This is a genomic window from Sphingobium sp. TomTYG75, assembly GCF_054771635.1.
In genome coordinates, this window is record NZ_BSRE01000001.1 from 960,237 (window position 1) to 1,402,516 (window position 442,280).

General features: G+C 62.5%; 454 protein-coding genes, 7 tRNA genes, 4 pseudogenes and 1 other annotated feature (2 of these 466 cut by a window edge). Of the genes and pseudogenes, 212 read left to right on the top strand and 253 right to left on the bottom strand.

The window, feature by feature from the left end:
- From ACYU81_RS04815 to ACYU81_RS04840, 6 genes are all read left to right on the top strand, one after another.
- On the top strand, positions 1-50 hold the 3' end of the coding sequence (locus tag ACYU81_RS04815) for a PAS domain-containing protein (protein ID WP_460986596.1). It extends 1,225 nt beyond the left edge of the window; only the last 50 of its 1,275 coding nucleotides appear in the window; the start codon falls outside the window, past its left edge; it ends in the stop codon at positions 48-50.
- 175 nt (positions 51-225) lie between these two features.
- Positions 226-4,896, top strand: coding sequence for an NAD-glutamate dehydrogenase (locus ACYU81_RS04820; RefSeq protein WP_460986597.1), 4,671 nt, complete (start codon positions 226-228; stop codon positions 4,894-4,896).
- A 387-nt stretch (positions 4,897-5,283) separates the two neighbouring features.
- Positions 5,284-5,922: a PepSY-associated TM helix domain-containing protein gene (locus ACYU81_RS04825; protein WP_460986598.1), complete on the top strand. Its 639-nt coding sequence runs from the start codon at positions 5,284-5,286 to the stop codon at positions 5,920-5,922.
- A gap of 19 nt (positions 5,923-5,941) precedes the next feature.
- A complete protein-coding gene (locus ACYU81_RS04830) occupies positions 5,942-6,466 on the top strand; it encodes a DUF2271 domain-containing protein (protein WP_460986599.1) in 525 nt (174 codons plus the stop codon).
- A gap of 10 nt (positions 6,467-6,476) precedes the next feature.
- Positions 6,477-7,316 (top strand): DUF4198 domain-containing protein, encoded by an 840-nt coding sequence (locus tag ACYU81_RS04835; protein WP_460986600.1) that lies wholly within the window; start codon positions 6,477-6,479, stop codon positions 7,314-7,316.
- Between the two features lie 98 nt (positions 7,317-7,414).
- Entirely contained in the window at positions 7,415-8,287 is an 873-nt protein-coding gene (locus tag ACYU81_RS04840) for an FAD:protein FMN transferase (protein ID WP_460988110.1), read from the top strand.
- Positions 8,288-8,301: 14 nt separating this feature from the next.
- Here the strand turns inward: ACYU81_RS04840 and ACYU81_RS04845 are convergent, their stop codons facing one another.
- The 9 genes from ACYU81_RS04845 to ACYU81_RS04885 all read right to left on the bottom strand — a co-directional run bounded on the left by ACYU81_RS04845 (position 8,302) and on the right by ACYU81_RS04885 (position 18,249).
- Positions 8,302-8,985, bottom strand: a complete 684-nt coding sequence (locus tag ACYU81_RS04845) for a Fe2+-dependent dioxygenase (RefSeq protein WP_460986601.1) — start codon at positions 8,983-8,985, stop codon at positions 8,302-8,304.
- Positions 8,986-9,012: 27 nt separating this feature from the next.
- A complete protein-coding gene (locus ACYU81_RS04850) occupies positions 9,013-9,774 on the bottom strand; it encodes an energy transducer TonB (protein ID WP_460986602.1) in 762 nt (253 codons plus the stop codon).
- A 173-nt stretch (positions 9,775-9,947) separates the two neighbouring features.
- Positions 9,948-12,380 (bottom strand): TonB-dependent receptor, encoded by a 2,433-nt coding sequence (locus ACYU81_RS04855; RefSeq protein WP_460986603.1) that lies wholly within the window; start codon positions 12,378-12,380, stop codon positions 9,948-9,950.
- Positions 12,381-12,448: 68 nt separating this feature from the next.
- On the bottom strand, positions 12,449-12,742 hold the full coding sequence (locus tag ACYU81_RS04860; RefSeq protein WP_460986604.1) for a ribbon-helix-helix domain-containing protein: 294 nt from the start codon (positions 12,740-12,742) through the stop codon (positions 12,449-12,451).
- Complete coding sequence (gene phbB, locus ACYU81_RS04865) at positions 12,742-13,464, bottom strand: acetoacetyl-CoA reductase (RefSeq protein ID WP_449474026.1); 723 nt, start codon at positions 13,462-13,464, stop codon at positions 12,742-12,744. The genes ACYU81_RS04860 and phbB overlap by 1 nt, the downstream gene beginning before the upstream one ends.
- Positions 13,409-14,464 carry a ferrochelatase gene (gene hemH / locus ACYU81_RS04870; protein WP_460988111.1) on the bottom strand — a complete coding sequence of 352 codons (1,056 nt, stop codon included), beginning with the start codon at positions 14,462-14,464 and terminating at the stop codon, positions 13,409-13,411. Before hemH ends, phbB begins: the two co-directional genes overlap by 56 nt.
- Positions 14,465-14,472: 8 nt before the next feature.
- A complete protein-coding gene (locus ACYU81_RS04875; RefSeq protein ID WP_460986605.1) occupies positions 14,473-16,749 on the bottom strand; it encodes a molybdopterin cofactor-binding domain-containing protein in 2,277 nt (758 codons plus the stop codon).
- Between the two features lie 39 nt (positions 16,750-16,788).
- Complete coding sequence (locus ACYU81_RS04880; protein ID WP_449474029.1) at positions 16,789-17,223, bottom strand: CoA-binding protein; 435 nt, start codon at positions 17,221-17,223, stop codon at positions 16,789-16,791.
- A gap of 66 nt (positions 17,224-17,289) precedes the next feature.
- Positions 17,290-18,249, bottom strand: a complete 960-nt coding sequence (locus tag ACYU81_RS04885; RefSeq protein WP_460986606.1) for an Mrp/NBP35 family ATP-binding protein — start codon at positions 18,247-18,249, stop codon at positions 17,290-17,292.
- A 72-nt stretch (positions 18,250-18,321) separates the two neighbouring features.
- Here ACYU81_RS04885 and hflK point away from each other — a divergent pair, with 72 nt between their 5' ends.
- The 8 genes from hflK to ACYU81_RS04925 all read left to right on the top strand — a co-directional run bounded on the left by hflK (position 18,322) and on the right by ACYU81_RS04925 (position 27,806).
- Positions 18,322-19,449 (top strand): FtsH protease activity modulator HflK, encoded by a 1,128-nt coding sequence (gene hflK / locus ACYU81_RS04890; protein WP_460986607.1) that lies wholly within the window; start codon positions 18,322-18,324, stop codon positions 19,447-19,449.
- Positions 19,449-20,300, top strand: a complete 852-nt coding sequence (gene hflC, locus ACYU81_RS04895) for a protease modulator HflC (protein ID WP_196224459.1) — start codon at positions 19,449-19,451, stop codon at positions 20,298-20,300. The genes hflK and hflC overlap by 1 nt, the downstream gene beginning before the upstream one ends.
- Before the next feature lie 136 nt (positions 20,301-20,436).
- Entirely contained in the window at positions 20,437-21,948 is a 1,512-nt protein-coding gene (locus ACYU81_RS04900) for a Do family serine endopeptidase (protein WP_460986608.1), read from the top strand.
- 123 nt (positions 21,949-22,071) lie between these two features.
- Positions 22,072-23,703: a helicase HerA-like domain-containing protein gene (locus ACYU81_RS04905; RefSeq protein ID WP_460986609.1), complete on the top strand. Its 1,632-nt coding sequence runs from the start codon at positions 22,072-22,074 to the stop codon at positions 23,701-23,703.
- A 185-nt stretch (positions 23,704-23,888) separates the two neighbouring features.
- The gene (locus tag ACYU81_RS04910) at positions 23,889-24,134 is read left to right on the top strand and encodes a hypothetical protein (RefSeq protein WP_460986610.1); all 246 of its coding nucleotides are present in this window, start codon (positions 23,889-23,891) and stop codon (positions 24,132-24,134) included.
- Between the two features lie 106 nt (positions 24,135-24,240).
- Positions 24,241-25,545 (top strand): MFS transporter, encoded by a 1,305-nt coding sequence (locus tag ACYU81_RS04915; protein ID WP_460986611.1) that lies wholly within the window; start codon positions 24,241-24,243, stop codon positions 25,543-25,545.
- Entirely contained in the window at positions 25,542-26,471 is a 930-nt protein-coding gene (gene cysK, locus ACYU81_RS04920) for a cysteine synthase A (protein ID WP_460986612.1), read from the top strand. Before ACYU81_RS04915 ends, cysK begins: the two co-directional genes overlap by 4 nt.
- An 18-nt stretch (positions 26,472-26,489) precedes the next feature.
- Positions 26,490-27,806 carry a cell wall hydrolase gene (locus tag ACYU81_RS04925; RefSeq protein ID WP_460986613.1) on the top strand — a complete coding sequence of 439 codons (1,317 nt, stop codon included), beginning with the start codon at positions 26,490-26,492 and terminating at the stop codon, positions 27,804-27,806.
- Positions 27,807-28,245: 439 nt separating this feature from the next.
- On the opposite strand, the gene ACYU81_RS04930 is transcribed toward ACYU81_RS04925, so the two are convergent.
- Both ACYU81_RS04930 and ACYU81_RS04935 read right to left on the bottom strand, forming a co-directional pair.
- Positions 28,246-29,943 (bottom strand): DUF4435 domain-containing protein, encoded by a 1,698-nt coding sequence (locus ACYU81_RS04930; protein ID WP_449474045.1) that lies wholly within the window; start codon positions 29,941-29,943, stop codon positions 28,246-28,248.
- A gap of 356 nt (positions 29,944-30,299) precedes the next feature.
- A complete protein-coding gene (locus ACYU81_RS04935) occupies positions 30,300-31,145 on the bottom strand; it encodes a cold-shock protein (RefSeq protein ID WP_460986614.1) in 846 nt (281 codons plus the stop codon).
- Between the two features lie 242 nt (positions 31,146-31,387).
- Between ACYU81_RS04935 and ACYU81_RS04940 the strand changes: the two genes are divergently transcribed.
- From ACYU81_RS04940 to ACYU81_RS04955, 4 genes are all read left to right on the top strand, one after another.
- Complete coding sequence (locus tag ACYU81_RS04940; RefSeq protein ID WP_460986615.1) at positions 31,388-32,005, top strand: ribonuclease D; 618 nt, start codon at positions 31,388-31,390, stop codon at positions 32,003-32,005.
- A 21-nt stretch (positions 32,006-32,026) separates the two neighbouring features.
- Positions 32,027-32,674, top strand: a complete 648-nt coding sequence (locus ACYU81_RS04945; protein WP_460986616.1) for an LPS export ABC transporter periplasmic protein LptC — start codon at positions 32,027-32,029, stop codon at positions 32,672-32,674.
- Positions 32,674-33,222 carry an LptA/OstA family protein gene (locus ACYU81_RS04950; protein WP_460986617.1) on the top strand — a complete coding sequence of 183 codons (549 nt, stop codon included), beginning with the start codon at positions 32,674-32,676 and terminating at the stop codon, positions 33,220-33,222. Before ACYU81_RS04945 ends, ACYU81_RS04950 begins: the two co-directional genes overlap by 1 nt.
- A 148-nt stretch (positions 33,223-33,370) precedes the next feature.
- A complete protein-coding gene (locus ACYU81_RS04955) occupies positions 33,371-34,225 on the top strand; it encodes a hypothetical protein (protein ID WP_460986618.1) in 855 nt (284 codons plus the stop codon).
- 119 nt (positions 34,226-34,344) lie between these two features.
- Here ACYU81_RS04955 and ACYU81_RS04960 read toward each other — a convergent pair whose 3' ends face one another.
- The 4 genes from ACYU81_RS04960 to ACYU81_RS04975 form a co-directional block, all read right to left on the bottom strand.
- Positions 34,345-34,935 (bottom strand): histidine phosphatase family protein, encoded by a 591-nt coding sequence (locus tag ACYU81_RS04960; RefSeq protein ID WP_460988112.1) that lies wholly within the window; start codon positions 34,933-34,935, stop codon positions 34,345-34,347.
- A gap of 4 nt (positions 34,936-34,939) precedes the next feature.
- Positions 34,940-35,734: a 3-deoxy-manno-octulosonate cytidylyltransferase gene (locus tag ACYU81_RS04965; protein WP_460988113.1), complete on the bottom strand. Its 795-nt coding sequence runs from the start codon at positions 35,732-35,734 to the stop codon at positions 34,940-34,942.
- A gap of 8 nt (positions 35,735-35,742) precedes the next feature.
- A complete protein-coding gene (locus ACYU81_RS04970) occupies positions 35,743-36,750 on the bottom strand; it encodes a KpsF/GutQ family sugar-phosphate isomerase (RefSeq protein WP_460988114.1) in 1,008 nt (335 codons plus the stop codon).
- A 287-nt stretch (positions 36,751-37,037) separates the two neighbouring features.
- The gene (locus tag ACYU81_RS04975) at positions 37,038-38,036 is read right to left on the bottom strand and encodes an NAD-dependent epimerase/dehydratase family protein (protein WP_460986619.1); all 999 of its coding nucleotides are present in this window, start codon (positions 38,034-38,036) and stop codon (positions 37,038-37,040) included.
- 191 nt (positions 38,037-38,227) lie between these two features.
- Between ACYU81_RS04975 and ACYU81_RS04980 the strand changes: the two genes are divergently transcribed.
- Together ACYU81_RS04980 and ACYU81_RS04985 are read left to right on the top strand one after the other, a co-directional pair.
- Positions 38,228-39,358, top strand: coding sequence for a GNAT family N-acetyltransferase (locus ACYU81_RS04980; RefSeq protein ID WP_460986620.1), 1,131 nt, complete (start codon positions 38,228-38,230; stop codon positions 39,356-39,358).
- Positions 39,355-40,215, top strand: a complete 861-nt coding sequence (locus ACYU81_RS04985; protein WP_449474057.1) for a cupin-like domain-containing protein — start codon at positions 39,355-39,357, stop codon at positions 40,213-40,215. The genes ACYU81_RS04980 and ACYU81_RS04985 overlap by 4 nt, the downstream gene beginning before the upstream one ends.
- On the opposite strand, the gene ACYU81_RS04990 is transcribed toward ACYU81_RS04985, so the two are convergent.
- The 3 genes from ACYU81_RS04990 to ACYU81_RS05000 form a co-directional block, all read right to left on the bottom strand.
- A complete protein-coding gene (locus tag ACYU81_RS04990; RefSeq protein WP_460986621.1) occupies positions 40,193-41,260 on the bottom strand; it encodes a GNAT family N-acetyltransferase in 1,068 nt (355 codons plus the stop codon). The genes ACYU81_RS04985 and ACYU81_RS04990 overlap by 23 nt on opposite strands.
- Before the next feature lie 58 nt (positions 41,261-41,318).
- On the bottom strand, positions 41,319-41,684 hold the full coding sequence (locus tag ACYU81_RS04995) for an Mpo1-like protein (protein WP_460986623.1): 366 nt from the start codon (positions 41,682-41,684) through the stop codon (positions 41,319-41,321).
- 63 nt (positions 41,685-41,747) lie between these two features.
- On the bottom strand, positions 41,748-42,719 hold the full coding sequence (locus ACYU81_RS05000) for a serine hydrolase (RefSeq protein WP_460986624.1): 972 nt from the start codon (positions 42,717-42,719) through the stop codon (positions 41,748-41,750).
- A gap of 84 nt (positions 42,720-42,803) precedes the next feature.
- On the opposite strand from ACYU81_RS05000, the gene ung reads away from it, so the two are divergent.
- Entirely contained in the window at positions 42,804-43,496 is a 693-nt protein-coding gene (gene ung, locus ACYU81_RS05005) for a uracil-DNA glycosylase (protein WP_460986625.1), read from the top strand.
- 259 nt (positions 43,497-43,755) lie between these two features.
- Here the strand turns inward: ung and ACYU81_RS05010 are convergent, their stop codons facing one another.
- Positions 43,756-44,427 carry a spermidine synthase gene (locus tag ACYU81_RS05010; protein ID WP_460986626.1) on the bottom strand — a complete coding sequence of 224 codons (672 nt, stop codon included), beginning with the start codon at positions 44,425-44,427 and terminating at the stop codon, positions 43,756-43,758.
- Positions 44,428-44,566: 139 nt separating this feature from the next.
- On the opposite strand from ACYU81_RS05010, the gene ACYU81_RS05015 reads away from it, so the two are divergent.
- A complete protein-coding gene (locus ACYU81_RS05015; protein ID WP_449474674.1) occupies positions 44,567-45,013 on the top strand; it encodes a hypothetical protein in 447 nt (148 codons plus the stop codon).
- 360 nt (positions 45,014-45,373) lie between these two features.
- On the opposite strand, the gene rpoZ is transcribed toward ACYU81_RS05015, so the two are convergent.
- Positions 45,374-45,718, bottom strand: a complete 345-nt coding sequence (gene rpoZ / locus ACYU81_RS05020) for a DNA-directed RNA polymerase subunit omega (RefSeq protein WP_196224478.1) — start codon at positions 45,716-45,718, stop codon at positions 45,374-45,376.
- Between the two features lie 123 nt (positions 45,719-45,841).
- On the opposite strand from rpoZ, the gene ACYU81_RS05025 reads away from it, so the two are divergent.
- The gene (locus ACYU81_RS05025; protein ID WP_460986627.1) at positions 45,842-47,044 is read left to right on the top strand and encodes a phospholipase D-like domain-containing protein; all 1,203 of its coding nucleotides are present in this window, start codon (positions 45,842-45,844) and stop codon (positions 47,042-47,044) included.
- A gap of 23 nt (positions 47,045-47,067) precedes the next feature.
- Here ACYU81_RS05025 and ald read toward each other — a convergent pair whose 3' ends face one another.
- Positions 47,068-48,183, bottom strand: coding sequence for an alanine dehydrogenase (gene ald / locus ACYU81_RS05030; RefSeq protein ID WP_460986628.1), 1,116 nt, complete (start codon positions 48,181-48,183; stop codon positions 47,068-47,070).
- 225 nt (positions 48,184-48,408) lie between these two features.
- Between ald and ACYU81_RS05035 the strand changes: the two genes are divergently transcribed.
- Both ACYU81_RS05035 and ACYU81_RS05040 read left to right on the top strand, forming a co-directional pair.
- Positions 48,409-48,499 (top strand) — tRNA-Ser (locus ACYU81_RS05035).
- A 132-nt stretch (positions 48,500-48,631) separates the two neighbouring features.
- Positions 48,632-49,993 carry a tyrosine-type recombinase/integrase gene (locus tag ACYU81_RS05040; RefSeq protein ID WP_460986629.1) on the top strand — a complete coding sequence of 454 codons (1,362 nt, stop codon included), beginning with the start codon at positions 48,632-48,634 and terminating at the stop codon, positions 49,991-49,993.
- Between the two features lie 3 nt (positions 49,994-49,996).
- On the opposite strand, the gene ACYU81_RS05045 is transcribed toward ACYU81_RS05040, so the two are convergent.
- The 14 genes from ACYU81_RS05045 to ACYU81_RS05110 all read right to left on the bottom strand — a co-directional run bounded on the left by ACYU81_RS05045 (position 49,997) and on the right by ACYU81_RS05110 (position 57,503).
- Positions 49,997-50,185, bottom strand: a complete 189-nt coding sequence (locus ACYU81_RS05045) for a helix-turn-helix transcriptional regulator (RefSeq protein ID WP_460986631.1) — start codon at positions 50,183-50,185, stop codon at positions 49,997-49,999.
- Positions 50,182-50,877 carry a hypothetical protein gene (locus tag ACYU81_RS05050; RefSeq protein ID WP_460986633.1) on the bottom strand — a complete coding sequence of 232 codons (696 nt, stop codon included), beginning with the start codon at positions 50,875-50,877 and terminating at the stop codon, positions 50,182-50,184. Before ACYU81_RS05050 ends, ACYU81_RS05045 begins: the two co-directional genes overlap by 4 nt.
- A complete protein-coding gene (locus ACYU81_RS05055) occupies positions 50,874-51,152 on the bottom strand; it encodes a hypothetical protein (protein ID WP_460986635.1) in 279 nt (92 codons plus the stop codon). The genes ACYU81_RS05050 and ACYU81_RS05055 overlap by 4 nt, the downstream gene beginning before the upstream one ends.
- Complete coding sequence (locus tag ACYU81_RS05060; RefSeq protein ID WP_460986636.1) at positions 51,149-51,592, bottom strand: hypothetical protein; 444 nt, start codon at positions 51,590-51,592, stop codon at positions 51,149-51,151. The genes ACYU81_RS05055 and ACYU81_RS05060 overlap by 4 nt, the downstream gene beginning before the upstream one ends.
- Positions 51,589-52,059: a hypothetical protein gene (locus tag ACYU81_RS05065; protein WP_460986638.1), complete on the bottom strand. Its 471-nt coding sequence runs from the start codon at positions 52,057-52,059 to the stop codon at positions 51,589-51,591. The genes ACYU81_RS05060 and ACYU81_RS05065 overlap by 4 nt, the downstream gene beginning before the upstream one ends.
- Positions 52,056-52,250, bottom strand: a complete 195-nt coding sequence (locus tag ACYU81_RS05070) for a hypothetical protein (protein ID WP_460986640.1) — start codon at positions 52,248-52,250, stop codon at positions 52,056-52,058. The genes ACYU81_RS05065 and ACYU81_RS05070 overlap by 4 nt, the downstream gene beginning before the upstream one ends.
- Positions 52,250-52,642 (bottom strand): DUF2312 domain-containing protein, encoded by a 393-nt coding sequence (locus tag ACYU81_RS05075; RefSeq protein ID WP_460986642.1) that lies wholly within the window; start codon positions 52,640-52,642, stop codon positions 52,250-52,252. The genes ACYU81_RS05070 and ACYU81_RS05075 overlap by 1 nt, the downstream gene beginning before the upstream one ends.
- Positions 52,643-52,656: 14 nt before the next feature.
- Positions 52,657-55,368 (bottom strand): toprim domain-containing protein, encoded by a 2,712-nt coding sequence (locus ACYU81_RS05080; RefSeq protein WP_460986644.1) that lies wholly within the window; start codon positions 55,366-55,368, stop codon positions 52,657-52,659.
- Positions 55,369-55,464: 96 nt separating this feature from the next.
- Positions 55,465-55,761 (bottom strand): ogr/Delta-like zinc finger family protein, encoded by a 297-nt coding sequence (locus ACYU81_RS05085; protein ID WP_460986646.1) that lies wholly within the window; start codon positions 55,759-55,761, stop codon positions 55,465-55,467.
- Entirely contained in the window at positions 55,762-56,250 is a 489-nt protein-coding gene (locus ACYU81_RS05090; RefSeq protein WP_460986648.1) for a hypothetical protein, read from the bottom strand.
- The gene (locus ACYU81_RS05095) at positions 56,247-56,531 is read right to left on the bottom strand and encodes a hypothetical protein (protein WP_460986650.1); all 285 of its coding nucleotides are present in this window, start codon (positions 56,529-56,531) and stop codon (positions 56,247-56,249) included. The genes ACYU81_RS05090 and ACYU81_RS05095 overlap by 4 nt, the downstream gene beginning before the upstream one ends.
- Before the next feature lie 2 nt (positions 56,532-56,533).
- The gene (locus ACYU81_RS05100; protein ID WP_460986651.1) at positions 56,534-56,866 is read right to left on the bottom strand and encodes a hypothetical protein; all 333 of its coding nucleotides are present in this window, start codon (positions 56,864-56,866) and stop codon (positions 56,534-56,536) included.
- Between the two features lie 65 nt (positions 56,867-56,931).
- Positions 56,932-57,174: a hypothetical protein gene (locus tag ACYU81_RS05105; protein WP_460986652.1), complete on the bottom strand. Its 243-nt coding sequence runs from the start codon at positions 57,172-57,174 to the stop codon at positions 56,932-56,934.
- Positions 57,174-57,503 (bottom strand): YdaS family helix-turn-helix protein, encoded by a 330-nt coding sequence (locus tag ACYU81_RS05110; protein ID WP_460986654.1) that lies wholly within the window; start codon positions 57,501-57,503, stop codon positions 57,174-57,176. Before ACYU81_RS05110 ends, ACYU81_RS05105 begins: the two co-directional genes overlap by 1 nt.
- 85 nt (positions 57,504-57,588) lie before the next feature.
- On the opposite strand from ACYU81_RS05110, the gene ACYU81_RS05115 reads away from it, so the two are divergent.
- The 5 genes from ACYU81_RS05115 (at position 57,589) to ACYU81_RS05135 (ending at position 60,138) form a co-directional block, all read left to right on the top strand.
- On the top strand, positions 57,589-58,263 hold the full coding sequence (locus tag ACYU81_RS05115; protein WP_460986656.1) for an XRE family transcriptional regulator: 675 nt from the start codon (positions 57,589-57,591) through the stop codon (positions 58,261-58,263).
- Complete coding sequence (locus ACYU81_RS05120; protein ID WP_460986658.1) at positions 58,263-58,685, top strand: HIRAN domain-containing protein; 423 nt, start codon at positions 58,263-58,265, stop codon at positions 58,683-58,685. The genes ACYU81_RS05115 and ACYU81_RS05120 overlap by 1 nt, the downstream gene beginning before the upstream one ends.
- A gap of 18 nt (positions 58,686-58,703) precedes the next feature.
- Positions 58,704-59,369 (top strand): hypothetical protein, encoded by a 666-nt coding sequence (locus ACYU81_RS05125; RefSeq protein WP_460986660.1) that lies wholly within the window; start codon positions 58,704-58,706, stop codon positions 59,367-59,369.
- A 62-nt stretch (positions 59,370-59,431) separates the two neighbouring features.
- Positions 59,432-59,656 carry a hypothetical protein gene (locus ACYU81_RS05130; protein ID WP_460986662.1) on the top strand — a complete coding sequence of 75 codons (225 nt, stop codon included), beginning with the start codon at positions 59,432-59,434 and terminating at the stop codon, positions 59,654-59,656.
- A gap of 2 nt (positions 59,657-59,658) precedes the next feature.
- Positions 59,659-60,138, top strand: a complete 480-nt coding sequence (locus tag ACYU81_RS05135) for a hypothetical protein (protein WP_460986664.1) — start codon at positions 59,659-59,661, stop codon at positions 60,136-60,138.
- 2 nt (positions 60,139-60,140) lie between these two features.
- On the opposite strand, the gene ACYU81_RS05140 is transcribed toward ACYU81_RS05135, so the two are convergent.
- The 26 genes from ACYU81_RS05140 to ACYU81_RS05265 form a co-directional block, all read right to left on the bottom strand.
- A complete protein-coding gene (locus ACYU81_RS05140; RefSeq protein WP_460986666.1) occupies positions 60,141-61,151 on the bottom strand; it encodes a contractile injection system protein, VgrG/Pvc8 family in 1,011 nt (336 codons plus the stop codon).
- Positions 61,148-61,561 carry a phage tail protein gene (locus tag ACYU81_RS05145; RefSeq protein ID WP_460986668.1) on the bottom strand — a complete coding sequence of 138 codons (414 nt, stop codon included), beginning with the start codon at positions 61,559-61,561 and terminating at the stop codon, positions 61,148-61,150. The genes ACYU81_RS05140 and ACYU81_RS05145 overlap by 4 nt, the downstream gene beginning before the upstream one ends.
- A 12-nt stretch (positions 61,562-61,573) precedes the next feature.
- Positions 61,574-64,051 carry a phage tail tape measure protein gene (locus tag ACYU81_RS05150; protein ID WP_460986670.1) on the bottom strand — a complete coding sequence of 826 codons (2,478 nt, stop codon included), beginning with the start codon at positions 64,049-64,051 and terminating at the stop codon, positions 61,574-61,576.
- Positions 64,051-64,182 (bottom strand): GpE family phage tail protein, encoded by a 132-nt coding sequence (locus ACYU81_RS05155; RefSeq protein ID WP_460986672.1) that lies wholly within the window; start codon positions 64,180-64,182, stop codon positions 64,051-64,053. Before ACYU81_RS05155 ends, ACYU81_RS05150 begins: the two co-directional genes overlap by 1 nt.
- Positions 64,183-64,190: 8 nt before the next feature.
- Entirely contained in the window at positions 64,191-64,499 is a 309-nt protein-coding gene (locus ACYU81_RS05160) for a phage tail assembly protein (protein WP_460986674.1), read from the bottom strand.
- Positions 64,500-64,556: 57 nt separating this feature from the next.
- On the bottom strand, positions 64,557-65,069 hold the full coding sequence (locus tag ACYU81_RS05165; protein ID WP_460986676.1) for a phage major tail tube protein: 513 nt from the start codon (positions 65,067-65,069) through the stop codon (positions 64,557-64,559).
- Positions 65,070-65,107: 38 nt separating this feature from the next.
- The gene (locus tag ACYU81_RS05170; RefSeq protein WP_460986678.1) at positions 65,108-66,283 is read right to left on the bottom strand and encodes a phage tail sheath subtilisin-like domain-containing protein; all 1,176 of its coding nucleotides are present in this window, start codon (positions 66,281-66,283) and stop codon (positions 65,108-65,110) included.
- Positions 66,284-66,298: 15 nt separating this feature from the next.
- Complete coding sequence (locus tag ACYU81_RS05175; protein ID WP_460986680.1) at positions 66,299-66,649, bottom strand: GPW/gp25 family protein; 351 nt, start codon at positions 66,647-66,649, stop codon at positions 66,299-66,301.
- Positions 66,649-67,200, bottom strand: a complete 552-nt coding sequence (locus tag ACYU81_RS05180; protein WP_460986682.1) for a phage baseplate assembly protein V — start codon at positions 67,198-67,200, stop codon at positions 66,649-66,651. The genes ACYU81_RS05175 and ACYU81_RS05180 overlap by 1 nt, the downstream gene beginning before the upstream one ends.
- A 679-nt stretch (positions 67,201-67,879) precedes the next feature.
- The gene (locus tag ACYU81_RS05185; protein WP_460986683.1) at positions 67,880-68,698 is read right to left on the bottom strand and encodes a DNA adenine methylase; all 819 of its coding nucleotides are present in this window, start codon (positions 68,696-68,698) and stop codon (positions 67,880-67,882) included.
- A gap of 172 nt (positions 68,699-68,870) precedes the next feature.
- Positions 68,871-69,131 carry a hypothetical protein gene (locus ACYU81_RS05190; protein ID WP_460986685.1) on the bottom strand — a complete coding sequence of 87 codons (261 nt, stop codon included), beginning with the start codon at positions 69,129-69,131 and terminating at the stop codon, positions 68,871-68,873.
- A gap of 18 nt (positions 69,132-69,149) precedes the next feature.
- Positions 69,150-71,039, bottom strand: coding sequence for a gp53-like domain-containing protein (locus ACYU81_RS05195; RefSeq protein WP_460986687.1), 1,890 nt, complete (start codon positions 71,037-71,039; stop codon positions 69,150-69,152).
- A gap of 11 nt (positions 71,040-71,050) precedes the next feature.
- Positions 71,051-71,602 (bottom strand): phage tail protein I, encoded by a 552-nt coding sequence (locus ACYU81_RS05200; RefSeq protein WP_460986689.1) that lies wholly within the window; start codon positions 71,600-71,602, stop codon positions 71,051-71,053.
- Positions 71,599-72,492, bottom strand: a complete 894-nt coding sequence (locus tag ACYU81_RS05205) for a baseplate assembly protein (RefSeq protein WP_460986690.1) — start codon at positions 72,490-72,492, stop codon at positions 71,599-71,601. The genes ACYU81_RS05200 and ACYU81_RS05205 overlap by 4 nt, the downstream gene beginning before the upstream one ends.
- Before the next feature lie 82 nt (positions 72,493-72,574).
- Positions 72,575-73,246, bottom strand: coding sequence for a phage virion morphogenesis protein (locus tag ACYU81_RS05210; RefSeq protein ID WP_460986692.1), 672 nt, complete (start codon positions 73,244-73,246; stop codon positions 72,575-72,577).
- Complete coding sequence (locus ACYU81_RS05215) at positions 73,243-73,761, bottom strand: phage tail protein (RefSeq protein WP_460986694.1); 519 nt, start codon at positions 73,759-73,761, stop codon at positions 73,243-73,245. The genes ACYU81_RS05210 and ACYU81_RS05215 overlap by 4 nt, the downstream gene beginning before the upstream one ends.
- 2 nt (positions 73,762-73,763) lie before the next feature.
- Positions 73,764-73,907, bottom strand: coding sequence for a hypothetical protein (locus ACYU81_RS05220; protein ID WP_460986696.1), 144 nt, complete (start codon positions 73,905-73,907; stop codon positions 73,764-73,766).
- Positions 73,894-74,289: a hypothetical protein gene (locus tag ACYU81_RS05225; RefSeq protein WP_460986698.1), complete on the bottom strand. Its 396-nt coding sequence runs from the start codon at positions 74,287-74,289 to the stop codon at positions 73,894-73,896. Before ACYU81_RS05225 ends, ACYU81_RS05220 begins: the two co-directional genes overlap by 14 nt.
- Positions 74,286-74,738 (bottom strand): D-Ala-D-Ala carboxypeptidase family metallohydrolase, encoded by a 453-nt coding sequence (locus ACYU81_RS05230; RefSeq protein WP_460986700.1) that lies wholly within the window; start codon positions 74,736-74,738, stop codon positions 74,286-74,288. The genes ACYU81_RS05225 and ACYU81_RS05230 overlap by 4 nt, the downstream gene beginning before the upstream one ends.
- A 3-nt stretch (positions 74,739-74,741) precedes the next feature.
- Complete coding sequence (locus ACYU81_RS05235) at positions 74,742-75,074, bottom strand: hypothetical protein (protein WP_460986702.1); 333 nt, start codon at positions 75,072-75,074, stop codon at positions 74,742-74,744.
- Between the two features lie 3 nt (positions 75,075-75,077).
- On the bottom strand, positions 75,078-75,302 hold the full coding sequence (locus tag ACYU81_RS05240; protein WP_460986706.1) for a tail protein X: 225 nt from the start codon (positions 75,300-75,302) through the stop codon (positions 75,078-75,080).
- A complete protein-coding gene (locus ACYU81_RS05245; protein WP_460986708.1) occupies positions 75,302-75,784 on the bottom strand; it encodes a head completion/stabilization protein in 483 nt (160 codons plus the stop codon). The genes ACYU81_RS05240 and ACYU81_RS05245 overlap by 1 nt, the downstream gene beginning before the upstream one ends.
- The gene (locus ACYU81_RS05250) at positions 75,781-76,041 is read right to left on the bottom strand and encodes a hypothetical protein (RefSeq protein ID WP_460986710.1); all 261 of its coding nucleotides are present in this window, start codon (positions 76,039-76,041) and stop codon (positions 75,781-75,783) included. The genes ACYU81_RS05245 and ACYU81_RS05250 overlap by 4 nt, the downstream gene beginning before the upstream one ends.
- A gap of 120 nt (positions 76,042-76,161) precedes the next feature.
- Entirely contained in the window at positions 76,162-76,959 is a 798-nt protein-coding gene (gpM, locus tag ACYU81_RS05255) for a phage terminase small subunit (RefSeq protein WP_460986712.1), read from the bottom strand.
- 46 nt (positions 76,960-77,005) lie between these two features.
- Positions 77,006-78,058: a phage major capsid protein, P2 family gene (locus ACYU81_RS05260; protein ID WP_460986714.1), complete on the bottom strand. Its 1,053-nt coding sequence runs from the start codon at positions 78,056-78,058 to the stop codon at positions 77,006-77,008.
- Positions 78,059-78,100: 42 nt separating this feature from the next.
- Positions 78,101-78,946 (bottom strand): GPO family capsid scaffolding protein, encoded by an 846-nt coding sequence (locus ACYU81_RS05265; RefSeq protein ID WP_460986716.1) that lies wholly within the window; start codon positions 78,944-78,946, stop codon positions 78,101-78,103.
- Between the two features lie 163 nt (positions 78,947-79,109).
- On the opposite strand from ACYU81_RS05265, the gene ACYU81_RS05270 reads away from it, so the two are divergent.
- Positions 79,110-80,963, top strand: a complete 1,854-nt coding sequence (locus ACYU81_RS05270) for a terminase large subunit domain-containing protein (protein ID WP_460986718.1) — start codon at positions 79,110-79,112, stop codon at positions 80,961-80,963.
- On the top strand, positions 80,960-82,009 hold the full coding sequence (locus tag ACYU81_RS05275; protein ID WP_460986720.1) for a phage portal protein: 1,050 nt from the start codon (positions 80,960-80,962) through the stop codon (positions 82,007-82,009). The genes ACYU81_RS05270 and ACYU81_RS05275 overlap by 4 nt, the downstream gene beginning before the upstream one ends.
- Before the next feature lie 271 nt (positions 82,010-82,280).
- Here the strand turns inward: ACYU81_RS05275 and ACYU81_RS05280 are convergent, their stop codons facing one another.
- The 4 genes from ACYU81_RS05280 to ACYU81_RS05295 all read right to left on the bottom strand — a co-directional run bounded on the left by ACYU81_RS05280 (position 82,281) and on the right by ACYU81_RS05295 (position 85,763).
- Positions 82,281-82,769 carry a hypothetical protein gene (locus ACYU81_RS05280; RefSeq protein WP_140042726.1) on the bottom strand — a complete coding sequence of 163 codons (489 nt, stop codon included), beginning with the start codon at positions 82,767-82,769 and terminating at the stop codon, positions 82,281-82,283.
- A 9-nt stretch (positions 82,770-82,778) separates the two neighbouring features.
- Positions 82,779-83,924, bottom strand: coding sequence for a helix-turn-helix domain-containing protein (locus tag ACYU81_RS05285; RefSeq protein ID WP_460986722.1), 1,146 nt, complete (start codon positions 83,922-83,924; stop codon positions 82,779-82,781).
- A gap of 1,366 nt (positions 83,925-85,290) precedes the next feature.
- Entirely contained in the window at positions 85,291-85,581 is a 291-nt protein-coding gene (locus ACYU81_RS05290) for a hypothetical protein (protein WP_460986724.1), read from the bottom strand.
- Positions 85,578-85,763 carry a hypothetical protein gene (locus ACYU81_RS05295; protein ID WP_460986726.1) on the bottom strand — a complete coding sequence of 62 codons (186 nt, stop codon included), beginning with the start codon at positions 85,761-85,763 and terminating at the stop codon, positions 85,578-85,580. The genes ACYU81_RS05290 and ACYU81_RS05295 overlap by 4 nt, the downstream gene beginning before the upstream one ends.
- 208 nt (positions 85,764-85,971) lie before the next feature.
- On the opposite strand from ACYU81_RS05295, the pseudogene ACYU81_RS05300 reads away from it, so the two are divergent.
- Positions 85,972-86,100, top strand: a pseudogene (locus ACYU81_RS05300) (IS3 family transposase); the annotation flags it as partial.
- A 122-nt stretch (positions 86,101-86,222) separates the two neighbouring features.
- Here the strand turns inward: ACYU81_RS05300 and ACYU81_RS05305 are convergent.
- Entirely contained in the window at positions 86,223-87,377 is a 1,155-nt protein-coding gene (locus ACYU81_RS05305) for an alpha/beta hydrolase (protein WP_460986728.1), read from the bottom strand.
- A gap of 931 nt (positions 87,378-88,308) precedes the next feature.
- On the opposite strand from ACYU81_RS05305, the gene ACYU81_RS05310 reads away from it, so the two are divergent.
- Positions 88,309-88,941: a VOC family protein gene (locus ACYU81_RS05310; protein ID WP_460986730.1), complete on the top strand. Its 633-nt coding sequence runs from the start codon at positions 88,309-88,311 to the stop codon at positions 88,939-88,941.
- Positions 88,942-89,082: 141 nt separating this feature from the next.
- Positions 89,083-89,265, top strand: coding sequence for a transposase (locus ACYU81_RS05315; RefSeq protein ID WP_460986732.1), 183 nt, complete (start codon positions 89,083-89,085; stop codon positions 89,263-89,265).
- 111 nt (positions 89,266-89,376) lie between these two features.
- On the opposite strand, the gene ACYU81_RS05320 is transcribed toward ACYU81_RS05315, so the two are convergent.
- The 12 genes and pseudogenes from ACYU81_RS05320 to ACYU81_RS05375 form a co-directional block, all read right to left on the bottom strand.
- Positions 89,377-89,886, bottom strand: a complete 510-nt coding sequence (locus ACYU81_RS05320; RefSeq protein ID WP_449474091.1) for a MarR family winged helix-turn-helix transcriptional regulator — start codon at positions 89,884-89,886, stop codon at positions 89,377-89,379.
- A 388-nt stretch (positions 89,887-90,274) separates the two neighbouring features.
- The gene (locus ACYU81_RS05325) at positions 90,275-92,734 is read right to left on the bottom strand and encodes a TonB-dependent receptor (RefSeq protein ID WP_460986734.1); all 2,460 of its coding nucleotides are present in this window, start codon (positions 92,732-92,734) and stop codon (positions 90,275-90,277) included.
- A 318-nt stretch (positions 92,735-93,052) separates the two neighbouring features.
- A complete protein-coding gene (locus tag ACYU81_RS05330) occupies positions 93,053-94,453 on the bottom strand; it encodes an aromatic ring-hydroxylating oxygenase subunit alpha (RefSeq protein WP_460986736.1) in 1,401 nt (466 codons plus the stop codon).
- A gap of 68 nt (positions 94,454-94,521) precedes the next feature.
- Complete coding sequence (locus ACYU81_RS05335; RefSeq protein WP_449474096.1) at positions 94,522-95,313, bottom strand: glucose 1-dehydrogenase; 792 nt, start codon at positions 95,311-95,313, stop codon at positions 94,522-94,524.
- A gap of 51 nt (positions 95,314-95,364) precedes the next feature.
- The gene (locus tag ACYU81_RS05340) at positions 95,365-95,904 is read right to left on the bottom strand and encodes a VOC family protein (protein ID WP_460986738.1); all 540 of its coding nucleotides are present in this window, start codon (positions 95,902-95,904) and stop codon (positions 95,365-95,367) included.
- Positions 95,905-96,143: 239 nt separating this feature from the next.
- Positions 96,144-96,302: pseudogene (locus ACYU81_RS05345) on the bottom strand (transposase); the annotation flags it as partial.
- A 134-nt stretch (positions 96,303-96,436) separates the two neighbouring features.
- On the bottom strand, positions 96,437-98,554 hold the full coding sequence (locus ACYU81_RS05350) for a glycosyltransferase (RefSeq protein WP_460986740.1): 2,118 nt from the start codon (positions 98,552-98,554) through the stop codon (positions 96,437-96,439).
- 6 nt (positions 98,555-98,560) lie between these two features.
- On the bottom strand, positions 98,561-99,709 hold the full coding sequence (locus tag ACYU81_RS05355; RefSeq protein WP_460986742.1) for an HlyD family efflux transporter periplasmic adaptor subunit: 1,149 nt from the start codon (positions 99,707-99,709) through the stop codon (positions 98,561-98,563).
- A 162-nt stretch (positions 99,710-99,871) separates the two neighbouring features.
- On the bottom strand, positions 99,872-101,704 hold the full coding sequence (locus ACYU81_RS05360; protein WP_460986744.1) for a pilus assembly protein TadG-related protein: 1,833 nt from the start codon (positions 101,702-101,704) through the stop codon (positions 99,872-99,874).
- 47 nt (positions 101,705-101,751) lie between these two features.
- Positions 101,752-102,447, bottom strand: a complete 696-nt coding sequence (locus ACYU81_RS05365; protein WP_460986746.1) for a TadE/TadG family type IV pilus assembly protein — start codon at positions 102,445-102,447, stop codon at positions 101,752-101,754.
- The gene (locus tag ACYU81_RS05370) at positions 102,420-103,091 is read right to left on the bottom strand and encodes a TadE/TadG family type IV pilus assembly protein (RefSeq protein ID WP_460986748.1); all 672 of its coding nucleotides are present in this window, start codon (positions 103,089-103,091) and stop codon (positions 102,420-102,422) included. The genes ACYU81_RS05365 and ACYU81_RS05370 overlap by 28 nt, the downstream gene beginning before the upstream one ends.
- A gap of 343 nt (positions 103,092-103,434) precedes the next feature.
- A complete protein-coding gene (locus ACYU81_RS05375; RefSeq protein ID WP_460986750.1) occupies positions 103,435-104,280 on the bottom strand; it encodes an SDR family NAD(P)-dependent oxidoreductase in 846 nt (281 codons plus the stop codon).
- Positions 104,281-104,586: 306 nt separating this feature from the next.
- On the opposite strand from ACYU81_RS05375, the gene ACYU81_RS05380 reads away from it, so the two are divergent.
- Entirely contained in the window at positions 104,587-105,891 is a 1,305-nt protein-coding gene (locus tag ACYU81_RS05380; protein ID WP_449474109.1) for an NtaA/DmoA family FMN-dependent monooxygenase, read from the top strand.
- 242 nt (positions 105,892-106,133) lie between these two features.
- Positions 106,134-106,580 carry a nuclear transport factor 2 family protein gene (locus ACYU81_RS05385; RefSeq protein ID WP_460986752.1) on the top strand — a complete coding sequence of 149 codons (447 nt, stop codon included), beginning with the start codon at positions 106,134-106,136 and terminating at the stop codon, positions 106,578-106,580.
- Between the two features lie 6 nt (positions 106,581-106,586).
- Here ACYU81_RS05385 and ACYU81_RS05390 read toward each other — a convergent pair whose 3' ends face one another.
- The 4 genes from ACYU81_RS05390 to ACYU81_RS05405 all read right to left on the bottom strand — a co-directional run bounded on the left by ACYU81_RS05390 (position 106,587) and on the right by ACYU81_RS05405 (position 111,616).
- Complete coding sequence (locus ACYU81_RS05390) at positions 106,587-108,452, bottom strand: ABC-F family ATP-binding cassette domain-containing protein (RefSeq protein ID WP_460986754.1); 1,866 nt, start codon at positions 108,450-108,452, stop codon at positions 106,587-106,589.
- Positions 108,453-108,744: 292 nt separating this feature from the next.
- Entirely contained in the window at positions 108,745-111,024 is a 2,280-nt protein-coding gene (locus ACYU81_RS05395; RefSeq protein ID WP_460986756.1) for a glycoside hydrolase family 3 N-terminal domain-containing protein, read from the bottom strand.
- Between the two features lie 70 nt (positions 111,025-111,094).
- Positions 111,095-111,415: a DMT family transporter gene (locus ACYU81_RS05400; protein ID WP_460986758.1), complete on the bottom strand. Its 321-nt coding sequence runs from the start codon at positions 111,413-111,415 to the stop codon at positions 111,095-111,097.
- A gap of 114 nt (positions 111,416-111,529) precedes the next feature.
- A tRNA-Tyr gene (locus tag ACYU81_RS05405) sits at positions 111,530-111,616 on the bottom strand.
- Between the two features lie 107 nt (positions 111,617-111,723).
- On the opposite strand from ACYU81_RS05405, the gene ACYU81_RS05410 reads away from it, so the two are divergent.
- The gene (locus ACYU81_RS05410) at positions 111,724-112,464 is read left to right on the top strand and encodes a TrmH family RNA methyltransferase (protein WP_449474118.1); all 741 of its coding nucleotides are present in this window, start codon (positions 111,724-111,726) and stop codon (positions 112,462-112,464) included.
- A 48-nt stretch (positions 112,465-112,512) separates the two neighbouring features.
- A complete protein-coding gene (locus ACYU81_RS05415; protein WP_460986761.1) occupies positions 112,513-113,247 on the top strand; it encodes a hypothetical protein in 735 nt (244 codons plus the stop codon).
- Between the two features lie 21 nt (positions 113,248-113,268).
- Here the strand turns inward: ACYU81_RS05415 and ACYU81_RS05420 are convergent, their stop codons facing one another.
- Entirely contained in the window at positions 113,269-113,586 is a 318-nt protein-coding gene (locus tag ACYU81_RS05420; protein WP_449474120.1) for a 2Fe-2S iron-sulfur cluster-binding protein, read from the bottom strand.
- 76 nt (positions 113,587-113,662) lie between these two features.
- Between ACYU81_RS05420 and ACYU81_RS05425 the strand changes: the two genes are divergently transcribed.
- The 3 genes from ACYU81_RS05425 (at position 113,663) to ACYU81_RS05435 (ending at position 115,022) form a co-directional block, all read left to right on the top strand.
- Positions 113,663-114,280 (top strand): DNA-3-methyladenine glycosylase family protein, encoded by a 618-nt coding sequence (locus tag ACYU81_RS05425; RefSeq protein ID WP_460986763.1) that lies wholly within the window; start codon positions 113,663-113,665, stop codon positions 114,278-114,280.
- 4 nt (positions 114,281-114,284) lie between these two features.
- On the top strand, positions 114,285-114,515 hold the full coding sequence (locus ACYU81_RS05430) for a DUF2188 domain-containing protein (protein WP_460986765.1): 231 nt from the start codon (positions 114,285-114,287) through the stop codon (positions 114,513-114,515).
- A 69-nt stretch (positions 114,516-114,584) separates the two neighbouring features.
- The gene (locus tag ACYU81_RS05435; RefSeq protein ID WP_460986767.1) at positions 114,585-115,022 is read left to right on the top strand and encodes a response regulator; all 438 of its coding nucleotides are present in this window, start codon (positions 114,585-114,587) and stop codon (positions 115,020-115,022) included.
- Here ACYU81_RS05435 and ACYU81_RS05440 read toward each other — a convergent pair.
- Together ACYU81_RS05440 and murA are read right to left on the bottom strand one after the other, a co-directional pair.
- Positions 114,967-116,490, bottom strand: a complete 1,524-nt coding sequence (locus ACYU81_RS05440; RefSeq protein WP_460986769.1) for a PAS domain-containing protein — start codon at positions 116,488-116,490, stop codon at positions 114,967-114,969. The genes ACYU81_RS05435 and ACYU81_RS05440 overlap by 56 nt on opposite strands.
- Entirely contained in the window at positions 116,483-117,766 is a 1,284-nt protein-coding gene (murA, locus tag ACYU81_RS05445) for a UDP-N-acetylglucosamine 1-carboxyvinyltransferase (RefSeq protein ID WP_449474129.1), read from the bottom strand. The genes ACYU81_RS05440 and murA overlap by 8 nt, the downstream gene beginning before the upstream one ends.
- Positions 117,767-117,978: 212 nt before the next feature.
- Between murA and ACYU81_RS05450 the strand changes: the two genes are divergently transcribed.
- Positions 117,979-118,713 (top strand): Crp/Fnr family transcriptional regulator, encoded by a 735-nt coding sequence (locus tag ACYU81_RS05450; protein WP_449474130.1) that lies wholly within the window; start codon positions 117,979-117,981, stop codon positions 118,711-118,713.
- Positions 118,714-118,728: 15 nt separating this feature from the next.
- On the opposite strand, the gene ACYU81_RS05455 is transcribed toward ACYU81_RS05450, so the two are convergent.
- Positions 118,729-119,295, bottom strand: coding sequence for an HNH endonuclease (locus ACYU81_RS05455; RefSeq protein ID WP_460986772.1), 567 nt, complete (start codon positions 119,293-119,295; stop codon positions 118,729-118,731).
- A 96-nt stretch (positions 119,296-119,391) separates the two neighbouring features.
- Between ACYU81_RS05455 and gluQRS the strand changes: the two genes are divergently transcribed.
- From gluQRS to ACYU81_RS05470, 3 genes are read left to right on the top strand one after another with little or no spacing between them, the layout of a single operon-like run.
- Positions 119,392-120,300 (top strand): tRNA glutamyl-Q(34) synthetase GluQRS, encoded by a 909-nt coding sequence (gene gluQRS / locus ACYU81_RS05460; protein ID WP_460986774.1) that lies wholly within the window; start codon positions 119,392-119,394, stop codon positions 120,298-120,300.
- Positions 120,301-120,309: 9 nt separating this feature from the next.
- Positions 120,310-120,543 carry a twin transmembrane helix small protein gene (locus ACYU81_RS05465; RefSeq protein WP_449474136.1) on the top strand — a complete coding sequence of 78 codons (234 nt, stop codon included), beginning with the start codon at positions 120,310-120,312 and terminating at the stop codon, positions 120,541-120,543.
- Positions 120,544-120,550: 7 nt separating this feature from the next.
- Positions 120,551-121,120, top strand: coding sequence for a cob(I)yrinic acid a,c-diamide adenosyltransferase (locus tag ACYU81_RS05470; RefSeq protein WP_460986776.1), 570 nt, complete (start codon positions 120,551-120,553; stop codon positions 121,118-121,120).
- A gap of 26 nt (positions 121,121-121,146) precedes the next feature.
- On the opposite strand, the gene ACYU81_RS05475 is transcribed toward ACYU81_RS05470, so the two are convergent.
- Together ACYU81_RS05475 and typA are read right to left on the bottom strand one after the other, a co-directional pair.
- Positions 121,147-122,199 carry a DUF1176 domain-containing protein gene (locus ACYU81_RS05475; RefSeq protein WP_460986777.1) on the bottom strand — a complete coding sequence of 351 codons (1,053 nt, stop codon included), beginning with the start codon at positions 122,197-122,199 and terminating at the stop codon, positions 121,147-121,149.
- 138 nt (positions 122,200-122,337) lie between these two features.
- A complete protein-coding gene (gene typA, locus ACYU81_RS05480; RefSeq protein WP_460986778.1) occupies positions 122,338-124,155 on the bottom strand; it encodes a translational GTPase TypA in 1,818 nt (605 codons plus the stop codon).
- Positions 124,156-124,346: 191 nt separating this feature from the next.
- Between typA and ACYU81_RS05485 the strand changes: the two genes are divergently transcribed.
- From ACYU81_RS05485 to ACYU81_RS05495, 3 genes are read left to right on the top strand one after another with little or no spacing between them, the layout of a single operon-like run.
- On the top strand, positions 124,347-125,561 hold the full coding sequence (locus ACYU81_RS05485; protein ID WP_460986779.1) for a toxic anion resistance protein: 1,215 nt from the start codon (positions 124,347-124,349) through the stop codon (positions 125,559-125,561).
- Positions 125,562-125,565: 4 nt separating this feature from the next.
- On the top strand, positions 125,566-126,276 hold the full coding sequence (locus tag ACYU81_RS05490; protein ID WP_460986780.1) for a hypothetical protein: 711 nt from the start codon (positions 125,566-125,568) through the stop codon (positions 126,274-126,276).
- Positions 126,277-126,294: 18 nt separating this feature from the next.
- Positions 126,295-126,450 (top strand): hypothetical protein, encoded by a 156-nt coding sequence (locus ACYU81_RS05495; RefSeq protein ID WP_449474146.1) that lies wholly within the window; start codon positions 126,295-126,297, stop codon positions 126,448-126,450.
- A 3-nt stretch (positions 126,451-126,453) separates the two neighbouring features.
- Here ACYU81_RS05495 and ACYU81_RS05500 read toward each other — a convergent pair whose 3' ends face one another.
- From ACYU81_RS05500 to prfB, 3 genes are all read right to left on the bottom strand, one after another.
- A complete protein-coding gene (locus tag ACYU81_RS05500) occupies positions 126,454-126,765 on the bottom strand; it encodes a PilZ domain-containing protein (RefSeq protein ID WP_449474147.1) in 312 nt (103 codons plus the stop codon).
- A gap of 100 nt (positions 126,766-126,865) precedes the next feature.
- Positions 126,866-127,600, bottom strand: coding sequence for a class I SAM-dependent methyltransferase (locus tag ACYU81_RS05505; protein ID WP_460986781.1), 735 nt, complete (start codon positions 127,598-127,600; stop codon positions 126,866-126,868).
- The gene (prfB, locus tag ACYU81_RS05510) at positions 127,600-128,727 is read right to left on the bottom strand and encodes a peptide chain release factor 2 (RefSeq protein WP_196224571.1); all 1,128 of its coding nucleotides are present in this window, start codon (positions 128,725-128,727) and stop codon (positions 127,600-127,602) included. Before prfB ends, ACYU81_RS05505 begins: the two co-directional genes overlap by 1 nt.
- A gap of 215 nt (positions 128,728-128,942) precedes the next feature.
- On the opposite strand from prfB, the gene ACYU81_RS05515 reads away from it, so the two are divergent.
- Complete coding sequence (locus ACYU81_RS05515) at positions 128,943-129,452, top strand: hypothetical protein (RefSeq protein WP_460986782.1); 510 nt, start codon at positions 128,943-128,945, stop codon at positions 129,450-129,452.
- A 168-nt stretch (positions 129,453-129,620) separates the two neighbouring features.
- On the opposite strand, the gene ACYU81_RS05520 is transcribed toward ACYU81_RS05515, so the two are convergent.
- Together ACYU81_RS05520 and ACYU81_RS05525 are read right to left on the bottom strand one after the other, a co-directional pair.
- Complete coding sequence (locus ACYU81_RS05520; RefSeq protein WP_460986783.1) at positions 129,621-132,158, bottom strand: penicillin-binding protein 1A; 2,538 nt, start codon at positions 132,156-132,158, stop codon at positions 129,621-129,623.
- A 66-nt stretch (positions 132,159-132,224) separates the two neighbouring features.
- Positions 132,225-133,061, bottom strand: a pseudogene (locus ACYU81_RS05525) (N-acetylmuramoyl-L-alanine amidase family protein); the annotation flags it as partial.
- Between the two features lie 575 nt (positions 133,062-133,636).
- Between ACYU81_RS05525 and ACYU81_RS05530 the strand changes: the two are divergent.
- The 8 genes from ACYU81_RS05530 (at position 133,637) to yihA (ending at position 141,952) form a co-directional block, all read left to right on the top strand.
- A complete protein-coding gene (locus tag ACYU81_RS05530; RefSeq protein WP_460986784.1) occupies positions 133,637-136,264 on the top strand; it encodes an Rne/Rng family ribonuclease in 2,628 nt (875 codons plus the stop codon).
- 144 nt (positions 136,265-136,408) lie between these two features.
- Positions 136,409-137,758: a M48 family metalloprotease gene (locus ACYU81_RS05535; protein ID WP_460988115.1), complete on the top strand. Its 1,350-nt coding sequence runs from the start codon at positions 136,409-136,411 to the stop codon at positions 137,756-137,758.
- Positions 137,755-138,525: a DsbA family protein gene (locus ACYU81_RS05540; protein WP_460986785.1), complete on the top strand. Its 771-nt coding sequence runs from the start codon at positions 137,755-137,757 to the stop codon at positions 138,523-138,525. The genes ACYU81_RS05535 and ACYU81_RS05540 overlap by 4 nt, the downstream gene beginning before the upstream one ends.
- A 266-nt stretch (positions 138,526-138,791) precedes the next feature.
- Positions 138,792-138,926: a 50S ribosomal protein L34 gene (gene rpmH, locus ACYU81_RS05545; protein ID WP_013848777.1), complete on the top strand. Its 135-nt coding sequence runs from the start codon at positions 138,792-138,794 to the stop codon at positions 138,924-138,926.
- Positions 138,927-138,958: 32 nt separating this feature from the next.
- A complete protein-coding gene (rnpA, locus tag ACYU81_RS05550; RefSeq protein ID WP_460986786.1) occupies positions 138,959-139,339 on the top strand; it encodes a ribonuclease P protein component in 381 nt (126 codons plus the stop codon).
- Positions 139,340-139,341: 2 nt separating this feature from the next.
- Positions 139,342-139,554: a membrane protein insertion efficiency factor YidD gene (gene yidD, locus ACYU81_RS05555; protein ID WP_460986787.1), complete on the top strand. Its 213-nt coding sequence runs from the start codon at positions 139,342-139,344 to the stop codon at positions 139,552-139,554.
- A 36-nt stretch (positions 139,555-139,590) separates the two neighbouring features.
- Positions 139,591-141,291 carry a membrane protein insertase YidC gene (gene yidC, locus ACYU81_RS05560; RefSeq protein ID WP_460986788.1) on the top strand — a complete coding sequence of 567 codons (1,701 nt, stop codon included), beginning with the start codon at positions 139,591-139,593 and terminating at the stop codon, positions 141,289-141,291.
- A gap of 13 nt (positions 141,292-141,304) precedes the next feature.
- Positions 141,305-141,952: a ribosome biogenesis GTP-binding protein YihA/YsxC gene (yihA, locus tag ACYU81_RS05565; RefSeq protein ID WP_460986789.1), complete on the top strand. Its 648-nt coding sequence runs from the start codon at positions 141,305-141,307 to the stop codon at positions 141,950-141,952.
- Between the two features lie 89 nt (positions 141,953-142,041).
- Here yihA and ACYU81_RS05570 read toward each other — a convergent pair whose 3' ends face one another.
- The gene (locus ACYU81_RS05570) at positions 142,042-142,599 is read right to left on the bottom strand and encodes a 2'-5' RNA ligase family protein (protein ID WP_460986790.1); all 558 of its coding nucleotides are present in this window, start codon (positions 142,597-142,599) and stop codon (positions 142,042-142,044) included.
- 115 nt (positions 142,600-142,714) lie between these two features.
- Between ACYU81_RS05570 and ACYU81_RS05575 the strand changes: the two genes are divergently transcribed.
- From ACYU81_RS05575 to ACYU81_RS05590, 4 genes are all read left to right on the top strand, one after another.
- The gene (locus tag ACYU81_RS05575) at positions 142,715-143,149 is read left to right on the top strand and encodes a pyridoxamine 5'-phosphate oxidase family protein (protein ID WP_460986791.1); all 435 of its coding nucleotides are present in this window, start codon (positions 142,715-142,717) and stop codon (positions 143,147-143,149) included.
- A complete protein-coding gene (locus tag ACYU81_RS05580) occupies positions 143,127-143,585 on the top strand; it encodes a DoxX family protein (protein ID WP_460986792.1) in 459 nt (152 codons plus the stop codon). The genes ACYU81_RS05575 and ACYU81_RS05580 overlap by 23 nt, the downstream gene beginning before the upstream one ends.
- A gap of 64 nt (positions 143,586-143,649) precedes the next feature.
- A complete protein-coding gene (locus ACYU81_RS05585) occupies positions 143,650-145,698 on the top strand; it encodes a carbon starvation CstA family protein (protein WP_460986793.1) in 2,049 nt (682 codons plus the stop codon).
- Entirely contained in the window at positions 145,695-145,880 is a 186-nt protein-coding gene (locus ACYU81_RS05590; protein WP_460986794.1) for a YbdD/YjiX family protein, read from the top strand. Before ACYU81_RS05585 ends, ACYU81_RS05590 begins: the two co-directional genes overlap by 4 nt.
- Before the next feature lie 9 nt (positions 145,881-145,889).
- Here ACYU81_RS05590 and ACYU81_RS05595 read toward each other — a convergent pair whose 3' ends face one another.
- Positions 145,890-146,807 (bottom strand): XdhC family protein, encoded by a 918-nt coding sequence (locus ACYU81_RS05595; protein WP_449474171.1) that lies wholly within the window; start codon positions 146,805-146,807, stop codon positions 145,890-145,892.
- Positions 146,808-146,858: 51 nt separating this feature from the next.
- Complete coding sequence (locus ACYU81_RS05600) at positions 146,859-147,530, bottom strand: S24 family peptidase (RefSeq protein WP_460986795.1); 672 nt, start codon at positions 147,528-147,530, stop codon at positions 146,859-146,861.
- A gap of 116 nt (positions 147,531-147,646) precedes the next feature.
- Here ACYU81_RS05600 and ACYU81_RS05605 point away from each other — a divergent pair, with 116 nt between their 5' ends.
- Both ACYU81_RS05605 and ACYU81_RS05610 read left to right on the top strand, forming a co-directional pair.
- Positions 147,647-147,832: a hypothetical protein gene (locus ACYU81_RS05605; protein WP_097092364.1), complete on the top strand. Its 186-nt coding sequence runs from the start codon at positions 147,647-147,649 to the stop codon at positions 147,830-147,832.
- Positions 147,829-148,200, top strand: a complete 372-nt coding sequence (locus tag ACYU81_RS05610) for a hypothetical protein (RefSeq protein ID WP_449474173.1) — start codon at positions 147,829-147,831, stop codon at positions 148,198-148,200. The genes ACYU81_RS05605 and ACYU81_RS05610 overlap by 4 nt, the downstream gene beginning before the upstream one ends.
- Positions 148,201-148,210: 10 nt before the next feature.
- Here ACYU81_RS05610 and ACYU81_RS05615 read toward each other — a convergent pair whose 3' ends face one another.
- Positions 148,211-149,041, bottom strand: coding sequence for a hypothetical protein (locus ACYU81_RS05615; protein ID WP_449474175.1), 831 nt, complete (start codon positions 149,039-149,041; stop codon positions 148,211-148,213).
- Between the two features lie 35 nt (positions 149,042-149,076).
- A complete protein-coding gene (locus ACYU81_RS05620) occupies positions 149,077-150,306 on the bottom strand; it encodes a TIGR04063 family PEP-CTERM/XrtA system glycosyltransferase (RefSeq protein WP_460986796.1) in 1,230 nt (409 codons plus the stop codon).
- Between the two features lie 200 nt (positions 150,307-150,506).
- Here ACYU81_RS05620 and ACYU81_RS05625 point away from each other — a divergent pair, with 200 nt between their 5' ends.
- From ACYU81_RS05625 to ACYU81_RS05645, 5 genes are all read left to right on the top strand, one after another.
- Positions 150,507-151,874 (top strand): putative O-glycosylation ligase, exosortase A system-associated, encoded by a 1,368-nt coding sequence (locus tag ACYU81_RS05625; protein WP_460986797.1) that lies wholly within the window; start codon positions 150,507-150,509, stop codon positions 151,872-151,874.
- Positions 151,874-152,593 (top strand): hypothetical protein, encoded by a 720-nt coding sequence (locus ACYU81_RS05630; RefSeq protein ID WP_460986798.1) that lies wholly within the window; start codon positions 151,874-151,876, stop codon positions 152,591-152,593. The genes ACYU81_RS05625 and ACYU81_RS05630 overlap by 1 nt, the downstream gene beginning before the upstream one ends.
- A gap of 68 nt (positions 152,594-152,661) precedes the next feature.
- Positions 152,662-153,666, top strand: coding sequence for a DNA topoisomerase IB (locus ACYU81_RS05635; protein ID WP_460986799.1), 1,005 nt, complete (start codon positions 152,662-152,664; stop codon positions 153,664-153,666).
- Between the two features lie 25 nt (positions 153,667-153,691).
- Positions 153,692-154,855, top strand: coding sequence for a mechanosensitive ion channel family protein (locus ACYU81_RS05640; protein ID WP_460986800.1), 1,164 nt, complete (start codon positions 153,692-153,694; stop codon positions 154,853-154,855).
- A gap of 88 nt (positions 154,856-154,943) precedes the next feature.
- A complete protein-coding gene (locus ACYU81_RS05645) occupies positions 154,944-155,342 on the top strand; it encodes a hypothetical protein (RefSeq protein ID WP_460986801.1) in 399 nt (132 codons plus the stop codon).
- Here ACYU81_RS05645 and dgcA read toward each other — a convergent pair.
- On the bottom strand, positions 155,336-156,313 hold the full coding sequence (gene dgcA / locus ACYU81_RS05650) for an N-acetyl-D-Glu racemase DgcA (protein WP_460986802.1): 978 nt from the start codon (positions 156,311-156,313) through the stop codon (positions 155,336-155,338). The genes ACYU81_RS05645 and dgcA overlap by 7 nt on opposite strands.
- A gap of 172 nt (positions 156,314-156,485) precedes the next feature.
- Between dgcA and ACYU81_RS05655 the strand changes: the two genes are divergently transcribed.
- The gene (locus tag ACYU81_RS05655; RefSeq protein WP_460986803.1) at positions 156,486-157,703 is read left to right on the top strand and encodes a class I SAM-dependent methyltransferase; all 1,218 of its coding nucleotides are present in this window, start codon (positions 156,486-156,488) and stop codon (positions 157,701-157,703) included.
- 56 nt (positions 157,704-157,759) lie between these two features.
- On the top strand, positions 157,760-159,547 hold the full coding sequence (locus ACYU81_RS05660; protein ID WP_460986804.1) for an ABC transporter transmembrane domain-containing protein: 1,788 nt from the start codon (positions 157,760-157,762) through the stop codon (positions 159,545-159,547).
- A gap of 24 nt (positions 159,548-159,571) precedes the next feature.
- On the opposite strand, the gene ACYU81_RS05665 is transcribed toward ACYU81_RS05660, so the two are convergent.
- The 5 genes from ACYU81_RS05665 to ACYU81_RS05685 form a co-directional block, all read right to left on the bottom strand.
- The gene (locus tag ACYU81_RS05665) at positions 159,572-159,889 is read right to left on the bottom strand and encodes a PilZ domain-containing protein (RefSeq protein ID WP_460986805.1); all 318 of its coding nucleotides are present in this window, start codon (positions 159,887-159,889) and stop codon (positions 159,572-159,574) included.
- A 186-nt stretch (positions 159,890-160,075) separates the two neighbouring features.
- Positions 160,076-160,498 (bottom strand): ExbD/TolR family protein, encoded by a 423-nt coding sequence (locus ACYU81_RS05670; protein WP_196224597.1) that lies wholly within the window; start codon positions 160,496-160,498, stop codon positions 160,076-160,078.
- Positions 160,499-160,518: 20 nt separating this feature from the next.
- Positions 160,519-161,007, bottom strand: a complete 489-nt coding sequence (locus tag ACYU81_RS05675; RefSeq protein ID WP_449474193.1) for an ExbD/TolR family protein — start codon at positions 161,005-161,007, stop codon at positions 160,519-160,521.
- Positions 161,008-161,120: 113 nt separating this feature from the next.
- A complete protein-coding gene (locus ACYU81_RS05680; RefSeq protein ID WP_449474194.1) occupies positions 161,121-161,879 on the bottom strand; it encodes a MotA/TolQ/ExbB proton channel family protein in 759 nt (252 codons plus the stop codon).
- 71 nt (positions 161,880-161,950) lie between these two features.
- A complete protein-coding gene (locus ACYU81_RS05685) occupies positions 161,951-162,607 on the bottom strand; it encodes an energy transducer TonB (RefSeq protein ID WP_460986806.1) in 657 nt (218 codons plus the stop codon).
- 267 nt (positions 162,608-162,874) lie between these two features.
- Between ACYU81_RS05685 and ACYU81_RS05690 the strand changes: the two genes are divergently transcribed.
- Together ACYU81_RS05690 and ACYU81_RS05695 are read left to right on the top strand one after the other, a co-directional pair.
- Positions 162,875-163,714: a hypothetical protein gene (locus ACYU81_RS05690; protein WP_460986807.1), complete on the top strand. Its 840-nt coding sequence runs from the start codon at positions 162,875-162,877 to the stop codon at positions 163,712-163,714.
- 96 nt (positions 163,715-163,810) lie between these two features.
- Positions 163,811-165,115, top strand: a complete 1,305-nt coding sequence (locus ACYU81_RS05695) for a homoserine dehydrogenase (protein ID WP_460986808.1) — start codon at positions 163,811-163,813, stop codon at positions 165,113-165,115.
- 13 nt (positions 165,116-165,128) lie between these two features.
- Here the strand turns inward: ACYU81_RS05695 and ACYU81_RS05700 are convergent, their stop codons facing one another.
- Positions 165,129-165,440 carry a hypothetical protein gene (locus ACYU81_RS05700; RefSeq protein WP_460986809.1) on the bottom strand — a complete coding sequence of 104 codons (312 nt, stop codon included), beginning with the start codon at positions 165,438-165,440 and terminating at the stop codon, positions 165,129-165,131.
- 154 nt (positions 165,441-165,594) lie between these two features.
- Here ACYU81_RS05700 and glpX point away from each other — a divergent pair, with 154 nt between their 5' ends.
- Positions 165,595-166,578, top strand: a complete 984-nt coding sequence (glpX, locus tag ACYU81_RS05705; protein ID WP_460986810.1) for a class II fructose-bisphosphatase — start codon at positions 165,595-165,597, stop codon at positions 166,576-166,578.
- Between the two features lie 68 nt (positions 166,579-166,646).
- On the opposite strand, the gene ACYU81_RS05710 is transcribed toward glpX, so the two are convergent.
- The 5 genes from ACYU81_RS05710 to ACYU81_RS05730 all read right to left on the bottom strand — a co-directional run bounded on the left by ACYU81_RS05710 (position 166,647) and on the right by ACYU81_RS05730 (position 172,262).
- On the bottom strand, positions 166,647-167,024 hold the full coding sequence (locus tag ACYU81_RS05710) for a MerC domain-containing protein (protein ID WP_460986811.1): 378 nt from the start codon (positions 167,022-167,024) through the stop codon (positions 166,647-166,649).
- 99 nt (positions 167,025-167,123) lie between these two features.
- On the bottom strand, positions 167,124-168,905 hold the full coding sequence (locus ACYU81_RS05715) for a sensor domain-containing diguanylate cyclase (protein WP_460986812.1): 1,782 nt from the start codon (positions 168,903-168,905) through the stop codon (positions 167,124-167,126).
- A 117-nt stretch (positions 168,906-169,022) separates the two neighbouring features.
- The gene (gene clpS, locus ACYU81_RS05720; RefSeq protein ID WP_176502233.1) at positions 169,023-169,391 is read right to left on the bottom strand and encodes an ATP-dependent Clp protease adapter ClpS; all 369 of its coding nucleotides are present in this window, start codon (positions 169,389-169,391) and stop codon (positions 169,023-169,025) included.
- Between the two features lie 145 nt (positions 169,392-169,536).
- Positions 169,537-170,379, bottom strand: a complete 843-nt coding sequence (locus tag ACYU81_RS05725) for a phasin family protein (protein WP_460986813.1) — start codon at positions 170,377-170,379, stop codon at positions 169,537-169,539.
- A 140-nt stretch (positions 170,380-170,519) separates the two neighbouring features.
- Positions 170,520-172,262, bottom strand: coding sequence for a PHA/PHB synthase family protein (locus tag ACYU81_RS05730; RefSeq protein WP_460988116.1), 1,743 nt, complete (start codon positions 172,260-172,262; stop codon positions 170,520-170,522).
- Positions 172,263-172,403: 141 nt separating this feature from the next.
- On the opposite strand from ACYU81_RS05730, the gene ACYU81_RS05735 reads away from it, so the two are divergent.
- Genes ACYU81_RS05735 through ACYU81_RS05745 form a run of 3 tightly spaced genes read left to right on the top strand, consistent with a single transcriptional unit; the run spans position 172,404 to position 174,662 of the window.
- Positions 172,404-173,612: an LL-diaminopimelate aminotransferase gene (locus ACYU81_RS05735; RefSeq protein ID WP_449474211.1), complete on the top strand. Its 1,209-nt coding sequence runs from the start codon at positions 172,404-172,406 to the stop codon at positions 173,610-173,612.
- A 25-nt stretch (positions 173,613-173,637) separates the two neighbouring features.
- Positions 173,638-174,129 carry a DUF2721 domain-containing protein gene (locus ACYU81_RS05740; protein ID WP_449474213.1) on the top strand — a complete coding sequence of 164 codons (492 nt, stop codon included), beginning with the start codon at positions 173,638-173,640 and terminating at the stop codon, positions 174,127-174,129.
- Positions 174,126-174,662: a (2Fe-2S)-binding protein gene (locus ACYU81_RS05745; protein WP_460986814.1), complete on the top strand. Its 537-nt coding sequence runs from the start codon at positions 174,126-174,128 to the stop codon at positions 174,660-174,662. Before ACYU81_RS05740 ends, ACYU81_RS05745 begins: the two co-directional genes overlap by 4 nt.
- Positions 174,663-174,671: 9 nt before the next feature.
- Here the strand turns inward: ACYU81_RS05745 and ACYU81_RS05750 are convergent, their stop codons facing one another.
- The 3 genes from ACYU81_RS05750 to ACYU81_RS05760 form a co-directional block, all read right to left on the bottom strand.
- Positions 174,672-175,481, bottom strand: a complete 810-nt coding sequence (locus ACYU81_RS05750; protein ID WP_460986815.1) for a DODA-type extradiol aromatic ring-opening family dioxygenase — start codon at positions 175,479-175,481, stop codon at positions 174,672-174,674.
- Positions 175,482-175,549: 68 nt separating this feature from the next.
- Entirely contained in the window at positions 175,550-178,120 is a 2,571-nt protein-coding gene (locus tag ACYU81_RS05755) for an HWE histidine kinase domain-containing protein (RefSeq protein ID WP_460986816.1), read from the bottom strand.
- A complete protein-coding gene (locus tag ACYU81_RS05760) occupies positions 178,113-178,598 on the bottom strand; it encodes a biliverdin-producing heme oxygenase (RefSeq protein ID WP_460986817.1) in 486 nt (161 codons plus the stop codon). The genes ACYU81_RS05755 and ACYU81_RS05760 overlap by 8 nt, the downstream gene beginning before the upstream one ends.
- 325 nt (positions 178,599-178,923) lie before the next feature.
- On the opposite strand from ACYU81_RS05760, the gene ACYU81_RS05765 reads away from it, so the two are divergent.
- The 3 genes from ACYU81_RS05765 (at position 178,924) to ACYU81_RS05775 (ending at position 181,192) form a co-directional block, all read left to right on the top strand.
- Positions 178,924-179,757 (top strand): RcnB family protein, encoded by an 834-nt coding sequence (locus ACYU81_RS05765; protein ID WP_460986818.1) that lies wholly within the window; start codon positions 178,924-178,926, stop codon positions 179,755-179,757.
- Between the two features lie 98 nt (positions 179,758-179,855).
- Complete coding sequence (locus ACYU81_RS05770; RefSeq protein WP_460986819.1) at positions 179,856-180,533, top strand: 2OG-Fe(II) oxygenase; 678 nt, start codon at positions 179,856-179,858, stop codon at positions 180,531-180,533.
- A gap of 185 nt (positions 180,534-180,718) precedes the next feature.
- A complete protein-coding gene (locus ACYU81_RS05775; protein ID WP_449474225.1) occupies positions 180,719-181,192 on the top strand; it encodes an RcnB family protein in 474 nt (157 codons plus the stop codon).
- Positions 181,193-181,432: 240 nt separating this feature from the next.
- Here ACYU81_RS05775 and ACYU81_RS05780 read toward each other — a convergent pair whose 3' ends face one another.
- On the bottom strand, positions 181,433-183,010 hold the full coding sequence (locus ACYU81_RS05780; protein WP_460986820.1) for a lysine--tRNA ligase: 1,578 nt from the start codon (positions 183,008-183,010) through the stop codon (positions 181,433-181,435).
- 176 nt (positions 183,011-183,186) lie between these two features.
- On the opposite strand from ACYU81_RS05780, the gene ACYU81_RS05785 reads away from it, so the two are divergent.
- Positions 183,187-185,937, top strand: a complete 2,751-nt coding sequence (locus tag ACYU81_RS05785) for an ATP-dependent DNA helicase (protein ID WP_460986821.1) — start codon at positions 183,187-183,189, stop codon at positions 185,935-185,937.
- Complete coding sequence (locus tag ACYU81_RS05790) at positions 185,934-186,476, top strand: SixA phosphatase family protein (protein WP_460986822.1); 543 nt, start codon at positions 185,934-185,936, stop codon at positions 186,474-186,476. Before ACYU81_RS05785 ends, ACYU81_RS05790 begins: the two co-directional genes overlap by 4 nt.
- Positions 186,477-186,678: 202 nt before the next feature.
- On the opposite strand, the gene ACYU81_RS05795 is transcribed toward ACYU81_RS05790, so the two are convergent.
- The 5 genes from ACYU81_RS05795 to rpmF form a co-directional block, all read right to left on the bottom strand.
- Positions 186,679-187,041 carry a MerR family transcriptional regulator gene (locus tag ACYU81_RS05795; protein WP_460986823.1) on the bottom strand — a complete coding sequence of 121 codons (363 nt, stop codon included), beginning with the start codon at positions 187,039-187,041 and terminating at the stop codon, positions 186,679-186,681.
- Positions 187,042-187,122: 81 nt separating this feature from the next.
- The gene (gene ihfA, locus ACYU81_RS05800) at positions 187,123-187,419 is read right to left on the bottom strand and encodes an integration host factor subunit alpha (protein WP_449474233.1); all 297 of its coding nucleotides are present in this window, start codon (positions 187,417-187,419) and stop codon (positions 187,123-187,125) included.
- 125 nt (positions 187,420-187,544) lie between these two features.
- Positions 187,545-188,513 (bottom strand): beta-ketoacyl-ACP synthase III, encoded by a 969-nt coding sequence (locus ACYU81_RS05805; RefSeq protein ID WP_460986824.1) that lies wholly within the window; start codon positions 188,511-188,513, stop codon positions 187,545-187,547.
- Positions 188,510-189,535 carry a phosphate acyltransferase PlsX gene (gene plsX, locus ACYU81_RS05810; RefSeq protein WP_449474679.1) on the bottom strand — a complete coding sequence of 342 codons (1,026 nt, stop codon included), beginning with the start codon at positions 189,533-189,535 and terminating at the stop codon, positions 188,510-188,512. The genes ACYU81_RS05805 and plsX overlap by 4 nt, the downstream gene beginning before the upstream one ends.
- 65 nt (positions 189,536-189,600) lie before the next feature.
- Positions 189,601-189,780, bottom strand: a complete 180-nt coding sequence (rpmF, locus tag ACYU81_RS05815; protein WP_081570365.1) for a 50S ribosomal protein L32 — start codon at positions 189,778-189,780, stop codon at positions 189,601-189,603.
- 210 nt (positions 189,781-189,990) lie between these two features.
- Here rpmF and ACYU81_RS05820 point away from each other — a divergent pair, with 210 nt between their 5' ends.
- Positions 189,991-190,419 carry an MAPEG family protein gene (locus tag ACYU81_RS05820; protein ID WP_460986825.1) on the top strand — a complete coding sequence of 143 codons (429 nt, stop codon included), beginning with the start codon at positions 189,991-189,993 and terminating at the stop codon, positions 190,417-190,419.
- 3 nt (positions 190,420-190,422) lie between these two features.
- Here the strand turns inward: ACYU81_RS05820 and ACYU81_RS05825 are convergent, their stop codons facing one another.
- The 4 genes from ACYU81_RS05825 to ACYU81_RS05840 are packed head-to-tail and all read right to left on the bottom strand — an operon-like array spanning position 190,423 to position 192,337.
- Positions 190,423-191,079, bottom strand: coding sequence for an MBL fold metallo-hydrolase (locus ACYU81_RS05825; protein WP_460986826.1), 657 nt, complete (start codon positions 191,077-191,079; stop codon positions 190,423-190,425).
- 38 nt (positions 191,080-191,117) lie between these two features.
- Positions 191,118-191,543: an RrF2 family transcriptional regulator gene (locus tag ACYU81_RS05830; protein ID WP_460986827.1), complete on the bottom strand. Its 426-nt coding sequence runs from the start codon at positions 191,541-191,543 to the stop codon at positions 191,118-191,120.
- Positions 191,544-191,594: 51 nt separating this feature from the next.
- Entirely contained in the window at positions 191,595-191,951 is a 357-nt protein-coding gene (locus ACYU81_RS05835; protein ID WP_196224626.1) for an ArsC family reductase, read from the bottom strand.
- Positions 191,952-191,956: 5 nt separating this feature from the next.
- Entirely contained in the window at positions 191,957-192,337 is a 381-nt protein-coding gene (locus tag ACYU81_RS05840) for a RidA family protein (RefSeq protein WP_460988117.1), read from the bottom strand.
- Positions 192,338-192,474: 137 nt separating this feature from the next.
- On the opposite strand from ACYU81_RS05840, the gene ACYU81_RS05845 reads away from it, so the two are divergent.
- On the top strand, positions 192,475-192,792 hold the full coding sequence (locus tag ACYU81_RS05845; protein ID WP_449474241.1) for a hypothetical protein: 318 nt from the start codon (positions 192,475-192,477) through the stop codon (positions 192,790-192,792).
- 306 nt (positions 192,793-193,098) lie between these two features.
- Positions 193,099-193,539 carry a thermonuclease family protein gene (locus ACYU81_RS05850; protein ID WP_449474243.1) on the top strand — a complete coding sequence of 147 codons (441 nt, stop codon included), beginning with the start codon at positions 193,099-193,101 and terminating at the stop codon, positions 193,537-193,539.
- Here ACYU81_RS05850 and ACYU81_RS05855 read toward each other — a convergent pair.
- The 4 genes from ACYU81_RS05855 to ACYU81_RS05870 form a co-directional block, all read right to left on the bottom strand.
- The gene (locus tag ACYU81_RS05855) at positions 193,536-194,090 is read right to left on the bottom strand and encodes a glycine zipper 2TM domain-containing protein (protein WP_460986828.1); all 555 of its coding nucleotides are present in this window, start codon (positions 194,088-194,090) and stop codon (positions 193,536-193,538) included. The genes ACYU81_RS05850 and ACYU81_RS05855 overlap by 4 nt on opposite strands.
- A gap of 258 nt (positions 194,091-194,348) precedes the next feature.
- Positions 194,349-194,540: a hypothetical protein gene (locus ACYU81_RS05860; protein WP_460988118.1), complete on the bottom strand. Its 192-nt coding sequence runs from the start codon at positions 194,538-194,540 to the stop codon at positions 194,349-194,351.
- Positions 194,541-194,599: 59 nt separating this feature from the next.
- Positions 194,600-194,899, bottom strand: coding sequence for a DUF6173 family protein (locus ACYU81_RS05865; RefSeq protein ID WP_460986829.1), 300 nt, complete (start codon positions 194,897-194,899; stop codon positions 194,600-194,602).
- 110 nt (positions 194,900-195,009) lie between these two features.
- Positions 195,010-196,065, bottom strand: coding sequence for a ribonucleotide-diphosphate reductase subunit beta (locus ACYU81_RS05870; protein WP_460986830.1), 1,056 nt, complete (start codon positions 196,063-196,065; stop codon positions 195,010-195,012).
- An 89-nt stretch (positions 196,066-196,154) separates the two neighbouring features.
- Here ACYU81_RS05870 and ACYU81_RS05875 point away from each other — a divergent pair, with 89 nt between their 5' ends.
- Positions 196,155-196,421: a DUF2171 domain-containing protein gene (locus ACYU81_RS05875; protein WP_460988119.1), complete on the top strand. Its 267-nt coding sequence runs from the start codon at positions 196,155-196,157 to the stop codon at positions 196,419-196,421.
- 67 nt (positions 196,422-196,488) lie between these two features.
- Here the strand turns inward: ACYU81_RS05875 and ACYU81_RS05880 are convergent, their stop codons facing one another.
- A complete protein-coding gene (locus ACYU81_RS05880; RefSeq protein ID WP_449474250.1) occupies positions 196,489-198,420 on the bottom strand; it encodes a ribonucleoside-diphosphate reductase subunit alpha in 1,932 nt (643 codons plus the stop codon).
- 552 nt (positions 198,421-198,972) lie between these two features.
- On the opposite strand from ACYU81_RS05880, the gene ACYU81_RS05885 reads away from it, so the two are divergent.
- The 4 genes from ACYU81_RS05885 (at position 198,973) to ACYU81_RS05900 (ending at position 202,633) form a co-directional block, all read left to right on the top strand.
- The gene (locus ACYU81_RS05885) at positions 198,973-199,617 is read left to right on the top strand and encodes a glutathione S-transferase family protein (protein ID WP_460986831.1); all 645 of its coding nucleotides are present in this window, start codon (positions 198,973-198,975) and stop codon (positions 199,615-199,617) included.
- A gap of 100 nt (positions 199,618-199,717) precedes the next feature.
- Positions 199,718-201,238 carry a fumarate hydratase gene (locus tag ACYU81_RS05890; RefSeq protein ID WP_460986832.1) on the top strand — a complete coding sequence of 507 codons (1,521 nt, stop codon included), beginning with the start codon at positions 199,718-199,720 and terminating at the stop codon, positions 201,236-201,238.
- A 124-nt stretch (positions 201,239-201,362) separates the two neighbouring features.
- Positions 201,363-201,719 carry an endonuclease domain-containing protein gene (locus ACYU81_RS05895; protein ID WP_449474255.1) on the top strand — a complete coding sequence of 119 codons (357 nt, stop codon included), beginning with the start codon at positions 201,363-201,365 and terminating at the stop codon, positions 201,717-201,719.
- Positions 201,716-202,633: a DMT family transporter gene (locus ACYU81_RS05900; protein WP_460986833.1), complete on the top strand. Its 918-nt coding sequence runs from the start codon at positions 201,716-201,718 to the stop codon at positions 202,631-202,633. The genes ACYU81_RS05895 and ACYU81_RS05900 overlap by 4 nt, the downstream gene beginning before the upstream one ends.
- A 204-nt stretch (positions 202,634-202,837) precedes the next feature.
- Here ACYU81_RS05900 and ACYU81_RS05905 read toward each other — a convergent pair whose 3' ends face one another.
- On the bottom strand, positions 202,838-203,350 hold the full coding sequence (locus ACYU81_RS05905; protein ID WP_460986834.1) for an outer membrane protein: 513 nt from the start codon (positions 203,348-203,350) through the stop codon (positions 202,838-202,840).
- A gap of 413 nt (positions 203,351-203,763) precedes the next feature.
- Here ACYU81_RS05905 and ACYU81_RS05910 point away from each other — a divergent pair, with 413 nt between their 5' ends.
- The 7 genes from ACYU81_RS05910 (at position 203,764) to ACYU81_RS05940 (ending at position 208,758) form a co-directional block, all read left to right on the top strand.
- The gene (locus ACYU81_RS05910; RefSeq protein WP_460986835.1) at positions 203,764-204,492 is read left to right on the top strand and encodes a cytochrome b/b6 domain-containing protein; all 729 of its coding nucleotides are present in this window, start codon (positions 203,764-203,766) and stop codon (positions 204,490-204,492) included.
- Positions 204,489-205,241: a molybdopterin-binding protein gene (locus tag ACYU81_RS05915; RefSeq protein ID WP_460986836.1), complete on the top strand. Its 753-nt coding sequence runs from the start codon at positions 204,489-204,491 to the stop codon at positions 205,239-205,241. The genes ACYU81_RS05910 and ACYU81_RS05915 overlap by 4 nt, the downstream gene beginning before the upstream one ends.
- A gap of 32 nt (positions 205,242-205,273) precedes the next feature.
- Positions 205,274-206,515: a class I SAM-dependent methyltransferase gene (locus ACYU81_RS05920; protein ID WP_460986837.1), complete on the top strand. Its 1,242-nt coding sequence runs from the start codon at positions 205,274-205,276 to the stop codon at positions 206,513-206,515.
- 121 nt (positions 206,516-206,636) lie between these two features.
- The gene (locus ACYU81_RS05925; protein ID WP_460986838.1) at positions 206,637-206,936 is read left to right on the top strand and encodes a hypothetical protein; all 300 of its coding nucleotides are present in this window, start codon (positions 206,637-206,639) and stop codon (positions 206,934-206,936) included.
- Between the two features lie 235 nt (positions 206,937-207,171).
- Positions 207,172-207,594, top strand: a complete 423-nt coding sequence (locus ACYU81_RS05930) for a DUF350 domain-containing protein (RefSeq protein ID WP_449474264.1) — start codon at positions 207,172-207,174, stop codon at positions 207,592-207,594.
- A 3-nt stretch (positions 207,595-207,597) separates the two neighbouring features.
- The gene (locus ACYU81_RS05935; RefSeq protein WP_460986839.1) at positions 207,598-208,452 is read left to right on the top strand and encodes a S1 family peptidase; all 855 of its coding nucleotides are present in this window, start codon (positions 207,598-207,600) and stop codon (positions 208,450-208,452) included.
- A gap of 30 nt (positions 208,453-208,482) precedes the next feature.
- Complete coding sequence (locus tag ACYU81_RS05940) at positions 208,483-208,758, top strand: DUF3297 family protein (protein WP_460986840.1); 276 nt, start codon at positions 208,483-208,485, stop codon at positions 208,756-208,758.
- Positions 208,759-208,884: 126 nt separating this feature from the next.
- Here the strand turns inward: ACYU81_RS05940 and ACYU81_RS05945 are convergent, their stop codons facing one another.
- The 4 genes from ACYU81_RS05945 to ACYU81_RS05960 all read right to left on the bottom strand — a co-directional run bounded on the left by ACYU81_RS05945 (position 208,885) and on the right by ACYU81_RS05960 (position 211,967).
- Complete coding sequence (locus ACYU81_RS05945) at positions 208,885-209,610, bottom strand: CHAP domain-containing protein (RefSeq protein ID WP_460986841.1); 726 nt, start codon at positions 209,608-209,610, stop codon at positions 208,885-208,887.
- A gap of 79 nt (positions 209,611-209,689) precedes the next feature.
- The gene (locus ACYU81_RS05950; RefSeq protein WP_460986842.1) at positions 209,690-210,223 is read right to left on the bottom strand and encodes a CHAP domain-containing protein; all 534 of its coding nucleotides are present in this window, start codon (positions 210,221-210,223) and stop codon (positions 209,690-209,692) included.
- A gap of 108 nt (positions 210,224-210,331) precedes the next feature.
- The gene (gene recF / locus ACYU81_RS05955) at positions 210,332-211,402 is read right to left on the bottom strand and encodes a DNA replication/repair protein RecF (protein ID WP_460986843.1); all 1,071 of its coding nucleotides are present in this window, start codon (positions 211,400-211,402) and stop codon (positions 210,332-210,334) included.
- 40 nt (positions 211,403-211,442) lie between these two features.
- Positions 211,443-211,967, bottom strand: a complete 525-nt coding sequence (locus tag ACYU81_RS05960) for a hypothetical protein (protein WP_460986844.1) — start codon at positions 211,965-211,967, stop codon at positions 211,443-211,445.
- 107 nt (positions 211,968-212,074) lie between these two features.
- On the opposite strand from ACYU81_RS05960, the gene ACYU81_RS05965 reads away from it, so the two are divergent.
- On the top strand, positions 212,075-212,608 hold the full coding sequence (locus ACYU81_RS05965) for a peroxiredoxin (RefSeq protein ID WP_460988120.1): 534 nt from the start codon (positions 212,075-212,077) through the stop codon (positions 212,606-212,608).
- A 106-nt stretch (positions 212,609-212,714) separates the two neighbouring features.
- On the opposite strand, the gene ACYU81_RS05970 is transcribed toward ACYU81_RS05965, so the two are convergent.
- From ACYU81_RS05970 to ACYU81_RS05985, 4 genes are all read right to left on the bottom strand, one after another.
- Positions 212,715-213,629: a dienelactone hydrolase family protein gene (locus tag ACYU81_RS05970; protein WP_460986845.1), complete on the bottom strand. Its 915-nt coding sequence runs from the start codon at positions 213,627-213,629 to the stop codon at positions 212,715-212,717.
- Positions 213,630-213,694: 65 nt separating this feature from the next.
- The gene (locus ACYU81_RS05975) at positions 213,695-214,081 is read right to left on the bottom strand and encodes a gamma-glutamylcyclotransferase family protein (protein WP_460986846.1); all 387 of its coding nucleotides are present in this window, start codon (positions 214,079-214,081) and stop codon (positions 213,695-213,697) included.
- A gap of 305 nt (positions 214,082-214,386) precedes the next feature.
- A complete protein-coding gene (locus ACYU81_RS05980; RefSeq protein WP_460986847.1) occupies positions 214,387-215,130 on the bottom strand; it encodes a DUF72 domain-containing protein in 744 nt (247 codons plus the stop codon).
- A 59-nt stretch (positions 215,131-215,189) separates the two neighbouring features.
- A complete protein-coding gene (locus ACYU81_RS05985) occupies positions 215,190-215,822 on the bottom strand; it encodes a peptidylprolyl isomerase (protein WP_460988121.1) in 633 nt (210 codons plus the stop codon).
- Between the two features lie 231 nt (positions 215,823-216,053).
- Between ACYU81_RS05985 and ACYU81_RS05990 the strand changes: the two genes are divergently transcribed.
- From ACYU81_RS05990 to ACYU81_RS06000, 3 genes are read left to right on the top strand one after another with little or no spacing between them, the layout of a single operon-like run.
- Complete coding sequence (locus tag ACYU81_RS05990) at positions 216,054-217,295, top strand: glycosyltransferase family 4 protein (RefSeq protein WP_460986848.1); 1,242 nt, start codon at positions 216,054-216,056, stop codon at positions 217,293-217,295.
- On the top strand, positions 217,283-217,816 hold the full coding sequence (locus ACYU81_RS05995) for a sigma-70 family RNA polymerase sigma factor (protein ID WP_460986849.1): 534 nt from the start codon (positions 217,283-217,285) through the stop codon (positions 217,814-217,816). The genes ACYU81_RS05990 and ACYU81_RS05995 overlap by 13 nt, the downstream gene beginning before the upstream one ends.
- Positions 217,809-218,531 carry an anti-sigma factor family protein gene (locus tag ACYU81_RS06000; protein ID WP_460986850.1) on the top strand — a complete coding sequence of 241 codons (723 nt, stop codon included), beginning with the start codon at positions 217,809-217,811 and terminating at the stop codon, positions 218,529-218,531. The genes ACYU81_RS05995 and ACYU81_RS06000 overlap by 8 nt, the downstream gene beginning before the upstream one ends.
- Positions 218,532-219,211: 680 nt before the next feature.
- Here the strand turns inward: ACYU81_RS06000 and ACYU81_RS06005 are convergent.
- The 11 genes and pseudogenes from ACYU81_RS06005 to rlxS all read right to left on the bottom strand — a co-directional run bounded on the left by ACYU81_RS06005 (position 219,212) and on the right by rlxS (position 230,835).
- Entirely contained in the window at positions 219,212-220,516 is a 1,305-nt protein-coding gene (locus tag ACYU81_RS06005) for an NtaA/DmoA family FMN-dependent monooxygenase (protein ID WP_196224665.1), read from the bottom strand.
- A 53-nt stretch (positions 220,517-220,569) separates the two neighbouring features.
- Positions 220,570-221,298: a hypothetical protein gene (locus ACYU81_RS06010; RefSeq protein WP_460986851.1), complete on the bottom strand. Its 729-nt coding sequence runs from the start codon at positions 221,296-221,298 to the stop codon at positions 220,570-220,572.
- Positions 221,299-221,483: 185 nt separating this feature from the next.
- A complete protein-coding gene (locus tag ACYU81_RS06015; RefSeq protein WP_196224667.1) occupies positions 221,484-222,413 on the bottom strand; it encodes a phytanoyl-CoA dioxygenase family protein in 930 nt (309 codons plus the stop codon).
- A gap of 95 nt (positions 222,414-222,508) precedes the next feature.
- Complete coding sequence (locus ACYU81_RS06020) at positions 222,509-223,309, bottom strand: phytanoyl-CoA dioxygenase family protein (RefSeq protein WP_196224668.1); 801 nt, start codon at positions 223,307-223,309, stop codon at positions 222,509-222,511.
- Positions 223,310-223,643: 334 nt separating this feature from the next.
- On the bottom strand, positions 223,644-224,375 hold the full coding sequence (locus ACYU81_RS06025) for a TetR/AcrR family transcriptional regulator (RefSeq protein ID WP_230463184.1): 732 nt from the start codon (positions 224,373-224,375) through the stop codon (positions 223,644-223,646).
- Positions 224,376-224,648: 273 nt separating this feature from the next.
- Positions 224,649-224,910 (bottom strand): annotated as a pseudogene (locus ACYU81_RS06030) (hypothetical protein); the annotation flags it as partial.
- Positions 224,911-225,241: 331 nt separating this feature from the next.
- Positions 225,242-227,701, bottom strand: a complete 2,460-nt coding sequence (locus tag ACYU81_RS06035; protein ID WP_460986852.1) for a TonB-dependent receptor — start codon at positions 227,699-227,701, stop codon at positions 225,242-225,244.
- A gap of 151 nt (positions 227,702-227,852) precedes the next feature.
- Positions 227,853-228,158, bottom strand: coding sequence for a hypothetical protein (locus ACYU81_RS06040; protein WP_196224670.1), 306 nt, complete (start codon positions 228,156-228,158; stop codon positions 227,853-227,855).
- A gap of 53 nt (positions 228,159-228,211) precedes the next feature.
- The gene (locus ACYU81_RS06045) at positions 228,212-228,406 is read right to left on the bottom strand and encodes a helix-turn-helix domain-containing protein (protein WP_196224671.1); all 195 of its coding nucleotides are present in this window, start codon (positions 228,404-228,406) and stop codon (positions 228,212-228,214) included.
- The gene (locus ACYU81_RS06050) at positions 228,403-228,819 is read right to left on the bottom strand and encodes a CopG family transcriptional regulator (protein ID WP_196226620.1); all 417 of its coding nucleotides are present in this window, start codon (positions 228,817-228,819) and stop codon (positions 228,403-228,405) included. Before ACYU81_RS06050 ends, ACYU81_RS06045 begins: the two co-directional genes overlap by 4 nt.
- 78 nt (positions 228,820-228,897) lie before the next feature.
- Positions 228,898-230,835 (bottom strand): relaxase/mobilization nuclease RlxS, encoded by a 1,938-nt coding sequence (gene rlxS / locus ACYU81_RS06055; RefSeq protein ID WP_196224672.1) that lies wholly within the window; start codon positions 230,833-230,835, stop codon positions 228,898-228,900.
- Positions 230,836-231,693: 858 nt separating this feature from the next.
- On the opposite strand from rlxS, the gene ACYU81_RS06060 reads away from it, so the two are divergent.
- Complete coding sequence (locus tag ACYU81_RS06060; RefSeq protein WP_460986853.1) at positions 231,694-231,825, top strand: hypothetical protein; 132 nt, start codon at positions 231,694-231,696, stop codon at positions 231,823-231,825.
- A 358-nt stretch (positions 231,826-232,183) separates the two neighbouring features.
- Here ACYU81_RS06060 and ACYU81_RS06065 read toward each other — a convergent pair whose 3' ends face one another.
- The 3 genes from ACYU81_RS06065 to ACYU81_RS06075 form a co-directional block, all read right to left on the bottom strand.
- Positions 232,184-233,053 (bottom strand): EAL domain-containing protein, encoded by an 870-nt coding sequence (locus tag ACYU81_RS06065; protein WP_196224674.1) that lies wholly within the window; start codon positions 233,051-233,053, stop codon positions 232,184-232,186.
- Positions 233,054-233,231: 178 nt separating this feature from the next.
- On the bottom strand, positions 233,232-234,374 hold the full coding sequence (locus tag ACYU81_RS06070; RefSeq protein WP_196224675.1) for a tyrosine-type recombinase/integrase: 1,143 nt from the start codon (positions 234,372-234,374) through the stop codon (positions 233,232-233,234).
- A gap of 144 nt (positions 234,375-234,518) precedes the next feature.
- Positions 234,519-234,608, bottom strand: a tRNA-Ser gene (locus tag ACYU81_RS06075).
- A 124-nt stretch (positions 234,609-234,732) separates the two neighbouring features.
- Between ACYU81_RS06075 and hspQ the strand changes: the two genes are divergently transcribed.
- From hspQ to ACYU81_RS06095, 4 genes are all read left to right on the top strand, one after another.
- Positions 234,733-235,104 carry a heat shock protein HspQ gene (gene hspQ, locus ACYU81_RS06080; protein ID WP_196224676.1) on the top strand — a complete coding sequence of 124 codons (372 nt, stop codon included), beginning with the start codon at positions 234,733-234,735 and terminating at the stop codon, positions 235,102-235,104.
- A complete protein-coding gene (locus ACYU81_RS06085; RefSeq protein WP_460986854.1) occupies positions 235,061-235,870 on the top strand; it encodes a GDSL-type esterase/lipase family protein in 810 nt (269 codons plus the stop codon). The genes hspQ and ACYU81_RS06085 overlap by 44 nt, the downstream gene beginning before the upstream one ends.
- Before the next feature lie 105 nt (positions 235,871-235,975).
- Positions 235,976-237,913 carry an OPT family oligopeptide transporter gene (locus ACYU81_RS06090; RefSeq protein WP_460988122.1) on the top strand — a complete coding sequence of 646 codons (1,938 nt, stop codon included), beginning with the start codon at positions 235,976-235,978 and terminating at the stop codon, positions 237,911-237,913.
- A gap of 121 nt (positions 237,914-238,034) precedes the next feature.
- Positions 238,035-238,090 (top strand) — a sequence feature (sul1 is cis-regulatory element that is thought to sense ions involved in sulfur or methionine metabolism; They are found in Alphaproteobacteria).
- A 55-nt stretch (positions 238,091-238,145) separates the two neighbouring features.
- A complete protein-coding gene (locus ACYU81_RS06095) occupies positions 238,146-239,642 on the top strand; it encodes a SulP family inorganic anion transporter (RefSeq protein WP_460986855.1) in 1,497 nt (498 codons plus the stop codon).
- A gap of 123 nt (positions 239,643-239,765) precedes the next feature.
- On the opposite strand, the gene ACYU81_RS06100 is transcribed toward ACYU81_RS06095, so the two are convergent.
- The 3 genes from ACYU81_RS06100 to queF all read right to left on the bottom strand — a co-directional run bounded on the left by ACYU81_RS06100 (position 239,766) and on the right by queF (position 243,510).
- The gene (locus ACYU81_RS06100) at positions 239,766-242,396 is read right to left on the bottom strand and encodes a M1 family metallopeptidase (protein WP_460986856.1); all 2,631 of its coding nucleotides are present in this window, start codon (positions 242,394-242,396) and stop codon (positions 239,766-239,768) included.
- Positions 242,397-242,633: 237 nt separating this feature from the next.
- Entirely contained in the window at positions 242,634-242,921 is a 288-nt protein-coding gene (locus ACYU81_RS06105) for a GIY-YIG nuclease family protein (protein WP_460986857.1), read from the bottom strand.
- Positions 242,922-243,063: 142 nt separating this feature from the next.
- Positions 243,064-243,510, bottom strand: coding sequence for a preQ(1) synthase (gene queF / locus ACYU81_RS06110; protein WP_460988123.1), 447 nt, complete (start codon positions 243,508-243,510; stop codon positions 243,064-243,066).
- A 122-nt stretch (positions 243,511-243,632) separates the two neighbouring features.
- Between queF and ACYU81_RS06115 the strand changes: the two genes are divergently transcribed.
- From ACYU81_RS06115 to ACYU81_RS06160, 10 genes are all read left to right on the top strand, one after another.
- Positions 243,633-244,835 carry a hypothetical protein gene (locus ACYU81_RS06115; RefSeq protein ID WP_460986858.1) on the top strand — a complete coding sequence of 401 codons (1,203 nt, stop codon included), beginning with the start codon at positions 243,633-243,635 and terminating at the stop codon, positions 244,833-244,835.
- 298 nt (positions 244,836-245,133) lie between these two features.
- Positions 245,134-245,982, top strand: a complete 849-nt coding sequence (locus ACYU81_RS06120) for a sulfurtransferase (protein WP_460986859.1) — start codon at positions 245,134-245,136, stop codon at positions 245,980-245,982.
- The gene (metC, locus tag ACYU81_RS06125) at positions 245,979-247,187 is read left to right on the top strand and encodes a cystathionine beta-lyase (protein ID WP_460986860.1); all 1,209 of its coding nucleotides are present in this window, start codon (positions 245,979-245,981) and stop codon (positions 247,185-247,187) included. The genes ACYU81_RS06120 and metC overlap by 4 nt, the downstream gene beginning before the upstream one ends.
- Positions 247,184-248,449 (top strand): mechanosensitive ion channel family protein, encoded by a 1,266-nt coding sequence (locus ACYU81_RS06130; RefSeq protein WP_460986861.1) that lies wholly within the window; start codon positions 247,184-247,186, stop codon positions 248,447-248,449. The genes metC and ACYU81_RS06130 overlap by 4 nt, the downstream gene beginning before the upstream one ends.
- A 170-nt stretch (positions 248,450-248,619) precedes the next feature.
- Entirely contained in the window at positions 248,620-249,366 is a 747-nt protein-coding gene (locus ACYU81_RS06135) for a TorF family putative porin (RefSeq protein WP_460986862.1), read from the top strand.
- A 110-nt stretch (positions 249,367-249,476) separates the two neighbouring features.
- Positions 249,477-249,992 carry a sterol desaturase family protein gene (locus ACYU81_RS06140; RefSeq protein ID WP_460986863.1) on the top strand — a complete coding sequence of 172 codons (516 nt, stop codon included), beginning with the start codon at positions 249,477-249,479 and terminating at the stop codon, positions 249,990-249,992.
- A gap of 47 nt (positions 249,993-250,039) precedes the next feature.
- Positions 250,040-250,669, top strand: coding sequence for a nicotinate-nucleotide adenylyltransferase (locus tag ACYU81_RS06145; protein ID WP_460986864.1), 630 nt, complete (start codon positions 250,040-250,042; stop codon positions 250,667-250,669).
- A gap of 12 nt (positions 250,670-250,681) precedes the next feature.
- Complete coding sequence (gene rsfS / locus ACYU81_RS06150; protein ID WP_449474303.1) at positions 250,682-251,068, top strand: ribosome silencing factor; 387 nt, start codon at positions 250,682-250,684, stop codon at positions 251,066-251,068.
- Positions 251,069-251,149: 81 nt separating this feature from the next.
- Entirely contained in the window at positions 251,150-251,572 is a 423-nt protein-coding gene (locus ACYU81_RS06155) for a 23S rRNA (pseudouridine(1915)-N(3))-methyltransferase RlmH (protein ID WP_460986865.1), read from the top strand.
- An 82-nt stretch (positions 251,573-251,654) separates the two neighbouring features.
- Positions 251,655-252,890, top strand: coding sequence for a murein hydrolase activator EnvC family protein (locus tag ACYU81_RS06160; RefSeq protein ID WP_460986866.1), 1,236 nt, complete (start codon positions 251,655-251,657; stop codon positions 252,888-252,890).
- Between the two features lie 108 nt (positions 252,891-252,998).
- On the opposite strand, the gene ACYU81_RS06165 is transcribed toward ACYU81_RS06160, so the two are convergent.
- From ACYU81_RS06165 to coxB, 9 genes are all read right to left on the bottom strand, one after another.
- Positions 252,999-253,868 (bottom strand): class I SAM-dependent methyltransferase, encoded by an 870-nt coding sequence (locus ACYU81_RS06165; protein WP_460986867.1) that lies wholly within the window; start codon positions 253,866-253,868, stop codon positions 252,999-253,001.
- Positions 253,865-255,265 (bottom strand): threonine synthase, encoded by a 1,401-nt coding sequence (gene thrC / locus ACYU81_RS06170; RefSeq protein ID WP_460986868.1) that lies wholly within the window; start codon positions 255,263-255,265, stop codon positions 253,865-253,867. The genes ACYU81_RS06165 and thrC overlap by 4 nt, the downstream gene beginning before the upstream one ends.
- A 44-nt stretch (positions 255,266-255,309) precedes the next feature.
- Entirely contained in the window at positions 255,310-255,951 is a 642-nt protein-coding gene (locus ACYU81_RS06175) for an SURF1 family protein (RefSeq protein ID WP_460986869.1), read from the bottom strand.
- Between the two features lie 228 nt (positions 255,952-256,179).
- Positions 256,180-257,010, bottom strand: a complete 831-nt coding sequence (locus ACYU81_RS06180) for a cytochrome c oxidase subunit 3 (protein ID WP_449474314.1) — start codon at positions 257,008-257,010, stop codon at positions 256,180-256,182.
- Positions 257,011-257,053: 43 nt separating this feature from the next.
- The gene (locus tag ACYU81_RS06185) at positions 257,054-257,629 is read right to left on the bottom strand and encodes a cytochrome c oxidase assembly protein (protein ID WP_449474315.1); all 576 of its coding nucleotides are present in this window, start codon (positions 257,627-257,629) and stop codon (positions 257,054-257,056) included.
- Positions 257,629-257,760 (bottom strand): hypothetical protein, encoded by a 132-nt coding sequence (locus tag ACYU81_RS06190; RefSeq protein WP_268934763.1) that lies wholly within the window; start codon positions 257,758-257,760, stop codon positions 257,629-257,631. Before ACYU81_RS06190 ends, ACYU81_RS06185 begins: the two co-directional genes overlap by 1 nt.
- The gene (locus ACYU81_RS06195; RefSeq protein WP_460988124.1) at positions 257,757-258,677 is read right to left on the bottom strand and encodes a heme o synthase; all 921 of its coding nucleotides are present in this window, start codon (positions 258,675-258,677) and stop codon (positions 257,757-257,759) included. The genes ACYU81_RS06190 and ACYU81_RS06195 overlap by 4 nt, the downstream gene beginning before the upstream one ends.
- 113 nt (positions 258,678-258,790) lie before the next feature.
- Positions 258,791-260,458, bottom strand: coding sequence for a cytochrome c oxidase subunit I (gene ctaD, locus ACYU81_RS06200; protein ID WP_196224696.1), 1,668 nt, complete (start codon positions 260,456-260,458; stop codon positions 258,791-258,793).
- 17 nt (positions 260,459-260,475) lie between these two features.
- Positions 260,476-261,486 carry a cytochrome c oxidase subunit II gene (coxB, locus tag ACYU81_RS06205; protein ID WP_449474317.1) on the bottom strand — a complete coding sequence of 337 codons (1,011 nt, stop codon included), beginning with the start codon at positions 261,484-261,486 and terminating at the stop codon, positions 260,476-260,478.
- A 282-nt stretch (positions 261,487-261,768) separates the two neighbouring features.
- On the opposite strand from coxB, the gene pyrE reads away from it, so the two are divergent.
- From pyrE to ACYU81_RS06230, 5 genes are read left to right on the top strand one after another with little or no spacing between them, the layout of a single operon-like run.
- A complete protein-coding gene (gene pyrE / locus ACYU81_RS06210; RefSeq protein WP_449474318.1) occupies positions 261,769-262,350 on the top strand; it encodes an orotate phosphoribosyltransferase in 582 nt (193 codons plus the stop codon).
- Positions 262,351-262,355: 5 nt separating this feature from the next.
- Positions 262,356-263,093 (top strand): pyridoxine 5'-phosphate synthase, encoded by a 738-nt coding sequence (locus ACYU81_RS06215; RefSeq protein WP_460986870.1) that lies wholly within the window; start codon positions 262,356-262,358, stop codon positions 263,091-263,093.
- Positions 263,090-263,491 (top strand): holo-ACP synthase, encoded by a 402-nt coding sequence (gene acpS, locus ACYU81_RS06220; protein ID WP_196224700.1) that lies wholly within the window; start codon positions 263,090-263,092, stop codon positions 263,489-263,491. Before ACYU81_RS06215 ends, acpS begins: the two co-directional genes overlap by 4 nt.
- A 32-nt stretch (positions 263,492-263,523) precedes the next feature.
- Positions 263,524-264,420: a signal peptidase I gene (lepB, locus tag ACYU81_RS06225; protein WP_460986871.1), complete on the top strand. Its 897-nt coding sequence runs from the start codon at positions 263,524-263,526 to the stop codon at positions 264,418-264,420.
- Between the two features lie 23 nt (positions 264,421-264,443).
- Complete coding sequence (locus ACYU81_RS06230) at positions 264,444-265,523, top strand: AI-2E family transporter (RefSeq protein ID WP_460986872.1); 1,080 nt, start codon at positions 264,444-264,446, stop codon at positions 265,521-265,523.
- Positions 265,524-265,575: 52 nt separating this feature from the next.
- Here the strand turns inward: ACYU81_RS06230 and ACYU81_RS06235 are convergent, their stop codons facing one another.
- Together ACYU81_RS06235 and rpsU are read right to left on the bottom strand one after the other, a co-directional pair.
- On the bottom strand, positions 265,576-266,136 hold the full coding sequence (locus tag ACYU81_RS06235) for an FKBP-type peptidyl-prolyl cis-trans isomerase (RefSeq protein WP_449474321.1): 561 nt from the start codon (positions 266,134-266,136) through the stop codon (positions 265,576-265,578).
- Between the two features lie 72 nt (positions 266,137-266,208).
- Positions 266,209-266,415, bottom strand: a complete 207-nt coding sequence (gene rpsU, locus ACYU81_RS06240; protein WP_004208618.1) for a 30S ribosomal protein S21 — start codon at positions 266,413-266,415, stop codon at positions 266,209-266,211.
- A 222-nt stretch (positions 266,416-266,637) separates the two neighbouring features.
- On the opposite strand from rpsU, the gene ACYU81_RS06245 reads away from it, so the two are divergent.
- The 13 genes from ACYU81_RS06245 to ACYU81_RS06305 all read left to right on the top strand — a co-directional run bounded on the left by ACYU81_RS06245 (position 266,638) and on the right by ACYU81_RS06305 (position 277,770).
- Positions 266,638-267,396: a class II aldolase/adducin family protein gene (locus tag ACYU81_RS06245; RefSeq protein WP_460986873.1), complete on the top strand. Its 759-nt coding sequence runs from the start codon at positions 266,638-266,640 to the stop codon at positions 267,394-267,396.
- Positions 267,397-267,464: 68 nt separating this feature from the next.
- Positions 267,465-268,715, top strand: coding sequence for a putative DNA modification/repair radical SAM protein (locus ACYU81_RS06250; RefSeq protein ID WP_460986874.1), 1,251 nt, complete (start codon positions 267,465-267,467; stop codon positions 268,713-268,715).
- A gap of 77 nt (positions 268,716-268,792) precedes the next feature.
- A complete protein-coding gene (locus ACYU81_RS06255) occupies positions 268,793-269,149 on the top strand; it encodes a hypothetical protein (protein ID WP_460986875.1) in 357 nt (118 codons plus the stop codon).
- A 60-nt stretch (positions 269,150-269,209) separates the two neighbouring features.
- The gene (locus ACYU81_RS06260; protein WP_460986876.1) at positions 269,210-269,674 is read left to right on the top strand and encodes a hemerythrin domain-containing protein; all 465 of its coding nucleotides are present in this window, start codon (positions 269,210-269,212) and stop codon (positions 269,672-269,674) included.
- Positions 269,675-269,680: 6 nt separating this feature from the next.
- Positions 269,681-271,081: a UdgX family uracil-DNA binding protein gene (locus ACYU81_RS06265; RefSeq protein ID WP_460986877.1), complete on the top strand. Its 1,401-nt coding sequence runs from the start codon at positions 269,681-269,683 to the stop codon at positions 271,079-271,081.
- A gap of 69 nt (positions 271,082-271,150) precedes the next feature.
- Positions 271,151-272,002, top strand: coding sequence for a D-amino-acid transaminase (locus ACYU81_RS06270; protein ID WP_460986878.1), 852 nt, complete (start codon positions 271,151-271,153; stop codon positions 272,000-272,002).
- A 301-nt stretch (positions 272,003-272,303) separates the two neighbouring features.
- Positions 272,304-273,251, top strand: coding sequence for a MarR family transcriptional regulator (locus ACYU81_RS06275; RefSeq protein WP_460986879.1), 948 nt, complete (start codon positions 272,304-272,306; stop codon positions 273,249-273,251).
- Between the two features lie 82 nt (positions 273,252-273,333).
- A tRNA-Val gene (locus ACYU81_RS06280) sits at positions 273,334-273,409 on the top strand.
- A gap of 69 nt (positions 273,410-273,478) precedes the next feature.
- Positions 273,479-273,706 (top strand): zinc-finger domain-containing protein, encoded by a 228-nt coding sequence (locus tag ACYU81_RS06285; RefSeq protein ID WP_460988125.1) that lies wholly within the window; start codon positions 273,479-273,481, stop codon positions 273,704-273,706.
- A 57-nt stretch (positions 273,707-273,763) separates the two neighbouring features.
- The gene (tldD, locus tag ACYU81_RS06290) at positions 273,764-275,206 is read left to right on the top strand and encodes a metalloprotease TldD (protein WP_460986880.1); all 1,443 of its coding nucleotides are present in this window, start codon (positions 273,764-273,766) and stop codon (positions 275,204-275,206) included.
- A gap of 54 nt (positions 275,207-275,260) precedes the next feature.
- Positions 275,261-275,836: a DUF924 family protein gene (locus ACYU81_RS06295; protein WP_460986881.1), complete on the top strand. Its 576-nt coding sequence runs from the start codon at positions 275,261-275,263 to the stop codon at positions 275,834-275,836.
- Positions 275,837-275,993: 157 nt separating this feature from the next.
- Positions 275,994-276,332 carry a P-II family nitrogen regulator gene (locus ACYU81_RS06300; protein WP_196224712.1) on the top strand — a complete coding sequence of 113 codons (339 nt, stop codon included), beginning with the start codon at positions 275,994-275,996 and terminating at the stop codon, positions 276,330-276,332.
- A gap of 13 nt (positions 276,333-276,345) precedes the next feature.
- Positions 276,346-277,770: an ammonium transporter gene (locus tag ACYU81_RS06305; RefSeq protein WP_460986882.1), complete on the top strand. Its 1,425-nt coding sequence runs from the start codon at positions 276,346-276,348 to the stop codon at positions 277,768-277,770.
- Between the two features lie 105 nt (positions 277,771-277,875).
- On the opposite strand, the gene ACYU81_RS06310 is transcribed toward ACYU81_RS06305, so the two are convergent.
- From ACYU81_RS06310 to crtY, 4 genes are all read right to left on the bottom strand, one after another.
- On the bottom strand, positions 277,876-278,775 hold the full coding sequence (locus ACYU81_RS06310) for a phytoene/squalene synthase family protein (protein WP_460988126.1): 900 nt from the start codon (positions 278,773-278,775) through the stop codon (positions 277,876-277,878).
- Positions 278,776-278,870: 95 nt separating this feature from the next.
- Complete coding sequence (locus ACYU81_RS06315) at positions 278,871-279,452, bottom strand: LOG family protein (protein ID WP_460986883.1); 582 nt, start codon at positions 279,450-279,452, stop codon at positions 278,871-278,873.
- A complete protein-coding gene (locus ACYU81_RS06320; protein WP_460986884.1) occupies positions 279,449-280,930 on the bottom strand; it encodes a phytoene desaturase in 1,482 nt (493 codons plus the stop codon). Before ACYU81_RS06320 ends, ACYU81_RS06315 begins: the two co-directional genes overlap by 4 nt.
- Entirely contained in the window at positions 280,930-282,081 is a 1,152-nt protein-coding gene (gene crtY / locus ACYU81_RS06325) for a lycopene beta-cyclase CrtY (protein ID WP_460986885.1), read from the bottom strand. Before crtY ends, ACYU81_RS06320 begins: the two co-directional genes overlap by 1 nt.
- Positions 282,082-282,172: 91 nt before the next feature.
- Between crtY and ACYU81_RS06330 the strand changes: the two genes are divergently transcribed.
- From ACYU81_RS06330 to ACYU81_RS06340, 3 genes are all read left to right on the top strand, one after another.
- The gene (locus tag ACYU81_RS06330; protein WP_460986886.1) at positions 282,173-282,445 is read left to right on the top strand and encodes a metal/formaldehyde-sensitive transcriptional repressor; all 273 of its coding nucleotides are present in this window, start codon (positions 282,173-282,175) and stop codon (positions 282,443-282,445) included.
- On the top strand, positions 282,442-283,443 hold the full coding sequence (gene dmeF / locus ACYU81_RS06335; protein ID WP_460986887.1) for a CDF family Co(II)/Ni(II) efflux transporter DmeF: 1,002 nt from the start codon (positions 282,442-282,444) through the stop codon (positions 283,441-283,443). The genes ACYU81_RS06330 and dmeF overlap by 4 nt, the downstream gene beginning before the upstream one ends.
- Before the next feature lie 252 nt (positions 283,444-283,695).
- The gene (locus ACYU81_RS06340; RefSeq protein ID WP_460988127.1) at positions 283,696-285,135 is read left to right on the top strand and encodes a porin; all 1,440 of its coding nucleotides are present in this window, start codon (positions 283,696-283,698) and stop codon (positions 285,133-285,135) included.
- A gap of 19 nt (positions 285,136-285,154) precedes the next feature.
- On the opposite strand, the gene ACYU81_RS06345 is transcribed toward ACYU81_RS06340, so the two are convergent.
- The 4 genes from ACYU81_RS06345 to ACYU81_RS06360 form a co-directional block, all read right to left on the bottom strand.
- Complete coding sequence (locus ACYU81_RS06345) at positions 285,155-286,348, bottom strand: BaiN/RdsA family NAD(P)/FAD-dependent oxidoreductase (RefSeq protein ID WP_460986888.1); 1,194 nt, start codon at positions 286,346-286,348, stop codon at positions 285,155-285,157.
- Positions 286,349-286,350: 2 nt separating this feature from the next.
- Complete coding sequence (locus tag ACYU81_RS06350) at positions 286,351-286,779, bottom strand: protein tyrosine phosphatase family protein (protein ID WP_460986889.1); 429 nt, start codon at positions 286,777-286,779, stop codon at positions 286,351-286,353.
- Between the two features lie 164 nt (positions 286,780-286,943).
- The gene (gene recQ, locus ACYU81_RS06355) at positions 286,944-288,716 is read right to left on the bottom strand and encodes a DNA helicase RecQ (protein WP_460986890.1); all 1,773 of its coding nucleotides are present in this window, start codon (positions 288,714-288,716) and stop codon (positions 286,944-286,946) included.
- A 321-nt stretch (positions 288,717-289,037) separates the two neighbouring features.
- Positions 289,038-289,358 carry a hypothetical protein gene (locus ACYU81_RS06360; protein WP_460986891.1) on the bottom strand — a complete coding sequence of 107 codons (321 nt, stop codon included), beginning with the start codon at positions 289,356-289,358 and terminating at the stop codon, positions 289,038-289,040.
- A 38-nt stretch (positions 289,359-289,396) separates the two neighbouring features.
- Between ACYU81_RS06360 and ACYU81_RS06365 the strand changes: the two genes are divergently transcribed.
- Positions 289,397-290,524: a serine hydrolase domain-containing protein gene (locus tag ACYU81_RS06365; RefSeq protein ID WP_460986892.1), complete on the top strand. Its 1,128-nt coding sequence runs from the start codon at positions 289,397-289,399 to the stop codon at positions 290,522-290,524.
- 414 nt (positions 290,525-290,938) lie between these two features.
- On the opposite strand, the gene ACYU81_RS06370 is transcribed toward ACYU81_RS06365, so the two are convergent.
- The 3 genes from ACYU81_RS06370 to ACYU81_RS06380 all read right to left on the bottom strand — a co-directional run bounded on the left by ACYU81_RS06370 (position 290,939) and on the right by ACYU81_RS06380 (position 296,442).
- The gene (locus tag ACYU81_RS06370) at positions 290,939-291,202 is read right to left on the bottom strand and encodes a DUF5818 domain-containing protein (protein ID WP_460986893.1); all 264 of its coding nucleotides are present in this window, start codon (positions 291,200-291,202) and stop codon (positions 290,939-290,941) included.
- Between the two features lie 6 nt (positions 291,203-291,208).
- Positions 291,209-291,496, bottom strand: coding sequence for a hypothetical protein (locus ACYU81_RS06375; RefSeq protein ID WP_460986894.1), 288 nt, complete (start codon positions 291,494-291,496; stop codon positions 291,209-291,211).
- Between the two features lie 110 nt (positions 291,497-291,606).
- Complete coding sequence (locus ACYU81_RS06380; RefSeq protein ID WP_460986895.1) at positions 291,607-296,442, bottom strand: autotransporter domain-containing protein; 4,836 nt, start codon at positions 296,440-296,442, stop codon at positions 291,607-291,609.
- 509 nt (positions 296,443-296,951) lie between these two features.
- Between ACYU81_RS06380 and ACYU81_RS06385 the strand changes: the two genes are divergently transcribed.
- Positions 296,952-297,686, top strand: coding sequence for a hypothetical protein (locus tag ACYU81_RS06385; RefSeq protein WP_449474344.1), 735 nt, complete (start codon positions 296,952-296,954; stop codon positions 297,684-297,686).
- A gap of 43 nt (positions 297,687-297,729) precedes the next feature.
- Here the strand turns inward: ACYU81_RS06385 and ACYU81_RS06390 are convergent, their stop codons facing one another.
- The 5 genes from ACYU81_RS06390 to ACYU81_RS06410 form a co-directional block, all read right to left on the bottom strand.
- A complete protein-coding gene (locus tag ACYU81_RS06390; protein WP_460986896.1) occupies positions 297,730-298,518 on the bottom strand; it encodes a PhzF family phenazine biosynthesis protein in 789 nt (262 codons plus the stop codon).
- Between the two features lie 402 nt (positions 298,519-298,920).
- Positions 298,921-299,994, bottom strand: a complete 1,074-nt coding sequence (gene aroC, locus ACYU81_RS06395; RefSeq protein WP_460986897.1) for a chorismate synthase — start codon at positions 299,992-299,994, stop codon at positions 298,921-298,923.
- Between the two features lie 19 nt (positions 299,995-300,013).
- Positions 300,014-300,823, bottom strand: coding sequence for an enoyl-ACP reductase FabI (gene fabI, locus ACYU81_RS06400; protein ID WP_460986898.1), 810 nt, complete (start codon positions 300,821-300,823; stop codon positions 300,014-300,016).
- Entirely contained in the window at positions 300,820-301,791 is a 972-nt protein-coding gene (locus ACYU81_RS06405) for a YihY/virulence factor BrkB family protein (RefSeq protein ID WP_449474348.1), read from the bottom strand. Before ACYU81_RS06405 ends, fabI begins: the two co-directional genes overlap by 4 nt.
- A 14-nt stretch (positions 301,792-301,805) precedes the next feature.
- Positions 301,806-302,735, bottom strand: coding sequence for a DnaJ C-terminal domain-containing protein (locus ACYU81_RS06410; RefSeq protein WP_460986899.1), 930 nt, complete (start codon positions 302,733-302,735; stop codon positions 301,806-301,808).
- Positions 302,736-302,853: 118 nt separating this feature from the next.
- On the opposite strand from ACYU81_RS06410, the gene pdxH reads away from it, so the two are divergent.
- Both pdxH and ACYU81_RS06420 read left to right on the top strand, forming a co-directional pair.
- On the top strand, positions 302,854-303,429 hold the full coding sequence (gene pdxH, locus ACYU81_RS06415) for a pyridoxamine 5'-phosphate oxidase (protein WP_460986900.1): 576 nt from the start codon (positions 302,854-302,856) through the stop codon (positions 303,427-303,429).
- A 194-nt stretch (positions 303,430-303,623) separates the two neighbouring features.
- On the top strand, positions 303,624-304,955 hold the full coding sequence (locus tag ACYU81_RS06420; protein ID WP_460986901.1) for a dicarboxylate/amino acid:cation symporter: 1,332 nt from the start codon (positions 303,624-303,626) through the stop codon (positions 304,953-304,955).
- Positions 304,956-304,958: 3 nt separating this feature from the next.
- On the opposite strand, the gene ACYU81_RS06425 is transcribed toward ACYU81_RS06420, so the two are convergent.
- The 8 genes from ACYU81_RS06425 to ACYU81_RS06460 form a co-directional block, all read right to left on the bottom strand.
- A complete protein-coding gene (locus ACYU81_RS06425) occupies positions 304,959-305,843 on the bottom strand; it encodes a bestrophin family protein (protein WP_460986902.1) in 885 nt (294 codons plus the stop codon).
- Positions 305,844-305,956: 113 nt separating this feature from the next.
- Positions 305,957-306,526 (bottom strand): NADPH-dependent FMN reductase, encoded by a 570-nt coding sequence (locus ACYU81_RS06430; protein WP_460986903.1) that lies wholly within the window; start codon positions 306,524-306,526, stop codon positions 305,957-305,959.
- A 170-nt stretch (positions 306,527-306,696) separates the two neighbouring features.
- On the bottom strand, positions 306,697-306,879 hold the full coding sequence (locus ACYU81_RS06435; protein ID WP_460986904.1) for a hypothetical protein: 183 nt from the start codon (positions 306,877-306,879) through the stop codon (positions 306,697-306,699).
- 3 nt (positions 306,880-306,882) lie between these two features.
- A complete protein-coding gene (locus ACYU81_RS06440; RefSeq protein WP_460986905.1) occupies positions 306,883-308,172 on the bottom strand; it encodes an adenylosuccinate synthase in 1,290 nt (429 codons plus the stop codon).
- A gap of 131 nt (positions 308,173-308,303) precedes the next feature.
- On the bottom strand, positions 308,304-309,431 hold the full coding sequence (locus ACYU81_RS06445) for an ATP phosphoribosyltransferase regulatory subunit (protein WP_460986906.1): 1,128 nt from the start codon (positions 309,429-309,431) through the stop codon (positions 308,304-308,306).
- 1 nt (position 309,432) lies between these two features.
- Entirely contained in the window at positions 309,433-309,777 is a 345-nt protein-coding gene (locus tag ACYU81_RS06450) for an endonuclease domain-containing protein (protein WP_460986907.1), read from the bottom strand.
- Positions 309,778-309,869: 92 nt separating this feature from the next.
- Entirely contained in the window at positions 309,870-311,450 is a 1,581-nt protein-coding gene (gene serA / locus ACYU81_RS06455; protein ID WP_460986908.1) for a phosphoglycerate dehydrogenase, read from the bottom strand.
- 124 nt (positions 311,451-311,574) lie between these two features.
- Positions 311,575-312,738 (bottom strand): phosphoserine transaminase, encoded by a 1,164-nt coding sequence (locus tag ACYU81_RS06460; protein ID WP_460986909.1) that lies wholly within the window; start codon positions 312,736-312,738, stop codon positions 311,575-311,577.
- 175 nt (positions 312,739-312,913) lie between these two features.
- On the opposite strand from ACYU81_RS06460, the gene ACYU81_RS06465 reads away from it, so the two are divergent.
- The 6 genes from ACYU81_RS06465 (at position 312,914) to ACYU81_RS06490 (ending at position 318,545) form a co-directional block, all read left to right on the top strand.
- Positions 312,914-313,609 (top strand): extensin family protein, encoded by a 696-nt coding sequence (locus ACYU81_RS06465; RefSeq protein ID WP_460986910.1) that lies wholly within the window; start codon positions 312,914-312,916, stop codon positions 313,607-313,609.
- A gap of 19 nt (positions 313,610-313,628) precedes the next feature.
- Complete coding sequence (locus ACYU81_RS06470; protein ID WP_460986911.1) at positions 313,629-314,504, top strand: LOG family protein; 876 nt, start codon at positions 313,629-313,631, stop codon at positions 314,502-314,504.
- 212 nt (positions 314,505-314,716) lie between these two features.
- Positions 314,717-315,388: a pyrimidine 5'-nucleotidase gene (locus tag ACYU81_RS06475; RefSeq protein WP_460986912.1), complete on the top strand. Its 672-nt coding sequence runs from the start codon at positions 314,717-314,719 to the stop codon at positions 315,386-315,388.
- The gene (gene dapD / locus ACYU81_RS06480) at positions 315,385-316,224 is read left to right on the top strand and encodes a 2,3,4,5-tetrahydropyridine-2,6-dicarboxylate N-succinyltransferase (protein WP_460986913.1); all 840 of its coding nucleotides are present in this window, start codon (positions 315,385-315,387) and stop codon (positions 316,222-316,224) included. The genes ACYU81_RS06475 and dapD overlap by 4 nt, the downstream gene beginning before the upstream one ends.
- A gap of 174 nt (positions 316,225-316,398) precedes the next feature.
- Positions 316,399-318,258, top strand: coding sequence for an ABCB family ABC transporter ATP-binding protein/permease (locus ACYU81_RS06485; protein WP_460986914.1), 1,860 nt, complete (start codon positions 316,399-316,401; stop codon positions 318,256-318,258).
- Positions 318,259-318,260: 2 nt separating this feature from the next.
- Positions 318,261-318,545 (top strand): hypothetical protein, encoded by a 285-nt coding sequence (locus tag ACYU81_RS06490; RefSeq protein WP_460986915.1) that lies wholly within the window; start codon positions 318,261-318,263, stop codon positions 318,543-318,545.
- Positions 318,546-318,597: 52 nt separating this feature from the next.
- Here ACYU81_RS06490 and ACYU81_RS06495 read toward each other — a convergent pair whose 3' ends face one another.
- From ACYU81_RS06495 to ACYU81_RS06505, 3 genes are all read right to left on the bottom strand, one after another.
- Positions 318,598-319,215: a hypothetical protein gene (locus tag ACYU81_RS06495; RefSeq protein ID WP_460986916.1), complete on the bottom strand. Its 618-nt coding sequence runs from the start codon at positions 319,213-319,215 to the stop codon at positions 318,598-318,600.
- 89 nt (positions 319,216-319,304) lie between these two features.
- Positions 319,305-319,703, bottom strand: a complete 399-nt coding sequence (locus ACYU81_RS06500; protein ID WP_460986917.1) for an acyl-CoA thioesterase — start codon at positions 319,701-319,703, stop codon at positions 319,305-319,307.
- Positions 319,704-319,785: 82 nt separating this feature from the next.
- Positions 319,786-321,846: a S9 family peptidase gene (locus tag ACYU81_RS06505; protein ID WP_460986918.1), complete on the bottom strand. Its 2,061-nt coding sequence runs from the start codon at positions 321,844-321,846 to the stop codon at positions 319,786-319,788.
- 106 nt (positions 321,847-321,952) lie between these two features.
- Here ACYU81_RS06505 and ACYU81_RS06510 point away from each other — a divergent pair, with 106 nt between their 5' ends.
- Positions 321,953-323,734 (top strand): aminopeptidase P family protein, encoded by a 1,782-nt coding sequence (locus ACYU81_RS06510; RefSeq protein ID WP_460986919.1) that lies wholly within the window; start codon positions 321,953-321,955, stop codon positions 323,732-323,734.
- Between the two features lie 13 nt (positions 323,735-323,747).
- Here the strand turns inward: ACYU81_RS06510 and ACYU81_RS06515 are convergent, their stop codons facing one another.
- Entirely contained in the window at positions 323,748-323,918 is a 171-nt protein-coding gene (locus ACYU81_RS06515) for a hypothetical protein (protein WP_449474368.1), read from the bottom strand.
- Between the two features lie 86 nt (positions 323,919-324,004).
- Here ACYU81_RS06515 and ACYU81_RS06520 point away from each other — a divergent pair.
- Together ACYU81_RS06520 and ACYU81_RS06525 are read left to right on the top strand one after the other, a co-directional pair.
- Positions 324,005-324,079, top strand: a tRNA-Thr gene (locus ACYU81_RS06520).
- Positions 324,080-324,230: 151 nt separating this feature from the next.
- Positions 324,231-325,172, top strand: coding sequence for a GGDEF domain-containing protein (locus ACYU81_RS06525; protein WP_460986920.1), 942 nt, complete (start codon positions 324,231-324,233; stop codon positions 325,170-325,172).
- 51 nt (positions 325,173-325,223) lie between these two features.
- Here the strand turns inward: ACYU81_RS06525 and ACYU81_RS06530 are convergent, their stop codons facing one another.
- The 5 genes from ACYU81_RS06530 to paoA form a co-directional block, all read right to left on the bottom strand.
- Positions 325,224-325,985 carry a Crp/Fnr family transcriptional regulator gene (locus ACYU81_RS06530; RefSeq protein ID WP_460986921.1) on the bottom strand — a complete coding sequence of 254 codons (762 nt, stop codon included), beginning with the start codon at positions 325,983-325,985 and terminating at the stop codon, positions 325,224-325,226.
- 81 nt (positions 325,986-326,066) lie between these two features.
- Positions 326,067-328,079 carry a TonB-dependent receptor plug domain-containing protein gene (locus ACYU81_RS06535; RefSeq protein WP_460986922.1) on the bottom strand — a complete coding sequence of 671 codons (2,013 nt, stop codon included), beginning with the start codon at positions 328,077-328,079 and terminating at the stop codon, positions 326,067-326,069.
- 58 nt (positions 328,080-328,137) lie between these two features.
- The gene (gene paoC, locus ACYU81_RS06540; RefSeq protein WP_460986923.1) at positions 328,138-330,354 is read right to left on the bottom strand and encodes an aldehyde oxidoreductase molybdenum-binding subunit PaoC; all 2,217 of its coding nucleotides are present in this window, start codon (positions 330,352-330,354) and stop codon (positions 328,138-328,140) included.
- Positions 330,351-331,307, bottom strand: a complete 957-nt coding sequence (locus ACYU81_RS06545) for an FAD binding domain-containing protein (protein WP_460986924.1) — start codon at positions 331,305-331,307, stop codon at positions 330,351-330,353. The genes paoC and ACYU81_RS06545 overlap by 4 nt, the downstream gene beginning before the upstream one ends.
- The gene (gene paoA / locus ACYU81_RS06550; RefSeq protein WP_460986925.1) at positions 331,304-331,939 is read right to left on the bottom strand and encodes an aldehyde dehydrogenase iron-sulfur subunit PaoA; all 636 of its coding nucleotides are present in this window, start codon (positions 331,937-331,939) and stop codon (positions 331,304-331,306) included. The genes ACYU81_RS06545 and paoA overlap by 4 nt, the downstream gene beginning before the upstream one ends.
- A gap of 248 nt (positions 331,940-332,187) precedes the next feature.
- Between paoA and ACYU81_RS06555 the strand changes: the two genes are divergently transcribed.
- The 8 genes from ACYU81_RS06555 to ACYU81_RS06590 all read left to right on the top strand — a co-directional run bounded on the left by ACYU81_RS06555 (position 332,188) and on the right by ACYU81_RS06590 (position 341,242).
- Positions 332,188-332,262: transfer RNA gene (locus ACYU81_RS06555), tRNA-Gly, on the top strand.
- Positions 332,263-332,830: 568 nt separating this feature from the next.
- A complete protein-coding gene (kdpF, locus tag ACYU81_RS06560; protein ID WP_449474375.1) occupies positions 332,831-332,920 on the top strand; it encodes a K(+)-transporting ATPase subunit F in 90 nt (29 codons plus the stop codon).
- Positions 332,921-332,935: 15 nt separating this feature from the next.
- A complete protein-coding gene (gene kdpA, locus ACYU81_RS06565) occupies positions 332,936-334,639 on the top strand; it encodes a potassium-transporting ATPase subunit KdpA (RefSeq protein ID WP_460986926.1) in 1,704 nt (567 codons plus the stop codon).
- A 14-nt stretch (positions 334,640-334,653) separates the two neighbouring features.
- On the top strand, positions 334,654-336,684 hold the full coding sequence (gene kdpB / locus ACYU81_RS06570) for a potassium-transporting ATPase subunit KdpB (RefSeq protein WP_460986927.1): 2,031 nt from the start codon (positions 334,654-334,656) through the stop codon (positions 336,682-336,684).
- Between the two features lie 11 nt (positions 336,685-336,695).
- A complete protein-coding gene (gene kdpC, locus ACYU81_RS06575) occupies positions 336,696-337,286 on the top strand; it encodes a potassium-transporting ATPase subunit KdpC (protein WP_460986928.1) in 591 nt (196 codons plus the stop codon).
- Entirely contained in the window at positions 337,283-339,949 is a 2,667-nt protein-coding gene (locus ACYU81_RS06580) for a DUF4118 domain-containing protein (RefSeq protein WP_460986929.1), read from the top strand. Before kdpC ends, ACYU81_RS06580 begins: the two co-directional genes overlap by 4 nt.
- Entirely contained in the window at positions 339,946-340,632 is a 687-nt protein-coding gene (locus ACYU81_RS06585; protein ID WP_460986930.1) for a response regulator, read from the top strand. Before ACYU81_RS06580 ends, ACYU81_RS06585 begins: the two co-directional genes overlap by 4 nt.
- 220 nt (positions 340,633-340,852) lie before the next feature.
- On the top strand, positions 340,853-341,242 hold the full coding sequence (locus tag ACYU81_RS06590; protein WP_460986931.1) for a hypothetical protein: 390 nt from the start codon (positions 340,853-340,855) through the stop codon (positions 341,240-341,242).
- Between the two features lie 45 nt (positions 341,243-341,287).
- Here the strand turns inward: ACYU81_RS06590 and ACYU81_RS06595 are convergent.
- The 17 genes from ACYU81_RS06595 to mnmA form a co-directional block, all read right to left on the bottom strand.
- Positions 341,288-341,363: transfer RNA gene (locus tag ACYU81_RS06595), tRNA-Phe, on the bottom strand.
- Between the two features lie 51 nt (positions 341,364-341,414).
- A complete protein-coding gene (locus ACYU81_RS06600) occupies positions 341,415-341,609 on the bottom strand; it encodes a DNA gyrase inhibitor YacG (protein ID WP_449474381.1) in 195 nt (64 codons plus the stop codon).
- Positions 341,599-342,588 carry a ribonuclease gene (locus ACYU81_RS06605; protein ID WP_460986932.1) on the bottom strand — a complete coding sequence of 330 codons (990 nt, stop codon included), beginning with the start codon at positions 342,586-342,588 and terminating at the stop codon, positions 341,599-341,601. The genes ACYU81_RS06600 and ACYU81_RS06605 overlap by 11 nt, the downstream gene beginning before the upstream one ends.
- A 62-nt stretch (positions 342,589-342,650) precedes the next feature.
- The gene (locus ACYU81_RS06610) at positions 342,651-343,223 is read right to left on the bottom strand and encodes a Maf family protein (RefSeq protein WP_460986933.1); all 573 of its coding nucleotides are present in this window, start codon (positions 343,221-343,223) and stop codon (positions 342,651-342,653) included.
- Positions 343,224-343,235: 12 nt separating this feature from the next.
- Positions 343,236-343,454: a translation initiation factor IF-1 gene (infA, locus tag ACYU81_RS06615; protein WP_003049127.1), complete on the bottom strand. Its 219-nt coding sequence runs from the start codon at positions 343,452-343,454 to the stop codon at positions 343,236-343,238.
- A gap of 59 nt (positions 343,455-343,513) precedes the next feature.
- A complete protein-coding gene (locus tag ACYU81_RS06620) occupies positions 343,514-344,803 on the bottom strand; it encodes an adenosylmethionine--8-amino-7-oxononanoate transaminase (RefSeq protein ID WP_460986934.1) in 1,290 nt (429 codons plus the stop codon).
- Positions 344,804-344,869: 66 nt separating this feature from the next.
- Entirely contained in the window at positions 344,870-345,298 is a 429-nt protein-coding gene (locus ACYU81_RS06625) for a DUF4168 domain-containing protein (RefSeq protein ID WP_460986935.1), read from the bottom strand.
- A 168-nt stretch (positions 345,299-345,466) separates the two neighbouring features.
- Positions 345,467-347,488 (bottom strand): M13 family metallopeptidase, encoded by a 2,022-nt coding sequence (locus ACYU81_RS06630; protein WP_460986936.1) that lies wholly within the window; start codon positions 347,486-347,488, stop codon positions 345,467-345,469.
- 102 nt (positions 347,489-347,590) lie between these two features.
- Entirely contained in the window at positions 347,591-348,205 is a 615-nt protein-coding gene (gene bioD / locus ACYU81_RS06635) for a dethiobiotin synthase (protein ID WP_460986937.1), read from the bottom strand.
- The gene (locus tag ACYU81_RS06640) at positions 348,202-349,326 is read right to left on the bottom strand and encodes an 8-amino-7-oxononanoate synthase (protein ID WP_460986938.1); all 1,125 of its coding nucleotides are present in this window, start codon (positions 349,324-349,326) and stop codon (positions 348,202-348,204) included. The genes bioD and ACYU81_RS06640 overlap by 4 nt, the downstream gene beginning before the upstream one ends.
- A 106-nt stretch (positions 349,327-349,432) precedes the next feature.
- Positions 349,433-350,113: a DUF2490 domain-containing protein gene (locus ACYU81_RS06645; protein ID WP_460986939.1), complete on the bottom strand. Its 681-nt coding sequence runs from the start codon at positions 350,111-350,113 to the stop codon at positions 349,433-349,435.
- 200 nt (positions 350,114-350,313) lie between these two features.
- Positions 350,314-352,437, bottom strand: coding sequence for a sodium-translocating pyrophosphatase (locus tag ACYU81_RS06650; protein ID WP_460986940.1), 2,124 nt, complete (start codon positions 352,435-352,437; stop codon positions 350,314-350,316).
- Between the two features lie 252 nt (positions 352,438-352,689).
- Complete coding sequence (gene thiL / locus ACYU81_RS06655; protein WP_460986941.1) at positions 352,690-353,604, bottom strand: thiamine-phosphate kinase; 915 nt, start codon at positions 353,602-353,604, stop codon at positions 352,690-352,692.
- A 119-nt stretch (positions 353,605-353,723) separates the two neighbouring features.
- Positions 353,724-354,170, bottom strand: a complete 447-nt coding sequence (gene nusB / locus ACYU81_RS06660) for a transcription antitermination factor NusB (RefSeq protein WP_460986942.1) — start codon at positions 354,168-354,170, stop codon at positions 353,724-353,726.
- Between the two features lie 93 nt (positions 354,171-354,263).
- A complete protein-coding gene (hisD, locus tag ACYU81_RS06665; RefSeq protein WP_449474391.1) occupies positions 354,264-355,553 on the bottom strand; it encodes a histidinol dehydrogenase in 1,290 nt (429 codons plus the stop codon).
- A complete protein-coding gene (gene hisG / locus ACYU81_RS06670; protein WP_449474392.1) occupies positions 355,543-356,205 on the bottom strand; it encodes an ATP phosphoribosyltransferase in 663 nt (220 codons plus the stop codon). The genes hisD and hisG overlap by 11 nt, the downstream gene beginning before the upstream one ends.
- A gap of 41 nt (positions 356,206-356,246) precedes the next feature.
- Entirely contained in the window at positions 356,247-357,353 is a 1,107-nt protein-coding gene (gene mnmA, locus ACYU81_RS06675; protein WP_460986943.1) for a tRNA 2-thiouridine(34) synthase MnmA, read from the bottom strand.
- A gap of 123 nt (positions 357,354-357,476) precedes the next feature.
- Between mnmA and ACYU81_RS06680 the strand changes: the two genes are divergently transcribed.
- The 3 genes from ACYU81_RS06680 (at position 357,477) to ACYU81_RS06690 (ending at position 358,645) form a co-directional block, all read left to right on the top strand.
- The gene (locus ACYU81_RS06680; RefSeq protein WP_196224785.1) at positions 357,477-357,773 is read left to right on the top strand and encodes a hypothetical protein; all 297 of its coding nucleotides are present in this window, start codon (positions 357,477-357,479) and stop codon (positions 357,771-357,773) included.
- Positions 357,774-357,880: 107 nt separating this feature from the next.
- Positions 357,881-358,180 (top strand): CtrA inhibitor SciP, encoded by a 300-nt coding sequence (gene sciP, locus ACYU81_RS06685; RefSeq protein ID WP_097092542.1) that lies wholly within the window; start codon positions 357,881-357,883, stop codon positions 358,178-358,180.
- Between the two features lie 210 nt (positions 358,181-358,390).
- The gene (locus ACYU81_RS06690) at positions 358,391-358,645 is read left to right on the top strand and encodes a GlsB/YeaQ/YmgE family stress response membrane protein (protein ID WP_449474394.1); all 255 of its coding nucleotides are present in this window, start codon (positions 358,391-358,393) and stop codon (positions 358,643-358,645) included.
- Between the two features lie 67 nt (positions 358,646-358,712).
- Here ACYU81_RS06690 and ACYU81_RS06695 read toward each other — a convergent pair whose 3' ends face one another.
- Positions 358,713-358,961: a GlsB/YeaQ/YmgE family stress response membrane protein gene (locus ACYU81_RS06695; protein WP_460986944.1), complete on the bottom strand. Its 249-nt coding sequence runs from the start codon at positions 358,959-358,961 to the stop codon at positions 358,713-358,715.
- Positions 358,962-359,136: 175 nt separating this feature from the next.
- On the opposite strand from ACYU81_RS06695, the gene ACYU81_RS06700 reads away from it, so the two are divergent.
- From ACYU81_RS06700 to ACYU81_RS06715, 4 genes are all read left to right on the top strand, one after another.
- The gene (locus ACYU81_RS06700; RefSeq protein WP_460986945.1) at positions 359,137-360,306 is read left to right on the top strand and encodes an efflux RND transporter periplasmic adaptor subunit; all 1,170 of its coding nucleotides are present in this window, start codon (positions 359,137-359,139) and stop codon (positions 360,304-360,306) included.
- 24 nt (positions 360,307-360,330) lie between these two features.
- Positions 360,331-363,492, top strand: a complete 3,162-nt coding sequence (locus ACYU81_RS06705; protein WP_460986946.1) for an efflux RND transporter permease subunit — start codon at positions 360,331-360,333, stop codon at positions 363,490-363,492.
- A 67-nt stretch (positions 363,493-363,559) separates the two neighbouring features.
- A complete protein-coding gene (locus ACYU81_RS06710) occupies positions 363,560-364,825 on the top strand; it encodes a DUF445 domain-containing protein (RefSeq protein WP_460988128.1) in 1,266 nt (421 codons plus the stop codon).
- A gap of 99 nt (positions 364,826-364,924) precedes the next feature.
- On the top strand, positions 364,925-366,007 hold the full coding sequence (locus ACYU81_RS06715; RefSeq protein WP_460986947.1) for an alkene reductase: 1,083 nt from the start codon (positions 364,925-364,927) through the stop codon (positions 366,005-366,007).
- A 125-nt stretch (positions 366,008-366,132) separates the two neighbouring features.
- Here ACYU81_RS06715 and ribH read toward each other — a convergent pair whose 3' ends face one another.
- From ribH to ACYU81_RS06745, 6 genes are all read right to left on the bottom strand, one after another.
- Entirely contained in the window at positions 366,133-366,555 is a 423-nt protein-coding gene (gene ribH, locus ACYU81_RS06720; protein WP_460986948.1) for a 6,7-dimethyl-8-ribityllumazine synthase, read from the bottom strand.
- 15 nt (positions 366,556-366,570) lie between these two features.
- Positions 366,571-367,854, bottom strand: coding sequence for a 3,4-dihydroxy-2-butanone-4-phosphate synthase (gene ribB, locus ACYU81_RS06725; RefSeq protein ID WP_460986949.1), 1,284 nt, complete (start codon positions 367,852-367,854; stop codon positions 366,571-366,573).
- A gap of 73 nt (positions 367,855-367,927) precedes the next feature.
- Positions 367,928-368,539: a riboflavin synthase gene (locus ACYU81_RS06730; protein WP_460986950.1), complete on the bottom strand. Its 612-nt coding sequence runs from the start codon at positions 368,537-368,539 to the stop codon at positions 367,928-367,930.
- A gap of 32 nt (positions 368,540-368,571) precedes the next feature.
- On the bottom strand, positions 368,572-369,555 hold the full coding sequence (ribD, locus tag ACYU81_RS06735; RefSeq protein WP_460986951.1) for a bifunctional diaminohydroxyphosphoribosylaminopyrimidine deaminase/5-amino-6-(5-phosphoribosylamino)uracil reductase RibD: 984 nt from the start codon (positions 369,553-369,555) through the stop codon (positions 368,572-368,574).
- A gap of 8 nt (positions 369,556-369,563) precedes the next feature.
- Entirely contained in the window at positions 369,564-370,019 is a 456-nt protein-coding gene (locus ACYU81_RS06740; protein ID WP_460986952.1) for a hypothetical protein, read from the bottom strand.
- Positions 370,020-370,084: 65 nt separating this feature from the next.
- Positions 370,085-370,765, bottom strand: a complete 681-nt coding sequence (locus ACYU81_RS06745) for an energy transducer TonB (RefSeq protein ID WP_460986953.1) — start codon at positions 370,763-370,765, stop codon at positions 370,085-370,087.
- A 153-nt stretch (positions 370,766-370,918) separates the two neighbouring features.
- Here ACYU81_RS06745 and ACYU81_RS06750 point away from each other — a divergent pair, with 153 nt between their 5' ends.
- The 4 genes from ACYU81_RS06750 (at position 370,919) to ssb (ending at position 374,371) form a co-directional block, all read left to right on the top strand.
- Complete coding sequence (locus ACYU81_RS06750; protein ID WP_449474404.1) at positions 370,919-371,584, top strand: COQ9 family protein; 666 nt, start codon at positions 370,919-370,921, stop codon at positions 371,582-371,584.
- 87 nt (positions 371,585-371,671) lie between these two features.
- Positions 371,672-371,926, top strand: coding sequence for a FeoA family protein (locus tag ACYU81_RS06755; protein ID WP_460988129.1), 255 nt, complete (start codon positions 371,672-371,674; stop codon positions 371,924-371,926).
- Positions 371,923-373,779 (top strand): ferrous iron transporter B, encoded by a 1,857-nt coding sequence (gene feoB / locus ACYU81_RS06760; protein WP_460986954.1) that lies wholly within the window; start codon positions 371,923-371,925, stop codon positions 373,777-373,779. The genes ACYU81_RS06755 and feoB overlap by 4 nt, the downstream gene beginning before the upstream one ends.
- A gap of 25 nt (positions 373,780-373,804) precedes the next feature.
- Positions 373,805-374,371 (top strand): single-stranded DNA-binding protein, encoded by a 567-nt coding sequence (gene ssb, locus ACYU81_RS06765; protein WP_460986955.1) that lies wholly within the window; start codon positions 373,805-373,807, stop codon positions 374,369-374,371.
- Between the two features lie 74 nt (positions 374,372-374,445).
- Here ssb and ACYU81_RS06770 read toward each other — a convergent pair whose 3' ends face one another.
- The 3 genes from ACYU81_RS06770 to ACYU81_RS06780 all read right to left on the bottom strand — a co-directional run bounded on the left by ACYU81_RS06770 (position 374,446) and on the right by ACYU81_RS06780 (position 376,229).
- Positions 374,446-375,345 carry a UTP--glucose-1-phosphate uridylyltransferase gene (locus ACYU81_RS06770; RefSeq protein WP_460986956.1) on the bottom strand — a complete coding sequence of 300 codons (900 nt, stop codon included), beginning with the start codon at positions 375,343-375,345 and terminating at the stop codon, positions 374,446-374,448.
- 86 nt (positions 375,346-375,431) lie between these two features.
- Positions 375,432-375,860, bottom strand: a complete 429-nt coding sequence (locus ACYU81_RS06775) for a hypothetical protein (RefSeq protein ID WP_196224798.1) — start codon at positions 375,858-375,860, stop codon at positions 375,432-375,434.
- 195 nt (positions 375,861-376,055) lie between these two features.
- Complete coding sequence (locus ACYU81_RS06780) at positions 376,056-376,229, bottom strand: DUF1674 domain-containing protein (protein ID WP_196224799.1); 174 nt, start codon at positions 376,227-376,229, stop codon at positions 376,056-376,058.
- A gap of 47 nt (positions 376,230-376,276) precedes the next feature.
- Between ACYU81_RS06780 and htpX the strand changes: the two genes are divergently transcribed.
- The 10 genes from htpX to ACYU81_RS06830 all read left to right on the top strand — a co-directional run bounded on the left by htpX (position 376,277) and on the right by ACYU81_RS06830 (position 387,510).
- Positions 376,277-377,236, top strand: coding sequence for a zinc metalloprotease HtpX (htpX, locus tag ACYU81_RS06785; RefSeq protein WP_460988130.1), 960 nt, complete (start codon positions 376,277-376,279; stop codon positions 377,234-377,236).
- Positions 377,236-377,550, top strand: a complete 315-nt coding sequence (locus ACYU81_RS06790) for a hypothetical protein (protein WP_460986957.1) — start codon at positions 377,236-377,238, stop codon at positions 377,548-377,550. Before htpX ends, ACYU81_RS06790 begins: the two co-directional genes overlap by 1 nt.
- A 37-nt stretch (positions 377,551-377,587) precedes the next feature.
- The gene (locus ACYU81_RS06795; RefSeq protein WP_460986958.1) at positions 377,588-378,895 is read left to right on the top strand and encodes an RsmB/NOP family class I SAM-dependent RNA methyltransferase; all 1,308 of its coding nucleotides are present in this window, start codon (positions 377,588-377,590) and stop codon (positions 378,893-378,895) included.
- Between the two features lie 53 nt (positions 378,896-378,948).
- The gene (locus tag ACYU81_RS06800) at positions 378,949-379,434 is read left to right on the top strand and encodes a diguanylate cyclase (protein ID WP_449474413.1); all 486 of its coding nucleotides are present in this window, start codon (positions 378,949-378,951) and stop codon (positions 379,432-379,434) included.
- 91 nt (positions 379,435-379,525) lie between these two features.
- The gene (rpe, locus tag ACYU81_RS06805) at positions 379,526-380,188 is read left to right on the top strand and encodes a ribulose-phosphate 3-epimerase (RefSeq protein ID WP_460986959.1); all 663 of its coding nucleotides are present in this window, start codon (positions 379,526-379,528) and stop codon (positions 380,186-380,188) included.
- Positions 380,185-381,954 carry a heparinase II/III family protein gene (locus ACYU81_RS06810; RefSeq protein WP_460986960.1) on the top strand — a complete coding sequence of 590 codons (1,770 nt, stop codon included), beginning with the start codon at positions 380,185-380,187 and terminating at the stop codon, positions 381,952-381,954. Before rpe ends, ACYU81_RS06810 begins: the two co-directional genes overlap by 4 nt.
- 96 nt (positions 381,955-382,050) lie before the next feature.
- The gene (gene purH / locus ACYU81_RS06815; RefSeq protein ID WP_460986961.1) at positions 382,051-383,640 is read left to right on the top strand and encodes a bifunctional phosphoribosylaminoimidazolecarboxamide formyltransferase/IMP cyclohydrolase; all 1,590 of its coding nucleotides are present in this window, start codon (positions 382,051-382,053) and stop codon (positions 383,638-383,640) included.
- A 113-nt stretch (positions 383,641-383,753) separates the two neighbouring features.
- Positions 383,754-385,280 carry an NAD(P)/FAD-dependent oxidoreductase gene (locus tag ACYU81_RS06820; RefSeq protein WP_460986962.1) on the top strand — a complete coding sequence of 509 codons (1,527 nt, stop codon included), beginning with the start codon at positions 383,754-383,756 and terminating at the stop codon, positions 385,278-385,280.
- 9 nt (positions 385,281-385,289) lie between these two features.
- Positions 385,290-385,703, top strand: coding sequence for a GtrA family protein (locus ACYU81_RS06825; RefSeq protein WP_460986963.1), 414 nt, complete (start codon positions 385,290-385,292; stop codon positions 385,701-385,703).
- Complete coding sequence (locus ACYU81_RS06830) at positions 385,666-387,510, top strand: hypothetical protein (protein ID WP_460986964.1); 1,845 nt, start codon at positions 385,666-385,668, stop codon at positions 387,508-387,510. The genes ACYU81_RS06825 and ACYU81_RS06830 overlap by 38 nt, the downstream gene beginning before the upstream one ends.
- Here ACYU81_RS06830 and msrB read toward each other — a convergent pair.
- From msrB to ACYU81_RS06845, 3 genes are read right to left on the bottom strand one after another with little or no spacing between them, the layout of a single operon-like run.
- Entirely contained in the window at positions 387,491-387,967 is a 477-nt protein-coding gene (gene msrB, locus ACYU81_RS06835) for a peptide-methionine (R)-S-oxide reductase MsrB (protein WP_460986965.1), read from the bottom strand. The genes ACYU81_RS06830 and msrB overlap by 20 nt on opposite strands.
- A gap of 9 nt (positions 387,968-387,976) precedes the next feature.
- Entirely contained in the window at positions 387,977-389,173 is a 1,197-nt protein-coding gene (locus ACYU81_RS06840) for an ABC transporter permease (protein ID WP_460986966.1), read from the bottom strand.
- Positions 389,173-390,132, bottom strand: coding sequence for an ABC transporter ATP-binding protein (locus ACYU81_RS06845; RefSeq protein WP_460988131.1), 960 nt, complete (start codon positions 390,130-390,132; stop codon positions 389,173-389,175). The genes ACYU81_RS06840 and ACYU81_RS06845 overlap by 1 nt, the downstream gene beginning before the upstream one ends.
- Before the next feature lie 22 nt (positions 390,133-390,154).
- Between ACYU81_RS06845 and queG the strand changes: the two genes are divergently transcribed.
- The gene (gene queG, locus ACYU81_RS06850) at positions 390,155-391,204 is read left to right on the top strand and encodes a tRNA epoxyqueuosine(34) reductase QueG (protein WP_460986967.1); all 1,050 of its coding nucleotides are present in this window, start codon (positions 390,155-390,157) and stop codon (positions 391,202-391,204) included.
- A gap of 1 nt (position 391,205) precedes the next feature.
- On the opposite strand, the gene ACYU81_RS06855 is transcribed toward queG, so the two are convergent.
- Positions 391,206-391,574 (bottom strand): hypothetical protein, encoded by a 369-nt coding sequence (locus tag ACYU81_RS06855; RefSeq protein ID WP_460986968.1) that lies wholly within the window; start codon positions 391,572-391,574, stop codon positions 391,206-391,208.
- The gene (locus ACYU81_RS06860; RefSeq protein WP_460986969.1) at positions 391,571-392,239 is read right to left on the bottom strand and encodes an EI24 domain-containing protein; all 669 of its coding nucleotides are present in this window, start codon (positions 392,237-392,239) and stop codon (positions 391,571-391,573) included. Before ACYU81_RS06860 ends, ACYU81_RS06855 begins: the two co-directional genes overlap by 4 nt.
- A 109-nt stretch (positions 392,240-392,348) precedes the next feature.
- Between ACYU81_RS06860 and ACYU81_RS06865 the strand changes: the two genes are divergently transcribed.
- Positions 392,349-393,353 carry an adenosine kinase gene (locus ACYU81_RS06865; protein WP_460986970.1) on the top strand — a complete coding sequence of 335 codons (1,005 nt, stop codon included), beginning with the start codon at positions 392,349-392,351 and terminating at the stop codon, positions 393,351-393,353.
- A 61-nt stretch (positions 393,354-393,414) separates the two neighbouring features.
- Here the strand turns inward: ACYU81_RS06865 and ACYU81_RS06870 are convergent, their stop codons facing one another.
- Genes ACYU81_RS06870 through tsaD form a run of 3 tightly spaced genes read right to left on the bottom strand, consistent with a single transcriptional unit; the run spans position 393,415 to position 396,989 of the window.
- Positions 393,415-394,938 (bottom strand): lipopolysaccharide biosynthesis protein, encoded by a 1,524-nt coding sequence (locus ACYU81_RS06870; RefSeq protein ID WP_460986971.1) that lies wholly within the window; start codon positions 394,936-394,938, stop codon positions 393,415-393,417.
- Between the two features lie 48 nt (positions 394,939-394,986).
- Positions 394,987-395,958, bottom strand: a complete 972-nt coding sequence (locus tag ACYU81_RS06875) for an NAD(P)H-dependent glycerol-3-phosphate dehydrogenase (RefSeq protein WP_460986972.1) — start codon at positions 395,956-395,958, stop codon at positions 394,987-394,989.
- The gene (tsaD, locus tag ACYU81_RS06880) at positions 395,955-396,989 is read right to left on the bottom strand and encodes a tRNA (adenosine(37)-N6)-threonylcarbamoyltransferase complex transferase subunit TsaD (RefSeq protein ID WP_460986973.1); all 1,035 of its coding nucleotides are present in this window, start codon (positions 396,987-396,989) and stop codon (positions 395,955-395,957) included. Before tsaD ends, ACYU81_RS06875 begins: the two co-directional genes overlap by 4 nt.
- Before the next feature lie 44 nt (positions 396,990-397,033).
- On the opposite strand from tsaD, the gene hemC reads away from it, so the two are divergent.
- The 4 genes from hemC to ACYU81_RS06900 all read left to right on the top strand — a co-directional run bounded on the left by hemC (position 397,034) and on the right by ACYU81_RS06900 (position 400,400).
- Complete coding sequence (hemC, locus tag ACYU81_RS06885) at positions 397,034-397,972, top strand: hydroxymethylbilane synthase (RefSeq protein WP_460986974.1); 939 nt, start codon at positions 397,034-397,036, stop codon at positions 397,970-397,972.
- Positions 397,969-398,637 (top strand): uroporphyrinogen-III synthase, encoded by a 669-nt coding sequence (locus ACYU81_RS06890; RefSeq protein ID WP_460986975.1) that lies wholly within the window; start codon positions 397,969-397,971, stop codon positions 398,635-398,637. Before hemC ends, ACYU81_RS06890 begins: the two co-directional genes overlap by 4 nt.
- A gap of 10 nt (positions 398,638-398,647) precedes the next feature.
- Complete coding sequence (locus tag ACYU81_RS06895; RefSeq protein WP_460986976.1) at positions 398,648-399,535, top strand: hypothetical protein; 888 nt, start codon at positions 398,648-398,650, stop codon at positions 399,533-399,535.
- A 115-nt stretch (positions 399,536-399,650) separates the two neighbouring features.
- Positions 399,651-400,400 carry an esterase/lipase family protein gene (locus ACYU81_RS06900; protein WP_460986977.1) on the top strand — a complete coding sequence of 250 codons (750 nt, stop codon included), beginning with the start codon at positions 399,651-399,653 and terminating at the stop codon, positions 400,398-400,400.
- A gap of 22 nt (positions 400,401-400,422) precedes the next feature.
- Here ACYU81_RS06900 and gltX read toward each other — a convergent pair whose 3' ends face one another.
- Together gltX and ACYU81_RS06910 are read right to left on the bottom strand one after the other, a co-directional pair.
- Positions 400,423-401,748 carry a glutamate--tRNA ligase gene (gene gltX / locus ACYU81_RS06905; RefSeq protein ID WP_460986978.1) on the bottom strand — a complete coding sequence of 442 codons (1,326 nt, stop codon included), beginning with the start codon at positions 401,746-401,748 and terminating at the stop codon, positions 400,423-400,425.
- Between the two features lie 4 nt (positions 401,749-401,752).
- Positions 401,753-403,408, bottom strand: coding sequence for an NAD+ synthase (locus ACYU81_RS06910; protein ID WP_460986979.1), 1,656 nt, complete (start codon positions 403,406-403,408; stop codon positions 401,753-401,755).
- A gap of 117 nt (positions 403,409-403,525) precedes the next feature.
- On the opposite strand from ACYU81_RS06910, the gene ACYU81_RS06915 reads away from it, so the two are divergent.
- Positions 403,526-404,461: a ribose-phosphate pyrophosphokinase gene (locus ACYU81_RS06915; protein ID WP_460986980.1), complete on the top strand. Its 936-nt coding sequence runs from the start codon at positions 403,526-403,528 to the stop codon at positions 404,459-404,461.
- A gap of 28 nt (positions 404,462-404,489) precedes the next feature.
- On the opposite strand, the gene ACYU81_RS06920 is transcribed toward ACYU81_RS06915, so the two are convergent.
- Together ACYU81_RS06920 and ACYU81_RS06925 are read right to left on the bottom strand one after the other, a co-directional pair.
- On the bottom strand, positions 404,490-404,726 hold the full coding sequence (locus ACYU81_RS06920) for a hypothetical protein (RefSeq protein WP_460986981.1): 237 nt from the start codon (positions 404,724-404,726) through the stop codon (positions 404,490-404,492).
- Positions 404,727-404,775: 49 nt separating this feature from the next.
- A complete protein-coding gene (locus tag ACYU81_RS06925) occupies positions 404,776-405,204 on the bottom strand; it encodes a VOC family protein (RefSeq protein ID WP_460986982.1) in 429 nt (142 codons plus the stop codon).
- Between the two features lie 80 nt (positions 405,205-405,284).
- Between ACYU81_RS06925 and hisN the strand changes: the two genes are divergently transcribed.
- The gene (hisN, locus tag ACYU81_RS06930) at positions 405,285-406,070 is read left to right on the top strand and encodes a histidinol-phosphatase (protein WP_460986983.1); all 786 of its coding nucleotides are present in this window, start codon (positions 405,285-405,287) and stop codon (positions 406,068-406,070) included.
- 34 nt (positions 406,071-406,104) lie between these two features.
- Here hisN and ACYU81_RS06935 read toward each other — a convergent pair whose 3' ends face one another.
- Positions 406,105-406,635, bottom strand: coding sequence for an O-acetyl-ADP-ribose deacetylase (locus tag ACYU81_RS06935; RefSeq protein ID WP_460986984.1), 531 nt, complete (start codon positions 406,633-406,635; stop codon positions 406,105-406,107).
- A 39-nt stretch (positions 406,636-406,674) separates the two neighbouring features.
- A complete protein-coding gene (locus ACYU81_RS06940) occupies positions 406,675-408,855 on the bottom strand; it encodes an AsmA family protein (protein ID WP_460986985.1) in 2,181 nt (726 codons plus the stop codon).
- 158 nt (positions 408,856-409,013) lie between these two features.
- Here ACYU81_RS06940 and rpmI point away from each other — a divergent pair, with 158 nt between their 5' ends.
- From rpmI to ACYU81_RS06980, 8 genes are all read left to right on the top strand, one after another.
- Entirely contained in the window at positions 409,014-409,217 is a 204-nt protein-coding gene (gene rpmI / locus ACYU81_RS06945; protein ID WP_183955972.1) for a 50S ribosomal protein L35, read from the top strand.
- 13 nt (positions 409,218-409,230) lie between these two features.
- Positions 409,231-409,593 (top strand): 50S ribosomal protein L20, encoded by a 363-nt coding sequence (rplT, locus tag ACYU81_RS06950; protein WP_022682430.1) that lies wholly within the window; start codon positions 409,231-409,233, stop codon positions 409,591-409,593.
- 270 nt (positions 409,594-409,863) lie between these two features.
- Positions 409,864-410,190 (top strand): GIY-YIG nuclease family protein, encoded by a 327-nt coding sequence (locus tag ACYU81_RS06955; protein WP_460986986.1) that lies wholly within the window; start codon positions 409,864-409,866, stop codon positions 410,188-410,190.
- Between the two features lie 59 nt (positions 410,191-410,249).
- Positions 410,250-411,341 carry a phenylalanine--tRNA ligase subunit alpha gene (gene pheS, locus ACYU81_RS06960; RefSeq protein WP_460986987.1) on the top strand — a complete coding sequence of 364 codons (1,092 nt, stop codon included), beginning with the start codon at positions 410,250-410,252 and terminating at the stop codon, positions 411,339-411,341.
- Positions 411,338-413,752, top strand: coding sequence for a phenylalanine--tRNA ligase subunit beta (gene pheT, locus ACYU81_RS06965; RefSeq protein WP_460986988.1), 2,415 nt, complete (start codon positions 411,338-411,340; stop codon positions 413,750-413,752). The genes pheS and pheT overlap by 4 nt, the downstream gene beginning before the upstream one ends.
- Before the next feature lie 157 nt (positions 413,753-413,909).
- On the top strand, positions 413,910-414,791 hold the full coding sequence (locus ACYU81_RS06970) for an aldose 1-epimerase family protein (protein ID WP_460986989.1): 882 nt from the start codon (positions 413,910-413,912) through the stop codon (positions 414,789-414,791).
- Positions 414,792-414,912: 121 nt separating this feature from the next.
- A complete protein-coding gene (locus tag ACYU81_RS06975; protein ID WP_449474445.1) occupies positions 414,913-416,478 on the top strand; it encodes a peptide chain release factor 3 in 1,566 nt (521 codons plus the stop codon).
- An 18-nt stretch (positions 416,479-416,496) separates the two neighbouring features.
- The gene (locus ACYU81_RS06980) at positions 416,497-417,114 is read left to right on the top strand and encodes a glutathione S-transferase (protein WP_460986990.1); all 618 of its coding nucleotides are present in this window, start codon (positions 416,497-416,499) and stop codon (positions 417,112-417,114) included.
- Here the strand turns inward: ACYU81_RS06980 and metW are convergent.
- Positions 417,111-417,704, bottom strand: a complete 594-nt coding sequence (metW, locus tag ACYU81_RS06985; RefSeq protein WP_196224833.1) for a methionine biosynthesis protein MetW — start codon at positions 417,702-417,704, stop codon at positions 417,111-417,113. The genes ACYU81_RS06980 and metW overlap by 4 nt on opposite strands.
- Complete coding sequence (gene metX, locus ACYU81_RS06990; RefSeq protein ID WP_460986991.1) at positions 417,701-418,837, bottom strand: homoserine O-acetyltransferase MetX; 1,137 nt, start codon at positions 418,835-418,837, stop codon at positions 417,701-417,703. The genes metW and metX overlap by 4 nt, the downstream gene beginning before the upstream one ends.
- 66 nt (positions 418,838-418,903) lie before the next feature.
- Here metX and ACYU81_RS06995 point away from each other — a divergent pair, with 66 nt between their 5' ends.
- Genes ACYU81_RS06995 through ACYU81_RS07005 form a run of 3 tightly spaced genes read left to right on the top strand, consistent with a single transcriptional unit; the run spans position 418,904 to position 421,899 of the window.
- Positions 418,904-419,851, top strand: coding sequence for a 2-hydroxyacid dehydrogenase (locus tag ACYU81_RS06995; protein WP_460986992.1), 948 nt, complete (start codon positions 418,904-418,906; stop codon positions 419,849-419,851).
- A gap of 41 nt (positions 419,852-419,892) precedes the next feature.
- Positions 419,893-420,990, top strand: coding sequence for a histidinol-phosphate transaminase (hisC, locus tag ACYU81_RS07000; RefSeq protein WP_460986993.1), 1,098 nt, complete (start codon positions 419,893-419,895; stop codon positions 420,988-420,990).
- Between the two features lie 3 nt (positions 420,991-420,993).
- Positions 420,994-421,899 (top strand): prephenate/arogenate dehydrogenase family protein, encoded by a 906-nt coding sequence (locus tag ACYU81_RS07005; protein ID WP_460986994.1) that lies wholly within the window; start codon positions 420,994-420,996, stop codon positions 421,897-421,899.
- A gap of 178 nt (positions 421,900-422,077) precedes the next feature.
- On the opposite strand, the gene ACYU81_RS07010 is transcribed toward ACYU81_RS07005, so the two are convergent.
- From ACYU81_RS07010 to ftsE, 4 genes are read right to left on the bottom strand one after another with little or no spacing between them, the layout of a single operon-like run.
- Positions 422,078-422,806 carry a lysophospholipid acyltransferase family protein gene (locus ACYU81_RS07010; protein WP_460986995.1) on the bottom strand — a complete coding sequence of 243 codons (729 nt, stop codon included), beginning with the start codon at positions 422,804-422,806 and terminating at the stop codon, positions 422,078-422,080.
- 11 nt (positions 422,807-422,817) lie between these two features.
- Positions 422,818-423,348 (bottom strand): YdcF family protein, encoded by a 531-nt coding sequence (locus ACYU81_RS07015; RefSeq protein ID WP_460986996.1) that lies wholly within the window; start codon positions 423,346-423,348, stop codon positions 422,818-422,820.
- A complete protein-coding gene (locus tag ACYU81_RS07020; RefSeq protein ID WP_460986997.1) occupies positions 423,345-424,247 on the bottom strand; it encodes a cell division protein FtsX in 903 nt (300 codons plus the stop codon). Before ACYU81_RS07020 ends, ACYU81_RS07015 begins: the two co-directional genes overlap by 4 nt.
- Positions 424,244-424,960 carry a cell division ATP-binding protein FtsE gene (gene ftsE, locus ACYU81_RS07025; protein ID WP_196224841.1) on the bottom strand — a complete coding sequence of 239 codons (717 nt, stop codon included), beginning with the start codon at positions 424,958-424,960 and terminating at the stop codon, positions 424,244-424,246. The genes ACYU81_RS07020 and ftsE overlap by 4 nt, the downstream gene beginning before the upstream one ends.
- 170 nt (positions 424,961-425,130) lie before the next feature.
- Between ftsE and ACYU81_RS07030 the strand changes: the two genes are divergently transcribed.
- Complete coding sequence (locus ACYU81_RS07030; RefSeq protein ID WP_460986998.1) at positions 425,131-425,961, top strand: MJ0042-type zinc finger domain-containing protein; 831 nt, start codon at positions 425,131-425,133, stop codon at positions 425,959-425,961.
- A 119-nt stretch (positions 425,962-426,080) separates the two neighbouring features.
- Here the strand turns inward: ACYU81_RS07030 and ACYU81_RS07035 are convergent, their stop codons facing one another.
- Positions 426,081-426,986, bottom strand: coding sequence for a pirin family protein (locus ACYU81_RS07035; protein ID WP_460986999.1), 906 nt, complete (start codon positions 426,984-426,986; stop codon positions 426,081-426,083).
- A gap of 14 nt (positions 426,987-427,000) precedes the next feature.
- The gene (locus ACYU81_RS07040) at positions 427,001-427,288 is read right to left on the bottom strand and encodes a BolA family protein (RefSeq protein WP_449474457.1); all 288 of its coding nucleotides are present in this window, start codon (positions 427,286-427,288) and stop codon (positions 427,001-427,003) included.
- Between the two features lie 44 nt (positions 427,289-427,332).
- Between ACYU81_RS07040 and ACYU81_RS07045 the strand changes: the two genes are divergently transcribed.
- From ACYU81_RS07045 to ACYU81_RS07070, 6 genes are all read left to right on the top strand, one after another.
- Positions 427,333-427,950 (top strand): DnaJ domain-containing protein, encoded by a 618-nt coding sequence (locus ACYU81_RS07045; RefSeq protein ID WP_460987000.1) that lies wholly within the window; start codon positions 427,333-427,335, stop codon positions 427,948-427,950.
- A gap of 88 nt (positions 427,951-428,038) precedes the next feature.
- Complete coding sequence (gene cobS, locus ACYU81_RS07050) at positions 428,039-429,046, top strand: cobaltochelatase subunit CobS (RefSeq protein WP_449474459.1); 1,008 nt, start codon at positions 428,039-428,041, stop codon at positions 429,044-429,046.
- 4 nt (positions 429,047-429,050) lie between these two features.
- Positions 429,051-429,470: an OsmC family protein gene (locus ACYU81_RS07055; protein ID WP_460987001.1), complete on the top strand. Its 420-nt coding sequence runs from the start codon at positions 429,051-429,053 to the stop codon at positions 429,468-429,470.
- Complete coding sequence (locus ACYU81_RS07060; RefSeq protein WP_460987002.1) at positions 429,467-430,252, top strand: tyrosine-protein phosphatase; 786 nt, start codon at positions 429,467-429,469, stop codon at positions 430,250-430,252. Before ACYU81_RS07055 ends, ACYU81_RS07060 begins: the two co-directional genes overlap by 4 nt.
- Positions 430,252-432,078 (top strand): cobaltochelatase subunit CobT, encoded by a 1,827-nt coding sequence (gene cobT / locus ACYU81_RS07065; protein WP_460987003.1) that lies wholly within the window; start codon positions 430,252-430,254, stop codon positions 432,076-432,078. The genes ACYU81_RS07060 and cobT overlap by 1 nt, the downstream gene beginning before the upstream one ends.
- Before the next feature lie 109 nt (positions 432,079-432,187).
- Positions 432,188-432,658, top strand: a complete 471-nt coding sequence (locus ACYU81_RS07070) for a GreA/GreB family elongation factor (RefSeq protein ID WP_460987004.1) — start codon at positions 432,188-432,190, stop codon at positions 432,656-432,658.
- Positions 432,659-432,725: 67 nt separating this feature from the next.
- On the opposite strand, the gene ACYU81_RS07075 is transcribed toward ACYU81_RS07070, so the two are convergent.
- The 3 genes from ACYU81_RS07075 to ACYU81_RS07085 form a co-directional block, all read right to left on the bottom strand.
- Positions 432,726-433,217 (bottom strand): Dps family protein, encoded by a 492-nt coding sequence (locus ACYU81_RS07075; RefSeq protein ID WP_460987005.1) that lies wholly within the window; start codon positions 433,215-433,217, stop codon positions 432,726-432,728.
- Positions 433,218-433,351: 134 nt separating this feature from the next.
- On the bottom strand, positions 433,352-433,918 hold the full coding sequence (locus tag ACYU81_RS07080) for a TMEM165/GDT1 family protein (protein WP_460987006.1): 567 nt from the start codon (positions 433,916-433,918) through the stop codon (positions 433,352-433,354).
- A gap of 15 nt (positions 433,919-433,933) precedes the next feature.
- Positions 433,934-434,266 carry a hypothetical protein gene (locus ACYU81_RS07085; RefSeq protein WP_460987007.1) on the bottom strand — a complete coding sequence of 111 codons (333 nt, stop codon included), beginning with the start codon at positions 434,264-434,266 and terminating at the stop codon, positions 433,934-433,936.
- A gap of 207 nt (positions 434,267-434,473) precedes the next feature.
- Here ACYU81_RS07085 and rpmG point away from each other — a divergent pair, with 207 nt between their 5' ends.
- Complete coding sequence (rpmG, locus tag ACYU81_RS07090; protein ID WP_007687342.1) at positions 434,474-434,641, top strand: 50S ribosomal protein L33; 168 nt, start codon at positions 434,474-434,476, stop codon at positions 434,639-434,641.
- A 196-nt stretch (positions 434,642-434,837) separates the two neighbouring features.
- Here rpmG and ACYU81_RS07095 read toward each other — a convergent pair whose 3' ends face one another.
- Positions 434,838-436,706, bottom strand: a complete 1,869-nt coding sequence (locus tag ACYU81_RS07095) for a PhoX family protein (protein WP_460987008.1) — start codon at positions 436,704-436,706, stop codon at positions 434,838-434,840.
- 247 nt (positions 436,707-436,953) lie between these two features.
- Positions 436,954-437,316 carry a response regulator gene (locus tag ACYU81_RS07100; protein WP_196224854.1) on the bottom strand — a complete coding sequence of 121 codons (363 nt, stop codon included), beginning with the start codon at positions 437,314-437,316 and terminating at the stop codon, positions 436,954-436,956.
- A 71-nt stretch (positions 437,317-437,387) separates the two neighbouring features.
- Between ACYU81_RS07100 and ACYU81_RS07105 the strand changes: the two genes are divergently transcribed.
- Genes ACYU81_RS07105 through ACYU81_RS07125 form a run of 5 tightly spaced genes read left to right on the top strand, consistent with a single transcriptional unit; the run spans position 437,388 to position 440,629 of the window.
- Positions 437,388-437,684, top strand: coding sequence for a DUF3572 family protein (locus ACYU81_RS07105; RefSeq protein ID WP_196224855.1), 297 nt, complete (start codon positions 437,388-437,390; stop codon positions 437,682-437,684).
- Positions 437,681-438,343 carry an HAD family hydrolase gene (locus tag ACYU81_RS07110; RefSeq protein WP_460987009.1) on the top strand — a complete coding sequence of 221 codons (663 nt, stop codon included), beginning with the start codon at positions 437,681-437,683 and terminating at the stop codon, positions 438,341-438,343. Before ACYU81_RS07105 ends, ACYU81_RS07110 begins: the two co-directional genes overlap by 4 nt.
- Positions 438,333-438,797, top strand: coding sequence for a RidA family protein (locus ACYU81_RS07115; protein ID WP_460987010.1), 465 nt, complete (start codon positions 438,333-438,335; stop codon positions 438,795-438,797). The genes ACYU81_RS07110 and ACYU81_RS07115 overlap by 11 nt, the downstream gene beginning before the upstream one ends.
- A complete protein-coding gene (locus ACYU81_RS07120) occupies positions 438,778-439,503 on the top strand; it encodes a glycerophosphodiester phosphodiesterase family protein (RefSeq protein WP_460987011.1) in 726 nt (241 codons plus the stop codon). Before ACYU81_RS07115 ends, ACYU81_RS07120 begins: the two co-directional genes overlap by 20 nt.
- Positions 439,466-440,629 (top strand): GNAT family N-acetyltransferase, encoded by a 1,164-nt coding sequence (locus tag ACYU81_RS07125; RefSeq protein WP_460987012.1) that lies wholly within the window; start codon positions 439,466-439,468, stop codon positions 440,627-440,629. Before ACYU81_RS07120 ends, ACYU81_RS07125 begins: the two co-directional genes overlap by 38 nt.
- Positions 440,630-440,632: 3 nt before the next feature.
- Here the strand turns inward: ACYU81_RS07125 and ACYU81_RS07130 are convergent, their stop codons facing one another.
- Positions 440,633-440,929, bottom strand: coding sequence for an SEL1-like repeat protein (locus ACYU81_RS07130; protein WP_460987013.1), 297 nt, complete (start codon positions 440,927-440,929; stop codon positions 440,633-440,635).
- Positions 440,930-441,127: 198 nt separating this feature from the next.
- On the opposite strand from ACYU81_RS07130, the gene ACYU81_RS07135 reads away from it, so the two are divergent.
- Positions 441,128-442,280, top strand: the 5' portion of a protein-coding gene (locus tag ACYU81_RS07135; RefSeq protein ID WP_460987014.1) for a multidrug effflux MFS transporter. 125 nt of this gene lie beyond the right edge of the window; 1,153 of the gene's 1,278 nt are visible here — the first part of the coding sequence; it begins with the start codon at positions 441,128-441,130; the stop codon falls past the right edge of the window.

Below are 442,280 nucleotides of genomic sequence, written 5' to 3' on the forward strand. Positions count from 1 at the left end.
CCGATGGATCGGACCTTGGTCAGCGGGTGATCGTCGCGGCGGCCGCCTAACCGAACGACAACGCTCATTATATTTCGACGGCCAGTAACTTTATTTCATTTCTCCAATTGAGCCTCACCGGGCGCTAGCGCATAACAAGCCGAGCCGGGGAGTCGCGTGACAACATGCCAGCGTCGTCCCCGTTCAGGGAAAGCGGCATACAGCCGCAGCGGGAAGAGGTTACGCATGACGGCATTGTCCGAGCCGAAGACCGGCCGAGTAAACGTATCGATCCGCAAGGCGCTTGAGGCAGCGCTGGAAAGGGGCGCACTCCCGGGCGAAAGCGAGGATTTCGATCATGAGGCAGCGGTAACCGCAGCCGCCTTCCTCGGCCGCGCCGCCGACGTCCGCAAATCGGGCCAGCTTGCCATTTCCATCGAAACGCTCGGCGAAGGCGCGACCGGCCGCTACATGCGGATCGCCATCATCAATGACGACATGCCCTTCCTGGTGGACTCGATCGCCAATGCGCTGGCATCGCATGACGTCACCATCTACCGCCTGCTCCACCCCGTCCTCTCGATCGACCGCAGCGAAGCGGGCAAGCTGACCGCCATTCTGGACGACGAAGCCCCCGGCGCCCGGCGCGAATCCATGATCTATATCGAGGCGGATCGCGCCGACGCGAAGGGCCGCCGCGCGCTGGAAAAATCGCTGCGCCAGACGCTGACCGATGTCCGCGCCGCGGTTGCCGACTGGCCGAAGATGCGCGACGCTATGAGCCGGGATGCGGACGCCATCCCCGACGGTGAAGGGGCCGCACTCCTTCGCTGGTTCCTCGCGCGCCACTTCACGCAAACGGGCCATGAACGTCGCCTGCGCAATGGCAAGGCGGAAGATCAGCTGGGCATCTGCACGCTGGATGACACGCCGCTGCTCGCGCCCGCCTCGCTCGAAGCGGCCTTCACCTGGTTTGAAGAGGGCAAGCGCAACCCGCTCATCATCAAATCGAACAAGCTCTCCCGCGTCCATCGCGCCGTCCTGCTCGACCTCATCATCGTGCCAGTGCGGGAAGGGAAAAAGCTGGTCGCTCTCTCGATCCACGCGGGCATGTGGACCAGCGCGGCGCTGTCGGCCAGTCCCGACAAGGTGCCGCTGCTGCGTTCCGCTCTTTCCGCGCTGATGGACAAGTTCGGTTTCGATCCCGGCGGCCATGCGGGCAAAGTGCTCGTTCACGCGCTCACCGCCCTGCCGCATGACATATTGATCGGCTTCGATCATGAAACGCTGGAACGGCTCGCGCTCACCTTCATGTCGCTGACCGACCGGCCGCGTCCAAAGCTGGCGCTCGGCACCAGCGCCCTCCCCCGCCATCTCTATGCCTTCGCCTGGCTGCCGCGCGACGAACTGACCACCGCCCGCCGCCTTGCCGTGCAGGATATGCTCTCGCAGGCCGCCCATGCGCCCGTGCTCAGCTGGTCGATCGCGCTTGAGGAAAGCGGCCTTGCGCTGCTGCGCATCACGCTCGACCTGCGCGATGGTGGCGTGGTGCCTGACGAAGTTTCGCTCGACCGGCAGTTGAAGCAGATGGTGCGCGGCTGGCTGCCCGCCGTCGAGGAAGCGCTGGCCGAAACCGAAGAACCCGGCCGCGCCGCCGCGCTTGCCCAACGCTATGCGCCCGGCTTTCCCATGGCCTATCGCAACGGCGCCGGCCCGGCCGAGGCAGCGATCGACATCCGCTTGCTCCACGGTCTTGGCGGCCCCGGCGACAAATCGATCCGCATCTACCGCAACGGCGAGGACACGCCCGAGCAGCTGCGTCTGAAGCTCTACAGCCACGATGTGATCGCCCTGTCGGAAGTCGTTCCGGCGTTCGAGAATTTCGGTTTTCGCGTCATCGATGAAATGACGACGGCGGTCGATGGCGGCGCGCAGGGCCATGTGCAGCGCTTCGTCCTTGAACTCCCCACGGGCGGCAGCGGTGATGCAGTCGTCGCTCGCGCCGACATAGTAACCGAAGCGATTGCGCAGGTGCTGGAAGGCCGCGCCGAAAATGACCGGTTCAACGAACTGATCGTTACCGCAGGGCTCGCGCCCCGCGCCGTCGTGCTGTTCCGCGCGCTCTTCCGCTATTTGCGTCAGACCGGCATGGCCTATGGCATGGCGACCTTCGCCGAAACCCTGCGTCGGGAGCAGGAGATCGCCCGCCAGCTCATCACCCTGTTCGAGGCACTGCACGACCCCGCCGCAAAGGACGGCCCGACCCGCGCCGAACAGGCACAGGCCGCCATCAATGCGGGCCTCGAAAAGGTCAGCGCGATCGACGAGGACCGCGTTCTGCGCCTGCTGCGCGCCGTCATCACGGCTACCCTGCGCACCAATTTCTTCAGCAACGCCGCCGCCGAAGCGCTCGCTTTCAAACTCGATAGCGCGCAGGTGCCCGGCCTGCCCGCACCGCTGCCTTGGCGCGAAATCTGGGTCTACTCCCCCCGCGTGGAGGGCATTCACCTGCGCGCGGGGCCGATCGCGCGCGGCGGCCTGCGCTGGTCCGACCGGCGCGACGATTTCCGCACGGAAATCCTCGGCCTCATGAAGGCGCAGCGGGTCAAGAATGCCGTCATCGTGCCAACAGGCGCAAAGGGCGGCTTCTATCCCAAGCAGCTTCCCAGCCCGCAGGTCGATCGCGACGCATGGATGGCGGAGGGCACCGAGAGCTACCGCATCTTCATCCGCGCGCTGCTGTCGGTCACCGACAATATCGTGAAGGGCAAGGTCCGCCATCCCGCGCAAACCGTCATTCACGATGGCGACGATCCCTATTTCGTGGTCGCGGCGGACAAGGGCACGGCCACCTTCAGCGACGTCGCCAATGCCATCGCGCTGGATCATGATTTCTGGCTGGGCGACGCCTTCGCCAGCGGCGGCTCGCACGGCTATGATCATAAAGCGATGGGCATCACCGCGCGCGGTGCGTGGATCAGCGTGCGGCGGCACTTCGCCGAAATGGGCATCGATGTGCAGAGCGAGCCGGTCAGTGTCGTCGGCTGCGGTGACATGTCGGGCGACGTATTCGGCAACGGCATGCTGCTGTCCAAATCGATCCGGCTGCTCGCCGCCTTCGACCACCGCCACATCTTCCTCGATCCGGACCCCGATCCGGCGAAGAGCTGGAAGGAACGCGACCGCCTGTTCCAATTGCCCCGGTCCAGCTGGGATGATTATGACAAATCGCTGATCTCAAAAGGCGGCGGCGTCTATCCGCGCACCTTGAAGAGTATCCCGCTAAGCGCTCAGGTTCAGGCAATGCTGGGCGTCACGGAAACCGAAATGGAACCGGCGGCTCTCGTCAGCGCCATCCTCAAAAGCCCTGCCGACCTGTTGTGGTTCGGCGGCATCGGCACCTATGTGAAGTCCGCTGCGCAAAGCCATGGCGATGTGGGCGATCCCGCCAATGACCGCCTGCGCGTCAATGCGGAGGATCTGCGCGTCAAGGTCGTCGGTGAAGGCGCCAATCTCGGCGTCACCCAGGCCGCGCGCATCGCCTTTTCGCTGCGCGGTGGCCGCATCAACACCGACTTCATCGACAATTCGGCGGGCGTCGATTGTTCGGACAATGAAGTGAACATCAAGATCGCGCTCAACCAGGAAATGGCGGAAGGCCGTCTGGCCTTCGACGCGCGCAACAAACTGCTCGAAAGCATGACCGATGCCGTGGCCGACATCGTGCTGGAGGATAACCGCCTTCAGGTACTGGGCTTGTCCATCGCCGAATCCGGTGGAACGGCGGACCTCGCCAGCTATGTCCGGCTGATCGAAACCTTCGAGGAAAGCGGGCGGCTCGACCGGCAGGTGGAGGGTCTTGCCGCCAATGACATGCTGCTTCGGCGTGGACAGGATGGTCTTGGCCTTACCCGGCCCGAACTGGCCGTCCTGCTTTCCACGGCCAAGCTCGCGCTACAGGATGCCATCGAACAGGGGCAACTTGCCCTCGACCCCAGCATGGGTCCGGAACTCGCCGCGGCCTTCCCGCCCGCCATGCAAAAGAAGGAGGCGGACGCCATTGCCGCCCACGCTCTTGCAAAGGAAATCGTCGCGACCAAAGTCGCCAACCGCATCGTCAATCGCCTCGGCCTCATCCACCCCTTCGAACTCGCCGAAGAGGAAGGCTGCTCGCTCGCCGATCTGGCCAGCGCCTTCCTGATTGCGGAGCGTCTCTATGACATCGGCACGCTCTGGGCCGACATCGACGCCGCCGTTATGTCGGAAGCGGCGCGCCTCGCCCTGTTCGCCGACGTCGCCAATGGCGTACGGATACAGATTGCCGACATTTTGCGCAGCCTCCCCACCGGAACGCTGCCCGGCGCCGGTCACGCCCTGCTCGCCAGCGGCGTCGAAAAGCTGGCCCGCGATGTCGATGACCTCCTCACCAGCGAAGCCCTGCGCCGCACCAATGCCGTCATCGACCGCCTCCTCGCACTGGGCGCGCCAGAGGATCTGGTGCGCCGCACCGCCGGTCTGTTCAAACTCGACGGCGCCGTCGGCATCGCCGCGCTTGCGGTGCGGCTAAAGGTCGATGAAGTCGCCCTTACCCGCGCCTTCACCCATCTGGGCGAAACGGTCGGCATCGACTGGGTGCAGTCAACCGCCGCCCGCATGGCCCCCAGCGATCCATGGGAAAGGCTGCTCATCTCCGGCGTCGCCCGCGACATGCAGCAGGTCCGCCTCGACTTCCTGGAACAGGGCGGCAAATCCAACGGCAAGGACATCCTCGCCCATGTCGACGCATGGCTCGCCGAAAAGCAGCCCCGCATCACCCAATTCCGCGCCCTCGTCCACCGCGCCAAGGCGGCTGCGGCACCCAATGTAGCGATGCTCGCCGAAATAGCGGGGCAAGCAAGGGGGCTATTGGGGCGCTAATAGCGCCCCCTCTCAACAGCATTTCATCCCAGCCTCTACCGTCATCCCAGCGACCCGAAGGGCGGCGTAGCCAACGCTGGGATCTCGTGCCCCGCCACGCGCCCTAGAGCTTCGTGCTTTATATCGGCTCCACCCCTATTAATGCCGTTCGCCCTGAGCCTGTCGAAGGGTTCTACTTCTTTTTAGGAAGATGGGGGCTTCGACATTTGAACGAGGCAAGTGACTCGTTCAAACAGCCCGAACGGGGCTGGGCGATTCAGATTAAAGGCCCGATGCCCTATCCCACCCCAACCCCTACACTTTAATACAATTTCCTCCCTCTCCGCGTTTGCAATTGCGAGTCGTTCGCGTTATCCGGTCCACCTCATCATCAGGACCGACCTCCCAATGCACGCCCCTGCCCGCCTCCAGCCCAAGAAAAAGAAGAAGACCTTCTGGCTGAAGCAACTGCACAGCTGGCACTGGATCAGTTCCGCGATCAGCCTCATCGGCCTCCTGCTTTTCGCCTTCACCGGCATCACCCTCAACCACGCCGCCGATGTCGAAGCCTCACCGCAGACCATCGAAAAGTCCGCGACCCTTCCCGCGCCGCTCCTGAAACAAGTCGCCCCCGACAATCGCCCCGACAGCAAAAAGCCGCTCCCCGCGCCCATCGCCACCTGGGTCGAAAAGGAAATCGGCGCCCCCGCAGCAGGCGAGGCGGAATGGTCCGCCGACGAAATCTACCTCGCCCTCCCCCGCCCCGGCGGCGACGGCTGGGTCTCCATCGACCGGCAGAGCGGCGCAGTGACCAGCGAAAGCACCAGCCGCGGCTGGATCAGCTATTTGAACGACCTCCACAAGGGCCGCAACACCGGCACCGTCTGGAAATGGTTCATCGACATCTTCGCCGTCGCTTGTTTCGTTTTCGCAACGACCGGCCTCCTCCTCCTACAGCTCCACGCCGCCAAGCGCCCCAGCACCTGGCCCATCGTCGGGGCAGGCCTCATCATCCCAACCGTTTTAATTCTCCTTTTCCTTCATTAATTCAGGGGACCAGCAGCACATGCAAAGCCGCTACAAACTCATCCTCGGCAGCAGCGCCGCCTTCGGCGCGGCAGCAATCCCCGCCACCGCCCAGACGCTCAACGTCAACGTCACCATCCCGCGCCTCTCCGTCGCGGAATATCACCGCCCCTACGTCGCCATCTGGCTGGAAAAGGAAGGCGCCACCCCCCGCACCCTGTCCGTCTGGTATGATGTCGACAAGGCAAAGGGCGAAGGCACCAAATGGCTCCGCGACCTGCGCCAATGGTGGCGCGTCTCCGGCCGGTCCCTGAAAGTCCCCGCCGACGGCATCACCGGAGCAACCCGCGCTCCGGGTGACCAGAAGGTCGCCTTCACGCCAGGCAAAGGCCCGCTCGGGCAACTCGCACCCGGCAACTACACGCTGGTCGTAGAGGCGGCGCGCGAAGTCGGCGGCCGCGAACTGCTACGCTTGCCTTTCAGCTGGCCAGCAAAGCCAGGCACCGTGGTCCGCGCAAAGGGCAACAATGAATTGGGGCAGGTCAGCCTCAGCGTCAGCAAATAAGGGGACTGTCATGAAAGCCAAATATCTGATCGCAGCAACCCTCGCCGCGCTGATGACCACCAGCGCTGCCCAGGCCCACCGCCAGTGGATGCTTCCGTCCTCGACCACCCTGTCCGGAACAGACAGCTGGGTCACCGTTGACGCGGCGGTCTCAAACGACCTCTTCTACTTCGAACATATGTCCATGCGCACCGACGCGATCGCAGTGACGCAGCCCGACGGCTCGGCTGGCAAAATCGAAAACGCCGCGACCGGCAAGTATCGCTACACCTTCGATGTTCACCTGACGCAGCCCGGCACATATCGCGTCGCCAGCGTCTCGACTGGCGTTATGGGCAGCTACACCCTCAATGGCGAAGTAAAGCGCCTGCCCCGGGGGACGACCAAGGAGAAGCTGGCCGAAGCGATCCCGGCCGGAGCCACCAACATCCAGACGGTCGAGGCCACCAACCGAAACGAGATTTTCCTGACACTGGGCGCGCCCACCACCACCATATTCAAGCCGACCGGCGTTGGCATCGAATTGGTGCCCGTCACCCATCCGAATGATTTGGTGGCAGGCGAAGCGGCGACCTTCCAGTTCCTCCTCGACGGGAAGCCCGCTGCGGACCTCAAGGTAACGGTGATCCCCGGCGGTATCCGCTATCGCGACACGTTGGGCCAGCAGGATCTGGTCACCGGCAAGGACGGAAAAGTTTCGATCAGCTGGCCGCAGCCTGGCATGTACTGGCTGAACGCCACAGTCGGCGGAAATCGCGAAGGTAGCGAAGGCGCTCAGGCGACGCCACCCGCCGCTCCGACGCCACGCCGCGCATCCTATGTCACCACCTTGGAAGTGCTGGCCCCCTGACCGGCGTTCGCATCGCCATTCCTGACATGCCGCCCCCGCAGCTCCCGTCGGCTCAGCGGGGCGGAGCGGGATATATTTCAGAGCTATCCGGACCGACCATGGGCACAAGCTGGTCGGCCCGGATCGTCGATGCTCCACCCGGCTGCGCGAACGCAATCGATGACGCACTTTCTCGCGTCATCGCCCAGATGAGCAACTGGGAGGCGGATTCCGACATCAGCCGCTTCAATGCACTGCCGACCGGGACTTGGACAACGCTGCCGTCAGACATGATGACAGTCCTGAAGGCTGGGTTGACCATGGCGCGCCTGTCTGGTGGCGCATTTGATCCGGCAATCGGACAGATGGTCGAACGCTGGGGTTTCGGCCCGTCAGGCATAACAGGCCCGGAAATAATGCCTGCGCATTTTGCACCCTGGACCATGATCGAGATCGCGGATCAGAGCGCCCGTCGCCTTGCTGACGTGAAGCTGGACTTTTCTGGCATAGCAAAGGGTTTCGCAGTCGATGCGGTTTCAGAAGCTCTCCGCGATCTGGGAGCTCGCCATTTTCTGGTCGAGATCGGCGGGGAATTGCGCGGCGATGGCCTCAAGCCCGATCATCAGCCCTGGTGGGTTGATGTCGAGGCGCCGCCGGGTCTCGCAGTGCCTACCCTCCGCATCGCCTTGTGCGGCCTGTCTGTAGCTACGTCCGGCGACTATGTGCGCTTCCAGACCAAGAACGGTGCGAACCTGTCTCACAGCATCGATCCGACAACCGGCAGACCCATCACCAATGATGTCGCGTCGGTTACAGTCCTGCACGAAAGCACGATGCTGGCAGATGCCTGGGCGACTGCAATCACGATCTTGGGGCATGAACGCGGCATGGCGTTGGCGACACGTCACGATATTGCCGCACGCCTCATTCTCCGCATCGAAGACTGCGCCAAGGAATATATGACGCCTGCTCTAGCCTCGATGCTCGATTAGGCCAGCCAGCCGTTTCAGGCGTCTGCCCACCGCCGTAGCAGATTGTGATAGACGCCCGTCAAGCGGATCACCTGGGCATTGTCATGGCCAAGATCGACCGCCAGAGCCTGTATGCTGCTGTCCAGGTCGAACATCATCTGACGCGCAGCATCGTCCCGAACCATCGACTGCAACCAGAAAAAGCTGGCGATCCGTCGCCCGCGCGTCACCGGCTCAACGCGATGAAGCGACGAGGAAGGGTATAAAACCGCATGGCCCGCTGGTAGCTTCACCCGCTGCACACCGAAATTTGTCTCGACGGTCAATTCGCCGCCATCATAGCTTTGCGGGTCTTCCAGGAAGACTGTCATCGAGAGGTCGGATCGTACCCTGAACCCCGTGCCTGCCTGCACCCGGACGGCATTATCCACATGTACGCCGAACGCCTGTCCGCCTTCATAACTGTTGAACAGCGGCGGGAATATCTTGAGCGGGAGTGCAGCAGCGATAAACAGCGGCGAGCGCCCCAATGCTTCCAAAATGATTTGCCCCGCCTGCCGCGCCTCGGGCGAGTCCTCGGGAAGCTGCATGTTGCGCTTGGCAAGTGCCGACTGATGACCTGAGGTCACATTGCCATCGATCCATTGCGCAGCGTCGATGAGCGTCCGGACGCGCTGCACAGTGGCAGGATCGAGCAAGTCGGGGATAACTGTCAGCATGTCGGAAACTCTATCAGCGCCTCTTGTTCAAGTCTCTGCGCTACGTAGGACGAAGGGGATTTCAACGACGCCCTTAACTCGCACCGGCTGGCCGTCCCGGACCATCGGCTTCCACCGCCAGCTTCGCACCGCTTCGCGCGCCGCAGCGTCCAGACGAGAAAAGCCGCTGCTCTGCGCAATAGTCAAGCTTTCCACAGCCCCATCGACGCCCAGCGTGAGAGATAGAATGACGGTTCCCTGCTCACGCTTGCGACGGCTTTCGATCGGATAGCGCGGCGGCTTACCCGCCACCATCTGTGTAGCAAGATCGCCCCCCTGGACGGTGCTCGGCGAAGCAGGAGCGGTCGGAGTGGCAAGCACAGGCGCCCGGCTCACAACAGGCGTTGGGGGAACCGGAGAGGGATCAGGCGTGGTAGCGATCGGCACCGGCGGAACCGGCACCTGAACCAACGCCGGGGGAGCGACCACCGGAGGAGCAGATGGCGGAGGCGGAGGCGTTTCCGCAGCGGGCGGCGGCGGGGGCGGCATCAAGTTTACGACCGACAAACGCGCTTCGCGGACGTGCCGAACTTGTTGTCGGGCGTGAATGAGCGCGGAGATCAAAACGCCGTGAATGAGGATGATCAGCAGGATCGTGGGTAAATTGATCTGGCGTCGTTCACCATAGCGCGAGGCATTGGCTGCCGGAACCTCCGGCAGCTTGATGCTCGGAGATGGTGTTGGGCTATGTAGCGGAGAAACGGAGGATGCAGCATCATCTGCAATATACCGTTCCGCTGCATCGAACATGCCACTTTCCCTTTCACGGCGATTCCCCGCAGAACAGGCACATAACGCCGGTCCTAATGCGAATCAATCGCACCCCTCTTATTTCTTCAGAACGGGCGGATGGCGATCCGAGGAGGAGTGCATCGCCATCCGCCTTTCCCCCGGCAAGGGACGATGCCGGGGGAGGGTGGTCATTAGAAAGTGTAGTTCAGGCTCAGCACTGCGGATCGGGTCGCTGCGGGCTGCGCCCAGCTGCCGTTCACATTGTTGCGCACAGTCGTCACATACTTCTCGTTGGTGAAGTTCTGGACGTTGAGCTGCGCCTTAAGATTTTCGGTGATCGGGTAGTTCGCCATGAACCGATGGATGGTGTAGCTCGGCACATGATAGCCGACATAGTTGCCTGCCACGAGCTGCGCCAGCGTCGGCTGGTTCAGCAGGAACTTACCCTGGTAGGTTATGCCGTAACCCAGTTCCAGACCGAAGCCGAAGCGATAGGTGGTGAACAGGCTGCCTGAATGCTTGGGAGTATTCGTAAGCGAATGGCCACGAGTGGGATCAAGGAAATCGGCGTTGTTGGCGCAATTGCCTGCCGTCGTGCTGGTCGATCCCGGATTGTCGAGGCAGAAGTCGGACACGCCCTGCCGGATCTTGCTCTTCAGATACATGTAGTTAGCGGAAATCGTCCAGTTGCTGGTGATATTGCCCGATGCGCCCAACGAAATGCCCTCGACCCGCTGGTGACCATCGGTCGCCTGATCGGGAAGGAGGACATTGCCCGACACCACCTTGATCTGGTTACGATCGTTGCGGAAGGCCGCAGCGGTCAGCAGCAGTTTGGCGTCGAACAGGTCAGCCTTGACGCCGATCTCGTAGTTCTTGGTCGTTTCCGGCTTCACGTTGCAGGTCCCGCCCCCGGTGCCCGTGTCGATGGCGCAGGAGCCGTCAACCGACGCCTTCGAAGGCAGCTTCGAATTGCCATAGGCGACATAGAGGCTGGTGTTGGACGTGGGCTTCACGACCAGACCAACCCGATAGGATAAGAGGTTATCGTCAAATTTCGCCGGGGCCGATACGCCGGTCGGGTTACCCAGGGTGGCAGAACCAGCAACCGTATCGAAGCTAACGTTCTTGCTGCTTCCCTTCACCTTCTCATAACGGATACCGCCGTTGAGTTCGAGCCAATCCGTGAACTTCATCGCATCGAACAGATAGGCGGCGTAACTTGTCTGCTCACCCAACGCCCTCGTCGCCCGGATGAAGTTGATGGGGCCGACATAGTTGTTGCTGCCATAGACGAAGCCTGCCGGACCCTGCACCACTTCACCGGGGTTGGAGATGCTGACGAGCGGATAGGAGGTCGCGAACGGGTTTGTGCCATCGGCCGCACGCAGGCTGTTTCCGGCAAGCTGGTTATATTTTTCCCACAATGCAGACGCGCCGAGGACCAGCGTGTGTTCAATCCCGCCCGTCGCGAAATCTGCGCTGAGATCAATCTGGTTATAGGCAGTTTCGTTGTTGATGAAGCGTGTATTGCCTCGCCCGTTGCCGCGGTTTGGCATGAAATAGCCGGGGGCGACCGTTGCCGCACAAGCGGATCCATCAGGTTGTACGCTCGAAGACAGGCAGAAGTCACCTGTCGGCTGGCTGGTGATGGTATTCTGGCTGATCTTTTCATATCGCGTCAGATTACGCACCTTCAAGCTGTCGCTGAACGCATGGCTGAAGATCGCCTGCAACGACTTGGTCTTGCTGTCCTGCTTGTCGATATTGGCAAAGCCATAATAGCCCGAGCGGTCAAACTCATCCAAGATGCCACCCTGCGCCGGATAATAGCGCAGCCCATATTGCGGCATCGCATCGTCATCCAGATACTCGCCCTGCAAGGTCAGGCTGGTCGGACTGTCGATGCCGATCGTGATCGCAGGCGCGATGCCCCAGCGCTTATAATTTTCGACGTCGCGGCCAGGCACGTCATTTTCATGATACACCGCGTTGATGCGCACCGCGATCAGGTCGTTGATGCGCTTGTTCGCATCCACCGTCGCACGGTAATAATTGTCGGTGCCGATCCCCGCGTTCAGGATCGTCTGGTCATCCGCCAGCGGCCGCTTGGTCACGAGGTTAATCGTACCCGCAACCGAACCGCCGCCGTTCATCACGGAGTTCGCTCCGTTGGTGACTTCGACCTGCTCGATATTATAGACTTCGTTGCGGTTCAGGAATGCGCCCGATCGGACGCCGTCGACGGTAACGTCGTTCTTCGCGTCCTGACCGCGCATGATGATGCGGTCGCCATAACCGAAACCGCCCTCGCCAGCACCGAAGGTGATGCCTGGCACGGTCGACAGCACGTCACGCAGGGTGAGCAGATTCTGCTGTTGAATCGTTTCCTTGTTGATCACTGTGATCGTCTGCGGCGTGTCCAGCAATGGGCGCACATATTTGGGGGACTCCGCGCGTTCGACCTTGATCTCCGAAGGATCGATTGCAGTGTCCGTCACAGTCATCCGGCCAAGCTTGGGTGCGGGTGTACCGTCTTGCGCGTGGGCGGCCGAAGCAAAGGCAATTGCGCTCACGCAGCCAAGCGCCAGGAAGGACGGGATCGATTTGGAACTGCTGGACATCAAACGAAAACCCCTTATCTCACTAATCGTCAGGGGTCAGCTATTGCGAATTGTTCGCAGAGTCAACGCTATTGCGAATAATTATTATCGCCGGTCAGCGCATTAGCGAAGAGCCAGCATCGTATGGCGCTGGCCAAATTAGGCGGGCTGGGAGCCGCCAGCCGCGCAAGATCGATCTGCGCGATCAAGGCATTGAGAGGCAAGCTCTCTCGCACAGCGACCGTGCGGAGAGCCTGCCAGAATATGGGTTCAAGACTGATTGCGGTCTGATGCCCCGCGATCGTCACGCTCCGCTTGACGGGAGGCGAGAAGGGCGACCCGGTTGGCGGCGCCGCGCCTTCACTGTGGTCGCCCTGCGCCATCAATACATATGCTGCCCGCCGTTGATGGACATCGTGCTCCCCGTGACGAAGCCCGCCTCTTCGCTGCACAAAAAGGCTACGCCGCGTGCGATCTCTTCGGCCTGGCCAAGGCGGCCGACCGGGATCTTGGCAACTATCTTCTCCAGAACCGGAGCAGGCACTGCCGCCACCATGTCGGTGTCGATATAGCCCGGCGCGATCGCGTTGACGGTAACGCCGAACTTCGCCCCTTCCTGCGCCAGCGCCTTGGTAAAGCCATGGATGCCGGACTTGGCGGCGGCATAGTTTACCTGCCCATATTGGCCAGCCTGACCGTTGATGGAACCGATATTGACGATCCGCCCCCATGCTCTTTCCCGCATGCCCCCGAAGGTCGCCTTGGCCATGTTGAAACAACCGCCAAGGTTGATGCGCATCACCTCATTCCAGTCGTCGAAGCTCATCTTGGCAAGCACGCCGTCGCGGGTGATGCCCGCGTTATTGACGACGATATCGACGGGCCCCAGCCTTTCGGCGACCGCTGCACAACCGTCCAGACAAGCCTGATGATCTCCCACATCCCAGCGGAAGGCTTCAATGCCTGTCCTCTCCGTGAAGTCCCGCGCCTTTTCATCGTTTCCGGCATAATTGGCCGCGACTTTGCAACCCAGTTGCTTGAGCGCGAGGCTAATCGCTTCCCCGATGCCGCGTGTTCCGCCCGTTACGATGGCAACTCTGTCCATAATCCCCTCCATATTGAACTGGACGAAACGCTTCCTGAACCCAACCAGCCAGTTCGCGGCCGATCAGTTCGCGGTAAAGAATGATAGCTTCTGGCGACGCGTTCAAACAGCGCAAATGGGTGAATGCCTGGCCTCCAGCCGCCAAAAATTCTTCCTGCCCACGGATAGCGATTTCCTCCAACGTCTCCAGACAATCGGCCGAAAAACCGGGGGTAAGCACAGCAACGGATCGAACGCCCTGCCCGGGAAGCTCCTGCAACGTCTCATCCGTTGCTGGACCGAGCCATTTCGCTCGCCCGAATCGTGATTGGAACGATAGCCTCACTTCTCTGCCAAGCGCTTCCTGCAGCAGACTAGCGGTGGCACGGCACTGATCATAATAGGGATCACCCAAATCGCGCGTTCGTTCAGGCATTCCATGGAAGCTGGCCACGAGCAGGTCCGGTTTGAAGTCCAGTTTAGCCAGCTGGCTTTCGGTCGAACTGCGCAGCGCCTCGATATAGGCTGCTTCCGCAAAATATGGAGGCAATGTGCGGATGGCTGGCTGGGCTCGCAGGTCAGCCAAAGTGGCATAGCAGGCGTCCAGAGCGGTGGCCGTCGTCGCCGCGCAATATTGCGGGTAAAGCGGAGCCAGCAGGACGCGGTCGCATCCGGCGGCGATCATCGCATTCAGCCGTTCGGCGATGGACGGTGATCCATAGCGCATGGCCCAATTCACCCTAACCTCCGACCCGGTAATTTTCTGGAGTGCGGCAGCAGTTTCACAAGTATAAACGGCGAGCGGCGACCCCTTGTCCGTCCACACTTCCTGGTAAGCCTTCGCGGACTTGGCTGGGCGAGTAAGCAGTATCGGGCCGCGTAATATCGGCTGCCACAGAAGCTGAGGGATTTCCACCACCCGCGGGTCGGACAGAAACTCACCCAGATAACGCCGCACGGACGCCGCGTCTGGTGCGTCGGGCGTACCGAGATTGATGATAAGGACGCCGATATTTTCCATATTCAATGTCATGTCCGCGTCAAGATCGGCAGCTGGCGGAATCGCTGCCCTGTAACAGTAAAAAGAGCGTTCGCTATGGCCGGAGCAATCGCCGGCGCCCCAATCTCGCTGAGCCCGGCCGGGGGTGCAGTGCTTCGGATCAGTTCCGCCGTGACCTCACCTATATCCTGCAACTGAGGAAGGCCCATCCGGGAGATGATCGAGCGCGTGGGCATTCCCTTCGCATAAGGCACTGAAGTACCCATTGCGGAAGCCAGGCCATAAATTATGCCACTTTCCACTTGTTGACGTGCGATGTCCGGATTGACCTGCTCCCCGCCATCTACCGCAGCGATGATCCGCCCAACCTTGAGCCTGCCACCCTCGATCGCTGCCTCGACCATGACGGCGATATAAGCGCCGTCTATGACATGCGCCGCCAGACCTTGACCGCTCCCCTCGATACCTCCCTGCCATCCCCCCATCGATCCGACGGTCGTCAGGCAGTGAGCCAGTCGCGGGTTGCCGCCCAGCATCTGAATGCGGAAAGAGAGCGCCTCCATCCCGGCAAGATGAGCCAGTTCATCAATGAAGCTTTCCGTAAAGAAGGCGCCATGAAGATGAGCATTGCCGCGTGCAAAGCCTAGCGGCAGTCCAACATCGGCGGGGAAATGATCGACCGCCCAATTCGGCAACGCATATGGCAGTTCCATCCCCGCCACAGCGAGGCGGCTGGATGCGTTGGCAGTGTCATGGCTTGCTTCATGCGGCAATTTTCGATCGGCAATCCGTTTCCATGTCTGGGTCATGGCACAGGGAGCCGCCACTTTCGCAAGCCATCCTTCAATCGCGCCGTTGCGGCCGAGCTTTGCCGCCATACGGGCATGGGCAGGAGCACTGGGACGATCCTGGATCACATCTTCCAGCCTTGACCAGAGCAGTTGGACGGGCCGCCCAACGTCTTTCGCTATCGACGCAGCCTGGACGCCAACCTCAAAATCCATCTTCCGGCCGAAAGAGCCCCCGGCATGCAGGGGGTATAGCACCACCTGTTGCTCAGGCAGATCGAGAGCATCCGCTATCGCGCTACGCGCGAGTGCAGGTGCTTGCGCGGGCATCCATATCTCGGCGAGGCCGTCGGTCACGCGCGCGGTCGCGCAGGGAGGCTCCAGCGCCAGATGCAGCCCCGGGGCAACGGTAAACTCGCTGGCCAGGATGGTGGCGTTGTCGAAAAGCGGCTTGAGATCGCCGCGCGAATACAGCCGTCGGCCATCCGAACCCGAAAAGCCCTCTTCAAGCGAAGCATCTATGCTGGCGCTGCTGACTGGCGTGCTCGATAATTCAAAAACCGGATCGCTAAGATCAAGCGCCTTATTGGCGGCCCACCAGTTGGTTGCGACAGCGGCCACCCACCGTTCGGCGCGCACCAGCTTGATAAAGCCGGTAACGGACTTTGCAGCCTGCTCGTTCACCCTTGTGAGCACAGCATCGCCGATTGGCCCCTGCCGGATGGAAGCGAAAACCATGTCCGGCAGCCGGACATCAGCAGCGAAGTTATGGCTGCCATCAATCTTCGAAGGCGTGTCGAGGCGCGGCAAATCCTGTCCGAAGAGTCGGTCAACCTGATTTTGGCGGAACGGCAATATCTCGGGCAGCTCGAATTCCGCTGCTTCAGCCGCTACCTCGCCGATCTTTAACGTGCGCTGGCCGCCATCAGAAATGATGCCGTTCTGAATGTCGCAACTTTCCCATGACACATCCCAGCGCGCCGCAGCAGCCTGACACAAGAGCACGCGCGCGGCGGCACCCGCTTCCTTATAGGCTCTGTGGAACATCGGCACGGACGTCCCCGCGCCGGTCAACATCAAAGCACGCCGCGTCGCATATTGCTCGATCGCCCAATTGCCGGCGCCACCCGCCAGCCTCGACCAGTCGCTCGCAAGCCACTCGCTGGCTAGCAACGTGTTTGCATAGAGCGGACTGATGGGCGCGCTTTGCACACCCACGGTGCGCCAGTCCGCACCCAGCTCATCCGCCAGTATCTGTGGCAGCAGTGTCGTCACGCCCTGCCCCGTCTCGGCTTGCGGCACGACCACGAGTACCCTGCCTGCCTTATCGATCTTCAGAAAGGCATTGAAGACGGTTTCGCCGGGCGCGGTATTCAGATTTGGGCGGTAGCTGCGCGGCCATGCGCCCCAGGCCAGCAGCAGGCCAGCCGACGCTCCAGCGCCTACTAAAAGCGTACGCCGATCAAGCCCCCTTGCCGTGCCGTTATGATTTGCCTGCCTCCGCAGTGCGCGCGTCATGAGGACGTTGATAAAGAGGCTTGCGGCAGCTGGAAAGCGCTAAAACGCGTGGACCTGCGGGATATTGAAACGGGGAATGTCGATGGCGGGGCAGCGATCCATGACGACCTTCAATCCGGCAGCCTCCGCGCGCCGAGCGGCCGCCTCATCAATTACCCCCAACTGCATCCACACCGCCTTGGCCCCTGCGGCGATCGCATCGTCCACAGCCTGCCCCGCTACTTCACTGCGACGGAAGATATCCACCATGTCGATTGGAACGCCGATGTCGGCAAGCCGCGCCCAGACAAACTCCCCATGCACATGCTCTCCCGCAATCTGCGGATTGACCGGCAACACGCGATAACCATGGTCCTGCAGGAATTTCATGACGCCATAGCTTGGACGGCCGGGTCGATCAGAGATGCCAACCAAAGCGATGGTCCGCGTTTCCCTTAAAAGGTCGGCAATTTCTTGCGGCAACGTCAGCGGCATGTCCTTGTTTCCTTCTCGGCCATCCTAAAGACGCGGGATGCGATGAACCGTTCCCAAACGCCGCCTTTAGCCCCGCAACCAGGCCGCCACTTTACTCGCGATTGCAAGGAAAGCCTCGCCAGAGGCATCTTCCGTCGCTGCTGGAGGGTCGCCCGCATCCGACCGGCGCCGAATGTCTATCGCCAAAGGAATACGCCCGAGGAAGGGCATGCCCATGGCTGAGCCAGCCGCTTCCGCCCCACCCGCGCCGAAAGGATCGGATATCTCACCGCAATGCGGACAGCTATACCCGGCCATATTCTCCACCAGCCCGATCAACGGCACCTGCGTCTGCTCGAAAAGGCTGACCGCGCGCGTGGCATCGATCAAAGCCAGGTCTTGAGGCGTCGATACGATCACCGCTCCCGCAGGCTTATGCTTTTGCACCATCGAAAGTTGCACATCCCCGGTCCCCGGCGGCATGTCCACGACCAGCACCTCGGTCTCGCCCCAATCGGCATCGATCAGCTGCGAAAGGGCATTGCCCGCCATAGGCCCGCGCCAGGCCAGCGCCTTGCCGGGTTCGACCAGGTGCGCCATCGACAGCATCGGAATGCCTAATGGGCTTTCGACGGGGATCAGATGCTTGTCGCGCGCCTGGGGCTTTTTATCTTCGCTGGCCATCAGTCTGGCCTGCGACGGTCCGTAAATATCGGCGTCCACCAGACCTACCGCAAAACCCATTCGTTTGAGACCAACGGCAAGATTTGCCGAGAGGGTGGATTTGCCCACTCCGCCCTTGCCGGATGCAACGGCAATGATGCGGAGAGCCTTTCTTTCGGCTGTCATGGCGATCCGGACATCCTGCACACCTGCCACCGACAACCCTCCTTCCCTGATCGCCGCAGCGACGGCATCCCGCCGGTCGGGGGAAAGACCACCTACATCGAGCGCCAGGCTCATAATTCCATCCTTGATCCGGGGCGTGCTGGCGCGGCCATCGGTCAAGGTCTTCAGGCGGGCGGCGAAACTCTCAAGATCGGTCATGACAGCGCCTCCTAGGCATAATCGTTGCGAAGGGCACTGTTTTTCGCGACCCAGCCTTCCTATAGAGACGGAATGAACAGATTTTTCGGGTGGATGCCTGGCATCGCTAGCGCAATGGTCCAAGGTCCTTGGGGCGGCAAAAGCGACGGCCCGGGTGGCGATGAAGGTCCAGGCAAGGGAAGCGATGGCGGCCCCCGGAATCCCTGGATGCAACCGGGGAAGACCCCAGGCGGCAAGGGGCCTTCCGCGATTGAAGAACTGCTGCGCCGCAGCCGGGAAAGCTTCGGCCAGGGCGGTGGCGGCGGGTTTGGCAACCTCCCACCTCGACCAACCGGAAAGACGCTTTGGCCCGCTGCCGTCGGCATCCTCATCTTGTTGTGGCTCGTGCTCACTTGCTTTCACCGCGTCGGCCCGCAGGAGCGCGGTGTCGTGACGCTGCTCGGCAAATATAGCCGGACCTTGTCGCCGGGGATCAGCTTGACCCTGCCTGCGCCTTTCGAAAATGTGACCACGGTCGATGTGGAGGAAATCCGGGCCATTGATATCGGTTCACCCAGCGCGCAGAGCGAAAATCTGGTACTGACCGGCGACCAGAATATCATCGACCTTGCTTACTCGGTTCGCTGGAATATCCGCAGTCCTGAGCTTTATCTGTTCCAGCTGTCCGACCCTGATGCAACGGTTAGGGAAGTCGCCGAAAGCGCCATGCGATCGGTTGTCGCCAGCGCCAGCCTGGACGACGCGTTGGGCGCGGGCCGTACTGAAATCGAGCAGCAGGTCGAACAGCGGATGCAGGCGATATTGGACGGATACAGGTCCGGTATCCGTGTGCAGGGCGTCGCGATCAAGCAAGCCGATCCGCCGACGGCGGTCAATGACGCGTTCAAGGCTGTCTCTGCGGCGCAGCAGACGGCCCAAACATATCTGAACGAAGCGCGTGCCGCCGCGCAGCAGGTTACCGCCAAGGCCCAAGGCGAGGCTGCGGCATTCGACAAGGTGTATGAGCAATATAGGCTGTCGCCCGACGTGACGCGCCGCCGCATGTATTACGAAACCATGGAGGGCGTCCTGTCCAACGTCGATAAGACGATCGTCGAAAGCGGCAATGTCACCCCGTTCCTGCCGCTACCGGAATTGAAGCGGCGCGCGCAGGGGGCGTCCGCTTCTTCCGGCTCCGCCGCTGCGGAAGGGGGCCAATAATGCCGACGCTTATTCGCCATCCCGTCGCTTTGGCGCTATCGGTCATAGCTCTGCTGCTGCTCATCGGCAGCACCGTTGCCATCGTGCCCGAAACCAAGCAGGGCGTGATCGTGCGCTTTGGCGATCCGAAGAAGATCGTGAACCGCTATCGTGCCAACGAAGAGTTCGGCAAGACCGGTGCGGGCGTCATATTGCGCTGGCCGTTCATCGATCAGATTGTCTGGATCGACAAGCGCGTCCTGTCGGTCGAAATGGAAAGACAGCAAGTGCTGTCGACGGATCAGCTTCGGTTGCAGGTCGACGCCTTCGCGCGTTATCGGATCGTCGATCCATTGCGCATGTATATTGCGGCAGGGAACGAGGAGCGCGTTTCCGATGCCCTGCGGCCGATCCTGGGTTCGGCGCTCCGGAACGAGCTTGGCAAACGTCCCTTCGCTGCGTTGCTGTCGCCCGAGCGCGGCCAGGTCATGGACAATATTGAGGCCGGTCTCAATCGCGTAGCCCGTCAATATGGGGCGCAAATCGTCGATGTACGGATCAAGCGGGCAGACCTGCCCGACGGCGCTCCGCTGGAAAGCGCTTTCACCCGGATGCGAACCGCCCGTGAGCAGGAAGCGCTGACGATCAGGGCTCAGGGCGCGAAGCAGGCGCAGATCATCCGCGCAGAAGCCGATGCGAATGCGGCGCGCATTTATTCGGAAAGCTTTGGCAAGGACCCGCAATTCTACGATTTCTATCGCGCTATGCAGGCCTATAGGCTGACCTTTGCGCCCGATCGGCCGGGCTCGACGACGATGGTGCTGTCGCGCGACAATGAGTTCCTGAAACAGTTTCAAGGCAAGGATCGATAACCGTGGAATGCGGAAGAGGGTTGTAGATCATTTCGGAACCAGCTTCATTCAATGAGGGTTAAGGCTGGGCGGCGCATCCGACTCTACCCAGAGTCCCGCCTTTCCTTCGCCAAAGTTCACGAGAGGACCGTCACGAGTGCGTTACGCTTATGCCCTTACCGGCGCCCTGCTGCTTGGTGGCACCGCCATCGCCGTAACCTCCAGCCCGAATGTCGGCGCGCAAGTCGCGCAAAATGAGGGCATGCAGGCCGCCGCGCCAGCAGGTGCCCCTGCCAGCCTGGCCGACATGGTCGAAAAGTTGCAGCCCGCCGTCGTCAATATTTCCACCCGACAGCGCGTCCAGGTTCAAAACCCATTCGCTGGCACGCCCTTTGGCGATCTGTTCGGCCAGGGCCAAAGCGGCAAGCCGCAGACCCGCCAGGCCCAATCTCTCGGTTCGGGTTTCATCATCTCGGCTGATGGCTATATCGTCACCAACAATCACGTAGTGTCCGCGGGCGCCGAAGGTGCGTCGGTAGATGCGATCACGGTTACCCTCACCAATCGCGAGGAATATTCGGCGAAGCTGATCGGCCGTGACCCGGCGACCGACATCGCGGTGCTGAAGATAGAGCCGAAAAAGGCTTTGCCGTTCGTCAAGTTCGGCGACAGCACGAAAGCGCGCGTCGGTGACTGGGTCATCGCCATCGGCAACCCGTTCGCCTTGTCGGGCACCGTGACCGCAGGGATCATTTCTGCAGTCCATCGCGGCACCGGCGGCACCTATGACAAGTTCATCCAGACCGACGCGTCGATCAATCAGGGCAATAGCGGCGGCCCGATGTTCGATATGCGCGGCAATGTGATCGGTATCAACAGCCAGATTCTTTCGCCCTCTGGTGGTAACGTGGGTATCGGCTTTGCCATTCCGTCCGAACAGGCGGCGCCGATTGTTGACACGCTGCGGAGAGGGCAGAGCGTCAAGCGCGGTTATCTGGGGATCCAGATCAGTCCGCTGGGCGAAGACCTCGCCGATTCCCTGGGCCTTGCGAAAAATCGCGGTGAATTCGTTCAGGGCGTCGAACCGGGCAAGGGCGCCGATCGCGCCGGTATCAAGGCGGGCGATGTGATCGTAAGCGTGGCCGGTCAGGAAGTGACGCCGGATCAGAACCTGTCGTCCATCGTCGCCTCGCAACCGATCGGCTCCCGCGTACCGATCGTTCTGCTCCGCAATGGTCAACGTCAGACCGTAACCGCCATCGTCGGCCAGCGTCCGTCAGAGGATGAACTCAACAGCTTCGCCCAGCAGCAGGATGATGACTTCAATCAACAGCAGGATGACCAATCCAGCGGCGGGCAAGCCACGCAGCAGTCGTTGGGCATTTCGGCCATTCCGCTCACGCCCAACATCGTTCGCCAGTTGGGCATTGCGGCAGATACGCGTGGAATCGTGATCACCGCAGTGGATTCTTCGACTGACGCCGGAGCAAAGGGCCTGCGCCGGGGCGATGTGATCATCACCGCCAACAACCGGCCCGTGGCTAGCCAGGCAGAACTGGACGCAGCCGTGCGTCAGGTGTCGTCGCAAGGACGCAACGCCATCCTGTTGCAGGTTCTACGTCGCGGCCAACCTGCCGTATTCTTGCCTGTGCGCCTGCGGGACAAATAGCCCGGCAACAGCGCATCGGACGACCATAGCGGGTCGCGCTTGCCGGAAGTGCTGTCTCGCCCTTAAGGTGGCAAGACAGCACTTCCGACGGGCGCGGCCCGCCGCTTTTGGGGAGCATGACGCATGAGCGACGGCATTTTCATCGGTCTTGGCGCGGCGGACAAAGATGGCGGCATTCCACAGACGCTCAACCTGCGCCGCGCCAATCGTCATGGACTGATCGCAGGCGCTACCGGAACTGGCAAAACGGTAACGCTGCAAGGTATTGCCGAAAGCTTTTCCGCGCTGGGTGTCCCGGTGTTTCTTGCCGACGTGAAGGGTGATCTGTCGGGCATCGCGATGGCCGGTTCGCCGACCGCTAAAAACGCCGACAAGCTGGTGGCTCGCGCCAAGGAGATCGGCCTGGAAAATTACAGCTATGCCGACAATCCAGCGATCTTCTGGGACCTTTATGGCGAGCAGGGGCATCCAATCCGCACCACGGTCAGCGAAATGGGTCCGCTGTTGCTGGCCCGGCTCATGGGCCTGAACGAAACCCAGGAGGGTGTACTCTCCATCGCGTTCAGATATGCCGATGACGAAGGACTGCTGCTGCTTGATCTCGGCGATCTCCAGGCCATGCTGGCCTATTGTGCGGAAAATGCCGACGAACTGTCCAGCCGCTATGGCAATGTGACCAAGGCGAGCGTCGGCACCATCCAACGCCAGTTGCTGCAACTGGACAGCCAGGGCGGCGGCCATTTCTTTGGGGAACCGGCGCTCGACATTCACGACTTCCTGAAAGTGGATGATCAAGGGCGCGGCTATGTCAACATTCTGGCCGCCGACAAACTGATGCAGAGCCCCAAGCTCTACGCGACCTTCCTGCTCTGGCTCCTGAGCGAGCTTTTCGAGACGCTTCCCGAGGTCGGAGACCCGGAAAAGCCTGTTCTGGTTTTCTTCTTTGACGAAGCGCATTTGCTTTTTGACGACGCCCCCAAGGCCCTGACGGACAAGATCGAGCAGGTCGTCCGGCTGATCCGTTCCAAGGGCGTGGGCGTCTATTTCGTGACCCAGAACCCGATCGACATTCCCGAAGACGTGGCAGGACAGCTAGGCAACCGCGTTCAGCATGCACTGCGCGCGTTCACCCCGCGTGATCAAAAGGCCATAAAGGCCGCAGCCGAGACATTCCGCGTCAATCCGGACTTGGACGTTGAAACGGCGATTACGGAATTGAAAGTCGGCGAAGCGCTAGTCTCGCTGCTTCAGGAGGATGGCTCGCCCGGCATCGTCCAGCGCACCCTGATCGCCCCGCCCCGTTCACGTTTGGGGCCGGTAGACGCAAAGGAACGGGCGATCATTCAATCCATCTCCCCTTGCGCGGGCAAATATGATGACGCGATCGATCGCGAGTCCGCTGAGGAGATATTGGCCGCCCGCGGTAAAGCCGCCGCTGCTGCCTCGCAGGCCGCCAAGGCGAATGCTGAAGCAGACAAGGCCGCCGCCGTGCAAGCAAAATTGGAGGCCAAACAGCGGGAAGCAGAACTCAAGGAGCAGGCAAGGCGCGACGCGGCCTCCGCGCGTGAGGCGGCCAAGCCCTCTGCCCTCGACCGAGCTGTTCAATCAGCCACCCGTTCGGCTGCCTCTTCGGTCGGGCGGCAGGTTGCCAATGAGCTCGGCCGGGCGGTATTTGGAGGAACCAGCCGCCGCTCCTCGTCAGGCGGCTTGGCGGGACAACTTGTGCGCGGCATATTGGGTAGCCTTTTCAAATAAAGGCCAACCGCAGAGGAGGCATGATATGCATATCGGTAACATGGCTATTTGCGCCATCAGCCTGACAATTACCTTGCCTGCCCACGCGCAGGATTATCGCGATCTGCACCGTGCGGCCGATGCAGCAATTGTCAGCGATATCGTTCGTGACGGGCAGGAGGAACGTGACGCGAGGCGGCAACCTTATGCCTCTCCTCGATATGGCTCCATCCATAAGCGCAGCCGCAGCGCGCAATGCCTGCGCGGCCAAGGCCCGTCAGGAAGCAGGTCCGGGTGCACGCATATTGGGTCGCGTCGAAGCGAGATCCATGTCGACTGGATGGGAGGTCGAAGGAGCGGTCGGCACGGCTGATGACCGCCGGTCTGTTCCCTTTATCTGCTCGGTTCGCAATGGGTCGGTGAGTGGGATCCTGCTGGACCCCGACCGCTAAAACAACGAGGGGGGACGAAAGCGAGAGTTTCACGGCTGCAAAAACTGCTTTTGCCATTCTCTACCGCTGTAATTGCGTAATGCGGTGCAGGCGGTAAGGAAATCATATGAAGGCCCCCGCCGACTCCCGTCACCCGCTGCGCTTCGGCGATTTCCGCGCCTATCTGATGGGGCGGCTGGCGGGCGTACTGGCCCAATATGGCATGATGACCGTGCTTGGGTGGCAGGCGTACAATATCGCACGCGAAAGCATGAGCACGTCGGGCGCCGCCGCTCAGCTCGGCCTGATCGGGTTGGCGCAGTTCGTGCCTCTTTTCTTTCTGACCCCGCTTACCGGTTGGGTCGCGGATCATTTCGACCGCCGCGCCATTGCGCGCCTGACCTTGGCACTGCTCATGGCAGCGTCGGGATTGCTGGCTTTTGCAACCTATGAAGGCTGGGTGAGCCTGCCCCTGATTTTTGGCATCGCCGGCGTGGTGGGAATTACGCGCGCGTTCAATGGGCCTGCCTACAGCGCCTTGGCGCCCAACCTAGTGCCGCGCGACGTGCTGCCCAATGCGATCGCGCTGTCCAGCGTTGCATGGCAGGCAGGGATGATCATCGGTCCCGCCTTGGGTGGCTATGTCTACGCCATGACGCCCTGGGGCGCTTATGCTCTTACATCGCTTCTGTTCACGATCGCCCTTTGGGGCATGTTGCTGATCGGCCCAGTCAAACAGCCGCCCCGCGACACAAGCCGTCACCCGGTCCGGCAGATGCTTGACGGCTGGACTTATGTGCGATCGAACCGGCTCGTGCTGGCCACCATCACTCTGGACCTGTTCGCGGTGCTGCTGGCAGGAGCGACGGCGCTCTTGCCCGTTTACGCACGCGACATATTGAAGGTTGGATCGGCGGGACTGGGACATCTGGCCGCCTCTCCCGCCATCGGAGCAGCCATCGTCGCGCTTTTCTTCTCCTTTCGACCCATGCGATCAGAGGTGGGATTGAAGATGCTGGGCGCCGTCATGATCTTCGGGCTGTCGACGATCCTGTTCGGCGCCACAGCCTTCATGCCCCGCAATATTGCGATGGAGATCGGCATCGGCGCGCTGGTGCTGCTGGGCGCTGCGGACATGGTGTCTGTTTACGTGCGCCAGTCGCTGATCCAGCTTCACACGCCCGATGCGATGCGGGGCCGGGTATCCAGCCTGTCACAACTCACCATTTCGGCGTCGAACGAACTGGGGGAAGCTGAGTCAGGCTTCCTCGCCGCGTTGGTTGGCCCCGTTGCGGCCGTGATTGGCGGCGGGATAGGCGCTATAGTCATCACAATTTTATGGGCGCGGCTCTTTCCCGAATTGCGCCTTGCACGTACCTTTGACCCACCCGACTTAAGGGAGGCCGAGATTAGCCAGGAGAAGGCCAAATGAAAGCTGCCAATATTCTCGAAACCATCGGCAACACGCCGCATATTCAGGTGAGCCGCCTGTTTGCAGACGCGCCTGAGGGCACCGAAGTCTGGATCAAATCGGAACGCTCCAACCCGGGCGGATCGATCAAGGACCGTATCGCGCTTGCGATGATCGAGGCCGCCGAGGAGTCGGGCGATCTGAAACCCGGCGGAACCATCATCGAGCCGACGTCTGGCAATACGGGCGTTGGCCTGGCCATGGTCGCGGCGGTGAAGGGGTACAAGCTCATCCTCGTCATGCCGGAAAGCATGTCGGTGGAGCGGCGCCGGTTGATGCTGGCTTATGGCGCATCCTTTGACCTGACCCCTCGCGAGAAGGGCATGAAGGGCGCGATTGAACGCGCGCTGGAGCTGATCGAGCAAACGCCCAATTCCTGGATGCCGCAACAGTTTGAAAATGCCGCGAATATCGATGTGCATGTTCGCACGACAGCGCAGGAGATCGCGACTGATTTCGCGGATAGCCCGCTTGATGCTCTGATTACCGGGGTCGGCACGGGCGGTCACATCACGGGTGTTGCCGAGGTACTTAAGAAGCTGTGGCCCAATCTGAAGGTCTATGCGGTCGAGCCTACCCTTTCGCCAGTCATCAGCGGTGGACAGCCGGGTCCCCACCCCATTCAAGGTATCGGCGCTGGCTTCATCCCCGCAAACCTGCACACGCAGTTGCTGGACGGCGTGATCCAGGTCGACCCGGCCGATGCCAAGGAATATGCCCGCCGCGCGGCGCGAGAGGAAGGCATGCTTGTCGGCATCTCGTCCGGCGCAACACTGGCCGCGATTGCGCAGAAGCTGAAGGAGCTTCCGTCCGGCAGCCGCGTTCTGGGCTTCAACTATGATACTGGTGAACGCTATCTGTCGGTGCCTGACTTCCTGCCCGAATAGGACGGCGCAGGGTCAGAAATGATCGACGCTTCTATCAGCAGCCAGCCACATCGCGCGATGTGGCTGATCTGGCTCCTGCTGTTCGCCGGTTTGCCTGCGCTGGTCGCGCGGTGGGATGCACGGGCGCCTGCTGCCGGTGCGGCACGGGCGGCACTGGTTCAGCGCGCGCTGATGAAGCGGCCGACCACAGCGGCACCCGTTGTGCAGCCGGTGGAGCTTTATACGCTGGATCAGGATCAGGCGCGGGCGTTCAACGGGGCTGTGCCTTTCTCGCGGCTCCCCAATCCGGCAGCGCGGCCGTTTGTGTTCACTGGCTCGGAAGGCGACCTGGCGCGGGCCACGGACTGCCTGGCGGCCGCGCAGCTTTACGAAGCGGGCGATGACGCGGTGGGCGAGCGCGCGGTGGCGCAGGTGGTGCTGAACCGGGTTCGGCATCCCGCTTTCCCCAAAACGGTGTGCGGGGTCGTGTTTCAGGGGCAGGAACGATCGACCGGCTGTCAGTTCACTTTCACCTGCGATGGCGCGATGGCGCGGACGCCGGGGGAAGAGGCATGGAACAGAGCGCGGGAGATTGCGAAGGCCGCGCTGGCGGGCAAGGTGTTCAAGCCGGTCGGCTATGCCACCCACTATCATACGGATTGGGTCGTGCCCTACTGGAGCGGCAGCCTGGACAAGATCACGGCGGTGGGGACGCACCTTTTCTTCCGCTGGCGGGGATGGTGGGGAACGCCGCCCGCTTTCCGGTTGGCGCGGGATAGTGTGGAGCCGGTGATTGCGCGCATCGCCCGACTGTCGATGGCGCATCAGGACGGGGACAGCGAGGGGTCGGGCGTTCTGGCGCCGGGTGGGAGCAGTCTGGCGGCTTTGACGGCCAAGCCGCAAGAGGCGATCGGCGCGGACTCGCTGGGCCGGATAATGGGCGGCGTAAGGTTGATCGCGATCGCGCCGGGCGCGCGGAGCTTTCTGGTGGAACTTGGCAAGGGGACGGCGCCCGACAACTGGCCGGTGATGGCGCAGACTTTCTGCGCGGGGCGGCCGGAGTGTCGGATCATGGCTTGGCGGGCGGGGAGCGCTCCGAGTGGGTTTCCGCTGTCGGGCGATCAGATGGAAAGCATGAGCTTTGCCTATATTCACAATAGCGCGACGGGATTGCAGCGGGCCTTGTGGAATTGTGGGCAGACGGCGCGGGAGAACAAGGGAGAATGCATGCGGCAGCGGGTGCCGGTGGAGCAGGTGAATGTTCCGCCGCCGCTGAACGGAGTGCGGCGGAAGGAGCGGTTTGAGACGGTGACGATCGTGCCGCCGGTCAAAGTCATGAATGAAATGGCGAATTGAACGCGTTTTCGGGGGTTTCCTATTTTTCCTATTTTTGGGAGGGGGTCCTCCCTCGCCTACCCGCCGACGGTGGCGTGGGGATTGGGGCGCCTTTCCTCCTACGCACCTTACAACCGGGACGCATGACCGGCTGCTATCCGATACCGTAAGGATACATGCCCCACGCGGGTTTTGGCCAGCAAACGCCGGAAGATCAGACGGTGCTGAACGACAGCCAATGGCCGCTTGCCGAACGACCGCTTCTGGCCGTCGCACTTTGAAATCAGACATCTCTGATCGACGATCCCCAACTGGCAATGGATCGTGAAGTTAGGTCGGAGGTAGTTCGGGCTGCTATGCAGGCGAACACGCGTTCTGACGATCCCTAAATCTGGTTTAGGAAACTACATACGACGCGCTACGATGCGTGCCCACGAACAACCCCTACGCGCACAGGCCTTTATAGGGCACCAATTTCGTTTACCTCTGCTGCCTCGACGACTGGCGGGATCAAGGCCGCTGCCAATGTACCTAGCTTGCTTCTCACCGCGCTGGCGATACTTGGGTCGGCTGCGATCTGGGTGAGCGCTGCGTTCTCATATTCGCCCCTATTCTTGAAGCGCAGGCCAGTTGCCAGCCTTTTCAATATCTGCGTGCGCCTAACGGGGTAGCGTTGGACGATACCAGCCAAATCTTTCGCTTCGATGAGCGCACGCAAGCGAGCCGCTTCCGCTGGATAGGGAGTGTCTAAGGTTATGTTCAGCGGAGCATCGCCGTTGACGACCAGTGCATGGCGATCTGGCGCGCGCGAGATGATTGCTTGGCGCACATGCTGCGCGCTCACCATCCCCGCCAACAACTCGATGTGGGCTTCCGTGAGGCTTTCCACCGCCTTGGCTTTCGCGACGTCAAGCAAGGCCATTGGATTTTCTTCAGTCTCCAAAACCTGCCTCACCGCGATCGCGGCCATCACCTCTTCGCTGTAGTAGAGGCTTTCCACGGAATAGGCGGGTAGTGCGTAGATATTATTCTTAGCTAGCGAGGCAATTTTTTCAGGCGTCTGGCTGTCGTTATCGACCAGCCCATAGGCATCGATATGATGCAGCGCTTCCACCACCCTGAGACCCGTGACAGCTTTTTGAACCTCGACGCAATTATTGCGTGGGCGGACCGACACGTCGGGGAAAAGGATTTCGTAGAGCGGTTGATCCATACTACTCTGAACGCCCTCGACGAACAAAATTCTGCGGCGTGATCCGAGGATATCAATACGAATATCTTCGGGCACTTCATCGATAGATGGCAAGAGATTGGCTTCCCAGCCGACGACGGTGCTCGCTGCCGTCCATGTGCAGCCGCGCACGAGCAGTGCTTGCGCGTTTTCAATCTCAGCGGGCAACGAGAGCTCATGCGTGCTGATAATAAACGCACAGTCCTGCCGCTCACTCATAACCGTTACCAGCAGCGGCACTACGATCGAACGGTGTAGATGGAGTTCAGGTTCGTCGATGAGGAGGACGGAGCCCGGCTTAGCGGAGATCACTTCTGCCGCAAGGATCATCGCCGACCTCTCACCGTCCGACATTTTCACGATACCGTAGGGGTTTGAGGCACTCCGCGTCGCCATCATTTCACCATTGACCATTTTGAGGCGGACCGGCAGATTACCCTGCTCAAAAAGCTGATTAGCCTTCTCCAGCGGAGAATCTCGCAGCATCAGGCGATCGATGGCAGACGATTCTCGACCATGCAATTTGATATCGGCGGTAGCGTCGAGACTATATTGTGCTTCCTTCGACTGAAGGTCGAACACTGCCTTTTCGTTTCGATTGGTTCCAGAAACAGGTCGGTAACGCGTCTCTAGCTGTCGGTCCCAATCGTGGCGATGCTGATCATACTGGCGGCGGGTCGCGGCGGTCATCGTCAGACCTTCTTGATCGAAGTAGGCTGGCCGCGAACCAGGCAAATAAACGACATCGGGCGCCAGTTCGGACACCAAACGATGGACGAGCGCCGACTTGCCTGTGCCGTTGCGCCCGAGAATGAAGGTCGGCTTGCCGATGGCAACAGACAATGTTCCGTCAACGCCGGGGATTGCGATCTCTTTTAGAATAGCAGTCCCTTCTGTGTTCTCGCCAGCGTCCTCGTTATCCGTCATTATTATGCCCCACCGAAAGCCGTGAATTTGTTGCCTTAACCCCGACCTGATGGCCCAGTGTGATACTGGCAAGAGGAATTTACACCGGTCCAGGCGTTCGATCGGAGCGGGCTTTAGCTGTAGTGCCTCATCGGCTGTTCTGATCAAGGACGAAGCCCACGAGATGCACGATTTTTACAATCTGCGCCGTTCCTCTCGCCTAGGGCCCAAGAGAAACGAACGACGGCTTCAGGATCGCTGACTGACGGGTCGAACGACCGCGATTGGCGTTAAGCCGCAGCAACCCACAACAAAAAAGGGGCCGCCGGGCAGGCGACCCCTTCTATCCTCTCCGCTTATGCGGGCAGAGTTATGTGTCAGTCGGCCTTCGACTGAAGGTTGACGGCTGCGTGCTTGCCGCGGCGGTCTACTTCGAGTTCGAAGTCCAGGCGGTCGCCTTCGTTGAGGGCGGACATGCCTGCGCGTTCGACTGCGCTGATGTGCACGAATGCGTCGGGCTGGCCGTCGTCGCGCTGGATGAAGCCGAAGCCCTTCATGGCGTTGAAGAACTTGACCGTGCCGCTCGCGCGTTCGCCGGTCAGCTGACGCTGCGGGCCGCCACGATCGCCGCCGCCGAAGCCGCCACGGTCACCGCCGAAGCCACCCGGACGGGGTTCACGGGGTTCGCGCGGACGATCGACGACCGGAAGGGGCTCACCCTCGATCTTGAGGTCAGTTGCCGAAATCTTGCCGCCACGGTCCACCAGGGTGAAGCCGAGCTGCTGACCTTCGGCGAGGCCGGTCAGGCCTGCCTGCTCAACGGCGCTGATGTGGACGAACACGTCTTCCGCGCCGTCGTCACGAACGATGAAGCCGAAGCCCTTTTGTCCGTTGAAGAACTTTACAACGCCGGTGCCTTCGCCAACGACCTGGGCCGGCATGCCGCCGCCGCCGCCACGGCCGCCGCCGAAGCCGCCACCACCGCCGCCGCCGCCGAAGCCGCCGCCACCGCCGCTGCGGAAGCCACCGCCGCCGCCGCCACCGCCGAAGCGATCACCGCCGCCGCCGAAGCCGCCGCGATCACCACCGCCGAAACCACCACGATCTCCAAAACCACCGCCGAAGCCGCCACGATCGTTACCGCCGCCGTAAAAATTGTCGTCGCCAAAACCGTCGCGCTTGTCCTTGCCGCGCCCGCCGCGGCGACCTCTATCAAAACTCATGCCCTGTTGGTCACTTTCGCTTCGCCCCCGACTAAATCGGACAAACATGCCGGGCGAAATGACATGCAGAATCCACCGCACGTATGCGGGTTTGAGAATCACTATATCAACTTTTCAGCCATGCGCGAATGATTTTAGCCCGATTGCCGCCACATTCGCCCGAATGAACCAGCGTGGGGCATTTTGGCAGGGCCGAAAAAGCGTCGATTGAGTTACCGCCGCTTTCGCCATAGAGGGGTTGGATGACAGTATATTTCCACGAAGAGGACCTGCCCGCAGACGTCCTTGCCCCCGGCCCCGTCGCCGTCGATACCGAAACCATGGGCCTTATCACGCCGCGTGATCGCCTGTGCGTCGTGCAGATCAGCGATGGCCAGGGCGACGAGCATCTGGTGCGATTCATGCCGGGCAGCGATTATGCCGCGCCGAACCTGCGCGCGGTGCTGGCCGATCCGGCACGGTTGAAGCTGTATCATTTCGGGCGTTTCGACATCGCGGCGATCAAACATTATCTGGGCCTGGTGGCAGCGCCCGTCTATTGCACGAAGATCGCTTCGCGCCTGATCCGCACCTATACCGACCGCCATGGGTTGAAGGAACTGGTGCGCGAAGTGCTGGGGCAGGAAATCAGCAAGCAACAGCAGTCGAGCGACTGGGGCTCCCCCACCCTGTCGGACGCGCAGAAGGATTATGCGGCGTCGGACGTGCGGTATCTGCATGCGTTGAAGGCTGAACTCGACAAGCGATTGATCCGCGAAGGGCGGATGGAACTGGCGCAGGCCTGTTTCGATTTCCTTCCTCACCGGGCCGAGCTGGACCTGGCGGGATGGCCGGAGATCGACATCTTCGCGCATATGTAAGGGGCTTATAAGCGCTTTCCCATGTCCATACAGGCCGATCAGCAACGTCATGTCAGGCGCCATTGGGCGCGTCCGGGCGGCAGCCATGACAGGCTGGTCGCGCGGCTGAAAAACTGGTTGCCGGTGCTGGTGGGCGTGCTGGCGGCGTTGCTGGTGATGGCGCCTTTTACCGGCGGGGACAAGGTGAGCTTCGTGCTCGACAAGAACAAGGTCGAGGTGGCGAAGGAACGGATGCGGGTGAGCGAGGCGCTGTATCGGGGCGAGGACAGCAAGGGGCAGCCCTTTTCGTTGCGCGCGGGAAGTGCGGTGCAGAAAAGCTCGCGCGAGCCGATCGTTGACCTGAACGACATGTCGGCGCGCATCCTGCTGTCCGAAGGCCCGGCCGTGCTGAACGCGCGCAAGGGGCGCTATGACATGGACAAGGAGCGCGTCGCGGTGGACGGGCCGGTGCAGTTCGAGGCGGCGGGCGGATACAGGCTGACGACGCGGGACGTGGGCATCGACCTCAAGACCCGGCGCATGCGCAGCGCGGGGCGCGTCGATGGCCGGATACCCATCGGCACGTTCAGCGGCGACCATCTGGACGCCGACCTGAACGCGCGGACGGTTACGCTCAGTGGCAGGGCGAGCTTGCGCATCGAACAAAATGGCATCAAAGGGCAAAAGTGATGAAAAGATCGCTGATCCTGCTGTCGAGTGCTGGCGCCATGGGCGCGGCTATGGTTTTCGGGGGCGCCGGGGCGCAGGTGCTGAAGAATCATGACAGCAACGCGCCGGTGAACTTCACCGCCGACCGGATCGAGGTGCAGGACCGCGCCGACCGGGTGGTCGTTTCCGGCAATGTCCAGGTGACGCAGGCGGGCATGACTCTGAACGCCGCGCGGATGACCGTCGCTTACCGCAATGGTACGGGCGGAAATGGCGTGGAGGTCGACCGGATCGACGCTTCGGGCAATGTCGTCGTGACCAAGGGGAACGAGACGGCGCGCGGCAATGTCGCCATCTATGATCTTAACAGCCGCCTGATCACGATGCTGGGCAATGTGACGTTGACGCAGGGGAGCAACCGGCTGACCGGCGGGCGGTTGGTGATTGACCTTACCAGCGGGCGGTCGACTGTGGACGGACGGTCTTCCGGCGGCGGCGTGCCGGGGGTTTCGGGCGGATCGGGGGGCCGGGTTTCGGGCACCTTCACCGTGCCGCAGCGGAAGAACTGACGCTTTTAGCAGCGCTGAATGCGGGCGTGGCGGGGTGCTTTTTCGGACGCTGGGCTGGCTTATGTCCATTAATAAATATGGCATTTTTGGGGCAAAATGCTATCATCGGGATCAGCGGGTCGCCTCTTTCGATTCTGCGAGGTCCATCATGTCACGGTTGCAGATGGCGGCGGTTGCCGCCTGTGGTTTCGTTGCGCTTTCTTCCGGCCAAATAGCCGCCTCCGGTCCAAATCAATGCTGGCAACCCTATGAGATTGAAGCGGCGAAGGTCCGGGATCTGCACGTGATGCTGATGCTGGGCGCTCTGCGGTGCAAGGGGGTGAATAAGGAGATAGAGGCGAAATATTCCGCCTTTGTCGATAAGAAGATCGGGCTGCTGAGCAGTTATAATAATGTGCTGAAGACGCGCTTCATGCGGGTGAACGGCATCGCCGAAGGGCAGCGCGCCTATGAGCAGTTCAACACGAAACTGGGCAACAGCCATTCCGGACTGGTGCAGGCCGGAAGCTATTGCCCGATGACCGAGACGCTGCTGACTTTGGCGACCGAGGCGCAGGATCGGGAACTGCCGCAGCTGGCGACGAACTTTTCTGAAAGCGCGCTGGGGATTGATGCGGTGTGTGAGGCGCAGCCGGTGGTGACGGCGGCGGCGGTAACCCCGGCAGCGGTAGCGGCTCCGGCGGTCGGTGCGGCGGAAGCTGGAGGGACGGGGCAGGTCGATGCTCCGCATGAGGCGATCACAGCTGCGGGAATGACCGTCGCGAAGACTGGGGAAGCGGCGGGGCAATCAAATTCCGCGGCGGCAGCGCTGGAAGCGGCAGCGGTCGCTTTGCAAAATGCGGCGGCGAGCCTGAAGGCGCAGGCTGCGGCTCCGGAAGCGGCGGCGAGCCTGAAGGCGCAGGCTGCGGCTCCGGAAGCGGCGGCGGACAAATCTGTTGCAGCGCCCGAGGCGAATCCTGCCGTGCTGCAACCTGTGACGGCCAGCTCAACGCCCGTGGGGTGAGCGGCCTGGTTTGACAGGAGCAATCGGAATCCGGGGAGAGCGCCCGCCCCAACCCTTCAAACGAGTCACGTGCCTCGTTTGAACCTGAAGGGGAGAGGCTTTTTGGGTTGTGATGACGTTTAGGGCCGCTGATCCCAGTGGCACAGCGTGACGGTGCCGTCAGGCGCGACGGTCAACTCGCCATAGGCTCCGGTGCGCAGCTTGAGCGAGGCGGGTGAGAGGCCGAGCGCTAGCAGGGCGAAGCGGGCGGCGCCGTTGCTGGTGACGAGCAGGTCCGTGCCCTCCCCGCTTTGCGCGAAATAGCTTTGCCAGGCGGCGATGCGGGAGGGCGCGTTGACGATCCAGCCGGGAGGCGGGATGGCTTGTTCGTCCCACGCCGCGAGCGCCTGTTGGCCTATGCGGGCGAGGACTTGCGCTTCGGGGCGGCCTTCGTCGGGGCCGTGGTCGATTTCGTCTAGCCAGGGGAGCGTGCCGGTGACGGGCTGGTTGAGCGCGGCGGCGATGCGGCTTGCGGTTTCGCGGGCGCGGCTGAGAGGGCCGCTGTGGATGTGGCAGGGGGCGAGACCTTGCGCGGCGAACCATTGGCCGAGACGGTCGGCCTGCGCTCGGCCGCTTTCGACGAGGGGTAGGTCAGTGCCCGCGCCTATGCGGCAGGCGGTGGCGCTGCTTTCGAAGGTGTTGCCGTGGCGGATGATGAAGATGCGGCGCATGAGGTCAGGCGGGCGTGGGGTCGCCATGGGTGGCGATGAGGGCCTCTACGCGCTGGATGTCGGCCTCTGTGTCTATGCCGGAACTGTCGAAGATGGGCGGATCGACCGCGACGGTGGTGACCGGGATGCCAAGTTCGAGGAGGCGGAGCTGTTCCAGGCCCTCCAGCTGTTCAAGCGTGGTCGGGGGTGTTTGCTCGAAACGGGTCAGGGCTTCGAGCGTGTAGCCGTAGAGGCCGACATGGCGCCAGACGGGCGAGAGCGGCTGGCTGTCGCGCAGGGCCTGTTCGTCGCGGATCGCGGGGATGATGGTTTTTGAGAACCAGAGGGCGCGGCCATCTGGCGCGCGGGCGCAGGTGGTGCCGCTGAAGGGCGAGCGGAGCTTATGATCGCGCAGCGCGTCGAGCGCCTGCCAGTCGAGCGCGATGACGGGGGTCGCGACCTCAGCGCCTGCGTGCAGCGCGGCGATGACGGCGCGCAGGGCGCCCTGTGGCTGGAAGGGTGAGTCGCCTTGCAGGTTGACGATGAAGCGCGGGGGAGCTGGGCGCTGGAGCGCGGCGGCTAGCGCGCGGCCGGAGCCGGTCGCGATGGCGCTGTCCGTCATGACCGCCGCGCAGCCTGCGGCATTGGCGTGATCGGCGATTTCGCGGTCGTCGGTCGCCACCACCAGTTCCGCATCGGCGAGGCCGGAGATGGCGGCGCGCGCCATGGCGATGGTCCGGTGCAGCAGCGTGCGTCCGGCGATCAGGCGCAAGGGCTTGCGCGGCAAACGGGACGAGCCCGCCCGCGCCGGAATGACGATCAGACTGTTCAGGCGACCCCGGCGTGCAGCAGATCGTGCATATGGACGGCGCCCGCGAGCCGCCCGCCTTCGCAGACGAAAAGCAGCGTGATGTTATGCATGTGCATCAGGCGCAGCGCTTCGGAGGCGAGATCGTCAGGCCCCACGGACAGAGGGGGCACGGTCATGAACTGGCCGACGGTTTCGGTCAGTTGCCGCGTATCGGTGAGGGTCCGCCGCAAGTCCCCGTCGGTGAAGGCGCCGATCAGTTCACCAGCGCCGTTGACGACCGCCGTGCCGCCAAGGCGGGCACGCGTCATTTCGATGGTGGCGTCAAGCAACGACGCGTCTTCGGCCACGCGCGGGACATTGTCACCGGCCGCCATCAGATCGCGAACCTTCAGCAACTGCGCGCCAAGGCGGCCATTGGGATGAAATTTATGGAAGTCATCGGCCGAAAAGCCGCGCATTTCCATGAGCGCGATGGCCAGCGCATCGCCAAAGGCCATCTGGACCGTAGTGGAGGTGGTGGGCGCCAGTTCGTTGGGGCAGGCTTCCCGAACGGGAGGCAATAGCACGCAGACGTCGGAAGCGCTGGCGACGGTACTGTCCGCGCGCGCCGTGAGGCCGAGCAACGGAATGCCGAACCGCTTGCAATATTGGATGATGGGGCCAAGTTCGTTGGATTCACCCGAATGGGACAGCATCAGCACGATGTCGTCAGGCGTCACCATGCCAAGGTCGCCATGACCCGCATCGGCTGGATGCATGAAGAGTGCGGGCGTGCCGGTCGAGGTCAGGGTCGCCGTCATCTTGCGCGCGACGATGCCACTTTTCCCCATGCCGGTGACGATCAGGCGTCCGCGCGCGCTCATGATCATGCCAGCAACGCGGAGGAATATCGCGGCAAAGTCGCGATCGGAGAATTTGGCCTCCAGCGCGTTCAATCCCTGGGAAGCGACGGACAAGGTTCTACAGGCGGTTTCCACGATCCGGCTGCCGGAACCAAAAGGCACAATTTTCGATAGTGTCGACACAAGTTCGCCCTTTTTTCCATGGCGCACGGCAGGTTTTCCTGATCGATGCGACATGGCGGCGGCCACCGTCCGGCGCTCCGCCCTAAACCTCGTTATAAGCGACCCATTTCGGCTCGAAGCCGTCCCGGTGACGGGAATAGAACCGTTAACGGCAGAATGGCAATTTAATTTGCCGCCATGAGCGAAGATTTGCGCGCCTTTATTGCCACATATCCCGCAAATTATTGCTTATATGTTGAGGGCCGGAACTTTCCACCGAAGCGTGCGTAGTGCCGTGGTTTTGCCGGTTATCCTGCGTGATAGTCGCGATACCAGGACACGAAGCGAGGCACGCCGACCTCTATGCCGGTGGTCGGCGCGAAGCCAATATCCTGGGCAATCGCGCTGATGTCCGCGAAGGTGGCGGGCACGTCACCCGGCTGCATGGGCTGAAAATCAATCTCCGCCTTGCGCCCGATCGCCTGTTCCAGCACCGATATGAGATGCATCAGCTCTTCGGGCCGATTGTTGCCGATATTATAAAGCCGGTGCGGCGAACGGCTGCCGCCCGCCTTTAGCGATCCATCATCCGCAGGCGCGTGATCGAGGCAGCCGATCACCCCATTCACGATGTCGTCGATATAGGTGAAGTCGCGCTGCATCCGGCCATGGTTGAAAACCGGGATCGGCTCCCCCGCCAAGATCTTTTTCGTGAAGATCCACATCGCCATGTCCGGGCGACCCCAGGGGCCATAAACGGTGAAGAAGCGCAGGCCCGTCATGGGAATGCGGAAGAGATGGGCGTAAGTCTCGCTCATCAATTCATCGGCGCGTTTGGTCGCGGCGTAGAGCGAGACGGGATGGTCGGCGCGGTCCTCAACGCGGAAAGGCAGGCTGTCATTGCCGCCATAGACCGAGGAGGACGAGGCATAGACCAGGTGCCGCACCCGCCGTTCGCGCGCCAGTTCGAGCATGTTGACATGCCCGGCGAGATTGGAGCGGACATAGGCATGCGGATTGATAAGCGAATACCGCACGCCCGCCTGCGCGCCCAGATGCACGATCGCCTCCACCGTCTGCCCCGCGAGCGCGGCGTGAAGCGCGTCCATGTCGGCAAAATCCAGTTCGGCGAAGGTGAACAGCTTTCCATGCCGCTGTTGCAGCGCGGCGATCCGGTCGCGCTTCAACGAGACCTGATAATAGTCGTTCATATTGTCGATGCCGATCACCGCCCGCCCGGCGGCGAGCAGCTGGTCGGCGACGGCCATGCCAATGAAGCCGGCAGCGCCAGTGACGAGAATGGTCATGCGGCCACCACGCTATGTGACAGGATCGGGTGGGTCGCCATGGGAATCTCTTTCAGCCGTCGCGGGTTAGCCCCATCGTTAACAGACAATCCGGCGCGCGATGTAAAGGGCTTTCCCCCAAAGAGGCGGCCTGCTGCCCCAAATGAGGCAATTTAGTCTTTCCCTAATCATTGAAGTTTATGCGCTTTGCCATGGACATGGCATCGCATCCCCTGCCCAACGGCACCCGTGCCCATGGCCCCGCGCAGCGCGCCCGCTGGACCGCTTTGGCGGCGGAGGCGGCGGAGGCGAACGCCTTTTACGCGCCGGACATGCTGTGCGCGGCGCTGGATCATCTGGCCGGGACACCGGGCGTGCGGATGGTCGAGGCGCATGCGGGAGGGGATCTGATCGGGTTGTTGCCGGTGACGGTGGCGGCGCGGCACGGACGCCTGCCGATTTCCTGCGTCACCAACTGGATGCACCAGCATTGCTTCTTTGGTGCTCCGCTGATCCGGCGGGGTGATGAGGTGGCGGCGTGGCGGGGATTGCTGGCGCAGTTGGATGACGCGCATTGGGCGGCGGGATTTTTGTATCTGCGGGGACTGGATGCGGCGGGGGCCAATGCGGCTGCGCTGGAGGCGCTGTGCGTCGAGCAGCGGCGGGGGCGGCGCGAGGTGCATCGTTATGATCGCGCGATGCTGCGATCCGATCTGGATGCCGACGCCTATTGGGAAACCCATGTGCGCGCGAAGAAGCGCAAGGAGATCAGGCGGCTGCAAAAACGGCTGGCGGACCTTGGCACGGTGAGCCAGCATCTGCTGGTGGACCGGGCGGAGCTGCCGCATTGGTGCGCCGATTTTCTGGCGCTGGAGGCGTCGGGGTGGAAGGGGCGTGAGGGGTCGGCGCTTGGCTGTTCTCCGCAGGACGCGGCCTTTTTCCGGGCGGCCTGCGCGGCGGCTTTCGATGCCGGGTTGCTGCATTTCCTGCGCATTGACCTTGATGGGCGGGCGATCGCGATGCTGGCGAATTTCCGTCATGGCGAGGGCGCCTTTTCCTTCAAGATCGCCTTTGACGAGGAGATGGGGCGCTTTTCGCCGGGCGTACTGATCGAGCTGGCCAACCTGCATGCGGTGCAGGGTGATCCGGCGATCGGATGGATGGACAGTTGCGCCGCGCCTGATCATCCGATGATCGACAGCCTGTGGGCCGAGCGGCGCACGATCGTGCAATATCGCGTGGCGCTGCATGGGAGCGGGATCGACCGGATCGGGCGGACGGCAGCCTTCGCGCTGGCCAATGGCGTCGAGGCGATCGCCAGCCATATGAAGGGACAGGGATGACTGCTCACTTGCCGATCAGCGCGCAGGTTTTCGATGAGGAGGCGCGGCGGATATTCGCGGACGCCTATCCGGATGCGTCGGTGAAGTTGCATCATGGGCTTGTTGGGCATCCTCTGCTTGCGATCGACGCGCTGGCCGGGCTGGCGGAGCGGATGCCAGCGGCTTCGGTCGAGTATAATCTCGGCAAGCTGCCTTTGGGCGTGCGGCCGGAAGATACGCCGTCCAATGGGCTGACATTGGGCGAGACGATCCGGACGATCGAGAGCAACGGCAGCTGGGCGGTGCTGAAGAATGTCGAGCGGGATGCGGCCTATGGCGCGCTGCTGGACGCGGCGCTGGCGGAACTGGAGCCGATCGTGGATGCGCGGACGGGGCCGATGCTGAACCGGGAGGCGTTTATCTTTCTGTCCTCGCCGGGCAGCGTGACGCCGTTTCACATGGACCCGGAGCATAATATCCTGCTCCAGATCATGGGCGAAAAGGTGATGACCGTCTTTCCGGCTGGTGATCAGGAGTTGGTGCCTGCGGTGCAGAGCGAGGCATTTCATGCGGGCGGGCATCGTAACCTGAATTGGCGGGAGCATTTTCGCGGGCGCGGGACGGCGGTGAAGCTGCTGCCTGGGGATGCGATCCATGTGCCGGTGAAGGCGCCGCATTTCGTGGAGAATGGCGCGGGGGTGTCGGTCAGCCTGTCGGTGACATGGCGATCGGAGCGTAGCGTTGCGGAAAGCGAGCTGCATGGGCTGAACGCGCTGCTGCGGCGGCGGGGATTGCCGGTGGGGCGGATCGGCGCTGCGCCGGAGCGGCAGGGCGCGCGGCGGCTCGCCTATCGGATCATGCGGAAGCTGGGCGTTTAAGCAACCGGCGGAGCAGTGCTTCGGCTTCCAGGCGGGGCGAGAAGCGTTCGAGGAGCCACCATTCGAGCGCCTCTTCGCGGGTGGCGAGGCTTTGCTTGTAGCGATCCTTCCCTGCGAGGAGGGAGTAGAGGGTTAGGCCCTTATTCGCATAATGAGCGACGGCGGCTGTGTGGCAGAGCAGGCCGGGCTTGTCCTTGGCCGTGCGCGGGGCGGCGAAGGCGGACTGGTAGTTCAGCGCCTGGCCCCTGTGGATGAAATTGACCAGCAGGCCGACGGGGCCGCCTTCATCGGTGAAGCGGAGGAGTTCGACTTCGGCGCTGGGGATGCCTTTGCCCGCGAGGGTCAGGAGGAAGCGGCGGAAGGCTGGATCTTCCCAAGCATTGTCTGCGTGGCGGCCTTCGTTGAGGGCGCGCATTTCTTCCAGCCATGTGGCGGCTTCGTCTGTGGTGGCGGCGGTGACGGTGGGGAGGCCGTTATGGTCCTTGATGGCGCGGCGAATCTGGCTGCGGGTGTTGGCGCTTAGCAGGGAGAGATAGTCGCCATGGGCGGCGCGGACGGCTTCGAGATCGGCTTGGTAGATTGGTGAGCGGTCGAGGCGGGTCGCGCGGTGGGTGCGCAGGCCGAGCAAAGCAGAGCCGGGCGTGATGCCGCTGAGGCGGAGGGCGCGCCAGTCGGTGCGGCGTTGGAGGGCCGTATGGAAGGCTTGGGCGGATTCTGCCTCACGGCCGCGCTGGGCGAGCAGGCCGTTATATTCGACATAGGGGCGGTCGGCGGCGGGATCGCCCGACTGGTTGAGCGAGAGGGTGGCGCAGCGACCGAGCAGGCGCGGCTGGTGCGCGCGGCCGGTGAGTGCGAGGGCGACGTCCCTGCCCTCTCCGTCCGTGACGCTCAGCAGGTCGGGGCGGACGGCGTAGCTTTCGAGCCAGCTGCTGGTCCAGGTCCAGCCGAGGAAGAAGGAGGCGTCCGATGCAGCCTCAAGCGCCTGCCAGCGGGGGGCCAGCGCGGCGAGATCGGGCAAGGGGGAGAAGTGGGCGGTCAGGGCCATCGCCGCCCCTTGTGGCAGAGCGGCGGGGGCGGTCAAGTCACTGGCGTGGGTGGATGCCTTAGAGGTTGAGGCGCTTGGCGGGATCGACCGATCCGTCGGGGCGGACGCCTGCACAGGCGAGATCGCGGCGCATGCGCCCGGTGAGGAAGCGGAACCACATGCGGAAATCGGCGCGCAGGGACCAGAGGGGATGGCGGAGAGTGGCGGGCTGGTTGCGTTCGATCAGGGCGTGGGCCGCCCAGGCAAAGCCGTAACCGGCGACAGGCAGGGCCGGAAGCAGCCACCAGCGGCCGGTCAAGGGCATCACGCCGAGCAGCAGGACGACGGTGCTCGTCCCCGCATAGTGCATCGCCCTTGTCGCGGGGCGTGCATGTTCCTGAAGATAATAGGGCCAGAAATCGCTGAACGCCGCGACATCGCGCATGCCATCCTCCCGCTGCGGACAACCGGGCTAGAGCCAAGTTCAATCCATGTTAAGAGCGATGCGTCAGGCCGTGTGGGATTCAGGGGCGAAAAGGAAATAGTCATAGGCCGCTCGCGCCACTTCGGCCATGATGCGGTCGCGCGCGGCGTGGCCGCGATGATCCTTCATGACAAAGACGGAAATGGCGATCGGGCGGCCATCAGGCAGGGTGATGATGCCGGTGTCGTTGCCGAGGCCATTGAGCGTGCCTGTCTTGTGCGCGATCGGCGTGCCGGGTGGGAGCATGGCGACGAGGCGCGCCTTGCCCGTCTTGCAGCGCGCCATGATGCCGAGCAGCATGGCCGTGCTGCCCTTCTTCAATGCCTTGCCATGTTGGATGGTGGAGAGGAGATCGTTCATCGCGCGGGGCGTGGAGGTGTCGCGGGGATCGGCGGCGAAGGCGATGTTGGGCATGTCTCGCGCATCCCGCGCGCGCGATGACAGGGAGGTTTCGACCTCGTCCCCTGCCCCGCCTGCCCCCACCTTTGCGCGGGCGAGCAGTTGGGCGGTGTTGCTGTCCACCCGCTGGCCGCGAATGCCGAGCGACTGGAGCCAGCCATTGACTGCCTGCGGGCCGCCAGCGCGGGCGACGAGCGCGTCGGTCGCTTCATTGTCGCTGCGGGTGAGCATGAGGTCGAGCAAGGTCGTGACCGGCATCAGGGTGCCAAGGCGCGGGAGCTTTTCATCGAAACGCAGCGTGCCCGCATCGGCGAGCGACAATATCTTGCCCGCCACCGCGACCTTGTAGGTGCTGGCCATGGGGAAAAGCGTGTCGCCATTCAGCTCCAGCGTCTCGCCATTGCGCAGGTCGCGCACCGCTATGCCGACCGTGCCGTCGCTGAGCGCTGCGAAACGGGTGAACTCGCCGAGCAGACGCGATTGCGCGCTTTGATGCACGACATTGGGCTGGGGGCCGAAGGCGTCGGCCGTGGGCAACGGTGCGAGAAACAGGCCGAGGCCCGCCAAAAGGGCGGTGGTGAAGGAAAGGCGCGGCATGATTTTCCTTTCCCTCATTTCTGGGCGCGGAGCAAGGCCGCCGTGCGGTTGACAGGCCGTTGCCGGGCAGGTCATCAGGCGATCATGACCGCAACGATCAAGCTCGACGAAAGCTGGCGCGCGCCGCTGCGCGAGGAGTTCGACCGCCCCTATATGCAGGCGCTCAAAACATTTCTGGAAGAGGAGAAGCGGCAGGGCAAACGCATATTCCCCAAGGGGAGCGAATATTTCCGCGCGCTGGACCTGACGCCGCTGGGCCATGTGAAGGCGGTGATATTGGGGCAGGACCCCTATCATGGCGAGGGGCAGGCGCATGGACTGTGCTTCAGCGTGCAGCCGGGGGTGCGGACGCCGCCGTCGCTCAAGAATATCTACAAGGAGCTGAAGAGCGACCTGGGCATCGACGCGCCGCGTCATGGGTTTCTGGAGCATTGGGCGCGGCAGGGCGTGCTGTTGTTGAACAGTGTGCTGTCCGTCGAGATGGGGCGCGCCGCTTCACACCAGAAACGCGGCTGGGAAGAGTTTACCGATGCGATCATTCGGCTGGTGAACCGACAGGAGGAGCCGGTCGTGTTCCTGCTGTGGGGCGCTTATGCGCAGAGGAAGGCGGCGTTTGTGGATCAGACGCGGCATCTGGTTTTGAAGGCGGCGCATCCTTCACCGCTGTCGGCGCATAACGGGTTTTTGGGGTGTCGGCATTTTTCGCAGGCTAATGCGTTTTTGGAGGCCAAGGGGCGTGGGAGGATTGATTGGGCTTTGCCGGAATGTGGGGTTTGATCAGCGTTGGAAGCCATTAATCGTCATGTCGGCGGAGGCTGGCATCTGGGGAGGTAGCGTTCGGCCTGGTGGCCTGAGATCCCAGCGTTCGCTGGGATGACGGAGTTTTTGGGAAGGGGCTGCCCCCCATCGGGAGATGAGGAGGGGGACCAACCACAGGCTGGTGGAGGGGGAATGCGCAGGTTGTGCCATTTCCCCTCCACCACTCGCTTCGCGAGCGGTCCCCCTCCCCACGCTCCGCGCAGGGAGGATTTTGGTCTTATCGTTTCTGGGCGAACCAGATGACGTGGCGGGGGCCTTTGCCGTTGTCGCGGGCTTTGACCGCTACCTCATCGACCAGAAAGCCCGCGTCGCGGAGGCGGCGGGTGAAGGCGGCGTCGGGGGCGGCGGACCAGATGGCGAGGATACCGCCGGGCTTCAGCGCGGCCTTGGCGGTGGAGAGGCCAGCGGAGGAATAGAGCCGGTCGTTGGCGGGCGCGGTAAGGCCGTCGGGGCCGTTGTCTACGTCGAGCAAGATGGCGTCATAGCGCTGTTGGCTTGCGGCGATCTCTGCCGCGACATCGCCTTCGATCAGGGTGACTCGCGGGTCGTCCAGACAGCCTGCCGCCAGTTCGACCATCGGACCGCGTGCCCATTCGATAATCTTGGGCACCAGTTCGACGACCGTGGCGCGGCCGTCCTGCCCCATTCCCGCCAGCGCTGCGCGCAGGGTGAAGCCCATGCCGTAACCGCCGATCAGGAGATGCGGCGCCTTCCGCCCCTTCAGGCGCTCAAGCGACATGATAGCGAGCGCCTTTTCCGAACCGCTCATGCGGCTGCTCATCAGCTCGTTGCGGTCGAGCACGATCATGTGATCGCTGCCCCGGCTATAGAGTTTCAGTTCCTGTCCGCCCGGCACGGCGGCGGTGTCGATGAGTATGCGAGGGGTCACTGGCAGGTCCTTGTGTCGATGGCCCCGCATGGCAGCTTGCTTGAACCGAGGCAAATCATCAAAGGCTGGCGCAAGTGGCGCCCTACCCCTATCTCGCGGACAGCCCCTTCCCCCCTTTTCAGCAGGCAGTTCTTTTTTCATGCGCTATTTCCTCGACACTGAATTCAACGGATTTGCAGGCGCGCTGATCAGCGTCGCGCTGGTGCCGGAATTTGGCGACGATGAATTTTATGTGTCGCTGCCCTTGGCGGAGGAGCCGCATGGATGGGTGCAGCGCAACGTTATCCCCTATCTGCGCCATGTGCCGCCGGGGATAGACATGGAGCTGGGCCGGGTGGAAGCGGCGCATCATCTGGCCGATTATCTGGCGGGCGATCCGGAGCCGGTGATCGTCGCCGACTGGCCGGAGGATCTGGCGCATTTCTGTGCGCTGCTGGTGACCGGGCCGGGGCAGATGGTGGATATGAACGGGTTGCAGTTGCAGCTGGTGAATGCAGCGGGATTTAGTGCGGCGGCGAATAGCAGGATACCGCATAATGCGCTGCATGATGCGCGGGCTTTGCGGGATTTTTGTTTGGGGAATTGAGGAGTGAGATGTTCCCTCTCCCCTTCAGGGGTCGATGAGAGGCGCGTGACTCTCATCGAGGTTAGGGAGAGGGGAGCGAGGGTTGACTTTACAGTCCCCTCTCCCGCCTTCGCTTCGCTCGGCACCTCGGCCAGAGTCACGTGCCTCTGGCCGACCCCTGAAGGGGAGAGGGGAATTTAGACAGCACTTGTCATCCCGGCGAAGGATTGGATGGCGCGTTATCGCCTGAGACCCCAGCTTCCGCTTGGTGACGGATTTAAGCACAGTGCCCGCTTGCTACTCCACAGCCCCAAAACGGATCGAGGCCCGGTCCTGCTTGCGCAGGCCGAGCCTCATTCCCTCTCCGAACCGATGAACGGATCAGCCGTCGTAGTCGCCGCCGACATTCTGGTTGCGCGGCGGGGCTGCGGCGGTGAGGCGCAGGGCCTCTGCCGATTGGGCGATCGATCCGATTTCGTCCGGCGTGTCGTCGTCGTCGATCTGCACCTTTTGCAGCGACCCAACGAGCGAATCATGCAATTCGGCCGGGAGAACGGTTTCTTCAGCGATCTCGCGCAGGGCGACGACCGGGTTTTTATCGCGGTCGCGGTCCAACGTCAGTTCAGCGCCGCCGGAAATCTCACGGGCGCGCTGCGCCGCAAGCAGGACGAGGTCAAAACGGTTGGTAACCTTGTCGACGCAATCTTCGACGGTAACGCGGGCCAAACGGGCGCTCCTGGCAAAATGATGGAAATCGTGAGGGCAGCGCCTATCAGCGGGCGGGCGGGGAGTCAATGAAAAGCCCATAAAGCCGTGGCGCATAGCGGCAATTAGGCGCATGAACGGGATATGGCGACCAACCGGCAGTCCCCAGCGAAGAGCGACGAGGCCGGGATCGGCCTGTCCATCCGGGGGCACCGGCTGGACGTGATCGAACATGGTCCCGCCCTGCGAGAGACGCTGATCGGCCTGATCGATGGCGCGCGAGACAGCCTGAAGCTCTATTATTACATCTTCGCCGCCGATGAGAGCGGGCGGATGGTGCTGGATCGGCTGATCGCGGCCCGGGGGCGCGGCGTTGCCGTGACGTTGATGATCGATGCGTTCGGATCGACCGACACGCCGGTTAATTTCTTCGACCCGTTAATCAAGGCGGGGGGACGGTTTGGCCGATTCGGCGCGCGGCGGTCCACCCGCTACCTGATCCGCAATCATCAGAAGATGACGATCGCGGACGACCGGCGGCTACTGCTGGGCGGGTTCAATGTGGAGGATGCCTATTTCGGATTGCCCGAAGAGGATGCCTGGGTGGACCTTGGCCTTTTGATCGACGGGCCGCAGGTCGCGGCGATGACCAACTGGTATGGGCAGCTGTGGCGGTGGGTATCGACCAGCAAGCAGAGTTTCCGCACAATGCGGCGGATGGTGCGGCATTGGCACCCGTCGCTGCACCATGACCCCGATGATCCGATGCGATGGCTGATCGGTGGGCCGACCCGGCGCTTAAGCCCCTGGGCACAGGTGGTGAAGCATGACCTGGAGCATGCGCGGCGGGTGGACATGGTGGCCGCTTATTTCTCGCCAGGACGCGGCATGCTGAAACGCATTGCGCGCGCGGCGCGGCGAGAGGGCGCGCGGCTGATCCTGCCGTCCCGGTCGGACAATGGCGCGACGGTGGCGGCGGCGCGGCTGCTCTACGGACCGCTGCTGCGGCGCGGGGTGGAGATATGGGAATATCAGAAGCGCAAGCTGCACATGAAGCTGATCGTCATCGATGACGCGGTCTTCATCGGATCAGCCAATTTCGACATGCGCAGCCTGTTCCTGAACCTGGAGATCATGCTGCGGATTGAGGACAAGGCGCTGGCGGACGAAGCGAGGGACTTCATCAGCCGTCGCGCAGAGGAAAGCCGACAGATCACGCTGGAACGCTACAAGGCCCAGCGCGGTGTGCTGACTTTGGTGAAGCAGTGGATCAGCTATTTCCTGGTGGGGGTGGTGGATTACACCGTCACCCGGCGGTTGAACTTCCGCAATCCGGACGCGGATTAAGAGGGGTCGCTCCGGGGCGGCCGTCAGGCCAGCGCTTCCTCCGCCGGGGTAAAGGGCAGGTCCAGCGCCTGAGCCACCGCCTGATAGGTCACTTTGCCGTCCCAGACGTTGAGCCCCGCGAGCAGATGCGGGTCGGTTTGCAGCGCCTTCTTCCACCCCAGATCGGCGATGCGCAGCGCATGCGGCAGGGTGACGTTGTTGAGCGCGTAAGTGCTGGTACGTGCGACCGCGCCGGGCATGTTGGCGACGCAATAATGGACAATGCCATCGACGATATAGGTCGGATCGGCATGGGTCGTGGGATGGCTGGTTTCGAAACAGCCGCCCTGATCGATCGCGACGTCGACCAGCACGGAGCCTTTCTTCATGGTCTTGAGCATATCCGCGCTGACCAGCTTGGGCGCGGCCGCTCCGGGGATCAGCACGGCGCCGATGACGAGGTCCGCGTCCGCCACGCATTCGGCCAGATTGGCGCGATTGGAAAAGCGCGTCTTGGCCCGCGCCTCGAAATAGATGCCGAGCCGTTCGAGTACTTCGGGGCTGCGGTCGAGGATGGTGACGTCCGCGCCCAGGCCCGCCGCCATCTGCGCCGCGTTGAAACCGACGACCCCGCCGCCGATGACGCAGACCTTGGCCGGAAGGACGCCGGGCACGCCGCCGAGCAGCACGCCTCGGCCGCCATTCGCCTTTTCCAGCGCCGTCGCGCCCGCCTGAATCGACATGCGCCCGGCTACCTGACTCATGGGCTTTAGTAGCGGGAGGCCGCCGCCAGCGTCGGTGACCGTTTCATAGGCGATGCAGACAGCGCCCGACGCCATGAGGTCACGGGTCTGATCCGGGTCGGGCGCGAGATGAAGGTAGGTGTAGAGTATCTGGCCCGGGCGCAGCATGGCGCGTTCCTCGGGCTGCGGCTCCTTCACCTTCACGATCATTTCGGCCGCTTCGAACACGTCGCGCGCACTCGGGACTATCTCGCCCCCGGCACGGGCGTACAGCGCGTCATGCGCGCCAATCCCCTCCCCCGCACCGCTTTCCACCAGCACCCGATGGCCATGGGCCGCCAGCTCATGCACGCTCTCAGGCGTCAGGCCGACGCGATATTCGTGATTCTTGATCTCCCTGACCGTGCCTACAATCATGTTCAGCCTTTCCGTTCTGGAGAGATGGCGCATCTGGATAGGTTATCGCCGGAAATGTAGCTATTGTTCCTGAATGTAGGTTGCGGCCGGACATTTGCCTATCCGTCACGGTCTACGTAGCGCGACGGCGGGTGACGTAGCGCCGCGAAATTGAAGCAGGAAAGTCGCGGCATCCCCTTGCCACCCGCCGCGCCGCACGATAGGGAGCCGCCTTCCAGTGCATGCGGAGCGGTGGCCGAGTGGTCGAAGGCGCTCGCCTGGAAAGTGAGTATACGTCAAAAGCGTATCGAGGGTTCGAATCCCTCCCGCTCCGCCACCCATTCAATCTCATTCATTCGCATTTGGCCGGAAACCCTCGGTTTTCCGGCATTTTCGTGCATTTCATTCGTCCGTAATTGTCCCGGTTTGTTCTCATTCAGCCGGTCTGCCATATGGCAAGATCTATGGTATGCGATTCGGGGAATATGGTATGGGCGTGCTGACCGACGCGAAGCTACGGGCCGCCAAGGCGGGCGAGAAGGCTTACAAGCTGTCCGATGGCGAGCAGCTATATCTGCATGTCTCGAAAGCCGGTGGCCGCGTTTGGCGGATGAACTACCAGTTCGGGCGCAATGACAAAGGCAAGCCGGTCCAGAAAACGCTGACGATCGGCACGTATCCGGCGATCTCCTTGAAAGATGCGCGCGACGCGCGCGACGCGGCGAAGGCCCTCCTGGCTAAAGGTGTCGAGCCCAAGCCGGTGGATCTGTTCGAGCGTGCCCCCGTTCCCGTTGACACTCGGCCCACCTTCAAGGCGGTCGGACTAGCTTGGCACGCGCTGCAGCAGCGGCGCTGGTCGAAGATCCACGCCAAGGACGTCATGGAAAATCTGGAAAGCGACGTTTTCCCGGCGCTGGGGCATCTGCCGATCGATGACATTCAGGCCCCGGCGGTGTTCACGCTGTTGCAGAGCATCGTGGATCGCGGGGCCGTCGAGACCGCGCACCGGACGCGCCAGCGCATCAGCGCCATATTCGTCTATGGCATCGCCACGGAACAGGCGACGCGCGATCCTGCGGCCAGCCTCGCCATTGCGCTGCCGAAGAAGCCGAAGGCCAAGCCGCAGGCGGCGGTGACGACGATCGGCGAACTCAGGCAGCTGATTATCGATTGCGAGGCCGAGCGATGCCGCGCGCCGACGAAGCTGGCGCTGCGGCTGCTCGCGCTGACGGCGGTGCGTCCGAACGAATTGCATGGCGCGCGCTGGGCTGAGTTCGAGGATCTGGAGGGGCCGGATCCGCTGTGGCGTATCCCGGCGCACCGGATGAAGGGCGACGCGGACCGCAAGAGCGAGATCGAGGGTTGTCATCTTGTGCCGCTGGCACCGCAAGCGGTGGCGATCTTGAAGGTGATGCGGTCATTGACGGGGGATCTGGCGATCATCTTCCCCAGCGATCGGCATGCGCATCGGCAGATGAGCGAAAACACGCTGCGTGCGCTGTTGATCAGAGCCGGATATTATCAGCGGCATGTGCCGCATGGGTTCCGATCGGCTTTTTCGACTATCATGAATGAGCGGTGCGAGAGAGCGTGGCGAGCAGCTGGGCACACCGGCGCTTCACCGGACCGGGCAATCATAGATTTGATGTTGGCCCATGTTCCCAAGGACAAGGTCGAGGGCGCATATAACAGAGCGGCTTATATGGAACGCCGCCGGGAACTCGCCGTCGAATGGGCAGATCTGCTGGTCGGTGATATGTGGCCGCCGGAAGTTCACATCGGCGCGCCGATCAGGTGGGCCGCGACCGGGCCGGGTAAGCCCGGTCGCTGACCGTCAGGCGGCAAGGTTGCCAACCCATGCGTCAATTTCACTCTCGACCCATCGGGAACATTTATATCCCATCTTCCGCTGTGCCGGAAATTTGCCGCGCTTGATGAGGGCGTATAGGTGCGTCCGCGATAGGGACGTGCGGCGCATGACCTCATCGATCTTCAATAGCCGTTCGGGTTGATGCGCGATCATGCCGCCAGTTTCCTTTCCGCCGTGCCCGCGATCTTCTCGCGGGGTGGTATCCAGAAGGTCGGGGCGAAGGGCCGACCTTGAAAGTCCATCATGGGGGCGCGGCGCTTGTCCCACACCACCCACATATAGTCGATCTTGCCATGATCGTATGCGTTGTCGCCCAGCTGCTCGATGATGTTGCCGGGGGGCATGGATGGCCGTTCGCACAGGATCCACACTCCGATCGGCGTCTCGTCCGTGAAAAGCCGGTAGCGGCCTTCGCTCGCGAGCCATTTCAGGGGCAGCAGGGCGCAGACCTTGTGCGTGGCGATCGACAGGGCGCGGCGGATGCACTTTTCCGCCAGCCCCCGCACAAGGCGGCCATTCTGGAAAGAGAATGGCGGATTGAAGATGATCGACAGGCCACCGCCCGCCTCCAGCAGATGGCGTTGGTCGCCCAGCAGGTCATGTTCGCCCATGAACAGCCGGTGCCCGGCGGCGCGGTCGAATAGGTCCGTGCCATAGGCGTTGAAGCCGCGTTCGGCCAGCGCCTCCGGGATATGAAGCTGGCCGCAGCAGGGATCCAGATAGGTGACGTCCGATTCCAGGGCGATCATGTCGAGCAGGCGGTGCGTCACCCACTTTTCCTCGACATACCAATCCCATGGGTGGCGGGTGCTGCCCTTCGGGCGCGCAGTGAGTTCGCCGCTCACGCGATTTCCGCCTCGAATTCGATATCCGTGGATCGGACGGTGCCCCTTATTCCCATGTTGTGCGAAGGGCCGTAGCCTTCCACGAATTCACTGACGAAAGGGCTCAGATCGTGGATACCGCGCGCCTGCAGCTGGGCTAGATGCTCGGCATGTTCCTCGATCGTGTCGAATGCAAAGAAATGCTGGCGGAATTCGGTCATGAAGCGGCTGTCAAATTTGGCGTCATCGAGCGTTATATCGATTGTCTGCGTGACGCTGATGCGGAACGTCTTCATGCGGCATGTCTTTCCTGAAAAGTGGCGGCACGGAATTCGAGCAGGGGGATTGCCCAGACCTGCACATAAAGGTGCGCCCAGCGCCAAATGGCGTAGAGGTTGCGATAATGCGGGGTGTCGGCGACGGCCTTGTCAAGCGCGCGGCGCGCGGTGGCGACGATGCCCATCCAGCCTTCCTGATCGGTCGGATTGGGTGGCCGGCCTACGCCGGTCAGTTCCTCGCGGATCAGCGTCGGGATGCCCAGCTTGCGGGCGATCAGCACGGCGAGGATATGCCACTGCGCCATGTCGGCGTTGCGGGCCTCGATCAGACGCCAGCGTTTGTCGCCGTTGCCTGCCTTGCGGATCTCTTCGGCCCATGAGGCGTCGCGGCTTTCGCAAACCGCGACGATCGCCGCCCAATGCTCATCCGTGGTCATGGCCCACGGCGCGGCTGTCATGGCTGCACCGCCTTCCTGCCCGCCTCGGTGATGGACCAGCTGGCATAATAGCCAGCAGGAGTGCTGCCGTGGGCGATGTAGCCCCAGCGTTCGAGGCGGCGCAGCATGTTGCGGGCCTGCGGCAAGCAGCGCCGACCAGCGATCAGGTTGCAGGCGCGCGCGACCTGCCATGTCATGGCCCGCGCGCCTTCTGCCAGAAAGGTCAGGGCGGTGTGCTCCTGCAGCGTCAGCCTGCGAGCATCAGCAGCCTGCGGCGGGTGCATGTTGGTCATGAAATCCGTCATGCGATCATGCTGGGCCTGTTCGACGCTGGCGGCGCAGTCAGGGCAGCGCACGAATGGCGCGCCGGAGCAGTCCATGGAGACCAAGGCCCAGCCCTTGGGAATGTCCTGCGTCGGGCTGTTATGCTGGCTCCCGCAGTCGGCGCAGATGAAGGTGAAACGGGCGAAGGTGGGGATCATGTTCAACGGTTTTCTCCCTTGGCGCTGGCCAATGCGTGGGCGATGATGAAGGGGATGGCGAACAGGGCCGCGATCAGGAAAAGCGCGCGGATCGCGCCCTTGATCGCCAGTCCGGTGCGGCGGTTGCTGGATCCACCGGGGGCGCAGGAATCACAGGCGCAGCCGATGGGATGGATGGGGGAAGACCGGCGGCCCATCAGTCGAGCCCCAGCGCGGTCAGGTAGGTGTCGAGGATCGCCTCTTCTTCCATCAGCGCGTCGCGGTTCTTCTTCCGCCGCGCGATGATGTCCCGCATGACCTTGTTGTTGTAGCCGGTGGCTTTGGCTTCGGCGAAGACGTCGGCGCGATCATCCTGCATCCCGGCAATCTCGCCGTCGATGCTTTCGATCCGCTCGATGAACTGGCGCAGCTGCTGCGCGGCGGCGTCGGGATTAGCCTTGATGGGATCGGGCACGATCCGCTTTTTCTTGCCTTTGGGCACCGGCCCGGTGGTCGCGGGCACCAACTGGTGGACGAAGCCGCCCTTGCCATCGGGAACGGACGCCATGCGCATCGGGCGCGCGGGATCTGCTACAGTTTGAGACTGCATGATTGCCTTCCTGTTCATGGGGTGGGGGTGTTGTCGGGCCGGTTGAAGACCCAGCAGTTGACGGTCTTTCCGGTGCGGGAATTGACCGGCTTGTGAGCGATGAACTTCCGCGCCTTGCTGGATTTCAGCAGCCGCTTGAGCTCGTTCATCGGGGGGAGGGAAAGCCGCAGATCGCCGCATTTCTGCTCGAACTGGACAAGGTTGATCGCAAAGACGTCGTTGGTGCGGCTGTGATCAATGGGCCGGTCCGTCGTGTCGGATTCCTGCGCCGCGATCCAATCGAAGCGCTCCCAGAATAGCTCGACATGGGGATGATCATGTTCGACCAGGCGCTGCCGATCGGTCAGCATTTCCCGGATAAAATCGTGCGTGGCATCAGCCGCGGCTTTCGGGATTTTGTTCACCACGATCTGCATGGCGTCGAACATCGCGGCCAGCTGGGCATGGTTCAGCGCCAAGCGGTTGTTGCGGATCCCGCGCTGTTTCAGCATCGCGTCGCGGTGCTGGGCGAAGCGCTCCCGGTAGCATTTCAGGATTTCCGCCTCTTTGCGGACGATGTGGACGATGAAACCCGACACGTCGTCGCGGTCGATCCGCGCCACCTTCTCAGCCGCTTCGCGGGTATGCTCGCCCCAGCCCGCCTTATCGATCGTCAGGCCCATGATGCGCTCGCGCATAGCCGGGGACGCCTCGACCGGATCGTTTTGCACGATGGCGATCGCGCCCCGGAATGGCGGCTCGAATGTCTCCATGCCGCCGTTGGCGATGGCGCGGGTGCGGACCGCGCGCCCGTTATAGGCCGTTTTCAGTTCGTCCCATTCAAAGCGGCGGCTGTGCGGCGTTTCCTGATTGCGGTCGCCCTCGATCAGCACCACCGGCAGATTGCCGACCTGTCCCAGCGTGCGGGAAATACCGGCATTGGTAGCCTTGGTCGGGTCGAAGCCCTCATAGTTGCCGACGCGGCCCATCAGCTTCCACAGGAAGGCGATCAGCGTGGATTTGCCGGTGCCGGGAGGGCCGGTCACTTCGAGAAAGCCAAGGGAATCCTGCGCGGCGCGGACCTGCTCGGCAAAGAGCGACAGCACCCAGAATGTCAGGACGACATAGCCCTTTGGCCCCCAAGCCTCGTAGACCGGCTGCAGCCATTCGAGATTGAGGCGGTCCGCGTCATAGTTGATCTTCAACAGGCGGTCCGCCGTGCGCAGCTTCACCGCCTTGCGGGAAAAGACGAAATAGTCGTCCTTGTTGACCTTCTCGACCTTGCCATTGCTGACGCCGATATCGCCGAGCAGATAGGCTTCATGGTCGATCGAATAGCCGGTGAACTGGATCGCCTCGACCATGCGGATGCTGGCCCACTGGCGCTGCATCAGCTTGTCCAGATGCCCGGTCGCGCCGGTCCACTGCGCGCCGGGGGCGACCGATGACAGGCGCTTCTTGAACTCGGCACCGGCCGACAGGTTGGCACCGGAAAAGGTGGCCTTCACTGGCTCGCGGCGCGGCTGTCCTTTCATGCGGGGGAAGTCGATGCGGAGGAAATATGCGCCTTCTTCGATATGGGCGTCCTTCTGGAAATACAGAGTGCGGAAGGTGCAATTCGCCAACTCAGTGATGTCGGCGGCCTGTCGCGCGGCCTGCTCCCACTGATCCTGATAAGGCAGGGATGCGATGGTCGGATCGGTTTCGCGCAGCCCTTCGAGGATGCTTTCGATCCGCTCCAGCGAGAATGACGCCCACAGCTGGCGCTGGTTGAAGATCAGGGGGAAAGAGGCGGTCTTGAACCGCTTGTAGATCAGGAACGCCTTTTCATCGGCGCTGCCCGCGATCGTGACGTCGCCCGCCCAGAGATATTCCTCGATATGGTTGGCCTTGAGCCGATCGGCTTGGTGCAGGTCATTCCAGTCCCGCTTCTCGCCCTCGCCATCCATCTTGACCTGCGCCGCGCCCGCTATCCAGCCAGCCTTGCGGGCCTCGGCGACATGGCTGATCGTATATTCGACACCGGCAGCACCCTGATCATAGGCGAAGATCAGGCGCGGCCCGGCCCCTGCTTCGGGATTGTCGCCAATGGCCTTGCGCAGATCAGCCAGGAAACGCTTGGGAAAGTTGTTGCAGGACATGGCCGACACCGCGACGATGTCATTATGCCGCAGGGCGATGGCGTCGAAGATGCCTTCCGCGATCCAGATTTCCTTGGCGCGGGCCAGCGTTTCGATGGTGTCGCCGGGATAGGTCCAGACATGGCCGCGATAGCCGCCGCCGTAGGAAAAGGTGGCCTTCTTGTCGCCGAAGCGGTGAGCCTGATCTATCAGCCGCTGCCAGTAGCCGCCGCCGGGCATCGGGAATCGGACGGTGGCCGACCCGATATTCAGTTCGGGATCCTGATACCATTCCTGAGTGTAAGCGCCCTTGAGCGGCGCGATGTCGAGGCCGCGCGCGGCGATCAGATAGGCGTCGGCGGCGGCGTTGGGGTTCTTCGGCGTCGCCTTGTAACGCTTCGACCAGTCATCGAAAATTTCAGGGTAGAGCGACTTGGTTTCGCCTTCCCATCCGCATTTTTCGACGCGGCCACAGCGAAGCACCCAAGGATGGCCTGCGGGCGTCCACAGGGCCTTTTTGTCGTTGCATTGGGGGCACTTCCCCTCGCGCAGGAAGCCGCCACGCTCGCGGAGATTATAGTCTTTGATCAGGCGGGCTGTGACTTCGCGCAGTATGTCTTCACGCATGGGGACAGGTTCTCAGGCAATAAGGGACCGTTCCCGGCGATGGGGTGCGCCGGGCTGGGTTCTGTTCGTCGGGATCGTGTCGGCTAGGCCGAGCGGCTAGGTCTGGGTGGCTACGGCATCGGCAGGCTCGCTGGGCGGACCGTTGTCGTTGTCGGCGCGGTCATTCGCGGCGGCGTGCCATGTGGTGAGCGGCAGCACGGCCAGCGGCGTCGGGAAGCGGCTCGCTTTGGTGCTGCGCACCGCGACCATCTCGACAACAAATTCATGCCCGCAGGCGTCAGGATTGCGGCAGCGATAGTAAAGCTCCCGAAAGAGCGTATCATTCTTGCCCACAGCCCGAGAATGGGCACGGCCCCCGCAGGCCGGACAAGTGACATGTGGCAGACCCGACATTCAGCTTTCCCCCAGTTTACCCTGCGCGGCACTATTGCCGGACAGGAATGACCTGAGACGGGTCAGCAGCCGGTTCATCGACCCGCTCGCTTCCTCGGTCTCCTTGATTGCGTGATGGATCTCTGTGGGAGACGCGCCGGGCTGCATCGCGTGGATGCTGCTGCTGATCGCGTCCGCCGTCTCCAGCGATGCCTGGGCGATGTCGTCGGCCAGCGCCGCGCGACATGCCATTGTGTTCGACAGCGCGACGTCCAGCTGGCGCGCATAGCTTTCGAGGATTGGGGCAAAGCCGCCGCCCGCTTCCATGAAGGCCCGATCGAGGGCGATGGCCTGATCGAGCGTCGGCATGCTGGCCTTGTCGCTCTCGCTCCAATAGCGCACCGCGCGCTTCGATCGCCGCGTGATCTTGGCCGCCTGCTCCCAGCCAATAAGGCCGACTGCCGTTGTGATGGCGAGGGAGAAGGTGAGAGGGGCGCGGACCTTCGTCATTTCAGCACACCCGCCTTGCGCAATGCGCCGATGGCAGCGCCGACCTGCAAGCATTTCACATGTCCGAAGCGGGCGACCATTTCCGCGAGGGCGGTCAGCAATTCCGGTGCCGCTGCCGCGATGCGTGCGGGCTCTTCCTCTTCCATCCAAGCTACAGCCTTGCCGTAGTTGCCCGGCTCGCAGATGAAGAAGCCCGCAGGTTCGCCGATGCCGCGCGTAAGACGCCCGTCCTCGACATGCCAAGACACCTTGTTTTCGGGCAGTTGCATGTCTAGATCCATGCTCATGCTCCGGGCCGCCCAACGGCGCACATGGCGAAGAGGGTCGCGCTGCTGATAAGCAGGAAGATGACGGCGCTAAACCAGCGCGGCAGCTGCGGCGCTGGTGCCGGTTGGTCGCGGATGGTCAGCCCTTCTGGCACCACAAAGGTATGGCGCGCGGCGAAGCGGCCCCGGAGCGAATAGGTTCGCGCGGCGTTTTCGGCGCAAAGGGATGATGAACCTTTGCCCGAATGTTCGGAGCGCAGCGTGTCGACTATCCCGTTTTCGGCGCGGTCTGCGCGATCAGACTGCGATGGCGCATTGCGCCCGGTCGCCTGTGTCTCGAAGGAAAGCATTCCGTTTGGTCCTTTCAAGCGGATCGGTTGGGCGGGGGTGCGAGCCTCGCCCAACCAATTTCAGGTCAGGCGGCGACTGCCGCCGGGTACGCTGCCCGGCCTGCTGCTATGGCGGCGCGGGCTGCTGCGGTGAGCTCGAGAGGTTGCCCCTTCCGCACATTGCCAAGCGTTGCCTGGGCGCGGACTGCGGACCAAAGATCGCGGCGCGTGACGCGCAGCTGGGTTTCCAGTTCCGTGACGCTCATCGGGTGCGTGGCGTCGAAGAGAGCGTTCAGCAGGCGAGCCTGCGCATCTTTGGCGAAGGACATCAGGCGACATCCCTCCGTTGCGTTTTCGGCTTCCGATCGCAAGCGACGGGACGGCTGCGGTCCGATAGGATTGGCCCACATTCCTCGCCGGGATCTTCCGGCGCGACGGTCAGGGAGGCCGGGTAAATGTCGGGGCGCAGATGATGACGTGACACGCCGTAGAGATCCTCAGCGGTCAGCACATATTCGGCGGGCAGCAGCTTCGATTGGTTGATCCAGCGCCAGACCTTCGGCTGCGAAACCTGAAGGTCACGCGCCATCTGGCTGTCGCTGCCCGCGCGGTCGCGGCACAAAACGAGCGCTTCGTAAGGGGTTAGGTCTTCATCCATGAATAGACCTATACGTAACTGAATAGCTCCTTGTCAACGTATTCGTTGGGTGTCTGGCTATTCATTTTCGTATAGGCAGCAGCACATGGCTGATATCATCGGTTCCCGGCTCGAATGGCTCATTCAGGATCGTCGCACCAGCCAATCGGCATTGGCTCGTGAGATCGGTATTTCCCAGCCTTCCGTGGGCCGCTTAATCTCCGGAGAGACGCGCGAAACCGGGAAAATCCTTGAACTGGCGCGCGCGCTTAAGACATCGCCGGAATATTTGGTCGGGGAGACGGACGATGATGCTCCATCTGCGCGCGTGGTCGTGGTGGCTCCCGGCGATGTTGCAGATGATGATGGCGACACTGTCGAGATCGACAACATCAATCTGTCCTATGGCATGGGCGGCACCTTTCTCGACACGACGCACATCGACGTCGAAAAGGTCAAATTTTCCCGCAGCTGGCTGAACCAATTCACTACGACACCGCCGCATCTGCTCTGCAGCGCGACAGGCATTGGTGATTCGATGATGCCGACCATCCATGACAGGGACGTGGTCATTATTGACCGATCGCAAACCACGCCGGAGATGGGCGACAAGATCTGGGCTGGCATCTTCGCCGGGCTGGGAATCATCAAGCGGCTTCGCGCGCTGCCAGATGGCAGCATGCGGATCAGTTCAGACAATCAGCTGGTGCGGGACGAGATTGCCGCTGACGGCGAACTGTTCATCGTCGGTCGCGTCATAGCGGTGGTGAAGAGGCTCTAATGGTCACGCCAGTGGGTCGCCTGCCCGCTATGTCGCTGGCGGTTGTCGGCGCGCGATTCCCGAACAACGACGGATCTGACCGCCGCCGCGAGATCCTGCTATGCGTGCCCGGGGAGCCTGTCGAGTTGCGCCCAGAGCCGCATAACAAGGCGGACGCGCGGGCCGTGGCGGTGCTTTCGTGTCGAGGGGTGCAGATAGGCTATCTCACGGCGGAGCGATGTGGCCGGATTTCCCAGCTGTTGGAACAATGCCGCGAAGTGCAGGCGATCTTTCAGCAGACCTCGCCGTCCGGCGCGTGGATCCGTGCCGCATTCGATGGAGAAATCCCGCAGCTTCCCGCGACCATGGTGCAGGACAATGGATCTTTGGATGACGGGGGCGACACGGGTTTCTATTCAGATGAAATCTGGCCTGACGATTAGGCGCTCAACGGGGGAAAAATGAGAAATTTCGCAGCCTTCTGCACGCTGATGGCGTGCCTGATTGTATTTGTCGCGTCCATCATTGCCTTGGTGCGACCCTTGCCCAAGGTCGGATTGGGGACGCGGAAGCGCGCGCTGTCTGGCGTCGGGGTTGCGTTCGCGCTGTTCATCGTGACCGCCGCTGTGATGCCCCCGCCGACATCCAGCGCCGACGCCGCAGATGCAGGGCAAGCGCCTGCGAAGGGCACGGTGGCTGCCTCTGACGAACAGATCGCCGAGGTTAAGGCGTTCGCCGACACGAAATTCGCAAGCGTGAAGGTAGACCTGAAACAGGGCTGGAGCGAAGAGGATCTGCCTGTGCAGGCCGCGATGGTGGTCGAGGCCGCCGGTAAAGCGATCAAGGCCGGTGCCGCCGACCTGCCCCCACCCATTGAGACGATCGACTTTTGGTTCACCGCGCCGCTTTTCGATCTCTACGGGAAGGAATCGCGGAGCAAGGTGCTGCAGTTCCGCGTCAAGACTGCGGATCTGCGGCAGGTCCAATATGGAAAGATCGCACCGCAGGGCATGCTGGAATTCGCCGAGGACGTGTATGTCAGGCCAGCAGCGCGCCAAGGGGTTGCCGAATATTGCGCGGACAACATGCGGTCCAATGGGCTGTTCTGCACAAAGGTAGCCGGTTAGCCCAAGGTAGAAAGGCGGCAGAACCGCGCCGTCGCAGGTCTTGAAGGGGTATGAGGGGCGAGATGACGCCAGAGGAAAAGGGCAGAGCCAAACGCTTCAACGAGGTTCATAAGAATCTCGGCGCGCTCTGGGGGAATGCCAGTATCGGCTTTTTTGCAGGCGGCCTGGGTCTAGTGTATAGTGAAAAGGCGCAATCGACCTATCTTGAGTTGTGGGCGTTCTTGCTAGGGATCATGTGTGCTGCAATGTGCTTGGCCGCGCCGCAATTTATGAGGGACGAGGACTGATCATGTCGAACACGTTCCAGATTATCTTTCCCGTCTTTGGGTTGGCGTTCGTCGTGTCGACGTTTGCTTTCATGGTAATCCGTACTCACCGATATGATGCTCAGCTTGCCGCTGCTCGCAAGCGTAACGAAGGCGCACAGGCTCATGTCGCTGATGTTTCAGATGGACTATCGATGGGGACGCTGCTGAACCCGGCAAATTACGCCGACATGAAGCGGCAGCATGAGGAAATTTCGGCGATGGCTCACGAAGCCGTCAAGGCGGCCAACAAGGTTGGAAAATTCGCCGGTGGCGGTGTTTTCGTCGATCTAAGCGGCATTTCGGGCGATGCGCCATCTTATCTTGGGAGTGCCACCCTATTTGAGCGTGCCTCTGGTTTGACGCGGTTCATCCTGACCGGGCGTGATCCGCGGACGGGCCAGTTCATGTCTGCAGAGGATGTGGAAAACGCTATCACGAAGCGCGCAGAAAATCACGACTAGCGTTAAGGCGCTGTTTCCATCTTCACATCGGTTGTGAAGCCACCCGCCTTGTCGAGCCGGTGCGTCACTTCCGAAATCAGCCATGTGGCCGCGTCGATCTCATCCTTATAGCCGCTGACCTTCACGCGCGCTTCGGGGATGGCATCGGCGCGGCCCAGCGCCAGCTTCATGTCAAAGGTGGCCGGTGCCCGCTTTAGCCGGTCCCGCTCCGCTATCGCGGCGCGCTTCGCCGACGCCTCATCAGGATAGACCTTGCGCAGCTTCTTGGCCCCATCGGCCTTGCCCACGGTGAAGGTCTGCCGCTTCGCCCCCTTCTTGTCGTGCCAGCTGGCCGTCACGCCTTCCTGACCGTCCCGCTTCTGCCGCTGCCAGTTGTGACGATCGCCATCGGTGCGGCGAATCGTGAGGGTCGGCAGCGCCTTGCCGCTGGTCGTGGTGCCCGCGCCCTTTCGCGCGAAGATCAGATGCTTGTCCTTGATCGTCGCCACCGCGTCATTCTCGCGGCCAAGGCGGCGCAGGAAGGCGATGTCGCTTTCCCGGCTCTGACTGATCGAAGGCAGCGCGATCGAGGAAAGGTCCGATGCGACTTTCAGCGTCAGGCCGTTCCTGCCCGCGACGTCTTTCAGCACCGCGCCCAGCGTCGTGTTCTTCCAGCTCTGCTCGCGCCGGTTGCGGATCTTGCTGGTGAAGTCGGCGGCGCGGGCCTTGATCGTGATCTGATCGGGCGGGCCGCTGTGCGACACGTCGTCCACCTTGAAACTGCCCTTATCGATCAGGCCGGTGGTAACGTCCGCACCCTGTTTCCAGCCCAGCTGCACCTTCAGCACCGCGCCTTCCTTCGGGATCCCCAGCATGCCGTCCGTGTCGTTGAGCACAATATCCAGCTGGTCGGCTTCATCGCCGCGCTTTTCCGACAGGGAAAGGGATACGAGGCGCGGGCGCAGCCGGTCCGACAGATCCTTACCGTCGAGCGTAACGCGCCAGTCCGCGATATTGTTGATCTTTTCGCTCATGTCGACGCCTGGGCATTATTTGCCGCCGCCGGATCATCCACGCGCAGCAGATCTATGCCGAAATCGATCCGGCGCGCGCGGCCATCGGACATGAGGAAGGCATGGCGCTCATCCAGCGCGGTGATGACGAAATTGCCATAGACCGTGCCGCTGCCATCAACCAAGGGCAGCGCCTCGCCGTCGTCCGCCATACTGCGCAGGTCATCGAGCGAGACGCGCCCGTCCGCGATCTCGGCATAGACTGCCCCCGAAAGGCTGATCGTCTCATCGCCGACGCCGGTGAACTGCGTCGCGTCCCGCGCGCCGACGCGCTGGGACCGGGCATGTTGCCAGTCCGTTTTTCGCTGCATTTCATCATAGGCCAGCGTTCCGATCTCGAACAGGAACATGCCCAGCGCCATCAAATGCATGTCGTGCCCTCCTTAATCATCACCGAAGCCGCGTCCGCGCCGCTCGCGCTCAATCCTCTCGATCGCTTCGCGGACCTGATCAGCGATGTCCTGCCCCTCCGCGCCGCCCGTCACGGTGACTTGAATGGTGTAGTGGTTCTGCACGGCAGCGGCGGCGGGGCTGCTGCCGGGCTGCTGAGCCGCAGCAGGAGACGCGACGGCCATCGCCGCCCCAGCGGTGCCCACGCCTATCGCACTCGCCATCTGCCCCGACAGGTCCATGATGCGCGGAATCACAGGGCTTGCGGAAAAGCCCTTCGTCATGCGGTCCGACAGTTCGGCAATTCGATCGAGTGGACCGCCAGTGTTGCTGGCGATGCCCTGATCCAGCCCGGCCATGACGAAGCCGCCCAGCCCGGCGAAGACGCGGGAGGGCGAATGGATGCCCAGCTTCGACTTGAACCAGTTGGCGACGGAACTGGCCGCACCGACGATAGTGGATTTCAGCGCGCCTAGCATCCCCACGACGCCGTTAATCAGCCCTTGGATCAAATTGCGGCCGATCTCGGTAAAATTCAGCGACCGGAGATAGGCGAGTGCGGGCATGAAGGCGCGGATGAGCAATCCGAGCGGGTGAAAGGTCAGGAAGGCATTGATCAGGAAGTCGATCGCCCCGCTGACCATGGTTTTGATGCCTTCCCACAGGCCGCCGAACCACGCCGAGATCGCGCCCCAATTATCGTAGATCAGAAAGGCTGCAGCGGCGACCGCCGCGATGGCCGCGACGATCAGCAGCAATGGCCCGAGCGCGATGCCCAGCGGCGCGGCGGCGGCGGTCAAGGCGGCGAAAGCCAGCGCGAGGCCACCGAGCAGGATCAGCAGCGCAGCCCCCGCGCCCATGAAGATCATGATGCCCTTCGCCAGCAGCGGATGCTCCTTTGCCCATCCACGCACCGCGACAGCCGCTTTCGAAACGTAGCCCGACACCTTGACGATGGTGGGCAGCAGGAACTGGCCCATGGTGATGTTGAGCGCCGACAGGGCGTTGCCCGCCAAGCCGGTCGCGCCTTCTGTTGTGGCGATGGCCGACAGGAATTCCTTGTTCATGGAGCCTGCATATTTGCTCCTGTCGCCTACCAGCGCGAAATTCGTTTTCAGCTGGTCGAGGCTGGTCAGCATCGGCGCGATGGCGGCGACGCTTTCCGAACCGAATAGTTCGGTCAGCATCCCGGCCTGCGCCTCTTTCGGCAGCTTCTGGATACGCTCAAGGACGTTGGTGATCGCGCCCCCGGCATCCTTCTGCATGTCTTTCGACATTTGCACCGCATCCAGTCCCAGCGCCTTGAACGCGCCCTGCTGCGATTTCGTGGCCGATGTGCCCTTGGTCAGCGCCAGCATCATGTTCTTGATGCCGGTCGCGCCGATTTCCGATTCCACGCCGACGCTGGACAGGACTTGGCTCATGGACGCGATCTGGGCGGCAGCGAGGCCGCCGACCTTGCCCAACGGGCCGATGCGCGTCACCATGTCGGTCACAGCCCCGACATTGCCGCCGAAGCTGTTGGTCAGGGCGTTGATCTGGTCAGCCAGCGCCACGACGCCATCCTGCGGCAAGCCGAACGCGGTGCGCCATTTCGCCATGGTATTGCCCGCATCTTCGGCGGTGCTGTCGAACGCCACGCCCATTTTCGCCGCATCTTCGGCGAAGCGCATCAGTTCCTCGCGCGGGACATTGGCGCGGCCAGCTGCGGCGACGATCTGGGCGATGCCTTCGGCGGCCATCGGGATCCGCGTGCTCATCTCCAATATGTCGTTGGACATCTTGTTGAACGCTTCGGGCGTGGGGAAATCGACCACCTTGCGGACGTCGGCCATGGCGCTCTCCAGCGTCATCGCCTGTTTGGTCGCCATGACGATCGGCGCACCGGCGGCGGTGCCAGCGGCGACCATGCCGAGGCCCATGCCCGTCGCCTTTTGGCTGACCTCATTCAGTTTTTCGGAGTTGCGACTGGCCTGGGCGACCTTCTCCAGCTGCGCCGTCTGTTGCTTGAGGGCGCGGTTCGCCTCGGCGGTCCGATTGGCGAGACGATCCTCATGCCCGGCCAGATCCATGACATCGACACCGGCGGCGGACAGCTTGGCCGACAGCTGCTGCAGTTCCGCGCCGCCCTGATCGAGCCGCGCTGCCAGCTGCGCGGACTGCTTTTCCGCCCGCTCGAATTCCATGCGCAGCTTCTTCGTCGGCTTTTCCGTCGCCTCCAGCTGGGCGCGCAGGTGCGCCAGCTTCGCCTGCTGTTCCTGATATTGGCGCGTGTCGTTGGCGAAGCGCGATTCCGCGGACTTGTAGCTGCCGACCTGCTTTTGCAGGGCACCAAGGGCCTTCAGTTCATCCTGCGTCTTCGCGAGATCGCGGCGCGCGGCGGACGATGCGCCAGTGATAGATTTCAGGGGCGATGTGACCTTGTCCAGCGCCTCAAGGATGATCTGCAGCCGAAGGTTCTTGTCCGCCATTATCGCTTTCCGGGCTTTTCAGGGGGTTTCGATCGACGGGCGGCCTGTTCGCGCCAGCCCATCAGTTCGGACAGGTCCATGCTGTCCATGACGGCGGGCGACCAATGGAAGATGATCGCCACGTCCGCCATCGCGTCATCTACTGATCGAGGACAGCCGCACGCTGCGACTTCTGCAGCAAAAAACCGCCGATCTCCGCGCCGCAGGCGAGCAGGTCCGCCGGTTCCATATTGCCGACTTCCGCTTCGGTCAGCGGGGGCACAGTGATGCGCGGCAGTATCTTGGTGAGGCTGTCCACCTTCAGCTGCCCCAGATCGACCAGCGAAAGGCCGCGCAGTTCGCCGGAACGGGGCTTGCGCAGCTGCACTTCCTCAATGGTGGTTTCGCCGCGCATGATCGGCGTGTCGAGCGTGACGGTGCGGAAAACGGGGGCGTTGGGTTCGCTCATGATACTCTCCAGATTTCAGGGAAGGACGGCCCGACGGCGCGCGCCGGGCCGCAGGAATCAGAACATGCCAGCAGAGGCGCGCAGTTCGGCGGTGCGGTCCACGCCGCCCACGATCTCGACCATGTTGATGGGGTCGATCTCGATTTCCGTCCGCCCGTTCCAGACCAGCTTGTAATAGGCCAGCGCCATGGTGGCGGCGAACTCGCCCACTTCGCCCATTTCCTGATCGCCCATCTCGATCTCGGAATAGCGACCGCGCACGATGACCTCGATCGTGTCGATCGCGCTGCTGTCGTCCTGCTGATAGGATCCGGCGAAGCGCAGATAGACGCCGTCCACGGTGGACGTGCCCCACTGGCGCAGGACGTCACGAACCGGGCCGCCGAATGTCGCCGACAGTTCCATGGCCTCCATGCCCATGTCGATCTGCACTTCGCCGCTCATTCCGCCGCCGCGATAACTTTCCAGCTTGCGGGCGAGCTTCGGGAGGGTGACGGTCTTGACCTCGCCGCCATAGGCGAAGCCTTCGTTATAGAAATTCATGTTCTTGAGGATGCGGGGCAATCCCATCGCTGGCTCCTATGATTGAAGGGATGAAGGGGGCGGGATCAGACCGTCTCGGCCAGCTGGCTCGCGAAGTCGGCGAAGTAGCTGTCCGTGATGCGCTGGTTGAAGCCCAGATCTTCCAGCGGCGGCGGCACGGTGTAATCATAGTCGATGCGCAGCTTGCCCGCCTTCAGGCTGGCGGTGCTGTTGTTCGCCTCATTGAACCAGCAGTTGAATCCGAGGACGATGCCCTGCGCTTTCAGCTGACGGCCAAGGCCGTTGATCGTTTCGATGATATCCTTCGCCAGCCCCGGGGTCAGGGGCTTGTCGATGGCCCAGAGCATGCCGCTGATAATCGTATCGATCAGCAGCTGCGCGACGCGCGTCGTGCTTTCGAAGACGAACTGGCTTTCCGCCTCCGCCGTCGTGCGGTTGCCCCAGAAGCGATAACCGGTGTCCGTGCGAACCAACGCCGTGATTTCCTTGGCGTTGAGCAGCCCGGCTTCGCTCGCCATGTCCTCAATGTCCCAATGGATATCCTTGGTCAGCCCAACGACGCCCTGCACCGGGACGTTCGACAGGGTCTTGTGCGGTCCCGTCTGGGTGTCGATCAGGGCGCGCAGCCCCATGGCGCGGGCGGCGGCATAGCTGGTGACGTTAGCGCTGGTGGCCGTGTCCCAGGCGAGGAAGTCGGGCATCAGCAGCATGAGTTCGCGTGCGCTGAAATTGGCGCGGTAGAGGATCGCGCTGGCGACCGTTTCCCCGATTGCGCGGGCATAGGCGAAGCCGCGCAGCTTCTGCGCCACCACCGCCAGCGCCGTGGTAACCGCCTGCGTTTCGAGGCCGGGAGTACCGAGGATCTTCGGTTTGACGCCCAGCTGCGCCTGCGCGGCCAGCAGCGCCTGCATGCCGGTCTTCTGGCCGTTGGCATCCGTGGTGCCGATGACGTTGCTGGCGGTCTCGGCAGCATCTGCGCCTTCCTCGACGCGAACGACAACCACGACGGGGCGGGTCTGATCGGCAATGGCGCGCAGGGCGTTCGCCAGCGTGCCGTCCACGCCCGCATCGCCGATTGCAGCCTCAATGTCCGTGATCAGCGCGGGACGGTCGAGCGGGAAGACAGCAGCGTCTGCGTCGGATGCGGTTGCAACCAAGCCGATGATGGCGGTGGAGACGGTGGTCAGCGTGCGAGCGCCGGTGTCGATCTCGGTAACGGTGATACCATGTTTGAAGGGCATGACAGGCTCCTTGGGCTAAAGAGAGAGGGGCAGGACGAGGCGAGTGCGGGCGTTCGCGGTGGCGGTGTCGGTTCGTTCCGCGTCGATGATGATGGTGGCTGCTCCGGGGCGCTGCCCGGCGGCGAGGCTGACCCGGCGCAGGCGTAGCCGGTCTTCGTTGCGCGAGATCGCCACCGCCGACGCCGCATAGACCCGCAGGATGTTCGCCGGGGTCATGGGCTGGTCGATCAGTTCCGGCAGCAGCGAGCCATATTCCCGGCGGCCCGCGCGCGTGCCGACAGGCGTCGATAGGATGTCCGTCACCGACTGCTTGATGTGGTCGAGGCCATCCAGCGCCGCGCCGGTGGTGCGTGCCATGCCCGCCATCAGACCGGCGCTCCGGTCTGGGCACCGCCCGCCTGCACGCCGCCATGCTTATGGCTCTTGAGGCTCTTACCGCCGCCCACGACGTCTTCCGTCGCGGTCGCGGTGCCGCTGATCGTCACATCGCCATTGATTGCGACATTACCGTTGATGGTGACATCCGTGGCGTCGATGGCGGCGGTGCTGCCCGCAGGCAGGCTGATGGCGAGGGCATGGGTGGCGTGGTTGTAATTGATCGACGCGCCATCGGGAAAATCCATCTGGACGACGTCGGGGTCATTGGAAGGCGGCGGATTGGCATCGGAATAAAGGCCCAGAATGACCAGACCATTTTCCAGATCGCCTTCCGGGGCCAGCACGACGCACTGTTCGTTAACGGAGGGCGGCGACCAGTAACGCATTCCGCCCGCGCGCATGGCGACCCACGGCAGTTCGCCGGTGGTCAGGTCGCCCAGCGTAACTGTGCAGGTGGCGTTGGCATAATCGACCGACGCGATGACGCCATATTGGATCGCCTCGCCGACCTGCTGTTCGGAATCTTGGGTGTTCGCCATGCGCGGACCATGGCGCGCGCGCTCCATCCTTTCGCGCCCCTGCATTTGGACAGAAAGCTATCCAAATGCAGGGCGTTGCCGATCAGCCTCCTTTAGCTGGGGCGTGGCGGGGATGGGTGGGAAGCGGACTGACGGCTGTTGAACTGCAGGTGATGGATTCGAGACTGGCGGCTTACGAAAGTGTGGAAGGGCGACCGAGACTGCTACAACGGAGGAAGCGACGATTCCTCAACGCACTGCTCACCTTTATGGCTGGTCCTAATGACCGAGTAGGCTCGTTTGGATTCGAGCGGATGTAATTGCTGTTTATCGTCTGGGTCGAATGTTCGAAAATCGAAGCTACAATGCACTTGGGGATGGAACCAACCCTGCTTGGTGCAAGACTCATTGCTGACGACCTTGAGTTCCGGTGTCGGTTCGATCAGGATGCACAGACCACCATTAACGCATTCGCAGGTCGGACCGAGAACCGCATACGGACCTTGTGGTGCCTCTGAGCAAGACGCCAGAAATAGGCCCGCACTGAAAATTGCCACCCTCATTCGATGCGCCTTAGCACGGATGCATTGTCGATCAATGACCGGTGTAGGAACGTTATTATCGGCGTCCAAACGGCAACGAATGGTCGTTAGCGGAAAGACCGTGATGCCCCTGCATCGCAAGATGCAGGGGCAAAAGCTCAGGCATCGTTCGCGGGCAGCGGGAAGTTGCTGATCAGCACCTCGCCCGCCTTGGTCGGTTTGCCGCCGACGCTGTAGGTCGTGTCGATGGCGGCGATGGTGAAGCGGGCAAAGGTCTCGCGCACGCCTTCGTTGTCGTTCAGCGACATCAGGAACCGCCCCTTGATCCCGGCCAGCTGGTCAGCAAGGGCGGCGAAGTCGGCACGGCTGAAAACATCGGCTCCATAATCGCGCTCGCACGCCCAATAGGGCGGATCGAGATAGAACAGCGCGCCGTCCCGGTCATAGCGGCGGATGAAATCGGCATAAGGCAGACGCTCGATCACGACGGATTGCAGCCGCTCATGAACTTCGGCCAGCATCGGCTCGATCTTGCCGACGTCAAAGCGCGCCGGGGAGGCTGCATCGACGCCGAAGCCCCGGCCCCGCACCTTGCCACCGAAGGCGAGACGCTGGACGTAGAGGAAGCGCACCGCACGCTGCAGGTCGGTCAGCCGGTCAGGATCCTGCCCCAGCAGCCGCTCGAACTCGGCGCGGCTCGCCACGCGGAATCGCAGCATGTCGATCACATAGGGATAATGCTCGGCGAGGCAGCGGAACAGCGTCACGACGTCGCCGGAAATGTCGTTGATAGCCTCTGCGCGCGGGCGGCGCGAACGGCGCAGGAAGATGCCGCCCATGCCGACGAACGGTTCGGCATAGCTGCTGTGCGGCGTGGCGTCGATAATGGCGCATATCCGCCGGGAAAGATTTCGCTTTCCACCGATGTAACCGGCGACAGGCGAAACGGGACGAACGAGAACAAAAGGGGTAGACATGTTGGAGATCCTGCACGATGTCCCTCCATGGCTCGGCCACGGAGGGAACTCGAAAGGGGCAGGCGCGCTGCCCTGAGAGTGCGAGTGCAGGCTCGCGGCTTTGAGGATGTGGGGACATCCAAAGCCCCCTCCGTAAAGGGGGAACGGCGGCGTTCATAGCCACCGCCGGGCATTATTCGGCTGCTGGTTCAGCGTCGCCGGGCAAAGCCGGTTCGGGCTGCGGCATGGTGATGACGCCAAGCCCGATCTTGTGCGCGACGCCAAGCGCCACTTCCGCAACGCGAGCTTTGGTAGCGGCGCGGTCGTAACTGCCGTCCTCCTTGAGCACGGCGTTGACGGCGCGCTTATGGACGATATCCCCGCTGGTGAAGGCGACAGGGACAGTGCGGGTGGCAGCGTCGAACGCTCCGATTTTCGTGGTCAGTTCGGTCATGATCAAATCCTTCCAAAGTCAGCGGCCGATGGCCCGCCATGTGAAGCCCGCACCCGAATTGCCGGACGATCCCGCCTGATAATATGCTGCGAACTGTGAGAGGGATGCGGGTGTGGGGGCAAGCTGAACCCACATGTCGTTAGCGCTGTTGCCCTGACCGACCAATGTCACCTGAACGCTGATCGATGCGAGATCGGTGAAGGGAATTGGGAAATTGCGGGTGATCGGGCCTTCACCCTGCGATTGCGTCACTTTCCCCCATTGCTCGATGACGCCGTTGGGGCGCTTTTCCCAATAGCCATTCGCATTGCTGCCGAAATCGAAGGGTCTGTTTAGCAGATTGTTCCAGTCCCGGATGCTGTCCATGTGCCAGCCATCGACTGTGTCCGCGTCGAGTCCAGAACCGGAGCCGTCATTGCCGGAATGCCATAATGTGTAGGCGACCGCACCCGCGCTCCATCCGCCGACCTTCCAGATATTGTCGGTGTCCAGGCCGAAATAGGAGGCAAATGCGCCGGGGCGATGGAACGTCATAATTGCGGCGCCGACGCCGTTGCCGCGCACCTCAATCTCGCCTACACCGCCGGGGGCGGCAGCCACGCCGCTATTTCCACTCACACCGCTCGCAAAGACGATCCGGCCCGTCGCAGTGTCACCGCCACGATTGAGCGGCGTATAGCCAAGCCGTGCGACGATATTCGTGTAATAGCTGCCATCCAGTCCATCGAGCAGGTCTGCGTCAAAGCCCGATCCAGAACCATCCACGGTGAGCAGCTTCGCCTTGACGTCGGCAGCGGTATAGGCGGTGGAATTGAGCGGCGAGTAGCCAAGGCGCGCCGCAATATCGGTGTAATAGCTACCCTGCTGGCCGTCCAGAAGGTCGGCATCCAAGCCTGATCCTGCGCCGTCATTGGATGCGCGCCAGACATCGGCAATATGGCCGTCAAAGACGACATTGCCCATATCCGTCGCGTCGATCTGTACCTTTACGCGCGCGCCCGACCAGCCAATATAAACGACGTTACCCAGCTGCCCCGAGCCGCCACCCTGGCGCACCGGCGTAAAGCCGAGCCGGGCCGGAATGTTGGTGAAATAGGCGCTGTCCTGGCCGTCGAGAAGATCAGCATCGAGCCCGGACCCAGCGCCGTCGTTCGACGGTCCCCACGGGACATAGCCCAAGCGCGCGGGGATGTTCCCATAATAGGCGCCATGCTGACCATCAAGCAAATCGGCGTCGAGGCCATTGCCAGCGCCTTCGTCTTTCAGGGCCGCGCTTTTCAGTTCCAGCGACAATCGCATCGCCCCGGCGCTAACCGCAGTGAGCAGCCCTTTGACGAAAGCGGAAGGCGCGCCATCGCCAAAGCGGTTGTTGAGCCAGCTGGTGACTGCGGTCTTAAGGCCCTTGGGCGTAACGGCGCGCTGGGTATCCACGCCGGTTGTGGCCTCGTCTTCGGTCGAGAGTTCGACCACGCCCTGCGTCTCTATAGTGGCGGGCGGATTGAGGAAATTGGCGTCGCCGAAGGTGATGTCCGTCGCGTCGATATCCTCGAACCGGACGTCGATGCCGAGCAGCATCATAGCCTGCGCCGATTTCTCGATCAGGACAGCAGCCTGCCCATAGATGCCGAACAGCGTTCCATCGTTTAGATAGAGGGCGATACTGCGAACGGTGAAGACTTCGGTGCTTTCGTCGCGCACAATGACATGGATGGTGTCATCGTCCACCACATCGCCCGACAGGGTCGCGAGCCGCTTAAATTCTCCGGGAAGAGCGACGTCAGTGGCAAGGGGCGTGAGCGCGGTGGCCGATAGTCCGACCTGCGCGATAGTGACGGGCGCTGTACCGGTATTCGCGGCATTCACTATCGCGGCGCGGCCCGCATTCGTGACGATCAGTGTAAGGGCCATGTTTCCTCCGGTCAGGCCGCCGGTGCCGTGCAGGACAGGCGGGCGTAGATGGTCGGGCGAACCGCTGCGATCAGGCCGACATCGGCCTTGGCGGTGATGCCTTGGGTGAAGGTGAAGTGGCTGCGCACCGGCTTTGCGCGGCTGACCTCGGCGATGACCTGATCGACAAAGGCCGCCGACGCGGGCGCGCCGTTCTGGTCAAGGTTGAGGACGAGACTGAAGGTGTGCGGGTCCGCCTTCGGCTCCTGCTGCCACCATTCCCGGATGGCGACCGATCCCCCGAAACTCTCCACGACAGCGCGCACGGACGCGGCGGTGCCCTTCTGACGTGCGATAGGGATGGCCTTGCGGACACGGGCGCGCTTGATCGCCTCGGTCCAATCGGAAGACCAGTTGTCGAGGGACAAGCCCCATGCGAGCCACGGCAGCAGTTCGATCGGGCAATCGTTGGGCGACCAGACGGCGCGCACGGGCGTCGGGAAATCGAGCAGACCGGCGGCAACCTGCTCCAGCGCCTTTTCAAGCGCGGTTGAGGCGGGTGGCAGAATGGACGGGTAGATCATTCGCCCGTGCCCGCGTAATTGACCGTGATCCCGGTGCAGTGCGGTGCCTGGACGCGCGAAACGACGATGTCGGCAGCAGGCGAGGTCAGGGCGACATTCTGCACGCCCTCGACATGGAGGGCGGCGAACAAGCCTGATCGGGTAATATCGCGGCCAAGCCGGTGGCTCGCTGCGACATAGGCGGCAAGACTTGCCTGTGCGGTCGCAAGCACAACGCTGCCATCAGGGCCGCTGAAGGTGGTAAGCGTCGCAACGACCGAATATTCGATGATCTCGGCGGACTGCACCGTGACGAAATCGGTCAGCGGGCGGCGCGTCTCATCCGACACGAAGGCATCGACGGCCGCGAGCAGTTCGGGTGAGGCTTCGCCCGATCCGGTGCGCGAAAGCACCGATACCAGCACTTCTCCCGGCGCAGGGCTGATCGCGCTTGCGTCCAGCACGTCTTCGTCGGCGGACAGAGCGTGAAAGACATAGGCCCCCTCTGGCCCGGCTACGGAATAGCCTTCGGGCGCAAGCACCATGCGGCGGCGGAAATCCGCATCGCTCTCCATGACCGCCGGGATCCCCAGCACTTCGTCCGCCGGAACGAGGGTGAAGCGGGTGATACCGAACAGGGCAGCGATGTTGTCGAGGTCAGCGCCAACGGCATAGGCGGGCATGACCGCGCGCACCGCGTCATTCACGCGCTGGCGGTGCAGCTGGACGAGATAGGCGAAGGTTTGCAGCAGCTTGGTAACAGGGTCGCTGTCACGGTTTTCAAAGTCCGGCATGAGTACCTGCATCCGCGCGACCGCAGCGGCGAGGATTGTCTCGAAATCCAGCGGTTCAATAATGTCCGGCGCTTTCAGGCGCGACAAATCGACGGCGGTGAAGGTTGCATCGGCCATGGCCGCCATGTCGGGGCAGGCGATGGGGGTGCGCTATGCCCCTGTATTTGGACAGTCCGCTATCCAAATACAGCGCGGGCCGTCAGGCTTCGGCGATATGGGTATAGAGTAGATCAAGCAGCTGCTCGCGATCGGCGGCGGTCGCGCCGAGCAGTTCGCGCTTCGGATAGGGCACGGCCTGCGCCCGAAGGGAAGGCTTGTCCCGCAGGCCATATTGGTGGACGCCCGCGATCTGCGACACCTTGCCGGAAAAGCCGACCCAGAAGCCATTGTCGTCCGCGCCGGTGCGCAGGAATCGGCCGCTCGCAAGCCGCCGGAACATAGCGCGGCGACGCAGGCCGCCCCGGCGGCGCAGGCTGCTACCGCCCGCGTTGCGATGTTCCTCCGGGACCGGGAGCCATTTGACGACCTTGTCGAACTCGAATGAGCGGATCCCGCCTGCCTCAATATCGAAGCCGGTCATCATGCGGCCCGTCGTCCAGGCGAAAGATTTCATGATGACCTTGCGCGGCTCGCCGCCGCCGCCGGAAGGATAGAGGAAGCATGTCGCGCCCCGGCCTGACACTGGCGGGGCCTTTTCCTTGCGCGCCTCGAATTTCGAACCGTCAGGCTGACGCTGGGCGGCGATGCGCTCGCGCTGGCTCTGGGCCAAGGTGCGGGCCATGCGGCGCATGAGGGTGCGCCGCTGGCCGGACGACAGGCTGCGGATCAGCGACCCGGCAATGCGCTCGATCTCGGCAAGATCCTGGCTCATGCGTCGGGCGGAATCGCCGGGGTCAAATCAGCGTCGGGATCGGTGGTCTCAACCAGCAGTTCGGTATTGCCGAAGCCCTGCAGGAAGGAAGCTGCTACGCCATCGAAAGCGTCGGCGAAGTTCGGTTCCGCCGGATGCTGGACGTCATAGCCGCTTCCATCGCCGCGCGGGATGACAAGAACGCTCTCGGTCAGGTCGATCGAGATCAGGATGTCAGACGCTTCGCTGTCGAGCAGTTCGGCTTCGAAGGTGAAGGGCTGGGCATCCGACCGGCGCATCAGCTGGGGCTGCTCCTTTTCGATCCATGCCAGCATCGGCACCATGATCTTGTCCGCGTCCCCCGCGAAATCCCAGATCCCGACCTTAAGCGTATAGCCATAGGCGAAGGACAGCGTGGCGGACTGCCGCGTGCTGATCTGCCCGCCCTCGACATAGATCTGCAGGCGATCGGGATGGGTTTTCAGATCCGGCAGGAAGGCGGTGAGCCATTGCCGCAGGCTGTCGGCCTTGCGCATCGTCAGTCGGCCTGCTGCAGCGCCATGCGGGCCTGCCTCTGGAGTTCGATATAGCTGGCGCGGATCTGGCCCGCGACGTCATAGAGGCTGGTCAGGCTTCCATGACATTGCGCGCCGTTCATCTCGCCGGTTTCAGTCCGCTGCACCTTGGGCAATGGGGCGGGTGTCGCCAGCAATGCCCCAGATATCCTCGCTGTTGGCCGTGGCGGCTGCGCGGTCGAGCAGGCCGACACCATCAGCATCAACGCAGAGGTTGCGATAAACCGGGCGCTCAATGACCTTCTGGCTTTCATGGTAGATTTCCCTGACACTGCCCTGCCGGGCAAATTCATTCGCCTGTGCGGCTTCGGATGAAGCGTCCAGCTGCCCCTGCAGCTTTTTGGTTTTGGCGTCCGCCGCGTCGTCGGCGCGCTTCTGCGCCGCCTGCTCCTGCGCCACGCCGACGCTTGTGCCGTAGAAGAAGCCGCCGATGCCTGCGGTGCAGGCGGCGAGCGCGGCGGCCATGGCGAGGTGCGATTTCCCGATCATGCCAGCAGCCCCTTGAAATAGGACCGGCGGGAATAGGTCAGCACATCCTTGCGCAGTCGCCCTTCGCGATAGCTGACGTGGATCCAGCCACTGTTGGGCTGGCCGCGCGTGTAGTTTTCAAGGATCAGCTGGTCGAAGGTCATGTGATCGCGGATGAAGGTGGCAACCGTCACATTATCGACGCCGCTGATCTCGAAATCGGCGGCCTCGCCCTGCGCGTGCTGGCTGCTGGACGATGATCCCACCGCCAAGCACAGCTTGATCGAGCGGAAGCCCGACGTGACGCGGACAGGCTTGCCGAAGTGCGCGCGCAGCGGCTCCAGCACCTTGGCGCAGAGCAGCTGCATCGCCGCGATCTGGCGCGCGCCGGGGACGTTGGCGATGCCCTGAGCCGTCGCGGTCGCGGACGCGGTGAATTCGGCCAGGCTAAAGTTGGGGGACAGCTGCATGGGTCAGTCCTTGTTGGGCAGAAAGCGGTCAGCGAGGCGGCCTGGCACGCTGGTCAGCGTGTCGATCGCGGCCTTGGCGATGCGCGGGGTGGCGTCAAAGGCGAGCAGGGCGATGGCGAAGGCGATCGACTGCGCGGCGAAGTGATTCCAGCCAGTGACGGCGATGATGGCGATGGTCGCGTAATAGCTGACCGTCGATCCAACCACCCACTGGAGGAAGCGCTGGCGGAACGGCAGAGCAGGCTTCCAAGCCTGCGCCACGGCGGAACCGATCAGCGAAGGCGTGAGGGAGCCGATCAATTCGATGACGGATTCCAGAAAGTGGCGCAGGTCCATGGATCAATCCCAAAGCTGAATGAGGGGAAGCGCGCGCGTTGCGCTGGCGTCGGCGGTTGCGGGCACGATGACGATGGTGCCGAGCGGAAGGATGGGGCCAAGATCGGCCAGCCCCGGATTGGCGTCGCAGACGCGGGAAATCTCGGCAGGACCAAGCCCGGCATCGCGCCACAGCAGCAGGTCCAGCTTGTCCCCTGACCGGGCAACAAGGCGCTGCTCCGACGCCATCAGATGAGGTCCACCACGGTGCGGGTCTGGCCCAGCATGTCGCGCACCGCGTGCATCGCATCACGGCGCAAGCTGCCGATCGCCGAGGCCGCGTCATTGCCTTCCGCGCCGCCTGCTGCCGTGGTGTCGAAATCGGGATGCCGCTCGATCAATTCGGCCTTGGCATAGAGCGCCACCGCGCGTTGATAGCGGAACAGCTGCACGCTCGCGCCGTCCAGCTGGGGCGCGGGCACGGCGGCAAGCGTGGCGTGCCCGGCGGCGATGGAATCCGCGGCGAATTGCTGCAGGTCGATTCCTGCCGTCAGGATCGCGCCGATGATCGCCGCGCGCAGGCGCGCGGGCGTGATGCTGGTCGGGATCCTCGCAGCATCGCGGACTGCCGCCGGATCGATGTCGGGGAAGAAGCCGTCGTTGATGACGGCAGTTTCCTCTTGGGGCGGCTGCTCGATCTCGGACGCGGGGGGGCGGGCGACGAACGTCATGCCATTCCCAACCGGGCGATGAACGCCATGCTGGCGAAGACGACGAAGGCCCAGCCCGCAGCCGCGCCCACGTCGAGGATCAGGAAGAGCGGCAGCACGATCCGGTAGGCCGGGGACATGCGGATGCGATCAGGCAGATAGGGCGCGATCAGCTGGGGCTTGCGGACGACGCACCAGATCCGCTCGAAACAGAAAATCGCCGACAGCACGGCGCAGACGGCGAAAACGGCAATCAGCGCCAGATTGAAAAAGGGCATGATGTCCTCCGATTTCGGCCCACCGGCTTACAGGGGTGAGGATCGGGGCAGAGTGCGGCCCTACGGCTCGAAAGCCTCCCGCATCGCGCGATCCGCCCCTGAGCGCCGGGGGCGAGCCTGTCAGGCGGCAGCGCCGCCCTGTTCGTTGTTCGGTGTCTGCGCGGCGGTGATGGCCGCCAGCAGCTTGTTCGCCCGCTTGATCTTGTCCTTGACGCCGATGCGATCATGCAGGCGCTGGGCTTCATTAAGGCTCGCCAGAGCGGCATCCAGCGCGGGCCTGCCTTCATCCGCTGGCAAATCTTCGGCGGCGGTCAGCTGGGCGGTGCCGGTGGCCTTGAACAGCTTGGCGCGGACCTGATCGTGAATGTCGCAGGAGGCGGTCAGTTCGGCCACGCGATCCAGTATTTCCAGCGGGAAATCAGCGCCTGCGCCCTGCGCCTTGTTCGCGGCGTCTGCAATTTCCTCAATGGCGATCGTCGCCGCATCGCGCTGATAGCGGTTCGGCATGGCGACCTTGTGCTTGAGCATGAACGGCAAGAGATCGAGCGCCTCGCCATACGCGCCGACGTCGATCAGCCAGACCATGACGGTCGGAACGACTTCGGCAGCAAGGCCGGTGCCGACGCCCGCATCAGCGCCCACGGTGCCCGCGACCCAATCACGATATTCCGGCAGCATTTCGCGCTTCGCCGCGATCTTGAGGTCGATGCCCCGAATTTTCTTGAGGCGGCGCAGGTCATGGGTGAGCCGCAGCACGATCTGCGCGGCGGCGCGTTCAGCCAGAGAGGCATTGCCCGCCCCTGCCGCCGGGAGAGTTGCGGCGGCAGGGGCGATGCCCCCTCCATCAGCAGGTGCAGCCGCTGCGCTTACGATCTGGGCAGCGAGGATGCGATCACGGTTGCGACGAGCAAGGCTCATTTGCGTGTCCTGTCAGATGGAGGGGATAGCGTTAGGACCGCGCCGATCAGGCGGGCTTCGGTCCCATGACGATGTTTTCGACTAGGGCGCACTTGCCGTAATCTTCGACCACGAAAGCCTCATTGACGCTCTCGTAATTGGCGATCTGAGTCAGTTCCGGTTCGTCCTTGACGTAGCGGCGGCGCGATTCTTCCTGCTCGTAGATCGCAAGATTTTTGTAGCTGGTGATGAGCAGGGTCGCGGTCGGGAAGTCGGGCACGCGCTCGGCATAATAGCCGCCGACCTGATTGGCACCGCGCAGGATGATGTCGCGCGCCAGCTGCTCGGTCGGGGTGTTGCCCGCCTTGTTGACGATCGGCATCTGTTTGTCGTGGACCAGATCGCGACCGATCATGACGACAAGGTCATCCGCTTCCTGATGCCACTCATCGAGCAGGCCAGCGGCGGCGTCCTTCACCAGCGCGTCGAGATTGACATAGTCACGCTTCGTGGCGTCATCGGTGTCGGCCACATAGATCGCCTTGCCAGCGGCGGTCAGTGCGCCGTCATCCAGCACGCGCTCCGGTGCATACTGGCGGATCTTGTGCAGCCAGCCCTTGTTGACGTCCTGCAGGCGCGGATTGGCGACCAGATCGGTGGTGGCGGCGACCGATGTGCCGTGGAACCCGATCGTGATGCGGTCCAATGCCTGACGCTGCACGATGACGTCACGAACCAGCGTCTGGAATTCGGGCTTATGGCGCCATGCGTCGAGGCGTTCCCAGCTGATCGCGTGATCGTAGAAGGTCTGCTCGCAACGATAGTTGCCGCCGTCGCTGGTGTCGGTCGGATCGGTGGGTGCCCGTCGCGTGCCGCCGCGCGTGTTGACACGGCCAGCGAGCGGGCGCGTTACGCCCACGCCGACCTTCTGGCCTTCCTGATTGGGCACCGTTTCAAACGAAATCTTCTGGAGGAAGGCGCTGGACTGCTGGATGAGCTGGCTCAGCGTCTGCTGGACGGTCGGGGCGACCGAAAAGCTTTCGGTGGCGAGTTCGACGCCATTGAGGCGAGCGATCTGGCCCAGATAGGCGTTGAACGCGAGACGAGTTTCACGACGCATGTGGGGTTTACTCCAAGGTGTTGAGGCGGGCGGCGGCGAGGATCAGCAGTTGGTCTGGATCGCGTTGGAACCGCCGGTCGCGGGGGCGCGCGAAAAGCCGGTCTGCTCGGTCGATTCCAGCTTGGTGACGAGGGCGGCGAAATCGCCCTGGAGTTTGGCGACGGCGTCGTTCGCGGGCTTGACCGCAGCAACCATCTGTTCGCCCAGCCCAGCGCAGAACGCCGCCACGTCAAAGCTGTTGTCATTGGCAGGCTTGGGCGTTTCCGGTTCCTGCCCCTTCGCTTTTTCGCTGCCGGACGTGAATTTGGCGGCGAGGCTGGCGAAGCCTGCGGCGATGGCGGACGCGATGCCGGTCCCGTCCACCGGCGCTTCCTCCAAGTCGATTTCCACCGCTTCAAAGGCTTCGGAAAACAGATTGTTGGGCGAGGATTTCCGGGCATCGAACATCGGCTTGAGCGCCGAAAAATTGAACGCTTCGGTGCCGAGGGAGGCGGGATTGTCGGTCAGGGCGAGGCCGACCAGCCCGACCTTGCCGGTGCCCGCGAAATCCGGCGAGATTTCAACCGACGGGAAGGGCTTCTGCCCCTTGGCGCGCATGGCGATCAGCTGCTCGTTGGGTTCGACCTGCGCATACAGAGCGCGGCGGCGAACGGTCTGGCCGTCAATGACCAGTTCGTCGGTCTGGGCCTTCACGGCGACGACATCGCCATAACCATTGAACGGCGGCTCCGGGCTGTAGCCCTTGATATGCTCGATGTTGATGCGCGGCGTGTAGGTTTCCGCGTTGAAGGTGGAGACGATGTCGTCAATCCACGACGCCTCGATCTTACGACCGTCGCTGGCGGTGAAGCCCTCTACGAAGACGCGGAAAAATTTGCTCTTTGCCATGGTCGGTTCCGGTTCCCTTGGTTGCTGGCGGCGCGGCTAGGCGTTGACGCGACCAGAAAAGGGGCTGTCGGGCGAGCAGGCTCAAGGCCCAGCATTTGGATAGGCCGCTGTCCAAATAGACGCCCATGATCAGGTGCTTGAGCGCGGGGCATGGTCCGCCCCGATGACCATGCAACCTCCCCAGCCCGGCGCGCCCTCTGCCATGTGGCAGTTCGATCCACGCCGTCATGCGCGCAGCCTCTACTGGCGCGGGTGGGGCGTCACGCAGATCGCGGAGGAATTCGCGCTGCACATCATCGTCAACGAGAAGGGCGGGCCGATCCCTCGCGCGACGATCGAGGCGTGGAAGCAACGCGACCGCTGGGATGATGCTCCCTCGATCCGCAAGATTGAGGACGGGCTGGAGATCCGGCTGCTGACCCTGATCGCCAAGGAAAAGAAAACCAGCGCGGATCTAGTCGAAATGGACGCGCTGGCCCGGCAGATCGAAACGCTGGCGAAGGTGCGCCGCTATGAGGCCCCCGGCGGCCACTCTGGTGATCTCAACGACAAGGTGGCGAACCGCAACGCGGGCGAGCGCAAGAAGGCGAAGAAGAACCATTTCACCGCCGAGCAGGCGGAAGAACTCAAGCGCGTCTTCCTCGACGGGCTCTACGATTATCAGCATCGCTGGTGGCAGGCGAAGGATCAGCGCACGCGCATGATCCTGAAATCGCGCCAGATCGGCGCGACCTACTATTTCGCGTTCGAGGCGCTGATCGACGCGATCGAGACGGGCCGCAACCAGATCTTCCTGTCGGCATCAAAAGCCCAGGCACACCAGTTCCGCTCCTACATCGTCAGCTTCGCCAAGCTGGTCGGCGTCGCCCTGACCGGCGATCCGATGCTGATCACGTCGGATCTTCGGCCAGCGGAGGAAGCAGCTGCGGAACTGCATTTCCTTGGCACGAACTTCCGTACCGCGCAGGGCCGCCACGGCAATTTCTACTTTGACGAATTCTTCTGGGTCCATTCGTTCGAGGAACTGAACAAGGTCGCCTCTGGCATGGCGACGCACAAGAAGTGGCGGAAAACCTACTTCTCCACGCCTTCCAGCGTCGCGCATCCGGCCTATCCCTATTGGACCGGCGACCGCCGCAACCGGCGGCGCAAGAAGGAAGATCAGATCAAGATCGACGTCAGCCATGATGCGCTGGCGATCGGCATGGCCGGGCCGGATCGGATCTGGCGGAACATCGTCAACATCCGCGACGCCGAGATGGGCGGGTGCGATCTGTTCGATATCGAAGAGCTTGAGGACGAATACGCGCCCGACGAATTCGCCAACCTCTTCATGTGCGATTTCGTGGACGACAGCCAGTCGGCCTTCCGCTTCAATGACATGATCGCCTGCGGGTGCGACAGCCTGATCGAATGGCAGGATTTCAACCCGGAGGCGGCGCGGCCCTACGGCAAGCGTTCGGTATGGGCGGGCTATGATCCGCAGGAAAGCGAGAATGGCGACAATGCCGCGCTGGTCATCGCCGCGCCGCCGCTGGTCGAAGGCGGGCAATTCAGGATCCTTGAGCGCCACCAGCTGCGCGGCCTCGATTTCGAACAGCAGGCGGAATTCATCAAGGCTGTCCTGAGCCGTTATACCTGCACCTATCTGGGCATCGACGCCAAGGGCGTGGGCGCGGGCGTCTATCAGCTGCTCGCCAAGCCGGGAGCGCTGCCGGGCTGCGCCGTCGCCAAGATCGAATATTCGCTCGAACTCAAGGCGCAGATGATCATGAAGGCGCAGAACGTCGTCCGCCGGGGCCGCCTCGCGTTCGACAGCGGCCTGCTCGATATCGTGTCCGCCTTCGTGTCGATCAAGAAAACGCTGACCACCAGCGGGCGGAACATCACCTTCAAGGCGGGGCGTGGCGGCAATGACGGCCACGCGGATCTGGCTTGGGCCACCATGCACATCCTCATGAACGAACCGCTCGACGGCAAGGAAGCGCCCAAGGGCACAATGGAGATCATCGAATGAGCAAGCGCGCACGCCGTATGAACCGCCGGGAATCGGTCGCAGCGTCTGAGGGCGCGATCGTCGCGGCCAGTGACAATCGGCGCGGCGCGGTCGAGGCGTTCACCTTCGGCGATCCTGAGCCGGTGCTGAGCCGGGCCACCATGCTCGACATGCTGGAATGCTGGCACAATCATCGCTGGTATGAGCCGCCCCTGTCGCTGGACGGGCTTGCCCGCGCCTTCCGCGCGTCGCCACACCATAGCAGCGCCATCATACTCAAGCGGAACCTGCTGGCGGCCAGCCTTGACCCGACGCGGTGGCTGTCCCGCAAAACCTTCGCCGGGATGGTGCAGGACTATCTGGTGATGGGGAACGCCTATGCGCAGGAGATCCGCAACCGCCTCGGCGGTGTCCTGCGCCTCGATCACTGTCTCGCAAAATATACGCGGCGCGGCGTAGAACCGGGCCGCTTCTGGTGGGTGCCGGGGCAGCGGACCGAAAGCGAGTTCGAGCCGGGCACGGTGCATCAGCTGCTCGCGCCCGACATCAATCAGGAAATCTATGGCCTGCCCGAGTATCTCTCTGCCCTGCAGTCCGCGCTGCTCAATGAAAACGCCACGCTATTCCGCCGCCGCTATTTCGAGAACGGGAGCCACGCGGGGTATATCCTATATGCGACAGGCGAGTTCGCGAACAACGATGTCGACGCCATGCGCGAGGCGCTGAAGCGGGCGAAGGGGCCGGGCAATTTCCGTAATATGTTCGTCCACTCGCCCAGCGGCAAAGAGAACGGCATCAAGATCATCCCCATCGCCGAAGTTGGGGCGAAGGACGAATTTCTGGGGATCAAGAACACGACGCGGGACGACGTGCTGGCCGCGCACCGCGTGCCGCCGCAGCTGCTCGGCATCATCCCGGCCAACGCGGGCGGCTTCGGCGATCCAGCGAAGGCGCTGGACAGCTTCTTCGAACTGGAGATCCAGCCCCTGCAGTCGGTCTTCCTCGAACTGAACGACCAGCTGGGCTTTGAAGCGGTGCGGTTTAGCGAGCGCCGTAAGAGCGACTAACTGATAGCTTTGGACGTCCGCGTATAACGATACCGACTCTTCATCGGGTCTGCGTCTACGTACGTCCGCTCGCAGGTGAGGAACCCGGCGTCACACAAGAATTGATAAAGATTTGCCTCCTGTATCGAGGTGGCAGGCGTCCTTGTGATAGGTCCAGCTGCAGCGGATTGGAGTATCGCGATATGGTCCGGCGAGAGTGGGCCATGTTCCAACATTGCAAATCTTTCGTCTAAGTGCGGTTTTAAAGCATTCTACCTCGAGCGGGCCGATATCATGCGGCTTCGTCTGTGTCGTCGCGAGCCGCCCGACGCCATTCGATGTCCGGCTGCAAGTCCATCGGCAGATCAACGTGCTGTTCCGCTGGGCGAAGGCTGTTCCAGTGGTCCATGTCAAATGTCAGCTGAACGCCATCGTCGACCATCTGCTCACGCCGCAACACACATGCTTTCTGAAAATGCTCCGGCTTAGTTTTCGGATCGTCGATGTCCACATAAGAAAATGTCATCTGACCGTCAGCTGCCGCCTTGGGGAATGCATGATAGCCCCGGTACGGTCGGCCAGTCTTGCGGTCCTTCCGAATGTCTTGACGCGCCGCATCCTTGAAGGTCTTCGCCAAGGCATCCACCGGGTCCACCGGCGGCGGGGGCTTCCACCCCATTTTGATGGCGAACTCTGCGACCGCACGCATGTCGATCTCCGCCTCGCCAGTCTGCTCCATCCAATAGCGGATGAATTTTTGCCGCTCGATAATCCTGGTCATGTTAATGCCTCAGTCGTCTACAGGATAAATATTGCCCCACCCGTCCACCGCCGCGCCGGAAATGACGTGCGTCCGAATGGGAGCTAAGTGTTGGCGAAATCGATCATAGCGCTGTGTTCGATGCTGTAGCTGGCCCGCTACCAATCCGGGATGAACTTTTAATGTGCGGGCAAAACCAATCATGTCGCGTTCGGAGAAAAATGGAGCTTTGCGTGCAATAAAGCCGTCCATTTGAGCAGATGGGATGCAGAAATTCGATGCCGCCTCATTAGCTACTCGTTCTTCCTCCGAAATAGTCTCTCCAGTTCCTGCGCGCGCGCCTTCTAATTCTGTGTCTAGGATCATTGCCAATTTACCATGACCTTGACGAACGTGTTCAAGCTCATGCCGGAGGACAAACCAAAAGTTGTCGATGCGGTCGTGCCGAAGCGAAAGACCGACAACTGGTGAGTTGTCATCTAACCAGAAACAAACGCCATCGATTTTGGCGCTAGGTAGAGATTCAACGATCACGAATCTGATGCCGCAATCGGCCAAGATGCGCGAAACTTTGCGAGCTTCTTCCGGTGCTTCGGTCAGCAGCTTGAGTGCCTTTATCGCTCGATCAAGTGCTTCGGGAGAATATTTGGGAACCAACATCTCGCTCGCTATCGTTTTTACACGGTAGAGCCATGCAAGCTGTGTCGGGGTTGGCTCCGATGCGACCATCGTCTTCTTTGCCGCATGTGGCAGTATTTCTATCTCATCGGGCTTAGCGACGCCGAAAAATTTGGTAAGGCCACGTTCCACAGCCGGGACATCGCGAATGTCATCAGCAGCGATCCATCCCCGCTTGATCATTTCTGAAATGGGCAGGCCTCCGAACAAATGGAGCCTGTTCTTTCGACCCGGATCCGGACGGTGCGCAAAGCGAGCTTTGGCGAGATCAAACTCACGCTGCAGCTCCAAGAACCGCTCCGCCGGGGCGTCCAGCACGTCTTCTAGAGACAACGCAATAGAAGCATTGATCGCCTGCTTGTCAGCGGTCCATCTGTTGACCGTTGACTCGTCAACTCCCAGCACGACGGCCAAGGTTCGCTTCGTCCAACCCCGAGCGGCCAGTAGCCCCTCTATGAGCTGCCCTGGCGTTTTATACTCTGGCGGGTTGGTTTCCATAGACATTCCCCTCTTAGTCGGGCGCTTGCGTAGCTGCAACACCTAACTTGCGCAAATCCGCAAGTTGACCATTCCGCTCGCTGGCAGGGATCGAAGCATGCGGGAACATTCTTGCCTGCGCCTTCACCCTTCCGCGCGCCTTGGGCATATTTCGGCCGCGATCGATCGCGGCGCGGCCAGCATCTGCGGGCGGAGGTCGGGGGAGGCATGCGGGTAACCCTGAAAACGCGCTTTTCCCCCCGCCTCGCCCGCGCGCTTTTCATGTCCCTTTTGATGCACCATCGACACCCCCCGGAAAGCGGCCTAGATCCTTGGTCGGTTGCCGATCCTGAGGCGGCCTGCGCTGATGCGTTTTGATGCACTCAGAGCGCCCTTATTCGGGCCGGTGCGACATTCCCGAAAAATGATGCTCGCTGCCGTTGAAAGCGGGAGGGGGTCGGGAAAAACGTAATCTAGCCAATCTGTCCCGATCATCCGCTAAGAAATGGCGGATTTCTGCGGTTCCCGGGGTTGGCCTTCCCCTATAATCTTCTGCAACCTCTCAGGGGGCGAAACTATAATCCCTTTGAAAATTAAGGACTTTTTTGGGCCAGAAAATCACTTCTAGAAGGTATAATCTGGTTATAGAAAGATTATAGGTAATGTTACTCGTAACCTGTTGAATTTGCACGGTGGTTATAGACATTACCTTTTTCCCGACCCCTCCCGGCTTACTAAAGGGCCCTGCCCCCCCTATATAGGGATAAGCCGTAGATCGTCGTAGCAACGCTGCTGCATCGACAGAAAAAGTATCTGTCCGCCTTTATGGTCTGATGTATGGTATGCAGCGCCGGTGCGGGGCGAGCGGTGAAGTGATTTCAGCTACTTAGATGGAAAGTTCGGTTTCCTCCCGCTCCGCCACCCAGTCTCAACATATTGGAAACGTTAGAGAATTTGCCGAAAAGCGGCGCAAATTCGCGCGCGTTCAGTTCGGTACTGCAGAGAGTCAGATGCGAGCCAAAGATACGCAATTCTGCGCCGCTTTCTCTGCTGCTACGCTGCTGGAACATCCCCGTCACTACCGAATGCATGCGTCCCCCTTCATCTCAGACATCTGTCGCCCAAGCGACGCTCCTAAAAAAATGGCACGTCCAAGGGGGGCCTTTTCTGCGATTTTCCTGATCATGTTATTGGATTTACATCATAATCCATAGAGCTCGTCGGCAAACGTGCCGTGACAATAACAGGTGAAAACAGGTGCTAATTTCTGGATCAAAGCATAAAAATGGCGGTGAAACAGGCAGATACCACCTGTTTCACCGCCATCCGAAATTCTGCCTTATCCCCTGGGTGAAACCCCATAAATCCGGGGGTTTTCAGACCCTCGTCACGAAATTGTTCTCTCAGCCAGCAAACCTGCTGCCCACCGCACCTGCCTGATGAAATCTTCGCACATCAGACGCCTGCGGCAGCGTGGAGAAGCCAGTTCGATCAGACGGGCTTCGAACAGACTGACGGTTCGGCGCCTGCCGTCAGGGCAGATCATCCTGACCCGCCTGTTCGCAAGATCGAGCACCTCACGATAGCGATCTTCGAGGCCGTCGGCAAACGCGGGCCGGACCACCGATCCCTCCCGAAAAGGTTCGCGCCCATCAGCTTCCCCAGCCCACGATTTCAAGGCAGCTTCTCCTGCGCGATGCGCTGGCTGCGCGACACGGTGGCCTCGGGCAGCTTCTCCAGCTTCTCTTCTTCCGGGGTGATCACCACGGCATTCTGCGCGATTCGGTTGTCCGCAAGGGCGTAGGTGCGCAGCTCGGCAGGATCGAGGTCATGGATCGGGATGACCGGCATGGCGGCCATGACCGGCGACGATCATCCCCTCGTCATTGACTATGATCGGATTGGTGAAGCCGAACTGGCGGATCGAGGAGGCGATCTGCTCGATCTGCTTCTCACTGTGTGTACGGGCATTGCGTTTCGCGGGCCGGACCGCCGCGAGCGGACGCAGTTCCACCTTGAGGAAACGGATCATTCCGTCCTCCCGGATATCAGCATTGTCATTCATGGGTATGCCACGCTCGAGTGGGTCGATTGGTTCAACCATCGCCGACTGCTGGAGCCCATCGGCAACATCCCGCCTGCCGAAGCCGAAGATCAATATTATGCTGCCGCAGACAACATCGGTAGGGCAGCGTGACTCACAACCCTATGCCTCCGGCAAACCCGGCGCGGTTCAAACCGTTTTCGTGACAGGGATAACTTTGGAGATCATCTAATTTAGGCTTCCGCGAGGGAAGCCTGGATGTCCGCAAATGACCACTAAGGCTTAAGGTGAAGGTATTTGGTGAAGAAGCGCGCCATCGTATCAAACGCCTCCCGCGATTCGGGTAGCGCGATATCGTAGAAGAAGGCATGTCCCATACCATCCCAGATGTTGAGTTGGCTAACGGCTCCGCTCTTCTGCAACGCGTTGTTGGTTGCGACGGCGCTGCTCATTTCCAGAGCACGGCTTCCCGTTACAATTAGAGTTGGCGGAAAGTGCCTCAGTACATCAGGCGACCGGAGAGGCGAGACAGCGGGATCGTCGAGTTTGATCCCCTCAAAATACGATAGGCGTATCTCTTTATTTGGTATTGCCTGAAAGGGTGAGGTGAAGGCAGCACTGTCACCCAAGAGGCGCATGTCAGCAGATGCACACAAAAGGCCAATGGCGGCTGGAAGAGGCAGCTTATCGCGGATCAGCGCGGCGGTGGTCTGGGCGGTGAGTTGGCCGCCCGCCGAGCAGCCATATATCACCACATCTTGCGACTTATGCGTCTTGAGCAGTTCACGATAGACCTTTACCACGTCCTCGGTTGCGTCGGGATAATGCGCTTCTGGGCCTTGCCGATAAGTGATGCTTACGCCCTCCACGCCCATGAGGCCCGACAGGGGGATCGTCTCAAACATGCCATTGGCCCCCGCGTTGGCAATCATGAAGCCCCCGCCCGGAAGGTTCAGCAGTATCTTGCCAGACTTTGCGGGCGTGATGCCTGCCACCGGCCGCGTCCAGACGGCCGGGACACCGGCGATCGCACGCTCCTCCGTCTCTACCTTGTACATCTGCTTCAGTTGGGCAACGCGGCCCGCGACGAGCCTTGGCAAATTCGTGCGCAAGGCGGTGACATCCTTTGGCGACTGACGGAGCACCTCGAACATGTCGGAGGGCACACGTGGTAAGGCCGCTTTCGCCTCGGGACTCATATACTCGGAAGGAGGCAGGCGAAATGAGGGCACGTTCACCGACCCATCTGCTTCGATTGGTCGCGAAGAAGGATTAGCAGCAGCTTGCCACGATCCGCGAGATGGTGCGGAGCCTTTTTCTGCCTTTGTTGCGACTTGGGCGGTCACTGCGGCAAAGGGCATGATCAGTGGAACTACAAGAACCGCGCATTTGAGAAGCAGCTTAGGCATCATTCTTCCTTTTTCGTCCATATTGTCAAGGTCGCCAAGGTGATCCGGCTTTCCTATTCAACGATCCCAATCGGGACAACTAATCGGGAGTCCAAAACTTTTGCATCAGGGGCGATGGAGGCAGAAACAGTGATTTCGGCGGCCAGAAGCGCGCCAAATGTGCATCAGATTTTTGTATCACGGGGAGGCGCAGATTTCTGCGATTTTTGGCTTGATGCAAAACTTGTGATTTTCGGATCATGGATGGGCAACGTAAGTTTGCGTGAGGCGAAGGCGGTGAGCCCTGCGCGAAAATAGGCCCCCGCTGGGCCTTGGAGAACGCGATAGCGCGTGGCGATACGTCCGCTGTTCTCGGGCACGCGTGCGATCCTGTCGTCCTGCGCCGCGCCATCGTCGGCCGTGTCGGTATAAGCATAATTGGCGAGGAGCGAGAAGGCAGATCTCGGCTACCACAGCAGATCGGCCTCCATCCCGCATGCGCGCTCTGGATATGGAAGCCCAAATCGGCGAGGACGGCAAAGATGACGTTTCGTGCGTGTGCCGAAATGCTGCGATCGTGCCCGAAAGACCTCTCTTCGGTATGGCGAGATTGATTCCGGCCTCGATATTAAAGGAGATTCCGGCTTTGGCTCCTGCACACGACAAGCCAAAGGACGCGCGGAAGGCCGTCCCATAGCCAGCGAACAGCGCGATGCCGGGCGCGCATCTCTGCCGATGCCTGCACCGCCGCGGAACAAGCGCCCGCCGCCGTTGCAATTCGGGCCTGAGACACTCCTTCTAGCTGGTATTTTCAGCCGCCGATAAGCCGTGGGCGGCAGCGAGTCATTACGGCGGATGTCGCTGTCATTGTCTTCCCATTTGGTCTGTCACAGCTCGCCACCACCAAGCTAAATCTGTGGCCAGATGCACCAAAACAGTCCGGCCGGGCGGCCCGGGGCTTTTCGTCCTACGCATGCTCATCGCCATATTTTATAAGTTGGTTCATCCCGAGCTTCCTGATAGGGTGCTTGCATATGATTACCTGACTTATCAAGATAGATGGAAGGTCAATACTATTATGGTGCTCAAGCCTTGGGGGCGGCTCAACCAAATCGCCTATATGGTGCCCAACTTAAACAAGGCGATCGATTGGTGGACCGAGGTGATGGGCGTGGGGCCCTTTTTCATCTTTCCCGCTTTCGAGATGGTTCGAGGCGATTATCGCGGTAAAGAGCATTTCGCACAGTACGGCGCGGCGATCGCATTTTCCGGGGACCTGATGGTCGAACTTATCGAACCGCGAGGCCCGTCGATCTTCCAAGAGTTTCTGGATGCGGGCCGTAAAGGCGTCCATCATCTATGCGCTTTCTCCGACAGCATGGAAGATGCGGAAGCCTGGGTCGCTGAACACGGCGGCACGCGACTGCAAGGAGCTGAGTTCGCAGACGGGTCCCAGATCGCCTATTTCGCGATGGATGCTGAGGAAAACAATATCCTGGAGATCGGCGTGTTGAAGCCCGAGGTCCAGAGCCTTTTCGACATGATTCAGCAGGCTGCCGCCAACTGGGATGGCAAGGCAAAGATCTTCAACCCGACGGCGGGCTGAGGATTATTGGGCGGGTGGCACTGACAAGCGAGTCAGCCATCCGACAGATCAGTCGCCGGTGAAGTTCAGCTCCACACGGACGCCATTGGGATCGGTGCCGAAGATTTGGCGTAGCCTGATCGATTCAACGATGTTGACATCATGGGGCATGCTCATCTCCGCCAATACCTTCGTAATGGCGTCATAGCCAAGCACCGCAACCGGATCGAGCGATGCTTTGGTCGCCTCAAGCATTTCAGACGCTTCGCTACCCGCTACGATCGGCGCACCGCCCACTTTGCCGACTTCGTACATCTCGCCGGTGCCATGATCTGGCTACGCTGAATGTCGATGCGGCCTAAGTGATGGGAGTGCTTCGCTACGACTTTGTTGAGCCCGCGAATGCGATGATGGGGTAAGCAAAGCACCTTGAGCGAAAGACGGGTCGGACCCGGCCTACCGCTGGCCAAAACGGAAGTGTTCGGCAAGGTCCGCTAAACTCTTTCGCAATGCCTCTTCCCTCTCAGCACCCAAAACTGACCGGATTTCGTCATTGAGGACATCGCCTTCCGCACGTAGCGGCGCGCACACTTCGCGGCCTTTACCAGTAAGCCTCACGCGCACCTGCCGCGCGTCAACCTCAAAAATGCTTCGCTCAACGAGACCTCGCTGCTCCAACCGCTTGAGTGTTTGTGATACTGTCGCATGCGCTATCGAGAGCCGCTTGGTCAGTTCGGAATGCGAAAGAGGCTCTTCTTGATACAGTTCAAGGAGAAGAAAGGCCGCAGCCTGACTCACATCTGCTTCGGCGGTCCTGACGGCATAAAGATGAGACTGGAGGCGCGCCACCATCGTGATGAGATAAGGTGTTGTGAGCTTGGCGTCGAATTCCGAGGGCGCAACCCACTTCTCGTCGAATCCTGTCCGAACCGGGGGCCGCGCGCGATGTCTGGGTGCTTGCTTCATCCGCTGTCCTTATGGGAGAGTCGTCATAAAGCCACATAAAAACAGCATTTGTCGTTCCGCAACAACAACGAGGAGCCGCCAGGCGCTTACGGCGCCCGCTTGCGGCTCTCCTGTCTAAAACCGTGAGGCACAAAGCTTGAGGCCTGTTTTTCCCAGTCTTTGGTGTCATCCACATCCATACGTAGATCACCTTCCCCGTGCGCCGCTAAGGTCGTCGAGCGACCGACTCCCTATAGATGAGAAGGGGCAGCGTCGGACTCGCATCCGGGGGTAACGGTAAGTCGAAACAGTGCCATGATTCGACCGGCTTGTTCCGTTCGCTTGCAGGATATTTCAAGATATGGACGGCCGACACTGTCGACCGCCACCGTCATCATATATCTGAAGTTCAGAACTTGAATATCAGTTCACCACCATAGGTGCGCGGTGTGCCCGGAGCGCTCGAAAAGGCCGAGCCGGAGTCTTGAGCATAATAATTGATGTTGAACTTTTCACCCGTGATGTTCTTCATCCAGAAGCGAAAGGTCAGATGCTCCGCAGCGGCTGGCGTGAAGGAAACAGAGCCGTCCAAAAGGAGGTGCGAGGGTTCCTTGATGACGTTGTCGGCATCCCAGTTAAATTTATCCGACCAGTTAGCATTCACGTCCAGAGTAATCTTGCTGTCGTCGGCGAAGTTATGATCGTAGCTGAAGCCGCCACTAAATTTCCATTTTGATGCGTAGGGCATATAATTGTCAGAAGCATCCACCACAATGCTGTTTAAATTACCCGGAGCAAGCGGCATGTTAGGAGTGAGCGCCTGACATGTGACTGCATCCACCTGAGGATTAGGGCAGTAGGAAGGGGCATCCGGGAAGTCACGGAACTTTGCTATCAAATACGTCCCAGCCAATCGAAGCGTCAGGCCTTCGGCCGCGACGGCGGTCAGGTCCAACTCGGCGCCCCTGGTCCGCGCAGAACCGGCATTTTTAAGGAAAACCAAACCATTGCTCTGTGCCTGCACCTGCGGATTGTTAATGTCGTTCCAGAACAGGGCACCGTTCAGGCGAATACGACGGTCAGCCAGTTCCGTCTTGAACCCGATTTCATAGGCATCAACCACTTCAGGCGATAGCGGCTCCGCCTGGTCTAGCGGCAGCGTGTTGAACGTCCCTGCTTTGTAGCCACGGCTGTAATTGGCATAAACCATTATGTCGTCGGAGAACTTATGATCGATCGAGGCCTTCCACGTCCACTTCTTGAACGTCTTGCGCGCAACACCACCCCCCGGCACATTGTCAACGGGCGTCTGGGCGCCGGCCACAACGGCATTGGCTGTCGTTGTGTCGAAGACGGTTCCGACCGGCGCACCGAATGCACCCGCGACCGCAGGGACATTCTGAAGCAGGAACGGCAGCTCTGGAATGAACAATGTCGTGGTAGTCCCGCGGCCAGCAACCCTGTCGGTCGTGTAACGCAGGCCGCCCGTCACATTGGTGTTATCGGTGATGGGATAGGTCAGCTGGCCGAAGGCAGCATAGGATTTAACGTTCTGCTCACCCCGGATGTTGATTGAGTCGACCAGCAGCGCCTGTATACCCGGCCCATAGATCGTGGTCGGGTCGAAACCGCCATCGGCGTTCAGATAATAAAGGCCGGCGATCCAGCTGACGGGCGAACCTGCCTTGGACTTCAGTTGAAACTCTTGGGAGAACTGATTGTCTACAATATTGAGATCGTAACGTGCCCAGTCGTAAGGTGAGTAATTTCCTGCAGAGGCGTACAGCTCGATATTTTTACGATAGGCAGTGATACTGACGATATCGGCGAATCCTAGTTCATAATCGATACGGCCGGAGAAGCCATAGCCTTCCGACTTGTCATACATCTTCTGTGTGCTGCCCAAAGCGACGTCATAGAAGCCGAGCGACGGCAACTCCTGCGATGGCACCGGAAAGTTGCCCGAATTGCCAAAGCCAGCATGCATCGGGTCAGGCGACCCGCCCACCGTCCCAGGGAAAGGACGTGCGTAGATTCCTATCTGGTTCCAGCTATTCTGATAATAACCAATCAACTTGACCGAAAGACCATCGACAGGATCCCACAAGATCTTTCCGCGCGTGCTGAAGCTACGGCCCTTCCAATAATCATCATTGCTCGGTAAATATCCAAGCGACGTATTGAAATGATCTACAAGCGTTCTATTTTTACCCCAACCTTTGTCCTGATTGTGATAACTGGCGGAAATATTCGCTGCTAAATTTTCCGTGATCGGCATGTTCAAATAAAATTTGGCGTCCATGGTCTGATAATTGGCATAACCCAGACGCGCTTCAAGCTCAGCGTTTTGACTCGGATCCTTCGTGTAGATAGAGATCACGCCGCCTGATGCGTTGCGGCCAAACAGCGTTCCCTGAGGCCCTTTGAGAACCTCGACGCGTTCCACGCTGGTGAGGTCGAAGAAGGGCACTGCGGCGCGGATAAAGTAGACGTCGTCGATATAGACTGGCACGCTTGCTTCGTTACCGGCGGTAGCGACAGGGTTGCCAATTCCGCGAATGAAGGTGGTGGCGGTGCCCGCCGCCTGGCCAATTTGCAACGCGGGGTCGACGCGATTAAGTTCCTGGACGGTGGTGATGCCAACTGAGGTGAGTTGATCACCTGACACCGCAGTCACAGAGAGCGGCGTATCCTGAACATTCTGAGCCCGCTTCTGCGCAGTGACGACGATGTCCTGAAGCTGATTTTCCTGGGCTTGAGCCATAGTGAAAATCATAGTCGTACCACTGATGGCAGCACAGGAAAGAAGCCGAACCAAGCGCGACTTGCGAGTTGAATAGACTAAAAATTTGGACGTTTTAAACATCATCATCCCCATTTCAATAACATCTATTACATCAATACGGACCCGGATATTTCCTTGGGGTCATTCACATTTGAGATGAGCTATGTGACCAACTCAATATGGCGCAAGATGTCTGTTCGTTCTCATCGTCAACAACCGCCGACGACATCGTTTACCATTGTTGCTTCGCCTCGCATGAACTCGTCCACCTGCCATTGCGCCGTCTCACCAGGCGCGGCATTGGGCGCACGGGTTTTAGTCAATGTGTGTTGGTGTTAACGATGGAGAGATGTGCATCGCGCTTCCACAATCTATTGGTTGCGTATCGCGCTGAGGCTCCAGCTATTTAAGGCAAGAGTCCCGGTCCAGATATTCCATCAAAGTTTTATGAAGGAAACGAATGCGGACTTCCTGATAACGGCTTAACATGACGTCCTTCACCCCACCTGCCTTAAGGCCTTGCTGCTGCAACGCCAGATTTTGGCAGTCCTGATCATAGATTAGCCCGTGCCACGGCTGAAAAGCGCCGCTGGCCGCATAGGTATCGTCAGGGCCGAGGTCGATTTGATTGACCTCTGGAAAATCGGATCCGTCTTGCGGCTTTGGCCGGAAGATCATGAAATCGAAGCGTGTACGATCTGGACTATTGTCGATCGGAACGAACCGATAGGCGAATGGATAAGGCAATCCCTTGAATAGGAGGAAGTTGGGGAACAGCGAATATTGAATGGGATCACATGCTTCTGCGTCCGTCAGATGGCTGAAGTCCTGTCCGTAGACCTTGCCCAGTTCAGTACGGTTCATATCTGCCAGATAGCCCCGCGCAGTCTTGCCCTCCGGCAGTGGCGGAGCGTTATCAGTATTGCCAGTGACGGCGCCGAACGTTGCTTTCCATATCTCGGCTTCGGTAATCGGCTGGGGGTATTGGTCGCTGGGAATTCCGGTGGGAGCACAAAAACGACTAACATGACCATTGTCGGCCCAGACGTCATATTGCGTGCTGGCGTCGCCCCCAAAAGGAAGAGCTTGCGAGTGAAGTTCCGCGACATGGAATGCTTCGATAAACCCTTCCATGCAACACTTCCAGTTCGCCTCCATGACCTTGGTTACGCGGGTGTCCAGATAGACGTCGTCCCGGGACCAGTCGGCAAATTCCGCGATCAGCGGACCCAAATATGTTTCCAGCGATGGTGATGCGGGATCGCGGTTGACGAATACGAAACCTCCCCAGAGGCCAACGCGCGCTTCTGGTAAAGCGAGTTCGGAATCTTCGACCGGATCGAAATCCCAGCGCGCAGGTAAATTCTGAAGGGAGCCGTCGAGGTTCCAAGTCATGCCATGATAGGGACAGCGTATCTTGTTTACGCTCGTGTCCGACGCGCATAATTTCATGCCGCGATGCAAACATCCATTATAGAAAGCTTTGATCACGTCCGGAGCACTGCGCATGATGATCAGCGACGCACCGGGCGAGTCATACAATACGCAATCACCAACTTCCCTTACTTCTTCGACACGGCAGGCGACTTGCCACGTGCGCGACCACATCCGTTCCTTTTCCAAGTCAAAGAAAGTCTGGCTGGTATAACGCTCGCGAGGGACGCGCGGCATTTCGATATGCGTGGGATGGATTTGGCGTAAACTCGCGGGTGCCTCAATGGGGTCGCGCGCAATCACTTGCTGATATGTCGGAGCAGGGCTGTCCCGGTAATCGGGTGCGCCGTTGGTATCGAAATGAGTCATGGTTCAATCTCCCATCTTGGGCTGGGTCAATCCAAGCTGGCTATCCAGCGTAGCTCTCGCGGGCCACATCACCCCGCTGGGATCGCACCCGTCAGCAAATAGCCGCCTTCAACAGGAAGCGCGTGACCGGTGACCAATGAAGCTGCGTCCGAACTCAACCAAAGAATGGCAGCAGCCAACTCGTCGGGGCGTCCGAGACGTTTTTCCAGATTGGCGACCTGTTCGATCATGGACCGCTTCGCCCCCACAAGATCCATTTTAAACGCCAACATCGGTGTGTCAGTCACGCCAGGGCATACCGCGTTGATGCGGATCTTGCGCGACGTGTAAGCCAAAGCCGCGCTTCGCGTCATGGCAAGAACAGCGGCTTTCGTGCCATCGTAAACAGCACTGTCCGGCCGCGACCTGAGTGCATTCATTGAGGCGACATTCACGATCGAGCCGCCACCCTGATCGAGCATTTTGGCGATCTGGCGTTTCATGCACAAAAATACGCCCATGAAGTTGATATCGACAACGCGGCGGGCCTGCTCATCCTGCACATCGGCAAGCGCAGTATCCTCCAGTTCCACTGCCGCGTTATTGCAGGCGAAATCGAGACGTCCGTAGGTGGCAATGCAAGTGTCGATCAGTGAATCGACGTCTTCGGATGACGTCACATTGGAGCGGACGAAAATGGCCGTGCCACCAGCCGCCGTGATGGCGTGTGTCGTTTCCTCACCACCTTCCGCTTGGATATCAGTGACAACCACATTCGCACCAGAAGAAGCATAAGCGATTGCCGTCGCCCGACCGATACCGCCGGCTGCTCCTGTGACCAACGCTGTTTTGCCCGCGAAATTATAGGTCAAATCGGCCATATACTCGGAATCCTCGTATTTTTTTGGTCGGGAACTTGTTTTCGATCGCTTTTACATGAGGGAAAAATCGCGGACCGGATCGGCGCCGTCGAAATTCACGGACGCGCTCTTGACCCGGTGATAAACCGACAGGAGCGGTATCGACGGTTCGTACAATTCGACGAAGTGGCCGAATTGTTTGGTCGCATCCATCATCGCAAATCCGGACCCCGGTTGGACTTCGCCGTAAAAGCCCTCCGGAAATCCCGCAGCTTCGAATTCCTTCATGGCCGCGGGTAAGTCGTCGATGATCAGCGCGATGTGATGGAAACCGGTCCCACCATTCGGAAACAGGTCTGAAAAGACCGAGGGTTCGGAACTATGGACTTGAACCATTTCGATCATGACGTCACCCCATTGTCCGTAGGCGGAGGAATGATCGAAAACGCCAGGCTTGCCGCGGTAACGCGCCAAACTCATGGGAATATGCTCCATGACGAAGTAAGGGCCTGAACCGAAAGCCTCCGCATGCTGACGGGCAGCTTCGCGCACATCGGGCACATAAAATGCGACCTGCCGGATCGGATAGCGCATGAACATCTTAGTGAACATTAGGGATACTCCTGCAAGCACGATCAGGCAGGGAGGGGGCGATCACCTGGCCGATATTGCGACAGGTGGCGGCGCCAAGCACGATGGCCACTTTTCCATCAAGCCGCATCTAGATCCCCTCCTTATTGTTAGCATGCATCCTAACTCGACAACGGCTCGCCCGTCAATATATTTAGGCGACATAATATTAACCTGACCGATCGCCCTGTGGTGCTGATCAATCTGTGGCCGTTAAAATGAAGGTGCGTAGCGGATCGGTAGGCGGCATCTGCAATGACATGGCCGACGCCCTGCAAGCCGGACAGGAGGGCTTGGGCCTGTGGGCAATCGCCTTATTGTCCTGGCGTTGGATGAATGCGCAGCGGCAAGCCGATCGCATCGACGGCGGCGGAAATCCGCCATAAGCGATTAAAATGGTGCTGTTAGAAATGCACCGCTCTTCGCGGGCGACGTTCGGCGCGGGAGTCAGGCTTAGCGTAGGTTGTACCGCCGAATGTGATCCTGTTGGACAACCCGTTCTCGCGTGGATCTATCAGGCTGCCCGAGTTACCCTGTCGTTGCCGGACATATCGCGCTCAGGCGCTTTTTTAGGGGCTTGGACCGCAGATGGGACGACACGCGTCGTTGCGCTTAATTTCTCGGGTGCCAGATCGCTGTTGGCGATACGGGAATCCACTTCAGTGGTCCGAAGATCCGCCAGCCAGAGGCGTTTGGCGACAGCCAGAGCAGCGGCGGCCGCAGAGGGGCGAACGGCATTGATCTGGATTTCGTTCGTGAACAGCGCGACGATCAGCCGGTCACGGATTTCCTCTGAATGAAAGTCGAATTCAATGCCGAGGCGCCTGCCCGAACGGCGGACAAATCCGCGCAACAGGCCGACGTCCGGCAATACGACCTCGACGCGCTCGCCGACACTCAGATCCGCCGGTTCACCAAGCTCCAGCCCAAGACCGGAGATGGAAATGTCGCCCTTATCTGACCGGATCATCTGCCCCTGCGCGCTCAGGATCGTCACGGCCTGTCGCAGCGCGAAGCGCTCCTCACCCCGGACACGCGGCTTTTCCAGACACATCATGGCAACCAGCAGCAGGATGAACATGTTCACGATCGTCCAGAAGGTCACCATGGGCAGCAAGCCGACCTGCGACACGACCCGATATTCCGGCGTAACATTGATCATCAGGCCAGCGAAACTGAGCGCGAGTAGGCCGAGCGCTACGAACAATATCGTCCTCTCCCATGGATTTCCGCCCGCGTCGGACCCTTTGGGCGTGACCTTGAAGACAAGGCCTTTTGGACGAAACAATGTTTGCAGGGCAACCGGCAGAATGCGGAAGGTCTGGAACAACGACAAAATTTGCGCGGCAAGCGGGTAATAGCGCCCCGGCGCCAGGAGCGTGATGCCGCTCAACATTGCGACGATCAGTGGCAGGACATAGTGAATGACCGCTTCGAGATCGATGCCGACCATCGGAGCCAGATTGAACAGCATGAAGCAAATGGGCGTCAGCACGGTGAACATGGATTGGAAGCCCTGCGTGATCCATGCGCTGGGCAGGAACAGCAGGCGATAGCGCAGTTTCAATCCTGGTCCCAACGGACCTTCTTTCAGATACAGGATCTGGATCGCGCCCTGCGCCCAGCGTTGCCGCTGAACAAAGAAGGCAGTCGTGCTTTCCGGAGCAAGACCGAAGGCCAGAGGCTCATTCAGATAGCGGGTAACATAACCCTTCCGCAAACTGGCCAGCGTCAACAACATGTCTTCGGTGATCGATCCTTCCGGCAGCCCTCCGCCGATCGATTCAAACAAGGTCCTGCGCGTCACGGAGTTCGATCCGCAGCAAAAGGCGGCGTCCCAACCGTCTCGCCCCGGCATGATCGCTTCGAAGAAAAATCGCTGATCGTCCGGCATGGCCTGTTGCAGGCCCAGATTGGTCTGCATGGGATCATGATTGTAGAAGCTGTGCGGAACCTGGACGATGCCGATCCGCTCAGACTCGAAAAAGCCCATGGTCCGCAGCAGGAAGTCTCGGCGTGGCACGAAGTCCGCATCAAACACCGCCACGAACGGCGCGTCCGTGACCGTCAGCCCGTGATTGATATTGCCAGCCTTCGCGCCTTTGTTGTCCGGCCGGTTAATATAGCCAGCCCCCTTTGCCAGGCACAGATCGCGCACCCAGGGTCGTCGGCCATCGTCCAGCACCCATATGCGCGCGTCCGGCCAGTCGAGGGCGAGACAGCCGAGGATGGTTTTTTCCAGCACTTCGCGCGGTTCATTATAGGTGGCTATGAAAACGTCCACCGGGGGTAAATTCAGCGGCCCCTCTTCCCATGCAGCGCGCAGCCGTGCCTCGCCCGCATCAGCCTCCGCCGACCGGTCGCGCGGCCGGGAGAGGATCGCCAGCAAGATCGCGCCATCGAACAGCGCGGCACTTTCCACCAGCAAACAGGTCAGCGGCCACCATAGCTTGCCCGGACCCTCGCCCCAGGGAATCGTCTGTGAGATCCGCCACTGGAGATAATAAACAATGGTGCACCCAATCGTCGCGACCAGCCCGGCACGCCACGGCCATATCTTGCCGAAAAGCAGCAAGAAGCCCACCAGCAAGGCCAGCGGCGCGAAGGGCGCGGTGGTGGCGATGCCGGACATGGGCCGTTAGAGCCTGCGGCTGAACCGGACCTCGGCCAAACGCCCAACATCGCATTTGCGCGCGGCATCGACCCCACGGGGTTCGGGCGCCGGCAATGCGACATCGATCAGAATTTCTCGATCCTCCGGCAAGGAATAGGTGGATGCGGCCAGCAGTTCCTCCCGGCGCCGCCCCGCCGCGCCGGTGATGTTCACGACCTGCCCCTTCAGCCACTGATCGGAACCGATCATGCGAACGTCTGCGGGCGTGCCGGGACCAATCACTTCAGCCTTCCGTTCTGGAAGAGCGACCTGGACGAAGCGTCGACGGCAATCGATCAGGTCGAGCACCGGCTCACCTGCGCGAATGGCGGCGCCGGGACTGGCGGCCGCCGCCCATACCAAAGTTCCCGCCGGAGCACGATAACTCGCCCGGGCCAACGCGTCCTTCAATCTCAGACTGGCCTGACGGTAACGGGCAGTCGCGTCGCTCAACGTCTTTTCGACCGCCTGCTTCTGCAAGAGCAGGCGATCGCCCTGCTGCACCGCATAGGGCGCGTCATTATAGCTGTCGCCGATAAACACCCCGGCTTCCGCCGCGCTACGCGTAACCTGAATGGCCCGCAGCCTGGCGGCAGCGCTGCTGCAATTGCTGCTCTTGAGCGATGCGGCGGCTTCCGCCTTCTGCACCCCGGCGGGCGATATAAAGCCCCGCGCCGCCAGAACGCGCGTACGGGCAAGATTAGCGGCTTGCTCTGCGCGTTCGGCCTGGCATCCCGCGAGATCTGCCTGCGCGGAGTCGCGATCAGCGGTAAGGCGCGTTGCCATCGCGCCGGAAAAAAGCGTCGCGCGCTGCTCCAATCGCTGGCTTTGGCCGTCCAGTTCCGCCAATTGCCGTTCGCTGAGCGCCATTTCCGTCTGCGCCATCTCGGCTTGAGCCTTCAATTCGGCGACCTCGCCCGTATCCTGCGACAGGTCCAACAAATGTATTCCGGTGGCTTTGTCGAAATAGTGGCCGTTCGCCGGGAGATCGGCGACTGTTCCATCGGCGGCGGCCGTCAGCCTGATCAGCGGAGCATTGATCGCCGCCTGGGTGGAAACGTCGTTCAACACATAGGGGGCGAAACCCATGGCCCCGCCACCGATCAGGGCGGTCGCCAATATGATACGCGTCATTCGCGCGCGCAAAAGATTTTGAATATCAATCATTTTCGCCGCTGACCCGCTGCCTTCTAACAATCTTCCGAAGCGTAACATCGGATAGTTAGCAGCGCGTTAATGACGTCTCGCGAGTGCCCTCTTGTGCCGTTTCTACTCGGCACCGTCGATTTGCGATCGCTATTGAACCAGTCGAGCCGTCTGGAGGGCTGTGGAGAATAGTTGCAGCAGGGCCGTGGTGATACTGTCATCGGCTGTCACGGTCTGCACCAACGGAGAACCATTGACGCCGGATGACGCGCAACTTTGCAGCGCGGTCAGAACCTGATCGGAGCTCCCGGCCTTTCCTGCCGGATAGGGCGACGGAGGAGGCGGCAAAAACGGCGCAATATTCGTCTGCGACCAGCTGTCGCCGGAAAGAGATTCCGGCAGATATTGCGTATAGAGGATCGCGATCTTGATACCCTTGGCCTTGATGGCCGTGCATTCAGTCAGGTCGCTGCTCCGCATTGGTCCGAAATAACGGCCACCGCCATTTGGCTGATCCAGCATACCGTCCGTGATGATGAACAATATCTTTTGTGGCGTCGCTCCGGGGGCACCCGTCCCCGCATTGGGGATGAGGTTCTTCATCGTAGTGAGCATGTTCGTTACTTCGGTGGCTTTATCGTCTATATTGCTCCCACTCGTCGGCATAGAGTTCTTCCACCAATAATCATCCGCCGGAAACAGGGATGTTGCCGAAAATCCGCTGCCGTAGGACGCGACATTGTTCAAACTATTGAGCGTCCTGACAGGTGTAGTATTGCCGGATCGCGTCCAGTCGAACGAAAACATCTGTGCCCGATAGGTGACCTGATATTGCGATGCCTGGTTGGCCGCGAAAGGGATCAACTGCGATGCGGCCAAAACCATGTCGTCCTTGCGCAGAGTAATGCTGGAAGGGCTACCATAGATTCTACCGTAATTATGTGTAAGCCAATAGCCGTCAGCCCAATATCCGGTGTCGTAGACGGTACTCGTTGCAGTGCCCGTAGTTGTGGTTGTAGTTGTGGTCGAGGAACCCCCGTTAGTCGGCGTGGAAACCTTTGTTGTAGTCGTGGTCGGCGTAACCACCTTGTAGACGGTAGAAGCACCGCTGGAACTGGAGGCAACTGTATAAGTGGTCACGTTATAAGTACTGACAGTGGTGTCGATGTTCCGCGTATTGCCGTTCGATCCGGATGTCGTCCGCGTAGGCCCCGTCACCGTCGGTGTCGTGGATGACGTCATGAGATTACCCGCGCTGTCATAGACCAGGTTGGCAGATGAATCCCACCTGTAGAAGACATTCTGGGTGGTGGAACCAGACGTATAATATCCTGCCGATAGCAATATGTGGCGGGCTTGCTGATCCTTGACGTAAATATTGTCGGTTTTCGGAAGCATCGCATGGCATGCAAAGGCGCAGCCGTTCGCATTTTCGCTCGTCTTGGTGGCCGCGATTATCTTGCTCACTCCATCCGAAGTCGCAGGCAGGAGCATTGATGGCGAATTGTCCATCGCAAGGTAAAAATCGACATTGGGCGGTTGCGCAGCGCTTGCCGAGGACGTTCCGCTCACCGTCAGGGTGCCTGCCCCCAAAATGCCACCGAATACATTGACCGACTTGGCCGTGTAGCTGACGGTAGCCTTGCGAAGATAGCCCAGTGCGCCGCTGCCGCCGGAGGTCCCGTCCGTAATCGTGGGGGTCACCTGAAGGTTCTGGTAACCGCTCAGGAGACTTGCCTGTGCACTGAACATAGTACGCGCGGCAGCAGTCGCCTCGCTGTTCGACTGAAGGATCATCGAGGGTCCGACAGCCGCAAGCGCCGCTGCGTCGGCAGCGGCGTTCAGGTGCGTCTGGAGGCTCATGGCGCGAGAATAATCGATGCCAAACCCGGTGACGAAGGTCAACGGAATGAGCGAAAATGCCATGATCATCATGGCCCCGCCTTGCTGATCGGCCTTTAGACGAGCAGCGAGGCTGGCCATCGCTGCCGAAGAACGGAGACAAGAGAGTTTTGTCATCGGTCAAGCACCTAGTAAAGACGAGGAGTCATGTAGATGGTATGGGTGAGCGCCGTGGTCCGGATAGGTATATAACTGACCGATGGCGTGAAATTGTAAGTGATCTTGCCCATGTACAGCCAGCCGCCGGAAGTACCGACCTGGGTCTTGTTGGCGATGCCGGGAACAAGATTTTGACAAACATTCGATCCGTCCGGTGAGGTCGGCACCATAGTGGAATTGATCATATCGGCCGGGATCGAGATGACGGCGTTAGCCGACTGCGTCTCGACAGTTGGAAGCGTACCGGCAGTGTGTTCTGAAGTTGTGGGCGTGACGACGCTGCCATCGACATTCTGCGTCTGTGCCTGGGTCCATACGACATAGGCATGCGTGGCGTCGCAAATCCGAAGCAGCGAAATCTGCTCGGTCGCATTGTTGAGCTTATAAGGCGACAGGACAACCGCACTGGCGCTGAGATAGGTTTTCGCATTGGCGCTCTGCGGCGCGTTATAGATGACGGTGGGGGACATGGTTCGGCTGGTAAGATCGACCAGCGAACGGGTCGCTATCGTAACCTTGCGGTTGCAGGCGATCATGTCCGACAGGCAAACGCCGCCCGTGTACATGAGCACGAGCACCGGCAGACAGATCGCGAATTCCACGATGACTGCGCCGCGCGCATCCTGCCTGAAGCGCTTCAGCATGAGCTTTGCGATGCGTTGCATGAATAATCTTCCGTCGTGAACACCGACGTTGCCACAAGCTTCCGATTGGCATTGGGCTGATTTATCAGGTTCAAGCCGAGCGGCCCTTTTCCTGTCGGCCACAAATACACCAGCTGAAGAACGACGACGCGGTTTTTTCCGCTACCGCCCGACTGGTAGATATAGCCCGTCCCCGTCGAGGTCAGCACGCCATTGCTGTCATACGTGAATGTGGGCGCAGACGTGCTGCCCACATTATAGCCACTTGCGGTGGCAACGTTGACCGTTAGCCGAGAGCAGGTGAGCATCGCTGGCAGGAGCGACGGAACGCTGACGGCCTGCCCGCTCGAATTGGTGCCGGAATACCCATTGCAGATGGCGTCTTTGAAGTCATCGGATGTCATGCCCATGTGGCCATTGGCCATCTGGGTCGTTTGGGCTGAGCCAGTCAACAGCAGGCGCCCTGCGCTTTGAGCCGCCGTCTCCAGCATCTGTTGCGCCAAATATATCATCATCGTGTATAGGATCGCGAATAGCAGCGCGAGCAAAGCCGGTGCGACGATGGCGAATTCCAGGGCAGCCGTACCCTTCCTGTCTTTCGACAGGTTCGTACCGAAGCGGCGAACCGCTTTCAGTGGGTAATAGATACTGCGTAAAATCGCCACGCGAGGGCATCCCTAAAGCTATATCAAAGGCTATATCACCGATCGGCGTTCAGATTTCGTAAACGGCCTAGACGGGCACTCTGGGCGGTCATCAACGCCAGTTCCGGATATTGCTTTTGTAACGCTTCGCCTCACGAGCATTGTGTGGGCGGGCAGCAGCCCTGCATGGCCCGCCTTCACGGAGGGACGATTCTTTCGTGCCACCCATGTGCAGGTGCTGATGCGCTTCGACGATCGAGTACCCGAAATCGGGCGATGATTTCCTACCTGACAAAGCCTTAGAGATCAGTTCGCGCGGGCATTCCGGGACGAGTGAAGGGTGCGCCAGATGGGCAGGCCAGGCTCAGTCGCCGGGCAAGCGCGGAGCGATGCCATTATCCTCGAAGAAGGTGGGCGCCTGGTACAACGTGGGTCCGGCATAGGCTGGCGCGTCCGGAGAAGCCATCATCCAGGCGACCGTACGTCCGGTATCGGCGGGCGTATAGGACGGCAGTCCGCCGCCAAACCCCTTGGCGGCTTCGCCATACTGCGCCGTCATGGCTTCGGTGATGGTCAGGCCGGGCTGTATGTGGAAGCTCGCAATCCCCTGATCCCGATATTCCAGATCGACAAATTCCGCGAGTTTGCTGAAAGCGGCTTTTCCCGCCGCGTATAGCAGGCCCCAGCCGCCCTCGGTCAGCTTTCGTTCGCAGAGCATGCTGCCCGCGCCACTGGTGATGAAGACGATACGTCCGCCGCCCTGTTTCAGCATGGGTTCAAGCGCGCGCTGCGTGATGTGCAGTTGATTGACCATCATCCCGCGCATGGCCGCTTCCGCAGCATGCGCATCGATTGCGGAGATGGGCGACATGATGGCGGGTGACTGATAGATGGCGTTGTTGAACAGGCCGTCGATCCTGCCCCATTTGGCAAGCACCGCATCCACTGCGGCATCAATGGATGCGCGGTCCAATATGTCCATCGGGATACCCAAAGCCTCGCCGCCAGCCGCTTCGACCTCATCTACGGTTGCTTCGATGCTGCCGGGTACGGCAATAGCCTCCGACGCGACGGAACTCGCCAGTCGTCCTTCGCCTTCCCGCCGGGTACGACCGGTAACCGCGACGGCGAATCCACACTTTGCGAGTTCCAGTGCGGCTGCCTTGCCGATCCCGCGCGTTGCGCCCGTTACTATTGCCACCTTGCGCATACCCAAAGCTCCTGATGATCGTAGAACGTCGGGTTTTTGCCGATCGCCAGCCGCCCTTGTTCCGGGAAATCGGGTCCGCCGCAAGCCAGATCATGATGTCTTTCAGCATCGAGGGATGCTCGAAACGCTGCTTTTTTGAAATGCCTCTAACCGGAATTGCTTCTACCACTTGACAAAGGTTGATATTCGTCAACTATTAGGAGCAGATGGCCGTGTAGTTGCGCCTCAGCAGATGATCTGCCGTGGGCGCCGCTGGCCACCGTTTGAAAATGCTAATGAGATAAACCTTAGAGAGAGTATCAGGCTATGGCCCACACGAAGTTCCACCTTGGCTATTTCACGAAGTTCGGCGCGACTTCCTGGCCGGGCGATGGCAAGGAGTTTGGCTCGCAGTGGGCGGATGGTTCCTATCACAAGGAACTGGCCAAGATGTTGGAGGCGGCGAAGTTCGACTTCGTCTTCTTCGAAGACAGCCTGATCGTTGGCGATCGCTATGGTGGCTCGATGGAGCTGGACCTCAAGAATGCGACGCTGTCGCCCAAGCTCGACCCCATGCCGCTGCTGCCGGTGATGGCGCAGGAAACATCGCACATCGGCCTGATCGCGACGGCTTCGACCACCTTCTATCCGCCCTATATCCTCGCGCGCCTGCTCTCGACCATCGACTCCCTGACCAAGGGGCGTGCAGGCTGGAACATGGTGACGTCGAGCGAGAAGAACGCCGCGCTGAACTTCGGCATGGAAAAGCTGCTGCCGCCGAACGAGCGGTACGACATTGCCGATGAGTTCGTCGAGCTGGTCAAGAAGCTGTGGGATAGCTGGGAAGAGGGCGCGCTGGTCGCGAACACGGAAACCGGCGTCTATGTCGATCACACCAAGGTCCACACCGTCAATTTCGAGGGCAAGCATTTCCGTTCGCGCGGGCCGCTGAACACGCTGCGTTCGCCGCAGGGCTATCCAGTTCTGGCGCAAGCGGGCGCGTCCGAGCGTGGACGGCAGTTTTCGTCCAAGAATGCCGAAGTCGTGCTGGGCATGATGACCGGCGGCGTTCCGGGGATGAAAGCCTATCGCCAGGACATTCGGGACCGCGCCGAAGCGCAGGGCCGCAATCCTGACGATATCAAGGTCTTCTTCCTGACGCCGGTGGAAATCTTCCCCGAAGGCGGCGAGCGGCCCGAAATGAGCGAGGCCGAAAAGCAGGCTTCGTTCGAGCATAATATCGTCATGGCTTCGTCGTCGCTGGACGTCGACTTCTCGCTTTATGACGTGGACGCGCCCGTTCCCCAGGACATCGTGGCAGGCGGCCACACCAGCGCCCTTGAGTATATGAAGAAGGCGGGCCGGGAAGAGGGTAAATCCCTCCGCGACCTGTTCTCCGTCGGGAAGGGCGCGAGCGGCATGGACTTCAGCGGCACCGTGGAACAGGTTGCCGAAAAGATGATGGCGGTGATGGACGAAGTGGGCGGCGACGGGTTCCTGATCGAAGGATCGGGTTATAACCATCAGCTTGCAGATCTGGTCAACGGCGTCATCCCTACCCTTCAGAAGGCGGGCGCCGTGCGCACCGAATATGAAGGCACGACGCTGCGCGAAATCCTGCGCGAATTCTGACGCGATTGGCGTGGAGCGGTAACGCTGCTCCGCGCCCGCCTCAATCTTGAAGCTGGAGCGCGCCCGCACATAGCGGCGCGCTCCAGTTGTTTTGGCATCCCCGACCGCGTTGGTTCACGCGGAGCCACAGCCGCGAGCCGCTGTTAGCGCGGCCGCAAAAAGGCTCGCTTGGAACGTGGCACCCCCTGCGTTAGGGTCCTTGCAGACGGCCAGGAAGTCGTGGGCAAATGGGAGAGGAAAGCTTGACTGAAACCGACAAGATCGCTGCGATTTTGGCGATATATGCCCTGAAAGCGCGCTACTTCCGGTCCATGGACAATAAGGATTGGGCCGCACTGGAGGCGGTCTTTGCGCCCGACCTGGTCGCAGATTTCCGCGATGCCGCCGGGGAACGGGACGAGAGCATGCTGATCCACGGCGCCGCGCCTTATATGGCACGCCTGACGCCGATGCTGGAGCAGGTCACAACCGTTCATCACGGCCATATGCCCGAGATTCACATCGCAACGAACAGCCAAGCCAGCGGCATCTGGGCGATGGAGGACAAGCTGTGGGTGCAGGAAGGCTCGCCCCTGCCCTTCCGCTGGATGCATGGCTATGGCCATTATCATGAACGCTATGTGCGGCTGGCCGACGGTTGGCGCATCAGCGAAATCCGCCTGACCCGCCTGCGCATCGACGCGGGCTGAGCGCCCTTACAGTTCGTCCAGCGCGGCGCTCGCTTCGATCCAGCTTTCTTCGATCGTACCCAGCTTCTTTTCGACCGAGGCGCGGCGGACCATGAGGTCGGTCGTGGTCATTTTCGCTTCGGCGCCCGTCGCTGCCTTCGGGTCGAACAGCGCCTGGTCGATGCGGCTACGTTCGGCCGAGAGCGTGGCCATCTCCTTTTCCGCCTTGCTGATTGCCGATTTCAGGCTCTTCTGCTTTTCGCGCCATTCGGCTGCATTGCGCTTCTCCGCCTTGCGGTCCTTGGGCGCGTCGCCCCCGCTGCCGCCGCTGTCAGCCTTACGCAAAATGATGTCGGTATAGTCTTCCAGGCTGCCGTCGAACGGCTGGGCCGTGCCGCCATCCACCAGGACGAGGCGATCGGCCACCAGTTCGATCATGTGGCGATCGTGGCTGACGATCACGACAGCGCCCGAATATTCATTGAGGGCCTGCACCAGCGCTTCGCGGCTATCGACGTCCAAGTGGTTGGTCGGTTCGTCGAGGATCAGGAGATGCGGGGCATCGCGGGTGATGAGCGCCAGCGCCAGTCGGGCACGCTCGCCACCGGACATGGAACCGACCTGCTGCGTGGCGCGCTCACCCGAAAAGCCGAAGCGGCCGAGTTGCGCGCGGACGGCGCCCGGCGTCGCGCCCTTCATGACGCGCGTCATATGCTGGAGCGGCGTGTCGGCGATGTCGAGCTCCTCCACCTGATATTGGGTGAAGTAGCCGACATTCATCTTGGCCGAGCTGTTCATCGACCCTTCCATCGGCGCCAGCTGCGCCGCGATCAGGCGCGCGAGGGTCGTCTTGCCGTTGCCGTTGCGGCCGAGCAGCGCCAGCCGGTCATCGGGATCGATGCGCAGGTTCACCCGGCGCAGCACTGGCGTGTCGCCATAGCCGACCGCCGCCATGTCCATGGTGATGAGCGGCGGGCGCAGTTCGGGCGGGCTGGGGAAGGCGAAGGACAGCGACGGGTCCTCGATCGCGGCGGCGATGGGCTGCATCTTCGCCAGCGCCTTGGCGCGCGACTGGGCCTGCTTGGCGGTTGAGGCGCGGGCAGAATTGCGGGCGACATAGTCCTGCAACTTCTCGCGCTCGGCCTGCTGCTTTACGCGTGCGGCCTCCTGCTGGGCGAGGCGTTCGGCGCGCTGCCGTTCGAACGCGTCGTAGCCGCCGGGATAAAGGGTGATCTTACCCCCTTCCAGATGCAGGATATAATCGACCACATTGTTGAGCAGGTCGCGCTCATGGCTGATGACGACCACGGTGCCGCGATAGGCCTTGAGGAAATTTTCCAGCCACAGCGTCGCTTCCAGATCAAGGTGGTTGCTGGGTTCGTCGAGCAGCAGCAGGTCAGGTTCGGAAAAGAGCAGCGCGGCGAGCGCGACGCGCATTTTCCAGCCGCCCGAATAGCTGTCGAGCGGCCGCCCCTGCATTTCATCGTCAAAGCCAAGGCCGACCAGAATGCGGGCGGCTCGGGCGGGCGCGGTATAGGCGTCGATCGCCATCAGCCGCTCGTAAATATGGCCGAGGCGATCGGGGTCATGGGTCGTTTCGCTCTCCGCCATCAGGGCGGCGCGTTCCTTGTCGGCGGCCAGCACGGTTTCGAAGGGCGTCGCCGTGCCGGTGGGCGCTTCCTGCGCGATATAGCCCAGGCGCGTGTCGCGCGGCATGTCGCAACCGCCATCGTCGGGGTCGAGTTGCCCGATCATGACCTTCATCAGCGTGGACTTGCCCGCGCCGTTGCGACCGATCAAACCCACACGGCTGCGCGGCGGCAGTGCGGCACTGGCGCGGTCGATGATGGTACGGCCACCCAGCCGCACGGTGATATCCCTGATATTCAGCATGGGACGCCCTCTAGCAGAGCCGCGCGGGGTGGTGAAGGTGCGGGCTGGGAGTTTTACAGTCAGGCAAGGCGTTGCGAAGTTCACACCATATTGGCCGACGCATTTGCGCGGCTACGGACGGGTGGCGTCGATTTCGCAATAGGAGAATTTTTGCGAAATAAGGCCCCGGACCCATAAGGCGGGGAAGTTCACGGTCGGAAAGAGCCGATAGCGCCATGCCATGGACCGGCCCCTGTAGGAAAGCGCGTTGGAGCGGCGCGGTGCCTGTCCGGCCTTCGGCGAGCTGACGGCCTTATCGGGCGGACGCTGGCGTGGCTTCCTGCGCATAGAGGGTGAACTGGCTGTGCAGGCCACCCTCCGACGATTGCCCGAGCCACAAGTCGAACAGGCCGGGTTCCGCAATGATGCGGTTGCCCGATCCGACAAATTGCAGGTCGGTGCGGGACAGGGAGAAGCGCACGGTCCTGCTCTCTCCCGGCCCGAGCGTGACGCGTTCGATTCGCTTTAGCTCGCGCACGGGGCGGGTGCGGCTGGCCACGCGATCGCGAATGTAGAGTTGTACGACTTCGCTGCCGCGCCGATCCCCCTTGTTGGTGAGTCGGGCCGTCACCTCGATCGCGCGGTCCCAGCGCAAGGCGGTGTCGGACAGCTTCAGATTGTCGAGCGCGAATGTCGTGTAGCTGAGGCCATGACCGAAGGGATAGCGGGCACTGTTGTCCGTGGTCATGTAGCGCGCGCGATATTCGGTGCGGTTGTCGATCACCGGGCGGCCGGTGGACTTGCGGTCGTAGAAGAAGGGCTCCTGCCCCGATTCCCACGGAAAGCTGACCGGCAGCTTGGCGGAAGGATCGACCCGGCCGAACAGGATGTCGGCGATGGCATGGCCCGCTTCCGATCCCAGGAACCAGGTAGCGAGGATAGCTTGCGCGCTCGCGACGGACCCATGCAGCGCAAGAGCGCGGCCGTGACGCAGCAGCATGATGACAGGCTTGCCGGTGGCCGCCACCGCGTCGGCCAGCATCTGCTGGGGCGGCGGCAGTTCGATGACGGTGCGCGACTGCGCCTCCCCCGACATGTCCTGCGATTCGCCAAGCACGAGCAGCACGATGTCCGCCGCCTTCGCCGCCTCGACCGCCTGCGCGATGCCGCCGTCGATCGGCGTCATGATGTCGCAGCCCTTGGCGATACTCAGCAGGGCGGGGTCCGGCATGGCGGCGCGCAGACCGGCGGCGATGTCCACGCCCTTTCCCTTCTCACCGTAAAACGCCCAGGGGCCGTAGATATTGGCGCGATCCTCGCCGAACGGGCCGATCAGCGCGATCTTCTGGCGCTTGGCAGGATCGATCGGCAGGACGCCGCTATTCTGGAGCAGCACGATCGAACGCCCAGCCGCTTCCCGCGCCAGTACCCGATGCGCGGGCGTGGCGATGCGGGTGCGTTCGGCCTCTTCGCTTATGGAACGGTAAGGATTGTCGAACAGGCCGATCGCCGTTTTGACATAGAGGATGCGGCGCACGGCGACATCGATCGTCTCCATGGGCACCGCGCCGCTCTTCACCAGATCGGGTAGGTGGCGGATATAGAGGCCGCTCTGCATCGACATGTCGACGCCCGCCAGCACGGCAAGGCGGGCGGCATCCCGCTCATCCTCCGCGAAGCCATGAGCGATCAGTTCCTCGTCCGCCGTATAGTCGGAGAAGACGAAGCCGCGGAACTTCATCTCGCCGCGCAGCAGGTCGGTCAGCAGTTCGCGGTCGGCGGTAGCGGGGACGCCGTTGATCTCGCTGAACGCCGCCATGGTGGTGAGCGCGCCTGCCGCAAAGGCAGAGCCGAAGGGCGGCAGGTGCGTTTCTCGCAATGTTTCGTCGGAGATATCGACGCTGCCATATTCAAGGCCCGCCGCGACCGCACCATAGGCGGCGAAATGCTTGGGGCAAGCGAGGAGCGAATCGTCTCGCCGCAAGTCGCGCCCCTGAAATCCCCGGACGCGAGCGGCGGCGAACAGACTGCCGAGATAGACATCCTCCCCCGCTCCTTCGACCACCCGGCCCCAGCGCTGGTCGCGCGCGACATCGACCATGGGCGCGAAGGTCAGATGCAACCCGGCCGCGCTTGCCTCCTGCGCCATGGCGCGGGCGGTGCGTTCGGCGAGCGCGGGATCGAAACTCGCGGCCTCCGCCAGCGGGACGGGAAAGATGGTCTTGAGCCCATGGATGACGTCGCCCGCCAGCAGCAGCGGAATGCCAAGGCGGCTTTCCTTGACGGCAATCTCCTGCGCGCGGCGGGCGCCTGCCACGCCGATGCCGTTGAACAGGCAGCCTACCCGCCCCTTGCCCACCTCTTCCGCCAACCGCTTTTCATCCTGGATGCCGACTTGCGGATTGGGCGGATTATAGGGACGGAAGCTGTCGGTGAGGCAGGTCATCTGCCCCGCCTTTTCCTCCACGGTCATGCGAGCGATCAACGCATCAACGCGTTCCACTTCGGTCGCGGCGAACGCCCGGCGCGCAAAAGGGAAGGCGAAGGAGCCGGACATGGCGGCAGCCAGGAAGGCGCGACGGTCGATGGTCATTGGACGACAGCGTAACGGATGATTGTTGCCGGGCCAACGCCCTGCTCCGCCATATGTTGCCGCCACGCGGTCAGCCGGGTGCGAACAACTTCGTCCCCATGACGCCGATGACGATCAGCGCCATGAAACCGGCCTGCACGGGGGCAATGCGGTCGCCGAACAGGATCATGCCGCCAATGATGACGCCGACCGCGCCAAGGCCGGTCCAGATCGCATAGGCGGTCCCGGCAGGAATACCCTTCATCGCGAGCGCCAGCAGGCCCATATTGAGGAAGCTCAAGGCGATGGGCACGGACGAAGCCTGCCAACTGCCAACGGTCGCCGCCCATTTAAGGCTGAGCGCCCAGCAAATTTCAGTGAATATAGCAATGCCAAGCACAAGCCACGCCATGACGAGCGGTCCTTCTTCAGGCGGGCTCGGATGGAAAGCGCGCAGGCCGGAAACCCGAAAGAGGCGGCGCGCCCGCGATGGGGCAAAAGCCCGAAGGCCAATAGGCCCGAAGGGTGGTGGACAGGGCTGGATTCGAACCAGCGTACGGGAAACCCGGGCAGATTTACAGTCTGCTGCCTTTAACCACTCGGCCACCTGTCCAGTGCCCTTACGCGGCAAGCAAAAACTGCCTTTTACCGCGCTGGAGGCGCGCTCAATGGCGAATGGAGGCTTGCCTGTCAATGGTGGTATGTGAAAAGAGCGCTTCCATGAAAAAAGGACATCGCAGCGCAAAGCCCAAGGGCAACTTCCCCCGCTTCTACGGGCGGCATGCCGTCATCGCGGCTCTCGCCAATCCGAACCGGGTGGTCCGGAAGATCTGGGGCACGCGCGACGCACTCAATGCGCTGGACCTGCCGCCAGTGCTGCCCATCGTCTATGCCGATGTGGCGGACCTTGGCCGCATGGTGCCGTCCGATGCTCCCCATCAGGGGATCGTCGCGGAGGTTGAGCCGCTGGATGACGTATGGCTTGGCGAGGCGCTGGAAGCGGGCCAGGACGACAGGCGGCCCGTACTGGTGCTCGACCAGGTGACCGATCCGCATAATGTGGGCGCGATCCTTCGGTCGGCGGCGGCGTTCGACGCGCTGTGCATCGTCACGCAGGACAGGCACGCGCCGCCTGAATCGGGCGTGCTCGCCCGATCCGCATCCGGCGCGCTGGAAATCGTGCCATGGGTGCGCGTCGTGAACCTCGCCCGCGCGCTCGATGAGATTGCGGAGGCCGGATATTGGCGCATCGGCCTGGATGGCGAGGCGGACACGATATTGGGCGAGGCGATCGGCGAATCGCGTGTCGCGCTGGTGCTGGGCGCGGAGGGTGAAGGCCTTCGCCACAACAGCATGGCCCATTGCGATATTTTGGCTAAACTGCCGATCAGCCCGCGCATGGAGAGCCTGAACGTCTCCAACGCGGCTGCGATCGCCCTGTACGCCGCCGCTAGCCGGTAACGGGGCAAGACTGCGCTGATGATGCAGCGCATGTGAAGGGGGGACGACATGGCTGTTATTCTTCGCGCCGCCAGCGCATTGGCCTGCTGCCTGATGCTGGGCGCTTGCCTGGTGACTCCGGGCAAGTTCGAATCTACCCTAGACATCCGCGCGGATCGGCAGTTCAACTTCACCTATAAGGGCGAGATAATCTCGTCCGACATGAAGGGGCTCGGCGCTCCCGGCAATGACCCTGTCGGCGATGGTTCGCCAGAGAAGAAGGACAGCGCCCTTCACAAGACCGCGATGCAGAAGGGCCATGAAGAAGGATTTGGCGGTGGCAGCGCTGCCGGTGACGAAGCGCAAATGCAGGCAATGGCTGCCGCGCTTTCCAAGGAAAAGGGATTTCGCTCGGCCCGTTATATGGGCAACCATCGGTTCGAAATCGACTATGCGATCAGCGGACGGCTGACCCACAGCTTCCTCTTCCCCTTCAACAGCGACGCGGAAATCGTCCTGCCCTTCGTCGCGATTGAGCTGCGTGGTGACGATCGGGTGCGGGTGAAGGCGCCCGGCTATTCCAACGGGTTCGACAAGAGCCGTGAACCCATGGGACAAAGCGGGCCGGGAGAGGACGCGTCAAAGGCGCTCGACGGCCACTTCACGCTGACTACCAACGCGGAAATCGTCAGTCAGAATCAGGAGGAGGGCGCGCAAAGCACCGCCGACGGCAAGCGGATCGTCTGGCGGATCACCCCGCTGACGAACGAAGCGCCCATGGCGACGCTGCGCGTCAGCCGGTAACGGGCGCCCCGATCGGGAAGATCAGTCTTCCGGCGCGATGGTGACGCGCAGGCCGTCCAGATCGTCGTTCATCACCAGCTGGCACGACAGGCGGCTGCTCTCATTGCGATGATCGGAGCTGTCAAGCAGGTCGTTTTCGTCTTCGCTCAGCGCAGGCAGCTTTTCGGCGAAGGCGGGATCGACATAGACATGGCAGGTAGCGCAGGAGCAGCAACCGCCGCACAGCGCCAAAAGCTCGTCAAAGCCGTTGTCACGGATGACTTCCATCACGGACAGGCCGCTGTCGCCCTCGACAGCCTGCTCTTCACCCGCACGGTTGACCACTATCAGTTTAGGCATGTACCTCGATCCCAAAATTTTCCACCGCCGCTCATAGGCGGGGGAGCCGATAAATCAAGCCGGAAGCAAGCAGAGCATGGTCACCACCTCCGAGCAGCTGCGAAACAGCCTGGATGCGATCGCCGTCCTTGAACCCGGTTTTGCCGCCGCATTGGCGCGGGTCGGCTATCCCCTGCCGCGCGTGCGGGAGCCTGGATACGAGACACTGCTGCGCACCATCGTCGGTCAGCAAGTGAGCGTCGCCTCGGCCGCCGCCGTCTGGCGCAAGCTGGAGGCGGAGCTGGGCGAAGGATGCGCGCCCGGCCAGTTGCTCTCCCGCGATTTCGATGCGTTGCGCGCGTGCGGCCTGTCCCGTCAGAAGCAGGGCTATGCCCGGAGCCTCGCCGAACTGGTCACCAGCGGGCAGGTCGACCTTCACGCCCTGCCCCAGGATGATGAAGAAGCGATCGCCCTCCTCACCCAGATCAAGGGCATCGGCCGCTGGTCAGCCGAAATCTACCTGCTATTCGCCGAAGGGCGGCCCGACGTCTGGCCTGCGGGCGACCTCGCCGTACAGATCGAGGTGGGCCGCATCCTTGGGCTTCCCGAACGGCCCAGCGAGCGCGAGACACGAGCGCTTGCCGAACGGTGGCGGCCCCATAGGGGTGCTGCCGCGATCATGGCCTGGCACCATTATAATACGGAGGTACTCTAAACCCATGTCCCTGCCCCATGCCCGCTACATCGTCCTGGAACATGAGGGCGTCTGGAAGATCAATCTCGACAACCGCTATTATGGCCCCTTCGCCACCCGCGAAGCCGCTGTCGAGAACGCGACCGAGACGGCGCGCAAGGCCGGGGATGGTGGCTACCCGGCGAGCGTCCTGCTGATGCAGGGAACCAAGTTCGATACGCTCTGGACGAACCAGGAAGACGCTGCGTCTTCCTGACTTTTTTCGATTTTTGCGGAACCAGATGGCGAACTGGACATTATCGGCTCCAGTTTCGCGGGCTGAGGCATGAATAAGAAGGTTCTAATCGTCGAGGACGAAATTTTCGTCGCACTGGAGATCGAGCAGATCGTGGAGGACGCGGGTTTCGCGGTCAGCGCCATTGCCGCCGACCGTGAAAGCGCCCTTATGGCCGCTAATGACTGCGATATCGCTTTGGTGGATCTGAACCTGCGCGACGGGCCTACCGGGCCGGGCATCGGCATGGAGCTTGCCGCCCGATATGGCGTCCGGGTAATCTATGTGACCGCCAATCCCGCGCAGATCGGTGTCGCGGCCGAAGCCGCGCTAGGCGTCATAACCAAGCCCTTCCGCCCGCACAGCATCGCCCAGACGCTTCGCCTCGCAGCGTGTGAACAAAGGGACTTGGAGACAGCCGATATTTACGGCTTCACGCCATTTCAGTCAAAGCCCGGCTCATGGAACGGGATGGAATCCACAGGCTGATCACCAGTCCTTCAGGCCGCCAGTCACGTTGCATTCGTCCACCCAATTGCCGCTCGGCACTGAGCGCCATGAGGCGGCTGCCAAAGCCTTCATGGCTCGACGGCTTTACTGGTGGCCCGCCTTCTTCCCGCCATTCGATGCAGATGTCCGCGTCCTCGTACCGGACATCGATATGGACACGCCCCGAAGGCACGGAAAGTGCACCATATTTGGCTGCATTGGTCGCCAGCTCATGGAAAAGCAGCGCGAGCGGCGTGGCCGAGCGGTCATCGATCGCGGGATCTTCGCCGGAAAACACGATGCGGCTTTCCCCTGCATCGGTATAGGGCGCGAAGATTTGCTCCAATATGCCGCGCAGGCGACCTTGCCGCAGATATTCGTCACCCTCAGCGCTGTGCGGACGAATGAAGTCATGCGCGCGGCCCAGCGCCATGATCCGGTCGCGCAGATCATCTGCCACCGGGCGGATCGCCGGGTCTTCACGCGCCGATAGCCCAATCAGACCCGTGATCACCGAAAAGATATTCTTGATCCGGTGCGACAGTTCGTGCGCGATGATCTCGCGCTCTTCCATCATGAGCTTCTGCTCGTGAATTTCCGTGCAGGTGCCGATCCACCGGGTGATGCGGCCTTCATCGTCGCGGATGGGCAGAGCGCGGCCCAGCGTCCAGCGATATTCGCCGCTGTGATGGAGCAACCGATATTCTATCTCATAAGGGTCACCGGTTTTCAGCGAATGGCGCCAGCACTGCCACGCGCGTTCGCGGTCGTCCGGGTGAAAGTTGCCGTTCCAGCCATCGCCATCCGTCGAATGTTCGGCCGCGCCGGTATATTCGTACCAGCGCGCGTTATAATAATCATGATAGCCGTCGGGCAGCGTGGACCAGACCATTTGCGGCATGGTGTCGGCCAATGTGCGGAACAGCCGGTCGCTTTCCGCCACCGCCTCGGCATCCTTGACCTGCTGGGCAATGATATCCTGGTCGCGACGGCGGCCCTCCAATTCCATCATCACCTGGCGCGCGAGCAGGGAAAGGCCCTGACGTTGAAGCGATGTAAGGTCGTCGCGCGGCTTGTCATCGATGATGCAAAGCGCGCCCAGCGGCACACCTTCGCCATTGAGCAACGGCGCCCCGGCATAGAAACGGATATGCGGCGGGCCGGTCACCAGGGCATTTGTGGCAAAACGTGGATCGGCGCTGGCGTCCCGCACGACGAAGATCGCCCCATCCTGCATGGCATGCGCGCAGAAGGAGAGGTCGCGCGGCGTTTCTTCCGCATCCAGCCCGGTGCGCGCCAAAAAGCGCTGGCGTTCGTCCTCGACAATGCTGACCAGAGCGATCGGCGCTTCGCAAAGCGCGGAGGCGAATTCGGTTATCTGGTCCAGCGTGCGAAAACCGCCGGCATCCAGATCATAGCGCGCCAGTACGGCCGCGCGATCCGTCTCCAGCCCCCTGCCGTCAGCCATCGCTGACCCGTTCGATATCCGCGCCCACGGCCGACAGTTTTTCCTCCAGCCGCTCATAGCCCCGGTCGAGATGGTAGACGCGGTTGACCTGCGTCTCCCCTTCGGCCGCAAGCCCGGCGAGGATAAGGCTCATCGACGCGCGCAGGTCGGTCGCCATCACGGGTGCACCCACCAGACGGTCGACGCCCCGCACGACTGCGGTGCGGCCATTGACCCCGATGTCCGCCCCCATGCGCGCCAATTCGGGCACGTGCATGTAGCGGTTTTCGAAGATGGTTTCGGTCAGCACGGATGCGCCGTCGGCCTTCGTCAGCATGGCCATGAACTGCGCCTGCATGTCCGTGGGGAATGCCGGGAAAGGCGCGGTGGACAATGTCAGCGGCTTCAGCTTGCCATCCGCCGTTACCCTGATCCCGTCCTTCAGCTCATCCACCTGCACACCCGCTTCGCGAAGGGCCGCAAGGATTGCATGCATGTCATCGGCGCAGGCACCCGCCAGTTCGAGCGAGCCGCCGGTGATCGCCGCCGCGCATGCGTAGCTGCCTGCCTCGATCCGGTCGGGCATGACGCTGTAGGTTGCGCCATGCAGACGGTCCCGGCCGTGGATGATCAGCTTGTCGGTGCCAACGCCTTCGATATCCGCGCCCATCGCGATGAGCAATTTGCACAGATCGACAATCTCCGGCTCACGCGCGGCATTTTCCAGAATGCAGGTGCCCTTTGCGAGAACGGCAGCCATCAGGGCATTTTCCGTCGCGCCCACGGACACTACGGGGAATGTGTAGATGCCGCCCGGCAGCCCGCCATCGGGAGCAGAGGCGCGCACATAGCCCGCGTTGATCTCAATCACCGCGCCAAACGCCTCCAGCGCCTTCAGGTGCAGGTCGATCGGCCGGTTGCCGATGGCGCAGCCGCCCGGCAGCGAAACCCGCGCCTCACCTGCGCGCGCGAGCAAGGGGCCAAGCACCAGGATCGACGCCCGCATCTTGCGCACGATGTCGTAAGGCGCTTCGGTCGATGTGACCCGGCCCGCGCGCAGCGTCATGACACGGCCGAAATCCTCCGGCCGCGCGCCTTCGATCATGGTCGATACGCCTAGCTGGTTCAGCAGGTGACCAAAGCTGTCGACGTCGGCCAGGCGCGGCAGGTTGCGCAACGTGACCGGCTCATCCGTGAGCAGCGCGCAAGGCAGCAGGGTCAGCGCGGCGTTCTTGGCGCCGGAGATGGGAAGGCGGCCGCTGAGCTTTTTGCCGCCGCGTATTTGAATGCGGTCCATCGACTGGGTTCTTAACGCTAAATGCGTCAGGCGCAAGGCACGAGCGATCATTGCGGTTAACGCTACCGTGCTTCCCGGGATACGCTCGCGAAACATTTACACTTTCGGGTCGCTGAAATTGATCGAGTTTAGTGCGCGGCCCGCAAATGCAGCCAAAAGGCGAAAGGGGCGTTTTGCCACCGTAACGACAAACTTGATTAAAGGTGCTGTGGGTGGCGACAGGTTGTTTCGCGGACAGGCTCGCAAAGCACGTGCCCTTGTCCGACGAGGAGAGGAACGCGCTGACCAGACTGGAGGAAAATCCGCGCAAGGTAAAGCGCGGGGCCATGATCCAGCGCGTCAATGATACCGTGACGGAATTGTTCGTGCTGCGCGAGGGGCGGGTGATGAGCTTCGTCATCCTGCCCGATGGCAGCCGCCAGATTCTGCGCGTCTATTTCCCTGGCGATTTCATCGGTTCCGCCAGCACGATCTACAACAAGGCGCCCGAATCGCTCGTCGCGCTGTCCGACGCCATTGTCTGCCCGTTCGACAAGCACGCCTTGCGCCGGTTGCTGGAGGAATATCCCAGGGTCGCGGCGCTGCTATTCCTGCTGTCCAGTTCGGAAAAGGTCGCCCTCACCGATCGGCTCGCATCGCTGGGCCGCACATCGGCCAAGGCGCGCGTGGCGTCGTTCCTGCTCGACATTTTCGACCGGCTGCGCGTCACGGATGACGGCGTTACCGACAGTTTCGACCTGAAGCTGACGCAGGAGGAGATCGGCGACGCGATCGGGCTGACGTCCGTCCATGTGAACCGCATGGTGCGGCAGATGGAACAGGAAGGGCTGATCAGCCGGGCGAACGGCCGCATCACCCTGCTGAACATGGCGAGGCTGGAAGAAATTGGCCATTACACCAATCGGCACAAGGATATGGATCTGGACTGGATTCCCGCCCTTAGCTGACGGGCTGGGCGAGCGTCAGGCCAGCAGTTCGACATCCCAGTACAGCCAGTCGCGCCAGCTTTCATGCAGATAGTTGGGCGGAAAGGCGCGGCCATGTTCCTGTAACTGCCAGCTTGTCGGCCGGATCGGCGTGACGTGCAGTCGCATGCCCGCTTCCTTCGGCGTGCGCCCGCCCTTCCGCAGATTGCAGGGGGAGCATGCCGTGGCCACATTCTCCCAGGTCGTCCGGCCACCGGCGCGGCGGGGGACGACATGATCGAAGGTCAGGTCACTGGGCGATCCGCAATATTGGCAGGTGAAACGGTCGCGCAGGAACAGGTTGAACCGGGTGAAGGCGGGATGTTCGGACGGCTTCACATATTGTTTGAGCGCGATGACCGAGGGAATCTTCATATGCAAGCTGGGGCTGTGCACCTCCCGCTCATAGCTGGCGACGATGTCCACACGTTCCAAAAAAACCGCCTTGATAGCGGTTTGCCAGGGCCAAAGGCTGAGCGGATAATAGCTTAACGGCGTATAGTCCGCGTTCAGAACCAGCGCCGGACAGTTTTCCGGATGTCGTATCAGGTCGGGATGGTACATAAGAACCCTCGAAACCCCATTTGCCAGGTTTCTGATTGATCAGGAACGTGACGGCAACATGACAGCATTAACCACCCCGACCCGTCAAGGGCCTGTATGATCCAATCCCTGCCGCCACAGCATGTGGTAACCCGCTTCGCCCCCAGCCCTACCGGCAGGCTGCATATCGGCCATGGCTGGTCCGCCCTGATGGCGATGGATTTTGCCCGCGCGAATGGCGGCTCGTTTCACCTCCGTATCGAGGATATCGACGGCACCCGCAGCCGTCCCGAGCATGTCGCGGGCATAGTGGAGGACCTCAACTGGTTGGGGGTGGCGTGGGATGGCGAGATCATGTTCCAGTCCGACCGGCTCGATGATTATGAAGCCGCACTGAAAAGATTGCGGCAGATGGACCTTCTCTACCCCTGTTTTTGCACCCGCGCCGACATCGCGGCCAGCACCAGTGCGCCGCACGGGCCGGAGGGGCCTGTTTATCCGGGCACCTGTCGCGCATTGCCTCCGTCCGAGCGCGAACGGCGGATCGCGGCGGGCGAACCCCATGCATGGCGATTGGATATGGCGAAGGCGGTTGCGGCCGCAGGGGAACTACACTGGAAGTCTGCCCCCCTCCCCACCTCCGCGCTGCCCCTCCGGGAACAGATGATAGAAGCGAAGCCCCAGACCGCAGGCGATGTAGTCCTCGCGCGCAAGGATGCACCAGCAAGCTATCACCTTTCCTGCACCGTCGATGATGCCGCGATGGGCGCGACCCATGTTCTGCGCGGGGAAGACCTGTTTGCCGCCACGCATGTGCATCGGCTGCTTCAGGCGTTGCTCGACCTGCCATCGCCCATCTATTGTCACCATCCCCTGCTCGTCGGCGCGGATGGCAAGCGCCTTGCCAAGCGCGATGGCTCGATCGCCCTTGCGGACCTGCGCGCGCAAGGCGTCGATCCCGCCACCCTCGCCGCCGATCTGCGCGAGGCGCGCTTTCCGGTTGGCATTTCATTGGCAAAGTCATAGATTCAGCCCATGAACACCGTTCTTGTCATCGCCCTCATCCTTGCCATGGCCGCGACGCTCTTTGCGTTGATCCGGGGCATCATCGCCTTTCTTCAGACGACGAAGGAGCAACTGAACGCGCCGGACGGCACGCCCAGCCCTTCCAGCCTCAAGCAGAACAAGATGATGATGAACCGTATCCTGTTTCAGGCGGCGGCCGTCATCATCGTTGCGATCCTGCTGCTGATGAAGGGCAACGGCTGATCCGCCGATGGTGAAGCTGAACAAGATCTACACCCGCACCGGCGATGCGGGCACGACCGGCCTTGTGGACGGATCGCGCCTGCCCAAACATGCCCCGCGCATGCAGGCAGTAGGCGATGTCGATGAAGCGAACAGCGCGATCGGCCTTGCCATCCTTGCCATTGGCGAACGGCCTGAAGCGGGCTGGCTGACGACGATCCAGAATGATCTGTTCGATCTGGGCGCTGACCTGGCGACGCCCGTGCCGGATGGACAGGACGAACCCTGGGCGCTGCGGATCATCGCCACGCAGGTCAAACGGCTGGAAGACCAGATCGACGCCATGAACGCCGATTTGCAACCGCTGGACAGCTTCATTCTGCCCGGCGGGTCTCCCGCCGCCGCCGCCGTCCATCTCGCCCGCGCCATAACGCGCCGGGCCGAACGCAGCGCTACGGCAGCGGCCACGGAAGTTGCGCTCAACGCTCAGGCGCTCGCCTATCTCAATCGGCTGTCCGACCTGCTCTTCGTCCTTGCCCGACGCCTTAATGGTAATGGGGCGGACGACATCAAATGGGTTCCCGGCGCCTCGCGTTAAGGCGGCGGGTCAAAGTCGCCGCAGTCCTATTGCACGACCTTAGCCGACCAGGTGGTGATCCAATGCCAGGCGCCACGGCATTCGCCCATGGCGCTGGCGGAGGCCAGCCGGAACCTGACGCCGTCCCAGATATAGCTTTCGCTGCCGCCGCAATCGCCCAGGCCCCGGCCCTTGGCATAGCTTTCCAGCGAAGCATTTTCGGGCGTCCAGGATGCGTTGACCAGCATGGGCTTGGCCGCATTCTCGCTCCATCCCGGTTGATAGTCGAAGGACGCGTAGCGGAAGCTGCGCCGTCCCGGAATGCCGGTCGCGATCACCGGAACAGCGGAAAAATTATAAGCACCCGCACCGCAAGGAACCAGCACCAGCGTCTCGGTTCGGGAAAGGCGGTAAAGCTCCGGCGGGGACGCATCGCGCATCTCGTCGGCACAAGCGGTGAACTTGCCGAGCGCCGCCAGTTCCTCACGCCACAGCGTCACCGGCGTAGCACCCGCCGGGATAAGCGCCCGGCGTATCGTAACCATCGGCGGCGCGGCACGCACGGCGCTGGCGGCCAGCGGACCTGTGGCGACCAGCGCCGCCATCGTGCCCGCGCGCCCCTGCCTTGCATCCATATAGCGCATGGCGGCGGCAGCACCGGCCAGTGAGGGACGCGCGATCAACTTGCCAGCCGACCGCAGTTCCAGCTTCGACCCCCCCGCCATGGCGATGGCGAGCGCCGACGCCTGCGGTCCTTGCAGCCGGGCTTCCCCATCCTTGCTGATCGTCGTCGCGATTTTCCGGCCATCGACCAGGAAACTGACCTCTTCCTGTCCCTTTGCGTCGCGGCTTATCGAGATTTCCGGCCCGGACGCGCCACCGGCATCCCGCTGAATGCTCAGCATGACCGGCTTGTCCGGCCAGTCGGCGCCTTCCGGCAACAGGGACACGGCTTCGCACCGGCTGCGATTGTCGCAACCGATGGTCCAGTCCTTGTAGGTTTCCAAAGTGCCGGGCCGAGGCGTCTGAGCAGAAAGCGGCGCCGATGCGATGAACGCGGACAGCATAGCTGCCAGCGCGATTAAGCGTGTGTCCCCCATGGGTTAAGTATAACTTAATTCACAGGCGGACGGTAGTAGCTTCCTTCGCGCCGCCCGATCCGCCTCTGGCCAACCGCCAGTGTCAGACCGAACCCCATAATGAAAAAGGCCGGTGTCCTTCGACACCGGCCTCTTCGATCAAGCCGCCTTGGCGCGCGACATGCGCTTGCGCTCGTTCGGATCGAGGTAGCGCTTGCGCAGACGGATATTCTTGGGCGTCACTTCGACCATTTCATCATCGTCGATATAGGCGATCGCCTGTTCCAGCGTCATCTTCTTGGGCGGGGTCAGGCGGACGGCGTCATCCTTGCCGCTGGCGCGGAAGTTGGTGAGCGCCTTCGACTTCATCGGATTGACTTCAAGGTCTTCCGGCTTGGCATTCTCACCGATCACCATGCCTTCGTAGAGCGCTTCGCCCACGCCCACGAACAGGATGCCGCGTTCTTCCAGCGGACCCAGCGCATAGGCATTGGCTTCGCCCGCACCGTTCGAGATGAGGACGCCGTTCTTGCGGCCTTCGATCTTGCCCTTGTGGGGGCCATATTTCTCGAACAGGCGATTCATGATGCCGGTGCCGCGCGTGTCGGACAGGAATTCGCCATGATAGCCGATCAGGCCGCGCGAGGGAGCGGAGAAGGTGATGCGGGTCTTGCCGCCGCCCGAGGGGCGCATGTCGGTCATCTCGGCCTTGCGGATGTTCATCTTGTCCACGACCGTGCCGGAAAATTCATCGTCCACGTCGATGACGACGGTTTCGTATGGCTCGGTCTTGCCGCCATTTTCGTCTTCGCCGAACAGCACGCGCGGACGCGAGATGCCGAGTTCAAAGCCTTCGCGGCGCATGGTCTCGATGAGGACGCCCAGCTGCAATTCGCCACGGCCAGCGACTTCGAAGCTGTCCTTGTCGTCCGATTCCGTCACCTTGATCGCGACGTTCGATTCCGCTTCGCGGGCCAGACGGTCGCGGATCATGCGGCTCGTCACCTTGCTGCCTTCACGGCCCGCCATCGGCGAATCGTTGACGGCAAAGCGCATCGACAGGGTCGGCGGATCGATCGGCTGCGCCTGGATCGGCTCGCTGACCGAGGTATCGCAGATGGTGTTGGCGACGGTCGCGACAGTGAGGCCCGCGAGGCTGATGATGTCACCCGCCTTGGCTTCGTCGACCGGTACGCGGTCGAGGCCCTGGAACGACATGATCTTCGACGCGCGACCGGTTTCGATGACCTTACCGTCCATGTCGAGCGCGTGGATCGCCTGGTTCACCTTGACCGTGCCGGACTGGACGCGACCCGTAAGGATACGGCCGAGGAAGTTGTCGCGGTCGAGCAGCGTCACGAGGAAGCTGAACGGCGCGTCCTGCTCCAGCGACGGCGGCGGCACATGATCTACGATCTTCTGGAACAGCGGCTCCAGAGTGCCTTCGCGGCGCTGCGGGTCTTCGCTGGCATAACCGTTGCGGCCCGAAGCGTAGAGGACGGGGAAGTCGAGCTGTTCGTCATTGGCTTCAAGCGTCACGAACAGGTCGAACACTTCGTCCAGCACTTCCTGGATGCGCTCATCGGGACGATCAACCTTGTTGACGACGACGATGGGACGAAGGCCCAGCGCCAGCGCCTTGCCGGTCACGAACTTGGTCTGCGGCATCGCGCCTTCGGAAGAGTCGACCAGCAGGATGACGCCGTCGACCATCGAGAGGATGCGCTCCACCTCGCCGCCGAAGTCGGCGTGGCCGGGGGTGTCGACGATGTTGATGCGGGTGCCGTTCCATTCGACCGAGGTCGGCTTCGCGAGGATGGTGATGCCGCGTTCTTTTTCGAGGTCGTTCGAATCCATCGCGCGCTCTTCGACGCGCTGATTGTCGCGGAAGGTGCCGGACTGGCGGAATAGCTGGTCGACGAGTGTCGTCTTGCCATGGTCAACGTGCGCGATGATCGCGATATTACGCAGGGACATGCATGTGCCTTTGGGATTTTGGTTTTCCCGGCCGGCACCACGCCTGACCAGATGTATCGCGCGCGCCCCTACAGGAAATGACGCGTTGCGGCAAGGGCGAGGGCCGCATTTGCATCGGCCGGAACGCAGGACCATATTCCACATTGAAGCACCACTGTTATAGTTACATATAACAGCTTGAAGGAGACGTTATGGCCAGTACCGCGCCCACGACGGCGACCGCCGACACGCTCAACCTGACGCCGCCCGATCCGGTGCCGCCCGTCGCGCCGGAGAAAGCTGCGGGCCTCGTTCCGATCGATGAGGACAAGCGGTCCAAGCTGGACGAGAAGGTCGATGCCTTTGTGGACGACCTCGTCGCGCAGGACGCCAATTCCCCTGAATTCGGACAGCGGGTGGACCAGCTGACCAATATGGGCCGCAAGGAAATCGCGGAAGCGGCGGGCCATTCCAACCGCTTCCTCGACCGCCCCGTGCGCGCGATGGACAGCGATAATAAGGTGGGCGCAGACCTTGCCGAGTTGCGCCGCACGGTCGAGGATCTCGACCCCGGCAAGCGCGGCAGCCTGCTCGCGCCCAAGAAGCTGTTCGGCATCATCCCCTTCGGCAACAAGCTGCGCGACTATTTCGACGGCTACAAAAGCGCGCAGGGCCACATCAATTCGATCCTTGGCTCGCTGGCGAGTGGCAAGGATGTGCTGATCAAGGACAATGCCGCCATCGATGTCGAGCGGCAGAATATGTGGGCGACCATGGGCCGTCTGGAGCAGATGATCCACATCTCCAACACGCTCGACGCGCGGCTGGAGGCGAAAGCGCTGGAACTGGACTCTGCCGATCCAGCCAAGGCCAAGGCGATCCGGGAAAGCGCGCTCTTCTACATCCGCCAGCGCACGCAGGATTTGCTGACGCAGATGGCGGTCACGGTGCAGGGCTATCTCGCGCTCGACCTCGTCAAGAAGAACAATGTCGAACTGGTGAAGGGCGTCGATCGCGCCAGCACCACGACCGTCGCCGCGTTGCGCACCGCCGTCACCGTGGCGCAGGCGCTCGCGGGCCAGAAGCTGGTGCTGGAACAGATCACCGCGCTCAACACGACCACCGCGAACATGATCGATTCGACCGGCGAGATGCTGAAGAACCAGACTGCGCAGATCCATGAGCAGGCCGCGTCCAGCACGATCCCCATAGAGACGCTGCAACGCGCTTTCCAGAACATCTACGACACGATGGACAATATCGACACGTTCAAGGCCAAGGCGCTGGAGAATATGAAGACGACGGTGAACACGCTGACGAACGAGGTCGAAAAGTCGAAAGGCTACATCGCCCGCGCCGAAGGTCAGGCGCAGGCCGCGCAACAGGCGCGCGCCGACAATCCGCTGCTGAGCGCGATCGAGGCATGAGGAAGTGAGCAGGTCCGACCGTGTCCTTGCCAATGCGGAAGCAGTGCTTCGCCGTCATGGCTTGAGAGCGCGGAGCCTGTCGGCACGCGCCCGGCGCAGGCGCATCGCGGCCCTGATGCGGAAGGTCAAATGGGCCTTCTGGTCGGTGCTCGCGGTGCTCATCGGCTGCATGGTTGCCGGCTTCTTCATTCCGCTTGGCACAAACGGCCTGATGATTGCGCTTGGTATCTTGATCGCCGCGCTTCTGCTGATCGTGGCCCTCCCCTCGGAGCCGCGCATTCGGACGCAGTCGCTTGCTTCCGCCCCGCTAACCACGCTCCCGCTTCAGACCGAAATATGGCTGAACAACCAGCGCAAAGCCCTTCCCGCTCCGGCCGTTCCGGTGGCGGACAGCATCGGCGTCAAACTGGAGACGCTTGCCTCACAGCTCGAACGCCTCAATGACAAGGAACCAGCCGCGCAGGAAATCCGCAAGCTGCTGTCCGACCACCTGCCCGAACTGGTCACAGGTTATGAATCCATCCCCGATCCGCTTCGCCGCGAGGAACGCAACGGGCGCGTTCCCGAGCAACAGCTGATCGAAGGACTGAAGGTGATCGACGGAGAACTCGCGCGGATCAGCGAGACGCTTGCCAGCGGCGACATCGACAAGCTGGCGGTGCAGAACCGCTTCCTGGAGCTCAAATATCAGGAAGCAAAGGAACTCGGCCACTAGGCCAGCGGTCCTTCTGTCATGATCCACCTGACGCTGATCATCGTCGATTTTCTGACTGGCCTGCTCGCCGCCGGTGCGTGGGCGCTCGCCTCCGCGGGGGGCGTCATCGCCGCGCTGCTGGGCGGCGGATTGGTCAGCGCATCCCTGTTCCGAAGATGGCGCAAGCGGGGCTAAGCGTCAGCTGCCCCGAATAAGGGTGTCGATCGCCTCATCGGCCAGGAGCTGGCTGAACTGAATGCCGAAGCGCTTGCCCCGCGCCCACATGACCCGGCCGCTTGTTTCCACGCCGATCGCCTTTATCGCCACATAACTTCCCGTAGCAGGCGGCGTTTCGCAGTGCGCCAACGCTCCCGATGTGGACAGGTCGAGGAAATGACCGCGCATCTCCGCATTGCCGACGCATAGAGTGACAGGGCCGAACATCTTGTGTCGTGCAGTGTGCCGCCGCTGTTCGGCATTACCCGTCAGGAATTTGCTTTGGTCAATCATACCGAGCTTCCCCCCCGGCCACTCAATCACAAAAAGGTCAAGGCCATCCACAGAATCATGGTTAACTCGCCATTATCTACCTTTTCCCCTAGGGAAACCGCTAATTTGTATCAGCTGTGCTTTTGATCGCACAGGGCACGATGCTTTGGGGCGACGGCCGGGCCACGATTCTGCGAAAGCGGGCAAAATAGCCTCCCGCCGTTGGCTTGGGCACCAGTTCCTCCAGCCGGAAACCAACCGATGCGAGTTCACAGATCAGTAGGCGCGGCGGCGTTCCATGCTGCCCGGTCGGGCGATCCGCGTCGACGACGATCAACTCGCCATCCTTCTTGAGCGCCGGACTGAGGTTCCACAGAAAAGCATAGGGTTCCGCAATCTCATGATACATATGGACCATGAGGATGCGGTCGAAGCTGTTCTCCGGCAGCTTCGGGTCTTCCGGCGCGCCCAGCCGCACGCTGACGTTGCGCCAATCCTCGCGCGTGATGCGGCGGGACAGGGCCTCGATCACTTCGGGCATGATGTCTTCGGCCAGCACGCGACCCTTGGCACCCACCCGGTTTGCAAGGCGGACAGTATAATAGCCTTCGCCAGCGCCGATATCCGCGACCGTCATGCCCGGCCGAATGCCCGCGCGGTCCATGATATCGTCGGCTTCGTTAACGCGATCGCGCGCTTCTTCGCTGGACCAGCGGGTCGAGACGATGGGCGCGACCGGCCGGTCGGCTCGCGGAAAATCACGCGCGGCGGCGGGCCGGTCATCCTGCTTGGCGGATGACAACAGGCCGCAGCCTGCCAGCAGGAACAATGATCCCGCCAGCGCCGCCCGCATCATCAGTCGACATCCTCCACATCGACCTTCTCGCCCGTCACCTTCTGCGACAGGGCAGCCGCCATGAACGGGTCGAGCGCGCCGTCCAGCACGTCGTCGGGAGAGGTTGAGGTAACGCCGGTGCGCAGGTCCTTCACCAGCTGATAGGGCTGAAGCACATAGGAGCGGATCTGGTGGCCCCAGCCGATCTCGGTCTTCGCCTGATATTCGCCCGAAGCCGCCGCCTCGCGCTTCTGCAATTCGGCCTCGTACAACCGGGCCTTCAGCATGTTCATGGCCGTCGCGCGGTTCTTGTGCTGCGACCGGTCATTCTGCGATGCGACGATGATGCCCGAGGGAATGTGGGTGATGCGGACGGCGGAGTCGGTGGTGTTGACGTGCTGCCCGCCCGCGCCAGACGCGCGATAGGTATCGATCTTGAGGTCGCCTTCATTGACCTCAATCTCGATATTGTCGTCGATCACCGGATAGACCCACACAGACGAGAAACTGGTGTGCCGCCGCGCCGAGCTATCATAGGGGCTTATGCGCACCAGCCGGTGCACGCCGCTTTCGGTCTTGGCATAGCCATAGGCGTTCTCGCCCTTGAACAGGAACGTCGCGGACTTGATGCCCGCCTGATCACCCGCCTGATAGTCGACCAGTTCCACCTTATAGCCACGCCGTTCTGCCCAGCGGCGGTACATGCGGGACAGCATTTCCGCCCAGTCCTGGCTTTCCGTGCCACCCGCGCCCGCATGGATTTCAAGGTAAGTGTCGCTGGCATCGGCCTCACCGGCGAGCAGCGCCTTGATCTTGTCCTCGTCCGCGCGGTCGGCCAGCGCCTTCAGGGACGCGACGCCCTCATTGACCATGTCCTCATCGCCCTCGGCCTCGGCCATTTCGATGAGTTCGGCGGTGTCGGTCTTTTCGCTGTCGATCGCCCGGGTCGCGCCGATCGCGGCTTCCAGCCGCGTGCGTTCGCGCATGACTTCCTGCGCCATCTTCTGATTGTCCCACAACGTCGGGTCCTCGACGCGAGCGTTCAACTCGTCGAGACGGCGCAGCGCGCGATCCCAGTCGAGGAAGCGGCGCAGCAGGTCCAGCGCGGCGTCGATACGGTCGATATATTGCTGCGCTTCGGCGCGCATGGGAACTCTCCAGACAATTCGGGGCGCTCCCCGGCATCGGGCAGGAAACGCACTAAACGCCTGCCCCTATCCGAGGGCAGCGGATTTGGGAAGGTTCAATCCTCCAAGCCATGTCCGCGCAGTCTCCCAACAGGCCAGGCAAACCTTGTCCCTCCAGAGGCTATGCCATACACCTCGACCACGCCCAAAAGAGGCGCAAGGAGAGGAACGACATCTTGGCTGAACGACAATCTACCCATCCCGCACCGGCGCAGGCGGTGCTCGTGATACTCGCGCTCGTACCGATCATCGGGATTTTCTACGCCATCGGATCCGCCTTGGGCGTGGCGAGCTTCCTTTTCTTCGGTTTCATATTCGTGCTTTATTGGGCTGGCATCAAAGGCATGAATCCTGCGGAGTTCGCACCCGCGCTGTGCGGTTCTCTTGGCGGATTGGGCCTGGCATTTCTGCTGCACAGCCTGCCAACTGTTCTGGGCATGGCCGGAATGGCCATCGGATTGGTTGGCGTGGTCGTCGCGATCTACCTACTCATTCGCGGCCAGGCCAGCCTGATCGTCAACAATGCCTTCATGCTGCTGCTGACGCTCGGCAACCCCATGATATTTGAAAAGGACGCGGATTTCTCCGCTGCGGCAGTCGCCATCGTGACAGCGGCAGCCTATGTCGGGGGGCTCGCATTTCTGATGAAACGCTTCTCCGGCGGGTTGCGCGCAAAGGCGCAATAACGGGTCAGCGAAGGCGGGAGGTTAGGGCTTCGAGCTTTAAATCGGCACCACCTCCTGTTGCCGTTCGCCCTGAGCCTGTCGAAGGGCTCCACTTCTTTTTAGAAAGAAAGGGGCTTCGACAAGCTCAGCCCGAACGGGTTAAGGGATTCAGATAAAAACCACGACGCCCTAGTAAATCCCGCCTTGATCCTGCAGGAAGTCGCTGTCGGTTCGCTGCCGCGTCTGCGACCCCGCCTCGCGCCGGGCGGCGGCCTGTTCCTGAGCGGCCACCTCTTCCTTGCGGATCGATCGGCGCGGTTCCGTCTCGGGCTTGAACGCTTCCCAGATCACGGCGGGCTTGGGCTCGTCGGTGGGCCAGACGCCATAGACGCGCTTGCCCGACCGGCGATCGATCGTGACCATGCGGATACCGGCGGGGGCGACGAAGGGCGTCTTGGGCATCGTTTCCAGCACGGGCGCCATCGCCGCCTTCCAGATCGGCGCGGCGATGCGGCCACCCTGCGCCCAGCCGCCCAGGCTGCGCGGCTGGTCATAGCCCATATAGACGCCCGCGACGATGTCGGGCGACCCGCCGACGAACCACACATTGGTCGGCCCGTTGGTCGTACCCGTCTTGCCGAACAGTGGCCGTTTCAGGTCGGCAAGGACCGTCGCGGTGCCGCGCTGGATCACGCCTTCGGCGATATGCACCACCTGATAGGCGGTCATCGGGTTCATCACCTGCCGCCCTTCAAAGCCGAAGCGTGGCATGGGTTTTCCATCCCAGTTCGCCATGTTGCAGCCGTCGCAGGCGCGCCAGCGCAGCGGCCAGATCACCTTGCCGCGCCGGTCCTGCACATAGTCCATCACCTTGGGCGAAAGCTGGCGGCCCTGATTGGCGAGCATCGCATAGGCGTTCACCATCCGCTCGACCGTGGTTTCGCCCGCGCCCAGAGCGAAGGAGAGATAGGGCTGATAATCGCCGATCCCCATCGCCTTGATCGTGCGGACGACACGATCCATGCCGGTCTGGCTGGCGGCGCGCACCGTCATCAGGTTGCGCGACTGCTCCACGCCCCAGCGCATCGTCTGCGGCCCGGCGCTGCCGCCGGAAAAGTTGCGGAAGCATTTCTGGCCAAGGCCCGCGCCCTGATAAACGCATAGTGGCCCATCGACGATGATGGAGGCTGGCGTCATCCCACCGTCGAGCGCGGCGGCATAGACGAACGGCTTGATGGTCGAACCCGGCTGACGCATCGCCTGCGTCGCGCGATTATAGGAGGACAAGCGACTGTCGAAGCCGCCCTGCATCGCCAGGACGCGCCCGGAATGGACCTGTTCGGCCATCATCCCGCCGGACACTTCGGGCACGTTGCGTAGCGCCCAGGTCGATCCGTTGCGGGCTACCGCGATCAGGTCTCCCGCCTTCATGCCGTTGAATGCGGGGCCGCCCACGCGCCGATAGGGCATCTGCGCGGCGCTGGCGGGCAGCGTTCCGGTCGATCCGTCGGAAAAGCCGATTTCGGCGCCCGAAGAATTGCGGTCGATAACCGCCGCTATGCGCCAGTCCGCATAATCGATCCCGATATAGCTTGCCGCCAGTTCGCGCTTCCATCCACGGGCCATGTCGATCTTGCCCAACGGGCCGGACCAGCCCTTACCCGCGTCGAAACGGATCAGGCCGTTGCGCAATGCCGTCGCGACGCCTTCCTGCAACTTGGGATCATAGGGGCTGCGCACCCACAGGCCGCCTGCATAGACGCTGTTAGGGCCGTCCTCCGCCTTTTCACCAAACCGTTCGATAAGCCGCCGGCGGACCTCTTCCATATAATAGCCGCCCGCGCGCGCGTCGAAGCTGGAGCCATGCGGTGGGACCGTGCCGAGCGGTTGTGCCTGCGCTTCGTTCAATTGCGCCTGACTGATCCAGCCATTCTTGTACATTTCGCCCAGCGCCCAGTTGCGCCGGTCGAGCGCGCGTTCGTGGCCGGTCGGGCTTTCGGGGCGGTAATTTGCCGGCCCCTTGGGCAGGATGGCGAGATACGCCATCTCGTGCAGCTTCAGGTCGCCCACATCCTTATCGAAATAGGCGCGCGCCGCCGCCTGCACGCCATAGGCGTTCCGGCCGAGGAATATCTGATTGAAATAGAGTTCGAGGATCTGCTGCTTGGTCAGCACGCCTTCCATGCGATAGGCGAGGATCATTTCCTTCACCTTGCGCGTGGGGGAATATTCATCGCCAATCAGCAGGTTCTTGGCGACCTGCTGGGTGATGGTCGACCCACCCTTGGCGCGCTGGCCGGATCCGATCTTCGTCACATAGTCGAACACGGCGCCGAAGAAGCCGGGAATATCAACGCCATGATGTTCGAAGAAAGTCTTGTCCTCCGCCGCCAGATAAGCGCGGATCAGCAGAGGGGGATAGTCGCTATATTGCAGCTGGACGCGGCGCTCGCGCGCATAGCTGTGCACCGGCTGGCCATCGATGTCGCGCACGATCGTGGGCAGCGGCGGCTCATATTCCAGCAGCGTTCCGGCGTCGGGCAGGCCGCGCGCGAAGATGATCCAGAACAGCAGATAGGCGAGGAAAAGTCCGCCCAGCGCGATCGCCGCCCAGCGGAACCAGCGCCGCTGCCAAAGCGGGGAAAGCCTTTCCCGGAACGCGCGTCCACCCCCGCGCAAACGGTCGGCAAAGGACAAGTGGGCGGTGTGGGGACGGGCCTCTTCCATGACGAGAGGAGGCTCTAAGGTCAAAATGCGGCCAGCGCCAGTGCGGATCGTCGGGCCGCGCCGCGGTCAGCCGCCGCCGAGGGGCAGCTTGCGGGCGAAATATATCTCGACCGCCTTCGCAACGCCCTTCGCTATGCGGCTGCGGCCCCCCGGTGAGGCCAGGAAGGCGGCATCCTCGGCATTGCTGAGATAGCCGGTTTCGAACAGGACCGATGGTGTGTCCGGCGCCTTCAAAACCATGAGTGAGGCATAGCGGTGGAACGTAGTACGGAAGGCCAGGAACGGCGCACCCTCCCGCTGAAGAAGGCGGGCGAAATTCGCTGATTCCTTCATTGTTTCGCGCTGAGTAAGATCGATGAGGATAGACGACACCTGGTCAGTCTGCCCGCCCAGATTGACGCCGTTCAGGACGTCCGCCCTGTTCTCCCGCGCCGCCAGCCGCGCCGCTTCCCGATCCGATGCCACCTCCGACAGGGTATAGACCGTCGCACCCCGCGCCTCATGATTGTCCGCCGAATCGGCATGGACGGAAATGAAGAGGTCGGCATTCATCTTCCGCGCGATGCCATAACGTTCCTGCAGGACGAGAAAGCGGTCGTCATCCCTTGTCAGCGCGACGCGAAGTCGGCCCGACTTCACCAGTTGATCCCGGATCGCCTGCGCGATCGCGAGCGTCAGATCTTTTTCGCGCTCGCCCGTTTCCGCGTTGATCGCGCCGGGATCATGCCCGCCATGCCCCGCATCGATGACGATCAGCGGGCGGGACGCGTCGGCTGATCCTTCCACCCGTGGCAGCGAGAGGCCCCGCGCAACCGGCGGGATCGGCACGGTGATGCTGTGCAGCCGCTTGGCTGGACGCGGCGCCATGGAAGCTGGCATGTCGAAGCTGATGCGCTCCGCCCCCTGAGGACCGGCCAAAAAAGCAGTTGCCAGGGCAAGGGCGTGCAGCATGGCGCGCTTGTGCCCCGCACCGCCCCATGCCGTCCAGCCCCATTTCTGCGGTAGCTATCCGCCACCGCGTTTACCTTTGCTTCACCATGTTGGGCGACTAAACGCAGGAATGGCAGCATTCGTCCTGGAACAAACAATTTTGCGGGGGACGTTGCTAGGCTGGCCTTAGGCTGCTACCCATTCACATTCCTGAAAGAAACGCCCACATTAGGCCCGTTTCTTCATCAGGAACTTTCACGGCAGCATCGGCGAGCGCCAAGGCGCTTGAGACCCGATGCGACGAACAGGTTGACGCTGCATGAGGCATGATTTCCATTCCACGCTGAGCCCGATAGCGGGCGATGCGGCGTGGATGGAGCGGACCGGCGATTTGCCCGGCCCTGCCGATGCAGCAGAAGCGCAGTTTTTCCTGTCAAACCGGACGATAGCAACACCCGCGCCGCTGGCGGCGCGACTGCATTCGTCCCTTCACTATCGCGTGGCAGCCCGGCCCAGTGCCGCAGGCCGCCTTCGCCGGAGAATAATAAATGACAATGCGTATGCTGATCGATGCGCGCCACCGGGAAGAGACCCGGGTCGCGGTCGTCAAAGGTAACCGGATCGAGGAGTTTGATTTCGAATCGGCCGAGCACAAGCAGCTCAAAGGCAATATCTACCTCGCCAAGGTTACCCGTGTAGAACCCTCGCTTCAGGCGGCGTTCGTCGATTATGGCGGCAACCGCCACGGCTTCCTTGCGTTCAGCGAAATCCATCCCGATTATTACCAGATTCCGCGCGAAGACCGCGAGGCATTGCTGCGCGAAGAGCGCGAGCATGCCGAGGAAGAGGCCGCGCTGCGTGCCGATTTCGAGGATGACGATGATCATCATGGCGACGATGGTCTGGAGCTGGTCGAAGCCACCCATCATGAAGATGATGAGGGCGAGGCCGCCGAAAGCGGTGAAGGCGCCGCAAAGGGTGGCCGTCGGAAACGCGGTGGCGATGAAGCCGCCGACGAACTGCGCCGCAAGCGCATGGCTCTGCGCCGCCGCTACAAGATTCAGGACGTCATCAAGCGCCGTCAGGTGCTGCTGGTGCAGGTCGTCAAGGAAGAGCGCGGCAACAAGGGCGCGGCGCTTACCACCTATCTGTCGCTGGCCGGTCGCTATTGCGTGCTGATGCCGAACACGTCGCACGGCGGCGGGATTTCGCGCAAGATCAGCAACGCCGCCGACCGCAAGCGGCTGAAGACGATCGTCGCGGAGATGAACCTGCCCTCGACCATGGGCTGCATCGTCCGCACCGCTGGCCTTCAGCGCACCAAGCCGGAGATCAAGCGCGACTTCGACTATCTCGCCCGCCTGTGGGACGAGATTCGCGAAAAGACGCTGAAGTCCGAAGCGCCCGCGCTGATCCACAATGACAGCGACCTCATCAAGCGCGCGATCCGCGATATCTACAACAAGGATATCGAAGAGGTCATCGTCGAGGGCGAATATGGCTATAAGGCCGCCAAGGACTTCATGAAGCTGCTGATGCCCAGCCATGCGCGCCGGGTGCAGCAATATGCCGACGCGGTTTCGCTGTTCCAGCGGGCAGGCGTCGAGGATCAGCTGGCCGCGATGTATAATCCGGTCGTGCAGCTGAAATCGGGCGGCTATCTGGTCATCAACCCGACCGAAGCCTTGGTATCGATCGACATCAACTCCGGCCGGTCGACGCGTGAGCATGGCATCGAGCAGACCGCCGTCGCCACCAACCTGGAAGCTGCCCGCGAAATCGCTCGCCAGTTGCGCCTGCGCGACATGGCTGGCCTGGTCGTCATCGACTTTATCGACATGGAGATGAACTCCAACATCCGTAAGGTCGAGAAGGCGATGAAGGAGGCGCTGAAGGACGATCGCGCCCGTATTCAGGTCGGCCGCATCTCCGGCTTCGGCCTAATGGAAATGAGCCGCCAGCGCCTGCGCACCGGCGTGCTGGAAGCATCGACCCGCCAGTGCCCGCATTGCGAAGGCACCGGCCTTGTCCGCACCGCTTCGTCGGCGGGCCTTAGCGCGCTGCGCATGCTGGAAGAGGAAGCGGCGCGTGGTCGCGGCAACCTCGTCACCCTGCGCGCGAGCCAGGAAGCGGCCTTCTATGTCCTCAACAACAAGCGTCGCGAGCTGGACGAGATCGAGCAGCGCTATGGCGTGACGATCGCCATCCTGCCCGATGGCGAGGTCGAAGGCGCGCGCATGTCCGTGGAAGCCAGCGGCCCACGTCCGGAACGGGTGGTGAGCTATGCTCCGATCGTCGAGGAAGAGGATGACCTCGATATCGTCGAGGAGCTGGAAGAAGAGGAAATCGAGGAAGTCGAGGCCGCTGAGCGCGAAGAGCGCGGCGACCGGGGCGAGGATCGGGAAGGTGGCCGCCGCCGCCGTCGTCGCCGCCGTCGCCGTGGCGGCCAGCGTGATGAGCATCACGCCGAAGGTGAAGCGGAAGCTGCCGCTGGTGCCGACGACGAAACTGGCGAAGAAGCCGAATCGGCTGGCGAAGAGAGCGAAGAACACGCTGTCGACACCCATGGCGAAGGCGAAGAGGCCGGTCGCCGTCGTGGCCGTCGCGGTCGCCGTGGCGGACGCCGTCGTCGCGAGGGCGAAGCGGTTGCCGACGAGGCTGCGAGCGAAGCCGTCGAGGCTTCCGAGCCCGCCGCTGTCGAGCCTGTCGCCGAGACGGTAGCAGAAGCAGCGCCCGAAGCGCCTGCGGAGGAAGAGGCGCCAAAGACGCGTCGTCGCCCCCGTGCTCGCAAGGCAAAGGAAGCCGTAGAAGCGCCCGTGGAGACCCCCGAGGCTCCGGTCGAAGCGGCAGCCGAGGAAGCACCCGTCAAGCCCAAGCGCACTCGGCGCAAAAAGGCGGAAGCTGCTCCCGAAGCCCCTGCCGAACCGGTCGTAAGCGTGGAACCGGAAGCCGAGGCACCCGCCAAGCCCAAGCGCACTCGGCGCAAGAAGGTTGAGGCCATTGCCCAGGACGCGGCGGAGGCTCCCGCGATCGCAGGAGCCGTCGCGCCGGAAGCTGGCGCACCAGCGGCAGCTGCTGCTGGTGAGAGCGTGGTCTCGACGGCTGATGGCGAAGAGACGAGCGACGACGATAGCGCACCGCGCCGTGGATGGTGGCAGCGCACCTTCGGTCAGTAAGGACGTCCGCCCGATGAACAACGCCGCCGCCTTGCCGGTTTTCCGGACAGGTGGCGGCGTTCTCGCTTCAGGCGGAGTTCATGGCGATGCTGGCAGGCGCGCGGACATGCTGCGTTCGTCCCTGCTCCATGGTGATCGGCCATGATGCGCCGCTGGCTGCGTGCCGCCGCGATTGCCGCTGCATCGCTGGCATTCATGGTCCAGCCCGCGATGGCGCAGCAGATATTGCGCGACGCGGAAACCGAAGCCTTCATGGCCGACATGTCGGGACCGCTGGTCAGCGCGGCGGGGATGGAACCGCGCAATGTCCAGGTGCTGGTTCTCAACGATCCGGAAATCAACGCCTTCGTTGCAGGCGGCCAATATGTCTGGGTTCATAGCGGTCTGATCGCCGCAGCCGACAATGTGAGCCAGCTGCAAGGGGTCGTCGCGCACGAGCTCGGCCATATCGAGGGCGGCCATATCATCCGGTCATCGGAAGGCATGAAGGCCGCGACCGGCATCACCCTGCTCAGCCTGGTTCTGGGCGCCGCTGCGATTGCGGCAGGCGGCGCGGAAGCGGGCATGGGCATTTTGGGCATGGGACAGCAGGCGGCGATGGGCAAATATCTCGCCTTTTCGCGCGCGCAGGAAAGCTCGGCCGACCTTGCCGGTGCGCGCTATTTGAGCAAGGCGGGCTTATCGGGCAAGGGCAGCCTGGAATTCTTCAAGAAGCTGCAGAACCAGGAATATCGTCTCGCGATCCCGCAGGAGGATAGCTACGGCCGCACGCATCCGCTGTCCGGCGAACGCATCAATGTTCTGCGGGAAGTGTATACGGTCGATCCCGCTTGGGACAAACCGATCGATCCGAAGCTGGAAGCCCGGTTCGAACGCATCAAGGCCAAGCTGGTCGGCTTCGTTTCCGAACCCACGCAAACGCTGATCAAATATCCCGAGAGCGATCAGTCTCTCCCCGCGCATTATGCGCGCGCCTACGCCTGGCATAAAAGCGCCTATCCCGACAAGGCAATCGCCGAGGTCAACGCCCTTCTGACAGCGCAGCCGCATGACCCTTATTTCCTGGAACTCAAGGGTCAGGTGCTGCTGGAAAGCGGCAAGCCCGCCGACGCCATCCCGCCGCTGCGCGAGGCCGTGCAACTGACGCAACAGCCTTTGATCGCCACCATGCTGGGCCATGCGCTGATCGCGACGGAGGATGACAAGAACTTCGCCGAAGCCGAACAGGTGCTGCGTAATGCTGTGGCGCGCGACCGGGAAAATCCGTTCGCCTGGTATCAGCTTGGGGTCGTCTATGAACGGCGGGGCGACACGCCTCGCGCGGCGCTGGCAACGGCAGAACGCTATGCCCTGATGGGCGACGACCAGATGGCGCTGCGCAGCGCGGACGCGGCCATGCAGGGATTGAAGCCCGGCACGGTTGACTATCTGCGAGCGCAAGATATCGCCATGGTCTCCCGCGCAGCCGTCGAGCAGAAGCGAAAGAAGAAATGACCGAAACCTCTCGACCCGGCATTCGCGCCGCCCTTTCCAACAGGACCATCCAAATGACGATTGGCGCCCTCGCCTTCATCGCGGCCACTGCCGCTGGCGCGGCTCTAGGCATGCAGAGTAGCGGCAGCGTCGCAGCCGGAGACAAGGCCGCGATCGAGAAGATCGTGCGCGACTATATTCTGGAGCATCCGGAAATCATTCCCGAAGCGGTCGAGCGGCTGCAGGCGAAACGCGTGTCGGACAGCATCGGCGAAAGCCGCAAGGCGATCGAAACACCCTATGCGGGCGCGTGGGAAGGCGCGGCCAACGGGGATGTCACGGTGGTCGAATTCTTCGATTACGCATGCGGCTATTGCCGCGCGTCCCTGCCCGACCTCGCCAAGCTGGTGGGCGAGGACAAGGGGGTGAAGGTCGTCTATCGCGAGTTGCCGATCCTGTCCGACGAGAGCGCCGATGCGGCCAAGGTGTCGCTGCTGGCGGCGGAAAAGGGCCAATATATGCCTTTCCATCGGGCGCTGTATGCGAGCGGGAAGGTCACGCGAGACACCATATTGGGCGCCGCCGCCAAGGTCGGCATAGACGGAAAGGCTGCGGAGGCGGCCATGGCCAACAGCAAATATGATGGTGAAATCCAGGCGAACATCGCGCTGGCGCAAAAGCTGCGCGCCACGGGCACGCCGACCTTTGTGGTGGGTGATCAGGTTCTGAACGGCGCGGTGGGGTATGACGCGCTGAAGCAGGCTGTCGCGGCGACGCGGGCGAAGTAGTGGGTGACCTTCTCCCTCTCCCCTTCAGGAGAGAGGGTGTCGAGCGTAGCGAAGGCGGGAGAGGGGAACGCACAGCACATCCGTTGCTCCCCTCTCCCTAGCCTTCTCCCCTGAAGGGGAGAGGGAACATGTTGAGCATATCCCTCCTCCTCCGCCATTGACTCGTCCCCCGCTTTTGCCTATCGGACGCCGCCTGACATGCGGTCGCCCATCGGCGGCCCTTTTTTGTCACGCCCGATTTTGACGTTTTGCTTGAGGAATGAACGATGAAGCGCACCTATCAGCCGAGCAATCTGGTTCGGAAGCGCCGTCACGGTTTCCGCGCTCGCATGGCGACCCCCGGCGGCCGCAATGTGATCCGCGCCCGCCGTTCGCGGGGCCGCAAGAGCCTGAGCGCCTGAACGACGCGCCGCCGGATCGCGCGCCAGCCATGATGAGGCGGCGCGCTGATTTCCTGGCGGCGAATCGTGGGCGGCGCGCGCCGATGCCGGGCTTTGTCCTGCTGGTGCGCGAACGTGGCGATGGCGATCCGGCGATGCGTATCGGCATCACGGTTACGAAAAAGATTGGCGGCGCTGTCATCCGCAACCGGATGAAGCGCCGTTTTCGCGTCTTGGCGCGGGATTTGTTGCCTATCCACGGAGTCGCGGGCGCGGACCATGTGCTGATCGGCCGTTCCGAAGGTATCGAGCGCGACTTTGCGTTGCTCCGGTCGGAACTGGAAAAGGCTCTGGGCAAGGTGATGAGCCGCCCTGCTGGCACCCATCGAGGGCCTCCGCGAAAGAAACCTTGCCGCGAACAGGGCGCTCAGTAGCAATGATCGCTCGTCTGCTTATCCTGATTGCGCGCTTCTGGCAGCTTGGCCCTTCGCGCATATTGCCCCCCAGCTGCCGTTATGCGCCGTCCTGTTCGCAATATGCGATTGAGGCCGTCGGCAAATATGGTGCGGTGAAGGGTAGCTGGCTCGCCACGAAGCGGCTAATGCGATGCCATCCTTGGGGCGGTTCGGGCTACGACCCGGTCCCCTGATACGAATTTTCACAAGACACGGCGGAGCCGACAAGCGTGGACGACAAGAAGAATATTGTTCTGGCGGTGCTACTGACCGCAGCGATCCTGTTCGGCTGGCCCTATATTGCCAAGCATTTCTTCCCTGCCGCGAACCCGCCCGCGACGAAGATCGAAGGCGGCAAGACCACGCCGGTGGCGCAGGGATCAAGCCCGGTAGCCAGCAGCCCGTCGGCGACTCGCGATCGCGCCCTGGTCTTGAAGGAAAGCCCGCGCGTCGCGATCCGTACGCCCAAGCTGACCGGCTCCATCAACCTGAAGGGCGCGCGCATCGACGATATCGTGCTGCCCACCTATGGCGAAACGATCGCGAAAAATTCGCCCGCGATCCGGCTCTACAGCCCTTCGGGCACGAGCGACGCCTTTTTTGCTGGCTTCGGCTGGCAAGGCGAAGGGTTGAAGGCCCCTGACGCGAACACCGTATGGACGGCCGACGCGAAGGAACTGACCCCGACCAACCCCGTGACCCTGCGGTGGGACAATGGTGCGGGCCAGGCCTTCGAAATCCGCCTGTCGGTGGATGATAATTACATGATCACCGCGCAGCAGAAGGTCGTGAACAGCGGCACTGGCGTGGTCGGGGTGAAACCTTATGGTTACATCAACCGCACTGGCATCCCCAAGGACCCGGACACCTGGACCATCCATGTCGGCCCGATGGGCGTGTTCAACGGCGCTGCCAACTATGATGTGAACTACAAAGACCTGAACAAGGGTCCTTCCAGCCAGAGCTTCCAGTCCACAGGCGGCTGGCTGGGCTTCACCGACAAATATTGGCTGTCGGCACTGGTCCCCGAACAGAAGGCAGCATTTGAGGGTCAATTCCGTAAGGGTGCCGGCACGCAATATCAGGCCGACTACAGCCTGGCTCCGACCATGCTGGCGCCGGGCAAGGCCGTCACCCAGACGGTGCGCCTGTTCGTGGGCGCGAAGGAAGTGAAGACGCTCGAAGCCTATCAGGATGCGGGCATTCCGCTGTTCGACCGGGCTATCGACTGGGGCTGGTTCTACTGGTTCGAAAAGCCGATCTTCGCGCTGCTGCACTGGCTGTTCGAACATATCGGCAATTTCGGCGTGGCCATCATCTGCCTGACCTTCGTGGTCCGCGCGCTGATGTTCCCCGTCGCCCAGCGCCAGTTCGCCAGCATGGCGGCGATGCGCGCGGTGCAGCCCAAGATGAAGGCGTTGCAGGAGAAGTATAAGGACGACAAGCCCAAGCTCCAGCAGGAGATGATGGAGCTGTACAAGCGCGAGAAGGTGAACCCGCTCGCCGGCTGCCTGCCCATCTTCATCCAGATCCCGATCTTCTTCGCACTGTACAAGGTGTTGCAACTGACGATCGAAATGCGCCATCAGCCGTTCGTGCTGTGGATCAAGGATCTGTCCGCGCCCGATCCGCTGCATATCCTCAACCTGTTCGGCATGCTCCCCTTCACACCCCCGGCCTTCCTGGGCATCGGTGTGCTGGCGCTGCTGCTCGGCATCAGCATGTTCTTCCAGTTCAAGCTGAATCCGGCTCAGATGGACCCGATGCAGCAGCAGATCTTTTCGATCATGCCGTGGATGATGATGTTCATCATGGCGCCGTTTGCTGCGGGCCTGCTGGTTTACTGGATCACCAACAACTGCCTGTCGATGCTGCAGCAGTGGTGGCTCTACAAGCGCCACCCCGTGCTGAACGCGGCTCCGGCGAAATAAGGCGGATATCCAAGTGGACGAGCAGGAACAGGCAGAGCTGATCGAAGAAGCGCGCAAGGTGTTCGCCGGGCCGATCACCTTTCTCAAGTCAGCGCCGGATTTGAAGTTCCTGCCCGACATGTCGGTCAATGAAGTGGCGTTTGCGGGCCGATCGAACGTCGGCAAATCGTCCCTGCTGAACGCGCTGACGGGCCGCAACGGGCTTGCCCGCACGTCGAACACGCCGGGACGGACGCAGGAACTGAACTTTTTCGATGTCGGCGACCCGCTGCGCTTTCGCCTCGTCGATATGCCTGGTTATGGCTATGCGCGCGCGCCCAAGGACATGGTGCGCCAGTGGCGCTTCCTTGTGAACGACTATCTGCGCGGGCGGGCGAAGCTGAAGCGCGCACTCGTCCTGATCGACAGCCGGCATGGCATCAAGGATGTCGATAATGAGATTTTCGACATGCTTGACGCGGCGGCCGTCAGTTATCGCATCGTCCTGACCAAAGCGGACAAGGTAAAGGCCAGCCATCTCGCCGAAGTGATCCAGGCGACTGGCGATGCCGTCCGGAAACGGCCCGCTGCCCATCCCGAGATTATCCCGACCTCAAGCGAAAAGGGCATGGGCATAGCGGAACTTCGGGCGGCCGTTCTGGCGAGCGTGACTGAAGGGTGACAAGTCGTTGTTAAAACGGGGCAGTTGACCCTGCCCTCCCTCCGCTGACGCTTTAAGCTATCCCATTCGCCAAACAGCCAAGGCCGGGATCAGAACAGTTCATATTGCCCATCTCCCTTGAGCGTCCAGGTGCCAAGAATATCGTGCCGTGTGCGGCCCACATGGCTGCAAACCAGGACAAACTGATCGAGCGACCACAGGAAGCCGTCGATACTTTGCTGCGCCGGAGGGCCATCCCTGTAGAATAGCGTCTGGTGTGGGCTAAAGGTCCAGCCGGGGCGCAAGGCCACGCCTGCCCCCCGCATCGCGTCGATGATCGACTTCTGTAATTGATTGAGCAACGGCAGGGATCGCGAAGGACGCAGGGCGGCGGAGCGATTGCTGAAGCTTAGTCGGTCGAGCCTCATGTCAAAAGGTTCAGCTTCGACCGTAGTCCCGGCCCGCAACAATGCCTTGATCACCGCATAGGGATATTCGACATAATCGGCGGTCACCGCCAGCGTGACATGCTGATGCTCCGGCCGGATGCGACGCTCCCCGCCGCCCAGCGTCTCTGCCAAATGATCGGTCTGGCGCGCGATGATGGGCGAGGGCTTCAGCGCGAAAAAGAGACGATATTTGGTGTCGGCGCGCATGTCATGGCGCATGGCTGATCCTTTCGAGTCGGTATGTTCACTATATGTTCCTATAGCGCTGATAGCGAGTCCCGGGAGCCGATGCGTCATTCGGACGTTGGGCATGGTCTTAACCAAGGAGTGTCCGATGGCCCACCTCACCCTGCCGCAGCTGGCGAAGAAGATGAAGGATATCGACTTCGCCATGCTTTCCACCCGCGCTGAAGGTGGCCAGATCGCCGCACGGCCGATGAGCAATAATCGTGACGTCGATTATGATGGCGGCAGCTATTATTTCACCACCGACGACACCGTCATGGTCCACGATATCGAGCGGGACCCGAAGGTTGGCTTGGCCTTTCAGGGTTCGGCCGGGTTGTTGAAGCAGCGACCGCTATTCGTGGCGATAGAAGGACGCGCCGATCTTATCCGTGACAAGGCGGCGTTCAAGGCGCATTGGAACAGCGATCTTGACCGCTGGTTCAATGAAGGCATCGACACGCCGGGGCTCGTGATGATTAGGGTGAGCGCGGAACGGGCGCATTATTGGGATGGAGAAGATGAAGGGGAGGTCCAGCTCTGATCTTCACGAAAGGGCGGGCAAGCGCGATCGCGTCAGGACGGCGTCACGCTGGATATTGTCCCTATTTTATCTTATCGCGGGCATCGCCCATCTGACCCGGCCAGGCGGCTTCATAGCCATCACGCCATATTGGGTGCCCCACCCCGCTGACATCATCACGCTGACGGGTGTGGCGGAAATTGCGGGTGCTGCGGGATTGCATATCCCTAGACTGCGTAGGGCCGCCGGGATCGGCCTTGCCCTTTACGCCCTTTGCGTGTGGCCAGCCAATCTGAACCATGCGCTCAACGATATTCCATTGGGCGGCGTGCATTTGAGCTGGTGGTATCACGGCCCGCGCCTGCTGTTGCAGCCGTTGATCATATGGTGGGCCTTGTGGTCCAGCACGGCAATCGAATGGCCGTTCGGGCGGACACGTGACGTCCCATATCAATGATTGTCTTTGAAATGGGCGGCCCTACTGTGGCGGCCGCCTTCCACGAACAAAGATAGAGAGAGTGATGACCCGGCACATCCCCTGGATCCTGACGGCCATAGTCGGGGCGATCGCCTTGTCAGTGGTTGCGATATCCCGGGGCGAGGCGGTCAATGCGCTCTGGATCGTCGTGGCAGCGGTCAGCAGCTTTCTGGTCGCCTATCGCTATTACGCGCTCTACATTTCGCGGCATGTGATGCGGCTCGATCCTGCACGGCCCACGCCCGCGCTACGAAGAGCGGACGGGCTTGATTATGTCGCGACCGACCGCGTGGTCCTGTTCGGCCATCATTTCGCGGCGATCGCGGGTGCTGGGCCTCTGGTGGGGCCAGTCCTTGCCGCGCAGATGGGGTATCTGCCCGGCACTATCTGGATCATCGCGGGCGTGGTGCTGGCGGGCGCGGTGCAGGATTTCATGGTCCTGTTCATTTCCATGCGCCGCGATGGCAAGTCGCTCGGCGAGCTTATCCGCATGGAAATGGGGCAGGCCGCTGGGACGATCGCCCTGTTCGGCGCCTTCATGATCATGGTGATCATCCTGGCCGTGCTGGCGCTGATCGTGGTGAAGGCGCTGGCGGAAAGCCCATGGGGCATGTTCACCGTTGCCGCCACGGTGCCGCTCGCCCTGCTGATGGGCGCCTATACGCGCTGGATAAGGCCGGGGCGGATTGGCGAGGTGTCGCTGATCGGCCTCATCGGCCTGCTGGCGGCGATCATATATGGGCAGTCCATCGCGCAATCGCCGCTATGGGGGCCGGTCTTCACCTTCACGCCGATGCAATTGTGCTGGATCCTGATCGGCTATGGCGCGGTCGCATCGGTGCTGCCGGTCTGGCTGCTGCTGGCGCCGCGCGACTATCTGTCGACCTTTCTCAAGATCGGCGCCATCGCCGCGCTTGCCATCGGCATCGTCATCATGGCGCCGCCGCTCAAAATGCATGCCGTCACACAATTCGTAAACGGCAATGGCCCGGTCTGGTCGGGCGGGCTCTTCCCCTTCCTGTTCATCACCATCGCCTGTGGCGCGGTATCGGGATTTCACGCCCTGATCGCCAGCGGCACTACACCCAAGCTGATCGCGAGCGAGAACGACGCGCCGCTGATCGGCTATGGTGCGATGTTGATGGAGGCGTTCGTCGCGATCATGGCGCTGGTGGGCGCGTCGATCCTCGATCCCGGCATTTATTTCACGATGAACAGCCCGGCGGCGGTGATTGGCACCGACGCGAGCAGCGCGGCCGCCGCCGTCACGGCGATGGGCTTCCCTATTAGCCCTGACCTTATCGCGCAGACCGCCAGAGATGTGGGCGAACATACCATAATCTCTCGCACAGGCGGCGCACCAACGCTTGCCGTAGCTATGGCGGAAATCTTCTCCCATGTAATCGGCGGGCCGGCGATGAAAGCCTTCTGGTATCATTTTGCCATATTGTTCGAGGCGCTGTTTATACTGACGGCGGTTGACGCAGGCACGCGCGCGGGCCGTTTCATGTTGCAGGACCTGATCGGGCTGGCCGTGCCGCGCTTCAAGGATACAGCGGGTATCGTGCCGGGGCTGGTGGCCACCGCGCTGACGGTTTCGGCCTGGGGCTTCTTCCTTTATCAGGGCGTCACGGACCCGCTGGGCGGCGTGAACACGCTATGGCCAGTGTTTGGCATCTCCAACCAGATGCTGGCGGCGATCGCGTTGATGCTGGCGACGGCGGTATTGTTCCGAATGAAGCGGAACCGCTATGCTTGGGTGACGATGATCCCGACCGCCTGGCTGCTGGTCTGCACATTGTCGGCCGGACTGCTGAAGCTATTTTCAGCCGATGCGAAGGTCGGCTTCCTTGCCCATGCGGCGAAATTCTCAGCAGCAGCGAATGAGGGCAAGTTGCTCAACCCCGCCAAGTCCATGGCGGAAATGCAGCAGATTATCTTCAACGACCGGGTGGACGCCGGGCTGGTCGCCATTTTCCTGATGGTGGTGCTTTCGCTGCTGTTCTTCACCGTCCGCACCTGCCTCGCCGCACGTCGGGCCGATGCGCCGACGGCGCGCGAAATCCCCGCCTCTCTGGTGCCAGCGGAATGATCGGCTTGTTCGACAGGGTGCGCCGGATGGCGATGATGATGGTCGGTGTCCCCGATTATGAGGGCTATGCCCGCCACATGCACATGCATCATCCCGGCGAGCCGGTCATGACGCCTACCGAGTTTTTCCGCGATCGGCAGGAGGCGCGCTATGGCGGGAAGAATGGCGGCAAATGCTGTTAAGGACGCCGGTCAGCTACGCGCGTTGAAGCCTGCGATCATGCCCGCTGCGATGGACAGGGCGATCTCAGCCGCGCCCACCGCGCCGATGTCGAGCCCCGCCGGGCCATCGATTCGCTTAAGTTGCTCCGCAGAAAAGCCCATTGCCGATAGGCGCTCCAACCGAGCGGCATGGCTCTTTCGCGACCCCAGCGCAGCGACATAGCCGGTCGGCGCGCGCAGGGCAGTGGCGAGAGCGGGATCGTCGATCTTGATATCATGGCTGAGCGTCACGACCGCCGTCGCTTCACCGGGGCGGCGCGCCGCGATCGCCTCGTCGGGCCAGCGATCGTCCAACTCGACGCCGGGGAAACGCTCCTCCGTCAAGAAGCGGCCGCGCGGATCGATCACCACGGGTCTGACGCCCATGGCCTGGGCAAGCGCGCATAAGGACTGGGCGATCTGCACCGCGCCCACGATCAGCAACTGGCGCGGCGGATCGTAGCGGTTCTGGAATTGACCCTCGATCACTGCTTCACGGGTGATACCTGTACCAAGGTCGGTGGAAAGGACGAGGGACCGCCCCTCATCGCGAGCCTCAGCAATCCGGTCGAACAATGCGGGCGCGAAGCTCCCCTCCTCCACCGGCTGGACCAGCACGCTGATCTCGCCTCCGCAGGGAAGGCCCACGGACCAGGCGTCATCATCGGCAACGCCATAGCGTTCGAGATGCGCCGGGCGGCCCGCAATGACCTCCTCCGCCCGTTGCAGGACGTCGGCCTCAACACAACCGCCTGAAATGCTGCCTTCGAAACGGCCGTCGCGATGGACGATCATATGACTGCCACGCGGCCGGGGGGCCGATCCCCATGTCGATACGACCGTCGCCAGCGCCATGGGCGCGCCACGCCACTCGATCGCCTTGCGTATCACCGCGTCATTGTCGTTCAATCCCGGCCTCCTTGCCCATCGCACATAAGAGACCGCCAACGTCTCGCCAAGCTAGACGAGCCGCCGCCCGGTCCATACGACCCGGCCAACGATCGCCACCAGCGATGGGTCGATGTCCACCCAGTCGGGATAATGAACATTGTCGCTGCGCACACTGAACAGCCCTCTGCGTGGCCCCATCGCGATACGCTTCACCATCAGCACGCCGTCCAGTCGCAGCACATATACCCCATCGCGAAGCCGCATCGCGTCATCATCATGGTCGACCATGATCTCGTCACCATCATTGAGCGTCGGCGCCATCGATTCGCCATCCACCCGGATGATGGATACTCTTTGAGGCTTCACGCCCAGATGGCGCAACCAGTTCGCGTCGAAAGCCATGACACCCGCCGCCCGCTCATCCTCGTCAAGCGAACCGGGTCCGGCCGACGCGCCAAGCGACAGGCGCGGCACAGGCACCACTGCGGGCAGAGGCCGCGATTTCCTTTCCACCGGGGCTTGGCGCCCCGGCCCACCCAGCAGGTCTTCGGCAACGCCAAAATAGCGTGCAAGCACCCGCCGGTCCTCCTCATCCAGTTTGCGGGGCGTGCCGCGCTTAATGAACTGCTGAACATAGGCCGGGTTACGCTTCAGCAGGCGGGACAGGTCGGCATAATTCTCCCCCCTCTCGGCAATCAGCCGTTCCAGCACAACGCGCGGATCTTCTCCATTACCGATCATGATTCATCCATAATGATAGGAATTTTCCTAGACAAGTAGGAAATAGGGGGAGAAATAGGAAAACACTTAGGGATTCGCAGGGGGCGAATCGCATCGAAGAGAGGAGATTGAACCGCATGCTGATTCGCGCCGTAGAGAAGTTCCTGCGGGACAACGGCATTCCGGCGACACGCTTTGGCCGTGAAAGCGTTCGCGATCCCCGTCTGGTGTTCGACCTGCGTCAAGGTCGCGAACCGGGGGAACGGATCAAGAGACGTATAGAACATTTCATGAACACATATCGCAGGAGCGCGGGTCAATGACAAGTCTGGATCATCTCCGCCAAGGCCGGAAACTGGTCGAAAATGAAGGAAGGCGCCTGAGTGGACAGGACCCCCTGCCCCGACTGCTCGCCCAATTGATCGAGCGTGCGGGCGAACCCGTCAGCATCGAACGCGCTATCAGCCGTCCCTGGGCCAGCGCATTGTTCCAGGGGAGGCGGCACGTCATCACGCTGCGGATTAAGGGGCCGGACGCTAAAGATCGGCGAGCCCGGTTCGCCGAAGGGCTGGAGGAAGCCGAATGGACGCTACCCAGGCATTTTGTCGCCGACATCATAATTGATGGCGGCAGGTCGGCTTTGGAAGAGGAGTGGATCGAACTGTCGGCGCTCACCATCGAAGATTGGTGAGCGGCAGTCCTCAGCGCGCCCGATCCGCCATGGCCCGCAATGTGCCAAGCGCCGCGCGCAGCGCCTGATCGACATCATCCTCGACCCGATCCCGCACCGGGACCCGCTGTTCGGTCGGCATGTCAGCGATGACACCGTCGGCGGCGGCAGTCCTGGCGCCACGCACACGATCGGTTAGGCCTTTCTCGAACCGCGCGGTGAGTTCAGCCAGCGAAGGCAGGCTGGGAACTGGCGGGATGTCGTTGGACAGATCGGCGGGGGCGGAATCGGTGGCAATGACGCTCACCGCTTCAAATTCGGCATCGACCGCTGAATGAATGTCCGGGGCCTCTGCTGGCGTCGGCTCACCGGGCAGGATTATGGCCTCCGCTTCCGGTTGAGCCGATTCGAACTGTTCACCCCGCGCAGGGCCAATCCGGGGGAAAATCTCCAGGCCGCCAAAGTCGCGGCTCGCGAAGATGGGCGCACGCGCCGGGGCGTCGGGATGCGCGTCGGCGCGGCGCATCAGCGGGCGCGATATTCTGGAGGCTCCAGAGGTCCGGCCGCGAGACAGCCAGTTCAGCTTCGGCAATGCAAAACCCATATCACTCACTCCTGTAACGCTGCGAGAGCGTCGATCCTTTTTCATCGGCATGGGCGCCGCGTTGAAACTTACGAAGCCCATCGCCATCAGCGCGCCGAAGCCTGCAACAAGCAGGCGCGCTTTCAACCCCAACGGCGGCGCGGCGGCGGGCAAGGCTTCGCTTAGTCCGCTCGACGCGACGATTGTCTCGACCAGTCCCACGGGCATCGCCAACAGGATCAGCGCGACCGCCAGCCCTGCCAGCACGGCCGGGGTCATGGCCCTATGAAGTCGAACCACCGCCATGTTTCCGTTCAGGCGGCAGCGCGAACGCGCGCGATCCGCTGCGCCAGTAACCGCTCATAGACAGGCCCATAACGCAGAATATTTGACGACCAGTTACGCTCGCGTTCGACAAAGGCGCGAGCCGTCGCCCGCCGATCGTCCCAAAACCCACGATCAGCGAACATCTTTGCCAAAGCGGTCGCAATGGCCGCGGGATCGCCGGGCGCGAACAGCGTGCCGGTCACCCCATGTTCGATCAACTCGCGATGACCGCCCACATTGGAGGCAGCTACCAGCCGTCCCTGCGCCATTGCCTCCAGCGGCTTGAGCGGGGTCACAAGATCGGTGAGCCGCATCGCCTTGCGCGGATAGGCGAGGACATCGACCTGCGCATAATAATCCTCGACCTCATCATGAGGGACGCGCCCTACGAAAACGATATGGTCGGCGAAGGGCGAGGCCGTCGCCTGGTCGCGCAGTGCCTGTTCGCGCGGACCGCCGCCTACCAGCAGCAGCTTGACCTTGGGCCGCGCGCGCACCAGCCGGGGCATCGCGGCGATGAGGTCATCCAGACCTTCATAATCGTAGAAGCTGCCGATGAAGCCGACCACATCGGCGCCCTCAAGCCCCAGCCTTGCGGTAAGCGCCGGATCGCGCGGCACCGGTGTTCCGAATTGCTCCATATCCACGCCGTTGGGCGAAACGATGATCTTGGCCGGATCGATCCCGCGCGCAACCAGATCGTCACGCAGCCCTTCGCAGATGACCGCGACGGCATCGGCCGCGCGCACCGCATGGGTTTCCAGTTGCCGGGTCAGCCAATAGCGCGGGCTGCCTTCGGTGCCGGTGCCGTTTCCGACCGCTGCATCCTCCCAGAAGGCGCGGATTTCGTAGATCATCGGAATGTCGTGCCGCTTGGCCGCGCGTTGTGCCGCCATGGCGTTCAACACGGGCGAATGGGCGTGGATGACGTCCGGCCGCCACCGAGCGATCAGCGAATCGATGGCATCCGCATGCGCCGCGATGTCTCGCCATTCGCGCAGCAACGGATTGCCGGTTGTCGGCGTGCCCGGCGTGCGATGAAAATGAAGGCCGTCCACGACCTCTTCTGCTGGGCCTTTGGCGCCGTGACGCAATCCGGTAATTCCCCGCACGTCCCAGCCCTGCGCCATTTGCGCTCGCAGGATGGCACGCGTGCGAAAGGTGTAGCCGCTATGCATCGGCAGGCTGTGATCGAGCACATGGAGTATCCGAGTCATGACGCTTGTTGTGGCGGAAAAGGTTTAACGGCCCGTCAACTCTGCCGCGCTAGGGAAAGGGTGTGGCCATGGAAGAACCCTTCGCGCGATGATTGACGCCCTTTCCCTGCTGATCAGCCATGGCGTGATCATGCTGGCGGCCTGGCGCCTGCTGCCGCGCGCCGATCTGGATGACGAATCGCAGGCGGAGAGATCGCGCGATGCGTGATCTCTTCTTCCTCGCTTTTCTCGGCGCCTTCTTCCTGCTGGGGCTGCGGCGCCCATTCCTGCTGGTCGCTGTCTACGCCTATATCGACATCGTCTCGCCACAGCGGCTGTCCTACTTCCTGCTGAACCGCATCCCGATTTCCGCCATCGCCTTTGCTCTGGCGGTGGGCGCATGGCTGCTGGTGGACAAGAAGACGGACTGCCGCTTTTCCATGCGGCAATTGCTGCTGCTGATCTTGCTGGCCTGGTGCGGCTATACGACCGGGACGGCCGACTTCCCGCTCAACGCCCATACCAAGTGGGAATGGGTGTGGAAGGCGATGATCTTCGCGATCTTCCTGCCGCTGACCCTGCGCACGCGGCTGCGGCTGGAGGCACTGGCGCTGTTCATGGTGCTGTGTGCGAGCACCATCATCATCAATGGCGGTATGAAGACGGCGCTGTCGGGCGGCGGCTATGGCGTCCTCAACCTGATGGTCGATAATAATAGCGGCCTGTACGAAGGCAGCATCATCAGCTGCGTCGCCATCTCGCTGATCCCGCTCATCCTTTGGCTGGCGAAACACGGCACCATCTTTCCGCCGGACTGGCGGGTGCGAACCTTCGCCTATGCGCTGTGCTTCGCCTGCCTGTTGATGCCGATCGGCACCGAAGCGCGCACGGGACTCGTCTGCATCGTCATCCTCGCTGGCATGATGCTGATGCGGTCGAAGCGGCGCTTTGTTTATGGCCCGTTGCTAGCTGTGGCCGCGCTTGCCGCCATCCCTTTCCTGCCCGCCAGCTTCACCCAGCGCATGTCCACCATCGAGAATCACCAGGGCGACGAAAGCGCTTCCACCCGCCTTGCCGTTTGGAAGTGGACACTGGACTATGTGAAGGATCATCCCGGCGGCGGCGGCTTCGACAATTACCTCCAGAACAGCTTCACCTATTTCATGCAGGAACGGGTGACCGACAGCGGCGGGTCGCGCATGGAGCGGCGGCTCGTTACTGACAAGGGCCGCGCCTATCACAGCGCCTATTTCGAAATGCTCGGCGAGCAGGGCTATTTCGGCTTCGCTCTCTGGCTGCTGATCCACTTCATCTGCTTCATCCGCACTGAAGCAATCCGCCGACGTTATCGGGGCCGCGATGGTCCGGGCGAGGCATGGGTCGCGCCCTTCGCGCTGGCGCTTCAGCAGGGCCATGTCATCTACATGATCGGTTCGCTGTTCGTCGGCATCGCTTACCAACCCTTCATCTTCATGATGCTATCGCTGCAAATCGGCCTCGACACCTATCTCACGCGCAAGCAGCGGGAAGGTACGCGAGCCCCGGCCATTCCGTTCCGGCCCTCAAAGCCGATCACAGGGGGAGTATGATGAGCGGAGAACTCCGCATTCTGGGCATCGCCCATGGCTTGTTGCTCGGACTGGTGCTGGCGTCACCCATGATCGGCAGGGAGTTCCTGCCATGGGGCGTGGAAGCGCTGTTCATTATCGCGGCTTTCCAACTGCGCCTTGCCGACCGGCGATGGGAAACCCGCGCGGGCCTGCGCGGCTGGATCAGCCATATTCGCATGGCGCCCGGACGCCTCGTCCCCTGGGCTGCCACGGCGGTGGTGGCGGTCATCGCGGGGCCAGAGCAGGCGGCGCTCGCCGGGTCGATATTGGCAGCGGTGCTGATGGCGGAGCTGCTTCTTTATCCTGCCGGAGCCTATCTGCTTGGCCGCCTGCCCCGTGCCGGGATCGCGCTCCTCATCCTTCTTCTGCTCATCGGCTGCGGCCTTGCGGGCCAGGGTCAGCCCGCCCGGCTCGCCATGGCTTTCGCGCTGGGGGTGAGCGGCTGCATATTCTGGATGCGCGGGCCGGACGGTGAAGCACGGTCCACCATGATCGCCGCAGCCACAGCCTTGGGCTTCTTCGCGATCGCGCTGCTGCTGCCCAATATGGCGATGATCGCCATGCCCGCCGCGATATTGGCGGCGACCCTGACCCTCGCACATCTATCGGTCATCCGCCGCCATCCTGAGCATTGGCGCTTGCGCAGCAGCGGAGCGCTTCGTTGGCGCTTGACCGGCTCACAGCCCGGCCGATCCTGACCCCACGCGTCGAGGCCGGGGAACGCAAGCGCGGTAAGGCGGGTTAATGGCTCTTGAGAAGGAGCCAAATGCCGCAACGCCTCGTCCACGCCAATGACAGCCTGCCGGGAATAGCGCGCCGCCCATTGAAACGGGGATGGGCCTATTTCCTTGCCGATGGCACGCGGATCACCGACCGGGACGAGATCGACAGGCTTAACGCCATCGGCATGCCGCCCGCCTATCGGGATTGCTGGTTCTGCCCGCTACCGCATGGCCATATACAGGCGACCGGCTATGACGACAGGGGCCGCAAGCAATATCGCTATCATCCGGAGTTCCGCGCCGCGCGAGAGGCGGAGAAATACGGCGGCTGCGCCTTGTTCGGCCGCGCGCTGCCCCGCCTGCGCGCGCGCATAGAGGCTGACCTGTCAATCCGCGGCCTGCGCAAGGAAAGGACCCTGGCCGCAGTCGTGCGCCTGCTCGACCTTGCCAAGGTGCGCGTGGGCAACGAACAATATGCCACAGCGAACAAGAGCTTCGGCGCCACGACGCTGCGCCGCCGCCATGTCGACCTTAGCGGGCAGAAGCTGCGGTTGCGCTATCGTGCCAAGTCGGGGCGCGAACATGACCTGACGATCAGCGACCGGCGGCTGCTCCGCTTTGTGCGCGCCATGCAGGACCTGCCGGGGCAGCATCTGTTCCAATATCTGGACGAGGAAGGGATCGCCCGGCCGATCACTTCCGGAGACGTGAACGCCTATATAGCGGAAGCCATGCGGCATGACTTCACCGCCAAGCATTTCCGCACATGGGGCGCATCGGCTGTCGCGTTCGAAACATTAGCATCCGGCCCCGTATCGCTCGCGCAGATGGTCGCGCCGGTGGCTGAAGCGCTGGGCAACACGCCCGCCATCAGCCGTAAAAGCTATATCCACCCAGCGCTGATCGAATTGTGCAAGTCGGGACAGGATGAATGGCGGGCAGGGCTTCGCTTGCCGCGCAGTACGCGCTATCTCACCCGCTACGAACGCGGACTGATCGCCTTTCTGGAAGAATGCGGGGCAAGCTCCTCTCTTCCTCTGGCGGCCTGACCGCTTAGATTTTTCAGGGATCACCATGGCTGCAAAGAATGACCCGGCCTTCACGGTTCGCGCTCCCAACCTTTCGGAAATGTGGCACGCCACGACGAACTGGTTTGCCATTCACTCTTTGCAGATAGTGATCGCCGTCGGGATCGGCGTTGCCATCTATCTCGCCCTCGCCGCGCTGCGGCAATTTGGCAAGCGGTTCAGGGGCAAGCCGGGCAGCACGCTTGGCGTTTCCAACGTCGTTGGCCGTGCCATCGCCCGGACCACCCACTTCTTCATGGCCCTGGTCGCCGCGCGGCTGGTGGTCAGCTACGCCAATCCTCCGCAGATGGTGATGAAGACGGTGGCCTTCCTCTTCACCATCGCCGCCGTTTTCCAGGCGGCCATCTGGGCGCGCGAGATCATCCTGGGCCTCGTTGAACGCAAGACCGTTGGCGAAGACGCTCATGGCGAAACCTTGGCCAACGCCATGGGGTTGATCCGCGTCCTCGTGACCTTCGGCCTGTTCGCCATCGCCTTGGTGGTCGTACTCGACAATCTGGGCGTCAACGTGACGGGTCTGGTCGCGGGCCTTGGCATCGGCGGCATCGCCATCGGCCTCGCGGCGCAGGGCATCTTCTCCGACCTGTTCGCTGCCCTGTCGATCATCTTCGACAAGCCCTTCCGCCGGGGCGAAGTCATCACCTATGACCAGACGACCGCACGGGTCGAACGCATCGGCCTCAAGAGCACACGCCTGCGCGCGATGACGGGCGAGAAGAAGGTCATCTCCAACGCCAACCTCCTGCAAAAGGAGATTACCAGCCTTCAAACGCTGGAGCAGCGTCGGGTGACCTTTGCCATCGGGATCATCTACCAGACGCCAGATGAAAAGGCCGATGCCATCCCTGCCCTGCTTGAGAAGATCGTAACGGACGAAGGCATGCATTTCGTCAATGCCGGGTTGGTGCTCTTTGGCGCGAGCTCGCTGGATTACGAACTCAACTTCGATGTGCCCTACCCCGACACGCATGATTATTTTCAATCGCGCCATCGCATCGGCCTTGCGATTTGGAAGCGGTTCAAGGCGGAAGGCATTGAATTTGCCTATCCCACCCAGACGAGTTTTACCGCAGCGCCGGACGGGCGGACGATCATGCCCTATCCCGATCCCATCCACATCGATCATGGGGGAGCTGCGCGGCTCACCTGAGCGGGTTTTCGATTCGCTTCACCTACCCCTTGCTTGCCTCGGCCCTGTCAGCCGGTCAGGCAGCAGCATCGCTGATTGGGGAATGAAGATGTTGTCACGCACCAAACTCGCTGCCGCCGCACTGATGGGCTCTCTCGCCATCGCTCCTGCGGCGCATGCCGAAGGGCTTGGAGCAGAAGTCAATTACGGCCGGGCGAATGGTCATTGGGGCACCGAAATCGGCGCTGGCTACGCGCTGGACGTGGCGGGTTTCAGCCTGACCCCCGGGGCGGGCGTTTACCTGCGCGATGGTGAGGCCAAGCTGTATGGCCGGGTCGAGGCAACCTACCACCTGCCAGCCTTTGCGACGATCGGCGCTGGCATTCGGTTCAGCGGTGACAACAGCCGACCCTATGCCACTGTCGCGATGCCGATCGTTCCGAAGCTGCGCGTGAAAGGCAATGTCGGCCCCAAATATTATGCCGTGGGCCTAACGCTCGGTTACTGACCCGTGCCCCAAAGCGTGCCCGGCTGCAGCATGCCGTCCCGCAAGGCGAGGGCGCCATCCCTGTCCTTGGCCAGCAGCAGGGCACCGTCCAGGTCTATCCAGTCGGCGCCCTGCGCGACCAACGCCGCAGGGGCAATCCCGAGCGACGTGCCGAGCATGCAACCCACCATGATGCGGAAGCCCCGCTCCCTTGCGGCACGGGCAAGAGCCAGCGCCTCGGTCAATCCGCCCGCCTTGTCCAGCTTGATATTGACCGCGTCAAAGTCCCCCAGTCGATCAAGGTCCGCGCGAGTGTGGCAACTTTCGTCCGCGCAGAGCGGGAGCGGCGCCTTAACGCCCGCCAGCCTGTCCTCACGCCCGTGAAAAACCGGCTGCTCCACCATTTCCACGCCGAGTTCAGCGAGAGCGCCCGCTTCGGCCGCAATGTCGAGATCATGCCAGCTTTCATTGGCATCGACGATCAGCCGCGCACTGGGCGCCCCGACGCGAACCGCCGCGATCCGTTCCCTGTCCCCCTCACCCGTCAGCTTGCATTTCAACAGGGCAAAGCCCCTGCCCGCCGCGGCACGGGCGTCGGCTTCCATCTGGTCGGGGTCATTCAGGCTGATGGTGAAGGCAGTAGGCAGCGGTGCGGGGGGGTGAACGTCGGCCAGTTGCCAAACGGGAATGCCCGCCTGCCTGGCCTCCAAGTCCCACAATGCGCAGTCAAGCGCGTTGCGCGCCGCGCCTCGCGGCATCGCTTCCAGCAGTGCCTCGCGATCCAGCGGCCCCCGATAAGCGTTGAGGGCGGCGGCACAGCCTTCGGCTGTTTCACCTTCGTAATAGATGGGCGTGCCTTCGCCCCTGCCCACATGTACGCCATCGCTCACGGTACAGACCACGACGTCCACAGAGGTTTTGGCGCCCCGGCTGATGATGAAGGCGCCTGCTACCGGCCAGCGTTCGATGGTGGCGGAAATTATACGGGTCATCGACGTTTCCTGAGCGGCAAGTTAGGGACCGGACACAGGCTCTATGCGAGAATCGCGGGCCGCCGCATAGTCCCGCCAGATCTTATATAAGGATGGGTGCATCGTGACTTCCCGCGAATTGACTGGCTTTCTTTCCCTGGCCGAACAGGAGGACGGTGCGACACAACGCCGGATGTCCGATCTGGCATGGCGCATCGGTTTTGGGGCGATCAGTTGGCCGTGGCTGCTCGCCAGCCTTTCGGGTGGGCGCAAAGCCGACAAACGCGCTCTGATGGATGAGTTGAACCTGCCCCATGATGCGCTTCCGCATCTTGGCAGCTGGAAGGCGGATGTCGGTTTCCTGCGCCATATCGTGCGGGAGATTGCGCGCTTGCGGCCTGCGCAGGTCGTGGAACTGGGCGCGGGCGCTTCCACATTGGTTGCGGCCAAGGCCTTGGCGATGCATGGCGGAGGCCGCCTGACCAGCTTTGACCAGCATGGCGGCTTTGTCGATGCTACCCGCAACTGGCTCTGCGATCATGGTCTGCAAGCCGACCTGCGCCATGCGCCGCTGGCATCGGAGAGCGGCGATTGGCCGGGGCGCTGGTATGCGCTGGACGATCTGCCTGAGCGCATCGACCTCCTGATCATCGACGGGCCGCCATGGTCGGTCCATCCACTGGTACGGGGCGCAGCGGACAGCCTGTTTGCACGGCTGTCGCCCAACGCCGTTGTCTTGCTGGATGACGCGGCGCGGCCGGGCGAGCGGATCGTGGCGCGGCGCTGGCGTCAACGCTGGCCGCACATCGACTTTCGCCTGATGCATGACGGCACCAAGGGCACGCTGGTCGGGCGCAGGCGTGACATGTCGATCCCGGTCGCCAACGATAATGAAAGCGGGCGCGGCTGGCAGCATTTGCGCCGGACAGCCGCGATCGCAGCCCTGCTGGCGACTGGCTGGATCGCGAGAGGTGCGTTGGGCGAGTTTCCGCAGGCGGCGCAGGCCAGTCCCTTCCTCGACGAAGCAGCAGCGTCCCACCGTGCTGGCCTGTTGCGGCAAAATATGGCGTCTCAGGTGGAAAGCGCGACCCTCAACAGCGAGGAAATACGCCGTTCAACCGGGATCATCCTGCCATCTTTTCCCCGCAGCTGGCGCGTTACCGACGTTCAGCTCTTTCCGACGCCGGACAGTCCGGCCATAGCCATCTCGATCGTGACACCCGCAGGCGAACAACTCTCCTTCTTTGCGGATAAAGCCGAAACGCCTGCAGAGGGACATCCCCTGATCGCCCGGCGCGCAGCCGATATCATCGCCTATTGGGAAGCTGGCGACATGGCCTACGCGCTGACCGGGCGCACGGCCGCTCGCCGCATCATGACGCTGGCGGCGGAGATTACACCTTCCAGCTGACGCCGCGCCGCTGATCCTCGTTGAGGCTTGCGCCGGGGGCTGCTAAGCGCGCGACCATGCAAGATGCGGAAAAGCCCATGTCGCGCGGCGGCGCGCGTTCGTCCCTTGGCAGCCTCGCCATGTTGTGGCGCTTCGCCACGCGCTATCCCGGACGGATCGCCGCCGCGCTCGCCGCACTCATCGTCTCGTCCGCCGCGACTCTCGCTATTCCCAGTGGCTTCCGCCTTGTCATCGACCGCGGATTCATGGGCGGCGGCGATATCAGTCGTTGGTTTCAGTATCTGGCTTTGATCGTGCTGATCCTTTCCCTGGCGACAGCGGCACGCTTCTACTTTGTGTCCTGGCTTGGGGAACGGGTGGTGGCCGATATCCGATCGGCGACGCAGGCCAATCTGCTGCGCCTGGAACCCCGCTTTTTCGAAGAGAACCGGCCATCTGAAATCGCGTCGCGGATGACGGCGGACACCGCTATCATTGACCAGATCGTCGGCTCGACTGTGTCTGTCGCCCTGCGCAATCTGGTCACCGGGGTTGGTGGCCTCATCTACCTCTTCGCGCTCGCGCCCAAGCTCGCGGGCCTTCTGGTACTTGGCATCCCCATCATTCTGGTCGTGATGATCAGCCTCGGCCGCCGCGTACGGCTTCTCTCCCGCGCCAGTCAGGACAGGCTGGCCGCCGTCGGCAGCGTAACGTCCGAAGTGCTGGGCGCCATGAAGATCGTTCAGGCATTCGGGCAGGAAGCTCGGGAATCCGCGCGGTTCGACACGACAGTGGAAGCAGGATTTGCGACAGCCCGGCGCCGTATCCTCCTCCGCGCGGCGATGACGGCGGTTGTCATCGCTTTGGTCTTTGGATCGATCACTGCGGTGATGTGGCAGGGCGCCCTGGATGTCGCGGCGGGCAGGCTTTCGGGCGGCAGTATCGCGGCGTTTGTTCTCACCGGCGGCCTGGTTGCGGGCGCATTTGGCGCGCTGTCGGAAACCTGGGGCGACCTGCTCCGGGGTGCTGGCGCGGCGAGCCGCTTGCATGAGCTTATGACGGCAAAGCCCGAAATCGTCGCTCCTGCTTTGCCCAAACCGATTCCCCAACTTCCACAAGGCGCGAACCTCCAGTTCGATGGGGTGCATTTCAGCTATCCCACGCGACCGGGCGATGCCGCGCTGCACGGCATCTCGATCGATATTGCGGCGGGTGAAACAGTGGCAGTCGTCGGGCCGTCAGGTGCAGGCAAATCCACGCTGATACAGCTCGCGCTACGCTTCTATGATCCTGAGACCGGGGTTATCCGGCTGAATGGCGTCGATCTGAAGGATGCCGACCCGGCAAGGGTTCGGAATATGATGGCGATGGTTCCGCAAGACAGCGTTATCTTTGCTGCATCGGCGCGGGATAATCTGCGCTTTGGCCGCTGGGACGCGTCGGACGAGGAGATTTGGGGAGCAGCGCGTGCGGCCAATGCAGAGACGTTTCTGCGCGCCCTTCCCGAGGGGCTGGATACATTTTTGGGCGAAGGTGGAGCCCGACTGTCTGGAGGACAAAGGCAGCGCCTTTCGATCGCGCGCGCCCTGCTTCGCGATGCGCCGATCCTGTTGCTGGACGAAGCGACCTCTGCGCTGGACGCGGAATCGGAGCGGCTGGTCCAGGACGCACTGGCGCGCCTGATGCAAGGGCGAACGACAATCGTCATCGCACACCGGCTGGCAACGGTTCGCGCCGCTGACCGGATCATCGTACTCGATAATGGTCGCGTGGTGGAACAGGGCAATCATGCCGCACTGATGACCGAAAAGGGGCTGTACGCGAGGCTGGCAAACCTTCAGTTTCAGGATGCGCCAGCGGCCTGAGGCAGATCGGCCTTCAAAGCTATTTTATCCGCTGATCCTGACGATATGATCAAGGATGGCGGGATGCAGGGGCCGTTCGAACCGGCAACCTGCTTCATGGCCCCGTGTCCAAAGAACTTGAGCGCGTCGTCCTTCGAATCCGGGCAGCATGACCCAGAGGGAATCACCTGCGGCCAGCTTCATGAAGCTCTGCAGGAGGAAGCCATTAACTGACAAGTCGGCAACGCTGCTTTTGAACCAGTTCTCGCTTGGCCGCCTCACTTTGACGGGCACCTGAACATAGCGCCGGCCAGTCTGGCGACCGCGCTTTTGGTTCAGGTCCATGTGCAATTCAGCGCCCATGATCAGATGCATTCCTTTGGGTGGAACTTCTCACATTAGGGTTAAGGAACCGTTGAGGCAGGGACCAAAAAAAGGGCCGCCGAAGCGGCCCTTTAGATAACCAAAAGCTGATTGCGTCACCCCAGCCCGCGCCCGGAAACGGGAAGTCGAACATTCCCGGCCAGACGGCGGCGGCGTAGCCAGCTCTTAGAAGTTTCCATATTGTTCATTGCCCACGAAGCCAAGCTTCGTGACGCCAGCGCGCTTGATCTCGGCCAGAACCTGATCAACGACGACATAGCGGGTCGCAGCATCGGGCTGGAACTGCAATTCGGGTTCAACCGGCAACCGCAGCGACTGCTGCAGATACTGACGCAGGGTCAGAAGGTCGATGGCCGAACCGTTCCAGGTGATGATTCCGCCAGCATCAATCGCAACCTTGTTCTTGACAGGGTCGATGACGCTGTCGGTCGGTGGCGCGTTCTGCGGTAGGTCGATCTTGACCGCGTGGGTCTGGATCGGGATCGTGATGATGAACATGATGAGGAGAACGAGCATGACGTCGATCAACGGCGTCGTGTTCATGTCCATCATCGGCTCGCCATCATCTTTTCCGGCGCTCATTGCCATGGGGCGATACTCCTAAAAACTTAGAGCCGCTGCACCGTCGAACCCGGTTCGGGTTCGGAGATGAAGCCGACCTTCGGGAAACCGGCGCGCTGCATCGTGTAGATGGTGCCACCGATGCACCGATAGGGGGTATTGATGTCCCCACGAATGTGTACTTCGGGCAGATCCTCAGGCGTCATGTTTTCAACGCCACCCGCCTTCTTGATGTCCGCTTCAAGCTTCGCGACCGCGCGGTCGAGCAGTTCGTTTGAAGACACCCTGGTCAGGTTCCAATAGACCGCACAGCTGCCGTCTTTGGCCTGCGTGATCGATAGCGACACATTTTCCGGCTTCGTGGTCGTGGGCTCGAAAGCGACCTTGGGGAGCTGCAGCTGAACCGTCTGGACGACGACCGGAATCGCGATGAGGAAGATGATGAGCAACACCAGCATGACGTCGACGAGCGGCGTCGTGTTGATGTCGGACATCGGCTTGTCTTCACCGCCGTCGGAGCCAACACTCATTGCCATTGATAATTTCCTAACATGCGTGTCGATGGCGCCCCGTTATTCGGGACCCATGGCCGGTGGGGAAGCAGCGGTCGCAGCCGTCCACTAACCCCCACACCGGCTCCTTGACCCAATCAGGCCTTGGTCGGAGCAGCAGCCGTCTTGGCGGCAGGCGCAGCCGGGGCAGTCGCGAACGAAGGCTTAACAGCGCCGTTCGACACCAGGTGAGCCAGCAGATCGACGGTGAAGCCATTCAGCTGTTCGGCGATCGACTTGTTGCGACGCTGCAGGAAGTTGTAGGCAAGCACGGCGGGAACGGCCACGGCCAGACCCAGCGCGGTCATGATCAGAGCTTCACCGACCGGACCGGCAACGGCGTCGATCGAGGCCTGACCGGCAGCGCCGATCTTGATGAGCGCGCGATAGATGCCGATAACCGTACCGAACAGACCGATGAACGGCGAAGTTGCACCGACGGTCGCGAGGAACGCCAGACCACCGCCCAGCTTCGAGTTGATCGAGGCTTCCGAACGGGCAAGCGAACCGTGCAGCCAGTCATGGGCTTCTACAGGATCGGTCAGCTTGGTGTGTTCTTCCTGAGCCTTGATGCCGTCATCGACGATCTGCTTGTAGGCCGAGTTCTTTTCGAGCTTGGCCGAACCTTCCTTGAGGGTCGGGGCGCGCCAGAAGGTTGCACGAACCTTCTTGCCCTGATTGAGGACCTTCTGCTGTTCGATCAGCTTGGTGAAGAGGATGTAGAATGTGCCCACCGACATGGCGCAAAGGATGAGGAACACGGTCCAGGCGATGGTGCCGCCCTGCTGCAGGGCCTCCATCAAGCCGTAAGGGTTCTCCGATTTCGGCGCGGCCGCGGCTGCGAGATACATCAACATTTTCAAGACTTCCCTCTCAAAAGGATCAATAGAAGGGGAAGGCGGCAGCGGCGCCAGCCTTCCCGTTACAATTATTCAGGCAGTCGCCAGGTGATGCGACCATTATAGGTATCCGACATCGGGCCACCCCCGGCTGCCGTGGCCGGTTTGAACTTCGCGCGGCGCGGCAGGAGACGGCAGGTCGCCTCATCGAGATCGGAATGACCGGTCGAAGAGGTGATGGTGCAGCTCGTGACGCGACCGTCAGGGCCGATCTCGAGCCGGAAACCCGCTGTACCCGAACGCTCCTCACGCTGCGCGCGGCTCGGATAGTCCGCATCGCTAAGCCAGCTGCCGGGCGAACTGCGCGGCGTTGCACGCGAAGCAGGCACTGCAGGTGGCGGCGGCGGCGGTGGCGGTGGAGCAGCAACCGGAACCGGGTTGAAAACCGGCGGCGGCGTACGCACCGTGGCAATGGCCGGCGCGGGGGCTGGCGTCTGGACGATCGGCGGAGGCGCGACCACTGGCGGCGGCTCGACCGGCTGGTCTGGCGGCGGCGGCGGCGGCTCCTCATCCGGTGGCGGCGGTTCCTCCTTCACGTCGATCACGTTCAGCTGTTCCGCCGCCTTTTTGACATATTTCATGCCAAGGCCGGTAACAAAGGCATAACCCAGAACAGCGTGAATCAGGGCGACGATGACGATCGAGATCGTACGACTCGATCCTTGCGAGTGGTCAGCATAGGCCATTCGGCAACGACACTCCTTAACTCAACTTACCATTGTTATAAGCAAACAAGCCAAAAATGGCCCTAGTTGACCAGGTCGTCCCTGGCCACCTTTGGCCCCCTTCCGCGCATTTGCTACCGCGCAAACTCCTATCGCGGCGCATCGTGGCACGCAAACGCTTTATCGACAGGATAATTTCCGATTAGCATTTTAATACAGAATGACTTGCCTGTGACAACATTGTCACGGATGACTTTAGGCAGGACGAACATGCAAAGAAAATCCTCCATGACCTTCAAAACCGCCGCCGCAACATGCCTCATTTTCGCCGCATCTCCGCTGGTTTCAGCGGCCCAGACGAGTGATGGCACAAAGTCCGCCACCCTTTCCTATGCCGATTTCGCGGATTTGGCAGACGCGGCTCCGCTGGTAGCCGTAGCACGCATCAGCAGCATAATTGCACTACCCGAAAAAACGGTCCAAAATGTCCCGCCCGGTCAAAAACGGGTCTTTGTGGAGGCCGAAGTCACATCACTGATTCGCGGCGAAGGGGGAATCAGTCCACGCGTCCGCTATCTTTATGATGCGCCGTTGAATGGCCGAGGAAAGCTTCCCAAGCTGAAGAAAACGCAGGTCATCCTGTTTGCTCGTCCAGGAGGACGGCCGGGAGAAATCCAGTTGGTGGCGGGCGACGCTCAAATTCCTGCCACGACTGCGGCGATCGAGCAGGTGAAGGCCATTCTGTCTGAACTGGTAGCTCCCAACGCACCGCCTCGCATCATCGGCCCTGGCGACGCCTTCCACGTGGCAGGCACGGTCGCGGGTGAAGGCGAGACACAGATTTTCCTGCGAACGGCCACGGGGGATCCGGTATCCCTTTCCATCCTGCGCCGCCCAGGGCAGCAACCGAAATGGGCCGTTGCCCTGGGCGAAATCGTCGATGAAGCGGCGCGGCCGCCTGCACCCGGAAGCCTTCTCTGGTATCGCCTGGCTTGCAGCCTGCCGTCCGCCCTGCCGGGCTCTTCGGTTCGCGCGCTGGCTCCTGTCGATGCGGAGGCGGCTCGGATCGATTATGCCTTTGTCATCCAGTCACTCGGCAATTGCGGCCGCAGCCGTTCCGCGCGTTGACGCCCCCTCACGCGCCGCCCTTGTCCTTTTTCTTGGACAGCGGCGCGTTGGCGGCTATCAGCGCGGCATTATATCAGCCTCAGGACAGCCACTATCATGACCAATCTTCACCGCCATGCCCCGCTGCGCGTCGCGCTTGTCGGCCTTGGCACGGTGGGCGGTGGCGTGATCCGGCTGTTGCAGACAAATGCAGACCTGATCGCGCGTCGCGCGGGCTGCCCGATCCAGATCGTCGCCATTTCCGCGCGTGACCGCAACAAGGACCGGGGCGTGGACCTGTCGCCCTATGAATGGGTGGACGACATGACCACCCTGCCCGGCCGCGACGATATAGATGTCGTGGTGGAGTTGATCGGGGGCGCCGACGGCCCGGCGCTCACCCTCGCCAGGCAGTGTCTTTCGGCGGGCAAGCCGTTCGTCACGGCCAACAAGGCCATGCTGGCCCATCACGGCCTTGACCTCGCCACGCTGGCGGAGAAAGCCGGCATCGCCCTCAAATATGAAGCTGCCGTTGCCGGGGGCATCCCGGTCATCAAGGGCCTGCGCGAAGGCGCCGCCGCCAATGAGATCAGCCGCGTCTATGGCATCCTCAATGGCACCTGCAACTACATCCTGACCACGATGGAGAAGGAAGGGCGCGGTTTCGACGATGTGCTGAAGGAAGCGCAGGAACTGGGCTATGCCGAAGCGGACCCGAGCATCGACATCGACGGTGTCGATGCCGCGCACAAGCTGACCATTCTTGCCAGCCTCTCTTTCGGCACGGAACTGGACTTTGGCAGCGTCGCGGTAACGGGCATCCGCCACGTCATCGCCGCCGACATCGCCGAAGCAGCGGCCATGGGTTATCGCATTCGCCTGGTCGGGATGGCCGAAAATGGACCGGGCGGGTTATTCCAGCGCGTTCACCCCATGCTCGTCCCCCTCGATCATCCGCTTGCCCATGTCGACGGTTCACTCAACGCCGTCGTGGCCGAAGGCAATTTCGTCGGCCGCCTCTTCTTCCAGGGCCGGGGCGCAGGCGATGGTCCTACAGCATCGGCCGTGGTCGCAGATCTGATCGACGTCGCGCGCGATGAATATGGCGATGCCCTGGCGATGCCGGTCTCGGCATTGGCGCGGCAACCGGCAGCGGACGCAGGCGCGCGGATTGGCCGCAGCTATCTACGCTTCAAGGTACAGGACCGCCCCGGCGTCCTTGCCGAGATCGCCGCGGCGACGCGCGACGCCGGTGTGTCGATCGAAAGCATGATCCAGCGCGGCGCAAGCCACGATGACAGCGTGCTGATGGCGATCGTCACCCATGCGGGGGAAGAGCGGTGCGTCCTCGATACGCTTCGGCGGCTCGCGGGATCGGACAGCCTGCTCCAGACCCCGATGGTCATGCATATTCTCGACTGAAAAGGGCCGCCGTTTAACGGGACGCGAAGCTGCGCATCAAAGTTTCGCGCAAAGGTTCGCCAAGTTTGAATACGCGCAGACGGGCTTGCTTGGGGCAACCCATGTTTCCGATAATCCGGCACGGCCGCGCGTCGAAGCGATAGGCGCTCATCTTGTTGTCCGCGCGTCCCGTGCTGCCTTCCAACGGCAGGCGGCCCGAAGCAGGCCAACCGGACATGCATAGCGTCGGCACCGCCTGACACGGCGCTGCCTTAGCCGAGACAGGTTGAGGAGGATGAGCCGCTGACTGAAGGAGGCTGGCAGCAAGCAGCGCGGCGATCATCATTTCGACCCCTTGTCATTGTTGGCATTTTAACGCCACAGACGACCTTCCGTTGCATTGGCGCCGCGAAAAGCAGCCTGAGGCGGGGTGGATGGCTCGACAAGGCCGGGATGACCTCCTATCGCGCTGATCACGAAGAGACAGCAGAGGGATTATCATGGTGCAGGCTAGCTCAGTTCTCGATCGCGTCCTGGTGCTTGAGATGGTGCGTGTCACCGAAGCGGCCGCCATCGCCGCCTCGAAGCTGATTGGACGCGGCGACGAAAAGGCGGCTGACGCTGCCGCTGTCGAAGCGATGCGCATGGCATTCAACGACCTCTACATGGACGGCACCGTCGTCATCGGCGAAGGCGAACGCGACGAAGCCCCGATGCTCTACATCGGTGAGAAGGTCGGCAACGCGATCGGATCAGGCCCGAAGATCGACATCGCTCTCGATCCGCTGGAAGGGACGACGATCACGGCTAAGGCCGGTCCCAACGCCCTGGCGGTTCTCGCCATTTCGGAAGAAGGCGGCTTGCTGAACGCGCCCGACGTTTACATGGAAAAGCTGGCGGTGGGTCCGGGCTATCCGGACGGCATCATCGACCTCAACAGGCCGGTGAAAGAGAATGTCGAAGCGGTCGCGAAGGCAAAGGGCGTTCATCCTCATGAGCTCATCGTCTGCGTTCTTGACCGGCCCCGGCATGAAAAGCTGATCGCGGAACTGCGCGCAATCGGATGCGGCATCATGCTGATCCCCGACGGCGACGTCGCCGGTGTGATCGCGACCACCAATCCGGAAACGAATATCGATATCTATATGGGTTCGGGCGGTGCGCCTGAAGGCGTGCTGGCGTGCGCGGCACTGCGCTGCGTCGGCGGTCAGTTCAAGGGTAAGCTGCTGTTCCGCAATGACGACGAGCGGGCGCGGGCGTTCAAGTGGGGCATAACCGACCTCGACAAGGTTTATGACCTCAAGGAGTTGGCCAAGGGCGACTGCATCTTCGCGGCGACCGGCGTCACCGACGGCTCCCTGCTCGCAGGCGTCAAGCGGCTGCCCGGCGGCAAGCTGACCACGGACAGCGTCGTGATGCGCGCCAGCACCGGGACGGTTCGCTGGGTCAAGGGCGATCATCATCTGGACCGGAAGCATTCCTGACCGGAATATAAGCCGATAACGAAAAAAGGGGGCGACAAGCCCCCTTTTCTATGCGTTCCGGTCAGGCCTTATCGTCCAGCCCGGTGATTGAGATCATGCCCCAGGGCCAGCGTCACCACGCCAAACAAGGTGTAAGCACTTTCCTGCCATCCATGATCAAGGGTCATGGCACCCGCCATGATGCCCAGACCCAGCGAGCCGACGGCCGCTGGCATCATGAAGCCATGTTCCATGGCCCCATGCCCAAGCGCCACCGCCCCCAGCAGGATAGCGAGCACAAGCCCAACCTCATGGAAGAGAGGATTCTCAAAAACCCCGCCAGCCGACGCAAGAACGCCGAGCAGGACCGCCGTGCCGATGCAATGCGCGACGCACATGCCCGACACCGCAATCGCGATGCGATCGATGCGGCCGTTTGACAGGCGGGAGCGGATGCTGGTGGGCATGGTGGCCAGTACATAGGCCAGACCAGATGAAGTTACAACATATCATCTGACATATTCGTCAGGATCGGAGATGCGTTTTCCGGAAGCCCGGTGGCCGGTTCAGGCGGCAAGTCGCAAACAGTTTCGCCCGCTGTTCTTGGCGCGGTAAAGGGCCTTGTCCGCAACATCGAGCAGATCCGCCCTGCTCGCTCGCCCGTCAAGTTCAACGAGTCCTGCGCTGAAGGTAATGGCGATCGATTCGCTGCCGACGGCGCTGATGCGCTGCGCGGACACCATGTTCCGTAAGCGCTCGCACACCATGCTCGCGCGCTGGATATCGGTGCCCGTCAGAAGGATCGCAAACTCCTCTCCGCCAAGCCTTCCGATACTGTCCCCGCCGCGCAAGCCAGGACGCAGGCGCTCGACGAAGCTGGAGAGCACCTTGTCCCCTACCCCGTGGCCGTAGCGATCATTGACCGATTTGAAATGATCTATGTCGATCATCAGCAGACAGGCATTGGCGCCTCGCGCCACCCGCTTGATTTCCTGGTCGAGTTTTTCGATGAAGGCCCAGCGGCTGTCGGCGCCGGTCAGCGTATCCACGGCCGCGACGCGCTGCAGCGCCCTCTGCCGCGCCTTGTGCCGCGACATGTCCCTGATCGTGCTGATCACCCCGGTAGGAAGGCCCTGTTCGTCCAGCACGGCACGCGTGACCATCTCGCACCAATCGACCCCATCGGTGAAAGCTGCCGGGCGGAACTCTACTGTCTGCACGTCGCCCGGCCGTGCCAGAGCGCGCTGATGAGCCCCGTGAACCTCCGCGCGATCCTTGGGATCGACCATGATGTCCGCCGAACGGCCCACGAGCACCGCGGGCGCGCAGCCGATCTGCTCGGCCGCTGAAGGCGAAGCATATTGGATGATGCCATCAACGCTGACGTTCAACACCAGGTCGCCGCTATGTTCGGCTATGGCCCGATATCGGGCCTCGCTCGACTGCAACATCTGGAACAGGCGTCGGCGACCGTTTAGTTCGGCTGCAAGCGGCATGGACAATAGAAAACTGAAAGCCAGGAAGAACTGGAACAGCTGTGTCCGTTCACCGACGCTACTCGCCACTAAGTTCAGCGGCCCGTAGCCCGTCATCGTCGCCGCCCCGCCGATCAGAGCGAGTAGCACGACGGCGGCAGCTGTTCCTAATGAGCCGATCCGGAACGCGATGGCGACCAACGGCAAGAATAGCAGGAACAGCATCGGATAATGTGCAAGGTAGAATATATGGACGACCATGGCCGCGAAGAGGGCCAGAAGAGCCAAAGCCTCCAGCTTCTGCCTGCCGGATGTCTCCCGAGCCCAGGTGCGAACCTGTCCCTGCAACAGCATCGTCAGGATCGGCGTGCAGACCAGGCCGCCCAGCACATGGCCGCTATACCATTGCAGCCATGAAGCGCCGAAGGACACAGGCGTAAGGGTCGAGGCGACAAGCGCCGCAGCCGTGCCAGCGATGATATTTGCAGGGATGCAAAGTGCCAGGATGAAGACGAGAAGGGAGCGCTTCGACCCGTCACTCAGGTGGACGGGAATGAACCGACGGCACAGGATCGCGACGATCAGCGATTCGGCGATGTTGATGAACGCCATGGGCAGCGCTGCCCAAGGCCCCATGCCAAACAGCGACGTCGATATGATGCTGGCAATACCGCAAGCCACGATTACACGCGGCCAATAGCTGGTTTCCGATGTCTGCAATTCCGCCATCAGCAACGCGTTGGCGGCCCATACAAAAGCGAGTCCCCCTTCGAACCGCGAGCACAGCATCGCCAGCGTCGCCATCAGGAAATAGGCAATGCCAGCAACCAGCGGCGTCAGTCTGGAAGAAGGAGAACGGAGAATGGCAGGCATGACGCCCTCTGCCTAAGCAACCATCCTTAATATATAATAACCATGAGGGGGCGCCCGACGACGACAAAAGCATGACTTTCATCATCTTACAATTTGGGCAGACGTGCTTTCGGAAATTCAGGCCTTTTCCAGCGTACATTGAAGCGGATGCTGGTTCTGCCGGGCGAAGTCCATCACCTGGTTCACCTTTGTCTCCGCCACTTCATAGCTGAAAATGCCGCAAACCCCGACGCCGCGTTGGTGCACGTGAAGCATCACGCGCGTGGCTTCTTCCATATCCATGCGGAAAAACTGCTGAAGGACATGCACGACGAATTCCATCGGCGTGTAGTCGTCGTTCAGCATCAATACCTTGTAGAGAGACGGCTTCTTGGTGCGGGCGCGGGTGCGCGTCGCGATGCCGACGTTAGGACCGCCAGGGCCTTCGCCCTGATCATCCTGGTCCCGGCCCGCCATCTTCTCCCGATATGTGCTGATGCTGCTCATGACGGGTGAGGATATGGCGATTCCAGCCCTTAAGGCAAGGGGCGCAGATTGCAGGTCATCGCGCAAGGGACGGTGGTAACCAAGAATAGCGGCTCTCACCCCGGGGATGAGAGCCGCTTCATTCTTTCAAGTCTTTTACCGCCGATCAGGCGGCGAGCGACTTTACCTTGTCCGTGACAACGGTAACCCGCGCGGTCAGCGGCTGGGCGACTTCGCCAGCCAGCTTGATCAGCGCTTCGCTGCTCTTCGCGGCTTCCTTGGTCAGCTCGTCAAAGCTGCTCGAGAAAAGCTGGCTTTGCAGCTGGAAGAATTCGGTCGGCGTCTTGACCGTCGAGAAGCTCTTGAGCGAGGCAGTCGCCTTCTCGAAGTTCTTGCGGCTGTAATCGACAGCTTCCTGGCCCAGGGTCTCAATGCCCTTGGCAGCGATCTTGCCCGATTCGACCAGCGCTTCGACATTGCCCTTGGCGATGTCGCTCAGCTCTTCGATGGCCTTGGTCGACTTTTCGACGCCAGCCTTGGCCTTCTCGTTCAGACCGGCATAGGCCGTCTCGAACTTGGCCTTGGTCTCTTCAGCGAACTTCTTTCCGGTTTCGATCACGTCGTTCATCATCTTGGTTCCTTCTGTGGCAGGCAGCATGGTGGGCTCAACCGGCCCGGCCTCGGACGAAAGGCTCTTGGTTTCTTCGACTTCGATGGCGACCTCTTCGACCAGCGGCGCTGGTGCATGAGGGGCCGGTTCAATTGCTGGCGGAGCAGCCGGTTCGGGCGCTGCATCGACCGCCGTGGTGGCGGCGACGATCGCGACCGGGTCAGGCTTTGCGGCTTTAACCGCCGCCTTCTTGACCGCCACGGCCTTCCGCGCTGGCGCAACCTTTGGGCTGACGCTCACCGCTTCTTCCGCGGCCTTCAATGCTTCAGCCGCCGACAATGTGGAGCCGGGCGTCTTGGCCGCTGCCTTGCGGCGAGCAGGCTTTGGAGTGACTGGCATAAAAGGTTCTCCGTTGCTGCAGTGCACAATATATAATTCAAAGCGCAAACGCAAGAATTTTTGTGCAGTGCAGCAAAACGAGATTGGCGGAGAAATCGGTCCTTGTTTTACCAGTCTGAAATCAGCGTGTTTTGTGAGGCTTAGCGCTCCCTCACATAACGGCCTGGCGCATCCTCTATGGCCTTCAGGGAACCGGCGCCCGGCACCCGACCACCGTCTTTGGCAGAGACCATCGAATCACCATGAGAGCGAATCCATTCGATCCAGTCGGGCCACCAGCTTCCCTTCGTCTCCTTCGCGTTCGCCACGAAGTCGGGCAGGCTGGCAGGCAGTTCATCGCAGGACCAATATTGATACTTCCCCGCCGCCGGAGGATTGACCACGCCCGCGATATGGCCAGATCCAGCCAGCAAGAACCGGATCGGCCCAGCGAAGTGGGATGTGATCTTCCACACGCTTTCGGGAGGAGCGATATGATCTTCCCGTCCCGCCTGAACATAGGCGGGCGTTTTGACCTTGCTCAGATCAAGCGGCGTTCCGTCGATGGTCAGCGCCCCCGGCACCACCAACTGGTTGTCGCGATAAAGCTGCGTCAGGTAATTTTTGTGCCAGCACGCGGGAAGATTGGTGGTGTCGCCATTCCAATATAGCAGGTCGAACGGCGGATAATCCTGCCCCAGCAGGTAATTATTGACCACATAGTTCCAGATCAGGTCGCGGCCGCGCAGCAGGTTGAACGTCGCGGCCATATAGCGCCCATCCAGGAAGCCCCCGGTCGAAAGCTGGTCAACCAGTTTCATCTGCTCATCATCGACGAACAGGCCAAGGTCCCCCGCCTCGCTGAAGTCCACCTGCGCCGTGAAGAAGGTCGCGCTCGCCACCTTGTCCGCTTCGCCACGTTCGGCAAGATAGGCCAGGGTCGCGGCGAGGGTGGTGCCGGCCACGCAATAGCCGATCGTATGGACGCTCGGCACGCCGAGCAGTTCGCGCACGGTGTCGATCGCGTCGACCTGGCCCCGGACGATATAATCATCCCAGAGCAGGTCCTTCATCGACGCATCGGCCGATTTCCACGACAGCAGGAAGACGCTGATCCCCTGGTCGGTCGCCCATTTCACGAAACTTTTTTCCGGCGACAGGTCGAGTATGTAGAAGCGGTTGATCCACGCCGGGAAGATGACGAGCGGCGTTTCCAGCACCTTGTCCGTGGTCGGTGCGTAGTGGATCAGCTGGTAAAGCGGCGTTTCCTTGATCACCTTGCCGGGAGTGGTCGCGATGTTCCGGCCAAGTTCAAAGACGGTGCCGTCCGTCTGGGTCAGCTGACCTTTTTCCATGTCCGCCAGCATGTGCTGGAGGCCCTTGACCAGATTTTCGCCCCCGCTCTGCAGGGTCTTTTCCATGACGAGGGGGTTGGTCAGCGGAAAGTTGCTGGGCGCCACCGCGTCCAGCATGCCGCTGGTGGCGAAGCGCAGCTTTGCCTTTTGCTTGGGATCGACCCCATCCACCGCATCCGTCAATTTCAGCAGATAGTCCGACATCAGCAGATAGCTTTGCCGGATCAGGTCGTAGAACGGATGCTTGATCCAGGCGGGGTCAGCAAAGCGGCGATCCTTGCGCGCGGCAGGGCTTTCGGGAGGCGGCGCATCCGGCTGGTCGCGAAGCATCCCACCTGAGTCAAGAAAACGCTGCCACAGGGCCAGACCTTCATTGGCGAAGCCTGTCTGAATGCGCGCTACCGCATCTGGATCGAACGGCATCGTCCTCCCCGTGGCCCCGGCTGCTTGCTCCAGAATGAGCTGCTGCGCCCTGCCGACGACCTCGGTCCATTGCTGCATCTGTTCCAGCGTCGGCAGATGAGGTTCGTTGAGGTTCTGTGCTTCCATGGCCACCTTCCTCCCCTTGGCATCCTTCATGTCCGCCGCTTTCGCTGGCGTGAGCCAATCTGGCGGGCTATAGCCAGAACGCATCGCGCGAAAGTGCGTGCAGCACTATTCCCCATGGAGACCTTTCAGGAAAGCCCTATAATGTCCGAAGAATTTTACCGCATGAAGCGTCTGCCGCCCTATGTCATCGCTGAAGTCAACGCGATGCGGGCCGCCGCGCGAGCCGCGGGTGAGGACATTATTGACCTCGGCATGGGCAATCCTGATTTGCCGCCACCCGACCACGTCATCGCCAAACTGTGCGAAGTCGCGCAAAAGCCGAGCGCCCACGGCTATTCCCAGTCGATGGGCATCCCCGGACTGCGTAAGGCGCAGGCCAATTATTATGGCCGCCGCTTCGGCGTAGACCTTGATCCCGAGACCGAAGTCGTCGTGACCATGGGGTCGAAGGAAGGGCTTGCCAGCCTCGCGACCGCGATCACCGCGCCGGGCGACGTCGTTCTGGCGCCCAACCCCAGCTATCCGATTCACATGTTCGGCTTCATCATCGCGGGCGCGACCATTCGCTCAGTCCCGACGACGCCGGATGAAAATTATTGGAAGTCGCTGGAACGCGCGATGGCTTTCACCGTGCCGCGCCCCTCCATTCTGGTCGTCGGCTACCCCAGCAATCCTACGGCCGAAACGGTCGATCTTGCCTTTTATGAGCGGCTGGTCGCCTGGGCGAAGGAGAATAACGTCTGGGTCCTGTCCGACCTTGCCTATTCCGAACTATATTATGACGGCAACCCGACGCCTTCCATCCTGCAGGTTCCGGGAGCCAAGGATGTCGCGGTCGAATTCACCTCGCTCAGCAAGACCTATTCGATGGCTGGCTGGCGCATCGGCTTCGCGGTCGGCAACCGCCAACTGATCGCGGCGCTCAAGCGGGTGAAGTCCTATCTCGACTATGGCGCTTTCACGCCGATCCAGGCAGCGGCTTGCGCGGCACTGAACGGGCCGCAGGACATTGTTCAGAAGAATCGCGAACTCTATCACAAGCGCCGTGATGTAATGGTCGAGGCATTCGGCCGCGCTGGCTGGGAAATTCCGGCGCCCAAGGCGTCGATGTTCGCCTGGGCTCCACTGCCCCCCGCGCTCAAGGACATGGGCAGCCTGGAATTTTCCAAGCAGCTCCTGACCCATGCCAAGGTCGCGGTAGCTCCCGGCGTCGGTTATGGTGAGGATGGCGAAGGTTTCGTCCGCATCGCCATGGTCGAAAATGAGCAGCGGCTGCGGCAGGCGGCGCGCAACATCAAGCAGTATCTGAAATCCATGGGTATCAACACGCCCGCCAAGGGCGCGGCCTGACGGAAGCGGCGCCGGGTTAAAGGGCGTGGCACTTCACTCGACAATCCCCCTGCCCCAGGTTTCGCAGGTCGCGCAGACGATCCAGCTTGCTTTGGCGCCGGTGTTCCTGCTCGCGGGCATCGGCGCCTTCCTAAACGTCTGTGCGGGGCGCCTTGCCCGGATTATCGACCGCGCCAGGCTGGTCGAAGGCAAAATACTCACGTCGCGCGGTAAGGAACATGACCGCATGGTGGGCGAGATCCGCGTGCTGGACCGGCGCATGAACGTGGTCAACGTCGCGATCTTCCTTTCGGTGGCATCCGCATGCGCGGTCTGCCTGGTCGTCATCCTGCTGTTTGCGGGCAACCTGTTCGGTGCGCATCTTGGCACGCTCATTGCCATCCTGTTCAGTCTGGCGATGCTGCTTCAGGCGGGCGGTTTTGCAACCTTCATTCAGGAAATCCGCCTGGCATCGCGCACCATCCGCATCCGCAACGAAGTCCTCTATCACCAGGCGGAGGGGGAAGAGGAGGCATGACCAAATTCACGGTCAACGACCGCCCGGTCCAATATCGCATGGACCCCGACACGCCACTCCTCTGGGCGCTGCGCGACGCATCCAACCTGACCGGCACCAAATATGGTTGTGGAACGGGCGATTGCGGGGCCTGCACGGTCGATATCGACGGGCAGGCGGTGCGCTCATGCCAGGTCAGCATTAGGGAGACCGAAGGACGCTTCGTCACCACGATAGAAGCGCTTTCCCCCGATCGCGGCCACCCGCTGCAACAGGTCTTCGCGGCCGACAACGTGTCGCAGTGCGGCTATTGCATCCCCGGTATCCTTATGGCGGCGTCGGTTCTGCTGAAGCGTAACAACGATCCGAGTGACGAGGATATAGACGCCGCCATCACCAACATATGCCGGTGTGGCATCTACCCCCGCCTGCGTGGCGCCATCAAGCGCGCCGGAAAGGTCATGCGCGGCGAGGAACAGGTAGAGGCAGCCCCGCCCCCCGGCGTGTCACCCGAAGAGGCCGCCCGCGCGGTCCCGGCGCTCCGCCGCCCCTAGCCTCGCCGCCTAGCCGAATCGATAGGCCGATACAGGCCACCCGCGCACGGCATCGTCATAATCAACCTGCGCGACATCGTCGCCACCCGCGCCCAGCGCCACCATCAGCGGCAGCAGATGCTCTTCACGAGGATGGGCGAAGCGCGCCTCCGGCAGCGTCTCCCACGCGGCAATACGTGCCGATCGCCGTTGCGGGTCCGTATCCGTCACCGCGTCAGTCAACGCCTCGTGCCACAATAGCGATGGTGTTCGCGCCTGCGAATCGTGGACCCGCATATTGTGGAAACTCATCCCCGACCCGATGATCACGACCCCTTCATCCCGCAACGGCTCCAGCGCGCGGCCTGCCGCGATATGCGCCTGTGGGTCGAGGTCTTTTCTCAGCGACAGTTGCACGACGGGAATGTCGGCCTGCGGCCGCGCGACCTTCATCGGGATGAAGACGCCGTGGTCCCAGCCGCGTTCATGCTCTTCCGCGACGGGGAAGCCGGCGTCGCGCAGCAGTTGGGCGGCGCGGTCGGCAACGGCGGGCGCTCCCGGCGCATCCCATTTCAGGGAATAGGTGTGCGGTGGAAAATTATAATAGTCGAACAGAAGGTCCGGACGATCCCCCTTATGCACGGTAAGGACCGACTCCTCCCAGTGCGCCGACACGATCAACATCGCGCGCGGCCGTTCGGGCAGGCTCTCGACCAGTTGCGTCAGATAATCCTGCATCGTCTGCCACATGGGGTCGCTGTAGGGGCGGTCGGGATCTGCGAGGTTCATGAAGAAGCAAGGACCACCACCGTGCGGGATATAAAGGCTGGGCTGTTTCATGACCGTTAGATCGCGCGCTGCCCCTGGCCATGCAAGTGCGCGGCGTGAAACAGTGCGTTTCGTAGCCCCTAAGCTTCACCAGCCTCGATAATGGGGGCGATGGCCTGCGCCAGCGTGGCGCCGGAATAGGGCTTCTTCAACAGGGTGATCCCGCTGAACCGCTCGGGCAGGTCAAGACCATCGCCATAGCCGGTCGCGAATAAAAAGCTGACGCCATTTTCCGCGAGCATGTCGGCGATCGGCAAGCTGGTTTCATTGCCCAAATTGAAATCCAGGACGGCAAAATCGATCGCATGCAGATCGATGGCTTCACGCGCTCGCCCGACGCTGGCGGCGGTGATGACTTCCGCGCCCAGATCGCGCAACGCATCCTCGCCATCCATCGCGATGATCATATTGTCCTCGACCAGAAGGACATTGCGCCCTTTTAGCAACCCGGGAGCAGGAGCGGGCGCGGGCTTCGATCTTTCCCCAACGGTAACGTCCGGCAGAACCGACACGATATGCTGGGACGGGATGCAGAAATGCGCCTCCAGCCCGGAAAGGCGGTAGGTAATCTCCGCCTTGCCATCCAGATCATAAGGGATCGACCGTTCGATGACGGTGGAACCGAAACCCCGGCGAGTCGGGGCGACGACGGCCGGGCCACCGCTTTCATTCCAGTCGACCAGCAAGCTGCCCTCCGGATCGACACGCCAGTCGATCGCAACCGTGCCACCATCCGACAGCGCGCCATATTTGGCGGCGTTGGTCAGCAACTCATGAATGACCAGCGCCAGCACGGTAAAGGCCGACGGCGTCAGCAGTACATTGGGGCCGGTCTGTTTGACCCGGTCGCGCCGCTCGCCCAGATAAGCCCCTGCCTCCACCTCGATCAGGTCCTGCAACCGTGCCGGTGCCCAGCGGTCAGCCGTGATCTGGTCATGGGCGCGGGCCAGCGCATGCACACGGCTTTCCAACGTATCGATGAATTCGTCCACCGAACGGGCATTGTCGCGCGTCTGGGACAAAAGCCCACGGATCAGCGATAATATATTGCGGACCCGATGGTTCAGCTCGGCAATCAGCAGTTCCTGCTTTTCATGCGCCTTCTGCCGTTCCTCGTTGGCGGAGTCGGAAAGGCGCAGCACCACTTCCAGCAGAGCCGTCCGCAATGCCTCCGCGACGCGCAATTCTGCCGGGGTGAAAGGCACCGACGTGCCCTTCACCAGTTGCGACCATTCTTCGAAACTCTTGCGCGGGGTCAGGCGCGGCCCATTCGGCCCATATTCGATATGCTTTTCCTGATTGCCCGCCCAGCGCACCGAACGCATCTGCTCCGCGCGGAACAGCACGACATAGTCGCGCGGTCGCCGTGACAGCGGAATGGCGAGCAGGCCCGCCGCGCGATCGGCATAGGCTTCCGCTTCGGGCATCACCCGGCCGAGGCAGTCAGTCGCGAATACCTGGCTAGCCGCCGCGCGATTGAGCATCGAGACGATCGCCGCAAAGGCGGACCTGTCCGGCGTCAAACCGGCCAGCGTCACGTCCCCGTCAATATACACGCCGACGCCATCCGCGGGCACGGTGTCGAAGATGACGTCACCCAGCCAACGGGCATTGGACAGCAGATCATGATCCTGGGCAACAGCGGACATAAGGCGATCGGCGACTTGCCGCGCCTTCCCCTCATAATCCGCCGTCTCCGCCCGCTCGCGGCTTTCCAGCATCATGGAGAAAATCTGTCCGAACAGCTCAGCAGCGCTCCGCTGCGCGAAGGTCGGCAGGCGCGGGCCATAATGGTGGCAGGCGAACAAGCCCCACAAGCGCCCCTCGACAATGATCGAGATGGAGAGCGAAGCCCCCACGCCCATATTGCCGAGATATTCGATGTGGATCGGGGAAACCGCGCGCAGCAGGCACAACGACATGTCGAGCGCCGCGCCGGTGGGATCAAGCACCGGGATCACCGGAACCGGCTCTGCCCCAACCTCCGCGATGACGCGGAAGATATTGCGCAAGTAAAGCGCCCGGGCCTGGGTCGGGATGTCCGAAGCCGGGTAATGCAGCCCGAAAAAGCTGTCGATGCCGGGCCGCAGCGCTTCGGCCACGACTTCGCCGTCGCCACCATCGGCAAAGCGGTAAACCATGACGCGGTCGAAGCCGGTCAAGGCCCTCACCTGCCTCGCCCCATCGCGCAGGAAGGCGGCCATGCTGTCCGTTTGAGCAAGCCGCGCGACCATGGAGCGCACCATGCTGGTCGCCTCGATCTCATCCGCGAAAGCCGGTTCGGCCTCGATCACCACCAGCGAGCCCGAAAAATGAACGGCTATGTCAAAGGGCTGAATGCCGTCGATCAGCACCAGCGAAAACATCCGCTCGACCGCATCGGGGCCACGCAGCAGCGTGATGCGGTTCCGCAGCGAATGAATGGCATCGTCCCGGAACAGCCCGCTGATCGGCTTGCCCAGCATCTGCTCAGGCGTCAGCCCAATAAACTTTTCACAATTTGCCGAGACGCGGGAAACCAGCCAGTCGGCGGTCAGCGCAACCAGAAAGCCGAACGGCTGTATGGTGCCCGGCACATGGATCGGTTCGCGATCGCAATTGCTGATGTCGACGGCGAAGTCGGCCATCTCCTGTCCATCGCGTTCAGCCATGACTGCTCACCCGTTCCGCCGCGGCACCTGCCGCGAACAGAGCGAAGGCGGCTTGCGCTCCCTGTATCGCGTTGTCGATCCAATCCTGGCCACCGCCATCCGCCGCCTCGTCCAGCGCTTGCTGAAAGGCGATCCAGCTTCCCTGGCCATGGACAGACTTGAGATAGGCCCTGGGTAACCCGGCAGGCACGCGCCGCTCCAGCATGGCGCCCCCCAGCCGCGAACCTTCCAGGGCGTAGAGCGCACCCCACCGAAACCCTTCGCCCGCATGCGCCGTTGTTTCCAATGGCTCCGGCAGCGTTTCGCCCAATGATGCAAGGTCTTCCATCAACTGGGGCAAGCGCGGAGAATCGGGCATCGCCAACTGTTCCAGCGGCATCAGCGCGCGTGCATGCGCTTTCAGAAAGGCTCCATATTCCGCAGGGGAATCCAGCAAAAAGCCGGAAAAAAGATCATCCACCCGCTGATGGTTTTCCATCGTCGCTCTTCTTAAGGCCTGTCGAATTCGGCCGACGTTGGACGTTCTCTTCACTCGTCGTTCCTAAAGGCTGACACCGAGGCGCGCACTGATCTGGATCAGTTTTTGAGCCTGACGGCGGTGGTTGGTCGATTTTCTACCGAATAATCGATTTGTGTACGCCAGGTCCCAATGACCATCTATACTTGTGAGATTCTTTCAAATCGCTGACGAACGAGTTCAGCGTCGCGACATGGCGACATACATAAAAGGGAAATCATGCGGGGCATGGCGCCCCTTTTGGAAAGAAAAGACCATGTTGAGGAAAATGATGTTGGCGGGGCTGATGACCGCCACCGTTCTGGGTGGCGTCGCCCCTGCCTATGCGCAACGCGGGCAGGATGGAGGGCGCGATCGCGGCGGTGAGCAGTCTGGCCGGAACGAAGGCCGGGCACCCCGTGGCGGCGGGCAGGATGGCGATCGCGGAAACGTCCGCGTGCGTGACCAGGCTTCCACGCAGCGTTGGCAAGAACGCGTAAATGATCGCGCGCGGGTACAGACTGTTCCGGCACAGCCCAATCGACAGTGGCGTGCTGCGGAATCACGCCCTGATGCTCCTCGCGATGCGCGGCGCAACGATACGCGCGTCCGGGAACGGGCCGTTGGCGATCGTCCGCAGTGGCGGGATGACCGCCGGGACAACAACCAGGCGGACTGGCGCGGCAGTCGCGACGACAGGCGACAGGACCGGCGTGATGATCGTCGGGATGGACGCCCAGAAGGGCGCCTCGACAGCGGCAACAACTGGCGCGGCAGCCTGGCGGGCAATCGCCGGTTCGATGATCGCACCCGCTGGAACGGCCAGCGTCGTTGGGACAATGACTGGCGGCAGGACCGCCGCTATGACTGGCGCAGCTATCGCTCACGCTACAGCGACCGCTACCGGATGGGCCGCTATTATGCGCCGCGCGGATGGAGCTATGGCTACAGAAGCTTTTCGACAGGCATCTTCCTGAACAGCTTGCTGTTCGCGAACAACTATTGGATCAACGATCCATGGTCCTATCGCCTGCCGCCTGCCTACGGCACGCTGCGTTGGGTGCGCTATTATGACGATGCCCTGCTGGTCGATATCCGGGACGGCTATGTGGTAGATGTGATCCACGATTTCTTCTGGTAAGCGAAGGATCATATCCGCTGATTTCATCTGGGCCTGGCGCCATGTGCGTCAGGCCCTTTTCATTTGCACCGACGGGACGACGGCGGCAGGAAGCGGGCATGACGGACGTGATTGATGATGGCGGCATCGCTTCGGCCACTCGGGCAAAGATCGGCGATGCGGTGCGCGCAAAGCTGGACCGCAACCCCTTAGTCAGCCGGATCGACGCCGCGAACCTTGAAATCTACGGCCGCCATGACTTCCTCAGCGCCGAGGAATGCGAAGGCTTGCGCGCGCTGATCGACGCCGACGCCCAGCCCTCCACGCTGTTTTCCGGCAGCGCGAATGCCGATTACCGCACCAGCCACAGCTGCAACCTTAGCCCCTGGCACCCGCTGGTGGATGGCATCAGCCGCCGGATTTGCGCGCTCACCGGGTTACCGCCCGAAAATGGCGAAACCTTGCAGGGTCAGCGCTATGCGGTCGGTCAGGAATATAAGGCGCATTGCGATTATTTCCCTGTCACCGCCAATTATTGGCCCGCGATGATGAAAAAGGGCGGGCAGCGCAGCTGGACGGCGATGATCTATCTGTCGCCCGTCGCGGCGGGCGGGGAGACGCATTTTCCCCATTGCGAGTTCATGGTGCCTCCCGTTGAGGGGATGATCCTCATCTGGAACAACCTGAGGACCGACGGTTCACCCAATCCGATGAGCCTGCATGCCGCCCGGCCCGTGGAAAATGGCGTCAAATATGTCGTGACCAAATGGTTTCGGGAGCGGCGCTGGGTACACTGATCGCAAGCGCACCTCTTCATAGCCGTGATACAAGTTGCGACATAAATGACTGATTCCTGACAACACTGTTCCCCACAGGTTCAGCGGCCGGAGTGCATAACCCCATTGTTGGTGACGGAACCGGCCCAGGGGATGAAAGTTTGATCCCAGCCGGTTCAGGCCGCCAAGCTGATGGGAGAAAATATATGCGTAAGTTGATCATCCTCGGCCTTATCGCAGCGACCGCGATGCCTAGCGCGGTCATGGCCCAGTCGCGCGGCGAAGTGCGCGACAGTGCGCGGGACCTACGTCAGGAGCAGCGCGAACTGCGCGACGCGCAACGCCATGGCTCACGTCACGATGTACGGGAAGAGCGCCGCGATGTCCGCGACGCCAGGCAGGAAATGCGCGAAGATTGGCGCGACTATCGCCGTTCGCACCGCGACGTCTATCGCGGCGGCAACTGGCGCGCGCCCTTCCGCTACAATCGCTGGGAAGTCGGGTCTCAATTGCGCCCGGGCTTCTATAATTCCCGCTACTATATCAGCGATCCCTATCGCTATCGCCTGCCCCGGCCCGCGAACCGCAACCTGCGCTGGGTAAGGCATTATAATGACGTGCTGCTGGTAAACGTCCGCAGCGGTCGCGTGATGGAGGTCCATCGGGGCTTCTTCTGGTAACGCCGAACTAACGACTAAGCGCGGCTCCGGACTTCGGTTCGGAGCCGTTCTCTATTTCTCTCGACATCGAAGAGCCGTCGCGGTGCGATCGCAGCCAGTATCTCAATTTTTGGAAATCCCCTTGGCCGCGCCGCCCGTCTCCGAGCAGGCGCGGCCGATGGCACGCACGGGGCGCACCATCAGTCCGAAAGGGGGTGGACCGGAATAGGAACGCTTAGGGGCGGCTAATGTTCCCCTGCGTCAACCCAGCGCTTCCGCGATCAGGCGGCGGCTATTTGCCACGCCATAAAGGGCGATGAAGCTGCCCATGCGCGGCCCCTGATCGGCGCCCAGCAACGTCTGATACAGCGCCTTGAACCAGTCCCGCAGTTCCGCAAAGCCAAAGGCCTCGTCCTTGCCGATCGCATAAACGATATTCTGGATATCTTCGGCGGTGGCGTCATCGCCCAGCGCCGCCAGTTCCGCGTCCAGCCTGCGCAGCGCCTCGGCTTCATTGGCCTCCGGCGCGCGACGCTTCAGCGTGGGCGCCACGAAGTCGCGATGATAGGCCAGCGCATGCCCGATTAGTGCGTCCAGTTCAGGGTAGGTCTGCGCGCTCGCTTCAGGGACATAATTTTGCAGATATCCCCACACCTGTTCCCGGCTGGCGTCGCCCATGACGCCGACCAGATTGAGCAACAGGCCGAAGGTCACCGGCAGCTTGCCGTCGGGCAGCTTTCCATCATGGATATGATGCACCGGATTGCCGAGTTGCTGCTCGACCTGCTGGTTGGGATAGTTGACCCGGAACTGCCAATATTCGTCCACCGCGCGCGGGATCACGCCCATGTGCAGCTGCTTGGCCTTCTTCGGCTCACGATAGGCGTAGAAGGCCAGGCTTTCCTGCGGCCCGTAGGTCAGCCACTGTTCAAGGCTGAGGCCATTGCCCTTGGACTTGGAGATCTTCTCCCCCTTCTCGTCCAGGAACATCTCATAGTTGAAGCCTTCGGGCGGGCGGGCGCCCAGCGCGCGGCAGATCTTGGACGACTGGGTCACCGAATCGATCAGATCCTTGCCCGCCATCTCATAATCGACGCCCAGCGCGACCCAGCGCATCGCCCAGTCGACCTTCCATTGCAGCTTCGCGCCGCCGGACAGGATCGACTGTTCGATCATCTCGCCCTCATCCTCGAACCGGACGAGCCCGGCGTCGGCGTCCAGCACCTCGATCGGCACCTGAAGGACGATGCCGCTCTTCGGGCTGATCGGCAGGACCGGCGAATAGGTCGCCTGCCGTTCCTTGCGCAGCGTCGGCAGCATAATGTCCATGATGTCCTGATAGTGACGCAGGACATTCTTGAGCGCGTCGTCGAACGCGCCGGACTTGTACCGATCGGTCGCGGACACGAATTCATAATCGAAACCGAAGCGGTCCAGAAATTCGCGCAGCATGGCGTTATTGTGGTGTGCGAAGCTTTCGAACTTCTCGAACGGATCAGGCACCTGGGTCAGCGGCTTGCCAAGATGTTCGGCCAGCATCGCCTGGTTCGGCACATTGTCGGGCACCTTGCGCAGCCCGTCCATATCGTCGCTAAACGCAATCAGGCGCGTGGGTATATCGGACAGCGCATGATAGGCGTTGCGCACCATCGTCGTGCGCAACACTTCGTTGAAGGTGCCGATATGCGGCAGGCCGGACGGGCCATAGCCGGTTTCGAACAGGATATGGCCTTTGTCAGGAGCGCCGCTCTGATAGCGCTTCAGCAGCTTGCGCGCTTCTTCATAGGGCCAGGCCTTGGACGCCAGAGCGGCGGTGCGGAGGATATCGGACACGGTCATGATGCACATGCCCCTAGCCTTGGAAGGCCGGAAATGGAACGTCTTTCCGTACAGCGGCGGACGCGGCTTTGCCCCGCGCGCCTTTTCCTTGCGGCCAACCGGATTTGGCCGCCGCGCAAGCTGAGTTGAGCCTTTTTCCGGTTTCCCTTTTGTTCCCGGTCGCCTAAGCGATTGGAGTGATCGACCCCACTGCCCTGCCCGCCCTTCATGCCAGCCATGGTGGGATCTGGTTGCGCGAGGGTGAAGACACCCGGGCGGTTGCAAAGGGAGCGGCCATCGCCTGCGCCGCAGAGACACCCACTTTGCTGCTCAATGCGCCGCTGACGGGGCAACGGCTCGGCTATCCTGAACTTAACGGCCTAGACCTGCTGGAGCTTTGGGCTTTCGTCCACCCGGCCCGCTTCCTTGTTCCCACGCCCAAGGGCCTTGCCGAAGCGCTCGGCCTGGAACGGCCGAGCAGTGAAGCGGACATTCCGCAGCTGCTGCAAGCCGCCACCGCCGCGCTGCTGGACATGCTCGGATCGCCTTCATGGACCGAGCGGGAAGGCGGCTGGACTTCCGCCCAAACGCTGCACCGCCTCCGCTGGCCATGGGCGCCGCTGATCGCCCCCCGGATAAGCCGACCGTCCGAAGCGGAACGCTGGCTTTTCTCCCGCCTGCCCGAATGGGAGGAAACACCGCCGCGTCCAGCGCCGCGCACCATCTCCCTCGATGAAGAGGCGGTATTGGCGCGGCTCGCGCACCTGACCGGCAGCGCGGCGGAAGCGCGGCCGGGGCAGCGGGCCTATGCGGCAGCGGCCGTGGAAAGCTTCCGCCCGCGGCAGCACCGGGATCAACCCAACATGCTGCTGGCAGAGGCTGGCACCGGGATCGGCAAGACGTTGGGCTATCTCGCCCCGGCGTCGCTTTGGGCATCACAGGCGCAAGGCACGGTATGGATATCGACCTATACCAAAGCGCTCCAACGGCAGCTTGACCGCGAAAGCCTTCGCCTCTTCCCCGATCCCGCAACGGCAGCGCGGCGGATCGTCGTACGCAAGGGGCGCGAAAATTACCTCTGCCTGCTGAACCTGGAGGATGCGCTACAGGGCGGCTTTTCCGGCCGCGCGGCTATCCTGGCCCAACTGGTCGCGCGCTGGGCGGCGTTTAGCAAGGATGGCGACATGGTCGGCGGCGACCTGCCCGGCTGGCTGCCGACATTGTTCCGCCGCAATGGATCGACAGCGCTGACCGACCGGCGGGGCGAATGCATCTACGCGGGCTGTCCGCATTACCGCAAATGCTTCATCGAACGGTCGGCGCGCGCCTCGGCCGACGCGGACATCGTCATCGCCAATCACGCCCTCGTCATGATCAACGCCGCGCGCGGTCGTGAGACAGGCCAGCGGCCCCAGCGCATCATCTTCGATGAGGGCCATCACCTTTTCGACGCGGCCGACTCCACCTTTTCCGTCGCCTTGTCAGGGCAGGAAGCCATCGAGCTGCGCCGCTGGGTCATGGGACCTGAAGGCAATTCGCGCGGTCGGCGGCGCGGTCTTGCCGCCCGCCTTTCGGATTTGGCCAGCTATGACGAGGAAGGCGGCCAGGCGATCCGCGCGGCGGCGGACGCCGCGCGCGCGCTGCCAGCCGATGAATGGCTGAAGCGGATCGTCGCGGGGGAACCCTTCGGACCACTTGAACAGCTGCTCGCCGCGGTGCGTGGCACCGTCTATGCCCGCGCCGCCGACGTTGGGGAAGCGGACGCAGGCTATGGACTGGAAACGGAAGTTGCCGAGCCAGATGGCCCGCTGGTCGAAGCCGCGCAGGAGGCGGCGCTGGCGCTCGACGCTTTGCTGCGGCCGCTCAACCGGCTTAGCAAACGGCTGGAGGCAGTCATCGAGGATGCGCCCGATTGGCTCGACGGCGCAGCCCGCGCACGGATCGAAGGCGCGATTGCTTCGCTCGGCTGGCGGTGCGACCTCATCGCCGCTTGGCTCGCGCTGCTGGCCCGGATCGGCGGCCCGGCTGATGCGGATTTCGTCGACTGGATGACGGTCGATCGCATCGAAGGGCGGGAATTCGACATCGGCATCCACCGCCACTGGCTGGACCCCACCCGACCCCTGGCTGAAACCGTGCTGAAACCTGCACAGGGCGTGCTTATAACCTCCGCGACACTCAAGGGCGGCGGCGATTGGGACAATGCGGAAAGCCGCAGCGGGGCGAGCCATCTCCCGCACGGTGCCCAACGGTTCGAAGCGGCAAGCCCGTTCGACTATCCCGGCCGCGCCGAGGTGCTGGTCGTCACGGACATCAAGCGCGGGGACATTGCCGCACTGTCAGGCGCCTATGGGCGCCTGATCGAAGCGGCGGGCGGCGGGACGCTCGGCCTGTTTACGGCGATACGGCGGTTGCGTGCGGTCCATGCGCGCATCGCCGATCGCCTCGCGCGAGCGGGCCTGCCGCTCTACGCCCAGCATGTCGATCCAATGGACACCGGAACGCTGATCGACATCTTCCGAGACGATCCGCGCGCGTCACTGCTCGGCACCGACGCCTTGCGCGATGGGGTCGATGTGCCCGGTCATTCGCTGCGGCTCGTCGTGATGGAGGGCGTTCCCTGGTCGAAACCCACGGTGCTGCACGCCGCCCGCCGTCTCGCCGGAGGGGGCGCCGCCTATGACGATCGGCTGATCCGCGCCCGGTTGGCCCAAGCCTTTGGCCGCCTGATCCGCCGCGCCGAGGATCGCGGCAGCTTCGTCATATTGTCGGCCGCGATGCCCAGTCGTCTGCTCAGCGCCTTCCCGCCGGGCACCCCCATTCGCCGCGTGACCCTTGACGAAGCGATCATTGCGGTCAGCGCCCATTGCCACGCTGGCCTTGGCGACGGCATGCCGCTAGGGCAACGAGGACACGAATCCGGCATTCCCGACCTGGAGCAAAGATGAAGCGGTTAACCCTGTTGCGCCACGCCAAGTCCGACTGGGACGATCCGGTAGAGCGGGATTTCGACCGGCCACTGAACCGACGCGGGGAAAAGGCGGCGCTGCTGATCGGTCAATATGCCCGCAACCGGAAAATGCAATTCGACTTTCTCGTCGCCTCTCCCGCGGTGCGGGTTGTGCAGACTCTCGACACCTTCCTTGAAGGCTATGGCCAGCCGCTCGATCCTCATTGGGATCGCCGCATATATCTGGCGTCCGTGGCAACGTTACTGGATGTCCTGCGCGATTTGCCGGACACTGCAAGCAACGTGATCCTGGCAGGACATAATCCCGGCCTCGAAGAACTTATCCTGGAACTGGTGCCGGACAATGACGCCAGCCCGCTACGCGGCGATGTGGAAGTCAAGTTTCCGACGGCCAGCATCGCGGTTCTGGATCTGGATATCGATGCCTGGGCGGACGTCGCACCGAACGCGGGAACGCTGATGAGCTTCACCCGCCCGCGTGATCTGGATCCGGCGCTAGGCCCGGAATCGCGTTAAATCAACTGTTCTAAGTCACCAAGGTCGCTGCTGGCGCAGAGTGAGTTCAACCCGGACCACCCACCTCCGTTCGGGCTGAGCTTGTCGAAGCCCTCTTCTTTTTGAGGGGCAGTAAAGCCCTTCGACAAGCTTGGGGCAAACCGGTTTAAAGGGCGGCACTGAGTTAGAGCTGGAAGCACTAAGTAAACTCGAGGCGCTGAACTTACTCCCCCATAGCCTGCGCCAAAGCCGCCCGGATCGCCTGAAGCCGATCCAGCAAATCCGCACCCCGCTCAGGCTTGGCCGAAACGGCAGGAGCTGGAACAGCGGCAGGCTTCGCCACGGCGATCCCATCGGCAAGCGCCTTTTGCGCGCCCCGCACCGTGAAGCCCTCTTCGTTCAACAACTGATTGATGCGCCTGACCAGCGCCACATCCGCTGGCCTGTAATAGCGGCGATTACCCGACCGCTGGAGAGGACGCAGTTGGGGAAAACGCGTTTCCCAGTAACGCAGAATATGCTGCGGAAGCCCCAGTTCCCCGGACAGCTCGCTAATCGTCAGGAACGCACCCTCTGCCTTTTCCATGGGTCCGATGTTGCACCTATCAGGGCGCAAAGGTCAACCATGCGCGGGATTAACTGGCAGCTGTCCTTAGGGCCTAACCTATCAGGATGCGGCAACGCGGTCCCGCATGGTCTGGCTGGCGCGGAAGGTCAACACGCGGCGCGGTTCGATGGGCACCTCAACCCCTGTCTTGGGATTACGGCCCATGCGCTGGGTCTTGTCGCGCAGAACGAAGGTGCCAAAGCTCGATATCTTCACATTTTCCCCGCGTTCCAGTGCGGAGGTCATATGTTCCAATATGGACTCGATAAGCGCGGCGGCCTCGGATCGTGAAAGGCCAATATGACGATTGACGCTTTCCGCCAGATCTGCGCGTGTCAGGGTGCCATTGCCAGTCATCGAACGTCCCCACCTTCATTCGCCGGGTCAATGCCGACGACAATGGTAAATTGTGCGATAAGCTGAGTGATTCGGCAAGATGACTCGCCGAAGAAAGTCAAAGAATTCCGGGTAGATGCCTTGGCTTAGACCCGAAGGACGCAAGCGCCCCAAGTAAAGCCGCCGCCCATCGCCTCCAGCACGAGCAGGTCGCCGGACTTAATCCGGCCGTCACGCATGGCCAGATCAAGCGCCAATGGCACCGAAGCGGCGGAAGTATTGGCGTGGCGATCCACCGTCATGACGACCCGATCGGGCGACAGCTTCAGCTTCCGCGCGGTGGCGTCCAGAATGCGCGCATTCGCCTGATGAGGGATCAGCCAGTCGATCTTATCGGTGCCGAGGCCCGCTATTTCCATGACCTCGGTCAGTACCGAGGCGAGGTTGACGACCGCATGGCGGAAGACTTCCTGCCCCTTCATGCGCAGCTTGCCGACCGTCTTCGTCGTCGAAGGCCCGCCATCGACATAGAGAAGCTGGTTGTGCCGACCGTCAGCATGCAGCTTTGAGGCCAATATGCCGCGCGCGCCGTCTGCGCTTTCCTCCGCGCCCAGTACGATCGCCCCCGCGCCGTCCCCGAACAGGACGCAGGTCGTCCGATCTTCCCAGTCGAGAATGCGGCTGAACGTCTCCGATCCGATCACCAGCGCCTTTTGCGCGGCGCCAGACTGGATCATGCTGTCCGCCACCGTCACCGCGTAGAGGAAGCCCGAGCACACAGCCGCGACGTCGAACGCCACGCAATCATTGATCCCGAGCGCTGCCTGCACAATGGTCGCGCTGGCGGGAAAGGTCTGGTCCGGCGTGGCCGTCGCCAGAATGATGAGGTCGATATCCTGCGCCGCCAAGCGCGCCGCATCCAATGCCGCGCGAGCGGCATCGGTCGCGAGGCTTGCGGTCGTTTCGCCGTCGCCCGCGATGTGGCGATTGCGGATGCCGGTGCGTTCGACGATCCATTCGTCGCTCGTGTCCACGGTCTCCGCCAGTTCAGCGTTGCTGACAGCGCGAACCGGGAGAGCCGACCCCGTACCCAGAAGAACGGACCTGCGAATCACTTTGCGGCGAGCTCCTGTTTGGACGCCACGGCCGAAAGCGCGCTGACGCCCGCCATGTCGGCGGCGATACGCCGCGTAATATCTTCTTCCAACAGCCGCGCAGCGACATGGACGGCATTGGCAACGCCCTTGTCATTGGCGTTGCCATGACTTTTCACCACGACACCGTTCAGGCCCAGAAACACCGCACCATTATGGTTGTTGGGGTCCAGATGATGTTTGAGCAGGTGCATGGCGGGCTTGGAAATCAGGAATCCGATCTTGGACCGGATAGAACTGGTAAAGGCCGTCCGCAGCAGGTCGGTGACGAAACGCGCCGTGCCCTCCGCCGTCTTCAGCGCCACATTGCCGGAAAAACCGTCGCTGACGATCACATCGGCCTCGCCGCGCCCGATCTTGTCGCCTTCGGTAAAGCCATCGAACGACAGAGGCAGGCTCGTCGCCGCGCGCAGAATCGCGGCAGCGTCACGGATTTCTTCCGTGCCCTTCATGTCTTCCGTGCCGATGTTCATGATGCGAACGCGCGGGCGTTCAAGGTCGAAAGCGATGCGCGCATAGGCCGCGCCCATCACCGCAAACTGCACCAGGTTGCGGGCGTCGCACTCTGTATTGGCGCCCAGGTCCAGCATGACCACGTCATTGTCGCCGAGCGTAGGCAGCAAAGCCGCCAGAGCGGGCCGATCAATGCCCGGCATGGTACGCAGCGCCAGCTTGGCCATCGCCATCAACGCGCCGGTATTACCCGACGAGACCGCAGCGCCCGCCTCGCCAGCCTTCACCGCAGCGATCGCCATGCTCATGGAGCTGGCCTTCTTGCGGATGGCGGCGCTGGGCTTATCCCCCGCAGACACGACATCGCTGGCGTGCACCACTTCGGAAGCGGCACGCAGATTCGGATGATTGTCGAGCGCGGCCTTGATCCGCGCCTCGTCTCCGAAAAGGGTGAAGCGTAGCCCTTCGTGGCGGTGACGGGCGAGCGCTACACCCGCCATCATCACGCGCACGCCTTCATCCCCGCCCATCGCGTCGATTGCGATTCGCGGTTGGCTGGACACTTCAGGACACCTTTGCAGGAGGGAGTGTGTCGTCAGGCCCCGACGGCAACGACTTCGCGGCCGTTATAGTGGCCGCAGGCGTCGCACAGATTATGCGGGCGCTTGAGTTCACCGCAGTTCGAGCATTCCTGGAACGCTTCAACGCGCAGCGCGTCGTGGCTGCGACGCATGCCGCGACGGGACGGGGAAGTTTTCCTCTTGGGGACAGCCATGTCGGCACCTTATTCCATAATTAGATCTGGTTAAGCGACTGGCCGAAATCCGATGAATATCGACGCCACAGGCGCCGCAGACCCATGCGGCCCGGGTGATCGCGAAGCCCTGCGCCTATAGCGTTTTTTGGCAGGGGTGCAAGTCCTTCCTTGCCCCGAAACGATGGCCGCCTATTGTACCGCCAACGTAAGGATAGGGAGAAACATGCGATGCTGTTGCCGATCACGCTGACCTTGGCCGCTGCCTGCGCGCTTCTCAACCTGTGGCTCGCATTTCGCTGCGTCCGGATTCGCGTCGGCGGCAAAGTGCTGCATGGCGATGGTGGCGATCAACTGCTTGCGCGCCGGATACGGGCGCATGCGAACTTCGCCGAATATACGCCGATCATCCTCATCCTCTTCGCCCTGATCGAGCTGGCCATAGGCTCGCCGCTGTGGTTGTGGATAGGCGCGCTGACCTATGTCATCGCGCGCGCTTCGCACGGGATAGGCATGGACGCGGATCGCCCTAACGCCTGGCGGGCAGGCGGCGCGATGCTCACCTGGGTGGTGACGGCGGCGCTGGCAATGGCGGCGCTATATGTCGCCTATCACGCGACCCGCGCGGTGCCTGCACCACCAGCCATGGCCGCGCGCTAGCCGTTAGCCGAGGACCGCGTCACTAACGAACGGATTGGTGCGGCGCTCATGGGCGAAATCGCTCATCGGGCCGTGGCCGGGGACAAAAGCGGTGTCGCCACCCAGCGGCCAAAGCTTGCCCGTGATGGCGTCGATCAGCTGCTGGTGATTGCCCATCGGGAAATCCGTGCGGCCGATCGATCCCTGGAACAGCACGTCGCCGACGATCGCGAGCTTGCTGGGCGCGTGATGGAACACGACATGGCCGGGCGTGTGGCCGGGGCAATGATAGACGTCCAGCACCAGATCGCCGACCGTCACCTGATCGCCATCGGCCAGCCAGCGATCCGGCTCAAAGATCTTTCCGTTCACGCCATAATTGCGGCCGTCCTCTTCCAGTCGGCTGATCCAGAAGCGATCGGCCTCATGCGGCCCTTCGATCGGAACGCCGAGTTCCTTGGCCAACGTGCCCGCCTCGCCGCAATGGTCGATATGGCCGTGCGTCACCAATATCTTTTCGATCGTCACGCCCTGCTGCTCCGCAGCGGCCTTCAGCCGCGGGAGGTCCCCACCCGGATCGACGAACGCACCCCTATTGGTGGCCGTGCACCAGAAGAGCGTGCAATTCTGCTGCAAGGGAGTGACGGGAATCAGGGCGGCTTTGAGCGGAGGCGTGGTCATGGCGGAGATGTGGCGAAGGCGGGCGTGGGGCGCAAGAGCTAGCCCGCGTCTTCCATCGCCAGCGGTTCGGCCAGGCTTATCCCGTCCAGCACCTTCGCTGTCTCGTCCCGCACGCGCAGCATCACGCGGTGCAGCCTGCATTCCGATTCGGGGAGGCAGTTGGTGCAGGTCTCATGCGCGAATCGGCTGGCACAGGGTGTCAGCGCCAGCGATCCGCGCGTCAGCCGCACAATGTCTCCATAGCTCACATCAACCGGCGCCAGCGCCAGCCAATAGCCCCCGTCCCGCCCCCGCTGCGTCGCCACCAGCCCTTCGCGCGACAGTTCCGACAGGATCACCGTCAGGAACTTCGCCGGAATATTCTGCCGCGTCGCAATCTCGTTCAGCGGCACGGGGCCTTGGCGGTAGCGGTCGGCAAGATGCTGGAGAGCGCGGATGGCGTAACGGGTCTTCTGCGAAAGCATATTCCGGTTATTCGCCCCCGCGCCTCATTTGACAAGTCGCCGCGGGGCCGATCAGGCCTTCACCTTGCTCAGCGCTTCTTCATAGGTGGTAGCCTTGAAGCCAACGACGGTCCGCCCGCCAACGTCCAGGATCGGCCGCTTGATCATGGAGGGGTTGGTGCTCATCAGCAGGATCGCTTTTTCCGCATCGATATGCGCCTTGTCGCCCGCGTCCAGCGCCTTGAAGGTCGTTCCAGAACGGTTGAGGATGGTTTCCCACCCATGTTCCATCACCCACTCTTCCAGCTTGCCCTTGTCCACGCCGGAAACCTTATAGTCGTGGAAGCTGTAGGAGACGCGCTCATTGTCCAGGAAATTGCGCGCCTTCTTGATGGTGTCGCAATTTTTGATGCCATACATGGTAATCATGGGGGTCAGCCTTTGAACGCGGTGACTTCGATCTCGATCTTCATCTCCGGCTTGATAAGGCCGACGACGACGCAGCTTGCGGCCGGACGAATCTCACCGAACACGGGCGCGGTCGCTTTGCCAAGGTCATCCCAATAGGCCGGGTCAGTGATATAATAGGTCACGCGCACGACATCGGCGAAGGAAAATCCTGCATCCTCCAGCGCCTTGCCGATGACCTTCAGCGCGTTGACGCCCTGATCGACGACGCTTTCGGGCATCGTCTTGGTTTCCGGGTCGGTGCCGGTCGTACCGGCGACGAAGCACCAGTCGCCCTGAACCACGGCGCGCGAATAGCCGACCTGCGCCTCGAAAGGCGAACCCGAGGAGATGAGTTTGCGGGACATGGGATTTCCTTCGAAGGGGTAGCGATGAAAGGGATCGGGCGGCTCTTGCCCCCTGCCGTCTCCCCTGTCCAGCGCCTTTTGGACAGCCATGGAACGGGCGCCCCGGTTGATCGGTTGGGCAGGCAAGGAGACATGCCATGGACCAGCCAAAGGATCAGTCAGACAAGGACCGATTTCCCGACGATATCGAGGAAAATGACGAGCAGAGAGACCGGGGATCGCAGGCGCAGGATGTCGCCGACGACGCCCGCGCGCGCAGCACCGACTTGTCGGAGGACAGCGAACGAGGCGGAACCCCAAACCCCGCGCAGATCATCCCCGAAGACACGCCCGACCTGGTCGAGCGGATGGAGGAAATGAACCGTTCCGGACGGATCGACAACGACGCCTTCGCGGGAGAACCGCAGATGGATGATGAGGAAGACTATCTCGGCAACACCGAGGACGAGGAATAGCGCCGAGGCGGGATAAGGCGCGCGCTCCCCTTCACGGGCCTTCCGGCCCCAGCCGCTGGAGCGTCGTGCCCTAAATTGGCACTGCCCCTGTTACCGTTCGCCCTGAGCCTGTCGAAGGGTCCTTCTTCTTTTTTATAAAGAGGGCTTCGACATCCGAATGAGGCAAGTGACTCGTTCGGACAGCCCGAACGGAATTGAGTGATCCAGATAAGATCACGAAGCTCTGAAGGCCCAAAGCCGCCATAACGGAGGGTAAACGGATCAGCTTAGCCGCGCGCCGCCAGCAACGCAGCCTAGGTTAGCGGGATGATCCGCCTGTGCAAACTGCTTCCTCCCCTCCTCGCCCTTCATATCCTGCTGATCGGATCGGCGGGGCCTGTCCGGGCGGAAAATCCTTCTTCGCGCTTCGGCCTGTGCCACGGCATAGGCGGGCCGGATTGCGTGGTCGATGGAGACACATTCTGGATGGCGGGGACCAAAATCCGCATCGCCGACATCGACACGCCGGAAACCCACGGGCCGCGTTGCAGTGCCGAGGGCGCGCTGGGCACGCGGGCAACGCAGCGGTTGCTGGCGCTGCTCAATGCGGGCGCCTTTTCACTTATGCCGGTGGAGCGAGAGCGGGATCGCTATGGACGGACCCTGCGCATCGTGACGCGACAGGGCCGGTCGATCGGTGCATTGCTGGTCGCCGAAGGTCTGGCGCGCCCCTGGACCGGAGCGCGCCAGCCATGGTGCCGTAGTTAGCGGCAGCTGATACCGCCGCGGTCAATCTCGCGGCCGAGCAGAGCGCCCGCACCCGCTCCGATCAGCACGCCAGCAGTGTTCGAATAACCGCGATCCAGCTGCCCGCCGAGCAACCCGCCCAGCGCCGCGCCGACGATCAGGCCGGTCGTGCCGTCCGAACGGCGGCAATAATAGCGGTCGTCGTAGCCGCGATAGATGCGAGTGCCCCGCGTCACGCGGATCGGCTCATAGCCGCTGCGATAATAGCGATCGGGCCGATAGCGGCTGCCATAGCGGCGATCCGGGCGGTTCCAGTCATAGCTGTAGACGACCCCACCGGGACGGCGCCAGCCATTGTGGCGGCCATTGTCGTGGCGGCCTTCGCGCTTCCAATCGCGGTCCCCACGATCACCCCGCCAATCGCGGTCATGCTTGTCGAAATGCTTGCCGCCATGGCGCTCGTCATGTCGGCCATGGCCGGGCTGCGCAAAAGCAGAGGTCGCAGCAACGCCAGTCAGCGTCATCGCCCCTAGCGAAAAAGCGGCGATGGTGCGCTTGATCGAGAAGTTCATGTGATGCTCCTTGCCATAATTTATCAGGCTGTGAAGCTAAACACATGGCTTCGGCGAACGTTGCATGAACGGAACAAAACGGCGCGTTCAGCGGGCGGACAGGTTGACGGATTGCGCACACGGAAGAGTGGCGGAGTGTCGAAGTTCACACCGTTCTTGGTCGCAGAATTCTGCCATTTCCTACAGGGTCAAAGAGCCGCAGCCGGCTTAACATTTGTGGGAGGCTGTAGGACAGGGAAATAGGATTTTCAGGCACTTTTAGAAAGCGCGTTCAATGGCCTTCTGCTGGTCCGCCGTGAACGTGTCGGAAGCGGCGGCGGGTGCAGCCGCCTCATCATGATCCTGATCGCCTGAACCGACGAACTGAATCGCCGTGAGGATCACCAGCACAGACCATAGCAGCGCCATCCAGCGGCTGGTAAAGAGTGAGGAGAGGCGGACGCCGAACATGGGCACCAAGATACGAGCTCACCAGTTAAAACATGGTGTCACTCAATCAAGGACGCACATCACGCACTTTGATAAGGCTCATGAAATCCGATCCGAACCGCTTCATCTCCGAGCTTCGGCACGGAAACCATCAAGAAATTGAGCTGGCTTAAGTGCTGGATCAATCTCACAGGATGGTTATCGCCATTCACTCCTACAAATACGAGCTTGTCGGTTCCAAATCGATAAATTTCGCGGACGTGCACACACAGGCCAGCGGGCCCGCCTACGACAGGCATTCCGATCTCATGGTCATTATCTAGCCCCTTCTCGAAATCCGCGATCTCCGCGTGAATAGCGTTCACAGCATACTCAGCCATGTTAGGCGGCTCGAGGAAGTCCAAGTTTGGCAGCGGCCGTGGAACGACCGGCTTTATCGGCTGGAGATTGAGGCTACCTAGTCCCATAAGATCCGCCAAGTCACCTACCTTCACTCCGCCGCGATCCCCGCAGCCTTGAACATGTCCGGATCGCTCACCTCATCAGCATTGGCCGCGTCGCCAGCCTTGAGCTGCTTCCGCCGATCAAACGCATCCCACACTTCATTCCACTGGCCGCGCGTCGCGCCCTTCGAATATTCCGTCGCGCGGGTTTCGAAGAAGTTGGCGTGCTCGACACCGTTCAGCAGCGGCGTCAGCCAGGGGAGCGGGTGCTCGTCGATCATGTAGATGGGCTTCAGGCCCAGCTGGCCTAAGCGCCAGTCGGCGATGTAGCGGACATATTTCTTGATGTCCTTGGGCGTCATGCCAGGCACCGGACCCATTTCGAAGACGAGGTCGATGAACGCGTCTTCGATCCGCACCGTCTTCTGGCACATGTCCATGATGTCGTCCTTGACCGACGGCGTCAGGCAGTCGCGTTCCTTGGTGAAGGCGTGGAACAGCTTGATGATGCCTTCGCAGTGCAGCGTCTCGTCGCGCACCGACCAGGTGACGATCTGGCCCATGCCCTTCATCTTGTTGAAGCGCGGGAAGTTCATCAGCATGGCGAAGGAGGCGAAGAGCTGGAGCCCCTCGGTAAAGCCGCCGAACATCGCCAGCGTCTTGGCGATATCCTCGTCCGTATCGACGCCGAACTGGCTCAGATAGTCATGCTTATCCTTCATCTCCTTATACTGCATGAAGGCCGAATATTCGGTTTCGGGCATGCCGATCGTGTCGAGCAGATGGCTGTAGGCGGCGATGTGAACCGTTTCCATGTTGCTGAACGCGGTCAGCATCATCTTCACTTCGGTCGGCTTGAACACGCGGCCATATTTTTCGTGGTAGCAGTCCTGCACTTCCACGTCGGCCTGGGTGAAGAAGCGGAAGATCTGGGTCAGCAGGTTGCGTTCGTGATCGGACAGCTTTTGCGCCCAATCGCGGCAATCCTCGCCCAGCGGCACTTCCTCGGGCAGCCAGTGCAACTGCTGCTGGCGCTTCCAATATTCATAGGCCCAGGGATATTCGAAAGGCTTGTAGACCTTGCTGGCTTGAAGAAGGGGCATTGGGTCGGCTCCGCGAATTAATGGACAAGCGCAACCTGCACGGGCGCGGGACGTTCAGTCCCCGTCATTCCCGGCACAGGAGCAATATGATGGTTGATCTTACCAGCATCAAGGAACATGCTGAGGTTATCGGCGCTGATGGCGTCCATGTCGGCACTGTCGATCACGTCGAGGGTGCCGAAGGACATCAGCGTATCAAGCTGATCAAGGCGGATAGCGGCCAGGGAAGTCACTCCGGGCATCATCATTATATCAGCCAGGGACTGATCGCCGGGATTGATGAGGATGGCACTGTGCGGCTGTCTGCGACCGGTGCCAACGCTGTCCTCTTTGAAGAAGAAGAGGACGAGGGGTAAGGCCTCCGGGGCTGATTGCGTGGGCGCGGTCAGTGTTGCCACCGCCGCGCCCATCCCCCCCATTAACTCATTGGCACGCAAGACATTCGTCATAGTCTGTGCTTCCCCCAGCCAGCTCGAATTTCGGTGCGTCGATCGTGTTGTCGGCTTCCACCCCGCCAGCGAAGCCTGCGCGCTGCACCGACTTTGAGCGCAGATAGTAAAGCGACTTAATGCCCAGTTCCCACGCGCGGAAGTGGAGCATCATCAGGTCCCACTTTTCCACGTCCGCCGGGATGAAGAGGTTCAGCGACTGCGCCTGGTCGATAAAGGGCGTGCGGTCAGCGGCGAGCTCGAGCAGCCAGCGCTGGTCGATTTCGAAGCTGGTCTTGAACGTGTCCTTTTCTTCCTGGCTCAGGAAATCGAGATGCTGCACCGACCCGCCACGTTCCAGGATCGTATTCCAGACGTTGGTCGAATCCTTCGACTTGTCGCGCAGGATCTTTTCCAGATAGGGGTTCTTCACCACGAAGCTGCCGGACAGCGTCTTGTGCGTGTAGATGTTCGCCGGGATCGGTTCGATACAGGCCGATGTGCCGCCGCAGATGATGCTGATCGACGCGGTGGGCGCGATCGCCATTTTGCAGCTGAACCGTTCCATCACGCCCATGTCGGCGGCGTCCGGGCACGGCCCACGCTCGACCGCGAGCTGCATCGAAGCGTCGTTCACCTTCTCGCTGATATGCTTGAAGATGCGCAGGTTCCAGCTCTTGGCCATCGCCCCTTCGAAGGGAAGGCCACGGGCCTGGAGGAAGGAGTGGAACCCCATCACCCCCAGGCCCACTGACCGTTCACGTCCCGCGGAATATTTCGCCCGCGCCATTTCGTCCGGCGCACGGTCGATATAGTCCTGCAGCACATTGTCGAGGAAGCGCATGACGTCCTCGACAAAGACGGGGTCCTTATTCCATTCGTCCCAGGTTTCCAGATTCAGGGACGAAAGGCAGCAAACCGCCGTCCGGTCATTGCCGAGATGGTCGCGACCCGTCGGCAGTGTGATTTCTGAACAAAGATTGGAAGTCGAAACTTTCAGGCCGAGATCGCGATGATGCTTGGGCATCATGCTGTTCACGGTGTCGGAGAAGACGATATAGGGCTCGCCAGTCGCCAGGCGGGTTTCCACCAGCTTCTGGAACAGGCTGCGCGCATCGACCGTGCCACGGACGGAGCCGTCCTTGGGCGACTTGAGCGAGAACTCAGCGCCGGTGCGGACCGCCTCCATGAACTCGTCGGTCAGCAGGACGCCGTGGTGGAGGTTCAATGCCTTGCGGTTGAAGTCGCCGCTGGGCTTGCGGATTTCCAGAAACTCCTCGATCTCCGGATGAGAGACGTCGAGATAGCAGGCGGCAGACCCGCGGCGCAGACTGCCCTGGCTGATTGCGAGGGTGAGCGAGTCCATCACGCGGACGAAGGGGATGATGCCGCTGGTCTTGCCATTGAGACCGACCGGCTCGCCAATGCCGCGCACGCTGCCCCAATAGGTGCCGATGCCGCCGCCGCGCGAGGCCAGCCACACATTCTCGTTCCAGGTGTTGACGATGCCTTCCAGGCTGTCGTCCACGCTGTTCAGATAGCAGCTGATCGGCAGGCCGCGCCCGGTGCCGCCATTGGACAGCACGGGCGTCGCGGGCATGAACCACAGGCGCGAAATATAGTCGTAGACGCGCTGGGCATGGCCCTGATCATCGGCATAGGCGGCGGCGACGCGGGCGAACAGGTCCTGGTAATTTTCGCCGGGCAGCAGATAGCGGTCCTTCAGCGTGTCCTTGCCGAACTCGGTGAGCAGCGCATCGCGGCTTTCGTCCGTGACCACGTCGAACCGGCGCGCCTGGATGGACGATGAAGAACGCACGGCTTCCTTGGCTGGCGCAGCCTTCTTTTCCGCCACTGCTTCCACCACTTCGTCGATTACCGTCGCCACGTCACTTGCACCTGTCTGTTCGCTGTCACGAAAATCCATTCCGAGCCCCCGAATGTTCCTGTTTCGTTCGATTCGGTCAAGCCTCATCTTGTAAGGCCGCCCGGAACGGCAGCGGGGTGCGCCAGCAGCGGATCGCATGAGACAAAACGCCTCTCGCCCGGAAAATGGTCCGGCCGGTGCAATCACAATCTGTTGGGTAACCCCCGTTAACCCGATACAAGGGATAGTGCCACAGCTTGATCTGCTTGCAAGAGGGTAAATGACGGTATGAAGACTCCGGGCGGCGGAGGAGATGCTATCTGTATGGCATGGCGGTCATCCTGCATTGCAGCGACGCGCCGACTTCCCACGGTCCTGCAAAAGGCAAGGGAAACAATTTGAGAACGAAAATAATTTTCGCTTAGGCCCGAAATTGCCGGGATCAGGTCAGCACCCCTGCCCTGTTCCGCTAAGGATGGTGGTTCATCCACAACTTATCCACAAGCTGATGTGGATCAACTGAGGATGAGGAGCAGCCAAGAAACCGCCCGGAAACCATGGTAAGAGGCACGATCTTACCCCCCCCCCGGACCATGCAAAGAGGCAGAGCCGATGATTCTCTATTATCACCCCCTTTCCTCCTGTTGCTGGAAAGTACTGATCGCCCTTTATGAGAATGAAACGCCGTTCGAACGGGCGATGATGGAGGAACCCGGCGTGGCGGAGGCGTGGCTCGCGCTGTGGCCGCTGGGCAAGTTCCCGGTGCTGCGCGATGAGGCGCGGGACCAGACGATCGCCGAGGCGAGCATCATCATCGAATATCTGGGGCAGCAGTGCCCCGGCGCCTGCCGCCCGATCCCCGCCGATCCCGCCCAGGCGCTGGAGATGCGGCTGATGGATCGGCTGTTCGACAATTATGTCATGACGCCGATGCAGAAGATCGTGGCCGACCGGCTGCGGCCCGACGATGCGTGCGATGCCCATGGTGTGGGCGAAGCGCGCATCCTGCTGGGCAAGGCCTATGCGATGCTGGAGGAGCGGATCGGAGCGCGGCAATGGGCGGCGGGGGACGACTTCACGCTGGCGGATTGCGCCGCTGCCCCCGCTCTCTTCTATGCCGACAAGGTGGAACCGATGCGCGGCGGCTTTCCGGCACTGGCCGCTTATCTCGACCGGCTAGAGGCAAGGCCAAGCTTTGCCCGCGTGTTGGAGGAGAAGGAGCCCTGGTGGCACATGTTCCCCTATGCCAACGGATAGCTGACGCGGCATATCTGGACTCTCGACCCAATCCCTATTAGCCGCGCCTGCGAAGACCCGCCGTGCAGGGCCGGGCGCTAATTAGGGACATGCAGGCAAGATGACCGTCATCAAGACCGCCGATCTGATCGAGAGCGTCGCCGACGCGCTCCAGTTCATCAGCTATTACCACCCGATGGATTATATCCGCGCGCTGGGCAAAGCCTATGACGCCGAAGCCAATCCGGCGGCGAAGGACGCCATTGCCCAGATTCTGACCAACAGCCGCATGTGCGCCGAAGGGCATCGCCCGATTTGCCAGGACACCGGCATCGTCAACGTCTTCATCAAATGGGGCATGGACTGCCGGTTCGACGACAACAGCCGTTCGATGCAGGACGTCGTGGATGAGGGCGTGCGCAAGGCTTATCTCAACCCCGAAAATCGCCTGCGCGCCTCGATCCTGCGCGATCCAGCTTTCTCGCGCGTCAATACGAAGGATAACACGCCCTGCGTGCTGAATGTCGAAATGGTGCCGGGCAACAAAGTAACGGTGGACGTCGCGGCCAAGGGTGGCGGGTCGGAGAACAAGACCAAGTTCAAGATGATGAACCCCAGCGATTCGATCGTCGATTGGGTGCTGGAGATGATCCCGCAAATGGGCGCTGGCTGGTGCCCGCCGGGAATGCTCGGCATCGGCATCGGCGGCACGGCGGAAAAGGCTGTGGCGCTGGCCAAGGAATCGCTGATGGAGCCCATCGACATGGGCGAGCTCAAGGCGCGCGGGCCGCAGAATGATATCGAAAAGCTGCGGATCGAAATTTTCGACAAGGTCAATGCGCTCGGCATCGGCGCGCAGGGCTTGGGCGGGCTTTCGACGATCCTCGACGTCAAGATCTACGACTATCCCTGCCATGCGGCGGGCAAACCGGTGGCGATGATCCCCAACTGCGCCGCGACCCGCCATGCGCATTTCACGCTCGATGGCTCCGGCCCCGCCTATCTGGAAGCGCCCAAGCTTTCCGAATGGCCGCAGGTCGACTGGAAACCCAGCAAGGAAGCGATCCGCGTCGATCTCGACAATCTGACGCCGGAAGTCGTGCAGAGCTGGAAGCATGGCGACCGCCTGCTGCTGAACGGCAAGATGCTGACCGGCCGCGATGCCGCGCACAAGCGGATCGCCGACATGCTGGCCGCAGGCGAACAGCTGCCGGTCGATTTCAAGGGCCGGGTCATCTATTATGTCGGCCCGGTCGATCCGGTGCGCGATGAGGTAGTCGGCCCGGCCGGTCCCACGACCGCGACGCGCATGGACAAGTTCATGGACATGATGCTGGAACAGGGCCTCGCCGCCTGCGTCGGCAAGGCGGAGCGCGGCCCGGCGGCGACCGATTCCATCGCCAAGCATAAGAGCGCCTATCTGATGGCGGTCGGCGGCGCGGCCTATCTCGTCGCCCGCGCGATCAAGGGCGCGAAGGTCGTGGGCTTTGAAGACCTGGGCATGGAAGCGATCTACGAATTCGACGTGCAGGACATGCCCGTCACCGTCGCCGTCGATAGCGAAGGCCAAAACGTCCACCGCCTCGCCCCGCTGGTGTGGCAGGAGAAGATCAAGAAGGAAGGCCTTCTCGAAGGGGCATGACCTTTACATCCTCCCCATCGAAAGATGGGGAGGGGGACCACTCGCATAGCGAGTGGTGGAGGGGAAATGCGCGATGCCGCCGCGAAGGAAAACGGTCGACAATGCGCGCGGGCTCCGGCGAGAGATGTCGCCACCAGAAGTCGCGCTGTGGCAATGGCTGCGGCAACGGCCAAGCGGATTGAAGTTCCGCCGCCAACATCCGGTGGGGCCTTATGTGCTGGATTTCTACTGTGCTTCAGCCCGCTTGGCGGTTGAGATTGATGGAAGCGGGCATGATCACATCGAGCGGGTCACGCATGATGAGCGGCGCGACATTTGGCTGCGGGCGCAGGGGTTCAGGGTTCTGAGGATCAAAGCTATCGATGTTCTTACCGATCTGGATAGCGTGATGCGGCATATCCTGAAAAACTGTCGCGCCTTTCCCCTCCACCAGCCGGAGGCTGGTCCCCCTCCCCATCTCGCGATGGGGAGGATTAAGTGATCACCTCGCCCATCTGGCTCCCAGCCACCCTGTTCGCTGGCGCTATGCAGGCTTGGCGCACGGCGGTGCAGAGGCGGGTCAGCCATAGCCTGTCGATCAACGCGGCGGGGCTGGTCCGCTATCTTTACGGCCTGCCCTTCGCGCTGTTGCTGCTGACCGGCTACGTGCTGACAGGCAACGCGCCCCTGCCTCACCCCGACCCGTCCTTCCTATTGTTCTGCATCGGTGGCGGCCTTGCGCAGATCATCGCCACCAACCTGCTGATCATGGCCTTCGCCCACCGCAATTTCGTGGTTGGCACCGCTTATTCCAAGACGGAAGCGGTGCAGGGCGCGGCGCTGTCCTTCCTGTTGATGGGTGAGCGGCTCAGCCCACTCGCCTGGGCGGGCATCGGCTGCGGCGTTGTCGGAGTCATGCTGCTGTCGACCGGCGGCAAGCGCATGGGGCCAGCCGATTTCCTCAAGGCGCTCGGTCAGCCCGCCGCGCTGACCGGCATCGCGTCGGGCTTCTTCTTCGCGCTCACCGCCATCGGCATCAGGCGCGCGACGCAGGAAGTCGGCGGCAGCGACCCGATCCTGGCCGCCCTCGTCGTACTGGTGGCCACCGTGTCACTCCAGACGCTGATGCAGGGCGGTTATCTGCTGCTGCGCGAACCGGCGGAGATGCGGAAAGTCTTCGCGAGCTGGCGTATTTCAGGGCAGGTCGGCTTGCTCTCGGCCCTGGGATCGGCCTGCTGGTTCACCGGATTTGCGACCGCCCCCGTCGCGCTGGTCCGCATCGTGGGTCAGATAGAGGTCGCCTTCACCCTGGGCTTTGGTCACTTCTACCTTGGAGAGCGGATGACCCGCGGCGAGGTGATGGGCCTGTTGCTGGTCGGAAGCGGCGTGGTGCTGGCTCTGGCCGGTTCGCTATAGCTTCGTGGGGATGGAGGGCAGCAGCCCGGCACCCACGCAAGACTTCGCTCGATCACCATAGCATCGCTTACCGCTTCGCCCCCATACGAGGCTGCTCGCAATTCACGGCGTCAGCTTCGCGAAGCTACCTGCGAAGCCAAAGCCGACAAACAAAAAGGGCGGCCCCAATGGGACCGCCCTCCTGTGTTTCAGATCCCGAAAGGATTAGAAACGGAAGCCGATGCCGACAACGCCAGCGTCACGGCCGCCAATGCCAGCTTCATACTCGGTGCGCTGATATTCAGCCGAGATGTAGGTGTTGCCGGTGATGGCATATTCCAGGCCGCCACCGAAGCGGACGCCTTCGAATGCCGCGCCGCCGACACCAGTGGTTTCAATGCGAGTGCTGGCATAGCCAACCTTGCCGAACGCCAGGACCTGCGGGGTCAGGACGTAGCCCAGACGCACCGAAGCGGCGAGATCGCGGCTCAGGTCCGTACCCGGAACGTCGGTGGTGGTGTCGCCCAAGGTCACTTCCGGACCAAAGGTGATCGACGGGGTCAGGGCGATGTCGTAGCCAGCGCTCACGCCATAGCTCACGCCTTCTTCGTCGCCGAAGCTGTCATAGCCAACGGTCACGCCAGCGCGGGGGCCGGTGAAGGGAGCAGCGTCCTGCGCGAAAGCGGGAGCCGAGAAAGCGGCAGCAGCAGCAACAGCTGCGAAAATCACAGTCTTCATAATGTCCTCATGCGGTAAGATGTGCATCATCCAGGAAGCGGATCGCACTCTTGATATATAACAGGCATGGTATCGAAGCATTCAGCTTCGAGCGTCGCTATGAAGTGACCCCTTTACTCCATCCCTGCTTGCCCCGATCTTGCGTCGTAAGCGAGGGCGCATATGGCTGTCTTTGATCAATGTTGCAATATCGATATGAAGATTGTCGATGGATGATGCTATTTCGCAACAGTCATCTTTTCTTCACCATCTTATTCCCCCATTTTCCGCCACAGCGTGATCTTGAGGCAAGGCCGAGCGCTCCTATCCACAGAGAATGTGGCCAGAAGATGAACCGGGACCTCATTTCGGATACGTTCTGATCGCTACGGCAGCTTTTGACGCGACTGATGCAAAAGGGTAACAGCAGGACGATGGACAGCGGTCCTACCCCCTCAGACGACAAGCCGCCGCCGGTACTGCGCCACCGCTGGCCGGTTCGGCTGTGGCACTGGATCAATGCCGGACTGCTCTACATCCTCTTCACCAGCGGCCTTGGCATCTTCAATGCCCATCCGCGCCTTTATTGGGGGCAGTTCGGCGCGAATTTCGATCATCCATGGCTGAAGCTGGAGCGCTTTGGCAGGTGGGTGACCCTACCCGCCCATTATGATCTGGCGATGTCGCGGCACTGGCACCTTACCGCAGCGCCGATCTTCGCCTTTGCCTTGCTAACCTACATGCTTTGGGCGCTGCTGGGCCGCCATATCGGCCGCGACCTCGCCTTCCGGAGGGGCGAACTGGCCCCGCGCCATGTCTGGCAGGACATTATCGATCATGCGCGCCTGCGCTTCCCGACGGGTCAGGCGGCACTGCGCTATAATGTCCTGCAAAAGGCGAGCTATATCGCGATCATCTTCGTCGCCCTGCCGCTCATCATTCTCACCGGCCTCACCATGTCGCCGGGCATGAACGCCGCCTGGCCTTGGCTGGTCGATCTGTTCGGCGGGCGGCAATCGGCGCGATCGATCCACTTCATCACCGCCTTCACGCTGGTCGCCTTCTTCCTCGTCCACCTGACCATGGTGCTGTTGGCAGGCCCGGCGAACGAATTGCGATCGATCATCACCGGCCGCTACCGCTTACCGGAAGAGCGGCCATGAGCCTGATCCTCAATCGCCGCACGCTGATGCTCGGCGCGGCGGCCACGCTGTCGGGATGCGACCGGCTGGGGCGCAACGAACATGTGCGGGACGCGCTATTCTCTGCCGAGAATTTCCACAAATGGGCGCAGCGCAACCTGATGGCGCGCGACGCGCTGGCGCGGGAGTTCAGGCCTGACCAGATTTCTCCCTTCTTCCGGCCCAACGGAACCGCCAATCCCGACACGCCCGAATATCGCGCCCTGTGGCGGACGGGCTTTGCCGATTGGCGGCTAAAGGTCACGGGATTGGTCGGCCGCCCTCTTTCGCTATCCCTTGCCCAGTTGCACAACCTTCCGCATCGCGAGCAGATCACGCGCCATGACTGTGTCGAAGGATGGAGCGCGATCGGCAAATGGCGCGGCGTGCCCCTCGGCCTTGTCCTGGACGCCGCCCGAATGAGCGACCGCGCGCGCTATCTCGTCTTCAAATGCGCTGACTTCATGGGCGACGGGCGGCCCTATTATGAAAGCATCGACATATTCGACGCGTTTCACCCGCAAACCATCCTCGCCTTCGCGCTCAACGACCAGCCGCTGAGGGTAGCCAATGGCGCGCCGCTGCGACTGCGCGTCGAGCGGCAGCTGGGCTATAAGCAGGCCAAATATTTGATGGAGATTAAGGCGGTCAGCACCCTCTCCGGCATCGGCGACGGCAAAGGGGGCTATTGGGAAGATCGCGCCAATTATGATTGGTATGCAGGCATTTGACGGGCGCTGCATGACCTGACAATTTGCCGCCCATGAAATTATTCGATCGCGTCATCAAGCGGCTTGTCACACGGGGACAGCTGACCATCATCTATCACGACGGCAGGAAGGTGACGGCGGGTACGCCCGATCCGGCCTTCCCCTCGCTCGCGCTGAAGTTCCGCGACGCGCGCGTGCCCTTCGACATCATCAAGGACCCGCGCCTTGGCATGGCGGAGGCCTATATTGACGGGCGCGTCACAATCGAAGGCGGCGGGATCATGGAACTGATCTCGCTGATCCGCGCCAACAACAGTTGGGAAAGCGGGAAGTCGATCAGCGACAAGGGGCGGCTGAAACGCGGGTTCAAATCGATCCGCCAGACGCTCTGGCGCGCCAATCACCGCGCCCGGTCAAAAGCGAACGTCGCCCATCATTATGATCTGTCCGGCGCCCTCTACGCCCTCTTCCTCGATCGCGACCGCCAATATAGCTGCGCCTATTTTCCCGACGCGGACAATGATGCGGGGATCAGCCTGGAACAGGCGCAAGAGGACAAGAAAGCGCATATCGCGGCCAAGCTGCATCTGAAGCCCGGCATGAAGGTGCTGGACATCGGCTGCGGATGGGGTGGCATGGCTCTATATCTGCACCGCACCTGCGGCGTCGATGTGACCGGCATCACCCTGTCGGAGGAGCAATTGAAGGTCGCGCGGCAGCGGGCGGAGGAGGCCGGCGTCGCTGACCATGTCCGTTTCGAGCTTATCGATTATCGCGATATAGAGGGGCCGTTCGACCGGATCGTGTCGGTCGGCATGTTCGAACATGTCGGCACGGCCCATTACCGCACCTTCTTCGACAAGTGCCGCGATCTTCTGACGCCCGATGGGGTGATGCTGATCCACACGATCGGACGCGTCGATGGGCCGGGCATCACCGACGCCTTCACCCAGAAATATATCTTCCCCGGCGGCTATATCCCCGCCCTGTCCGAAATGATCCAGGGCAGCGAGGGCACGCGCCTCATGGTGACGGATGTCGAAGTGCTGCGGCTGCATTATGGCCTGACCATCCGCCAATGGTATGCCCGCGCGATGGCGCGCCGGGCGGATATCATCGCGCTTTATGACAAACGCTTCTTCCGCCTGTGGACCTTCTATCTGGCGGGCGCGGCCACGGTGTTCGAACATGGCAGCATGGTGAACTACCAGGTTCAATATACGCGCAATCGCCGATCCCTGCCGATCACGCGCGACTATATGGTGTCTGCCGAGGACGAACTGCGCGGCAAATAGTCCCCCTGAACGCTGGCTGACAGCGCCGTTCCCGGACGGTTCAGTCAACCAAGTGCATCTTCTCATCCGTAGCCCCACTGAACGCCATGCGTCCGGGGGTGCTAGTGAGGAGAGAGAGGAAATGAACATCTTCGTGAAGGGCGCGACCGCGCTCGGATTGGCGATTACCGCGCTGGGCGCGACTGCCGCGCCCGCCCAGGCGCAATATCGCGGCGGCTATTATGGCTATGGCGACCGCGACTGGCGTGATGGGCGCCATGACCGCGATTGGGACCGGCGCAACGACCGCCGTTGGGACAACGACCGCCGCTACTGGCGCGATGGACGGCGGAGCCATTATCGCTATCGCCAGCGCTGCTGGACCGAATGGCGCTATGATTATTATCGCGACCGGGACGTCCGCGTGCGCATCTGCCGCTGAGGCATAGCTGTCTGACTTGGAGCATCGTGCCTCTAATCTGAATCACCCAACCCCGTTCGGGCTGAGCTTGTCGAAGCCCTTTACTTCCTAAAAAGAAGTAGAACCCTTCGACAGGCTCAGGGCGAACGGAAATAGGAGGCAGTGCCGATAAACGCACGAAGCTCCGGGCACAGAAACACTTCCGCAACCCGATCCCTGATTGAAGCGGGGATCAGGTTGCGGCATCCTTGGTCGCATGAGCGATCCCATGCCCGTCATCCAGAGCCTGCTGTCTGGGCTCCCCATCTTCCTGCTGCACCTCGCCTCCGCAACGCTGGCCTGGCTCGCGGCGTTGGCGCTTTATATGTGGATTACGCCGCACGACGAATTCGCCCTGATCCGCGCGGGGAACGAGGCCGCGGCGATATCGCTTGGCGGCGCCGCGATCGGGCTGACCATTCCGCTGGCGCTGTGCCTTGCCGGGTCGGTCAATGTCTGGGACGTGATCATCTGGGGCAGCGTCACACTGATCCTGCAACTCATCGCCTTCCGCTTCGTGGATTTTCTGCTCGGCTCCCTGTCGGCGCGGATCGAAGCGAATGAGCGGTCGGCCGCCGTCTTCCTTGCCATGATGAAAGTCGCGATCGCCTGCCTGACGGCGGCGGCCGTGGCGGGCTGAGCCATGGCGCGGCGGAGCGTCGGCTGCCTGCCGCTGATGCTGGGCGTCATATTGACGATCGCCTGGATCGGCGAGGTGACGCAACCGACGCCGCTGCGGGTCGAAAGCTTCGATCCCCGATCGCCCCGGCGCCCGATGCCGCAATGGAGCGATGAAGCCTTCGTGATCGAGGATCGGGCGGCCGCGCCATCCGACAGCATGGGCACTGCCTTTGCCGTCGATCGCGACGGGGCCTGGCTGACCGCCGAGCATGTCACCCATGACTGCTCCCGCATCGGGCTGGAGGACGGTGGCGTCGCGCGCGCCGTGTCCCGCATCGTGGAGAGCCGGGAAGCCGACGCCGCGCTGGTCCGCGACGGCCTGCCCAGTGATCACGCGCTGCCATTGTCGGATCGCGTGCCCGCACCCGGATCGCTCGGTTTCCACATGGGCTTCCCTGCCGGGCACGCGGCGCTTGTCGTATCGGAACTGATCGGCGCGGCCAGCGCCCGGCGCGGACGGACGGAGGAAACCCAGCCGGTGCTCGCTTGGGCAGAGGTCGCGCGCCTGCCCGAAAGCGACGACACATTGTCCGGGATCAGCGGCGGCCCCGTCTTTGCCGAAGATGGCCATGTCATCGGCGTCAACAGCGCGGCGACCGACCGGCGCGGCCGCATTCTGACCACCGCGCCCGACGCCATGATCCGGCTGGTTCACGCCAGCCGCGCCGTCAATGACCAGCCGGTCGCCTACCCCTTCGCCGGGCTGGCCGATGCCGAGACGCGCTTTGCCTCCTGGCTGGAACAGGGGGTGATCCGGCGCATCTTCTGCGACGTCGACGAAGCGCCCCGGTTGACGGCGGCGCGGCCAAAAGGCTAGGCGGCGCGAAACGAAGGATCTGAAACAGCCATGAGCGACACGCCTCCCGACCGCCTCTCCACCAACCCGCGCAGCCCCCATTTCGACATGGACGTGCTGCAACGGGGCATCGGCATCCGCTTCAAGGACCGCGTCCGCAACGATGTCGAGGAATATTGCATTTCCGAAGGCTGGATCCGTGTCGCCGCCGGCAAGACCAAGGACCGCCACGGCCAGCCGCTGACGATCAAGCTCTCCGGCCCGGTGGAAGCCTGGTTCGAGCGCGGGGCCGACGGCGAAGAGGAAAAGGCCGCCGACGCGGAATAAGCTGGCCTATCCTCATAGGACCGGCACTTCCCAATAACTTCCGTTCGCTTCGAGCGAAGTCGAGAAGCGGTCGCACATAACGTGCCCCCAACTTCGCTCGACACGAACGGAGGTCGCTCAAACCCGTCAGCGCAGCCGCGCATCCCGTTTCACATCGGCGATGATGTCGCGTAGCGATCGTCCCGAAGGTGTGGCATCCGCGAACTGGATCGCCCGCATATCCATTTCCAGCTTCGGCTCATGCGCAGCCTTGCGCAGTGAACGGCCAAGGCTCACAAGGCGCAGAGAGGGCTCCTCTCCGTCAGCCTTGATCACCGCCTTTGTCGGCTTCCAAGCCTCCGCATCCGCCTTCGCGAGCCGCACGCTCGTACCAAGCGCCGGATCAGGCTCGAACGCATGCAACTGCGGCTTGTCCGGATAGATAAAGCCAAAGGTCGGATTGGTCCGCGCGCCCATCTGCCCCGTCGGGCTGTGCCACACGCGCACCTGGCTCCAGTCGCCCGCCTCGGACACGTCGAGCGCCAACACATCTTCCTCGATCGCACCGGGCACCGACCAGTTGGCATGACGGATCAGCACGTGCCGGTCGTCCAGCACCTTGCTGACCACCGCGACATGGCCAAGGGTCATCGGCCCATAGGGACGGAAGGTCATGACGGCGCCGCGCCGGGGCACATGCCCACGCGCATAGCGGTCCTCCGCCTGATCCCACCAGGTCAGCGCATCGCCCCGGATATTCACGCCGGACACGATCCGCGCATAGGGCACGCATTGCAAAGCGGTTGCGCCGAATACCGGCGTGGCGACCAGCGCCGCCAGCAGCCAAGCCGCCCCGCGAACATATCGAAACATTATTTGCGACCTCAAACCACTGAGAATCGCCCCACCGCCGCTAAGATTATCCGGCGGCTCTTATGAACTGGTTAAACTGTCAGAAAGCAGCGCCAGCGGCGGCAGCGGCCGGGTTCACGCGATCGGCCATGGCGATCTGAACCGGCGCGGCCTCACCGGCATGGCCGGGATAGATGAAGCCCTTGGCGGCGTTCGAACGCAGGCCAAGGCCGCCGATCGGGCCGTACCACACGCGCACGTCCGTCCAGTCATTATTGGGCGACACGTCGATGGCGCGGACATTGCGCTCGATGCCGCCGCGATAGGACCAGTTGGCGTGGGTCAGCAGCACTTCGCGATCGCTGACCACCTTGCTGACCATGGCGACATGGCCGACGGGCATGGAACGGCTGGCGGCGAAGGCCAGGACGGCACCTTCACGCGGCTCATGCCCACGGTCATAGCGACCCTCGGCCTGACCCCACCAGGTGTTGGCGTTGCCATAAAGTGCGATGCCGGAAACCTGACGCGCATAGGGTGCGCACTGCAGAACGCCAGCGGCGGCAGGGGTCACGATCAGGGCGCCGAGCGCAAGCACGACAGTCGCGATAAATGCGCGAAAAGCACCGACCATGTGTGAAACGACCCCCGACTTGTTGTGCGTTATCAACCCCGTGGCGTCTTTAGCGCAGAGCCAGGATGAGTTGAGAAGCGCCAAGCGGTGAATTGTTGCGGAGGCGGGTTAACCTGCGGAACGAAAAAGCTGGCCCGCCGTTACCGTTAACCGTGTTGCTAGACCCAACTCGTTGAAAAGACTATCTTCGGTCCCCGTCATCCACACTTGCCCGCCCGTTTTTCTTAACCGGCCGAACAACGCAGCTCGCCGCGACGGGTCGAGGTGAGCCGCCACTTCATCGAGCAGCAAGACCGGCGGCTGGCCGCGATGAGCGGCGACCAGTGCGGCATGGGCAAGCAGGATGGAGAGCAATAGCGCCTTTTGTTCCCCGGTCGAACAGAGGGCCGCCGCTTGCCGCTTGGCCGCATGGATGACCGACAGGTCCTGCCGGTGCGGCCCAGACAAGGTCCGCCCCGCCGCAGCATCCCGCCGCCGCTCCCGCGCCAGCCGCTGCGCAAGCGCAACCTCGCCCTCCTCCTCCCCGTCGATCGCCAGCAGCGGGCGGGCAAAAGGCTCATCGGGCTGGCCAACAAGTTCCACGCCCAGCCGGGTAACGAGATCAGCACGCGCGGCGGACAATAGCGCGCCATGCTCCTCCATCTGCGCCTCCAGCGCCGTCAGCCATGACGGGTCGGCGCGCGGCAGGTCCGACAACAGCCGATTGCGCGCCCGCATCGCCGCCTCATAACGGGCGCTGTGCACAGCATGTCCCGGATGCAGCGCCAGCGTCAGCCGGTCCAGAAACCGCCGCCGTCCGCCGGGGCTATCCATGAACAGCCGGTCCATCGCCGGGGTCAGCCACACGATCGCCAAATGGTCGGGCAGCGCATTGGCCGAGGACGCGACGCCCCCGATCCGCACCTGACGCCGATCGGGCGCCTGAGCCGAAGTGCCGGTCCCCAGCACCACCCCGTCCACTTCCGCCGCGATGCCGAAGCTACCCGGCCCACCCTGACGCGCCATGTCGCGCAACGCCGCGCCGCGCAGGCCGCGTCCAGGCGCCAGCATCGACACCGCTTCCAATATGTTGGTCTTCCCCGCGCCATTTTCGCCGGTCAGCACGATGAAAGCATGATCGGGAAGGATCAGCGCATCCGCATGATTGCGGAAATCGCTCAAGGTCAGGCGGCCGATCATCGCCCCGCTCTAGCGACGCTCGCGACAAACGGAAAGCGCTTCAGCAGCGCTTGCGCGTCACAGCCGCCCCGTCATTGATGATCGTGAGTTCGCGGCCACTGGCGGACGGGCGCAGTTCCAGCTTCTTGGTCCAGCTGTCCCCCTCTCCGGTAAAGGCGGCATCGACCTTCACCTTGCCGCCGACTCCGGTCGCAACTCCCGTCACCGTCCCGACGCTTTCATGGAAGATCAGGCTGTCCGATGTCACCTTGAGTTCCAGTTCAGCCGACCGATCGCCGCAACGGTCGTTAAGGCCGGTCCAGCTCCCCTGTAACGCCGCAGGAATTGCGCCAGCATGCGACGCGGTTCCCGTCCTGTCAGCAGCGGCGGAAACAGATGCGTTGTCGCCCGGTTGGGGCGGCGTCTCATTGCCCGCCGCCAGCGTTTCATCCTGCGCAGGCGTTTCATTGCTGACATCATAGGTCGCCTGCTCATCGACGATGTTGGTCGACATGCGGGGCTTTTCCCCGCCCTTGTCGTCACATGCGGCGAGCAACAGCAAGGGCATGGCAAAAAGCAGGCGCATCCGTAATGAACCGGCGGGGCGGTGAAGGGTTCCAGCTACAGGCTTGCCAGCGGCACGGCTTGGGGCCATCACCCTTGCTCTGCCGCAAAGGATGGAGACGGGTGATGATGAAGCGCGCGATGATCGCAATGGCCCTTGCCGCCACCATGTTGGGATCGACCGGCGCCGTGGCGGCGCTGTCTGCCGGTGCCAAGGCGCCCGATTTCACCACGCGCGGCGCGCGGGCGGGCAAGACATTCACCCTTACCCTGTCCCACCAGTTGAAGCAGGGCCCGGTCGTCCTCTACTTCTTCCCCAAGGCTTTCACGCCCGGCTGTTCGGCCGAAGCGCGCGAGTTTGCGACGCATATCGATGATTTCAGGAAAGCGGGCGCGACCGTGATCGGCATGTCGGCAGATCCGGTGGACGACCTTGTCGCCTTCTCCACCAAGGAGTGCGCGGGCAAGTTCGCGGTCGCCTCGGCCGGGCCAGACATCATCGCGGGCTATGACGTCGCGCTCAAGATGGCGCCGGGCATAACCGACCGCACCTCTTACGTCATCGCGCCCAACGGTCGGATCGTCTTCGTCCACAGCGAAATGAATTATACCGGCCATGTAAAGAGCACCCTTGCTGCCGTACAATCGATGAAGGCGAAATAGGAAACGCCTACCCCGTCTCCCCCCACCTCCGTTCGCTTCGAGCGAAGTCGAGAAGCGCTGACGCATCCTATGTCTCGACTTCGCTCGACACGAACGGGCATCACCCTTATCCGACGCCCTTCACATAGCGCCCAAACCACTCCAGCGTAGCTGCCCAGGCTTCCTTAGCCGCCGCCTCATTATAGCTGGGTCGATAGTCGGCCATGAAGCCATGATCAGCGTCCGGATAGACCGTAATCGCATCCGGCGGCGACTTGCCTGCCTTCATCAGCGCCGCCCGCATCGTCTCGACGTCAGCGACGGGGATGCCCTTGTCCAACCCGCCATATTGTCCCAGCACCGGCGCCTTCAGCGCAGCCGCCTGCTCCACCACGCTCAACGGCTGCAACGCTGTCTTCTCACTGACCAGCCGCCCATAGAATGCAACGCCTGCATCCAGTTGCGCGCTATGCGCGGCGTAGAGCCAAACGATCCGCCCGCCCCAGCAGAAGCCGGTAATGCCCCGCCGTGCCGCGTCCCCGCCATGCTTGCCCACCCAGTCATAGGTCGTGTCAATGTCGGACAACACCTGCGCATCGGGCGCCTTCGACACGATGCTGCTGATCAACTGCTGGATATCCGCGATCTTGGTGGCATCGCCATGCCGCGCGAACAGATCGGGCGCGATCGCATAATAGCCTGCTCGCGCAAAGCGGCGGCACATGTCGCGGACCCATTCATGGACGCCGAAAACTTCGTGCACCACGACGATGACCGGCGCGTTCTTCGCCTTTTCCGGCCGCGCCACATAGGCGGGCATGGCAAAGCCATCACTCGCCGCGATCGAAACCGTCTCCTGCGTTAGTCCTTCGCCCGATGTCTGCACGGCGCTGCTCGACACCGGACGGCATACGGCGGCGAAACCAGCCGCGAAGGCGCCGGTCATCAGCAGCTTGCGCCGGTCGAGCCCTGTGCTGTCGATCCAGCTGCGGTCTTCGGGCAGGCGATCCATGGGGCCGGGTTCTGCATTCTCACTGCTCATCGCGCTTCCTCTCCGCAGCCCCCCGGCCGCCGCAGATTATCGGCCCGTCCGCCCAGCGCAAGCGGTCAGGCCAGGAAATCGCCGCCCGCGATTCGCTCCAGCCCCGCGACGTCGCGCGCATAGACATAAGTCCATGCACGAACCGCCCCCGCGGCGCTGCGCACCTCGATCCGCTCCCGCGCAAATTCATGAGGCGCGGGAAAATGCGCCGCGCACTCCTCATGCTCGTCAAGGATGGCAAGGATGCCGTCAGGATCAGGCAACCGGTACAGCTCACCCGTGACAATTCCGTCAGCATCGGGAACGAAGCCGGGATAATAATCGATCCGGTAAAGCGCACCGCTCGCAATGGCAGCACCCGCAAATTCCGCCACTGATGCCAGCCAGCGAGCCATATCCCCTGAAAATCCGGGCCGGAGAGACCCGTAGACGAATAGCAAAGGCTGGCTCATTGCGCGTAATCGCTAGCAATAAAAAAGCCGCCCTGACAATAGCCGGGCGGCCTTTTTGAAATTCCCCCAAGACGAGGAATAAAGGGGAGCGATTAATCGCTCAGGCGAAAAGCACCGAGTAGAAGGTCAGCATCTGCGCACCGACCGCAACCATCAACGCAACGCCCTGCATAGTGTGCCGCATGTTTCGTTTCCTGCAATTTTTGTTTTGCGCCCTGTTTGGACAAGAACGCATATGATGGAACACGCCCTTTGCCTCAATCGCAAAGGACGCGTTCGCAGTTGCAGCAAATGCAACAGCCCTGTCACCCCAATGCAACGATCATCGCTTGGGCCGCGGCGGGCGCACGCACTTTGGCCCCGCTGATGTAGAAAACGAAGACGTCACCATTATCCGCCATCGCTCGCGCCTTTTTTGCCCAGCCGCCAATTTCCCTGGGCGAATAGCCGGTCGCTTCCTCCTCCCGCGTGCGCATCAGGCGGCAATAGGAAAAGCCCACATCATGGCCGACAATGGCAGGATATTCGTCATGGTCGGCCAGCACCACCGCCGCACCCGCATCGCGCGCCAGTTGCAAAAAGGCGGGATCATCGAAACTTTCGTGCCGCACCTCCAGCGCATGGCGCAGCGGGACGCCATCGACGCTATCAGGCAGCAGCTTCAGGAAAGCACCGAAATCTTGCGGCTCGAATTTCTTGGTCGGCATGAACTGCCACAGGATCGGACCCAGCCGATCGCCGAGTTCCGCGATCCCCTGCCCCACAAACTTGCCGATCGATTCCCCAGCCTCCGCCAGCACGCGGCGATTGGTGCAGTATCGCGACGCCTTCACCGCGAACTGGAAGCCGTCGGGCACCGCCTTGGCCCATTTCGCGAAGGTCACGGGCTTTTGCGTGCTGTAATAGGTGGCGTTGATCTCCGTCGCGGTCAGATGCTGGCCGACATAGGCCAGTTCATCCTTCTGCCGCAGCCCTTCGGGATAAAAGGTGCCGCGCCATGGCTCGAACGTCCATCCGCCAATGCCTACCCTGATGCGTCCCGCCGCCATGGCACTCTCCTTTCAGCACTTATCCTGACGGCTGAACGCTGCCCGGAACAGAGGAAATGTCAGGAAGCCGCCTTGCGCCGCAGGCCGATCAGCCAAGGCTTCACCCCGCGCGTCGGCCGCGCCGTTCCATCCAGCCGCTTTGCGCGAATGATCGTCACCGGCTTAACGATCATCTGCCCCCGCATCGGCCCCGATCCGCAACAGGTCGGCATGGCCAGGATGCGGCGCACGACATCCATGCCAGCAACCACATGGCCGAAAGCGGCATAGCCGATATAGTCCCCCCGCGCGTCCATATTGGGGGTGGCACCCGCCGTGATGAAGAAATTGCCCATCGCCGAATTCGGCCGGTTGGGCCGCGCCATCGACAGGGTCGCGTCGAGATGCCGGATGCCGGTCTTGCTGGTCGGCTCATGCGGGATCGGCGGCAGGGACCGGCGCGCGTCGGTATCGATCCCGCCTTGGATCAGCCCCAGCCTCGCATCACTCTTGCGCCGCGCCGCCCGGTAAAAGGTGACGCCATCGAACCGGCCATCATCGACATAGGTAAGGAAATTAGCCGAAGTGCTCGGCGCCCGCTTATTATCCGTCGCAACAATGATCGTGCCCACCGATGTCTCGATCGCCACGCGCGTATAGCCGGGCGTCGCCCGATTGCCCGGCATTCCCCACGCCGCCGCCGGAAACACCATCAACAACAGGGCAAGTGCGCGCAACAGGGCAGCAGAAATCGGCGGTCTAACCAAGGATCTATCGTCTTCATTCCAAAGCGCACGGGCGATGATCGCGCTACAGGACGAACCGTGCGCTCGCCAGTGGCCAACGGGACGCCTCCCGTCCCCGATCAGTTCGCCTTACGCTGCCTGTTGAAAAAAGGAGGTGAGCCGGAATAAAAGCGCGACGGCATGCGTAAGCGTCGCATCATGGCAACGCTTCTCCACCTCGACCGCTCGCCCCGCCCGCCGATCGCCGCCCGAGATGCAAAGCGGCCAATGCGGGTCGCCCTATTTTCCGGCAATTATGACTGCGTACGGGACGGCGCGAATCAGGCGCTCAACCGGCTGGTGGATTATCTTCAGGCGCGCCATGGCGTAACAGTGCGCATCTACACGCCGCGCGCGCCAAAGCCCGCCTTCGCCGCCGTTGGAGATATCCAGGCCGTTCGTTCGCTCGGCTTGCCGGGACGGCCCGAATATCGGCTGGCCCTGGGCCTTACGTCCGCCGCGTGCGCCGATCTCGACAGCTTCGCCCCCGACATCATCCACCTATCAGCGCCCGACTGGCTTGGATGGCAGGCGCTCGGCTACGCCCGGCAAAATGATCTGCCCGTGATCGCCAGCGTGCACACGCGCTTTGAAACCTATGCGGACTATTATCGCCTGTCCTTCCTGCGCAAGCCGATCGAGCGCTATCTCGACCGCTTTTATGGCCGGTGCGACCGCATATTGGCGCCGACGCTGCCAATCGCCGATGAGTTCGCCAGCGCTTATGGAGAGGCAAAGGTTTCGATATGGGGCCGGGGCGTCGATCGCGCGCGCTTCCATCCGTCACTCCGATCCGACGCTGTGCGCGCGGCCTATGGCTATGATCGCGACGATGTTGTGCCGCTGTTCTTTGGCCGCCTCGTCCTGGAAAAGGGCCTGGACGTCTTTGCCGAGACGATCGCGCTTCTGCGTCAGCGTCACCCTGGGTTGCGTCCGCTGATCGTGGGAGAGGGACCGGCCCGCAGCTGGCTGGCCCAACGCCTGCCCAATGCGACCTTTGCCGGGCATCTGGAGGGGGTAGCGCTCGGCACCGCCATCGCCAGCGCCGACATATTGATCAATCCCAGCGTCACCGAAGCCTTTGGCAACGTCAATCTCGAAGCTATGGCGAGCGGACTGCCCGTCGTGTCGGCAGACGTGCCGAGCGCCGCCGCTCTTGTCACCCATGATGTCACGGGCCTGCTGGTCGAACCGAAAGACGCGGCCGCCTATGCCGCGGCGGTCGAACATTTGATCGGCGACCCCCGCCGCCGCCGCCGCATGAGCGCGATGGCCAGCGCGGCTGCCGACCGCTATGACTGGGACGATGTCCTTGCGCCTGTTTATCAAGCCTATGCCGATTGCCTGGCGGGTGCCCCACCGTCCGCCACGGTACGGGAACTGATATCATGCGCTGGCTGAAAAGCGGGACCGGCGGCCCGATCGGCGACGACCTCACCGCCATGCGCCGCTATGCCCGCTCCCTCGCGCGCGACGATCAGGACGCGGACGACGTGGTCCAGGACGCGCTGGTGCGCGCGATCGAGCGGCAGGACAGCTTTCAACCCAGCCGTAGCAGGCGCCAATGGCTGCTCACCATCGTCCACAATGTCTTCATATCGGGCAAACGGCGCGAAGCCGCCGAGGCGCGGCGCGACGCGCGCTTTGCCGAAACGGTGATGGCGCATGTCGATGCCGGGCAGGAACATAGGGTGCAGCTTGCCCAATTGGGGCAATCCTTCGCCGCGCTGCCGGACCATCATCGATCGGTCCTGCACCTGATCGCTGTCGAAGGCATGACCTATCAGGAAGCGGCCGAGGTGCTGGACGTGCCGGTGGGCACCATCATGTCACGGCTGGCGCGGGCGCGGGCGGGCTTGCGCAACTCCGGCAGCGTCGATGGGCGGGCGACGTTGCGTCTGGTTGGAGGACAGGATGACTGAAGAACCCGCCGATCACGAATTGCACGCCTATATCGATGATGAACTGGACGATGCCGGACGTTTTGCCGTGGAAACGCATCTTGCCGCCCGCCCTGATCTCGCGGCGCGAGTAATGGCCGACCTCAGCGCGCGGACCGGGCTCCGTCTGCTGGCGCACAGGAAGGAACAACTCTCCGGCCATTTGCTCGACGACAGCGCAGCGCTTGCGCCTTCGAAAGCCCGGCTTTTCTGGCGCAGGGCAGCGACGGTCGGCGGGACCGGGACAGCGGCCGCGCTGGCATTGCTGCTGGCGACCGGGCCTAGCCCGCCCGATTATGTCGATATGGCCGTCGCCTCTCACCGGGTCGCGCTGATCCGGGCGCACATGGCTTCGCAAATCGAAGGGCAGGCGCTCGACCATCATGAGCTTCTGGCGCGAACCCACATCTTCCTGCCCACACTGCCCGCCGACTGGAACGTGACCGACGTTCAGCTTTTCCCGACGGGGAAAAGTCCCGCCCTTCTCGTCGCGATCAGAACCGGCGCGGGCGAGCGCCTGTCCATCTTCGCGACACGACAGAAAAGCGACGCCCCCGCCATCCCCGACACGGTACGCGAAGGCAACCAGTCCGTCGCCTACTGGCGACGCGGCGACATGTCCTATGCCCTGACCGGCGAAGGCGATCCCGGCACGATCGACCAGGAGGCGGAACGGCTGAACCAATATTGGTCCTGACCCCGGCTGGATACGGAAGCTTTTGATATCAAGTGGCGGAGAGGGAGGGATCAGTATTCCCGCGCTAAAAGCGGCAAATTTCCTATGTTCCTGCCAGACCAGCTGAAGCTTTCCCACACCCCTTACCACGGGTATCCCTGCTGGCCATGAAATCACCAGCTTGATGAAAGGATGACGGACAAACCTTGATCTGTCCAGACGCTAGCCGAAATGAGTGGACGCAGGTGTTCGAGCGCGACCGGCCGTTTGCGGAATTTGGCGTTTAGAGAGGCGAAGACAGGAAAGCCGCCATTCACCGAACCTGATCCCAGAGGCAGTTTCCGACCAAAGGACCCCGCGGGTTCCTGCACTGGAGGCTTTCGTACGCAAGCGCCCGAAACCCTTCGCAGCATCGGCGTTCCCCCTGCTCTGGTGTAAATGTCAGATCAGGACGCATCCTGCCATTCGCCCGATAACAGATGGGTGCAGCGCGCCGACCCGTGCCGCTCGGTTACCGGACTGCAGCCATAAGGAGACATCAGCGGCACCATCCAAGCGTATGACTTATCTCGTGTATCGCGAATGGCCTACCTCGGCGCAAGCTGTTACCTTCGATACCCCGCTACAATCACCACCCAGAGTACATGGGTAGCGGCAGGCTTGAAACCGGGCGGCTAACTGCGAACCGCCCGATTGCAGAGTCAAAACTCCCGCAGAATTTCGCGCAATGTGGTGCCGCGATATTCGGTGCGAACCGCACCGGCCTTTTGCAGAGCGGGAATAACGCCGTTGAGCAGATCGGGGAGCTGGCGGTTATAGCCCGATCCTTCGATAAGGAAGCCGTCGCCGCCGACTTCATCCATGACCGCCATCATCTTTTCGGCGACCTGCTCCGGCGTGCCACTGAAGTCCATTCCACTGGCGCCCTGGCCCATGGAGAACAGGTCACGGATGGATTTGCCTTCTTCCCGCCCGGCTTTCTTCATATGGTCGAGCGCGCTGGTATGGCCGCCCGCAACGATGTCCTGCGGCACGGGCACGTCCAGGTCATAGAGCGAAAAGTCCACGTCTAGCGAGGAGGAGGCCATGACGATATTATGCTCGAACGACGCCTGCTTTTCAGCTTCGGTCATTTCCTGCTTCTCAACCCCTTCGGGAAGGATGTTGACGGGCGTCAGAAAGATGACCTTGATATCATCCGGGTTGCGGCCCTGCGCTTCGGCGCGCCGCCGAATATCCTCGCGATAGGCTTTCATCCCGGGAACGCCGCCGGTCATCATGCCCAGAACAACTTCCGCATTCTTCGACGAAAATTCGCGGCCGCGTTCCGATGCACCGGCCTGACACAGGACAGGATAGCCCTGCGGCGACCGCACCGTGTTCAGTGGGCCGCGCGAGTGGAAATGCTTACCTTCAAAATTGATGGTGTGAACCTTGTTATGGTCGACATACACACCTGTTTCAGGGTCAGCGACCAGCGCGCCTTCTTCCCACGAATCCCACAGCTTCTTGGCCAGTTCGACATATTCATCCGCTATGTCATAGCGGACCGTAGGCGGCAGCAGCTTGTCCATGCCGAAATTCAGGGCCGCGTTCTTCTCACTGGACGTGACCATGTTCCAGCCAGCGCGCCCGCCCGTAAGGGAATCGACGGTCGAAAGTAGTCGGGCCAGCAGATAGGGCGGGTAGAATGTGGTGGACGCGGTAGCGACCAGTCCGATGTGCGACGTTTCCTGCGCCATGACTGGCAGCAGCGGGATGGGATCGAGTTTGGGGGCCAGCGTAGCGTTCTTCAGATCGAGCTCCATGGAGCCGGCATATCTGTCGCCAACGATCAACGTGTCTTCGAAAAAGATGAAATCGAACTTCGCTGCTTCCAGCATCTTGGCGAGTTGCTTGTGATAGGAACCGTCAATCCAGTCCGACCCGAACTCCTTGCCGTCACCGGGCCATGACGTGGCCCCGAACTTGGTGAAATAGCCGAGGTGGAATTTTGTGTGTGCCATAGCGTCAGTCTCCTTGATTTTAATTTGATGATCTGATGACCGGTAGACGTGTGTCAGAGCAGCGAGAGCGCGGCGTCGACACTGATCTTTCGAAAAGTCTGCCGCATGACGCCGTCATCCCAAATGGCGTCGTGATATTTTCTTGCGGTTATTTTCTCGTCTGCACTAATTTCAATCAATCGACTGCGCACACGCTGCGCCAGCTCTCTTGAATAAAGCTGAACATCCGCATCGCCTGCGTCGATGTAGCGCTCGATACTCTCCGCAAGCGCGATTGGTTCGAGCGCCAGTTCGACATCCTGGTGCAGATCAGGGTTCCGCGACATGATCGCAATATCGGCATTACTGGTGCGTCCCTGGGCAGTATAGGCAAAGCAATGCCGGATGCGATCGCGCGCCACCTCTGGCTCTTTCCAAGGGAACGTCAAATGCCGTGGAGTTCCGTCGGGAATAGCCAGGTGGGTAATCGCGCGATCGTTGATCGCCTCGATCAGCGCGTCGGGATCGGCTGGAAGAAAGACCTCCCGACGGGGCACCACGTCAAAGCTTGAGAAGTCGCCATAGCGCCCGCCAGAATGAAGCAGGTAGATTTCCGCATAATGCGGCGCCTTTCGGCGGCTGGGGCGCACATCATAATAGGCCGTGGTCACCAGCTGTAACAGCATGCTGGCACCCAGTGCGCTCAGGGGCGAGGTGAGAATGACGGCCAGCCGATCATCGGGCCGCCAGTCCAGCAGCTCCTCCCGATCCGCCGCATGACCGTTCATCTCGATCTCGAACATCGAACCCTTCAATGAGAAAGCGGTGTGCATAGGCTGCTCTCGCAAAATGTACGCCGACCGGGGTACGCCGGTGTCTTTCCAGCCTTCCCGACCCCTTCCCCGTCGAGTCCGCACCAGGCACCGACTTGCGTTCAGTGGCGATGCCGCCACCGCCGCGTACCGACTGCCTTGCGCCGCTCCTACGGTCAGTATTCGATGGTGGCCGGGACCGTCATGGAACGCAGCTCTTCCGAAGCCGAGTTCCAGGGTGAATCGAAGCCATTCACGACAGAGCTGTAGCCCAGCAACTGACGGAGCGTACGTGACGCGCCGTCCATCGTGCGCGGATCAAGAACGAGCGGAAAGTTGATCAACGGCCGACACCAGGGCGGGCAGTAACCAAAGTTGATGGATGCCCGCTGCCGGTCAGTCGATACATTTGCCCCTGTGCCGTGGAGCAGCATATCCGAGTAAATGAGCAGCGAGCCAGCAGGGGCGATGGCTGGCACCGACTCGTAGAATGTTGCACCAGACATATCGATCCGGTCGTTCCAGCGATGACTGCCAGGGACGACACGCGTCGCACCATTCTCCTCGTCAAACGCATCCAGGCACCAGATGAAGCGAGCCTGGTATGGAACGGCCTGATCATGGGTGTCGCGGGCAGCGTCCAGGTGGATGAATTGCGCGCCGCTTCCTGGACGTGTGACATTGGCATCCAGGCTTTGAACAAGGTAGCTTTCGTTAAGCACCGTGGGTCCGAGGATGTGTTTGACGAGGTCCAACAAAACAGGCTGTTCGAGGAGTTCGAGAAACACCGGATGCCGATCGGGCAAGCGGTCCAGACGCCGATTCTTGGCATCGGGATCGACAAAGAACTGGCTTACCCGAGTGATGTCCGCCGCCTCTTCGTGGGCAATTTCGGAAGCCAGCACCTGCCGGGCGAGTTCGACCTTGTCTGGCAAGATCGCGGCGGTCAGGATCGCATAGCCTGCTCGTTCAAAGTCGGCCTTTGCCGTTTCCAGATCCGGCGTAGGTTGCGGCAGAGCGTCCTGAAAATCCAGTGGCACCACTACTGTCGCTTTCATTTGCTCGGTCTGATAGTCATCTATCGAAATTGTGTTTCCAACTGACATTTCACGATCCTTCAGTCTTTGATCTGGAATGATATCGCTAGTGAGACCGTGATCTCACCCTGATCGCTATCTCGCGTCCTTCATCCCGGCACGTATCAGGGGTGTGCCTGCCTGAGTGCAGTCAAGGGGTCCGCTTGCGCCCCGGCGTGGCCGTAGCCAAAGCCGATCTGATACCCCATCAATTTCAGAAGATCGTCAGGCAGGGTTCGGGCGATATCTTGCGGGCAGGCCAGAAACTGGTTTTCCTCCTGCCGGACCCAGCCAACACAATAGTTGATCGCCTGCGCGCGTCGGATGTCTTTCGATCGATTGCTGCCCCCGGCATGCCACAGCTTGCTCGTGAAAATCATCACGGAACCACGTTTCATCTCGGCTGGCAGCGTGTCTTCCAACCTATATTCCGCACGCGGTAAGGCATGGCTTCCTGGAACAACCCGGGTCGCGCCATTTTCTTCGGTGAAGTCCGTTAATGCCCACAAGGTATTGCAAGAAACGATATAGTCATCAGGAAATGGAAAGCTGTCGAAAGTCATTTCGTCTTGATGAATAAATTGCGCGGGACAACCTGGCTTCAATGAGATCATCTCGGTTGCGCCGAGCTGAACGATCGGTGAATGGCTAAGTACGTCCTTCACGACGCCAAGTACCAAAGGGTTCATCACGAGGTCGCGACCGGTTTCCGAGCGTGCGATCAAATTGCCGACGCGTTGACTTCCATTACCGAACCACTCATTTTCGCTGAACGGCGCAGCATCGGTATATGGCCGCATATCCGTCAGGATTTGATGGATAACGGAACCTGGAACCAGCTCATCTATGATCACATGGCCATGCTCACGGATCACCTTTATCGCTTCCTCGACGGTGGCGTCGTTAGGAAGATGCTGAAGCTTCATCGTGATACTCCTTGAAGCAGGTCGTCTCGTCGCGCGCTAAGCTCAAAGAAATTACCAGTGCCACCTTGTCGGTTAAACCAAATCGCATAGGGCAGCGGACCGTCGCTGAGCCAAGCACCGCGCCTTCCTTCTTACGTTAATATTTATCAACATTTCTTATGTTGAATATTTTCAACTTCCTGTCAACAGGTTTATGTGGGGTTACCGCGCCATCGCGAGCGCCAGCGATGGGCCGAGCGCAAGACTCGTCGTCCAAGTTCGTTATCGAAGCATGATTTAGCGATGGGGCCACCCGGCGTGGGCCGCGCGCTTGGCCGCACGCTCTGAGTTTAACCTATTTCGGCGCCCGCTTTTGCGTCGCACCCCGTTTTTCCGCAGCCATTTCGTCTGGCCGGGCCTTCAGTATGCGTATTTCGGCCGGAGTGATGGTTTTCGCCATTTTGACGAGCGAATTCGCTCCGATCATTTGCATAAGCGGCATTTTTTTCGACCATGGCTTACCATGACCTGCGATGACTGTCATGCCTTCCATTGCGGCATTGATGAAGATCGAGACTGCTTCAACTTCCTCGTCGTTAAGCGAGGGATTCAGCTGCTTTACGAACGAACCAATCAATGTGTGACTATATTGGTATAAGGCCTCCACGCGCTCCGCCACAAATTCATTGTGATTACTCATGGCCCAAAGTTCTGTCATTAAATGCGTTGTTCCTTTCGCCTTGGCGCCTTCCAACGTGCCGGTTATCACAAGAGTCAGCGCGTCTTCGGCAGGCATATTAGTTTCATACACGCGATGTCTTAGGAGTTCTTCACTGGAATCGAGGATTTCATGAAGAAGTAACTGGACAAGCATTTCCTTTCGAGGGAAATGGCGCGTGACGTTGCCTATCTGCAAACCGCATTTTTCTGCGATCCGTTTCAATGTGAACGCCGCCGATCCCTCTTCAATCAACACTTGAACGGCAGATCGAAGTATCATGTCGACCGTTTTAGAGCCTCGGGAAGATTTCCCGGGGCGCACCATGCCAAGGTCCATCGATTGTTCATTGCTATCGGCTTCCATCATGGCACTGTCCTAAGCATTGAAGGATCAGTCGATCAAGGGTGCCAGTGTAGGTTGGCCTTCTCTACACCGCGAGGCTCGAACCCCGCGACACGAGCGGTGACCCCACATTTGGGCGCCGTCACCTGCCCCAAATTTAGGCGGGAACGACTCCCTTTACTGCCGTGCCCCGCCGAAATTGGCGCTGGATACCTGAGGCTACCGGGTGATGTCGATCTCGCGAACGACTTGACGGCCGAACGGGAGCGGGCCAACCGGAGATTCGAGGTAGTGCTGTCAGACAAACCGAATCGCTCTTCGCTGCATGCACCAAGGGATGAAGAGGCAGGGACTCAGGCCGCGGAACCGCCACTCCGCCAGTGCGGCTGAGCGTCTCTCCTTAAAGGTCTGCCGTCGATGAGGTGGCGCTCCAGGGAAAGATGGTTGTGGATGCTGGCGTGAACAGAGGCGAATTTCTGTAGTGCCTTCATCTGCCTGAAGCGGAGCGTCGCTCTTTCCCGTCGCCGAAAGGCAAACGGCGGCTGTTCTCCATCCTGTTTGTATACCCAGCCGGTCCACCGCAGCGACATATCAGCGAAGGCCATCTATTCAACGTTCCGCAGGCTCAGGGGAAATCGCACATGCATCATCACCACCAGGCGGATGATTTCTCGCGAAGAGTTGACGTAGCGGATTGGGCTGGCAGGTGCGGGCCACGGCATGGAATCTGCTTACCAGCGCCTAACGAGCAGTGCATTTGATCTGACAGTGCCGATCGAAGTGATCGGCAGAAGTTCAACCCCGTTTCCCAGCGTCCGCTAAAAGAGATCTGGCCGTTGCGAACCCGCGACGGCCAGTCCCTTCAATTTACTTCGTTGCTGCCGCGCAGCTTACCACCGGAAGGCAAGCGATGCGCCAAACTCGCGTGGCGCGGTCGCGTTGATCGTCCGGTAACCCGAGTCGAACACGCTGCCATCCGCTGCCGCGGTCTGGCCGATGGCGGCCGAAATGTCCGTGATCCGCTTTTGATTAATGAGGTTTTTGATGAATCCGGTCAGTTCCCACTTGCTGTCATCGCTGCGGACACCCGCATAGACATTGAGAATGGTACGGCTTTGATAGTTGAAGTTCCTTAGCTGCGAAAATACCGCGGGACGATAGTTGATCAGCCCGCGCACGAAGGGTGTGAACGATCCACCCATCGGGAAACGCAACTCACTGTTGGCCGAAAGACTGAAATTCGGTGTATCCGACAACCTGCCAAGCTTGCAGAAACTAACATTGCCCGGTCCGGTAATTGCTGGAGTTCCCTCCGAATCCGGCGCCCCATCGCCGTTATAATCGTTGCACGGCAGCCGGGCACCCTTGGAATACCGCGCCTTGACATAAGCGGTGCTGACCGAAAAATCCCAGAAAGTCGTCGGATGTGCATCAAGGGTCAATTCTACGCCTTTGACCGTTGCGTCGCCATTATAGTTGAAATCGAACCCACCGTCGTTGACGCGATCGCCAGGCGTGCCCACCGGCGATGCCGGCGGAACGTTGTCGCAGCCCCCGCCAAATGCCGCTGGCAGGTTGGGGCAGTCATAGGTGACACCTGTAAAGCGCGACACGAAGCCGTCGATCTTCTGATAGAAGGCGGCGAAAGCAAAGTTCAGTTTCCGGTCGAACGCCGAACCCTTCACGCCGACTTCAAAAGCATCGGTCTTTTCGTCATCTGTGACGATCAGGTCGTTCGACAAGCCCACAGGCACTGACGCGCCTGCCGTGGGGGCGCGGAATGACCGATTATAGGAGGCATAGATGTTCAGGGCGTCGTTGACCTCATAGGTCAGGTTCACGCCGCCAGTGAACGCATGCGTACCCTGGTCGCGCAGGGCTGCTGGAATACCGTCCTGATTGACAGTGAACGGATCAATCGGATCAATGCCAAAGGGGGCAAAGCCCGGATAGCCAGGCGAACTGACAAACGTGTCGCTGACGAGTATGTTATGATATTTGGTGTAGCGCAAACCGCCTTCAATCTTGAGATTACCCAGACGCGCATGTCCGAACGCGTTGAAAGACAATGTTTCAACGTCTGCGGGAATAATGACATTGACCCCAATCGGCAGGAACAGGCCCAGCGACGCAGGTGCAAAAGCCGTGAAGAAGTTGTCTGCCGGCTGATCTACCCGCGTAGTACCAGTCTGCTTGGTGTAGAACGCACCGATACCACCGCCGAGCGAGCCGTCATCATTCGTCGAAAGCCGAAGCTCAAAGGTAGGAATCTTGAACGGTGTCTCGATACGTTGGACGGCCACATAGCCCGGAATGGCGTTGGTGGTGTCCTGATCGCGCGCCTGACCCAGCTTGGAATACTGATACGCAGCCAGTCCATCCAGTGAGACTGGCCCCATATCCCAGTGGCCATTGAACGTAATCTGGTGTGATCGATTCTTGAAACGTGCCGGACCTTCCATGACCGATGCATAGTCATCAACGCCCAAGGCTGGACCTGATGTACCTGCCAGACCAGTCGATCCTGTGCCAACAACCTGGGTATATTGCCGGGTATCGGCTTCAAGATATTGATAGGTCAGATAAGCGGTGAACGCGTCGCTCGGTTTGAAACCAAGCGTTATACGACCGCTCATCGTAGTCGCGCGGGAACGGTCGCCATTGCTGATATTTCTCACCTGGTTAACCTGGTTGTGATCAACCAGACCAGCAACGCGGATCGCGAACTTGTCGGAAAACGGCAGGTTCACACCGCCCTGGAAGTTATAACCTTTGTCGTCTGTCGCGCTTGCTTGCGCATAGCCGGTTATTTCATCGAAGACAGGACGACGCGTCGTGATGGTGATGGCACCAGCCGGCGACGGGAGACCACGTTCAAGACCCTGAGGCCCGCGAAGAATTTCGATCTGCCCGATATCGTACAAGGCAGTGAATACAGTTTGAGCGTCAGCGGGAACTTCGTTGACGTAAGTCTGAACAGTGGGGGTGACGCCTGAATCGGGATCAAACGAAAGGCCGCGAAGGGTGGTTGTGTTGTTACGGCCCGAAGTGTTGGTCAACTCTAAGCCCGGAGCCAGTTGTTGGACGTCCTTAGTGTCGAACAGCTGAAGTTTTTCAAGCTGTTCGCCAGTAGCGACGTTAACCGACATCGGAACGTCGGACAGGTTACGCGCGACACGGGTCGCGGTCACAACGATGTCCGTAGTTGTCACTGCGCCCAGGCCTTCTGTCCGCGTCTGGCTTGGCGTCGTTGGAGAGGCGCCCTGATCCTGGGCATGCGCCACGGTTGGCAACGCCAATGCGCTAGCAGCGCAACACAGCATCAGGTTGCGCTTCAAATATTTTTTCAATGTATTCCCTCCCTTTTGTATCATCAGCTTCAGTCATGCGCAGCGGCGTTATTGCGCCGCCTGACATCAGTGCAACGAGCAGTGCCGGATACGATGGCCGGGTGCTGCCAGCATATCGGAGCTTCTGAGCTCAATAGTTGAAATTTTTCAACTAAGCAACAAGGGCCGACTCATACTCACCACGCCACGGCGGCGGCAGCGGCGGCGAGGTAGATGGCACCAAGGAAGTTGGTTGCGAACTTGTTGAATGAATGGCGATGCTGGCTGAGATGCCGCAAACGCGCTTTAGTACATTGGCTTCACGTTCCAGGAAGAAGCTCGTATTACCCAATTCGATGGGCCAGCCCTCCATCACTTCAACGTGATTCTTTACATCGAACGCTACTGTGACGATCATCCTTTGATCTTGCTCGGCAAGGCCGCTTTCAGCAAGCTTTCCATTGCCGACCAGCCGCAACTATGTCCGCTTTCAGGCGATCGGCAGCGGAGCGTTATGACCGAGACTGGCGCTTAGCTGCCCTTTCGCCGACTGCGGAGGAAGGCCTCGATCGAGGCGACCGGTATGAGCGTCATGCTACCGACCTTGAGGGTCTCGATCTCTCCATCGGCAATGAGCAGATAGAGCTTGGATCGGCCGATACCGGTCATGCGACAGGCATCCTTGATGCGGACCGTGATCGGCGCGGGTGATGGCTCGAGGCTCATGGCTGTTCCTCCGATTTCGCAAGGGCGGTTATTTCGCCGCTGTCGGCCCTCACCAGGCGCTGCTCGACCAGCTTCATGAAGCTGACATAGCGCGTCCTTCCGAGGCGGGCGGTGTCACTGTCGAATGGCGGCTGGTCGGCAACCAGCGTCAGCTGGTGCCGGATGAACAGGCCCAGCATCTCGGTCAGCGCATCGACCTTGCGCTCCAGCCGATCGGCCGTCCGGTTCTGCCGGTCAAGCCGCGGCCCGAACCGCTGGTCCAATTCCTGCGCGCCCTTGCGGTCGAGCCATGCGTTGAGCGCGTCGGTCAATATCTGCGTCTTCGACGTGCCGGGATCGGCGGTCAGCGCATTCAGCTTCGCCGACAGGCTATCGGGGAGGTAGAATTGATGGCGGGTCTTGAACGTCTTCATGCCCGCAACATCCGCCAAGCCGCTATGGGGCGACAGTGCCTCCATGGTGCCGTCAGGTGTCTATCGGAGGGCGGCCGGTCAGCCGATGCCCAATCCCCTATTCCTGCCGCCAATGGTCCAGCTGATTGGACCGTCACGCATGACGCCCGACACAGGCTTGCCAACGGCCCGATCGAGGACCGGGCGCCAGGGCACGAGGCTGAACTCATGCGCCCTCTCGATCACGGCATAGCGCTGGTCCCCGACGTTTATGGCGCGGCGATAGATGCCCTCAATCGGCTCCCTGGGCCGCAACGTGATGTGCCGCAGCCCCGTTTCCCGTTCGATCTGCTGGCTGGTCCGGCTGAGCTCGCGCTGTTGGAGGAGGAGAAGCAGATTGCGGCGTAGGCGAACACCTTGTCCTTGCTGCTCTGCAAGTCCCTGCTCCACAAGCCATGCCTGCCGCTGGGCAAGGCTCTTCCTGACATCCGCCCCGAACCCGCCGGAAAGCGGCTGCGGCTGATCGCTCGCCATCTCGCGGTCCAGCCATGTCACGCCATCATGGGCGGCGAGATGTTCGAGCGGCCTGACGGACAGCGTTTCGATGCGGACCGGCAGGCGCCGACTTTTCTCCCGTTCATAGCGTTCGGTGTCAATCAGATGATCCTCACCGATGACCCAGCTGCCGTCAGATTGCCGTTCAGGCACGCCGATCAGCCGCCGCATGGCCTCGAGTCGGCGGACATGCATCTCCGCTGTGCTCTCCGTTATCGTCCTGTCTTGCGCGAGATGGAGATCGACACTGTAGCGCCCCTGATGTTGGGCAGCGATGTTAGCCACCGTGCGATCGACATCGCGTACCTCGATCGGTGCGGGCGAGAGGCGGACGATACTTGCAGTCGGGAAGGCCTGCTGGTCCTCGCCGATGTCGGCATAATGGCTGTGGCCATTGAGGGCATCGATGATGAGGTAGCGCCGGTCGCGATGCTCGTCGGACAGGCCCGTGGCGACGACCCTGCCTATGATCGCCTCTCCGTGGGCGGGATCGTACAGGCTATGGTTGTGGGGCGGGCGATGGATCCCTGCTTCCCGCAGTTCGCGGTTCAACGTCCGGATGATGTCGCCACGCTCGCCCATGCGGCGCAGCGTCGGTTCCAGTTCACGATCGAGCGTCCAGCGTCCGTTCCTGCCTTCCTCGGCAAGGCCGAGACGGGACAGCGTGCGTAGCCGCCCAATGAGCGAAGCATGTTGGCCCGGATGGGTCTTGGTGACGGTGATGACACCCTCTTCATCGGCTTGCCGCATCAAGGTTCGGTCGATGCCGGTGAAGCGCTCCTGCTCGATCTCTCTTGCCATGCTGGCAGCGATCTCCTGTTGCGTGCGGGGACCAAGGTCCAGGGACACGATCCCGGCAGCGCGGGCGCGAAGGCCCTGGGTCATATAATCCCGGGCGATGACGAGATCCTTGCCGGTCTCGTCCTTACCCCGCACGATGACATGGCTGTGGGGATGGCCGGTGTTGAAATGATCGACCGCCACCCAGTCGAGCTTCGTGCCCAAATCCTTCTCGGCCTGCTCCATCAGCTGACGGATCACGGACTTAAGGTCATCATATTGTGCGCCATCCTCCGGCGCGACGATGAAGCGGAACTGGTGGCGGTCACCAGCCGAGCGTTCGAGGAAGGGCTTGTCGTCGAACCGATCGGTGTCGCGGCCATAGAGCGATCCGCGTTCCCCTTCTCGGGTCGTGCCGTCGCGCTGGAGATAGCGGAGATGGGCAGCGGCTGCCATGCCCTTGCCCAGCTTCACGATGCGGCTCTTCACCACCACGCGACGGGCGCTGGCGACGGATCGGGGTGAGCCCCGGCCGAGCACCCGCCCGACGCCATTGCCGCGCCCCAGACGGGCGCCGGTGAAGCGGCGGCCAGCACTGCCGCCACCGCCGACACGGCGAGCCCGGGCGAGGCTCTTGCCGACGGTCGGCGTGTCGCGGCCGATGCGTCCGAGCCAGAGATCGAAATCGTCGCCGTCGGCCATGTCGTGGTCCTTTCCCTAGGAATGCGGGAAAGGATGGGAAGCGGTCGGCCCGCCGTGCAAGGGCCTCCATCGCCAAGACCGAAGGTGCTGCATTCTCCGGCCCTGTGGAGGCATGGCCGTCGGCATGCCTCCATCAAAAACCCTGTGCAGGCGCCATTCCCGGCCGCATCAGGAGGCAGGGCTTTAATCTTGCCGTACCTTAAATCCCCTCACATCTGCCTTTTCAGCGTCTCAGATTTCAACAACGACGCTCACAAATTCCGGCCTTTGATCCCGCGGCGAGGATGGGCAAACCGCCCTCCTGCTCGGCGGCTTTTCACCATCCTCATTGCCTGAATGATGGTTGCGGACGTGGCCTTGGTTGTAGCTATCCTCGCTGGTTTTCACTTCAAAACGAAGTCATCGAGCACCTGATTTCAGGCGTCCTGCGGTCGGCGGCGGTCCTGATGCCGACTTGAGGAAGCATGTGAATTTCTGATGCAGGCTGCATCTCCTCCACGTCATTAAGCGCGAAATTTGGCTTGATAACTTCGCCAAACCCAGCAATCTGGCCCGGCTCCCAAGATACGTGGGAGCGGGGCGTCGAAACCCCGAACCAAAGGATGCTCGGTCACAGTTTACTGGGGCCGGGTGGCATGCGCGCATGTCCAGCCGGCAACGGTAAAGGCGCATGCGCCTGTTCCTTTGGTCAGGTTTCGAACATCCGGCTTTGGCCGTCGCCCCGAGTGGACATAGGCGCGACGATGAAGGCCAAGGCTCAGGGCGTCGCTCACCCGAGGGACGCGTATGACGTTGCCGAGCAGTTCAGGCTGGAACCCTATTTCTGATCTGCCATCTGACCGAAAAGATGGTCGACGGATGCTGCTGTGGGAGGAGGATCAGCCCGTCGTGGGCCGATGGGATCCCAACCGGCGAGACTGGGAGGACCCGGAAGGCATGCAGCTTTATGAGGAAATCACCTTCTGGGCCGACATTCTTGCCCCTCAATAATTGCAAGCCTGACGAATGTTTCGACCTCATATCGATCCAGCCTTCGGTCAAGATGGAGTCGGTAGACGGGATCCTCGCGGCCCTTGTTCGGCAGATTGGCGGTCGCCTTCGACCGGAAGTAGGATCTTCGCGACGGATGGCACGAACCGTGGGAGGCCACACTTCCCAAATACTGCTGGAATGTGATGCGGCCTAGCGGTTGTTGTCGGCGATCTTTAGTCTCCCGGCGACGGCATTGCCCTCGCGGGACCGTCTCCGGGAGTGAAGGCCGGTACTCAGAAAGTAGCGGCCATACTGGAAGCCTATAAAGCTCTTGATCGCATTCCGCCATCAGGCGGTGGATTCAAATACCGCTCTTTCAAGGCGTGCGATCGCATTCAATCGCTCTTTTTGAGATGCTGCTCGAGGGCCGATGCATGCGCCGTTCTCTGGCACTACGCCTCTCGCGTCGGCTCCGTCTTGCAGTTTGATCGGCAAGAAGCGCAGGGATCTGATCTGCTGCTACGGCTGGACTGAAGAGATAACCCTGCGCCTGATCGCACCCGCTCCTGTGCAGGCGATCTGCCTGGCCTCCTGTTTCGATCCCTTCGGCGACCGTCGTGACTCCCAGATCCCTTCCGAGGTTGACGATCGCGCGGACGATCGCCGCGTTGATCGGATCGTCGAGGGATTGAACAAAAGAACAATCAATCTTGAGTACATCAACCGGAAACTGCTTTAGGTGGATGAGAGAGGCATAGCCTGTGCCGAAGTCGTCAAGTGCGATTGTCATCCCGGCGCGCCGAAGCTGTTCAAATGTCTTCGTTACGTTGTGAGAAGCCCCCTCAAGCAGCACCGTTTCAGTGACTTCCAGTTCCAGACAAGATGCGGAGATGCCTGCGCGATCGATGCGTTCCATCAAGCCCGCGACATAATGCTCCTGTCGAAAGGATGCGGCTGACACGTTAAAGGCGATACGACCGATCGGGAGTCCCCGCCTTCTCCACCGAAGGATGTCGGCCGCGATCAGCTTGAATATGCGCTGGTCAAGAGCGATGGCGAGTTCGGCATCCTCGAAAGCGGCGGAGATTGTTCCGGGTCCGTGATATGCGCCAGGCATTCCGTCGCGCCAATGCAATAGTGCCTCAAATCCTGCGATGGCACCCGATTCCAAATCGACTTTGGGTTGATAGAAGGGGAGGATCTGATCAAGGTCGAGCGCCTGGCGGGCCAGCGACAGTTCCGACATGCGGGCTTGCAGAGCCTCCTGGTCAGCTGTCGCCGTTCCGCTGCAAAGTTAATTTCCTCCAGCGTTCGACCAACAGAGACGAACGAAGCGAACATGAAGGCCATTCCGGCTGAAGTCGTGAGACGGCCGCTATCAGACGGCAAGATGCTCCGTAGGCATTGAAGAAGGTGTCCAGTCACTACTTCAAACAATATGCTCCCCATTCGTCCATCAGCTTTCGCCTCTTCTCGAGGAGGTTCCCGCGCCGGTATGCAGCTTCCGTCTTGTCCTTGACCCGGTGAGCCAGAGCGGCTTCTGCGATTTCACCGGGATGATTGGTCTCCTCGCTGACCCAGTCCCGGAAAGCCGAGCGAAATCCGTGGGCGGTCGCGTCCTCCTTCATCTCGCGGAGCAATTTCGTGAGCGTCATGTCACTCATCGACGCGTCACCTCTGGCCCCAGGAAATACAAGCGAGCGCGATCCGATCCGCAATTCCCGGCACCGTTCCAGAATCGCCAGCGCCGGTATCGACAGGGGAATGACATGCTCGCGCGACGCCTTCATGCGCGCGGCCGGTATGGTCCACAGCTTCTCGTCCAGATCGAATTCTTCCCATGCCGCACCTCGAACCTCGCCTGATCGGACGGCAGTCAGGATAGCAAAGCGCAGCGCTAACCTACTGAAGGATTCCCGCTCCGCGAGCCTCACCATGAAAGCGGGCACCTTTGCATAGGCCATGGCCGCGAAGTGCCCGTCCTTCTTGGGCTGTCGTGGAAGCCCCTTGGTAATTGCGCGCATCGGCGCTTCCGTCTCGCGATAGCCCGAAGCGTAAGCCCAATCGAGAACGGTGCCGATCCGCTGCCGGACTCGTCGCGCTGTCTCTGGCTTGGCGAGCCAGATATCCGACAGCACGTTCCGGATCATGGGTCCTGTAATCTCATGAACCTGCACATGACCGATCTGGGGAAACACATAGGCCTCCAGCGTCTGGAGCCATTGCTTCTCGTGCTTCTCATTCCGCCATGTCTTGCTGTGGGCGGCAATCACTCTGGCTGCCGCCTGCCGGAATGTGGGAATGCCCTGCGCCTTGCGCCGCTCGAATTTCGGATCCAGCCCGAGTTCGACCCAGGTGCGGATTTCTCGCGCCCGCTCTCGGGCTGTCGCCAGCGAGACTTTGGATGCGCTGCCCAAGCCGAAGTCGCGCCGGTTGCCATTCTTCTGCACCCGGCACACCCAGCTCTTGGCACCGCCGGGCTGAATCACAAGAAACAGGCCGTCGCCATCCCCGAGCCGCCCGGGACGTGTTGCTGCCTTCACAGCGGTAGCGGAGAGCCTTCCCATGCCACCAAATCTCCCACATTCTTTCCCACATTTCCAATCGGTCACCGGTGGACTGGCAGGGATGGACGTGGATGCGAATCCCGCTGAAAGCCGCAGAAAAGCTGGGCTTTAGTGATTCGGAACGGATGTGAAAGGACAGGATGGTGGCGGAGAGGGAGGGATTCGAACCCTCGGTACCGTTTCCGGCACGCCGCATTTCGAGTGCGGTGCATTCGACCACTCTGCCACCTCTCCGCAGAAGGTCCAGCATGTGCCGTCCCGGTCGAGCGGCGGCCATTAGCGAATGATGACCGGCTTGCCAAGCGGCCCGCACCGTATTTTTCTTGTAACACTCAGCAAGCACCCTAAATTGCTTTTCATGACCGACACCACTGCAATCTTCGGCGCCGATGTCAGCGCGCCACCTGTTGTCCACGCGCATTTCAGCATCGGCGATGTCGTAAAGCATCGCCTCTTCGCCTTCCGTGGCGTGGTGTTCGACATCGATCCCGTCTTCGCCAACAGCGAGGAATGGTATCAGGCGATTCCCGAACAATCCCGGCCGGACAAGCATCAGCCCTTCTATCATCTGCTCGCCGAAAATGGCGAAACCAGCTATGTCGCTTATGTAAGCCAGCAGAATCTGATGGCCGACGACAGCGGGGAGCCGGTGGATCATCCGGCGATCGCGGGGATGTTCGGGACCTATGCCAACGGCAAATATCAGCTGCGCCCGCTCCATCGCCATTAAGGCGCCGTCCCGCGCACGGGCATGGTGGCGGGTCGCCGCCGCCCTCGCGCTGCTGCCCGGCCTCGCCGGAATCGCCGCTGCGCAGGCACCGACCGAGCGCCCCGCGCAGGAACCCCGGATCAATGCCGATCCGACCTTCCCCTTCGCCAATGAAGTCGCCGCCTTCGCCAAGGCGAATGAAAGGGACAGCGGCGCGCCCGGCGCCATCCTCTTCCTCGGCAGTTCCAGCATCAGGCTGTGGAACACAAACGCGGGCTTCCCTGACCGAAGCACGGTCAATCGCGGTTTCGGCGGGGCGACTACGCCCGATGTCCTGCGCCACTATACCCGGCTCTTCCCCAAAGCAGCGCCCCGATCGGTGCTCGTCTATATCGGCGAGAACGATCTCGCAGCCGGAGCCACCCCCGACACCGTCGCGCGCAACATACTCACGCTGCTGAAAAGGCTGCGCGCCGACTATCCCAAGGCCCGCATCGCCTATCTGTCGCTGAAACCCTCGCCCATCCGATGGACACTCTGGCCGAAAATGGCGGCGGTCAACATGACCGTCGCAGCGCGCAGCCGGGTCAGCGGTTTTGAATATCTTGACGTCGGCAGCAGCCTGCTCGCCCATGACGGCCTACCCGACGCATCGCTGTTTGGCCCTGATGGGCTGCACATGAACCCGCGCGGATACAGCCGCTGGAACAGGCTGGTCGGCGGCTGGCTTGACCGGACGGAGATGGCGGCGGCACCGGCATCGCGTTCGGCATCACTTTCCAATTGATCCACGGCCAAGCAACATTATTACCATACATCTGTAAAACATACCCAAAGGGGGACGATGCTGGTGACCACTGATTCGGCCAAGGCCCTGCCCATGCCCGCTCCCATGGCGGAACTGACGCTTCGCGGCGTCATTCTGGGTGCGCTCATCACGCTGCTCTTCACGGCGGCCAACGTCTATCTGGGGCTGAAGATCGGCCTCACCTTCGCGACCTCCATCCCCGCCGCCGTCATCTCCATGGCGGTGCTGCGCCTGTTCGCGACCGGCACGATCCTTGAAAACAACATCGTCCAGACGATCGCGTCGGCGGCGGGCACGCTCTCGGCGATCATCTTCGTTCTGCCCGGCCTCGTGATCATCGGCTGGTGGCACGGCTTTCCCTATTGGCTGTCCGCCTTCACCATCGCGCTCGGCGGCATATTGGGGGTCATGTATTCTGTGCCGCTCCGCCGCGCGCTCGTTACCGGCTCCGACCTCCCCTATCCCGAAGGCGTCGCCGCCGCCGAAGTGCTGAAGGTCGGCGCAGGCTCCCGCGAAGGATTGGAAGAGAATAAGCGCGGCCTCTCTGCCATCCTCATAAGCGCCCTCGCCGCCGCCGCCTTCTCCATCACCGCCAAGACGAAGCTGATCGCCGAAGAAGCCGCCACCTTCTTCAAGTTCGGTGCAGGCGCGACATCTGTCTCGACCAGCTTTTCCATGGCACTGATCGGCGTCGGCCACCTCGTCGGCCTGTCGGTCGGCGTCGCGATGTTCGTCGGCCTGCTGATCAGCTGGGTAGGTCTCGTCCCCTGGCTCACCGCGCCCCTGCCAGCCGGAGCCGACATCGCCGAAGTCGTCGGCACCACCTTCCGCATGAAGGCGCGCTTCATCGGCGCGGGCACGATCGGCGTCGCGGCGATCTGGACCCTGCTCAAGATATTGGGGCCGATCATCAGCGGCATCCGATCCGCCATCGCGGCAGCGCAGCGACGCAAGGCTGGCGACGGCGCCCTGCTCGAACTCACCGAGCGCGACCTGCCGATCGGCATCGTCGGCGGCACCATCCTCGCCTCCCTCGCGCCGATCGCGGTGCTGCTCTGGTATTTCGCGCAAGGAGGACCGATCGCGGCCAATCCGGTGCCGATCCTCATCCTGACGCTCGCCTATATCCTCGTCGCGGGCATCGTCATCGCGTCGGTCTGCGGCTATATGGCGGGCCTGATCGGCGCGTCGAACAGCCCGATCTCCGGCGTCGGCATCCTCGCCGTACTGGGCGCTTCCCTGATCCTCGCCGCGATCTACGGGTCCGGCGGAGACCCCAAGCAATCGCAGGCGCTCATTGCCTATGCCCTGTTCGTCACCGCCATCGTGTTCGGCATCGCCACTATCTCCAACGACAATCTTCAGGACCTGAAAACCGGCCAGCTGGTCGGCGCAACCCCCTGGAAACAGCAGGTAGCGCTCGTCCTCGGCGTAATCTTCGGCGCGCTGGTGATCCCGCCAGTGCTCGATCTCCTCAACAGCGCCTTCGGCTTCGCAGGCGCTCCCGGAGCCAAGGCGACCGCCCTGCCCGCGCCCCAGGCCGCGCTCATCTCGGCACTGGCCAAGGGCGTGCTGGGCGGCGATCTCGACTGGGGCCTGATCGGCACCGGCGCGGCGATCGGAGCGGTGGTCGTCGCCATCGACGAACTGCTCGGCAAGGCAGGCAAGCTCCGCCTGCCCCCGCTCGCGGTCGGCATGGGCATCTACCTGCCGATGGCGCTCACCCTGCTGATCCCGGTAGGCGCGGTGATCGGCCACCTCTACAATCGCTGGGCGCGCCGCCAATCCAACCCCGATTTCGCCGAGCGCATGGGCGTGCTGATGGCGACCGGCTTCATCGTGGGCGAAAGCCTGTTTGGCGTCGCCTTCGCCGGCATAGTAGCCGCCACCAACAGCGACGCCCCACTCGCGCTGGTGGCAGAAAATGAGTGGGCCGTGCCCGCCGCGCTGCTGATCTTCGCGGCGGTGATCGCGGCACTCTATGCGCGACTGCGACGCTGGGCGAGCGCACCGCTTGGTTAGGGGGGAAGCGACCCGTTTCGAACACATTCGGTCGCTAGAGCTTCACGCATACTTTCGGATAGCCGACACACTGCAGGCTTGTTGATTCACCCAGGTGCACCCTCTATAGGGCTCGCATTCGCAAGGACCCGGTGAAAGTCCGGGTGGCTATTCCGGCCGCTGATCCGCCGGATAACAACATGCACTGCTCCTTATGCGCTGTTCAGCGCTCGTGCCCTGTTGTGGATTTTCAATGACATTAGATCTTACTACTTACCGTCGCCATTGGTTCACTGACGGTATCGCCGCCCGCCGTGACATCCTGGCAGGCATCGTCGTCGCGCTCGCGCTTATCCCTGAGGCGATCGGCTTCTCCATCATCGCGGGCGTCGATCCGCGTGTCGGTCTGTATGCTTCTGTCGCCATTGCGATGACCATCGCTCTCATAGGCGGTCGACCGGGGATGATTTCGGCAGCTACAGCAGCCGTCGCAGTCCTTGTCGTGCCACTCGTGCGGGATCACGGTGTCGAGTATCTGTTCGCCGCCACCATCCTGATGGGCGTCATTCAGATCATCGCTGGTCTACTGCGGCTGGATCTTGTCATGCAGTTCGTGTCGCGCTCGGTCATTACCGGATTCGTTAACGCGCTCGCCATCCTGATCTTCATGGCTCAGCTTCCGCAACTTACCAATGTCGGATGGGAGACCTACGCGATGGTGGCTGGCGGCCTTGCGATCATCTACGGGTTCCCCCGCATCACAAAGGCGATTCCTTCGCCGCTGGTCGCAATTCTGGTGCTGAGCGCGATTAGCATTGGTCTGGGTCTCCCGGTCAATACTGTGGGCGACATGGGTAAGCTGCCAGAGGGTCTGCCCAGCCTGGTCCTGCCCAACGTCCCTCTGACAATGGACACGCTGCGGATCATCCTACCATATTCGCTTACGATGGCAGCGGTCGGACTGCTGGAGTCGCTTCTCACTGCGCAGATCGTCGACGATATGACGGACACTGACAGCGACAAGCGGCAGGAATGCGCCGGGCAGGGCGGTGCTAACATTGTTGCGGCTCTGTTCGGCGGCATGGGCGGCTGCGCGATGATCGGCCAGTCGGTGATCAACGTAACCTCGGGCGGCCGCAGTAGGCTGTCGACCTTCGTCGCTGGCGCGTTTCTCCTCTTCTTGCTGGCGGTGCTAGGACCTTATGTCGGTCGCGTGCCGATGCCTGCTCTGGTCGCCGTAATGGTCATGGTGTCGATTGGGACGTTCAGCTGGAACTCGATTCCAAACCTGCGCCGACATCCGCCCACCTCGTCGGTCGTTATGCTGACCACCGTAATAGTGGTCGTCGCCACACATGATCTGTCGCTCGGAGTGCTTGCCGGTGTGCTGCTCTCCGGCATCTTCTTCGCCAGCAAGGTGCAGCGCATGTTCTCTGTCCAGCGCGAAGTATCGGTCGACGGCGCACAGGCGACCTATCGTGTCAGGGGTGAGATCTTCTTCGCATCCGTGGAGCGGTTCAGGCGCGCGTTCAACGCAGAGGACACCGCAGAGAAGGTGCGTATCGATGTCGCCGATGCGCACTTCTGGGATATTTCCGGTGTCGGCGCACTCGACAAGATCGTAGCACGGTTGCGCCGAGACGGTCGTTCAGTCGAGGTGGTCGGCTACAACCGCGCCAGTGCAGACATTGTAGATCGCTTCGCACTGCATGACAAAACCGGTGTTGAGCTGGGCGTGGTCCCCCACTAAGCCGATGGGCAGCTTTTGACGATAAACAGCTAAAGACTGCCCTTCCGCTCTCCACCCAAAACCGTCGCCCCCTCTAGGCCGCAGCAATGAAGAGGGCGGCAAATCATTTCGCCGCCCCTCCAATCACCTCTTAGCAAACCACGCCGTCAGCGCAGGCTTCAACCGCACCCGCGTTTCGATCCGGGTCTTGATGGCGGAGATCGACCGATCCACCACCTTGCGCGATTCCGGGGTCAGATACTGGGTCGCATAAGCATCCAGCTTCGCCGCCATCGCCGGATCAGCCGACCCGCCGCCCAGCCGCGCAATCGCCTGGGACCGCGCCGACACATCGATCAGCGCCTCATATTGCTGCCGGTGCGCCAGCACATAGTCCACCGCCAGCATCGGATGCTCCCCACCCACGGAGGAGATGATCGCCGCGCTGGTCGTCTTGCCCGGCTCATCCGTCATGGCGAGGTCGAGCGCCTTGCCCCCCAGCGCCTCATCCTTCGCCGCGCCCAGCAACGCGAACAGCGTGCTCCGGTCCAGCGCGCTCGTCGCGCCATTGGCCATCGCCCGCAGCTTGTCCCAGGTCGCCGCATCCGCATTGTGCGCGATGATGCGCAGCCACACATTGCGCAACGGCCCTTCCATCAACGCAGGCTCGGCAAAACGCCGCCGCGCCTCGGCAACGACCGCCTTGTCGCCCATGCTCCCCAGCGTCGCCACCAGCGCCGACCGCAGCACCGGCACCTGCGCGCCTTCGCCGGGCTTGGCATCATAGCCGACGCCCTTCAGCACCGGCCCCAGCTTGCGCGAGGCATAGGCAGCCACTCGCGCCTGCGCCACCTTGTCGCCCTCCAGCATTGTATAGACGCTGTCCAAATAGTCCGGCACCTCGGCCAGCACGGCAGGGCTCGCATTGGCGGGCACCGCGTCCACCATGTCCAGCGCCAACCCGATCGGCTGATAACCGCCCAGCCCCAGCTGGAAATTATCCGCCATCAGCCCGATCTGGTCCATCGACGACAGCCGGGTAAAGCCCGCCGCCAGCGCCTTCACATTCGCCTCCGGATAGAGCGAGCGATAATAGCCCGTCTGCCCCCCATTGATCACATAGGCCCCGCAACCGGGCAGCGTCACAGAAGCCGTCCCATTCAGGATCAGCCGCTGCGGCGCCCCGCCGATCGTCTGCGCCATCACAGGCACGTTCCAGCGGAGCGGCGCCTTGTCCTTCCGATCGCGGCTGAACTCACCCTGCGACAGCGCCAGCAAAGTCGACCCGCCCCGGCACTGCGCGCTGTCCACCTTGACCAGCGGAATACCCGGCTGGCTGGTGAAGTCATGCGCGATCCCGACCAGCCCCTTGGCCCCCGCGCCCTCGACCGCCTTCCACAGATCGTCCGTCACCGTATTCCCATAGGCATGCGCCTTCATGTAGCCGCGAATACCCTCGCGCCACACATCCTCGCCCGCATAGCCTTCCAGCATGGTGATGACCGCCTCACCCTTTTCATAGGTGATGTCGTCAAACGCCTGGTTCACCTCATCGACGGTATGGATTTTCTGCACCACGGGATGCGTGGTCACCAGCGCGTCCAATGCCATCGCCCGCTCACGCCCGCCCACGCGGGTCAGCAGCATTTCCCAATCGGGCTGCAACTTGTCGCTGACCTTGGTCGCCATCCAGCTCGCAAAGCCCTCGTTGAGCCACAAATCGTCCCACCAGGCCATGGTGACCAGATCGCCGAACCACTGATGCGCCATTTCATGCGCGACGATCGAGTAAATGGTCCGCTTCGTCCCTTCGGACGTGAATTTCGGATCGACCAGCAGCGCCCGCTCAAAGGTGAAGATCGCCCCCCAATTCTCCATGGCGGAGAAGAATTGGCTCTGCCCCGGCCCCGCGACATTATCGAGCTTGGGCAGCGGGAAAGGCACGCCGAAATAGTCGTTATACCAAGGCAGTATCGCCGCCGACGCATCCAGCGCCAGTTGCGCCTTGCCCGTATTCCCCTTGCCGGTGATCACACCCACCTCGGTCGCGCCTGCCATTTTGGTGGCGCGCTCCAGCTCGCCGAGGCCAAAGAACAGCAGATAGGATGACATTTTCGGCGAAGTGCCAAACGTCACCCGCGTCCTGCCCCCGCCCAGATCCTGCGACGCCTTGACCGGCATGTTGCTGACCGCCAGCTGTCCCGTCGGCACGATCGCGGAAAGATCGAACGTCGCCTTATAGCTCGGCTCGTCAAAGCTCGGCACAAACCGCCGCGCGTCCGGCGCCTCGAACTGGGTGAACAGCGCCCGCTTCTGCGCCCCCGCATTGTCCTTGTAATCCAGCGCGAACATCCCGTTCGCCTGCGTGTTGATGACGCCGCCATAGGCAATATCCAGCTTGTAGCTGCCCGGCTGCACCGGCTTGCCAAAATCCAGCGTCACCGTCTGCGCATTCGCGTCGATCTTCGCCGTCCCCGTCACCGCCTTCCCCTTCGCCGGGGTCAGCGTAACACTGCCAATGCTAAGGTCAGCCGCATTCAACACCAGCACCGGCATCGCCTGCGCGACATTCAGGTCGACCGTCACCTTGCCCGTGAACTTCAGGTTCGCCGCATCCGGCACCACCTCAATGGCATAATGACTGGGAGCCGCCCCACGCGGCAACTGCGTCGTGATCTCCGGCGCAGGCCCGGCGGGCGTTTGGGCGATAGCAGGCTGAACAAGGGCAAGCGGCGCGGCGGCCAGCAAGAGGGACGAAATTTTGGAAAGAGACATCAGGTTCGCAACTCCGACACGTTGAGAACGGCACGGCCCGGGCGGCCATGTGCCATGATAGTTGCGGGATCGAACCTTTCCGGCCGCCGGTCAAGCGGTTGTCGGAATTTTGTTGTTCGTTTGTTTAACAGGAAGAGCTTGGGATGAGTTCTCGACCTCTCCCGAGATGCCAGCATTCGTCGGCATGACGCTAATTTTGATTTCCGTCATCCCAGCGGAAGCTGGGATCTCAGGCCGCTACATGATGAACTTAAACAAATCCCGCCACTCCGGATTGCTGGCCTCAATCAACGCAATCTTCCAATCGCGCTTCCACGCCTTCAGCGCTTTCTCGCGAGCGATGGCGAAGTCGATCTCCCCATGTTCTTCGGCAAGCACCAGCCGGTGCAGATTATATTTCCGGCAGAACTCTGACCCCTCACCGCGTCGATGCTGATCGGCGCGAGCGGCAAGATCGCTAGTCACTCCGACATAGAGCACGCCACGCGGCTTGTTGGTCATAATGTAAGTCCAACTGCGGCGCATTGAACAAGCCCACTCCTAGCCTCACGAGATGCCAGCTTGCGCTGGCATGACGGTGGAAAAAGTTAGAATGAAAAAGATAAAAAGGAACCGTCATCCCAGCGAAAGCTGGGATCTCAAGCCGCTATACCGAACAGACGCGGCCTCAACCCCGCCCCCGATACCCCGGCACATCCTGCGCAGGCAGCCACAGTCCCGCAGGCGGCTCGCCCGACTGCCAGAACACATCGATCGGAATCCCCCCGCGCGGATACCAATAGCCCCCGATCCGCAACCACAAAGGCTGCATCTCGGCAAACAGCCGCTCGCCAATCCCTACCGTGCAATCCTCATGGAAAGCGGCATGATTACGAAACGCCCCCAGAAACAGCTTCAGCGACTTCGATTCGACGATCGTCGCGCCGGGCGCATAGTCGATCACCAGATGGGCAAAGTCCGGCTGTCCCGTCACCGGGCACAGCGACGTAAATTCCGGCGCGGTAAAGCGCACCAGATAGGGCTTCCCCGGCCGGGGATTGGGCACATAATCGAGAACCGCCTCCTCCGGGCTCGCAGGCAGCGCGCTGCTCTGGCCCAGATGGATCGGTACCATGCTTTGGGGTATATCGGTCATGACCGGCCATCTACGCCATCGCACGCCTAATGTCACCGCAACCTGATCCCGCCATGCCATTCATCTCCCGTTCAGCGTCATCATTGCCTTGGCTGCATGCCATGGGGATGCGTCCTGCCATCTTGATCGCCTTGCCGCTGCTGCTGGCCACGCCTTCGCTCGCGCAGGAACAAGGCGGCAGTGATCCCGTCTTCAACCTGCCGCGCACGTCCCAGCCGCCTGCCGATCCCACCAGACAAGGCCCAGAACTGGACGTATTTCGTGGCGCGCCGGTCACGCCGCCAGCCGGTACGCCTGTCATCACCCCGCCTCCGCCAGTCGTCGCGCAACCCCAACCAGCGGCCCCAGCCCAGCCGCAGCGCCCCGCTACAACAGCGCCACGCCCGGCCCCCGCTGAACCCACAGCCCCCGCCCGCGAGCCCGAAAGCAGCAGCCCCGCGCCCCAGCCTTCGGCCCCGCAATCCCCGGCACCCCAGTCTCTGGCACCTCAGCCCGCGCCAGCGGAACCCGCCGCACCGCAAGCCACCCCTGCCCCGACGCCCGCCACTCCCGCCGCCGAACCCCCGCTCAGCGCGCCTGCCGATGCCTCTTCCTGGGGCTGGATCGCAGGAAGCATCGCCTTACTCGCGGCGATCGTGGCCGCCGCCTGGCTTTTCCTGCGCCGCCGTCCCGAAGAAGAACAGCAGCCCTTCGTCGAAGAGCAGAAATCCGCGCCAACACCCCCGCCTCCCGCGCCCCAACCCAAGGCGCCACCTCCCGCACCCGCCGCCGCTACCATCCAGCGGCCATGGATCGACCTCACCCTTGAAGTCCGCAGCGCCCGTCTCTCGCTGATGGGCGCCACGATCGGCTACGTTCTGACGCTCCACAATCGCGGCAACCGCAGCGCGGACGACATTTTGATCCGCACCTTCATGGCCAATGCGGACACCAACCAGCAGGCGCAGCTACAGCAGTTCTTCGCCGGAGCCATCGGACTACCGGCTCATTCCGCCGTCTCGCTCGCACCGGGGCAGAGCCACAGCCTGACAGGCGAACTACGCCTCCTGCCCGACCAGATCGCGCCCGTGCAGATGGGCGACCGCGCGCTGCTCATCCCCCTCGTCGCCTTCGACGCGCAATATCGCTGGTCCGACGAACCGGACGGCGCGCCTGTCGGTTCAGGTCGCACCGGCCGCGCCTTCATCGTCGGACAGGAAAAAACCCCGCCCGCCGACCGCCTCGCCCCCTTCCGCGTCGATCAGGGACCACGCCAGTTCCGCACCCCCGGCAGCCGCGCCACCGCGCTCGAACTCGCGAGCTGAGTTCCACCCAAGTCGTCATCCCAGCGAACGCTGGGATCTCAGGCCCGGCCACGCCACCCTCCCCACACCCCGTCATCCCAGCGACCCGAAGGGCGGCAAAGCCAACGCCGGGATATCAGGCCCCCTCCCCCATCCCCCAAATACCTCGTCATCCCAGCGAAAGCTGGGATCTCAGGCCCCGCCACGCCACCCCTCCCGAGATTCCAGCTTCCGCTGGAATGACGAATGCCCCCAACACCCTTCCCACACCCTCATCACCCGCCTAAAACGATCGCCACGCACCAACCAAAGAGGCGGCATGGACATCCTCATCTCCACGGACAGGCTCGCAACCCAACTGGGCCAGGACGACCTCAAGATACTCGACGCCAGCCTGTTCCTGCCCGGCACCCCGCGCGACCCCCGCGCCGAGTTCGAAGCCGCCCACATCCCCGGCGCCGCCTATCTCGACCTCCCCAGCCTTTCCGATGCAGACGACCCGCGCCCCGGCATGTTGCCAAGCGACGCCTTCATGACCGAACGCTGCCGCGCGCTCGGCCTCAACGCGGACAGCCGCGTCATCCTCTATGACAACAGCCCCACGCACAGCGCCGCCCGCGCCTGGTGGATGATGCACCTCTATGGCGTGGGCAAGTCCGCCGCGATCCTCGACGGCGGCCTGCCAAAGTGGATCGCCGAAGGCCGCCCGACCGAAAGCGGCTGGCCCGTCATCCCGCCCGGCAACGCCACCGCCCGACGCGCTAAGGGTCAGGTCCGCACCAAAAACGACCTGCTTACCAATCTCGACAGCCATGCCGCGCAGGTCCTCGACGCGCGCGGAGCTCCCCGCTTCACCGGCGAGGAAAGGGAACCCCGCCCCGGCATGGCGTCAGGCCATATCCCCGGCTCCCGCAACATCCCGTCCGCCTCCCTCTTCAACCCCGACAACAGCATGAAGAAGGGCGAGGAATTGCGGCAACTGTTCCTCGACGCGGGCACCGATTTCGCCCGTCCCATCATCACCAGCTGCGGCAGCGGCGTGACGGCAGCGATCCTGCTGGCGGGCCTCGAGTTGCTCGGCAAGACGGACGTCACCCTCTATGACGGCAGCTGGTCGGAATGGGGCCTCGATCCCTCGACGCCAAAGGCGACAGGGCCAGCCGCATGAGCAAGGACCGCAAGCCGCTCACCCAATTGGCGCAGGCGGGACGCAAGCCTGAATGGACCGGCATGCCCGGCCAGCCCGGCGCGATCGTCAACCCGCCGGTCTGGCGCGCCTCGACCATCCTCTATGACGATGTCGCCCATCTGCGCAGCGCCGCGCGCAGCAGCACGCATGAGCGGCTTTTCTACGGCCGCAAGGGCACCCCGACCGCCTGGAGCCTCGCCGACGCGCTCACCGAAATGGAACCGGGCGCGGAAGGGACGATGCTCTTCCCCTCCGGCGTCGCCGCAATCGCCTGCGCGCTGCTTTCGGTCCTGAAACCCGGCGACCAGCTGCTCATGGTCGACAGCGCCTACGACCCCACCCGCAACTTCTGCGAACAGATGCTAAAAGGTTACGGGATCGAAACGATATATTACGACCCCCTCGCCGATTCCGTTTCAATTCGCCAACTCCTTAATGAAAACACCCGCGCCATTTTCCTGGAAAGCCCCGGCAGCCTGACTTTCGAAGTGCAGGACATCCCCGCCATCACCGCCCTCGCCAGGGAAAAGGGCATCATCACTCTCCTCGACAATACCTGGGCCACGCCCTTCTTCTTCCCCGCCCTTGCCCACGGCATCGACATCACCATCCTCGCCTGCACCAAATATATCGTCGGCCACAGCGACGTCATGCTCGGCTCCGTCACCGCGACACCTGAGCATTTCCCGAAGCTCCGCCAAACGGCCCATCTCCTCGGTCAAATGGTCAGCCCCGACGACGCCTGGCTCGCCAGCCGCGGCCTCCGCACCCTCGGCGTCCGCCTGAACCAGCATCAGGACAGCGCGCTCCAGGTCGCCCGCTGGCTCGCCGACCAGCCCGACGTCGCCCGCGTCCTCCACCCCGCGCTGCCAAGTTGCCCCGGCCATGAAAATTGGGCGCGTGACTTTTCCGGCTCCAGCGGCCTTTTCAGCTTCGTCCTGAAAGGCGGCAATGAAGAAGCCCGCGCCGCGCTGATCGATGGCCTCGAACATTTCGGCATAGGCTATAGCTGGGGCGGTTTCGAAAGTCTGGCCTTGCCCGTCGATCCAGCACGCTACCGCACCGCCACCATATGGCAGGCGGAAGGTCCGCTCGTCCGGCTGCAGATCGGCCTGGAAGATCCCGCCGATCTCATTGCCGACCTCGATGCTGGTCTCGCTCGTTTCCGCAAGGTCCGGGGATGAGCCGGGGCCTCCCCAACCTGCTGGCATTTCTGCCAGGAAATCCGGCGATCGTTCATCCCCTTGTAGCGCTCACGATCGTGGGGGTTCTATTCCTGATCGCCGATGGAATTGCCCATATCGCCGCCCCGCGCCTGCGCCGCCGGGCACGACCATTAGGGGAAGCGTTGGCCGGACATTTCCGCCCCATCCTTCGCCACAGCCTTGGAAGCGGTCTTTTCGCCCTAGCTGTCATGCTATGGCCCGTCGGCGCGCTCGCCCACCTCATCCTTGGCGGAGCCTTCGCGCTCTCCGTCGCCTTGCTCGCCGTCCATATCCTGCGCAGCCTCGCCATTCCGCGCTGGGCTGTCGTTCCGCTCGCCCTGTTGCTGTTCATCATGATCCTTTCCGGCAGCAGCGGCGGCTTCGCGCCCGTTGCGGACATGCTCGACGGCATCGGCATAGACCTTGGCAAACGGCGGATCACGCTGCTTGGCCTTGTCAGCACCGCCGCGATCTGCGTCCTGCTCTTTGCGCTGGTGCGGCTCGCCAATCGCCTGTTCGCCCGCAGCATCGACCGAGCAAAAGGGCTCGATCCCACGCAAAAGCTACTGGCCCAAAAGCTTGCCGCCATCGCCGCCGTCGTCGCCGCCTTCTTCATCGGCGTCGATCTGCTCGGCATCGACCTTACGGCCTTTGCCGTCTTTTCCGGCGCACTGGGCCTGGCGGTCGGTTTCGGCCTGCAAAAAACCTTCGGCAATCTGTTCGCCGGGATCATCCTGCTCATGGACCGCTCGATCAAGCCGGGCGACGTCATCGTTGTCGGCGACAGCTTTGGCTGGGTGAACAAGATCGGTGTTCGCGCCGTCTCCGTCCTGACCCGAGACGGCAAGGAACATCTGATCCCGAACGAAAACCTGATGACGCAGGAGGTGGAAAACTGGTCCTATTCCGACCGCAATGTCCGCATCCGCATTCCAGTGGGCATCGGTTACGACAGCGACCTCAAGCTTGCGCAGGAGCTCATGCTACGCGCCGCGCAGGAAAGCCCACGCGTCCTGCGCAATCCCAAACCCAATGTCTGGTTGACGGGCTTTGGCGAAAACCGCGTCGAACATGACATATTGGTGTGGATCAGCGACCCGGAAGGCGGCGTCGGAAGTGTCAAATCGGACGTGCTGAACCGCCTCTGGCTGTTGTTTCGCGAGCATGGGATCACGATCCCCTATCCACAGCGGGTAGTACATCAGGCTGCACCAAGCGCTCGGCCTTTTGTTGCAGAGTAGCAACATTACGGACGTAAAAGACAACCAATAGCAATAATTTCTTGTGCAGCGCGGCATGCGTCGGCATGTCGTGCCTGTTCAGGTCATCCGATCCGGCCCTTCGTGGGAATAGAGAATTCGGGATCCTGACGCAGGCGGGACCATCGCAGAAAACCACCAAGGGGAATCCAATGCGTAAGTCCATTCTCGGCCTCTCGGCCGTCGCTCTCGCTGCTCTGTCCGTCCCGGCACTCGCCCAGGACGAAGCTACGCCAGCGCTCACCGTCACCGGCAATGCAGCCGTAGTCAGCGACTATCGCTTCCGTGGCATTTCACAGACCGACAAGCGTTTCGCGCTGCAGGGCGGCATCACCGTCACCCATGAATCGGGCTTCTATGTCTCGACCTGGGGCTCGTCCATCGACGATTATGTGGCCGCTGGCAGCGATCAGGAACTCGACCTGATCGCAGGCTATTCGCGGACCTTCGGCGCCGCGACCGTCGATGTCGGCGTGCTCTATTATTACTATCCCGGTTCGGGCGGTGCGAACACCGACTTCGTTGAGCCCTACGCTTCGGTCAAGGGCACCTTCGGCCCGGCAACGGCCAAGCTCAGCGCCGCCTATGCACCCAAGTCGCGCGCCCTTTCGGTCGATGGCGGCCTGACCCGCGAAGACAATCTCTATGTCGCGGGCGACCTGTCGGCCAGCATTCCCAACACGCCACTGGGCGTTTCGGCGCATCTGGGCCACAGCTTCGGCCCCAGCTACCTGACCATCGGCAAGGAATATACCGACTGGAACATTGGCGCCACCTACACCTGGAGCCACCTGACCTTCGGCGTCAGCTATGTTGACACCGACAAGTCGCTCTACAGCCCCAGCGGCCGTAACATCAGCAAGGCTGGCGTAGTGGGTTCGATCACCGCCTCCTTCTGATTTCTTCGATTATTGAATGATGGGGCCGCGATCTCGATGATCGCGGCCTTTTTCGTGTCCGGAGTTATACGGGGTCGCGCACCTTCATTCGCCCGTTTATACAGGGCGCCATGTCCGCGTTCCTGCTGTTCCTGATCTTCGCCGCCACCGTCACCGCGATGGAGGGCTTTGCCTATGTCATGCACCGCTGGGTGATGCATGGGCCGGGCTGGTTCTTGCACGCCAGCCATCATCGTCCCCGCAACGGGATGTGGGAAGCGAACGACCTCTATTTCGTGATCTTCGCGCTCCCCTCGATCCTGCTGCTGCTGGGGGGCGTGCAATGGGGCTGGGGCGATTGGGCAACCGCCTGCGGCGCGGGGATCGCGGCTTACGGCCTCATCTATCTCGGCTTTCACGACATCCTCGTCCATCAGCGGATCACCCACCGGCATGTTTCCCGCTCTCCCTATATGAAGCGGATCGTTCAGGCGCACCGGTTGCATCATGCGGTCGAAACGCGTGCGGGCTGCGTCAGCTTCGGCTTCCTGGTCGCCCCACGGCCGGAAGAACTCAAAAGGCAACTGGCGCAGGGGGATCGGCGGAAGGGCGTGCGGAAGGCACGCGGGCTCATGGAAGCAGAGTGAGCAATCGGTTCGTTTCTGGCCCATTGGCAGCAACGGCGGCAAGCTGAATGGCACGCATCGGCCTTCTGGGCGGCTCCTTCAATCCGGCACATGGCGGCCATCGCGCAATCTCGCTGTTCGCTGCGAAGGCGCTGCGGCTGGACGAAGTCTGGTGGCTGGTTTCGCCGGGTAATCCGCTCAAGCCCCGTGCTGGCATGGCGTCCCTCGCCGCGCGCCTCGCCCATGCGCGCCATATCGCTCGACGCGCGCCGATTCGGCCCACCGCGATCGAGCAAGCGCTGGACACCCGATACACCGTCGATTCGCTTAAGATGATCAGGCACCGCTTCCCCCGCAATCAGTTTATCTGGCTGATGGGCGCGGACAATCTGGCCCAGTTCGGCCAGTGGAAAGATTGGCGCGGCATCGCGCGACAGATGCCCATTGCCGTAATCGCCCGGCCCGGCTATGATGGAGTTGCCCGTGGCTCTGGGGCCATGGCCTGGCTGCGGCGTTTCGTCCGGCCCGCGCGCCAGAGTGCAGACTGGACGGATTGGAGACCGCCGGCGCTTGTGCTTTTGCGCTTTCGCCCTGATCCAAGATCGGCGACCCTGCTGCGGCAGGCGAAACCCCTCTGGCATCGCGAATATGAACATGCACGCGTGCGCGATCCGCTCACGCGCCGGTTGATTGTCTAGAATGGAGCATTTTTGACCAGACCACATCCTGCCAACGACCCGGCTGATGCCGACAGCGTTGCCGCCCTGCACGACCTTGTCCTGAAATCGCTCGACGATGACCAGGCGCAGGAAACCATCTCCATCCCGCTTGAAGGCAAGAGCAGCATTGCCGACCATATGGTGATCGCCAGCGGGCGTTCATCGCGTCAGGTCGCGTCGATGGCGCAGAAGCTTGCCGAGCGCATCAAGCAGGCCACCGGCCGCTCCGCGCGCGTGGAGGGACTGCCGGTCGCTGACTGGGTGCTGATTGACGCGGGCGACGTGATCGTCCACCTGTTCCGGCCCGAAGTGCGCAGCTTCTACAATCTGGAACGGATGTGGGGCTTTGTCGACGCGCCGGTAGCTGGCACGGCCTGAAGGCTCTTACGGCATCGGCCTCGCTCGCCGATGCATGCAGACCTTCGACAAGCGCGCACTGACCCGTTAGGAGCGTGAGCCATGCTCCTCCACATCATCGCGCGCGGCAAGATCGGACGTTCGGCCGAAGCGGAACTGGTCGAACGTTACGTGAAGCGGCTGACCATGTCGCACAGGATCACCGAACTGCCCGACCGTGGCGGCAAGCTGCCGCCCGCTCCGACTGGCACTATCACCGTGATGCTGGACGAGAAAGGCCGCCAGCTCAGCTCCATGGACTTCGCCAAGCGGCTCGAAGGCTGGCGAGACCAGGGCGCGCGCGAATGCCGCTTCCTGATCGGCGCGGCGGACGGCTTTGACGACGAAGCCCGCGCCGGGGCTGACCTGCTGATCGCCTTTGGCGCGATGACCTGGCCGCACATGATGGCCCGCGCTATGCTGGCGGAACAATTGTGGCGCGCCTGTTCCATCCTTTCGGGTCACCCCTATCATCGCGAAGGCTGATGCCGCCACCGCTCGACATGGATGGGCGTTTGCGCCTAGTCAGATATCGCCGGTCGCCAGCAGGACCGGCAGGGGGCAAGGTGTGAAAAGGTCAACAGCCTTCGCGGCGATCATCGGCGGCGCAGCGGTCATCGCCGCCGCGCGCCTGGCTGCGGCTCCTCAAGCGGGCATCATCCTGGGCGGCACCGGCGAAACCAGCCTGCGTCAGGAACAGGCTGCGCTGAAGGCGGCCCGCATCCAGTCCGAACAAGCACGCGAACGCTCCCAGCGTTTGGAACAGCAGGCAACGGCCGCGCGGGACGAAGCCGAACAGGCGCGCCGCCGCGCCGCCGCCATGGCTGCCCGTATCCAGCAGGCCGAGGCTGATATTCAAGCGGCCCAAGCGCGTATCGCGATCATAGCCCGCATGCAGCGTTCGCAAGCAGCACGGCTGGCGGCCAAGCAGGAGCCGGTTGTCCGTTTGACCGCCGCCCTTCAGATGATGGCGCGGCGGCCTTTGGCCCTGGCGCTGGTGCAGCCGGGGTCGCTGAGCGATGCCGTCCACATGCGCGCCGTGCTGGGACAGATATTGCCCGTCATTCAGGAGCGCACAGCTGGCTTGCGCGCTGAACTGGAGCGCAGCCGCGCCTTGCGTGAGACCGCCGAGCAGGCCGCCGCTTCACTCGCCCAAAGTCAGGCCGACCTCCGCAATAGCCAAGCCGCTTTACGCAGCTTGGAAACGCAAAAGCGGCTGGCGGAGAGGGACTATCGCTCCAACGCCAATCTGGAGAGTGACCGCGCCCTCGCTCTGGGCGAAAGAGCCCGCGACATCGTCGATCTGATGGATCGCCTCCAGGCCGCAGGCGATCTGCGGGAGGAACTGGCAGCACTCCCCGGCCCGCTGCTCAGGCCAGCGCGCCCCGACCTCGCCATGGCGCCTGCACAGGCAAGGCAGCGCAGTGCGGGCGGACCTCCACCCTATCGCTTGCCGGTGATGGGCCAGCTGGTCACCGGCATGGGTGAATTGTCGGAAAGCGGCGTCCGGTCGCGGGGCCTCACCATTGTCACCCAGTCGGGCGCGCTCGCCGTCGCACCCACGGCGGGGCGCGTCGTCTTCGCGGGGCCTTATCGCGGCTACGGCCAGATCATGATCCTGGATCATGGCGGCGGCTGGACCACGTTGATCACCGGATTGCATCGGCTTTCCGCCGCCGTGGGCGATGATGTGCGACAGGGCGATCCGCTAGGCAACGCCGGAAGCGGGCGTCCGACCATCACGATCGAACTGCGTCGCAATGGTCGTCCGGTCGATATCGTGCCGTTGGTCGGACTAGGTTGAAAGCGCTAGAGCGCGCTGCGTTTAATTGGACGCAGGCCGCGCGCCCTAGTTTTTTGTTTTCGCATCGTTTTAGGCGCAAAACCGGTTCCCACTTTTGCGCACGATGCTCTAGCGCCGCCAGCGCGCCCAGATGGCCGTCGGCAACTCCAGCCCTCTCGCTTCCTCGCGCACGGCCAATTCACCCGCTTCGACCGTGCCCGGAAGATCGGCAAAGGCCTGCTTCAGCAATTCCCCGATCGCCAGCGCGGACATGCGCACGGCGTATACGGTCAGGAACAGGAAGCGGCTGTCGGCATCCAGCAGACGGCGGCAATCCGCGATCAGCCGAGGCAGATCCTCTTCCAGCCTCCAGATTTCACCGTCCGGCCCACGGCCATATTTAGGCGGGTCGAGCAATATGCCGTCATAGCGCCGCTCTCGCCGGACCTCGCGAGCGACGAACTTCGCCGCATCGTCAACGATCCAGCGAACCGGGCGGTCTTCCATCCCCGATGCGGCGGCATTAGCCCGCGCCTGCGCCACCGACTTCTTCGACGCATCGACATGCACCATCTGCGCGCCGGTAGCCGACATCGCCAATGTCCCGACGCCGGTATAGCCGAACAGGTTCATGATCTGCGGCTGCTCCAGCCCGGCCGTCTGCTCGCGCATCCAGTTCCACACCGGCGCCATATCGGGAAAGAAGCCGAGATGCCGGAAAGGCGTGCAACTCGCCTGAAACGTCACCTCGTTCCAGCTGAGCGACCAACCTTCAGCGGGCACCGGGCGATCATAGAACCAGCGCCCGCCGCCCTCTTCATCCGATCCCGGCACGAATTCGCCATCGGCCTGCCAGTCGGCACTCGCGGGCGCCCACATCGCCTGCGGCTCGGGTCGGATGAAACGATAACGGCCATAGCGTTCCAGCTTGCGGCCATGACCCGAATCGAGCAGGCCATAATCGGCCCACGGCTCACCGATGAGCGTGTCGAGCTTCATGCTCGCGGCGTAGCGCGCTCCGCGACATAGGCGGTGATCGCCTCAAAGGTCGCGGGCAGCTTGGCATAGGCTTCCTCTCGGGCGAACAGGTCACCCATGCGGGCAGGCAGAGGCGGACGAAGCCCGGTGGCGCGCTCCACGGCCTCGCGGAACTTGGCTGGATGCGCCGTCGCCAGCGTGACGATCGGCACGCCTGCCTCAACCTCCATCTCGCGCGCGGCGGCAAGGCCCACGGCGGTATGGGGGTCGATGACCTGACCCGCTCCATCAAAGGCCCAACGAATCGCCATGTTCATTGCATCGCCATCGACGCGCGCCGAAGCGAACAGCTTAGCCGCGCCAGCCCGCTGCGCATTGGTGAGCCGCATCGCCCGGCTGGTCTCGAAACCCTTCATCTGCTCAGCCAGCGCCGGACCGCCACGGCCACCTGCATCGAACAGCAGTCGTTCGAAATTCGAACTGATCTGGATATCCATGCTGGGAGTGGAAGTCTGAACGACCTGGCCCTGGCTATAGTCACCATCCGCCAGCGCACGGTGCAGAATGTCATTGACGTTGGTCGCGACCATCAGCTTCGCAACGGGAAGCCCCATCTGCGCCGCGACATAACCAGCGAACACGTCGCCGAAATTGCCGGTCGGCACTGAAAAGGCAATTTGCCGCTCGGGCGCGCCCAGTCTTACGGCGGCGTAGAAATAATAGACCACCTGCGCCATCAGCCGCGCCCAGTTGATGCTGTTCACCGCCGACAGATTGAACTTCTTCGAAAAGACAGGGTCGTTGAACATCGCCTTCACGAGTGCCTGCGCGTCGTCGAAGCTGCCCTCAATCGCGATATTATGGACGTTGGGCGCGCGCACCGTGGTCATCTGGCGCCGTTGCACGTCGGACACGCGGCCTTCCGGGTGCAGCATGAAGATGTCGATCTTCTCGCGCCCTGCAACGGCGTCGATCGCCGCCGACCCCGTATCGCCTGAAGTCGCACCGACGATCGTCAGATGATCATCACGGCGGGACAGGAACCGCTCGAACAGCTGCCCCAGCAATTGCAGCGCGACATCTTTGAACGCCAGGGTCGGGCCATGGAAAAGTTCGAGCAACCAATGCTGGTGGTCCAGCTGAACCAGCGGCGTCACCGCGTTGTGGCTGAACCGGCCATAGGCGGCAGTGCACAGCTCGCGCAGTTCATCTTCACTGAGCGAGCCCGCGACATAGGGGGCCATGACGCGGACGGCGGTTTCCACATAGGAAAGCCCGGCGAGCGCGCGTATGTCCGCCTCCGAAAAGCGCGGCCAGCTTTCCGGAACATAAAGGCCGCCGTCGGACGCCAGCCCTGCCAGCGTCACATCCTCGAAACCCAGCGCAGGCGCGCTTCCCCTGGTGCTCACATATTGCATGATGGGGAAGCGCGGTAACGAGGCTGGAGCGTTGGAGCAAGCCTTTACGACGGGTCGGCCGATGGAGGCATCCGCTTGCGAAGCGCAAGAACGTAGATAACCACGGCCACCGCCGCGAAGAAGAACCACTGGATGGCATAAGCGAGGTGATTGTTCGGAACGTCGTTGACGCTCGGCGGGGCGACCGGTTTCAACCCTTCCGGCGCGCGCTCCGCGATCAACATCGGCCGCAGCGGAAGGACATTGGCCGTGAACCGCGACAACAACGTCCGGTGATCAGGCTCTTCGGATATCCAGCCGGTGACTTGGCCGCCTTTCCAATTTGGCCTCAGGTCCGGCTGCTTGGCGACGCCCAAGGCAACGAGCGCTCCAGGCCCTTCTGCTCCGGTGGCGCATTGCGCGATATAGCGGTAGCCGACCGACCCATCGGCGGCCCGTCCCGCTTCCGTCTGCCAGCCGACGACATTCAGGCAATGAATGGAAGAGCGCCGGAACAGCAGCACGGGCGGAACAGGTGGCATTTGCGGGAAGCTGACAGTCGGCTTGGCTGGATTGGCCGACGCAAGGGCCAGCATCGCCTCCTTCTCGCCGCGGCGCTGCAACTGCCAGATGCCAAGGGCGATCATGACCAGCACGGCGCCTGCCACGATAATGCTGGCAAAAAGGGGGACGCGACGCGCGGTCATAGCTTGACCGCCGACGATATGGTCGCCCCGGTCAACGCGGACGGGCCGAGTTGCCGGCAGGCAGGCACGGCACTCGCATTCGGCAGCCGAACGCCGGGCAGAGAGAGGCTGGACGGCTGGAGAAGCACTGGTGTGGAAAGAAGCATAACGACAGGCATAATTATCTTCCGCCCAAAAGAAAACGGCCGGTTGTTACCGGCCGTTTTCTTGATGGATAAGACGCAGTCCTTAGCCGCCGTGCATCGGAGCGCCCCAGCCGCCCCACACATAGATGGCGACGAACAGGAACAGCCAGACGACGTCGACAAAGTGCCAGTACCAGGCAGCGGCCTCAAAACCGAAATGCTGGCGGGGAGTGAAGTGCCCCTTATAGACGCGGACCAGATTGACGATCAGGAAGATCGTACCGATCAGAACGTGGAAGCCGTGGAAGCCCGTCGCCATGTAGAAGGCCGAGCTGTAGGGGCTGCCGCCGAACGGGAACGGCGCATGCATATATTCATAGGCCTGGATCGAAGAGAAGAGCAGGCCGAGGATCACCGTCAACCACAGGCCGGTTTTCAGACTCTCACGATCTCCATGAATGAGCGCGTGGTGCGCCCAGGTGACGGTCGTGCCCGAGCAGAGCAGGATCAGCGTGTTGAGCAGCGGCAGCTCAAACGCGTTCATCACCTCGATACCCTTGGACGGGAACAACCCTTCGATCGGAGCAAGCTGGCTCGGGAAGAGCGAGAAGTCGAAGAACGCCCAGAACCAGCCGACAAAGAACATGACTTCCGAAGCAATGAACAGGATCATCCCATAGCGCAGATGCAATTGCACCACCGGCGTATGGTCACCGGCATGCGCCTCTGCGATCACGTTCGCCCACCAGCTATACATGGTGAACAGCACGCCCGCGACGCCGATCAGGAATACCCAGCCACCGCCGGCAGGCATGGCATCAGGGTGCATCCACATGATCGCGCCGAGCGCCATTACCAGCGCCGACATGGACCCGAATAGCGGCCAGATGCTGGGCGGTAGAATATGATAATCGTGCTGCTTGGCGCCTGCCATGACGTACTCTTCCCTGTTCGCGTTCGCGTTATCGTGGATTGCCTTAGCTCGGCTTCTTGTCCTGCTCAACAGGATAGAAGGTGTAACTTAGCGTAATTTGCTGAGTGTCCCTATTGTCGGGATCATTCAGTATCTTGGGATCAACATAATAAATCACCGGCATGCGGACCTGCTCGCCCGGCTGCAATGTCTGCTGGGTGAAGCAGAAACACTGAATCTTGGTGAAGTAGGCGCCAGACTGGATCGGCGTCACGTTGAAGCTGGCCGTGCCCGTAACAGGCTTATCCGACATGTTCTTCGCGATGAAGATCGCCATGTCGCGCGCGCCAACGGTCACCGTATCCGTCCGATGTTCAGGATAGAATTGCCAGGGCATGCCAGGTTGAACGTTGGAATCGAACCGGATCGACATTGTATGGCCGATCGCAGGCTGCAACTTGACGTCAGCAGCAGCGCGCTGCGTCGTGCCGCCATATCCCGTCTGCTGGCAGAAAATCCGGTAGAGTGGGACCGATGCGAAACCCAGCCCAAGCATAGCCAATCCTACCCCCGTCATAGTGATGAGGGTGCGGCGGTTCCGGCGATCCCGATCAAAAGGCGACGGTGGCAAGCTGGCCATTACTGACCCGCGCCAATCTTCACGATCGTGATCGCGTAAAAGAGAATGACGAGCGCCCCGAGCAACAGCCCAGTGACAATGGCGCGCGACTTCTGCCGACTGCGTACCTGCTTTTCCTCCTCAGGCGTCATGCCAGCAACCAACGATCAATGACAACCGCTCCGAACAGAAGGAAAAGATAGAGGATCGAATATTTGAACAGTCGGCGTTCGGGACCCATGCGGCTGGGATCCATTTCACGGCGCCGGTAGACCTGAAAGGCGAAGATCACGAACAGGCCCGTACCGAACAAGGCAGTTACGCCGTAAATCAGACCGGTAAGGCGAAGCAGAATGGGTGCCATCGCTGCGGCGGCCATGATCGCGGTGTAGAACCATATCTGACGGCGCGTAGCAACTTCACCTGATACGACGGGCAGCATCGGAATGTTTGCCGCAGCATAGTCGGTCTTCACGAACAGCGCGAGTGCCCAGAAATGCGGCGGCGTCCAGAAGAAGGTGAGCATGAAAAGCGCCACCGGGAGGGCGCCGACGTCACCTGTGACTGCAGCCCAGCCAATAACGGGAGGAAAGGCCCCCGCAGCACCGCCAATGACGATGTTCTGTGTTGTCCGGGGCTTGAGCCAAATAGTGTAAATGAAAACATAGAAAAGAATCGACACCGCCAGGATGGCAGAGGCGAGCCAGTTCGTCGCCACGCCCATCAGCAGGACCGAGAAGAAGGAAAGGCCGACGCCGAAATGGAGGGCCGACTGCCGGTCCATCCGGCCAGCGGGCAGTGGACGGTTGGCGGTCCGCTTCATCTTTGCGTCAATATCCGCCTCATACCATTGGTTGAGCGCTGCGGCTGCGCCAGCGCCCAACGCTATGCACAGGATGGCCGTGAAGGCGAGTACGGGATGGATTTGACCAGGCGCCGCGAGCAGCCCGCAAAGACCGGTGAAGACAACCAATGTCATCACGCGCGGCTTGGTCAGCGCGACAAAGTCGCGCCAGTGTGCGGGAATCGTGGAAGCGGCGCTCCCGGTCATGAACGGCGAACTTGCCATATGCTCCTCATGCGGCAGCCCGGCACCATCACAGGCGCCGGCGCTGCTAACTGCGGGTCCGCGATATTCGTCGCCACCCGGCATCCCGCTGGATGCATTCTTTTCGCCGATCGTCAGTCGATGACCGGCAATGTTTCGAACTGGTGGAATGGCGGCGGGCTGGGCAGCGTCCATTCCAGGGTCGTCGCGCCTTCGCCCCACGGATTGCCTTCTGCCTTCTTGCCGAAAGCAAGCGACCAGAAGACGTTCACGAAGAAGATCAACACGCCCACGGCCATGATCTCATATCCATGGCTGGCCACGCTGTTCCAGTAGGCAAAGGCTTCTGGATAATCGGGGTAGCGGCGGGGCATGCCCGACAGGCCGAGGAAGTGCATGGGGAAGAACAGCAGGTTCACGCCCACGAAGAACACCCAGAAGTGCAGGTGGCCGAGGAATTCGCTGTACATGCGGCCCGACATCTTCGGGAACCAATAGTAGAAGCCCGCGAAGAGACCGAAAACGGCGCCCAGCGACAACACATAATGGAAGTGGGCAACAACATAATAGGTGTCGTGCAGCACGTCATCGACGCCGCCATTTGCCAGGACCACGCCGGTAACACCACCCACGGTGAACAGGAAGATGAAGCCCAGCGCCCAGACCATGGGGGTCTTGTAGCTGATCGAACCGCCCCAAATCGTCGCGATCCACGAGAAGATCTTGATGCCGGTGGGAACGGCAATGACCATCGTCGCGGCCGTGAAGTACATCTTCACGTTCACCGACATGCCGGTGGTGAACATATGGTGCGCCCAGACGACGAACCCGACGACGCCAATCGCGACCATGGCATATGCCATGCCGAGGTAGCCGAACACCGGCTTACGGCTGAAGGTCGAGATGATCTGGCTGACGATACCAAAACCAGGCAGGATCATGATGTACACTTCGGGGTGCCCAAAGAACCAGAAAAGATGCTGGTAAAGCTCCGGATCGCCACCCCCGGCGGCATCGTAGAAAGTGGTGCCGAAGTTACGATCGGTCAGCAGCATGGTGATAGCGGCCGCCAGAACCGGCAGCGCGAGCAGCAGGAGGAAGGCGGTGACCAAAACCGACCATACGAACAACGGCATCTTGTGCAGGGTCATACCCGGCGCGCGCATGTTCAGGATGGTAGTGATGAAGTTGACGGCGCCCAGAATGGAGCTGGCGCCCGCGATGTGGAGCGACAGGATAGCCATATCCACAGCTGGCCCCGCAGAACCGCTGGTCGAGAGCGGAGCATAGACCGTCCAGCCCGTGCCCGCGCCATTACCCGTACCACCAGGAACGAATGTCGAACCGAGCAGCAGAGAAAAAGCGGGGATCAGCAACCAGAAGCTGATATTGTTCATGCGCGGGAAGGCCATGTCCGGCGCACCAATCATGATCGGCACGAACCAGTTGCCAAAGCCGCCGATGATCGCAGGCATGACCATGAAAAAGACCATGATCAGACCGTGCGCGGTGATCAGCACGTTCCAGAGGTGATAGGCCTGGTCCATCGTGGCCGAAGGACCATCAGTCATCTGGGCCCAAGTGTGGAGATACTGAATGCCGGGCTGCGCAAGCTCAGCACGCATCAGACCCGAAATTGCGCCACCGATCACGCCGGCGAGGATCGCGAAGATCAGATAGAGAGTGCCGATGTCCTTGTGGTTCGTCGACATGAACCAGCGCTGGAAGAAGGCTGGCTTGTGATCGGCGTCATGATGATCATGAGCATGATCGCCGTGATGATCTGCAGTAATCGTGGTCATGGCGTTATGCCCTTACATCAAAGCTTTTCGGCGGGAGCGGCGGCAGGCGCTGCGGGAGCGGCAGCCGTAGCTGCTGCGTCAGCGCCCCTAAGCTTGCCGCCCTGCGAGAGAACCCACTGGTCAAACTGGGCAGGAGGCAGCGCCTCAATCGCGATCGGCATGAACCCGTGACGCGCGCCGCACAGTTCAGAACACTGCCCGTAATAGACGCCCGGCTTCTCAATGGTGAAGGTCTTCTCATTGAGACGGCCAGGAACAGCGTCCATCTTCACCCAGAGCGACGGCACCGCAAAGGCGTGGATCACGTCAGCACCGGTGATGATCAGCTTGATCGGGCGGCCAGCAGGAAGAACCATGCGGTTGTCAGGCGCGAGCAGATAAGGCTCGCCATTCGCCTCGGCCTTTTCCCTGGGAAGCATGTTCGAGACATATTCAGGAATGCCGTTGTCGGGATATTCATAACCCCAATACCACTGGTAGCCGGTGACCTTCACGGTCAGCGCATCCTTGGGCGCGGGCTTGTACTGGTCAGCCAGCAGGCCGATCGAGGGCACCGCGATAACAAGGAGAATCACTACCGGAACCACGGTCCAAATCACTTCGATCAGCGTATTGTGCGATGTCTTCGACGGCACCGGATTGGCGCTGCGGCGGAAGCGGATCATCACATAGAGCATCAGGAGGGCCACGAAGACCGAAATGATCGTGATGAGCGGCAGAAGCAGCACGTCGTGCAACCAGCGAGCGGTATGACCCGTGGGGGTGAACTGTTCCTGTAGGGTGATCTCGCCGGGGCGCGGCATGCCGATGCCTTCGGTCGGCTTCATGCGGGGCGGCGCGGCAACCTTGGCCGCAGGCGCAGCCTCGGCAGCGGCCGCATTGGCGCCCGAGTCGGCCGGTGCGGCGGCATTGCCCGCAGCGGCGGCTGCGACGGCGGCATTGTCCTGCGCCAGCGCCTGACTGTTCAACACCGCAGCTGGCGCAAAGGCCAGCAACCCGGCGAGAACGAGCGATTTCACCATTTTCATAAGCGTCTTCTTACCCCGTAACCCCTTGGCGCCGCTGCAACGAAGGCGCGCGCATGCGCATCCCCCTCCGCCCGGTCGGTCTGCCGCGGCTTATAGGCATGGTTTTTTCCTGCCTCAAGCGGGCAGGAGCAGATTTTCTTCGCTGTTGCAACGCCCCGGTCGTCCGCCTATCTCGCACCTCGCGCGCAGGGGCGCGTTCATGGGCATTACCCATGCTAGAAATTGATGTGCAGATGGCCCCGAAAATAGGCCTGGGCATGTACTGATGGATCGAAGAACCGGATGACCGACGAGGAAGTACTGGCAGAATTCAGGGCCGCAGGAGCGCTGCTGGAGGGACATTTCATTCTGTCCTCGGGCCGGCGTAGCGCCAATTACCTGCAATGCGCGCGGGTATTGATGAACGCCGAACGCGCAGGCGGCCTCGCGCGCGCAGTCGTGCAGAAGCTGCCCCGCGAACTGCGGCAGGACATCGACCTTGTCGTCTCGCCCGCCATGGGCGGCCTTATCATCGGCCATGAAGTCGGGCGCGCGCTCGACAAGGATGCCGTATTCCTGGAACGGCCCGAGGGAAAATTCGAGTTGCGGCGAGGCTTCGCCATAACGCCCGGCCAAAAAGTGCTGATGGTCGAAGACGTCGTTACGACCGGGCTGTCGTCGCGCCAGGCGATCGAAGCGGTGGAGGCCGAAGGCGGCATCGTTGTCGCCGAGGTAGCGCTAGTCGATCGATCCGCAGGAGAAGTGGATCTGGGCGTCCCCTTCTACCCGCTCGTCAGCATCAATTTCCCTGTATATGAAGCAGATGATGTCCCGCCGGAACTAGCGGCCATCCCCGCGATCAAACCTGGAAGCCGGAAACAATAGGCATCATGCAGCAAACTCCCGCCCACCTGCGCCTGGGTGTCAACATCGACCATGTTGCCACCATCCGGAATGCGCGGGGGGGAGAACATCCTGATCCCGTCAAGGCGGCGTTGCTGGCCGTGAAGGCGGGGGCCGATGGCATCACGGCGCACCTGCGCGAGGACCGGCGGCACATCCGGGACGAGGACATCGCCACGCTGATGGCGGCTCTTACCGTTCCGCTGAACCTGGAAATGGCCGCAACGCGGGAGATGCTGGACATTGCATTGAAGCATCGCCCGCATGCGACATGCATCGTGCCTGAAAAACGCGAGGAGCGGACGACCGAGGGCGGTCTGGATGCCGCCGGACAGATCGAGACGCTGCGACCGATCGTCGGCGCCTTGGGGGACGCGGGGATTCGCGTCAGCCTTTTCATCGAACCTGATTCGGCGCAAATCGAGGCAGCGATGCATCTAGGCGCTCCGGTGGTGGAGTTTCATACGGGGCGCTATGCGCATATTTCTGGCTCAGCGCGCGCGGAAGAGTTGCGGCGAATCTCAGATGCTGCGGCGCTTGCGGCCAAAAACGGTATCGAACCCCATGCTGGTCATGGCCTCACTTTCGACAATGTAGGCCCGGTGGCGGCAATTCCGCAGGTGGCCGAACTCAACATCGGCCACTTCCTGATTGGCGAGGCCATTTTCAGCGGGTTGGAAAGCAGCATCCGCGAAATGCGGCGGCAGATGGACCTGGCGCGTTGATCATCGGCCTCGGCTCCGACCTATGCAACATCGAGCGGATCCAAAATTCGCTCGATCGCTTTGGCGAGCGGTTCGAGCAGCGCGTTTTCACCGAAGTCGAACGCGCCAAGGCAAACCGCCGACCGTTCACCAAGGCCGGGACGCTCGCCAAGCGTTTCGCCGCCAAGGAAGCCTTTTCCAAAGCCGTGGGGACGGGCTTTAATCGTGGCGTGTTCATGAAGGACATCGGCGTCGTCAATCGCCCCGGCGGCGCACCGACGCTCGAGCTGACCGGCGGCGCGCTCGCACAGCTTCAAACAATGCTGCCCGATGGACACAAGGCGGTCATTCACGTCACGCTAACCGATGATCATCCATGGGCGCAGGCATTCGTCATCCTTGAGGCCCAGCCCCAGTGACCACGGCACCACCAGCATCCGAGAAGCCATCCATGACGGCAGCCGACATGAGCGAGAACGACCCGCTTTCCACAGAAGAACCGGCGGCGGCATCGCCAGCCCGAACGGACAAAAGTGCGATCGACTGGTGGCATGAGGTGAAGAGCATCGCGCTTCTGATTCTGGCGGTCCTGGCCTTTCACAGCTTCGTCGCCAAACCCTTCTACATCCCGAGCGAATCCATGATGCCGGTGTTGCTAAAGGGCGACCGGCTGGTGGTCAGCAAATTCCCTTATGGCTGGTCCTATGTTTCGCCGAGTTTCCACCCTCTGCCCTTTCTAAAGGGCCGCATTTTCGGCCGCCTGCCCGAGCGTGGCGATATCGTCATCGTGTCGCCGCATAACCGGCGGGAAGACTATATCAAGCGGGTGATCGGCCTGCCGGGCGACATCATCGAGGTTCGGGGCGGACAGGTCATCCTGAACGGCACCGCTGTTCCCCAGAAGGCAATCAAGCCGGTCCTGATCCCGATCGATGGCAACGCCCCCTGTTCCCCCACCCAGTTCCCCGGCGCCCGCATCACGGGGGCAGACGGGCGGGAATATTGTCAGTTGCCTGTCCGGCAGGAGATTCTACCGAACGGCAAAAGCTATGTGACGATCGACATGGGGCCGAGCGCGCTGGATTGGTATGGTCCGGTGCGCGTTCCACGCGACCATGTCTTCCTGATGGGTGACAACAGGGACAATAGCGCCGACAGCCGCGCGCCGCTTGAGGAGAACGGCCTTGGAGGACCTGTCCCTTGGGAAGCGATTGGCGGACGGGCGGAGTTCATTACTTTTTCGCTCGACGGCAATTCCAGCTGGAATCCCGGGACCTGGATTCACGCGCTGCGTAGTGGCCGGGCGGGGAACAGCTTACGCCCGGAAAGCGTTCCACCCCCGAAATAATACATCTGCAAAGGGGCTGGTGATTGAGCGGGAAACACGTCCACATTGAGCAACCGGGTCCGAGTGAACTGCGCAACCCGCTCGTTCAGCATGAGATAAAACGCGCGGGCGTGTGGATCGCCATGGCGGTTGCCGTCGCACTGCTGACCTTGCTCGCGCAACCGATCATGCTCATCCTTGGAGCGCTGGTCCTGACCAGCATGATGGACGGCGGCACGCGGCTACTCGGCCGTGTCTTACCCATCGGCCGAGGCTGGCGCCTTACGATCGTGCTCCTCTCCGCCCTGCTGTTCCTGGCTTATACATTCTACCTGACAGGCGCGAGTTTGGCCGCGCAGGCGCAGGCCATGCGCACCATCGTGGAGACTCAGGTCACCCGCATCGGTGGCTGGATGCAGCAAATGGGCGTGACGACGACACCCAATGATTTCAAGAGCCTGGCGACGCAGGCTTTCAATTCAATCGGTCGGGTCACTGCGGCGGTCGGCACCGTCATGGGCGCCGTGACCAGCGGCGTAATGATGCTGGTGCTGGCGATTTTCATTGCGGTGGAGCCGCGTCTCTATGAGCGCGGCGTCGCTTGGATGCTCCCCATGAGCAGCCGCCTGAGCTTCTACAATGTCATCGACAGGATGGGGTGGACACTGCGGCGTTTGATGTTCGGTCGACTGATTGGCATGGCGGTCGAGGGCGTTGGAACTTGGCTGCTGCTGCTCGCGGGGGGTGTCCCAATGGCTGGCCTGCTGGGAATCCTGACCGGGCTGTTTGCTTTTCTGCCGAACATCGGGTCGATCATATCGGGCGTATTGATCGTGCTCGTCGGATTTTCGGCGGGGGTGGACGCCGGGATCTACGCCTTTTTCGTGTATCTAGTAGTGCAGATCGTCGATGGTTACCTGATCGTTCCCATGGTGGCGAAGCGGGCAACCGACCTTGCCCCCGCGCTGGTCCTGGCCGCGCAGATATTGTTCGGCGCGCTGTTTGGAATAATGGGCCTGTTCCTGGCCGACCCGATCGTGGCGATGATCAAGGTCTATCTGGAGGAACGGTCCAAGGCGATGAACGATGGTCCCGAATCAAAGGGGATCGTCGTCACCGAATAAAAAAAGGGTCCGAAAACCGGACCCTTCTATTCTTTACATTTCGGCGATGCGATCAGCGGCCGGGAAGCGGCGGAGGAGCCGCGCCCTGCTGCATCATCTGCTGCATCCGCATGATGTCTGCCTTCGATTTGAAATCGTGCAGTTGAACATCGAAGACCAGCACGGAATTGGCGGGGATAGGTCCAGCCGCCTGCTCACCATAGCCGAGCTGCGGCGGGATCCAGAGACGGTACTTGCCGCCCTTCTTCATCTTTTGCAGACCTTCGGAAAAGCCCGGCACAACGCCATCGACCGGCATCGCGGTCTGGGCATTTTCGTCGAAGACAGTGCCGTCGAGCAAAGTGCCCTTATATCCAACCAGCGCCACGTCCGCTGCGGTGGGGCTGGGGCCAGTGCCCTCTTCCAGAACCTTGTACTGGAGGCCCGATTCGGTCGTGACTACACCTTCCTCCCCGGCATTGCGGGCGAGGTAGCTGGCAGGCGAAGGCTCGACCCCGCGCTGCCCGGCCCAGGCCAAGCCACCCGCGGCGATCGCCACGGCGGCAACACCGATCCAGAGACGCGTCAGCGACCCCTTGGCGATGGGACGAAGGGGAACAGCGGTCGTGGACATGGACCTAAGCCTCGCGATGCGGATGATCAGCAGAAAGAGGCGGAGAACCGCCGCCCCTTAAAAACGAACGTCTTAACGAACGCCGTCACGCTCAGCGCGCTTGCGCTCCAGCTTGCGCGCGCGGCGAACCGCAGCGGCCTTTTCGCGGGCGCGCTTTTCCGAGGGCTTTTCGTAGTGACGGCGCAGCTTCATCTCGCGATACACGCCCTCACGCTGCAGCTTCTTCTTGAGCGCGCGCAGGGCCTGGTCGACATTGTTGTCGCGAACGATGATTTGCATAATCCAGTCAAACTCCAGTCGAAAACGGGCGGTTCGTCAGGAAAAAAACCCTTCCCGACGGGCCTACCGAAAGTAATAGCGATGAGTCGTCGCAGGGCAGCCTGCGCCGTGTGGGGCGCGCCCTACCAGCAGAGTCGGCCAAATTCAACCCCAAAGCCGTTTCGCTCGACAGCAGCGCCGCCGGGGAGGATAGTTACGGCGACAGGGTATAGGAGGACCACCATGGCAACCGCCGCTTCCGCTGATGACATGCCCATCGAAGAATGGAAAGCGCGCCAGCAACTTGCTGCATGCTACCGCATATTTGACCACATGGGATGGTCAGAACTTATCTACAATCATATCACGCTGCGCGTGCCCGGCGACGACAGCGCGTTCCTGATCAACCCGTTCGGCTTGCTTTATTCCGAGGTGACGGCGTCCAACCTCGTCAAGATCGACATTGACGGGCACATATTGGACGGCAGTCCCTATCCAGTGAACCGCGCCGGTTTTACCCAGCACAGCGTCTTCCACCGCCACCTACCCGACGCCCACTGCGTCATCCATTCACACACGACCGCCGCCATGGCGGTCAGCGCGACACAGGAGGGGCTGCGTCCCACCAATTTCTATGCCGCCGCCTTTGCCGGGCGAATCGCCTATCACGATTTTGAAGGCATCACCCTGCGCCCCGAAGAAGGCGAGAGGCTGATCGCCAATCTCGGCGACCGGCGGCTAATGATGCTGCGCAACCACGGTACGTTGGTCATGGCGGACACCCTTCCCAAGGCATTCCTCATGCATTGGATGCTTCAGCGCGCCTGCGAGATACAGGTAGCGACGGGTTCGGCAGGCACCCCTGTCGACATTCCGGACGAAGTGATTGCCGTACATCAACGCGATATCAGCGGCGTGCAGTTGCCGACTGGGCCGGGCGTTCCTGATTTTGAGGCAATGGTTCGGTTGATCGATCGGATCGATCCAGGATGGAAAAACTGATGTCCGACTGAACGCGATTCGCAATCTGGATCAAGGACAAGCGGAGAAAAAGAACATACCATGAACTTATGACTGCCCTTTCCATTCCGCAGAAGCTGAAAATCCTCGCCGACGCGGCCAAATATGATGCATCATGCGCATCCTCCGGAACGAAGAAGCGCGATAGCCTGTCAGGGCAGAAGGGCGGCTTGGGTTCGACCGAAGGCATGGGCATCTGCCATGCCTACGCACCTGACGGACGATGCATATCGCTGCTCAAGATTTTGCTGACGAACAGTTGTATCTTTGATTGCCATTATTGCATCAATCGCCGGTCGAGCGACGTTCGCCGGGCGCGCTTCACTGTGGGCGAAGTGGTCGAACTGACGCTGAGCTTTTACCGGCGCAATTATATCGAGGGACTTTTCCTGTCCTCCGGGATCATACGATCGCCCGATTATACGATGGAACAGCTGGTGGGCGTTGCCCGAGCGTTGCGGGAAGAGCATGACTTTCGCGGTTATATTCATCTCAAGACGATCCCTGATGCCGATCCGGAACTGACGTATCAGGCCGGTCTTTTGGCTGACCGGCTGTCGATCAATGTCGAGATGCCGACCGAGCAGGGGCTTCGGCGACTGGCGCCCGAAAAGGATGGAACACGGATCGAAGGCGCGATGAACGGGCTGCGCACAGCCATCGAAGATACGCGCGATGCGAGAAAGCGCTACCGCCACGCGCCGCGATTTGCCCCTGCGGGACAATCCACGCAGATGATCATAGGGGCCGACGAAGCAGATGACCGGGCCATCATCCGGCGTGCGCGATCTCTATATGACCGCCATGCTCTACGGCGCGTCTATTACAGCGCCTTTTCGCCTATTCCCTCGCCGAGCAGCGTCCTTCCGTTAAAGCGTCCTCCACTGCTGCGCGAACACCGCCTGTATCAGTCGGACTGGATGATGCGCTTTTATGGCTTTTCAGTGGATGATCTTGATCAAGCGACCGACCCCGCAACGGGGCATTTGCCTCTCGACATTGATCCCAAGCTGGCCTGGGCCTTGCGACACCGGGCCATATTCCCGGTAGATGTGAACCACGCGCCGCGTGAGATGTTGCTGCGCGTGCCGGGCCTGGGCGTAAAGGCCGTCGATCGCATATTGGCGAGCCGCAGGGTCCGCCGCCTTCGGCTGGACGATGTCGCGCGCGTGACAAATTCGATTGCCAAGCTGCGGCCCTTTTTGGTCGCCAGCGATTGGAGGCCGGTTCACCTCACCGACAAGGCAGACCTTCAACGGCAGCTCACCCCTCCCCCTTCGCAACTGGAGCTTTTCGACTGACGACAGGTTTTCCTTATTGATAAGTGCGGCACTTCGTGATTTCTTGAGATTCAATAAAAGTCGAGGGGAAGGCGCTGGTGGCAACGGCATTCAACAATGATTCCGCACGATCTCATGGTGGGCGGTATGCCAAGCGCATGAGCAGCCATCTGGCTATTGCGCTTGTTGTTTTTTGCCTTCTTCAAATTGGCATCGTCGCCAGGATGGGCGGCTCGCTGGTGCTACACCTCGCCCTGATCATCGCAATCGGCGGCTTTGCAATGGTGGCGAGGGACATGGAACGCCGGTGGGAATTACTGGATGAGAGCGGCCTGTCGATGTCGAGCCTGGACCTCCGCTTTCGCAGGGATGTCGCGCAGGTCTGGCTGACGAGCATCGCCAGCAGCCTGCTGTGGATACCGGTTGCCATCATCTTCCGCTTCCTGTTCGGCTGAACCAGCGGACCCAAAGCTCTTCGCCTTTCGTTGTGTCCTCTAAATCAAGAGGAGCACATCATGGCCAATGCCACGATTTTCGACAAACTGAAGCAAGATCATGACGCCCATCGCCAGCTGTTTGAGAAAATGGCTGATGCGAAGGACGATAATGATCGGCTGGAGAAGCTGTTCGAGCAGTTCCGCGTGGAAGTCACCGCACATGCGGCGGCGGAGGAAGAAACGCTATATGCAACGATGCTCGCCCGTCCTGACCTGCGTGAAGATGCACAGCATAGCGTAGCCGAGCACAAGGAAATCGACGACTATCTGGAGGAGTTGCAGGAGCACCCCTTCAACGGCCCTGAATGGCAGGAAACCTTCGCCACGCTGAAGAAGCGTTATCTCCACCATATCGAGGAGGAGGAAGAGGAGATGTTTCCCGATGCGGCTGCGGAATTGACGGATGAAGAGGAACTGAAACTCGCCGCCACCTTTGCCCGGCGCAAGCCCGCCGAACTGGAGCGAGCGGAAGCGTCCGATTAATTTCCCATGTATCAGGTGCTGCTGAGCAGGCCGGATGATTTCGACGGGTGGCGCGATGCCGCCCGTCGCTTCGCTTTGGCTGCTGTGCCTGCTCAGGATATTGATTGGCGGGTCGAGGGAGAAGGCGCGTCACTGCTGGCCTTCGATCCGCCGCCTTCGGAAAATGGTGGCGGAGCATTTTCAGTGCCGCGCGCCTTTCTGGACTTGGCCGAAAGCGCAATACTGCATCAGGATGAAGAGCGCTTTGCCTTGCTCTACGCCCTTTTGATCGAGGTGCGGCAAATCCCCGCACGCCTGGACGATAAAGCCGATCCCCTGGTCCGCCGTGTCGAGATGCTAGCAAAAGCGGTTCGGCGCGACATGCATAAGATGCGCGCCTTTGTCCGATTCCGCGAAATGCAGGATGATGACGGAGCCCGTTTCATCGCCTGGTTCGAGCCTGATCATCATATCGTCCGCGCGAATGCCGGGTTTTTCGTGCGGCGTTTCGCATCGATGCGCTGGTCGATCCTGACGCCCGAACTCAGTATCCATTGGGATGGCGAAAGGTTGGAAGAAAGCCCCGGCGCTTCAAAGGCAGATGCGCCGGGCGGCGACCCGGTCGAGGAAATCTGGAAAAGCTATTATGCTGCGACATTCAACCCCGCCCGGCTCAAGCAGCGAGCCATGCTGTCCGAGATGCCCAAGAAATACTGGCGCAACCTGCCGGAGGCGGCGCTCATCCCCGACCTTGTTGCCGGGGCGCAGGCACGGGAAGCAGCCATGATCGCCACTCCTCCTAAAGCCCCTGCCCGCGCCAGCAACGCGACTGCTGCCTGGACCAGATTGCGCGAGGAGGCGATAGGCTGCACCCGCTGCCCCCTTTATCGCGACGCCACCCAGACTGTGTTCGGCGAAGGCCCCATCGATGCGCCCCTGGTTCTCGTGGGGGAACAGCCGGGCGATCAGGAAGATATTGCCGGGCGCCCCTTCGTAGGCCCGGCGGGCCAGTTGCTGGACCAAGCGTTAGAGGAAGCCCGGATCGATCGCGCGAGCGTCTATGTCACGAACGCCGTCAAGCATTTCAAGCATGAGCGGCGGGGCAAGAGGCGCATTCACCAGACGCCTGACACGCCCGAGATTGCTGCCTGCCGCTGGTGGCTGGATCAGGAATTGGATCTCGTTCGCCCGCGCGTCGTCGTCGCTCTGGGCGCAACTGCCGCGCGCGCCATATTGGGCAAAGCCGTGACGATCAGCCGCATGCGAGGCGCGCCGATTCCGCTTGAGAGTGGCGCCGAAGCCTGGGTGACCGTGCACCCCAGTTTCCTGCTGCGCATACCCGATGAAGTGCGAAAGGCGGCCGAGCGAGCGCGCTTTGTCGAAGATTTGCGAGAGATAGGAGAGCGGGTAAAGACGCTAAGCCGATGATCATTGCTTGACCGATGATCCTGCCCCGGCAACATCGCCGATGTTCATGCCGGAGGATTTTAGCGCTTCATGTCCATCGCCTATCTCAATGGCCAGTTCCTGCCGCTCGCCGAAGCGCAGGTCTCGGTGCTGGATCGCGGCTTTCTGTTCGCCGAGGCCGTTTATGAGGTGACGGCCGTCCTTGATGGCAGACTAATTGACAGCGTGTCGCATCTGGTGCGGCTTGAACGTTCGGCGACCGCGATAGGGCTTAGCCTTCCCGTCTCCCTTGCCGAGATTGAAGCGGTGCAGAAGGAATTGGCGGCGCGCAATGATCTCGAAGAGGGCTTGATCTATCTGCAACTGACGCGGGGCGCTGACGCAGGGCGCGACTTCCTGCCATCATCGGCTTTGCAGCCAACGCTTGTGATGTTCACACACGCCAAGCGCTTTCTCGATTCTCCCGCTGTGCAGAACGGCATCGCGGTTGTCACGACACCCGACCTGCGGTGGGCGCGGCGCGATATCAAGAGTGTCGGTCTGCTGGCTCAAGCGATGGCAAAACAGATCGCGGCCGAGGCCGGGGCACAGGAAGCCTGGATGGTGGAACACGGCTTCATAACCGAAGGCGCCTCTTCCACGGCCTTTCTGGTCACGGATGAAGGCATCATCACCCGCCCTTATTCGCAGGTCGTGCTTGCCGGATGCACCGGCGCCGCACTGACCGCTCTGGCCGAAGAAAGCGGCCTAAATGTTGTCCATCGCCCCTTTTCCGTGGCGGAAGCCAAGGAAGCCCGCGAAGCCTTCATCACCAGTGCATCGACACTCTGCCAAGCGGTCGTGCGTATCGACGGGACCAAGATCGGCGATGGCACCCCCGGCCCGGTCGCCACCCGGCTACGCCAACTCTACATCGATTTCGCACGCCGGACGGCGGTCTGAAGCGACAACCTGGGATAACAACATCCATTTTGGATGGGTTGCCTCTTCTCCATCGCCTCCCGCCATTTCGGCGAAAAGCCAAACCATTTTGGCGACAGCGAGGGCCGAGCGTCGTGAATTCGGGTGGGTCAGCAGGATTATCGGTCAATAAAGGGAAGCTGGCATGTCCGATCCGGAGGAAAGAGCAGGCACGCCGCCGCAATATTGCGATAGGTTCGGAACAAAGCAGGGACAGGAGTAACAGGTGGAAATGGATCGCCCCCGGACTGAATTTGGATCCAGCAGCGAGGAAATCTATGGGATGAGAGACCCTCGCGCGGGACTCCTCATTCTGGCGGACGACGTCTTTCTGGACGATGTCGCAGGATTGGCAAAGGCCGCCCAGTTCCGGCTCCTCGATATAGTGCCGCTGGATCAGGCAATGCTTCGGCTCGACATGCAGGTGGGGTGCGACGTTATCCTGTTCTTCTGCACAAACCCGTCCGCATTGCTCGAGCGACTGTTGGTGCAGGTGGAGACGTTGGCGGTTCAGAATGACATGTCGGTCATCCTGGTTGCCGGTCTCGACACAATCGATCTTGCCTTCGCCTGCATGCGGAGCGACCGCACGCAACTGCTCTGCACGCCGGATCACACCGACCTCGCCGCCGCTTTGCTGACTGCCGGGGGAACGACGCCGCAGCGCACGGTTCATGAGGTCAATCAGGAAAGCGAGGGCGTCCGCCTGCAACAGCTGAGCGAAGAGGTCAGCCGCCTTGCGCGGACGCTGGAGGCGCTGACATCGCGACCGCGCCACGCGACCCCCTCCTTCGCATTGGGGCCTCGCATTTCGGATCGGGCAAGCGACTATATCGGCATGCCGACCGTGGAGACGATAGGTAATCAGCCAGCCGTTACCGACGAAGCAGCGCTGGGTGCCGCGCAGGTGCGGGATATGCTGCGCGCGCGGCGGTTGCGTGAGGATTTCCTGCCCGGCGAACTGTTTGCCGATCCGGCATGGGACATGCTGCTGGATCTACTGGCCGCGCGTCTGGAGCAGGAACGCGTTTCCGTTTCCAGCCTGTGCATCGCGTCGGCAGTGCCGCCCACCACGGCGCTGCGCTGGATTCGGACGCTGACAGACAAGGGCATCGTGCATCGGCAGGCCGACCCGCATGATGGCCGCCGTGTGTTCATCGCCCTTGCGGAAGAGACGGCCCAAGCCCTTACACGCTGGTTCATGGCCAGCCGCCGTTTTCTTTGCGCGTGACAAGGTCGTCATCAACGCTTGACCCGCGCGCTGATTGGCCTAGATAGGCGCGCTCCGGCTGCACCGGCATGGATGCGGTATCGGGCGATTAGCTCAGTTGGTAGAGCGTCTCGTTTACACCGAGAATGTCGGCGGTTCGAGCCCGTCATCGCCCACCATCCCTTATGCTGCCAGAAAGCCGTGCCGGATATTGCGGTGCGATGGAGCCGCTGCTAATCGACGCCATCATGATACAGCCGCCTGAAATTCTTCGAGTCACCAAAGCCCGCGTCTCATGCGACGGGTCAGGCGACATTCCCGCCGCTCTGGGTCACCCGCGCGTGTTCCTGGAGATTGACGAACATGGCTATGTCGATTGCGGTTATTGCGACAAGCGCTTCGTCCTGATTGGCGGTCCTGCGGATACGCCGGAAGTTGCGGGCCTGCCTGACATTTCGTCCGGCGCGAGCCTATAAAGAAGCGCCCTTCGAATTTGATTGGGCTTGGGCTGTGTCGCTCCTATATCGGGCGGCATGACTGACATCGCTTCCCAGTTCACCGATGCGCGCGGCCTTCTCTACCGGCCGGGCTTGCTTGATCCCGATGGCGCGCAGCGGCTGACGGCGCAGGCGCTCACCAATTGTGATGATGGCGAGCTCTATCTGCAATATCGCGCCAGCGAGAGTTTCGGGTTCGACGATGGAAGGCTGAAAACAGCCGATTATTCGACCGATGCGGGCTTTGGCCTGCGCGGCGTATCGGGCGAGATGACGGGCTTTGCCCATGCCAACGATATCAGCGAAGCAGCGATTCGCCGGGCGGCCGAAACGCTGACCTTGTTGGACCCGGCCATGGGCCAGCCCGCTCCGCCGCCGCAGCGGACCAACCGGCATCTTTATACAGACGCCAACCCTCTGGACATCGTCCCGTTCGCCGAAAAGGTGACGCTGTGCGCTGCCATTGATGCGGCGGCGCGAGCTCGTGATCCCCGCGTCGCGCAGGTTTCGGTCAGTCTGGCCGGGAGCTGGTCGGTTGTGGAAATCGTCCGTGCCGATGGCTTTACCGCTACCGACGTCCGGCCGCTGGTGCGGCTGAATGTCTCCCTGATTCTTGAAGAAAATGGCCGCCGCGAAACCGGCAGCTTCGGTATTGGCGGACGCTATCTCTACGATCAGGTGATGGATTCCGCGATATGGAACCGGGCCATCGACGAGGCACTGGCACAAGCGAGAGTGAACATGCGATCCGTCGCTGCGCCTGCGGGCGAAATGACGGTGCTGCTGGGGCCGGGCTGGCCGGGCGTACTGGTGCATGAGGCGATCGGCCATGGCCTTGAGGGTGATTTCAACCGTAAGGGCACCAGCGCCTTTTCCGGCCGGATCGGCGAGCGCGTTGCCGCTCCCGGCGTCACGGTGGTGGATGACGGATCGATCCTCAGCCGCCGTGGATCGCTCTCGATCGATGACGAAGGCACGCCCACACGAGAGAATGTCCTTATCGAGGATGGCATCCTTAAAGGCTATATGCAGGATCGCCTCAACGCCCGGCTTATGGGCGTGGAACCCACGGGCAACGGGCGTCGCGAAAGCTATGCCCATGCGCCGATGCCGCGCATGACCAACACGTTCATCAAAGGCGGCCATGATGATCCTGAGGAATTGCTGTCCCGCATGGGTTCCGGCATTTTCGCCAAGAGCTTTGGCGGAGGTCAGGTCGATATCGTCTCAGGCAAATTCGTCTTTTCCTGCACCGAGGCCTACAAGGTCGAGAATGGAAAGCTGGGCGACCCAATCAAGGGGGCAACGTTAATAGGGGACGGGCCAACGGCGCTAACCAAGGTGGTCGGCATCGGCAATGACTGGGCTCTGGATGAGGGCGTCGGCATGTGCGGTAAGGGTGGACAGAGCGTTCCAGCGGGCGTCGGGCAGCCGACGCTGCTGATCGAAGGGCTGACGGTTGGCGGCACGGCGACCTGACATCCTCGCGCCGTGGGCTGCGGAACCTGCGGCCCACTGCTTCTTTTTCCTTGTATGAACATGCTTACGGACAGCCATGACGCCGTGACCGCCGATTGGGCGGCTGCCCTGCTGGACTTCTGGTTCAATCAGGTCGGGGAGGAGGGCTGGCGGAAGCATGACCCGAAGCTGGACCAACAGTGCGCGACGCGCTTTTGCGAGCTGTGGGAGGAAAAACGCAAGTTGGCCGCCGAAACATTCCTTGATCGGGCTGATGACGCATTGGCGGCAGTCCTGCTATTCGATCAGTTACCGCGTAATATGTTCCGCGGCACCGCCGAGGCGTTCAAAACTGACGAACTCGCTCGAAGCGTCGCGCGGGGCGCCATTGCGCATGGCTATGACATCCAGATTGGCGGCGCGGGCCGCAGGTTTTTCTACATGCCGTTCCAGCATAGCGAAGATATCGACGATCAGAATCTGTCACTTAGTCTGTTCGAGGCAGCAGGCGATGCGCAGTCCTTGGAATATGCCCGTCAGCATCACGACGTCATCGCCCGCTTTGGCCGGTTCCCGCATCGAAACGCTGCGATTGGGCGGCCAACTTTGCCGGAGGAAAAAGACGCCGTCCATATGCCGGCCAACTGGTAGGGAAAAGCTGCCCAATTTTTGGGCAGCATAGGCAGACTGCCCATTTTTTTGGCGGGTGGTGTTTAAGGCCAGTCTAAAAAGCACGCTTTTAAACGGCGCTGACCAATTGGCACGCCTCTTGCTGGAATGTCGCCGCACACCATTAACAGGGGGCGACATGAAACTTGTCATGGCTATCATCAAGCCGTTCAAGCTTGACGATGTCCGCGAGGCACTCTCCTCGCTAGGCATCGCCGGCATGACGGTGAGCGAGGTGAAAGGCTTCGGCCGCCAGAAGGGGCAAACCGAAATCTACCGGGGCGCCGAATATTCCACGAACATGGTTCCGAAAATCAAGATCGAGGTCGTCTGCGATGACGATCTTGCACCGCGCGTAGTCGAAGCGGTCCAGGCGGCCGCCAATTCCGGCGCGATCGGCGATGGCAAGATCTTCGTTCTCGATGTCGGTCAGGCCGTGCGCATCCGCACCGGCGAGACCGGCGAAACCGCGCTGTAAGAAGGGGGGAATAATGACCTTTTCCAAGAAATTCTGCGGCGTGATGGGGGCGGCTGCGCTGACCCTTCTCGCAGCCGCACCGGCGCTCGCCGCGCCGATAAAGGCGCCAGACGCTGCCGCAATGGCCAGCATGGTCAACAAGGGCGACGTCGCCTGGATGCTGATCTCGGCCGCGCTGGTGCTGATGATGTCGATTCCGGGCCTTGCCCTGTTCTACGGCGGCCTGGTTCGCACCAAGAACATGCTGAGCATCCTGATGCAGGTGTTCACGATCGTTTCCGTGGCTGGTCTGGTCTGGACCTGCTGGGGCTATTCCATCGCCTTCACCTCGGGTGGCGACAATCATTTCTTCGGCGGTCTATCCAAGGCGTTCCTGATGGGCGTCGATGGCACGACCTCGGCGGCGACGTTCAGCAACAACGTCTATCTGCCCGAATTCGTGTTCGTCGTCTTCCAGATGACCTTCGCCATGATCACCCCGGCGCTGATCGTCGGTGCGTTCGCGGAGCGCGTGAAATTCTCCTCGCTGATCGTGTTCGTCGTGCTGTGGTTGACCTTCATCTACTTCCCGATGGCGCACATGGTGTGGTATTGGGCTGGCCCGGACTTCCTGGCTGATGCTCCTACCGACTATGGCATGCTCTGGGGCTGGGGCGCGCTCGACTTCGCGGGCGGCACCGTGGTCCACATCAACGCGGGTATCGCGGGCCTCGTCGGCGCCATCATGATCGGCAAGCGCGTCGGCTTCCCCAAGGAGCCCATGCCGCCGCACTCGCTGACCATGACCATGATCGGTGCCAGCCTGCTGTGGGTCGGCTGGTTCGGCTTCAACGCCGGCTCCAACCTGGAAGCCAATGCCGTCACTGGCGTCGCCTTCATCAACACCATGGTCGCCACCTGCGCGGCAGCGGTCAGCTGGTCGCTGGTTGAACAGGTCCACCACGGCAAGGCTTCTCTGCTCGGCGCAGTCACGGGTGCTGTCGCTGGCCTCGTCGCCATCACCCCGGCCGCTGGTTTTGCGGCTCCTATGACATCCATCGTGCTCGGCTTCGCCGTCTCCCCGATCTGCTACCTCTTCGTGGCATTCGTGAAGGGCAAGGTCGGCTATGACGACAGCTTGGACGTGTTCGGCGTGCACTGCATCGGCGGCATCGTCGGCGCGATCGCGACAGGTATCGTCGCGGCTCCTTCGCTCGGCGGTCAGGGCGTGTTCGACTACACCGTCTTCCCGGCAGCCTTCCATCCGGAAGCCTACAGCATCCCGGGCCAGGTCTGGATCCAGATCAAGGCGGTCGTGTTCACCCTGCTCTTCTCGGGCATCGGCAGCGCGATTATCTACTTCATCATCGACAAGACCATGGGTCTGCGTCCGAGCCGCGATGCCGAGATGGAAGGCCTGGACCTCGCGAGCCACGGCGAGCGCGCCTACAACTACTAAGACTTCGGCAGGGCGGGCCGGAAAGAACGGCCCGCCCGCCACACGATGTTCCTCCTGCGAACACGCCTCGGGACCGGTACGAAAGTATCGGTCCTTTTTTTGATGTCAGGTCTTTGGTCGGGTCCAGAGATGTGCCGGTCGGCGCATCGATAAGGGCCAATGGCGGGACCGGGCCACGACGTGCAGCCCCGCCCGAAACACCCAACCCAGTTTCTCACTCTTCGGCGTCACCACGCGATCGTCCCAGGCATGATCGCCCCGCCGATCCACTTCCCGAGCGATATCGCCATAAATGCCCGCTGCGGCCAGAACCGCCCAGGCGGAGCGGCTCGGCAAGGCGCCCGTGCCATGCCGGGCGCTCGCCTCAAAATCCGCGGCCAGCCCGGCGAGACGGCGCGCCAATATCACTAGCTGCGGACGGAAGCCTGGCTCCATATGCCTGCCGCAAGGAATGTGCATCTCCGCCAGCCATTGCTGGGGCAGGTAACAGCGTCCCGCCGCCTGATCCTCACCGATGTCGCGCGCAATGTTGGCGAGCTGAAACGCCAGTCCCAAGTCGCAGGCCCGGTCAAGCGTAGACTCATCCGCCGGATCAACCCCCATCAGCACCGCCATCATGCAGCCGACCGCGCCAGCAACATGATAACAATAGCGCAGCATGTCCGCTTCGCTCTGAGGCCGCCAATCTTCAGCATCGAGCGCGAAGCCTTCGATCAGGTCATGCGCATAGCGGGCCGGGATGGCGCATTCGCGCATCACCACGCCAAAGCCGTCGAAGGCGGGATCGCCCGTCGGCTCGCCGCGCAGGGCGGCATCGGTCAGCGCCCTCATACTGGCAAGGCGCGCCTGCCCATCGGCCACGCCTCTCATTACGCCACCATGATCCTGCCCGTCGGCGATATCGTCGCACTTGCGGCACCATGCATAGAGAAGCCAAGCACGCTCACGGGTTTGCCGGTCGAACAGCTTCGATGCCAAGGCGAAGGATTTGGAGCCCCGGGCGATACTTTCGCGGGCATGGGCGACGAGGGCGGTGCGATCGAGAATGGTCACACTGCGGCCATGCCCCGCGCCGATGGTCGCCGCAAGGGTGGCACGAATTACAGCCTGTCGGCCTTCATCGAAAAGATCGGCTCGTGCGCCTCATAGGCTGCCATTTTATCAAGCAGCGCCTCGATCGAGTCGGCATGGACCAGGATGTCGGCATGTTGCGGGCGGATGAAGCCGGTGTCGATCATATGCCGGTTGAAGGCGATGAGCTGGTCATAGAAGCCAGATGCATTCAGCAGGCCAACGGGCTTGGCATGATAGCCAAGTTGCGCCCAGCTGATCGCCTCCCACAACTCATCCATGGTGCCAACGCCGCCGGGCAGCGTGATGAAGCCGTCAGACAGATCGGTGAAGCATGCCTTGCGCTGATGCATGGTCTGGACGACGTGAAGCTCGGTGCAGCCCTGATGCGCGACCTCCGCCCGTACCAAGGCTTCCGGAATGACGCCGATCACCTCGCCTCCGGCCTCGAGCGCGGCATCGGCAACCGCGCCCATTAAACCCAGCCGCCCCCCGCCATAGACGACTCCAATGCCGCGCCCAGCAAGCGTGCGGCCGACTTGGCGAGCGGATTCTATATAGACCGGATCAGCAGGCAAAGCCGATCCGCAATAGACGGCCAGCCGCTTCACAGCAGGTCTTCGAGCATCAGCGCGGCGGTCGCCTTCGCACTGCCCACGACGCCAGGGATGCCCGCCCCCGGATGAGTACCGGCGCCAGTGAGATAGAGGTTCGGGATCACGTCATCGCGGTTATGGGCGCGGAACCAGGCGCTTTGCGTCAACAGCGGTTCAAGGCTGAAGGCGCTGCCCAGATGCGCGGACAAGTCGCTCTGGAAATCGGGCGGTGCGTAGTGGAATTGCGTGACGATGCGAGAGCGGATGTCGGGGATGAGGCGATGTTCGATCTCGTCAAGGATGCGCTCCGCATAGACGGGGCCGAACTGCTTCCAGTCGATCGGCAGCTTGCCCATGTGGGGCACGGGCGCAAGAGCGTAGAAAGTCGAATGTCCGTCCGGCGCCATCGACGGATCGGTGACGGTCGGGTGGTGCAGGTAGAGCGAGAAATCCTGAGGCAGCACGCCGTGATCATAGATGTCGGTCAGCAACCCTTCATAGCGGGGACCGAACAGGATCATATGGTGGGGGATGCCGGGCCAGCTGCCCTTGATACCGAAATGCAGCACGAACAGGCTGGGCGACCAACGCTTTCTCGCGAGGCTCTCGGCCTGTTTCTGCCCCCTTGGGTGATGGCCGAGAAGGTCCCGATAGCTATGCATGAGGTCGCCGTTCGTGGCGACAGCATCGGCCTCCCCGCGCCATCCCGACGCGGTCGAGACAGCGACCGCGCGGTCGCCATGGGTCTCGATGCGCACGACCGGGTCGGCGAGACGCAGCGTACCGCCGAGCCGCTCGAAATGCGTCGCCATGCCCTGGACCAGGCGGTTCGTGCCGCCCTTGGCGAACCAGACGCCGCCATCCTTTTCCAGCTTGTGGATCAACGCATAGATCGCGCTGGTCTGCATCGGATTGCCGCCCACCAGCAGCGTGTGGAAGGACAGCGCCTGTCGCAGCCTTTCGTCCTTCACATAGGAAGAGACGATCGAATAGACCGAACGCCATGCCTGATGCTTCGCCAGCGCTGGCGCGGCGCGGATCATGGAGGCGAAGTCGAGGAAAGCCACCGAGCCGAGCTTGCGATAGCCTTCCTCATAAACGCCGTCAGCATAGTCGAGAAAGCGCTGATACCCAGCGACATCCTGCGGGTTCAGCTTTGCGATTTGCGCTCGCAGGCTGTTTTCGTCGTTGGAATAATCGAAGTTTGTGCCGTCGCGCCAGTTCAGCCGGTAAAAGGGGGTGACCGGCACTAGGCTGACGTCTTCCGCCATGTCGTGGCCAGACAGGCGCCAGAGTTCTGCAAGGCAATCTGGATCGGTGATGACGGTCGGGCCTGCGTCGAAGACGAAGCCGTCCTTCTCCCACATATAGGCGCGCCCGCCCGGACGGTCCCGCGCTTCCACCAGAGTGGTGTCGATGCCCGCTGATTGCAGACGGATCGCAAGAGCAAGGCCACCAAAGCCCGCCCCTATTACTATCGCTTTGCGGTTCATCAGGCGGAGGGGGTTAACAATGCGCGCATGGCGCTCCTTATGGGCACCGGCGGGCGTCCACACAAGATGCGGATGCGATCGGCCCAAGTTGATCGGCCCGTGTAGAAGCGACCGACCAGATGGGGATTGAGGCGATAGAAGCGCTCGAAGATGCGCCATCGCTGGTCCGGCCGGGCAGCGCGGAAGAGCATCTTGCCGAGCAGCCGGTAATAGCCGCCGGCGCGCCAATGCGCCGCAGCGCGGGCGCGGGTTGCGGCGGCAAGGTCTTCGATCGGCTGGTCGGCGAGCCAGAGCGCGGTGGCCACGGCGTCGGGCAGCGAATAGCCGGTCATCGGGTGGAACAATGCGGCGCGAACGCCTGCACGGGCAATGTCATCCTCCGCTGGCCAGAAGCGATCGAAGTTGCCGCCATGGACTACGGGAAGAACGCCGCTTTCCTGATGGGTGATCTGTTCGACGTGCCAGCCCTGATCTTTGGCATATTCGGCGATGCGACTGGCGAGCGTCGGGTGACCTAGTTCGGGACTGTCGCTATAGTAGGTATCCTCGACGAAGATGGTGCGATCATCGAAGGGGAGCAGATAGACGAAGCGATAGCCGTCGATCTGCGCAACGGTCGCGTCCATGATCACCGGGCGCTCCAACCCGTGTGGATGGCTGAGGCGGAGGACCTGGCCGACGAACTTTTGCCAGCCGCACTCCAGCGCCGACATATCGCCGCCGCCGCGAGTATCGAGTACGGCGCGAGCCTGGATATGGCGGCCGTCGCCAAGGGTGACGCTCGTGGGCGTGATGTGGGTGACGTCGGCGTTGAGCAGGACGCGATCGCCGAGGAGTTGGCTGGCGTGGGCGTCGAGTTGGGCGGAGGCGATGCTGTTATAGGCGGTGGGGAGGCGACGCTGATAGGCGGGGAAGCGGACCTCATGGCCTTGGGGCCAGCGATGGGTGATGAGCGGATCGACCAGCCAGCGATCGGCGGGGCGGACATCGCCGTCGAAGAAGGACCAGAGATGGTTGCCGCCCAGCGATTGGCCGCGTTCGATCAGCAGCAGATCGACCTCCGGGCGAAGGCGGGCGAAGGCGAGCGCGGTCAGAGTGCCGGAAAGGCCGCCGCCCAGAATCGCTAGGTCGCAGTCGAACGTCTTGGCCATGCTGTTCTGTTAGGGAGGGTGAATTAATGAAGCAATTGGCGAAAAGAACGGGGTTTGACGAAAATGGCCGTATAGGGTAGGGGGGTATCCTATGCATGTGATCGAGAACAAGGAAAAGCTGCTGGCGCGGGTGCGGCGCATTGCGGGGCAGGTCGGCGCGATCGAGCGGCAGCTAGGCGGAGATGCGGGCTGTTCGGAGACGTTGCAGCTGGTCGCTTCGGTGCGCGGTGCGGTCGGCAGTCTGATGGAAGAGCTGATCGAGCAGCATATGCGCGACCATGTCGCCCGCCCCGGCCTGACCGATGAAGAGCGGCAAACGGCGGCGGAAGAAATGTTGGAGCTGATCCGGCGGTACGGGAAATGACGATGCACGGCCATAGCCACGATTATGACGCAGCAAAGGCCCAAAGCGAGGCGCTGCCCCCTTTCCCCACCGATGGGAATGAGGAAGAAAGCCATTATTTCGACCATATTTACCTGAGCGCGGGCCATGACAAAAATGCTCGGCGGACGATGTGGGTCGTGTGGCTGACGGCTGCGACGATGGTGGTCGAGATCGCCTTTGGCTGGATCACCGGGTCGATGGCCCTGCTGGCCGATGGGTTCCATATGGCGACCCATGCGGGCGCGCTGGCGGTGGCGGCGGCGGCCTATGGCTATGCCCGGCGCCATGCCCGCAATCCGCGCTTCACCTTTGGCACGGGGAAGGTCGGCGACCTTTCGGGCTTTGCATCTGCCCTGCTGCTGGGCGTCACGGCACTGTTCATCCTGGTCGAATCGGTGCTGCGCTTCTTCGAGCCGGTATCGGTGAAGTTTGGCGAGGCGACATTGGTCGCGGTCATTGGCCTGGCCATCAACCTGATCAGCGCGCTGTTGCTGGGGCATGACCATAGCCATGATCATCATGGTCATAATCATGGGGCGGATCACGATCATGGACATGACCATAAGAAGGGTCATGCCGACAATAATCTGCGCGCCGCCTATGTGCATGTGCTGACGGACGCGTTGACGTCCGTGCTGGCGATCGTGGCGTTGCTCGCCGGGCGCTATATGGGCTGGTGGTGGCTTGACCCGGCAGTGGGCATATTGGGCGCGGTGGTGATCGCGCGCTGGGCCTGGGGATTGATGAAGGACACCTCGGCCATCCTGCTCGATACCGCAGAACCCGCGTTGACGAAGCGGATCAAGGCGCTGGTGGAGGCAGAGGGCGCGATCATCCATGACCTGCATGTCTGGCGGATCGGGCCGCACGCCCATGCCGCGATCATCAGCCTGACGCCGGGCGGCGATGTGGGCGCGGTGCGCCAGCGGGTGCGCGCGCTACCAAGGATGGAGCATGTCACGGTCGAGTGCGGCTGAACCCAGGCTTTGTTTCCATTCGGGCTGAACGGTGGGACAGCCCGAACGGGGTGATAAGAGGCACGACGCTTTAGCGTTCGGCTTGGGGCACGAGATCCCAGCGTTCGCTGGGATGACGGTTGAAAAAATATGTCAGCGTTTCGCTGTCATGTAAGCGAAAGATATTTGTCACTGAACTGTCACTGAAAAATCATAATTCGCCCCTCGATCGAAACAGGGGAAATTTTCGTGACAGGTTCCAAGATGAAAAGCATGGCTCTGGCCGTGAGCCTGCTGGCGTTGATGCCGGAAGTGGCGCAGGCGCAGAGCAACGAGGCGTTGCAGCGCCAGATTGACGAGTTGAAGGCGCAGGTTCAGGCGCTGACGAATGCGCTTGCCGCTAATAAGGGCAGTGCCGAAGTCGCAAGCGCGAACACTTCCGCCACGCCTGCTCCGGTCGCGGGTTTGGCGGCGACCCCCGCCCCTGCGGTTCTGGCTGCGGCTCCATCCCAGCCGGTCGTTACATCTGCGACATCATCCGCTCCGAAGTCGAAGGCCTGGTATGAGCGGCTGTCGCTGCGCGGCTATACCCAGATGCGCTATAATGCGTTTCTGTCGGGCGACGACACCGCACCGGCAGGCCAGTCGCGCCTGCGGTCGGTGCATGACAGCGGAATTTCCGACAAGAGCAGCTTCTCGCTCCGCCGGACGCGTCTTGTCGTTCAGGGCGATATTTCCGATCGCGTGTCGCTCTACCTTCAGTCCGATTTCTCCGCTGCCGTAAACAATCAGGCAGGCAGTGAGCGGCGGGAAGGCTTTGTACAGCTGCGCGACGCCTATGCCGACGTCTTCCTGGACAAGGCCAAGACATTCCGCGTGCGCCTGGGCCAGTCCAAGGTGCCCTATGGCTGGGAGAATATGCAGTCGTCCTCCAACCGCCTGACGCTGGACCGCAGCGACGCGATCAACAGCGCGGTGCCCGGCGAGCGTGATCTGGGCATTGTCGGCTATTACACGCCGCCTTCGGTGCAGAAGATCTGGGACCGGCTGGGGCATGACGGGCAGAAGCTGTTCGGCAATTATGGTGCGTTCGGTCTGGGCGTCTTCAATGGTCAGGGCATCAACAAGACCGAGCAGAATCGCGGGCTGATGAAGGTTGCCTTTGCAACCTGGCCATTCGAACTGGATGGTCTGGGCGGCATGTTCGGGGATCAGGTGTTCGAAATCGGCGGGTCGGCGATGATGAACGACTACCAGCCGGAAGTGCGCAACGGATCGGCGGTCGCGATCAGTGAGCAGTCCTATGACGAAAAGCGCGTCGGCATTCACGCGATGCTCTATCCGCAGCCCTTTGGCATTCAGGCCGAATGGAATTGGGGCAAGGGGCCGGAGTTCGACCGGGTAAGCCAGTCGATCGAAAAGAAGAAGCTGAACGGTGGCTATGTCCAGATGATGTATCGCCTGCCCACGGATTCGATCGGCGTGCTGGTGCCTTATGGCCGCTGGCAGCATTATCGTGGCGGGTGGAAGGCTTCCACCAATGCGCCTCGCCTGGAAACGGACGAGTTTGAATTGGGGCTGGAATGGCAGCCGTGGAAGGCGCTGGAAATCACGCTAGCCTATGCCCGGATGAAGCGGGCCGAGGCGGACGAGCGGCGGACGGGTCGGGCGTCGGGTGATTTGATCCGCACGCAGGTGCAGTGGAATTACTGATTGGTTTGCGGGCCGGCGGTCAGGCTTCGCTGATCGCCTGCCCCGCTGCCCAGCCGCTGGCCCATGCCCATTGGAAATTATAGCCGCCTAGCCAGCCGGTGACATCGACCGCTTCGCCAATCGCGTAGAGGCCGGGCATGCGGCGGGCTTCCATCGTGCGGGAGGAGAGTTCGGCGGTCGAGATGCCGCCGACCGTGACTTCCGCCTTGGCAAAACCTTCGGTGCCATTGGGGGCGAAGGACCAGGCGGCAAGGCGGCGCTGCGCTTCTTCCAGCTTGCGGTCGGCTATGTTGCCAAGATCGCCGGGCAGCGCGAGGCGATCGGCCAAGGCGTCGGCGAGGCGGTCGGGGAGTTGCGCGCGCAGCAGCGCGGTCAGCGATGTGCGCGGCTTGCTACGCTTGGCTTCCGTCAGCCAATTGGCGGGCATGTCGGGCAGGAAGTCGAGGCTGACTTCGCTGCCATGACGCCAATAGGAGGAGATTTGCAGGATGGCCGGGCCGGACAGGCCACGGTGGGTCAGCAGCGCGGCTTCGCGGAAGGCCGTCTTGCTATAGCGGGCGATCACGGGCGTCGAGACGCCGGAAAGTTCGCGGAACAGCATATCTTCGCCCCCGAGGGTGAGCGGGACCAAGGCGGGGCGCGGCTCCACCACCTTGAGACCGAACTGCCGGGCGAGGTCATAGGCAAAGCCGGTCGCGCCCATTTGCGGGATGGAGGGGCCACCTGTGGCGATCACCAGCGCGGGGGCCTGTGCTGTCTTGCCGCCATGGGTTACACTGTATCGGCCATCGGCGTGGGTGATCGCGCCGACAGGGTGGCCGAGGCGGATGGTGACGCCCCCTGCTTCGCACTCGGCGAGCAGCATGGCGACGATCTGGCGCGCGGACTGATCGCAGAAGAGTTGGCCCAGCGTCTTTTCGTGCCAGGCGATGCCGTGGCGATCGACCAGCGCGACGAAATCTGACGCCGTATAGCGGCCGAGCGCCGACTTGGCGAAATGGGGGTTGGCCGAGAGATAGCGGTCGGGCGCGGTGTGGATGTTGGTGAAATTGCAGCGGCCGCCGCCCGAGATCAGGATCTTCTTGCCCGGCTGATCGGCGTGATCGAGGACAAGGACGCGTTTGCCACGCTGCCCGGCCGCTGCCGCGCACATGAGGCCCGCTCCGCCAGCGCCGAGGACGATGGCGTCAAATTGATCGGATGTGGTGGACAAGATCAGCCTGCGGAGAGCGCGTCCATGATCTGGCGAATGGGGGTGAGATCATAGCCAGCCGCTTCCGCCTTCTCGCTGAGCGCTGCGGGGTGATCCCCAGCGCGGGCGCGGGTGAGTGCCCAAAGGAGCGTGCTGCGGGTGCCGGAGCGGCAATAGGCCAGGACCTTGCCTTCGCCTGCTTCGTTGAGTGCGGCGGCCATACCGTCAAGCTGCCAGGGAGCGAAGCCGCCATGGGCGACGGGGACAGCGGCGTAGGCGAGGCCTGCGGCCTTTGCGGCGGCCTCGATTTCCGCGCCGTTGGTCTGGCCCGGTTCCTCGTCATCGGGGCGGTTGTTGATGATGACGGTCACGCCCAAGGCCTTGGCTTCCTCGACCTGATCGACGCTGATCTGGGGGGAGACGTAGAGGTTGGGGGTGATCTGACGGAACATGGGGCGGGACTCCTTCTGCCGCGAGCCATGCGCTTGTGGGGGGCGGGATTCAAGGGGGTTTTGGGTGGGCACAGGGGGGCATCCGCCCTCCCCCTCTCCAAGTACGCCTAGCTGCTAACGCAGCAAGGCTCCCTATCCTCTCCCCTGAAGGAGAGAGGATGTAGTTAGAGGAAGGGGCGGATGGCGGCGAGGAAGGCGTCGCCAAAGGCGTCGAGTTTGCGCTGGCCGATGCCGCTGATGTGGCCGAGTTCGGCGAGTGTCGCAGGGCGTTGTTCGGCCATTTCGCGCAGGGTGGAATCGTGGAAGATCACATAGGGGGGCACGCCCTGTTCCTGCGCCAGTTCGCGGCGGCAGGCGCGCAGGGCGTCGAACAGCGGATCGCCGACGGGGTTTTCCGGATTGCCGTTACGGGCGCTGCGGCGGCGGCGTTCGCGGCGTGGGGGGAGGATCAGGCTGACCTCCTCCTCCCCGCGCAGGATCGGGCGGGCGCTGGGGCCTAGTTCGAGGCCGCCATGTTCGTTAGTTTGCAAAGCATCTTTTACGAGCAGGGCGCGGGAGACTGGGCGGAGCAGCGCTGTCTCTTCGCCTGAGACGATGCCATAGACGGAAATCTTGTCGTGGCCGCGTTCCCGGATGCGGTCGGTGACGGCGCCCGTCAGGACTTGCTCGATATGGCCGGTGCCGAAGCTCTGACCGGTGCGATAGACGGCGGATAGATATTTGCGCGCGGTTTCGGTGGCGTCGATGCTGGGCGGGGGATTGAGGCAATTGTCGCAATTGCCGCAGCTCATCGACGGATGCTCGCCGAAATGGCGGAGGAGGATGGCGCGGCGGCAGGTGCCGGTTTCGACGAGGCCGCCGAGGGCGGTGATGCGGGTGCGCTCGCCTTGCTGGCGGCTGGGGTCGAGTTCGGCAATCCGCTGGCGGGCGCGGGCGAAGTCGTCTGCACCCCAGAAGAGGTGCGCTTCGGCAGGTTCGCCGTCGCGGCCTGCGCGGCCGGATTCTTGGTAATAGCCCTCGATCGACTTGGGCAGCGCGGCGTGGGCGACGAAGCGGACGTCGGGCTTGTCGATGCCCATGCCGAACGCGATGGTCGCGACCATGACCATGTCTTCGCTGGCGATGAAGGCGGCCTGGTTGGCGGCGCGGATGGCGGGGTCCAGCCCGGCATGATAGGCGCGGGTCGGGCGGCCGGTGCGGGTCAGGGTGTCGGCCAGCTTTTCGGTGGCCGCGCGCGTGGGGGCGTAGACGATGCCGGGGCCTTCGCTGGCGGAGATGAGATCGGACAGCTGTCGCGGCAGGCCGTCGCGCGGGTGGACGGCGTATCGGATGTTGGGGCGGTCGAAGCCTGCGATGATGAGGCCTTCGCGCGGGATGCCGAGCTGGACGAGGATGTCGTCGCGGGTGTGGTGATCGGCGGTGGCGGTGAGCGCGAGGCGCGGGACCGTGGGAAATTCGTCCAGCAGGGGACGGAGCAGGCGATAGTCGGGGCGGAAGTCATGGCCCCATTCGGAGACGCAATGCGCTTCGTCTATGGCGAAGAGGGCGATCTTTGCCGAGCGGAGGAGGCTGCGGAAACCTTCGCCACTTGCGCGTTCGGGTGCGACGTAGAGCAGGTCTAGGTCGCCGTTGCGCAGGCGGTCCTGGGTTTCGCGCCAGTCGGCATCGACGCTAGTGAGGCTGGCGGCGCGGATGCCGACCGCCTGCGCCGCGCGAAGCTGGTCGTGCATGAGGGCGATGAGGGGCGAGATGACGACGCAGCAGCCATCGAGCGCGACGGCGGGGAGTTGGTAGCAAAGCGATTTGCCAGCGCCCGTCGGCATGATGGCGAGCGTCGGCTGGCCCGCCATGACGCGTTCGACGACCTGTTCCTGTACGCCGCGAAAACCGGGGAAGCCGAAAATGTCGTGGAGGAGACTGGGGATGTCCGAACGCATCTGGCGGCTGTAGCGGGTTCGGCTGGCGAGGCAATGCAGATGCGCGACGGAAGAAGGTCGCGCTTCAGGTGGGCTGATAAAGTGGCTGTGCTGTGGATTTGCGGGCAGAGGGTTTGCCGAGCGCTGTGGCCGAAACGCTTTTAGGGCATCGCGTCTTAATTCCGCGATATCCCCCTGTTACCGTTCGCCCTCAGTCTGTCGAAGGGTCTACTTCCTTTTTTGCAAGAAGAGGGCTTCGACAAGCTCAGCCCGAACGGGGTTGAGTAATCCATATACTAAGGCACGGGGCTCTATTTTGGATCTTGGGTCCCCCTATGCGGGTTAGTCGATTGGGTCGAGGAGGCAGCCCCAGCCTTTGCGATAGCGGGCCGACCTGGAAGCCAGGAGCGGGACGCTGGCTTCGACGCTGCTCGATTCGGGATTGTCCGAGAGGGTGACGAAGGTCATGCCGGGTTCCTTGTCGCCCTTGCAGCTGTCCATTGCGCGCCCTTCCACATAGCGGCAGGAGCAGGTAACGCGCGCGCCAAAACCAGCGCCCACGGCGGCGCGGGCGCGCAGGGCGCTCCAGTTCCATGCCAGCAGCAGGACGAGCAGCGCGACGATGGCGGCGAGCGCATAAATCCATTTCGGGCGTGCGGACATGCTCCCCTTTCCGATGAGCCGTGCTAAGGGCGCGGCTTATGAAGCTCGATCGGAAAAGCGTAAAGGCTGTTGGCGCAGGCGCTGCCATTTTGTCGCTGCTGGCGCTGGCGGGGGGCCTCGCCGTGCGCGCCGCCGATCCGGCGACAGATTATCGCGTGTCGGCGGATGCGGGCGTGAATGAAGGGGATTTGCGCGCCGCGATCGATCCGCTGTTCGAGGGCGACGAGGATGTCGGCGAGACGCGGGCGCTGATCGTCATGCATCGCGGCGAGATCGTCGCGGAACGCTATGCGCCCGGATTCGGGCCGGAAACCAAGCTGCTTGGCTGGTCGATGGGCAAGAGCGTGACGGCGGTGCTGGTTGGCTTGATGGTTGCTGACGGGCGATTGGCGCTGGATTCGCCGGTGCCGGTCGCGGCATGGGGTCAGCCGGGCGATCCGCGCGGAAAGATTACACTGCGGCAATTGCTCGCCATGACGTCAGGGCTGGACCATGTCGAGGATGACGAGCCGCTGGCCGAGGCGGACACGGTGCGCATGCTGTTCACCGACGGCGCGCAGGATATGAGCGCCTTTGCCGAAGCGAAACCGCTGGCGCATGCGCCGGGGTCGCGCTTTTCCTATTCGACCGGCAATACATTGATCCTGGGCGACCTGATGGCGCGGATGCTGACTAGCAATCCCGATCCGGATGTACGGCGGCAGGCGATGCAGACCTTTATCGACGGACGGCTGAAGATTCCGGCGGGGATCAAGAGCCTGACGGTGGAATATGACGCGGCGGGCACGATGATAGGCGGCAGTTTCCTGCATATGACGGCGCGCGATTATGCGCGTTTTGGCGAATTGCTGCGGAACCATGGGCGGGGGCCGAACGGACATCAGATCGTGCCGGAAAAATGGGTCGATTTCATGCGCACACCTTCAGGGCGCAATGCGGCCTATGGCGCGCATCTCTGGCTGAACCGCGAAAGCGAGGAAAGCGTACTGATGCCGGGGGATGCGCCGCGCAGCCTGTTCGGCTGTGTAGGACATGGGGGGCAATATATATTGGTGTCGCCGGGTCAGGCGCTGACGGTCGTTCGGATCGGAGCGTCGCCGGAAAAGGAGCAGCGAACGGCCGTGAAGCAAGGGCTGGCAAGATTGATGCGGCTATTTCCTGCCTGAGGGTGATTTCCGCCGGATGTTAATATGCCCGGTCATCGGGCTGAGTGATCCAGATACAAGGCACGATGCTATGGCGCCTCGCCGAGGACATCTGGGTCAGGCCCGGATGACAGCCCACGAACGCGCCACACGCAAGATATCAGTCGCCGTTAAGCCGAAGCTCCAGCGCGAACGGTGGTGGGAGGTAGCGCTGACAACAGGGCGTTGCATGATGGCGAACTCGTCTGGGCCTGCGTCCGCTCGCTAAAGCATGATGATGTTTGAGTGATCGTCACCCCGGACTTGATCCGGGGTTCCACTTCTTTTCTGATGCTGCCGAGGCAGCGGGACCCCGGATCGAGCCCGGGGTGACGGAAAATCGGCCCTAATGCTCATGCTTCCGTGTAAAACGATCACGCTATAGAGGCCGCCACGTCAGCCGAGGCTGAAGCGCCCAAATAGTGCCGACCAGCCAGGCGGCAGCCATTGCCGCAGACCGTCGCCCGGACAGATGCGATGCACGTCCAGCAGGTCAAAGCCCGACCGCCTGCCCTTTACCGTCACTCGCCTGTCGAGATAGCGTCGCGCCGATCGGGGGGCGTCAAGCTGCCACGTGCCGCCATCATCTCTCTCCAGCGCATAGCCCCATTGGCCGATGCGCAATATTCCGGTTTCCACATGCCATGTCCCTTTGGGCATCGCGGCCTATCCCCGAACCCGCTGGCGGTGCGCCCCTTCGGCGCTGCCTGACGCCGACAGTCGATCGAATATGGCACGTTTGAGCAGCGGGGACGAGTGGATGAGGTGTTGCAGTTCGCGAATGGCGCCATCGACCACGCCCTTGTCATAATCACTGACTGTCCAACGACGGGTGGATGGGGACGTTGGATCGACGAAGAAGCATATCGTTTCCTGTTCGCCCGTCAGAAGCTCAACATGATGTTGCCTTAGCCGCTCGATCAGCATGTCAGCGACATAGTGTTCCCATTTCATATTCATGCCCGTCGTTCCAATCCTGGAATGTCATGGTCTGCCAGCACGGTAGCTGGAGCAAAAAAAGGGCGCGTCGAAATCGACGCGCCCAGTGCATGAGGAGGGTTGGATCAGAAACCGAAGCTGATGCCGCCGCGGACCTGAGCCAGGCTGTTGTGCCCACCGAAGCCGTAGCCGCCGGACAGGAACAGGTTGACGCGCTTGTTCACCGAAGTGTCGATGCCAAGTTCGATCAGGCCATGACCATCGGGATCGACGCCCTTCAGGTTGAAGGCATTGCCGCCGCCCACATATTGGACGGTGCGATCGCTGCCGATGTTGCCCTGGAAGCTGTACTGCACCTTGGCATAGGGGCGGTAAGCCACGCCATCGACATCACCCAGCAGAGCGCCTGCCTTCACACCGATGACCGGCGAGAAGACCGTCTTCGACGCGTCTTCGACGTTGAGACCGATGCCTGCGCCACCTTCTTCGGTGAAGCCGTTCATCGACCAGCGGCGAAGCGCCAGCTTACCGAAGGGCGTTACGACGAGACCGTTACCGGCCGCGAAGTCATAACCCATTTCCAGGCTGGCATCCCACTGCGAACCCTTGAAGTTGCCTTCGATCGTGCGGGCAAGCAGGGTCAGGTCGCGTTCGACTTCAAACTTCGAGAAGCCGTAGGCGAACTGGAAGCTGCCGTAGAAGGGACCGAAGCCCTGCGTCGCATAGGCACCGATGGTGTAGGTGCGGACCTGCGCTTCTTCCGGCGAACCCTGAGCGGTTACGTCATGCTGACCATAGCCGAAGCCGATGCCGAAGGCGCCGTCTTCCTGATAAGCGACGTCGATACCGAAGGCACCACCATAGCTGTTGGTCTTGATCTTCGACGCGCCCGAGCGAGTGCCGCCCGTCTTGGCGAAGTTAGCCGAGGGGTTGAACCAGAGCTGGGTGCCCAGAGCCTCTCCATAACCGCGACGTGCCGCCAGACGGTTGACCGTGGTGTTGAAGACCGCGTTCTGATCCACCGCAGCAAGCGAACCGTAGATCTCCGCCGAGGAAAGCTCGTTGAAGACCTGCGCCGCCTGAGCGCTGTTCAGGCGCCAGTCGAGACCGGCCGCGATGTTGGCGATGTCCTGAGCGTTGGCGATCTCCGTGACCGAAGCAAAGCCGTTGCCACCAGCAGCGTCCGTCTTCACCCGGGCGATGACGTCAGCCAGAGCGCTGTCGAGACCCACCGCCGCAGCAGCTGCGTTGGGGTTCGTCGCGCCGACAGCATAGCTGTTGCGGGTCGCTTCGATCGCCACGGTCTTGGCGGTCGTGTCATGCTTCAGGCCGAAGGTGACGAACTGCGAGCTCAGCGAGGGGGTTGCAGTTGCCGTGACATCGCCCGTTCCGGTGTAGGTGAACAGCGTGTAGCCGTCGCCCGTGGAGTAGAGGCTGTCCTTCGACACGGTCACAGCGACCTTGCCAGCCAGGTTCAGGTTCCCGTCCACCGTGACGGACGACGGGGTCGAGAAGACACCGGCATTGGTCGGAGTGGTGAAGTAGGGGATGCTGACGCCGCCGGTGATCGGGCCCAGGATTTCCGGAGCCGCGCCGCCATTGTTGACGTCAAGGCTGCTGAAGCGGACCAGCGAGGGGTTGACGCCTACGACCGTCGTGCCGTTGGCAGTCTGGGTGTAGTTGCCCTGCTGATAGACTTCGATGCCCTTGATGGCTTCGGGCCCCGGCGTGACGATGCTGTTGCCGACCGTGCGGATGAAGGTCGGTGCGCGGCGGCCGAGGACGAGGGTCGCATCATTGTTGATGTTGCCCTTGATCCCGAAGACCGCGTCGTCCGAAGCAACGTCCAGCTGGAGTTCGCCAGCCTGCACGTTGAGGTTGCCGACATCCATCGTCCAGGCTGCGGGCGAGGAGCCTTCAGCCGGAACATATTCGGCGCCCGTCACGACGAAGGTGCCAGCGCCCGTCTTGTTGACGGTGTTGACGCCCAGCACGCGAACGGCCGTCGGGTTGAACAGCCCTTGCGCGTCTTGCGGCAGGGTCGCGACCGGCGTGAAGTTGGCCGGGGTGGTCGATCCAGCCAGCTTCAGTTCGCGGGCGCCCAGGAAACCGCCGCCGTTCAGGTTGACGGTCGTGTCGGTCAGATAGGCACCGCTGTCGTCGCGCTGTGCGTCGATGTCGCCGAGCGTGATCGACCCGTTGTTGAGGTTGATCGCCGCCTTGATGTCGGCTGTCTTGACGGCAGCTTCGCCACCCACGCTGAGGTTGAACGCGGCAGGATCAACCTGCGATGCGTTCAGGGGAACGCCCGCGCCCGAAACCAGCGAAGCCAGTTCGGAAGCGACTTCGCCCTGCGTCGATACCGCACCCGTCACGGTGAAACCGCGCGAGATGCCGTTCTGATCGACCGTGTAGGTCTGCGCCGCAGGAGCAGCCGTGACGGTGACGGCGGTCGTGTTGACCGTCGCATCGACAGTAGCCGTGCCGCTGAACACCGATCCGCCGAGCGTCGTGTTGCCCGTCAGGATGCCGTTGTTCGTGACAGCACCAGTGACGCCTTCCAGCTCGACGTCGCCAAAGGCGATGCCGTTGTTGGTGAAGCTGGCGTTGCCGCCTGCCGGAGCCGCCGTGACGTTTGCCGCGATCGTGCGGGTGCCAGCGTCGGTCGGGTTGGTGTCGGTGATCGTCGCGGAGCCGCCACCGTCCAACGCGGAAACGCTGAACACATTGCCCGCACCCGGCGTGCCGAGCGAGCCATTGTTAACGAGCGAGGCGGAGGTCAGGCCTTCGACATCGACATCGCCAAGGACGGCGCCGTTGTTCGTGACCGAGGCCGCGGCGCCGACCGGCTGACCCGTGAACGTCGTTACGACGCTGACGGGGGTGAAGCCATCAGCCGCATAGGTGGTGACGGTTTCTTCGCTGCTGTCGAAGCCCGAGCTGCTGGCGAAAAGGTTGCCGCCGGTGCCGTTGTTGGCATCGCCGATGACGCTGCCTTGGCCGATGGTGATCGATGCACCGCCTACGCCGGAAGCGAAGACGTTGCCCGCCACGCTGGGCACGCCCTGCTGCGAGGGAGCATCCACGACGACCGAAGCCTGACCACCTGCGGAGGTGAAGCTGTTGGTTTGCGTGCTGGTCGTCAGCGTGTCGATACCGCCAGTGACGCTGTAATTGTCAACGCTCTCGCTGTTTGACAGGTCGGTGCCCGACGAGGCGAAGACCGATCCGCCGACCGAGCCGGTGATGTTGGCGCTCGCGTTGCCGAAAGCCGAGGTGACGCTGCCGTCACCATCGATGCGTCCGGCATTGTTGAGCGTGGCGTTGCCAGCAGCGGCCGGAGCCGTTTGCGTCGAGGTGGTGGTGACAGTAGCCGTGCCATCTCCAGCGGCGTCTACCGTCCGCGTTGCGGAGGTGGCGAATGCCACGTCAGCGGGCGTGAAGGCGAACGGGCCGACCTGCGCGGTGCTGACAGACACGTTGCCAGCGACAGCTGCATCCGCGCCGATGTCGGCCAATGCCGAAGCGGTGCCCGTAACATTCACGTTGCCACCCACATTCGCCGCACCTTGAAGCGCGACGGAAGCCGCACCGCCGGTCTGGCTCTGGGTGAACTGCGAGCTGGCGGACGAGCTGGTTCCCTGCAGAACGCCAGCGTCATAGGTGTCGGTGCTTTCCGAGGCGTTCGTCAGGTTGATGGCGAAGCCCTGGCTCGTCGAGGTGACGTTGCCCGAGATCTGGCCGCCGTTGACGTTGACCGCACTGCCTGCGTTGCCGGAGGAGAACACATCGCCGTTGCGGCCAGAATCACCGGGAGCAACCGTTCCGCTGATGTTGACGGTGCTCGTGCCGCCGGTGGTGGCGAAATCGGTCGTGTCGAGGCTGGTGGCGACGACCGTTCCGGTGCCTGCGCCATCGCGGGAGTCCGTCGCAACGTCCGTGCTGGCAGTTGCGGATGACCCACCCTGGGCTACAGAAGACACGTCGCCATAGACGCTGCCGCTGACGGTAGCCGTGCTGTTGGCGGCGGAGAACTGGCTGACGCTGCCGTCATTGCCGGTGCCGAAGTTCAGCGAGCCGTTGATGCCCGCATAGGTGCCGGTGACGTCGCCGCCGACGGTTTCGCTCGAACTGCTCGACTGCGTGGTCGTGGTCGTTCCCGATACGGTGACCGTGGGACCGGTGCTGGTCGAGACCGTGCTGCCGCTCGACGCGGTGGTCTGGCCGAGGACCTGGCCATTGTTCGCGATGGTGATCGCGCCGGTGTCCGAATCGGCATCGACGTCGCCGCTGATCCGTCCAGCGGCCGCATTGGTAATCGAGATGGCACCATCAGTGGTCGAGGCCAAGGCGCTGCCGCCGACCGAGCCGCTATTGGCCAGGGTGACGGAGCCGGCTGTTGCCGTGCCGACAAGGTCGCCATCGACGGAACCGGCGTTGGTGACGGAGACGTTCGCGGTATCAAGGGCTGAGCCGATCAGGCTGCCGCCGACTTCGCCCGCGGGACCGTTGACGAGCGCAACATCACCATAGGCCGAGCCGAATACGCTGCCGCCTACCGAACCGTTATTGGTGACCGAAGCCGTGCCGCCGAAGTCCGTTGCGCTGATGCCGCCCGTGACTTCGCCATTGTTGGTGGCGGTGAAGTTGTTGGCGGCGGCCGTGCTGCCGACGCCGCCAAAGGCGATACCGGTGACCAGGCCATCGTTGGTCAGTGAAACAGCGCCATCGCCTTCGCCAGCGGCATAGCCGCCCGCGACGAAATCATAGCCGACGCTGCCGCCGCTGATGTCCGCGCCCGAGGCAATCGTTACCGTAAGGTCAGGGTTTGCAGGAGTGGTGATCGCGGCATCGATGCTGGCGTTCACCGCGGCGCTTGTACCCGCACCGGTGGGCACGTTCACAGTTGCGGGAGCGGCTGAGGCTCCACTGGCGTTGGCGAGGAGCGCCATCGCCGGCATCGAGGCTGACAAGAGCAGCATCCGATGCAGTTTCGAGTTATTTCTCATTCTTTATTCCCCTAGTCATCGTGCAAAGCCGCAAAGCCAGACGGCAGAAGGGGACATCCGGGCCGGGACGACACCACCCGACCTGCCGCATCTGATATGCGCGGTGAAATCCCCTTCACCCCCTGCACATTGCTAGACGCACTTCACGTGCGTGTGCGCAACTTGCGCAAATCTCCTATGCGCAATCGCATTCGTTCGCAATCGCTTTTTGCGGCGTCGCAAAGATGTGCGCAAATAGCTCCGAGATTTGACGGATTTAGGCCGGGCTTTAGGCCTTTTCCATGAAAATTCTGGATTCTTAAGTGCGCAAATTGTATGATCGTTCAATATGCACTTGGCAGGTTTGCGACAGCGGTGTGAACGCTTCTAGAAACAACAACGAACAAAAGGCGACGCAAGATTTGCGATCGTCGGTTTTCCAGGTGGTCGCACGGGTGTGCCAAGAACAGGCGCAGAAAAACATGTCTTTTGATTATGAGTGGGATCAGCAGAAAGCGCGTGGGCTGATCAGCTGCCTGATAGAGGAAACCGGCCTGTCGGCGACGGAAGTAGCGCGCCGATCAGGGCTGGCTCCATCGACGCTGACGCGCATTTATCCCACACCTTCGGTAGGCTATTCCCTTTCGGCGCGGAGCATATCCAAGCTCAAGGAAGCATTCCCCGAGCCATTCGCCATGTGCGAGGCAAGGGGGATCACCGCCACCCCTTCACCGGCCCCCACACATCTAGTGAAGGAGCGGCCCCTGCCCTTTGCGATGCCGAGTGAAAGGACCATCCCGGTTTATGCCGCGTCGCTGCTGTTCCCAGACGAGGACAGCATATCACTGGCCAACGACCTGGAGATGTGGGAGGGCGACTTCACCCAGCCGGCCGCCTTTATCCCCGCGCCATTCGGCCGTGCCGACGCGGCCCGCTATTTCGCGATCTACATCCCCAGCGAAGCGATGGAGCCGAGGTTCCGGGCAGGCGAGCGGGTGATATTGGACAGGATCAAGCCTGCGTCCATCGATACCGACGTAATCGTGCAACTGCGCGACGAAGAGGAACGGTCGCTTTGGACGATAGGCAGACTGAGCGCGCGGGACCGCAACCTGATCGGCCTGACCCAATATAAGGACCGGGTGACCGCTTCCATTCACCGCAGCAAGGTCCGGCATATCTTCCCCATCATCGGGATGCTCGGCGACGAGGCTTGAGGGTTGACGCGGCCCGGCTGCCGCCAAGCTCAATATCGCTCGCCTAGAGCAGGAACTGCCCCTCTATCACCGTGCGACAGGCGCCGGTCAGGATGACCCGATCGCCGTCCAGACGGCAGCCAAGGCGGCCGCCACGAGCAGATGCCTGCACGGCGCCGAGCTTTACCCTATCGAGCCGGGACGCCCAGAAGGGGGTGAGCAGGCAATGGGCCGAGCCGGTCACAGGATCCTCATCCACGCCACCTCCTGGCACGAAGACGCGGCTGAGGATGTCGCTGTCCTCACCGGGCGCGGTGGCAATCAGCATGATGTCGCCAAGCGCCCTCAAGGCCGCAAAGTCAGGCTGAAGCGCGCGGACGGCAGAAGCATCAGGGAAGAGGAACAGGCTGTATCCGCCGTCGCGCCAATGGGACTCAAGCGGCTTCCCGCCCAGCCCGGCCGCAAGATCGGGTAGCGCGCGCGGTTCCATATGCCACGCGGGGAGGGAAAGGGCGTAGCCATCCCGGTCACGCGCAACCGTCAGCACGCCCGCGTCACGGGTGCGGAAGCGCAGCGCGGTGCGGCCGCCCATCAGCACATGACCGCTGGCCAGCGTGGCATGGCCGCAAAGCTTCACCTCAACCATGGGCGTGAACCAGCGCAGGGCATAATCGGCGTCGGGATCATCGGGCGTCGGAACGGTGAAGGCGGTTTCCGACAGGTTGTTTTCAGCCGCGATCGCCTGGAGGGTGGCATCGTCCAGCCAGCGGCCAAGCGGCATCACGGCAGCCGGATTTCCGGTGAAGGGCGCGTCGGCGAATGCGTCAACCTGGGTGAAGGGAAGGCTGGTCATCGATTGGGTTTCCGCTGGCTTGTGAGGCCGATGATGACGCGCGGTGACGCCGGGCGATAGGGCCAGCATGGAGACATTGGTCTGGAGGGCACGTCGAGGGGGAGAGTGATCTGGCGTTCGATGCAGGGGCCTGAGATGCCAGCTTTCGCTGGCATGACGTAGGTGGGGGAAAGGAAATGGGCCAGCCATATGAAATGGCTGGCCCGTGTTCGCGGCTTTAGGGGACGCTTTGACCGTCAATCCAATTTTGGCCCGAAGGCCGGTGAGGAATGACGCTCCCCAGGCTTACGCACTGCCGCTCGCCCTCCCGCGGGCGATCGATGCTGACGATGTTAACGCAGATTTACTGAGTCGTCTCGCGCAAACATGGTTTTCAACGGGTAATCGGCTCGTGTCAGCCGGTTATGCGCCGCCGCATTGCGCGCGATGCAGGAATTTCTGGTCCGCCAGCACCAGCGCCATCATCGCTTCCACGACGGGTACGCCACGGATTCCCACGCAGGGGTCGTGGCGGCCCTTGGTGATGATGTCGGAAGCTTCGCCATCGCGCGTGATTGTTTCCACGGGGATGAGGATCGAGCTGGTCGGCTTGAAAGCGACGCGCAGCTTCACCGGCTGGCCGGTCGAGATGCCGCCCGCAATGCCGCCAGCATGATTGGCAAGAAAGGCTGGCCCCTCTTCGCCCGGACGCATGGGATCGGCATTTTCCTCGCCACGCAGGCGGGCAGCGGCGAAACCGTCGCCGATTTCCACGCCCTTGACCGCGTTGATGCTCATCATCGCGGCGGCGAGTTCGCTGTCGAGCTTGGCGTAGAGCGGCGCGCCCCAGCCTGCGGGCACGCCGGACGCGACGCATTCGACCACGGCGCCAAGGGACGAACCGTCCTTGCGCGCGTCGTCCACCAGTTTCTCCCATCGCTTAGCGGCTTCGGGGTCGGGGCAGAAGAAGGGGTTATTGTCGATTTCCGCCGCGTCAAAACGGGCATAGTCGATCGCGTCGCCGCCTATCTCACTGACATAGGCGAAGATATCGACCTCCGGCAGGACGAGGCGGGCAACCGCGCCCGCAGCGACACGGCTGGCGGTTTCACGCGCCGACGAACGGCCGCCGCCGCGATAGTCGCGAAAGCCATATTTGGCATCATAGGCATAGTCGGCATGACCCGGCCGATAGGCCTTGGCGACGTCCGAATAATCCTTCGACCTCTGATCGGTATTCTCGATCATCAGGCTGATCGGGGTGCCGGTGGTCTTGCCTTCGAACACGCCCGACAGGATGCGGACCTCGTCCGGTTCGCGGCGTTGGGTCGTGAACTTCGACGTGCCGGGCTTGCGCTTGTCCAGATAGGGCTGGATGTCGGCTTCGCTGATCGGCAGGCCGGGGGGGCAGCCATCGACGATCGCGCCGATGGCCGGACCATGGCTTTCGCCCCAGGTGGTGAAGCGAAATACGCGGCCGAAGGTGTTGAAGCTCATATCCTGTCCCTCGCCCGGATCAGCCCTTGTCGAGCGCGATATCCGGCGCGTCTTCGGCCTTCATGCCGATGACATTGTAGCCAGCGTCGACATGATGGACTTCGCCGGTCACGCCCGATGCCAGATCCGACAGGAGGTAGAGGGCCGCGCCGCCGACATCCTCGATCGTCACATTGCGGCGGAGCGGGCTGTTCAGTTCATTCCACTTCATGATGTAGCGGAAGTCGCCGATGCCGCTGGCCGCCAGCGTCTTGATGGGGCCTGCCGAAATGGCGTTGACGCGGATATTTTCCGGTCCCAGGTCCATTGCCAGATATTTGACGCTGGTTTCCAGGGCCGCCTTGGCCACGCCCATGACGTTGTAATGGGGGATGACCTTTTCGGCGCCATAATAGGACAGCGTCAGCATGCTGCCACCCTCGGCCATCAGCGCGCGGGCGCGTTTGGCGACGGCGACGAAGCTGTAGGCCGAAATGTTCATCGTCATCAGGAAGTTTTCGAGGCTGGTGTCGACATATTTGCCGCGCAGCTCATTCTTGTCGGAAAAGCCGATCGCGTGAACGACGAAATCGAGCTTGCCCCAGCGTGCCTTCACTTCGTCGAAGGCCGCGTCGAGCTTGTCCATGTCGGAAACGTCGCAATCGATCAGAAAGTCCGATCCCAGTTCCTCGGCAAGCGGGCGCACGCGCTTGGCCAGCGCATCGCCCTGATAGGAGAAGGCGAGTTCCGCCCCCTGTGCGCGCAATGCCTTGGAAATGCCCCATGCGAGCGACTTGTCATTCGCCAGGCCCATGATGAGACCTCGTTTTCCCGTCATCAAGCCCGTCATTCTACCGTCCCGTTCCCTTTACGATCCTCCATGCCACGCTCCACTTCCTCTTCGGGAAATTCGGCAAGCGCCGCATTGAGTTCCGCGCCAATTACCACGCCAAGCCCGACGAGGAAGAAAAAAATGAGTGTGATCATGACACCAGCCAGACTGCCATAGGTGCGGTCATAGCCGCCGAGCAGCGAAAGGGTGGGCGGCAGCAGCATGGTGACGCCATACCACCAAAGCGCCGTAGCGACCGCGCCGGGCCATTTGGGAAAGCGTTTGTCCTTGTAGGCGCTGGGTGTGAGCGAGAAATAGAGATAATAAAGGGCGACGCAGAGGATCAGCATCGGCAGGGCGCGCGTCAGGGTGACGATCTGCATCGCCTGGTCCGCGAAGGGCAGCAGCTGGTGCAGGAACTGGTCGATGCCGGTTATGACGACCTGAAGGGAAAAGGCGAACATCACGGCAAACACGCTGACCAACGTGATGCCGATGGCGGTCAGGCGATAGTGCCAGAAAGGCCGCGTGCTTTTGGTGCCATAGGCGCGGCGGAGAATGTCGCGGATGGTTTCGATGAGGCTGCCCACCGTCCACAGGCCAACAAGACCGCCGAGCCATAGAAGCGGGCCGGTGCGGGCGGTGAGCACATCGATGATGGGCTGTTTCACCACGCTGGCGACGCCGGGCGGCACGGTTTCGAGGAAAGCGCCCACCGCCGCCAGACCATCCTGCGACCGGCCGAAGATGCTGGCTACCGCCGCCGCGACGATGAAGAAGGGGAAGAGCGTCATCAGCGAAAGATAGGCGAGGTTTCCCGCGTGGATGAAGCCATCGCTATAGGTGCCGACAGCCACCCGCTTCATGATTTCGAAGGCGTGGCTGCCGGGTCGGACCTTGGCTATGCCGCGGTTGAGATGGGCACGAGCGTCGTCCGCGATCCGTTTGCGGCGGGATTCGGGTGAGTAGGGTGAAGGCTGCGGCATGCCCTCCTAACGTCCTAAACGCCCAGATGGGCGCGAACGGCACGGCCATCCTGCCAGCTTTCGACCAGCGACAGGATCGCCGGGTCGTCGCCGGGGATGTCGATCAGCAGGCGGACGAGCTGATCGCCCCGCTCCCCAGCCTTGTGCGTGAAGCCCTTGCCGCGCAGGCGCAGCGTCTTGCCCGATGTGGTCCCGGCGGGGACGCCGAGCATCACCGGACCATCGACGGTGGGCACCTTGACCTTGCCGCCCTTCACCGCTTCGTCGAGGGTGATGGGGAGGTCGAGCAGCACATTGTCGCCGTCGCGGGTGAAGAATGGGTGCGGTTTCACCTCGATAGTGACGATCGCGTCCCCTGCCCCGGCTGGCCCCGCCTGCCCCTTCCCCGACAGCCGCATCTGCGTGCCGGTTTCGACGCCAGCAGGCAGCTTGAGGTCGATGCTCTTGCCGTCCTGCAGGGTGATCCGCTGCGGCGCGAGGGTGGCCGCGTCGACGAACGCGACGGCCAAGCGGTAGGACACATTGGCCCCCTTTTGCGGCGGGCCGCCACGGCCAAAGCCACCGAAACCGCCGCCACCGCGCCGGGCGCCGCCGCCGCTGAACAATCCTTCGAAAATGTCGCCGAAGTCGGCACCTTCGTTGAATTCAAAGCCGCCGCCGCCACCCGGACGTCCACGAAAACCGCCGCCGCCAGCGCCGCCAAATCCGAAGGGAGCGGTGGGATTGCCGTCGCCGTCAATTTCTCCCCGGTCGAAACGCGCGCGCTTGTCCTTGTCCGACAGCAGCTCATAGGCGCTGGAAACCGACGAGAAACGCTCGGCCGCCTTGGGATTATCCTGATTCCGGTCAGGGTGAAGCTCCTTGGCGAGCTTGCGGTAGGCCGACTTGATCTCTGCCTCGCTCGCGCCGCGCGCGACGCCCAGAGTGGAGTAGGGATCCGCCATTGCCGAGTGTCTATCCTTGTTCGTGAAAGCTGATTTGCACCTTATGTGGCGAAATAGTCACGATCGTTCAAGCGGCGCGGCCATCGACATGAACGGAAACCAGCCGTAGATCAGCAGCATGACCGATCCCTTCATCCTGTTCGACCAATGGTATGGCGAAGCGCGCGGCGCCGAGATCAACGACAGCAACGCAATGGCGCTGGCAACCGCCGACGCGCGCGGGCGGCCGTCGGTGCGGATGGTGCTGCTGAAAGGGCATGGGCCGGAAGGCTTTATCTTTTATACTAACTTCGAAGGGCGCAAGGCCGAGGATTTGCTCGCCAATCCGCATGCGGCGCTGCTGTTTCACTGGAAGTCGCTGCGGCGGCAAATCCGGATCGAAGGGCCTGTCGAGACGGTGGATGAGGCTGCGGCCGACGCCTATTTCGCGACGCGCAGCCGTGACAGCCAGCTGGGCGCATGGGCTTCCGACCAGTCGCGACCGCTGCCGTCTCGGGAGGTTTTCATGGCCCGCTATGATGATGCGGTCGCCCGGTTCGAGGGTGGGCCGGTGCCTCGCCCGCCGCACTGGTCGGGATTTCGCGTGGTACCCCAGCGGATCGAATTCTGGCAGGACCGTGAGCATCGGCTGCACGAACGGCGGTTGTTCGAGCGGGATGGCGATGGTTGGCGCGAAGGGCTGCTTTATCCTTGAGGCGCGGGGGCCGCGTAGCGGTGGTGGAGGGAGCGTGGCCAGCGTTGCGCATTTCCCCTCCACCAGCCTTTGGCTGGTCCCCCTCCCCACGCCTCCGGCGCAGGGAGGATAAGGCTGCGGTCATTCGTTCAACAGGATAGGCGTTCCGGTCGGCGCCTGTTAGATGTGAGGCCAGCACGGCTAAGAGGGGTTGCATGCGGAATCGACTGACGGCCTTCATTCTTGCTGGCATGATCCTGGGCGTTCTCACCGGCTTTGCGGCCAATTTGTGGGTCGGAGCCGACAAGACCCTTGCCAAGGATGTGGCAGGATATTTCCACCTGCTGGCCGACATTTTCCTCCACCTCATCAAGATGATCATCGCACCGCTGGTGTTTTCGACGCTGGTCGCGGGGATCGCGCATATGGGCGACAGCGCGGCGTTGGGGCGGATCGGCGGGCGGGCGCTGGCCTGGTTCATCATCGCCAGCCTCATATCGCTGACGCTCGGCCTCTTCTTCGTCAATTTCTTCGCGCCGGGTGAAGGATTGAACCTTGTCCGGTCAGGCGCGCAATCCGGCGTGAATACCGAAGCGCTCAATTTCAGGGATTTCGTCCTGCACGTCTTTCCCACGTCCATGGTGGGGGCGATGGCGGAAAATTCGATCCTCCAGATCGTCGTCTTTTCGCTGTTCGTGGGCGTCGCGCTGACCGCCATCGGCGAAAAGGGCAAGCCGATCGTCATCGTGATCGAGGCGATGGTCGAATTGATGCTGCAAGTGACGGGCTATGTGATGCGGGTCGCGCCCCTTGCCGTGTTCGGGGCGCTGGCGTCGGCGATCACGACCGAGGGGCTGGGGGTCCTCAAGACCTTTGGCGAGTTGGTGGGCGAATTCTACCTTTCGCTCTTTGCGCTGTGGCTGCTGCTCTGTGGCGCCGGGGCGATCTTCTTGGGGCGGCGGATGATCAAGCTGCTCAAATATGTGCGCGAGCCGCTGCTGATCGCCTTTTCCACGGCATCGTCGGAAGCCGCCTACCCCAAGATGCTGGAGCAGCTGGACCGGTTCGGCGTCCCCCGTCGTATCTATAGCTTCGTGCTGCCGCTTGGCTATTCGTTCAATCTCGACGGGTCGATGATGTATTCGACCTTCGCCACGATCTTCATCGCGCAGGCCTATGGCATCGACCTGCCGATCGCGACGCAGATCACCATCCTGCTGGTGCTGATGGTGACGAGCAAGGGCATCGCCGCCGTGCCGCGCGCCTCGCTCGTCGTCGTTGCGGCGACGCTGGGCCAGTTCGACCTGCCGGTGGAAGGCATCGCCCTCATCCTGGCCGTCGATCATTTCATGGACATGGGCCGCACCGCCACCAACGTGCTGGGCAACGCCATCGCAACGTCGGTCATCACCAAATGGGAAGGCATGCTGGAGGTCGAGGAACCCGAATTCGTGCCGCATCCCAAGGCGCCAGCCCATACGCCCGCGCATGGCCGCGCTGGGCTGGAACTGGCGTCGGACATGGTGGACGAAGAACCGCGAAGCTGACCGCTACCACAATATGCCCCTAACCGGCTGATCCGGTGCAGGCGCATCGTCGCCGATGGATTGGAGCAGGTCGATCTCGATCGTGCGGCACATGGCGGAGAGTGGCACGTCATGTACGCTGTTAGCGAAGGGATCGACCAGATCATCGCCAATCCGCAGCACGGCGAGGAACATGAGGCCCGCCACCGTCGACCCCAGCGGCGTCGCAAGGCCGAGGGTTTCCACCAGCCCGATCGGCAGCAATACGCAGAAGAGATGCGTGAACAGCGTCGGCAGGAACCGATATTGGATAGGCAACGGCGTGTTCTTGAGCCGCTCCATGCCCCCTTGCGCATTGGAGATATCGACCAGCGTCCGTTCCATCTGCGTTTGCTGGATAGTATCGATCCACCCTTCCCTTCGGGCGATGTCGATCCGCCGCCCGGTGCTGTCCAGCAGGCCATTGGCCGGATTGGAGCGCGCGAGGGCATGCCCCTTGTCCCGCTCCTCGATAAAGCCGGTAACGCGATCGTCGAAGGGCTGGCGGCGCAACTGGCATCGCAAGGCGTTCACATAGGCGATTTGTCGTTTGATAATCTCTCGCTTCAGGTCCCGCGCTTCGGGGTCGGGCAGGAAGTTCCGCGTGGCACGCGCCAGGCTGCGCGAGGCGTTGATCATCGCTCCCCAGAGAATGCGGCCTTCCCACCAGCGTTGATAGGATGAATTGCTGCGAAAGCCGAGGAAGAGCGCCAGCGCCGAGCCGAACAGGGTAAGCGGCAGCGGTGGCGCGCGAAAGGGCAGGATGAAATAGGTGATCGTGACCGCGCAGTCCCAGATGAACAACAGGGCGAGCGGCTTCCAAACTTCACTCGCAATCTGGCGCAGGCTGGGCGCGGCATTGACGATCATGCATTTCTCCGGATTTCAGCACAGGAGGGCATAAACAAAGCGGCCCTCCTTTGGATGCGGGCGGGGGACAATTTACCGGCTGCGCGTTACGCCCTCTTTGCAACGGGGGGAGGTCAGCGCGCTGCCTTCGCCGCTTCCGCCCACCAAATGAGGCTGCTCGCGAAACCCGCAAAATCGCGTTCGAGCGCCGCGCCGCCGTCACCCTGTGGCTGACCCTGTTCATCAAGCGTCTGGGCGATCTGGCCGACGCTCAAACGTTCCGGGATGACGGCCATGCCCATGGCGGACAGCGTCACCGTCCAGGCGGCGTGGCTGTTGACCCCGGCATAGCGGCCCGCCGAATAGCTGGCGATGGCGGCGGGGCGGCGGTCGAATTCCTTGAGATAGTGGTCGACGAGATTCTTGAGGCCGGGTTGAACGCCCCGATTATATTCGCCGGTCACGAAGACGAAGGCATCGGCAACGGTGAGGCGGTCGGCCAGCGCGGCCATGGCTGCGGGGGCCTGGCCGGGCGGGTAGTCACTGTAGCGCTGGTCGAGCATGGGAAGGCTGACCTGCATCGCGTCTATGAGTTCGGGCTTGTGGCCGAGTTGCTGGAAGCCGTTGATGAGATAGTCGGCGAGGCGGATGCCCATGCGATTACGACGGTAGGAGCCGTAGAGGATGAGGAGGTTGAGTGGCATCGCGGCGCTCCCTTGCTGTTAAGGGGAGGTTTGTCGCATCGGCATGAGCGCGCGTCCAGCATATCGGCCATTCCATGCGTCATGCCAGGGGAAGCTGGCACCTCAGGATCGGGCAGGACACATAGACCCGAGATGCCAGATTTCGCTGGCATGACGGGGTTGGATGGCCTTTACCGCAACTTCGCTATCGAAAGCCCGTCCTGTTTGGCGCGGGTTTTTACCGATTCCTCGCTGCGGGTCAGGGCCTTGGCGATCGCCTTGAGCGCCATGCCCTTCTTCGCCAGCGAATGAAGCTTTTGCAGCTCATCCGCCGTCCATGGCTGCTTGTGCCGTTCGAAGCGATCGCCTGCCATTACTTAGTCCGCGAAGGGATCGCGCACGAGGATGGTGTCCTCGCGCTCGGGGCTGGTGGAGACGAGCGTGACCGGGCAGCCGATCAGTTCCTCGATCCGGCGGATATATTTGATCGCCTGCGCGGGGAGGTCGGCCCAGCTGCGGGCACCGGCCGTCGTGTCCTGCCAGCCTTCGATATCCTCGTAGATCGGCTCCGCCTTCGCCTGATCCTGCGCATGGGCGGGAAGATAGTCGAAGGTCTGGTCGCCAATCTTGTAGCCGACGCAGATCTTGAGCGTGTCGAAGCCGTCCAGCACGTCGAGCTTGGTCAGCGCGATGCCGGTGACGCCCGATACTGCGACCGACTGGCGCACCAACACGGCGTCGAACCAGCCACAGCGGCGCTTGCGGCCGGTGACGGTGCCGAATTCATGGCCGCGTTCGCCGAGGCGCTGGCCGGTTTCGTCTTCCAGCTCGGTCGGGAAGGGGCCGGAGCCGACGCGGGTGGTGTAAGCCTTGACAATGCCCAGCACGAAGCCCGCGCCGTTGGGGCCAAGGCCAGTGCCGCTCGCCGCCGTGCCCGCGACCGTGTTGGACGAGGTGACGAAGGGATAGGTGCCGTGGTCGATGTCGAGCAGGGTGCCCTGCGCGCCTTCGAACAGGATGCGCTGGCCCGCCGCTTTTGCCTTGTTGAGGGTGAGCCAGACCGGCTTTACGAAGGGCAGGATGAACTCTGCGATGTCGCGCAGGTCCGCCATCAGGGCATCGCGGTCGATCGGCGCTTCGTTGAAGCCTGCGCGCAGGGCGTCGTGATGGGCGGTCAGGCGGTCGAGCTGCGGGCCGAGATCGTCGAGATGGGCAAGGTCGCAGACGCGGATGGCGCGGCGGCCGACCTTGTCTTCATAGGCGGGGCCAATGCCACGGCGAGTGGTGCCGATCTTGCCTGCGCCCGATGCGTCTTCCCGCAGACCATCGAGGTCGCGGTGGAAGGGCAGGATCAGTGGGCAGGTTTCGGCGATCTGGAGATTGTCGGGCGTGATCTCGACCCCCTGCCCGCGCAGCTTGGCGACCTCATCGCGGAAGTGCCAGGGATCGAGGACGACGCCATTGCCGATGACCGACAGCGTTCCACGCACGATGCCCGAGGGGAGCAGCGAGAGCTTGTAGACCTTCTCACCCACGACCAGCGTGTGGCCTGCATTGTGGCCGCCCTGAAAGCGGGCGACGACGTCGGCGCGCTCCGACAGCCAGTCGACGATCTTGCCCTTGCCTTCGTCGCCCCACTGAGCGCCGATCACGGTCACATTTGCCACAGATAAAGTCCTTCCGCCCGCCGCGGTGACCGGCCATGCCCTTCGACGGGACTCGGCATGCCGGTGGGATCAAGTTGGGCGCATACGCCCTGCGGGAGGCGCGTTAGCCGCGCGGCCCCCTACGCGTCAAGTCAGTAAGCTCGTGTCGCTTCGCCATCCAGCCAATGGGTGCAGCGCAACGCTTCGCCATTTTCCTGACCCGTGAGGGCGGCGACCGTTTGCCAGCCCTGCCCGCGAAGTTGCGCGGCGCGACTTTCGTCATGGTGCAGGGGCAGGAAGAGCCGCTGAGGCGTTTCCGCGCCGAAACCCGCGTCGATGAGTGGATCGGGGTAGAGCGAGAAACCGATCGCCGGTTCTTCCGAGCCGTCCGCGCGGGTAATGGCGTAACTGCCGCCCCGGCCAATCTCTCCGATGAAGCCTTCCGCGAAGATCGAGAAGCCGAACCAGTTCTGATATTCAAAGCCGTGGCGTTCGGTGGGATCGAGGGTCAGCGTGATGTCCCAGCCGATCGGCTTGGCGACGGCGCGCAGGCCCGCGATTCGGCTGTCGATTGCGCCGCCGAGCTGGGCATTTAGCGCTTCGAGCTTCTCCATCGCGGGGTGGAAGGGGCCGGTCGCCTCCATCAGGGGCAGATAGGCGGCGGCGGCCGGGCTGATCGCGGCGAGCGCGCCAGCATCCTTGGCGTCGAGTTCGGCGCGAACGGCTTCGATGTCTTCGGGAGCGAGCGGGAGCGGTCCAGCGGCGAGGCTGTCGATCAGGTCGGGCAGCGTGAAATCGATGGTGATGCCGGTGACGCCGGCGGCCTGGAGCGCCTCGATTGCGACATTCACGATCTCGACGGCGGCGGCGACGCTGTCGCTGCCGATGAGTTCGGCGCCGACTTGCAGCCGTTCGCGTTCGGGGCGGAGCTGGTTGGCTTTCAGGCGGATCACGGGGCCGCCATAGGACAGGCGTAGCGGGCGCGGCGCGCTGGCGAGACGGGTCGCCGCAATGCGGCCGACCTGCGCGGTCATGTCGGGACGAAGGGCGAGGCTGCGCTGCGACACTGGATCGACGGCGCGGACGAGATCCTGCGCACGCATGGATTTGAGGCGGCTGACCAGTGTTTCTTCAAATTCGGCGAGCGGCGGCATGACCCGCTCATAACCGTGCGACGCGACCGTATCGAGCACGCGGCGCGCGAGGCGCGCGGAGGCTTCGGCCTGCGGCGGCAGGCGGTCGGACAGTCCTTCGGGCAGGAGGCCGGGGGGAATGCTCATCTTAAGCCCTCCCCCCTCGGGGGGAGGGTTGGGAGAGGGGGACTGCGCGCAACGCTTGTGCAATCACACCCAGCACGCCTTCAATATTGCCAATCACATCCGGGTTGCCGAAACGAAGCACGCGATATCCTAGCGATTCCAGAAATTCTGTTCGCCGTGCGTCATAGCGATCTTTGGCCGAATGTGTATCCCCATCGATTTCTATGATGAGCTTTGCCGCTTTGGAGGCGAAATCCGCAATGTAGGGCGCGACGATCGTCTGGCGGGTGAATTGCTGATTTTCGAAGCGGTTGGCGCGGAGGGCGAGCCAGAGCTTTTGTTCGGCGGGCGTGGGGTTGGCGCGCATTTGTCTCGCGCGCTCCTTGAGCTTTGGGTCGAGTCGCACCGTTGCTCCCCCTCTCCCAAACCCTCCCCCCTAGGGGGGAGGGCTTTTCAGGGTTACGCGAAGCGGAGGAGCTTCACCGTCTTGACGCCTGCGAGGTTGCAGATAGCCTTCAGCACATCGTCATTGACCGCGCCATCGACCGACAGCAGCAGCACGGCTTCACCGCCCTGGCTGCGGCGGCCGAGGTGGAAGGTGCCGATGTTGACGCCTGCTTCGCCCAGCGTCGAGCCGAGACGGCCGATGAAGCCGGGCGCGTCCTGGTTGACGATGTAGAGCATATGGCCTTCGAGGTCGGCTTCGACCTTGATGCCGAACAGCTCCACAAGGCGCGGGCTGCCGTGGCCGAACAGCGTGCCAGCGACCGACTTGTCGCCGCCTTCCGTCTTTACCGTCACGCGAACGAGGGTCTGGTAGTCACCCTCGCGGTCATGACGCACTTCGCGCACGTCGAGGCCGCGTTCCTTCGCAAGGAAGGGCGCGTTGACCATGTTCACCGTGTCCGAATAGACGCGCATCAGGCCTGCGAGGACCGCTGCGGTGATCGGCTTCTGGTTGAGTTCGGCAGCATGGCCTTCGACCTCGACCGAAACGCCCTGGATGCGGTCGCCTTCGAGCTGGCCGACGAGGCTGCCCAGTTCTTCGGCCAGCGCCATATAGGGCTTGAGCTTGGGGGCTTCTTCAGCGGACAGGCTCGGCACGTTCAGGGCGTTGGTGATGCCGCCGTCGAGCAGATAGTCGCTGAGCTGTTCGGCCACCTGCAACGCGACATTGACCTGCGCTTCGTCGGTCGAGGCGCCGAGGTGCGGCGTGCAGATGAAGTTGGGGGTGCCGAACAGCGGCGATTCCTTCGCCGGTTCCTGGACGAACACGTCGAGCGCGGCGCCAGCGACATGGCCCGAATCCATCGCTTCCTTGAGCGCGGCTTCATCGACCAGACCACCACGCGCGCAGTTGATGATGCGCACGCCCTTCTTGGTCTTGGCGAGATTTTCCTTGCTCAGGATATTGCGGGTCTGGTCGGTCAGCGGCGTGTGCAGCGTGATGAAGTCAGCCTTCGCCAGCAGCGTGTCGAGGTCAGCCTTTTCCACGCCCATTTCGACGGCGCGTTCCGGGGTGAGGAAGGGATCGAAGGCGACGACCTTCATCTTCAGACCAAGCGCGCGGCTGGCGACGATCGAGCCGATATTGCCCGCGCCGATCAGGCCCAGCGTCTTGCCGGTGACTTCCACGCCCATGAAGCCGTTCTTGGGCCACAAGCCCTGCTGCGTCTGGGCGTTGGCTTCGGGCAGTTGGCGGGCGAGCGCGAACATGAGGGCGATGGCATGTTCGGCGGTGGTAATCGAGTTGCCGAACGGGGTGTTCATGACGACCACGCCCTTGGCCGATGCGGCGGGGATATCGACATTGTCGACGCCGATGCCTGCGCGGCCGATGACCTTGAGGTTGGGCGCGGCGTCCAGGATTTCCTTGGTCACCTTGGTCGAGCTGCGGATGGCGAGGCCGTCATATTGGCCGATGATCGCCTTCAACTCTTCCGGGGTTTTGCCGGTGATTACGTCGACTTCTAGGCCACGTTCACGGAAGATCGCGGCGGCGCGGGGGTCCATCTTGTCGGAAATGAGTACCTTGGGCATGGCGAATTGCCTTTCTTGCGATGCGTCATCCTGACGAAAGTCAGGATCTCAGGCGGTGACGTCGTACCTTGAGGCCTGAGATCCCAGCTTTCGCTAGGATGACGGGGTATATGGGAGAGGTTTGTTAGGCAGCCTTAGCGGTCGCGTAGGCCCAGTCGAGCCACGGGCCGAGTGCTTCGATATCGGCGGTCTCTACCGTCGCGCCGCACCAGATGCGCAGGCCAGCCGGGGCGTCGCGGTAACCCGCGACGTCATAGGCGGCGCCTTCCTTTTCGAGCAGGCCAGCCATGCTCTTGATCAGAGCTTCGTCCGCGCCTTCGACCGTCAGGCAGACACTGGTGGTCGAGCGGGTCGCCGGATCGGCGGCGAGATGGCCAAGCCAGCTGCGCTCCTCGACGATCTTGTTCAGCGCGGCCGCATTGGCGTTGCTGCGCGCGATGAGGCCGTTGAGGCCGCCGAGCGACTTGCCCCATTCGAGCGCGAAGATCGCATCTTCGACCGCCAGCATGGAGGGGGTGTTGATCGTCTCACCCTTGAAAATGCCTTCGGCCAGCTTGCCCTTCGCCATCAGGCGGAAGACCTTCGGCAGCGGCCATCCGGGCGTGTGGTTTTCCAGACGCTCGACGGCGCGGGGGCCGAGGATCAGCACGCCATGGCCGCCCTCGCCGCCCAGCACCTTCTGCCAGGAGAAGGTGGCGACGTCGATCTTGGTCCAGTCGATCTCGTAAGCGAAGACCGCGCTGGTGGCGTCGGCGAAGGTCAGGCCTTCGCGGTCGGCGGGGATCCAGTCAGCGTTCGGCACGCGCACGCCGGAGGTGGTGCCGTTCCAGGTGAACAGCACGTCATGGGCGAAGTTCACACCGTTCAGGTCAGGCAGCTGACCATAGTCGGCGCGGATGATCGTGGGATCGAGCTTCAGCTGCTTGGCGGCGTCCGTCACCCAGCCTTCACCGAAGCTTTCCCAAGCGAGCGTCGTCACCGGGCGGGCGCCCAGCATGGTCCACATCGCCATTTCAAAGGCGCCGGTGTCGGAACCAGGGACGATGCCAATGCGGTGCGTGTCGGGCAGTTGAAGAAGCTCGCGCATCAGGTCGATGCAATAAGCGAGGCGGGTCTTGCCGATCTTGGCGCGGTGCGAGCGGCCGAGGGATTCAGCGCTCAGCTTGTCGGCGCTCCAGCCCGGAGGCTTGGCGCAGGGACCGGAAGAGAAATAGGGGCGTGCCGGCTTGGTGGCGGGCTTGGCCGCGACGGGCGCAATGGTGGCGTCGGCGGCAGTCGTATCAGTCATGTACGCTTCTCCTTGCAGAGAGCTCGCGCGGCGTTGGGACCGCGTGGCCCGATCGCCGCCCTAAAGATCGCGGGCGAAGAGTCAAGCGGCCAATGAGTCCAGCCGACGGGCTGGATGCGGTGAACCGATGCCTTCGTTAACCCACAAACGCGCAGAGCATGGTAAATGGATAGGCATGAAAGAGCGGGTTTGGGGGACAGCGGTGAAGCGCCGCGCGGGTCAGGCTACCCTGCTGGCGCTATGTGTGGCGTTGGCGTCGTGCGGTGGCGATCTGGTGCCGCGCGGTCGGGTCGAACGTCCGTCCAAACCGGTGAAGCGCGCGCGCCCTGCTGCCCCGCCGCCTATGGAATTGCGCCAGTGCCTGGTGAAGCTGCAATCGCAATCGGTGCTGTTCCAGCCCCTGCCCGACCAGAATTTCGGCGGCGGCTGTTCGGCGATGGGCAGCGTCAAGCTGCTCGACATCGGCGTGCCTGCGACCAATTTGGGGGCGATGACATGCGCGCTTGCCGCCAACTTCGCCGCCTGGGCGCGCTATGGCGTGCAGCCCGCCGCGCGGCTGATACTGGGCGCGGAGATCGGGAAGATCGAGACGTTCGGCACTTATAATTGCCGCCCGATCGCTGGCAGCGGCAAGCTGTCCGAACATGCGCACAGCAATGCGGTCGATGTGTCCGCCTTTGTCCTGTCGGACGGGCGGCGGATCACGATCGAGCAGGGATGGAATGGCGACCGGCAGACGCGGCAGTTTCTGGAAGTGGTGCGGGCAAGTGCCTGCAAGCGGTTCCGCACGGTGCTGAGCCCCGAATATAATGTCGCGCACCGCGATCATTTTCATTTCGATATGGGAGGAAGAGGTGGCTTTTGCCGCTGAGATTCCTAAGTTGGGTTGAATGACAAGAAAAGAAATCGAAGAACGTAAATTCCGTCCCGCCCGGCAAGAAGCCGTCGATGCCCAGAAGAGTGTAGGCACCCCGCAAACCACCAGCGCCGCCTACCGCCTGGCTTTTCAGGATACGGAGTTCCTGCTGCGCGAGGATTTGCGGCCGGTGCGGTTTCAATTGGAACTGTTGAAGCCGCAACTGTTGATGGACGAAGCGAGGATCGAATCCACTTTCGTCTTTTATGGATCGGCTCGCATCCCGGAGCCAAGCCAAGTGCAGGCGCGGATCGACGCCGCCACGACGCCCGACCAGCGGCGGATCGCGGAGAATCTGGGGAAGAAGGCGCGCTATTATGAAGAAGCGCGCAAGCTAGCGGGGATGGCGGCGCAATATCCGGTGAATGAGGCGGGATGCCGCCACTTCGTGGTGTGTTCGGGCGGCGGCCCTTCGATCATGGAAGCGGCCAATCGCGGCGCGGCGGATGTGGGCGCGCAGACGATCGGGATGAACATCGTGCTGCCGCATGAGCAGGCGCCCAATCGTTTCGTGACGCCGGAGCTGAGCTTCCAATTCCACTATTTCGCGCTCAGGAAGATGCATTTCCTGTTGCGGGCGCGGGCATTGGCTGTGTTTCCGGGCGGGTTCGGTACTTTTGACGAAATGTTTGAACTGCTGACGTTGATCCAGACCGGGAAGATGAAGCCCATCCCGATATTGCTGTTCGGGCGGGAGTTTTGGACACGGGTCGTGGATTTCGAAGCGCTGGCGGATGAGGGGGTGATTTCGCCTTCGGACCTGAATTTGCTGACCTGGGTCGAGACGGCCGAGGATGCGTGGGAGGCTGTGCAGACTTTTTATCAGGATAGTGAAGGGCCGGGGTGCTGATGCTTGTCCTCTCTCCTTTAGGGGAGAGGATGTGGAGACTTGGTGCGACGCGCCTAGTCGGAGCTGGAGAGGGGGCGAGAGATGACGCCTAGCCCCTTCCCCCTCATCCAACTTCGCCTAAGGCCTTTCGGGCCAAGGCTTCGTATCCTTCTCCCCGTGGGGGAGAAGGGTTAGATGTTGCCTCTTGGGGTTGTGAAGACTAGGGCGCGGCCATGCGTGCCGAGCTTGATCATGTCGATTGCTGGATCTTCGATCTGGACAATACGCTGTACCCGGCGAAGGCGGACCTGTTTGCGCTGATCGACGTGAAGATGGGCGAGTTCATCCAGGGGCTGCTGGGCTGTGACCCGGACGTCGCGAAGGCCACGCAGAAGCGCTACTTCATCGAGCATGGCACGACGCTGTCGGGGCTGATGCATCATCATGGCATCGAGCCGCGCGCTTTCCTGGACTATGTGCATGATATTTCCATGGATCGGCTAGAGGTAGATGAGGCGCTGAATGCGCATATCACCTCCCTGCCCGGCCGCCGCCTGATCTTCACCAATGGCGATGCGGATTATGCGCAACGTGTGCTGGACAAGCTGGGTCTTGGGCAGACATTCGAGCTGATCCACGACATCCATGCCTGCCAATATATTCCGAAGCCCGATCCGTCGGGCTATGCCGAGCTGTGCCGTGTCCATGGCGTCGATCCTACCCGCGCCGCTTTCTTCGAGGATATGGCCCGCAACCTGCGCCCTGCCAAGGCGATCGGCATGTCCACCATCTGGGTGAATAATGGCTCCGAAGCGGGCAATCACGAGCATCATCCGGACTTTATCGATTTCGAAACCGACCATCTAACGCCATTTTTGGCCGACATTCTGGGGACAAGACCATGAGCCAAGATCTGATCGCCACCATCGACGCCGCCTGGGAGGACCGGGCCAATGTCAGCCTGACGACGCAGGGCGAAGTCCGTCAGGCGGTCGACAAGGCGCTGGCGCTGCTGGACAAGGGCGAACTGCGCGTTGCTGAACCCACGGCGGAGGGCTGGCAGGTTAATCAGTGGGCGAAGAAGGCGGTTCTTCTGTCCTTCCGCCTCAACGACAATGTCATGATCGACAATGGTCCGGGCGCTGGCCATTGGTGGGACAAGGTGCCGAGCAAGTTTGCGGGCTGGGACGAAGGGGCGTTTCGCGCCGCCGGTTTCCGTGCGGTGCCGGGCAGTTTCGCCCGTGCGGGTTCGCATATCGCGAAGAATGTCATCCTGATGCCGAGCTTCGTCAATATCGGCGCATTTGTCGATGAAGGCACGATGGTCGACACCTGGGTGACGGTGGGCAGCTGCGCGCAGATCGGCAAGAATGTCCACCTGTCGGGCGGCGTTGGCATTGGCGGCGTGCTGGAGCCGTTGCAGGCCGATCCGGTGATCATCGAGGATGACTGCTTCATCGGCGCGCGGTCGGAAGTCGTGGAAGGCGTGCGCATCGGCAAGGGTTCGGTGCTGTCGATGGGCGTGTTCATCGGCATGTCGACCAAGATCGTGGACCGCTCGACCGGCGAAGTGTTCATCGGTGAAGTGCCGCCCTATTCGGTGGTCGTGCCGGGGTCCTTGCCGGGTAAGCCGCTGCCTGACGGCACGCCAGGGCCGAGCCTTTATTGCGCGGTGATCGTGAAGCGCGTGGATGCGCAGACGCGGTCGAAGACCGGGATCAATGAGTTGTTGCGGGATTAAGCGACACTACTCCCCTCCCGCAGGCGGGAGGGGCCGGGGGGTGGGCCGCGATTGCGCCAGCAATCGTGCCGCCCTCTTGGATAGGGCGCCGGCTCGCTGCGCCCGCACCCACCCCTTCCCCCTCCCTGAAGGGAGGGGCTTATAAGATGGGCGCCGGTCGCCTACATTCCCCCGATGCCGCCATCCACACCTGACAACACCCCCCTTCCGCCCGTCTGGACCACGCTGCGGCGGTTTCTTCCTTATCTCTGGCCTTCCGACGCCCCGGCGCTGCGGCGGCGCGTGTCCATTGCCATGCTGCTGGTGGTATGCGCCAAGGTCATCAGCCTGGCCATGCCCTTCGCCTACAAGGCCGCGATCGACCGCATGGCGCCGGGTCTGGAACCGGGCGTAGCGCTCGCCGTCGCCCTGGTCGTCGCCTATGCGGGCGCGCGGTTTGGGAGCGTGCTGTTCGACAATCTGCGCAACGCCGTGTTCGAGCGGGTTGGGCAGGAGGCCGGGCGGCGGCTGTCCGATGATGTGTTCGAGCATCTGCACCGGCTGTCGCTGCGCTTTCACCTTGATCGGCGCACGGGCGCAGTCACCAAGATCGTGGAGCGCGGGACCAAGAGCATCGACACGATGCTGTATTTCCTGCTGTTCAACATTGCGCCGACGGTGCTGGAACTGGCAGCGGTCTGCGTCATCTTCTTCGTCAAGTTCGGGCCGGGCCTCGTCGTCGCGACATTGGCGATGGTTGGCCTCTACATCTGGTTTACCCGCACCATCACCGAATGGCGCAATCAGTTGCGCCGCGACATGGTGGACATGGATACCAACGCGGTCGCCCATGCGGTGGACAGCCTGCTGAATTTCGAGACGGTCAAATATTTCGGCGCGGAAAGTCGTGAGGCGGCGCGCTATTCCAGGGCGATGCGGCGTTATGCCGATGCCGCCGTCAAATCGGAAAACAGCCTTGCCTGGCTGAATATCGGCCAATCGCTGATCACCAACCTGATGATGGCGGGCGCGATGGGTTATACAGTGTGGGGATGGAGCAAGGGCAGCTTCACCACCGGCGACGTGGTGCTGGTTAACACATTACTTAGCCAACTATTCAGGCCGCTCGATCTGCTGGGCATGGTTTACCGGACGATCCGGCAGGGCGTGATCGACATGGAGGCGATGTACAAGCTGATCGATACGGAGGCGGAAATTGCCGATGCGCCTAACGCCCCAGCGCTGCACGTCCACGCGGGCGAAGTACGCTTCGATCATGTGCGCTTCGGCTATGATCCCGATCGCGAGATATTGCATGATGTGAGCTTTGCCGTGCCAGCCGGACGGACATTGGCGATCGTCGGGCCTTCGGGTGCGGGCAAGTCCACCATCGCGCGTACGCTGTTCCGTTTCTACGACATTCAGGGTGGCCGCATCCTGATCGACGGACAGGACATTGCGCAGGTTACGCAGGCATCCCTGCGCGCGGCGATCGGCATCGTGCCGCAGGACATGGTGCTGTTCAACGACACGGTCGGCTATAATATCGGCTATGGCCGGGCAGGCGCGACGCAGGCGGAAATCGAGGCAGCGGCCAAGGCGGCCTCGATCCATGATTTCATCATGCGGCTGCCGCAGGGCTATGACACGCGGGTGGGCGAGCGCGGGCTGAAGCTGTCCGGTGGCGAGAAGCAGCGCGTGGCGATTGCCCGCACGCTGCTGAAGGACCCGCCCGTTCTGGTGCTGGACGAGGCGACAAGCGCGCTCGACAGCCGGACGGAGACGGAAATCCAGGACGTGTTGCGCAATATTTCCCGCAAGCGAACGACGTTGGTCGTGGCGCATCGCCTGTCGACGGTGGTGGACGCAGATGAGATCATCGTGCTGGATCAGGGACGGATCGTGGAACGCGGACGCCATGCTGATCTGGTGCGGGCCGACGGCCTCTATGCCGCGATGTGGACGCGCCAGGCGACAGAGCGAGAGGAGATGCCCTCAGAGCCGGTGATCGATGACGGCATCGCTGTCAGGGAAGCCTCGATGAGGATGGGTTGAGAATGCGGCAGATGACGGACGCCGGGCGCGGCTGGCGACTGGCGCCATGGGCGGCGATCGCGATCATCTTGATGGTGCCGCTGGTCGCAATGCAATTTACCGATGAGGTGCGTTGGACCGGCCATGACTTTCTTGCGGCGGGCATGCTGCTGGTCAGCGCCGTGCTGATCTATCAGTTCGGTGCGCGGCTAATTACCGGGCGCCGGCGGCGGTTGTTATGGGCCGGTGCCATCTTCATCCTGGCCATGTTGCTATGGGCGGAAGGTGCCGTGGGCATCTTTTCCTAAGGCTAGGCAAGCGGCCCCGGTTCGGAACGCGAGGCCGCTTGCCTTCCAGCTATCAACGGTTGGTGACGGTCGTTGTCGTCTTTTCGACAACCGTGGCACGCGCGGGCGCGGAAGTCGTCTTGCGGACGATCTTGCGCTTGACCGGCGCGGCCTTGCGGACGGTTGTCACAGGCGCGCTTTTCACGGTTTCGGTAGTAACGGTGGTGGCGGCCGGGGCGGTCGCAGCGGCGGCGCGCGCGGCCCTTGCGTCAGCAGCAGCGGAAGCAGTCGCCCGTTCTGCGGCCTCGGCGCGCGCATTGGCGGCGGCAGCGTCCTGCTGCGCGGCGGCGGCGGTGGAGGCCTGAACCTCTGCATCGGTCTTGACGCTCACCTGGCTCTGGCCGATGGCGGTGTCGGCAAAGCCCTGCGCCTCGACGGCGGCCTTGATGGCGTCCTGTTCCTTGCCGCTCTTCAGCCGTTCTTGGGCGAGGCGAAGCGAGGTCTGAGCTTTGGCGAGAACGGCCGGATCGAACTGGCCTGCCTGCAGCTTGGCGGCGGCGTCGATCTTGCCCTGCGCCTGCGCGATGGCCGTGAGCGCCTGTTCTTCGTCGCCTGCGAGCGCGGGACCGCTCGCGAGGAAAAGCGCCGAAGCGGCGGCAAGAGCGCGTAGGGAGTAGCCGGATTTACGCATATTCTCTCCTGAGACTGTTGAGAGCCGGGTAACGTGCCGGAATGAACCGGGTTCCGGATGCGCGGTTGCTGGAGAGAGACGGGCTGCCGTCAGTCTGGCAGAAAAGGGGCGGCGACTTCGGCCGGCACGCGCAGGATGCGGCCGCTGTCCTTGTCGATGATCGCCCAGGTGGATGTGGCGCTGACCTTGACCTTGCCGTCCGGGCCGATGAACTCCATGTGCCGGTCGAAGCGCGCGCCACGCGGCGCTTCCGCTATCCAGGTGCGGGCGGTGACCGTCTCCCCCTCCGATACATTGCCGCGATAGTCGATCTCGTGCCGCGTCACGACCCAGAGATAGGCGTCGAGATGTTCCGGCGCGGCATCGCGCGTCCAATGTTCGGTCGCGACCTGTTCCATCCACTGCACCCAGACCGCGTTGTTCACATGGCCGAGCATGTCGATATGCTCCGGGCCTGCGGTGATCTGGGCGGTGTAGGTGGAGGACATTATATTGATGCTCCGTTGCTGGCTCGCTGCGCTCGCACCCTCCCCCGACCCCTCCCTTAAAAGGGAGGGGAGAGATTATTGGCTATTGAGATACGCCAAGCTGCCAGAGGATGAAGGCAAATTCCTCGGCGGTTTCCTGAAGGCTTTCGAAGCGGCCGGATTTACCGCCATGGCCCGCGCCCATGTTGGTTTTGAGCAGCAGAACATTCTGGTCGGTTTTGGTCGCGCGCAGCTTCGCCACCCACTTGGCCGGTTCCCAATAGGTGACGCGGGGGTCGTTGAGACCGGCTGTAACCATCAGCGGCGGATAGGATTGCGCCCTCACATTATTGTAGGGGTCGTAGGACAGGATCGTCTCGAACGCCGCCTTGTCCTCGATAGGGTTGCCCCATTCGGGCCATTCGCCGGGCGTCAGCGGCAGGCTTTCATCGAGCATGGTGTTGAGGACATCGACGAAGGGGACATGTGCGACGACGGCGCCCCAGAGGTCGGGATCGGAATTGATCACCGCCCCCATCAACTCGCCGCCCGCCGAGCCGCCGGAAATGCTGATCCGGCCCTTTGACGTGTAGCCGTGCTCGATCAGTCCCTTCGCCACATCGACGAAGTCATTGAAGGTGTTGGTGCGCTTGTCGAGCTTTCCGTCCAGATACCATTGCTGGCCAAGGTCATCGCCGCCCCGGATATGGGCGAGAGCGAACACAAAGCCCCGGTCGAGCAGCGACAGGCGGCTGGTTGAAAAACCCGGTTCCATCGCGATGCCATACGCGCCGTAGCCATAGAGGTGGAGCGGCGCGCTGCCGTCGCGGGGGTGGTCCTTGGGATAGACGATGGAGACCGGGATCGGCGTGCCGTCACGCGCGGGGATGGTCAGCCGTTCGGTTGCGTAGCGGGTCGCGTCGTAGCCCGAGGGGATTTCCTGGACCTTCAGAACCTCCATCTCGCCGGTGGCGAGGTGGTAGTCATAGATGGTGTCCGGCGTGACCATGGATTCATAGCCGATGCGCAGCTTCGTCACGTCATATTCGGGATTGTCGTCGAGCGAGGCGGAATAGCTCGCCTCCGGGAAGGAAAGCCGCTTGGCCGAGTGGGTCGCGTAATCGCGCAGTTCGATCTGGTCGAGCCCGTCCTGCCGCCCTTCGGTGACGTAGAAGTTTTTGAACAGGGTGAAATCGGTCAGGTAGAAATGCGGATCGGCGGCGATCACTTCCGACCAGTTATCCGGAGCATTCAGCGAGGCTTTTACCAGCCGGAAGTTGGGATGGGTGTCGTTGGTGCGGATGTAGAGCGTGTCCTCATGCTCATCGACATCATATTCGCGGCCGGGCTTGCGCGCGGAAACGAGCAGCGGCTGAGCCAAGGGATTGTCGGCGGGCAGCAACCAGCTTTCGGTGGTGACATGGTCGCCTGTGGCGATGACGATCCATTTTTCCGAGGAGGTGAGGCCGACCGACACGCGGAAGCCCTCATCATCCTCATGGAAAAGCTCGACATCGCTATCCACCGGCTGGCCCAGCCAGTGGAGCCGCGCATTGTCAGTGCGCCATTGGTCGTTGGCAATGCCGTAGAGGAGGCCCTTGCTGTCACTGGTCCAGACAAGGGATGAGAGCGTATCGGGGATGACTTCGGGCAGGATTTCGCCGGTGAACAGGTCCTTGATCCGCGCCTCGAACCGTTCCGACCCATTATTGTCGATGGCGTAGGCGAGGTAGCGGCCGTCCGGGCTAACCGACAGCGCGCCGAGGCGGAAATATTCATGGCCTTCCGCCAGTGACGGCTCATCCAGGATCAGTTGGTCATCGCCGCCAGCGACCGGGCGGCGATACCATTTGCGATATTGCGCGCCGGTTTCGAACGCCCGCCAATAGACATAGTCGCCGTCTTTTTGCGGAACGGAGCTGTCATCTTCCTTGATGCGGCCCTTCATCTCCGCAAAGAGCGCGTCGGTCAGCCGCTTGTGCGGCTCCATCGCCTTTTCGAAAAAGGCGTTTTCCGCCTCAAGATAGGACAGGACATCCTTGTCCTTCACGTCCGGATAACCCGGATCGCGCAGCCATGCCCAGGGATCTTCCACTGTGATGCCGTGGCGGGCGAAGCTGTGCGGGCGGCGGGCGGCGGAAGGAGGCGTGCTGTCGGCGGTCATTCAGTATCCTGATTCTCGTATAGGAGGCGCGCTGGCATAAGCGGCTGGGCCTGCTTATGTTGGCGGCAGCCTGCCCTGCGCAAGGGTTCTCGATCAAGGAAATGCGATGTCGACCTATGAAGACCGTCTGAAAGCCCTGCGCGAACAGCTGGTGCGCGAGCGGCTGGACGGTTTTGTCGTGCCGCTGACCGATGAGCATATGAGCGAATATGTCGGCGAATATGCGCAGCGCCTCGCCTGGCTGACGGGCTTTCAGGGGTCAGCGGGGAGCGCGGTGGTGCTTCGGCAAGAAGCGACGATTTTCGTCGATGGCCGCTATACCTTGCAAGTGCGCGAGCAGGTCGATGCCGCGCACTGGCAATATGAAAGCGTGCCGCAGACCTCCGTCGCAGCATGGCTGGGCGTTCATGCTCCCGAGGGCGGGCGCATCGGCTATGATCCCTGGCTGCACACCCGCGCATGGGTGAAGGCGGCGGGCGAAACGCTGGCAGAACGCGGGACGGAGCTGGTGGCGGTGGAAACCAATCCGGTGGATGCCGTCTGGCCCGACCGCCCTGCCCCCAGCGATGCGCGGCTGGTGATCCATGAGGATCGCTATGCCGGGCAGAGCGCCGCGGACAAGCGGCAGGCAATGGCCGACTGGCTGACGGCGAAGAAGGCGGACGCGGTGGTGCTGTCGGCGCTGGATTCCATCGCCTGGACCTTCAACATCCGGGGCAAGGATGTGTCCCGCACGCCTGTCGCGCTGGCCTATGCCATCGTGCATGCCGATGCGACGGCGGACCTCTATGTCGCGCCCGAAAAGATTGACGAAGTGGTCGTGCAGCATCTGGGCAATGCAGTGCGGGTGCATCCGCGCGCGGACTTTGCGGGGGCGCTGGGAGGGTTTGCAGGCAAGACGGTGGCAGCGGACCCCGAGCGGGCGGTGGCGGCGATCTTCGAAGCGCTGGACGCGGGCGGGGCAACGATATTGTCGCTCCGCGATCCGGCCGTGCTGCCCAAGGCGATCAAGAACCCGGTGGAGATCGCCGGGCATAAGGCGGCGCAGGCACGCGACGGAGCTGCCCTGTCGCGTTTCCTGCACTGGATTGCCGTCGAAACGCCCAAGGGTGGCGTAGATGAGTTGACGGCCGCCGGCCGACTGGAGGCGTTCCGCAAGGAGACCGGGCTGCTGGAGGATCTGTCCTTCGACACGATCAGCGGTGCCGGTCCCAATGGCGCGGTGGTGCATTACCGGGTCGAGGAAAAGACCAATCGGTCGATCGAGCCGGGGTCCTTCTATCTGGTCGATTCGGGCGGCCAGTATCGCGACGGCACCACCGATGTGACGCGGACGATCGCGATCGGCACGCCGACGGAAGAGATGAAGCGGCGCTTCACGCTGGTGCTGAAGGGGCATATCGCGCTTGGCCGGGCGCTGTTTCCGGCGGGGACGCGCGGGAGCCAGCTGGATGTTCTGGCGCGCCAGTTTCTTTGGGCGGAAGGGCTCGACTATGCCCATGGCACGGGGCATGGCGTCGGCAGCTTTCTATCGGTGCATGAAGGGCCGCAGCGCATCGCCACAGCCGGAGGTGGCGACGAACCGCTGCAACCGGGCATGATCCTGTCCAACGAGCCGGGCTATTACAAGACGAGCGAATATGGCATCCGCATCGAAAATCTGGTGCTGGTCGAAGGGCGCGGTGTGCCCGGAGCCGAGCGGGATATGCTGGGCTTTGAAACGCTGACCTTCGCGCCGATCGATCGCAATGCCATCGCGGTGGAATTACTGACGGCGGACGAACGGGCGTGGGTTGATGCCTATCATGCCAAGGTGGTCGAGATTGTCGGGCCGCAGCTGGATGGTGACGCGCTGGAATGGTTGAAACAGGCCTGCGCGCCCTTGTGACGGCGTCGCACCCTTATTCGTCGGCCTGATCTTTCTGGTTGGCTGGCGACGGCGTGGCGCGACCAGCCTCCTCCCGCGCCTGCGCCTTGCGGCGGCGCAAATTGTCGCGCAGCGCCTGCGCCAGCCGTGCCTTGCGATCGTCCTGTCCACTGGTCATCGCCGCGCCATAAGCAAATTGGGGCATCGGCCGCAACCCGCCTTGACAAGCAGGACGCGCGCGGCCATAGGCCCGGCTCCGCAGCCCGAAAGGGTTTGCGGGATGGTGAAAGTGCTGCCGTAGCTCAGTGGTAGAGCGCATCCTTGGTAAGGCTGAGGTCGCGAGTTCAATCCTCGCCGGCAGCACCATTTCCCGACAGGCTGGAGCAGTCATGCTCGCCTATTTTCCTATTTTTGATTATTGTTACGTAATTTAATCCATATTATTTCGCCTGCGGGGAATCGGGAAATCCGGGGGGAATTTTAGGTGCGCGAGCAACAAGCCGTTGCGCACGAGGTCTTGACGTTTCTTCAACGTCAAAGCCTCGCGCCTACGCCGCAAAATTATGCAATGGGCTACGTGCTGAAAAGCGGCACGAACGAGCCGCTGTCGAAAGCCGTCAACGATGCCACGGATGGCGGCATCAGGATGAGTCAGCAGCAGGCGGACGACATCTTCGTGCGCTGTCTCGGCAGCTTTGGCGGTCAAGGTACAGCCCATAACGCCGACGCCCTGAGAAACCAGACCCGGCATCAACTCCTGCGGCTGGCCGAAGTCGCCAACAGCGCGGCGGAACGGACCGGAGATTTCAACCGGGACCTCAACATCGGTTATGAAAAGCTGGCGGACAAGGACGTCGCTGGCGTGGGCCTTGTCATTTCCGACATGATCGAACGTTCCTTGCGGGCCGAGCAGGATCTCGCCGCAGCAGCAAGGGAGGTGGAGGTCCTAAGGCAGGAACTCGACACCGCGCGCCATGACGCGAACCTTGATGCGTTGACCGGTCTGTTTAATCGGCGGGCGCTGGAAACGGCGATGGACCAGCTGAAAAGCGCGAAACGCTCCTTCGCCGTCGCGATCTGCGACGTCGATCATTTCAAGCGCGTCAACGACCAATATGGCCACTCGGTCGGCGACCGGGTGCTGAAGATGGTCGCAACTTCCCTGGTCGAAAGCTGTGGTGGCCAACTGGTGGGCCGCTGGGGCGGCGAGGAATTTCTGGTGGTAATGAAGGGATTGGCGCCAGAACAGGCCGTGGAGTTGCTGGACACGGCCCGGCGCGACCTCGGCCAACGGGCTTTCAGGCTGCGTGACACCGATGAGCCGATGGGCGCCATCACCTTTTCGGCGGGCGTCGCGCTGGTCAACGAAGGTGCGGATTGGGCAGGCGCGCTCAACGATGCCGACGCAGCGCTATACCGGGCCAAGGCGCAGGGGCGGAACATGATCCTGATGGGATGACGGGCGGTCCTGCCGCGTTCCCGGCTTTTCCTGGAGCATGGCAGACACAGGTCATGGCAGCGGCTTTGGCAGCCAACTCAAATCCCGCGCGAGTGTACGGGGCGGTACGCCGCTGAGTTTGCGCAGGGCCGGAATGTCGAGCAGTTCGATCATGTGGCCGTCCCGCAGGATGAGTCCCTTGTCCTCCAGCGTGCGGAAGACGCGGTTCACATGGACGGCGGTAAGGCCGATGACGTCGCCAATCTGTTCCTGCGTCAGCGGATGTTCGAAGCGCGGCCCGGTGCCCGGCTGAACCACGTTCAGGCGGCCATGCAGGTGAACCAGAAAGTCGGCGAGGCGGGATTCGGCCGAAGTGCGGCCGATCGAGCATAGCCGGTCCATCAGCATGACGCGTTCCTGCTGCACGCTGAGGAACATGAGGGCCGCCATGTGCGGCGCGCGGGTGAAAAGGCCGCCAAAGGCCGACAGGCTGATCGTGCGCAGCTTGACGGGCGTGAGCGCCGTCAAAGTCTCCGCCGCCCGGTCGAGCGCCATGCTGGGCGTGCCCAGAATGTCGCCGGGCAAATGCACCTTCAATATCTGCCGCCCGCCATCGGCCAGCGTCATGCTGCTGATCGCCCAGCCTTCCAGCAGCATATAGATTGACTGGGGGGTATCCCCTTCCCGCCGTATCGTCCGGTTGCGCGCGATCTGCTGAACCGGGCCTGCGAGGCTGGAGAAAATTTCGAGTTCCGCCGGGCTTGGCGACCGAAATTCAGCCAATCGGGCCGTCGAAAAAGCTGGCGGGGAAGAGTCATCGAAAATTGCGCGCACGGAACCTCGGATCGGATCGTTCCGGCCGCTCTAGCAAAGCGCGCGTCTGCCCTCTTTAAAGTGGAGCAAGAAGCGTAAGATTCAGCGGTTGAGGGTCAGTCCGACCCACAATGTACGTGGCGCGCCGAGGTCCTCCGACACCCCCGTGCCGGTGGTGACGCGGCGGGTGACGACATCTTCATCGAACAGATTTTCGCCGCGCAGGATCAGTTGGACGCCGTGACCGATCGGCAAGCGAGCGACGGCGTCGGCCGTCACCGCGCCCGGCAGGCGATCGGCATGAAGATCGTCTTCATACTGGGCGGAGACATAACGCAGGGTGGCCGACAGGCTAGATCCGCGCCGGGGCTGCCAGGCCAATGTCGTGCTGGCGGCGTGGCGGGGCGTCTGGGCAGGGGAAAGGCCGTCGAACAGGCTGCCCGGCGCATGAACGACGCTGTAGCTGTAGGCATAGGAGGCGGACAGGAAGATCGGGCCCATCTGGCCGACAGCGGTCAGTTCGACCCCCTTGGCCACGATGGCATCGACATTTTCCCTTCGGCGCAGATTGGTGTCGATCGTGAGGTTGGCGATGGCATCGTCCAGCCGGTTATAGAAGGCGGTTGCCGACAAGGTCATGCCTTTGACGGGGCTGACATCGATCCCGGCCTCGATCCCCTTCAGCTTCTCGGGCACCAGAGCGTCGTTGGCCTGCGTCGTGACCGGAAAGACGACGAAAGGCCGGTAAAGCTCATTCAGCGTCGGCAAGCGGAAGCCGGTATACGCCGCGCCTCGCACGGCAATCCCCTCCCCGGCATGCCATAGTACCCCAGCCCGGCCCGACATCTGCCAGTCGGAGCGATTCTTAAAATCCCGGTCTGTCGCGCCAGCACCCGCCGCGCGGAAGAAGCCGTCGGATATCGTCCAACGGTCGGCTCGGACCCCTCCCGTCAGGACAAGGCGACCCAGCGTCCAGTCATCTTCGGCGAACATGCCCGTGGTGAGTTGCTGCCCCCCCGCATGGCGGCGCGCGGTGACCAACCCGGTGGTGGCGCTGTAGGCATCCTCGAACATGTCGCCACTGGCAAAGCGGCTGTCCACGCCGATGCGCAGCAGATGATCCGAACCAACCGGCGGACGCAGTTCGACTTTGCCACCAAGACCAGTGGAAGGCGTGTTCCGCTGATCCAGCGTCTTGCGGAAAGGCGGATTGGAGGAAATCACGATGTTTGCAAAGTTGCGCGCCTGAACATAGGCAAGGGCGTCGACCTGCCACCGGCCCCGCGACACGTAACGGATGCTTGCATCCTGTCCTTCGCTCACACTGTCCGCGCCACGAAAGCGAAGCGTCCGATCGTCGTGGAACAATATCGTGCGGAATTGCAGTTCCTGGCTGGCGGAAACCGGAACCACGGCGCGCAGATTGGCCGACCAACTGTCATAGGCGGCAGGGACCGTCGCTGACACGCGCTGGTCCGATGGCGTGGTTTGGAAGCCATCTCCTCTGTCCCAACGGCCGGAGAGGGAGACGAAGCCGCCGCCAAGATCAGGCGTGAGGCTGGCCGACAGTTCCGTTGCATCGCGGCTGCCGTAAAGGGCGCTGGCGGTCAGCATGGGCAATTGTTCGCGTGTGGCGCTTGCCAGTTCGATGGTCCCTGCGACCGCGCTCGATCCGAAAGCGCCGACACCGCCCCCACGCGTCACCCGTGCGCCGGAAAGCCGATCCGGCACCAGCGCGCTGAAAGGGATGTAGCCGAAAAACGGGTCGGCCATCGGCACGCCGTCCAGCAGCACCAGCGTGCGGCTGGACGCGTTACCGCCCAAGGCGCGCAAGCTCGCCCCCTGGGCCGAGGGGTTTGCCGACCGGCTGTCCGACCGGCGAAACTGCTGGAACCCGGATACGTCGGTCAGGATGCTTTCGATCCTGCCGGACGCACTGTTTAGCAGGCGTTGCCGTTCGATCTCCACCGACCCATAGGCAGGCGTGCCGGGCGGAAGGGGCAAGCCCGCTCCGGTGATGACGATGCGTGCCTGCGCATTGTCAGATGCCGCCGGTTGGGCGAGCGCGGCAGAGGACAGCAATGCAGGCAATAGGCAAAGGGGCGCGGCTTTCATGGCGCCGCTGATAGCGGTGCGCCCTGCCCCTGACAACGACGCCGCCCGCCGTGCGGCGTCAGGCCAGCGCCGACCCTTCCCGCCCCGCCAGCAGCTTGTCGATGGTGAGCGGATAGGCGCGCAGGCGGATTCCCGTGGCGTTATAGATGGCATTGGCAACCGCTGCGCCAGCACCGCAGATGCCGAGTTCGCCCACGCCCTTGGCCTTCATCGGAGAGGATTTGTCGTCCAGTTCATCAAGGAAAAGCACATCCTGCTCGGGAATATCGGCATGCACGGGGACCACATATTCGGCCATGTCATGATTGACGAAGAAGCCAAATCGCGTGTCGACATGCAGCTCCTCCATCAATGCCGCGCCAACACCCATCGTCATGGCGCCGATGACCTGGCTGCGGGCCGATTTTGGATTGAGGATGCGGCCCGCCGCGAACGCCCCGCCCATTCGCCTGACCCGTACTTCGGCCGTGTCGATGTCTACCCCGACTTCGCAGAAATGCGCTCCGAAGGTCGCCTGCGCATAGTCTTTGGTCAATTTGCCGAAGGTGATCCGATCCTCCGCCCACAGGCCGCCCTCTTCCGCGAGACTGCCGATGGGCTGCGACTGATTGCCAAATCGCACCAGCCCGTCTTCGAAAATGACGTCGTCCGCCGGGAAGCCAGCCTTGGCGGCCAGCTTGGCTCGCAAAGCAACGCAGGCAGCATAAAGTCCTGCGGTTGCGCTGTTCGCGCCGAACTGGCCACCCGATCCGGCCGATATGGGGAAGCGACTGTCGCCCAGACGCACCGTAACCGCCTCGATGGGGACCCCCAGCATTTCCGCGGCCGTCTGCGCGAGGATGGTGTAGCTGCCGGTGCCGATGTCCGTCATGTCGGTTTCCACGACGACATGGCCGCGCCGGTCCACGCCCACGCGCGCGCCGGAGGGCGCGACGAGATTGTTGCGGAAAGCGGCGGCTACACCCATGCCGATCAGCCAACGGCCGTCCCGAACCTGCCCGGGCTTTGGATGACGCTTTTCCCATCCGAAGCGTTCCGCGCCCTGACGCAGGCATTCGATGAACTTGCGGCTGGAAAAGGGGCGCTGCGGCCCTGCTTCCGGATCATATTGCACATCGTTGCGGATGCGCAGCTCGACCGGGTCGATGTCGCAGGCTTCGGCCAGTTCGTCCATCGCGACTTCCAGCGCCAGCAGGCCCACGGCTTCGCCCGGAGCCCGCATCGCATTGGCTTCGGGCAGGTCCAGTACCGCCAGCCGGTGCGCGGTCAGCCGATTGGCACCGCGATAAAGCAGCCGCGTCTGTTGCGCCGCGACCTCCGGACCACCGCCCGGCAAATCGCCGGACCAGACTTCATGGGCGATCGCGTCGATGACGCCCTCCTTGTCCGCACCGATGCGAATACGCTGAATGGTCGCGGCGCGGTGGGTGGTGTTGTTGGGCACCTGCGGCCGGGCGAGGGCCACCTTGACCGGCCGACCCGCCATCCGTGCGCCCAGAGCCGCCAGCAATGCGTCGGCGCGCAGGAACAGCTTCGCGCCAAAGCCACCGCCGATATAGGGGGAGACGACCCGGACGTTTTCCTTCGGAATCTTCAGCGTGGCCGCCATGTCCTCGACGGTCCAGGCGACCATCTGGTTGGATGTCCACAAGGTCAGCTGATCGCCATTCCATGCAGCCGTAGTCGCATGGGGTTCCATCATCGCATGGCTTTGGTCGGGCGTTGTGTAGCTCTGGTCTATCTTTACCGCCGCGCTGGCGAAACCCGCGTCGAAATCCCCCGCGCGCGTGTCGGCCGGGCCGCCAAACCCCTCTTCCGGCACGATGGCATTCCCGCGTTCGGTAGCGAGATCGTAACGCCCTTTTTCCGGGCTGTAATCGATGCGCAGCAGCCTGGCGGCGTCGCGGGCATTTTCGAACGTATCGGCGACGATCAAAGCCACTGCCTGATCATAATGTTCGATCACGGGTCCGCCCAGCAGATGAGCGGTGTTCCTCCCGCCCTTCGCGAGCGGCCCGGCATTTTGATGCGTGACGATGGCCAGAACGCCCGGTGCCGCTTGAGCGGCACGCAGGTCCATCGCGTCGATCTTGCCCTTCGCGATTGCCGATCCGACAATCCAGCCATAGGCGGCATGGGGCGCGGCATCGTGCCGTTCATAGGCGTAGGGCGCGGTGCCGGTAACCTTTGCCGCCCCGTCGATGCGATCATGCGCAATCCCGACTACGCGGCCGCGATCGATGGGGTTTGTCGTAGCGGGCTTGTCGAACTTCATAGCCGCGCCTCCTTCTGGCGGAAGAGGGATGCCAGCGTTCTGGCGGTCAGTTGCTGCTTGAACGCGTTTTGATCGGTGGGCCGGGCGCCTGCCAATGCGGCTTCAGCGACCGCAGCCGGACCAGCCTTAGCCGCCGCATCAGCCGCCGCGACGCGCCATGGCTTGGGCGCGATACCGCCAAAAGCGAAGCGGGCGCCGCCATCCCCGTCGAACACTGCCGCCACGGAAACAAGGGCAAAGGCATAGGAATGGCGATCCCGCACCTTGCGATAGACATGGGTCCCGCCAATCGGCCGGGGCAATGTCACCGACGTTATGAGTTCGCCCGGTTGCAGCGCATGTTCGACATGTGGCGTATCCCCCGGCAGCAGGTGAAAATTCGCTATGGGAATGGAGCGGCGCGTCCCGTCCGGGGCCACCGTATCCACCGTCGCATCCAGCACGCGCATCGCCACGGCCATGTCGGAAGGATGCTGCGCGATGCAGGCGTCGCTGGTGCCGATGATCGCCAGACTGCGGCTGATCCCCTTCAATGCTCCACATCCGCTGCCCGGTTTCCTTTTGTTGCAGGGCATGCGTATGTCGTAAAAATAGGGGCAGCGGGTGCGCTGGAGCAGGTTTCCGGCAGTCGTTGCCTTGTTGCGCAATTGGCCCGATGCGCCCGCAAGCAGCGCACGGCTGAGCACTGCATAGTCGCGCCGAACCATTTTGTCCGCCGCAAGTGCCGTGTTGCGGACCATCGCCCCGATCCGTAAGCCGCCCTCGGCCGTCCGCTCGATCCGATCGAGGCCGAGATGATTGACGTCGATCAGATGCGAGGGTGTTTCGATCTGGAGCTTCATGAGGTCGAGCAAATTGGTGCCGCCTGCGATGAAGCGCGCGCCTTTCGTATCCGCAGCGGCTTTCACGGCATCTTCGACGCTGTCGGCTCGGCTGTAGGTGAATGGCCTCATGCCTTGTCCTCCCCGGCGACATCACGAATGGCAGCGATGATGTTGGGATAGGCGGCGCAGCGGCAGATGTTACCGCTCATCCGCTCCCGCAATTCCGCGTCCGAGAAGGCGACCTGTTCCAGATTTTCCGTCACGTGGCTGGGAATACCCGCCTTGATCTCGCCCAGAACGGCTACGGCGGAACAGATTTGTCCGGGCGTGCAGTAACCGCATTGATATCCGTCATGCGTGATGAAGGCCCGCTGCATCGGATGAAGCTTTTCCGGCGTGCCGAGGCCCTCGATCGTGGTGACGGTTTCGCCTTCATGCATGACGGCCAGCGTGAGGCAGCTGTTGATCCGCTGACCCTCGACAATCACCGTGCAGGCGCCACACTGACCATGGTCGCAGCCCTTCTTGGTCCCGGTGAGGTGCAGATGCTCACGCAGGGCGTCCAGCAATGTCGTGCGCGGATCGAGTGGCAGATGCACCTGACGGCCGTTCACTGTAAGCTCTACGGTGGTCATGTGTCTTCCCTCGTTAGATTTAGGCACTCGCATGGCCCCGGTTGCCGCGTCCGCCACGACCGGAACCGCCATCACCGCGCCCCCGCCTTGCAACACGGCACGGCGAGTCAGATCATCTGGCGCCATATCGTCCTTCCTCCTGCCGTAGCCAATACGAAGCATATTCCCGGATGATCCGCCACGGTCAGAAAAGATGCAGCGTGGCCCAGATAAGGCGCGCACCTTCCGCAGCCAAGCGCAGTCCTTCTGCCCCCGCCCAAAAGTCCTCCATCGGGATAAATTTGGGTCGGGGCCAAATTCTCCCTTGCCGACCTCCCCAACCGCTGCTAGTTGCCCGCCTCACCCGCCGAGAGGGACTTCCTCCGGCCGCCAGAGCGGGCGTAGCTCAGGGGTAGAGCACAACCTTGCCAAGGTTGGGGTCGAGGGTTCGAATCCCTTCGCCCGCTCCAGATTTTCGAAGATTTTAGCAGCGTATTTCGCGGTAATACTCGGGGTTCGATGTCCCGGGATTGCTGTCAAGGATATCCGTGCGCCGGATGTGAAAGAAGCCAGCCGCAGATTCCTCCGCGAGGCGCTCCCTTCGGTATTCAGCCTTATGCCTTCCCGCCCGGCGGGGTTTTCTCCAAGTGCAAGGTTTTGACTGGCGAAGAACGCCGCCACGGGACCTGCGCTGATCGCTTGCTTGGCCCGGTAAGCGCCTCCCGTCCCTGTGAGAACAGGACGCTACCCTATGCAAATACTATGAAGATCGCCGCTTCTCGATCTCGATAAGAAATGGCGACCGGTCATATCTGCAACCCCTCACGAATCGCCGCAGCCGGGTGGCGTGTATTTGGGGAAGATCGGACATGACCAGAACCGCAGCATTTGAGTGCCTGCCCAGCCGTTCGGCCGCGCCAGCGCCGGGGGAAGGAGCGTGATGATGCAGGACCTGCTCTGGATTGGCGCACTGGCCGGGCTGCTGGCGGCAACGCTGGCTTATGTCCGCCTGTGCGATCAGGCGTGAGGGGGGCGGGGATGACGCTTGACCTCACTCTCGCGGCGATCACGGCGATCGGCCTTCTTCTGTATCTGGTGGCGGTGCTCATTCGCCCCGAACGCTTCTGACGAGGAGCCCGGACCATGACTATCCAGGGCTGGATCCTGATATTCGCTTTCGTGGGCATATTGCTGGCGCTGACCAAGCCGATGGGCCTCTGGCTGTTCGCGCTCTATGAAGGCCGCCGGACGCCCCTTCATGCCGTGCTCGGGCCGATCGAAACCGGCTTCTACAAGCTGTCCGGCATCAATCCCGACGAGGAGCAGAGCTGGCGCCGTTATGCGGCGCATATGCTGCTGTTCAACTTCGCGGGATTGATCTTCACCTATGCCGTATTGCGGTTGCAGGGGGTGCTGCCACTCAACGGCCTTGGCTACGCAGGGATTGGCGCCGATGGCGCGTTCAACACCGCGATCAGCTTTGCCACCAACACCAATTGGCAATGGTATTCGGGCGAGGCGGCCATGTCCAACCTTTCCCAGATGCTGGGGCTGACGCTGCACAATTTCCTGTCAGCGGCGACTGGCATCGCGCTTGCCTTCGCCTTTTTCCGCGGGTTCGCCCGGCGCGAGGCAGCAAGCATCGGCAATTTCTGGGCGGACGTGACCCGCGTCATCCTCTACCTACTGCTGCCGATCAGCCTGGTTTACGGCGTTTACTTGGTCGCTTCGGGCGTGCCGCAAACCATGGCCGCTTCGGTCAATGTGACCACGCTGGAAGGCGCAAAGCAGGTTATCGCGCTTGGCCCGGTTGCCTCCCAGGAAGCGATCAAGATGCTGGGCACGAATGGCGGCGGCTTTTTCAATGCGAATTCGGCGCACCCGTTCGAAAATCCGACCGCGCTCACCAACCTGATCCAGATGCTGTCCATATTCGTGATCGGCTTCGGTCTTACCTGGTGCTTCGGCAAGGCCGTTGGCAACACCCGGCAGGGCTGGGCGATATTGTCGGCCATGACGTTTTTGTTCCTCCTGGGCGTGGCCGTCACTTACTGGCAGGAGGCGGCGGGCAATCCCGTTCTTCACAATCTTGGTGTTGCCGGTGGCAATATGGAGGGCAAGGAAGTCCGGTTCGGCATCGCCGCCTCCGCCCTTTTCTCGGTCGTCACCACGGCGGCGAGCTGCGGCGCGGTCAACGCCATGCATGACAGTTTCACCGCGCTGGGCGGCATGATCCCCTTGTTCAACATACAGCTGGGGGAAGTCGTCATCGGCGGCGTCGGCGCGGGCATATACGGGTTCCTGCTGTTCGCCATCCTCGCCGTGTTCATCGCGGGGCTGATGGTCGGCAGGACACCGGAATATGTCGGCAAGAAGATCGAGGCGCGGGAGGTGAAGCTGGCGGTGCTCGCCATCGCCATCCTGCCGCTCTGCATCCTCGGCCTGACGGCGGTCAGCGCGGTGTTGCCTGCCGGACTAGCCGGGCCGCTCAACAAGGGACCGCACGGATTTAGCGAAATCCTCTACGCCTATACTTCGGCCACCGGCAATAACGGGTCCGCCTTTGCCGGGCTGACGGCGGGCACGCCCTTTTACAACGCGCTGTTGGGCGTGGCGATGTGGCTGGGGCGCTTCTTCGTCATCGTGCCCATGTTGGCAATCGCGGGCAGCCTCGCCGCGAAGAGGCATACGCCCGAGAGCGCCGGGTCTTTTCCCACGACCGGCGGCCTTTGGGTCGGGCTGCTCGTCGGGATCATCCTGATCGTGGGCGGTCTCACTTTCCTGCCGAGCCTCGCGCTTGGTCCCATCGCCGATCATCTCGCCATGATCCGCGGGCAACTTTTCTAAAAGGGGGGCGCCCAATGGCTCGCGCAACCAGCAAATCCCTGTTCACCGCCGAGTTGATCGCACCCGCGATCCGCGACGCCTTTTTCAAGCTTCATCCCAGGCAACTGATCCGCAACCCGGTGATGTTCGTGACGGCAAGCGTCGCCTTGCTGCTGACGATCCTGCTCGTCATCGGCACCGATACCCTGGGCGTTGGTTTCAAGCTTCAACTCGTCATATGGCTGTGGCTGACGGTGTTGTTCGGCACCTTTGCCGAGGCGCTGGCCGAAGGGCGCGGCAAGGCGCAGGCCGCGTCTCTCCGCGCCACCAAGGCGGAGCTGGTCGCTCGGCGCGAGAAGAACGGCCGGGTCGAGGAAATCCCCGCCAGCCAGTTGCGCGCAGGCGACATCGTGCTGGTCACCACCGGAGACCTGATCCCCGCAGATGGCGAAGTGGTCGAGGGCGTCGCTTCCGTCAATGAATCCGCGATAACGGGGGAATCCGCGCCAGTGATCCGCGAGGCGGGCGGCGATCGCTCGGCCGTGACGGCGGGCACCCGCGTCATTTCCGACGAGATCAGGGTCAGGGTGACCGTCGATCCCGGGCAGGGCTTTCTCGACCGGATGATCGCCCTGGTCGAGGGTGCGGAGCGGCAGAAGACGCCGAACGAGATTGCGCTCACCATCCTGCTGGTCGGCCTTACCATCATATTCCTGATCGCGGTCGGCACTGTTCCGGGCTTTGCCAGCTATGCCGGCGGGGCGATCCCCGTGGCCATTCTCGCGGCGCTGCTCATCACGCTCATTCCCACCACCATCGCCGCCCTGCTGTCGGCCATCGGTATTGCGGGCATGGACCGGCTGGTGCGCTTCAATGTGCTGGCCAAGTCGGGCCGGGCGGTGGAGGCGGCGGGGGACATCGACGTGCTGCTGCTCGACAAGACCGGGACGATCACCATCGGCGACCGGCAGGCGTCCGAATTCCGGACGGTGGGCGGCGCGCAGCCGGGCCAGCTGGCCGAAGCCGCCCTGCTCGCCAGCCTGGCCGACGAAACGCCGGAGGGTCGCTCCATCGTGGTACTGGCGCGCGAGAAATTCGGCGTCGGGACAGCGTCCCTGCCCTGGGATGCGGAGGTTATCTCCTTCACCGCCCAGACGCGCATCTCCGGCGTCAGTGTGGGCGGAACGTTGATCCAGAAAGGCGCTGTGGACTCGATCCTGAAGGCCAATCCCGGTCTAGACGAAACCGCCGCAGCGACCGAACTGCGGCGCATCACCGACGAAATAGCCCGGGCAGGCATGACCCCGCTGGCGGTTGCGCAGGACGGTCGGCTGCTGGGCGCCATCGCGCTCAAGGACATCGTGAAGGCTGGCATCCGGGAGCGGTTCGCGGAGCTTCGCCGCATGGGCATCCGCACCGTTATGATCACGGGCGACAATCCGCTGACCGCCGCCGCCATCGCGGCCGAGGCGGGCGTGGACGACTTCCTCGCGCAGGCGACGCCGGAGGACAAGCTGGACCTTATCCGCAGGGAGCAGCAAGGGGGCAAGCTGGTGGCGATGTGCGGCGACGGCACCAACGACGCGCCCGCGCTGGCGCAGGCCGATGTCGGCGTTGCGATGAACACCGGCACGCAGGCCGCGCGCGAGGCGGGCAATATGGTGGACCTGGACAGCGATCCGACCAAGCTGATCGAGGTGGTGGGTCTGGGCAAGCAGATGCTGATGACGCGCGGGGCGCTCACCACCTTCTCCGTCGCCAATGACGTGGCCAAATATTTCGCGATCATCCCGGCGATGTTCGTCGCGCTCTATCCGGGCCTCGGCGTCCTCAACGTCATGGGGCTATCCACGCCGCAAAGCGCGATCCTGTCCGCCATCATCTTCAACGCGCTCATCATCCCCCTGCTCGTGCCGCTGGCGCTGAAAGGCGTGACGTATCGGCCGATGGGTGCTGGCCCGCTGCTGGCGCGCAACCTTGCGATCTACGGCCTTGGCGGGCTGGTGGCGCCGTTCATCGGCATCAAGATCATCGACATGATCGTCGGCGGCCTCGACCTCGCGTAAAGGAACATATGATGGGCAAGGACATCCTTTCTTCGCTGCGTCCGGCGATCGTCATGACGATCCTGTTCGCCATTCTGCTCGGGATCGCCTATCCTCTCGCCATGACGGGTATTGGACAAGCGATCTTCCCCCGCGCCGCCAATGGCAGCCTGATCCTCGATGACAGGGGTCAGGTGATAGGATCGACCCTGATCGGACAAGCCTTCACCGCCGACCGCTATTTCCAGACGCGTCCTTCGGCGGCGGGCAAGGGCTATGACGGCCTCGCCTCCGCTGGTTCCAACCTTGGCCCGACCTCCAAAGCACTGGCGGATCGGGTGAAGGCCGATGTCGAAAAGCGGCGCGCCGAGGGTGTTGCCGGACCAGTTCCGGCCGATCTGGTCACGACCAGCGGCTCCGGCCTCGATCCCGACCTGTCGCCTGCTTCCGCCATGGCGCAGGCGTCCCGTGTCGCCCGCGTTCGCGCGCTTGACGAACGGCGGGTGCGCGATCTCGTCAGCCGCAATGTCGAACGCCCATTGCTGGGCTTTCTGGGTGAGGCGTGCGTCAATGTGCTGGCGCTGAACCTGCAGCTTGACCAGCTGGGCGGCGGCGCGCGTTGAACGAGCGGGAACGGCCTGCCCCGGAAGCCTTTCTGCGCGCCGCCGCGCAGGAGGGGCGAGGCAGGCTGAAGATATTTCTCGGCGCGGCGCCCGGCGTCGGCAAGACTTATGAAATGCTGGTGCAGGGCGCGGCTCGGCAGAAGGCGGGCGTCGATGTCGTCGTCGGTGTCGTCGAGACCCATGGCCGTGTCGAAACGCAGGCACTAACGCAGGCACTGGAAATCCTCCCGCGCCGATCCATCGACTATCAGGGCCATGTCCTGACCGAGATGGACATCGACGGCCTGCTGGAGCGCCGACCGGCGCTGGCGCTCGTCGATGAACTGGCCCACACCAATGCGCCGGAAAGCCGTCATCCCAAGCGGTGGCAGGATGTCGAGGAACTGCTTGACGCCGGGATCGACGTCTATTCGACACTCAACATCCAGCATGTGGAGAGCCTGAACGACGTCGTTGCCTCCTTCACCCGCGTGCGCGTGCGCGAAACCGTTCCCGACGGCATTCTGGAACAGGCAGAGATTGAGGTCGTGGACATTCCGCCCGCCGAACTGATCGAGCGGCTGAAAGAGGGGAAGGTCTATCTTCCGCAGGAGGCGACCCGCGCCCTTGCCCATTTCTTTTCCAAGACCAATCTGTCGGCGCTGCGCGAACTGGCGCTGCGCCGGGCCGCGCAGGCTGTCGATACGCAGATGCTGGAGGATCTTCGGGCTCAGGCGCTCGGCGGCACATGGGCGGGCAGCGAACGCATATTGGTTGCCGTCAGCGAATTGCCCGGCGCCGAGACGCTGGTGCGCGCGGCCAAGCGCATATCCGACGCCGCCCGCGCGCCTTGGAGCGCGGTCCATATCGAAACACCCCGCGCGCAATATTTCGGCGAGCCGGAAATGCGCCGGATTGCCTCTGCGCTCAACCTGGCATCCAGTCTGGGCGCGACGGTCGCCACGGTGCCCGCCTCCACGGTGTTCGAGGGCCTGAAAAGCTACGCCGATGAGGCGCGCGCGACCCAGCTGGTCGTCGGCAAATCCATTCGATCGCGCTGGTTCGAGTTCCGGCACGGCTCGATCGTTGATCGGCTGGTGCGGGAAACGCCGGGCGTGGCGGTCCATGTCTTGCCGCTGGATGAAAGCGCCCCCGCCAGTCCTGCGCGCACACGCCCATTGAACCATTGGGGCAAGCCCGCGGGATATCTCTGGACCGCGCTACTGGTCGTTGGCGTGACCGCCCTTGGATCGGCCCTTTTCCACATCCTCAACCTGGGCAATGTTGGCCTCCTTTATCTGCTGCCGGTCATGGTCGCCGCCAGCCTGTTCGGCCTGCGCACCGGGCTGTTTGCCGGGATCATGTCCAGCCTTGCCTATAATTTCTTCTTCCTGCCACCCACCGGCACGCTGACGATCAGCAATCCGGAAAATGTCATTTCCATCTTCGTCCTGCTGGGCGTGGCGATCGTGACCAGCCAGTTGACCTCGCGCGTTCGATCGCAGGCGGACCTCGCCGCTTCCAGCGCGCGGACCAACGCCGCGCTCGCTGGCTATCTGCGGCAACTGACGGCGCTCGGCGACCGGGAGGAAGTGGGGCGAACCGCCTGCCAGGAAATCGGACGCCTACTCAAACTCCGCGTGCTGATCCTGGAACGGCATCGAACGGGCTTGGTCGTCCAGGCGGCGAGTGAACCGGGCATCAATGTGGAAACGATGGAACTGGCCGCCGCGCAGTGGGTGCTGGACACCGGCCAACCCGCCGGGCGTGGCACGGGCAGCCTTGCGGCATCGGACTGGCAGTTTCAGCCGCTGCGCGCGGGAGAGCATATTCTGGCGGTCATGGGCCTTGCGCGCGACGACGGCAGCGATCCTATCCGTTCGGACCAGCTTCCGCTGCTCACCAGCCTGCTGGACCAGACTTCGCTCGCGCTCGAACGGCTGCGCCTGGAAAGCGAGATGCGCGATGTCGACAAGGTGCGCGAGCGCGACCGGCTCCGCGCCGCGCTGCTATCCTCCGTCAGCCATGACCTGCGCACACCGCTGACGGCGATCCTGGGCGCGGCGGCCGAATTGCGCCAGCGCAACGGCGATCCCCTGCTCGACACGATCGAGAGCGAGGCCGTGCGGCTCAATCGCTTCGTGGCGAATCTGCTCGACATGGCGCGGGTAGAGGCGGGAGCGCTGCGCCTGCATATCGAGCCGGTCGACCTGACCGACGCCGTGGGCGGGGCAGTCCATGACACGCGCCGATCGCTGGAGGGGCATCCGATCCAGCTTGACGTCCCACCTGACCTGCCGCTCGTCAATGTCGATGCCCAGCTTTTCCACCATTGCCTGCTCAATCTGCTCGACAATGCCGGGCGCTATGGCGACCCCGGCACAGCAATCACGATCCGCGCCGAACTTTCCGGCCGCGAACTCATCCTGTCGGTGCTGGACGAAGGGCCGGGACTTCCCACCGGACAGGAGAAGGAGGTATTCGAGACGTTCAAGCGGCTGGAGGGGTCCGATCGGTCGGTCAGCGGCACCGGTCTTGGCCTCGCCATCGTGAAGGGTTTCGCCGAGGCGATGGGCATGAATGTGGATGCGGGCAATCGGCCAGATGGCAAAGGCGCCCGGTTCAGCCTGCATTTTCCTGAATCCCTCCTCACCCGCGCTAGCGAGCAGGACCAGCATATATGAGCAGCCAGCGGATTCTCGTCGTAGACGATGAGGTGCATATCCGGCGTCTGTTGCACGGTACGTTGACGCGCGCAGGCTATGACGTCGCCGAAGCGGTGAACGCGGCACAAGCGCTGGACGAAGCCCGGCGGACTAAACCCGATGCCATCCTCCTCGACCTGGGCTTGCCCGACCGCGACGGGTTGGAGATTGTCCAGTTGCTCAAGGCGGCGGTAGCCGCGCCCATCATCGTCGTGTCTGCCCGCGAAGCGACCGAGCAAAAGGTCGCCGCACTCGATCTGGGCGCGCATGACTATGTCACCAAGCCCTTCGATAGCGAGGAAGTGCTCGCGCGCCTTCGTGCCGCGCTGCGCGAGCGTGTGGCGGCGCAGGGGGCCGCGCCCGTCGTCCAGTCCGGCCCCGTGGAAATCGACCTCGCCAATCGGCGCATCATGCGTGACGGCGAGGAAGTGCATCTGACCCGCAAGGAGTTTGAGGTCCTCACCCAGTTGGCAATGCACCCCGGCCGCGTCGTAACGCATCAGCGAATTCTGGCAGCCGCCTGGCCGCACGATCATGATCGCCGGATCGACTATCTGCGAATCGTCGTGCGCAATTTGAGGCAGAAGCTGGAAAAGGACCCCGCGCGACCGTCCATGATCGTCAATGAACTTGGCATCGGCTATCGACTGATGGCGGACTAGAGCGCGCTGCGTTAAATCGGACGCAAGTCGCGCGCTCTAGTTATTTGTTGTCGCATCGTTTTTGCGCAAAACCGGTTCCCACTTTTGCGCACGATGCTCTAGGCCCGCCCCGCCCTCCGCCCTGCAAATGCTATGATAATACTATGGCGATCGGAGATCCGGCCGCTCGAAAGCATATGCGCCCATCCGTAAGTCTCATGCCGCCACGATGGAGGGCGACATGCAGGCCAGGAAAACAAGCTTACAACAGGATATGGGCCTGCGACTGGCCGGAATTTCCCTGATTGGCGCGAGCTGGTTCGGCGTCAGGCTTCTGTCCCGGGTGGTGAATCTTCCGCCGGAACATGAGGCGACCATGGCAGAAATGGGTGTGGCGGCGGCGAGCTTCCTCGGCGCAACGAGCGGGGTCGCATTGTCGGTGATCGGGGCGCATATCTTCGACCCCGTTCCACTATCGGCTCTCTGGGTCAGCGCTCCGGATCATCATGTAAAGAATGAGCGACGGCGCGCCGCGCTTTTCCCGTCCCGATCGACGCAGAGACGTACCGATGGCCGCATCTCATCGAAAACTACCTCTGCAAACTCACAGAGTTCACACGCGTCACCATAATTCCGGGCAATTCGCGAGAATAAATCTTTATTTTCAGTGAGTTAGTGGTGCCCGGGGACGGAGTCGAACCGCCGACACTGCGATTTTCAGTCGCATGCTCTACCAACTGAGCTACCCGGGCACGAGCGCCGGGGAGGACCACCGGCGGCGTTGAGAGGCGTGCCTATAGGCATCAATCCGGGGGGTTGTCCACCCCATCATCGTCGCTTTTTTTCATCTCGTCGGCGGCGAGGGTTCCGGGGACGCGATAGCCTTCGCCCAGCCATTGCAGCAGGTCACGGTCACGGCAGGCCTTTCCGCAGAAGGGCCGCGTGTCGGGATGCGCTGGCTGGCCGCAGATCGGGCAGGAGGATGATTTAGGCGACATGGCCCGCCGATATGGCAAGTGCCGGGTCAGCCTTCAAGCTGACGGCGCCGCCGCGTCGGCGAGCGAGCTGTTCCAGCCAATCGGTCGCCTTGTACAGGCGGTCAATGATGGGGGGCGCGGCGGTGATCGTCACCGGCCCGCCATTGCCTTCCCTTTCGGCACGGCGGAGCAATGCGAGAGCCGCCGTTTCGATCGGATCAGCCCGCAACAACTCCATGAGGTTCATCCGCTCGCGGCGGCGGATGACCTGGACGAAGCCGAAGCCGTTCACCGCCGTGCGTTCGAAGGGAAGCGGCAGATATTTATCGATCTGCGCGGAGGCGACGGCGCGCTCATCCTTGTTGTTCATGGTGGGCAGATCGATACCGATCGATCCGGTCAGGCCCATGCGACGGATCGACTGCGCCGCCAGTTTCGCGCCCTTGGGGCCGAGCTTCGCGGGCGGCAGCGATCCGTCTACGTCGATCAGGATCATCGCGGGCGTCGGAAAGATGCGGAGCGCCGCTTCCTCCGTGCCGATCTCGCCCGACATCGCCTCTTCCATGAGTTCGCTCCAGCCATGGGCTTCGAAGCGATCCTCGCCATGGGCCGGGCAGGGGGTGATGGGCAGACCCGTGGCGCGCAGGCGCTGGAGGAGGCTGGGAGCCGGATGCACCTTGGAGCCCGGCTGGGCGATGCGGCCCTTGGCCAGCTTGGGGCGACCTTCCTCCGGGATGGCTTCGCGCAGGATTTCGAGGAGGACGGTCGCGCCCTCTGCGGTTTTTGGCGGGATGGGTTCGACCAGCACTTCCTCGCCCGAGATCAGGCGGGCGATGCCGCGCTTCTTGGGGATGATGGTCCGGACGAGCTTACCCTGCATGATAGCACCGGCGCGGGCGCCATCGCCCTCACGCTCGATCTGTGCCTCGACCAAACGGCCCTTTTCGATCAACGCGGCGCGGGCCTCGCCAATCCCTTCTTCATAGAGCCATTCGGCCATAATATATTCCTGTTGGTCGGGATTGCCGAGCCGGGAAATGTGCCATTTCCCTTGCCATCCCTCTAGTCCAATGGGTAGCCCGCTGCCTTCAGCAGCGCGCGGGTTTCGTAAAGGGGCAGGCCCATGATCGCGCTATGGCTGCCCTGTATCGCGCGGATCAGCCCGGCGGCACGGCCCTGAATCGCATAGCCGCCTGCCTTGCCGTGCCATTCTTCGCTGGCGATATAGGCGTCGATCTCGGCGCGCTCCAGACGTTTGAAGATAACGATATTGGTGGAAAGGCGATGCCTTGCCCTGCCCTCGCCATCGATGAGCGTGATAGCGCTCAGCACGCGGTGACGGCGGCCGGAGAGCAGCGAAAGACAGGCTCGCGCTTCACCCTCCGTCTCTGCCTTGGGCAGGATGCGGCGGCCTGCCGCGACGACCGTATCGCCTGACAGCACCAGCGCGCCGGGATGGCGGGCGGCCACCAGCGCAGCCTTTTCAGCGGCCACGCGCGCAGCATAGGTCGCTGGCAATTCGCCTTTCAAAGGGGTTTCATCAAGATCGGCGGGGTCCACAGCGTCGGGACGCACGCCGATCTGACCCAGAAGTTCACACCGTCTGGGAGAAGCCGAAGCAAGGATGAGCCGCATCGAAAAAGCGGCTTATTTGAAGCGGTAAGTGATCCGACCCTTGGTCAGGTCGTAGGGGGTCAGTTCGACCAACACTTCGTCGCCCACCAGCACGCGAATGCGGTTTTTCCGCATCTTGCCCGCCGTGTGGCCAAGGATCTCGTGATCATTTTCAAGCCGGACGCGGAACATGGCGTTGGGGAGAAGCTCCACAACCTGTCCGCGCATTTCAAGCAGTTCTTCTTTTGCCATAATATCCTGGGGAAACCAAAAATCGCGCCGCCATAGCGGCAAAATGCGGAAAATGAAAGTCAGGCTGACACGCCAAATACATCGCCCGCGTCAGACAAGGCCGCAAAGATGTGATCCAGCTGATCCACATCCGTACAAAAGGGCGGCATCAGGTAGATGCTGTTGCCCAAAGGACGCACCAATATGCCCCGATCAAGGAAGAAGGCGCGCAGGCGCGGCGCAAGGTCGGACAGATAACCGGCGTCCTGCGCGATCAGGTCAATCGCCACGATCGTGCCAAGCTGCCGGGCATTTTCGAAGGCGGGATGAAGCGCCAGCTTGCCGAGTCGCTCCGCCATATTCTGTTCGAGCGCGGCGATGCGGCCGAGCACATCCTCTTCGCGCCAGATGGCGATGTTGGCCGCGGCCGCCGCGCAGGAGATGGCATTCGCTGTGTAGCTGGACGAATGGTAGAAAAGCCGCGCCCGGTCCTGCGACTTGTGCGCATCAAAAATGCGCGCCGTGGCTAGTGTCGCCGCGAGGGGGACGGAGCCGCCGGTGATCCCTTTGGCGACGGCCATGATGTCCGGCACGACGCCCGCCTGCTCGCAAGCGAAGACTGTGCCGGTGCGGCCCCAGCCGGTCATTACTTCGTCGGCAATGAAGAGAACATCATGTCGGGCGCAGATTTCCGCCATCTGCCGCAAAATGGCAGGCGGGTAGATCAGCATCCCGCCAGCACCCAGCACCAAAGGTTCAACGATGAACGCCGCCGGATGCTCCTTGCAAGCCGCTTCCAGCGCGTCGAGCGTCTGTTGCTCCGTTCCCGGCGCAGGGAAGGGAATGGTGCCAACGTCGAACAGCAAGGGCGTCCATGCGGCATTGTAGACGCCGCGCTCGCCGACCGACATCGTGCCGATCGTGTCGCCATGATAGCCATGTTCGAGGACAAGGATGCGATGCCGGGACGCGGACAAACCATCCAGCGCACGATTGTGCCAGTAGCCGAGCGCCATCTTCAGCGCGACTTCGACGGAGGTCGATCCGCTGTCGGAATAGAAGACATGGGCGAGCGGGTCGCGCCCTTCCGCGCGGGGGGCGAGTTCGATCAGGCCGCGCGCAACCTCTTCGGCAGGCTCATGCGTGTAATTTGCAAAGATCAGCTGGTCAAGCTGCCCGGCCTGCTGAGCGATGGCAGCGGCGATGCGGGGGTGACAGTGGCCATGCGTCGTCACCCACCAACTGGAGATGGCGTCGATCAACGTGCCGCCGTCTGCCAGATGCAACAGGGCGCCTTCCGCACGAACGACATGCGGGATGGGTTCGTTGAGGCCGTGCTGGGTGAAGGGGTGCCATATAGGGGAGGTCATGGCGAGACGCTTAGAATAGCCCAAGCGTCAGGCCAAGCACCCTCCCCTATATTATGGCGCTCCCGCTTACTTGGCCGGGGTGGCCGGGGCAGCAGGGGCGGCTGGCGTCGCCGGGGTGGCGGGAGCAGCCGGTGCCGCGGCCTGGATACGCTGCTGCAACGCCGGGTCGGCGGCGGCGGCCTGGCCGATCTCATTGAACTTTTCTGGAGCGATGCCCGATGCCTGCAACGCGGCGAGCATCTTGGGCTGCTTTTCCGCATTAGCGATGCTGGTGTCGGACTGAATCTTGGTCACTTCGACCGCAGCAGCCGCAAACAGCTTGATGTCAGCATCGCTAAATTTACCCGCATCGGCCGAAGGCGCCGCCGGAGTGGCAGGCGTCGCGGGCGTAGCCGGAGTTGCGGCGCCCTGAGCCAGAACTGGAGCCGCTGCCAACAAAGCGACCGATGCCATTGCCGTCTTCAAAACCAGTGATGAACGAAAACCCGTCAACATGCTTCTCCTTGCGATTTGATGTCTCAAAGCTGTGGAAGAGCGCACGAGGTTTAAAGAGTGTTCCGGCGAAACGTGAGATTTGAGGGACGACGGCCGGGCGCGGCGCAGCTCATCACTCGCACCATCACGGTTCATCGCAGGGCAGAATCGTTACTGATGCTCATCTTTTCACCAGATTCTCACCCGATCCTGAGGCGCGAGATAGAGCTTGCTGCCGGGCACCGGGTTGAAGGCGGCGTACCATTGATCGAAATTCCGCACGGTATCCGCCCGATATTGCGACGGCGAATGCGGGTCAGTGACCAGCCGCTGGCGCAAGTTGGGCTCGCGATAATTGCGCCGCCATACTTGCGCCCAGCCGAGGAAGAAGCGCTGATCGCCGGTGGTGCCGTCGATCACCGGCGCGGGCTTGCCGCCGAGTGACGCATGATAGGCGTCCAGCGCCACCGCGACGCCTGCCAGATCGCCGATATTCTCGCCCAAGGTAAAGTCGCCCTTCACATGCGCGCCGGGGAAAGGCTCGTAGGCGTCATATTGCTTTATCAGCTTGCCGGTCAAAGCCTTGAAGGCAGCGACATCAGCATCGCTCCACCACTGGTTGAGCTTACCGGTCTCATCATATTTGGCGCCCTGATCGTCGAAATGGTGGCTAAGTTCATGGCCGATTACCGCGCCGATGCCGCCATAATTCACCGCCGGATCGGCATGGGGATCGAAGAAGGGCGGCTGGAGGATGGCGGCCGGGAAGACGATCTCCACCATGGAGAAGTCCGCATAGGCGTTGATCTCCATCGGCGTCATCTGCCATTCCCAACGGTAGATCGGCTTGCCGAGCTTCCCCATCTGATAGTCGAATTCATATTGGTTCGATCGCACCGCGTTGCCGAACAGGTCGCCTGCGATGATCGTAACCCCGCTATAATCCCGCCATTTGTCGGGATAACCGATCTTGGGCGTGAAGGCGGCCAGCTTCTTGTGCGCCCTCGCCTTCGCGCCATCGCTCATCCAGCCGAGGCCGTCGATGCGGCGGCCCATGGCGGCGATCACATTTTTGACGAGCTGGTCCATCGCCGCCTTGGTTTCCGGCGGGAAATAGCGGGCGACATAGATTTTGCCGACTTCCTCGCCCATCGCCTCCTTGACGAAGCTGACGGCGCGTTTCCACCGCTCTTCGCGCTGCGGCGTGCCGGATAGAGTGGTGCCGTAGAAGGCGAAGTCGGCGTCGGCGATCCGGTCGGGGAGGTAAGTGGCGTAGCTGTGCAGACTGCGCAGCAACAGGGCATCTTTCAACACGCCTATCGGGGTTCGCGCGATCAGTGCTGCTTCGCCCGCGATCGCCGTCGGCTGCGCGACGATCAGCGCCTGCGGCTTCAGGCCGTTGGCGGCGAAATAGGCCGAGAAGTTGAAGCCGGGCGCGGCTTTCTGCAAGTCGGCGAGTGTCATGCGGTTGTAGGTCTTGTCCGCGTCCCGGCTGTCGACCTGGGTCCAGTGGACCTTTGCCACTTCCGTTTCGAACACCATCAGGGCAGCGGCGCGCGCCTTTGCGTCGCTCGCGCCCGCCAGTGTCAGCATCTGTTCGAGATGCGCGAGATAGGCGGTACGGATTGCCGCCATCTTCTCGTCGGGCTGTAGATAGAAGTCTCGATCCGGCAGGCCTAGGCCCGATTGGCGCAGGTTCAGGATGTAAGTGTCGGGCGCCTTGTCATCCTGTCCCACATAGAAAGTGAACGGGCCTGCGATACCGGCTCGTGCAGCCTCCGCCGCGAGACGAGCATAGCCTGCCTTGTCCTTCACCGCCGCGATCTTCGCGAGCCAGGGCGTGATGGGGGTCAGGCCCTTCGCTTCCACGGTGGGGGCGTCCAGATAGCTGGCATAGGCGAGACCGATCCGGCTGGCGGGGTCTTTCCTTGCCTCCTCCAATATGCCTCGGGTGCGTTCGCGCGACAGGTCGTCAAGGACGTTGAACGCGCCATAGTTGGACTTGTCGGCAGGGATCGGCGTGGCCTTGGCCCAGCCGCCATTAGCATGAAGGTAGAAATCATCGCCCGGCTTGACGGCCGGGTCCATGCCCTTCTCGTCAAAGCCGTAGCTGCCATAGGTCGGCTTGGCCGATGGCGCCTGGTCAGCCTGCGCGGCGTTGGTCGCGAGCAGCAGAGCGCCAATCGCGGCGCTCATCAAAAGATTTTTCATCGAAGCATCCCTTGCTTGATCCGATCATGGCAATTGACCCGGCGCAGGGCGACAAGTCCATGTCCTTTGTCGAAAATCGTGCAAAAGCGGCTGCGCCCCTCTTCAGGGCAGGCGGATATTCTGGGCGAAAGCAGCCTTCAGGCTGGCGGCATCCAGCGGGTCGAGGCGCGGGAGGCGGCCGAGGCTTGGCACCCTGGCGAGTGGGGGGATGATGCGCTCATTCTCCTCATGGGAGTCCCCGATGAACGCGATGCCCACCAGCGGCACGCCCCGGCTGCGCAGCGCCTCGATGCTGAGCAGGCTGTGGTTGATCGTACCGAGCGCAGTGCGGGCGCACAGGATGACGGGCAGCTGCCAATGGGCGAAGAGATCGGCCATCAGCAAAGTTTCGCTGAGGGGCACCAGCACGCCGCCTGCGCCTTCCACGACCAGCGGGCCGTCCACTTGCGGCAAAGCGAGATTGTCGAGGCGGACTTCAACCCCGTCGAGGCGAGCCGCTAAATGGGGCGAGGCGGGCGTGGTAAGGCGGTAGGCTTCCGGCAGGATGCGCGCATTGGGGATGCCGCCTAGCCGTGCGACCGTTTCCTTGTCGCCTTCGGGGTCGATCCCCGCCTGAACAGGCTTCCAATAATAAGCGCCAAGGGCGCCCGCGAGCCCGGCAGCGAAGACTGTTTTGCCGATGTCCGTATCGGTCCCGGTGACGACGAAGCGCGTCATGCCATCACCCTTTGCAGTTCTTCGCCAAGAGCCGCCACATCGGCGCGGCCGACATTCAATGTCAGGGAGATGCGCAGGCGGCTGGTGCCGGGCGGGACCGTCGGCGGCCGGATGCCGCGCACGTCGAAGCCTGCCTCCTGCAGCGCGGCGGCGGCGGCCATGGTGCGCCGGTCTTCGCCAAGCAGCACAGGGACGATGTGGGTGCGCGGCGCAGGCAAGCCCAGCGGCGCGCAGATGACTTCGGCGGCATCGACGCACAAGGTCTTCAGCCGCGCGCGCAGGTCATCCGCCTGCTCGATCCGGTCGAGCGCGGCCGACGCCGCCACCGCCATCAGCGGCGAGGGCGCGGTGGAGAAGATGAAGGGGCGCGCTCGGTTGATCAGATAGTCGATGATGATCTGCGGCCCGCAAATCAGTGCACCTTCCACGCCCATGGCTTTGCCGCAGGTGTGAAGCGTCACGACATTATGCAGCCCGTCCAACCCGGCGGACAGGCCCCGGCCGCTGGGGCCGAACACGCCCGTTCCATGCGCTTCATCCAGGATCAGCATCCCGTCATGCTGCGCGGCCAGTTTTGCGAGATCGGCGAGCGGCGCCGTGTCGCCGTCCATCGAATAAAGCGTTTCGACCGCGATCCAGATGCGCCCCTTGCCACCTTCCTCGCGCCAGGCGGTGATCAGGTCGGCGAAACTCTGCACATCATTATGTCGGGCAAAAACAGTGGAGGCCTTGGACAGGCGGATGCCGTCATGGACGCTGGCGTGGATCAGCTCGTCCGCGACGATCAGGTCGCCACGCTGCGGCAATGTCGAAAACAAGGCGCAGTTGGCGGCAAAGCCATTGGCGAGAAACAGCGCCGCCTGTGTCCGGAAGAAGGCCGCCGCCTTCGCCTCCAGCCCTTCATGCTCGGGCGCATTACCGCGCAGCAGGCGCGAGCCACCCGATCCCACCGGCACGCCCCGCGCCACCGCATCCGCCACCGCCTGACCGATCAGCGGATCGGACGCCAGGCCCAGATAGTCGTTGGAGGCAAAGTCGCGCCCGGCGCGCGGCACCAGACGGCGCAGGCGGCCGCGCTTTTCAAGGGCCGCCAGTTGCGATCGGAAGGGTTCGCTGGTCATGGCGCGCCCTATAGGCCCGCGAGGGGCAGAGGGGCAAGCTGGAGCGCCGCCGCTTCATCCGTCGGGCGGGGAAGGGCACCGCCCTCCCCCGCTCCAGTGCCGACAATCAGAAGGAAAAGCTGAGCGATAGCGAGGCCACATTGTCGTTGGCATCGTCGGCATTCGGACGGAAGCCATGCTGATGCAGATAGCCGATTTCCGCATTCACATTCTTCGCGATCGGGGTCGTGATGGCGATCATGTTACGCATCCGCTCTTCGCCCTCGACCCGCTGAAAATTGGTGGTGTTGAGGTCGATGAAGCTTTCATGGCTCAGCACCAACGCGGTCTTGCCGCCTTCCTTGAAGGGCAGCACATATTTGACATAGGGGCGGAAGCGCCAGGCCGTGCCATCGACGCCTTCGCGCCAACGCTCCTCAAGACGCAGGCGGGCGCTGAGCTGGCCGGGGCCGATCTTCACAATATTGTCGAATGTCACCTGCTGGCGGCCGCGATGTTCCATCACCGAGAAGTCACCGGCATTGTAGTTGGGATCATGGGTATAACCCGCCCAAACCGTCACCTTCTTGCTGACCTTGTAGCCGATCAACGAGTTCATCTCGACCTCGTACAGACCGTCGCGGTCGTTGCTGAACCGGGCGATCACCTCCTGCGAGAAGCGCCATTTGTCGCTCAGTTTCACAGTGGCGCTAACGCCGGTCCAAAGCTGGTCATCCTCCGTGGCATGCGCCACAGCCGGAATGGCCAAAGCCACCAGCGCAGGCGCCAGTTTCAAAATCGGTCGCATCATAATCTCCCTCCGCCCCATGGCGTCGGGGCGCGACTATGACCTTTATGTGACAACGTCATTTCTCTTTTATGTAATATTTGTGACTATTGTTTCTGCGGCGTGACCGATAGCGGCAACCGTCAAATCCGCCTTCCGCACAAAAAATGACCCCGCCCCATGGTAGGGCGGGGTCATATCCTTTTCGTTGCGAAATGCCGTCAGACGCCGTGCGCCAGAGCGGCGAGCAAGAGCAGCGCGACGATGTTCGTGATCTTGATCATCGGGTTGACCGCAGGCCCGGCGGTATCTTTGTAGGGATCACCCACGGTATCGCCGGTCACGGCCGCCTTGTGCGCTTCCGATCCTTTGCCGCCATGGTTGCCGTCTTCGATATATTTCTTGGCATTGTCCCATGCGCCGCCGCCCGATGTCATGGAAAGGGCGACAAACAGTCCGGACACGATCACGCCCAGCAGCAATGCACCGAGCGCCGCAAAGCCATTGGGCGTTCCGGCAACGGCAGAGATCGCGAAATAGACGACGATCGGCGCCAGCACTGGCAGCAGGCTGGGGATGATCATCTCCTTGATCGCCGCGCGGGTGACAAGGTCGACAGTGCGGGCATAGTCGGGCCGTGAGGTCCCTTCCATGATGCCGCTGTTGGTGGCGAACTGATCGCGAACGTCTTTCACCACGTCACCTGCGGCGCGGCCCACTGCCGTCATGCCCATTGCGCCGAACAGATAGGGCAGCAATGCGCCGAGCAGCAGGCCGACGATGACATAGGGGTTGGACAAGCTGAAATCGACCGGCTCGGTCAGGCCGAGGGCCGAGTTATAGAATTTCAGATCCTCGGTGTAAGCGCCAAACAGCACCAGCGCGGCAAGCCCGGCTGACCCGATCGCATAGCCCTTCGTCACCGCCTTGGTCGTATTGCCCACTGCGTCCAGCGCGTCGGTCTTGCTCCGCACACTGTCATCCAGATGCGCCATCTCCGCGATGCCGCCCGCATTGTCGGTGACGGGACCATAGGCGTCGAGCGCCACGACCATGCCCGCCAGCGCGAGCATCGCTGTCGCCGCAAAGGCAATGCCGATCAGGCCCGCCTGACTATAAGAGACGATGATGCCGCCCACGATCACCAGGGTCGGCAGCGCGGTCGCCTCCAGGCTGACGGCCAAGCCCTGGATAACATTGGTGCCATGGCCAGTTTCCGATGCGCGGGCGATGCTGCGCACCGGGCGATAGTTGGTCCCGGTATAATATTCGGTGATCCATACAATGAGACCCGTCACGCCGAGGCCCACCATCATCGACCAGAACAACTCCATGCCGGAATAGCCGCCATTGCCATCCAGATCGGTGCCGAAGCGCGTCTGAAGATCGCCCAGCGTGAACTGGGTGACGAAATAGAGCGCGGGGATCGACAGGATCGCTGTCGTCCAGAAGCCTTTGTAGAGCGCACCCATGATCGACTGGCTGGCACCAAGACGCACCATATAGGTGCCGATGATCGACGTGATGATGCACACCCCGCCGACGATCAGCGGCAATGCCATCAGCCGTTGCAGGAAGATGTTATCGACCCCGCTCACCAGCAGTGCCGTCAGCACCATGGTCGCACCAACGGTGACGACGTAGGTTTCGAACAGGTCGGCCGCCATACCGGCGCAGTCGCCGACATTGTCGCCCACATTGTCGGCGATCACGGCGGGATTGCGTGGATCATCCTCGGGAATGCCCGCTTCCACCTTGCCAACAAGGTCGGCGCCAACGTCCGCCGCCTTGGTAAAGATGCCGCCGCCGAGGCGCGCGAAGATCGAGATGAGGCTGGCGCCGAAAGCCAAAGCGACCAGAGAGTCGATCACCAGTCGATCGTCCGGCGCATGACCTGCGGGTCCGGTGAGATACCAGAAGAAGACACTGATCGCGAGCAGCGCCAATCCCGCCACCAGCATGCCGGTGATCGCGCCAGCACGGAAGGCGACGGTAAGGCCGCTCTGCAAAGTCGTGCGTGCGGCTTCGGCGGTGCGGACATTGGCGCGCACCGAAATGTTCATGCCGATGAAGCCTGCCGCGCCGGACAGGATGGCGCCAATCAGAAAACCGATCGCGGACGTCGCGCCCAAGAAGAAGAAGACGATCGCCGCAACCACGACCCCGACCATGCCAATGGTCATATATTGGCGGCTGAGATAGGCCTTTGCCCCTTCCTGGATCGCCCCCGCGATCGCTTGCATGGTTTCATTGCCGGCGGAGGCCGCCAGTACCTGACGACTGGTTATCAGGCCGTAGAGCAGGGCTAATAGCCCGCACCCTATGGCGATATAGACAATCTGCATGGATGTTCCTCTCCCCCTGTTTTTGCTGTCATCGGCCACTCCGCAGGGAAAAACGGGCGGGCGAAAGGCATACGCGCAGGCGGCCGGAATTCACGCATCCGGCATCAGGCACCGCGTCAATCAGCATCAAGGTTATGCGCGTCATGGGCGTCCAACCGGGCTGAGAAAAGGATGGACGGAAGCTACAGACAGGACGGGCGGCGTCAAGCCGTTACAAAACGCACCAGAATCAGGGCCTGGCGGGCTCCCGGCTCAGCCATGTTCCCAGCCTAGCCGGTCGGGCAACGGCATCTCTGCGCCGTCGATGATCAGCTTCAGCCCCGATCCCGATGATAAACGACCAACCGGAATGGCCCGTACTGGCGGATTTGTCGTGGGCGGCAGTGCGAACAGCAGTTCATAGTCATCGCCCGCCCGCGCCGCTGCCACCTGAGCGGCAGTGCTGCCGCCGCTGACCACCTCCAGCGCCGGGGAAAGCGGAACATGATCGATGGTGACAGCCAATCCGCTAGCCTGCGCCATGCGGGCGGCATCGATCAGCAGGCCGTCGGACACATCCATCATCGCATGGACTTGGCCTGCAAGCAGCGCGCCTTCGGTGAGCCGAGGCCGGGGGCGGCGATAAGCCTCCACCAGCGGCCCGGATGCGGCGGCGTTCGCGCGGAGCAGTTCAAGCCCCGCTCCGGCATCGCCAACGGGACCCGTCAGATAGAGACGATCACCTGCGCGCGCGCCGCTACGGGCGGGCACGGGGCCGCTTGTCTCACCAATCGCCGTCAGGCTGTAGCTGCGTGGACTGCCCTGCGGCATCTGCACGGTGTCGCCACCCAATAGCGGCATGGCATGACGGCTGAGCGCCTCGCCCAGCCCCTCAAGAAACGCAGCATCCCAGGCATCGTCGCCCGACAGCGCATAATTGAGCAGACAACCCACGGGCCGCGCACCCTTGGCGGCAAGGTCGGACAGATTCACGGCGGCAAGTTTCCAGCCGATGTCCGCAGGGGGATCGCCGGGGAGATAATGCACACTCTCCACCATCGTGTCGCTGGTGAGGATCAGGCGCGCGCCGCCCACGTCCAGCACCGCCACATCGTCCTGCAAGCCGCGCGCGGCGGGATCATTGGCCAGCAGGCGCAAGAGGGTCAGGAAACGGGATTCAGCGGACATAATTGACCTCCGTTCGCCCAGAGCCTGTCGAAGGGTCTTTCTTCTTTTAAAGAAGTTAAGGGCTTCAACAAGCCTGTCCTGAGCCTGTCGAAGGGCTCAGCCCGGACGGAGGTGGTTCGTTACTGGCGCACGTCCTTCGCCACGCCGTCCAGCAGGCCATTGACGAAACCCGCCTCGCGCTTGTCGTAAAAGGCATGAGCGACATCGACATATTCGCTGATGACCGTGCCGGTCGGTACGTCCTTGCGCGCAATCAGTTCATAGGCGCCCGCCCGCAAGATCTGCCGCATCGGCTTGTCCAGCCGCTCAAGGCTCCAGCCCTTGGACAGGCGGGCGGTGATCATGGCGTCAATTTCGCCACGCCGCTTGTCCACGCCGGTCACGACATCGTCGAAAAAGCTCTCTTCCGCATCGGCATAGGTCACGTCTTCGATGGTCGCGCCCAGACGATGCTGATGAAATTCATGCAGCAGGGTGGCGAGGGGCGTCCCTTCCATTTCCAGCTGGTACAGCGCCTGCACCGCGGCAAGCCGGGCTGCGGAGCGGGATTTGGAGCGTTCAGTCATCAGGATTCCATATAGCCGTGCGGGCTGGCCTGTCGAAGCCCTGCCCTTCTTGAAGAAAATACTGCCCCTCGACAAGATTGGGGCGAACAGAGGTTATTTGAGCCGCACCGCCACCGAGGCGGCATGGGCAGGCAACCCCTCCGCCTCCGCCAGCGCGACCGCCGCCGGGCCGATGGCATCGATCGCAGCCTGATCCAGGCTGAGGAAGCTGGTGCGTTTCATGAAGTCGAGCACCGAGAGTCCCGAAGAAAAGCGTGCACGGCGCCCCGTGGGCAGCACATGATTGGGGCCTGCGACGTAATCGCCGACAGCTTCGGGGGTCATGCGGCCCAGAAACACCGACCCGGCATGGCGGACCTGCGCGAACAGGGCGTCGGGATCGTCCACCGCGAGTTCCAGATGCTCGGCCGCGAGACGGTTTACCAGCGGCATCGCTTCTTCCATATCGCGCACGAGGATGATCGCGCCGTTTGCCGCCCAGCTGGTCGTGGCGACTGCCTGCGTCGACAATAGCGGCAGTCGTTTTTCGACGGCCGCCGCCACGGCATCGGCGAAAGCGGCATCGTCGGTGAAGAGGATCGACTGGCTGGTCGGATCATGCTCCGACTGGCTCAGCAGGTCAGCGGCGATCCAGTCCGGATCATTTTTACCGTCGGCGACAACGACGATTTCCGACGGCCCGGCTACCATGTCGATGCCGACTACGCCGTAAAGCTGACGCTTGGCTTCGGCGACCCAGGCATTGCCAGGGCCTGTGATGACATCGACCGGTTTGATCCGATCCGTGCCATAGGCGAGCGCAGCCACGGCCTGCGCGCCGCCCACGCGCCAGATTTCCTCTATCCCCGCAATGCTGGCAGCGGCAAGGACGAGCGGGTTGATCACGCCATTGGGCGTCGGCGTCACCATGGCGATACGTGACACGCCAGCCACCTTGGCGGGAATGGCGTTCATCAACAGCGAGCTGGGATAGGCTGCCCGGCCGCCCGGCACGTAAAGCCCAGCCGCGTCCACCGGCTGCCAGCGCGCGCCCAGCCGTACGCCAGCGCTGTCGGTGCCGTCGCTGTCCTGCGGTCGCTGCTTTTCGTGATAGGCGGTGATCCGCGCCGCCGCGAGTTCCAGCGCCCCGCGCAACTCAGGCGAGATGCCGTCCAACGCGGCGCGGCACTCGGCGGGGGTAACCGCCCAGCCGCTTGCCTCCAGATCGTGCCGGTCGAACCGGCTGGTGTAATCGGCCAGCGCGGCGTCGCCTTCGGCGCGGACGCGCTTCAGGATTGCCGCGACATCGCGCGACACATCTTCATCCGCCTCGCGTCGGGCATCGACCAGCGCCGTGAAGGCAGCAGCGAAATCAGCGTCGCGGCTGTCGAGCCTAAGCGGCATCGCGCTTCCCCACGGCCTTGCGGAAGCTTTCCACCAGCGGCGCCAGTTCGGCCGACCGCATCTTGTAGGCAGCGCGGTTGACGACAAGGCGCGCCGACACCTGCATAATGACATGGGTTTCGACCAGCCCGTTTGCCTTGAGCGTCGCGCCTGATGATACCAGATCGACGATCCGGCGCGACAGGCCGAGCGAGGGCGCGAGTTCCATCGCACCGTTCAGCTTCACGCATTCCGCCTGGATGCCGCGCGCCTCATAATAGCGGCGCGTGAGGTAAGGATATTTGGTGGCGACCCGCACATGGCTCATCGCGGCCTCATCCTCGCCCGCAAGGTCAACGGGTTCAGCGACCGACAGACGGCAATGACCGATGTCGAGATCGACCGGCGCGTAGAGTTCCGAATAATCGAACTCATCGACCACGTCCGAACCGACGATGCCGATCTGCGCCGCGCCATGGGCGACGAAGGTCGCGACGTCGAAGGCGCGCACGCGAATGATCGAGATATCGGGCCGGTTGGTGGCAAATCGCAGCGCCCGGCTTTTCTTGTCATGAAATTCCGCTTCAGGCTCGATACCGACGCGCGCGAGCATCGGCAGCGCTTCATCGAGGATGCGGCCCTTGGGAATGGCGAGTGTGAGCGGACGAGTCATGACCGGCGGGCCTTAGCCGCGCGCGCCACAAAGGACAATATTCATGCAGCTTGCGCCAGTACAGCCTCGGTGGCCTCGATCCAGCCGCCGCCCAGCACCCGGTCGCCCGCGTAGAGCACGGCGGCCTGACCCGGTGCCACGCCATATTCGGGGGCGTCAAACATCAGGCGATCACCCTCCAGCCTTGCCGGAACAGGCTTTGCCATCGACCGCACCTTGGCGGTCAACGGCCCGCTGAAGTCGCCGCCAAGCCAGTTTATGTCGCTCAGCCGCGCCGCTGACACCGCGAGCGCCGCTTTGGGTCCGACAATCACCCGCCGAGCATCGGCTTCCAGACGGACGACATAGAGCGGCTCGGCCTGCCCGCCTATCTCCAGTCCCTTCCGCTGGCCTACGGTGTAGTGGATCAGTCCCTTGTGCGTGCCCATGATGCGGCCGTCGATATGGACGATCTCGCCACCTTCATCGGCGTCCGGGCGAATCTTGCGAACCACGCCAGCATAATCGCCATCGGGCACGAAGCAGATGTCCTGGCTGTCCGGCTTCAGCGCCACCGACAGGCCCAGTTCGGCGGCGATTTCGCGGACTTGCGGCTTGGGGAGACCGCCCAGCGGAAAGCGCAGATAATCAAGCTGCGCCTGCGTCGTGGCGAAGAGGAAATAGCTCTGGTCCCGCGCCGGATCGGCCGCGCGGTGCAGTTCGGCGCCCTGCGCTCCTTCGACGCGGCGGACATAATGGCCGGTCGCCAGACAATCCGCGCCCAAATCGCGCGCGATCTGGAACAGGTCGGTGAACTTCACGCCCATGTTGCATTTGACGCAGGGGATGGGCGTCCGCCCCGCCATATATTCATCGGCGAAGTCGGCGATGACGGAATCCCTGAAACGGCTTTCATAATCGAAGACATAATGGGCGATGCCGATACGGTCGGCGACAGCGCGCGCGTCCCGTATATCCTGCCCCGCGCAACAGCTGCCCGTGCGGCCGACAGCGGCGCCGTGATCGTAAAGCTGTAGCGTCACGCCGATGGTTTCGGCGCCCGTACGCGCGGCAAGGGCGGCGACGACGCTCGAATCGACGCCGCCAGACATGGCAACGACGATTCGCCGCTTCGCAAGCGGTTCGGGCAACTGGAACTGGGGCTGCATGGCCGGGCATATAATCGTCCGCGCCGTTGCATTCCAGCGGGATTCCACGCCGCGCGCTGCAAAGCGTCGTTTCGGCCCCGCGAGTTTACCGGACCTTATCCTTTTTTCGCTACCTCCCTTCCCATGGATTTTGGTTTCCTTCGGGCAGGCGGGCTCAAACCCGCCAATGCCAGACCCGTCAGTCGGCCGCATGCGCCGGTCTGGCCGCTGCTGCGCGCCGCTTCAGCGGCGGAGCAGGCGGCCAGCCCGACCGCACGGGCGGTGGCCGGGGTCCTGCGGGGGCAGGATGAGACGAGCGACTGGATCCAGGATTTGGCCGAAGTGTTCGCGCCACGTCCGGGCGGCATGATCGAGGCCGCACGCCCAACGGGAAGTTTCAACCCGTTGATCGCACAGCATTTAAGAGTGGGACAAGGATGATGAAGGGGGCGTTTACCGTGGCGCTTTAGCTGATCTTCAGGGCTGACGCGCATACCGGTTGCCGCTGCTGAATTCGGCAACGCCAGTGCCGCTTTTTGAGGGTGAGAATGATAGAAAATCAAAAAATCCGACCTGCTCAGGTCGTCGGGCCGCTCGGGGAACCCTTGACTCTGGAGAGCTTGCCTCCCGCGAATACGACCCGTTGGGTCGTCCGTCGCAAGGCCGAGGTGGTCGCCGCCGTCAACGGTGGTTTGTTGACCGTCGATGAGGCCTGCGCGCGCTATTCGTTGACGCTTGAGGAATTTGCAGGCTGGCAGCGCGCTGTCGATCGGTCGGGCATGCACGGCCTGCGTGTTACGCGGATCCAATATTACAAGTCGCTCTACGAACGGCAGCAGAAATACTGATCCTTCTCGTCCGGCTCAACGCCGGACAGCGAAGGATGCAGGCACATCAAGGGCCGCCGGATGCAAATCCGGCGGCCCTTTCACTTGGATCGCGCACCGATTCACCGGCCATTGTCAAGCCAGAAACATTTCCCAGGGAACGCGAAGCCGACTTCGCCGTTAAATACATCAGCCAACCCGCTGGGGGCGGTGGTCCAAGGAGAGTGTGAAATGGGTATCATTTTGTGGCTTGTTGTCGGCGGCATCATCGGCTGGCTTGCCAGCATGGTCATGCGCACCGATGCGCAGCAGGGCATCCTTCTAAACATCGTGGTGGGCATAGTCGGCGCCTTTATCGGCGGCCTGATTTTCAGCGGCGGTTCGATCAATGAGGGTCTGACGCTGTACAGCTTCCTCGTGTCCCTCGTGGGCGCGATCGTGCTGCTTGCCATCGTCAACCTGGTCCGTCGCGGATCAATGCGTTAACCACCCCGGAAGCTAAGCTGGCGGGTATGAAGGGCTGCGTTTCGACGCGGCCCTTTTTGCCGTTCGTTCAGCCGCGCCCCGCAAACCAGCGATAGATGGCCAGAACGGCTATCGAGCCCAATACGGCCGCAAGAAAGCTCGCCTGTTCGTCCGCTTCATAGACACCCAATAATCGACCGACATAAGCGGCGAATAATGCCCCAGCTATTCCCAACAGGATCGTAACCACGCATCCACCGGGATTTCTGCCCGGCATCACGAACCGGGCAATCGCTCCTGCGAACAGGCCGACGATGATCCAACCTAGTAATTCCATCCTAGCCTCCCATCCACTTCATGCCGCATAGCGCCACAGGCGCATGAATTTGGCAAGCAAAGGCGGCCAGCCCGCGTTGCTCCGCCGATGTGCAAAGTGTATTGAGGGTTGAGCCGGGTGATGTATTCATATAACACAGCGCCGGTCGGCCCGTCGGCCGAATGATGGAATCAGGATGAATTACGAAACTCAGGTGGCCGGAGATGTTCCGGCGCGCGTCTTTGGCGAAGAACCGCGCCCTTCAAGGCGGCGGGCGCTGACGATTGGCGCGGTGATTGCGATCATCCTGATTGCCGTTGCAGCCTGGATCAGCATGCATGGCAAGAGCGGGGATGGGGCAGCCCCTGCGGAAGACGCGCCGGTCGTCACCGTCCTCGTGCCAGGCCAGTCAGTCGTGGCCCGCACCGTCAGCGGCACGGGATCACTGGCCGCGCGTGTCGAAATGCCTGTCGGCGTCGTTGGCGAGGGCGGGCAGGTGACGCGCGTACTGGTACAACCGGGCGATTGGGTTCGCGCCGGGCAGGTGCTTGCGGTGATCGAGCGGTCGGTACAGGCGGAGCAGGTTCGTTCGCTTGCCGCACAGGTAGAGGTAAATCGCGCCGATGCGAAGCTGGCGCAGGCGCAGCTCGACCGTGCCCAGGCCCTTGTGAAGCGCGGCTTCATCAGCCGGGCCGATATCGATCAGCGCACAGCCACGCGTGATGCCGCCAACGCCCGAGTGAATGTCGCGGTTGCACAATTGGCCGAACAGCGTGCCCGGACGGGACGGCTTGATATTCGCGCCCCTGCATCCGGGCTGATCCTGACCCGCGACGTCGAACCCGGTCAGATTGTCGGTTCGGGCAGCGGCGTGCTTTTCCGCATGGCCAAGGATGGCGAGATGGAACTTCTGGCCCAATTGAGCGAGAGCGATCTCGCCACGTTGCGGCCAGGAAACAGCGCGACGGTCACCCCTGTCGGTGGCCAGACGGAATTCACCGGACGCATTTGGCAGGTTTCTCCGGTCGTCGATCCACAGACGCGGCAGGGCATCGCGCGCATCTCCATACCCTATAACAAGGCGATCCGCCCCGGCGGATTTGCCGCTGCCCGCATCGTCAGCGGCACGGCAACGGCCCCGCTGCTGCCGGAGTCCGCCGTGCAGACCGATGCCAAGGGACAGTTTGTCTACATCGTCAACGCGCAGGACGAGACCGAACGGCGCGGCGTCGAGGTCGGACAGGTCTCCCCGAAGGGCGTTGCGGTTACGCGAGGCCTGAATGGCGGCGAACGTATTGTCGCGTCGGCAGGCGCCTTTCTGCGGCCCGGGCAGAAGGTGCGGCCGCAAGTTCAAAAGGCCGGGTAAGCCCGCGCAGGCGAGGAAGCCGTCATGAGTTTTCGTAATATGTCGGCCTGGGCCATCCGCAACCCGGTGTCCCCGCTCGTGCTATTCGTCGCCCTGCTTCTCGCGGGGATGGTCAGCTTTGGCCGCATGGACATCAACCAGCAGCCCGATATCACCTTCCCCATTGCTCAAGTGCTGGTACTACAACCGGGCGCCGCGCCGCCGGAACTGGAAACCCAGGTAACGCAGCGTGTCGAGGCCGCCGTGCGCGGTATCAGCGGCGTTGACGAGATCACCTCGACCGTCTCCGAAGGCAATTCGATGACGATCGTGCAGTTCCAGATCGGAACGCCGATCGATCGGGGCGTTGCCGACGTCAAGAACGCTGTTGACCAGATCCGTAGCGAACTGCCAGAAGGCATATTGGAACCGCAGGTGACGCGGCTCGATGCCGATCGTCCGATCGCCTATTTCAGTGCCGAAGCGACCGACATGACGCTGGAACAATTGTCATGGTATGTCGATAATACTGTCGCCAAGCGCCTGCTTGCTGTGCCGGGCATGGCGGCGGTCAGGCGTGGTGGCGGCGTCACCCGCGAAATTCGCGTTATCCTCGACCCCGCCAAGCTGCAGTCGCACGGCGTCACGGCCGCGCAGGTCAATCAGCAGTTACAACAGGTCAACCTGAACGCGGCAGGCGGCCGCACCGAAATCGCGGGAGCCGAGCAGGCGATCCGCGTGCTCGGCAATGCGCAGGACGCCTATGCCCTGGGCCAGACCCAGATCGCTATTTCCGGCGGCCGCACCGTCAAGCTGTCGGACCTTGCCGATGTGCGCGACATGTATGGCGAACAACGATCGCTTTCGCTGATGAATGACATGCAGGTGACGAGCTTCAGCCTGGAAAAGGCGAAGGGATCATCCGACGTCACCGTGTTCGACAATGCGATCAAGGTGCTGGACCAGCTTAAGAAAGAAAATCCGAAGATCCGTTACAAGGAACTCTTCAACAGCGTCGATTATACCAAGAGCCAATATCATGCGGCGATGCAGTCCATGATCGAAGGCGCGGTGCTGGCGGTCGTCGTCGTGTTCCTGTTCCTGCGTGACTGGCGCGCGACGATTATCGCCGCCACGGCAATCCCGCTGTCAGCCATCCCGACATTCTGGTTCATGGACATGATGGGCTTCACGCTCAACGTGACCTCCTTGCTGGCGCTCAGCCTGGTCGCGGGCGTGCTGGTCGATGATGCCATTGTGGAGATCGAAAATATCGTGCGCCACATGCGCATGGGCAAGACAGCCTATCAGGCATCGATCGACGCGGCCGACGAGATCGGCCTTGCAGTGCTGGCGACGACGATGGCTATTGTCGCCGTATTCCTGCCAGTTGCGCTGATGCCCGGCGTTTCGGGCCAGTTCTTCATCCAGTTCGGCATGACCGTCGTGGTCGCGGTGCTGCTCAGCCTGGCTGTCGCCCGCCTCATCACGCCGATGATCGCGGCCTATTTCCTCAAGGCGCACGGCCAGGAAAGCCATGGCGAGGGCTGGCTGATGGACGTCTATATGCGTGTGCTGCACTGGTCGCTCGATGAAAGCCGGGCCAAAGCCTATCGCGCATCAGGCGCCCGCCCCCGCTTTGCGGCCTGGCTGCGCGACCACCGCATCTGGACCGTCGGCATCGGGGGGCTGGCCTTCATCGCCACGCTGCTCGCCTTCGGGACGCTGCCAATGGCATTCCAGCCATCGATGAACACCGATTACAGCCAGGTGAAGATCGAAACCGTGCCCGGCAGCACGCTGCAACAAACCACCGCAGTCGCCCGGCGCGTTGCGGACATGTTGACCGCCGACACCAAGTTCGTCAACGCGGCCTTCGCCGACATCCAACCGACCAGCGCCAACATCTATCTTACACTGAAGAAGGACCGGCCTGCTTCCTCGGTCGAGTGGGAACGCAGCATGGCGCCCCGTTTCCAGCAAATTCCGGATGCCCGTGTGAACTTCCAGTCGCAAGCGGGTGGAGGCATGGGCCGTGACGTTACGATCATGCTCGGCAGCGACAATGCCGCGCTGCTGGATCGTGTCGCTAACAAGCTGGTTTCCGAAATGAGCGGCGTGAAGGAAGTCCGGTCGCCCCGGGTCCAGGGCGACATGAATCGGCCCGAGATCATCATCAAACCCCGATTCGACCTGGCCGCGAGCCTGGGGGTCACCACCGCCGCGCTCAGCCAGACCATTCGCGTGGCCACGATCGGCGACATTGACCAGAATACGGCCAAATTCTCGCTATCGGATCGCCAGATTCCCATCCGCGTGGCCGTGGCCGAGGACAGCCGCAGCGACATCGCGACGATCGAGAACATGCCCGTGCCCACCGTCAGCGGCGGTTCGGTTCCGTTGAAGGTCGTCGCCGATATCGAATTCGGTGCCGGGCCGACGCAAATCCGTCGCTATAACCAAATCCGCCGGATCGTCGTCGATGCCGACTTCGCACCCGGCATCGTCAGCAGTCAGGCCATGAAGAAGATCAACGCGCTGCCCACGATGAAGGAAATCAGTGAAGGCCGTATCCCGGGCATTCAGAAGATCAACACCGGCGAATCGAAGTGGCAGGCAGAAATGCTCAAGAACTTCACGGTTGCGGTCATTTCCGGCATCCTGCTCGTGCTGGCGGTGCTGACACTGCTTTACAAGCGATTGATGCCGCCGTTCGTCAATCTGGGATCGTTGCTGCTGGCGCCGCTCGGCGGGGCATTGGCGCTGCATCTTACCGGGCACCCTATCTCCATGCCGGTGATGATCGGCATATTGATGCTGCTCGGGATCGTTGCGAAGAACTCCATTCTGGTGATCGACTTCGCGCTGGAGGAAATCCAGAAGGGCGTGCCTCGGTTCGACGCGATCATCGATGCGGGGCACAAGCGCGCTCAGCCCATCGTCATGACCACCGTCGCGATGGTTGCGGGCATGGTGCCCACCGCCATCTCGCTGGGCGGCGACAGCGCATGGCGCGCGCCCATGGGCATCACAGTGATCGGCGGTTTGCTGCTGTCCACGCTCCTCACCCTTGTGATCGTACCCGCGACATTCAGTCTGGCGCTACAGATCGAAGGATGGGCAGGTCCGCGCCTCAGCCGCCGTCTGCTCACATACAAGCCTGGGGACGATGCAAAGCATGAGGGAAATGCACAACCGGCGGAATGATGGCAGTCGGCTCGCCTGAAAGAAGCGCATGGCTGAACGAAACGGCGGCGTAACCGTTGGACGGACGATGAAGCAGCTTCCCGTTCCCCCGACCGTCGCCGACCTGCCTGTCCGGCCGCCGCGCGACATGCGGTTGGTTGCTACGGGCATGTTGATTGCGATGGCGCTGCTGTTCCTTGCCGCGCGATCTACCGTCCATCTGCATCCAGCTATCGGTTTCGTTCAGGCATTTGCGGAAGCCGCGATGGTGGGCGGCCTTGCCGACTGGTTCGCCGTCACCGCGCTGTTCCGTCATCCGCTGGGCCTGCCCATCCCGCACACGGCGATCATCCCGCGCAACAAGGACCGGATCGGCGATACGCTAGCCTTCTTCCTGCGCGACAATTTCCTGACCCCCGCCGTTGTCGCGCGCAGGATGCAGCGGCTGGATGTAGCGGCCGCCGCAGGGCGCTTCCTCGCCAGCCCGTCAGGCGGGGACGGCCGATTGCGCGAAGGCGCGTCGCGGCTGGCGGCGGACATGCTGGAGGCGCTTGATCAGGAACGGCTTGGCGGCATGGTCAAGGGCGCGATCGCTCAGCGGCTGCGGGGCATGAACATCGCCCCGCTGATCGGTCAGGCGATCGAGGCGGCGATGCGCGATGGCCGCCATGCGCCGGTGATGGATGGCATCATCCATTGGGCCGATCGCACGCTGGAGGCCAATGACCACCTTATCCGCCAGATGGTGCATGACCGGGCGGGCAAGATCCTGCGTTGGACGGGATTGGATGAAAGTCTGTCCAACGCCATCATCGACGGACTGCGGCGTCTGCTGGCGGAGATGGCGGCGGACCCAGCTCACAGTCTGCGCCTCAAGGCCGAAGAGGGCATGGCGAAGCTGGCAAGCGACCTGCAATTCGACGCCGCCATGCAGGAACGCGTGGCCCGCATCCGCGACGAGATCGTGGACAATCCTGCAATGCAGCGTTGGATAGACGGCCTTTGGGAACAGGCACGATCCGGCCTGCTGCGCGCCGTCCGCGATCCGGGCAAGGCGATGGCGGGGCGGCTGGGCGAGGCGCTGCGCCAACTGGGCACCACGCTGCAGGACGATGCCCGCCTTCGCCTGCTGATCAACCGTTTCGTGCGCCGCGCGGCGGTGGGCGCGACGGCCGCCTATGGAGATTCCATCGTCAAGCTGGTGAGCGAGACCGTGCGCGGCTGGGATGCAGGAACGGTGACCAGGCGTCTGGAAAGCGCGGTCGGCCGCGACCTTCAATATATCCGGATCAACGGCACCTTGGTCGGTGGCCTTGTAGGGCTGGCCATTCATGCGGTCGACACACTGTTTTGACATCTTGCCGCGAACAGGCTTGAAAGCCTGATCACCGATCCCTAGCTGGCGTCGGCAAGCTTATGCGTTGCAAATTGCAACCGTAATAAGGGGATTTTCATGACCAGCCTCTTCGATCCTGTTCAGTTGGGCGCCATCAAGGCCCGCAATCGCATATTGATGGCGCCGCTCACCCGCGCCCGCGCCAGCCGCGATCATGTGCCGACACCGATCATGGCCGACTATTATCGCCAGCGCGCTTCGGCCGGCCTGATCATCAGCGAAGGCATAGGCGTGTCGCGTCAGGGACTAGGCTGGCCCTTCGCACCGGGCATCTGGACGGCAGAGCAGGTGGAGGCCTGGAAGCCGATTACTCAGGCCGTGCATGAAGTCGGCGGCCGTATCTTCGCGCAGCTTTGGCACATGGGGCGCCTCGTCCATTCCAGCGTCAGCGGGCAGCAGCCCATCTCTTCCAGTCCGATCGCCGCACCCGGCCACGCCCATAGCTATGAAGGCAACAAGCTCTATGAGCAGCCCCGTGCGCTGGAGGCAGAGGAAATCCCGAGCCTGATCGCCACCTATGTCACAGCCGCGCGCAATGCTCGCGAAGCCGGATTTGACGGCGTTCAGATTCATGCCGCCAACGGCTATCTGCTCGACGAATTCCTTCGTGACGGCGTCAACCAACGGCAGGACGAATATGGCGGCAGCCCGGAGAAGCGCGTTCGGCTGTTGCGTGAAATCACGCAAGCTGTCGGCGACGCCATCGGTGCTGACAGGACGGCGGTGCGGATTTCAATCAACGGCGCGTCGCAGGGTACGGACGACAGCGATCCCGCCAGCCTTGCCATCGCCATCGCCAAGGCGCTGGACCCCATCGGCATTGCCTTTCTGGAAATGCGCGAGCTGCGTCCGGACGGCAGCCGAGGCGCTAGCGACGTTCCGCGTCAGTCGCCGCTCGTCCGCCGCCATTTCAGCGGCCCGCTCGTCCTGAACAGTGATTATGACGCGGCGCGGGCGCAGGAGGATCTGGACAGCGGCCTTGCCCAGGCGATCAGCTTTGGCCGTCCGTTCATAGCCAATCCGGACCTGCCGGATCGCCTGTCGCTAGGGGCTCCGCTGAACCCCTTGAGCACCGATACGCTCTACACGCAGGGCCGCGAGGGCTATGTGGATTATCCGGTTCTCGCCAAGGCGGGCTGAGCCTTATGGAGAAAGGGCCGCTCCGATGACGGTCGGCCCTTTCTCCTTAAAAAAGAAGTAGAACCCTTCGACAAGCTCAGGGCGAACGGGATTAAGAGGCGATGCTCTTTTAAAGCCCGAAGCGCCTAGACGCCGAATTTCTCGCGCAGGCCCAGCATGGCGATCGCGGCTTTGGCCGCTTCGCCGCCCTTGTCCTTCTCATCCGGCTTGGCGCGGGTCAGCGCCTGCGCCTCATTCTCGACGGTCAGGATGCCATTGCCGATGGGGATGCCGTCCATGCTCAGCGCCATAAGGCCCCGCGCGCTTTCGTTCGAGACCACCTCGAAATGATAGGTTTCGCCGCGGATCACCGCGCCGATCGCTACGAAGCCGTCATAGCGCCCGGACTCCGCCGCCAGCGCCACCGCGCCGGGGATTTCCAGCGCGCCGGGCACCGTCACCACTTCATATTTATGCCCTTCCGCCTCCAGCGCGGCCACCGCGCCTTCGATCAGAAGGTCATTGAGATGTTCGTAGAAGCGGGCTTCAACGATCAGGAATTTCGCCACGGCCGATATCCTTTTTTATAGCTCGACGGGTCGATGCCCAACCACGGCAAGGTCATAGCCGTCAAGCGCGATGAGGCTGTGGCTGGAATTGGTGAGCAGGATCATGTCGTGCACGCCGAGTTCAGCGAGGATTTGCGCCCCTACGCCATAGTCGCGCAATTCGTCCATGCCGCTGCCAGGCTGGCCAGCATGATGGCGCAGGATGCGGGTCAGGAAATCGGCCGGCGAATTGCTGGTCAGGACGACGATGAGGCCCGCGCCTTCCTTGGCGATGATCTCCATCGACTTGCGCAGGATTTCGCAGCGGGGGCCGCTGGCGCCGTAGACATCGTCGAGCAGCGAAAGCTGATGCACGCGCACCAGCGTCGGTTCGTCGGGCGACACATGGCCCTTTTGCAACACCAGCTGTTCGCTTTGCGTCGCCTTGTTATAGAAGCTGATCGCCTTCCAATCGCCGCCCCACTTGCTGTTGAAGACCGTTTCGGCGCGCCGTTCGACCATATGGTCATGACGGCGGCGATAGGCGATGAGGTCGCGGATCGTGCCGATCTTCATCTTGTGCTTCTGCGCGAAGGGGATGAGGTCGTCGAGGCGCGCCATGGTGCCGTCGTCCTTCATCACTTCGCAGATCACGCCCGACGGGTTGAGTCCGGCGAGACGCGCCACATCGACAGCCGCCTCGGTATGGCCGGTGCGCACCAGCACGCCGCCATCCTTGGCGACGAGGGGGAAGACGTGGCCCGGCGTCACGATGTCATCGCGGCCTTTGGAGCCGTCGATCGCGACGGAAATGGTGCGCGCGCGGTCGGCGGCGCTGATGCCGGTGGTTACGCCCTCGCGCGCCTCGATCGACACGGTGAAGGCAGTTTCATGCCGCGTGCCGTTGTTGCGGCTCATAAGGTCGATGCCCAGATGATCGATCCGATCCTTGGTCATCGCGAGACAGATGAGGCCCCGGCCATGCGTCGCCATGAAGTTGATCGCATCGGGTGTCGCCATCTGCGCCGGGATCACCAGATCGCCTTCATTTTCGCGGTCTTCATCATCGACCAGGATGAACATGCGGCCGTTGCGCGCTTCGTTGATGATTTCTTCCGGGGAGGCAAGCGCAGTGCCGCCCTCGCGCCGCGCCAGATAATTTTCGAGCTTGCCCAGCGTTTCGGCGGTCGGGTTCCAGTCCGTTTCGCCCAGTTTCCGCAGGGAGTTGGCATGAAGGCCCGCAGCGCGCGCAAGGCCCGACCGGGACATGCCCCCTTCATTGACCAGCGTGCGAACGGTATCGATAAGCGCGGAAGACATGACTGCGACTCCTTGACCAGATCGGCCTCGGGACGCAGTTATCACATCATAGTGTGATTATTTCAAGCGCGAATCACATCGATCCGCGAAGGCTCTGCATGCGGTCGAGATAACGGGCCAGCACGTCGATCTCCAGATTGAACCTCCGGCCGGTCGCCAGATCGTCCAGCGTGGTAGCCGCAGCCGTATGCGGAATGATGTTCAGACCGAACTGAACGGACCCGTCCGGCTGATCATCAACGCTGTTCACGGTCAGAGAGATGCCATCGACCGTGATAGACCCCTTGGCGGCAAGCGCGGACGCCAGCGCCGGGGGCGCGGCGATCACCAGCCGGGTAGAATCCCCTTCCGGCGTGATCGACACCAATGTGCCGACGCCATCGACATGGCCGGTCACGATATGCCCGCCCAGTTCATCCCCAACCTTGAGCGCGCGTTCCAGGTTCAGCCTGCCGCCCTGCGCCCACAGTCCGGCCGCGGTTCGCTCCACCGTTTCGGCCGACAAATCGACGGCGAACCAGTCCGCGCCCTTTTCCACCACGGTCAGGCAGGCGCCCGAACAGGCGATCGAAGCGCCGATCGCAACACCTTCCATGTCGTAGGCGGTGCCGATGACTAGGCGCAGGTCCCCGCGCTGCTCGGCGGAGCGAATGGTGCCGATGTCGGTGATGATGCCGGTGAACATGGGTGTGCGATCCTGCTGGTTCCGTGACGCTCCTAAGCGCCGCGTCGCCGTTCGTAAACCTCCAGCCGGTCCTCGCCCAACTGACGCTCGTCGGTCAGGGTCCAGCGCTGGTGCGCTTGAGCGAGGTCCGACAGGCCGATGTCGCCGATCCCCGCAAGGCCGTCGCCGATGATGATCGGCGCGCGGTATAGTAGAAGGCGATCGACCAGATCGGCGCGCAGGAAGGCCGCCGCCGCCGCCGCGCCGCCCTCAACCATCAAATGGTCCACATGGTCGAGCGCAGCGATATCCTCCGGCTGCGCAATGGCTTCCCACCCCTTGGGCGCCCGGCCGCGAGTCAGCAGCAGGCGGCGGGGCGAGCGATCCTCCAGTCCCGGTAGCCGGACATCGAGGCGCGGAGCGTCGGCGCGCAATGTGCCGCCGCCGACCAGGATGGCGTCATGCCGCGCTCGCTCCAGATGCGCATGGGCGCGCGCCGCCTCGCCGGTGATCCAGCGGCTCGACCCGTCCTTGAGCGCGATGCAGCCGTCGAGTGACAGGCCAAGCTTCAAGGTGACGGCCGGGCGGCCCAGCGTCTGCCGCAGGACAAAGCCGCGCATCGCCGCAGCAGCTTCATGCGCCATCAGGCCCATTTCGACCTCTATGCCTCGCGCGCGCAGATGCCCCGCACCTTGGCCATCGGTGCGCGGGTCGGGATCACGCAGCGCGATCACTACGCGCGCGACGCCAGCCCGCGCCATCAGGTCGGCACAGCGCGGCCCACGAGCAGACAGGTGGAAGCAGGGCTCCAGCGTCACATAGGCGGTCGCGCCGCGGGCCTGATCCTTTGCTTCATCGAGCGCCTGCGCTTCGGCATGCGGACGGCCACCCTTTTGGGTCCAGCCACGGCCGACCACCGCGCCGTCGCGGACGATCAGGCATCCGACATTGGGATTGGGGGTGGACAGACCCCGGCCGCGCTCAGACAGGGCGATTGCCGCTGCCATGAAACGGCGGTCCTCGACGGGGTCGGCCATCGGGAAATTCAATTCTGGCTGGTCTGGGGCGCGGCCTTTTCCGCCGCCTCCGCCTTGGCCAGTCGCGAATCGAGCTGGGCATTGATCTGCTTCAACGCTTCCTTGCGGCGCGCGCTGTTGCGGGCTTCTTCGGTGCGCCAGTCGATGCCGAATGAGTCGGCCCATCCCTGCATCTGCTTCTGCCGCTTCTGCAAGGCAGCCTCACTCTTTGCGAGGTCGATCTTCTGTTGAAGGATGATCGCCGCGTCCGACCGGCTCGCGTCCCAGCTCTGGACGTAGATGATCTTGTTGCGGGTCGGCATCGTGTTGGTGTTCGCGTCGACCATGAACACCCACATGATCACCCAGGTGATCGCCATCGACAGCCCGAGCAGCGGCCATTTATGCGGCCGATTCTCGCGAAAATAGCTCCACATATCGCCTAGAGCGCTTCTGGGAGAGACCGGACGGGGGAAGATCGCCATCGCCGCTATATAGGAGATGGCGGCGCCGGATGCAAAGCCGGGCCTTGCATCCGGCAAGGCGGCATTCAACGGTCGGTCAGCTTGAAATGGACGGTCAGCACCTTGGTGCCGGGCACGGCCACGCCATCCCGAGTCGCGGGGCGGAAGCGCCATTTGCGCATGACGTGCCGCTGGGTCGCGATCCAGAAGGCCTCGTCCGTGGCGGAGAGCCGTTCGATGGCTGTCACCTTGCCATCCGCACCGATGCTGACGCGGACGGTGACTGAGCCTTCCATCCCCTGGCGGATCATCGATCCGGGATAGTCGGGCTGGAACGCCGACATGGCGCGCGGGTCGATGCCGGGTTCGACGAGCCGAGGCTCGTATACTGGTTCAAGCGGCGGGAGGGTGATACCCCCGCTCGTGTCAGTACCAGTGTCACCAGCGGGCACGATTGGCCCCGTTCCGCTGTCAGGCAGCTTCACCAGATCATCGGGATTTGTCGGGATCGGGTCGGTCGTCGGACCCACCGGCAGCCTGCTCTCGGGCGGCTGGGGCTGCGCTTCGGGTGGAGGCGGCGGGTCGAGCGGGATCTGCTTGCCGATCAGGATCTGCGGCACATAGGGGGCGATCACCTCCTTGGGTATAAGGATGAAAGCGCCCACCACCAGCGCGTGGACGGCGATGGTCGCTCCGATCGCTACGGGCGATCCGCCCCCACCACTATAGCCAGGCCGCGTCCCGCCGCCAGTTGCATGCATTGCCATTACTGCCATCGCATCCTCCATCCTAGAATCCTCGCGAGCTTCTGCCCGTCACAGACATGATGTTACATCATATCTCATGATATGTTGCAACATCATGTTTTGATCGAAGTCCTGCGCTTGTGTGCAGGCGTGCCGCGCCTTACCATAAGGGGCATGACGACCTTGCCTGAAGACCCAACCCTCGATGAAGTGCGGGCGTTTCTCGCTCCGATCCTGCCTCGCCATGCCGCATTTGACGGCTGGCGCGCCGAAGCGGTCACCATGGCTGCATCGGAAGGCCGCGTGGATGCCGACATCGCGCATCTTGCCTTTTCGGCGGGCGCCATGGACATGATCGATGCCTGGTTCGCTAGCATCGACACGCGCATGCTGGAGGCGCTGACGCCAGAGAAGCTCGTCACCATGTCGATCCGCCAGCGCATCATCGCGCTGGTCACGGCACGGCTGACACTGCTGGCGCGCGACCGGGAAGCCTTGCGCCGCGCGCTCGCTATCATGGCCCTGCCGCAGAACAGCGTTCGCGCAGCTCGCCTGGGCTGGCGATCGGCCGATGTGATGTGGCGCGCGGCTGGCGACAGCGCGACCGACCTCAATCATTATAGCAAGCGCCTGACGCTAGCGGCGGTCTATGCCGCGACGCTGCTGGTGTTCGTGGACGATGAAAGCGAAGATTGGGCGGATAGCCGCGCCTTCCTCGATCGGCGCATCGAAGGCGTGATGCGCTTCGAACGAGCCAAGGCGAGGTGGAAAGGCATAGGCGGCGGCGAGCGGCTGAGCCTTGCTCGCTTCATCGGCAGGCTCCGCTACCCCGCAACCTGACTGCCCACGAAAGTCCGCGATTCCGGCTGGCCTTTTCCTATCTATATTGATAGTCACTCGCAGGTGATCTCAGCGAGTATTACTTCCTTGCGCCTGTCCGAACTGCCGTTGCGCCAGCCAGCCTATGTGGACCTGATCGACTGGGACGCGCTTTCCGCGTCGGATGGCCAGCGTCTGCGTGAATTCGGTCTGTGCGAAGGCGCGAGCGTCGAAGCGCTGCATCATGGCGGTTTGCTCGGGCGTGGTCCGATCGCCTGCAAGGTCGGGCGCATGACCATTGCGATGCGCCGCAATCATGCGGCCGCGATTACCGTCCGCACGGGTCCGGCGGAGCCGGCATGAGTGGCCTGCCACTGGTCGCGCTGGTCGGCAATCCCAATGCCGGCAAGAGCGCCCTGTTCAACGCCCTGACCGGCGCGCGGCAGAAGCTGGGCAACTATCCCGGCGTGACGGTAGAACGTAAGGCAGGCAGACTGTCGCTATCCGATGGCCGCCCGCTCGAACTGGTCGACCTGCCCGGAACATACAGCCTCAATCCCACCAGCCCCGATGAGCAGGTGACCCGCGACGTGGTCCTGGGCAAGCAGCATGGCGAGCGGCTGCCGGACGCGCTGGTGGTAGTCGTCGACGCCTCCAACCTCGACAATCATCTGCGGTTCGCGCTTGAGCTGATCGCCCTTGGCTTGCCGACGGTCGTGGCGCTCAACATGGTGGACCTTGCCACCCGCGACGGGCTGGAACTGGACGCCGCCATCCTCTCGCGCGAGCTGGGGGTGCCGGTCATCTCGACCGTTGCGGTTCGGAAACGCGGGCTCGACCATCTTCGCACCGAACTGGACGCCTTGTTCGATGGCAGTGCCAAGGTCCGGCCTGCTGCCGCGCCTCTCGACTTCGATGCCCTGCGCAGCGAGGCGCGCAGGATCGCACGCGCGGCGGTGGTTCGCGAAACGCCCTCGCGCCGCCTGACCGCCGCGGTCGACCGGGTTGCGCTCCACCCCGTTGCAGGTCTGCTGCTGCTGCTCGGGCTGCTCTTCATCATGTTCCAGGCGGTCTATGCCTGGTCGGCAGCGCCGATCGCCATGATCGAGGGGCTGGCCGAAACGGCAAGCAAGATCATCACCAACGCGTTGCCCGATGGCCTGCTACGATCCTTCCTGGTCGATGGCGTCATCAACGGCGTCGGATCGGTGGTCGTCTTCCTGCCGCAGATCCTCATCCTCTTCTTCTTCATCCTTATGCTGGAAGCGACCGGCTATATGGTCCGCGCGGCATTCCTGATGGACGGCCTGATGGCCCGTGTCGGCCTGTCGGGCCGCGCATTCATCCCGCTGCTTTCCTCCTTCGCCTGCGCCGTGCCGGGCATCATGGCCACGCGCACCATCGCCGATCCGAAGGACCGGCTGACGACCATATTGATCGCGCCGCTCATGACCTGCTCGGCGCGCTTGCCGGTCTATGCGGTGATCATCGGCGCCTTCATCCCGGCGCGCAACGTGGGGCTGGGCATCGGCCTTCAGGGACTCGTACTCTTCTGCCTGTACATCGCCGGGATCGTCGGCGCGATGCTGGTAGCGCTGATCCTGCGCGCCACCGTCACCAAGGGCGCAAGCGGCAGCTTCCTGATGGAAATGCCGAAATATCAGTGGCCGCGCCCGCAGGACATATTGCTGGGCCTATGGCAGCGCGCAGTGATCTTCCTGAAGCGTGCAGGCACCATCATCTTCACATCGACCGTGATCCTGTGGGTGCTGCTCAGCTTCCCCAAGGCGCCGGAGAACAGCGCCGTCAGCCAGGTCAATTATTCGGTCGCCGGACGGATCGCCAATGGACTTAACATCGTGCTGGAACCGATCGGTTTCAACCGCGACATCTCCCTCGCGCTGATCCCGGCAATGGCCGCAAGGGAAGTGGCAGTGTCGGCACTCGCGACCGTCTATTCGCTCGATGCGGATCAAGATGAGACCAAGCTGGAGCGTAGTCTGGGCGATCGGCTGAAGGATAACTGGCCGCTGCCCACTGCCCTCGCCTTCCTCGCATGGTTCGTGTTCGCGCCGCAGTGCATATCGACGATCGCAGTGACGAAGCGGGAAACCAACGGTTGGAAATGGCCGCTCTTCATGATCGGCTATCTTTTCGCGCTCGCTTATGTCGCTGCGGGCCTGACCTACTGGACCGCGACGGCAGCGGGGCTATAAGAACCTCCAAAGTATCGGAGGAAATATGGCGGGTTCGGTCAACAAAGTCATTCTGGTTGGTAATCTGGGCGCTGACCCGGAAGTGAAGAGCTTCCAGAATGGCGGCAAGGTGTGCAATCTTCGCATCGCCACGTCCGAAAGCTGGAAGGACCGCAATTCCGGCGAGCGCAAGGAGCGCACCGAATGGCATAGCGTCTCGATCTTTTCCGAAGGTCTGGCGGGCGTAGCCGAGCGGTTCCTGCGCAAGGGATCGAAGGTCTATGTCGAGGGCCAGCTGCGCACGCGTAAGTGGCAGGATCAGTCGGGTAACGACCGCTACACCACCGAAGTAGTTTTGCAGGGGCCGGGCGCGGTGCTGACCATGCTCGACGGCGCGCCTGGTGGTGGCCAGGGCGGTGGTCGTTCGCAGGGCGGCGGCAGTGATTGGGGCGCCAGCTCGGGCGGCTTTGGCGGCGATTATGACGATTTCGGCGGTGGCAGCGGCGGTGGCGGCTTTGGCGGCGGCAGCGGTGGGCGCTCGTCCGGTGGTACACGGGGCGGCGCTGGCGGGCCGAATTTCGACAATGATCTGGATGATGAAGTGCCGTTCTGAGGAGGCGCTTCTTCTTCCAATAAAAACGCCCCGAGCGCAAGCCGGGGCGTTTTTCTTGCCGTTGGGGCATCTGCTCAGGCAGCAGCAGCAATCGCTGTCGCGCCCAGTTCAGCCAGTGCGAACTTGCGGATATGCTCGCCCAGATCTTCGCGTTCCAAAGCCAGCGCCAAGTTCGCTTCAATATAGCCGGCCTTTGACCCGCAGTCGAAGCGGCGGCCGTCGAAGGTCACGCCATGGAAGGGCTGCTGCCCGATCATCGATGCCATGGCGTCCGTCAGCTGGATCTCGCCGCCCGCGCCCTTTTCCTGGGTCGCGAGAATCTTCATGACCTCAGGTTGCAGGATGTAGCGGCCCGGCAGAATAAGGTTGGAGGGCGCGGTGCCGGGCGCAGGTTTTTCCACCAGCCCCTTGACCTCGGTCAGCGCGCCATCGCGCTGGCCCGGATCGATCACGCCATAGCTCGGCGTATCGGCCATCGGCACTTCAAGCGCGCAGACCAGATTGCCGCCGACCTGATTATAAGCATCGACCATCTGCTTGAGGCAGCCCCGTCCCGGCGCGCCCTTCATGAATTCGTCGGGCAACAGGATAGCGAAGGGTTCGTCCCCGACGATGTCGCGCGCGCACCAGACTGCATGGCCCAGGCCCAGCGGTTCCTGCTGACGCAAGAACACCGCGTTGCCGGGCGCAAGGCGCGTGCCGTCCAGGGCTGACAGGTCCTTGCCGCGCTCTCGCTGGGTGGCTTCGCTTTCATAGGCGATGTCGAAATAATCCTCGATCGCGCCTTTGCCGCGCCCGGTCACGAAGATCATCTGTTCGATCCCCGCCTCGCGCGCCTCATCGACAGCATATTGGATCAGCGGGCGGTCAACGACCGGCAACAGTTCCTTGGGCACCGACTTGGTAGCAGGCAGGAAGCGCGTGCCGAGGCCTGCGACAGGAAACACGGCTTTGCGGATAGGCTTGTAGGGCATGGTACTCCATTCTCGCTAGACGCGCGGACAGGCTTCGCCCTCCACGCGTCAAAGGTCAAGCATAGCGGGAGGGTTACCTCGCCCGGTCAGACGGCCAGCAGGCGCTGCGCCACCGTTTCGAGCGAAGATATCTCCGCATCGAGATGATCAAGCGAGACATGAGTGTGATTGTTCCGCGCGTCGCGGCACGTAAAGCCGCCAGGCGCGGGCTGCTGAAAGCCGCCAATGATGAGCGATCGGAAGCGATCGATCCTCTGCATGTGTCGCTCGATATCCGAAATCTCCTTGAGCGCGCTGGCGTTGCGCTTGTCACGCATCGCCACCATCGTCCGAAGCTCGGTCATCAGTTTCGCCATGCCCGGGCGCATCCGGGTGCCGACAGTCCGCACGTCACCCATTGCTTCCCGCATCATGGCAATTTTCGCCTCCAGACTCTGTTCCAGCATCGTCCAGGCACAGACCAGACGACCCACGGCACAAAGCAGCGCCGCATCTTCCGGCGCATATTCAGACACCGCCCTCACCTTTATCTCGGCTATATGATTCACGACCCACCCCGGCTCTGTTTTCTTCCTTCGCCCCGCTGAATCCTGCACGGAAGCGGGTAGCAAAGGCTAGAGGAACGCGCCGCGCCGCTCGCAGCAAGGGCACAGGCCAGCGGAAGACGTGCATAATCAGCGATGAACCGATCGAAGGTCAGTCGCCGAGATTCAAAAATCGATAGCGATTCCCTTGCGTTCCCAGTCGCCGTAGCGGACGGGGCTCAATTCTTCCTCGTGGCGCGAGGGGTGGTCGATCGGGTCGGGCGCAGGCACCGGCGGGCTCTTCGACAGATGAGCGGGCGGCTTCACATGCGCGGGACGCTTGCCGTTATATGTTCCCATGTCCAAAAGCCTTTCGATTGTGGCGCCGCACCGGCAACCCCATATTCATGCATGCCCCGCTATCTGGGCTGCAAAGGAGTGGAAGACAAGTGAGCGGTTTCAAGACGGTGATGCTGTTGTCGGCAATGACGGCGCTGTTCATGGCGCTGGGCTATACGCTGGGCGGCAGCGGCGGCGCGATGATTGCGCTGCTGGTTGCGGCGGGCATGAACCTGTTCACCTTCTGGAACGCCGACAAGATTGTGCTGTCGATGCACAATGCGCGGGAGGTGGATGCGCAGAGCGCGCCCGAATATTATGGGCTGGTGCGCGATCTTGCCCAGCGGGCGGGTCTTCCCATGCCGCGCGTCTACCTGATCGACCAGCCGCATCCCAACGCCTTTGCCACGGGCCGCAATCCCGAACATGCCGCCGTCGCCGCGACGACGGGCCTGCTGTCTATGCTGACCCGTGAGGAAGTGGCGGGCGTGATGGCGCATGAACTCGCCCATGTGCAGAATCGCGACACGCTGATCATGACCATGGTCGCGACGATCGCGGGCGCCATTTCGATGCTCGCCAATTTCGGGCTGTTCTTCCGTGGCGGCAATGAAGAGAATGGACATGGCAACATCCTCGCCACGCTGATGGCGGTCATCGTCGCGCCCTTCGCCGCGATGATCATGCAAATGGCGATCAGCCGCACGCGCGAATATGGCGCTGACGCCGCAGGAGCGCAGATCAGCGGCAATCCCCGCGCACTCGCATCCGCGCTCGCCAAGATTTCCGGTAAGGCGGAGATGATCCCGAACCATGTGGCCGAGCGCAATCCCGCCGCCGCCCAGCTCTACATCGTCCCTGTTCATGTGAGCGAACTCTTCTCCACCCACCCCGCGACCGAAAAGCGCATCGCGGCGCTGGAGGAAATGGGCGTGCCCGCACCCTCCACCATCCCCGTATCGGCACTCAACCCTGTCGCAGCTCCACCGCGCCGCCGGTCGAGCGCGCTCAATCCAAACGGGCGCTAATGGTAGACGTGATTGGCGAGGCCGCAGCCGAAGTCGCGGGTGCGCTATTCCGACATGCGGGTGGGCTGGTGATCGACCTGACCGTCGAGCACATCTTCTCCCGTCACACGGCGCGATTCTTTCATGGCGTGGGGCGGCGCGTCATCTTTGTCACGACATTGGGCGCCAAGCGCATTCCTTCCTCATTGCGGACAGTGCCGAAAGGCGTCCGCGCCAGCCCCCGCCGGTCGGATTGGGTAGCACTATGGGTCGGCATCGGCAGCTGGATAGGATTATTTCTGCTGGTCGGCATTATCGTCACTCATTTTCTTTAAAGGTGACCCTAGAGGGGAAAACGCGTAGGGCCCGCTGATGCCCCGCCGCCCTGCCCAACTCTCATTAGCCCCCCAACCCACAGATATTCCCGGCCTCCCCGCCCGCCGCGCCGCCTTGCGCCTGCTCGACGCCGTCCTGCGCCGGGGCGATCCGCTGGAGTTGGCGCTGCATGGCGCAGCACAGGGCCTGCCCGCTCCCGACCGGGCGCTCGTTCATGCCATCGCCGCCGAGACACTGCGCCACCTGCCCGATCTCGACGCGCTGATCGACGGCGCTACCCGCCAGCCGCTGCCCCCGGATGCCAAGGCCCGCATGGTCCTGCGCATCGCCCTCATTCAGGTGCTGGCGCTCGGCACTGCGCCCCATGCCGCCATTGCGACCGCGCTGCCGCTGGTCGATGGCGGCCCGCGCAAGCTGGTCCATGGCGTCTTCGGCACTGTCACGCGCGCCACACCCACCCTCCCCGATCCACCCACATTGCCGGACGAAGTCGTGGCGCGCTGGGAAAGCCAGTGGGGCAGTGACATGCCCGCTGCCGCCGCGCGCGCCTATGCCGTGCGCCCGCCTGTCGATGTCACCCTGCGCGACCCGGCAGAAACCGCGAGCTGGGCCGAAAAGCTTGGCGGCGAAAGTTTTGCGCCCGGCCATGTCCGCCTGCCCGATCACGGATCGGTGACGGAGCTTCCCGGCTTCACCGAGGGCGCTTGGTGGGTGCAGGACATCGCCGCCTCTTGCCCCGCGCGCCTTCTTGGCCAAGGCGAGGGCCGCACGGTGCTGGACCTCTGCGCGGCGCCCGGTGGCAAGACGATGCAACTCGCCGCCGCAGGGTGGCAGGTGACGGCCATCGACCAGTCGAAGAAGCGGCTGGAACGGCTGAGCGAAAACCTGTCGCGCACCGGCCTTTCCGCCACGATCGTTCAAGCCGATCTGCGCCAGTGGGAGCCCGCCACCCCCGCCGACGCCATCCTGCTCGATGCCCCCTGCACCGCGACCGGCATCTATCGCCGCCATCCCGACGTGCTGCATCGCATTGGGGGCCGCCAGATTGCCGAACTTGCCGAGTTACAGACGGAGTTGCTGAGCCGCGCGGCCCAATGGCTAAGGCCCGGTGGCACCCTGATCTACGCCACTTGCTCCCTGGAACGAGCGGAAGGCGAAGATCAGTTGGAAACCTTCCTTCACGCCCATCCCGATTTCAGCATTCAGAGCGCGAACGTGGCCGAATTGCCGCAGGGCCTGCCCCCCCGTCCGGACGGTTGGCTGCGCACCCTGCCCGAGACGCTGGCCGACCAAGGCGGAACGGACGGATTTTTCGTTGCCCGGCTTGCCCGCGCGCCACAATGAATTAAGATCAACCCTGTAAGAACTGAGATCTGGCAACGTCTGAAAGGCATCGCTTGCGCCCGACCGAGCCCCTTGCCCTGAACCATAGCTGGCCGCTCTACGACCTGCACCAGCATCTCGCCTCGGTGTCGCTCGACGATCATACCGCGCGCGATGATCAGGCGCTGGCGGAGCGGGGCATTGGCCTATGGCACTGCAATCTTGACGACGACAGCCTGTGTTGGACAGGCGGCGTCTATGATCTGTTTGGCCTGGAACGGGGCATGACGGTTCAGCGCCCGCTCGCCACATCGCTCTACCAACCCGATTCTCGCGAGGCGATGGAGCAGCTACGCGCCTATGCCATTCGCCATCGCCGCGGCTTCACCGTGGACGTCGATATACGGCCGCTCGACGGCGGCGAATGCACCATGCGCCTCATCGCCGCCCCGATATTGGAGGGCGCGCATGTCGTCGCGCTCCACGGCGTGAAGCAGTTTTTGCCGCGCGGATCGGTGGCGTCACGCGGCCTTGATCCCACTATTTTCAACCTGCCCTGAATCCCGCGCCAACGAGCGCCGAAAAAGCCTGTGGATAAGGTCGAACTGCGCCGTTGCCCTTGACCCAAGGCGCGGCTAGAGCCGACTGTTGATGACCAGCCCTATCCTTATCTCGCCCTCCATCCTCTCCGCCGACTTCGCCCGCCTGGGCGAGGAGGTCCGCGCGATTGACGAGGCGGGTTGCGACTGGGTCCATATCGACGTGATGGACGGCCATTTCGTACCCAACATCACGATCGGCCCGGCCGTGGTGAAGGCCCTGCGCCCGCACAGCAAGAAGCCGTTCGACGTTCACCTGATGATCTCTCCGGTGGACCAATATCTCGACGCCTTCGCTCAGGCAGGTGCCGATATCCTGACCGTCCACCCGGAAGCCGGGCCGCACATTCACCGCTCCATCCAGTATATCAAGTCGCTGGGCGTGCAGGCGGGCGTAGTGTTGAACCCCGGCACCCCGGCCAAGATGCTCGATTATCTGATCGATGATATCGACCTGATCCTGGTGATGAGCGTCAATCCCGGTTTTGGCGGGCAGAGCTTCATCGAAAATCAGCTGCGCAAGATTGAGGCGATCCGCAAGATGATCGACAAGAGCGGGCGCGACATTCGCCTGCAGGTCGATGGCGGCATCGATTTCACCACTGCCCCGCGCGCGATCGAAGCGGGCGCGGACGTGCTGGTCGCTGGCACCGCAACCTTCCGTGGCGGGCCTTCCGCCTATGCCGACAATATCCGGAAGCTCAAGGGCGGGTGAGCGACAGGCGGCGCATCCCCAGCCCATCGCTTGCGGATACGGCGGAATCAGAACCAGCCGAAAACGGAATCGAACAGGGCAAGCGCCTCATCCGCGTCGCGGATGACAAGGGCCTGTCGCTGGCTCAACGGGTCGCCAACCGCTTTTACCTGATGAGCTGGAAGACGCCGATCCACGGACGGCGGCTGAAGGGGAAATATCCGCTCAAACTGCTCGCGGTGCCCGATGATGAGATTGCGGGTGATGCGAAGGCTGGCCAGGCAATCCGGGCAGGCTATTTCCTGTTTCGCGGACTGAAGCAGCCGCTCAACACGCTGGATTTCGACCGCCTGACTGTCATCCCGGCATTCGCCGATTATCTGCACAGCTTCGCCTGGCTGCGCGACCTGTCATCGGCGGCGACGCGGGAACAGGGCGCGCCCATCGCCGAAGCCGTGCTGCGCAAATGGCTAGACGTGCATGCCGAAACGCCCAGCGAACCCGCCTGGCGCGCCGACAATGCGGGTTGGCGGCTACTCTTCTGGTCGGCTCATGCGCCGCTTATCCTGTCGTCCAGCGATCTGGTCTATCGCTCGCTGGTGCTGAACTGCATCGCACGGACGGCGCGGCATCTAGATCGCGGCGCGGACAAGGCGCCGCTTGGCCTCCCGCGTCTGGTGGCCTGGGGCGGGATCGTTGCGGCATCAATGTTGCTGCCGGGTGGCGCTGCCCGCAAGATTTTCGGTGAGGCGGGTCTCAAGCGCGCGATCGAAAACACGGTTCATGGCGATGGCGGCATTGTCTCGCGCTCGCCCAGTGACCAATTGGACGCCATCATGCTGCTGGCAATGGTGCGGGCGGTTTATGATGTTCGCCGCGAACAGGTGCCGCCTTTCCTCGCCGAAGCGCAGGGGCGAATGGTTCCCGCGCTGCTAAGCCTTACCCATGGCGATGGCGGGCTTGGCAGTTGGCAGGGCACGGGCGCGATCGATCCCGCCATCATAGAAGCCGTGATCCGGGCGAGCCGCGTGCGTGCGCGTCCGCTGCGACAAGCGAGCGACTGGGGCTATCAGCGGCTCGTCGCGGGCACGACCATCGTCCAGATCGATGCTGCGCCACCGCCGGTCGCCCGACTGGCCGAGGCGGGATGCGCCTCCACCACCGCGATCGAGATCAGCGACGGGCCGCAGCGGCTGATCGTCAATTGCGGCGGCGCGGCGCTTGAAGGCGCATGGATGCCCGGCGGCCTCGCACAGGGCCTGCGCACCACGGCGGCGCACAGCACACTGGTGCTGAACAATAGCAATTCCACCGCCCTGCTCCCCGACGGCACGCTGGGACGCGGCGTCACCGAAGTCGAATTTCACCGGCAGGAGCAGGAAAGCGGCAGCCGGATAGAGATCAGCCATGACGGCTATGTGCGGCGCATGGGCTATGTCCATCGCCGCCTGCTGCTCGTCAGCATCGATGGCCGCGAAATCCGGGGCGAAGACATGCTGACGCCCGCCGCGCGCCGCCGTCGGCCGGTGAAGCTGCCCGCCGAGCTACGCTTTCACCTCGCCCCCGGAGTCGAACCGACGGCCACGGCGGACGGCATGGGCGCGCTGCTGCGCATCGAGATGGGACCCATCTGGCAGTTCCGCGCCAATGCCGGGAAGCTCGCCATCGAGGAAAGCCTCTGGGTGGACGGGGAAGGCCGCCCGCATGAGACCCGCCAACTGGTCATCACCGCCGAAGCACTGCCCGGCGGATCGACCATCGGCTGGCTCTTCAAGCGGATGAGCTAAGGCCCTTTACCCCGAATCCTGTCCTTGCCGCATCGGCCCGGCAGGACTAGAGGGCTGCGGCAAGCCTGAGCGGCACTTCGAACAGCAGGAAGCATCATGTCAGACGTCACCATCAAACGCGCCCTCCTTTCCGTATCGGACAAGTCCGGCCTCATCGAACTGGGTCAGGCGCTGGGCAAACATGGCGTCGAACTGGTGTCCACCGGCGGCACGGCCAAGGCTCTGCGCGATGCCGGGCTGGACGTGAAGGATATTTCCGACCTCACCGGCTTCCCGGAAATGATGGACGGCCGGGTCAAGACGCTGCACCCCAAGGTTCATGGCGGCCTGCTCGCCGTCCGCAACAATCCCGATCACGTCGCCTCGATGAACGAGCATGAGATCGGCCCGATCGACCTCGTCGTCGTCAACCTCTACCCCTTCGCCGCCACGGTCGCGAAGGGGGCAGAGCGCGAGGAGATCATCGAGAATATCGATATTGGCGGTCCCTCCATGGTCCGCTCCGCCGCGAAGAACCATGAGAGCGTCGCCATCGTCACCGATCCCGCCGACTATGCCCGTCTGATCGCGGAGATGACAGAAAAGGGCGGCGCGACCAGCTATGACTTCCGCCGGATGCTCGCGGCCAAGGCATATGCCGCTACCGCCGCCTATGATTCGATGATCGCCAGCTGGTTCGCTTTCGCCGATCAGGGCGTCGCCTTCCCGGAGACGCTGGCGGTTTCGAGCAAGCTGGACACGACCCTGCGCTATGGTGAGAACCCGCACCAGTCGGCCGCGCTCTATCTGCCGGTCGGTCCTTCCGCCAACGGCATTGCCCAGGCCAAGCAGATCCAGGGCAAAGAACTGAGCTACAATAATTACAATGACGCCGACGCCGCGCTGGAGCTGGTCAGCGAGTTCCGTGACGGCCCGCCGACCGTAGTGATCGTCAAGCACGCCAATCCCTGCGGCGTCGCCACCGGCAATACGCTGATCGAAGCCTATGAAGCCGCCCTCGCCTGCGACAGCGTCTCGGCCTTTGGCGGTATCATCGCCGTCAACCGCCCGCTCGACGGCCCGACCGCCGAAGCGATCAGCGGCATCTTTACCGAAGTCGTCGCCGCGCCCGACGCCGATGAGGAAGCCAAGGCGATCTTTGCGAAGAAGAAGAACCTCCGCCTGCTGCTGACGGGCGAACTGCCCGACCCGGCGCGGACCGGGTTGATGATGAAGAGCATTGCCGGTGGCATGCTGGTGCAGAGCCGCGACAACGGCCGCATCACGCGCGATCAGTTGAAGGTCGTGACCAAGCGCGCGCCCACCGATCAGGAGCTGAATGACTGCCTGTTCGCCTGGACCGTCGCCAAGCATGTGAAATCCAACGCCATCGTCTATGCCAAGGGCAACAGCACTGCTGGCATCGGCGCGGGGCAGATGAACCGCCTCGAATCCGCGCGAATCGCGGCGTGGAAGGCCAAGGATGCCGCTGAAAAGGCGGGGTGGAGCGAAGCCCGCACCATCGGGTCGGCGGTCGCGTCCGACGCCTTCTTCCCCTTTGCCGATGGCCTCCTGACGGCGGTCGAAGCAGGCGCGACGGCAGTGATCCAGCCGGGCGGATCTATCCGGGACGACGAGGTCATCGCGGCGGCCGACGAAGCTGGCCTCGCCATGGTCTTCACCGGCATGCGGCACTTCCGCCATTGAGAGGGGCTGGCGGGGCGGTCCACCTCCCCGCCATGCTTACCTGATCATTAACCATTCCTTAGATGATTTCCGCCAATTCCGATGATAGAAGTTAGCCTATCGGGGGGCATTGCATGCCGGAAATCGACCAGAATGTGGATGTCGCCATCATCGGCGCGGGTCCGGCAGGCCTGACTGCGGCCTATTTGCTCACCAAAAAGGGCTATTCGGTCACTGTTATCGAGAAGGACCCCCGCTATGTCGGCGGGATCAGCCGGACTGTTGAACTGAACGGCTTCCGCTTCGACATTGGCGGCCACCGCTTCTTTTCCAAGTCGAAAGAGGTGGTCGATCTCTGGAATGAGATCCTGCCCAATGATTTCATCCAGCGCCCCCGGATGAGCCGCATCTATTATGAGGGCAAATTCTACAGCTATCCGCTGCGTGCCTTTGAAGCGTTGTGGAACCTTGGCGTGTGGCGATCGACGCTATGCATGGCGAGTTTCGCGAAGGCCAGGCTGCGGCCGAACCGCAATGTCCGATCCTTTCAGGATTGGACGGTGAATGCGTTCGGGCACAAGCTGTTCTCCATCTTCTTCAAAACCTATACCGAAAAGGTCTGGGGCATGCCCTGCAACGAGATGTCGGCTGATTGGGCGGCGCAGCGGATCAAGGGCCTTTCGCTCTGGGGCGCGGTAAAGGATGGGCTGAAACGCTCGATGGGTCTCAACAAGCGGCCCAATGATGGCATGGCGGCCAAGACCCTGCTCGAAAGCTTCCGCTATCCACGCCTTGGCCCCGGCATGATGTGGGAAGCGGCACGGGACTTCGTCGTCAAGGGCGGCAACAAGGTGCTGATGGCGCATAGCCTCAAGCAGCTGTCGCACGACCAAGGCACCGGCCAATGGCAGATGGTCGCTCAGGGTCCCGGGGGCGAAGTGTTGCTGAAGGCGCGTCATGTTATCAGTTCCGCACCGATGCGTGAGCTGGCGGGCCGCATTCATCCTTTGCCCGCGACGCTCGGCAATGCGATGGAGCTTAAGTATCGCGACTTCCTGACCGTCGCGCTGATGATCAAGTCGGAGGACCTGTTTCCCGACAACTGGATCTACATCCATGATTCGAAGGTTCAGGTCGGCCGCATCCAGAATTTCCGCAGCTGGTCTCCGGAAATGGTGCCCGATCCGTCGCTCGCCTGCGTCGGGCTTGAATATTTCTGCTTTGAGGGCGACGGCCTGTGGTCATCGAACGACGATGCCCTGGTCGAGCTCGCCAAGCGCGAAATGGCGATACTGGGGCTGTGTGATCCTGCCGATGTGGTGGGGGGAGCAGTTGTCCGTCAGGAGAAGGCCTATCCCGTCTATGACGATGATTATGCCGCCAATGTGCTGAAGATGCGAACGGAACTCGAGCAGCTCTACCCGACGCTGCATCTGGTCGGCCGTAACGGCATGCACCGCTATAATAATCAGGATCATGCGATGATGACCGCCATGCTGACGGTGCGGAACATCGAAGCTGGCGAGCGGCAGTTCGACATCTGGGCGGTCAACGAGGATGCCGAATATCATGAGGCTGGCGAGGAAGGCGAAGAAGCCATCGGGCAGAATGCGGCGCTGGGGAGCGTGCGGCGGGTGCCCGGCCGCCTGAAGGCCGCGTAACCGGCAGTCATGGCATTGATGAACCTTGGCCATCTGAGCAGCGCCCTCACCGTCCGCTTCACCTTAGTCCGCTATTTGCTGGCGAGCCTTTGCGCGCTTTGCGGCGACATGCTGCTGTTCCTGACGCTGCTGCGGTTCGATGTGCCGCCTACGATGGCGGGGGCCATCGGCTATGCATCGGGCCTGCTGTTGCACTGGCTGATCAGTGTTCGTTTCGTTTTTCCTTCGGCTGTCGGCCCGACGAACCGGCAGCGTCTGGGCTTTGCGGTCAGCGCCGTGGTGGGTATCGCCGTGACATCCAGTCTTATCAGTGTTCTGGGAGCCGCCGGAATGGCTCCGGCGCTTGCGAAGCTGTTCGCCATCCCCGCCAGCTTTCTATCTGTATATGCGATCCGGAAATATGGCGTCTTCGCCGCTCGCTAAGATCCGCACGGGATTTACCCGCGACATTGGGGGGACAACCACCCCTAGTGCCCGCTGGCTCATCCTTGCCTGGATTTGCTGTTCCATCATTCTGTTGTGGCTGGCCCGCGACCAGCTAGACATTTTGGGCTTTCGTGATCCGGACGACGCAATGCGCCTTCAGCAGGTGCGCGACTGGCTCGGCGGCCAGGCCTTTCTGGATGTCAGTCAGCATCGGGTGAACCCGCCCTTTGGCGGACCCATGCATTGGTCGCGGATCGTCGATATGCCGATCGCGGCGATAATCCTGCTGTTGCAGCCGATCCTGGGCAGCCACCTGGCCGAAGTGATCGCCTGCTCGACGGTTCCACTGCTGTCGTTGGGTGCGCTGGCATGGGCACTGCATGTTGCCGTTGTTCGTATTGCGGGCAAACCGGCGGCGATGCTGGCGCCGGTGCTTATGCTGACGACGCCGACCATCCTTGTGCAGTTCGGGCCGCTGCGGATCGATCACCATGGCTGGCAGATCCTGATGGCGACGATCGCGCTTGCCGGTGCCATGGATATAAGGCCTGCACGCGGCGGCGTGGTCGCAGGCACGGCCATGGCCGTGTGGCTACAGATTTCGAGCGAAGGACTGCCCTATGCCGCCCTGTTCGCGGCTGTATTGGCGCTGCGGCAGTGGCGAGATCGAGATGAGACGCCCCGTTTTGTAGCCTACGCGCTGACTCTGGGCAGTGCCGCGCTGCTGCTGCTGGCTGTCCTGCGCGGCATGGCGCCGCTGGCGCACGCACAATGCGATGCCCTTTCGGCGGCCTATATCTGGCCATTGATCGCCTTTGCGATCGTAACGCCGATTGTCTTCCGCATCGCCGCCCCCGTTTCCGCGACTGGACGGTTCGCCGCCGCAGGAACGGGCGCATTGGCCGCCGCTGCGCTGTTCATCATCACTGGCAAGTCTTGCCTGACCGGCGATCCTTTCCAGTCGCTGGGACCCGTCGCTTATAAACTCTGGTATTTGCATGTCATGGAAGGCCGCCCGATCTGGGAACAGGGCCGTTCGATGATGGGGCTCATCCTGCTGCCTCCGCTCGCGGGACTGGCCGGGTCGATCATGGCGGCGCGAGTTGCCGATACGGCCAAGGCGCGCGATCGCTGGCTGGCTGTGGCGCTTCTTCTGACCGGGGCGACACTGGTCGCCATGCTCGTGATGCGGGCGATGTCGGTCGCCCATGTACTGGCGCTGCCGGGGATGGCCTGGTTGATGTTGAGGCTATTCCGCCGTGCGCAGCAGAAAACTGCGACGATCCCGAGGGTGTTCGCGTCCTCGGCGGTCGCCTTGCTCACCCCGGCCGCCTTGTGCGCGCTCTGGATCGCAGCGACGGCGAGCGCGGAGAAAGAGGAGAAATCGCCCACGCCTGCAGGTGAATGCCGGACTGCCGCCGCGTTGAGCCCATTGCGGCAGTTGCCCCGATCGACGCTGTTTGCTCCCCTGGACATCGGCCCCGATATCTTGATCCGCACCCCCCACGACGTAATCGGCACGGCGCATCACCGGAATGCGGCCGGAATCACGGCGGTGGTCGAGGGCTTTACCGCGCCGCCAGCAAAGGCGCGGGCTATTCTGACGGCTTTGAATAGTGGCAGGGGACCAGACTATCTGGTGACTTGTCCCAGCCTAAATGAGTTCAGACATTATGCTCAGGAACATCCGGGCAGCCTGGCAATGATTTTGGACAAGGGTGGACATCCCGACTGGTTGAAGCCCGTCAGGCTTCAGGGGATGACGTCCTTGCGTGTCTACAGGATCATGCCGCCGAAAAACTGAGCGCCACGCCGTTCATGCAATAGCGTTTCCCGGTGGGCGGCGGTCCATCATCGAAAACATGGCCGAGGTGACCTCCGCATCGGGTGCAATGAACCTCGATCCTTGGATAAAGCAGGGACAGGTCTCGCGATGTGCCCGTGGCACGGGGCAAGGGCGCCCAGAAGCTCGGCCAGCCTGTGCCGCTGTCGAATTTGGTCTTTGAACTGAACAGTGCCTGGTCGCAACCCGCGCATTTGAAGGTGCCCGCGCGATGTTCCTTGTTCAACGGACTGGTGAAGGGATGTTCGGTGGCCTGCTTGCGCAGCACATTATAGGCAAGCGGGCTGAGGCGCTTGCGCCATTCAGCATCGGTCAGGGTAAAGGGATAAGCGGCGGCAGCCTCTTCCATGCCCAATCGCCAGAAGGCGAGAGCGGCTACCGCACAGGCGCCACTTTTGAGAAGATCCCGCCGTGTCATCCCGTCTACCTAACCAACCGAGGCTGAGCGCCGCCTGAACCATTTCCGGCTGCTGCCATGGCCTGATTTCAGCACATGCCTACGGAACAGCCAAACGCCCAGACGGATGATTGCGGCGACCCAAATGGCCTGCCAGACGATCGCAAGAATATGGGGCCATAGCGCTGCGTCCTGAGCCGCCCGCGCGATCATCGCGAATGGCGAGGAGAAGGGGAAGGTGATCGCGCCAATCTCTGGAGCGGAGCCCATATGATCAACCGCATAGGTCGCGAAAAAGAAGACGCCCATCTGTGCCATGGTGACCGGCATGTTGAGCGTCTGCACCTCCCGCACGGTTGCGGCCTGCGCGCCGATGCCCAGGAATAACGAGCCCAGCAAGGCGTAGGCCATGGTGAAATAGACGCCGCCAAGCAGCAGGAACATGGGCCATCCAACCGCAGGAGTAGGCGGCGCGATGTCCGGCCCCGCGAAAATCCGGATGCCCAGCACGACCCCCGCCCCCCAGAAGCCGATGCCGACGAAGCTCATCCCCAGCATGGCGATAAGCTTGCCCAGGAAAACGGAGTCGATCGGGACGGCAGCGGCGAGGATTTCGATCACCTTGTTGGTTTTTTCCTCCACAAGATTGGAAAGAACCATGCCCGCGAGGAGCATGGTGAGCAGGAATATCAGGACTTGCGCGGCCCGGCCCGTCAACAGTCGCGATTGCGCTTCCGCGCCCGCGCTGGCTGTAACAAGCTGCTTCTCGATCCGGACGTGGGGTAGCTGTTCGCCAGCGACGGCCGCGCTTGCGAGCAGGCTGATATCGCCTTCCAGCATGGCGAGATCGTCGGCTTTGCCGGTGAGCACAGGATGGGTGATCGTGCCCGACACGATGGCGATGAAGCGGGCGTCGGGCCGCATAAGCAAGGCGCGCGGCACTCCCTTAGGCGCGCGTTGCAGGCGAGGGAGGTTGTCCGCCCCCAATCGGGCGGCCAGAACGTCATGGGCACGTTCCATGCGCACCGCATCTTCCTTCGCCATGGCGATGCCGACGGTGGGACGCAGGCTTTCAGTCGTGATCTTTTCACCCAAGCCGCCAAACGCCATGCCGATCACGACCGGGAACAAGGGGCCGAGCAGGAACAGGATGAAGGTCTTTGAGAAGATAACGGCGGAAAAATCGCGGCGGGCGATGACCAGAGCCGCGCGCAGAACTTCGCTCATCACGCGGGCTCCTCTTCCGCATCCTGCATCTGCTGGGCCGCGGCGGCACCCGCGATGGAGACGAACGCGTCATGCAGGCCGGGCCGTTCGATCGAGAGACTTTCGATGCCCGCCTGCCCGTCGAGCAAAGCACGAAGTAGCGGCTCGATCCCCTCATCCGGCAGATCAAAATGCCATGCGCCATCGGCCGCCAGCGTTTCAGCAGGCAAGGCACGGCGCCAGCTGCCATCACTCGCGCGGGTCCGCAGGCGAATCTGCGGGCGTAGCTTGTCACGCGCCTCACCCACCGATCCTTCGAACCTGATGCGCCCGCCCGCGACGATGGCGATGCGTTCACAGAGGCGTTCGGCGTGCGCGATGACATGGGTGGAAAAGAGGATGGTGACGCCCCGCCGAGCCTGATCGCGGATCAGTAGCTCCAGCTTGCCCTGATTGATCGCGTCGAGCCCGGAGAAAGGTTCGTCGAGAACTATCAGCCGAGGCTCGTGGACGATCGTGCCGAATAGCTGAACGGTCTGCGCCATGCCCTTGGACAGTTGACGGATCGGCTTGTCGATCGAACTGCCCATGCCATGTTCGGCCAGCATCTCGCGTGCGCGCTGCCGCCCTGTTTTTAGCGGCAGCCCGCGCAATGCGCCCATGAACGCGATCGCTTCCGCCGCCTTCATCGAGGGATAGAGGCCCCGCTCCTCGGGCAGATAGCCGATGGCCCGCGCCTGACGCAGCGGGACATCATCCCCCAGCAGTCGGCGAGAACCCTCGTCGGGATCGATGATGCCGAGCAGCGTGCGGAGCAAGGTCGTCTTGCCCGCTCCGTTAGGCCCGAGAATGCCGTAAATGGAGCCCGTGGGAACGGCGAGGTCGATGCCATCGACTGCCCGGAATTTGCCGAATGTCTTGACAAGAGCATGGCCTTCGACGGCATAGGCCGAAGGGGGAGCCGGATTGTTACGGATCATCCACTCCTGATAGTCGCACAGCATGCCAACGCAAACCGAAACCTTGGAACAGCGCCTGAAGGCGCAAGCGCAGCGGCTGGGGTTTGCCGCATGTGCCATCGCGCGCGCGGACGCCGCGCCCGAGGCCGGGCGGCGCTTACGCAAATGGCTGGACGATGGCTGTCATGGCGAGATGCTGTGGATGGAGGAGCGCGCGGAGCAGCGCGGCTCACCCAGCGCGCTGTGGCCCGACGTACGCAGCGTCATCATGCTGGGGATGAGCTATGCCCCGGGCCGCGACCCGCTGACGCTGGCAGAGGAAGGGGATCGTGGACGCATTTCCGTGTACGCACAGGGGCGCGACTATCATGACGTCGTGAAAAAAGGACTGAAGAGCCTTGCTCGCTGGCTGGTCGAGGAGCAGGCGAGCGCCCTCAAGGTCTTCGTGGACACCGCGCCGGTGATGGAAAAGCCGCTGGCGGCGGCGGCCGGTCTGGGCTGGCAGGGGAAGCACAGCAATCTCGTCAGCCGCGCGCACGGCAGCTGGCTGTTCCTGGGCGCGATCTATAGCGAACTGGCCCTGGAACCCGACCTGCCCGAAGTGGATCATTGCGGCAGTTGCACGGCCTGCCAGTCGGCCTGCCCTACCGATGCTTTTCCTGCCCCCTATGTCGTGGATGCGCGGCGTTGCATCTCTTACCTTACGATCGAGCATAAGGGGCCGATCCCGCCCGAGTTTCGCGAGAAGATCGGCAATCGCATCTACGGCTGCGACGATTGTCTGGCGGTGTGTCCGTGGAACAAGTTCGCTGATGCGGCAGCGGCAAACCGGGCGTTTCTCGGACGGGCCGAACTGGCTGCGCCTGAACTTGGCGACCTGCTGGCTTTGGACGATGCGGGGTTTCGGGAGGTTTTCTCAGGGTCGCCGATCAAGCGGATCGGGCGCAACCGGATGGTCCGCAACGCGGCCATAGCGGCGGGTAACAGTAGCGACCCTCGTCTTTTGGCGCGATTGCACCCATTGCTGATTGATGACGATCCCGTGGTGGCGGAAGCGGCGGCGTGGGCCGTGGAGCGGCTGTCCGCGCCCTGACCTATCGCCGAAGCGCTGAAGCGCAGGCGCCCGGATCTGTATCGGCCCCGGCGGGGGTGCGAGCATCGACATGGGTGACAACAGGCTCCTTGCCGCGAGCCGGCGCGTAAAGATAGGCGTCCAGAACGCAGCGCCCGTTAGCGAACTGGAGCTTACGCATGGTGCTTTCCCGGATATCAAGCCGCGGCGTACCGAATTGCTGGACGAGGTGGCGCACGTCCATTCCCATGAGCGGACCCGATTTCATGAAGGCGCTGGCGGGCGGCCCAGATGGAGACGGGCGCATCGGCGCTGGCGGCACAATCGACCCGCCGCAAGCCGCCAATGGCAGCGCAAGCAAGACCGAAAAGATATGTTGGGGGGCTTTCATCGTGACTTGTTCCGGACGCCATGCAGCATGTGCACCGCCATAGCCGCGCTCCAAACAGGCGCAAGCAAGTTGATGAAGGGGATGAGGAACATAAGCGCCGAGACGAGACCCATGAGCCACCGGCCGAGGCGAGGGATCGGCGGGAGCCCCGGATGCCGCTGTTCCACCATATCGCTGAGGTCGCGACCCAGGAGATAGGCGTTAAGCGCCAGGAAAAGCAGGACCGTGCCGACGCCGGTGACCAGAAGAAGGAGGTAGACCGGCAGCGCCACCAAGTTCCAGCCAGCCGTGCGGGCGGCCGAAGCGAGGGCAAGCCGCAAGCTAGGCGCGAAGCCCAAGGGCCGCGCGGCGGCTGCGGCGGCGGGATAGCTGTCCCGTTCGACCGCAGCCACGATGTCGTCGGCGAACAGGTTCATGACTGCTATGGCGATGGTCCGGAAGAGCAGCCATGCAAGCGCGACCAGGCTCATAGCCATTACGGCGGCTTCCGCTAGGCCACCACCACTCCAGCCGAAATATGCGCGCGTTGCGTGGACTGCTGTCCAAAGACCTAGTCCCGCCATCGCAAAGATCAGCAGCGTCAGCATGAGCGTCTTGGCCAACAGGCGCAGAGCAGCCCGATGGAAGATGACGGGAAAGGCACGAAGGGCGGCGGCGATCACCATTAGGCACGCTATTCCGCGCTCTGCACGCATGGTCAATCTGCAACATTGCACGCAGCAGCGCGGCTCGATAGACACGGCGCGATTTTGAGCCTTTGAGTAAGGATATCGCGTGACCGCTGCTGCTGCCCCCTCGCTAGATGTTGTCGCGATCGGCAATGCCATTGTCGACGTCCTTGCCCCTAGCGATGACGCGTTCCTTGCCGAACATGCGCTGACCAAGGGCGGGATGCAGCTGATCGACGCGGAGACGGCCGAGGCGCTCTATGCCGATATGGGCGCGGGTAAAGAGGTCAGCGGCGGATCAGCGGCGAACACGCTGGCTGGCCTCGCGGCACTGGGCAAGCGCTGCGCCTTCATCGGGCAAGTGCGCGACGACCAGTTGGGCGACGTGTTCACCCATGACGTACGCGCCCTCGGTATCCGCTATGACACGCCAGCGGTGGGGGGCGAGGTGCCCACCGCGCGCTGCCTGATCCTGGTGACGCCCGACGCTCAACGCACGATGAACACCTTTCTGGGCGCGTCGCAGTTTCTGCCGGAATCAGCGCTCGACCTCGACCTGATCCGTTCAGCCTCGATCCTCTATCTGGAAGGCTATCTGTGGGATCCTGAACAGCCGCGTGCTGCCATGCGTGCCGCCATCGACGCCGCGAAGGGGGCGGGCCGCAAGGTGGCCTTCACGCTGTCCGATGGCTTCGTCATTGAACGCCATCGGGACGATTTCGTGCAACTCATCGATCAGGGGTTGATCGACATCCTCTTTTCCAACGAGCATGAAATTCAGTCGCTGGCGCAGATCGATGATTTTGACAAAGCTGTGGCGTCATTCGCCGGACGCGTGCCAGTGCTGATATCGACGCGCAGCGAAAAGGGCGCGATCGCTGTGGTGGACGGCGTTCGCTACGAGGTGCCTGCGGCGCCTGTTGCGCAGGTGATCGACACCACGGGTGCAGGCGACCTGTTCGCCGCAGGATTCCTTGCCGGTCATATCGAGGAACTGGACGTGCATCACTGCCTCGAACTGGGCGCAGCAGCCGCAGCCGAAGTGATTTCCCATTGGGGCGCGCGGCCCGAGCAGGATCTGAAGATGATCCGGGCGAAGCTGGGGCGGTAAGACCGCGGAACGCTCATCCGCATCGGCCGGGAAGATCCAAGCCGCCTAAGCTCTGCTTAGGTCAGGCGGCCTTCTGGCGCCGGAACAAGGCCCGGTCATCGGGGCCGAAGCCCCATCGCCAAATGACAAAGCCGTAGACCGCCAAAATCGTCCCCACACCGAAAACAAGTTCGATCCATTCCAGTGCGGGCGGCAGAGCGACGAAGGCGGCGCCCACGATGCAGGCAGCGCCACATGCGCTGAGCAATGGCCAGCGCCAGGCATTTACCTTGGCCTTCAGCAGATGTGACAAAAGGCGCGCCTTCACCAGCGCGCCAACCCCCAGCGCGATGGTGAGCGCGAGAGCCGGTGCCGCTGCTATCGCCATTGGAGGCAAATGAAATCGGCGCGCAAGCAATATGAGTCCGAAACTGAGCGCGGCCTGCAATCCGATCATGAACAGCGAAATCATCAGGTTGCGGTGGCGAGCGATATATACCAGCGCGGATTCGCTGACTACGGCAGTGGCCGCGACGACCTCCGCCAGCAGGAGAAAGGCCAGCGCTCCGGTGCCGCCAACGAAATGCGGCCCGACTAGCCCCATCACCGCCTCACCGGGGATGCCCAGCGCAAGGGCGATACCGGCCTGCGCGGCGATGATCCAGAAGCCCACCTGGCTGACCTGCCGCGCAATGGCGGCAAGATTGCCCTCGGCAAGGTTGCGGGTAATGACCGGCCCCAGAATGGGATCGAAGCTGGTTTTCAGCTTTTGCGGCAATGAGGCGACCTGCTGCGCCACATAATATACGCCGACAATCGCGGGGCTGACGAACAGGCCCAGAATGGCGAGGTCAAGGCGACGCGATCCCCATTCCACGCCATCGGCGGCGGCGAGCGGCAAATTGCGGCGCGCGAGACGCCAAAGCCTGCCGAAGTCGGGGCGCCATCCATAGGGTATGCCATAGTGGCGGGTCATGGGGATGATGGAAGCGACGAACGCCGCAATCATGGAAACGACGTAGGAGAGGATCAGGCCATCGCGCGTGGAATAAAAGGCGAAGGCGAAAGCGCCGATGCTGATAGCCCAGGGTTCTATAATGGACCTGGCACGAACTGTTGCCCCTATGTCAAAACGATAAGCACAGGCGGCGAGTGCAACGTCTGACCCTGCAACGGCTATCACGATAAGCGCCAGCAAGCGGTCAAGGCCATTGATGCCGCTGTTTGGGAACATCGCTTGAGGGAAGGCAACCAGTATGCAGCTGCCCAACGAGGCGGCGATCAGCGTCACGAGCATCGCGTCCGTGACGACATGGCCGTGCGGACGCTCGGTTTGAGCCAGCGCGCCAGCCAGACCGCGCTTCAGCCCCAGCGTCGCCAGTTGCGCGATGAATTCAACGACAAGGACAGCATAGGCGAAACGGCCTAGCGCATCGGCACCATACCAGCGGCCAGCGATGAAAAGGAAAGGGAGGCGAGCAGCCAGGCGCAGAAGAAAGCCGAAAATGTTCGTCCGGCCACCTCTGGCAAGCGCCGCGATGTCATCCTGTTGCGCGGAGGAAGCCTGCTCAGTCGGCAAAGAAAGTGGATCCCCCTGTCGCGTCATATTCTCTGTTGCCGAACGGTAAACAATAAATGATCGAAGGGCGACGGATTATTCGGGACGCAGCGGACGCGCGAGCAGCGCGTCGATGACTTCGCCCAGAGGCGCAGCGTCTTCCAGCAAGGCACAGACAGCTTCGACCACCGGCATTTCAACGGATGCCGCGCGCGCGGCCTCGCACAGCACTGGCGCGGTAAAGGCGCCTTCGGCAACGGTGCGGCGATTGGCGAGCAGTTCGGCAGCCGATCGTCCTTCGCCCAGCCCCTTGCCTAGCGAGAAATTGCGCGAGTTGGTCGAGGAGCAGGTGAGAACCAGGTCGCCCAAACCCGAAAGGCCCGAGAGCGTTTCCGCGCGGGCGCCGCGCGCGAGGCCGAAACGCGTCATTTCCGCAAAGCCTCGGCTGATGAGCGATGCGCGAGCATTCAGGCCGAGCCCCGCCCCTTCTGCAACGCCGCAAGCGATGGCGAGCACATTCTTGACGGCCCCGCCAATCTCCGCGCCTACGATGTCATCGGAGAGGTAGGGACGAAAGGCGGGGCGGGCGACACGCGCCGCGATACGCCCGGCAAGCTGGGCATCATCGCAAGCCAAGGTGACGGCGGTAGGCAGTCCCCGCGCGACCTCATGGGCGAAGGTCGGGCCTGACAAAACGCCGATCGGCGAACTGGGCTGGGCCTGCTTGGCGACTTCCGACATCAGCAGGCCGGAGCCAGCTTCGATCCCCTTCGAACACAGGATGAGCGGGATACCGGCAGGGAGTCCCGCCACGACAGCGCGCAGGTGCTGGGCCGGGCTAACGATCAACAGCAGTTCCCGGTCAGCCATGTCCGCCATGTCCCCCGTCGCCTGCACGGCTGGATTGAGGGGAATCCCGGGAAGATAAAGGGGATTGAGATGATCCTGATTGACGGCGCTGACGACGTCCGGTTCAAGCGCCCACAAACGGACATCCTCGCCTTGCGACGAAAGGGTTTGCGCAAGGGCCGTGCCCCAGGCGCCCGCTCCTATGACACCCGCCTTCATGCCTTCACTCCTGCCCCGCGCGCTTTTTCGGCATCCGGATCCAGCGGCCAGCGCGGCCGGGCTGGAACGGTAAGATCATCGACGAGCCCGGCTGCATAGCGTTCAGCCCCGGCCCAGGCGATCATCGCGGCATTGTCCGTGCAAAGCCAAAGCGGTGGCGCGACAAAGGGAAGATCATGCCGCGCAGCGAGTGCCTGAAGCCCTGCGCGGATCGACTGGTTGGCGGCAACGCCACCCGCAACGACCAAAGCGGTTATCCCGTCCAGCGCGACAAGCTGCTTTTCAGTCCGATCAACGAGGCAATCTATCACTGCCTGCTGGAAGCTCGCAGCAATGTCTTCGGTCGAATATTGTCCCGATTGCGCGGCGCGCATTACCGCGCTCTTGAGCCCGGCAAAGGAGAAATGCGGCTCGGCCGTTCCGACCAGCGGACGCGGCAGGGGGACGGCCTTAGGATTGCCGCTTGCCGCAGCCCGCTCGACCGCCGGACCTCCGGGGTAGCCCAGGCCAAGCAGCTTGGCGGTCTTGTCAAAAGCCTCGCCACTGGCATCATCGATCGTGGTGGCAAGGCGGGCATAGTCACCGGGTCCACGGACATGGAGCAACTGACAATGTCCGCCGGAAACTAGCAAAAGGAGATAAGGAAATTGCAGCGACGGATCGGCAAGCCGGGGCGACAGCGCATGGCCTTCGAGATGATTGACGGCGACCAACGGCTTGTTGACGGCATGGGCGAGCGCCTTGCCAGTCACCAGACCGACCATCACGCCGCCGATCAATCCGGGGCCTGCGGTCGCGGCGATCACGTCAACCTGATCCAGGGTCAAATCTGCGTCGGCAAGTGCCGCTTCGATCAGGGGAGCCAATGCCTCGACATGGGCGCGGGCGGCTATCTCAGGCACAACGCCGCCATAGGGGCGGTGCGCCTCCTCCTGCGTGGCAAGACGGTGGGCGAGTATCTTCCCATCAGCCGTCACCAACGCTGCCGCAGTTTCGTCGCAGCTAGATTCCAGGCCGAGGATGATCGTCATTGCTGCTTCCATCTAATGGCCACGGATATTAGAGCAAGCGGCATATGACATTGCAATCTTTCACGCCTGATCGCCCGCTCCGTCTTGGCACGCGAGGTTCGCCCCTTGCGCTGGCGCAAGCGCGCATGACGGCCGAGGCGCTCTGCGCGCAGCATGGCTGGGCAGCGGACACGATCGAGACGGTGATCGTCCAGACGAGCGGCGACCGGATTCAGGACCGGGCGTTGGCGGAAATCGGCGGCAAGGCGCTGTGGACGAAGGAACTGGACCGGGCACTGGTGGAAGGTCAAATCGACTTTGCCGTCCACTCCATGAAGGATGTGGAGACTATCCGACCTGCCGAAATCACCATTACGGCCATGCTGCCCCGCGCGGATGTCCGGGATCGGCTGGTCGGCGCGGAAAGCTTTGCGGCCCTGCCCGAGAACCCGGTGGTGGGATCAAGTTCCCCCCGGCGGGCGGCGCAGGTCAAGCGGCTGCGGCCTGATGCGCAAGTCGTGCTGTTCAGGGGGAATGTCGCGACGCGGCTGGCGAAGCTTGCCGCCGGGGAGGTGCATGCGACATTGCTTGCGGCGGCGGGGCTCGACCGGCTGGGGCAGCCGGACGTCGGGACATGCATCCCGCTTGACGTCATGCTGCCAGCACCATCGCAGGGGGCCGTGGGCATTGAGACATTGAGCGACAATGCGCAAATGCGGGCGCTGCTGGCCGGGATAAACGATAGCGACACGTTCGATTGCGTGCTGGCCGAACGAGCGGTCCTCAAAGGGCTGGGCGGGACGTGCCATTCGCCCATCGCTGCTTTGGGCCGGCTGGAGGATGGGGAGATCCGTCTCGCTGCCGAGATATTGAGCGCTGACGGGCGCGAGCGGGTGGAGGACATAAGGATCATCGCACGCGGCGATCTCAGCGCGGCGGAGGCGCTGGGACGCTCCCTGCTCGACCGTGCCAGCGCGGAGCTGCGCGCTCTGTTCGAGGCGTGAGGCCGGTCATCATCCTGCGGCCCGAACCGGGCGCGAGCGAGACTGCCGCGCGGGCAAGGAAGCTGGGCCTCCTACCCCGCCTTTGCCCATTGTTCGAGGCACGGCCGATCGGCTGGGACGCACCTCCGCCTGAGCGGTTCGATGCGCTGTTGATGACCAGCGCGCAGGCTGCGCGGCTCGGCGGATCGCAGCTTGTCGGTTACCGGGCGCTACCCGCCTATGCGGTCGGGAGCGCGACCGCCCAGGCAATGGCAGAGCATGGCTTCGCGAATGTCGTCAGCGGCGATCAGGATGGCAGCGCCATCGCGGCCCGCATGGCGGCGGACGGACACCGGCGGGTGCTGCATCTGGGGGGCACGACACTCGCCCCGATAGAGGCGGGGCAGTTGAGTATCGAGCGGGTGGCCGTCTATACGATCGGCGCGCGGCCGCAGGCGCAGCTTGATCCTCAGCTGGAGCCGGGCGCGATATTGCTGGTTCATTCCCCGCGTGCGGGCGCCAACCTTGCAGAAATGATCGCCCCGGAGCGGCGGCGCGATTTCCCTATTATCGCCATCAGCCCGACGGCTCTTTTGGCCTGCGGCCCCGGCTGGGCCAGCGGCGAAGCGCCCGACAGGCCCGATGACGAGAGGATGCTGGCCCTCGCGGCACGATTGTGCGAATGATCCCGCCAAGATGGAAGAAAGGTCCTCAATGAGCGAAGAAGGCGGCGCGACAAGCGTCACGGCGATTCCGCCGGTTCCTCCGCGCAAACGGAGTTCCTGGCCGATCTTCGCGTCCCTGCTATTTGCCTTTGTGATCGGCGTCGCGCTTGCCATCGGCACGATGCTCTATTTTCAGGGCCGGTGGAATGATCGCGCGCAACCGTCGGTCGCCACCGCCGACCCCTATTTGCGCCCCGGCGTCGCGCTACGCCCACTGTCCGCAGACGCGGCGCAGATGCTGGACGGACGGGTAGTGCAGCTGGAAGATCGGCTCAATCGCATTACCGTAGAGGCTCAGGCAGCGTCCGGAAATGCAGCGCGCGCCGAGGGATTGCTGGTCGCCTTCGCCGCGCGCCGTGCGCTCGATAGCGGAATGCCTCTCGGCTATATCGAAGGGCAATTGAGGTTGCGCTTTGGTCAGGCGCAGCCGCGCGCCGTGGCGACGATCATCAATGCGGCGCGCGAGCCGGTCACGATTGCCGACCTGCGCGCCGGACTTTCCGGCGTCGCCGATCAATTGACGACGCCCGGGCCACAAACGAGCTGGTGGGAATCGGTGGAGCATGAGGCCCGCGAACTCGTCACCATCAGGCGGACGTCCACACCCTCTCCGCGTCCGGAGGCTGCGATGGAACGGGCGCTGCGTTATATCGATGCGGGGCGGGTAGGTCCTGCTCTTACGGAGGTGGAAAAAATGCCCGGCAGGGCGGCCGCCGACAGGTGGATGCAGTTCGCCCGCCGCTATATCGAAGCACGGCGGGCGCTCGACCTGATCGAGACCGCAGCCATATTGGAGCCGCGTCAGTTGCACGGCGTCAGTGGTGGGCCAGTCATCCAAACCTCGCCCCTCGCGCCCTGAAGAACCTGTCATAATCGACCAGCCGTTGAGACGGCCGCGCGAAACCATTGGACGCGCGGCGCATTTGTCATGAGAATGTCATCTTTCGCCTTCGGGCCTTGGAGACTGTTTTCTCGTGCCGCCTTATGTCGATTCGATCACCAGCTTCTGGAAGGGCCGCGTAGCGCAGCATCCTAGCGATGCAGTGCGGCCTTCCCTGCGGCATTTGCTGGGCAACGCTTCCATGCCGATCGATCTGGCGCGCAGCCATGCCCGAGCCGGTGCCTTGTCGCGAGCTATAAAGGGCGATGGGCGCCACATCCTGCTGATCCCCGGCCTGCTCGCTTCAGAGCAGCGGATGGAGATGATGCGCACGATCCTTCAGGCTGCGGGATATAGGGCACACAGCTGGGACATGGGACGCAATCTGGGTCCCCGGCCAGACACGCTCGAGCTAATCGACCGGCGAGTGGACAGGATTCGCAAGGAAACCGATGCACCGGTGACTCTGGTGGGCTGGAGCCTGGGAGGGCTGTTCGCACGAGAATATGCCAAGGTCGCGCAGGAGAAAGTTGCTGGCGTCATCACCATGGGCACGCCCTTTTCAGGCGATCCGCGCGCCAATCATGCTTGGCGGCTCTATCAGCTGGTGGCGGGTCATCCCGTCGATTGCCCGCCTTTTGCCTGCAATCGGGAGGTAAAGCCGCAGGTCCCCACCATTGCCCTCTGGTCGCGGCGCGACGGGGTTATTGTGCCGGAATGCGCAAAGGGCAGGCACGGCGAGCGCGACAGGGCCATCGAGGTGGATTGCACCCATATGGGCTTTGCTGTCGCGCCCGAAGGCATATTGGCTGTGGGCAAGGCGTTGGAAGCCATACGCGCCTGATCTGCTCAGGGCGCTGCCCGACTCAACCCAGGCGGCGGAGTGCTTCGTCTCTGCCGATCAGCGGCAAGAGTTGAGCCATATCCGGGCCGTGATCCAAGCCGGTAAGGGCACGGCGTAGGGGCAGGAACAGCATTTTGCCCTTGCGGCCTGTACGCTCCTTGAGCGCGCCGGTGAGCGCAGGCCAAATGTCCGCGTTGAAGTCCAACTCCAGCAGCATTTCCCGAGCAGTTGCGAGGAAGGTGCGATCATCCTCGTCGGGCGCAGGCGCTTCGACGGGGCCAGTCACGATGCGCCACCAATCGGCGGCTTGCCCCACATTTTCGAGGTTCGGCCGGATGGCGTTCCAGCCTGCCTCATTCATCCCGGCAGGCAGGCGGCCGGACACGGCGTCATAGGGTAGAAGATGGACGATCTTCTGGTTAAGTGCGGCAAGTTCCGCTTCATCGAAGCGGGCGGGCGCTCGTCCGAAATGCGCGAAGTCGAAGCTTTCGACCAGCGGCTCGACATTCGCGAATGGCTCTACCGGCAGTGATGTGCCGAGGCGGGCGAGTAGCGCCAAGACAGCCATAGGCTCCAGCCCGATCTCGCGGAAATGGGCGACGCCTAGCGAGCCCAAGCGCTTGGAGAGCTTGCCTTCGCTACCCGTCAGCAATGCCTCATGCGCGAAGAAGGGGAGCCCGGCCCCTAAAGCGGCGAACATCTGGATTTGCGTCGCCGTGTTGGAGACATGATCTTCGCCGCGCAGCACATGGGTTACCCCCATGTCCACATCGTCGATCACGGAGGGGAGCATGTAGAGCCAGCTGCCATCGGCGCGGCGGATCACCGGGTCGGACAGCAGCTTGGGGTCAAAGCGCTGCTCGCCACGGATAAGGTCGGTCCAGACGATCGGCTGATCATGATCGAGCTTGAAGCGCCAATGGGGTGTGCGGCCTTCGGCTTCATAGGCGGCGATCTGATCGGCGGTCAGCGACAGGGCGGCGCGGTCATAGACCGGCGGAAGTCCCCGGCCGAGCAGCACCTTTCGGCGCAGCTCCAGTTCTTGGCTCGTTTCATAGGCCGGATAGACATGGCCCGACGCCTTCAATTGCTCGAACCGGCTTTCATACAGGGCGAAGCGATCCGACTGCTTTTCCTCGCCATCCCAGTTCAGGCCGAGCCAGGACAGATCCGCCCGGATCGCGTCGGCATATTCCGCGCGCGAACGCTCAAGGTCCGTATCGTCAAGGCGCAGGAGGAACTTGCCCCCGCTTTTGCGTGCCCAAAGCCAGTTATGCAGCGCGGCGCGGATATTGCCGACATGAAGGTTGCCGGTCGGCGACGGCGCAAAGCGGGTGATGACGGTCATGAGCTTAAAGGGTCCGGAAAGCGTTGGTGATCGGATAACGGCGATCACGCCCGAAATTGCGCATGCCGAGCTTTACGCCCGGAGGGGATTGGCGTCGCTTATATTCGGCGACATAGAGGAGGCGCTCGATCCGGGCGACCACATCCTTGTCGAAGCCGCGCGCGACAAGCTCTTCCACCGACAGCTCCTCCTCCACCAGGCCATACAGGATGGGGTCCAGCACCTCATAGGGAGGGAGGCTGTCTTCGTCCTTCTGATCGTCCCGCAATTCCGCGCTTGGCGGCTTGGTGATCACGCGTTCGGGCATTACCGGACCGGATGGGCCAAGGCCAAGCGAAGAGACATGCTCGTTGCGCCAACGGCTGAGGTCGAAGACAGTGGTCTTGTAGGCGTCCTTCAACACCGAATAGCCGCCTGCCATGTCGCCATAGATGGTGGCGTAGCCGACTGACATCTCGCTCTTGTTGCCGGTGGTCAGCAGCATGTGGCCGAACTTGTTGGACAGGCCCATCAACGTCACGCCACGAATGCGGGACTGGAGATTTTCTTCGGCAAGGTCGCGCTGCCGCCCCGCGAAAGCATCGGCCAGCATCATGTCGAAGGCCGCCACGGCAGGCTCGATCGGGATCGTGTCGTAGCGGATGCCGAGCAAGCGGGCGCATTCGACGGCATCGTCCAGGCTGTCCTGGCTGGTGAAGCGCGACGGCATCATGACGCTCCAGACGCGCTCCGGCCCCAGGGCGTCCACGGCCACCGCTGCCGACAGCGCTGAGTCGATGCCGCCTGACAGGCCGAGGACGACGCCGGGGAAGCCGTTGCGGTTCACATAGTCGCGCAGGCCCAGCACCATCGCATTGTAGATATCGGCGGGGCGGCTATCGAGTTCGTGCCGCTCGCCGGGAATGCAGACCCACTGGCCTTCCCATTTTTCCCAATGGGTGAGGACGAGCGCTTCCTCCCAGTCAGGAAGTTGGTGAGCGATGCCGCGGTCGGCGCCCATGACGAAGGATGCGCCGTCGAACACCAGTTCATCCTGGCCGCCGACGCGGTTCAGATAGACGAGCGGCAGGCCGGTTTCACGCACGCGCGTACCAGCGACGGCATTGATGCGGCGGTCGTCCTTGTCGACTTCGAACGGGCTGCCATTGGGGCTGATGAGGATTTCCGCCCCCTCCGCCCGCAGATGCGCGGTGACGAAGGGGAACCAGATATCTTCGCAAATCGGCACGCCGATCTTCACGCCACGGAAGTCGATCGGCGCGGGTAGCGGGCCGGGCGCGAACAGACGCTTTTCGTCAAATGTGCCGTAATTGGGCAGCTCGCGCTTCTGGCGGATGGCGGTAACGGCCCCATCTTCCAACAGGGCGATGACGTTGAACAATACGCCTTGGGAGGCGACTACGGTGCCGACCACCATCGCGGGGCCGCCGTCCGCTGTCGCCTGGGCCAGACGATCCAGTTCATGGTTGGCGCGATCGACCAGTGCGGGCTTCAACACCAGGTCTTCGGGCGGGTAGCCGATCAGCTGGAGCTCGGGAAAGACGATGAGGTCGGCACCGGCCGCGCGCGTCCGCCATTCGAGCATCGCGTCCGCATTGGCCTTCAGGTCGCCCACGCTCTGTGTCATCTGGGCAAGGGCGATCACGAGTTTGTCGGTCATGGCCGCGCCCTAGTCCATTTTGTCCCCCTGCGCAAAAGCGCCTTTCCAGTGAGGGCAAGCGCGGCTAAAGGGGCCGCGTTTCGCGCACCGTCATCCAATCGTCACAGGGGTTTGGCCATGAAACTCATGACCGGCAATTCGAACAAGCCGCTTGCGGCCGCAATTGCAGATTATATCGAGATCCCGCTGACCGATGCGAGCGTCCGCCGCTTCGCGGATGAGGAAGTTTTCGTGGAAATTCACGAGAATGTCCGGGGCGAGGATGTGTTCGTCATTCAGTCGACGGCTTATCCGACGAACGACAATCTCATGGAATTGCTGATCATGATCGATGCGCTGAAGCGCGCGTCGGCCAAGCGAATCACTGCGGTGGTTCCTTATTTCGGCTATGCCCGGCAGGATCGGAAGCCCGGCCCGCGCACGCCGATCTCGGCCAAGCTGGTGGCGAACCTCATCACCACGGCGGGTGCTGACCGCGTGCTGTCGGTTGATCTGCATGCTGGGCAAATCCAGGGCTTTTTCGACATTCCGACCGACAACCTCTTTGGTGCACCGGTGATGTCGGCGGATATCCAGGCGCGCTTTGGTGATCGCAACCTGATGGTCGTGTCGCCGGACGTCGGCGGCGTGGTGCGCGCCCGTGCGCTGGCCAAGCGGCTGGACAACGCCCCGCTCGCCATCGTCGACAAGCGCCGCGAGCGCGCGGGCGAATCGGAAGTGATGAACATCATCGGCGACGTGAAGGGCCGCTTCTGCGTCCTGATCGATGATATCGTCGATTCGGCCGGTACGCTGTGCAACGCGGCCGGAGCGCTGAAGGCCGCAGGGGCAGAGGATGTGGTCGCCTATGTGAGCCATGGCGTGCTGTCGGGCGGCGCGGTTGCGCGCGTCGAGGCGTCGGAACTCAAGGAACTCGTGATCACCGATTCGATCCAGGGCACGGACACGGTGTGCACTGCCAAGAGCATCCGTCACCTGCCGATCGCCCCGCTGCTGGGCGAAGCGATCAAGCGGATTGCGGACGAAAGCTCGGTTTCCAGCCTGTTCGACTGACAGGAGAAGTTGCGCCGCGCGACTTCTATTAGGCGCCCGGCAGCAACACTATGGGCAGGCAGAATAAAAGGATCAGTCCGCCAACGACCCTCTGAGCGCGGGAAATGCCAAGCGGCTTTTCCCGCCAGAGCATCGGGCAGGCGAGCAGGGCCAGCAGCAGGAGCATGTGGGAAAGGGTAGCTGACCCGCCGACGGGCGCGTCCTGCCGAATGGCGAGGGCACCCAGCAAGGCCGCGAAACTCAATATCCAGCCGATCAGCGCCACAACGATTCCCTTCCGATACGAAGCGATAAACGGCGCGGATTGACGAAGCTTAAACGGCGGCTGCCCAAGGATCATAGGTGCCGAAGCTCCAGAGATTCCCTTCCGGATCGAGCGCCTCATAACCGCGTCCGGGATAGCCGTGATTATCATGCGGCTCGTTCACCACCACCGCACCCTGATTGCGGGCATGCAGGCAGTGGGCGTCGGCATCCGGGACCACCACATAGATGCAGGTCGTGACACCGCCCAGATCGCGCGGCGTCGTCCAACTGTAGAGCGACTCGGCCTCGCCATCGCGCGCGCTACCCAGCATGACCATGCCCTCGCCCAATATGAGTTGCGCGTGGTGGATGATGTGCGGGTCCGCTTCGTCCTCATAACAGGCGTGCAATGCAAAGCCGAAAGCGTCTTGCAGGAAGTTTATAGCCGCTGGAGCATCGGCATAGCGCAGGCCGGGGATCAGTGAGGAGCCAGGCATGTTTTTTCCTTCCTTCGTCGCGATCAGGAACAGGTTGGCAAAGCCTAGCGCAGCAGGTGCTTTCCGGCTAGGCGGGAGCGATGACGACCCGCGATGACCTGACCCTTGCCCACCGCCTCGCCGACGCCGCGGCGGCGGCCATCCGGCCCTTTTTCCGCGCGCGATACGACATGGAATTCAAGTCGGACCAATCGCCGGTGACCGAGGCGGATCGGGCGGCGGAAGCAGCGATCCGAGCCATCTTGGAAAAGGAACGCCCCCAGGACGGCATCATCGGGGAAGAATATGGAGCGACACGCGAAGACGCGGAGCGCGTCTGGATCCTCGACCCGATCGACGGCACGCGCAGCTTCATTGCGGGACGGCCGATCTTTGGCACGCTTATCGCGCTGACTGAGGCGGGATGGCCGACGGTCGGCATCATCGACCAGCCAATCGCGCAAGAGCGCTGGGCAGGCATGATGGGCCAGCCCACCACCTTCAACGGCGCACCCGTCACCGCCCGCAGTTGCCGGTCGCTTGAAGAAGCGATCGTCGCCAGCACCGGGCCGCAATATTTCCCCGGATGCACCGGCGAGCATTTCTCGCGGCTGGCTGGTCAGTGTCGCGACACCGTGTGGGGCGGCGACTGTTATAATTACGGCCTTATCGCGTCAGGCCATGTCGATATCGTCGTCGAAGCCGGGTTGAAGCTGCACGACATTGCCGCGCTCGTCCCGGTCGTGGAAGGCGCAGGTGGACGGATGTGCGATTGGGCGGGCGACCCCATCACGGCGGAGAGCGACGGACAGGTTATCGCGATCGGCGATCCTGCTCGGCTGGACGATGTGCTGGAAGCGCTTGCCGAGGGACATCACGCTCATTGATGTTTAAGGCATTGATGTTTCAGGCATTGATGTTTCAGGCGGCCAGCGCCGTTACTGCTTCGGCATATATGCGCGCGCGCTCGTCATCGAAGCAGATGAACAGGATGAGGTCGAAGGCCGACGGGAAAGCAGCAAGCTGGCCCCGCACCGTCTGGGCCGCGACCCGAGAGGCCCGTTCTTTCGGATAGCCATAAATGCCGGTGGAGATGGCCGGGAAGGCTATACTGCGAAGGCTATGCTCCCGCGCCAGATCGAGCGATGATCGGTAGCAATTGGCGAGCAACTGGCTTTCGCCCGAAGCCCCGCCCCGCCATACCGGACCGACGGTATGAATGACATGGGCAGCGGGCAGGCTGTAGCCGCGCGTGATCCGCGCCTCCCCCACTGGACAGCCGCCCAGCATACGGCATTCGGCGAGCAGTTCAGGCCCTGCCGCCCGATGGATCGCCCCATCCACGCCACCTCCCCCAAGCAGGGAGCTATTGGCGGCATTGACGATCGCATCCGCTTCGCAACGGGTAATGTCGCCAGTTCGGATTTCCCAGCGGGCGGTGCCGAAGATCATATCGCAGCCCTCGCAATGAATTACGTTCGCAGCATTGCCCTAGAAAATCCCCAGAAACTTCTTTTTCTGCTTCTTTTCTTCCCTGGCGTTGGCCTTGCCGGACTCTTCTTTTGAGGTTGTGCCCCGGCCTACGTCATCTCGGGGCTTCCCACCTTTCGTCCTCTGCGCAGTGGCGGTCGCGCCTGCCAGGACAGGGCCGCACGCTGCGCTCTTGGCGTCGCCCACATCGACAAAGGCCAAAACGGCGGCGAGTGGACTCGCCGCGATCCCCAGCGCCGCCGCCGCACCGCCGCGCGCGATCAGTTCAGGACTGATGACGTTGATGCCGGGCTTCGCGAAATAGCCTGTGATGCCGACCGGCGATTGGCCGGAAAACAGGCTGAACTTCTTGCCGTCAGCGCGGAAGGCGAGATCGAGGCTCTCATTACGGAAGGAAAAGCCGCCTCGTCCAAGCATGACGTTCTTCCTGGTATCGATGATGATCGGATCCGCGGCCGCGATGCCGTTGCGAACGGTGAAGGCGATCAGCCCGCAATTGATCTGGACAGGTTCCTTCAGCTTCTTTTCGAACATCTTCGTGATGAAGGTGCCTACATCGAGTTCGGCAAGCTGAACATTGCGTGCCCACATAGTGCCCGCAGGCAGGATGACCGCGATCCTGCCATTGGCGGTACTAAGCGAATCATGCACTGTGCTGCCCAAACCTGTCATTTGCGCCCGCGCCTTGATGATGCCGGTGGTCCCCGATTCCTCAACACCCCAGCGGCCAAGCAGCTTGCCCATGGGTGTCGGTGACAGGCGCACATCGTAGCGCGTACGCACCGGCTGAGCCCGGGCGTTTATCTCTATGTCCAAACTGACATGCCCGCCGGACATGTCGAAAGTGAGCGGCGAAAGCGTCAAAAGGCTGCGCTCAAGCGCTAGCGTAAGGCCGATATTGGAAATGGGCACATTGGGCGCCCTGACCTGGCGCACGTCGTATCGAACATTGGCATCGAAGTTGCGCAGGGCCTCGACCCTCAGCGGTGCGTCCGGCAGGACGCGCGGCCTACCGCCGACATTCTCGATCGCACCACTGGCGCCCTGCGCTTCCAACTTTTGGGGATTGTAGCCGATGAAGGGACCCACATCGATAATATCGAGGGTGCGAGTGGCGAGGTCAGCCTTCAAGCGCAAGCGATTGTCGGGCAGAGACACGGTCATGCGCCCGGAAAGGTCGCTATCTCCAAACCGGCCCTTGAGATGGGTAAAGCGCCATTCTCCACCCTGCTTGGTAAGCGCGGAGGTGAAGCGGTAGGTGCGGGTTTCGGGCATGGCGACGCCCAGAAAGTCGAACAGCAGCGCGAGATTGGGACCGCGCGTCAGCAGCCGCAAGTCCGCTCCCTCAATCTCAGTCGCGCCGGCCAAGGTTCCGCTGACCTCCAAGATTGTCGGCCCGGACTGTGCGTGGAGCGCGAGACTGTTCTTGCCGCCGGTGACGGTCTCATTGGGCGAGAGCAGTCCGCCACGCAGAGTGAAGGGACGGCTGCGCATCGTGCCGTCGCCGGAGAAACGGATGTCACTCGCGAAGCGCGTATCCTGCGCCTTCACCGTTTCGAATTTAATGTCGGTGGACAGCTGCATCCGGGGGTCGCGATAGCGCAAGGTCGTTCCGGCAAGCAGCGCCTGGCGCACGAGCGGCAGATTGAGCGGCTCGCCTTTTTTGGCGCGGTCACCGAAGGTCCAGGTGTTGGTCTTGCCGTCCCGCGACCATTCCAGATCCGCGGCGGCGTTGCGAAGCTCAAGCCAACGGATGCGATATTTGTCGCCGAAGATCAGGCTGAGCGGCACGATCCGGGTATCGATAAGATCCGAATGAAAGAAATGCGGCCTGCTCGCCCAGGGCGTGTTGGCGATCGTCATTCCCTCGGCGCGAAACTTGATCGTGATGGGCGCGAAATACAGCTGGAAGTCACCGGCGACCTTGACCGGGCGCTCCAGCCGACTGGTGAGGAAGCGCTCGAACGGATGTTTGAGGAAGCGGCCCTTCGTGATGAACAGGATCAACCACAGCAGGAGGATCAGCCCGACGATATAGGCGATGATACGCAGCGGCAGGGGAACATTCCGCCATTTCTGACGCGCAGCGGACCAATAATGGCCAACACCTCCCGCCCCGCTGTCGAGCGCAGGAGCCGATTTCGCCGGGGTGCCCGGCCGCAGGGGATCGGCGTCGGCCATGGCGCAAGAACGCCCCTCCCCTGCTTTAGGTCCGAATCACCTTGCTTTCCGGCGGCTGGCCGATTATGCGCGCCCCTTCGCGATATTTGGAAGGACCGCCCGGCTAACTAGGGCTGCCGTGGCTGTCCGTAATCGTCGCGCTGAAAAAGGAGACGAAAATGCCCAAGCTCAAGACCAAGAGCGGTGTGAAGAAGCGCTTCAAGTTCACCGCTTCCGGCAAGGTCAAGCACGGCGTCGCTGGCAAGCGTCACCGCCTGATCAGCCACAACGCAAAGTATATCCGCCAGAATCGCGGCACGTCCGTGCTGTCGGATTCCGATGTCGCTCACGTGCGCCTCTGGGCGCCCTACGGCCTGAAGTAAGGAGTAGAGGCACATGGCACGCGTAAAACGTGGTACGACCACCAAGGCGAAGCATAAGAGGATTTTGGATCAGGCGAAGGGCTATTATGGCCGTCGCAAGAACACGATCCGTATCGCTCGCCAGGCCGTCGAAAAGGCCGGCCAGTACGCTTATCGCGACCGCAAGGTCAAGAAGCGCACCTTCCGTGGCCTCTGGATCCAGCGCATCAACGCTGGCGTCCGCGCCGAAGGCCTGACCTATTCGCAGTTCATGCACGGCCTGAAGCTGGCTGGCGTCGATCTGGACCGGAAGGTTCTGGCCGACATCGCAATGCACGAAGGCGAGGCGTTTAGCGCCATCATCGCCCAGGCGAAGGCCGCGCTGCCCGCGGCCTGAGCATAGAACGGTCGAAAGATCGTCCAAGGGGCGCCGGGGCAGATGCTTCCGGCGCCCTTTTTCGTTTTGCACCTGCCGTTGGCCCTGAGTAACCATTAAGCTTGTCGGAATGGCGTATCGAGGGGCCAATCCTTTAAATGCATGCCTCGACTTCGCTCAGCCCCTACTCAGCGGGAGTGGTATGGAGGTTGTCCCGGCAGCGCATTACCGGGGTGCGGTCTCTCTCTTCGTCATTCCCGCGAAAGCGGGAACCCATCTCCCGAGACATCCATGAAGCCTGAGATCAACCCCACTGTTTATCTTCTAGCAAGCCGAAAGAACGGCACCTTGTACATCGGTGTGACCTCCGACCTTACAAAGCGCATCTATCAGCATCGAAACGGCTTGATCGAGAGCTTCACGAGCGACTACGGCGTCAAGCGCCTTGTCTGGTTCGAACCGCATGACGCGATGGAGAGCGCAATCCAGCGCGAAAAGCGGATCAAGAAATGGAACAGGCAGTGGAAAATCGAGCTGATCGAAGCTGGAAATCCTGACTGGGACGATCTGGCGCTGGGTTTCGGCTTTGAGCCATTGCCCTCTCTGCGCTGCGACTGATCGAGAGGTCAGGAGATGGGTTCCCGCCTTCGCGGGAATGACGAGATAGTGAGATTGTGATGAGTGAGATTGCCAATCTGAAAGCCGGCCTGGTCGCCGACATCAATGCCGCCGACACGCTCGACGCGCTGGAGGCCTTGCGTGTGGGGGCCATGGGCAAGAATGGCGTGGTGACGGGGCTGCTCAAGACATTGGGGTCGATGAGCCCCGAGGAGCGGCGGGAGAAGGGACCGCCGATCCAGGATTTGCGGGAAAGTGTGACGGCTGCGCTGGCCGAGCGGAAGGCGGCGCTGGAGCAGGCGGCGCTCGATGCGAAGCTGGCGGCGGAAAAGATCGACATGTCCTTGCCCGCTGATCTCGGCGCGCAGGGGTCGGTGCATCCGGTAAGCCAGGTCATGGACGAGCTGGCGGAGATTTTCGCGGACCTGGGCTTCTCCGTTGCGACCGGGCCGGAGATCGAGGATCAGTGGCATAATTTCACCGCGCTCAACATGCCGGAGACGCATCCGGCGCGAGCGATGCATGATACTTTCTACCTGCGCGCAGAAGATGATGAAGAACCCAGGGTGCTGCGCACCCACACATCGCCGGTGCAGATCCGCACGATGATGAACGGCGAGCCGCCGATCCGTATCATCGCGCCGGGCCGCGTCTACCGGTCGGACAGCGATGCGACGCATACGCCGATGTTCCATCAGATCGAGGGGCTGGTGATCGACAAGGGCATCACCCTTGGTCATCTCAAATGGACGTTGGAAACCTTTTTGAAGGCCTTTTTCGAACGCGACGATATCGTGCTGCGGCTGCGGCCGAGTTATTTCCCCTTTACCGAGCCTTCTGTTGAGGTGGACGTCGGCTACACGCTGGTGAGCGGCCAGCGGGTCATTGGCGGCGACGGCGATGCGCCCGGCGGCGGCTGGCTGGAAGTGCTGGGCAGCGGCATGGTCAATCGCCGGGTGATCGAAGCCTGCGGGCTCGATCCGGACGAATGGCAGGGCTTTGCCTTCGGCACCGGCGTCGATCGGCTCGCCATGCTGAAATATGGGATGAACGACTTGCGCGCATTCTTCGACGGCGATCTGCGCTGGCTGAAACATTACGGCTTCTCGGCGCTGGATGTGCCGACGCTGAGCGGAGGAGTGGGCGCATGAAGTTCACGCTGAGCTGGCTCAAGACGCATCTCAATACCGATGCCGACCTGCCGACAATCCTCAAAACGCTCAATGATATCGGCCTTGAGATCGAGGGTGTGGAGAATCCGGCGGAAAAGCTCGCGCCCTTCCGCATCGCCAGGGTGCTGACCGCCGATCCGCATCCGCAGGCGGACAAGTTGCAGGTGCTGACCGTGGATGCGGGCGATGGCGCGTTGCAGGTCGTGTGTGGCGCGCCCAACGCTCGGGCGGGGCTGGTCGGCGTGTTCGGGACCGAGGGCGCGGTGGTGCCCGTCAATGGCATGGTGCTCAAGAAGACTGCCATTCGCGGGGTCGAATCCAACGGCATGATGTGTTCGTTCCGGGAGCTGGAACTGGGCGAAGATCATGAAGGAATCATCGAATTAAACGCGGATGCGCCGGTCGGGCGGGTCTATGCCGAGTGGGCCGGGCTGGATGACCCGGTGATTGATGTGAGTATAACACCTAATCGCCAGGACTGCATGGGCGTGCGGGGGATTGCGCGTGATCTGGCGGCGGCGGGGCTGGGGACGCTGAACGCGATCGTCGTGCCGGAGGTCGAGGGCGTCGGGTCGGGGCCGGACGTGCGGATCGAGGATACGGATGGCTGCCCGGCCTTCTTCGCGCGCACGGTCAGGGGCGTGACCAATGGCGCGTCGCCCGAATGGATGGCGCGACGGTTGAAGGCGATCGGGCAGAAGCCGATCAGCACGCTGGTCGATATCACCAACTATCTGATGATCGACCTGGGTCGACCGTTGCATGTCTACGACATGGCCAAGCTGAAAGGTCCGCTGACTGCCCGCCTGGGCAAGGCTGGCGAAGAGGTGCTCGCGCTCAATGGCAAGACCTATACGGTTGATGAGACGATGACGGTCATCGCCGACGATGTGGCTGTGCACGACATTGGCGGCATCATGGGCGGCGAGCATTCGGGTGCGAGCGAGGCGACGACCGATGTGTTGATCGAATGCGCCTATTTCACGCCCGAACGGATTGCGGTCACCGGACAGAAGCTGGGCCTGACCAGCGACGCGCGGGGGCGGTTCGAACGCGGGGTGGACCCGGCATTCCTGGATGACGGCTTGTCGATCGCGACCGACCTGGTGGTGAAGCTGTGCGGCGGCAGCGCCAGCGAGGCGACGCGCAGTGGCATGCCGCCCGTCGCAAACAAGATCGTCCGGTACGAACCGTCGCAATGCCTGACGCTGGCTGGCGTTTATGTGGGCGATGCCGAGCAGAAGCGCGTCCTGGAAAGCCTGGGCTTTGGCGTCGAGGAACATGATGCCACGTTCGATTATGACGACGGCGTCCCGGTAACGACGACCGCCCATTGGTCGGTCAGCGTGCCCAGCTGGCGACGCGATGTCGATGGCTGGCCCGATCTGGTCGAAGAGGTCGTGCGCATCGTGGGGTTGGATCAGGTGCCTTCCACCCCCCTGCCCCGCATGCCCGGCGTCGCCAAGCCGACGGCGACCAGCGAGCAGCTGATGGAGCGGCGGGTGCGGCGGACGGCGGCGGCCCGGGGCCTGGCCGAGGCGATCAACTGGTCGTTCATCTCGGAAAAGGAAGCGGCGTCGGTCGGCGGTGGCGACTGGACGCTGGCGAACCCGATTTCTGAGGATTTGAAGGTTATGCGCCCTTCGCTGCTGCCCGGCCTGCTGTCGGCCACGCGGCGGAACATGGACCGGAGCGCGACTTCGGTGCGGCTGTTCGAGGTCGGCCGTCGCTATTTCAGCGACAAGGAGCGGGCCACGGCCAGCTTCGTGCTGGCGGGCGAGAAAGTCGCGCGCGGATGGCAGACGGGCAAGGCGCAGACTTTCTCCGCCTTTGACGCGAAGGCCGAAGTGATCGCGCTGCTGGCCGCAGCGGGGGCGCCCGTGGCGAACCTGCAAAGCTTTGGCGAGGCATCAGGCGCCTACCATCCGGGCCAGTCGGGGACGTTGCGCCTTGGCCCCAAGGTAGTCCTGGCCGAATTTGGCGTGCTGCATCCTTCGCTGGCTAAGCAATTCGGCATCAGCGGCGCGGTAGTGGCAGGCGAGATTTTCCTGGATGCGATCCCGGCCAAGCGGAAGAGCGGCTTCATGCGCGCGCCCTATGCGCCACCCGCCTTGCAGGCGGTGAAGCGCGACTTTGCCTTTGTTGTCGATGAGGCCATCGAGGCGGACGCGCTGGTGCGCGCGGTCAAGGGCGCGGACAAGAAGAGCATCGTCGATGCGCGGTTGTTCGACGTCTTTGTCGGGCCCGGCGTGGATGAGGGCAGCAAGAGCCTGGCCATCGAGGTGACGTTGCAGCCGGGTGAGAAGAGCTTTTCGCAGGAGGAGCTGGACGCCATCAGCGCCGCTGTCGTGAAGGCGGCGGAGAAGCTGGGCGCGACGTTGCGGGGGTGAGGGAAACCTCGCCATTCCCATTGGGGTCTGGCTGACTGATCCGGAGGGGGAGTAGCGAGGCTGGCTTTACTCCGTTGAAGAGAAGAGAAGGACTTCGACAAGCTCAGTCCGAACGGAAATAGTGGGCTGGACCGACAGGATCAAAAGTAGAGGGCTGATGGACGAGCTTGTAACGATCGCGTCGGACGGGCTGACCGCCGCCATCAACCCGCTGGGCGCGGAGCTTTGGTCGCTCAAGGACTCTGCCGGGCGCGAACTGATGACCGATGCCGATCCGCGCTGGTGGACGGGGCATGCGCCGTTGCTGTTTCCTTTCGTCGGGCGGTCACGCAATGATGTGTATCGCCTGGACGGGCATGACTATCCGATGCCGCAGCACGGCTTTGCCCGGCACATGGCGTTCGCGCAGGTGGAGCATCGGCCGGAATCGGTGATCTTCCGGCTGGAGGCGGACGCGGCGACGCGGGCCGTCTATCCGTTCGATTTCCGGCTGGACATGCAGTTCGCTGTCGCGGGCGGAACGCTGATGATGACGGCCACGGTCATAAACCGGGGCGAGGCGGACATGCCCTTTTCCTTTGGCTATCATCCGGCCTTTGCCTGGCCGCTGCCCTTTGGGGGTTCGGCGGACGATCATCGGATAGAGTTTGAGAAGGCGGAAACGGCACCGCTGCGCAAGGTGGGAAACGAGCCGGGTCTGATCGCGCGGGAAACCGTTGCATCGCCGGTGAAGGGCAAGGTCCTGCATCCCACCCATGCGATGTTCGAGGGCGATGCGCTGGTCTGGGATGCGTTGGAGAGCGACAGCCTATATTGGGGTGTGCCGGGACAGACGCGGCTGAAGATCGACTTTCCCGATACGCCATGGCTGGGGCTGTGGCAGAAGCCGGGGGCGCATTATCTGTGCGTCGAGCCCTGGGCGGGGATGGCTGACCTGGTCGGGTTCGAGGGAGATGTCTGGGACAAGCAGGGCATCATGCGGCTACTGCCGGGGGACGAGCGGCGGTTCCGCATGGACGTGACGGTCGTGGACGTGTAACGGCGGCTTCCATGATTCCGTTCGGGCTGAGCCTGTCGAAGCCTCTTCCCTGGAAGGAAGTAAAGCCCTTCGACAAGCTCAGGGCGAACGGTTGTTTTTGTACCGAGCCCCCGACAACATCATGACCATCCCATCCCGCCGCACCTTCGCGATCATTTCCCACCCTGACGCGGGTAAGACCACGCTGACGGAGAAGCTGCTGCTGGAAGGCGGCGCCATCCATCTGGCCGGTGAGGTCAAGGCGCGCGGGGCGAACCGGCGGGCGCGGTCGGACTGGATGAAGATCGAGCAGCAGCGCGGCATTTCCGTGACCAGCTCGGTCATGACGTTCGAACGCGACGGCATCACCTTCAACCTGCTCGACACGCCGGGGCACGAGGATTTTTCGGAAGATACCTATCGCACGCTGACGGCGGTGGATTCGGCGGTCATGGTGATCGATGCGGCCAAGGGTATCGAACCGCAGACGCGCAAGCTGTTCGAAGTGTGCCGGTTGCGCAACGTGCCGATCATCACTTTCGTCAACAAGGTGGACCGCGAAGGGCGCGATACCTTCGCCCTGCTGGACGAAGTGGCGGACGCGCTGGCGCTGGACGTGTGCCCGATGAGCTGGCCGGTCGGCATGGGCGGTGAGTTTGAGGGGATTTACGACTTCGCCAAGAACCGGCTGCGGCAGCCCAGCGGGCCGAGCAAGGAGTTTGAGGGCAAGCAGGTGTTCGTCGAGGGGATCGATGATGATGCGCTGGCCGAACATATTTCCGCGCGGGGCCTCGAAAAGCTGCGCGAGGAAGCGGAGTTGGCGGTTGGCGGCTATGCGGACTTCGATCTGGCGGCCTATCGCCACGGGGATCTGACGCCGGTCTATTTCGGATCGGCGCTCAAGCTGTTCGGCGTCACCGAACTGATCGATGCGCTTGCCGCCCATGCGCCGCCGCCGCGTGCGCAGCCCGCCGAACCGGCGCCGGTCGAGCCGGAAAATAGCGAAGTCACCGGATTCATTTTCAAGGTTCAGGCGAACATGGACCCGCAGCATCGGGATCGCATCGCCTTCATGCGGCTCTGTTCGGGCAAGTTCCGGCGCGGCATGAAGCTGACGCCGAGCGGGTCGGGCAAGCCGATCGCGGTGCACTCGCCGATCCTGTTCTTTGCGCAGGACCGCGAGATTGCGGATGAGGCTTTTCCCGGCGACATTATCGGCATTCCCAACCATGGGACGTTGCGGGTCGGCGATACGCTGAGCGAGAAGGCGGGGGTGCGCTTTACGGGGCTGCCGAACTTTGCACCGGAAATATTGCGGCGCGTGGCGCTGAAGGATCCGACCAAGACGAAGCAGTTGAGGAAGGCGCTGGACGATCTGTCCGAAGAAGGCGTGATCCAGGTTTTCTATCCCGAGATCGGCAGCAGCTGGGTCGTCGGCGTGGTTGGGCAGTTGCAGCTGGACGTGCTGATTTCGCGGTTGGAAGCCGAGTATAAGGTAGCGGCGGGGCTGGAGGCATCTCCCTTCGATACGGCGCGCTGGATTTCCGGTGATGAGGCGGCGGTGAAGGACTTGGCATCGTTCAACGTGGCGAACATGGCGAAGGACCGCGACGGCAACCTCGTCTTCATGGCGAAGAGCGCGTGGGATGTGGGTTATCAGCAGGAGCGGCATCCCAAGGTGAAGTTCAGCGCGACCAAGGAACGCTGAAGCTTCGGCGGGCGTGGGATGAGCGCCATCCTCTACAGTTTCCGGCGCTGCCCCTATGCCATGCGGGCGCGGATGGCGCTGATCATCAGCGGGCAGCAGGTGGAGTTGCGCGAGGTCGTCTTGCGCGACAAGCCTGCGTCGATGCTGGCGCTGTCACCCAAGGGGACGGTGCCGGTGCTGGCGTTACCCGGCGGCGACGTGATTGACGAGAGCCTGGATATCATGCGCTGGGCGCTTCGCCTGGATGATCCGGAGGGTTGGCTCGACGGGGATGACGCGGCGCTGATCGCCGCCAATGACGAGCCGTTCAAGCAACATCTCAACCGCTACAAATATGCGACGCGCCATGGGTCGGACCCGCTGGAACATCGCGCTGCCGGGATGGCATGGCTGGGCGAACTGGAAACGCGGCTGGAGAGAAGCGCTTTCCTGTGTGGCGAGCGCAGGATGCTGGCCGACATCGCGATCTTTCCGTTTGTGCGGCAGTTTGCGGCGGCTGATCAGGCGTGGTTTGACGCACAGCCCGTGCCGCGTGTGCAGGCATGGTTGCGCGCTTTGATCGGGTCGGAATTGTTTGACCGCGCCATGACCCGCAGAGCCGCATGGCAACCGGGTGACGCGGCGGTCTTTCTTTAGCGGCGCAGCAGGAAGACAGCGTGCTCGGCGAACAGGTTGGCGTTCGCGTGGGTGGTTTCCTTGTCGCCCTTCAGGAACCATTGGCCATCAATGGTCCAGCCGCGATCCTTCACCAGCGCGCGGAAATCATCGACGGTGACATGGTGGATGTTGAGCGTGTCGTACCAGGTGTCGGGCAACAGGCGCGTCACCGGCATGCGCCCACCCCACATCAGCGACAGCCGTCCGCGCCAATGCGCGAAATTGGGGAAGGAGACGAACGCCTGACGGCCGATACGCAGCAGCTCCTCCACGACCAGATCCGGGCGGCGGGTGGTCTGTAGCGTCTGGCTGAGGATCGCATAGTCGAAGCTGGCGTCGGGATAATAGGCAAGGTCGGTGTCGGCGTCGCCCTGCACGACCGACAGGCCCCGGCCGACGGCGGCGGCGACATTGCCCGCGTCCAGTTCCAGCCCGCGCGCGTCCACCTGTTTCGTGTCGCGCAGCGCGGCCATGAGCGCGCCGTCGCCGCAGCCGACGTCCAGCACGCGCGCGCCCGGCGTTACGGTGCGGGCGATCAGGGCGAGGTCCGGCCGAAGCGTCTCGCTCACGCGCGGCCGCCCTTGAGGAAGCCATCGACGACGCGGTTCAATTCCGGGCATTCCAGCAGGAACGCGTCATGGCCGAAGGGGCTGGATAGCTCAACGAAGCTGGCGTGCGCGCCGCTGGCATTGAGGGCGTGAACGATGATGCGGGACTCCGCCGTGGGGTAGAGCCAGTCCGTGTCGAAGCTTACCAGGCAGAAGCGTGCCTTTGATGGGGCGAATGCCTTGGCGAGGCTGCCGCCATGATCCTCCGCAATGTCATAATAGTCCATGGCGCGAGTGATATAGAGATAGGAGTTGGCGTCGAACCGCTCGACGAAACTCAAGCCCTGATGGCGCAGATAGCTTTCCACCTGAAAGTCGGCGTCGAAGCCGAAGGTCTTGGCATCGCGCCCTTGCAGGCGGCGGCCGAATTTCTCGGTTAGGCCCGCTTCGGACAGATAGGTGATGTGCGCGGCCATGCGGGCAACGGCAAGGCCGGCGCTCGGCACCTGGGCGTCGGCATAATAGTCGCCGCCGCGCCAGTTGGGATCGGCCATGATCGCTTGCCGCCCGACTTCGTGGAACGCGATGTTCTGGGCGCTGTGCCGGGCGGTCGAGGCGATGACGATGCAGCTTTCGACGCGATCCGGAAAGATGGTTGGCCAGCTAAGCGCCTGCATGCCGCCCATGGAGCCGCCGATGACGGCAGAGAGGCGATCGACGCCCAGATGGTTAAGCAGCAGCGCTTGGGCGCGCACCATGTCGGCGATGGTCAGCACCGGGAAGCGCATCGCATAGGGCGCATTGCTCGATGGATCGACGCTGGCGGGGCCGCTGGAACCCATGCAGCTGCCGATGACGTTGGCGCAGACGATGAAATGGCGCGCAGGGTCGATGGGTTTTCCCTCGCCCACCATGCGCCACCACCAGCCGGGCTTACCAGTGACGGGGTGGTCAGACGCCACATATTGGTCGCCGGTCAGCGCGTGGCAGATGAGGATGACGTTCGACTTGTCTGCGTTCATCCGCCCATAGGTTTCATAGGCGATGTCGACGGGCGCCAAGGCCGCGCCGCTGTCCAGCCGCAGGGGGCCGGACAGGCGGACCTGGCGGCGGAGGCCGAAACGGCTGTCGTCGGTGAAGGGGGCGCTGGCCATGGTCAGAGCGGGCTAGGACCGTGGAGGGGTGCTGTCAATCGGCGGGGGATGGGCTAGGACGAGGACATGAGCCAGACCCGCATTCCGATCGTCATCTATGGCCCCCTGTCCTCCTATCTGGAAGAGCAGTTGAAGGCCCGATTCATCGTGCATGAGTTGGCGGCGGCTGCCGATCCGGACGCGCTGCCCGAGGCGGTGCAGGAGGCGCGGGCGCTGGTGTCGTTCGGGGCGGTCGGCGCTTCTGCCGCGATCATGGATGCGCTGCCCCGGCTGGAGATGATCGGGCTGTTTTCGGTTGGCTATGACAAGGTCGATGTCGCGCATGCCAAGGCGAAGGGCATCAAGGTCAGCAACACGCCGGATGTCCTGACCGACGACGTGGCCGATCTGGCGGTAGGCCTGCTTTACGCGGCCGTTCGCAATATCGCTGCCAACGATCGGATGGTGCGGTCTGGCGGTTGGGCGCGGGGTGGCACGGCGCCGTTGAGCGGCAGCGTAACGGGGCGCAGGATCGGGATATTGGGACTGGGCCGGATCGGGCGGGCGATAGCGCGGCGGCTGGAGCCGGTGGCAAGCGAGATCATTTATCATAACCGCAGACCTGCACCGGATGCCCCCTATCGCTATGTGGCCGACCGCATCGCCTTCGCGCGAGAGAGCGAGGCGATGATCGTCGCGACATCGGGCGGGCCGGAAGCGCACGGGCTAGTCGATGCGGCGATGCTGGAGGCGCTGGGGCCGCAGGGCGTGCTGATCAACATCAGCCGGGGGAGCGTCATCGATGAGGCCGCGCTGGTCGCGGCGCTGGCGGAAGGTCGGGTCGGTGGTGCCGGGCTGGACGTGTTCGCGCAGGAGCCGCACGTGCCCGAGACTTTGTTCGCCATGGATAATGTCGTGCTGCAACCGCATCAGGGTAGCGCCACGGTGAACACGCGCAAGGCGATGGCCGACCTGGTGCTCGCCAATCTGGACGCGTGGGCGGCGGGCAAGCCGCTGGTGACGCCGGTCATCTAGCAGCGCTTTGCCTTTGCCGCCGATGGCGCTAAAGCCCGGCCATGACGAAACCTGCTCCCAAGGAATGGATTCTGGGCATTTCGCCCTATGTGCCGGGTAAGGCAGCGGCCGATGATGGACGCCCGCTGATCAAGCTCAGCGCGAATGAAAACCCGCTGGGCACCGGCGCGGCCGCGCGGGCGGCGCTGATCGCGGCGACGGCGGACCTTGCGACCTACCCCGATCCGGGCGCGGCGAAGATGCGCGAGGCGATTGCGGCGGTGCATGGCCTTGATCCCGCTCGGGTGATCTACGGCACTGGGTCCGACGAGTTGCTGCACATTGCGGCGAGCGCCTATGCCGGACCTGGCGACGAGATACTTTACGTCCATTATGGTTTTTCGGTTTACGACATCGCCGCGCGGCGGGTCGGCGCGACCCCGGTGATCGCGCCGGACAAGGATTATGCGACCGACGTGGACGCATTGCTCGCCTGCGTGACGGAAAAGACCAAGGTCGTTTTCCTGGCCAATCCCAACAATCCGACGGGCACCATGACGCCGCGCGAGGATATTGCGCGGCTGCACGCGGCGCTGCGGCCGGACATTTTGTTCGTGCTGGATCAGGCCTATGCCGAATATCTGGACGCAGATGAGGATGATGACGGGCTGGAGCTGGCCAAGAATGCGGCCAATGTGCTGGTGACCCGCACCTTCTCCAAAATCTACGGCCTCGCCGCCGAGCGGATTGGCTGGGGCTATGCCAGCGCGGAGATCATCGACGCGCTGCATCGCATTCGTGCGCCGTTCAATGTCACCACAGCCGGACAGGCGGCGGCGATCGCGGCGGTGAAGGATCAGGCGTGGGTGGATGCCAGCCGGGCGCACAATCGCACATGGCGGGCCTGGCTGACCGATGAGGTTGCTTCGCTGTCCAACCATGGGCTGCGGGCGGTGCCGAGCAAGGCCAATTTCCTGCTGATCCTGTTCAACGGCAAGCTGACCGCCGAGGCGGCGATGAAGGGGCTGTGGGACGAAGGCTTTGCGACGCGCTGGCTGCCCGGCCAGGGGCTGCCCAATGGCCTGCGCATCACCATCGGCACCGAAGAACAGGTGCGCGCGGTCGCGGCGAAGCTGCGGGCGATGGCGGAGGCGGCCTGAACCATGCTGCCTTTCTCCCGCGTCACCATCATCGGCCTTGGCCTGATCGGCTCATCGCTCGCGCGGGCGATCCGCGAATATATGCCCACCGTTCGGGTGACGGGGCATGACGCCGATCCAAATGTGCGGCAGATCGCGCGGGCGATCGACCTGTGCGACGATGTGACCGACACGGCCGGTGCCAGCGTGACCGACGCCGACCTGGTCGTGCTGTGCGTGCCGGTACGGGCCATGGGCGCGGCGGCGGCGGAGATTGCGGACGATCTGCCCGCCGATGCGATCGTGAGCGATGTGGGATCATGCAAGGCCGATGTGCTGGCGCAGCTGAACGCGGCCCTGCCCGGACGGGCCATCATCCCCGCGCATCCGGTCGCCGGGACAGAGAATAGCGGGCCTGAGGCGGGTTTCGCCAGCTTGTTCCAAGGCCGCTGGTGCATCATCACGCCGCCTGCCGGAGCCGATCCGGCTGCGGTCGAGCGCATTTCCGAGCTATGGCATCGCGTCGGCGCGGACGTCGAGACGATGGACCCGCAGCATCATGACCTGGTGCTGGCCGTGACGAGCCATCTGCCGCACCTTATCGCCTACACCATCGTCGGCACGGCGAGCGATCTGGAGGATGTGACCCAGTCCGAGGTCATCAAATATTCCGCTGGCGGTTTTCGCGATTTCACCCGCATTGCGGCGTCCGATCCCACCATGTGGCGCGACGTGTTCCTGGCGAACAAGGACGCTGTGCTGGAAATGCTACAGCGTTTCTCCGAGGACCTGTCCGCTTTGCAGCGGGCGATCCGGTGGAATGACGGGGACACATTGTTCAACCTGTTCACCAAGACGCGGGCCATCCGCCGGTCGATCATCGAACAGGGGCAGGACGATCCCAAGCCCGACTTCGGGCGGCGTCACTAGGACCGATCTTCTTACACGGAAGCATCGGCATTAAGGCGGATTTTCCGTCACCCCGGACTTGATCCGGGGTCCCACTGCCTCGGCAGCGTCAGAAAAGAAGCGGGACCCCGGATCAAGTCCGGGGTGACGATCACTCAAATATGATCATGCTCTAAGGCTTCGCGCCTTTTATCCGGGATCACTCGACCGCGTTTGGGTTGAGCTTGTCAAAGGCATGCGCGGGATTCAGCGCGTTGATCGCGGCATGGACGCGGATTTCGGCGTCTCGGCGGTCCAGGCCGGTCGGGATCACTTCCCCGACCTTGTAGGTGATGACGCCCGCGCGCTTCAGGAATTTGCCGCGCGGGGAAAGGCGCCCGCTGTCGATCGCGATCGGAACGACGGGCAAAGCGAGGAGGGAATAAAGGCCCGCGAAACCCGCCCGCAACGGCGGCGCCTCGCCATGAGGGACGCGCGTACCTTCTGGAAAGAGGCAAACGGCGCGGCCCTGATCGGTTGCGGCGCGGGCGGCGGCTCGCAGGGTCCGCAGGGCGCTGGCCCCAGCGGTGCGCTCGACCGGGATAAGGCCGTACAGCCGACCGATACGGCCCCACAAAGGAATGTCGAGCAGTTCGCGCTTCGCCGCGATGACCGGGCGATCGAAGATGCAGAGCAGGTCGATGGTTTCGAACATCGACTCATGCTTGACGATATAGAGATAGCTGCCGTGCGGCAGGTCGCCTTCGATCCGCACCTTTTGCCCGAGAATCCAGCGCGCGCAGAGGCGGTGGAAGCGGCCCCAGGCCGTCGCGACGACCGGAACCCCCGCAGGCCATGGCCATGCCACAGCCAGAGCGGCGAGAACCAGCAGCAAGGAGCCGCTGTAGAATATCAGCATGAAGACGAGCGAGCGCAGGGCGGTGATCATAAGGCCGTTCTTCAAATCCCGACGAGCGCGGCGGCGCGGCGGAGGAGATATTTATTATATTCGCGCATCAGCATCCTGAGGCTCGGCCTGCTGGGCACGGCGTCATAGACGATCGTCAGATTGCCGGGCACCGCCTGCCGCAGTTCAAGCGCGGCGCGGCGCATGTGCCAGTCCGTTGTGATGAGGCGGACGGTGCGGAAGTCCCTGCGCTCCAGCCAATGGGCGGTTTCGATGGCGTTGGAGCGGGTGTCGATCGCTTCGCGGCCCAAGGTTATGCAGCAGGAAAACAGGCGTTCGGGCCTTTCATATTGCGCTGCCAGTTCCGCCGGGCGGACGGAGCGATCGACGCCGGAGATCAGCATTCGCTTCGCCGCACCCTCTTCAAGCAGGGCAAGGCCACGGTCGATCCGGCCCGCGCCGCCCGTCAGCACGACGATGGCGTCTGTCGGGCGGCCATCGAGCGGCTGGGGCAGGAAGATCGCGAACCAAGCGAAACCCAGCATCCAGGCGAGCAATGTCACCGCGAAGAGGCGGACGATCATAGCAACCGCCCCAGGGACCGCAGGACGGTCCACCGCGCGGCCAGCGTCGAGAGCAGGACGCCGCCTATGGGCAGGGTGGCAAGGATCAGCCAACTGCTCCACGGCAGGCTGATCGCCGCCAGCAGATCAGACCCTGTCGCCGCGAGCCGGGTGCCCAGCAGGATGATGACCAGCAACGCGGTGACGAAGCCCAGCAGGCCGCCGAACAGCGCGTCGAGGCCGATGCGCCGCTGAAATAGCCGGGCGATCTGCACATCGGTGGCGCCCATCAGGTGGAGCACGTCGATCGTGCCGCGATGGCTGTCATGCGCGGCGCGCGCGGCAAGCACGACGATGGCGGCGGTGGCGAGCGCCATCAGCAGAACGATGCCAGCGGCGAGGCCACCTAGCGCGGCAAGCAGGCTGCCGAGCGGCTGGAGGAAGGCGGCGTGGGGTTCGACGCGGATGTTCGGGGACAGGGTCGCGAAGACGCGGCCCAGCCGCTGCACCTTGGCTGCCGTCGCGCCGGGGGTTAGTTCGACATCGATCAGCGCCGGGATGGGCAGGTCGCCGCTTGCCGCATCCTGGCCGAGCCACGGGCGGATCTGGTCGGCGAGGGTCGCCGGATCGACCGGATGGACGGCGCGCACGTCAGCGGATTTGCGCAGCAGGCGGGCTGCCGCGCCGCTCAGTGCCTCGCGCCGGTCGGCATTCGCCTCCACAATCTGGACCGTGGCGCGTCCGGCAAGGTCCGCGCCGACGGATTGCACAGCCGCCGCGAGGCCGAGGCCAGAGGCTGCGGCAAGGACGGTCAGGAACATCATGATCGCGATAACCCAAGGCATGGGTCCGGCGACGCGGCCTTCGGGCAGAAGCCGGTGACGGGCGGCGGCGGCGGCGCGGCGGTCTGCGCCCGTCATGACGCTGCCGCGCCCTGCGGCCGGGGCGGGTAGCGCAGTGATCCCGTGGGATCGGACAGCCGACCCTTGTCCAGCCGCATCATCTGCGCGCCTTCGACCTGACCGATCAACGGCAGGTCGTGGGTCGCGACGACGATGGTGGTGCCGAGGCGGTTGAGCGCTTCGAACAGGGTGAGCAGACGGCGGGCCATGTCGGCATCGACGTTGCCGGTGGGTTCATCCGCGACAAGGATTTCGGGCCGGGCGATGACGGCGCGCGCGATGGCGACGCGCTGCTGCTCTCCGCCCGAGAGTGTCGCCGGGCGCGCCTGCCCCCGGTCACCAAGGCCGACCCAATTGAGCATCTCCGAGACCGAAGCGTCGATCTCGCTTTCCTCCATGCCCGCGACCCGCAGCGGCAGGGCGATATTGTCATAGGCGGACAGGTGCGCGACCAGCCGAAAGTCCTGAAAAACGACGCCGATGCGGCGGCGAAAGCCCGGCAGGCGCTTGCGGGGGAGTGTCACCACATCCTCTCCGAACAATCGGATGACGCCGCGACTGGGGCGCTGGGCCAGGTAAAGGAGCTTCAGCAGCGACGTCTTGCCCGCGCCCGACGCGCCGGTCAGGAAATAGAAGCCGCCGCCATGCAGCGAGAAGCTGACGTCGGACAGCGTCTCGCTATCCAGACCATAGCGCAGGCCGACATTTTCGAACTGGACGATCGCCGACATGCTTTAATGAATGCGCCTGCGCGCTCCCTGCTTCCCCTTGGATACAGCCATGGCACAGCGGGCAGGCAGGCGTAAAGCGCCAAGCGCCATCATCCACCGAGTCGCGGCATCTTCGGCCTCCCCATTCAATGCCGCTTGCCCTCGAGTCCAAGCCATGGCTATGAAGCGTCATGATCCTGGTGTGTCCCAATTGCGCCACGCGCTATATTGTGCCGGACAGCGCCGTCGGCCCCGATGGCCGCCAGGTTCGCTGCGCCTCCTGCAAACATAGCTGGTTCCAGGAAGGTGCGGCTCTGCCGGTCAGGGAAAAGGCCGTGGAGATGGCGGAAGCGCCCGTCGCCGCCGAAGCGCGCCCTGCCCCACCGCCGCCTGTTGCCTCTGCTCCGCCTCCTCCTGCTGCGCCTGTCGAGGCTCCGGCGGAGCCCGCTCGGGTAGTAGAAGCGGTAGCTGCGCCGATACCCGAGCCAGTGGCAGTCGCGCCGAGCATGTCAGCAGCGCAAACCGATAATAGCGTTGATGACATTTACGGTCGGCACCGCGAGGAACCTGCGGAAAGCTACGCCGCGCCGGTCAGGCCGCGCCGCAATCGCCTGAAGCTGTGGACCTATGCGGCAGTGCTTTTCTGCCTTGCGGTTGGCGGCATTGGGGGCGCGCTCTGGTATTTCGGCACGCCAAGCTGGGCGGTCAATCTGGGCTTTGTTTCGGAAGAGGGCGATCCGGACCTGCTATTCTACCTGTCCAAGCCCGCTGAGCGGCGCAAGCTGCCGACCGGGGAGGAATATTTCGCCTTTGGCGCGCGGATCGTGAACAGCGGGAAGCAGACCTTGCCGGTGCCGCCGGTGCTGGTGCAGTTGCGTGATCAGCAGAACCGGCTGGTGTTCAGCTGGACGACGAAGGCGGATCGCACGAACCTGAAACCAGGCGAGGAAGCGTCGATCAACGAAAGCCGGATCGACATTCCGAAAAATGCCGAGAATTTGTCGCTGACCTTCGTTCAGTAAACGGCCAGCCTCGATCAGTCCATTTTCGTTCGGACTGAGCCTGTCGAAGCCCCTTCTTTTTCAAGAAGGTAAGCCCTTCGACAAGCTCAGGGCGAACGGTCATTGTGGGGCGGATGGTTTCACGGATAGCTCACCGTTTTGGGCCGCCCCTTCGGGATCGGGATGAATTCCTGATCATCGCCGGGGATCAACGGGAAGCGCATTGCCTCCCAATCCTCGCGCGCCTGATAGAGGCGATCGGTCGAGGAGGAGACGAAATTCCACCACACATGGCGAGGCGTCTTGAACGCCTCGCCCCCGCAATACATCACCCGGCCGCCATCGACGCTCATCAATGTGGCGCGGGTGCCGGGACGCAGGACGTAGAGCGTCTGGGGCAGCAACGCGACGCCATCGAGCGCCGCGTCTCCGCCAGCGACATAGATGGCGCGTTCATCCGCATCGGTGTCGATCGGCACGGTCCCGCCGGGTGACAGTTGAATGTCGGCATAGATGGTGTCGGCATAGGTGGTGACCGGCGACGTCGCGCCCCACAGGCTGCCCATGATGACGCGCGCGCTGGCCCGGCCGCAGTCGATGACAGGCAAGCCGCCCTCGCTGACATGTTCGAAGGCTGGCGCCATTTCCTCGATGCCATCGGGCAGGGCGAGCCATGTCTGAATGGCCGAGATTTTGGACTCGCGCACGCGGTCACCGTCTGGGGAGCGTTCAGAATGGACGATGCCGCTGCCTGCGGTCATCAGATTGACCGCGCCCGGCTCGATCAGTTGCTCGGTGCCGAGCGAGTCCCGGTGCACGAAGGCGCCCTCGAACATATAGGTGACCGTCGAGAGATTGATGTGCGGGTGCGGGCGCACGTCGATGCCTTGGCCCGCGCCGATCTTGGCGGGTCCGGCCTGATCGAAGAAGATGAAGGGGCCGACCATCGTCCGGCCCGGCGCGGGCAGTGAACGATGGACGCGGAAGTCGCCCAGATCATGGGTGGTCGGGCTAACGGTCTGGATGACGAGGTCGTCTAACGTCATGAGCTTTCCCCTGATCAGGCTTCGCCGGGCGCACGGGCCTTGATCGCCAGCGCGTGAACCTTGTCGCGCAGCAGATCGGCGAGCGCCGCGTTGACCAGCCGCTGGCGGGCCACGCGGTTCTTGGCCGCGAACTCGGCCGAGACGATCTCCACCGTAAAATGGCTTTCGCCCGATCCGTCATGTCCCGCATGACCGCGATGCTTCTCGCTGTCGTCGATCACGGCGAGATGCTCTGGCGACAGGGCGGCGCGCAGCCGCTGTTCGATTTCCGTGGCCACCGGGCCTTTCAGTTGGGTGCTCATCGCCCCTATATAGGCCCTTTGTTTCATCATGCATCAGGGCAATCTTGTCTACCGACCCGTACTCGACCCGCCGTTTCAATCGCTTCCATGGCCGCGTGGAAAGTGACCGCCCCTGCGCGGTCGATGGGTGCGCCGAGCCCGGAGAGTTTCGCGCTCCGCCGCTGGAGGGCGCGTCACCCAATCAGGAAGGCCCGCGCTGGCGCTGGCTGTGCCTCGATCATGTGCGCGAGTTCAATCAGGGCTATAATTTCTTCACCGGCATGAGCCCCGACGAAATCGCCGCTGCCCAACGACCCTTTGCGGGGTGGGAGCGGGAGACGCGCGCCTTTTCGTCTAACGCCACCAGCCCGCCGCCCAAATGGTCCGACTTCCAGGACCCGCTCGACGCGATCGGCGCCAAGTTCAAGGAGCGGGTGGCAAAAGCACGAGCCGACGCGCAGATGCGCGAGGACGGCAAATTCCTGTCCAAGGAAGATCGCAAGGCGCTGTCTGTCATGGGCCTGTCCATCGATGCGGATCGCAAGGCGTTGCGACAGCGTTATACCGAGCTGCTGCGGCGCTATCATCCCGATCATAACGGAGGCGACCGTAGCCACGAAAGCGCATTGCAGGGCGTGATCGAGGCCTATGGGCTGCTGCGCAAGGCGGCTGCCTTCGCGTGAATGGGCAGGCCGCGCCGGATGGATTGGCCACTCGACACCGGCCTTCGCCATGGGTTACGGCGGAGGAGAGCGAATAGAAAGAAGAGCAATGACCGACATTCCCAACGTCCAGCCCGATACCCGATCAGAGACGCTGCTGGCTGCGCCCGACCGTGAGGTGGATGCGCGGGAAGTGTTCGGCATTGACGTCGATCTGAAAATCCCGGCCTTTTCCGAAGCGGACGAGCGGGTGCCGGATCTCGACCCCGCTTATGTGTTCGACCCGGATACCACGCTCGCAATTCTGGCGGGTTTTGCCTATAACCGGCGCGTCATGGTGCAGGGCTATCATGGCACCGGCAAGTCGAGCCATATTGAGCAGGTTGCGGCGCGGCTGCGCTGGCCCTGCATCCGCATCAACCTGGACGCGCATATCAGCCGTATCGACCTGGTCGGCCGCGACGCCATCGTGCTGCGGGATGGACAGCAGGTTACCGAGTTCCGTGAAGGGCTGCTGCCCTGGGCGTTGCAGCGGCCGGTGGCGCTGGTGTTCGACGAATATGACGCAGGGCGCCCCGATGTCATGTTCGTGATCCAGCGCGTGCTGGAAACGGACGGCAAGATGACGCTGCTCGACCAGAACCGCGTGATCCGGCCCAATCCGCATTTCCGTCTGTTCGCCACGGCCAATACCGTGGGTCTGGGCGACACGACCGGCCTCTATCATGGCACACAGCAGATCAACCAGGGCCAGATGGACCGGTGGAATCTGGTGGTGACGCTCAATTACCTGCCCGCCGCGACTGAAGCGCAAATCGTCCTCGCCAAGTCGGGGGAGTACGACCATGAAGGCGGCCGCAAGGAAGTCGAGAATATGATCAAGGTGGCGGAATTGACCCGCCAAGGCTTCATCAATGGTGATATCTCCACCGTGATGAGCCCCCGCACCGTGATCAGCTGGGCGCAAAATGCGTTGATCTTCAAGAATATCGGCTTTGCCTTCCGCCTGTCCTTCCTCAACAAATGCGATGAGGCGGAACGGCCGCTGGTGGCCGAATATTATCAGCGCGTGTTCGGCAAGGACCTGCCCGAAAGCGTCGCCCACCGGGCGGCCTGACGCAATGATAGTCGTAGAGCGCATCGCGCCGGATGGCAGCGCGCACCGGGTCAACATCCGGGGCCATGAGCTGATCGTCGATATGACGCCGCCTGACGGGCATGATGCCGGACCTGATCCGCATGACTTGTATGATTCGGCATTGGGTGCGTGCAAGGCAATGACGATGCTGTGGTATGCGCAGCGCAAGGGCATCCCGGTCGAGGGCATCCATGTCGGCGTCATCCGTGATGCGAGTGAGGAACGGGACGGCATCTACCGGCTGACCACGCGCATCGCGCTCAGCGGGCCGTTGTCGCAGGAGCAGCATGACACGCTGATCGGCGTCGCCGCGCGCTGCCCGGTTCACAAGCTGATGAGTGAAGTCGAGACGCGGATTGAGACGATCGCCGTGCCGCCAGTTGGCGAGGGTGAACGGCCGTGACGGAAACCAGCGCCCTGGTCGCTGATCAGCGCCGCCTGCCGTTGGAGCGCGCGTTCAACCTGCGTGACTTTGGTGGCTATGCGACGGCGGATGGGCGTGTGGTTCGTCGGGGCGCGCTTTTTCGGTCTGGAACGATGGCGTTGCTGAGCGATGCGGACGCCGCGCATCTGCGGTCGCTCGGCATCCGGGCGATCTGCGATTTCCGCAGGGGCAATGAGCGCAGCGCCGAACCCACGATCTGGCACGGGGCGGAGGTCGATTATTTCTGCCGCGATTATAGCGAGAGCAGCGGCGTTCTGGGCGATATGCTGAAGCGGAAGGATGCGACCGCGCAGGACATGCGTGACGCGATGATCGCGCTGTATCGCGCCATTCCGGCGGACCACGCCGCATCCTATCGGGCGATGTTCGCGCAAATTGCTGCCGGACGCCTGCCGATCATTATCAACTGTTCAGCTGGCAAGGACCGCACCGGCGTTGGCGCGGCGCTGATCCTGGCGGCTTTGGGCGTGCCGCGTGAGACGATCCTCGAGGATTATCTGCTGACCAAAGAGCATGCCGATTGGAATTGGCTGCTGACCCAGCGCAACTCGCTGGTTGCGCGGGCATGGTCGACGCGCGCGGAGGCATTGGAACCCGTGCTGACCGTGGATGTGGCTTATCTGGACAGTCTGTTTGCAGAGCTGGACGCGACCCATGGCGGGATTGAGGGCTATCTGGCCGGATCGCTTGGTATTGACGAGGCTGCGCGCCGGACCTTGCGCGAAAGGCTGCTCGACTGATGGCGGAGCGGTCGCCTCTGGATGCTTTCAAGGACGTGCTGTCGGGCGCGGCCCGATCGATCGCCCGCGATGCGGAGGTGGAGGTGGGCTTCACCGCCGACGCGCCGCACATGGCGGGCAAGGCGATCAAGGTGCCGACTCCGGGCCGGAACCTGCCGCCCGATCAGGTGGCGCTCGCTCGCGGGTTCGCTGACGCGAATGCGCTGCGCCTGCGTCACCATAATCTGCGCATGCATACGGCCGCTGCGCCAGCCGACGCGACCGCGCGCGCGGTCTATGACGCGGTCGAGCAGGCGCGGGTGGAGGCGATTGGATCGCGGGCGATGGAAGGGGTGCGTGAAAACCTCAACCATGCGCTGGACTTGCGGCTGAAGTCGGACCCGCTGCGCCGCGCGCGATCCGCCGATGAAGTGCCGCTTTCGACTGCGCTGGCGTTGAAGGTGCGCGAGCGATTGACGGGCCAGCCCGTCCCCAAGGATGCCATCACCGGGATGGCGATGGTCGATGCGTGGATCGAGGAGAAGGCGGGCGCCGATCTCGATGCGTTGGGCCTCGCCATCGACGATCAGCGCGCCTTTCAGAAGCTGGCGCAGGCGATGCTCGAACATCTGCAACTCGTTGAAAGCGATATGCCGCCTCAAACCGAGGAGGAGGAGCCGCAGGACGAAGGCGAGGACGAAGAGGAACAGCAGCAAGAAGGCGACTCCGGCGAGGAGGAGGCTGGCGACAGCGACATGAACGCCGAGGCGCGCGCCGAGGATCAGGGCGGCGACACCGAGGAAGGCGAAACCGAATATAGCGACGATTTCGACGCCGACAGCGATGAAGGCGCCGACGACATGGGCGATGAGGGCATGATGCCCGTCCGCCCCAACCGGCCGATGTCCGACTTGCCACCCGGTTTCGACTATAAGCCCTATACGGTCGCGCATGACGAGGTGGTGACCGCTGAGGACCTGTGCGACGAGGATGAGCTGAACCGCCTGCGCGGCTTCCTCGACCAGCAGCTCGTCAGCTTGCAGGGCGCGGTGACGAAACTCGCCAACCGGCTGCAACGGCGGTTGATGGCGCAGCAGTCGCGGTCATGGGACTTCGATCAGGAGGAAGGGATGCTCGATGCCGCGCGGCTGGCGCGGATCGTCATCGATCCCACCCGGTCGCTTTCCTACAAGATCGAGCGGGATACCGAGTTTCGCGATACGGTGGTCACGCTGCTGATCGACAATAGCGGTTCGATGCGCGGGCGGCCGATCAGCATCGCGGCGATCAGCGCCGACATCATGGCGCGCACGCTGGAGCGCTGTGGCGTCAAGACGGAGATATTGGGCTTCACGACGCGCGCCTGGAAGGGTGGGCAGAGCCGGGAAGCCTGGCTGGCCGCCGGACGGCCACCGATGCCGGGGCGTCTCAACGACCTGCGGCACATCATCTACAAAAAGGCGGACGAGCCGTGGCGTCGGGCGCGGCGGAATCTGGGCCTGATGATGCGCGAGGGGCTGCTGAAGGAGAATATCGACGGCGAGGCGCTGCTTTGGGCGCATCAGCGTCTGATTGCGCGCAATGAGGAACGCCGTATCCTGATGGTGATTTCCGACGGTGCTCCGGTCGATGACTCCACCCTGTCGGTGAACAGCGGCACCTATCTGGAGCGCCATCTGCGTCAGGTGATCGAGTGGATCGAGAACCGGTCGCCCGTGCAGCTGGTGGCGATCGGCATCGGTCATGACGTCACCCGCTATTATCGGCGGGCCGTCACCATCATGGATGCCGAACAACTCGGTGGGACGATGGTGGAGCAGCTGGCCGGGCTGTTCGACGAAGATTAGGCCGAGACTGTCCCGGCTTGGCCATCTGAGCCCGGCCTTCCCTTGAAAAGAAGATCGACGATCTCGACCTTGGGACAGGGGTGGGCAGGCGTTTGTTGAGGAGTGTGCCATGAGTGTCGCCTTTCGCCGCGAGAGCGACGAGGAGCATCTGGAGCCGACGTTCGAGATTCCGATTCCACCTGGCCCCAATTGGGTAACGACGCGCGGGCTGCGGCTGACGCGCGAGAAGGTCGAGGCGCTGGAAGCGATTGATGCGGCGGCCATGGCTGAAGAGGATGCGAAGAAGCATAAGCGCGAGTTGCGCTACTGGCGCACGCGGCTGGCAACGGCGCATCTTCAGCCTGCGGCGGCGGGGGGCGCGGTGACCTTTGGTTCGCGCGTAACTTACCGGCTCAATGGCGCGGAAAAGCAGATTGATATTGTCGGCGACGATGAGGCAGCACCGGCGGAGGGGCGGATCGCCTTCACCGCACCGCTTGCGCGCGCGATGATGGATGCGGAAGTGGATGAGACAATCGATTTCGCTGGCAAGCCGGGCGCGATCACCATCATGGCCATCGAAACGATCGACGGAGAATAGCGACGGTCATCCAATGTCTTGCAATAGAAAAGCCCTCCAGTTTTATGCTGGAGGGCCTTTTTATGTGTCAGCCGTTGCGGCCAGCTTCGAAGAGGAACCAGGCGCGCTCTTCGGCCTGGTCGGTCCAGTCATCGACAATGCCTTCGGTCGCGTTGTCACCCGCTTCGGTAGCGGCGGACTTGGCGGCCCGTAGCGATTCGACGAGGCGAAGATTATCCTCGCGCAGTTCGTTCAACATGTCGGCGGGGCTGACATATTCGGCGTCATTATCCTTGATCGACTGGTGGCGGCCAATGTCGCCGATCGACCGCAGGGTGGTGTTGCCGGTCTTGCGCACGCGTTCGGCAATGGCATCGGTTACCGCCAGAATCTGTGCGGCCTGCTCATCGAACATCAGATGATAGTCGCGGAAATGCGGTCCCGACACATGCCAGTGGAAATTCTTGGTCTTGAAATACAGCGCATAGCTGTCCGCGAGCACGCCGTTCAGTGCTTCGGCCACAGACTTAGTCGCATTGCTGCGCAGGTCGGTGGGTGTCTTGAGGTCGGGGGCTGTCATGTCTTGCTCCTGGCTCGTGAAAATGATTTCGGGGGTATAATGATCTGATGGCGATAAGGTGCCATCTCAGGGCCGGAATTACCCGACGAAATCATCGCTCAGACTGATCCATTCCGTCGATCAATGAGAGGCGTCTACACCAGCCCCATGGCGGTCACGCCCAGCATTAAGGCGATGATCAGCATCAGTGCAGCGGCGGTCAGGCGGATCGCCCTGACGGGCTTCGCAGGCAAGATGCGGTCGCGGAGCAAGACGACCGGAACGAGCGCCGCCGTCACACCGAGTGCGCCGCCAATTCCGGCCAGCAGCGGTTCTGCCGTCCGCGTCGCGATGCCCAGGATCAGGAATTGAGAGCCATCGCCAAAGCCAAGGATGAACAACCCCAGCGCCGTGGTGAGGAAAGGCCCCGTCGGCCATTCCGCGAGAGGATCGGGGGCTTTCACTCGCCAAAGAAGGCCTATGCCCAAAAACAGCACGGCCAGGGCAAGAAACAGCAGCCGCGCATCAGAGCCCAGCATTGGCGCCAGAAACGCGCCCGCGACGGCGGCGATCGCCGCATTGGCGGCGGCGGCCAGCATGATGCCCGCAATGATCGCGCCATCGCGGCTGAAACGCGTCGCCAGCGCCAGCACCAGTAATTGATTCTTGTCGCCAATCTCAGCCAGGAAGCATCCGAGCAGCGCGGTCAGCAATGCATCCATCGGCAGGGGCGGTCGTCAGCAGGCAAGCGGCGTTCCGGCGGTTGCTGCCGGTTTCGCTGCCATGAGGATCGGTATCACCTGCGCATCGGACATTTCCGCCGCGATGGCATCCCGCATCAGGTCGAGGTAGGACAATATGACCGGCCCCGTGCCTTGCAACGACAGCGCGGATTGCAGCGTGTCCGCCAGCCCTTCGACGCTATCGAGATGATAGGCGCGGGCGACATGGCGAATCTGGTCAACTTCATCGCTCAATCGCAGCAGGCTCACCTGCCCGCGCTGCCCGGCAAGGCCGTCGACGCGACGCAGCATGTCTGCAAGAATGGCCAGCATCGGATCATGTCGCATGGGAAGCATCCCCCTGTCCTGTCGCTCCGATGACAAGATGCATCGGAACCTGTTAAGGCCGCGTAAAGTCTAGCACGCGGCCCGTTCAGCCGCCACGCGCGTCTTGACATTATCCCGAATCTCCCTCATGGGCGGCTGCTGAAACGGGGCGGCCCTTCACGGGGCCGCTTCTCTTTTTCACGATATTCACGACCAGGAACCAGGGCCATGGCCAAGCCAGCAACCGTCAAGATTCGCCTCGTCAGCTCGGCTGACACCGGTTTCTTCTATGTTACCAAGAAGAACCCGCGCACGAAGACCGAGAAGCTGAGCTTCCGTAAGTATGACCCGGTCGTGCGCAAGCATGTCGAGTTCAAGGAAGCCAAGATCAAGTGATCTGAAGGCGGCTTCGGTCGCTTCGATCCATTTGATGGCTTCGATGGAAAAGGCCCGCCCCTGTCAGGGAGCGGGCCTTTCCTTGTGTCATTGAAACTGTGCTTTTCGTTCGCTTCGAGCTTGCCGAGAAGCGGTGTGAGAGGCTTCTCGACCTCGCTCGAAGCAAACGGAGGAGGGCGAAAAGCCCTCCCACCCATCAGTTGCCGACTGGCTGACCGTCGGTGCGCGTCACGACGATGGTTGATGAGCGCGGCTGCTGCCCGGCGACCGGCCAATCACCCGTGGGATGCTGGATGTTGACGAAGAAGGTCTTGAGGTCCGGCGTGTAGGCGATGCCGGTGATCTCACAGCCAGCGGGGCCGACCAGGAAACGCTTGGACTGCTTGCTGGTCTGATCGACATAGAACATCGCGTTGTGGCCAAAGGCCTGATCGATGGTCGTGCCGGTCACGCCCGAATTGCCGGGCACGCTGTGGTCCGTCTGCACCCAGAGGCGACCCTGCGGATCGATGCGGATGCCGTCAGGGCTGGAGAAGGTGTCTCCATTGATATTGCCGACCAGATTGGCCCCGCCGGAGGCCAGGCCGGGATCACCCGCCAGCAGGAAGATTTCCCAGGTGAAGGTCGTCGCCAGCGGCGAATTGTCCTTCTCCTTGAACTTGATGATGTGACCGTGGAGGTTGCGCGTGCGCGGATTGGCCGCGTCGGTGACCTGGCGGCCGCTATTGTTGGTCAGCGTGCAATAGATGGCGCTGTTGTCCGGCGCGACGGTCAGCCATTCCGGACGATCCATCACGGTGCCGCCCGCGACGCGCGCGGCCGACTTGGTGTTGATCAGCACGTCCGCCTGGCTGTTGAAGTTGACGATGACGGGCGTGGGCGGCGTCGTGCTCTGGCTGATGTTGCCGGGGTCCGAAGCGCCGGGCAGCAGGCCGTTCTGCCCCTGCACCAATGCGCGCCATTCGCCCGTGCCGTCGGCGTTGAAGCGGGCTACGTAGAGCGTGCCATAATCCAGCATGCCGGTATTGGCGGCACGGTTGGATGTGCTGAAAGCGCGATCGGGCACGAATTTGTAGATGCAGCCCGGCGTGCTGTCGTCACCCATGTAAAAGGCAACGCGGTTGTTGCTGTCGGCCATATGCGCGACATTTTCATGGTCGAACCGGCCCATGGCGGTGCGCTTCGTCGGATCGGCCAGTTCCTGATAGGGGTCGATTTCAACCACCCAGCCGTAATTTTGCGCAGGCTGCGTCGGGTCGAGATAATTGTCCGTAGTTTCTTCGCAGGTCAGATAAGTGCCCCAGGGGGTGCGGCCGGACGAGCAGTTGTTGAGCATGCCCTTGATCGTGCCGGACAATTGGCCCGCTGCGGGTCCGCCCGCGCGATAGCTGCTGTTGCCGGTGTAGCGCTTGTTGAAGCGCGAGCCTGCCTTCACCGTCCATTTGCCATCGCTACCCTTGGCGACTTCCACGACCGAGATGCCGACTGCCGAAAGCGCCAACGCTTTCTGGTCAGCGGTGGCAGTGGCGGCATTGTAGCTGCCTGTGAAAAGGATGTTGAAGTCGGGCAACTCATGATTGATCGCGATCAGTCCGCCACTGTTGGCGTCGGTGCCCGACAGCGCGAAATATTCCATCCCGTCATGGTTGCCGCCCGCCCATTTTTCGGCGTCGGCTGGCGTCGGGAAGCTGCCCGAATAGGGGGTGCCAGCTTCAACGGAGTCGCCTGCTTTCAGCAGGATATCGACGGTGTAGCCAGCCGGGACCGTGACCGTATCATTCTGATTGGCGGCAACAGGGGCAAAGGCGATCGCATAGTTGGGCGTGGGCGTCGGAGTAGGCGTGGGGCCAGGCGTCGGGGTTGGGAAACCGGACTCATCATCATCGCCGCAGGCCGCAAGCGTGCCGAGCATCGGCAGAATGGAAAGACCCAGCAATCCATTCTTCAGCACGGACCGGCGGCCGGGATTGGCGGCGACGATGGCTTCAAGGCAGTCGTTGCCTACGTCGATCCTGGGTTCCGCATCGCGAAAAGGCGCGCGCGCCTCGTCGGTAAGGTGAGACATGAATTACCCCTGTTCCAGATCGGACTGTCGGCGGAATGCCGCGTCCCTGGGCCGGGGCTTGGCAGCGCTGCGTGAAATCAGCGCTTCATTTCAGGGACATGGGCATGAAAGACCGATGACGGTCTGATGACGATCACCGATAGAGCGCGCTGCGCTTAATTGGACGCAGGTCGCGCGCTCTAGTTTTGTTTTCGCATCGTTGTAGACGCAAAACCGGTTCCCACTTTTGCGCACGATGCTCTAGCCGTTACAGCAGGGCATTCACCTGCTCGACAAAGCGCAGCACCGAAATGGGCTTTGACACATAAGCCTGCGCCCCCGCGCCGCGAATCCGGTCCTCGTCGCCCTTTCCGGCATAGGCGGTCACGGCCATGATCGGGACGGATGCCAAACGCGGATCGCGCTTCAACGAGACAATCAGGTCGAGGCCACTGACATGGGGCAAGTGAATGTCAGTGATCACCAGGTCCGGGCGGAACTCCAGCGCTTGCGAAACGACGTCGCGCCCATCCCGCAACGGCAGCACTTCATGGCCATGCGCGCGCAGAAGGTCGCAAAAAAGTTTGAGATTGAGTTCGTTGTCCTCGACAACGAGCACGCGCTTTGCCACCAGTCACCCGCGTTAAATGATGCGCATTGTAAAAGCGCGCTGATACAATTGCCCCTTGCCGAGAATCAATCATGCGTTCCGACAGCCCCGATAGCAAGCAACTTGGCCCGGCCGATGGCGAAGAGGCCCTGACGCTGGCCCTGATGGCGCTTGCCTGGACGCTGGGCGATGAGCAGCGGGCGGACCGGCTGCTGGCGCTTACCGGACTGGACGCGGACGCGTTGCGCGCTGGCGTAAATAATCCTTCGGTGTTGCGGGCGGTGCTGGATTTTCTGGCCGATCACGAGCCGGATTTGATCGCCTGTGCCGAGGCGCTTGATACCAAAGCAGAGGCGTTGATCGCGGCGCGGCGGGCGCTGGGCCGATGAGCCGCCCCCTGATCATCACGGATTGCGACGAGGTGCTGCTGCACATGGTCGTCCCCTTCCGCGAATGGCTGGACGAGCATCATGCCGTGCATTTCGATATGCGCGAGCGTGGCTTTGCCGAGGCGCTGCGCCACAAGGACAGCGGCATCCCGCTGGAGCGCGAACTGGTCTGGCAGCTGCTGGTGGGCTTCTTCGATACCGAGATGCACCGCCAGATGCCGATCGCCGGGGCCGTCGAAGCGATGGGCAGGCTGTCGCACATGGCCGATATCGTCGTGCTCACCAATATCGGGGAGCGGCATCATCAGCAGCGCGTGGAGCAGCTGGCGGCGCATGGACTCGATTTCCCGGTGCATTGGAACCATGGACCCAAGGGCGCGCCGCTGGCCGCGATCGTCGCCGAACGGCGGCCGTCGGCCGCGCTGTTCATCGACGACCTGGCCGAGCATCATGAATCCGTGACCGAGCATGCGCCGGGCGTGTGGAGACTGCATATGGTGGGCGAACCTGAAATTTCGGCTGATGTCGATGCCGCCCCCTATGCCCACGCCCGGATAGACGACTGGGCAACGGCGGAGAGGTGGATCGCCGATCGGCTTGCCGACGGTCCCGCACCTTTAAACATTGATAACCCGGATGGAGTCCCAAATGAGCGTTGAAGCCCGCCTTACCGAACTTGGCATCACCCTGCCCGCAGCCGCCGCGCCGGTGGCCGCCTATGTGGCGGCTGTCGAGGCCAACGGCCTGCTGCATATTTCCGGCCAGATTTCGCTTTCCGAAGGACAGCTGATGACGGGCCGTCTGGGCGAAGATCGCGACCTTGATTATGGCGTCAAGGCAGCGCGGGCCTGCGGCCTTAACCTCATTGCCCAGATCAAGGCGGCGCTGGGCAGCCTGGACCGGGTTGAGCGGATTGTGAAGCTGGGCGCTTTCATCAGCAGCGCCCCGAGCTTCACCGATCAGCCCAAGGTGGCCAATGGCGCGTCGGAACTGATGGTTGAGGTCTTCGGCGAGGCAGGCAAGCACGCCCGCAGCGCGGTAGGCGTGCCGGTGCTGCCGCTGGGCGCCGTGGTTGAGATCGACGCGGTCGTCCTTGTCCGGCCTGCGGCCTGATCTTTCCTTCCTGACCGCCCGCCCCTTCGCCCATCGCGGGCTGCATGGGGCGGGCATCAGCGAAAATGGCATGGCCGCTTTTCGCGCGGCCATTGCGCAAGGCTATGGCATCGAATGCGATGTCCGGCTGAGCGGGGATGGCGTCGCGATGGTTTTTCACGACGCCGCCCTCTTGCGCATGACTGGTGCCGAGGGGTTGCTGTCGGACCATCGGGCCGACCACCTTGAGCAGATGAGACTGGCGGACGGCGGCGGCATTCCACGGCTGGAGACGCTGTTGCAGGCATGCGGGCAAACGGTCCCGCTGCTGATTGAATTGAAGGTCAACGGTCGCCATGTCGCGCCGCTTTGTGCCGCAGTCGCTCGCGATCTGGCAAAGCATCCGCATGCTCTGGCTGCCGTCATGTCCTTCAACCCCGTCGCGATGCGCTGGTTTGCCCGGCACATGCCACAGGCGGCACGGGGCCTCGTGGTGACGGAGCAAGGTGACACGGGATGGCGCGGCGTCGCCCGGCGCGGTCTTGCACTTTGGGTGACGAGACCCGATTTTATCGCCTGTGATGTTCGTGACTTTCCTTCCCGTTTCGCAGCGCGGGCGCGTGAGCGCGGGCTGGTCGTGCTGACCTGGACGGTTCGCACGGAGGCCGAACATGCTGCCGCTGCGGCGCATGCGGACCAGATCATATTCGAGGTCCTGCGTGACTGAATGCCTCGTGCGGGTAGCTGGCGGGGTTGCGGAACTGCCACGCGATCAATGGGACGCCTGCGCGGGGACGGCCAACCCCTTCATGAGCTGGGATTTTCTGGCCGCGCTGGAACGATCGGGCAGCGTTGGTCCGGGAGCCGGGTGGCAGCCCTTGCCGATGCTGATCGATGGTGCCGACGGGCAGATCGCAGCCGCTGCGCCTCTTTACGGCAAGACCCATAGCCAGGGCGAATATGTGTTCGACCATGGCTGGGCCGAAGCGTGGGAGCGCGCGGGAGGCCAATATTATCCCAAGATTCAGCTCGCTGCGCCCTTTTCTCCTGTTCCGGGGCCGCGATTGCTGTTGCGGGAACCGACGCTGGCCCCAGCCTTGATCGCGGGGATCGAAAGCCTTGTCGAGAGCAACGACCTGTCATCCGCCCACGCAACCTTCGTCGAACCAGCGCAGGTGCCGTTGTTCGAAGCGGCGGGCTGGCTGATCCGCGAAGACAGCCAGTTCCACTGGATCAATCGCGGCTATCGCGACTTCGACGATTTTCTGAGCAGCCTTTCGAGCGCCAAGCGCAAAAATATCCGCAAGGAACGAGCGCGTGCCGTCGAGGGTCTGGAGATCGTTCACCTGACCGGCCGCGACCTCAAGGAATCGCACTGGGACGCCTTCTGGCATTTTTATCAGGATACCGGATCGCGCAAATGGGGGCGGCCCTATCTGACGCGAGCCTTTTTCTCGATGCTGGGGGAAAATATGGCGGATCGGGTGCTGCTGATACTGGCGCAGCGTCACGGCAGGCCAATTGCGGGAGCGCTCAACCTGATTGGTGAGGAGGCGCTCTATGGCCGCTATTGGGGTTGCGCCGAGGACGTCCCCAACCTGCATTTCGAGCTATGCTATTATCAGGCGATCGAGGTCGCCATCACGCTTGGGCTGTCCCGGGTCGAGGCCGGAGCGCAAGGGGGCCACAAGCTGGCGCGGGGATATGGACCCGAGCCCACTTATTCCGCCCATTTCCTGCCCAACGCTTCGTTCCGCCGGGCCGTCGCCGAATTTCTCGCCGCCGAACGCGCAGGCGTGCAACAGGACCGGATCTGGCTTAGCGAACGGGCGCCGTTCCGCAAGCAGGGCTGACTATCAGGCGGCGCGCAGCTGGTTTGCGGCAATCCAGGCGCGCGCCTGACGCTGCGCCTCGGCGATTTCGCGAGCCGTCATTTCTTCGGCTATCTCGGCGCGCATCACCTGCCCTTCCTCATTGCCACGCAGCGCGGCGAGGTTGAACCATTTATGCGCTTCGATCAGATCGACTGACTTACCGCCGGTTCCGCAGCTATAGGCGACGCCCAGATCGAAACAGGCCTCCGCCGATTCCCAGCCCGCCACTGGCAGGCGGCTTTCCATCAGAAACTGAGCACTTTTCAAACTGTTTGCCACGACCGAATCCCCCTGTGGATTTCGAGATAATGGATTTCAACAGCCACCACGGTGCACCGGCATGGGATAAAAAATGGTTAACGCGGATTTGAGGGTTTATGCATCAGCGCCCGAAAGTCCTGGATGGTACAAGGTTAATGCGGCGGGTTGCGTGATGTTAAGCTGGCATAGCAGCCGGATTGATCCCATAGCCGCGCCATGACCAACCCTTCTCCCCCGGTCGCCATCGGACAACCAAAGAAAGACATCGGCTTTCGCGAATTCGTGGTGCTGAGCGCTTGCCTGATGGCAATGAACGCGCTGTCGACCGACCCGATGCTGCCTGCCCTGCCCGCGATCGGGCACGATCTGGCGGTGGCAAATGCCAATGACCGGCAGTTGATCATCAGCGTCTATTTTCTGGGGCTGGGCGTGGGATCGCTGCTGTTCGGGATTTTGTCGGATCGCTTCGGCCGCAAACCCGTGATGGGCAGCGCGCTGGCGCTGTTCATTGTATCGACCATCGGCTGCGCGGTGGCGCAAAGCTTTCCTCTCATGCTGTTGGGCCGGGCGTCTGCAGGCTTTTTCGCCGGAGCGAGCCGGGTGATCGCCGTGGGCATCATCCGCGACCGGTTTAAGGGAGACGCGATGGCGAGAGTCATGTCGCTGATCCTCGCCGTATTCATGTTGATACCCGTGATGGCGCCCAGTTTTGGGCAGGCGATCCTCTGGTTCGCGCCATGGCGATGGATATTCTGGATCCTGGCTATTCAGGCGGCGCTTATCCTGATCTGGATGGTCATACGCATGCCCGAGACGCTGAAGCCCGAAAACAGGCTGCGGATGAACCCATCAACGATCTTTCGCACCATGGCGGTGGTGCTCACCAATCGCAGTTCGGCAGGCTATATGCTGGCGAGCGGCGTGGTGATGAGCGGGCTCATCGGCTTCATCCTTTCGGTACAGCAGATTTTCTTCGACCTGTTTCATGCCCAGTCTTTCTTCCCGATAGCTTTTGCGATCATGGCGGGCAGCATGGGGGTAGGCAGCCTGCTGAACAGCCGGCTTGTATCGCGATTCGGCGCGCGGCGGCTGAGCCAAGGTGCGGTTCTGTCCATGATCGCGACGAGCGCCGTCCATCTTGTCGTGATCGCATCCGGCCGGGAAAGCATGTTCACCTTCATGTTCTTCCAGTCGGCGACGATGATGGCCGTCGCTTTCACCGCGTCCAATTTCGGCGCGATTTCCATGGAGCCCTTTGCCAAGGGCGCGGGCGCGGCGTCTTCCTTTCAGGCGTTCCTGACCACGGCGCTGTCCAGTGCCTTGGGTAGCGTGGTCGGGCGGGCGTTCAACGGGACGACCATACCTCTGA

What these genes read in the sequence shown, in the direction of transcription:
- ACYU81_RS06060 (WP_460986853.1), top strand. Translation starts at nt 231,694, where the DNA reads ATGCTGCTGTGGGAGGAGGATCAGCCCGTCGTGGGCCGATGGGATCCC.
- thiL (WP_460986941.1), bottom strand. Translation starts at nt 353,604, where the DNA reads ATGTCCGCTGAATCCCGTTTCCTGACCCTCTTGCGCCTGCTGGCCAAT.
- queF (WP_460988123.1), bottom strand. Translation starts at nt 243,510, where the DNA reads ATGGTACCGATCCATCTGGGCCAGAGCAGCGCGCTGCCTGCGAGCCCG.
- ACYU81_RS05095 (WP_460986650.1), bottom strand. Translation starts at nt 56,531, where the DNA reads ATGGATCTAGACATGCAACTGCCCGAAAACAAGGTGTCTTGGCATGTC.
- ACYU81_RS07020 (WP_460986997.1), bottom strand. Translation starts at nt 424,247, where the DNA reads ATGACGGGCGCAGACCGCCGCGCCGCCGCCGCCGCCCGTCACCGGCTT.
- ACYU81_RS05355 (WP_460986742.1), bottom strand. Translation starts at nt 99,709, where the DNA reads ATGACGCGTATCATATTGGCGACCGCCCTGATCGGTGGCGGGGCCATG.
- ACYU81_RS05895 (WP_449474255.1), top strand. Translation starts at nt 201,363, where the DNA reads ATGTCGCCACCAGAAGTCGCGCTGTGGCAATGGCTGCGGCAACGGCCA.
- ACYU81_RS06610 (WP_460986933.1), bottom strand. Translation starts at nt 343,223, where the DNA reads ATGCGGCTCATCCTTGCTTCGGCTTCTCCCAGACGGTGTGAACTTCTG.
- hisG (WP_449474392.1), bottom strand. Translation starts at nt 356,205, where the DNA reads ATGACTCGTCCGCTCACACTCGCCATTCCCAAGGGCCGCATCCTCGAT.
- ihfA (WP_449474233.1), bottom strand. Translation starts at nt 187,419, where the DNA reads ATGACTGGCAATGGCACCCTGACACGCGCAGATCTGGCGGAAAGCGTC.
- ACYU81_RS06680 (WP_196224785.1), top strand. Translation starts at nt 357,477, where the DNA reads ATGGATTTTGGTTTCCTTCGGGCAGGCGGGCTCAAACCCGCCAATGCC.
- ACYU81_RS05790 (WP_460986822.1), top strand. Translation starts at nt 185,934, where the DNA reads ATGAAGCGGTTAACCCTGTTGCGCCACGCCAAGTCCGACTGGGACGAT.
- ACYU81_RS07105 (WP_196224855.1), top strand. Translation starts at nt 437,388, where the DNA reads ATGCGTTCCGACAGCCCCGATAGCAAGCAACTTGGCCCGGCCGATGGC.
- ACYU81_RS05930 (WP_449474264.1), top strand. Translation starts at nt 207,172, where the DNA reads ATGAGCGATCCCATGCCCGTCATCCAGAGCCTGCTGTCTGGGCTCCCC.
- ACYU81_RS05600 (WP_460986795.1), bottom strand. Translation starts at nt 147,530, where the DNA reads ATGATCGGTAATGGAGAAGATCCGCGCGTTGTGCTGGAACGGCTGATT.
- ACYU81_RS05500 (WP_449474147.1), bottom strand. Translation starts at nt 126,765, where the DNA reads ATGATTGACCAAAGCAAATTCCTGACGGGTAATGCCGAACAGCGGCGG.
- ACYU81_RS05440 (WP_460986769.1), bottom strand. Translation starts at nt 116,490, where the DNA reads ATGGCTGACGGCAGGGGGCTGGAGACGGATCGCGCGGCCGTACTGGCG.
- ACYU81_RS05105 (WP_460986652.1), bottom strand. Translation starts at nt 57,174, where the DNA reads ATGTCCTTCGCCAAAGATGCGCAGGCTCGCCTGCTGAACGCTCTCTTC.
- ACYU81_RS04850 (WP_460986602.1), bottom strand. Translation starts at nt 9,774, where the DNA reads ATGTTCGATGCAGCGGAACGGTATATTGCAGATGATGCTGCATCCTCC.
- ACYU81_RS07040 (WP_449474457.1), bottom strand. Translation starts at nt 427,288, where the DNA reads ATGAGCACCCAACTGAAAGGCCCGGTGGCCACGGAAATCGAACAGCGG.
- ACYU81_RS06910 (WP_460986979.1), bottom strand. Translation starts at nt 403,408, where the DNA reads ATGACCGACAAACTCGTGATCGCCCTTGCCCAGATGACACAGAGCGTG.
- ACYU81_RS05960 (WP_460986844.1), bottom strand. Translation starts at nt 211,967, where the DNA reads ATGCGCCTGCTTTTTGCCATGCCCTTGCTGTTGCTCGCCGCATGTGAC.
- ACYU81_RS05840 (WP_460988117.1), bottom strand. Translation starts at nt 192,337, where the DNA reads ATGTCCCGCAAACTCATCTCCTCGGGTTCGCCTTTCGAGGCGCAGGTC.
- rpmG (WP_007687342.1), top strand. Translation starts at nt 434,474, where the DNA reads ATGGCCAAGCCAGCAACCGTCAAGATTCGCCTCGTCAGCTCGGCTGAC.
- ACYU81_RS05590 (WP_460986794.1), top strand. Translation starts at nt 145,695, where the DNA reads ATGATCGGCTTGTTCGACAGGGTGCGCCGGATGGCGATGATGATGGTC.
- ACYU81_RS06185 (WP_449474315.1), bottom strand. Translation starts at nt 257,629, where the DNA reads ATGGCCAGCTTGCCACCGTCGCCTTTTGATCGGGATCGCCGGAACCGC.
- ACYU81_RS05885 (WP_460986831.1), top strand. Translation starts at nt 198,973, where the DNA reads ATGATTCTCTATTATCACCCCCTTTCCTCCTGTTGCTGGAAAGTACTG.
- ACYU81_RS06180 (WP_449474314.1), bottom strand. Translation starts at nt 257,010, where the DNA reads ATGGCAGGCGCCAAGCAGCACGATTATCATATTCTACCGCCCAGCATC.
- ACYU81_RS06470 (WP_460986911.1), top strand. Translation starts at nt 313,629, where the DNA reads ATGACAAGAAAAGAAATCGAAGAACGTAAATTCCGTCCCGCCCGGCAA.
- cysK (WP_460986612.1), top strand. Translation starts at nt 25,542, where the DNA reads ATGAAAGCTGCCAATATTCTCGAAACCATCGGCAACACGCCGCATATT.
- ACYU81_RS05975 (WP_460986846.1), bottom strand. Translation starts at nt 214,081, where the DNA reads ATGAGCCAGCCTTTGCTATTCGTCTACGGGTCTCTCCGGCCCGGATTT.
- ACYU81_RS05210 (WP_460986692.1), bottom strand. Translation starts at nt 73,246, where the DNA reads ATGAGCCAGGATCTTGCCGAGATCGAGCGCATTGCCGGGTCGCTGATC.
- ACYU81_RS06465 (WP_460986910.1), top strand. Translation starts at nt 312,914, where the DNA reads ATGAAAGAGCGGGTTTGGGGGACAGCGGTGAAGCGCCGCGCGGGTCAG.
- ribB (WP_460986949.1), bottom strand. Translation starts at nt 367,854, where the DNA reads ATGTCTTCCGCGCTTATCGATACCGTTCGCACGCTGGTCAATGAAGGG.
- ACYU81_RS04905 (WP_460986609.1), top strand. Translation starts at nt 22,072, where the DNA reads ATGAGCGACGGCATTTTCATCGGTCTTGGCGCGGCGGACAAAGATGGC.
- ACYU81_RS04935 (WP_460986614.1), bottom strand. Translation starts at nt 31,145, where the DNA reads ATGAGTTTTGATAGAGGTCGCCGCGGCGGGCGCGGCAAGGACAAGCGC.
- ACYU81_RS05225 (WP_460986698.1), bottom strand. Translation starts at nt 74,289, where the DNA reads ATGATCGGGAAATCGCACCTCGCCATGGCCGCCGCGCTCGCCGCCTGC.
- ACYU81_RS05475 (WP_460986777.1), bottom strand. Translation starts at nt 122,199, where the DNA reads ATGGGGGACACACGCTTAATCGCGCTGGCAGCTATGCTGTCCGCGTTC.
- ACYU81_RS05390 (WP_460986754.1), bottom strand. Translation starts at nt 108,452, where the DNA reads ATGCTGAATATCAGGGATATCACCGTGCGGCTGGGTGGCCGTACCATC.
- ACYU81_RS07075 (WP_460987005.1), bottom strand. Translation starts at nt 433,217, where the DNA reads ATGACAGCCCCCGACCTCAAGACACCCACCGACCTGCGCAGCAATGCG.
- ACYU81_RS05665 (WP_460986805.1), bottom strand. Translation starts at nt 159,889, where the DNA reads ATGGGCGCTGAATTGCACATGGACCTGAACCAAAAGCGCGGTCGCCAG.
- ACYU81_RS05730 (WP_460988116.1), bottom strand. Translation starts at nt 172,262, where the DNA reads ATGGAAGCACAGAACCTCAACGAACCTCATCTGCCGACGCTGGAACAG.
- ACYU81_RS05520 (WP_460986783.1), bottom strand. Translation starts at nt 132,158, where the DNA reads ATGGAAGAGGCCCGTCCCCACACCGCCCACTTGTCCTTTGCCGACCGT.
- ACYU81_RS06895 (WP_460986976.1), top strand. Translation starts at nt 398,648, where the DNA reads ATGGAAGAAAGGTCCTCAATGAGCGAAGAAGGCGGCGCGACAAGCGTC.
- ACYU81_RS04960 (WP_460988112.1), bottom strand. Translation starts at nt 34,935, where the DNA reads ATGCGCCGCATCTTCATCATCCGCCACGGCAACACCTTCGAAAGCAGC.
- ACYU81_RS06350 (WP_460986889.1), bottom strand. Translation starts at nt 286,779, where the DNA reads ATGTTCCGTCAGATCACCCCCAACCTCTACGTCTCCCCCCAGATCAGC.
- ACYU81_RS05400 (WP_460986758.1), bottom strand. Translation starts at nt 111,415, where the DNA reads ATGGCGTGGCTTGTGCTTGGCATTGCTATATTCACTGAAATTTGCTGG.
- ACYU81_RS06820 (WP_460986962.1), top strand. Translation starts at nt 383,754, where the DNA reads ATGCCGGAAATCGACCAGAATGTGGATGTCGCCATCATCGGCGCGGGT.
- ACYU81_RS06020 (WP_196224668.1), bottom strand. Translation starts at nt 223,309, where the DNA reads ATGAAGCTTCAGCATCTTCCTAACGACGCCACCGTCGAGGAAGCGATA.
- ACYU81_RS06860 (WP_460986969.1), bottom strand. Translation starts at nt 392,239, where the DNA reads ATGGTGATCGCCGCCGCCCTTCGTGCCTTTCCCGTCATCTTCCATCGG.
- ACYU81_RS06515 (WP_449474368.1), bottom strand. Translation starts at nt 323,918, where the DNA reads ATGCCCCAATTTGCTTATGGCGCGGCGATGACCAGTGGACAGGACGAT.
- ACYU81_RS05915 (WP_460986836.1), top strand. Translation starts at nt 204,489, where the DNA reads ATGAGCCTGATCCTCAATCGCCGCACGCTGATGCTCGGCGCGGCGGCC.
- feoB (WP_460986954.1), top strand. Translation starts at nt 371,923, where the DNA reads ATGAGTGGCCTGCCACTGGTCGCGCTGGTCGGCAATCCCAATGCCGGC.
- bioD (WP_460986937.1), bottom strand. Translation starts at nt 348,205, where the DNA reads ATGACGCGCTTCGTCGTCACCGGGACCGATACGGACATCGGCAAAACA.
- ACYU81_RS05100 (WP_460986651.1), bottom strand. Translation starts at nt 56,866, where the DNA reads ATGCTTTCCTTCGAGACACAGGCGACCGGGCGCAATGCGCCATCGCAG.
- ACYU81_RS05860 (WP_460988118.1), bottom strand. Translation starts at nt 194,540, where the DNA reads ATGTTCGGCGTCCGCCTCTCCTCACTCTTTACCAGCCGCTGGATGGCG.
- paoC (WP_460986923.1), bottom strand. Translation starts at nt 330,354, where the DNA reads ATGAAGTTCGACAAGCCCGCTACGACAAACCCCATCGATCGCGGCCGC.
- ACYU81_RS06085 (WP_460986854.1), top strand. Translation starts at nt 235,061, where the DNA reads ATGCCAACGGCAAATATCAGCTGCGCCCGCTCCATCGCCATTAAGGCG.
- ACYU81_RS06500 (WP_460986917.1), bottom strand. Translation starts at nt 319,703, where the DNA reads ATGTCCTCCACCTACACCGCCCAGATCACCGCAGGCCCGGAGCATATC.
- ACYU81_RS05640 (WP_460986800.1), top strand. Translation starts at nt 153,692, where the DNA reads ATGGCTGCAAAGAATGACCCGGCCTTCACGGTTCGCGCTCCCAACCTT.
- ACYU81_RS06475 (WP_460986912.1), top strand. Translation starts at nt 314,717, where the DNA reads ATGCGTGCCGAGCTTGATCATGTCGATTGCTGGATCTTCGATCTGGAC.
- msrB (WP_460986965.1), bottom strand. Translation starts at nt 387,967, where the DNA reads ATGACACGGCGGGATCTTCTCAAAAGTGGCGCCTGTGCGGTAGCCGCT.
- pheT (WP_460986988.1), top strand. Translation starts at nt 411,338, where the DNA reads ATGAAGTTCACGCTGAGCTGGCTCAAGACGCATCTCAATACCGATGCC.
- ACYU81_RS05780 (WP_460986820.1), bottom strand. Translation starts at nt 183,010, where the DNA reads ATGACCGTGTCCGATATCCTCCGCACCGCCGCTCTGGCGTCCAAGGCC.
- ACYU81_RS04875 (WP_460986605.1), bottom strand. Translation starts at nt 16,749, where the DNA reads ATGACGCGCGCACTGCGGAGGCAGGCAAATCATAACGGCACGGCAAGG.
- ACYU81_RS06380 (WP_460986895.1), bottom strand. Translation starts at nt 296,442, where the DNA reads ATGCCGGCGATGGCGCTCCTCGCCAACGCCAGTGGAGCCTCAGCCGCT.
- ACYU81_RS06545 (WP_460986924.1), bottom strand. Translation starts at nt 331,307, where the DNA reads ATGAGGCCATTCACCTACAGCCGAGCCGACAGCGTCGAAGATGCCGTG.
- ACYU81_RS06460 (WP_460986909.1), bottom strand. Translation starts at nt 312,738, where the DNA reads ATGACTGATACGACTGCCGCCGACGCCACCATTGCGCCCGTCGCGGCC.
- ACYU81_RS07080 (WP_460987006.1), bottom strand. Translation starts at nt 433,918, where the DNA reads ATGGATGCATTGCTGACCGCGCTGCTCGGATGCTTCCTGGCTGAGATT.
- ACYU81_RS05295 (WP_460986726.1), bottom strand. Translation starts at nt 85,763, where the DNA reads ATGGCCGCCATGCCGGTCATCCCGATCCATGACCTCGATCCTGCCGAG.
- ACYU81_RS06705 (WP_460986946.1), top strand. Translation starts at nt 360,331, where the DNA reads ATGAGTTTTCGTAATATGTCGGCCTGGGCCATCCGCAACCCGGTGTCC.
- ACYU81_RS04910 (WP_460986610.1), top strand. Translation starts at nt 23,889, where the DNA reads ATGCCTCTCCTCGATATGGCTCCATCCATAAGCGCAGCCGCAGCGCGC.
- ACYU81_RS05270 (WP_460986718.1), top strand. Translation starts at nt 79,110, where the DNA reads ATGACCATGCAACCTCCCCAGCCCGGCGCGCCCTCTGCCATGTGGCAG.
- coxB (WP_449474317.1), bottom strand. Translation starts at nt 261,486, where the DNA reads ATGAAAATGGTGAAATCGCTCGTTCTCGCCGGGTTGCTGGCCTTTGCG.
- paoA (WP_460986925.1), bottom strand. Translation starts at nt 331,939, where the DNA reads ATGGCGCCAGATGATCTGACTCGCCGTGCCGTGTTGCAAGGCGGGGGC.
- ACYU81_RS05330 (WP_460986736.1), bottom strand. Translation starts at nt 94,453, where the DNA reads ATGACTCATTTCGATACCAACGGCGCACCCGATTACCGGGACAGCCCT.
- typA (WP_460986778.1), bottom strand. Translation starts at nt 124,155, where the DNA reads ATGTCCCTGCGTAATATCGCGATCATCGCGCACGTTGACCATGGCAAG.
- ACYU81_RS06535 (WP_460986922.1), bottom strand. Translation starts at nt 328,079, where the DNA reads ATGAAAGCCGCGCCCCTTTGCCTATTGCCTGCATTGCTGTCCTCTGCC.
- ACYU81_RS06840 (WP_460986966.1), bottom strand. Translation starts at nt 389,173, where the DNA reads ATGAGCGAAGTTCTGCGCGCGGCTCTGGTCATCGCCCGCCGCGATTTT.
- ACYU81_RS05415 (WP_460986761.1), top strand. Translation starts at nt 112,513, where the DNA reads ATGGCTGTTATTCTTCGCGCCGCCAGCGCATTGGCCTGCTGCCTGATG.
- ACYU81_RS05320 (WP_449474091.1), bottom strand. Translation starts at nt 89,886, where the DNA reads ATGAAGCAAGCACCCAGACATCGCGCGCGGCCCCCGGTTCGGACAGGA.
- hflC (WP_196224459.1), top strand. Translation starts at nt 19,449, where the DNA reads ATGCCGACGCTTATTCGCCATCCCGTCGCTTTGGCGCTATCGGTCATA.
- ACYU81_RS06360 (WP_460986891.1), bottom strand. Translation starts at nt 289,358, where the DNA reads ATGTCCGCACGCCCGAAATGGATTTATGCGCTCGCCGCCATCGTCGCG.
- ACYU81_RS05580 (WP_460986792.1), top strand. Translation starts at nt 143,127, where the DNA reads ATGAAGGGGAGGTCCAGCTCTGATCTTCACGAAAGGGCGGGCAAGCGC.
- tldD (WP_460986880.1), top strand. Translation starts at nt 273,764, where the DNA reads ATGACTGACATCGCTTCCCAGTTCACCGATGCGCGCGGCCTTCTCTAC.
- ACYU81_RS05455 (WP_460986772.1), bottom strand. Translation starts at nt 119,295, where the DNA reads ATGTACCATCCCGACCTGATACGACATCCGGAAAACTGTCCGGCGCTG.
- murA (WP_449474129.1), bottom strand. Translation starts at nt 117,766, where the DNA reads ATGGACCGCATTCAAATACGCGGCGGCAAAAAGCTCAGCGGCCGCCTT.
- ACYU81_RS06145 (WP_460986864.1), top strand. Translation starts at nt 250,040, where the DNA reads ATGGCACGCATCGGCCTTCTGGGCGGCTCCTTCAATCCGGCACATGGC.
- ACYU81_RS06710 (WP_460988128.1), top strand. Translation starts at nt 363,560, where the DNA reads ATGAAGCAGCTTCCCGTTCCCCCGACCGTCGCCGACCTGCCTGTCCGG.
- ACYU81_RS05755 (WP_460986816.1), bottom strand. Translation starts at nt 178,120, where the DNA reads ATGGCTGAACGCGATGGACAGGAGATGGCCGACTTCGCCGTCGACATC.
- ACYU81_RS05075 (WP_460986642.1), bottom strand. Translation starts at nt 52,642, where the DNA reads ATGCAGTCTCAAACTGTAGCAGATCCCGCGCGCCCGATGCGCATGGCG.
- ACYU81_RS06390 (WP_460986896.1), bottom strand. Translation starts at nt 298,518, where the DNA reads ATGACCAGCCTTCCCTTCACCCAGGTTGACGCATTCGCCGACGCGCCC.
- ACYU81_RS05425 (WP_460986763.1), top strand. Translation starts at nt 113,663, where the DNA reads ATGGTCACCACCTCCGAGCAGCTGCGAAACAGCCTGGATGCGATCGCC.
- ACYU81_RS05350 (WP_460986740.1), bottom strand. Translation starts at nt 98,554, where the DNA reads ATGTCCGGCATCGCCACCACCGCGCCCTTCGCGCCGCTGGCCTTGCTG.
- ACYU81_RS06445 (WP_460986906.1), bottom strand. Translation starts at nt 309,431, where the DNA reads ATGAGCATTCCCCCCGGCCTCCTGCCCGAAGGACTGTCCGACCGCCTG.
- ACYU81_RS05925 (WP_460986838.1), top strand. Translation starts at nt 206,637, where the DNA reads ATGAACATCTTCGTGAAGGGCGCGACCGCGCTCGGATTGGCGATTACC.
- ACYU81_RS05430 (WP_460986765.1), top strand. Translation starts at nt 114,285, where the DNA reads ATGTCCCTGCCCCATGCCCGCTACATCGTCCTGGAACATGAGGGCGTC.
- ACYU81_RS04915 (WP_460986611.1), top strand. Translation starts at nt 24,241, where the DNA reads ATGAAGGCCCCCGCCGACTCCCGTCACCCGCTGCGCTTCGGCGATTTC.
- ACYU81_RS04835 (WP_460986600.1), top strand. Translation starts at nt 6,477, where the DNA reads ATGAAAGCCAAATATCTGATCGCAGCAACCCTCGCCGCGCTGATGACC.
- ACYU81_RS06365 (WP_460986892.1), top strand. Translation starts at nt 289,397, where the DNA reads ATGAAGCTCGATCGGAAAAGCGTAAAGGCTGTTGGCGCAGGCGCTGCC.
- ACYU81_RS04930 (WP_449474045.1), bottom strand. Translation starts at nt 29,943, where the DNA reads ATGACGGATAACGAGGACGCTGGCGAGAACACAGAAGGGACTGCTATT.
- ACYU81_RS05845 (WP_449474241.1), top strand. Translation starts at nt 192,475, where the DNA reads ATGGACCAGCCAAAGGATCAGTCAGACAAGGACCGATTTCCCGACGAT.
- ACYU81_RS06215 (WP_460986870.1), top strand. Translation starts at nt 262,356, where the DNA reads ATGCAGCAAACTCCCGCCCACCTGCGCCTGGGTGTCAACATCGACCAT.
- ACYU81_RS05485 (WP_460986779.1), top strand. Translation starts at nt 124,347, where the DNA reads ATGGCCAGTACCGCGCCCACGACGGCGACCGCCGACACGCTCAACCTG.
- ACYU81_RS06995 (WP_460986992.1), top strand. Translation starts at nt 418,904, where the DNA reads ATGAGCCAGACCCGCATTCCGATCGTCATCTATGGCCCCCTGTCCTCC.
- ACYU81_RS05760 (WP_460986817.1), bottom strand. Translation starts at nt 178,598, where the DNA reads ATGGAAAACCATCAGCGGGTGGATGATCTTTTTTCCGGCTTTTTGCTG.
- tsaD (WP_460986973.1), bottom strand. Translation starts at nt 396,989, where the DNA reads ATGACGATCATCCTCGGCCTGGAATCTAGCTGCGACGAAACTGCGGCA.
- recQ (WP_460986890.1), bottom strand. Translation starts at nt 288,716, where the DNA reads ATGCGTTCGGACATCCCCAGTCTCCTCCACGACATTTTCGGCTTCCCC.
- ACYU81_RS05395 (WP_460986756.1), bottom strand. Translation starts at nt 111,024, where the DNA reads ATGACCATCGACCGTCGCGCCTTCCTGGCTGCCGCCATGTCCGGCTCC.
- ACYU81_RS05625 (WP_460986797.1), top strand. Translation starts at nt 150,507, where the DNA reads ATGCGTGATCTCTTCTTCCTCGCTTTTCTCGGCGCCTTCTTCCTGCTG.
- ACYU81_RS05945 (WP_460986841.1), bottom strand. Translation starts at nt 209,610, where the DNA reads ATGTTTCGATATGTTCGCGGGGCGGCTTGGCTGCTGGCGGCGCTGGTC.
- ACYU81_RS04940 (WP_460986615.1), top strand. Translation starts at nt 31,388, where the DNA reads ATGACAGTATATTTCCACGAAGAGGACCTGCCCGCAGACGTCCTTGCC.
- gluQRS (WP_460986774.1), top strand. Translation starts at nt 119,392, where the DNA reads ATGATCCAATCCCTGCCGCCACAGCATGTGGTAACCCGCTTCGCCCCC.
- ACYU81_RS06305 (WP_460986882.1), top strand. Translation starts at nt 276,346, where the DNA reads ATGACCTTTTCCAAGAAATTCTGCGGCGTGATGGGGGCGGCTGCGCTG.
- ACYU81_RS06115 (WP_460986858.1), top strand. Translation starts at nt 243,633, where the DNA reads ATGGGGATGCGTCCTGCCATCTTGATCGCCTTGCCGCTGCTGCTGGCC.
- ACYU81_RS06605 (WP_460986932.1), bottom strand. Translation starts at nt 342,588, where the DNA reads ATGGCCGAATGGCTCTATGAAGAAGGGATTGGCGAGGCCCGCGCCGCG.
- ACYU81_RS05195 (WP_460986687.1), bottom strand. Translation starts at nt 71,039, where the DNA reads ATGGCCCTTACACTGATCGTCACGAATGCGGGCCGCGCCGCGATAGTG.
- ACYU81_RS06410 (WP_460986899.1), bottom strand. Translation starts at nt 302,735, where the DNA reads ATGGCGGATCCCTACTCCACTCTGGGCGTCGCGCGCGGCGCGAGCGAG.
- hisD (WP_449474391.1), bottom strand. Translation starts at nt 355,553, where the DNA reads ATGCCGCTTAGGCTCGACAGCCGCGACGCTGATTTCGCTGCTGCCTTC.
- htpX (WP_460988130.1), top strand. Translation starts at nt 376,277, where the DNA reads ATGCATGCCCCGCTATCTGGGCTGCAAAGGAGTGGAAGACAAGTGAGC.
- ACYU81_RS06015 (WP_196224667.1), bottom strand. Translation starts at nt 222,413, where the DNA reads ATGTCAGTTGGAAACACAATTTCGATAGATGACTATCAGACCGAGCAA.
- rlxS (WP_196224672.1), bottom strand. Translation starts at nt 230,835, where the DNA reads ATGGCCGACGGCGACGATTTCGATCTCTGGCTCGGACGCATCGGCCGC.
- ACYU81_RS05315 (WP_460986732.1), top strand. Translation starts at nt 89,083, where the DNA reads ATGGGGCATGCTCATCTCCGCCAATACCTTCGTAATGGCGTCATAGCC.
- pdxH (WP_460986900.1), top strand. Translation starts at nt 302,854, where the DNA reads ATGACCGATCCCTTCATCCTGTTCGACCAATGGTATGGCGAAGCGCGC.
- ACYU81_RS04880 (WP_449474029.1), bottom strand. Translation starts at nt 17,223, where the DNA reads ATGCCGCTGACGTTGCCGCAAGAAATTGCCGACCTTTTAAGGGAAACG.
- ACYU81_RS05985 (WP_460988121.1), bottom strand. Translation starts at nt 215,822, where the DNA reads ATGGTGTTTCCGGCGGCGGCGTGGGGAATGCCGGGCAATCGGGCGACG.
- ACYU81_RS07030 (WP_460986998.1), top strand. Translation starts at nt 425,131, where the DNA reads ATGATCCTGGTGTGTCCCAATTGCGCCACGCGCTATATTGTGCCGGAC.
- metX (WP_460986991.1), bottom strand. Translation starts at nt 418,837, where the DNA reads ATGGCCAGCGCCCCCTTCACCGACGACAGCCGTTTCGGCCTCCGCCGC.
- ACYU81_RS06235 (WP_449474321.1), bottom strand. Translation starts at nt 266,136, where the DNA reads ATGTCCACGACCGCTGTTCCCCTTCGTCCCATCGCCAAGGGGTCGCTG.
- ACYU81_RS06070 (WP_196224675.1), bottom strand. Translation starts at nt 234,374, where the DNA reads ATGGGAAGGCTCTCCGCTACCGCTGTGAAGGCAGCAACACGTCCCGGG.
- ACYU81_RS05120 (WP_460986658.1), top strand. Translation starts at nt 58,263, where the DNA reads ATGGTCACGCCAGTGGGTCGCCTGCCCGCTATGTCGCTGGCGGTTGTC.
- ACYU81_RS05465 (WP_449474136.1), top strand. Translation starts at nt 120,310, where the DNA reads ATGAACACCGTTCTTGTCATCGCCCTCATCCTTGCCATGGCCGCGACG.
- ACYU81_RS06700 (WP_460986945.1), top strand. Translation starts at nt 359,137, where the DNA reads ATGAATTACGAAACTCAGGTGGCCGGAGATGTTCCGGCGCGCGTCTTT.
- ACYU81_RS05085 (WP_460986646.1), bottom strand. Translation starts at nt 55,761, where the DNA reads ATGTCGGGTCTGCCACATGTCACTTGTCCGGCCTGCGGGGGCCGTGCC.
- ACYU81_RS06740 (WP_460986952.1), bottom strand. Translation starts at nt 370,019, where the DNA reads ATGGCGATCTTCCCCCGTCCGGTCTCTCCCAGAAGCGCTCTAGGCGAT.
- ACYU81_RS06025 (WP_230463184.1), bottom strand. Translation starts at nt 224,375, where the DNA reads ATGATGGAAGCCGATAGCAATGAACAATCGATGGACCTTGGCATGGTG.
- ACYU81_RS05410 (WP_449474118.1), top strand. Translation starts at nt 111,724, where the DNA reads ATGAAAAAAGGACATCGCAGCGCAAAGCCCAAGGGCAACTTCCCCCGC.
- ACYU81_RS05420 (WP_449474120.1), bottom strand. Translation starts at nt 113,586, where the DNA reads ATGCCTAAACTGATAGTGGTCAACCGTGCGGGTGAAGAGCAGGCTGTC.
- ACYU81_RS05245 (WP_460986708.1), bottom strand. Translation starts at nt 75,784, where the DNA reads ATGACGTTCGTCGCCCGCCCCCCCGCGTCCGAGATCGAGCAGCCGCCC.
- ACYU81_RS06590 (WP_460986931.1), top strand. Translation starts at nt 340,853, where the DNA reads ATGCAGGCCAGGAAAACAAGCTTACAACAGGATATGGGCCTGCGACTG.
- ACYU81_RS06845 (WP_460988131.1), bottom strand. Translation starts at nt 390,132, where the DNA reads ATGATCCGTAACAATCCGGCTCCCCCTTCGGCCTATGCCGTCGAAGGC.
- ACYU81_RS05070 (WP_460986640.1), bottom strand. Translation starts at nt 52,250, where the DNA reads ATGGGCCGCCGGTCTTCCCCCATCCATCCCATCGGCTGCGCCTGTGAT.
- rpmF (WP_081570365.1), bottom strand. Translation starts at nt 189,780, where the DNA reads ATGGCTGTCCCCAAGAGGAAAACTTCCCCGTCCCGTCGCGGCATGCGT.
- ACYU81_RS05160 (WP_460986674.1), bottom strand. Translation starts at nt 64,499, where the DNA reads ATGAGCGAACCCAACGCCCCCGTTTTCCGCACCGTCACGCTCGACACG.
- sciP (WP_097092542.1), top strand. Translation starts at nt 357,881, where the DNA reads ATGATAGAAAATCAAAAAATCCGACCTGCTCAGGTCGTCGGGCCGCTC.
- ACYU81_RS05795 (WP_460986823.1), bottom strand. Translation starts at nt 187,041, where the DNA reads ATGGAAAAGGCAGAGGGTGCGTTCCTGACGATTAGCGAGCTGTCCGGG.
- hflK (WP_460986607.1), top strand. Translation starts at nt 18,322, where the DNA reads ATGAACAGATTTTTCGGGTGGATGCCTGGCATCGCTAGCGCAATGGTC.
- ACYU81_RS04830 (WP_460986599.1), top strand. Translation starts at nt 5,942, where the DNA reads ATGCAAAGCCGCTACAAACTCATCCTCGGCAGCAGCGCCGCCTTCGGC.
- ACYU81_RS06645 (WP_460986939.1), bottom strand. Translation starts at nt 350,113, where the DNA reads ATGCGACCGATTTTGAAACTGGCGCCTGCGCTGGTGGCTTTGGCCATT.
- ACYU81_RS05765 (WP_460986818.1), top strand. Translation starts at nt 178,924, where the DNA reads ATGACCGCCACCGTTCTGGGTGGCGTCGCCCCTGCCTATGCGCAACGC.
- mnmA (WP_460986943.1), bottom strand. Translation starts at nt 357,353, where the DNA reads ATGCAGCCCCAGTTCCAGTTGCCCGAACCGCTTGCGAAGCGGCGAATC.
- ssb (WP_460986955.1), top strand. Translation starts at nt 373,805, where the DNA reads ATGGCGGGTTCGGTCAACAAAGTCATTCTGGTTGGTAATCTGGGCGCT.
- ACYU81_RS06925 (WP_460986982.1), bottom strand. Translation starts at nt 405,204, where the DNA reads ATGCCTGGCTCCTCACTGATCCCCGGCCTGCGCTATGCCGATGCTCCA.
- cobT (WP_460987003.1), top strand. Translation starts at nt 430,252, where the DNA reads ATGGCGGAGCGGTCGCCTCTGGATGCTTTCAAGGACGTGCTGTCGGGC.
- ACYU81_RS05820 (WP_460986825.1), top strand. Translation starts at nt 189,991, where the DNA reads ATGCTGTTGCCGATCACGCTGACCTTGGCCGCTGCCTGCGCGCTTCTC.
- ACYU81_RS04860 (WP_460986604.1), bottom strand. Translation starts at nt 12,742, where the DNA reads ATGGCGCAGGGCGACCACAGTGAAGGCGCGGCGCCGCCAACCGGGTCG.
- ACYU81_RS05630 (WP_460986798.1), top strand. Translation starts at nt 151,874, where the DNA reads ATGAGCGGAGAACTCCGCATTCTGGGCATCGCCCATGGCTTGTTGCTC.
- ACYU81_RS05380 (WP_449474109.1), top strand. Translation starts at nt 104,587, where the DNA reads ATGGCCCACACGAAGTTCCACCTTGGCTATTTCACGAAGTTCGGCGCG.
- ACYU81_RS05435 (WP_460986767.1), top strand. Translation starts at nt 114,585, where the DNA reads ATGAATAAGAAGGTTCTAATCGTCGAGGACGAAATTTTCGTCGCACTG.
- ACYU81_RS05770 (WP_460986819.1), top strand. Translation starts at nt 179,856, where the DNA reads ATGACGGACGTGATTGATGATGGCGGCATCGCTTCGGCCACTCGGGCA.
- ACYU81_RS05695 (WP_460986808.1), top strand. Translation starts at nt 163,811, where the DNA reads ATGACCAATCTTCACCGCCATGCCCCGCTGCGCGTCGCGCTTGTCGGC.
- ACYU81_RS06375 (WP_460986894.1), bottom strand. Translation starts at nt 291,496, where the DNA reads ATGAAATGGGAACACTATGTCGCTGACATGCTGATCGAGCGGCTAAGG.
- ACYU81_RS05110 (WP_460986654.1), bottom strand. Translation starts at nt 57,503, where the DNA reads ATGGATGAAGACCTAACCCCTTACGAAGCGCTCGTTTTGTGCCGCGAC.
- pyrE (WP_449474318.1), top strand. Translation starts at nt 261,769, where the DNA reads ATGACCGACGAGGAAGTACTGGCAGAATTCAGGGCCGCAGGAGCGCTG.
- ACYU81_RS04985 (WP_449474057.1), top strand. Translation starts at nt 39,355, where the DNA reads ATGACTGCTCACTTGCCGATCAGCGCGCAGGTTTTCGATGAGGAGGCG.
- ACYU81_RS05200 (WP_460986689.1), bottom strand. Translation starts at nt 71,602, where the DNA reads ATGATCTACCCGTCCATTCTGCCACCCGCCTCAACCGCGCTTGAAAAG.
- ACYU81_RS06770 (WP_460986956.1), bottom strand. Translation starts at nt 375,345, where the DNA reads ATGCCCTACAAGCCTATCCGCAAAGCCGTGTTTCCTGTCGCAGGCCTC.
- ACYU81_RS06690 (WP_449474394.1), top strand. Translation starts at nt 358,391, where the DNA reads ATGGGTATCATTTTGTGGCTTGTTGTCGGCGGCATCATCGGCTGGCTT.
- ACYU81_RS06090 (WP_460988122.1), top strand. Translation starts at nt 235,976, where the DNA reads ATGGCGGAACTGACGCTTCGCGGCGTCATTCTGGGTGCGCTCATCACG.
- ACYU81_RS07085 (WP_460987007.1), bottom strand. Translation starts at nt 434,266, where the DNA reads ATGCGACATGATCCGATGCTGGCCATTCTTGCAGACATGCTGCGTCGC.
- ACYU81_RS06270 (WP_460986878.1), top strand. Translation starts at nt 271,151, where the DNA reads ATGTCCATCGCCTATCTCAATGGCCAGTTCCTGCCGCTCGCCGAAGCG.
- ACYU81_RS05540 (WP_460986785.1), top strand. Translation starts at nt 137,755, where the DNA reads ATGACCGAAACCTCTCGACCCGGCATTCGCGCCGCCCTTTCCAACAGG.
- dgcA (WP_460986802.1), bottom strand. Translation starts at nt 156,313, where the DNA reads ATGACCCGTATAATTTCCGCCACCATCGAACGCTGGCCGGTAGCAGGC.
- ACYU81_RS07035 (WP_460986999.1), bottom strand. Translation starts at nt 426,986, where the DNA reads ATGACGTTAGACGACCTCGTCATCCAGACCGTTAGCCCGACCACCCAT.
- dmeF (WP_460986887.1), top strand. Translation starts at nt 282,442, where the DNA reads ATGACGATGCACGGCCATAGCCACGATTATGACGCAGCAAAGGCCCAA.
- ACYU81_RS05635 (WP_460986799.1), top strand. Translation starts at nt 152,662, where the DNA reads ATGCCGCAACGCCTCGTCCACGCCAATGACAGCCTGCCGGGAATAGCG.
- phbB (WP_449474026.1), bottom strand. Translation starts at nt 13,464, where the DNA reads ATGGACAGAGTTGCCATCGTAACGGGCGGAACACGCGGCATCGGGGAA.
- ACYU81_RS05145 (WP_460986668.1), bottom strand. Translation starts at nt 61,561, where the DNA reads ATGCATTTGATGGCGCTGGGCATGTTCCTGTTCGAGATCGGAACGCTG.
- ACYU81_RS05690 (WP_460986807.1), top strand. Translation starts at nt 162,875, where the DNA reads ATGACCTTCAAAACCGCCGCCGCAACATGCCTCATTTTCGCCGCATCT.
- cobS (WP_449474459.1), top strand. Translation starts at nt 428,039, where the DNA reads ATGACCGACATTCCCAACGTCCAGCCCGATACCCGATCAGAGACGCTG.
- ACYU81_RS05715 (WP_460986812.1), bottom strand. Translation starts at nt 168,905, where the DNA reads ATGCCTGCCATTCTCCGTTCTCCTTCTTCCAGACTGACGCCGCTGGTT.
- recF (WP_460986843.1), bottom strand. Translation starts at nt 211,402, where the DNA reads ATGATCGGCCGCCTGACCTTGAGCGATTTCCGCAATCATGCGGATGCG.
- ACYU81_RS05180 (WP_460986682.1), bottom strand. Translation starts at nt 67,200, where the DNA reads ATGGCGAACACCCAAGATTCCGAACAGCAGGTCGGCGAGGCGATCCAA.
- ACYU81_RS04980 (WP_460986620.1), top strand. Translation starts at nt 38,228, where the DNA reads ATGGACATGGCATCGCATCCCCTGCCCAACGGCACCCGTGCCCATGGC.
- ACYU81_RS05470 (WP_460986776.1), top strand. Translation starts at nt 120,551, where the DNA reads ATGGTGAAGCTGAACAAGATCTACACCCGCACCGGCGATGCGGGCACG.
- ACYU81_RS06510 (WP_460986919.1), top strand. Translation starts at nt 321,953, where the DNA reads ATGTCGACCTATGAAGACCGTCTGAAAGCCCTGCGCGAACAGCTGGTG.
- hemH (WP_460988111.1), bottom strand. Translation starts at nt 14,464, where the DNA reads ATGGAAAATATCGGCGTCCTTATCATCAATCTCGGTACGCCCGACGCA.
- ACYU81_RS06825 (WP_460986963.1), top strand. Translation starts at nt 385,290, where the DNA reads ATGGCATTGATGAACCTTGGCCATCTGAGCAGCGCCCTCACCGTCCGC.
- ACYU81_RS05615 (WP_449474175.1), bottom strand. Translation starts at nt 149,041, where the DNA reads ATGACCCCGGCCGTGCTGGCAGGGCTGGCGGTCGCGCTGATCCTGTTG.
- ACYU81_RS06000 (WP_460986850.1), top strand. Translation starts at nt 217,809, where the DNA reads ATGACTGAAGAACCCGCCGATCACGAATTGCACGCCTATATCGATGAT.
- ACYU81_RS05835 (WP_196224626.1), bottom strand. Translation starts at nt 191,951, where the DNA reads ATGATTACCATGTATGGCATCAAAAATTGCGACACCATCAAGAAGGCG.
- ACYU81_RS05360 (WP_460986744.1), bottom strand. Translation starts at nt 101,704, where the DNA reads ATGGCCAGCCTCGCTGCTCGTCTAAAGGCCGATCAGCAAGGCGGGGCC.
- ACYU81_RS05685 (WP_460986806.1), bottom strand. Translation starts at nt 162,607, where the DNA reads ATGGCCTATGCTGACCACTCGCAAGGATCGAGTCGTACGATCTCGATC.
- ACYU81_RS07125 (WP_460987012.1), top strand. Translation starts at nt 439,466, where the DNA reads ATGCGGACCAGATCATATTCGAGGTCCTGCGTGACTGAATGCCTCGTG.
- ACYU81_RS06650 (WP_460986940.1), bottom strand. Translation starts at nt 352,437, where the DNA reads ATGCAGATTGTCTATATCGCCATAGGGTGCGGGCTATTAGCCCTGCTC.
- ACYU81_RS05725 (WP_460986813.1), bottom strand. Translation starts at nt 170,379, where the DNA reads ATGCCAGTCACTCCAAAGCCTGCTCGCCGCAAGGCAGCGGCCAAGACG.
- ACYU81_RS06065 (WP_196224674.1), bottom strand. Translation starts at nt 233,053, where the DNA reads ATGTCGGAACTGTCGCTGGCCCGCCAGGCGCTCGACCTTGATCAGATC.
- yidD (WP_460986787.1), top strand. Translation starts at nt 139,342, where the DNA reads ATGATCGCTCGTCTGCTTATCCTGATTGCGCGCTTCTGGCAGCTTGGC.
- serA (WP_460986908.1), bottom strand. Translation starts at nt 311,450, where the DNA reads ATGCCCAAGGTACTCATTTCCGACAAGATGGACCCCCGCGCCGCCGCG.
- ACYU81_RS05995 (WP_460986849.1), top strand. Translation starts at nt 217,283, where the DNA reads ATGCGCTGGCTGAAAAGCGGGACCGGCGGCCCGATCGGCGACGACCTC.
- ACYU81_RS05150 (WP_460986670.1), bottom strand. Translation starts at nt 64,051, where the DNA reads ATGGCGGACAAGAACCTTCGGCTGCAGATCATCCTTGAGGCGCTGGAC.
- ACYU81_RS05275 (WP_460986720.1), top strand. Translation starts at nt 80,960, where the DNA reads ATGAGCAAGCGCGCACGCCGTATGAACCGCCGGGAATCGGTCGCAGCG.
- ACYU81_RS05155 (WP_460986672.1), bottom strand. Translation starts at nt 64,182, where the DNA reads ATGGCGGACGTGGCGATCATCTTCCATTGGTCGCCCGCCGTCATGGAC.
- ACYU81_RS06130 (WP_460986861.1), top strand. Translation starts at nt 247,184, where the DNA reads ATGAGCCGGGGCCTCCCCAACCTGCTGGCATTTCTGCCAGGAAATCCG.
- ACYU81_RS06245 (WP_460986873.1), top strand. Translation starts at nt 266,638, where the DNA reads ATGGCAACCGCCGCTTCCGCTGATGACATGCCCATCGAAGAATGGAAA.
- ACYU81_RS06750 (WP_449474404.1), top strand. Translation starts at nt 370,919, where the DNA reads ATGACGACCTTGCCTGAAGACCCAACCCTCGATGAAGTGCGGGCGTTT.
- ACYU81_RS06260 (WP_460986876.1), top strand. Translation starts at nt 269,210, where the DNA reads ATGGCCAATGCCACGATTTTCGACAAACTGAAGCAAGATCATGACGCC.
- ACYU81_RS05040 (WP_460986629.1), top strand. Translation starts at nt 48,632, where the DNA reads ATGCGATTCGGGGAATATGGTATGGGCGTGCTGACCGACGCGAAGCTA.
- ACYU81_RS06450 (WP_460986907.1), bottom strand. Translation starts at nt 309,777, where the DNA reads ATGCGCGCCAACCCCACGCCCGCCGAACAAAAGCTCTGGCTCGCCCTC.
- ACYU81_RS05130 (WP_460986662.1), top strand. Translation starts at nt 59,432, where the DNA reads ATGACGCCAGAGGAAAAGGGCAGAGCCAAACGCTTCAACGAGGTTCAT.
- plsX (WP_449474679.1), bottom strand. Translation starts at nt 189,535, where the DNA reads ATGGGCGGGGATGAAGGCGTGCGCGTGATGATGGCGGGTGTAGCGCTC.
- ACYU81_RS06370 (WP_460986893.1), bottom strand. Translation starts at nt 291,202, where the DNA reads ATGCCCAAAGGGACATGGCATGTGGAAACCGGAATATTGCGCATCGGC.
- ACYU81_RS06625 (WP_460986935.1), bottom strand. Translation starts at nt 345,298, where the DNA reads ATGTTGACGGGTTTTCGTTCATCACTGGTTTTGAAGACGGCAATGGCA.
- ACYU81_RS06970 (WP_460986989.1), top strand. Translation starts at nt 413,910, where the DNA reads ATGGACGAGCTTGTAACGATCGCGTCGGACGGGCTGACCGCCGCCATC.
- ACYU81_RS06175 (WP_460986869.1), bottom strand. Translation starts at nt 255,951, where the DNA reads ATGACCGCGCGTCGCGTCCCCCTTTTTGCCAGCATTATCGTGGCAGGC.
- ACYU81_RS05060 (WP_460986636.1), bottom strand. Translation starts at nt 51,592, where the DNA reads ATGACAGCCGCGCCGTGGGCCATGACCACGGATGAGCATTGGGCGGCG.
- ACYU81_RS06045 (WP_196224671.1), bottom strand. Translation starts at nt 228,406, where the DNA reads ATGAGCCTCGAGCCATCACCCGCGCCGATCACGGTCCGCATCAAGGAT.
- ACYU81_RS05980 (WP_460986847.1), bottom strand. Translation starts at nt 215,130, where the DNA reads ATGGCGGCGGGACGCATCAGGGTAGGCATTGGCGGATGGACGTTCGAG.
- ACYU81_RS06935 (WP_460986984.1), bottom strand. Translation starts at nt 406,635, where the DNA reads ATGATCTTCGGCACCGCCCGCTGGGAAATCCGAACTGGCGACATTACC.
- ACYU81_RS04950 (WP_460986617.1), top strand. Translation starts at nt 32,674, where the DNA reads ATGAAAAGATCGCTGATCCTGCTGTCGAGTGCTGGCGCCATGGGCGCG.
- ACYU81_RS06120 (WP_460986859.1), top strand. Translation starts at nt 245,134, where the DNA reads ATGGACATCCTCATCTCCACGGACAGGCTCGCAACCCAACTGGGCCAG.
- ACYU81_RS05825 (WP_460986826.1), bottom strand. Translation starts at nt 191,079, where the DNA reads ATGACCACGCCTCCGCTCAAAGCCGCCCTGATTCCCGTCACTCCCTTG.
- rplT (WP_022682430.1), top strand. Translation starts at nt 409,231, where the DNA reads ATGGCACGCGTAAAACGTGGTACGACCACCAAGGCGAAGCATAAGAGG.
- purH (WP_460986961.1), top strand. Translation starts at nt 382,051, where the DNA reads ATGTCAGACGTCACCATCAAACGCGCCCTCCTTTCCGTATCGGACAAG.
- ACYU81_RS06585 (WP_460986930.1), top strand. Translation starts at nt 339,946, where the DNA reads ATGAGCAGCCAGCGGATTCTCGTCGTAGACGATGAGGTGCATATCCGG.
- ACYU81_RS07070 (WP_460987004.1), top strand. Translation starts at nt 432,188, where the DNA reads ATGAGTGTCGCCTTTCGCCGCGAGAGCGACGAGGAGCATCTGGAGCCG.
- ACYU81_RS06275 (WP_460986879.1), top strand. Translation starts at nt 272,304, where the DNA reads ATGAGAGACCCTCGCGCGGGACTCCTCATTCTGGCGGACGACGTCTTT.
- ACYU81_RS06875 (WP_460986972.1), bottom strand. Translation starts at nt 395,958, where the DNA reads ATGAAGGCGGGTGTCATAGGAGCGGGCGCCTGGGGCACGGCCCTTGCG.
- ACYU81_RS05165 (WP_460986676.1), bottom strand. Translation starts at nt 65,069, where the DNA reads ATGGGATTGCCCCGCATCCTCAAGAACATGAATTTCTATAACGAAGGC.
- ACYU81_RS07055 (WP_460987001.1), top strand. Translation starts at nt 429,051, where the DNA reads ATGATAGTCGTAGAGCGCATCGCGCCGGATGGCAGCGCGCACCGGGTC.
- ACYU81_RS05000 (WP_460986624.1), bottom strand. Translation starts at nt 42,719, where the DNA reads ATGCCGCGCCTTTCCTTCACCACCGCCCTTTTGGCGGGCCTCGGCCTG.
- ACYU81_RS06010 (WP_460986851.1), bottom strand. Translation starts at nt 221,298, where the DNA reads ATGTTCGAGATCGAGATGAACGGTCATGCGGCGGATCGGGAGGAGCTG.
- ACYU81_RS04820 (WP_460986597.1), top strand. Translation starts at nt 226, where the DNA reads ATGACGGCATTGTCCGAGCCGAAGACCGGCCGAGTAAACGTATCGATC.
- ACYU81_RS06285 (WP_460988125.1), top strand. Translation starts at nt 273,479, where the DNA reads ATGATACAGCCGCCTGAAATTCTTCGAGTCACCAAAGCCCGCGTCTCA.
- ACYU81_RS05205 (WP_460986690.1), bottom strand. Translation starts at nt 72,492, where the DNA reads ATGGCCGATGCAACCTTCACCGCCGTCGATTTGTCGCGCCTGAAAGCG.
- queG (WP_460986967.1), top strand. Translation starts at nt 390,155, where the DNA reads ATGCCAACGCAAACCGAAACCTTGGAACAGCGCCTGAAGGCGCAAGCG.
- ACYU81_RS06050 (WP_196226620.1), bottom strand. Translation starts at nt 228,819, where the DNA reads ATGAAGACGTTCAAGACCCGCCATCAATTCTACCTCCCCGATAGCCTG.
- ACYU81_RS06155 (WP_460986865.1), top strand. Translation starts at nt 251,150, where the DNA reads ATGCTCCTCCACATCATCGCGCGCGGCAAGATCGGACGTTCGGCCGAA.
- ACYU81_RS06640 (WP_460986938.1), bottom strand. Translation starts at nt 349,326, where the DNA reads ATGACCAGCGAACCCTTCCGATCGCAACTGGCGGCCCTTGAAAAGCGC.
- ACYU81_RS05865 (WP_460986829.1), bottom strand. Translation starts at nt 194,899, where the DNA reads ATGGCTGAGTATGCTGTGAACGCTATTCACGCGGAGATCGCGGATTTC.
- ACYU81_RS06485 (WP_460986914.1), top strand. Translation starts at nt 316,399, where the DNA reads ATGCCGCCATCCACACCTGACAACACCCCCCTTCCGCCCGTCTGGACC.
- ftsE (WP_196224841.1), bottom strand. Translation starts at nt 424,960, where the DNA reads ATGTCGGCGATCGTCCAGTTCGAAAATGTCGGCCTGCGCTATGGTCTG.
- ACYU81_RS06135 (WP_460986862.1), top strand. Translation starts at nt 248,620, where the DNA reads ATGCGTAAGTCCATTCTCGGCCTCTCGGCCGTCGCTCTCGCTGCTCTG.
- ACYU81_RS05850 (WP_449474243.1), top strand. Translation starts at nt 193,099, where the DNA reads ATGATCCGCCTGTGCAAACTGCTTCCTCCCCTCCTCGCCCTTCATATC.
- ACYU81_RS06095 (WP_460986855.1), top strand. Translation starts at nt 238,146, where the DNA reads ATGACATTAGATCTTACTACTTACCGTCGCCATTGGTTCACTGACGGT.
- ACYU81_RS05970 (WP_460986845.1), bottom strand. Translation starts at nt 213,629, where the DNA reads ATGAGCAGTGAGAATGCAGAACCCGGCCCCATGGATCGCCTGCCCGAA.
- ACYU81_RS05670 (WP_196224597.1), bottom strand. Translation starts at nt 160,498, where the DNA reads ATGGCAATGAGCGCCGGAAAAGATGATGGCGAGCCGATGATGGACATG.
- ACYU81_RS05870 (WP_460986830.1), bottom strand. Translation starts at nt 196,065, where the DNA reads ATGCCCCTTCTTCAAGCCAGCAAGGTCTACAAGCCTTTCGAATATCCC.
- ACYU81_RS07095 (WP_460987008.1), bottom strand. Translation starts at nt 436,706, where the DNA reads ATGTCTCACCTTACCGACGAGGCGCGCGCGCCTTTTCGCGATGCGGAA.
- ACYU81_RS07005 (WP_460986994.1), top strand. Translation starts at nt 420,994, where the DNA reads ATGCTGCCTTTCTCCCGCGTCACCATCATCGGCCTTGGCCTGATCGGC.
- ACYU81_RS05190 (WP_460986685.1), bottom strand. Translation starts at nt 69,131, where the DNA reads ATGACCGAACTGACCACGAAAATCGGAGCGTTCGACGCTGCCACCCGC.
- kdpB (WP_460986927.1), top strand. Translation starts at nt 334,654, where the DNA reads ATGGCTCGCGCAACCAGCAAATCCCTGTTCACCGCCGAGTTGATCGCA.
- ACYU81_RS05495 (WP_449474146.1), top strand. Translation starts at nt 126,295, where the DNA reads ATGATCCACCTGACGCTGATCATCGTCGATTTTCTGACTGGCCTGCTC.
- thrC (WP_460986868.1), bottom strand. Translation starts at nt 255,265, where the DNA reads ATGCAATATGTGAGCACCAGGGGAAGCGCGCCTGCGCTGGGTTTCGAG.
- ACYU81_RS06330 (WP_460986886.1), top strand. Translation starts at nt 282,173, where the DNA reads ATGCATGTGATCGAGAACAAGGAAAAGCTGCTGGCGCGGGTGCGGCGC.
- ACYU81_RS04845 (WP_460986601.1), bottom strand. Translation starts at nt 8,985, where the DNA reads ATGCTGACAGTTATCCCCGACTTGCTCGATCCTGCCACTGTGCAGCGC.
- aroC (WP_460986897.1), bottom strand. Translation starts at nt 299,994, where the DNA reads ATGAGCTTCAACACCTTCGGCCGCGTATTTCGCTTCACCACCTGGGGC.
- ACYU81_RS06730 (WP_460986950.1), bottom strand. Translation starts at nt 368,539, where the DNA reads ATGTTCACCGGCATCATCACCGACATCGGCACCATTCGCTCCGCCGAG.
- ACYU81_RS06420 (WP_460986901.1), top strand. Translation starts at nt 303,624, where the DNA reads ATGCGGAATCGACTGACGGCCTTCATTCTTGCTGGCATGATCCTGGGC.
- ACYU81_RS05250 (WP_460986710.1), bottom strand. Translation starts at nt 76,041, where the DNA reads ATGCCCTTTTTCAATCTGGCGCTGATTGCCGTTTTCGCCGTCTGCGCC.
- gltX (WP_460986978.1), bottom strand. Translation starts at nt 401,748, where the DNA reads ATGACCGTCATCACCCGCTTTGCGCCGTCGCCGACCGGCAACCTTCAT.
- ACYU81_RS05340 (WP_460986738.1), bottom strand. Translation starts at nt 95,904, where the DNA reads ATGTTCACTAAGATGTTCATGCGCTATCCGATCCGGCAGGTCGCATTT.
- ACYU81_RS06620 (WP_460986934.1), bottom strand. Translation starts at nt 344,803, where the DNA reads ATGACCTCCCCTATATGGCACCCCTTCACCCAGCACGGCCTCAACGAA.
- ACYU81_RS07010 (WP_460986995.1), bottom strand. Translation starts at nt 422,806, where the DNA reads ATGATCACCGCCCTGCGCTCGCTCGTCTTCATGCTGATATTCTACAGC.
- ACYU81_RS06745 (WP_460986953.1), bottom strand. Translation starts at nt 370,765, where the DNA reads ATGGCAATGCATGCAACTGGCGGCGGGACGCGGCCTGGCTATAGTGGT.
- clpS (WP_176502233.1), bottom strand. Translation starts at nt 169,391, where the DNA reads ATGAGCAGCATCAGCACATATCGGGAGAAGATGGCGGGCCGGGACCAG.
- ACYU81_RS06975 (WP_449474445.1), top strand. Translation starts at nt 414,913, where the DNA reads ATGACCATCCCATCCCGCCGCACCTTCGCGATCATTTCCCACCCTGAC.
- ribD (WP_460986951.1), bottom strand. Translation starts at nt 369,555, where the DNA reads ATGGCCGACCCCGTCGAGGACCGCCGTTTCATGGCAGCGGCAATCGCC.
- ACYU81_RS06855 (WP_460986968.1), bottom strand. Translation starts at nt 391,574, where the DNA reads ATGAAAGCCCCCCAACATATCTTTTCGGTCTTGCTTGCGCTGCCATTG.
- ACYU81_RS05285 (WP_460986722.1), bottom strand. Translation starts at nt 83,924, where the DNA reads ATGGAAACCAACCCGCCAGAGTATAAAACGCCAGGGCAGCTCATAGAG.
- ACYU81_RS05055 (WP_460986635.1), bottom strand. Translation starts at nt 51,152, where the DNA reads ATGAAGACGTTCCGCATCAGCGTCACGCAGACAATCGATATAACGCTC.
- ACYU81_RS06340 (WP_460988127.1), top strand. Translation starts at nt 283,696, where the DNA reads ATGGCTCTGGCCGTGAGCCTGCTGGCGTTGATGCCGGAAGTGGCGCAG.
- ACYU81_RS06490 (WP_460986915.1), top strand. Translation starts at nt 318,261, where the DNA reads ATGCGGCAGATGACGGACGCCGGGCGCGGCTGGCGACTGGCGCCATGG.
- ACYU81_RS05750 (WP_460986815.1), bottom strand. Translation starts at nt 175,481, where the DNA reads ATGAAACAGCCCAGCCTTTATATCCCGCACGGTGGTGGTCCTTGCTTC.
- ACYU81_RS05910 (WP_460986835.1), top strand. Translation starts at nt 203,764, where the DNA reads ATGGACAGCGGTCCTACCCCCTCAGACGACAAGCCGCCGCCGGTACTG.
- kdpC (WP_460986928.1), top strand. Translation starts at nt 336,696, where the DNA reads ATGGGCAAGGACATCCTTTCTTCGCTGCGTCCGGCGATCGTCATGACG.
- ACYU81_RS06105 (WP_460986857.1), bottom strand. Translation starts at nt 242,921, where the DNA reads ATGCGCCGCAGTTGGACTTACATTATGACCAACAAGCCGCGTGGCGTG.
- ACYU81_RS04925 (WP_460986613.1), top strand. Translation starts at nt 26,490, where the DNA reads ATGATCGACGCTTCTATCAGCAGCCAGCCACATCGCGCGATGTGGCTG.
- infA (WP_003049127.1), bottom strand. Translation starts at nt 343,454, where the DNA reads ATGGCAAAAGAAGAACTGCTTGAAATGCGCGGACAGGTTGTGGAGCTT.
- ACYU81_RS05990 (WP_460986848.1), top strand. Translation starts at nt 216,054, where the DNA reads ATGGCAACGCTTCTCCACCTCGACCGCTCGCCCCGCCCGCCGATCGCC.
- ACYU81_RS05090 (WP_460986648.1), bottom strand. Translation starts at nt 56,250, where the DNA reads ATGACGAAGGTCCGCGCCCCTCTCACCTTCTCCCTCGCCATCACAACG.
- rnpA (WP_460986786.1), top strand. Translation starts at nt 138,959, where the DNA reads ATGAGGCGGCGCGCTGATTTCCTGGCGGCGAATCGTGGGCGGCGCGCG.
- ACYU81_RS06495 (WP_460986916.1), bottom strand. Translation starts at nt 319,215, where the DNA reads ATGCGTAAATCCGGCTACTCCCTACGCGCTCTTGCCGCCGCTTCGGCG.
- ACYU81_RS05215 (WP_460986694.1), bottom strand. Translation starts at nt 73,761, where the DNA reads ATGCGCAAGGCCGACAGCCTGCGGCAATGGCTCACCGCCTTCCTGCCG.
- kdpF (WP_449474375.1), top strand. Translation starts at nt 332,831, where the DNA reads ATGACGCTTGACCTCACTCTCGCGGCGATCACGGCGATCGGCCTTCTT.
- ACYU81_RS06715 (WP_460986947.1), top strand. Translation starts at nt 364,925, where the DNA reads ATGACCAGCCTCTTCGATCCTGTTCAGTTGGGCGCCATCAAGGCCCGC.
- ACYU81_RS04855 (WP_460986603.1), bottom strand. Translation starts at nt 12,380, where the DNA reads ATGTCCAGCAGTTCCAAATCGATCCCGTCCTTCCTGGCGCTTGGCTGC.
- ACYU81_RS06100 (WP_460986856.1), bottom strand. Translation starts at nt 242,396, where the DNA reads ATGTCTCTTTCCAAAATTTCGTCCCTCTTGCTGGCCGCCGCGCCGCTT.
- ACYU81_RS05535 (WP_460988115.1), top strand. Translation starts at nt 136,409, where the DNA reads ATGCGCCGCTGGCTGCGTGCCGCCGCGATTGCCGCTGCATCGCTGGCA.
- rpmI (WP_183955972.1), top strand. Translation starts at nt 409,014, where the DNA reads ATGCCCAAGCTCAAGACCAAGAGCGGTGTGAAGAAGCGCTTCAAGTTC.
- ACYU81_RS05905 (WP_460986834.1), bottom strand. Translation starts at nt 203,350, where the DNA reads ATGAAGACTGTGATTTTCGCAGCTGTTGCTGCTGCTGCCGCTTTCTCG.
- ACYU81_RS05775 (WP_449474225.1), top strand. Translation starts at nt 180,719, where the DNA reads ATGCGTAAGTTGATCATCCTCGGCCTTATCGCAGCGACCGCGATGCCT.
- rpe (WP_460986959.1), top strand. Translation starts at nt 379,526, where the DNA reads ATGACCAGCCCTATCCTTATCTCGCCCTCCATCCTCTCCGCCGACTTC.
- ACYU81_RS05605 (WP_097092364.1), top strand. Translation starts at nt 147,647, where the DNA reads ATGCTGATTCGCGCCGTAGAGAAGTTCCTGCGGGACAACGGCATTCCG.
- pheS (WP_460986987.1), top strand. Translation starts at nt 410,250, where the DNA reads ATGAGTGAGATTGCCAATCTGAAAGCCGGCCTGGTCGCCGACATCAAT.
- ACYU81_RS05185 (WP_460986683.1), bottom strand. Translation starts at nt 68,698, where the DNA reads ATGTCTACCCCTTTTGTTCTCGTTCGTCCCGTTTCGCCTGTCGCCGGT.
- nusB (WP_460986942.1), bottom strand. Translation starts at nt 354,170, where the DNA reads ATGACTGAACGCTCCAAATCCCGCTCCGCAGCCCGGCTTGCCGCGGTG.
- ACYU81_RS05365 (WP_460986746.1), bottom strand. Translation starts at nt 102,447, where the DNA reads ATGCAACGCATCGCAAAGCTCATGCTGAAGCGCTTCAGGCAGGATGCG.
- ACYU81_RS06265 (WP_460986877.1), top strand. Translation starts at nt 269,681, where the DNA reads ATGTATCAGGTGCTGCTGAGCAGGCCGGATGATTTCGACGGGTGGCGC.
- ACYU81_RS05735 (WP_449474211.1), top strand. Translation starts at nt 172,404, where the DNA reads ATGTCCGAAGAATTTTACCGCATGAAGCGTCTGCCGCCCTATGTCATC.
- ACYU81_RS07115 (WP_460987010.1), top strand. Translation starts at nt 438,333, where the DNA reads ATGAGCGTTGAAGCCCGCCTTACCGAACTTGGCATCACCCTGCCCGCA.
- lepB (WP_460986871.1), top strand. Translation starts at nt 263,524, where the DNA reads ATGACGGCAGCCGACATGAGCGAGAACGACCCGCTTTCCACAGAAGAA.
- hisN (WP_460986983.1), top strand. Translation starts at nt 405,285, where the DNA reads ATGACGACCCGCGATGACCTGACCCTTGCCCACCGCCTCGCCGACGCC.
- ACYU81_RS05675 (WP_449474193.1), bottom strand. Translation starts at nt 161,007, where the DNA reads ATGGCAATGAGTGTTGGCTCCGACGGCGGTGAAGACAAGCCGATGTCC.
- ACYU81_RS05115 (WP_460986656.1), top strand. Translation starts at nt 57,589, where the DNA reads ATGGCTGATATCATCGGTTCCCGGCTCGAATGGCTCATTCAGGATCGT.
- ACYU81_RS05660 (WP_460986804.1), top strand. Translation starts at nt 157,760, where the DNA reads ATGCAAGATGCGGAAAAGCCCATGTCGCGCGGCGGCGCGCGTTCGTCC.
- ACYU81_RS05965 (WP_460988120.1), top strand. Translation starts at nt 212,075, where the DNA reads ATGAAGCGCGCGATGATCGCAATGGCCCTTGCCGCCACCATGTTGGGA.
- ACYU81_RS04995 (WP_460986623.1), bottom strand. Translation starts at nt 41,684, where the DNA reads ATGCGCGATGTCGCGGCGTTCAGCGATTTCTGGCCCTATTATCTTCAG.
- hspQ (WP_196224676.1), top strand. Translation starts at nt 234,733, where the DNA reads ATGACCGACACCACTGCAATCTTCGGCGCCGATGTCAGCGCGCCACCT.
- ACYU81_RS05505 (WP_460986781.1), bottom strand. Translation starts at nt 127,600, where the DNA reads ATGATGCGGGCGGCGCTGGCGGGATCATTGTTCCTGCTGGCAGGCTGC.
- kdpA (WP_460986926.1), top strand. Translation starts at nt 332,936, where the DNA reads ATGACTATCCAGGGCTGGATCCTGATATTCGCTTTCGTGGGCATATTG.
- ACYU81_RS06940 (WP_460986985.1), bottom strand. Translation starts at nt 408,855, where the DNA reads ATGGCCGACGCCGATCCCCTGCGGCCGGGCACCCCGGCGAAATCGGCT.
- ACYU81_RS05175 (WP_460986680.1), bottom strand. Translation starts at nt 66,649, where the DNA reads ATGGCGGGCATGGCACGCACCACCGGCGCGGCGCTGGATGGCCTCGAC.
- ACYU81_RS06300 (WP_196224712.1), top strand. Translation starts at nt 275,994, where the DNA reads ATGAAACTTGTCATGGCTATCATCAAGCCGTTCAAGCTTGACGATGTC.
- ACYU81_RS06385 (WP_449474344.1), top strand. Translation starts at nt 296,952, where the DNA reads ATGTCTTTTGATTATGAGTGGGATCAGCAGAAAGCGCGTGGGCTGATC.
- ACYU81_RS06795 (WP_460986958.1), top strand. Translation starts at nt 377,588, where the DNA reads ATGCCCCGCCGCCCTGCCCAACTCTCATTAGCCCCCCAACCCACAGAT.
- ACYU81_RS05710 (WP_460986811.1), bottom strand. Translation starts at nt 167,024, where the DNA reads ATGCCCACCAGCATCCGCTCCCGCCTGTCAAACGGCCGCATCGATCGC.
- hisC (WP_460986993.1), top strand. Translation starts at nt 419,893, where the DNA reads ATGACGAAACCTGCTCCCAAGGAATGGATTCTGGGCATTTCGCCCTAT.
- ACYU81_RS06955 (WP_460986986.1), top strand. Translation starts at nt 409,864, where the DNA reads ATGAAGCCTGAGATCAACCCCACTGTTTATCTTCTAGCAAGCCGAAAG.
- ACYU81_RS05235 (WP_460986702.1), bottom strand. Translation starts at nt 75,074, where the DNA reads ATGGACCTGCGCCACTTTCTGGAATCCGTCATCGAATTGATCGGCTCC.
- metC (WP_460986860.1), top strand. Translation starts at nt 245,979, where the DNA reads ATGAGCAAGGACCGCAAGCCGCTCACCCAATTGGCGCAGGCGGGACGC.
- ACYU81_RS05025 (WP_460986627.1), top strand. Translation starts at nt 45,842, where the DNA reads ATGGCGACCAACCGGCAGTCCCCAGCGAAGAGCGACGAGGCCGGGATC.
- ACYU81_RS05855 (WP_460986828.1), bottom strand. Translation starts at nt 194,090, where the DNA reads ATGAACTTCTCGATCAAGCGCACCATCGCCGCTTTTTCGCTAGGGGCG.
- ACYU81_RS06430 (WP_460986903.1), bottom strand. Translation starts at nt 306,526, where the DNA reads ATGCCACTCAACCTCCTCATCCTCTACGGCTCCTACCGTCGTAATCGC.
- ACYU81_RS06915 (WP_460986980.1), top strand. Translation starts at nt 403,526, where the DNA reads ATGAAACTCATGACCGGCAATTCGAACAAGCCGCTTGCGGCCGCAATT.
- ACYU81_RS05620 (WP_460986796.1), bottom strand. Translation starts at nt 150,306, where the DNA reads ATGACTCGGATACTCCATGTGCTCGATCACAGCCTGCCGATGCATAGC.
- ACYU81_RS06405 (WP_449474348.1), bottom strand. Translation starts at nt 301,791, where the DNA reads ATGCCGCAGCCTTCACCCTACTCACCCGAATCCCGCCGCAAACGGATC.
- ACYU81_RS06830 (WP_460986964.1), top strand. Translation starts at nt 385,666, where the DNA reads ATGCGATCCGGAAATATGGCGTCTTCGCCGCTCGCTAAGATCCGCACG.
- dapD (WP_460986913.1), top strand. Translation starts at nt 315,385, where the DNA reads ATGAGCCAAGATCTGATCGCCACCATCGACGCCGCCTGGGAGGACCGG.
- ACYU81_RS06630 (WP_460986936.1), bottom strand. Translation starts at nt 347,488, where the DNA reads ATGAAAAATCTTTTGATGAGCGCCGCGATTGGCGCTCTGCTGCTCGCG.
- ACYU81_RS05920 (WP_460986837.1), top strand. Translation starts at nt 205,274, where the DNA reads ATGAAATTATTCGATCGCGTCATCAAGCGGCTTGTCACACGGGGACAG.
- ACYU81_RS05265 (WP_460986716.1), bottom strand. Translation starts at nt 78,946, where the DNA reads ATGGCAAAGAGCAAATTTTTCCGCGTCTTCGTAGAGGGCTTCACCGCC.
- ACYU81_RS06295 (WP_460986881.1), top strand. Translation starts at nt 275,261, where the DNA reads ATGAACATGCTTACGGACAGCCATGACGCCGTGACCGCCGATTGGGCG.
- ACYU81_RS04975 (WP_460986619.1), bottom strand. Translation starts at nt 38,036, where the DNA reads ATGACCATTCTCGTCACTGGCGCTGCCGGCTTCATTGGCATGGCCGTC.
- ACYU81_RS07110 (WP_460987009.1), top strand. Translation starts at nt 437,681, where the DNA reads ATGAGCCGCCCCCTGATCATCACGGATTGCGACGAGGTGCTGCTGCAC.
- ACYU81_RS06870 (WP_460986971.1), bottom strand. Translation starts at nt 394,938, where the DNA reads ATGACGCGACAGGGGGATCCACTTTCTTTGCCGACTGAGCAGGCTTCC.
- ACYU81_RS07015 (WP_460986996.1), bottom strand. Translation starts at nt 423,348, where the DNA reads ATGATCGTCCGCCTCTTCGCGGTGACATTGCTCGCCTGGATGCTGGGT.
- ACYU81_RS06425 (WP_460986902.1), bottom strand. Translation starts at nt 305,843, where the DNA reads ATGATCGTCAATGCCGCGCCCAGCCTGCGCCAGATTGCGAGTGAAGTT.
- ald (WP_460986628.1), bottom strand. Translation starts at nt 48,183, where the DNA reads ATGATTGTAGGCACGGTCAGGGAGATCAAGAATCACGAATATCGCGTC.
- ACYU81_RS05170 (WP_460986678.1), bottom strand. Translation starts at nt 66,283, where the DNA reads ATGCCCTTCAAACATGGTATCACCGTTACCGAGATCGACACCGGCGCT.
- ACYU81_RS06165 (WP_460986867.1), bottom strand. Translation starts at nt 253,868, where the DNA reads ATGAAGCTCGACACGCTCATCGGTGAGCCGTGGGCCGATTATGGCCTG.
- ACYU81_RS06190 (WP_268934763.1), bottom strand. Translation starts at nt 257,760, where the DNA reads ATGACGCCTGAGGAGGAAAAGCAGGTACGCAGTCGGCAGAAGTCGCGC.
- ACYU81_RS06780 (WP_196224799.1), bottom strand. Translation starts at nt 376,229, where the DNA reads ATGGGAACATATAACGGCAAGCGTCCCGCGCATGTGAAGCCGCCCGCT.
- ACYU81_RS05680 (WP_449474194.1), bottom strand. Translation starts at nt 161,879, where the DNA reads ATGTTGATGTATCTCGCAGCCGCGGCCGCGCCGAAATCGGAGAACCCT.
- rpsU (WP_004208618.1), bottom strand. Translation starts at nt 266,415, where the DNA reads ATGCAAATCATCGTTCGCGACAACAATGTCGACCAGGCCCTGCGCGCG.
- ACYU81_RS05375 (WP_460986750.1), bottom strand. Translation starts at nt 104,280, where the DNA reads ATGCGCAAGGTGGCAATAGTAACGGGCGCAACGCGCGGGATCGGCAAG.
- ACYU81_RS04885 (WP_460986606.1), bottom strand. Translation starts at nt 18,249, where the DNA reads ATGACCGATCTTGAGAGTTTCGCCGCCCGCCTGAAGACCTTGACCGAT.
- ACYU81_RS05880 (WP_449474250.1), bottom strand. Translation starts at nt 198,420, where the DNA reads ATGGATTTTCGTGACAGCGAACAGACAGGTGCAAGTGACGTGGCGACG.
- ACYU81_RS04825 (WP_460986598.1), top strand. Translation starts at nt 5,284, where the DNA reads ATGCACGCCCCTGCCCGCCTCCAGCCCAAGAAAAAGAAGAAGACCTTC.
- ACYU81_RS06005 (WP_196224665.1), bottom strand. Translation starts at nt 220,516, where the DNA reads ATGGCACACACAAAATTCCACCTCGGCTATTTCACCAAGTTCGGGGCC.
- ACYU81_RS05015 (WP_449474674.1), top strand. Translation starts at nt 44,567, where the DNA reads ATGCGCTATTTCCTCGACACTGAATTCAACGGATTTGCAGGCGCGCTG.
- ACYU81_RS06695 (WP_460986944.1), bottom strand. Translation starts at nt 358,961, where the DNA reads ATGGAATTACTAGGTTGGATCATCGTCGGCCTGTTCGCAGGAGCGATT.
- ACYU81_RS05230 (WP_460986700.1), bottom strand. Translation starts at nt 74,738, where the DNA reads ATGCAGCTGTCCCCCAACTTTAGCCTGGCCGAATTCACCGCGTCCGCG.
- ACYU81_RS05585 (WP_460986793.1), top strand. Translation starts at nt 143,650, where the DNA reads ATGACCCGGCACATCCCCTGGATCCTGACGGCCATAGTCGGGGCGATC.
- ACYU81_RS04990 (WP_460986621.1), bottom strand. Translation starts at nt 41,260, where the DNA reads ATGGCCCTGACCGCCCACTTCTCCCCCTTGCCCGATCTCGCCGCGCTG.
- ACYU81_RS05080 (WP_460986644.1), bottom strand. Translation starts at nt 55,368, where the DNA reads ATGCGTGAAGACATACTGCGCGAAGTCACAGCCCGCCTGATCAAAGAC.
- ACYU81_RS05700 (WP_460986809.1), bottom strand. Translation starts at nt 165,440, where the DNA reads ATGATGATCGCCGCGCTGCTTGCTGCCAGCCTCCTTCAGTCAGCGGCT.
- ACYU81_RS05575 (WP_460986791.1), top strand. Translation starts at nt 142,715, where the DNA reads ATGGCCCACCTCACCCTGCCGCAGCTGGCGAAGAAGATGAAGGATATC.
- gpM (WP_460986712.1), bottom strand. Translation starts at nt 76,959, where the DNA reads ATGAGCCTTGCTCGTCGCAACCGTGATCGCATCCTCGCTGCCCAGATC.
- ACYU81_RS06435 (WP_460986904.1), bottom strand. Translation starts at nt 306,879, where the DNA reads ATGGCAGGCGATCGCTTCGAACGGCACAAGCAGCCATGGACGGCGGAT.
- ACYU81_RS05335 (WP_449474096.1), bottom strand. Translation starts at nt 95,313, where the DNA reads ATGGCCGATTTGACCTATAATTTCGCGGGCAAAACAGCGTTGGTCACA.
- ACYU81_RS06250 (WP_460986874.1), top strand. Translation starts at nt 267,465, where the DNA reads ATGACTGCCCTTTCCATTCCGCAGAAGCTGAAAATCCTCGCCGACGCG.
- ctaD (WP_196224696.1), bottom strand. Translation starts at nt 260,458, where the DNA reads ATGACCACGATTACTGCAGATCATCACGGCGATCATGCTCATGATCAT.
- ACYU81_RS05240 (WP_460986706.1), bottom strand. Translation starts at nt 75,302, where the DNA reads ATGGCGTCGGAGCAGCGCCTTGTTGCCCGGTCAGGGGACAAGCTGGAC.
- ACYU81_RS05310 (WP_460986730.1), top strand. Translation starts at nt 88,309, where the DNA reads ATGCTCATCGCCATATTTTATAAGTTGGTTCATCCCGAGCTTCCTGAT.
- ACYU81_RS04945 (WP_460986616.1), top strand. Translation starts at nt 32,027, where the DNA reads ATGTCCATACAGGCCGATCAGCAACGTCATGTCAGGCGCCATTGGGCG.
- crtY (WP_460986885.1), bottom strand. Translation starts at nt 282,081, where the DNA reads ATGGCCAAGACGTTCGACTGCGACCTAGCGATTCTGGGCGGCGGCCTT.
- ACYU81_RS06600 (WP_449474381.1), bottom strand. Translation starts at nt 341,609, where the DNA reads ATGTCGCCTAAATCATCCTCCTGCCCGATCTGCGGCCAGCCAGCGCAT.
- ACYU81_RS06790 (WP_460986957.1), top strand. Translation starts at nt 377,236, where the DNA reads ATGGTAGACGTGATTGGCGAGGCCGCAGCCGAAGTCGCGGGTGCGCTA.
- ACYU81_RS05890 (WP_460986832.1), top strand. Translation starts at nt 199,718, where the DNA reads ATGACCGTCATCAAGACCGCCGATCTGATCGAGAGCGTCGCCGACGCG.
- ACYU81_RS06320 (WP_460986884.1), bottom strand. Translation starts at nt 280,930, where the DNA reads ATGAACCGCAAAGCGATAGTAATAGGGGCGGGCTTTGGTGGCCTTGCT.
- hemC (WP_460986974.1), top strand. Translation starts at nt 397,034, where the DNA reads ATGACATTGCAATCTTTCACGCCTGATCGCCCGCTCCGTCTTGGCACG.
- ACYU81_RS05830 (WP_460986827.1), bottom strand. Translation starts at nt 191,543, where the DNA reads ATGCTTTCGCAGAAGACCCGTTACGCCATCCGCGCTCTCCAGCATCTT.
- prfB (WP_196224571.1), bottom strand. Translation starts at nt 128,727, where the DNA reads ATGCGCGCCGAAGCGCAGCAATATATCGACCGTATCGACGCCGCGCTG.
- ACYU81_RS04955 (WP_460986618.1), top strand. Translation starts at nt 33,371, where the DNA reads ATGTCACGGTTGCAGATGGCGGCGGTTGCCGCCTGTGGTTTCGTTGCG.
- ACYU81_RS05325 (WP_460986734.1), bottom strand. Translation starts at nt 92,734, where the DNA reads ATGATGTTTAAAACGTCCAAATTTTTAGTCTATTCAACTCGCAAGTCG.
- ACYU81_RS05280 (WP_140042726.1), bottom strand. Translation starts at nt 82,769, where the DNA reads ATGACCAGGATTATCGAGCGGCAAAAATTCATCCGCTATTGGATGGAG.
- ACYU81_RS05125 (WP_460986660.1), top strand. Translation starts at nt 58,704, where the DNA reads ATGAGAAATTTCGCAGCCTTCTGCACGCTGATGGCGTGCCTGATTGTA.
- ACYU81_RS05140 (WP_460986666.1), bottom strand. Translation starts at nt 61,151, where the DNA reads ATGAGCGAAAAGATCAACAATATCGCGGACTGGCGCGTTACGCTCGAC.
- rpmH (WP_013848777.1), top strand. Translation starts at nt 138,792, where the DNA reads ATGAAGCGCACCTATCAGCCGAGCAATCTGGTTCGGAAGCGCCGTCAC.
- ACYU81_RS06140 (WP_460986863.1), top strand. Translation starts at nt 249,477, where the DNA reads ATGTCCGCGTTCCTGCTGTTCCTGATCTTCGCCGCCACCGTCACCGCG.
- ACYU81_RS05305 (WP_460986728.1), bottom strand. Translation starts at nt 87,377, where the DNA reads ATGGACGAAAAAGGAAGAATGATGCCTAAGCTGCTTCTCAAATGCGCG.
- ACYU81_RS05935 (WP_460986839.1), top strand. Translation starts at nt 207,598, where the DNA reads ATGGCGCGGCGGAGCGTCGGCTGCCTGCCGCTGATGCTGGGCGTCATA.
- ACYU81_RS05530 (WP_460986784.1), top strand. Translation starts at nt 133,637, where the DNA reads ATGACAATGCGTATGCTGATCGATGCGCGCCACCGGGAAGAGACCCGG.
- ACYU81_RS06505 (WP_460986918.1), bottom strand. Translation starts at nt 321,846, where the DNA reads ATGACCGCCGACAGCACGCCTCCTTCCGCCGCCCGCCGCCCGCACAGC.
- ACYU81_RS05045 (WP_460986631.1), bottom strand. Translation starts at nt 50,185, where the DNA reads ATGATCGCGCATCAACCCGAACGGCTATTGAAGATCGATGAGGTCATG.
- fabI (WP_460986898.1), bottom strand. Translation starts at nt 300,823, where the DNA reads ATGACGGGCTTGATGACGGGAAAACGAGGTCTCATCATGGGCCTGGCG.
- ACYU81_RS04840 (WP_460988110.1), top strand. Translation starts at nt 7,415, where the DNA reads ATGGGCACAAGCTGGTCGGCCCGGATCGTCGATGCTCCACCCGGCTGC.
- glpX (WP_460986810.1), top strand. Translation starts at nt 165,595, where the DNA reads ATGGTGCAGGCTAGCTCAGTTCTCGATCGCGTCCTGGTGCTTGAGATG.
- ACYU81_RS05655 (WP_460986803.1), top strand. Translation starts at nt 156,486, where the DNA reads ATGTCCGATCTGGCATGGCGCATCGGTTTTGGGGCGATCAGTTGGCCG.
- ACYU81_RS05135 (WP_460986664.1), top strand. Translation starts at nt 59,659, where the DNA reads ATGTCGAACACGTTCCAGATTATCTTTCCCGTCTTTGGGTTGGCGTTC.
- ACYU81_RS05745 (WP_460986814.1), top strand. Translation starts at nt 174,126, where the DNA reads ATGACCAAATTCACGGTCAACGACCGCCCGGTCCAATATCGCATGGAC.
- ACYU81_RS05950 (WP_460986842.1), bottom strand. Translation starts at nt 210,223, where the DNA reads ATGGTCGGTGCTTTTCGCGCATTTATCGCGACTGTCGTGCTTGCGCTC.
- ACYU81_RS05260 (WP_460986714.1), bottom strand. Translation starts at nt 78,058, where the DNA reads ATGCGTCGTGAAACTCGTCTCGCGTTCAACGCCTATCTGGGCCAGATC.
- ACYU81_RS05570 (WP_460986790.1), bottom strand. Translation starts at nt 142,599, where the DNA reads ATGCGCCATGACATGCGCGCCGACACCAAATATCGTCTCTTTTTCGCG.
- ACYU81_RS06195 (WP_460988124.1), bottom strand. Translation starts at nt 258,677, where the DNA reads ATGGCAAGTTCGCCGTTCATGACCGGGAGCGCCGCTTCCACGATTCCC.
- ACYU81_RS05610 (WP_449474173.1), top strand. Translation starts at nt 147,829, where the DNA reads ATGACAAGTCTGGATCATCTCCGCCAAGGCCGGAAACTGGTCGAAAAT.
- ung (WP_460986625.1), top strand. Translation starts at nt 42,804, where the DNA reads ATGACCGCAACGATCAAGCTCGACGAAAGCTGGCGCGCGCCGCTGCGC.
- ACYU81_RS06980 (WP_460986990.1), top strand. Translation starts at nt 416,497, where the DNA reads ATGAGCGCCATCCTCTACAGTTTCCGGCGCTGCCCCTATGCCATGCGG.
- ACYU81_RS05645 (WP_460986801.1), top strand. Translation starts at nt 154,944, where the DNA reads ATGTTGTCACGCACCAAACTCGCTGCCGCCGCACTGATGGGCTCTCTC.
- ACYU81_RS05875 (WP_460988119.1), top strand. Translation starts at nt 196,155, where the DNA reads ATGGTTGATCTTACCAGCATCAAGGAACATGCTGAGGTTATCGGCGCT.
- ACYU81_RS05940 (WP_460986840.1), top strand. Translation starts at nt 208,483, where the DNA reads ATGAGCGACACGCCTCCCGACCGCCTCTCCACCAACCCGCGCAGCCCC.